Origin of the sequence: Nocardia sp. NPDC050406, assembly GCF_044459025.1 — a bacterium.
GTDB lineage: Bacteria > Actinomycetota > Actinomycetes > Mycobacteriales > Mycobacteriaceae > Nocardia.
Genome location: NZ_JBITIM010000002.1, coordinates 1 through 461,373 on the forward strand (window position 1 = coordinate 1; position 461,373 = coordinate 461,373).

Annotated in this window: 365 protein-coding genes, 4 tRNA genes and 1 pseudogene (1 of these 370 only partly in view); 208 read left to right on the top strand and 162 right to left on the bottom strand. The window is 68.2% G+C overall.

The window, feature by feature from the left end; translation table 11 throughout:
- The first annotated feature begins 153 nt into the window (after positions 1–153).
- The 5 genes from ACIBH2_RS13500 to ACIBH2_RS13520 all read left to right on the top strand — a co-directional run bounded on the left by ACIBH2_RS13500 (position 154) and on the right by ACIBH2_RS13520 (position 8,226).
- The gene (locus tag ACIBH2_RS13500; protein ID WP_397117072.1) at positions 154–2,289 is read left to right on the top strand and encodes a TerD family protein; all 2,136 of its coding nucleotides are present in this window, start codon (positions 154–156) and stop codon (positions 2,287–2,289) included.
- Between the two features lie 356 nt (positions 2,290–2,645).
- Positions 2,646–4,682 (top strand): elongation factor G, encoded by a 2,037-nt coding sequence (gene fusA, locus ACIBH2_RS13505; RefSeq protein ID WP_397117074.1) that lies wholly within the window; start codon positions 2,646–2,648, stop codon positions 4,680–4,682.
- 1,049 nt (positions 4,683–5,731) lie between these two features.
- Entirely contained in the window at positions 5,732–6,364 is a 633-nt protein-coding gene (locus ACIBH2_RS13510) for a TetR/AcrR family transcriptional regulator (protein WP_397117076.1), read from the top strand.
- A gap of 133 nt (positions 6,365–6,497) precedes the next feature.
- A complete protein-coding gene (locus ACIBH2_RS13515; RefSeq protein ID WP_397117078.1) occupies positions 6,498–6,794 on the top strand; it encodes a hypothetical protein in 297 nt (98 codons plus the stop codon).
- A gap of 571 nt (positions 6,795–7,365) precedes the next feature.
- Complete coding sequence (locus tag ACIBH2_RS13520) at positions 7,366–8,226, top strand: alpha/beta fold hydrolase (protein WP_397117080.1); 861 nt, start codon at positions 7,366–7,368, stop codon at positions 8,224–8,226.
- Between the two features lie 180 nt (positions 8,227–8,406).
- Here ACIBH2_RS13520 and ACIBH2_RS13525 read toward each other — a convergent pair whose 3' ends face one another.
- Positions 8,407–10,458: a prolyl oligopeptidase family protein gene (locus tag ACIBH2_RS13525; protein ID WP_397117082.1), complete on the bottom strand. Its 2,052-nt coding sequence runs from the start codon at positions 10,456–10,458 to the stop codon at positions 8,407–8,409.
- 94 nt (positions 10,459–10,552) lie between these two features.
- On the opposite strand from ACIBH2_RS13525, the gene ACIBH2_RS13530 reads away from it, so the two are divergent.
- The gene (locus ACIBH2_RS13530; RefSeq protein ID WP_397117084.1) at positions 10,553–11,527 is read left to right on the top strand and encodes a dipeptidase; all 975 of its coding nucleotides are present in this window, start codon (positions 10,553–10,555) and stop codon (positions 11,525–11,527) included.
- Positions 11,528–11,588: 61 nt separating this feature from the next.
- Here ACIBH2_RS13530 and ACIBH2_RS13535 read toward each other — a convergent pair whose 3' ends face one another.
- The gene (locus ACIBH2_RS13535) at positions 11,589–12,599 is read right to left on the bottom strand and encodes an NADP-dependent oxidoreductase (protein WP_397117086.1); all 1,011 of its coding nucleotides are present in this window, start codon (positions 12,597–12,599) and stop codon (positions 11,589–11,591) included.
- A 119-nt stretch (positions 12,600–12,718) separates the two neighbouring features.
- The gene (locus ACIBH2_RS13540; RefSeq protein ID WP_397117088.1) at positions 12,719–13,750 is read right to left on the bottom strand and encodes an AraC family transcriptional regulator ligand-binding domain-containing protein; all 1,032 of its coding nucleotides are present in this window, start codon (positions 13,748–13,750) and stop codon (positions 12,719–12,721) included.
- A 171-nt stretch (positions 13,751–13,921) separates the two neighbouring features.
- On the opposite strand from ACIBH2_RS13540, the gene lpdA reads away from it, so the two are divergent.
- Complete coding sequence (gene lpdA, locus ACIBH2_RS13545; protein ID WP_397117090.1) at positions 13,922–15,325, top strand: dihydrolipoyl dehydrogenase; 1,404 nt, start codon at positions 13,922–13,924, stop codon at positions 15,323–15,325.
- Positions 15,326–15,392: 67 nt separating this feature from the next.
- Here lpdA and ACIBH2_RS13550 read toward each other — a convergent pair whose 3' ends face one another.
- Positions 15,393–15,788 carry a winged helix-turn-helix transcriptional regulator gene (locus tag ACIBH2_RS13550; RefSeq protein WP_397117092.1) on the bottom strand — a complete coding sequence of 132 codons (396 nt, stop codon included), beginning with the start codon at positions 15,786–15,788 and terminating at the stop codon, positions 15,393–15,395.
- A 113-nt stretch (positions 15,789–15,901) separates the two neighbouring features.
- Here ACIBH2_RS13550 and ACIBH2_RS13555 point away from each other — a divergent pair, with 113 nt between their 5' ends.
- The gene (locus tag ACIBH2_RS13555) at positions 15,902–16,750 is read left to right on the top strand and encodes an SDR family oxidoreductase (protein ID WP_397117094.1); all 849 of its coding nucleotides are present in this window, start codon (positions 15,902–15,904) and stop codon (positions 16,748–16,750) included.
- A gap of 78 nt (positions 16,751–16,828) precedes the next feature.
- Here the strand turns inward: ACIBH2_RS13555 and ACIBH2_RS13560 are convergent, their stop codons facing one another.
- Positions 16,829–17,236, bottom strand: a complete 408-nt coding sequence (locus ACIBH2_RS13560) for a nuclear transport factor 2 family protein (RefSeq protein ID WP_397117096.1) — start codon at positions 17,234–17,236, stop codon at positions 16,829–16,831.
- 28 nt (positions 17,237–17,264) lie between these two features.
- Positions 17,265–17,642, bottom strand: a complete 378-nt coding sequence (locus tag ACIBH2_RS13565; RefSeq protein WP_397117098.1) for a VOC family protein — start codon at positions 17,640–17,642, stop codon at positions 17,265–17,267.
- Positions 17,643–17,766: 124 nt separating this feature from the next.
- Between ACIBH2_RS13565 and ACIBH2_RS13570 the strand changes: the two genes are divergently transcribed.
- Together ACIBH2_RS13570 and ACIBH2_RS13575 are read left to right on the top strand one after the other, a co-directional pair.
- Entirely contained in the window at positions 17,767–18,573 is an 807-nt protein-coding gene (locus tag ACIBH2_RS13570; RefSeq protein ID WP_397117100.1) for a TetR/AcrR family transcriptional regulator C-terminal domain-containing protein, read from the top strand.
- A 136-nt stretch (positions 18,574–18,709) separates the two neighbouring features.
- Positions 18,710–19,576, top strand: a complete 867-nt coding sequence (locus ACIBH2_RS13575; protein WP_397117102.1) for an alpha/beta fold hydrolase — start codon at positions 18,710–18,712, stop codon at positions 19,574–19,576.
- A gap of 16 nt (positions 19,577–19,592) precedes the next feature.
- On the opposite strand, the gene ACIBH2_RS13580 is transcribed toward ACIBH2_RS13575, so the two are convergent.
- The 8 genes from ACIBH2_RS13580 to ramB all read right to left on the bottom strand — a co-directional run bounded on the left by ACIBH2_RS13580 (position 19,593) and on the right by ramB (position 27,671).
- Positions 19,593–20,132, bottom strand: a complete 540-nt coding sequence (locus ACIBH2_RS13580) for a carboxymuconolactone decarboxylase family protein (protein ID WP_397117104.1) — start codon at positions 20,130–20,132, stop codon at positions 19,593–19,595.
- 58 nt (positions 20,133–20,190) lie between these two features.
- On the bottom strand, positions 20,191–21,099 hold the full coding sequence (locus ACIBH2_RS13585; protein ID WP_397117106.1) for a GntR family transcriptional regulator: 909 nt from the start codon (positions 21,097–21,099) through the stop codon (positions 20,191–20,193).
- Between the two features lie 14 nt (positions 21,100–21,113).
- Positions 21,114–21,806 carry an urea ABC transporter ATP-binding subunit UrtE gene (gene urtE, locus ACIBH2_RS13590; protein WP_397117108.1) on the bottom strand — a complete coding sequence of 231 codons (693 nt, stop codon included), beginning with the start codon at positions 21,804–21,806 and terminating at the stop codon, positions 21,114–21,116.
- Positions 21,806–22,639, bottom strand: a complete 834-nt coding sequence (urtD, locus tag ACIBH2_RS13595; RefSeq protein ID WP_397117110.1) for an urea ABC transporter ATP-binding protein UrtD — start codon at positions 22,637–22,639, stop codon at positions 21,806–21,808. Before urtD ends, urtE begins: the two co-directional genes overlap by 1 nt.
- Entirely contained in the window at positions 22,636–23,811 is a 1,176-nt protein-coding gene (gene urtC, locus ACIBH2_RS13600; RefSeq protein WP_397117112.1) for an urea ABC transporter permease subunit UrtC, read from the bottom strand. The genes urtD and urtC overlap by 4 nt, the downstream gene beginning before the upstream one ends.
- Positions 23,808–24,692 (bottom strand): urea ABC transporter permease subunit UrtB, encoded by an 885-nt coding sequence (gene urtB / locus ACIBH2_RS13605; RefSeq protein WP_397117114.1) that lies wholly within the window; start codon positions 24,690–24,692, stop codon positions 23,808–23,810. The genes urtC and urtB overlap by 4 nt, the downstream gene beginning before the upstream one ends.
- 72 nt (positions 24,693–24,764) lie before the next feature.
- Entirely contained in the window at positions 24,765–26,000 is a 1,236-nt protein-coding gene (urtA, locus tag ACIBH2_RS13610) for an urea ABC transporter substrate-binding protein (protein ID WP_397120721.1), read from the bottom strand.
- A 261-nt stretch (positions 26,001–26,261) separates the two neighbouring features.
- Positions 26,262–27,671 (bottom strand): acetate metabolism transcriptional regulator RamB, encoded by a 1,410-nt coding sequence (gene ramB, locus ACIBH2_RS13615; protein WP_397117116.1) that lies wholly within the window; start codon positions 27,669–27,671, stop codon positions 26,262–26,264.
- 93 nt (positions 27,672–27,764) lie between these two features.
- Here ramB and ACIBH2_RS13620 point away from each other — a divergent pair, with 93 nt between their 5' ends.
- Positions 27,765–29,321: an ATP-dependent DNA ligase gene (locus ACIBH2_RS13620; RefSeq protein WP_397117118.1), complete on the top strand. Its 1,557-nt coding sequence runs from the start codon at positions 27,765–27,767 to the stop codon at positions 29,319–29,321.
- A gap of 250 nt (positions 29,322–29,571) precedes the next feature.
- Here the strand turns inward: ACIBH2_RS13620 and ACIBH2_RS13625 are convergent, their stop codons facing one another.
- The 8 genes from ACIBH2_RS13625 to ACIBH2_RS13660 form a co-directional block, all read right to left on the bottom strand.
- Positions 29,572–30,015, bottom strand: coding sequence for a DUF4254 domain-containing protein (locus tag ACIBH2_RS13625; RefSeq protein WP_397117120.1), 444 nt, complete (start codon positions 30,013–30,015; stop codon positions 29,572–29,574).
- Positions 30,016–30,091: 76 nt separating this feature from the next.
- On the bottom strand, positions 30,092–31,588 hold the full coding sequence (locus ACIBH2_RS13630) for a glycoside hydrolase family 20 protein (protein ID WP_397117122.1): 1,497 nt from the start codon (positions 31,586–31,588) through the stop codon (positions 30,092–30,094).
- A 59-nt stretch (positions 31,589–31,647) separates the two neighbouring features.
- On the bottom strand, positions 31,648–33,234 hold the full coding sequence (locus tag ACIBH2_RS13635; protein ID WP_397117124.1) for a CocE/NonD family hydrolase: 1,587 nt from the start codon (positions 33,232–33,234) through the stop codon (positions 31,648–31,650).
- A gap of 11 nt (positions 33,235–33,245) precedes the next feature.
- Positions 33,246–33,386 (bottom strand): hypothetical protein, encoded by a 141-nt coding sequence (locus ACIBH2_RS13640; RefSeq protein WP_397117126.1) that lies wholly within the window; start codon positions 33,384–33,386, stop codon positions 33,246–33,248.
- Between the two features lie 66 nt (positions 33,387–33,452).
- The gene (locus ACIBH2_RS13645; RefSeq protein ID WP_397117128.1) at positions 33,453–34,241 is read right to left on the bottom strand and encodes a DeoR/GlpR family DNA-binding transcription regulator; all 789 of its coding nucleotides are present in this window, start codon (positions 34,239–34,241) and stop codon (positions 33,453–33,455) included.
- Complete coding sequence (locus ACIBH2_RS13650; protein WP_397117131.1) at positions 34,238–35,113, bottom strand: carbohydrate ABC transporter permease; 876 nt, start codon at positions 35,111–35,113, stop codon at positions 34,238–34,240. The genes ACIBH2_RS13645 and ACIBH2_RS13650 overlap by 4 nt, the downstream gene beginning before the upstream one ends.
- Positions 35,110–36,006, bottom strand: a complete 897-nt coding sequence (locus tag ACIBH2_RS13655) for a carbohydrate ABC transporter permease (RefSeq protein ID WP_397117133.1) — start codon at positions 36,004–36,006, stop codon at positions 35,110–35,112. Before ACIBH2_RS13655 ends, ACIBH2_RS13650 begins: the two co-directional genes overlap by 4 nt.
- The gene (locus tag ACIBH2_RS13660; protein WP_397117135.1) at positions 36,003–37,256 is read right to left on the bottom strand and encodes an extracellular solute-binding protein; all 1,254 of its coding nucleotides are present in this window, start codon (positions 37,254–37,256) and stop codon (positions 36,003–36,005) included. Before ACIBH2_RS13660 ends, ACIBH2_RS13655 begins: the two co-directional genes overlap by 4 nt.
- Positions 37,257–37,379: 123 nt before the next feature.
- On the opposite strand from ACIBH2_RS13660, the gene ACIBH2_RS13665 reads away from it, so the two are divergent.
- From ACIBH2_RS13665 to ACIBH2_RS13715, 11 genes are all read left to right on the top strand, one after another.
- Positions 37,380–38,324 (top strand): SIS domain-containing protein, encoded by a 945-nt coding sequence (locus tag ACIBH2_RS13665; protein WP_397117137.1) that lies wholly within the window; start codon positions 37,380–37,382, stop codon positions 38,322–38,324.
- Between the two features lie 9 nt (positions 38,325–38,333).
- A complete protein-coding gene (locus tag ACIBH2_RS13670) occupies positions 38,334–39,284 on the top strand; it encodes an ROK family protein (protein WP_397117139.1) in 951 nt (316 codons plus the stop codon).
- A 240-nt stretch (positions 39,285–39,524) separates the two neighbouring features.
- A complete protein-coding gene (locus ACIBH2_RS13675) occupies positions 39,525–40,679 on the top strand; it encodes an N-acetylglucosamine-6-phosphate deacetylase (RefSeq protein ID WP_397117141.1) in 1,155 nt (384 codons plus the stop codon).
- Between the two features lie 14 nt (positions 40,680–40,693).
- The gene (locus ACIBH2_RS13680; RefSeq protein ID WP_397120723.1) at positions 40,694–41,737 is read left to right on the top strand and encodes a PfkB family carbohydrate kinase; all 1,044 of its coding nucleotides are present in this window, start codon (positions 40,694–40,696) and stop codon (positions 41,735–41,737) included.
- Positions 41,734–42,561 carry a class II fructose-bisphosphate aldolase gene (locus ACIBH2_RS13685; protein ID WP_397117143.1) on the top strand — a complete coding sequence of 276 codons (828 nt, stop codon included), beginning with the start codon at positions 41,734–41,736 and terminating at the stop codon, positions 42,559–42,561. The genes ACIBH2_RS13680 and ACIBH2_RS13685 overlap by 4 nt, the downstream gene beginning before the upstream one ends.
- Before the next feature lies 1 nt (position 42,562).
- Positions 42,563–43,552: a hexose kinase gene (locus ACIBH2_RS13690; protein WP_397117145.1), complete on the top strand. Its 990-nt coding sequence runs from the start codon at positions 42,563–42,565 to the stop codon at positions 43,550–43,552.
- Positions 43,553–43,683: 131 nt separating this feature from the next.
- A complete protein-coding gene (locus tag ACIBH2_RS13695) occupies positions 43,684–44,085 on the top strand; it encodes a hypothetical protein (protein ID WP_397117147.1) in 402 nt (133 codons plus the stop codon).
- A 79-nt stretch (positions 44,086–44,164) separates the two neighbouring features.
- Positions 44,165–44,974, top strand: coding sequence for an ABC transporter ATP-binding protein (locus ACIBH2_RS13700; RefSeq protein ID WP_397117149.1), 810 nt, complete (start codon positions 44,165–44,167; stop codon positions 44,972–44,974).
- A complete protein-coding gene (locus ACIBH2_RS13705; protein WP_397117151.1) occupies positions 44,971–45,732 on the top strand; it encodes an ABC transporter permease in 762 nt (253 codons plus the stop codon). Before ACIBH2_RS13700 ends, ACIBH2_RS13705 begins: the two co-directional genes overlap by 4 nt.
- A gap of 56 nt (positions 45,733–45,788) precedes the next feature.
- On the top strand, positions 45,789–46,532 hold the full coding sequence (locus tag ACIBH2_RS13710; protein WP_397120725.1) for an ABC transporter permease: 744 nt from the start codon (positions 45,789–45,791) through the stop codon (positions 46,530–46,532).
- A 79-nt stretch (positions 46,533–46,611) separates the two neighbouring features.
- Complete coding sequence (locus ACIBH2_RS13715) at positions 46,612–47,703, top strand: ABC transporter substrate-binding protein (RefSeq protein ID WP_397117153.1); 1,092 nt, start codon at positions 46,612–46,614, stop codon at positions 47,701–47,703.
- 3 nt (positions 47,704–47,706) lie between these two features.
- Here the strand turns inward: ACIBH2_RS13715 and ACIBH2_RS13720 are convergent, their stop codons facing one another.
- Both ACIBH2_RS13720 and ACIBH2_RS13725 read right to left on the bottom strand, forming a co-directional pair.
- Positions 47,707–48,735: an XdhC family protein gene (locus ACIBH2_RS13720; RefSeq protein ID WP_397117155.1), complete on the bottom strand. Its 1,029-nt coding sequence runs from the start codon at positions 48,733–48,735 to the stop codon at positions 47,707–47,709.
- A gap of 2 nt (positions 48,736–48,737) precedes the next feature.
- Entirely contained in the window at positions 48,738–49,778 is a 1,041-nt protein-coding gene (locus ACIBH2_RS13725; protein ID WP_397117157.1) for an NTP transferase domain-containing protein, read from the bottom strand.
- A 78-nt stretch (positions 49,779–49,856) separates the two neighbouring features.
- Between ACIBH2_RS13725 and uraD the strand changes: the two genes are divergently transcribed.
- The gene (gene uraD / locus ACIBH2_RS13730; RefSeq protein ID WP_397117159.1) at positions 49,857–50,357 is read left to right on the top strand and encodes a 2-oxo-4-hydroxy-4-carboxy-5-ureidoimidazoline decarboxylase; all 501 of its coding nucleotides are present in this window, start codon (positions 49,857–49,859) and stop codon (positions 50,355–50,357) included.
- 103 nt (positions 50,358–50,460) lie between these two features.
- Positions 50,461–50,781, top strand: a complete 321-nt coding sequence (gene uraH / locus ACIBH2_RS13735) for a hydroxyisourate hydrolase (RefSeq protein WP_397117161.1) — start codon at positions 50,461–50,463, stop codon at positions 50,779–50,781.
- Here uraH and ACIBH2_RS13740 read toward each other — a convergent pair.
- Complete coding sequence (locus ACIBH2_RS13740) at positions 50,766–53,417, bottom strand: tetratricopeptide repeat protein (RefSeq protein WP_397117163.1); 2,652 nt, start codon at positions 53,415–53,417, stop codon at positions 50,766–50,768. The two genes, uraH and ACIBH2_RS13740, sit on opposite strands and share 16 nt — an antisense overlap.
- A 224-nt stretch (positions 53,418–53,641) precedes the next feature.
- On the opposite strand from ACIBH2_RS13740, the gene ACIBH2_RS13745 reads away from it, so the two are divergent.
- On the top strand, positions 53,642–54,049 hold the full coding sequence (locus ACIBH2_RS13745) for a hypothetical protein (protein WP_397117165.1): 408 nt from the start codon (positions 53,642–53,644) through the stop codon (positions 54,047–54,049).
- Here the strand turns inward: ACIBH2_RS13745 and ACIBH2_RS13750 are convergent.
- Complete coding sequence (locus ACIBH2_RS13750; RefSeq protein ID WP_397117167.1) at positions 53,983–55,137, bottom strand: lipase family protein; 1,155 nt, start codon at positions 55,135–55,137, stop codon at positions 53,983–53,985. The two genes, ACIBH2_RS13745 and ACIBH2_RS13750, sit on opposite strands and share 67 nt — an antisense overlap.
- 477 nt (positions 55,138–55,614) lie before the next feature.
- Between ACIBH2_RS13750 and aceA the strand changes: the two genes are divergently transcribed.
- The 4 genes from aceA (at position 55,615) to ACIBH2_RS13770 (ending at position 60,991) form a co-directional block, all read left to right on the top strand.
- Positions 55,615–56,904: an isocitrate lyase gene (gene aceA / locus ACIBH2_RS13755; RefSeq protein WP_397117169.1), complete on the top strand. Its 1,290-nt coding sequence runs from the start codon at positions 55,615–55,617 to the stop codon at positions 56,902–56,904.
- Positions 56,905–57,312: 408 nt separating this feature from the next.
- Entirely contained in the window at positions 57,313–58,185 is an 873-nt protein-coding gene (locus ACIBH2_RS13760; protein WP_397117171.1) for a 3-hydroxybutyryl-CoA dehydrogenase, read from the top strand.
- A 164-nt stretch (positions 58,186–58,349) separates the two neighbouring features.
- A complete protein-coding gene (gene metE, locus ACIBH2_RS13765; protein ID WP_397117173.1) occupies positions 58,350–60,662 on the top strand; it encodes a 5-methyltetrahydropteroyltriglutamate--homocysteine S-methyltransferase in 2,313 nt (770 codons plus the stop codon).
- 128 nt (positions 60,663–60,790) lie between these two features.
- On the top strand, positions 60,791–60,991 hold the full coding sequence (locus ACIBH2_RS13770; protein WP_397117175.1) for an antitoxin: 201 nt from the start codon (positions 60,791–60,793) through the stop codon (positions 60,989–60,991).
- Positions 60,992–61,121: 130 nt separating this feature from the next.
- Here ACIBH2_RS13770 and ACIBH2_RS13775 read toward each other — a convergent pair whose 3' ends face one another.
- The 3 genes from ACIBH2_RS13775 to ACIBH2_RS13785 form a co-directional block, all read right to left on the bottom strand.
- Positions 61,122–61,385 carry a hypothetical protein gene (locus ACIBH2_RS13775; RefSeq protein WP_397117177.1) on the bottom strand — a complete coding sequence of 88 codons (264 nt, stop codon included), beginning with the start codon at positions 61,383–61,385 and terminating at the stop codon, positions 61,122–61,124.
- A gap of 134 nt (positions 61,386–61,519) precedes the next feature.
- Positions 61,520–62,773 carry an AI-2E family transporter gene (locus ACIBH2_RS13780; RefSeq protein WP_397117179.1) on the bottom strand — a complete coding sequence of 418 codons (1,254 nt, stop codon included), beginning with the start codon at positions 62,771–62,773 and terminating at the stop codon, positions 61,520–61,522.
- 53 nt (positions 62,774–62,826) lie between these two features.
- Entirely contained in the window at positions 62,827–63,879 is a 1,053-nt protein-coding gene (locus ACIBH2_RS13785; RefSeq protein ID WP_397117181.1) for an NAD(P)-dependent alcohol dehydrogenase, read from the bottom strand.
- Positions 63,880–63,975: 96 nt separating this feature from the next.
- Here ACIBH2_RS13785 and ACIBH2_RS13790 point away from each other — a divergent pair, with 96 nt between their 5' ends.
- Complete coding sequence (locus ACIBH2_RS13790) at positions 63,976–64,719, top strand: ZIP family metal transporter (RefSeq protein ID WP_397117183.1); 744 nt, start codon at positions 63,976–63,978, stop codon at positions 64,717–64,719.
- Between the two features lie 118 nt (positions 64,720–64,837).
- On the top strand, positions 64,838–65,932 hold the full coding sequence (locus ACIBH2_RS13795) for a S1C family serine protease (protein ID WP_397117185.1): 1,095 nt from the start codon (positions 64,838–64,840) through the stop codon (positions 65,930–65,932).
- Here ACIBH2_RS13795 and ACIBH2_RS13800 read toward each other — a convergent pair.
- The 7 genes from ACIBH2_RS13800 to ACIBH2_RS13830 form a co-directional block, all read right to left on the bottom strand.
- Positions 65,929–66,498 (bottom strand): vitamin K epoxide reductase family protein, encoded by a 570-nt coding sequence (locus tag ACIBH2_RS13800; protein WP_397117187.1) that lies wholly within the window; start codon positions 66,496–66,498, stop codon positions 65,929–65,931. The two genes, ACIBH2_RS13795 and ACIBH2_RS13800, sit on opposite strands and share 4 nt — an antisense overlap.
- Positions 66,495–67,286, bottom strand: coding sequence for a DsbA family protein (locus tag ACIBH2_RS13805; RefSeq protein WP_397117189.1), 792 nt, complete (start codon positions 67,284–67,286; stop codon positions 66,495–66,497). The genes ACIBH2_RS13800 and ACIBH2_RS13805 overlap by 4 nt, the downstream gene beginning before the upstream one ends.
- A gap of 133 nt (positions 67,287–67,419) precedes the next feature.
- Positions 67,420–68,271, bottom strand: a complete 852-nt coding sequence (locus ACIBH2_RS13810) for a polyphosphate kinase 2 family protein (RefSeq protein WP_397117191.1) — start codon at positions 68,269–68,271, stop codon at positions 67,420–67,422.
- Between the two features lie 50 nt (positions 68,272–68,321).
- Positions 68,322–69,023, bottom strand: coding sequence for an ESX secretion-associated protein EspG (locus ACIBH2_RS13815; RefSeq protein WP_397117193.1), 702 nt, complete (start codon positions 69,021–69,023; stop codon positions 68,322–68,324).
- A gap of 209 nt (positions 69,024–69,232) precedes the next feature.
- Complete coding sequence (locus ACIBH2_RS13820; protein WP_397117195.1) at positions 69,233–70,474, bottom strand: saccharopine dehydrogenase family protein; 1,242 nt, start codon at positions 70,472–70,474, stop codon at positions 69,233–69,235.
- A 21-nt stretch (positions 70,475–70,495) separates the two neighbouring features.
- Entirely contained in the window at positions 70,496–71,926 is a 1,431-nt protein-coding gene (locus tag ACIBH2_RS13825) for an ABC1 kinase family protein (RefSeq protein WP_397117197.1), read from the bottom strand.
- Between the two features lie 291 nt (positions 71,927–72,217).
- A complete protein-coding gene (locus ACIBH2_RS13830; RefSeq protein ID WP_397120727.1) occupies positions 72,218–72,910 on the bottom strand; it encodes a TetR/AcrR family transcriptional regulator in 693 nt (230 codons plus the stop codon).
- Between the two features lie 248 nt (positions 72,911–73,158).
- Between ACIBH2_RS13830 and ACIBH2_RS13835 the strand changes: the two genes are divergently transcribed.
- The 10 genes from ACIBH2_RS13835 to ACIBH2_RS13880 all read left to right on the top strand — a co-directional run bounded on the left by ACIBH2_RS13835 (position 73,159) and on the right by ACIBH2_RS13880 (position 83,576).
- On the top strand, positions 73,159–74,412 hold the full coding sequence (locus ACIBH2_RS13835; protein ID WP_397120729.1) for a DUF445 domain-containing protein: 1,254 nt from the start codon (positions 73,159–73,161) through the stop codon (positions 74,410–74,412).
- Between the two features lie 124 nt (positions 74,413–74,536).
- The gene (locus ACIBH2_RS13840; RefSeq protein WP_397117199.1) at positions 74,537–75,076 is read left to right on the top strand and encodes a helix-turn-helix domain-containing protein; all 540 of its coding nucleotides are present in this window, start codon (positions 74,537–74,539) and stop codon (positions 75,074–75,076) included.
- Complete coding sequence (locus ACIBH2_RS13845) at positions 75,073–75,738, top strand: heparin-binding hemagglutinin (RefSeq protein WP_397117201.1); 666 nt, start codon at positions 75,073–75,075, stop codon at positions 75,736–75,738. The genes ACIBH2_RS13840 and ACIBH2_RS13845 overlap by 4 nt, the downstream gene beginning before the upstream one ends.
- Positions 75,739–75,860: 122 nt before the next feature.
- Positions 75,861–76,157: a DUF2516 family protein gene (locus ACIBH2_RS13850; RefSeq protein WP_397120731.1), complete on the top strand. Its 297-nt coding sequence runs from the start codon at positions 75,861–75,863 to the stop codon at positions 76,155–76,157.
- A 138-nt stretch (positions 76,158–76,295) separates the two neighbouring features.
- Positions 76,296–77,318: an alpha/beta fold hydrolase gene (locus ACIBH2_RS13855; RefSeq protein WP_397117203.1), complete on the top strand. Its 1,023-nt coding sequence runs from the start codon at positions 76,296–76,298 to the stop codon at positions 77,316–77,318.
- A gap of 290 nt (positions 77,319–77,608) precedes the next feature.
- Positions 77,609–78,622, top strand: coding sequence for an alpha/beta fold hydrolase (locus ACIBH2_RS13860; RefSeq protein WP_397117205.1), 1,014 nt, complete (start codon positions 77,609–77,611; stop codon positions 78,620–78,622).
- A 150-nt stretch (positions 78,623–78,772) separates the two neighbouring features.
- Positions 78,773–79,750, top strand: coding sequence for an ornithine cyclodeaminase (locus tag ACIBH2_RS13865; RefSeq protein ID WP_397117207.1), 978 nt, complete (start codon positions 78,773–78,775; stop codon positions 79,748–79,750).
- Positions 79,747–81,084 carry an alanine racemase gene (locus tag ACIBH2_RS13870; RefSeq protein WP_397117209.1) on the top strand — a complete coding sequence of 446 codons (1,338 nt, stop codon included), beginning with the start codon at positions 79,747–79,749 and terminating at the stop codon, positions 81,082–81,084. The genes ACIBH2_RS13865 and ACIBH2_RS13870 overlap by 4 nt, the downstream gene beginning before the upstream one ends.
- Complete coding sequence (locus ACIBH2_RS13875; protein WP_397117211.1) at positions 81,081–82,148, top strand: PLP-dependent cysteine synthase family protein; 1,068 nt, start codon at positions 81,081–81,083, stop codon at positions 82,146–82,148. Before ACIBH2_RS13870 ends, ACIBH2_RS13875 begins: the two co-directional genes overlap by 4 nt.
- Before the next feature lie 12 nt (positions 82,149–82,160).
- Complete coding sequence (locus ACIBH2_RS13880; RefSeq protein ID WP_397117213.1) at positions 82,161–83,576, top strand: MATE family efflux transporter; 1,416 nt, start codon at positions 82,161–82,163, stop codon at positions 83,574–83,576.
- A gap of 12 nt (positions 83,577–83,588) precedes the next feature.
- Here ACIBH2_RS13880 and purU read toward each other — a convergent pair whose 3' ends face one another.
- The gene (gene purU, locus ACIBH2_RS13885; protein WP_397117215.1) at positions 83,589–84,473 is read right to left on the bottom strand and encodes a formyltetrahydrofolate deformylase; all 885 of its coding nucleotides are present in this window, start codon (positions 84,471–84,473) and stop codon (positions 83,589–83,591) included.
- Between the two features lie 49 nt (positions 84,474–84,522).
- Positions 84,523–85,080, bottom strand: a complete 558-nt coding sequence (locus tag ACIBH2_RS13890; RefSeq protein WP_397117217.1) for a GNAT family N-acetyltransferase — start codon at positions 85,078–85,080, stop codon at positions 84,523–84,525.
- Positions 85,081–85,151: 71 nt separating this feature from the next.
- Here ACIBH2_RS13890 and deoC point away from each other — a divergent pair, with 71 nt between their 5' ends.
- Entirely contained in the window at positions 85,152–85,811 is a 660-nt protein-coding gene (gene deoC, locus ACIBH2_RS13895) for a deoxyribose-phosphate aldolase (protein WP_397117219.1), read from the top strand.
- A 121-nt stretch (positions 85,812–85,932) separates the two neighbouring features.
- Here deoC and ACIBH2_RS13900 read toward each other — a convergent pair whose 3' ends face one another.
- Positions 85,933–87,300 (bottom strand): LmeA family phospholipid-binding protein, encoded by a 1,368-nt coding sequence (locus ACIBH2_RS13900; protein ID WP_397117221.1) that lies wholly within the window; start codon positions 87,298–87,300, stop codon positions 85,933–85,935.
- A gap of 112 nt (positions 87,301–87,412) precedes the next feature.
- Here ACIBH2_RS13900 and ACIBH2_RS13905 point away from each other — a divergent pair, with 112 nt between their 5' ends.
- Both ACIBH2_RS13905 and ACIBH2_RS13910 read left to right on the top strand, forming a co-directional pair.
- Entirely contained in the window at positions 87,413–88,015 is a 603-nt protein-coding gene (locus ACIBH2_RS13905; protein ID WP_397117223.1) for a type IV toxin-antitoxin system AbiEi family antitoxin domain-containing protein, read from the top strand.
- Positions 88,016–88,072: 57 nt separating this feature from the next.
- The gene (locus ACIBH2_RS13910) at positions 88,073–89,581 is read left to right on the top strand and encodes a hypothetical protein (protein WP_397117225.1); all 1,509 of its coding nucleotides are present in this window, start codon (positions 88,073–88,075) and stop codon (positions 89,579–89,581) included.
- Here the strand turns inward: ACIBH2_RS13910 and ACIBH2_RS13915 are convergent.
- From ACIBH2_RS13915 to ACIBH2_RS13930, 4 genes are read right to left on the bottom strand one after another with little or no spacing between them, the layout of a single operon-like run.
- The gene (locus tag ACIBH2_RS13915; protein ID WP_397117227.1) at positions 89,578–90,582 is read right to left on the bottom strand and encodes a glycerophosphodiester phosphodiesterase family protein; all 1,005 of its coding nucleotides are present in this window, start codon (positions 90,580–90,582) and stop codon (positions 89,578–89,580) included. The genes ACIBH2_RS13910 and ACIBH2_RS13915 overlap by 4 nt on opposite strands.
- 33 nt (positions 90,583–90,615) lie before the next feature.
- Positions 90,616–91,428, bottom strand: coding sequence for a class I SAM-dependent methyltransferase (locus ACIBH2_RS13920; RefSeq protein WP_397117229.1), 813 nt, complete (start codon positions 91,426–91,428; stop codon positions 90,616–90,618).
- Positions 91,398–91,913 carry a DUF2505 domain-containing protein gene (locus ACIBH2_RS13925; RefSeq protein WP_397117231.1) on the bottom strand — a complete coding sequence of 172 codons (516 nt, stop codon included), beginning with the start codon at positions 91,911–91,913 and terminating at the stop codon, positions 91,398–91,400. The genes ACIBH2_RS13920 and ACIBH2_RS13925 overlap by 31 nt, the downstream gene beginning before the upstream one ends.
- Before the next feature lie 31 nt (positions 91,914–91,944).
- Entirely contained in the window at positions 91,945–92,430 is a 486-nt protein-coding gene (locus ACIBH2_RS13930) for a DUF2505 domain-containing protein (RefSeq protein WP_397117233.1), read from the bottom strand.
- Positions 92,431–92,498: 68 nt separating this feature from the next.
- On the opposite strand from ACIBH2_RS13930, the gene ACIBH2_RS13935 reads away from it, so the two are divergent.
- The 3 genes from ACIBH2_RS13935 (at position 92,499) to ACIBH2_RS13945 (ending at position 96,519) form a co-directional block, all read left to right on the top strand.
- Positions 92,499–93,644, top strand: a complete 1,146-nt coding sequence (locus tag ACIBH2_RS13935) for a UDP-N-acetylmuramate dehydrogenase (protein ID WP_397120733.1) — start codon at positions 92,499–92,501, stop codon at positions 93,642–93,644.
- A gap of 95 nt (positions 93,645–93,739) precedes the next feature.
- The gene (locus ACIBH2_RS13940) at positions 93,740–94,948 is read left to right on the top strand and encodes an Ig-like domain-containing protein (protein WP_397117235.1); all 1,209 of its coding nucleotides are present in this window, start codon (positions 93,740–93,742) and stop codon (positions 94,946–94,948) included.
- Between the two features lie 236 nt (positions 94,949–95,184).
- Positions 95,185–96,519 carry a hypothetical protein gene (locus ACIBH2_RS13945; RefSeq protein WP_397117237.1) on the top strand — a complete coding sequence of 445 codons (1,335 nt, stop codon included), beginning with the start codon at positions 95,185–95,187 and terminating at the stop codon, positions 96,517–96,519.
- Positions 96,520–96,535: 16 nt separating this feature from the next.
- On the opposite strand, the gene ACIBH2_RS13950 is transcribed toward ACIBH2_RS13945, so the two are convergent.
- The 4 genes from ACIBH2_RS13950 to ACIBH2_RS13965 form a co-directional block, all read right to left on the bottom strand.
- A complete protein-coding gene (locus tag ACIBH2_RS13950) occupies positions 96,536–98,053 on the bottom strand; it encodes a class I adenylate-forming enzyme family protein (RefSeq protein ID WP_397117239.1) in 1,518 nt (505 codons plus the stop codon).
- Positions 98,050–98,802 (bottom strand): glycosyltransferase family A protein, encoded by a 753-nt coding sequence (locus ACIBH2_RS13955; protein ID WP_397117241.1) that lies wholly within the window; start codon positions 98,800–98,802, stop codon positions 98,050–98,052. The genes ACIBH2_RS13950 and ACIBH2_RS13955 overlap by 4 nt, the downstream gene beginning before the upstream one ends.
- Positions 98,803–98,932: 130 nt before the next feature.
- Positions 98,933–99,814, bottom strand: a complete 882-nt coding sequence (locus ACIBH2_RS13960) for a hypothetical protein (RefSeq protein ID WP_397117243.1) — start codon at positions 99,812–99,814, stop codon at positions 98,933–98,935.
- A gap of 2 nt (positions 99,815–99,816) precedes the next feature.
- Positions 99,817–100,854, bottom strand: a complete 1,038-nt coding sequence (locus tag ACIBH2_RS13965) for a 3-oxoacyl-ACP synthase III family protein (RefSeq protein WP_397117245.1) — start codon at positions 100,852–100,854, stop codon at positions 99,817–99,819.
- A 213-nt stretch (positions 100,855–101,067) separates the two neighbouring features.
- On the opposite strand from ACIBH2_RS13965, the gene ACIBH2_RS13970 reads away from it, so the two are divergent.
- Complete coding sequence (locus ACIBH2_RS13970; protein ID WP_397117247.1) at positions 101,068–102,318, top strand: cytochrome P450; 1,251 nt, start codon at positions 101,068–101,070, stop codon at positions 102,316–102,318.
- A 36-nt stretch (positions 102,319–102,354) separates the two neighbouring features.
- Here the strand turns inward: ACIBH2_RS13970 and ACIBH2_RS13975 are convergent, their stop codons facing one another.
- Positions 102,355–102,924 (bottom strand): dihydrofolate reductase family protein, encoded by a 570-nt coding sequence (locus ACIBH2_RS13975; RefSeq protein ID WP_397117249.1) that lies wholly within the window; start codon positions 102,922–102,924, stop codon positions 102,355–102,357.
- A gap of 73 nt (positions 102,925–102,997) precedes the next feature.
- Between ACIBH2_RS13975 and ACIBH2_RS13980 the strand changes: the two genes are divergently transcribed.
- On the top strand, positions 102,998–103,576 hold the full coding sequence (locus tag ACIBH2_RS13980; protein ID WP_397117251.1) for a TetR/AcrR family transcriptional regulator: 579 nt from the start codon (positions 102,998–103,000) through the stop codon (positions 103,574–103,576).
- Between the two features lie 123 nt (positions 103,577–103,699).
- Positions 103,700–105,247, top strand: coding sequence for an FAD-binding oxidoreductase (locus tag ACIBH2_RS13985; RefSeq protein WP_397117253.1), 1,548 nt, complete (start codon positions 103,700–103,702; stop codon positions 105,245–105,247).
- Here ACIBH2_RS13985 and ACIBH2_RS13990 read toward each other — a convergent pair.
- Positions 105,244–106,071, bottom strand: coding sequence for a cyclase family protein (locus ACIBH2_RS13990; protein ID WP_397117255.1), 828 nt, complete (start codon positions 106,069–106,071; stop codon positions 105,244–105,246). The two genes, ACIBH2_RS13985 and ACIBH2_RS13990, sit on opposite strands and share 4 nt — an antisense overlap.
- A 323-nt stretch (positions 106,072–106,394) precedes the next feature.
- On the opposite strand from ACIBH2_RS13990, the gene ACIBH2_RS13995 reads away from it, so the two are divergent.
- Positions 106,395–106,838, top strand: coding sequence for a hypothetical protein (locus ACIBH2_RS13995; RefSeq protein WP_397117257.1), 444 nt, complete (start codon positions 106,395–106,397; stop codon positions 106,836–106,838).
- Positions 106,839–106,891: 53 nt separating this feature from the next.
- Here ACIBH2_RS13995 and ACIBH2_RS14000 read toward each other — a convergent pair whose 3' ends face one another.
- Positions 106,892–107,629 (bottom strand): SDR family NAD(P)-dependent oxidoreductase, encoded by a 738-nt coding sequence (locus ACIBH2_RS14000; protein ID WP_397117259.1) that lies wholly within the window; start codon positions 107,627–107,629, stop codon positions 106,892–106,894.
- 103 nt (positions 107,630–107,732) lie between these two features.
- Here ACIBH2_RS14000 and ACIBH2_RS14005 point away from each other — a divergent pair, with 103 nt between their 5' ends.
- The 8 genes from ACIBH2_RS14005 to ACIBH2_RS14040 all read left to right on the top strand — a co-directional run bounded on the left by ACIBH2_RS14005 (position 107,733) and on the right by ACIBH2_RS14040 (position 117,107).
- A complete protein-coding gene (locus tag ACIBH2_RS14005) occupies positions 107,733–108,557 on the top strand; it encodes an alpha/beta fold hydrolase (RefSeq protein WP_397117261.1) in 825 nt (274 codons plus the stop codon).
- A 126-nt stretch (positions 108,558–108,683) separates the two neighbouring features.
- Positions 108,684–110,036 (top strand): D-inositol-3-phosphate glycosyltransferase, encoded by a 1,353-nt coding sequence (gene mshA, locus ACIBH2_RS14010; RefSeq protein ID WP_397117263.1) that lies wholly within the window; start codon positions 108,684–108,686, stop codon positions 110,034–110,036.
- A complete protein-coding gene (locus tag ACIBH2_RS14015) occupies positions 110,033–110,569 on the top strand; it encodes a YbjN domain-containing protein (RefSeq protein WP_397117265.1) in 537 nt (178 codons plus the stop codon). Before mshA ends, ACIBH2_RS14015 begins: the two co-directional genes overlap by 4 nt.
- A gap of 17 nt (positions 110,570–110,586) precedes the next feature.
- Positions 110,587–111,504, top strand: a complete 918-nt coding sequence (locus ACIBH2_RS14020) for an ROK family protein (RefSeq protein ID WP_397117267.1) — start codon at positions 110,587–110,589, stop codon at positions 111,502–111,504.
- A gap of 91 nt (positions 111,505–111,595) precedes the next feature.
- Positions 111,596–111,784 carry a hypothetical protein gene (locus ACIBH2_RS14025; RefSeq protein WP_397117269.1) on the top strand — a complete coding sequence of 63 codons (189 nt, stop codon included), beginning with the start codon at positions 111,596–111,598 and terminating at the stop codon, positions 111,782–111,784.
- A gap of 54 nt (positions 111,785–111,838) precedes the next feature.
- Positions 111,839–112,576 carry a phosphoglyceromutase gene (locus tag ACIBH2_RS14030; protein ID WP_397117271.1) on the top strand — a complete coding sequence of 246 codons (738 nt, stop codon included), beginning with the start codon at positions 111,839–111,841 and terminating at the stop codon, positions 112,574–112,576.
- A gap of 299 nt (positions 112,577–112,875) precedes the next feature.
- Positions 112,876–114,924 (top strand): CocE/NonD family hydrolase, encoded by a 2,049-nt coding sequence (locus ACIBH2_RS14035; protein ID WP_397117273.1) that lies wholly within the window; start codon positions 112,876–112,878, stop codon positions 114,922–114,924.
- A gap of 158 nt (positions 114,925–115,082) precedes the next feature.
- Positions 115,083–117,107: a CocE/NonD family hydrolase gene (locus ACIBH2_RS14040; protein WP_397117275.1), complete on the top strand. Its 2,025-nt coding sequence runs from the start codon at positions 115,083–115,085 to the stop codon at positions 117,105–117,107.
- 4 nt (positions 117,108–117,111) lie between these two features.
- Here the strand turns inward: ACIBH2_RS14040 and ACIBH2_RS14045 are convergent, their stop codons facing one another.
- Positions 117,112–117,762 carry an NADPH-dependent F420 reductase gene (locus ACIBH2_RS14045; protein ID WP_397117277.1) on the bottom strand — a complete coding sequence of 217 codons (651 nt, stop codon included), beginning with the start codon at positions 117,760–117,762 and terminating at the stop codon, positions 117,112–117,114.
- Between the two features lie 88 nt (positions 117,763–117,850).
- Between ACIBH2_RS14045 and ACIBH2_RS14050 the strand changes: the two genes are divergently transcribed.
- The 3 genes from ACIBH2_RS14050 (at position 117,851) to ACIBH2_RS14060 (ending at position 120,420) form a co-directional block, all read left to right on the top strand.
- Positions 117,851–118,282, top strand: coding sequence for a winged helix-turn-helix transcriptional regulator (locus ACIBH2_RS14050; protein ID WP_397117279.1), 432 nt, complete (start codon positions 117,851–117,853; stop codon positions 118,280–118,282).
- 207 nt (positions 118,283–118,489) lie between these two features.
- A complete protein-coding gene (locus tag ACIBH2_RS14055; RefSeq protein ID WP_397117281.1) occupies positions 118,490–119,734 on the top strand; it encodes a sensor histidine kinase in 1,245 nt (414 codons plus the stop codon).
- A complete protein-coding gene (locus tag ACIBH2_RS14060) occupies positions 119,731–120,420 on the top strand; it encodes a winged helix-turn-helix domain-containing protein (protein WP_397117283.1) in 690 nt (229 codons plus the stop codon). Before ACIBH2_RS14055 ends, ACIBH2_RS14060 begins: the two co-directional genes overlap by 4 nt.
- 68 nt (positions 120,421–120,488) lie before the next feature.
- Here the strand turns inward: ACIBH2_RS14060 and ACIBH2_RS14065 are convergent, their stop codons facing one another.
- From ACIBH2_RS14065 to ACIBH2_RS14085, 5 genes are all read right to left on the bottom strand, one after another.
- Positions 120,489–120,812: a hypothetical protein gene (locus ACIBH2_RS14065; protein ID WP_397117285.1), complete on the bottom strand. Its 324-nt coding sequence runs from the start codon at positions 120,810–120,812 to the stop codon at positions 120,489–120,491.
- Positions 120,813–120,946: 134 nt separating this feature from the next.
- On the bottom strand, positions 120,947–121,387 hold the full coding sequence (locus ACIBH2_RS14070) for a hypothetical protein (RefSeq protein ID WP_397117287.1): 441 nt from the start codon (positions 121,385–121,387) through the stop codon (positions 120,947–120,949).
- A 13-nt stretch (positions 121,388–121,400) separates the two neighbouring features.
- Complete coding sequence (locus ACIBH2_RS14075) at positions 121,401–121,868, bottom strand: hypothetical protein (protein ID WP_397117289.1); 468 nt, start codon at positions 121,866–121,868, stop codon at positions 121,401–121,403.
- Positions 121,869–121,870: 2 nt separating this feature from the next.
- The gene (locus ACIBH2_RS14080; RefSeq protein ID WP_397117291.1) at positions 121,871–122,434 is read right to left on the bottom strand and encodes a hypothetical protein; all 564 of its coding nucleotides are present in this window, start codon (positions 122,432–122,434) and stop codon (positions 121,871–121,873) included.
- A gap of 125 nt (positions 122,435–122,559) precedes the next feature.
- Positions 122,560–123,420, bottom strand: coding sequence for a hypothetical protein (locus ACIBH2_RS14085; RefSeq protein WP_397117293.1), 861 nt, complete (start codon positions 123,418–123,420; stop codon positions 122,560–122,562).
- A 65-nt stretch (positions 123,421–123,485) separates the two neighbouring features.
- On the opposite strand from ACIBH2_RS14085, the gene ACIBH2_RS14090 reads away from it, so the two are divergent.
- The 9 genes from ACIBH2_RS14090 (at position 123,486) to ACIBH2_RS14130 (ending at position 132,271) form a co-directional block, all read left to right on the top strand.
- Positions 123,486–124,493, top strand: a complete 1,008-nt coding sequence (locus ACIBH2_RS14090; RefSeq protein ID WP_397117295.1) for a hypothetical protein — start codon at positions 123,486–123,488, stop codon at positions 124,491–124,493.
- The gene (locus ACIBH2_RS14095; protein ID WP_397117297.1) at positions 124,490–126,433 is read left to right on the top strand and encodes a hypothetical protein; all 1,944 of its coding nucleotides are present in this window, start codon (positions 124,490–124,492) and stop codon (positions 126,431–126,433) included. Before ACIBH2_RS14090 ends, ACIBH2_RS14095 begins: the two co-directional genes overlap by 4 nt.
- Positions 126,434–126,513: 80 nt before the next feature.
- On the top strand, positions 126,514–127,389 hold the full coding sequence (locus ACIBH2_RS14100; RefSeq protein WP_397117299.1) for a sugar phosphate isomerase/epimerase family protein: 876 nt from the start codon (positions 126,514–126,516) through the stop codon (positions 127,387–127,389).
- A 102-nt stretch (positions 127,390–127,491) separates the two neighbouring features.
- On the top strand, positions 127,492–128,391 hold the full coding sequence (locus ACIBH2_RS14105; protein WP_397117301.1) for a thioesterase family protein: 900 nt from the start codon (positions 127,492–127,494) through the stop codon (positions 128,389–128,391).
- Between the two features lie 58 nt (positions 128,392–128,449).
- On the top strand, positions 128,450–129,268 hold the full coding sequence (proC, locus tag ACIBH2_RS14110) for a pyrroline-5-carboxylate reductase (RefSeq protein ID WP_397117303.1): 819 nt from the start codon (positions 128,450–128,452) through the stop codon (positions 129,266–129,268).
- A 220-nt stretch (positions 129,269–129,488) separates the two neighbouring features.
- Positions 129,489–129,728 (top strand): helix-turn-helix domain-containing protein, encoded by a 240-nt coding sequence (locus tag ACIBH2_RS14115; RefSeq protein WP_397120735.1) that lies wholly within the window; start codon positions 129,489–129,491, stop codon positions 129,726–129,728.
- Between the two features lie 188 nt (positions 129,729–129,916).
- Positions 129,917–130,018, top strand: a complete 102-nt coding sequence (locus ACIBH2_RS14120) for a 30S ribosomal protein bS22 (RefSeq protein ID WP_003402602.1) — start codon at positions 129,917–129,919, stop codon at positions 130,016–130,018.
- Positions 130,019–130,229: 211 nt separating this feature from the next.
- Positions 130,230–131,261 (top strand): NAD-dependent epimerase/dehydratase family protein, encoded by a 1,032-nt coding sequence (locus ACIBH2_RS14125; RefSeq protein WP_397117305.1) that lies wholly within the window; start codon positions 130,230–130,232, stop codon positions 131,259–131,261.
- Complete coding sequence (locus tag ACIBH2_RS14130; RefSeq protein WP_397117307.1) at positions 131,258–132,271, top strand: lysophospholipid acyltransferase family protein; 1,014 nt, start codon at positions 131,258–131,260, stop codon at positions 132,269–132,271. Before ACIBH2_RS14125 ends, ACIBH2_RS14130 begins: the two co-directional genes overlap by 4 nt.
- A 241-nt stretch (positions 132,272–132,512) precedes the next feature.
- Here ACIBH2_RS14130 and ACIBH2_RS14135 read toward each other — a convergent pair whose 3' ends face one another.
- Positions 132,513–133,436, bottom strand: coding sequence for an HAD family hydrolase (locus tag ACIBH2_RS14135; protein ID WP_397120737.1), 924 nt, complete (start codon positions 133,434–133,436; stop codon positions 132,513–132,515).
- Positions 133,437–133,606: 170 nt separating this feature from the next.
- Between ACIBH2_RS14135 and ACIBH2_RS14140 the strand changes: the two genes are divergently transcribed.
- The 5 genes from ACIBH2_RS14140 to ACIBH2_RS14160 all read left to right on the top strand — a co-directional run bounded on the left by ACIBH2_RS14140 (position 133,607) and on the right by ACIBH2_RS14160 (position 139,044).
- Positions 133,607–133,867: a glutaredoxin family protein gene (locus ACIBH2_RS14140; protein ID WP_397117309.1), complete on the top strand. Its 261-nt coding sequence runs from the start codon at positions 133,607–133,609 to the stop codon at positions 133,865–133,867.
- A gap of 308 nt (positions 133,868–134,175) precedes the next feature.
- A complete protein-coding gene (locus ACIBH2_RS14145) occupies positions 134,176–135,006 on the top strand; it encodes a redox-sensing transcriptional repressor Rex (protein WP_397117311.1) in 831 nt (276 codons plus the stop codon).
- Positions 135,003–136,451 (top strand): glutamyl-tRNA reductase, encoded by a 1,449-nt coding sequence (locus tag ACIBH2_RS14150; RefSeq protein ID WP_397117313.1) that lies wholly within the window; start codon positions 135,003–135,005, stop codon positions 136,449–136,451. Before ACIBH2_RS14145 ends, ACIBH2_RS14150 begins: the two co-directional genes overlap by 4 nt.
- Positions 136,452–136,486: 35 nt before the next feature.
- On the top strand, positions 136,487–137,482 hold the full coding sequence (gene hemC, locus ACIBH2_RS14155) for a hydroxymethylbilane synthase (RefSeq protein ID WP_397117315.1): 996 nt from the start codon (positions 136,487–136,489) through the stop codon (positions 137,480–137,482).
- Positions 137,479–139,044 carry a uroporphyrinogen-III synthase gene (locus ACIBH2_RS14160; RefSeq protein WP_397117317.1) on the top strand — a complete coding sequence of 522 codons (1,566 nt, stop codon included), beginning with the start codon at positions 137,479–137,481 and terminating at the stop codon, positions 139,042–139,044. The genes hemC and ACIBH2_RS14160 overlap by 4 nt, the downstream gene beginning before the upstream one ends.
- Positions 139,045–139,421: 377 nt before the next feature.
- On the opposite strand, the gene ACIBH2_RS14165 is transcribed toward ACIBH2_RS14160, so the two are convergent.
- The gene (locus tag ACIBH2_RS14165) at positions 139,422–139,724 is read right to left on the bottom strand and encodes a hypothetical protein (protein WP_397117319.1); all 303 of its coding nucleotides are present in this window, start codon (positions 139,722–139,724) and stop codon (positions 139,422–139,424) included.
- A 252-nt stretch (positions 139,725–139,976) separates the two neighbouring features.
- Here ACIBH2_RS14165 and ACIBH2_RS14170 point away from each other — a divergent pair, with 252 nt between their 5' ends.
- From ACIBH2_RS14170 to ACIBH2_RS14190, 5 genes are all read left to right on the top strand, one after another.
- On the top strand, positions 139,977–140,348 hold the full coding sequence (locus tag ACIBH2_RS14170) for an ArsR/SmtB family transcription factor (RefSeq protein WP_397117321.1): 372 nt from the start codon (positions 139,977–139,979) through the stop codon (positions 140,346–140,348).
- 121 nt (positions 140,349–140,469) lie between these two features.
- The gene (gene hemB, locus ACIBH2_RS14175; protein ID WP_397117323.1) at positions 140,470–141,447 is read left to right on the top strand and encodes a porphobilinogen synthase; all 978 of its coding nucleotides are present in this window, start codon (positions 140,470–140,472) and stop codon (positions 141,445–141,447) included.
- Positions 141,444–141,956: a hypothetical protein gene (locus tag ACIBH2_RS14180; RefSeq protein ID WP_397117325.1), complete on the top strand. Its 513-nt coding sequence runs from the start codon at positions 141,444–141,446 to the stop codon at positions 141,954–141,956. Before hemB ends, ACIBH2_RS14180 begins: the two co-directional genes overlap by 4 nt.
- A 277-nt stretch (positions 141,957–142,233) precedes the next feature.
- Positions 142,234–142,845 carry a hypothetical protein gene (locus ACIBH2_RS14185; protein WP_397117327.1) on the top strand — a complete coding sequence of 204 codons (612 nt, stop codon included), beginning with the start codon at positions 142,234–142,236 and terminating at the stop codon, positions 142,843–142,845.
- Positions 142,845–143,087, top strand: coding sequence for a hypothetical protein (locus ACIBH2_RS14190; protein WP_397117329.1), 243 nt, complete (start codon positions 142,845–142,847; stop codon positions 143,085–143,087). Before ACIBH2_RS14185 ends, ACIBH2_RS14190 begins: the two co-directional genes overlap by 1 nt.
- Before the next feature lie 199 nt (positions 143,088–143,286).
- Here the strand turns inward: ACIBH2_RS14190 and ACIBH2_RS14195 are convergent, their stop codons facing one another.
- On the bottom strand, positions 143,287–143,676 hold the full coding sequence (locus tag ACIBH2_RS14195; RefSeq protein WP_397117331.1) for a hypothetical protein: 390 nt from the start codon (positions 143,674–143,676) through the stop codon (positions 143,287–143,289).
- Between the two features lie 235 nt (positions 143,677–143,911).
- On the opposite strand from ACIBH2_RS14195, the gene hemL reads away from it, so the two are divergent.
- The 6 genes from hemL to ccsB all read left to right on the top strand — a co-directional run bounded on the left by hemL (position 143,912) and on the right by ccsB (position 150,131).
- Positions 143,912–145,249 (top strand): glutamate-1-semialdehyde 2,1-aminomutase, encoded by a 1,338-nt coding sequence (gene hemL, locus ACIBH2_RS14200; protein ID WP_397117333.1) that lies wholly within the window; start codon positions 143,912–143,914, stop codon positions 145,247–145,249.
- A 209-nt stretch (positions 145,250–145,458) separates the two neighbouring features.
- On the top strand, positions 145,459–146,064 hold the full coding sequence (locus ACIBH2_RS14205) for a histidine phosphatase family protein (RefSeq protein ID WP_397120739.1): 606 nt from the start codon (positions 145,459–145,461) through the stop codon (positions 146,062–146,064).
- Complete coding sequence (locus ACIBH2_RS14210; protein WP_397117335.1) at positions 146,061–146,696, top strand: TlpA disulfide reductase family protein; 636 nt, start codon at positions 146,061–146,063, stop codon at positions 146,694–146,696. The genes ACIBH2_RS14205 and ACIBH2_RS14210 overlap by 4 nt, the downstream gene beginning before the upstream one ends.
- Positions 146,697–146,698: 2 nt before the next feature.
- Positions 146,699–147,544 (top strand): cytochrome c biogenesis CcdA family protein, encoded by an 846-nt coding sequence (locus tag ACIBH2_RS14215; RefSeq protein ID WP_397120741.1) that lies wholly within the window; start codon positions 146,699–146,701, stop codon positions 147,542–147,544.
- Positions 147,544–149,166 carry a cytochrome c biogenesis protein ResB gene (locus ACIBH2_RS14220; protein WP_397117337.1) on the top strand — a complete coding sequence of 541 codons (1,623 nt, stop codon included), beginning with the start codon at positions 147,544–147,546 and terminating at the stop codon, positions 149,164–149,166. The genes ACIBH2_RS14215 and ACIBH2_RS14220 overlap by 1 nt, the downstream gene beginning before the upstream one ends.
- 2 nt (positions 149,167–149,168) lie before the next feature.
- Positions 149,169–150,131: a c-type cytochrome biogenesis protein CcsB gene (gene ccsB / locus ACIBH2_RS14225; protein ID WP_397117339.1), complete on the top strand. Its 963-nt coding sequence runs from the start codon at positions 149,169–149,171 to the stop codon at positions 150,129–150,131.
- 76 nt (positions 150,132–150,207) lie between these two features.
- On the opposite strand, the gene ACIBH2_RS14230 is transcribed toward ccsB, so the two are convergent.
- A complete protein-coding gene (locus tag ACIBH2_RS14230; RefSeq protein ID WP_397117341.1) occupies positions 150,208–150,669 on the bottom strand; it encodes a DUF4189 domain-containing protein in 462 nt (153 codons plus the stop codon).
- Between the two features lie 209 nt (positions 150,670–150,878).
- On the opposite strand from ACIBH2_RS14230, the gene ACIBH2_RS14235 reads away from it, so the two are divergent.
- Positions 150,879–151,097, top strand: coding sequence for a hypothetical protein (locus ACIBH2_RS14235; protein WP_397117343.1), 219 nt, complete (start codon positions 150,879–150,881; stop codon positions 151,095–151,097).
- Between the two features lie 168 nt (positions 151,098–151,265).
- On the opposite strand, the gene ACIBH2_RS14240 is transcribed toward ACIBH2_RS14235, so the two are convergent.
- From ACIBH2_RS14240 to ACIBH2_RS14250, 3 genes are all read right to left on the bottom strand, one after another.
- A complete protein-coding gene (locus ACIBH2_RS14240) occupies positions 151,266–151,550 on the bottom strand; it encodes a hypothetical protein (RefSeq protein ID WP_397117345.1) in 285 nt (94 codons plus the stop codon).
- 215 nt (positions 151,551–151,765) lie between these two features.
- Entirely contained in the window at positions 151,766–151,966 is a 201-nt protein-coding gene (locus ACIBH2_RS14245) for a hypothetical protein (RefSeq protein ID WP_397117347.1), read from the bottom strand.
- A gap of 70 nt (positions 151,967–152,036) precedes the next feature.
- Positions 152,037–152,267 carry a BldC family transcriptional regulator gene (locus ACIBH2_RS14250; protein ID WP_397117349.1) on the bottom strand — a complete coding sequence of 77 codons (231 nt, stop codon included), beginning with the start codon at positions 152,265–152,267 and terminating at the stop codon, positions 152,037–152,039.
- 225 nt (positions 152,268–152,492) lie between these two features.
- Between ACIBH2_RS14250 and ACIBH2_RS14255 the strand changes: the two genes are divergently transcribed.
- A complete protein-coding gene (locus tag ACIBH2_RS14255) occupies positions 152,493–152,801 on the top strand; it encodes a DUF4229 domain-containing protein (RefSeq protein ID WP_397117351.1) in 309 nt (102 codons plus the stop codon).
- Positions 152,798–153,883, top strand: coding sequence for a PLP-dependent cysteine synthase family protein (locus tag ACIBH2_RS14260; RefSeq protein WP_397117353.1), 1,086 nt, complete (start codon positions 152,798–152,800; stop codon positions 153,881–153,883). The genes ACIBH2_RS14255 and ACIBH2_RS14260 overlap by 4 nt, the downstream gene beginning before the upstream one ends.
- Before the next feature lie 57 nt (positions 153,884–153,940).
- Here ACIBH2_RS14260 and ACIBH2_RS14265 read toward each other — a convergent pair whose 3' ends face one another.
- Positions 153,941–154,825 (bottom strand): helix-turn-helix transcriptional regulator, encoded by an 885-nt coding sequence (locus ACIBH2_RS14265; RefSeq protein WP_397117355.1) that lies wholly within the window; start codon positions 154,823–154,825, stop codon positions 153,941–153,943.
- Between the two features lie 178 nt (positions 154,826–155,003).
- On the opposite strand from ACIBH2_RS14265, the gene ACIBH2_RS14270 reads away from it, so the two are divergent.
- The 4 genes from ACIBH2_RS14270 to ACIBH2_RS14285 all read left to right on the top strand — a co-directional run bounded on the left by ACIBH2_RS14270 (position 155,004) and on the right by ACIBH2_RS14285 (position 156,634).
- Complete coding sequence (locus ACIBH2_RS14270) at positions 155,004–155,318, top strand: hypothetical protein (protein ID WP_397117357.1); 315 nt, start codon at positions 155,004–155,006, stop codon at positions 155,316–155,318.
- A gap of 87 nt (positions 155,319–155,405) precedes the next feature.
- Positions 155,406–155,627, top strand: coding sequence for a helix-turn-helix domain-containing protein (locus tag ACIBH2_RS14275; protein WP_397117359.1), 222 nt, complete (start codon positions 155,406–155,408; stop codon positions 155,625–155,627).
- Positions 155,627–156,211, top strand: coding sequence for a Clp protease N-terminal domain-containing protein (locus ACIBH2_RS14280; protein ID WP_397117361.1), 585 nt, complete (start codon positions 155,627–155,629; stop codon positions 156,209–156,211). The genes ACIBH2_RS14275 and ACIBH2_RS14280 overlap by 1 nt, the downstream gene beginning before the upstream one ends.
- A gap of 36 nt (positions 156,212–156,247) precedes the next feature.
- Positions 156,248–156,634 (top strand): phage holin family protein, encoded by a 387-nt coding sequence (locus ACIBH2_RS14285; protein ID WP_397117363.1) that lies wholly within the window; start codon positions 156,248–156,250, stop codon positions 156,632–156,634.
- A 66-nt stretch (positions 156,635–156,700) separates the two neighbouring features.
- On the opposite strand, the gene ACIBH2_RS14290 is transcribed toward ACIBH2_RS14285, so the two are convergent.
- Together ACIBH2_RS14290 and ACIBH2_RS14295 are read right to left on the bottom strand one after the other, a co-directional pair.
- On the bottom strand, positions 156,701–157,570 hold the full coding sequence (locus ACIBH2_RS14290; RefSeq protein WP_397117365.1) for a 1,4-dihydroxy-2-naphthoate polyprenyltransferase: 870 nt from the start codon (positions 157,568–157,570) through the stop codon (positions 156,701–156,703).
- Positions 157,571–157,719: 149 nt separating this feature from the next.
- Positions 157,720–158,175, bottom strand: a complete 456-nt coding sequence (locus tag ACIBH2_RS14295) for an SRPBCC family protein (RefSeq protein WP_397117367.1) — start codon at positions 158,173–158,175, stop codon at positions 157,720–157,722.
- A gap of 81 nt (positions 158,176–158,256) precedes the next feature.
- Here ACIBH2_RS14295 and ACIBH2_RS14300 point away from each other — a divergent pair, with 81 nt between their 5' ends.
- Positions 158,257–161,703, top strand: a complete 3,447-nt coding sequence (locus tag ACIBH2_RS14300; RefSeq protein WP_397117369.1) for an AfsR/SARP family transcriptional regulator — start codon at positions 158,257–158,259, stop codon at positions 161,701–161,703.
- Positions 161,704–161,781: 78 nt separating this feature from the next.
- Here ACIBH2_RS14300 and ACIBH2_RS14305 read toward each other — a convergent pair whose 3' ends face one another.
- The 9 genes from ACIBH2_RS14305 to ACIBH2_RS14345 form a co-directional block, all read right to left on the bottom strand.
- Positions 161,782–162,618, bottom strand: coding sequence for an ABC transporter permease (locus ACIBH2_RS14305; RefSeq protein WP_397117371.1), 837 nt, complete (start codon positions 162,616–162,618; stop codon positions 161,782–161,784).
- Positions 162,615–163,625, bottom strand: a complete 1,011-nt coding sequence (locus tag ACIBH2_RS14310) for an ATP-binding cassette domain-containing protein (RefSeq protein ID WP_397117373.1) — start codon at positions 163,623–163,625, stop codon at positions 162,615–162,617. Before ACIBH2_RS14310 ends, ACIBH2_RS14305 begins: the two co-directional genes overlap by 4 nt.
- Positions 163,603–164,202 carry a VanZ family protein gene (locus tag ACIBH2_RS14315; protein WP_397117375.1) on the bottom strand — a complete coding sequence of 200 codons (600 nt, stop codon included), beginning with the start codon at positions 164,200–164,202 and terminating at the stop codon, positions 163,603–163,605. The genes ACIBH2_RS14310 and ACIBH2_RS14315 overlap by 23 nt, the downstream gene beginning before the upstream one ends.
- Positions 164,203–164,229: 27 nt before the next feature.
- Complete coding sequence (gene menE / locus ACIBH2_RS14320; RefSeq protein ID WP_397120743.1) at positions 164,230–165,366, bottom strand: o-succinylbenzoate--CoA ligase; 1,137 nt, start codon at positions 165,364–165,366, stop codon at positions 164,230–164,232.
- 102 nt (positions 165,367–165,468) lie between these two features.
- Positions 165,469–165,828: a DUF3349 domain-containing protein gene (locus ACIBH2_RS14325; RefSeq protein WP_397117377.1), complete on the bottom strand. Its 360-nt coding sequence runs from the start codon at positions 165,826–165,828 to the stop codon at positions 165,469–165,471.
- Positions 165,829–165,853: 25 nt separating this feature from the next.
- A complete protein-coding gene (locus ACIBH2_RS14330; RefSeq protein ID WP_397117379.1) occupies positions 165,854–166,123 on the bottom strand; it encodes a hypothetical protein in 270 nt (89 codons plus the stop codon).
- A 10-nt stretch (positions 166,124–166,133) separates the two neighbouring features.
- Positions 166,134–167,294: an anion permease gene (locus ACIBH2_RS14335; protein WP_397117381.1), complete on the bottom strand. Its 1,161-nt coding sequence runs from the start codon at positions 167,292–167,294 to the stop codon at positions 166,134–166,136.
- Positions 167,295–167,427: 133 nt separating this feature from the next.
- Positions 167,428–167,823, bottom strand: coding sequence for a VOC family protein (locus ACIBH2_RS14340; RefSeq protein WP_397117383.1), 396 nt, complete (start codon positions 167,821–167,823; stop codon positions 167,428–167,430).
- A gap of 3 nt (positions 167,824–167,826) precedes the next feature.
- Positions 167,827–168,720, bottom strand: coding sequence for a 1,4-dihydroxy-2-naphthoyl-CoA synthase (locus tag ACIBH2_RS14345; RefSeq protein WP_397117385.1), 894 nt, complete (start codon positions 168,718–168,720; stop codon positions 167,827–167,829).
- A gap of 107 nt (positions 168,721–168,827) precedes the next feature.
- Between ACIBH2_RS14345 and ACIBH2_RS14350 the strand changes: the two genes are divergently transcribed.
- Both ACIBH2_RS14350 and ACIBH2_RS14355 read left to right on the top strand, forming a co-directional pair.
- A complete protein-coding gene (locus tag ACIBH2_RS14350; protein WP_397117387.1) occupies positions 168,828–169,484 on the top strand; it encodes a PaaI family thioesterase in 657 nt (218 codons plus the stop codon).
- Between the two features lie 85 nt (positions 169,485–169,569).
- Positions 169,570–170,016 (top strand): DUF6918 family protein, encoded by a 447-nt coding sequence (locus tag ACIBH2_RS14355; protein WP_397117389.1) that lies wholly within the window; start codon positions 169,570–169,572, stop codon positions 170,014–170,016.
- Between the two features lie 62 nt (positions 170,017–170,078).
- Here the strand turns inward: ACIBH2_RS14355 and ACIBH2_RS14360 are convergent, their stop codons facing one another.
- Positions 170,079–170,903 carry a siderophore-interacting protein gene (locus ACIBH2_RS14360; RefSeq protein WP_397117391.1) on the bottom strand — a complete coding sequence of 275 codons (825 nt, stop codon included), beginning with the start codon at positions 170,901–170,903 and terminating at the stop codon, positions 170,079–170,081.
- An 89-nt stretch (positions 170,904–170,992) separates the two neighbouring features.
- On the opposite strand from ACIBH2_RS14360, the gene menD reads away from it, so the two are divergent.
- Complete coding sequence (gene menD, locus ACIBH2_RS14365) at positions 170,993–172,624, top strand: 2-succinyl-5-enolpyruvyl-6-hydroxy-3-cyclohexene-1-carboxylic-acid synthase (protein ID WP_397117393.1); 1,632 nt, start codon at positions 170,993–170,995, stop codon at positions 172,622–172,624.
- Positions 172,625–172,700: 76 nt separating this feature from the next.
- On the opposite strand, the gene ACIBH2_RS14370 is transcribed toward menD, so the two are convergent.
- Both ACIBH2_RS14370 and ACIBH2_RS14375 read right to left on the bottom strand, forming a co-directional pair.
- On the bottom strand, positions 172,701–172,922 hold the full coding sequence (locus tag ACIBH2_RS14370; RefSeq protein WP_397117395.1) for a hypothetical protein: 222 nt from the start codon (positions 172,920–172,922) through the stop codon (positions 172,701–172,703).
- A gap of 108 nt (positions 172,923–173,030) precedes the next feature.
- Positions 173,031–173,264 carry a hypothetical protein gene (locus ACIBH2_RS14375; RefSeq protein ID WP_397117397.1) on the bottom strand — a complete coding sequence of 78 codons (234 nt, stop codon included), beginning with the start codon at positions 173,262–173,264 and terminating at the stop codon, positions 173,031–173,033.
- Between the two features lie 145 nt (positions 173,265–173,409).
- Between ACIBH2_RS14375 and ACIBH2_RS14380 the strand changes: the two genes are divergently transcribed.
- Complete coding sequence (locus ACIBH2_RS14380) at positions 173,410–173,988, top strand: TIGR03086 family metal-binding protein (RefSeq protein WP_397117399.1); 579 nt, start codon at positions 173,410–173,412, stop codon at positions 173,986–173,988.
- Here the strand turns inward: ACIBH2_RS14380 and ACIBH2_RS14385 are convergent.
- Entirely contained in the window at positions 173,985–174,605 is a 621-nt protein-coding gene (locus ACIBH2_RS14385; RefSeq protein WP_397117401.1) for a TetR/AcrR family transcriptional regulator, read from the bottom strand. The genes ACIBH2_RS14380 and ACIBH2_RS14385 overlap by 4 nt on opposite strands.
- An 83-nt stretch (positions 174,606–174,688) precedes the next feature.
- On the opposite strand from ACIBH2_RS14385, the gene ACIBH2_RS14390 reads away from it, so the two are divergent.
- Positions 174,689–175,723, top strand: coding sequence for an aldo/keto reductase (locus ACIBH2_RS14390; RefSeq protein WP_397117403.1), 1,035 nt, complete (start codon positions 174,689–174,691; stop codon positions 175,721–175,723).
- A gap of 45 nt (positions 175,724–175,768) precedes the next feature.
- On the opposite strand, the gene ACIBH2_RS14395 is transcribed toward ACIBH2_RS14390, so the two are convergent.
- The 4 genes from ACIBH2_RS14395 to ACIBH2_RS14410 all read right to left on the bottom strand — a co-directional run bounded on the left by ACIBH2_RS14395 (position 175,769) and on the right by ACIBH2_RS14410 (position 182,371).
- Complete coding sequence (locus ACIBH2_RS14395) at positions 175,769–176,797, bottom strand: alpha/beta hydrolase (protein WP_397117405.1); 1,029 nt, start codon at positions 176,795–176,797, stop codon at positions 175,769–175,771.
- A 30-nt stretch (positions 176,798–176,827) separates the two neighbouring features.
- On the bottom strand, positions 176,828–181,069 hold the full coding sequence (locus ACIBH2_RS14400; RefSeq protein WP_397117407.1) for a molybdopterin-dependent oxidoreductase: 4,242 nt from the start codon (positions 181,067–181,069) through the stop codon (positions 176,828–176,830).
- Positions 181,070–181,222: 153 nt separating this feature from the next.
- Complete coding sequence (locus tag ACIBH2_RS14405; RefSeq protein ID WP_397117409.1) at positions 181,223–181,936, bottom strand: demethylmenaquinone methyltransferase; 714 nt, start codon at positions 181,934–181,936, stop codon at positions 181,223–181,225.
- A gap of 9 nt (positions 181,937–181,945) precedes the next feature.
- Positions 181,946–182,371, bottom strand: coding sequence for a DUF3592 domain-containing protein (locus tag ACIBH2_RS14410; RefSeq protein ID WP_397120745.1), 426 nt, complete (start codon positions 182,369–182,371; stop codon positions 181,946–181,948).
- 145 nt (positions 182,372–182,516) lie between these two features.
- Here ACIBH2_RS14410 and ACIBH2_RS14415 point away from each other — a divergent pair, with 145 nt between their 5' ends.
- On the top strand, positions 182,517–183,020 hold the full coding sequence (locus tag ACIBH2_RS14415) for a DUF2505 domain-containing protein (RefSeq protein WP_397117411.1): 504 nt from the start codon (positions 182,517–182,519) through the stop codon (positions 183,018–183,020).
- A gap of 184 nt (positions 183,021–183,204) precedes the next feature.
- Here ACIBH2_RS14415 and htpX read toward each other — a convergent pair whose 3' ends face one another.
- Both htpX and ACIBH2_RS14425 read right to left on the bottom strand, forming a co-directional pair.
- Positions 183,205–184,083 carry a zinc metalloprotease HtpX gene (gene htpX, locus ACIBH2_RS14420; protein WP_397117413.1) on the bottom strand — a complete coding sequence of 293 codons (879 nt, stop codon included), beginning with the start codon at positions 184,081–184,083 and terminating at the stop codon, positions 183,205–183,207.
- Between the two features lie 105 nt (positions 184,084–184,188).
- The gene (locus tag ACIBH2_RS14425) at positions 184,189–185,211 is read right to left on the bottom strand and encodes a polyprenyl synthetase family protein (protein ID WP_397117414.1); all 1,023 of its coding nucleotides are present in this window, start codon (positions 185,209–185,211) and stop codon (positions 184,189–184,191) included.
- A gap of 316 nt (positions 185,212–185,527) precedes the next feature.
- On the opposite strand from ACIBH2_RS14425, the gene ACIBH2_RS14430 reads away from it, so the two are divergent.
- A complete protein-coding gene (locus ACIBH2_RS14430; protein WP_397117415.1) occupies positions 185,528–186,802 on the top strand; it encodes a geranylgeranyl reductase family protein in 1,275 nt (424 codons plus the stop codon).
- A gap of 49 nt (positions 186,803–186,851) precedes the next feature.
- Here ACIBH2_RS14430 and ACIBH2_RS14435 read toward each other — a convergent pair whose 3' ends face one another.
- A complete protein-coding gene (locus tag ACIBH2_RS14435) occupies positions 186,852–187,343 on the bottom strand; it encodes a YajQ family cyclic di-GMP-binding protein (RefSeq protein WP_397117416.1) in 492 nt (163 codons plus the stop codon).
- Between the two features lie 140 nt (positions 187,344–187,483).
- Between ACIBH2_RS14435 and ACIBH2_RS14440 the strand changes: the two genes are divergently transcribed.
- From ACIBH2_RS14440 to ACIBH2_RS14565, 26 genes are all read left to right on the top strand, one after another.
- Positions 187,484–187,566: transfer RNA gene (locus tag ACIBH2_RS14440), tRNA-Tyr, on the top strand.
- Positions 187,567–187,849: 283 nt separating this feature from the next.
- Positions 187,850–187,922, top strand: a tRNA-Thr gene (locus ACIBH2_RS14445).
- Positions 187,923–187,996: 74 nt separating this feature from the next.
- Positions 187,997–188,069, top strand: a tRNA-Met gene (locus ACIBH2_RS14450).
- 47 nt (positions 188,070–188,116) lie between these two features.
- Positions 188,117–188,287, top strand: coding sequence for a 50S ribosomal protein L33 (rpmG, locus tag ACIBH2_RS14455; protein ID WP_029925945.1), 171 nt, complete (start codon positions 188,117–188,119; stop codon positions 188,285–188,287).
- A 201-nt stretch (positions 188,288–188,488) separates the two neighbouring features.
- On the top strand, positions 188,489–189,547 hold the full coding sequence (locus ACIBH2_RS14460) for a fused (3R)-hydroxyacyl-ACP dehydratase subunits HadA/HadB (RefSeq protein ID WP_397120747.1): 1,059 nt from the start codon (positions 188,489–188,491) through the stop codon (positions 189,545–189,547).
- A 210-nt stretch (positions 189,548–189,757) separates the two neighbouring features.
- Positions 189,758–189,830: transfer RNA gene (locus ACIBH2_RS14465), tRNA-Trp, on the top strand.
- Positions 189,831–189,861: 31 nt separating this feature from the next.
- Positions 189,862–190,242: a preprotein translocase subunit SecE gene (secE, locus tag ACIBH2_RS14470; RefSeq protein WP_397117418.1), complete on the top strand. Its 381-nt coding sequence runs from the start codon at positions 189,862–189,864 to the stop codon at positions 190,240–190,242.
- 45 nt (positions 190,243–190,287) lie between these two features.
- Positions 190,288–191,082, top strand: a complete 795-nt coding sequence (gene nusG / locus ACIBH2_RS14475; RefSeq protein WP_397117420.1) for a transcription termination/antitermination protein NusG — start codon at positions 190,288–190,290, stop codon at positions 191,080–191,082.
- A 155-nt stretch (positions 191,083–191,237) separates the two neighbouring features.
- Positions 191,238–191,672: a 50S ribosomal protein L11 gene (gene rplK / locus ACIBH2_RS14480; RefSeq protein ID WP_379205188.1), complete on the top strand. Its 435-nt coding sequence runs from the start codon at positions 191,238–191,240 to the stop codon at positions 191,670–191,672.
- Between the two features lie 70 nt (positions 191,673–191,742).
- Positions 191,743–192,459 (top strand): 50S ribosomal protein L1, encoded by a 717-nt coding sequence (rplA, locus tag ACIBH2_RS14485; protein ID WP_397117423.1) that lies wholly within the window; start codon positions 191,743–191,745, stop codon positions 192,457–192,459.
- A 444-nt stretch (positions 192,460–192,903) separates the two neighbouring features.
- Positions 192,904–193,452: a 50S ribosomal protein L10 gene (gene rplJ / locus ACIBH2_RS14490; RefSeq protein WP_397117425.1), complete on the top strand. Its 549-nt coding sequence runs from the start codon at positions 192,904–192,906 to the stop codon at positions 193,450–193,452.
- A gap of 64 nt (positions 193,453–193,516) precedes the next feature.
- On the top strand, positions 193,517–193,900 hold the full coding sequence (gene rplL, locus ACIBH2_RS14495; protein WP_397117427.1) for a 50S ribosomal protein L7/L12: 384 nt from the start codon (positions 193,517–193,519) through the stop codon (positions 193,898–193,900).
- A gap of 259 nt (positions 193,901–194,159) precedes the next feature.
- Positions 194,160–195,215 carry an ABC transporter ATP-binding protein gene (locus ACIBH2_RS14500; RefSeq protein ID WP_397117429.1) on the top strand — a complete coding sequence of 352 codons (1,056 nt, stop codon included), beginning with the start codon at positions 194,160–194,162 and terminating at the stop codon, positions 195,213–195,215.
- A 10-nt stretch (positions 195,216–195,225) separates the two neighbouring features.
- Positions 195,226–196,020 carry an MlaE family ABC transporter permease gene (locus ACIBH2_RS14505; RefSeq protein ID WP_397117431.1) on the top strand — a complete coding sequence of 265 codons (795 nt, stop codon included), beginning with the start codon at positions 195,226–195,228 and terminating at the stop codon, positions 196,018–196,020.
- 3 nt (positions 196,021–196,023) lie between these two features.
- Positions 196,024–196,890, top strand: coding sequence for an MlaE family ABC transporter permease (locus tag ACIBH2_RS14510; RefSeq protein WP_397117433.1), 867 nt, complete (start codon positions 196,024–196,026; stop codon positions 196,888–196,890).
- On the top strand, positions 196,887–198,239 hold the full coding sequence (locus tag ACIBH2_RS14515) for an MCE family protein (RefSeq protein ID WP_397117435.1): 1,353 nt from the start codon (positions 196,887–196,889) through the stop codon (positions 198,237–198,239). Before ACIBH2_RS14510 ends, ACIBH2_RS14515 begins: the two co-directional genes overlap by 4 nt.
- Positions 198,236–199,315, top strand: coding sequence for an MCE family protein (locus ACIBH2_RS14520; RefSeq protein ID WP_397117437.1), 1,080 nt, complete (start codon positions 198,236–198,238; stop codon positions 199,313–199,315). Before ACIBH2_RS14515 ends, ACIBH2_RS14520 begins: the two co-directional genes overlap by 4 nt.
- Positions 199,315–200,322 carry an MCE family protein gene (locus tag ACIBH2_RS14525; RefSeq protein WP_397117439.1) on the top strand — a complete coding sequence of 336 codons (1,008 nt, stop codon included), beginning with the start codon at positions 199,315–199,317 and terminating at the stop codon, positions 200,320–200,322. The genes ACIBH2_RS14520 and ACIBH2_RS14525 overlap by 1 nt, the downstream gene beginning before the upstream one ends.
- Before the next feature lie 17 nt (positions 200,323–200,339).
- Positions 200,340–201,575: an MCE family protein gene (locus tag ACIBH2_RS14530; RefSeq protein WP_397120749.1), complete on the top strand. Its 1,236-nt coding sequence runs from the start codon at positions 200,340–200,342 to the stop codon at positions 201,573–201,575.
- Positions 201,572–202,795, top strand: coding sequence for an MCE family protein (locus ACIBH2_RS14535; RefSeq protein ID WP_397117441.1), 1,224 nt, complete (start codon positions 201,572–201,574; stop codon positions 202,793–202,795). The genes ACIBH2_RS14530 and ACIBH2_RS14535 overlap by 4 nt, the downstream gene beginning before the upstream one ends.
- Complete coding sequence (locus ACIBH2_RS14540) at positions 202,792–204,033, top strand: MCE family protein (protein ID WP_397117443.1); 1,242 nt, start codon at positions 202,792–202,794, stop codon at positions 204,031–204,033. Before ACIBH2_RS14535 ends, ACIBH2_RS14540 begins: the two co-directional genes overlap by 4 nt.
- A gap of 48 nt (positions 204,034–204,081) precedes the next feature.
- Positions 204,082–204,900: a hypothetical protein gene (locus ACIBH2_RS14545; protein WP_397117445.1), complete on the top strand. Its 819-nt coding sequence runs from the start codon at positions 204,082–204,084 to the stop codon at positions 204,898–204,900.
- A gap of 11 nt (positions 204,901–204,911) precedes the next feature.
- Positions 204,912–205,640, top strand: coding sequence for a hypothetical protein (locus tag ACIBH2_RS14550; protein WP_397117447.1), 729 nt, complete (start codon positions 204,912–204,914; stop codon positions 205,638–205,640).
- A 504-nt stretch (positions 205,641–206,144) separates the two neighbouring features.
- Positions 206,145–209,630 carry a DNA-directed RNA polymerase subunit beta gene (locus ACIBH2_RS14555; RefSeq protein ID WP_397117449.1) on the top strand — a complete coding sequence of 1,162 codons (3,486 nt, stop codon included), beginning with the start codon at positions 206,145–206,147 and terminating at the stop codon, positions 209,628–209,630.
- A gap of 106 nt (positions 209,631–209,736) precedes the next feature.
- On the top strand, positions 209,737–213,690 hold the full coding sequence (locus ACIBH2_RS14560; RefSeq protein ID WP_397117451.1) for a DNA-directed RNA polymerase subunit beta': 3,954 nt from the start codon (positions 209,737–209,739) through the stop codon (positions 213,688–213,690).
- 130 nt (positions 213,691–213,820) lie between these two features.
- Positions 213,821–214,288 carry a hypothetical protein gene (locus tag ACIBH2_RS14565; protein WP_397117453.1) on the top strand — a complete coding sequence of 156 codons (468 nt, stop codon included), beginning with the start codon at positions 213,821–213,823 and terminating at the stop codon, positions 214,286–214,288.
- 12 nt (positions 214,289–214,300) lie between these two features.
- Here the strand turns inward: ACIBH2_RS14565 and ACIBH2_RS14570 are convergent, their stop codons facing one another.
- Positions 214,301–214,987, bottom strand: coding sequence for a hypothetical protein (locus ACIBH2_RS14570; protein WP_397117455.1), 687 nt, complete (start codon positions 214,985–214,987; stop codon positions 214,301–214,303).
- 139 nt (positions 214,988–215,126) lie between these two features.
- Positions 215,127–216,074 carry an EamA family transporter gene (locus tag ACIBH2_RS14575; RefSeq protein WP_397117457.1) on the bottom strand — a complete coding sequence of 316 codons (948 nt, stop codon included), beginning with the start codon at positions 216,072–216,074 and terminating at the stop codon, positions 215,127–215,129.
- Between the two features lie 38 nt (positions 216,075–216,112).
- On the opposite strand from ACIBH2_RS14575, the gene ACIBH2_RS14580 reads away from it, so the two are divergent.
- Positions 216,113–216,652 carry a CGNR zinc finger domain-containing protein gene (locus tag ACIBH2_RS14580; protein WP_397117459.1) on the top strand — a complete coding sequence of 180 codons (540 nt, stop codon included), beginning with the start codon at positions 216,113–216,115 and terminating at the stop codon, positions 216,650–216,652.
- A 1-nt stretch (position 216,653) separates the two neighbouring features.
- Here ACIBH2_RS14580 and ACIBH2_RS14585 read toward each other — a convergent pair whose 3' ends face one another.
- The 4 genes from ACIBH2_RS14585 to ACIBH2_RS14600 form a co-directional block, all read right to left on the bottom strand.
- Positions 216,654–217,988, bottom strand: coding sequence for a carotenoid oxygenase family protein (locus tag ACIBH2_RS14585; protein WP_397117461.1), 1,335 nt, complete (start codon positions 217,986–217,988; stop codon positions 216,654–216,656).
- 29 nt (positions 217,989–218,017) lie between these two features.
- Complete coding sequence (locus ACIBH2_RS14590) at positions 218,018–219,058, bottom strand: medium chain dehydrogenase/reductase family protein (RefSeq protein ID WP_397117463.1); 1,041 nt, start codon at positions 219,056–219,058, stop codon at positions 218,018–218,020.
- 93 nt (positions 219,059–219,151) lie between these two features.
- Entirely contained in the window at positions 219,152–219,727 is a 576-nt protein-coding gene (locus tag ACIBH2_RS14595; RefSeq protein ID WP_397117465.1) for a TetR/AcrR family transcriptional regulator, read from the bottom strand.
- A gap of 40 nt (positions 219,728–219,767) precedes the next feature.
- Positions 219,768–220,445, bottom strand: coding sequence for a TetR/AcrR family transcriptional regulator (locus tag ACIBH2_RS14600; RefSeq protein ID WP_397117467.1), 678 nt, complete (start codon positions 220,443–220,445; stop codon positions 219,768–219,770).
- A 140-nt stretch (positions 220,446–220,585) separates the two neighbouring features.
- Between ACIBH2_RS14600 and ACIBH2_RS14605 the strand changes: the two genes are divergently transcribed.
- From ACIBH2_RS14605 to ACIBH2_RS14620, 4 genes are all read left to right on the top strand, one after another.
- Positions 220,586–221,104, top strand: a complete 519-nt coding sequence (locus ACIBH2_RS14605; protein ID WP_397117469.1) for a hypothetical protein — start codon at positions 220,586–220,588, stop codon at positions 221,102–221,104.
- A 142-nt stretch (positions 221,105–221,246) separates the two neighbouring features.
- The gene (gene mqo / locus ACIBH2_RS14610) at positions 221,247–222,722 is read left to right on the top strand and encodes a malate dehydrogenase (quinone) (protein WP_397117471.1); all 1,476 of its coding nucleotides are present in this window, start codon (positions 221,247–221,249) and stop codon (positions 222,720–222,722) included.
- Positions 222,723–222,807: 85 nt separating this feature from the next.
- The gene (locus ACIBH2_RS14615; RefSeq protein ID WP_397117473.1) at positions 222,808–223,278 is read left to right on the top strand and encodes a PaaI family thioesterase; all 471 of its coding nucleotides are present in this window, start codon (positions 222,808–222,810) and stop codon (positions 223,276–223,278) included.
- Positions 223,279–223,294: 16 nt separating this feature from the next.
- Positions 223,295–224,221 carry a GNAT family N-acetyltransferase gene (locus ACIBH2_RS14620; RefSeq protein WP_397117475.1) on the top strand — a complete coding sequence of 309 codons (927 nt, stop codon included), beginning with the start codon at positions 223,295–223,297 and terminating at the stop codon, positions 224,219–224,221.
- On the opposite strand, the gene ACIBH2_RS14625 is transcribed toward ACIBH2_RS14620, so the two are convergent.
- Entirely contained in the window at positions 224,218–225,222 is a 1,005-nt protein-coding gene (locus tag ACIBH2_RS14625) for an aldo/keto reductase (protein ID WP_397117477.1), read from the bottom strand. The two genes, ACIBH2_RS14620 and ACIBH2_RS14625, sit on opposite strands and share 4 nt — an antisense overlap.
- Positions 225,223–225,321: 99 nt before the next feature.
- On the opposite strand from ACIBH2_RS14625, the gene ACIBH2_RS14630 reads away from it, so the two are divergent.
- On the top strand, positions 225,322–226,155 hold the full coding sequence (locus ACIBH2_RS14630) for a helix-turn-helix transcriptional regulator (RefSeq protein ID WP_397117479.1): 834 nt from the start codon (positions 225,322–225,324) through the stop codon (positions 226,153–226,155).
- Positions 226,156–226,248: 93 nt separating this feature from the next.
- Positions 226,249–227,169, top strand: a complete 921-nt coding sequence (locus tag ACIBH2_RS14635; RefSeq protein ID WP_397117481.1) for a hypothetical protein — start codon at positions 226,249–226,251, stop codon at positions 227,167–227,169.
- On the opposite strand, the gene ACIBH2_RS14640 is transcribed toward ACIBH2_RS14635, so the two are convergent.
- Genes ACIBH2_RS14640 through ACIBH2_RS14655 form a run of 4 tightly spaced genes read right to left on the bottom strand, consistent with a single transcriptional unit; the run spans position 227,160 to position 229,878 of the window.
- Positions 227,160–228,140 carry a pirin family protein gene (locus tag ACIBH2_RS14640; RefSeq protein WP_397117483.1) on the bottom strand — a complete coding sequence of 327 codons (981 nt, stop codon included), beginning with the start codon at positions 228,138–228,140 and terminating at the stop codon, positions 227,160–227,162. The two genes, ACIBH2_RS14635 and ACIBH2_RS14640, sit on opposite strands and share 10 nt — an antisense overlap.
- Positions 228,137–228,448 (bottom strand): GNAT family N-acetyltransferase, encoded by a 312-nt coding sequence (locus ACIBH2_RS14645; protein WP_397117485.1) that lies wholly within the window; start codon positions 228,446–228,448, stop codon positions 228,137–228,139. The genes ACIBH2_RS14640 and ACIBH2_RS14645 overlap by 4 nt, the downstream gene beginning before the upstream one ends.
- Positions 228,449–228,450: 2 nt before the next feature.
- Positions 228,451–228,933 carry a carboxymuconolactone decarboxylase family protein gene (locus ACIBH2_RS14650; protein WP_397117487.1) on the bottom strand — a complete coding sequence of 161 codons (483 nt, stop codon included), beginning with the start codon at positions 228,931–228,933 and terminating at the stop codon, positions 228,451–228,453.
- A 36-nt stretch (positions 228,934–228,969) separates the two neighbouring features.
- Positions 228,970–229,878: an NADP-dependent oxidoreductase gene (locus tag ACIBH2_RS14655; protein WP_397117489.1), complete on the bottom strand. Its 909-nt coding sequence runs from the start codon at positions 229,876–229,878 to the stop codon at positions 228,970–228,972.
- A 128-nt stretch (positions 229,879–230,006) separates the two neighbouring features.
- On the opposite strand from ACIBH2_RS14655, the gene ACIBH2_RS14660 reads away from it, so the two are divergent.
- Both ACIBH2_RS14660 and ribA read left to right on the top strand, forming a co-directional pair.
- Positions 230,007–231,002 carry a GlxA family transcriptional regulator gene (locus tag ACIBH2_RS14660; protein ID WP_397117491.1) on the top strand — a complete coding sequence of 332 codons (996 nt, stop codon included), beginning with the start codon at positions 230,007–230,009 and terminating at the stop codon, positions 231,000–231,002.
- 144 nt (positions 231,003–231,146) lie between these two features.
- Positions 231,147–231,761 carry a GTP cyclohydrolase II gene (gene ribA, locus ACIBH2_RS14665; RefSeq protein ID WP_397117493.1) on the top strand — a complete coding sequence of 205 codons (615 nt, stop codon included), beginning with the start codon at positions 231,147–231,149 and terminating at the stop codon, positions 231,759–231,761.
- 46 nt (positions 231,762–231,807) lie between these two features.
- Here ribA and ACIBH2_RS14670 read toward each other — a convergent pair whose 3' ends face one another.
- Together ACIBH2_RS14670 and ACIBH2_RS14675 are read right to left on the bottom strand one after the other, a co-directional pair.
- On the bottom strand, positions 231,808–232,818 hold the full coding sequence (locus ACIBH2_RS14670; protein WP_397117495.1) for an aldo/keto reductase: 1,011 nt from the start codon (positions 232,816–232,818) through the stop codon (positions 231,808–231,810).
- Positions 232,815–233,267: a MerR family transcriptional regulator gene (locus ACIBH2_RS14675; RefSeq protein ID WP_397117497.1), complete on the bottom strand. Its 453-nt coding sequence runs from the start codon at positions 233,265–233,267 to the stop codon at positions 232,815–232,817. Before ACIBH2_RS14675 ends, ACIBH2_RS14670 begins: the two co-directional genes overlap by 4 nt.
- A gap of 133 nt (positions 233,268–233,400) precedes the next feature.
- On the opposite strand from ACIBH2_RS14675, the gene sigJ reads away from it, so the two are divergent.
- Both sigJ and ACIBH2_RS14685 read left to right on the top strand, forming a co-directional pair.
- Complete coding sequence (gene sigJ / locus ACIBH2_RS14680; RefSeq protein WP_397117499.1) at positions 233,401–234,345, top strand: RNA polymerase sigma factor SigJ; 945 nt, start codon at positions 233,401–233,403, stop codon at positions 234,343–234,345.
- 81 nt (positions 234,346–234,426) lie between these two features.
- On the top strand, positions 234,427–235,611 hold the full coding sequence (locus ACIBH2_RS14685; RefSeq protein WP_397117501.1) for an NAD(P)/FAD-dependent oxidoreductase: 1,185 nt from the start codon (positions 234,427–234,429) through the stop codon (positions 235,609–235,611).
- Positions 235,612–235,709: 98 nt separating this feature from the next.
- Here ACIBH2_RS14685 and ACIBH2_RS14690 read toward each other — a convergent pair whose 3' ends face one another.
- Positions 235,710–236,078, bottom strand: a complete 369-nt coding sequence (locus ACIBH2_RS14690) for a VOC family protein (protein WP_397117503.1) — start codon at positions 236,076–236,078, stop codon at positions 235,710–235,712.
- Between the two features lie 72 nt (positions 236,079–236,150).
- Between ACIBH2_RS14690 and ACIBH2_RS14695 the strand changes: the two genes are divergently transcribed.
- On the top strand, positions 236,151–236,351 hold the full coding sequence (locus tag ACIBH2_RS14695) for a hypothetical protein (protein ID WP_397117505.1): 201 nt from the start codon (positions 236,151–236,153) through the stop codon (positions 236,349–236,351).
- A 34-nt stretch (positions 236,352–236,385) separates the two neighbouring features.
- Here the strand turns inward: ACIBH2_RS14695 and ACIBH2_RS14700 are convergent, their stop codons facing one another.
- A complete protein-coding gene (locus ACIBH2_RS14700) occupies positions 236,386–236,877 on the bottom strand; it encodes a SixA phosphatase family protein (protein ID WP_397117507.1) in 492 nt (163 codons plus the stop codon).
- Positions 236,878–237,091: 214 nt separating this feature from the next.
- Between ACIBH2_RS14700 and ACIBH2_RS14705 the strand changes: the two genes are divergently transcribed.
- Positions 237,092–238,762, top strand: coding sequence for an FAD-dependent oxidoreductase (locus ACIBH2_RS14705; protein WP_397117509.1), 1,671 nt, complete (start codon positions 237,092–237,094; stop codon positions 238,760–238,762).
- Positions 238,763–238,814: 52 nt separating this feature from the next.
- On the opposite strand, the gene ACIBH2_RS14710 is transcribed toward ACIBH2_RS14705, so the two are convergent.
- A complete protein-coding gene (locus ACIBH2_RS14710; RefSeq protein ID WP_397117511.1) occupies positions 238,815–239,531 on the bottom strand; it encodes a hypothetical protein in 717 nt (238 codons plus the stop codon).
- 56 nt (positions 239,532–239,587) lie between these two features.
- The gene (locus ACIBH2_RS14715; RefSeq protein ID WP_397117513.1) at positions 239,588–240,361 is read right to left on the bottom strand and encodes an acyl-[acyl-carrier-protein] thioesterase; all 774 of its coding nucleotides are present in this window, start codon (positions 240,359–240,361) and stop codon (positions 239,588–239,590) included.
- 444 nt (positions 240,362–240,805) lie between these two features.
- Here ACIBH2_RS14715 and ACIBH2_RS14720 point away from each other — a divergent pair, with 444 nt between their 5' ends.
- Positions 240,806–241,780 (top strand): NADPH:quinone oxidoreductase family protein, encoded by a 975-nt coding sequence (locus tag ACIBH2_RS14720; RefSeq protein ID WP_397117515.1) that lies wholly within the window; start codon positions 240,806–240,808, stop codon positions 241,778–241,780.
- A 3-nt stretch (positions 241,781–241,783) separates the two neighbouring features.
- On the opposite strand, the gene ACIBH2_RS14725 is transcribed toward ACIBH2_RS14720, so the two are convergent.
- Positions 241,784–242,263, bottom strand: coding sequence for a nucleoside deaminase (locus ACIBH2_RS14725; protein ID WP_397117517.1), 480 nt, complete (start codon positions 242,261–242,263; stop codon positions 241,784–241,786).
- 65 nt (positions 242,264–242,328) lie between these two features.
- Here ACIBH2_RS14725 and ACIBH2_RS14730 point away from each other — a divergent pair, with 65 nt between their 5' ends.
- The 7 genes and pseudogenes from ACIBH2_RS14730 to ACIBH2_RS14760 all read left to right on the top strand — a co-directional run bounded on the left by ACIBH2_RS14730 (position 242,329) and on the right by ACIBH2_RS14760 (position 249,538).
- Complete coding sequence (locus ACIBH2_RS14730) at positions 242,329–243,441, top strand: winged helix DNA-binding domain-containing protein (protein ID WP_397117519.1); 1,113 nt, start codon at positions 242,329–242,331, stop codon at positions 243,439–243,441.
- 146 nt (positions 243,442–243,587) lie between these two features.
- Positions 243,588–244,928, top strand: a complete 1,341-nt coding sequence (locus ACIBH2_RS14735; RefSeq protein WP_397117521.1) for an amidohydrolase family protein — start codon at positions 243,588–243,590, stop codon at positions 244,926–244,928.
- A 102-nt stretch (positions 244,929–245,030) separates the two neighbouring features.
- Positions 245,031–245,832 (top strand): annotated as a pseudogene (locus ACIBH2_RS14740) (ABC transporter ATP-binding protein).
- Positions 245,832–246,668, top strand: a complete 837-nt coding sequence (locus ACIBH2_RS14745; RefSeq protein ID WP_397117523.1) for an ABC transporter permease — start codon at positions 245,832–245,834, stop codon at positions 246,666–246,668. The pseudogene ACIBH2_RS14740 and the gene ACIBH2_RS14745 overlap by 1 nt, the downstream one beginning before the upstream one ends.
- 27 nt (positions 246,669–246,695) lie before the next feature.
- Positions 246,696–247,862, top strand: coding sequence for a nitrate ABC transporter substrate-binding protein (locus ACIBH2_RS14750; RefSeq protein WP_397117526.1), 1,167 nt, complete (start codon positions 246,696–246,698; stop codon positions 247,860–247,862).
- A 10-nt stretch (positions 247,863–247,872) separates the two neighbouring features.
- The gene (locus ACIBH2_RS14755) at positions 247,873–248,862 is read left to right on the top strand and encodes an isopenicillin N synthase family dioxygenase (protein ID WP_397117528.1); all 990 of its coding nucleotides are present in this window, start codon (positions 247,873–247,875) and stop codon (positions 248,860–248,862) included.
- 28 nt (positions 248,863–248,890) lie between these two features.
- Complete coding sequence (locus ACIBH2_RS14760; RefSeq protein ID WP_397117530.1) at positions 248,891–249,538, top strand: GntR family transcriptional regulator; 648 nt, start codon at positions 248,891–248,893, stop codon at positions 249,536–249,538.
- 2 nt (positions 249,539–249,540) lie between these two features.
- Here ACIBH2_RS14760 and ACIBH2_RS14765 read toward each other — a convergent pair whose 3' ends face one another.
- Positions 249,541–250,059, bottom strand: coding sequence for an Lrp/AsnC family transcriptional regulator (locus ACIBH2_RS14765; protein ID WP_397117532.1), 519 nt, complete (start codon positions 250,057–250,059; stop codon positions 249,541–249,543).
- A gap of 146 nt (positions 250,060–250,205) precedes the next feature.
- On the opposite strand from ACIBH2_RS14765, the gene hppD reads away from it, so the two are divergent.
- From hppD to tuf, 7 genes are all read left to right on the top strand, one after another.
- Complete coding sequence (hppD, locus tag ACIBH2_RS14770) at positions 250,206–251,426, top strand: 4-hydroxyphenylpyruvate dioxygenase (RefSeq protein ID WP_397117534.1); 1,221 nt, start codon at positions 250,206–250,208, stop codon at positions 251,424–251,426.
- A gap of 39 nt (positions 251,427–251,465) precedes the next feature.
- On the top strand, positions 251,466–251,996 hold the full coding sequence (locus tag ACIBH2_RS14775; RefSeq protein WP_397117536.1) for a DUF3558 domain-containing protein: 531 nt from the start codon (positions 251,466–251,468) through the stop codon (positions 251,994–251,996).
- Between the two features lie 11 nt (positions 251,997–252,007).
- Positions 252,008–252,571, top strand: coding sequence for a DUF3558 domain-containing protein (locus ACIBH2_RS14780; RefSeq protein ID WP_397117538.1), 564 nt, complete (start codon positions 252,008–252,010; stop codon positions 252,569–252,571).
- A 364-nt stretch (positions 252,572–252,935) separates the two neighbouring features.
- Positions 252,936–253,310: a 30S ribosomal protein S12 gene (gene rpsL, locus ACIBH2_RS14785; RefSeq protein ID WP_014353064.1), complete on the top strand. Its 375-nt coding sequence runs from the start codon at positions 252,936–252,938 to the stop codon at positions 253,308–253,310.
- Position 253,311: 1 nt separating this feature from the next.
- On the top strand, positions 253,312–253,782 hold the full coding sequence (gene rpsG, locus ACIBH2_RS14790) for a 30S ribosomal protein S7 (protein WP_014353063.1): 471 nt from the start codon (positions 253,312–253,314) through the stop codon (positions 253,780–253,782).
- A 176-nt stretch (positions 253,783–253,958) separates the two neighbouring features.
- Positions 253,959–256,064, top strand: coding sequence for an elongation factor G (fusA, locus tag ACIBH2_RS14795; RefSeq protein WP_397117541.1), 2,106 nt, complete (start codon positions 253,959–253,961; stop codon positions 256,062–256,064).
- 116 nt (positions 256,065–256,180) lie between these two features.
- Positions 256,181–257,371: an elongation factor Tu gene (gene tuf / locus ACIBH2_RS14800; RefSeq protein ID WP_397117544.1), complete on the top strand. Its 1,191-nt coding sequence runs from the start codon at positions 256,181–256,183 to the stop codon at positions 257,369–257,371.
- Positions 257,372–257,422: 51 nt separating this feature from the next.
- Here the strand turns inward: tuf and ACIBH2_RS14805 are convergent, their stop codons facing one another.
- The 3 genes from ACIBH2_RS14805 to ACIBH2_RS14815 form a co-directional block, all read right to left on the bottom strand.
- Positions 257,423–257,674, bottom strand: coding sequence for a hypothetical protein (locus ACIBH2_RS14805; RefSeq protein ID WP_397117546.1), 252 nt, complete (start codon positions 257,672–257,674; stop codon positions 257,423–257,425).
- A 28-nt stretch (positions 257,675–257,702) separates the two neighbouring features.
- Entirely contained in the window at positions 257,703–258,494 is a 792-nt protein-coding gene (locus ACIBH2_RS14810; protein ID WP_397117548.1) for a glutamate racemase, read from the bottom strand.
- A 179-nt stretch (positions 258,495–258,673) separates the two neighbouring features.
- Entirely contained in the window at positions 258,674–259,861 is a 1,188-nt protein-coding gene (locus tag ACIBH2_RS14815) for an NAD(P)/FAD-dependent oxidoreductase (protein WP_397117550.1), read from the bottom strand.
- A 160-nt stretch (positions 259,862–260,021) separates the two neighbouring features.
- Between ACIBH2_RS14815 and ACIBH2_RS14820 the strand changes: the two genes are divergently transcribed.
- The 5 genes from ACIBH2_RS14820 (at position 260,022) to ACIBH2_RS14840 (ending at position 263,715) form a co-directional block, all read left to right on the top strand.
- The gene (locus tag ACIBH2_RS14820) at positions 260,022–260,375 is read left to right on the top strand and encodes an SPW repeat protein (RefSeq protein WP_397117552.1); all 354 of its coding nucleotides are present in this window, start codon (positions 260,022–260,024) and stop codon (positions 260,373–260,375) included.
- Entirely contained in the window at positions 260,375–261,004 is a 630-nt protein-coding gene (locus tag ACIBH2_RS14825) for a TetR/AcrR family transcriptional regulator (protein WP_397117554.1), read from the top strand. Before ACIBH2_RS14820 ends, ACIBH2_RS14825 begins: the two co-directional genes overlap by 1 nt.
- A gap of 94 nt (positions 261,005–261,098) precedes the next feature.
- Positions 261,099–261,986, top strand: a complete 888-nt coding sequence (locus ACIBH2_RS14830; protein WP_397117556.1) for a hypothetical protein — start codon at positions 261,099–261,101, stop codon at positions 261,984–261,986.
- 161 nt (positions 261,987–262,147) lie between these two features.
- Positions 262,148–262,879, top strand: a complete 732-nt coding sequence (locus ACIBH2_RS14835; RefSeq protein WP_397120751.1) for a DNA alkylation repair protein — start codon at positions 262,148–262,150, stop codon at positions 262,877–262,879.
- 272 nt (positions 262,880–263,151) lie between these two features.
- The gene (locus tag ACIBH2_RS14840; protein WP_397117558.1) at positions 263,152–263,715 is read left to right on the top strand and encodes a transglycosylase SLT domain-containing protein; all 564 of its coding nucleotides are present in this window, start codon (positions 263,152–263,154) and stop codon (positions 263,713–263,715) included.
- Positions 263,716–263,781: 66 nt separating this feature from the next.
- Here the strand turns inward: ACIBH2_RS14840 and ACIBH2_RS14845 are convergent, their stop codons facing one another.
- Positions 263,782–264,837, bottom strand: a complete 1,056-nt coding sequence (locus ACIBH2_RS14845) for a 2Fe-2S iron-sulfur cluster-binding protein (RefSeq protein WP_397117560.1) — start codon at positions 264,835–264,837, stop codon at positions 263,782–263,784.
- A gap of 52 nt (positions 264,838–264,889) precedes the next feature.
- The gene (mftR2, locus tag ACIBH2_RS14850) at positions 264,890–265,516 is read right to left on the bottom strand and encodes a mycofactocin system transcriptional regulator MftR2 (protein WP_397117562.1); all 627 of its coding nucleotides are present in this window, start codon (positions 265,514–265,516) and stop codon (positions 264,890–264,892) included.
- 207 nt (positions 265,517–265,723) lie between these two features.
- Between mftR2 and mftF the strand changes: the two genes are divergently transcribed.
- The 4 genes from mftF (at position 265,724) to ACIBH2_RS14870 (ending at position 315,582) form a co-directional block, all read left to right on the top strand.
- Entirely contained in the window at positions 265,724–267,124 is a 1,401-nt protein-coding gene (gene mftF / locus ACIBH2_RS14855) for a mycofactocin biosynthesis glycosyltransferase MftF (protein WP_397117564.1), read from the top strand.
- Positions 267,125–267,347: 223 nt separating this feature from the next.
- Positions 267,348–268,706, top strand: a complete 1,359-nt coding sequence (locus ACIBH2_RS14860; RefSeq protein ID WP_397117566.1) for a GAF domain-containing protein — start codon at positions 267,348–267,350, stop codon at positions 268,704–268,706.
- A gap of 455 nt (positions 268,707–269,161) precedes the next feature.
- A complete protein-coding gene (locus ACIBH2_RS14865) occupies positions 269,162–287,125 on the top strand; it encodes a non-ribosomal peptide synthase/polyketide synthase (RefSeq protein ID WP_397120753.1) in 17,964 nt (5,987 codons plus the stop codon).
- Positions 287,125–315,582, top strand: a complete 28,458-nt coding sequence (locus tag ACIBH2_RS14870) for a non-ribosomal peptide synthase/polyketide synthase (RefSeq protein ID WP_397117568.1) — start codon at positions 287,125–287,127, stop codon at positions 315,580–315,582. Before ACIBH2_RS14865 ends, ACIBH2_RS14870 begins: the two co-directional genes overlap by 1 nt.
- Before the next feature lie 472 nt (positions 315,583–316,054).
- Here ACIBH2_RS14870 and ACIBH2_RS14875 read toward each other — a convergent pair whose 3' ends face one another.
- Positions 316,055–319,507, bottom strand: coding sequence for a BTAD domain-containing putative transcriptional regulator (locus ACIBH2_RS14875; protein WP_397117570.1), 3,453 nt, complete (start codon positions 319,505–319,507; stop codon positions 316,055–316,057).
- Positions 319,508–319,760: 253 nt separating this feature from the next.
- Between ACIBH2_RS14875 and ACIBH2_RS14880 the strand changes: the two genes are divergently transcribed.
- Complete coding sequence (locus tag ACIBH2_RS14880; protein ID WP_397117572.1) at positions 319,761–320,051, top strand: hypothetical protein; 291 nt, start codon at positions 319,761–319,763, stop codon at positions 320,049–320,051.
- Between the two features lie 87 nt (positions 320,052–320,138).
- Here the strand turns inward: ACIBH2_RS14880 and ACIBH2_RS14885 are convergent, their stop codons facing one another.
- Positions 320,139–321,362: a TetR/AcrR family transcriptional regulator gene (locus tag ACIBH2_RS14885; protein ID WP_397117574.1), complete on the bottom strand. Its 1,224-nt coding sequence runs from the start codon at positions 321,360–321,362 to the stop codon at positions 320,139–320,141.
- Positions 321,363–321,507: 145 nt separating this feature from the next.
- Here ACIBH2_RS14885 and ACIBH2_RS14890 point away from each other — a divergent pair, with 145 nt between their 5' ends.
- Positions 321,508–321,945, top strand: a complete 438-nt coding sequence (locus ACIBH2_RS14890) for an SRPBCC family protein (RefSeq protein ID WP_397117576.1) — start codon at positions 321,508–321,510, stop codon at positions 321,943–321,945.
- A gap of 32 nt (positions 321,946–321,977) precedes the next feature.
- Here the strand turns inward: ACIBH2_RS14890 and ACIBH2_RS14895 are convergent, their stop codons facing one another.
- The 12 genes from ACIBH2_RS14895 to ACIBH2_RS14950 form a co-directional block, all read right to left on the bottom strand.
- Positions 321,978–323,261: a TetR/AcrR family transcriptional regulator gene (locus ACIBH2_RS14895; RefSeq protein ID WP_397117578.1), complete on the bottom strand. Its 1,284-nt coding sequence runs from the start codon at positions 323,259–323,261 to the stop codon at positions 321,978–321,980.
- Positions 323,258–323,857 carry a hypothetical protein gene (locus tag ACIBH2_RS14900; protein ID WP_397117580.1) on the bottom strand — a complete coding sequence of 200 codons (600 nt, stop codon included), beginning with the start codon at positions 323,855–323,857 and terminating at the stop codon, positions 323,258–323,260. Before ACIBH2_RS14900 ends, ACIBH2_RS14895 begins: the two co-directional genes overlap by 4 nt.
- 12 nt (positions 323,858–323,869) lie before the next feature.
- Positions 323,870–325,048 carry an MCE family protein gene (locus ACIBH2_RS14905; RefSeq protein ID WP_397117582.1) on the bottom strand — a complete coding sequence of 393 codons (1,179 nt, stop codon included), beginning with the start codon at positions 325,046–325,048 and terminating at the stop codon, positions 323,870–323,872.
- Entirely contained in the window at positions 325,045–326,190 is a 1,146-nt protein-coding gene (locus tag ACIBH2_RS14910; protein WP_397117584.1) for an MCE family protein, read from the bottom strand. Before ACIBH2_RS14910 ends, ACIBH2_RS14905 begins: the two co-directional genes overlap by 4 nt.
- Entirely contained in the window at positions 326,187–327,299 is a 1,113-nt protein-coding gene (locus ACIBH2_RS14915) for an MCE family protein (protein WP_397117586.1), read from the bottom strand. The genes ACIBH2_RS14910 and ACIBH2_RS14915 overlap by 4 nt, the downstream gene beginning before the upstream one ends.
- On the bottom strand, positions 327,299–328,324 hold the full coding sequence (locus ACIBH2_RS14920; protein WP_397117588.1) for an MCE family protein: 1,026 nt from the start codon (positions 328,322–328,324) through the stop codon (positions 327,299–327,301). The genes ACIBH2_RS14915 and ACIBH2_RS14920 overlap by 1 nt, the downstream gene beginning before the upstream one ends.
- Positions 328,321–329,343, bottom strand: coding sequence for an MlaD family protein (locus ACIBH2_RS14925; RefSeq protein WP_397117590.1), 1,023 nt, complete (start codon positions 329,341–329,343; stop codon positions 328,321–328,323). The genes ACIBH2_RS14920 and ACIBH2_RS14925 overlap by 4 nt, the downstream gene beginning before the upstream one ends.
- Positions 329,340–330,743: an MCE family protein gene (locus ACIBH2_RS14930; RefSeq protein ID WP_397117592.1), complete on the bottom strand. Its 1,404-nt coding sequence runs from the start codon at positions 330,741–330,743 to the stop codon at positions 329,340–329,342. The genes ACIBH2_RS14925 and ACIBH2_RS14930 overlap by 4 nt, the downstream gene beginning before the upstream one ends.
- Positions 330,744–330,750: 7 nt before the next feature.
- Positions 330,751–331,614 carry an ABC transporter permease gene (locus ACIBH2_RS14935; protein WP_397117594.1) on the bottom strand — a complete coding sequence of 288 codons (864 nt, stop codon included), beginning with the start codon at positions 331,612–331,614 and terminating at the stop codon, positions 330,751–330,753.
- 1 nt (position 331,615) lies between these two features.
- A complete protein-coding gene (locus tag ACIBH2_RS14940) occupies positions 331,616–332,425 on the bottom strand; it encodes an MlaE family ABC transporter permease (protein ID WP_397120755.1) in 810 nt (269 codons plus the stop codon).
- A gap of 67 nt (positions 332,426–332,492) precedes the next feature.
- Positions 332,493–332,681: a hypothetical protein gene (locus ACIBH2_RS14945; protein ID WP_397120757.1), complete on the bottom strand. Its 189-nt coding sequence runs from the start codon at positions 332,679–332,681 to the stop codon at positions 332,493–332,495.
- Positions 332,681–332,905: a hypothetical protein gene (locus tag ACIBH2_RS14950; RefSeq protein ID WP_397117596.1), complete on the bottom strand. Its 225-nt coding sequence runs from the start codon at positions 332,903–332,905 to the stop codon at positions 332,681–332,683. The genes ACIBH2_RS14945 and ACIBH2_RS14950 overlap by 1 nt, the downstream gene beginning before the upstream one ends.
- A gap of 216 nt (positions 332,906–333,121) precedes the next feature.
- Between ACIBH2_RS14950 and ACIBH2_RS14955 the strand changes: the two genes are divergently transcribed.
- Complete coding sequence (locus ACIBH2_RS14955) at positions 333,122–334,024, top strand: oxygenase MpaB family protein (RefSeq protein ID WP_397117598.1); 903 nt, start codon at positions 333,122–333,124, stop codon at positions 334,022–334,024.
- 75 nt (positions 334,025–334,099) lie between these two features.
- On the opposite strand, the gene ACIBH2_RS14960 is transcribed toward ACIBH2_RS14955, so the two are convergent.
- The 3 genes from ACIBH2_RS14960 to ACIBH2_RS14970 all read right to left on the bottom strand — a co-directional run bounded on the left by ACIBH2_RS14960 (position 334,100) and on the right by ACIBH2_RS14970 (position 336,461).
- Positions 334,100–334,777 (bottom strand): hypothetical protein, encoded by a 678-nt coding sequence (locus tag ACIBH2_RS14960; RefSeq protein WP_397117600.1) that lies wholly within the window; start codon positions 334,775–334,777, stop codon positions 334,100–334,102.
- Position 334,778: 1 nt separating this feature from the next.
- The gene (locus tag ACIBH2_RS14965; RefSeq protein ID WP_397117602.1) at positions 334,779–335,516 is read right to left on the bottom strand and encodes a hypothetical protein; all 738 of its coding nucleotides are present in this window, start codon (positions 335,514–335,516) and stop codon (positions 334,779–334,781) included.
- Positions 335,517–335,867: 351 nt separating this feature from the next.
- Positions 335,868–336,461 carry a TetR/AcrR family transcriptional regulator gene (locus ACIBH2_RS14970; protein ID WP_397117604.1) on the bottom strand — a complete coding sequence of 198 codons (594 nt, stop codon included), beginning with the start codon at positions 336,459–336,461 and terminating at the stop codon, positions 335,868–335,870.
- 94 nt (positions 336,462–336,555) lie between these two features.
- Here ACIBH2_RS14970 and ACIBH2_RS14975 point away from each other — a divergent pair, with 94 nt between their 5' ends.
- From ACIBH2_RS14975 to ACIBH2_RS15000, 6 genes are read left to right on the top strand one after another with little or no spacing between them, the layout of a single operon-like run.
- Positions 336,556–338,136: a carboxyl transferase domain-containing protein gene (locus ACIBH2_RS14975; RefSeq protein WP_397117606.1), complete on the top strand. Its 1,581-nt coding sequence runs from the start codon at positions 336,556–336,558 to the stop codon at positions 338,134–338,136.
- Positions 338,137–338,141: 5 nt separating this feature from the next.
- Positions 338,142–340,163, top strand: a complete 2,022-nt coding sequence (locus tag ACIBH2_RS14980; RefSeq protein WP_397117608.1) for a biotin carboxylase N-terminal domain-containing protein — start codon at positions 338,142–338,144, stop codon at positions 340,161–340,163.
- On the top strand, positions 340,160–341,320 hold the full coding sequence (locus tag ACIBH2_RS14985) for an acyl-CoA dehydrogenase family protein (protein ID WP_397117610.1): 1,161 nt from the start codon (positions 340,160–340,162) through the stop codon (positions 341,318–341,320). Before ACIBH2_RS14980 ends, ACIBH2_RS14985 begins: the two co-directional genes overlap by 4 nt.
- Positions 341,317–341,820: a MaoC family dehydratase gene (locus ACIBH2_RS14990; RefSeq protein ID WP_397117612.1), complete on the top strand. Its 504-nt coding sequence runs from the start codon at positions 341,317–341,319 to the stop codon at positions 341,818–341,820. The genes ACIBH2_RS14985 and ACIBH2_RS14990 overlap by 4 nt, the downstream gene beginning before the upstream one ends.
- Positions 341,817–342,644: an HpcH/HpaI aldolase/citrate lyase family protein gene (locus ACIBH2_RS14995; RefSeq protein WP_397117614.1), complete on the top strand. Its 828-nt coding sequence runs from the start codon at positions 341,817–341,819 to the stop codon at positions 342,642–342,644. The genes ACIBH2_RS14990 and ACIBH2_RS14995 overlap by 4 nt, the downstream gene beginning before the upstream one ends.
- Positions 342,645–342,650: 6 nt before the next feature.
- Positions 342,651–344,600 (top strand): acetoacetate--CoA ligase, encoded by a 1,950-nt coding sequence (locus tag ACIBH2_RS15000; RefSeq protein ID WP_397117616.1) that lies wholly within the window; start codon positions 342,651–342,653, stop codon positions 344,598–344,600.
- Positions 344,601–344,619: 19 nt separating this feature from the next.
- Here the strand turns inward: ACIBH2_RS15000 and ACIBH2_RS15005 are convergent, their stop codons facing one another.
- Positions 344,620–345,759: an epoxide hydrolase family protein gene (locus ACIBH2_RS15005; RefSeq protein ID WP_397117618.1), complete on the bottom strand. Its 1,140-nt coding sequence runs from the start codon at positions 345,757–345,759 to the stop codon at positions 344,620–344,622.
- A 92-nt stretch (positions 345,760–345,851) separates the two neighbouring features.
- Here ACIBH2_RS15005 and ACIBH2_RS15010 point away from each other — a divergent pair, with 92 nt between their 5' ends.
- From ACIBH2_RS15010 to ACIBH2_RS15020, 3 genes are all read left to right on the top strand, one after another.
- Positions 345,852–346,811, top strand: coding sequence for a helix-turn-helix transcriptional regulator (locus tag ACIBH2_RS15010; RefSeq protein ID WP_397117620.1), 960 nt, complete (start codon positions 345,852–345,854; stop codon positions 346,809–346,811).
- 115 nt (positions 346,812–346,926) lie between these two features.
- Positions 346,927–347,532, top strand: a complete 606-nt coding sequence (locus tag ACIBH2_RS15015) for a peptidylprolyl isomerase (RefSeq protein ID WP_397117622.1) — start codon at positions 346,927–346,929, stop codon at positions 347,530–347,532.
- 136 nt (positions 347,533–347,668) lie between these two features.
- Complete coding sequence (locus ACIBH2_RS15020) at positions 347,669–348,544, top strand: DUF559 domain-containing protein (protein WP_397117624.1); 876 nt, start codon at positions 347,669–347,671, stop codon at positions 348,542–348,544.
- Positions 348,545–348,605: 61 nt separating this feature from the next.
- On the opposite strand, the gene ACIBH2_RS15025 is transcribed toward ACIBH2_RS15020, so the two are convergent.
- Both ACIBH2_RS15025 and ACIBH2_RS15030 read right to left on the bottom strand, forming a co-directional pair.
- Entirely contained in the window at positions 348,606–349,334 is a 729-nt protein-coding gene (locus tag ACIBH2_RS15025; protein WP_397117626.1) for an ABC transporter ATP-binding protein, read from the bottom strand.
- A gap of 24 nt (positions 349,335–349,358) precedes the next feature.
- On the bottom strand, positions 349,359–350,408 hold the full coding sequence (locus tag ACIBH2_RS15030; protein WP_397117628.1) for an FtsX-like permease family protein: 1,050 nt from the start codon (positions 350,406–350,408) through the stop codon (positions 349,359–349,361).
- Between the two features lie 131 nt (positions 350,409–350,539).
- Between ACIBH2_RS15030 and ACIBH2_RS15035 the strand changes: the two genes are divergently transcribed.
- Entirely contained in the window at positions 350,540–351,697 is a 1,158-nt protein-coding gene (locus ACIBH2_RS15035; RefSeq protein ID WP_397117630.1) for a sensor histidine kinase, read from the top strand.
- Entirely contained in the window at positions 351,694–352,320 is a 627-nt protein-coding gene (locus ACIBH2_RS15040; RefSeq protein ID WP_397117632.1) for a LuxR C-terminal-related transcriptional regulator, read from the top strand. The genes ACIBH2_RS15035 and ACIBH2_RS15040 overlap by 4 nt, the downstream gene beginning before the upstream one ends.
- Here the strand turns inward: ACIBH2_RS15040 and ACIBH2_RS15045 are convergent, their stop codons facing one another.
- A complete protein-coding gene (locus tag ACIBH2_RS15045) occupies positions 352,321–352,665 on the bottom strand; it encodes a hypothetical protein (RefSeq protein ID WP_397117634.1) in 345 nt (114 codons plus the stop codon).
- On the opposite strand from ACIBH2_RS15045, the gene ACIBH2_RS15050 reads away from it, so the two are divergent.
- Entirely contained in the window at positions 352,651–352,791 is a 141-nt protein-coding gene (locus tag ACIBH2_RS15050) for a hypothetical protein (protein WP_397117636.1), read from the top strand. The genes ACIBH2_RS15045 and ACIBH2_RS15050 overlap by 15 nt on opposite strands.
- Here the strand turns inward: ACIBH2_RS15050 and ACIBH2_RS15055 are convergent.
- Together ACIBH2_RS15055 and ACIBH2_RS15060 are read right to left on the bottom strand one after the other, a co-directional pair.
- Entirely contained in the window at positions 352,788–353,249 is a 462-nt protein-coding gene (locus tag ACIBH2_RS15055) for a DUF3291 domain-containing protein (RefSeq protein WP_397117638.1), read from the bottom strand. The genes ACIBH2_RS15050 and ACIBH2_RS15055 overlap by 4 nt on opposite strands.
- A 32-nt stretch (positions 353,250–353,281) precedes the next feature.
- On the bottom strand, positions 353,282–353,932 hold the full coding sequence (locus tag ACIBH2_RS15060) for a helix-turn-helix transcriptional regulator (protein WP_397117640.1): 651 nt from the start codon (positions 353,930–353,932) through the stop codon (positions 353,282–353,284).
- Between the two features lie 100 nt (positions 353,933–354,032).
- Here ACIBH2_RS15060 and ACIBH2_RS15065 point away from each other — a divergent pair, with 100 nt between their 5' ends.
- The 7 genes from ACIBH2_RS15065 (at position 354,033) to ACIBH2_RS15095 (ending at position 404,305) form a co-directional block, all read left to right on the top strand.
- Complete coding sequence (locus ACIBH2_RS15065) at positions 354,033–354,458, top strand: PPOX class F420-dependent oxidoreductase (protein ID WP_397117642.1); 426 nt, start codon at positions 354,033–354,035, stop codon at positions 354,456–354,458.
- Positions 354,459–354,573: 115 nt separating this feature from the next.
- Positions 354,574–355,332: a precorrin-4 C(11)-methyltransferase gene (gene cobM, locus ACIBH2_RS15070; RefSeq protein ID WP_397117644.1), complete on the top strand. Its 759-nt coding sequence runs from the start codon at positions 354,574–354,576 to the stop codon at positions 355,330–355,332.
- Between the two features lie 317 nt (positions 355,333–355,649).
- Complete coding sequence (locus ACIBH2_RS15075) at positions 355,650–399,707, top strand: non-ribosomal peptide synthase/polyketide synthase (protein WP_397117646.1); 44,058 nt, start codon at positions 355,650–355,652, stop codon at positions 399,705–399,707.
- A 108-nt stretch (positions 399,708–399,815) separates the two neighbouring features.
- On the top strand, positions 399,816–400,289 hold the full coding sequence (locus ACIBH2_RS15080) for a nitroreductase family deazaflavin-dependent oxidoreductase (protein ID WP_397117648.1): 474 nt from the start codon (positions 399,816–399,818) through the stop codon (positions 400,287–400,289).
- Between the two features lie 100 nt (positions 400,290–400,389).
- Entirely contained in the window at positions 400,390–401,145 is a 756-nt protein-coding gene (locus ACIBH2_RS15085) for an ABC transporter ATP-binding protein (protein WP_397120759.1), read from the top strand.
- A complete protein-coding gene (locus tag ACIBH2_RS15090) occupies positions 401,133–402,707 on the top strand; it encodes a hypothetical protein (RefSeq protein WP_397117650.1) in 1,575 nt (524 codons plus the stop codon). Before ACIBH2_RS15085 ends, ACIBH2_RS15090 begins: the two co-directional genes overlap by 13 nt.
- Before the next feature lie 179 nt (positions 402,708–402,886).
- A complete protein-coding gene (locus ACIBH2_RS15095) occupies positions 402,887–404,305 on the top strand; it encodes a hypothetical protein (RefSeq protein WP_397117652.1) in 1,419 nt (472 codons plus the stop codon).
- 58 nt (positions 404,306–404,363) lie between these two features.
- Here the strand turns inward: ACIBH2_RS15095 and ACIBH2_RS15100 are convergent, their stop codons facing one another.
- Positions 404,364–405,479 carry a GDSL-type esterase/lipase family protein gene (locus ACIBH2_RS15100; protein ID WP_397117654.1) on the bottom strand — a complete coding sequence of 372 codons (1,116 nt, stop codon included), beginning with the start codon at positions 405,477–405,479 and terminating at the stop codon, positions 404,364–404,366.
- A 108-nt stretch (positions 405,480–405,587) separates the two neighbouring features.
- On the opposite strand from ACIBH2_RS15100, the gene ACIBH2_RS15105 reads away from it, so the two are divergent.
- Entirely contained in the window at positions 405,588–406,061 is a 474-nt protein-coding gene (locus ACIBH2_RS15105) for a MarR family winged helix-turn-helix transcriptional regulator (RefSeq protein WP_397117656.1), read from the top strand.
- 35 nt (positions 406,062–406,096) lie between these two features.
- A complete protein-coding gene (locus tag ACIBH2_RS15110; protein ID WP_397117658.1) occupies positions 406,097–406,501 on the top strand; it encodes a RidA family protein in 405 nt (134 codons plus the stop codon).
- Here the strand turns inward: ACIBH2_RS15110 and ACIBH2_RS15115 are convergent.
- Positions 406,498–407,448: a helix-turn-helix transcriptional regulator gene (locus ACIBH2_RS15115; protein WP_397117660.1), complete on the bottom strand. Its 951-nt coding sequence runs from the start codon at positions 407,446–407,448 to the stop codon at positions 406,498–406,500. The genes ACIBH2_RS15110 and ACIBH2_RS15115 overlap by 4 nt on opposite strands.
- Positions 407,449–407,511: 63 nt before the next feature.
- Here ACIBH2_RS15115 and ACIBH2_RS15120 point away from each other — a divergent pair, with 63 nt between their 5' ends.
- Positions 407,512–408,660: an epoxide hydrolase family protein gene (locus tag ACIBH2_RS15120; protein ID WP_397117662.1), complete on the top strand. Its 1,149-nt coding sequence runs from the start codon at positions 407,512–407,514 to the stop codon at positions 408,658–408,660.
- A 3-nt stretch (positions 408,661–408,663) separates the two neighbouring features.
- On the opposite strand, the gene ACIBH2_RS15125 is transcribed toward ACIBH2_RS15120, so the two are convergent.
- Together ACIBH2_RS15125 and ACIBH2_RS15130 are read right to left on the bottom strand one after the other, a co-directional pair.
- A complete protein-coding gene (locus tag ACIBH2_RS15125; RefSeq protein ID WP_397117664.1) occupies positions 408,664–408,858 on the bottom strand; it encodes a DUF397 domain-containing protein in 195 nt (64 codons plus the stop codon).
- Positions 408,855–410,090 (bottom strand): helix-turn-helix domain-containing protein, encoded by a 1,236-nt coding sequence (locus ACIBH2_RS15130; RefSeq protein ID WP_397117666.1) that lies wholly within the window; start codon positions 410,088–410,090, stop codon positions 408,855–408,857. The genes ACIBH2_RS15125 and ACIBH2_RS15130 overlap by 4 nt, the downstream gene beginning before the upstream one ends.
- Before the next feature lie 59 nt (positions 410,091–410,149).
- Here ACIBH2_RS15130 and ACIBH2_RS15135 point away from each other — a divergent pair, with 59 nt between their 5' ends.
- Entirely contained in the window at positions 410,150–410,425 is a 276-nt protein-coding gene (locus ACIBH2_RS15135) for a hypothetical protein (RefSeq protein ID WP_397117668.1), read from the top strand.
- Between the two features lie 9 nt (positions 410,426–410,434).
- Here the strand turns inward: ACIBH2_RS15135 and atzF are convergent, their stop codons facing one another.
- From atzF to ACIBH2_RS15160, 5 genes are all read right to left on the bottom strand, one after another.
- Positions 410,435–412,051, bottom strand: a complete 1,617-nt coding sequence (gene atzF, locus ACIBH2_RS15140; RefSeq protein WP_397117670.1) for an allophanate hydrolase — start codon at positions 412,049–412,051, stop codon at positions 410,435–410,437.
- Positions 412,048–414,024, bottom strand: a complete 1,977-nt coding sequence (locus ACIBH2_RS15145; RefSeq protein ID WP_397117672.1) for a 5-oxoprolinase/urea amidolyase family protein — start codon at positions 414,022–414,024, stop codon at positions 412,048–412,050. Before ACIBH2_RS15145 ends, atzF begins: the two co-directional genes overlap by 4 nt.
- Complete coding sequence (locus ACIBH2_RS15150) at positions 414,021–414,626, bottom strand: urea amidolyase associated protein UAAP2 (protein WP_397117674.1); 606 nt, start codon at positions 414,624–414,626, stop codon at positions 414,021–414,023. Before ACIBH2_RS15150 ends, ACIBH2_RS15145 begins: the two co-directional genes overlap by 4 nt.
- Positions 414,623–415,375 carry a DUF1989 domain-containing protein gene (locus tag ACIBH2_RS15155; protein WP_397117676.1) on the bottom strand — a complete coding sequence of 251 codons (753 nt, stop codon included), beginning with the start codon at positions 415,373–415,375 and terminating at the stop codon, positions 414,623–414,625. The genes ACIBH2_RS15150 and ACIBH2_RS15155 overlap by 4 nt, the downstream gene beginning before the upstream one ends.
- Positions 415,376–415,518: 143 nt before the next feature.
- Positions 415,519–417,072 carry an amino acid permease gene (locus ACIBH2_RS15160; RefSeq protein ID WP_397117678.1) on the bottom strand — a complete coding sequence of 518 codons (1,554 nt, stop codon included), beginning with the start codon at positions 417,070–417,072 and terminating at the stop codon, positions 415,519–415,521.
- Between the two features lie 194 nt (positions 417,073–417,266).
- Between ACIBH2_RS15160 and ACIBH2_RS15165 the strand changes: the two genes are divergently transcribed.
- Positions 417,267–417,953 carry a TetR/AcrR family transcriptional regulator gene (locus tag ACIBH2_RS15165; protein WP_397117680.1) on the top strand — a complete coding sequence of 229 codons (687 nt, stop codon included), beginning with the start codon at positions 417,267–417,269 and terminating at the stop codon, positions 417,951–417,953.
- Positions 417,954–417,960: 7 nt separating this feature from the next.
- On the opposite strand, the gene ACIBH2_RS15170 is transcribed toward ACIBH2_RS15165, so the two are convergent.
- Both ACIBH2_RS15170 and ACIBH2_RS15175 read right to left on the bottom strand, forming a co-directional pair.
- Complete coding sequence (locus ACIBH2_RS15170) at positions 417,961–419,574, bottom strand: TerD family protein (RefSeq protein ID WP_397120761.1); 1,614 nt, start codon at positions 419,572–419,574, stop codon at positions 417,961–417,963.
- Between the two features lie 133 nt (positions 419,575–419,707).
- Positions 419,708–421,441 carry a thiamine pyrophosphate-dependent enzyme gene (locus tag ACIBH2_RS15175; RefSeq protein WP_397117682.1) on the bottom strand — a complete coding sequence of 578 codons (1,734 nt, stop codon included), beginning with the start codon at positions 421,439–421,441 and terminating at the stop codon, positions 419,708–419,710.
- A gap of 251 nt (positions 421,442–421,692) precedes the next feature.
- Here ACIBH2_RS15175 and ACIBH2_RS15180 point away from each other — a divergent pair, with 251 nt between their 5' ends.
- Positions 421,693–423,345 (top strand): MFS transporter, encoded by a 1,653-nt coding sequence (locus tag ACIBH2_RS15180; RefSeq protein WP_397117684.1) that lies wholly within the window; start codon positions 421,693–421,695, stop codon positions 423,343–423,345.
- On the opposite strand, the gene ACIBH2_RS15185 is transcribed toward ACIBH2_RS15180, so the two are convergent.
- The 7 genes from ACIBH2_RS15185 to ACIBH2_RS15215 all read right to left on the bottom strand — a co-directional run bounded on the left by ACIBH2_RS15185 (position 423,342) and on the right by ACIBH2_RS15215 (position 428,136).
- On the bottom strand, positions 423,342–423,746 hold the full coding sequence (locus tag ACIBH2_RS15185; protein ID WP_397117686.1) for an NUDIX domain-containing protein: 405 nt from the start codon (positions 423,744–423,746) through the stop codon (positions 423,342–423,344). The two genes, ACIBH2_RS15180 and ACIBH2_RS15185, sit on opposite strands and share 4 nt — an antisense overlap.
- A gap of 22 nt (positions 423,747–423,768) precedes the next feature.
- Positions 423,769–424,293 carry a hypothetical protein gene (locus tag ACIBH2_RS15190; RefSeq protein ID WP_397117688.1) on the bottom strand — a complete coding sequence of 175 codons (525 nt, stop codon included), beginning with the start codon at positions 424,291–424,293 and terminating at the stop codon, positions 423,769–423,771.
- Between the two features lie 161 nt (positions 424,294–424,454).
- On the bottom strand, positions 424,455–425,252 hold the full coding sequence (locus ACIBH2_RS15195) for a family 1 encapsulin nanocompartment shell protein (protein ID WP_397117690.1): 798 nt from the start codon (positions 425,250–425,252) through the stop codon (positions 424,455–424,457).
- A 3-nt stretch (positions 425,253–425,255) separates the two neighbouring features.
- Entirely contained in the window at positions 425,256–426,266 is a 1,011-nt protein-coding gene (locus ACIBH2_RS15200) for a Dyp-type peroxidase (RefSeq protein ID WP_397117692.1), read from the bottom strand.
- 121 nt (positions 426,267–426,387) lie between these two features.
- Positions 426,388–426,714, bottom strand: a complete 327-nt coding sequence (locus ACIBH2_RS15205) for a cupin domain-containing protein (RefSeq protein WP_397117694.1) — start codon at positions 426,712–426,714, stop codon at positions 426,388–426,390.
- Between the two features lie 118 nt (positions 426,715–426,832).
- Positions 426,833–427,333: a dihydrofolate reductase gene (locus tag ACIBH2_RS15210; protein WP_397117696.1), complete on the bottom strand. Its 501-nt coding sequence runs from the start codon at positions 427,331–427,333 to the stop codon at positions 426,833–426,835.
- Positions 427,330–428,136 (bottom strand): thymidylate synthase, encoded by an 807-nt coding sequence (locus ACIBH2_RS15215; protein WP_397117698.1) that lies wholly within the window; start codon positions 428,134–428,136, stop codon positions 427,330–427,332. The genes ACIBH2_RS15210 and ACIBH2_RS15215 overlap by 4 nt, the downstream gene beginning before the upstream one ends.
- Positions 428,137–428,156: 20 nt before the next feature.
- Here ACIBH2_RS15215 and cobF point away from each other — a divergent pair, with 20 nt between their 5' ends.
- The 4 genes from cobF to ACIBH2_RS15235 all read left to right on the top strand — a co-directional run bounded on the left by cobF (position 428,157) and on the right by ACIBH2_RS15235 (position 435,425).
- Positions 428,157–428,936: a precorrin-6A synthase (deacetylating) gene (gene cobF / locus ACIBH2_RS15220; protein ID WP_397117700.1), complete on the top strand. Its 780-nt coding sequence runs from the start codon at positions 428,157–428,159 to the stop codon at positions 428,934–428,936.
- A gap of 60 nt (positions 428,937–428,996) precedes the next feature.
- Positions 428,997–433,727 carry an AAA family ATPase gene (locus ACIBH2_RS15225; RefSeq protein ID WP_397117702.1) on the top strand — a complete coding sequence of 1,577 codons (4,731 nt, stop codon included), beginning with the start codon at positions 428,997–428,999 and terminating at the stop codon, positions 433,725–433,727.
- Positions 433,728–433,859: 132 nt separating this feature from the next.
- On the top strand, positions 433,860–434,504 hold the full coding sequence (locus ACIBH2_RS15230) for an MBL fold metallo-hydrolase (protein WP_397117704.1): 645 nt from the start codon (positions 433,860–433,862) through the stop codon (positions 434,502–434,504).
- Positions 434,505–434,558: 54 nt separating this feature from the next.
- Entirely contained in the window at positions 434,559–435,425 is an 867-nt protein-coding gene (locus ACIBH2_RS15235) for an Fpg/Nei family DNA glycosylase (protein WP_397117706.1), read from the top strand.
- On the opposite strand, the gene ACIBH2_RS15240 is transcribed toward ACIBH2_RS15235, so the two are convergent.
- From ACIBH2_RS15240 to ACIBH2_RS15250, 3 genes are all read right to left on the bottom strand, one after another.
- Positions 435,418–436,929, bottom strand: coding sequence for a carboxylesterase/lipase family protein (locus ACIBH2_RS15240; protein ID WP_397117708.1), 1,512 nt, complete (start codon positions 436,927–436,929; stop codon positions 435,418–435,420). The genes ACIBH2_RS15235 and ACIBH2_RS15240 overlap by 8 nt on opposite strands.
- Positions 436,930–437,063: 134 nt before the next feature.
- Positions 437,064–437,309, bottom strand: a complete 246-nt coding sequence (locus tag ACIBH2_RS15245; protein WP_397117710.1) for a DUF2630 family protein — start codon at positions 437,307–437,309, stop codon at positions 437,064–437,066.
- A 9-nt stretch (positions 437,310–437,318) separates the two neighbouring features.
- Positions 437,319–438,740, bottom strand: coding sequence for a PLP-dependent aminotransferase family protein (locus ACIBH2_RS15250; RefSeq protein ID WP_397117712.1), 1,422 nt, complete (start codon positions 438,738–438,740; stop codon positions 437,319–437,321).
- Between the two features lie 72 nt (positions 438,741–438,812).
- Between ACIBH2_RS15250 and ACIBH2_RS15255 the strand changes: the two genes are divergently transcribed.
- Positions 438,813–439,532 carry a pyridoxamine 5'-phosphate oxidase family protein gene (locus ACIBH2_RS15255; RefSeq protein WP_397117714.1) on the top strand — a complete coding sequence of 240 codons (720 nt, stop codon included), beginning with the start codon at positions 438,813–438,815 and terminating at the stop codon, positions 439,530–439,532.
- Positions 439,533–439,571: 39 nt separating this feature from the next.
- Here the strand turns inward: ACIBH2_RS15255 and ACIBH2_RS15260 are convergent, their stop codons facing one another.
- Both ACIBH2_RS15260 and ACIBH2_RS15265 read right to left on the bottom strand, forming a co-directional pair.
- Positions 439,572–440,864 (bottom strand): hypothetical protein, encoded by a 1,293-nt coding sequence (locus ACIBH2_RS15260; protein WP_397117716.1) that lies wholly within the window; start codon positions 440,862–440,864, stop codon positions 439,572–439,574.
- 66 nt (positions 440,865–440,930) lie between these two features.
- Positions 440,931–441,692 (bottom strand): crotonase/enoyl-CoA hydratase family protein, encoded by a 762-nt coding sequence (locus tag ACIBH2_RS15265; protein WP_397117718.1) that lies wholly within the window; start codon positions 441,690–441,692, stop codon positions 440,931–440,933.
- 65 nt (positions 441,693–441,757) lie between these two features.
- On the opposite strand from ACIBH2_RS15265, the gene ACIBH2_RS15270 reads away from it, so the two are divergent.
- Positions 441,758–442,372, top strand: a complete 615-nt coding sequence (locus ACIBH2_RS15270) for a TetR/AcrR family transcriptional regulator (protein WP_397117720.1) — start codon at positions 441,758–441,760, stop codon at positions 442,370–442,372.
- A 35-nt stretch (positions 442,373–442,407) separates the two neighbouring features.
- The gene (locus ACIBH2_RS15275) at positions 442,408–444,030 is read left to right on the top strand and encodes an acyl-CoA dehydrogenase family protein (protein WP_397117722.1); all 1,623 of its coding nucleotides are present in this window, start codon (positions 442,408–442,410) and stop codon (positions 444,028–444,030) included.
- Between the two features lie 57 nt (positions 444,031–444,087).
- Here ACIBH2_RS15275 and ACIBH2_RS15280 read toward each other — a convergent pair whose 3' ends face one another.
- Together ACIBH2_RS15280 and ACIBH2_RS15285 are read right to left on the bottom strand one after the other, a co-directional pair.
- The gene (locus ACIBH2_RS15280; protein ID WP_397117724.1) at positions 444,088–444,279 is read right to left on the bottom strand and encodes a helix-hairpin-helix domain-containing protein; all 192 of its coding nucleotides are present in this window, start codon (positions 444,277–444,279) and stop codon (positions 444,088–444,090) included.
- Between the two features lie 9 nt (positions 444,280–444,288).
- A complete protein-coding gene (locus ACIBH2_RS15285) occupies positions 444,289–444,705 on the bottom strand; it encodes an STAS domain-containing protein (RefSeq protein WP_397117726.1) in 417 nt (138 codons plus the stop codon).
- Positions 444,706–444,916: 211 nt separating this feature from the next.
- On the opposite strand from ACIBH2_RS15285, the gene ACIBH2_RS15290 reads away from it, so the two are divergent.
- The 4 genes from ACIBH2_RS15290 to ACIBH2_RS15305 all read left to right on the top strand — a co-directional run bounded on the left by ACIBH2_RS15290 (position 444,917) and on the right by ACIBH2_RS15305 (position 450,343).
- Positions 444,917–445,660 carry an ANTAR domain-containing protein gene (locus ACIBH2_RS15290; protein ID WP_397117728.1) on the top strand — a complete coding sequence of 248 codons (744 nt, stop codon included), beginning with the start codon at positions 444,917–444,919 and terminating at the stop codon, positions 445,658–445,660.
- Between the two features lie 77 nt (positions 445,661–445,737).
- Positions 445,738–447,117 (top strand): DUF1731 domain-containing protein, encoded by a 1,380-nt coding sequence (locus ACIBH2_RS15295; protein ID WP_397117730.1) that lies wholly within the window; start codon positions 445,738–445,740, stop codon positions 447,115–447,117.
- 97 nt (positions 447,118–447,214) lie between these two features.
- Positions 447,215–447,565: a DoxX family protein gene (locus tag ACIBH2_RS15300; protein WP_397117732.1), complete on the top strand. Its 351-nt coding sequence runs from the start codon at positions 447,215–447,217 to the stop codon at positions 447,563–447,565.
- A gap of 93 nt (positions 447,566–447,658) precedes the next feature.
- Positions 447,659–450,343: an AAA family ATPase gene (locus ACIBH2_RS15305; RefSeq protein ID WP_397117734.1), complete on the top strand. Its 2,685-nt coding sequence runs from the start codon at positions 447,659–447,661 to the stop codon at positions 450,341–450,343.
- Here the strand turns inward: ACIBH2_RS15305 and pgi are convergent, their stop codons facing one another.
- Positions 450,344–451,981, bottom strand: coding sequence for a glucose-6-phosphate isomerase (pgi, locus tag ACIBH2_RS15310; RefSeq protein ID WP_397117736.1), 1,638 nt, complete (start codon positions 451,979–451,981; stop codon positions 450,344–450,346).
- Positions 451,982–452,121: 140 nt separating this feature from the next.
- Between pgi and ACIBH2_RS15315 the strand changes: the two genes are divergently transcribed.
- Positions 452,122–453,573, top strand: coding sequence for an NAD-dependent succinate-semialdehyde dehydrogenase (locus tag ACIBH2_RS15315; protein WP_397117738.1), 1,452 nt, complete (start codon positions 452,122–452,124; stop codon positions 453,571–453,573).
- A 242-nt stretch (positions 453,574–453,815) separates the two neighbouring features.
- Here ACIBH2_RS15315 and ACIBH2_RS15320 read toward each other — a convergent pair whose 3' ends face one another.
- Positions 453,816–454,121, bottom strand: coding sequence for a chorismate mutase (locus ACIBH2_RS15320; protein WP_397117740.1), 306 nt, complete (start codon positions 454,119–454,121; stop codon positions 453,816–453,818).
- A 334-nt stretch (positions 454,122–454,455) separates the two neighbouring features.
- Here ACIBH2_RS15320 and pcrA point away from each other — a divergent pair, with 334 nt between their 5' ends.
- A complete protein-coding gene (gene pcrA / locus ACIBH2_RS15325; protein WP_397117742.1) occupies positions 454,456–456,888 on the top strand; it encodes a DNA helicase PcrA in 2,433 nt (810 codons plus the stop codon).
- 49 nt (positions 456,889–456,937) lie between these two features.
- On the opposite strand, the gene asnB is transcribed toward pcrA, so the two are convergent.
- Positions 456,938–458,782 (bottom strand): asparagine synthase (glutamine-hydrolyzing), encoded by a 1,845-nt coding sequence (gene asnB / locus ACIBH2_RS15330; RefSeq protein WP_397117744.1) that lies wholly within the window; start codon positions 458,780–458,782, stop codon positions 456,938–456,940.
- A 71-nt stretch (positions 458,783–458,853) separates the two neighbouring features.
- Here asnB and ACIBH2_RS15335 point away from each other — a divergent pair, with 71 nt between their 5' ends.
- A complete protein-coding gene (locus ACIBH2_RS15335; protein WP_397117746.1) occupies positions 458,854–459,456 on the top strand; it encodes a TetR/AcrR family transcriptional regulator in 603 nt (200 codons plus the stop codon).
- Positions 459,457–459,522: 66 nt separating this feature from the next.
- Complete coding sequence (locus tag ACIBH2_RS15340) at positions 459,523–460,512, top strand: aldo/keto reductase (protein ID WP_397117748.1); 990 nt, start codon at positions 459,523–459,525, stop codon at positions 460,510–460,512.
- Positions 460,513–460,592: 80 nt separating this feature from the next.
- Here ACIBH2_RS15340 and ACIBH2_RS15345 read toward each other — a convergent pair whose 3' ends face one another.
- Positions 460,593–461,373, bottom strand: partial view of a M23 family metallopeptidase gene (locus tag ACIBH2_RS15345; protein ID WP_397117750.1) — the 3' portion only. Its footprint extends 563 nt past the window's final position; only the last 781 of its 1,344 coding nucleotides appear in the window; its start codon lies off the right edge, out of view; the stop codon is at positions 460,593–460,595.

Genomic DNA, 461,373 nt, shown 5'->3' on the forward strand with positions numbered 1-461,373 from the left:
GGTACTGCACTCGACAGGGTGTGGGAGAGTAGGACACCGCCGGAACATCATTCGAGAAAGCCCCCCAGCACCGCTGGGGGGCTTTACTCGTTTCCGAAGCAGCCCACTGTAATTCGCTGTACCCGCTCCCCGCCCTCGAGCCATGCTCGTTGCGTGAGTTGGGAATTGGAAGAGCTGGTCATCCGGCGCACCCTGCGGGTGCCGCTGCCGGACGGACCGGCGGGGGACGGCGAGGCGGCGGCGCGCCAGTTGGATGCCGCGCTGATGTCGGTGGGCTTCAAGCTCTCTCGTGATCTGCTGCTCGATCTGTCGCTGTGCGCGGAGGGCTTCGTCCTCGATACCGCCGCCCGGGTGCTGTCCGCGGTGCGGAAGCTGGTCGGTGATCACGTCGAGCACAATGTCTACTTCATGGACTTCCCACGGGGCGTGCCGAACACCATGGAGTTCTGGCTGTCCTGTCTGCACAAGGCTTTCGGCCCCGTGTACATGTACGGCGGGGTGAATCTCCTGGAACTGCCGACCTACGGGCGGTACCAGCATTCCTACGAGGACATGCTGGAGGCCCAGCCCGCTCTGATCGAGAGCGTCGCCGACCGCATCACCGTGCTGCACCCGGGACGTGCGCTCCTGGCGGAGGCCGAGGACGTGTACCTGGCCATGGCGGGCCGGACGACTCCCATGAACGACCAGGACCTGGCGGACCTGCGCACCCTGGCCTACTACTGCACCGAAGGCGCACAGCCCCAGGAGATTCCGGTCCGGGAGAATCGGGCCGTCGTCAATGCCGTGCGCGTGATGGTCGGTGAGGAACCGCTCTTGGCCGATCCCACCGATGTGCTCCGCCTGGCGGCCGCCATGTTCGGCGGGGACGTCACCATGCGCGAGCCGACCCGGTATCAGGCGCTGCCCCGCCCGGTCCGTCGAGTCATGCTGGCCGGACTGGACCGCATGATCGCCGAGAACCCCGCCAAGCTGGGCGATGTCGGCCTGTATCGCGAGCGCTGGAAGCGTCTCGGTGAACGCCTGCATCCCCACGAGTTCCCGCAGTGGCCCCATGCCGCAGAGGTTTTCGCGGTCGCGCGGCGTGAGCGCGCGGTCCCTTCGTACGCCGCGCGCGTCGAGGACTTGTTCGGTCGCGGCGATATCGAAGGAGTCGCACGGGTGCTCCAGGGCGCGCCCGGCATGCTGTCGCGCGCGGTGGACCGGCTGCTGCGCTCGTGCTCGACCGCGGCGGAACAGGATGCGGTGCTCGCCGCGGTGCGGAACTCGCTCGCGGGCGTCTCGGGCCGAGTGGTGTTGTCGCTGCGCGAGCATGTCGAGAATCGTCGTGGCCCGCGCCGCCGACGGGTGTTCGCGAACCGGTCGGGTCGCGGCCGGGTCGTTCCTGATACCCGGCCCGCCATCGACGCCGCCGTGCTGGAGCGGTTGCGCAGCCTGCTCGATGACGAGGTGCGCCGCCGCCTGTCGGTCACCGGCCCGGTGGTGGTCGACCCCGATATTCTCGGTGTCGCACTTCCGTTGAGCGGCAAGGCGACCGGGCATGGTTTCGGAATGCTGCCGCGCGGCTCGGTCTCGCTGGTGGAGGGCGAGTTGCTGCGCTTCTTCGTCTACTGGAAGCAGCACCGGCTGACCACCGATTTCGATCTGTCGGCGCTGCTGCTGGATTCGGACTACAGCCACCCGAAGTGGTTGTCGTACACGAACCTCACCGCCATGGGCGGTCGGCATTCGGGCGATATCACCTCGGCTCCGGAGGGTGCGTCGGAGTTCATCGACGTGAATCTGCGAAAGGTTCGCTCGCGCTGCGTGATTCCGCAGGTGAACATCTACCGGGGTGAGGGCTTCGACGAGGTCGAGGAGTCCTTCTTCGGATTCATGACGCGTGCGGCAGACCAGCTCGGCCGCCCCTACGAGCCGCGCACCGTGCGGATGAAGTCGGACCTGCGCGGCCCCAGCCGGGTGGCGCTGCCGCTGGTCTTCCTGCGCGGTGAGGATGGTCGCTGGCGGGCGAAGTGGCTGCACCTGTACCTGGCGGGCCTGCCGCAGTTCAACCGGGTGGAGGGCAATCGGCTCAACACCTCGAACCTGGTGCGCGGCATGGTCGAGCGGGAGTACCTGCGGATCGGCTACCTGGTCTCGCTGCTGGAGGCCGAGCACGACGTCGAGCTGTGGGACGGGCAGCCGCTCACTGCGCCGGTGACCTTCCTCGGTCTGACCAGGCCGGAGGGGCTGCCCACCGGCGCAACGGCTTTCACGCTCGAAAATCTGAGTGACGTACTTCCGGCGTGACTGCTACGGTGGGCAGCGGCGAGGCCATGGGGGCGCTTCCTTCTAAGTTCTCTTAAGCCCAGCACCTCCGCTCTCCTCGCCGCGAGCCCCGATCAACAGGTCGGGGCTCGTTCCCAGAACACCGAACCAGGAGGGAGCCGGACATGCGTGCAACGCGCACCGTCGCTACCCGCTCGCGGTTCGAGGTGATCCTGGTGTCTTCGCCGGTCCGGTACCGGCTGCGCGGCCGGTACTGAGTACCCGGGCGTTTCCTACACGACCTCGAAGGTCGTTCGCGTGCCGCCGCATCGGCGGCTCCCCGTCCCGGGAAATCGCGCTGTTCTGTATTTCGGATCAGCACGAAGGGCTGAAAAACCATGCGTACCACCATCTCTCGACAAGACCTGGCCGTCGTCCGCAATCTCGGCATTCTCGCGCACGTGGATGCGGGCAAGACCACCGTCACCGAACGGATGCTGTACCTCACCGGCACGACGCACAAGCGCGGCGAGGTGCACGACGGCACCACCGTCACCGATTTCGACTCCCAGGAGCGCGATCGCGGGATCACCATTTTCGCGGCGGCGGTGAGCTGTCGGTGGAACGGTCACCGGCTGACCGTCATCGACACCCCCGGACACGTGGATTTCTCCGATGAGGTGGAGCGCTCGCTGCGCGTACTCGACGGCGCCGTAGCGGTTTTCGACGCCGTGGCCGGTGTGGAGCCGCAGAGCGAATCGGTGTGGCGGCGGGCGGATCGCTACGGGGTGCCGCGTATCGCGTTCGTCAACAAGATGGATCGCGCGGGCGCGGATCTCGACCGAGCTGTGGAATCCATTCGGCAGCGGTTGCATCCGGTGCCGGTGGTCGTCCAACTGCCCATTGGGGCCGAGGGCGATTTCACCGGTGTAGTGGACCTCGTTGGCATGCGCGCGTTGGTGTGGGGTGATGACGGCCCGGCCGAGCTGCCGGTGCCCCAGAACCTCGCGGCCACCGCCGCACTGCGCCGCCGCCAGCTGGAAGAGGCTGTCGCGGAACGGCATTCGGCCGCGTTCGAGGAGTTCTGCGAGCGTGCCGAACTCTCCGAGGAGACGTTGACCGGTGCACTGCGCGACCTGACCCTGACGGGTGAGGTGGTCGTGGTGCTCTGCGGTGCCGCCTACCGTGACCGCGGTATCGAGCCGCTGCTCGACGCCGTGGTGGCCTACCTGCCGTCCCCGCTGGACCGTCCAGCGGTGGGCGAGGGCACCGACACCCGCACGGCCGATCCCACGGAATCGCTTGCGGCACTGGTGTTCAAGGTGCACGCGACCGCCACCGGTCGTCTCACCTTCGTGCGCCTGTACTCGGGTGCGCTGCGCAAGGGCGACACCGTGGTGGATGCCGGACCGCGGCGGCGCGAGCGCGTCGCCCGCATCCTGCGGGTGCAGGCCGACCGACACGAGGAGGTGGACCAGGCCGTCGCCGGAGACATTGTCGCGCTGGTCGGTCCGAAACAGGCGCGGGTCGGCGCGACGCTGTGCGCTCCGGACGCCCCGGTGCTGCTGGAGCCGCCGACGGTGGCGGAGCCGGTGGTGTCGGTCGCGGTGGAGCCTCGGGTGAACGCCGATTCCGAGCGGCTGTCGGTGGCCTTGGCGCGGTTGGCGGACGAGGATGCGTCGCTCGTCGTCCGGACAGATGCCGAGACCGGTCAGACCGTGCTCTCCGGTCTGGGCGAGCTGCATCTCGAGGTCGCGGTGGAGAAGATCCGCCGCGAGCGCGGCATCGAGGTGACGGTCGGCCGACCGCAGGTGGCGTACCGGGAAACCGTGCTGCGCGGCGTATCCGGCTTCGTCTACCGGCACGCCAAACAGGACGGCGGCTCGGGGCAGTGGGCGCACATCGTCTTCGATGTGGAGCCGCTGAATCCCGCCGATCCCGGTGCACCGGGCATGGAATTCGGCTCCACGGTGGTCGGTGGGCGGGTGCCCGCCGAGTTCGTTCGAGCGGTCGAGGCGGGCTGCCGGGACGCCCTGGCCACCGGTCCGCTGGGCGGGCATCCGGTCTCGGGTGTGCGCATCACCCTGACCGACGGTATGACCCACACCAAGGACTCCTCGGAGTTGGCGTTCCGGACGGCGGCTCGGCTGGGCGTGCGAGACGCCTTGCGCGCCAGCGCGATGCAGCTGCTGGAGCCGATCGCCGAGCTCACCGTGACGGTGCCCGACGACTATGTCGGCGCGGTGCTCGGTGATCTGGCGGCCCGGCGCGGGCGGGTCCGCGATTCGGTCTCCCGGACCGGGGTCGTGGTGGTGACGGCGGCCGTGCCGCTGGCCGAGGTGTTCGGTTACGCGACGCGTTTGCGCAGCCGCACCCAGGGGCGGGGCGCGTTCACGACCCGCCCGCTCGGCTACGCCGCCGCGCCCACGCGGTAGTTCGAGAAGGGTCGGCGGCGGGCTGGTCAGCCAGCCCGCCGCCGGTTCCGGCTGCCGCGGCGCGGATCGGTGAACTGAAAGTAGCGGGAATTGAACAGCTGATCACATTCGAGAATCGCTTGGCATCAAGATGATTCGAATCCTTCATACGCCGTCGGAACGCTGCCTAAAGTGATCGGCGGGGGTCACAGCTGCCACGCAGGGGGTGGCAGTCGACCGCCGCGCTGTGAGGGGGCGGCGGTCGGCTGCCGATATCGGCGCGCGCCCTGCGCCCCGGTACCGCCGTAATCGGCGGGGCGGGTGCGGGATTCAGCCGATACCCACTGGCAAATTTCGGGCAGCGGTGCCGTCGGATGGGGCGGGAACGCTGGATCGCGGCGTCGATTTCGTGGCTGATCTGCCGGATCTACGGGCCGTTGCGGCCGGTCGGGAACGGGCTGGAAAATGTCCTAGAAACTTCCTTCAAAAGCCCTGCACGGTCGCTGGGCGCTGGGTATCGTCCCGATGGCAAACAGCCAGTGACAAGTGCTGGCGACCATCTTTCGATCGGAGCACGACCATGGCCGACTTCCTCTCGGATGTCCTCGTCCAAACCATCCTGAAGCTACTGACATCCGGTTCGGCGAGCGGCTCGGCGAAGTAATCGGGCAATCGCCATCTTTCGGCTACTGCGCGGAGGCCGAGAAGACCGCCGAGGGCTCGGTCCGGAGACCGGGGCCGCGGCTCCGAGTGGGTGCTCCTGAACATCGAAGTAATAAATTCTAGGAAAATCCGCCAAAAGTATTCCGTTGGAAGCGGCCGCTCGGTATTGTGTGAAGCGGCAAACGATCAGTGATCTTCGGGCCAATGCGACACGGCGTACGAGTCACCCCCCGGGCTCGGGCGACGAACCCCGGCAGTTCCCCTGCCAATTCCCGACTGCCGCTGGGCTGGTCGCACTGGCCCGATTCACTGAGCCAACTTTCGGCTATCGCGCGGTATACCGAAGGTGCAAACGAAGGGGCCGATCCATGACGAGGGGATCGGCCCCTTCGGTATTGTCTGGCGCAATGTCTCAGGAAACGAACGCGGGAAGAATGTACGCCGGGCAGCCCGTAGAAGACCGGCAGCGGCAGCGACGTGCGCGTTTTCTGGAGTCCGGGCTGACGGTGTTCGCACGCGACGGCTACGCCAACAGCTCCGTCGGTGCCATCTGCAAGGACGCCGGACTCTCCTCTCGGCAGTTCTACGAGGAGTTCACCGGGCGCGAATCGCTGCTACTCGAGCTGTACGAACAGATCGACCGGGAATCCCGGGATGCGGTGGCGGCCACCATCGCCGAGCATTCCGAGGCGAGCGCCATCGACATCATCGACGCCGCCGTGCGCGCTTATATCGAGTCCATCGGCCGCGACCCCCGCAAGGCCCGGGTCGCCCTGGTCGAGGTCGTCGGTGCGGGCCCCAAGGTCGAGAAGTTCCGGCTCGAACTGCGCCGCGCCTGGGGAGCCCTACTCGCCAGCGCCGCCGAGGATGCCGCCATGCACGGTGAAATCCCCCCGGGCGATTACGAAATGCGCGTCCTGGCCATTATCGGCGCGGTCAACTACGTCGTGGACGCCTGGAGCGGCTCCGACCCGCGCCCGCCTCTGGACGACGTGATCCGCGTCCTACGCCGCATCATCATGGGCGCGGTCTCCGCCTGAGCTTTCCCGCACGCCCGCCCCGGAAATGGGGGCACCGCCCCTGCGGGCGTGCGGACTCGGCTGCCTCGCCCGGGCCGACTCGATGACGTGATATCCGGTGGCGGCGAACGCGTCTCGGCGATACGGTGCACCCATGTGGGGGAATATCCGCAGTACGCATCTGGTGTGCACCGAGTGCCGGGCATCGGTGAAACAGCCTGTCAACCAGGGCAATCCACGTCACCCCTGCCCGAAGTGCGACCAGCCCATGCGCGATGCGGGCACGAACCTCGCCGTTCCGCCGCGGCGCGACAACTCCGGCTGGCGCGCCCTCACCGCGGTCCTCGACGCGGGCCTGAACTTCCACTCCCGCTGCGGCTGCTGCGGCGACGGCCCCGGCTACCGCCCGCGCAAGTGGCCCGAACTCCGAAACCGCTATCACGACAACTGAACTCCGCGCGACGGCACCTGCTCGGTGGCGCGCGGGTAAGCCCGCCACGGCTGGGAGCATGCCGCGCTGTCGTCTCCGGTCCGCGTGGCCTCGGCCGCTCAGCAGGTGCCGCGCCGGGTGACCGGTCGCCGGTCGCGGATAGCACCTGGACTCCGACTGCGGACCCCGTGCGTTCGCGCTGGCTGCGTGGTCGGTGGCAAGGATTATCAGGGGGATGAGCTTGCGGTCGTAGTCTGGCCCACGAGTGATGTCGCCCAAGCGGTTCCGTCGTACGTGCCGAACGCGCGCGATGGCGGATACCGTTCAGCCGCTTCCGCGAACGCCCGCGATGGTGGGGCGCGGTCGGCCGCTTCCCCGAACGCATGATGACCGGTTGCGTTCAGCCGCTTCACCGAACGCGTGATGACCGGTTGCGTTCAGCCGCTTCCCCGAACGCGTGATGACCGGTTGCGTTCAGCCGCTTCCCCGAACGCATGATGAGCGGTTGCGTTCGGCTGCTTCCCTTGACGGGTGCGGCATGGGTGCTGCCGCGTCATTCGATCGACCCCTCGGGGCGGTAGCGTTCGGGCTCATGGAGACTGTGCCGATTCAGATGCCGGATGGGACTACCGTGCCGGTGCGGCTGGTGGCGGCGGAGGGGACGCACAGGCATGCGATCACGCCGGACGCGCCGCGCCCGGTGGTGGTGATCACGCCGGGGTTGGGGGTTCCGGGGGCTTATTACGAGTGGTTCGCGCGGGATGTGGCGGGGCGGGGGTTCGATGCCGCGATTCTGGAGTTGCGGGGCAATGGGGACAGTCGGCCGAAGCCGAGTCCGGCCAGTGCGTACGGGTATCAGGAATTGGTGTCGGTGGACTTTCCGGCCATGTTCGAGGTTGTGCGGGAACGGTTTCCGGATTCGACGCCTTACCTGCTCGGGCACAGTATGGGCGGGCAGTTCGGGGTGATGTACGCGGCGCGGATTCGCGGGCGGCTCGGCGGGCTGATCCTGATCGCCTCGGGTACGCCCTATCACCGCGGCTATCCCGGCCCGGCCGGTCCCGGAATGCTGCTCGGTACCGCGGCGGCGTCGCTGACCGCCAATCTCGCCGGATTCTGGCCCGGGCACCGGCTGACCGTCGGCGGCTTCGGCCGCCAGTCCAAGGTGCTCATCAACGACTGGGCGCGCCTGGCCCGCACCGGCAGATTCGAACCCGCCGGTGCGGATATCGACTACGAGGAGCGGATCGGCCGACTGAAGCTGCCGGTCCTGTCCATCACCGTCACGGGCGACGACCTCACCCCACCCGGCTCGGCCGAGCACCTGCTGGAGAAACTCCCCAACGCCGACATCACCCGATGGCGCAACCCGGAACCCTTGGGCCACAACGGCTGGATCCCCGACTCCCGCTCCACCGTCGACCGCATAGAGAAGTGGCTCCGCGACCGCTGAGAGACCCGGGCGGGGAGGCTCCCGCGATCGGCGGGGTGCGCTCGCGTTGGCGGGAGGCCCCTAACGATCGGTGTCAGGCCCATCGCGATCGGTGGGAGGCGCTCGCGATTGGTGTCAGGTCCCTCGCCATTGGATCTGGGGGTTCGGGGGCGTAGCCCCCGAGAGCCCCCGAGAGTTGGGTTACCCCTTCATGAGCTGCTGGGTGAAGAACTCGAAGATCAGCGCCGCCTGGAACGCCGACTGTTTGTTGTCCGCCGCGCCGCCGTGTCCGCCCTCGATGTTCTCGTGATACCAGATGGGGTGCCCCTGGGATTCCAAGAGCGCGGCCATCTTTCGTGCGTGCCCGGGGTGCACCCGGTCGTCGCGGGTCGAGGTGGTGATGAGGATCGGCGGGTAGGCGGCGTCGGCGCGGGTGTTCTGGTACGGCGAGTACTTGCTGATGTACTCCCACTCCTCCGGCTTGTCCGGATCGCCGTACTCCGCCATCCAGGACGCCCCCGCCAGCAGCAGGTGGTAGCGCTTCATATCCAACAGCGGCACCTGACACACGATGGCCCCGAACAGCTCCGGGTAGCGGGTGAGCATGACGCCCATGAGCAGTCCGCCATTGCTGCCGCCCACCGCGCCCAGCTGATCGTGGGTGGTGATGCCGCGCGCCACGAGATCCTTGGCGACGGAGGAGAAGTCCTCGTAGACCTTGTGCCGGTTGGCCTTCTGCACGGAGGTGTGCCATTGCGGGCCGTACTCACCGCCGCCGCGGATATTGGTCATCACCCAGGTGCCGCCGCGCTCCAGCCAGCCCATACCGGAGGCTCCGCTGTACGCGGGCGTGCGGGAGACCTCGAAGCCGCCGTACCCGGACATGATCGTCGGCCCCGGCGCGCCCTTGCGATCACGGTGGCGGATGACGAAATACGGGATCATGGTGCCGTCGTCGGAGCGCGCGAAGAATTGCTCGGTCTCCACCCCGGCCGCGTCGAAGAATTCCGGCTCCTTCTTGAGCAGTGCGGTGGGTCCGCCGACCGCACCGGACAGCAGCGTGGTCGGTGAGGTGAAACCGCTTGTGGAGAGCATGAATTCGTCGCCGCCCTCGAGCGGGTCGAGATTCATGACGCTGGTCGTCGCCATGGGCGGCGCGTCGGCGAGAGGTTCGCGCACCCAGCCGTCCGGCCCGGGCGTCATGACGTAGAGCTTGGTCTGCACATCCTCGAGGGTGATGAGCAGCAGATGGTTCTCGGTCCACCCGTATCCGTGCAGCGCGGTGTGCGCGTCGGGTTCGAACAGCACCTCGAAATCGCGTGCGCCGCCGAGGAATTCCTCGAAATCGGCGGCGAGCAGCGCACCGGCCGGATAGGTGCGCCCGCCCACCTCCCACGGCGACTTCAGCCGCACCAGAAATGTTTCCTTGTACCAGGATTCGGAGGCGTCGGTGGGCACGTCGATATGCCGCAGCGACCCATCCGCTTCCAGCAGATACACCTCTTCGTTGAAGAAGTCGGTGGCGCGCCCGACGAAATGCCTTTCGTAGCCCGGTGTTCGGTCGTAACCGGCGGAGACGGCGACATCGGTGGCTTCACCCTCGAAGACGGTCCGCGCCTCTTCCAGGGGCGTGCCGCGCTCCCAGCGCTTGGCGATGCGCGGGTATCCGGAGTCGGTAAGCGATCCCGGCCCGAAATCCGTTCCCACGTACACGGTGTCGATATCGATCCAGCGAATCTCGGACTTGGCCTCCGGCAGATGGAACCCGCCGTCCTCGGGCGCGATGAACGCCTGTGTGTCGATATCGAATTCGCGCACCACCTTGGCATCGGCCCCGCCGCGCGAGAGGCTGATGAGCGCGCGCGACTGCTCCGGCCGCAGCACCGCGGCCCCGCCCCACACCCAGTTCTCGTCCTCGGCCTCGGCCAGCGCGTCGAGGTCGATGAGCACCTCCCACCGCGGCTCGTCCTTGGTGTACTCGGCGAAGGTGGTGCGCCGCCACAGCCCCTTGGGGTGCTCGGCATCGCGCCAGAAGTTGTAGAGCCAGCTGCCCCGCCGCCCCGGATAGGCGATGCGGGTGTCGGTGTCGAGCATGGCGAGAATGCGCGACTCCAACTCGGTGAAGCGCTGCGAGGACGCGAACAGCTCCACCACCACGTCATTGTGTTCGCGCGCCCAGTCCAGGGCTCGTTCGCTGGTCACTTCCTCGAGCCACAGATACGGATCCGTCACGCTCTCCTCGACACCGGTCATGGCCCCATTGTTGCCGAGGGCGGTGCCGTATGGGGCCGGTGCCCGGCCCGTAGGATCGCCGCCAGGATGCTCGTCGTCAGGAGGAGGTGCCGGATTGCCGCCGCGGCTGTGGGAACAACACTGCTGTCTGCCCTTGTTGCCGACGGCCGATATCGCGGAGCTGGCGCGGTATCCGCTGGGCACCTACATGTCGGTGAATATCGGGTATTCGGCGCAGTCGACCGAGGATGCGCTGGCATTGGCGCGGCAGTTCCGGCGAGAGGCGTTGGCGGATGGTCGTTTTCGTCTGGTGGAGACGGTCGCCGATACCGCGCCGGAGGGGCGGATCGCGCTGGCCTTCGATCTGGAGGATTCCGGCCCGCTCGGTGGTGACCTCGACAATGTCGAACTCTTCCACGACCTCGGCGTCCGCTCGCTGCTGCCGACCTACAACCACGTCAACCCGGCGGGCTGCGGGTGCCTCGACAAGGAGGACACCGGCCTCACCGCGCACGGCCGCGATCTGGTGCGCCGCCTCAATGCCGTCGGCGTATTCGCGGACGGCTCGCACTGCTCGGTCCGCACCGGCCTCGATATCGCGGCGATCACCAGCGTCCCGATGATCTACAGCCATTCGAACTTCGCCGCGCTCTGGGATCATCCGCGCAATATCACCGACGACCAGGCCCGCGCCTGCGCCGACACCGGCGGCGTGATCGGCATCAACGGCGTCGGAATCTTCTTGGGCCACAACGATCCCGGCGACCGCGCCGCTCGGATCGAGGCCATGGCCGACCACATCGTCTACGGCGTGGAGCTGGTGGGCGTCGACCACATCGGCGTCGGCTCCGACTACTCCTTCGACGGCGACCAGTTCAATGCCGAGATCGCCGCCGCCCCGGAGAACTTCTCCGAGGACTACACCCGCTACGGCCCCCTCCAGTGGACGCCCCCGGAAGATCTCTTCGGCGACAACGACATCCCCACCCTCGATGAGGTCCTCACCCGCAGAGGCTTCACCGCCGCCGAACGCACCGCCCTCTTCCACGGCAACTTCGCCCGCGCCGCCATCCAGGTCTGGCGCGCGTAGTCACACCGGCGTGCCCCGCTCCGAAACGGAGCGGGGCACGAGGCCGGGAGCCGAGACTCCCTCAGAGGCGGACCAGCATCTTGCCGGTATTGGCACCCGACAGCACCCCGAGGAATGCGGCCGGTGCCTGATCGAGCCCCTCGTAGACGGTCTCGCGAGTGCGCAGCGTCCCGTCCGCCAACCAGGCCGCGGCCTTGGCGATGTACTCGCCGAAGATCGGGAAGTAGCTGTTCACCAGCATGCCGCGCAGGGTCACCTCGTTGGTGGCGGCGCGGTACAGGTCCGGACCCGCCTCGCCGGTCGCGCCGTTGTACCCACTGATGGCACCCACCAGGGCGATCCGCCCGGAGGGCCGAATGGCGTCCACCGCGACGCGGAGGTGCTCGCCGCCCACGCTGTCGAGGTAGACGTCGATACCGTCCGGAGCCGCCGCCGCGAGCTGTCCGGCCAGATCCCCGGCCCGGTAGTCGATGGCCGCGTCGAAGCCGAACTCCTCCAGCAGCAGTTGGGTTTTCGCGGGCCCGCCTGCGGAGCCGATCACCCGGCTCGCGCCGAGCGCCTTGGCGATCTGCCCGGCGACGCTGCCCACCGCACCGGCGGCGGCCGAGATGAACACCGTGTCCCCGGGGCGGACGGGAGCCACGTCGGTGAGCGCCGCGTAGGCGGTGAGTCCCGTGGTGCCGAGTGCGCCGAGGTAGTGGTGTGGCGCGGCGAGTTCGGGGTCGATCGGGGTGACCGCCTCGGCGTCCAACACCACGTGCTCGCGCCATCCCGCGAAGTGGCTGACACTGGTTCCGACGGCGATTCCGCTTGCGCGAGAAGCGATCACCTCGCCGACCGCCGAGCCCTCCAGGGCCTCGCCGACCTGGAACGGCGGGATGTAGGACGGCCGATCGTCCATCCGACCGCGCATGTAGGGATCCACCGACATCCAGGTGTTGCGAACCAGCACCTGCCCCTCGGCGAGCTCCGGCAGCTCCCGCTCGACCAGGGCGAAATTCGCGCCGGTGGGCGCGCCCTCCGGGCGGCTGGCGAGCACGATCTCACGGGTGGTGGTGGGCTGAACAGTCATGGCGCACAATCCTTTTCCTCTGATTGCGGAATCTCTCGATCCGATGCCACCGACACTATTGCGGCGGGAACCCCCTTCCCAGGTCCGCGGCCGCCACCACCCGGTCCGAACGCGACACGTCAGCCGACGGCCAGATCCGCCCGCACCTGTGACGCCGACGTCCCACTCCAGCGCCGCATGGCCTTGCGCAGCGCGCGATCGTCGGTGAAGCCGAGCCGCGTGGCGATGGCCGCGGTGGTGAGGCGGTTCTCGGCGAGCAGTGCGCGCGCCTGCTCGTAGCGCGCCAGATCGAACTCCTGTCGCCACGTCGTGCCGTGTTCGGCGAGGTGACGTTGCAGGGTGCGCGGGCTCATTGCCAGGCGGCGCGCCACCGTCCCGAGCGCCGGATCGCCCTGGGTGATGCTGGCGGACAAGGCGATTCGGAAAGCCTCCAGCGGCCCGGGAATGGGCCGGGCGGAGGCCAGGACCAGATCGGCGTGGCTGCGCAGCAGGTCACCCAGCATGGGGTCGGCGCGGGGGAGCGGCGCGGCGGCATCGGCGGCGGCGAAGGTGATGCTGTCGGCGGGAGCGTCGAATTCGATGCTGTTGGTGCCGAACGCGTCGACGAGCACCGAGTGATCACGGGGCGCCGCATGCGCGAAGGTGATACGCGTCGGCACGACGTGCCGCCCGGTCGCTTCACGAGCTCGCCGCAGATAGTAGGCGAGCACGTACTCGTTGATCACCGCCACCGCCGCCGGATCGCCCGCGGTGGTGCGGAATCCGACGGTCAGATCATGGTCGTGGGTGAGGTCGAACCCCTCCTTGGCCGCGGTCACCAACCGGTGATACGGCTGCGCCGACAGCAGCGAATCGGCCAGCGTCGGTCCGGTTGTCACGAGATAGTCCCAGGTGGTGAGCGTTCCGAGCGTCGCCGCCCGCGCGACCGCGAGGCCCGCCCCGGTTCCCTGCTCCGCCAACATCTCCCACAGTCGCACCAGCGACGCCAGCGGAATCCGATTCAGTTCCCCCGCCAACACGGCGTCGTCGGTGCCATGCACCGCCGCCACCCGCGTCGGCGCGACCCCCACCCGCAGCGCGGTATCCCGAACCAACCGAATCAGCTGACTGGACGTCGTCCCATCGATCGAACCGAGAACCCCAGACGCCACCCGCCCACCCTACGGTCACCGCGAGATCAGGGGGAAGTGGTGGCGCGGGCTGCTCGCGCGATGCCGCCACCATTTCCCCCTGACCGAGCGGTCCGCATGATGTGTGCGAGATCTCACCTCAGAGGGGGATCGGCTGCGTGCGGTTCCGCTCGCGGGGTTAGGCTCGAAGCCGTGACTTCCCACTACGATGTCGTCGTTCTCGGCGCGGGCCCCGGCGGATACGTCGCCGCGATTCGTGCCGCTCAACTCGGCCTGCGAACAGCGATCGTCGAGCAGAAATACTGGGGTGGCGTGTGCCTGAACGTGGGCTGCATCCCGTCCAAGGCGCTGCTGCGTAACGCGGAGCTTGCTCATATCTTCACCAAGGAGGCCAAGACCTTCGGCATCAGCGGGGAGGCGAAGTTCGATTTCGGCGCCGCCTTCGATCGCAGCCGCAAGGTGGCGGACGGCCGCGTCAAGGGCGTCCACTTCCTGATGAAGAAGAACAAGATCGACGAGTTCGACGGTCTGGGTTCGTTCACCGGCCCCAACTCCCTCGAGGTCGCGCTCACCAAGGGCGGCACGGAGACCATCACGTTCGACAACGTGATCATCGCGACCGGCACCGAGACCAAGCTGCTGCCGGGCACCTCGCTCTCCGCGAATGTGGTCACCTACGAGGAGCAGATCCTCACCCGCGACCTGCCGGGCTCGATTCTGATCGTCGGTGCGGGCGCGATCGGCATGGAGTTCGCCTACGTCCTGAAGAACTACGGCGTCGACGTGCGCATCGTGGAGTTCCTGGACCGCGCCCTGCCGAACGAGGACGCCGATGTCTCCAAGGAGATCACCAAGGCGTACAAGAAGCTCGGCGTCACCATCACCACCGGTGCGTCGGTGCAGTCCATCGAGGACGACGGCTCCAAGGTGACCGTCTCCATCAAGGACAACAAGTCGGGCAATGTCGAGGTCGTGACCGTCGACAAGGTCCTGCAGGCCGTCGGTTTCGCGCCGCGGGTGAAGGGCTACGGCCTGGAGAACACCGGCGTGCAGCTGACCGATCGCGGCGCCATCGCCATCGACGACCACATGCGCACCAATGTGCCGCACATCTACGCCATCGGTGACGTCACCGCCAAGCTGCAGCTCGCGCACGTCGCCGAGGCGCAGGGCGTGGTGGCCGCCGAGACCATCGGCGGCGCCGAGACCCAGACTCTGGGCGACTACCGCATGATGCCGCGCGCCACCTTCTGCCAGCCGCAGGTCGCCAGCTTCGGCCTCACCGAGCAGCAGGCCAAGGACGAGGGCTACGACGTCAAGGTCGCCACCTTCCCCTTCACCGCCAACGGCAAGGCGCATGGCCTCGGCGACCCGACCGGTTTCGTGAAGCTCATCGCCGACGCCAAGTACGGCGAACTGCTCGGCGGCCACCTCATCGGCCCCGATGTCTCCGAGCTGCTGCCCGAGCTGACCCTGGCCCAGAAGTGGGATCTCACGGTCAACGAGCTGGCCCGCAATGTGCACACCCACCCGACGCTGAGCGAGGCGCTCCAGGAGGCCATCCACGGCCTCGCGGGGCACATGATCAACTTCTGATCGTCGATCGGGATACGGCCCGGCGGCAGGCGAATTCGCTTGCCGCCGGGCCGTTTTCGTTATCGGCTCAGTCCCGGCGGTAGGCGTCCTGGGCGGCCACGATGGTGTCGATATTCGATTCGAGAATCTGGATGAGGCCGACGAGCTGGTCGGCCACCCGGGTGCCGAGGTCGGTGAGGGTGTACTCGACGTGCGGGGGGATGGAGTGCTGCACCTCGCGGTGGATCATGCCGTCGCGTTCCAGCGCTTGCAGCGTCTGGGAGAGCATGCGCTCGCTGATGCCGTCGACGCGGCGGCGCAGGGCGGAGAACCGGTAGGGGCCCTCGCGCAGTGCGGCCAGGGCGAGCACACCCCAGCGGCTGGCCACATTCTGCAGCACCGGGCGCGAGGCGCAGTCGCGGGCGAAGACGTCGGCTTCCAGCGTGGGGTCGGTCTCCGGCGAATCCTTGTGCCGCGTGCTCATGGTGTCGAGATTACTCATCCTTCCGCCTGCTCTCGTATTGCGGGAATAGCTTGTACTTACTATTAGTTAGTACAGATCGAAAGGGCAGTTCATTCCCGAACCTGGAGGTAGTCATGACCGTTGCGGTCACCGGAGCCAGTGGTCAGCTGGGTCGTCTCGTCGTCGAGGCGCTGTTGCGCAAGGGGGAGCCGGTCGTCGCCATCGTGCGCGATCCGGCCAAGGTCGCCGATCTCGCCGAGCGCGGGGCCGAGGTCCGCCAAGCGTCCTACGACGACGCGGCCGCACTGGACCGTGCGCTGGCGGGCGTGAACCGGGTGCTGCTGGTCTCGGGCAACGAGTTCGGCAAGCGAGTCGAACAGCACACCACCGTGATTCGCGCGGCCGAGCGCGCCGGGGTGGAGTTGCTGGCCTACACCAGCATTCCGAACGCGGAGCGCAACGAACTGATTCTGGCGCAGGAGCATCGTGGCACCGAGGCCGTCCTCGCCGAGGCGACGGTGCCTCATGTGCTGCTGCGCAATGGCTGGTACTGGGAGAACTACACCGGCGGCTTGGCGCACGCCGTGGAATCCGGTGTGCTGTACGGCGCGGCGGGCGAGGGCCGGGTGGCGGCCGCGGCCCGGGCCGATTACGCCGAGGCGGCGGCGCAGGTGCTCACCACCGACGGCCACGCCGGGCGGGTGTACGAACTGGGCGGCGACGAGCGCCTCACCTATGCCGAACTGGCGCAGGTGATCTCCGAGGCCGCCGGTAAGCCGGTGCGCTACCAGAACCTCGGCGAGGCCGAGTACGCCGCCGTCCTCGAAAAGGCCGGTCTCCCCGCCGGTTACGCCCAGACGCTGGCCGACGCCGACGCCGGAATCGCCACCGGCATTCTGGATGTGGACAGCGGCGACCTGCAGAAGCTTCTCGGTCGCGCCTCGACACCGGCGGTGCAGGTGTTCCGCGCCGCGCTGAGCTGAGGCGCGGGTCGGGCGGCCGCGGAATCGAGTCGAATATCGCGGGGCGGCAGGGGTTTTCGCCCTGCCGCCCCGGTCGTCTCATTCGGCCCAGCCGCCCTGCACCATCGTCTGGAACTTCCAGTCGCCGTCGCACTTCACCAGCAGATCGCCGTAGCGCACCCGCTGACTGAAGTCGCCGACGGCGATGGTGGCGTCGGTGATCACGAAGACCAGATTCTCGTTCACGAAATGCGGTGTGCGAGTGGAGGTCATCTCGATATCGCCGTCGCCGCCGAGCTGTTCGGTGAGCTGGGCGACGTACTGCTCGCGGGTGCAGGACTCCGCGCGCCCATCGGTGACCTCGTTGAGCGGGTACATCGCCGTATCCGCCATGGCCTCGATATCCCGGTTCTTCGCGTACGCGTCGTACCGGGCGAACCATTCCAGCACGCTGTCGATATCGGCCGGGCTGGGAGTGAAGTCGCTGGCCTGGGGCATGGTTGTCATGGTCTCTCCTTCGTCGAAGCGATTGCTGTCAGACCCACTGCACGAGTTGGACGACGACGCCGTTGGGGTCGAGGGCCTGGAAGTAGCGCTCGCCCCACTCCTCGGTCTCGATCGGCGTCACGATCTCCACGCCCTCGCCGCGCACCCGCTCGTACTCGGCGTCGATGTCCTCGACGACGAAGACCACGAGCAGACCCTGGCCCGCGCTACCGGCAATGCGCTCCGGTTTGAAGGTGCCCAGGCCGGTGCGCAGATAGATGATGTTGAACCCCGCGTCGGGACGAGACAGCGAGACGAAGCCCTCGGCGGCCATCTCCTCGGCGAAGCCGAAGTGGTCGATGAGGAACCGCGCCGACGCCCGCGGGTCGGGCACGTTCAGGGAAATGGCGGAAGCGGTGATTTTCATGGGCCCTCCTCGGCGTGCCACTTAATTCTATACTTAGTACGCTGTACTTTGTACGGAAATTCCCGAGGCCGCGCATCATGACGCGCGTCACACCGATACGATCGGGGCGGAGGAGAGGTGCGAGTTGAGCGAACGTGCAGGTCGTAGCGAGAAAAAGCGGGCCGGAAGCGAGCGGTCCAGTGCTGGGGATCCCGCCCGCACCCTGGAGCTGCTCTGGCGCGAGCCCGGACAGGGCGGCTCGGTACGCGGCCCCAAACAGCGCACCACGGTGGACGCCGTGGTGGCCGCGGCGATCGAGATCGCCGATACCGAGGGGCTGAGCGCGCTCACCATGCGCTCGGTCGCGGCGAAGCTGGGCCTCACGCCCATGGCCACCTACACCTATGTGCCGGGCAAGGCGGAGCTGCTCGACCTGATGCTGGATACCGTGTACCAGCGGATGCCGCGTACCGATCTGACCGGAATGCCTTGGCGCGACAGGGTTTGCGCCATCGCGGCCGAGAATCGCGAGATGTTCGACCGCCACCCCTGGGTGGCCTACCTGCCGACCACCCGCCCGCCGCTGGGCCCCGGCGTGGCCGTCAAGTACGAACACGAATTGAGCGCCTTCGACGGCCTCGGCCTCACCGACCTCGAAATGGACTCGGCCCTCACCTATGTGCTGGGTTTCGTGAACTCGGTGGCGCGCATAGCGATCGACACCCAGCGCGCCGCCGCGGACAGCGGTATGAGCGACCACGAATGGTGGGAGCGCGCGGCGCCGGTGCTGGCTCGGGTCTTCGACGAAGCACGCTTCCCGCTCGGCGCGCGGGTCGGCGCGGCCGCCGGACAGGCCCACGACAGCGCCTACAGCGCCGAACACGCCTACCGCTTCGGCCTCGCCCGGGTATTGGACGGACTCGAGAGCCTCATCGAGAAATCCTCGCGCTGAAACCGTCAGCATGGTCCCGCACGCGCGCCCCGCGTGTACCGGAAAACCGCGAACCGTCTGACTTCTCACATCCCCTTGCCCGCCTCGGAGCCGGTGCGGTGCAATACATTCGCCAGAGACAGCGGTTGGAGGGGTCTTGCGGACCGAACTCGAAAATTGGCTGGCAGCGGGAAAGTTCTTCCCGTGCTCCGGATATCGCGTGTTCTACCGGCGGGCCGGTAACGGACCGCCGCTGTTGCTCGTGCACGGCTATCCGTTCAATTCCTTCGACTGGCACCGGATCTGGTTCCGGGCCACCGCGCGCTACGACGTGATCGCGCCGGACATGCTCGGAATGGGATTCTCCGACAAGCCCATTCGACATCACTACAGCGTGCTCGAGCACGCCGATATGCACGATGCGCTGCTGCGCGCCCAAGGCGTGGACGAGGTGCTGGTACTGGCGCACGATCTGGGCGTCAGTGTCGTGCAGGAGATGCTGGCGCGGCGCATGACCGACACCACGCTGCCGCGAATTCGCGCGGTGGTCTTCCTCAATGGCGGTCTGTTCCCCGAGGTCTACCGGCCGCGCGTGGTGCAGCGAATCCTGTCCTCGCCCTTCGGCAATGTGCTCGGACCACTGCTGCCGCCGCCGCTGCTACGGGCCGCCGTGCGCGAGGTCTTCGGACCGGATACCAAACCGTCCGAGGCCGAGATGCGGGATTTCCAGGACATCATCGAGTATCGCCACGGGCGCTGGGTCAATCACAAGGTCGGCCGCTTCACCGTCGAGCGCGAACAGTATCGCGACCGCTGGGTGGAGCCGCTCGCCAAAGCCGTGGTGCCGATGCGCATGATCAATGGGCCGCTGGACCCGAATTCGGGCGCGCAGATGGCGGCGCGCTATCGCGAGATAGTTCCCGATGCCGATGTGGTCACCCTCGACCGCATCGGCCACTGGCCGCAACTGGAGTCCCCGGACGCGACTTTCGAAGCGGCGGACGCCTTTTTGAGCCGGTACTGAACTCCGGGTATCGACTTCAGTGGTCGGGCTGGATGCGCAGTGCCGTGATGGTGCTGGCCAGCCCCTCGTATTGATTGACCAGCAGCACGATTTCGATGAGCTCGGCCTCGGAGTAGTGCGCCGCCAACGCGTTCCAGGCGGCATTGTCGAGATCGCGGGTGGTGACCAGTTGGTCGACCGCGATGAGCAGCGCGCGCTGCTTCGGCGTCCAGCCGTCGGCCGTGGGGCCTTCGCGCAGCCGGTCCAGGATCTCCGGGGTGATGCCCGCGCGCTTGCCGAGCCGGATGTGGTGGTCGGTCTCGTACTCGCAGGCGCGCAGATGGGCTACCCGGAGGATGACCAGCTCGGTCTCGAAGCGGGGCAACTTGCCGCCGGGCATGAGCCGACCCGAGTAGTGCAGCCAGCCGCGAAACAGGCCCTTGGTCCGCCCCAGGGTGCTGAACAGATGGGCGTCGTCGGTGCCCGCCGCGCGTGAGAGCACCTGCCAGACAAGCCAATTGACGGGCCCCAACTCCTTGAAACGACCAGGGGCGATACGCGGCTCACTCGACACCATGCCTCACGCTAACAAACTGTCCCAGCCACGGCGTACCACTCGGTAACAACCCGTGCGGTCAGTCGCGCAGGGCCCGGGCGAGTTTGGTCAGGCGCAGCGCGTGTTCCGCCCGTGCCAGCACATGGTCGCGCGACATGGTGATGTGTGCGACCAGACTGCGCAGCGCATGGTCCAGATCGCCCGCGAGCAGCTGCTCCGCGATCGCGATGTGGTCGGCGGTCATGGCGGCTATGCGCTCGGGCGTCGGCATATCGAGGGCGCGGATCGGACGCACGCGGGCGTGCACGGTGCCCAGGGCGTCGGCGAGGGCCGCGTTCCCGGAGGCCGCGAGAACGCGGAGGTGGAAGCGCTCGTCCGCGGCGATGAGTTCGGCCCCCGCCGCGGGTGGGTGGGACCGCAGATGTCGCCAGATATCCAATTCGACATCGAGTATCGCCGCATCGTGCCGCCGGGGCAGCGGGGCGGGTTCTCGGACCGCCAAGGTCGGAGGTGGCGGTGCAGGCTCTCGGACCGCGAAGGACGGGGGTGGCGCGGCCGGTTTCCCGGCCGAGAAGGTCGGAGGTGGCGCTGCGGGTTCCGGGGCTGCGCAGGACGGAGACGGCGCGGCCGGTGCGGATGGTCCGCCAGTGCCTCCTCCCTCGACCGAGACACCCTGCTCGTCCGCGGGTTCGAGCCGTCGAGCGCGGTGAATGCCCTGCGATTCCAACAGGATTCGGAGTTCGAAGAGGTCGGCGAGTTCGTCCAGGCGCGGCCGGTACGGGTACAGCCCGCCCGGATGTCGCTCGACCAGTCCATCGGCGAGCAGGCGGGCGAGGGCCTCGCGGACCGGGGTGCGGGAGACGCCGTAGATCTCCGCGAGGCGCTCCTCGCCGAGTCGTTCGGTCGGTACCAGCACCCCGGCCGCCAGGTCGCGTTGCAGCGCCCGATACACCCGTTCGGACAACGGTATGCGCCCCCTGCGCGCCATATCGCTCGGTCCGATCAGATGGCCATGGCCGTGCGGACGGCGGATTCGGCCCCCGCGCCACCCGCCCCGGAGGAGGTGACCCGGCCCGAGGCGAGCACGTAGTACTGCTGTGCGGCCTGCAGGGCGAATCCGATGTGCTGTTCCACCAGCAGCACACTCAATCCACCGCGCAGGGTGAGATCGATGATGGTGCGCTCGATCTCGGCGACCACCGACGGCTGGATGCCCTCGGTGGGTTCGTCGAGGATGAGCAGCTTGGGCTCGGTGATCAGCGCGCGGGCGATGGCGAGCTGTTGGCGCTGGCCGCCCGAGAGCAGACCGGCCTTGCGGGACAGCAGCTCTCGCAGGGCCGGGAACAGATCCAGCGCTTCGGCGACGAGCTCCTTGCCGCGCTTGCGCCCATCGGCCACCACCTGGAGGTTCTCCATGGTGGTCAGCTGCCCGAAGGACTGCTGTCCCTGCGGCACATAGGCGAGTCCGTGCCGCACCCGCGCGGACGGGGCCATCTTGGTGATGTCCTTGCCGTCGAAGGTGATTCGCCCCGATTTGGTCGGCAGCAGCCCTACCGCCGCGCGCAGCAGCGAGGTCTTCCCGGCTCCGTTGTGGCCCATGACGGCGACCACGCCATCGTCGGGAACCGTCAGCGAGACACCGTGAATCACCTCGGTGCGGCCGTAACCGGTACGAATATCGGCGATTTCCAACATCAGCGCGCCTCCTCGAGATCGATCGAACCCTCGGTGTCGGCCACGGGCGGCAGCTCACCCGCCGCGGCGGTGCCGAGGTACACCTCCTGCACCTTCGGATCGGCCTGTACCTGTTCGACGGTGCCCTCGCTGAGCACCCGGCCTCCGGCGAGCACCGTCACCGAGCTGGCGAAGGCGCGCATGAAGTCCATATCGTGTTCGACCACGATCACCACACGCTCACCGCCGATGCGGCGCAACAGGTTTCCGGTCTCCTCCCGCTCCTCCGTGCTCATGCCCGCGACGGGTTCGTCGAGCAGCAGCACCGAGGCGTTCTGCACCAGGAGCATGCCGATCTCGAGCCACTGCTTCTGTCCGTGCGCGAGAATTCCGGCGGGCTTGTCCCGCAGCGCGGTCAAACCCGTTGTCTCCAGAGCTTCTTCGATGGCGGGCAGCACCGATGCGCGCTTGCGCAGCAGGGTCAGCGCGGAACGCCCCGCCCCGGCCGCGATATCGAGGTTCTGCAACACGGTGAGCTGCTCGAACACACTCGCCGTCTGGAAGGTGCGGCCCACGCCGAGCCGGGCGATCCGATGCACCTTGCGGCCGATCAGCTCGACGCCCGACTTCCGCGCCGAGCCGGTCGCGGGGACCAGCCCGGTGATGGCGTCGATGAGCGTCGTCTTGCCCGCGCCATTGGGTCCGATGAGGAAGCGCAGATCACCCTGTAGGACGGTGAGATCCACCTCCGAGACCGCTTTGAAGCCATCGAAACTGACCGACAGTCCCCGGATTTCGAGGTACTCGCTGTCCATTCCGGCATTGCCGCCGAATTTGGGTTCGGGAGTGGTCATCGCGCCCGCACCTTCGCTTCCTCCGTCGTGGTTCGATCGACCGGCGCGCCGGTGGACAGCACCGACGCGGTGATCGCCGCGGATCCCGTCAGGGCGGGATCGCGCGTCGGTCGCCAGCGCTGCGCCCACTGCCGAGCCAGCGGCCCGAATCCGGCGAGCCCGGCGGGCAGGAAGCCGACCACCACGATGAACAGCACACCCTGGAGATAGGTCCACCCGGACGGGAACTGTTCGGAAAAGGTGGTCTGCGCCCACGCCACCCCGATGGCGCCCAGCACCGGACCCAACAGCGTTGTGCGACCGCCGATCGCGACGCCGATGAGGAAGGCGATGGAGGGCACCACTCCGATATCGGCGGGCGAGATGATGCCCACGATCGGCGTGAACAGCGCACCCGCGATACCCGCGAAGAACGCCGCCACCACATAGGCGACGATCTTGATATTGGCCGGGTCGTAGCCCAGGAAGCGCACCCGCTCCTCCTGATCCCGCACGGCCACCAGCAATTCGCCGTAGCGGCTGTGCATGAGCTGGCGCGCGATGGCCACCACCGCCAGCAGCGCGCCCGCCGCGATGAAGAACAGCATGCGCCGGTTCACCGGATCGTCGAGTCGGAAGCCGAAGAAGGACCGGAAGTCGCTGAGCCCGGTGAAGCCGCCGATGGTCTGCTGCCCGGTGAGCAGAATGGCCAGCGCGGCCGCCAGCGCCTGACTCAGAATGGCGAAGTACGCGCCCTTGACCCGGCGCTTGAACACCCCGAAACCGAGGGCCGCGGCGAGCAGTGCGGGCACCACCAGAATGCCGAGTACCGCCACCGGAGCCGAGGCGAAAGGCTGCCAGTACGAAGGCAATTCGGGGATACCGGCGATGACCATGAACTCCGGCACGTCCTCGCCCAGGCGCGCGGCATCGGCCATCTGCATGTGCATGGCCATGATGTACGCGCCGAGACCGAAGAACACGCCCTGCCCGAGGGTGAGCATGCCGCCGCGCCCCCAGGCCAGGCCGATGCCGACCGCCACGATGGCGAAGCACAGGAACTTCGCCAGCAGGCTCAATCGAAAGTCGCTGAGCGCCACCGGGGCGACGCCGAAGAGCAGGACGGCCGCGACGGCGAACCCCGCCAGGGCCTTGACCGAGGAATTCGCGCTGAGACGCTGGACTGTACTCATGCCAGGCTCCTGGTGCGGACGGTGAACAGCCCCTGCGGGCGCACCTGTAGGAACACCACGATGACCACGAAGACAATGACTTTCGCGACCGAGGCGGTGGTGGAGTATTCGATGAACGAATTGAGCAGGCCCATGCCGAAGGCGGCGATGACCGTGCCCTTGATCTGCCCGAGCCCGCCGATGACCACCACCAGGAACGCGTCCACCAGATAGCTCTGCCCGATGGTGGGGCTGGTCGAGCCGATCAGGGTGAGCGCGACACCGGCGACGGCGGCCAGGCCGGACCCGATGAAGAAGGTGCCGATATCGGTGAAACGGCTGGAGATGCCGGAGGTTTCGGCGAGGCTGCGGTTCTGCACCACGGCTCGAATGCGCCGACCCATGGGCGTCGCCTTCAACGCGATGGCCAGCGCCACGACCGCGCTCACCGCCAGCACCAGAATGAAGATGCGCGTCTTGGGCACCACCGTTCCGGCGATGGTGAGACCGCCGGTCAGCCACTCCGGGATATCGACGTTCTTGGCCTGCGCGCCGAAGATATTGCGGGCCGCCTGCTGTAGCACCAGGCCGACACCGAAGGTGACCAACAGGGTGTCGAGCGGCCGGTCGTACATCCATCGGATGAGACCCATTTCCAGGGCCGCGCCGAGCAGGCCGCCGACCAGGAATCCGACGAACAGGGAGACGATCAACGCCACACCCGTCGACGAAACAATCTGCTGCACCACGAAAGTCGTGTAGCAACCGGCCATGATGAATTCGCCGTGCGCCATATTGACCACACCCATCTGACCGAAGGTCAGCGACAGGCCCAGCGCGGCGAGTAGCAGAATCGAGCCGAGGCTCAATCCCGTAAAAAGCTGTGCGACAGCTGCATCCATTGTGTTACCTCGTTTCGCCGTTACGGCCGAGCGCGGAAACCGCGCTCGGCCGCCCCTCAGCGCAGCTGTCGGTTATTTGAGGCCCGCGGCCCAGTCGTAGGACTTCAGGTACGGGTCCGGGGAGACGGGCTTGCCGGAATCCCAGACCGTGTAGATGAGGCCGTCGGCGCGGATCTCACCGATCCGGGCGGTCTTGGTGATGTGGTGGTTGGAGCCGTCGATGGTGACGGTGCCCTCCGGGGCGTCGAAGCTGACGCCGTCGGCCGCAGCCTGAATATCGGCCACCGCGAAGGATTTCGCCTTCTCGACCGTGTTCTTCCACAGGTAGACCGAGGTGTAGGCGGCCTCCATCGGATCCGAGGTGGGCTTGCTCGCGCCGAACGCGGCCTTGTACGCCTCGACGAAGGACTTGTTCGCGGGCGAATCGACGGTCTGGTAGTAGTTCCAGGCCGTCAGCTGGCCGAGAATGTTCTGCACGCCGATACCCGCGACCTCCTCCTCGGCGATCGAGACCGAGACCACCGGCATGGTCGCCACATTCAGCCCCGCGTTCGCGTACTCGCGGAAGAAGGCGACATTGGAGTCACCGTTGAGGGTGTTGAACACCGCGCCCGCCTTGGCATTGCGGACCTTGTTGACGATGGTGGAGAAGTCGGTGGAGCCCAGCGGCGCGTAGTCCTCGCCCTTGATCTCCATGCCGTTGGCGCTGGCCCACGCCTTGATCTCGCGATTGGCGGTCTGCGGGAAGACGTAGTCGCTGCCCACCAGGTAGAGGGAGGTGATGCCCTTCTGCTTCAGGTAGTCCAGGGCGGGAATGATCTGCTGGTTGGTGGTCGCGCCCGTGTAGAAGATGTTCTTGCTGTCCTCCAGGCCCTCGTACTGCACGGGGTAGTACAGCAGCGAATTCAGCGATTCGAACTTCGGCTTCATGGCCTTGCGGCTCGACGAGGTCCAGCCGCCGAAAACCGCTGCCACACAGTCGGAGCTGATCAGCTTCTCCGCCTTCTCGGCGAAGGTCTTCGGGTCGGACGCGCCGTCCTCGAGGACCAGTTCGATCTTCTTGCCCAGCACGCCGCCCGCGGCGTTGATCTGGTCCACCGCCAGCTTGGTGGAGTTGGCGACGGTGACCTCGCTGATGGCCATGGTGCCGGTCATCGAGTGCAGGGACCCGATCTTGATGGTGTCCTTGCTGGTGTCCACGCAGGACACGGCATTGGCACCCGAGGCCGAATCGCTGTCCCGCGAACCACATCCGGTCAGCAGCAGCGCGGACAGCGCCACCACGGTCGGTAGGGTGATCGCCTGCATCAGGCGGCGGGAGACGATTCGGCTCGGATCTCGAGAATCTTGCATGGGGCGGATCCTTCTCACTTCACGCGATGCGGTGCGCCGTGCGCCGCAGCGAATACGGAGCGCGTATACAACGGCTGTATTCGTGGTGAGAAAGGTAAACGGGAAGTGTTGCGCCCGAATATCTCTCGATGTCTGTCCGATTTCCCAGGTTGCCGGAGGGTGAATTCTTCCTCACCGCGTCCCGCACGGCGCGGCGAGCAGCGGCGTCGGATCAGGTCAACGAATCACGTAGGGGGAGATGGAACTGCGGTGCTCGCTGATATCGAGGGATTTGCCCAGGGGCGGGAAGGCGCGCTGCGGGCAGTTGGAGCGCTCGCACACACGGCAGCCCGCGCCGATGGGAGTCGCCTTGGGGTCGTGCAGATCCAGGCCGTCGGCGTAGACGACGCGGTTGGCATGGCGCAGTTCGCAGCCCAGACCGATGGCGAAGGTCTTGCTGGGTTCGCTGTAGCGGGTGGCGCGCCGCTCCACGGTCCTGGCCACCCACAGGTATTTGCGGCCGTCGGGCATCTGGGCGATCTGGGTCATGATCTTGCCCGGATAGGCGAAGGTCTCGTACACGTTCCACAGCGGGCAGGTGCCGCCGCTGGAGGAGAAGTGGAAACCGGTGGCGGACTGGCGTTTCGACATATTGCCCGCGCGGTCCACCCGGACGAAGGAGAACGGGACGCCGCGCAGCTTGGGCCGCTGCAGCGTCGAGAGGCGATGGCAGATGGTCTCGTAGCTCTGTGTGAAGAAGGCCGACAGGCGTTCGATGTCGTAGCGGAAGTCCTCGGCCACCTCGTGGAAGTGGGTGTAGGGCAGCACGGTCGCCGCCGCGAAGTAGTTCGCGAAGCCGAGCTTGGCCAGGGTGCGGGTCTCGTCATTGGCGAAATTGCCTTCGTCGGCGAGCTTTTCGATGAGGTCGCCGCACTCCAGGTAGGCCAGTTCGGCCGCGAGTTTGAATACGCGCTGACCACCGGACAGATGCGGGGCAATCTCGAGGCGGCGCGCTTCGGAGTCGTACCGGTGCAGTACGCCCTCGCCCAGGTCGATGCGCTCGACGATCTGTACGCCGTGCGCGGTGGTGAGGCGGCGGGCGATCTCGCGCTTGAGGTCGCCGCCGTGGAAGCGCATGCGGGTGGCGAGTTCCTCCGCGGCGGTATCCAATTCGTGAATGTAGTTCTGCCGCTGATAGAAGAAGTCGCGCACCTCCTCGTGCGGCCGGGAGATGGAGCCGGAGCCGGAACCGTCGGAGAAGCGGTCCTCGGTGGCCGCGGCCAACTGGGCGGTGGTATTGCGGTAGCGGCGGTGCATATTCACCATGGCGCGCGCCAAACTCGGGTGCGCGGAGACCATTTCGGCGATCTCGGCCGCATCGGCCTCGATCGCGAGTTCCTGGTCCATCACCACTTCTTGGAGTTCGGCGATGAGGCGGGTGTCGTCCTGGGAGGAGAAGAAACTCGCGTCGACACCGAACACCTCGCTGATGCGCAGCAATACCGGTACGGTGAGCGGGCGCACATCGTGTTCGATCTGATTGAGGTAGCTCGCCGAGATCTCCAGCTTCTTGGCGAGAGAGACCTGGCTCAGCCCGCGTTCGGTGCGCAGCTGCCGTAGGCGCGCCCCGACGTAAGTCTTGGCCATATGTCCAGGTTAGGACGGGTTAGCAGCGCTGCCAATGGGCAATTCGCAGAACAGCTGAGCGATATGTCACACCGACGGGTTACCGTCGAGTTCGTGCTGTTGTCGGAAGTCGTCCAGGCGTCGGCCGCGGTCCGCGCGACCACTTCGCGCAAGGCCAAGATCGCGGCCCTCGCCACGCTGTTGTCGCAGGTAGGACCGGAGGAGCTCGCCCAGGTGGTGGCGTGGGCCTCCGGGGAGTTGTTGCAGGGGAAAATCGGTGCGGGGTGGCGCACGCTCACGGCCGTGGCGGTGGATCCGGCGGACCAGGCGAGCCTGACCGTGTCGGAAGTGGACGCGGCGCTCTCCGAACTCGCCTCCACCTCCGGTGCGGGATCGACGGCGAAGCGGCGGGAACTGCTGGTCGGGCTGCTCGCCGCGGCGACCGCCGAGGAACGGGATTTCCTGCTGCGCCTGCTCACCGGGGAGATGCGACAGGGTGCGCTGACCGCCGTGGTGGCCGAGGCGGTGGCGGTGGCCGCCGGGGTGCCCATTGCCGCGGTGCGGCGGGCGCACATGCTCTCCGGGCGGCTGCCGGTGACCGCGGTGGCGGCCATGGCGGGCGGGGTCGAGGCGCTCGAGGCCTTCCGGTTGGAGCTCGGACGGCCGATTCAGCCCATGCTGGCCTCGCCCGGGACCGCCCTGGACGAGGCGATCGCCGAATTCGGCGGTGACGTGAGTGTCGAGCACAAGTTGGACGGGGCGCGCATCCAGGTGCACCGCGACGGCGATCGGGTGTGGGTCTTCACGCGGACGCTGCGCGATATCACCGCCGGGGTGCCCGAACTGGTGGGGTTGGTGCGCGAATTGGACTGCACCAGTGTGGTGCTGGACGGGGAGACCCTGGCGCTGAACGATGCCGGTCGGCCGCGTCCGTTCCAGGAGACCATGAGTCGGTTCTCCTCCGACCCCGCCGTCGTCGATCCCGCGCTGGCGCAGGCGCATTCGACCCGGGACCTGCTACTACACCCGTACTTCTTCGACTGTCTGCACTTGAACGGGGAGGACCTGCTCGACGCGCCGCTGCGGGAGCGGCGCGAAGCGCTCACGAAAGTGGCTCCCGGGCACAGTATTCCGGCCTTGATCGCACCGGATCCGGAGGCGGCCGCCGAGTACTTCGACGGTGCGCTGGCCGCCGGGCACGAGGGCATCATGATCAAATCGCTCGCCTCGCCCTATGCGGCGGGTCGCCGGGGCCGCGCCTGGCAGAAGATCAAGCCCACGCACACCCTCGATCTGGTGGTGTTGGGCGCGGAGTGGGGCTACGGCCGTCGCACCGGGTACCTGTCCAATCTGCATCTGGGCGCACGCGATCCGGAAGGCGGCGAACCGATCATGGTCGGCAAGACCTTCAAGGGGCTCACCGACGCGCTGTTGCACTGGCAGACGGCCGAATTCCCGCGCCACGAGCGCCAGCGCGACGGCACCACCGTCTACCTGTGGCCGAAGCTGGTCGTGGAGATCGCCATCGACGGGGTGCAGACCAGCACCCGCTACGGCGGTGGTGTGGCGCTGCGCTTCGCCCGCGTGGTCCGCTACCGCCCGGACAAGGATCCCGACCAGGCCGACACCATCGACACCATTCGGGCGCTGCTGCCGGGCGCCGGTTCCTGAAGGATCACAGGAGACTCACAGCCGAATCTGTGGGTTGCTAGAGGTTCGCGGGGCAGAGTCCCGGGTATCGGTCGGCCGATGCGGACGCAGGACCCCGGAGGGCATCTCTCCCACGCGCTGTTTGCCCAGCGCCGCCCTTCGCGTCCCTCGGTGCGCCGATGCGAATGGGTCGCCCATGCCTCGACCCATTCGTCGCGCACGGTCGGCGACGCCCCTCCCCCCGCGGCGTCGCCGACCGTGCGGATTCGTCTCAGTACTCGTATTCGCGGTGAGCCAGCAGGTTGGGCAGCCGCCGCCGACCGGCGGCGATATCGGTGGCGAGGTCTTCGTAGGCGGTCGCCAGTTCGGTCAGGCGGGTGGCGGCGTCGTGGACGGCGTCGTCGGGACAGGTCGAGAGCGTGATGTAGGCCAGGGTTGAGAATTGCGCGAGCCGGTCCACCACCGTGCCCACCGTTTCGGTGTGCAGATGCGCCGTGCGATCGGCCTTGGGGGATTCGGTGGCCACCCAGCGGTCGATATCGTGCACCAGTCTGGCGCGATGGTGGTCGATGGCGGAGGTCGCGCCGGGCTGCGCGGTCAGGCGGCGCTCGTGCAGGTCCGCGAGTAGTACGGCGTAGTGCAGCACCGGATGATCGTCGGGAGGCAGGCCCCGGCAGGCCCGCAGGAGCAGGTGTTTGGGTGGGAGCGGGTGCACGGCAGCCATGGTGCCCCGCGAATATCTCCGATTGGCAACGAAATTCGGGCACACGTGACCGGTCGGGCACACCACGTCATGCGGGCGGCGTCGCCACGGTTCGCACGCGATCGGTGAACTCCGGATAGGCGATATCGCGGGTGCCCGACCAGAGCTGCTGGGCCATGATCGGTAGTCGGGCGCGGATGGGGCCGATCATCTGTTGTTCGGTCATGGCGGTGGGGTCGTCGCACCAGACGTAGAGTTTCGAGCCGAGCAATTGGTCACGCTGGTCGGGGCGTAGGCGGGTGCCGTTGACGAACAGGCCGGGGTCCCAGGCGTAGAGCAGTTCGGGTGGGGAGTTCATGGGCGCCGCGTAGCCGCCGGTGGCCCAGTAGGTGGGTGTGAAGGCGGCATTGCTGAGGGTGCGGCCTTGGTCGGCCAGGTGTTCGGGGCCGTTGTCGTTGCCGACCCAGGGGAGCAGTCCGTTACCGGCGGTCCAATGGCCGATGACGATGTCGGTGTCGATGGAAATCCTTGCGCCGCGCGGGATTCCGTCGTTCCACATGCGAGGGATCTTGCCGTGGGAGCGCACGATCGCCGCGGCCCAGTTGACGAAGTCCGCGATCAGATCCGGCGCGCCGAATTCGGGGCCGAGCCGAGCACGGGCGGCCTCGGCCAACTGGGGGTAGCGGTGGTAGTCGGTGGCGTATTCGTCGCCGCCGATATGGAAGTAGCGGCCGGGGAACTGTGGCACGAATTCGCGCAGGAGATCCTCGATCAGCGGGCGGGCACCCGGATGTGACAGATCGATGCGGCCCTCGGGGACACCGGCCAACAGCCCGTCGGACACGGCGTCCACGGGCGAGGTGACGGACGGCTCGAGAACGAGCTCCGGATGGGGTGCCAGGATCGCGTTCATATGCCCGGGAAACCCGATCTCCGGCAGTACCTCGATTCCGTAATCGGCGGCGTAGGAGAGGATTTCGGCGATATCCGCCGGGCTGTAGTGCTCCCGCGAGGTGATCTCGGGATGACTCCGGCTCGCCAACCGGAATCCGAAGCGGTCGGAGAGGTGCAGCTGCAGCATGTTCATCCGGTAGTACGCCATCTCCCGAATGCGCTGCTTGATCCAGTCGACACTGAGGAACTGACGTCCGACATCGAGCGAGAGCCCGCGTTCGACGAAATCCGGCCAATCGGTGACGGTGCCGCCGGGCAGGGCTGGCGTCTGCGAAAACCATTGCAGCAGTGTCTGTGTCCCGTGGATCACTCCTGCGGTCGTACGGGCCGAAACGGTGACGCTGTCGCCGATCTCGATGCGGTACGACTGCGGGTGCCTCGGGCCGGAATCGTCCACGCGCAACACCACATCGCCCGCCCCCGGACCCGTTGTCGCGGCGTATCCGAGGCCACCCAGATCATCGGCGAACCGCGCCGCCACGGACGCCGCCGCACCGGTTCCGACGAGTCGCGGTTCCTCCGGCAGCACGAACCGTCCGCCGTTCGGCTCCCACTCCTGTACGCCGGGTACGGAGATCGGCAGGATGGCCGCCGAGTCGGCCCGCGCCACGGTGCGGAACGACAAAGCCAACCCGCACAGGGTGAGAGCCACACTGATCAGCGAGACAGCCCGCACTCGCGCCGAGGGCCTCACCACGAGCGCACCGGCAGGCCGACCGCGGACGGTGACGCGAAGATGTTCACGCTGCCCAGTGGTGTGGAGCTCGTGAATGGCACCGGGTCCTGCGACGTGACGGTGAGTGTCAGCCGGTGACCGGGCGCGAGATTCCAATAGGTCGGTGACAGCTCCCAGGCCATGGTGGCGGGCGCGCCCGGCGTCAGGCCGTGCCGGGTGAGCGGCCAGTAGGTGATGGGAATACCGGTACCGTCCGGCCCTTCGTCGTACAGGATTCCGATCAGCGTGAGGTCCGAACTCGACGGCAGTACAGTCAGATTCACGCGCGGCGCGCCCGAGACCAGCGCGCCGCCGTCGAAGGGCGCGCTCCGCCACACGCCCGCCAGCGCGCGGTCCACACTGCCCAGGGGAATCGGCGGCGTAGCGCCCAACTGAGCCAAGACGCCGCTGACATAGGGCACCGCCGCCACGGCCGTGGTCGGCCCGGAAACCAGTGGCTGCGACCAGCTTTCAGCCGCATCGGCCCCCAACAGGCCCACTCCGGGTGCGGAGAGCGCGAACGATTCGGCGTCGGCCAGGGCCGCCGCGACCGTGGGAAAGTGCGCGTACTGCCCGGAAAGTCCGCCGTTGGCCGCCACGATATGCACCGGCGGCTCCCGGTCGATGCCATTGTCGACGCCGTTGACGTAATGATCGAGCCACCGAATCCCCGCATCCCATATGGGATTCGGCAATCCCGCGACCTGCCCGCCGCCGCCCCCGGTGGAGTGATCGCCCGGTTGCATGTACAGCATTTTCGGTCCGGTCAGCTGATCGAACATGGTGTACACGGGCCCCGACGGCAGCAGGCTGTCCTGCCAGTCGTGGGCCAGGAACACCGCGGTGCCATGGGCATTCAGCTTCGGAATGGCCTCGGCGAGGAGCCTGCCGTGCGGCAGGTCGAAGGCGGTCGCGTCATTGCCCAGAATCGCGCGCAGACCCCGCTCCACCAGGTCCAGGCCGAACCGATTGGTCACCGCACCGGCCGCGGCGAGCGCCAGGGGGCCGCCGGTCTTCGGCGTTCCATTGGGTGCGAGCGCCTCGGCCGCATCCCCCGGTGGCGAGTCGGAGACCACGGCCTTGATGCGCGGATCGTGCGCGGCCGCGATGAGCGCCATACCCGCGCCGTACGAACCACCCGCCACCGCAATGCGTTCCGGATCCACATCGAGATTCGCGATGGCCCAGTCGATGAGCGCGGACGCGTCCTCGGCATCCTTGCGGCCGAGCAGGTCGACTTCACCTTCGGAGAGGTACATGCCGCGCGCGGTGTACTCGATGGAGATGAAGTCGTTGCCGGTGGAGAGCTTGTACGCCGACCCGATACTTCCGATGGCGGGCATTCCCCAACCGGAAGGCTGGAGCACCAGCGGCATCTTGTGCGCGCCGATATCGGGCGGCGCGGTGATGACGGCATTGAGCCGCACCCCGTCCGCGCCGGGCAGGAAGAGCGTGGTGATCTGCCCACCCGGGATGGGAACGGCCGTGGCGGGCGCGGTGGACAGGGCCGATCCGGCGGCAATGAGCACCGCCGCGGCCGCGGCTGCGAACAGTCGAGTCATCGGTGGCCCCCTCAGCGCAGCGCCGCGAGCAGCTGACCGAGGTTGTGTAGCACCGACATCGGGGACATGAGCAGGTACCCGGTGAGTGTGCCGACGAGATCGGGAGCGGGAAGTTCGTGCATGGGCGGTCCCTCGATCGAATTCCGTTCCATCGAGAGTAGATGCTCATATTTGCTCTGTCCAGACCGAAATCGCGCAGAAGCGATCATGCGGTCGTGTCAGACCAGGTCCACGCGCACCCCCGCCGCGCGAATCGCGGCCACCGCGTCCGCATCGGCCTCGGTATCGGTCACGAGCACATGCACCTGCTCGATGGGGCAGATGCGTGCCAAGGCGGTGCGCAGCAGTTTGTCGGAGGTGGTCACCACGATCACCTCGGCGCAGCGCCGCGTCATCTCCGCGCTGACCCCGGCCTCGTCGAGGTGACGGCACTGCGCGCCGCCCTCGGCGGAAATGCCGTTCACGCCCAGAATGGCGGTGTCCAAACGCAATTCGGCCAGCGCCCGCTCGGTCAGCGGGCCGTGCAGTTCGTAGGATTCCCGGCGCGCGATACCGCCCAGGCAGATGGTGCGCAGGTGTGGGCGCAGCACCATTTCGTTCGCGATATTGAGGGCATTGGTGACCAGGGTGAGCTGTTCGTCCTCGGCGGTGGACAGGTCCGTTCGTCCGGCCAGGGCGCGGGCGACCGCGCTGGTCGTGGTGCCGCCATTGAGGCCCACCACCGCGCATGGATGCACCAGTCCCGCGGCGTGGTCGGCGATGCGGGCCTTGGCCTCGTCGCCGTGGCGGTAGCGGGCGGGCAGGTCGTAGGCGACGGAGGTCGCCACGATGCCGCCGTGTGTGCGGGTGGCCAATTGCTGTTCGGCCAGCGCGGTGAAATCTCGGCGCACCGTGGCGGGGGAGACGTCGAGCACCGCGGCCGCCTCCTCCACCGACAGCCGCCCGGTCTCGGCGAGCAACTCCAACAGCCGGTTCCACCGTTGCGGGCGATCGTTCGCGGCGGTCATTTCACACTGCCAGCGGTGAGACCGGCGACCAGGCGCTTCTCGATGAGCGCGAAGAGAATGACAACAGGCACGACGCCGACCGTAGATATAGCGAACACATATTGCCAAGCCGTGTCGTACTGACCGATGAATTTGGTGAGCGCGACCGAGAGCGGCTGATTCTCGGCGGTGGTGAGAATGACCAGGCTGGCGGCGAATTCGTTCCAGCACGAGACCACCACGAAAATGGTCGCGGTGACAATGCCCGGCCACACCAGCGGCAGCGTGACCCGAACCAGAATCTGCCAGCGGCTGAGCCCGTCGAGCTGGGCGGCCTCCTCGATCTCCACGGGCACCGAGGCGAAGAAGCTGTGCAGGATCCACACCGCGAACGAGAGATTGAAGGCGGCGTTCACCAGGATCATGGCCAGCCAGGTGTCGTTGATGCCGAGGACGAAGAATTCCCGAATCAGCCCGGTCACCAACACCGTCGGCTGCAGCATCTGCGTCACCAGCACCAGGCCCAGAAATACCGCCCGGCCCGGGAATCTGCGCCGCGCCGTGTAGTACGCGGCCGGAATCGCCACGATCAGCACCACCAGGGTCGCGCAGACCGAGATGACGACCGTGCTCACCAGGTTGAACGGCAGCGGGGTTTCCGGGGTGTCCCACATGGTCGAGTAGTTGCCCGGCACCCACTGCTCGGGCAGATACGTCGGCGGTATGCGCAGGATCTCGGGGCGCGATTTGAGCGAACCGAGCACCATGACGACATAGGGCACCAGGAACAGGGCGGCCAGCACCACCCCGACGGCGGTGAGCTCCCAACGGCGTCGCTTGGGCGGGGGCAGCGAGGTTTTCGGCAGCGGCTCGGCGGTCAGGGGGATGCTCATGCGTCCACCCGACTGGTCGGCTTGATCACCTTCACGTAGATGGCGATGATCACCACGATGAGCGCGAAATTCAGCACGCTCATGGCCGCGGCGGTGTCGATCTGTTGATTCTGCCGTATCAGTTTGAAGGTCAAGGTGGTCGTGGTGTCGGCGGAGAAGCCCGCGATACTGCCGGTCAACACCTGCAGAATCGGCAGCGAATTGAAGACGTTGATGATGTTGATGATGGTCGCCACCGCGATGGCGGGCCGCAGCTGAGGCAGCGTGAGATGGCGGTAGCGCTGCCACGCGCTCGCGCCGTCCACTCGACCCGCTTCGTCGATATCGGCCGGAATCGATTGCAGGCCAGCCAGAATCGTGTACGCGGTGAAGGGGATGGAGACGAAGACCGCGACGCCGATGGCCACCAGGAAGGCCGGGCCGGGCTGTTTGGTGAAGCCGTAGCCGCGATCCAGCAGTCCGATATCGACCAGGAACCGATTGGCTATGCCGACATCGGGATCGAGCATGTAATAGAAGATCGTCGTCGTCATGACCACCGAGGCCGCCCACGGCACCAGGACGGCCAGGCGCACGGCGGTGCGGCCCGGGAAGTCCTTGTTCAGGAACTGCGCCAGTGCCGCCGACAGCACCAGGGTGATGAGCACGACCGCCACCACCCAGACCACCGTGTGCAGCAGCACCGAGCCGAGCTCGGGGATTCGAAACAGCGTGCGGTAGTTGGCCATTCCGGCCGCACCGCGATCCTGACCGTATTCGCTCAGATCCCGCAGGCTGGTCCAGGCCATGTATCCGGCCGGGAACGCGACGACCCCCGCGATCAGCAGCAGGACGGGCCCGATCCACGGCAGGGCGGCGAGCCCCGCCGTGAATCTCGCCCTGGCGGAACTCAACTCGCCGCCTGCTGAATCTTCTTCAGCACCTCGGCCGGATCGGCCCCCTGTGTGATGGTGCCCATCTGCTGGCGGATGGCGGCCTGTGCCGCGGCCCATTTCGGATTGCTGCTCGGATAGAACTTGGCATTGGGCAGCGTGCTGGAGAACGCCTTGGTCACCGGATCGTCGGCGAGGGCCTTGGCGCCACTCGCGGTGATCGGAATGAAGTGCTCGTTGCTCACGAACTTGCCGTATGCCTCGGGCGCGTAGAAGAAGTCGAGGAACTTCTGAATGGCGGCCTGCTTGCTGCCGTCCTTCTTGAAGGCCATGAGGTGATCGGCCACGCCGAGCGAGACCGGGTCACCGGTCTTGGTGGGCGAGGGGGCGGTGGCGTACTTCAGGCCCGGATTCTTCTCCGCGATCTGGCCGATGGTCGGCGGTAGGCCCTCGATCATGCCGATCTTGCCCTGGATGAAGGTGTTGATCACGTCCTTACGGTCGGTGGCGCCCGGATTCGGCTGTGTCACACCGGCATCGGCGAGCGCGCGCATGGCCCGCACACCTTCGAGATTGGCGGGGGTGTCGACGGTGACAGTGGTGCCGTCGGTCCACGAGCCGCCCGCGCCGAAGGTCCAGATGGAGGTCTCGGCCTGGGCCTCCTCACTGCCCAGCGGCAGGCCGTAACCGGAGATGCCGCCGCCGAGAGCCTGAATCTTCTTGGCCGCGTCGGTGAGTTCGGTCCAGGTCTTGGGCGGGGCGGTGACGCCCGCGCGCTCGAAGAGTTCGGTGTTGTAGAACAGCGTGCGGGTCGAGGCGAACAGCGGTAGCGCCCACTGGGTTCCGTCGATGGAGGCGTTCTGGGCGAAGCCGGGCAGGATATCGGCGAGCACCGCCGCGGAGACGATGTCCTTGGCCGGGTACAGCTGGCCGTCACCGGCGAAACCGGCGTAGGCGTCGATATTCAGAATGTCGGGGGTGGTGGAGGGGGATTGCAGCTTGGTGCGCACCACATCGTTGATGGTGTCCCAGGATTCGACCTGCAACTTCACGGTGATATCGGCATTGGCCTTCTCGAAATCGGCGATCAGGCTGTCCCACAACGCTTTCGTGCCGTTCGCGCCGTCGCTGTAGCTGGGGACGAGCAGGTTGAGGACATTCGGGTCGTCGTCGGATTTGTCGTCGCCGCCGAAACCGCAGGAGGCGGTGGCCAGCACCGCGGCGGTGAGTACGGCGACTCCCGTCAGCACGCGATGGAGTGGATTTTTCACTTGTCGAACCTTTCGCTGCGCACACCCGGCCCGACCGGGGGATGATGAGACCGATCCCGGGTTGGTGCTGACGAATCTAGACCAGACGTGATCGTTTGTGACGAGTTTGAGCGTAAATTTGACATGAACGATCACGCGGCGCACGCTGATCTGGTGACGAAATCCGTCGATCGACTCCCCGTTCCGCATCTGGCCGCCGAGGTCGCCACCCAGCCCGACGACTGGGCGGCCGCCGCCGCGATCGCCGCCGCCCACCGCGATGTGCTGCCGCGACCCGGCGAACGCGTCGCCGCGATCGGCTGCGGCACTTCACTGTTCATGGCGCGGGCCTACGCGGCGCTGCGCGAGGCCGCCGGACAGGGGTTGACCGACGCCTGGCCCGCCGGGCAGCCGCCGGTGGGGCGCACGTACGACCGCTACCTGGTGATCTGCCGGTCCGGCACCACCACCGAAGTGCTCGAGGCCCTGCGCGCGCTACCGCCGCGCGTACCCCGGGTGGTCATCAGTTCGAGCCCCGGCACGCCGGTGCTCGACCTGGGCGACGCCATCCTGATCGATCGGGTGGACGAGCGGTCGGTGGTGCAGACCCGTTTCGCCACAACGGCTCTGGCGCTGCTGCGGTGGCATCTCGGCGAGGACCTCGCCCCGGTGGTCGCGCAGGCGCGCGAGGTGCTGGCCGAGGATCCGGCAACCGCGTTGGGCGCGGTACGCGACGCCGACCAGATCACCTTCGTCGGCATGGGTTTCGCGGCTGCGGTGGCAGACGAGGCCGGATTGAAGCTGCGCGAGGCGTGCCAATCGTGGACCGAAGCGTATCTGGCCACCGAGTATCGGCACGGTCCGATCAGCATTGCCGCCCCGGGCCGCGCTGTCTGGGCCTTCGGTCCGCTGCTACCCGGATTCGCCGAGGAGGTGGCGCGCACCGGCGCGCACCTCGAGCACCGCCCCATCGACCCGATGGCGGATCTCGTTCGCGTACACCGGCTCTGCCTGCGGCGGGCCGCGGATCTCGGGTTGGATCCCGATCATCCGCGTAGCCTCAGTCGATCCGTGGTGCTGGATTCGTAAGGGGGAATGATGAGTTCGCCGTCCGCGCGTTCACCGGAAGCCTTGGGGGAGGACGCTCTGGTGCTGGCCGTCGATGTCGGTGGCACCACCATCAAAGGTGAGATCGTGGAGACCTCCGGCGAGGTGCTCGCCGCGGCCGCGGTGCCCACGCCGCGCGGCGAGGCGGCCTTCGACGCACTGGCGGAGGTGGGCGACGGCCTGCTCGCCGGGCTGTCGGACGTGGACCGGGCGCGAGTCGGCCGGGCCGCGGTGCTGTTGCCGGGCCTGGTCGATCCGGTGCGCTCGATCGCGGTGTTCAGCGCCAATATCGGGTGGCGCGATGTCGAGGTCGGGGCACGGTTTCGCGATCGGTGGTCGATGCCGGTGCTGATCGAACACGATGTGGCCGTCGCCGGATGGGCGGAATGGCGCTTCGGGGCCGGAGGTGACCGCGACACCGTATGCGTGGTGATCATCGGCACCGGGATCAGCGGGACCCTGTCCGTCGGTGGGCGATTGGTGCGCGGTGGGATCGGGCAGGCGGGGGAGTACGGGCATATTCCGGTGCGGCGCGATCACGGGATGCCCTGTCCCTGTGGCAATACCGGCTGCGTCGAGACGGTCGCGTCGGCCAGCGCCATCGCCCGTGCGTACCAGCGTCGGACCGGGCGTGGCAATGTCGGCGCGGCACAGGTTTTCGCCAGCCTCGGCGACGACGCCGATGCGCGCGCGGTGGTAGCGGACGCGGTCGAGGCCCTGGCCGACGGTCTGCTCGGCGTGGTCCACGCGGTGTGCCCCGAAGTGATCGTGCTCGGCGGCGGGCTCGCGGGTGCCGGTGACGCCCTGGCGAAGCCACTACACGAGGCGCTCGCCGCCCGAGTCCGCGTTGTGCCCGTGCCCGAGGTGCGTATCGGCCGCTTCGGCGCGCGGGCGGGCCTGGCCGGGGCCGCGCTCTTCGCTGGATACGGAGAGCTCCTATGACCTCGCCGCGTTCGACCTCGCCGCGTTCGACCTCGCCGCGTTCGGACGGCCCGAGGACGCGCCGCCGCCCTGCCGCGCCGCACCTGGCAGGGGCAGGCTCGGTGGGTCTCCAGCACCTGTTGTCGACAAATCGAAGCCCGGCCGTCGAGGTGCCCGCCCGGCTTACGCGGCGCTTCAGCAACGGAAGTGGTCTTTCGGCGGACCGTTCGTCCGGGCGGCGGGCGGGTTCGGAGTAGCTGCGTGAGGACGGAATCGCATATCCGCGGGCGGATCGTTTCGGCCGCACACAGCTTCGACGACGGTGTGGTGTCCATCGCCGGGCAGCGGATCGCCGCGGTGCGGGGATTCGACGAATGGAAAGCGGCGCACCCGGATTCGCCCACGCCCTTGCCGGTGGGGACGGTGCTGCCCGGGCTGGTGGATATTCACAATCACGGTGGAGCGGGGCATCGCTTGGACACCACCGATCCTGACGAGGCGGTGGCGGCGGTGGAGTATCACCGGTCGCAGGGGACCACAACGGTTCTCGCGAGCATTGTCACCGCCGCGCCGGAGGATATGGTCGCGCAGGTCGAGACCTTGCGGGAGCTTGCCGAAGCGGGGGTGATCGGGGGCATTCACGCCGAGGGGCCGTTTCTGTCGGGAGTGCGCTGCGGGGCACAGGATCCGCGCTATCTGATGAAGCCGGATCCGGTGCTTGCGCGACGGCTGGTCGAGGCGGCCGACGGGCAGCTGCGGATCATGACACTCGCGCCGGAGCTGCCCGGATTCGGCACCGTCGCAAGGCTTTTGGCCGAGTACGGCGTCACGGTGTCGCTCGGGCACAGCGATGCCGACTTCGCGACATTTCTGAATGCGCTGCGGCCGCACGGATTCGCCGGTTCGGTGACGCATCTGGCGAACGGTATGCCGCCGCTGCACCATCGCGAGTCCGGGCCGGTGGCGGCGGCGCTCACCGCCGCTGCGCGCGGCCGAGTAACCGTCGAGCTGATAGGGGACGGTGTACACGTCGACTCCGGTTTCGGAGCACTGGTTTTCGCGAGCGCGCCGGAGCGGGTTGCGCTGATCACCGATGCCATGCAGGCGGCCGGAATGCCCGACGGGAGCTACCACCTGGGTCCGCAGGAGGTGCGGGTCGACGGCGGGGTGGCGCGGGTGGCGAGCGGATCCATTGCCGGGGGCACCGCGCATCTGTTGCGGTGCGTGGCCTGGGCCGTGCGCGAGTGCGGGGTGCCGCTAACGGAGGCGGTGCGGGCGGCCACGCTCACACCCGCGCGCACGGCGGGTCTCGAGGAGGTCGGTGACCTCGCGGCCGGATACCACGCGGACCTCATCGTGGTGGATGCCGACCTGCGGCTGCGCCGGGTGCTGCACCGGGGGCGGTGGCTCTCGTGATCCTCACGGTGACAATGAATCCCGCCTACGACATCACCTACCACCTCGGCTGCCTGGAGCCGGGCACGGTGCACCGGGTCGGCTCGGTGCGCCAGCGCGTGGGCGGTAAAGGACTGAATGTCACCCGCATCCTGATCGGCCTCGGCAAGGATTGCCTCGCAACGGGTCTGGCCTCCACCGAATTCGCCGACGAGGCCGAACGCGAACTGCCCGCCGACTTCGTGCTCGGCTTGCCCTGGGTGCGACGGACGATCGCCATCCAGGAAACCGAGGGCCGCCAGGCCACCACCGGCCTGTGGGAGCCCGGCGCGATACCGGCGGGGACCGCCGCCGACAAACTCGTCACCCGGGTGGCCGGTCTCCTGTACCGCGCCCGCGGCCTGGTCGTCTCGGGTTCACTACCCCCGCAGGTGGATTCGAGGCTCCCGGCCGATCTGGCGCGCCTGGCCGTCGCGGCCGGGATCCCGGCGATCTGCGATGTCAGCGGTCCCGCCCTCCGGCACGCGGCGCGGGTGCCGGGCGTGGTCCTCATGCCGAATACCGACGAGCTGGCGGAACTGACCGGCCGAGCTCCCACCACACCGCGCGAAGTGACCGCCGCCGCCCGAGCCCTGCTCGACGCCGGGGTCGGTGCGGTCGTCGCCACGCGTGGACCCGAGGGCGTCATCGCCGTCACCGAACAAGGGGCCTGGTCGGCCAGGCTCACCACACCGATCATCGGCAACGCCACGGGCGCGGGCGACGCCGCCGCGGCCGCCGTGATCGCCCGCCTGGCAGAACCTTCCGGCCCGGCCGCGATTGTCGGACCGGCAGTACCTTCCGACCCCGCCGCGAAGGTCGGACCGGCAGAAGGTTCCGCGCCGACCGGCTCCGATCGGCGGCTGAGTTCGCTACGACTTCCGGATATGCCCGGCCTCTTGGCCGACGTCGTGGCCACCTCGGCCGCCGCCGTGGCCACGCCGGTGGCGGGCGAGATCGACCTCGAACTGCGCCTGCGCCTGTTGCCGACCGTCGTCGTGGAGCGCGTCGACGAGGCGGACCGCGAGGAGAGAACGTGACCCTGGTTCCCGTACCGAAGCTCATCGCCGCCGCGGGATCCGGTGGGCTGGGAGCGTTCAATGTGATCACCCTGGAGCATGCCGAGGCCATCGCCGCCGCCGCGGAATCCGCGAAAAGACCGGCCATCCTTCAGATTTCGGAGAACACCGTCCGCTATCACGGCGGCCTGAAGCCCCTGGCCCGCGCCTGCCTGGCCGTCGCCGAGGACAGTTCGGCGGCACTCGCCGTCCACCTCGATCACGCCACCGACATCGAATTGATCAGGGCCGCGGTCGACTTCGGCATCGACTCGGTCATGTACGACGGCTCCACACTCGACTACGCCGCGAATGTGGCCGCTACCGCCGACATCATCGGCTGGTGCCACGAACGCGGTGTCTTCGTCGAGGCCGAGCTCGGTGCGGTGGGCGGCAAGGACGGTGCGCACGCGCCCGGTGTCCGCACCGACCCGCGCGAGGCGGCCGATTTCGTCGCCGCCACGGGCGTGGACGCGCTGGCGGTAGCCGTCGGCTCCGTACACGCCATGGCCACTCGCGCCGCCGTGCTCGACGACGACCTCATTGCCCGCCTGGCGGCCGCACTGCCCGTCCCGCTCGTCCTGCACGGCTCCTCCGGCGTCCCCGACGCGGGCCTCCGATCGGCCGTGCGGCACGGCATGGTCAAGATCAATATCGGTACCCGGTTGAATATCGCGCTCACCGACGCGGTGCGGGCGGCGCTGGCCGACGATCCCGCCGTCTCGGATCCGCGAAAGTACCTCGGGCCGGGGCGTGACGGCGTGCGCGGCGACGTGGAGCACCACCTTCGGGTGCTGGCCTGCTGATTTGGGGGTTGCTTCTTGGGACGAGACGGGCAAAGTGGTCATGGTGATCCTCACCGTGACCATGAATCCGGCCTACGACATGACCTATCGGGTGGAGCATTTCGAGCGCGGACGGCCGCATCGGGTGCGCTCGGTCGATCAGCGCATCGGCGGGCGCGGAATCAATGTCACGCGGGTGCTCAATCAGCTCGGCCGGTACGCCCGCGCCACCGGATTCTCCGATCACTCCTTCGCGGCGGCCGCGGAGCTCGAAATGCCGGTGGATTTCGTGCACGCCCTGCCCTGGGTGCGGCGCACGGTGGTGATCAGCGAATCCGATGACGGCACCGCCACCGCGCTGTGGGAGCCCGGCGCCCGCGTCTCCGATCCGCACGCCGTCGACCAGTTGCGGGTGCGGGTGCGCGGGCTGCTGGCCGACACCAGCGGCATGGTGATCGCCGGATCGCTGCCCGGCGGCGTGGATGTGAGCGTGCCCGCCGAACTCGCCCGCCTCGCCGTGGCCGCCGGAGTGCCGGTGGTCTGCGATGTCGACGGCCCCGCCCTGGAACTCGCCGCGGGCGTGCCGGGCGTCGTGCTCATGCCCAATGTCGAGGAGCTGGAACGCCTCACCGGTCGTCCCGCCACCACCATCCCCGAGATCCTGGCCGCCGCCGACCCCCTCGTGGCCTCCGGCGTCGCCGCCGTCGTCGTCACGCGGGGCGGCGCGGGCATGCTCGCCCTCACCGCCGATCGAGCCTGGTCGGCCGCCCTCCCGACACCGCTGGCGGGCAATCCCACCGGTGCGGGCGATGCCGCCGCAGCCGCCATCATCGCGGGCCTGGCCATGTCCCGCGAACCCGATTGGCCCGCGTTGCTGGTGGACGCGGTCGCCATTTCGGCCGCCGCCGTGGTGATACCGGTGGCCGGTGAGATCGACCGCGGACTGCGCGACACCCTCACCCCCACCGTCCGCGTCACGGAGCTCGAGGTGGTGCGGGCGCGCACGGCCTGACCACCCCCGGCGCGGTGCCACCGAACCGGCCGGTCGGAGCGATAGCCTGTCTCCCGGAACCGCCGGGCCCGCGGACGGTTCGGCTCGCGGTCCATCGGCACGGCAGTGGCACCTGTGGATGGGAGAGCTTGATGTCCGAGTGGTTTCCGCCGGAACGGGCGGAGACGACCGACGACGGTTACCGGATGCCGCGCTCGGTACGCGCGGCACAGTGGATCGTGTTCGGGCTCGCGGTGATCGGGATCGTGTGCACGGCCTCGGCGGGGTGGCTACTCGGGACCAGGTCGGCGCTCACCACGGCGCTGCCCTTCGTGCCCGGCTGGCTGTTGGGACTGGTCGCCCTCACCTTCAATGCCGAAGGGCAGTCGGTGCGGATCACCGCGATTCTGTTGGCCGCGCTGAACATGCTGTGGACGGTGCCGTCGATCACCGAGGGCCGCCCGCCCGGCCCCTTGGGCACGCTCGCCTCGCTCGCGGTGCTCATGTTGCTGTTCCGCCGCGACGCCCGCGACTGGTTCGAGCCGTCCTGGTGAACGAGTTTCCGTAACTCCCGCGAAATTTCGCTTCGCCATTCGCAATATCCGCGCAACCCGGGCCTCCTACCGTGAGCACATGAGTTCGGCAGTGAGCGGTACCGGGGGGACCGGCATCCATCTGAGTGGATTGAGCAAGACCTTCAAGGCGGGGCGACGCACCGTCGCGGCCCTGGACTCCGTCGATCTGCACACCGAGCAGGGCGTATTCCTGTCGCTGCTCGGCCCCTCCGGTTGCGGAAAGTCCACTATCCTGCGGATTCTCGCGGGCTTGGAGGAGCCGAGCGCGGGCACCGCGAAGATCAACGGTCTGACCCCGGCCCAGCTGCGCGGACAGCACGAGCTGGGAATCGCCTTCCAGGATTCGGCGCTATTGCCGTGGCGCAGTGTGGAATCCAATATCAAACTGCCCTTGCAGGTCGCCGGTATCACCCCGGATCCGGCACTCATCACCGACCTGATCGAGTTGGTGGGCCTGCAAGGGTTCGAGAAGGCCAAACCCGCGCAGCTCTCCGGCGGTATGCGCCAACGGGTTTCGATCGCCCGGGCGCTGGTGGTGAAGCCCACCGTCCTGCTGCTCGACGAACCCTTCGGCGCGCTCGACGATATGACCAGACAGCGCTTGAATCTGGAGCTGCTGCGCATCTGGACCGAGAAGCCCGCCACCACGCTGATGGTCACGCACGGCATCTCCGAGGCGGTCTTCCTCTCCGACCACGTGGCGGTCATGAGCCCGCGCCCCGGCCGCGTCGTCGAGGTCGTGGAGATCGACCTGCCCCGTCCGCGCACCCCGGACATGATGCGCAGCACCGAATTCCACAAACTCTGCGACTATCTGTCCGAGCTCCTGTTCGGCCGCTCCGGCCATGGCGGGGTGACGGCGGAATGAACCGGGGCGCAGGCGGAAAGCTGGGCGGCGTCGCGGGAATCGCGGCGCTACTGGGGCTTTGGTGGTTGGCCGCCGCCCTGAACGTCGCCGGGGGCACCATCCCCAGCCCAGGGGAAGTCGTCCACGCCATGTACACCGACGGCTGGGAGCTGTACGGACCCAACTTCCGGATCACGGCTCAGGGTGCGCTGCAAGGGTTTCTGTGGGGCAATGCCCTCGCCATCGCCCTGGCGGTGCTGGTGATCCTCGTCCCGCCCATCGAAATGCTCGCCACCCAACTCGCCATCCTCAGCTACTGCACCCCGCTGCTGGCGCTGGGCCCGATCATCGTGGTGGTCTTCGGCGATCGCACCCCGACGGTCTTCCTCGCCGCCATGTATTGCTTCTTCACCACCATGGTGGGCACCGTCTCCGGATTGCGCGCGGCCGATCCGACCAGCCTGGACCTGGTGCGCGCCTACGGCGGCGGGCGGTGGGAGCAGCTGCGCCGCGTGCGCCTGATCGCGGCGCTGCCGAACACCTTGGCGGCCTTGAAGATCGCCGCGCCGTCGGCGGTACTCGGCGCGATCATCGGCGAATACCTCGGCGGCGTCGACAGCGGTATCGGCGTGGCGTTGACCGCCGCGCAGAACGCCTACAACGTGCCGCGCACCTGGGGCATGGCCCTGGCCGCCGCCCTGCTCGCGGGGGCCGGGTACGCGGTGGTGGCGGTGATCGCGCGGCTGGCAGCGCCGTGGACCCGGACGGAGGCCCAGTGAAAACGAAGAACGTCGTGCGGCAGGTCGCGGGATTCCTGGCGCCGCTGCTGGTGTCGATGCTGCTGCTGGCGGCGCTCTGGTACGCCTTCCTGGCGGTGTTCCCCGAGGTCAGCCTGGTCGGCAAATCGCCGGGGCAGGTGTGGGGCTATCTGGTCACCGGGCCGACGGCGGAGACCGCCCGGGAAGCGATTCTGGCGGATCTGCGAATCACCCTGCGCGACGCCGCCATTGGATTCGGTGCCGGAATGTGCGCCGCACTGCTCGTGGCGGCGCTGTTCGTCAGCGTCCCCGCCGCCGCGCAGACGTTCATGCCGGTGGCCATGCTGCTGCGCTCGGTGCCGCTGGTGGCGCTGACGCCGATCATCGTGCTGATCTTCGGGCGTGGGCTGACCGGCGTCACCGTCATGACGGCCATCGTGGTGTTCTTCCCGGCGCTCGTCATGATCATGACCGGCCTGCGCTCCGCGCCGCGCCAGGCCATGGAACTGGTTGCGGCCTACGGCGGTTCGCGCTGGACGGCGCTGCGCATGGTCGCCGTACCCGCCGCGCTGCCCTCGGTCTTCGCGGCCGCCCGAATCTCGGTGCCCGGCGCTCTGATCGGCGCGCTGCTCGGCGAATGGCTGGGCAGCGGAACGGGATTGGGCGCGAGCCTGATTCGCGCCATACCCACCTTCCAGTACAACCGGCTGTGGGCCTCGATCGTCGTGGTCACCCTGGTTTCGGTCTTCGTCTACGCCGTGGTGGGCGTGCTGGAGAACCTGGTGCTGGCGCGGTTCGCACCGAAGGCGGGACAGGACTGAGGGCACGAGTTAACCCAGCGCACACAAATATCGGCGCGAAAGCAAAATATTCGAAATCGAAACGACCTAGATTTCCCGCATGACTCGCGTTATCCGGCCGGTCCCGGCCAACCCTGTGAATCGCCGTGACTTCCTGCGCTACAGCGCCCTCGCGGGGGCCGCGCTCGGCGGCGCCGGACTGCTCGCCGCGTGCGGTGACGACTCCGCCGGGCCGAGCAATGGCACCACACCCGACGGCTCGAAATACGGGACCGTCGCCATTCAGCTGTCCTGGCTGAAGAACATCGAATTCGCCGGTGAGTATTTCGCCGACGCCAAGGGCTACTACCGCGACGCCGGATTCGGGTCGGTGAATCTCGTCGCGGGCGGCGCGGCCAGCACCTCGGTGGAGGCCGGGCTCGGGACCGGCAAGATCTGGCTCGGCATGTCCGCGCCGCAGACCACCGCGCCCGCGGTGCTGGAGGGCCTGCCCGCCAAGATCGTCGGCACCACCTTCCAGAAGAATCCGTTCTGCATTGTCAGCTCGGCGGCCGAACCCATTGCCACACCGCAGGATATGAAGGGCCGCAAGATCGGGGTGCAGGACACCAACCAGCTCATTTTCAACGCGCTGCTGAGCGCCAATGATATGAAGCCCGCCGATGTCACCATCGTGCCCGCGCAATTCGACCCCACCCCGCTGGCCAACGGCGAGGTGGACGGGTGGGTCAGCTATGTGACCAATGAACCGATCATTCTGGCCGCCAAGGGTTTCGCCAATACCAATTTCCTCTTCGCCGATTACGGTCTGCCGTTGGTGGCGGAAACCCTGACCGTGAAACAGGAGACCATCGATTCCGAGCGCGACAAGCTGAAGGCCTTCCTCGCCGCCGAGATCAAGGGCTGGCGCGATCAGGTCGCCCACCCGGGTGAGGGTGCCCGGCTGGCGGTGGAGGTCTACGGCAAGGATCAGCGCCTCGATCTGGAGGAACAGACCAAGAGCGCCATCGCCCAGAACGATCTGATCGTCTCGCACGACACCCGCGTCAACGGGCTGTTCTCCATGACCGACGACCTGATCGCGAAGAATATCGAGGCCCTCGCCAAGGCCAAGATCGATATCAAGGCCGACCAGCTCTTCGACCTCTCGGTGCTGCGCGAGCTCTACACCGAGCAGCCGGATCTCAAGTAGCGCTCAGCGGGCCACCGCCGCCGCCATCGGATGGATCGGCCCGGTGCGCGCCGACAACGGCTCCGCGGAGGCGCTGTTGCGGGCCGCCAGCAGTTCGGCGGTGATGGCCAGGGCGGTCTCGGCGGGCGTGCGGCCGCCCAGGTCGAGACCGGCGGGGGCGTGCAGGCGGGCGAGGGTGTTGTGGTCGAAGCCGCCCGCTTGCAGGGCCTCGAGGCGGCGGCCGTGCGCGACCCGCGAACCCAGGGCCGCCAGGTAGCCGAGCTCGGGTAGTCGCAGGGCCACGGTGAGCAGCGGGATTTCGAATTTCGCGTCGTGCGACAGCACCACAATGGCTGTGCTGGAGTCGATTTCGCCCGCTGCGGATTGGGCGTTGAGGTAGCGGTGCGGCCAGTCGACCACCACCTCGCACTCCGGGTAGGCGTCCGGGGTGGCGAAGGTGGGGCGGGCGTCGCAGATGGTGACGCGATAGCCGATGAGGCGGGCTTGGATCGCCAGTGCCGCGGCAAAGGCATTGGCCCCCACGATGATCAGGCGCGGCGGCCGGGTGAAGGAGGAGACGAAGATATCGGAATCCGGCAGCGAGACCAGTTCGGTGCCGTGCTTGCGGTCGGTGACCAGGTGCTGGCCGATGACATCCGGATCGGCGTTCCACACCACGGTGAACACGGTGACCTGGCGTTGGGCCTTGATATCGGCGGCGACCGCCGGGAACTCCGGAAAGGTGGCGCGCGAGAAGGGTTCGGCGAACACGTCCATGGTGCCGCCGCAGTCCATGCCCACCCCGAGCGGACTGCCCGGCCCGAACCGGTGCATGGCCCGCTGTCCGGTCCGCGCCGCCGCCACGGCCGCGTCGTAGGCGGCGGCCTCGGCGCATCCGGCCGATATCGACCCGAACGCGCGGCCCTCGGCATCCACCAGCATGGCCGAACCTATCGGCAGGGCGGTCGATCCCATGGTGCGCACCAGGGTGGCCAATCCGCCGGTGCGGCCGCTGTGCCACACCCGCAACAGGTCGTCGACGATATCGCGCATCACTAGCTCCCACTCGGCGTGTGCGCGTGTCGGGGATAGTCGTGGTCCCGCCCCGTCGCCACATCGTCACACGTGACGCACACCATATCCGCTCGTTCGCGTAAATAAGAGATCGCACCCGACTTTCCCGTCAACGACGCGTAAACCCCGGCCCAATGCGCCCGCCCCACCACCACCGGATGCCCCGGCCGCCCCTCGAAAACCGCCCGTGCCAACCCGCTCTCGGCCCCCCGCGCCGCCGCCACCACCCGCGCGACGACCGCCGCGCCGACGTCGGGCGTATCCACCGGCATGATCGCGACGAACTCCGGCAGTCCGGCGGTCATAGCGGATGCGCATGGCGCAGTGGAACTTTCCGCCGCGCGGTCGGGGTCGCCCTCGTAGCGCGGCGAGTTCGACCAGCCCTGGCCGTCCGCGGCGGCACGACTGTCGGTCCCCTGGGGGCTCGCCGCGGATGGGTGCGCGCGGAAGCTGGCGTCCGCCTCCTGAGGGTTGGACGCGGTCGGGCGTGCACCTGAGCTGGCGTCCACCTCCGGATAGATCGCCGTCGGGCCTGCGGCGGCACGAGTGTCGGCCTCTCGCGGGGGTGCTGCGGTCGGGTGCACGGCCGAGCTGATCTCCGCCTGCTGCTGGTTCGACGCGGTGCGGTCCGCCGTCGCGCTGGCGTCCGCGTCCAGCCGATTCGACGCGGGCGGGTGCGCGGCATTGCCGATGACGGCGGCGAGGCCAGCGCGGAGTGAGGCGCCCATTCCGGATTCCCAGTCCGAGGCCCAGACCGGTTGTGCGCCAGGTGGAACCGGGATGCTGTGGGTTCGCGAGACCTGCCAGACCGGCGACGGTGTCGTGGGGCTGGCGGTCGGGGGTAGCCGGTGGGCCGGGCCCGTCGCGCCGAGGACGACGTAGACCTGTTCGCAGCCGCCGTCGCGGAGTGCGGCGACCGCGCCGCGTAGCCATGCGCCCTGTTCGGCGAGGACTTTGGGGTGGCCGTAGCGGGTACCGGCACCTGCCGCCAGCAGGATGCCGACGCAGCGTCCGAGGGTCATGCCGCCGACGGTAACCCGGCACGCGGACGCGCGCCGTACGACTGGCGTAGTAGTTGATCATGGTCGATGCTGGTGGTGATGACGGAGAACGGGATCGGACTCGACACATTCGCGGCACTCGACGACGCGGCGGCCGTCGAGCTGTTGCTGACCTGCTGCTCGTCACCGCAGTGGGCGCGCCGGGTGGCGGCGCGACGGCCGTATCCGAATGCCGAGGCCCTCTTGGCCGCGGCCGACGAGGAGCTCGCGGCACTGCCGGACAGTGAGATCGACCGGGCCCTCGACGGGCACCCGCGCATCGGCGACCGGCCCGACAATGCCGCCTCCGCCCGGGAGCAGGCGGGTATGGCCGAGGCGGATGATCGAGTGCGCGCCGCCATCGCCGAGGGCAATCGCGCCTACGAGGCGAAGTTCGGCCATGTGTACCTGGTTCGTGCCAGTGGCCGCAGCCCCGCCGAACTGCTCGAGATCCTCACCGGGCGGCTCGGCAACGACGCCGCCACCGAACGCCGCATCGTGCGCGAACAGCTCGCCGAGATCAATCGAATCCGACTGCGCGCCATGGTGATCGACGCGTGATCGCGCCGGTCTTGTCGGGGCGTGACATCGCATGGCGCGGGTTCGCGCCGCACTCACACTGTGTACCGCGACGACCGGTCGCCCTGTCTACCCTGGAGGTTCTGTGAGCTCATTGAGTACACATGTGCTGGACGCGACGCGCGGAGCACCGGCGACAGAGGTGCGGGTGCTGCTGTTCGACGCCGCCGGAACCGAACTCGCGTCGGCCGTCACCGATGCGGACGGGCGGATCGCCGGGCTCGGCGGGGAGCTGGCGGCCGGGCTGTACCGGCTGCGCTTCGACACCGGTCCCTACTTCGCGGGCCAGGGCATGGAGACCTTCTACCCCGAAGTCACGGTGGCCTTCACCATTGCCGAGCCACGCCACTACCATGTGCCGATCCTGCTCTCCCCGTTCGCGTACTCCACCTATCGCGGCAGCTGAGCCGGACGCTCATCGCTGTCACAGCCGAGCCGTCGCATATCCGCGCGCACCTGTTCGGTCAGGGTCTTCACGCCCATACTCTCGTAGAGCGCCATGGACTTTCGCAGGAACTCGCACGCCCGGGGCCGGTGGCGTTTACCGGATACGGCGGCGACGCCCGCCAGCGCGCGCCAGGCATCCGCCTCGCCGTGCGGATCACCACTGCGCCGGGCGAGGTCCAGGGAGTCGGAGTAATACCCTTGTGCCGCATCGATATTGCCCAGATCGCGTTCGATATGGCCGATGCCGCGCAGGGCGTCCACCTGAAGCAGTGAATCGTTCATCTCCATGCCGAGCATCCGAGCTTCCTCGAATCGCGCACCGGCGGTGGTGAAGTCGCCCGCATCCCGCACGATGCTCCCGAGCCCCCACAGCGACCAGCCGCGGCTGTAGCGGTCACCGATCTGGTCGGCGATATCGAGCGCCGCCAGGTAGTAGTGCCGCGCCGTCGCGGTCTCGTCGCGCATGCGCTCGATATGGCCGAGCCCACGCAGCGCATCGCCCTCGAATTTCAGATTCTGTAGCTGTCGGGCGATACCGAGCACATCGGCGTAGGCGTGCCGGGCGCGGTCGTAATCGCCTATGTGCCTGTTGACTTCGGCATAACCCCACAGCGCCGAGGCCATGCGCAGCGGATCGTCGGTGCGCGCGGCGATACCGTGCGCCTCCTCGAAGCACTTGGACGCCGTGTCGTAATCGCAGGCCAGGCGGTGCACGGTGCCGAGCCCGTAGAGCACATCGCACTCCGCGGTCGTATCGCCCACCCCGCGCGCGATATCGAGCCCGCGCACGAACAACCACCGCGCGTCCGACCAATGTCCTAGACCCGAGAGGTGCGAGGCCAGCAGCCGGGCCAGCTCACCGGTCTCCGCGCCGGACCCGGCCACCCGGATGCAGCCGAGCAGCAGTTCCCGCTCCCGCGTCAACCACTCCCGCGCCTGGTCGGTGGCCCCGGTCGGGTCCGGCTCCGGCACATTCGGGAAACTGCCCGCCAGATCGAAAGGCCTTGGCGCGCCCACTTTTCGGGCTATCGCCAGGCAGTAGCGCACCAGCCGCCCGATGGCGGCGGCCCGCTCGCTCGGCAGATCCTCGTGATCGGCCTGCTTGCGCGCGAACAACCGCGTCACATCGTGAATGCGATACCGCTGCGCGGCCGGACCGTTCACCGCCGGATCCAGCAGCCCGACCTCGAATATGCGGCGTATCAACGTATTCGCCGCCTGCGGAGAGACATCGGCCATGGGCGCGAGCGTTTCGGCCGTGATCTCCGAACCCGGAAACAGGCCGAGCAGCCGTACCGCACGGCGCAATTCGGGTTCCCACAGTCGTTGATAGGACAGCTCGAAGGCCGCGCTCAGCGATTCGCCCTCGGCGGCGAAGAAATCGAGAATGGGCGCGGCCGGTGACTCCGCCGAGGGCGAGCCGACCGGTGCGTGCTGCACCTGCTCGATCAGCTCCTGGAAATCCCGATCGGCGGCGGCGAGCATATCCGGCCCGTGATGGGCGATCTGCCCGGCGACCAGGCGAATGGCCAGGGGCAGCCGACCCGCCGTCTCGAGAATGCGGCGCACCGCGCGCACGTCGTAATCGGGCGGCAGATGGCTGAGCCGGACCAGCAGCTCCTCCGCCTCGGCGGTATTCATGGCGTCGAGCTGCATGGGCGCGGCCCCTGACAGCCCGGTCAGCTTGTGGCGGCTGGTGATGAGCACGAAGCAGCCGGGCGCGTGCGGCAGCAGATCACGCACCTGCTTGGAGTCGAGGACATTGTCGAAGACGATGAGCATGCGGCGCTCGCGCATCTCCTCGCGCCAGCGTTCGGCGCGGCGTACGGCATGATCCTCGATGGTCTCCGGCGGCACTCCGATACGCAGCAGCAATTGCTCCAACACACCCGCCGTGGTGCGCGGCGCCCGGCCGTCGGAGTGGCCGCGCAGATCCTCCCAGATGCATCCCTCGTAGCTGGATTCGTACTCCTTGATCAGATATCGCGCCAGCGCGGTCTTGCCGACCCCGGCCAGCCCGCTGATCACATGCACCCCGGGCCGACCGCCGCGCAGATGCTCCGTCACCCGGCGGTGCAGCTCCGCCCTCTGTGCGTGACGACCGACGAAAGGCATTGTCTCCCCGGGCAATCCGCGCCCGTCCACGGTCTGCGGCGCGATACTGCGGCGCACCACCGCGGCGCGGTAGGCGGCGAGTTCGCGCTCGGGCATCTTCTCCAGATCCGCGGTGTCCACCAGCTGTTCCCAGCCGGTGCGGTACACGGCGGCGAGGATCTCGAGGCTCGCCAGGGTGGGGCGCGGACGGTCCCGGCCATTGCCGCGCGGGCGCGGCCACGCCTCGAACTCCGAGACGCGGGCGGCGGTCATGCTGGCGCGAGCATTGTCGGCGGCCCGGTTGTATTCGCGCGCGGCGTCTTCGAGGGTGTACCCATTGGCCAGCCGCCACGCCTTGCGCGGGCGGCAGCCGAGACGTTGCAGTTCGGCCGCGAGCGGCTCCACGAGTTCGTGGTCGGCCAGCCCGGTGCGGAGTAGGATGCCGCGCAGGCGCTTTCGCGTTTCCGCGCCGTAATCGTCGCTTTCACCGTTTCGTGACACGGTGGGCCTCCCCAGCTGGCCGCGAACGCGGAAACCGCTCCGGCCGTGTTGAATATTTCCTTGGTACCGCCGAAGTTTCGCCTGGCCAAGAACCTGCGGTATGCCAAGAAATCCCGCGAACAAATGGGATTCAATGCCTCGGCCCGGCTCGCGACCATGGAGTCATCGAAAGAGCTCGGATCGAGTCGGGGACCAGGTCCGAGCGCGAGCGAAGGATGAATCCCATGGCGATTACCGCTTCGGATTGGCTGATCACCAGCGATGTGGCGCAGGAGGCCGCGTTCCGTATCGATGTGCCCGAATCACACCGCGGCCGCTGGGTGCTGTCCTATCTGCCGACCTACCGGCGGCTGACCCGGGAACAGGCCGTCGCGGGCGTGGTGCTGGCCGAGATGATCATGCACGAATTGATCGGCGGCAACGGCGAATTCGACGGCGAGACCGCGGCGCTCTACGCCGAAACCCTGGAACTCACCCTCACCGATGTCATGTGCCTGTTGGCGCTGCGCGGCGCGCGGTGGGAACCGAACACTCGACGGTCGAACAGGTCTCGGTCGAACAGGTCTCAGTCGAAGAGGCCACGGACGAACGGGACCGAATCCACCAGTGAGGCGTTCACCGTCGCACTGTGATCGGTGGGGTAGGTCTTCAGGGTCACCGGCTGGCCATTCGCCGTCAGCTTCGCGGCGAACGCGAGCGTCAGCGGCGTCAACACATCGGTGTCGGTCAGCCCTTGGCCCAGGAAAACCGGCTTGTCGTAACCGGTTTCGGGCAGGCCCATATATCCGGCCAACAGCGCGGGCAGATTCGGGATCTGGGCCAGCGGGCGCGCGAAGAGATCGCCCAGCACCACACCGTCGGCGGTCAATTCATTGCCGAAGGTCTCCAAGCAGGACGTATTCGCGCGATCGAGCCAGGCCCGGCCCGAATCGTTGAGGTAGGAGTCGATATTCAGCTCGGGAAAAGTGGTTCGCAGACCATCGAGGATGTAGAGCACATAGGCCGTGGTGTGCGCCCCCAGCTTTATCGGCGGCATATGCGGGCCGAGCGGCAGCAGAATGTTCTCGATATACGCGGGCACACCCGTGCCGACCGCACCCCGGTAATCCAGTTCCGGCCCACCGAATTCGGAGGCGTAGCGCGCGGTGGTGACGGCCGCGCCGCCGCCCTGCGATTGGCCGACCACCACCCATTTCCTGGCCAGCGACGAATACTGTCGGGTCGCGGCCTTCACGGCGTCGACCACATTGTGGGCCTCGACCCGGCCGTTGAGGTACGGGTGATCACCCGGCGTCCCGAGCCCGGCGTAATCGGCGGCCACGATCGCGTACCCCTGGTTCAGCCAGGTTCCGAGATAGGCCCAGTCGCGTTCGCGCGCACCCGGTCCGGCGATGCTGTAGGCGCAGTCGTCGCCCATGCCGATGGTGCCGTGCGCCCACGCGATCACCGGCCAGCCGCCCGCGGGCGCGGGGCCGGGCGGGAAGTACACGGCAGCACTGGCGATGGTGGGTTCGTCGCGGGCCGTGGTGGTGCGATAGAGGATCCGCTGGGAATTTTCCGAGCCCGGCGGGGTGGCCTGTGCGGAAAGCGGGGCGACCTCGGTGACCGAGCCGGTGACGGTGGTGCCGGAATCCGGTGCCGCCGTGGCGATCGGCACTCCCACCAGGCACGACACCACGCTCGCGGTCACCGCGGCCGTGGTCGTCCATCGTCTTCCCATCGGAACCTCCATCGTGCGGTCGAACGTGCGATCAGGTTAAGCGCGGCTATGGGGGAGCGGGAAAGTGGCCGCCCCCACACCGCCGGGAACCCTTTTCCGCTGTGAAGGTCCTCACATCCGAATCGGGCTTGGCGTGTCGACTGTCGGTGGCCCCGATCACCAAAACAGTACGGGCGTTATGCAAAACCCGAGGTCAGCGCTACCGGCAAGTAGGTTCAGCGCGGGCAATTCACACGCAAATTTTGCAGGCTTAGCAAACTATGATCGGAAGCTAGCTGAGATTCACATTAGCAACAGGTAGACGGCAATTTCTTCCTGTGCCATCGTGTGGAAGTAACCACAGCAGACCTTGCAAGTCTGCGAATTGTCGCTCCAGCAGAGTTCGGACATCGCGAGGGTTCGTGACTCTGGGTAGGGCAGAAGAAGCACTCTGGGCTGGGAACTGCCCCGAGACCGAATCAGGAAGTGGAGTCACAGATGTCGACTGTCGGCACCCCGAAGACCGCCGCGGAGATCCAGCAGGACTGGGACACCAACCCGCGCTGGAAGGGCATCACCCGCAACTACACCGCCGAGCAGGTTGTGAAGCTGTCGGGCACCGTCGTCGAGGAGCACACGCTTGCTCGCCGTGGCGCCGAGATCCTGTGGGATCTCGTCAACAACGAGGACTACATCAACTCCCTTGGTGCCCTCACCGGTAACCAGGCGGTCCAGCAGGTCCGCGCTGGCCTGAAGGCCATCTACCTGTCCGGTTGGCAGGTCGCCGGTGACGCCAACCTGTCCGGCCACACCTACCCGGACCAGTCGCTGTACCCGGCCAACTCGGTGCCGTCGGTCGTGCGTCGCATCAACAACGCGCTGCTGCGTGCCGACGAGATCGCCAAGGTCGAGGGCGACACCTCGGTCAGCAACTGGCTGGCCCCGATCGTCGCCGACGCCGAGGCCGGTTTCGGTGGCGCGCTGAACGCCTACGAGCTGCAGAAGGCCATGATCGCCGCCGGTGCCGCCGGTGTGCACTGGGAGGACCAGCTGGCCTCCGAGAAGAAGTGCGGCCACCTCGGTGGCAAGGTGCTCATCCCCACCCAGCAGCACATCCGCACCCTGACCTCCGCGCGTCTGGCCGCCGACGTCGCCGACGTGCCGTCGGTGATCATCGCCCGTACCGACGCCGAGGCCGCCACCCTCATCACCTCCGATGTGGACGAGCGCGACCGTGAGTTCCTGGACGGCACCCGTACCGCCGAGGGCTTCTTCGGTGTGAAGAACGGCATCGAGCCCTGCATCGCGCGTGCCAAGGCCTACGCCCCCTACGCCGACCTCATCTGGATGGAGACCGGCGTGCCGGACCTCGAGGTCGCGCGCAAGTTCGCCGAGGCCGTCCGCGGCGAGTTCCCGGACCAGCTGCTGGCCTACAACTGCTCGCCGTCGTTCAACTGGAAGGCGCACCTGGACGACGCCACCATCGCGAAGTTCCAGCGCGAGCTGGGTGCCATGGGCTTCAAGTTCCAGTTCATCACCCTGGCGGGCTTCCACTCGCTCAACTACGGCATGTTCGACCTGGCCTACGGCTACGCCCGCGAGGGCATGACCGCCTTCGTCGACCTGCAGGAGCGCGAGTTCAAGGCCGCCGCCGAGCGTGGCTTCACCGCCATCAAGCACCAGCGTGAGGTCGGCGCGGGCTACTTCGACAACATCGCCACCACCGTGGACCCCAACACCTCCACCGCGGCGCTGAAGGGCTCCACCGAAGAGGGCCAGTTCCACTGAGTTGAGGCTCGCTCCCCCGCCTCTCCGCGTATTCAGCGGGCAGCTGGGAGCCGTCGGCGTTGGGCATCCGTGCCGACGGTTGGGTGCCAACCCAATTTTGGGCGTACCCGGTGAGTTACCCCGGTCCTCACGAAATCAGTTGTCGCCTTTGATGACTGATTCCAGGACAGCCCCCGGGGGCGGTAGTCGCATCACACCTTCGACTGCTCCCGGGGACTTCGGACCCCGTCGGAGGGATCGCACGATCCCCCCGACGTGGTTCCTGCCCTTCCCGTCGACAGCCCCGACGGGGAGGGCCGTTTCATATAGCTTCGAAAAAACAAGACCTTACGAAGGCGCAGGGTCACCTATCCGTAGTCCGACGCCTTCACCCATAGCCACCACGGCCAACAAACCCAGGAGCGGGACGTGAGCAGCGAAAAGATTCAGCGCGTAGGAATCATCGGCGCGGGACAGATGGGCGCGGGCATCGCAGAGGTCTGCGCCCGGGCACATGTCGACGTGCTCGTGTTCGAGCAGACCCGGGAACTGGCCGCCGCGGGCCGTGCGCGCATTCTGCGCTCGCTCGACCGGGCCGTGTCCAGCGGCAAGATCACCGAGCGGGAGCGGGAGCAGACCGCCTGGCGGCTGCGCTTCACCTCCGACCTCGCCGACTTCGCCGACCGTCAGCTGGTCGTCGAGGCCGTGCTGGAGAACGAGGACGTGAAGACCTCCATCTTCGCCGAGCTCGACAAGGTCGTCACCGACCCGAACGCCGTACTGGCCTCCAACACCTCCTCCATCCCGATCATGAAGATCGCCGTGGCCACCGCCAATCCGGAGCGGGTCGTGGGCATGCACTTCTTCAACCCGGTGCCGGTGCTGCCGCTCGTCGAGCTGGTGACCACCCTCAAGACCAGCGAGTCGGTCTCCCAGCGCGCCGAGGCCTTCGCCTCCGACGTGCTGGGCAAGCAGGTCGTGCGCTCCGCCGACCGCTCCGGCTTCGTGGTGAACGCGCTGCTGGTGCCGTACCTGCTCTCGGCCATCCGCATGGTCGAATCCGGTTTCGCCACCAAGGAAGACGTCGACAAGGCCATGGTGCTGGGCTGTGCCCACCCGATGGGCCCGCTGGCGCTCACCGACCTGGTCGGCCTCGACACCGTGAAGTCCATCGCCGACTCCATGTACGCCGAGTTCAAGGAGCCGCTCTACAGCGCGCCCCCGCTGCTCATGCGCATGGTCGAGGCGGGCCTGCTGGGCAAGAAGACCGGTGCGGGCTTCTACCAGTACAACCGCGCGTAATCACGATGACCGCCGCTCGCGCTCACGCATCGAACCGGTGCGTGAGCGGCGAGCGCATCTCTCCGAACAAGAACGCCGTCACGGTTCGTGGCGGCGTCGTTTGTCACCGGGCATAAGCTGCAAAGAGGTCATTTCGACCGCAGCTCGGAAGGAGTGTCCAGCTCATGGTGAACGTCACCGATGGCTTCGGGTCGAGCATTCTCGGCTACCCCCGGATCGGGCCGCACCGGGAACTCAAGCGCGCCTTGGAGTCCTATTGGCACGGCACGCTCTCTCGCGATGAACTGCTCGCCGTAGGCCGCGAGATTCAGGAGACCCAGTTCCTCGAGCTGGCCGCCACCGGGTTGACCCAGGTCCCCGGCAATACGTTCTCCTATTACGACCACGTGCTCGACAACGCGCTGCTCTTCGGCGCGGTGCCCAAGCGCTTCGAGGCCGAGCGCGAGGGACTGCATCCGCTCGACTTCTATTTCCTGATGGCGCGCGGCCGCCCCGATCTGCCGCCGCTGGAATTGGTGCGGTTCTTCAATACGCCGTATCACTACCGTCAGCCCGAACTCGACGCCGACACCGAATTCTCGCTGCACCCCGAGGCGCTCCTGGACGAATTCGACCGCGCCAAGGCCGAGGGCATCGAACTGCGCCCGGTGGTGCTGGGACCGCTGTCGCTGCTGCTGCTGTCCAAGACCGGACACGTCCCGGGCGAGACCGAATTCGACAAGCTGGAACTGCTCGACCGACTGCTGCCGGTCTACGAGGAGCTGTTCGAGATTCTCGCCAAGCGCGGGGCGACCTGCGTGCAGCTCGACGAGCCCTGCTTCACCAGCGAGCGCTCGCCCTCCACGCTGGAGCTGTTCGAGAAGACCTATCAGCGCCTGTCCACCTCGGCGCTGCGCCCGCGCCTGCTGGTCACCGGCCAGTACGGCGATTTCGGTGAGGCGCTCGAGATCTTGGCGCGCACCAAGGTCGAGGCCATCGGTCTCGATCTGGCCAATCACCGGATTCATCCGGAGGATCTGGCGGCGATTCCGGGTATCGGCCGCAAGCGGCTGTACGCGGGCGTCATCAGCGGCACCAATGTGTGGCGCGCCGACCGCTACGTCACCCTCGACTACCTCAACGCCCTGTCCAAGGTCTGCCCGGACATGGTCGTCTCCACCGGCACCACGCTGCTGCACGTGCCCTACGACCTGCTGGTCGAATACGAGCTCGAGGAGCATGTCGCCGACCGTCTCGCCTTCGCGAAACAGAAGGTCCTCGAGGTGGTTTCGCTCGCCAAGGCGCTCACCGAGGGTCCTTCGGAGAAGTGGCGCAAGCGACCCACCTCCGTGCACTTCAAGCAGAAGCACGCGGTGCGGCATCGGGTCTACAACATCACCGAGCAGATGCGCGAGCGCGCGCCGTACGAGGAGCGTCGGGTCGCCCAGCAGGCGCGGCTGAACCTGCCGCTGGTGCCCGCCACCACGCTGGGCTCCTTCCCGCAGACCAATGCCATTCGCCAGGCCCGCTACGACCTCGGCCAAGGGCGGTTGTCCTACGACGAGTACCGCAAGCGCATCGAGGCCGAGATCGAGTCCACCATCCGGCTCCAGGAGGACATCGGCCTGGACGTGCTGGTGCACGGCGAGCACGAGCGCAACGACATGATCCAGTACTTCGCCGAACTGCTGGACGGCTTCGCCACCACGCACTTCGGCTGGGTGCAGGTGTACGGCAGCCGCTGTGTGCGCCCGCCGATCCTGTACGGCGACGTGGAGCGCCCCAAGGCCATGTCGGTGGAGTGGATCCAGTACGCGCAGTCGCTGACCGACAAGCCGGTCAAGGGTATGGTCACCGGTCCGGTCACCATGCTGGCGCGCTCGTTCGTGCGCCAGGACCAGCCGCTCTACGAGACGGCCGACCAAGTGGCGCTTGCCATTCGGGACGAGGTGGTGGATCTGGAGAAGGCCGGAATCGCCATCATCCAGGTGGACGAGCCGTCCATCCGCGAGCTGCTGCCGCTGCGCCCCAAGGGCCGGGCGGAGTACCTGCGCTGGGCCGTCGGCGCGTTCAAGCTGGCCACCTCCGGCGTGCGCCCGGACACCCAGATCCACACGCACATCGGCTATTCCAGCCGTGAGGACGTGGTGAAGGCCATCGAGGAACTCGATGCCGACGTCACCGCCATCGTGGCCACCCGCTCCATCGAATGGGTGCTCAACTCGCTCGCGGAGGACTGCGCCGAGGGCGTGGGCCTGTCGCACGGCGTCGGCCCGGGCGTCTACGAGAGCCGCTCGGCCCGCATCCCCGATATCGACGAGCTGGACGAACTGCTCACCGCGGCCGCGAAAGCCGTTACCCCGCAGCGGCTGTGGGCGAACCCGGACGGCGGCCTGAAGACCCGCCACCACTGGCAGCTCGACCCCTCACTGCGCAATATGGTCGCGGCCGCCCGTCGCGTCCGCCGCCGCGCGGAGGCGGCGGAGGAGAGCGCCTGACACCCTGACGGCACGGCGGCACGGGACGAAATCCCGTGCCGCCGTTGCGTTGGAGGGTCGCCTCCACGGTTCGGCGGCCTCGCCGGGTTAGCCTGCTCGGGCAGATTTTTCGAGGTAGGAGAGCGATCATGGGTTTGTTCGACAATCTGAAGGGTGCGGCGGAGAAGGCCGCGGATCTGGCGGCCAAGCATGCCGACAAGTTGGAGCCGATGGTGGACAAGGCCGGGGACGCCATCGACGCGAAGACCGGCGGGAAGTATGCCGGGCAGGTCGACTCGGTGCAGGACGCGGCCAAGAAGGCGTTGCGCGAACAGGCGGGCAAGCAGTAGCGCCGAGGCACTTCGATGGGCGACCGGTGGCTACGCTGCCGCCGGTTTCGCTACTGCCGCTCCGCTTTTCGCGGTGCCGCCGGGGAGAGCGGCACCGGTCTCGGGGGCATGGGGGCGGGCCTGGTCGGGGTCACCAACCGCGGTTGCCGTTACCGCTGCCGCCGTGGTTGTCGTTACCGCCACGGTTGTCGTGGCCGCCGGTGTTGTGATCGCGCTGGTAGCGGTCGCTGTAGTGCTTCCAGCAGTAGTCCCAGTCGTAGCCACGGCTGTCGCGGTCGCAGTACCAGTGGTACTTGTCGGAACCGTTGTCGGCGGCGGCGATGCCCGCGGTCGAGGTGAGCGCGGCGGCGACGGTGGCGAAGGCGATGGCGATTCGCTTGGCGGCGAGGGTCATTGGTGCTCCGATTCTGCGGTGACGGTGCCGGGAGTGGCTCCGTCGATGCACACAATGGTGCGGGGAATCGGCGCTCGGGTCTGTCGCCCGCTCGACGCTGGTTATGTCTTCGCGCCGACACTTCCGTAGCTGCCCTAGCGTCGGTGCCGCCAGAACTCGCGCAGCGATTTCCGTTGGGAGAGACTGGAAGTCATCGAATCGGTCGGCTCGTTCACCTCGTATCGGCGGACATAGGCCCCGATGAAAGCTTGCGCTGTCGCGGTGACGGGTATCGCCAGCAGCGCCCCTGTCGCCCCGAACAGCGCCGCGCCCGCCAGGACCGCGCCGAACGCCACCGCCGGATGCATATCCAGCGTCGAGGCGGTGATGCGCGGTTGCAGCACGTAGTTCTCGAACTGCTGGTAGAGCACGATGAACAGCAGTATCCACAGCGCGGTCCGCGGCGCCTGCCCCAGCGCCACCACCACCGGCAGCGCACCGGCCAGATACGTGCCGACCGTCGGAATGAACTGCGAGACAACGCCGACCCACAGCGCCAGCGCGAACGCCGACGGCAGATCCAACCACCGCATGGCCACGTAGTGCGCGAGGGTCGAGCACAGTGCCAGCAGCGCACGGGAATACAGGTAGCCGCCGGTCTTCTCGACCGCGATATCCCAGGCGCGCAACACATGTCGCTGCCGGTGCGGCGGCAGCAGCGAGCACACCGCATTGCGGAAGCGCGGCCCGTCGGCGGCGAAGTAGTAGGTGAACAGCAGCACCCCGAGCGCCTGGAACACCACGCCGAGGGCCGTGGTGCCGATACCCCAGACGTCCCCGGCCAAGCCGACGACGTACTTCTCCAGCGAGGAGCTCATCTCCGTCGCCTTGTTCTGGATATCGGTGCCCGAATAGTCGGTGTGGAAGGTCCTGTTGATCCAGTTCACCGCGTCGTCGGCATAGCGCGGAGCGTTGTCGACCAGCGCCGACACCTGCTCCACCACCAATTCGCCCAGCGTCCACACGAAACTGCCCAGGGCCACCAGCACGCCGAGGAACACCACACCGGTGGCGGGCCCGCGCCGCCACCCGCGCGCGGCCAGCCAGTTCACCGCCGGTTCGATGGAGAACGCCAGGAACAGCGACACCACCAGTATCGTCAGCAGCCCTTTGAGCTGCGTCAACGTCCAGAAGGTCAGGATCAGCGCGGCGACCGTCACCGCCGCCAGCAGGTAGGCGCGCGGCAGCCAGCGCGGCAGTACGGCCGAGACCGGCACCCGGTCGTCCGTCTGATCGGACGCCGCGCGATGCTCCGGGGTGTGTGGCGGCGCGTCGTCCGGCTTCCCGGTGCCGCCGCGCCCGGCCGTCGATCCCTCGTGTTCTCCCGCACTGCCTTCTGACTCGGACACAACGGCCAACGTAGCCGTGAATCAGGGTGGCCCGCAGCCGCGCCCGCCGCGTGTCACATGGTGGCGGCGTCTATGACGAAGCGGTATCGCACATCGCTGGCCACCACCCGGTCGTACGCCTCGTCGATGCGGTCGGCGGAGATGGTCTCGATCTCCGCGCCGATTCCGTGCTCGGCGCAGAAGTTCAGCATCTCCTGGGTCTGCGCGATCCCGCCGATCATGGATCCGGCCAGCGAGCGCCGGTAGCCCGCGACGGTGAAAGGCTTGACCTGCAGCGGGTTTTCGGGCAGGCCCAGAATCACCAGGGTGCCGTCCAGCCGCAGCAGCTTGAGGTAGTGGTCGATGGGCAGATCGGCGGAGACCGTATTGAGAATCAGGTCGAAGTGATTGCGCAGCGTCCGGAAGGTCTCGCGGTCGCTGGTGGCGTAGTAGTGGTGCGCGCCGAACTTCTTGCCGTCCTCCTGCTTGCTCAGCGAATGGCTGAGCACGGTCACCTCGGCGCCCATGGCCGCGGCGATCTTCACGCCCACATGCCCGAGCCCGCCCATGCCGATGATGGCGACGCGCTTGCCCGGCCCGGCGTTCCAGTGCCGCAGCGGCGAGAACAGCGTGACACCGGCGCACAGCAGCGGCGCGGCCACATCCAGGCCGATGCCCTCCGGAATGGAGACGACGAAATTCTCGGTCACCACGATCTGGGTGGAGTAGCCGCCGAGGGTGTACCCGCCGGGCTGGAACTCCTCGGGCACCGGATTGTCGTAGGTCATGGTGGCCCCGGGGATGCAGTACTGCTCCTCACCGGCCAGACACGGTTCGCACTCGCCACAGGAGTCGACCATGCAGCCGACGCCCACGCGATCACCGACCTGGTGTTTGGTCACCGCCGACCCGACGGCGGCGACAATGCCCGCGATCTCGTGGCCGGGCACACAGGGGTACTTGGCCCCGCCCCACTCGTCGCGCGCGGTGTGGATATCGGAATGGCAGATGCCCGCGTACTTGATGTCGATCAGCACATCGTGCGGGCCGAGCTCACGGCGTTCGATGGCGACCTTCTCGAAGTGGCCATCGGGTGCGGATACGGCATAGGCGGCGGCTGTGCTCATAACTACATGCCTACCGTCGCATAGGTCGACGGCCAAGGGTTTCGTCTGAATTGTCACCCTCGGTGTGGCGCGCCCGCGCTGGGCATACCGGTCGGCATGCTGAGGACCATGGCCATCCTGCTCTCGGTGCTGTCCATGTGCATGACGCTGGTCGGTGGCCTGGTGGCCGTGCGCATCGGCGACCGCAAACGCCTGGTGCTCGGCCTCGCGGCGGGCGTCATGCTGGGCGTGGTCGCCTTCGACCTCATGCCGGAGGCGCTCGAACAGGAGACCGGGGAGGCGCTCGGCGTCCCGGTGCCGCTGCTGGCGGCGGTGGTCGGCTTCCTCACCGTGCACATCATGGAGCGCACCGTCGCGCTGCACACCGGCTACGAGGACGAATTCGGCGCACACCACCACGGATTCGCCTCGGTGGGTCTGCTGGCCGCCTCGGGGCTGGTCTTCCACAGCCTGCTCGACGGCCTCAGTATCGGCTTCGGCTTCCAGGCCGGGGCGGGCGTGGGCGTGGCGGTGGCGATCGCCGTCATCTGCCACGATTTCGCGGATGGCTTCAACACCTTCACCATCACCACCCTCTACGGCAACGCCCGCAAGCGCGGGCTGATCCTGCTGGGACTGGATGCCCTCGCACCGGTGGTCGGCGCGATCATCGGCACCCTGGTGCGGGTCCCCGCCGAACTGGTCGGGCTGTACCTCGGCTATTTCGCGGGATTCCTGCTCTATCTCGCGACCGCCGACATCCTGCCCGAGGCGCACGCCGGGAAACCGTCCAAGGCTCCGCTGTTCTGCACGCTGGCGGGGGTGGGTTTCATGTTGGGCGTTGCGGCACTGAGCCATTGAGCGCGATGTCACCGAACGCGATGTCATGGACCGCGATGTCATTGAACGCGATCGACTTGTACTGGTACACATAAAGCACAAACGCCGAGCCCGCACGGGCGCACAGGAGGCGGGTGGCATGTACGACGAACGGCAACGGGGCAGACTCGGCGCGGGACGCTATCTCGCCCTGGTGTTCGCGGCGGCCCTCGCCATCGCGGCCCTGCTCGGTTACCAGGGCGACCTGCCCCGCTGGTTCGACCCAGAACCGCCCAGCCACAGTCTGATCGGCCCGCCGCTGCCGCCCCTCGACGCCACCGTCGTGTCGCATGTGGTGGAACCGGCCCTGGTGAACATCACCGCGAATGTCCGCGACTACGGCTTGGGCGCAGCCGGTTCCGGCATCGTCCTCACCCCCGAGGGCGAGGTGCTCACCAGCCATCACGTCATCAAGGGTGCGGACAGCGTGCACGTCACCGACCTGGATACCGGATTGGTCTACGAGGCCACGGTGCTGGGCTACGACTCCACCCTGGATATCGCCCTGATCGCGCTCGGCGGCGCGGCGCGGCTGCCGGTGGCGCGCATCGGCACCTCCGCCCCGCTGCGCCTGGGCGACGAGGTCTTGGCCATCGGCAATGCGGGCGGCACCGGCTCACCGACCGCCGTGGCCGGACCCATCACCGGGCTGGACAGCACCATCGTGGCCCGCAATTCGGCCGACCTGTCCCGAAAGTCCTTGCGCGGCATGATCGAAGTCGAGGCCGCCGTCGCCGCGGGCCAATCCGGGGGCGCGCTGGTGGACCGCTACGGCGCGGTGGTCGGGGTGGTCACCGCCGCCTCCGGCGAGGTGCGCAAGGCGCTCGGACAAGGGCCCAGCGGTTATGCCGTGCCCATCGACACCGCCATGACCGTGGTGCGCCAAATCCGTTCCGGCACACCGACCGACACCGTGCACGTCGGCCCCACCGCCACCCTCGGCATTCTGACCTCCGATGAGCGAAACGGCGGCGCGCGCATCGATCTCGCGGTCTACGGCCAGCCCGCCCACGCCGCCGGGCTCACCGACGGCGAGGTGATCATCGCCGTCGACGGCCAGAGCATCGGCACCGCCCAGGCGCTGCGCGCCGCCCTGAACGTGCGAAAGCCCGATGACGTCGTGCGATTGGACGTCACCGGGCCGAATGGTCAACGCACGGTGCAGGTCACGCTGCGCGCCGGACCGCCGAACTAGAACTTCTCCAGCCAGTAGTCCTGGAACTGGAGGAACAGGATCAGCGTCACCACCGCGTAGTACACGGCCACGACCGTCCACCGCCACTCCACCACGATCTGGAGCAAACCCCGCGACGTGCCCCAGAGCTGTCCGGTGACGATGGCCAGCAGTGCGGGCGTCGCCGCCCACACCACCATGCACCACGGGCACAGCGCGTGAATCCGGAAGACCGCCTGGAAGATCAGCCAGCCGATGAAGGCCATGCCGAGCACCAGCCCCACCCACAGCCCACCCCAGATCCAGCGCGGAAATCCGATACCGGAGATGGCCAGCACCGCCAGCGTCACCACCACGGAGAAGCCGACGATGCCGATGAGCGGATTCGGAAAACCGAAGGCCTCGGCCTGATCCGACTCGATCACCGTGGTGCAGGCGACCACCTGGTCGATACTGCACAGCGGTTTGAACCCGGGCTCGGTGAAGAGCTTGAACTTGTCGACGGTCAGCGTCACCGACGCGATCCAGCCGAGCAGTCCGCCCAGGAGCAGCGCCCAGGCGGACTTGGGTGGAGCCGAGATGATCACTGTGCCGCGGCCTCGATCACCGGCTTCAGCCCGTCCTTGCCCATGAGCTCCTGCTGGGTCTGCACCTGCTTGCCGTTCACGAAGACCGACGGCGTGGACTGGATCTTCGCGTCGAAGACGGCCTTGGTCTCGGCCTTCACGTAATCGGCGTACTTGTTGTCCTTGATCGCCTGCGCCACGGCGGGATCGGTGTACCCGGCCTCGGTGGCGATCTGGATCAGCTGGTCGTCGGTGAGACCGGCGCCGCCCTCGGGCGTCTGCTTGGCGAACAGAATGGTCATGAACTGCTGGAACTTCGACGCGTCGGTGCTGCCCACCACGTAGGCCGCATTGGCCGCGCGCGAGGAGTACTGGTTGGTCGAGGCCTTGTCCAGGAACGAGATGATGTTGTACTCGACCACTGCGGTCCCGTTGGCCACCTCGTCCTCGAGCACCTTGGCATTGGCGTTCTCGAACATGGCGCAGGCGGGGCACTGCGGGTCGGCGACGACCTGGACCCGAACCTTGGCGTCGGGCTTGCCGACCACGATCGCGCCGCCGGGGGTGACATTCGGCGGCACCGCGCCCTGGCTCGCGTCGAAGTTCACGGTCGGGGCGAAGGCTCCCGAGGAAGTGTCCTTGTCGTCGGAATCGCGCATCACGATGGTGATGATGATCGCCGCGATCAGACCCACGATCACGGCTACCACCGCCGCCTGAATGGCGATCTTGCGATTGCGATCGGATTTCTGCGCCGCCGCGAGCGGGTTCTTCCGAGGTTCGGGCTTGTTGCTCACCTGTGCGTTCACCACGCCTTCCTGTCGCTTCGAGTCCCTGCGCCCCGCATCGTACGGGCGGATCCTCGAGATATGCGTGACCGTGTGGCTCCGACGGGGCACACGTCGGAGCCATCATCGCGGGTGAACCTGAGAGATTCCTGTTCTAGGACTCGAGCAGGCGGCGTTTCTGCTCGTCGATATCGAATTTGGCTGGTGGCCAATCCAGCTTCAGGCTCTGCAGGGCGTCGATGAGCAGTTCGGTGACGGCCAGCCGGGCGTACCACTTGTGGTCGCAGGGCAGTGTGTACCAGGGCGCGTACTCGGTATCGGTGCGATCCAGCATGTCCTGGTAGGCCGCCTGATAGGCGGGCCAGTAGGCGCGCTCGTCGATATCGGCCGGGTTGAACTTCCAGTACTTGTCGGCGCGTTCCAGTCGCTGCATGAGGCGCTTCTTCTGCTCCTCCAGCGAGACGAACATGGCGACCTTGATGATCGTGGTGCCCTCGTCGACGAGTTTGCGCTCGAACTTGTTGATCTCGGCGTAGCGCTTCTCCCACACCTCGGGCGCGACGAGTTCGTGCACGCGCACCACGAGAACGTCCTCGTAGTGCGAGCGGTCGAAGACGCCGATCTGTCCGGCTCGGGGTAGCTCCTTGCGAATGCGCCAGAGGTAGTGGTGCTTCTTCTCGACCTCGGTCGGCACGCCGAAGGCGGCGTGGTCCACGCCCTGCGGATCCACCGATCCGATGACGTGCCGCACGATGCCGCCCTTGCCCGCGGTGTCCATGCCCTGCAGTACCAGCAGCACGCTGCGCTGATCGCCGGAACGGCCGTTGGCGTAGAGCTTTTCCTGCAGATCCGAGAGCACCAGGGCGCGCGCGGCGAGCAGCTCCTCCCCGGCGCGCTTGTTGCCCTTGAAGCCCGGCGTGGCCGAGGTATCGAATTTGCGGACCTTCACGCCGTGTGCCCGCAGGGTTTTGGTCGGGGGATCAGACCAGGAAGTCGCCTTCGCCATCTTTCAGCTTTAGCACGCCCCCGGGGTCGCGCGTGTCGGACTCGCCGAATTCAACACAGGCACGCCAGCCGCATGAGCTGATCGGCGAACTCCTCGTCGCTGACCGGCGTGAGGGTCAGATGCGCGGCGGTGGTGAGCAGATAGCGGCCGTCGCCGGAGAAGTCGAGCCAGGTGCGGTGCCGCGTCGGCGGCGAGAGCGGATTGGCCGGATCCACCGTGATGGTGATGAAGCCGCGGCCGTCCACCGGCGCATTGAGCTTGCGTCGGAAAAGCGCTGCGTCACCACGGTTTTCGCCCTCCGCGCTGCGGTTCGGGCCATCCGAGCGCAGTACCGCGTCCTGTGGTTCCCGCAGCTGCGCGAGCCGACCGGCCGGAGCCGAGCCCACGGCTTCCACGAGTTCCCGGCCCACCCGTTCGGGCGGGCACACCGACACGCTCACCGCATCGGGCGTGGCGACCAGCACCCCGGCCCGCTGCTGTGCCACCGCCGCGAAGGCGCGCACGGCCGGACCGTCGGTGCGCTCCCCGAACAGGGTGACCGTGGTGGCGTCGGCGCGGGCGCAGAGCACGAGGGCCGCGGTCAGCTCCGGGTCTATGCGGCGCAGGAAGCGGTGCCGCACCCGTGGCGCGTCGTCGCGCTCCTCGGGAACGACCGCGATGGTGTGCAGCGGATAGGGTCGGCGGTGTTGTCGGGTCTCGCGGGTCCAGACCAGCGTGAACTCATCGGGGGTCAGCACCCACTTCGCGTTCATGGCGCGCGTTCCCCCTCGGTTCCGAGAGGTACCGATACGGGGCCGATGTCCATGGCGGACATTCCGGGCGTCCCCCCTTTCTCCGAGCACCCTCCGATCCCGTTCGCGACCCTACCGGAGTGTCCGAGACGGCGCGTACTTCACAAAGAGCCCGAATGGGACCTTTGGCACTCGATGTCAGTGCCGAGGCCCAGGGGGACGGTCCGCGTTCAGGCGGGTTCGACCTCGATGGTCATTCCGGCGCCGCGCAGCCGCTCGGTCAGCGCATCGCCCATCGCCGAAGCGGGAGTGAGGATTCCGGCGAACTCCGGCAGCGTGTCGAAGGCCAGCGCCAGCCCGGCCTGCCCGAGCATGACCGAGGTGGCCTGGTAGCCCGGATCGCCCTGACCCGCGAAGGTGCACACGTACTTCGCGCCCGAGGTGGTGTCGGCGAAGGTCCGCATGGTGAACCAGCCACTGCGCCGGGCCTTTTCGCTCGGCCCGGTCCCCGGCTTGGGCACCACCCGATCGAGCAGTTTGCGCCCCACCGATACCCGCGACAGCAGCGCGCCCGCCGCCATGGTCGCCACGATGCCGCCCGCCATACCGGCCGCCACCAGCGGCGCGACCGGCGAGGAGCCCACGCTCATGACCTCGCGGTAGCGGAAATTCTTCCCGTACGGCCAGCCCAGCAGGCCATTGCTGCGGCGCACGATCTTGGTGTTGTGCGCGGCCATGACGAACGTCGCCACCCAGCCGCTCAGACTCGGATCGATGGCCGAGGCCTTCGACAGCGCCTGATCGGTCTGCCGCCCCACATCGGGATCCATGGACTTGTCCGGGCTCAGCGAATACGGATGCGCCATGATCGACCCCTTGGCCGGATCGGCGGCGATGGCCTCCATCATGGCCCGCCCGGAATCCACGGTGCCGCCGCTGACGCCGCCCTTGAGCCAGGCGACCAGCGTGGTGTCGGTGAGCTCCCCGGTATTGTCCGCGACGCTGCGCCGGTAGAGCTGGTACACGCTCAGATCCGACGGAATCGAGTCGTAGCCACAGGAATTCACGATCTTCGCGCCGGTCTGCGCGGCCCGCTCGCCGTAGCGGTCGATGCATTCGCGAATGAACAGCGGCTCACCGGTGAGATCGGCGTAGTGCGTACCGTTCTCGGCGCACGCGCGCACCAGCGACAAGCCGTAGCGCAGGTACGGTCCGACCGTGGTGACCACGACCTTGGTCCGCGCGGCCAGGGCGTCGAGTGCCGCCTCGTCCGTGGAGTCCGCGACCACCAGCGGCCAATTCGCCGCCCCCGCACCGAGTTCCGCGCGCACCGCGGCGAGCTTGGACTCCGAGCGTCCCGCGAGCGCGATGCGCGCGCCCTCCGGCGCGGCCTCGATCAGATATTCCGCGGTCAGTTTGCCCACGAATCCGGTCGCCCCGAACAGTACGAGGTCGAATTCCCGGTCAGCCATTGGACTTTCCCTTCGAGCGGTTCACGCCTTGGTGCGTTTGCGGGTGGTCTTCTTCTTGGGCGGAGTGGTCGGTTCCGGCGCGGGCCGGGTGCGCAGCCACTCGTGGTGGACCTTGCCGAGTTCGGTCACCGGCTCGTCGCCGTAGAGCCATTCGCGCGCGATGCGATGCCAGTTGTTGGTGGCCTCGAGCTGCCCCAGCATGCCGAAGGTGAGGAAGTCCGCGCGCCGCGAGAACAGGTGCTCCGGCGGCAGATTCTGCTGTTTCATCCCGGCGAATTCGGTGGCGCGGGGGTCCACGGCCAGCACGAACGCACCCGAGGCCAGCTCCGGGGTGATGGTCAGCGGCTGGTCCACCAGCGCCCATTCGCAGGCGGCGAGCACGTACTCCAGGCACTCCTCGGCGGTGATCTCCTCCGGCGATTCGATGACGCCGCGCTCGATCATGAGATCGCGCAGATCCTCCGCGCGCTCCTCGGCCGCTGCCCGGATACAGGTGATCTCGAAGCGCACATGCTCCGGATTCATGCGGTTGAACAGCCCGAAATCCAGGAAGGCCACCCGCCCGTCGTCGCCGAGCAGCAGGTTTCCCGGATGCGGGTCGCCGCAGAATTCGTTGAAGGTGAACAGCGATCCCACATAGAAGCGGTAGATGATCTCGCCGATGCGATCGCGTTCGGTATCGGGCAGCGCCCGGATCTCCTCGAACCCGCGGCCCGAGAAGTACTCGCTCACCAGCACCCGGGTGGTGGACAGCTCCGGCATGGTGTCGGGCACGAAGATGAACGGGTGCCCGGTGTAGAGCTCGGCGATCTGGCGCTGGGTGCGCGCCTCGGCGACGTAGTCGAGTTCGCTCTCCAGATTCAGCCGCAATTCGTCGAGCACGGCCGGGGTCACCCACGGCATGGCCGATTGCAGCACGCGCCGAAACATGGCCAGGTTCTTCAGATCCGCGCGCACCGCGGCGTCGATCCCGGGGTACTGCACCTTCACCGCGACGGTCCGGCCGTCGTGCAGTTTCGCCCGGTAGACCTGCCCGATGGACGCGGCGGCGATGGGTTCGGGCTCGAAATCGACGAAGACCTCGTCGAGCGGTTTGCCGAAGTCCTCCTCGATGACCGCGCGCATGGTGTCGAAGGAGACCGACGGTGCGCTGTCGCGCAGGACGGCGAGGCGACGCTGGAAGCGCTCGCGGTGCTCCGGCGGCACCAGATCCAGATCGAGTACCGACAGCATCTGCCCGAGCTTCATGGCGACGCCCTTCATGGTGCCCAACACCATGACCATCTGCTCGGTGGCCCTGATCATGGATTCCTCGGCCATTCGAGCGCGGACGGCCTCCGAACGTCCGCGCATGGAACGCCGGGTTTTCTGGGCGCGCAAGGCATTACCGGCGACCGCCATACCGAGCTTCGTCCCCCGTGCGAGCCTGGATGTGGGCAGCTCTTTCGCCATCAGTGACCCTCCAGAAGGTGTCGGGACCCCCGTTGGTGCCGACTCGGCGGATATGTCCGCACGTCGTGTGCCCGCCGGAGATCAGCCTAGCCAACGGCCGAGGCTCCGGCCTAGCACCGAGCCCGAGACTGGCGCTTTTGTGAATGGCCATTCCGTCCACATCGACGGATCCCGCCGATGCCTGCCGTAGGGATGGCTGTCGAGCGGATTGTTGCGACGCGGATTTCTCGCTGGCGGAAAGCCGCATCGACAGGCGCTATCCACCTGCCCCGTGATCGACCGCTCGGCCGATCAGACGTCGTTCTCCGGATCCGGCAGCACATGCGGCCGCGAGGTGAACCACTCCCGCGACCCACCCGCGCGGACCATTCCTTCGATGGCGCTCCACGCCATCATGGTCAGGTAGTCGAGCATCTCCTCGCTGGACATGGTGCGATTTGTGATCCACCAGTCCGTGGCCAGCTGCACGCCGCCGACCAGTACGTAGGCCCACAGCATGGCGCCGTCGGTCTGCACATTGCGGTCGAAGGCCTTGTCGGTGATGACCGCCGCGACGACCTGTGCGAACAGCTTCTCGAAGTCGGCCAGCGTGGAGGTGTCGGTCGAGGCCCCGTTGCCCATGATGAAGCGGTAGACATCGGTATCGGCGTCCACCGTGTGCACGTAGGCCGCGAGGGTATTGCGCACCAATTGGTACTCGTCGAGATCGTCGCTGATGGCCGCGTAGATGCGCGGCATGAGCGTGGTCTCGATGAACCGCTCCATGGTGGCGCGCGTCAGATCCTGCTTATCCGAGAAGTACCGGTACAGGACGGTTTTGGAGACGCCTATCTCCGCGGCGATCTCGTCCATGCCGACATCTCCGCCGCGTTTGCGGATGGCGGCCAGCGTGCCGTCCACGAGTTCCTCGCGACGGTCGATCTTGTGCTGCTGCCAGCGTCGTTTCCGGCCGTCCACGCGGCCGGGGCGCGCGGCAGAATCCATGGCGGCGCTCACGGTCTCCTTCGTGGTCAGCGTCGGCTCCTTGCTCGCGTACTGGACACACGGTCTGTGTGCGGTTTCTTCAGCTTAAGCCTCGCATGCCGCCGATCGTCGCCGATCGGGCCCGGCCCGGTAGCCGGGAGTAGTCGCCCGCAACCAGCAGAATGGAAGATATGGAGCAACCCACCGGCAGCACCGGGGTCCTCGAGACGAGTAAGCGGAGCGCGCCGTCGAGCGCCTTCGCCGACCTCATGGACGAAGAGGGCAAGGCGCGCGACCTTCGCAAGATGAAGCTGGTTGCCACCGCCTTCCTGGTCGCGGCGACCATCATCTATCTGTTCTGCCGCTGGACCGAATCGCGCGGGGGCGGCGGCGATTGGGTCGGCTATGTGCGGGCGGCCTCGGAGGCGGGCATGGTCGGCGCGCTGGCCGACTGGTTCGCGGTGACGGCGCTGTTCCGTCACCCCCTCGGCCTCCCGATTCCGCACACCGCCATCATCCGCAAGAAGAAGGATCAGCTGGGCGAGAGCCTCGGCGATTTCGTGCGCACCAACTTCCTGTCCCCGGAAGTGGTGGCGGCCAAGGTGAATTCGGCGCAGATCTCGCTGCGCCTGGGCCGCTGGATGGCCAGCACCGATCACGCCGAGCGGGTGGCGGAGGAGTCGGCCACCATTCTGCGGGCGGTGATCGGCGCGATCCGCGACGAGGATGTCGAGCAGATCATCGACCACACCATCGTCAAGCGCATCGCCGAGCCGCTCTGGGGTCCGCCCATCGGCCGGGTGCTCGACGAGCTGCTCTCCGACAACCGGCAGCAGCCGCTGTTGGATCTGCTGGCCGAGCGCGCGCACCAGTGGGCGCTGGCCAGCCAGGAGACCATCGACCGGATCGTCGAGCGCGACGCTCCGGGCTGGGCCCCGAAATTCGTGAACACCCTCCTGGCCGAGCGAATTTATCGGGAATTGGTGGAATTCACCTGGAAGGTGCGCTCGCAGCCGGATCATGAGGTGCGGCAGGCGGCGAATCGGTTCCTCGAGGAATTCGCGCACGATCTGCAATTCGACGACGCGATGATCAAGAAGGCCGAACGGGTGAAGTCCGAACTGATGGGCCGGGAGGAGATCACCGGTATGGCGCACGCCACGTGGCGGGCCGCCAAGCGGATGATTCTGGAATCGGCCGACGATCCGAACAGCACGCTGCGCCGCAAGGTGGCCGAGAACGTCCAGCAGCTCGGCCAGCGTCTGGTGGACGAGCCGGGCATGCGCGACAAGGTCGACAGCTGGGTCGAGCGGGGCACCCGCTATCTGGTCTCCAACTACGGCCAGGAGATCGCGACCCTGGTCAGCGATACGGTTGCTCGCTGGGATGCCGAGGAGGCCAGTCGCAAGATCGAATTGCAGGCGGGTCGGGATCTGCAATTCATCCGCATCAACGGAACGGTGGTGGGTTCGCTGGCGGGCCTGGCGATCTACACCATTTCGCATTTGCTGTTCAATGTCTGACGATATTACTGAACAAATGCCCAGGTGTGGCGGCCAGGCGTTTGCCGAATAGGTGCTAGCAGGGTGCTTGCAAGAGCTAGCACCCTGTCTTAGAATTGACCCCACAACCGCCGGAAGGTGAGTGATGGCAGTGGAACCCGAGGTTTCCGAGCCGAACACCGGAAACTCGACGGAGACGTCCGCCGACGCCGGAGACGGCAAGGGTCGCGTAGCCAACGCGGCTCACGACATCGGGGGCTTCATTCGGGCTCAACGTGAAGCCGCCCAGGTCTCGCTGCGACAGCTCGCCGCGCTGGCGGGGGTGAGCAATCCGTACCTCAGTCAGATCGAGCGCGGACTGCGCAACCCGTCCGCCGAGGTGCTCGCGCAGATCGCGAAAGGTCTGCGGGTCTCTTCGGAGGTCTTGTACATGCGGGCGGGATACCTCGAGCAGAGGGCATCCAGTCCCGTCCGGGACGCTCTGCTGGCCGATACCGGTATCACCGAACGGCAGAAGCAGGTGCTCCTGGACATCTACGAATCGTTCCGCCGGGAAAACGCGGCGAACGAGGACCAAGGGGATGCGACGAACCAGCAGGGGGTCGTTCCCGGGGGAAACAGGGACAACGAGGTTCCGCCACGCACGACCGAAGTTCCGCCACGCCAGGAGAACGAAGAACTATGACCGACACCAAACTTCCCACCGCCGTAGCCAAGCCGCTCTACGCGAGCGTCGGCGCGGGCGACGCCGTGTACGCACAGCTCAAGGACGTTGTCGACAAGCTGCGTGAGCGCGCCGCCACCGCCGATGTCACCGGCCGCGTGGAAGAGGCCCGCGAGCGTTTCGCCAACCTCCCCGCGGATGCGCAGGAGCGCTTCGAGACCATTCGCACCCGCATCTCCGAGCTGCCCTCCGAACTGCCGGACGATCTGGCCGAGCTGCGCGAGAAGCTGACCCCGGAGGAGCTGCGTCGCCTCGCCGACCAGTACTTCCACCAGCTGCTCGACCTCTACACCGATCTGGCCGCCCGCGGCGAGGAGACGGTCGACCGGCTGCGCGCCAACCCGACCTTCGACGAGCGCTTCGAGCAGGTCGAGAGCCTCTACAGCGATCTGATCGCGCGCACCGAGGATGTCGTGGGCAAGGTCCAGGAGCAGGTTAGCCCGCTGATCGGCCGCGCCGCCAAGACCGCCGAGGAGGCCGAGGAGACCCTCGAGGGTGAGGTGGTCGCGGTGAAGTCCGAGACCGCGCCCGGCACCAACGGCCCGGCCAAGAAGGCTCCGGCGAAGAAGGCTCCCGCCAAGAAGGCTCCGGCCAAGAAGGCCACTCCGGCCGCGAAGAAGTAAGTACCGCAGCCTGATTCGGCGGCCCTCGCGCACGACGGTGTGCGGGGGCCGTTGTGCGTTCGCCGGGTCCGAACCCGCCGCCGCGGCGTACGGGCCGTCGAAAACCGCCCGTTACTCGTATGATGGGTCGGGTGAACGGGATTGCCGGAAACATTCTGTGGCTGCTGCAACTGGGCGCGCTCGCTATGACGGTGTTCGCGCTGGTGCATGCGATCCGCCAGCGTCCGGATGCCTTCACGGCGGTGGACAAGCTGACCAAGCCCGCGTGGGTGGCGATTCTGTGCGCCGCGCTGGTGGGCCTGCTGTTGGCGCGCACGCCGGTGGGGATTCTCGGTATCGCGGCCATTGTCGCGACCGGTGTGTATCTGGCCGATGTGCGGCCCAAGGTCGATGAGGTGCAGCGCGGTCCGCGCTGGTAGGCGCGATATCGCCACGATTCGTATCGGGCGTCGACAATCCGTGAGGGATTGTCGACGCCCGATTTTTTTGGTGCTTGCACTAGCAAGCGGGCCTCCGACGGAGTTACTGTATCCAGGAGTAACACAAAGGAGTGTCCTATGCGGGCAATGCTGTCCACACCGGCGGGCCTGGCCGGAAAGGTCCGTGACCACCTGCTGCGGCACCGGGCCGGACTGCGGTCCCGGGTATACGAGACCGCCGCGTTCAACGCACCCTCCGGACCTCATGAGGTGGTGACCGTCACCGCGGGCGACGGCGTGCGACTGCGCGCCCATGTCTACGGTCCCGCGAACGCGCACACCATCGTGCTCGTGCACGGCTGGACCTGTTCGCTCGAGTACTGGTACCCGCAGATCAACGCCTTCGCCGGTGAGTACCGCGTGGTCGCCTACGACGTGCGCGGTCACGGCGAGAGCGAACGCGGCGCCAGCAAGCTCACCACCGACCTGCTCGCCGACGATCTCCAGGCGGTCCTGGAGGCCACCCTGCGCCCCGAGGAGCGCGCGGTCCTGGTGGGCCACAGCCTCGGCGGTATGACCATGCAGGCGTGGGCTGGCCGGTATCCCGAGCAGGTCCCGGCCCGCGCGGCCGCGGTGCTGTTGACCAATACCGCCTCGGCGAACCTCATCAACGAGACCACCGTCGTGCCCCCGTTCGGCCCGGAGTTCACCCGCCGACTGCCCTTCCTCATCGGCCTGCTCGGGCTCAGCGCGCCGCTGCCGCTGCCCGCCATCGGGCCGATTCCGTGGGTGCTGCGCCGTCAGATCATGAGCCTGGCCGCGACCGGCGATATCGCGCTGTTCTCGCACAACATCGTGCGCTCCTGCCCCGCGTCGGTGCGCGGGCGCTTCGGCACGCTGCTGTCGTATCTGAACGTGGGTGAGGGCGCGCGCAATCTCACCGTCCCGACCACGGTTGTCGCCGGTGAGTTCGACTTCATGACACCACCGGTGCACTCCGAGCGCATTGTCGAAATGCTGCGCGAGGCAGGGTCTTTCGACTCCTACCGCATTCTCCCCACCGGGCATCTCGGCAATGTCGAAGCCTACGAGGAGTTCAACGTCGAGCTGGCGCGAATCGTCCAGGCCGCCTTCGAGATTCCGGCGGCGCTGCGCGCGTGATCGACCGCTCGGGCTCGCCCGGGCGCGGAGGCCACGCGACAACGGCGTCGCGTGTGCCGCGCCGACAGGTGGGGTGAAATCACCCCTTGGGGGCGCTGTCGTGGGCATATTTCCGGCCCAAACTGTGTTGTAGGTAACACGGTACCGGCAAGCTCGGGCGAATGCCCTTGCGGGAGAACGGGTATTCATCAAGAGCAGCCGCGGACGACCGAGTGCCGCCAATTGGGTGCTTGCTATTGCTAGCACTAGTGCTAACTCGGTAGTGTGCCGTAGGACACAAAGGAGTGCTCATGCTGGTGAAACTGCCCGCAGCGGTGACCGATCTTCGGGCCGACGCGCTGACCGCCGCGTTCCGAGCGAAATTGCGGGCTCGGACCTATACGACCGCGTCGTTCAACACCCCCGAGATCGCGCCCGACGTCATCGACGTGAAAACCCGTGATGGGGCGAAGCTCCGGGTGCACGCCTACGGCCCCGCCGACCGCGATGTCATCGTCTTCGCGCACGGCTGGTCCTGCTCACTCGAGTACTGGTACCCCCAGATCAACGCCTTCGCCGGTGATTACCGCGTCATCGCCTTCGATCAGCGTGGCCACGGCGAAAGCCAGCCCGGCAAACTGCCTTTCAGCGCCGATCAGCTGGCCGACGATTTCTCCGCCGTGCTCGACGCGGTGCTGCGGCCCGGCCAGCGGGCCGTCCTGGTCGGCCACAGCATGGGCGGCATGACCATTCAGGCGTGGGCGCGCAAGTATCCCGAGCAGGTGTCGCAGCGCGCCAAGTCGGTGCTGCTGGCCACCACCGCCGCGCATTCGATCGCCAACCGCGCCACCGTGATTCCGTTCATCAACGATGTGATTCCGGGCCCGCAGTGGCTGGCGCTGGCGCTGTTCGGCACGCCGGTTCCGCTGCCGGGCGGGCCGCTGGTGAACGCTATCGCCAAGGCGCGCTTGACCAATCCGTCCGCCACCGCGGAACAGATCGCCTTCAGCCTCGCCATCGTCCGCTCCTGCCGTCCGGCATCGCGGGCGGCCGTGGCCCGGGGGCTGATCAACCTGGACCTGACCGGCGCGGCCGCGAACCTCTGCGTGCCGACCACCGTGATGGCCGGTTCGCACGACCGGCTGCTGCCGGAGCTGCATTCGCGCGAAATCGCCGACACCCTGGCGGCCGCGGGCTATCTGGACCGCTACGTCATCCTCCCGACCGGGCATCTCCCGAACATCGAGGCCGTCGAGGAGTTCAACGCGGAGGTCGAGCGCGTGATTCGCATGGGCCGTCGCGGTCTCGTCGCCGCCGCCGGATAACCGGCACCGAGCGCCTCCCGGCGCGACAGGCAAGGTCCTCGCGCCGGGAGTGCTTTCAGTTCCACGAGTGTGAGTGGCATCACCGCGTCGATCTAGTGAAAACGGTTTTCATTTTGCTTTAGGGTTGGGCGGAACGCAGGAGGAGTTCCATTGCCCAACGCCATGCACATTCTCACTCGCACCGATCTCGCCGATATCCATCTCGCTCCCGCCGAAGTCATCGAACTCGTGACCGAGGGCTATCTGGCGTACGCGCACAACGAATCTCGGTGTCCGGTCAAGCTCATGATGCCGATACCGAAGGCCGAGCGCGACGCCGTCTCGTACTCGATGCTCGGCTACGACGGCTCACTGGAGCAGGTCGGCTTCAAGACCTCCTACCGGCAGGGGAGCGAGAGCGCCGAAAAGTACTACACCACAATCAGTTTGTACGACGACGTGACCGGGCTGCCGTTCGCGTTCATGGACTGCCAGCGCATCGGCGCGTCCCGCACGCCCGCTACCACCGCCATCATCGCCAAGCACTGCGCGCGGCCGGACGCGCGCAGCGCGCTCATGCTCGGCACCGGTGTGCAGGGGCGAAATACCTTGCCGTACTTGCTGACCGCGCTGCCGCGGCTGGAACGGCTGCGGCTGTTCGGCACCCACCCCGACGGCATTGCCGAGAGCATCGCCAGCCTGCACCGCTGGTTCCCGGATCGGGAGATCGAACTCGTCGAGGATGTCCCCGCCGCGGTCGCCGACTCCGATATCGTCGTGGTCGCTTCGGGCCGCGCGGCTCATCCCCAGGTGCGCACCGACTGGCTGCCACCGGGCGGACTGCTCGTCTCGGTGGCCAGCAAGGGTGTGGCGAGCGGTGCGCTGCGCGACGCCGATTACGCGATCGCCACCAGCGCTGGACAATTGGGCGTCACCGGCACTCGCCTGGCGGGACCGGACGGCGAGGTGACGCTCGATGCCGAACTGCCCGATATCGTGGCGGGCCGGGCTCCGGGGCGGCGCGGCGACGACGATCGGGTCTTCGCCTTCTCCAGCGGGATGATCATCACCGATATGCCCGTGGCCCACGCGCTGGCCACCCGCGCGGTGGCCGCCGGGCGCGGACAGCGGGTGGAACTGTGGTCGTGAAAACCCTTGCGGCGCCGTCGCTGCCCGCGCTGGAGCCGGACTGGCAGCGGCGCGTGCGCGCCGACGCACGGCTGCTGTTCGATATTCACCACGCGATCGGCGGGCCGTTCCATATCGTCCATCCCGAGCAGTTCGCCCACAACCTGCGAGCGTTTCAGGGCACCCTCGCCGGTCATGGGGTGGCTGGCCGGGTCTACTTCGGCAAGAAGGCCAACAAGGCGGGAGCCTGGCTCGCGGCGGCGGCCGATGTCGGCGGCTCGGTCGATGTCGCCAGCGAACCCGAACTCGTCCACGCTCTCGCGCACGGTGTGCGCGGTCGCGATATCGAGGTGACCGGGGCCGCCAAGAACAGCGCCCTGCTGCGGCTGGCGGCCCGGCACGACTGCGTGGTCGCCATCGACGCGCTCGATGAACTGGACCGGCTCGCGGAGGTGGCGGCCGGTGCGGGTCGCACTCGAATTCTGCTGCGCCGCTTGCCACCCGGAGCGCCGCACAGCAGGTTCGGCCTGTCGGATCGCGATCTGGCGACGGCCGTCGCCCGGTGCGCGCTGCTGAGTTCGGTGGTCGAGCTGATCGGCTTCTCCTTCCACCTCGACGGGTATCAGGTCGCACCGCGCGCGGAGCTGGCGCACGAGCTGATCGACTGGTGCCTCGACGCCAGGGCGCGCGGGCTACCCGTGACCAGCCTGTCCATCGGCGGTGGCTTCGCGTGCAACTATCTCGACCCACGCGATTGGGCCTACTTCACCGAGAACCACAGCGACGAGTGGTTCCACGCGGGGAAGCGGTTCGACAAGTTCTACCCCTATGCGCAGGGCCCGACCGGCGCGGACATGCTCGACGCCATCCTGTCCTATGTCCACGGCGGACACAGCCTCGCGAAACGATTGCGCGACAACGATATAGAGCTGATGTTGGAGCCCGGCCGCGCACTGCTCATCGACGCCGGTTTCACCGTCTTCCCGGTGCTCGGCTTCAAACGCAATGCCGAGCACGGCATCACTGCCGTGCAGGGCTTGAGTATGAGCGTCTCCGAACAGTGGAAGGGCAGCGAATTCCTGCCGGACCCGATCCTGGTGCCGCACAGCGTCGATGCGGAGCCCGAGCCCGTCGCGACCTGCGTCGGCGGGGCCAGCTGCATGGAGTACGACGTGCTCACCTGGCGCAAAGTCCCACTGCCACAAGCGCCTCGACACGGCGACCTGTTGATCTACCCCAATACCGCCGGATACCAGATGGACAAGAACGAGAGCGAATTCCACCAGCTGCCGCTGCCGCCGAAGGTGGTCGTCACCGAGGAGTCGGGGCGCTGGCGCTGGCGGTTGGACCGATGACCGCGCAACTGCCCCGGCTGCGCGAGAACGTGGTGCGCTACGCCTCGGAACTCATCGGCGCGACACCGCTGCTGGAGCTGGTCACCACGGGCGCGGGCAGTCGAATCCTGTTGAAGCTGGAGCAGTTCAATCCCACCGGGTCGGCCAAGGTGCGCATGGCGCGTGAGATGGTGTTGGCCGCGGAGCGGGAGGGGCGGCTGCGGCCCGGCGGCCATATCGTCGAGCCGACCTCCGGCAATACCGGCACCGGGCTGGCGCTGTTGGCCCTGGAGCGGGGCTACACCTTCACCGCCGTGGTCGACGGTCACGCTGCCGAGGACAAACTGCGCGCCATGAAAGCCATGGGGGCACAACTGGTTCACGTCGACAGCGATGGCAGCGGCGGCCCCAGCACCGTGCAGCGCAGGCGCGTCGCCGACGACATCGCCTGTAGGACCGGGGCTTTCCGCCCGGATCAGCACAACAATCCGCACAACAACGCCGGATACCGGGAGCTCGCGGGCGAACTGCTCGCCGATCTGGAGACCGATGTCGACTATCTGGTGGGCGCGGTGGGCACCGGCGGATCGCTCTGCGGCACCGTGGCGGAGCTGCGCGCACTCGGCTCCTCGGTGCGCGCCATCGGCGTGGAACCGGTGGGCTCCATCATCTTCGGCGGTGCGGGCGCACCGTACTGGCAGACCGGGGCGGGCAGCCCGTCCGGCTTCCCGGTCGGCGCGAATGTGCGCTACGACCTCGTCGACGAGGCCTGTCAGATCGGTGACGTGGAGGCCTTCGCCACCGCGCGGGTGGTGGCGCGGCGCACCGGCATGCTGGTCGGCGGCACCGGGGGAGCCGCCATCTACGCGGCGCTGCGGCGGCTGGTGCAGTTGCCCGCCGACAGCACCGTGGTGGTGCTGGTGTGCGATGCGGGCGAGAAGTACCTCGACTCGGTGTACGACGACGAGTGGCTGCTCACCCGAGGGCTGCGCAACGACGCTGTCCAACAACGCATCCGCCGACTGTTCACCGCCTACGACGAATCGCTGCGACTGGCTGGCTGCCGGGTCGGCACCGGGAGCTGAGGACAAGGACGAATGCTCGACAGAACGCACTGGAACGACTACCGCGCCATTGTGGCGCTGGCCGCGCCGATCGCCGGACTGCAATTGGCCCAGGTGGCGCTGACCACCGTCGATCTCGCCATGATGGGCCTGCTCGGCATCGCCGCGGTGGCGGCGGGCGGGCTGGCGCTGCTGCTCTACAACCAGCTGCGCACCATGTGCGTCGGCATGGTCACCGGTGTCGGCAATATGATCGCGGCCGCCGCGGGGCGTGGCGAGAAGCGCACCGGCACAGACGAACTCGACGAGGATGCCGGTGCGGAGATCCGAGGATACGTCCGCGCGGCCCTCGCCGTGGCCACCGTGACGGCCATGGTGGGCGCGGCGCTGCTCGTCGGACTCGGCTTCGCCCTGGCCTGGCTCGGTCAGGACCCGGATGTCCTGGAGTTGGCCCGGCCCATCATCTGGACGCTCGCGCCGGGACTGATCCCGATGCTGTGGCTGAATGTGTTGCGGCAGTTCTCCGTCGGCCTGCGGCGCGCGGGGTCGCTGCTGCGGGTGACCCTGGTGTCCATCGGGGTCAATGCCGTGCTCAACGCGTTGTTCATCTTCGGTTGGCTCGGGCTGCCGAAACTCGGCCTCGCCGGAATCGGCCTGTCCACCACCCTGGTTCAGCTCTGGACCTTCGGCACGTACCTGTGGACGGTGCGCCGCGACCCGGTGCTCGGGCCGTTGCTGTCATTGCGCATCTGGCGGGCCGACCCGGAGATCGTGAAACGCATTGTCCGACTGGGTACGCCGATCTCGCTCACCTACGGCGCCGAGGCCGCCATCACCTCCATCGCGACCGTGTTCATGGGCACCTTCGGCGCGGTGCCGCTGGCGGCCAGCAATATCGTGAACAATCTGGCCTACATCGTCTACCAGGTGAATATCGGTCTCTCCCAAGGCTCTTCGATTCTGGTCAGCCGCACCATCGGCCAGGGGCGAGCGGATCGGGTGGGCGGTATCGCCCGGCGCACCGTCACCCTCGGATTCGCCTTCATGACCGTCATCGGGCTGCTCTACGTGCTCTTCCCCGACGCGGTGCTCGCGCCCTTCCTGGGCGCCAGCCGCGACGACACCGAGGTGGTGGCCGCCGCGTCGGTGCTGCTCTGGTTCGCCATCGCGCACCAGTACTGCAAGGGCGCGCAGAACCTCTGTATCGGATTGCTGCGCGGCATCGGCAATTCGGCAGCGGGCCTGAGCAATACGCTCATCGGCTACTTCGCTCTCGGGGTACCGGCCATGGTGCTCTTCGGGTACGGGCTGGGCTGGTACGGGCCCGGGGTGTGGCTCGGCCTGTGCCTCGGATTCGGGGCGACGGCGGCGCTGGTGTGGCGCACCTTCCTGCGGCGGCTGCGTACGCTCGGCGAGCGGACGCCGGAGGCGCTGGCGGCGGCGCGCTGAACGCCGATCGGATCAGTTGAAGACGACGGTGCGGCGGCCGTGCACCAGGACGCGGCCCTCCAGATGCCAGCGCAGCCCGCGCGCGAGCACCACGCGCTCGATATCGCGGCCCTGACGCACCATGTCGCGCACGGTGTCGGCGTGGTCGATACGGCTGACGTCCTGCTCGATGATCGGACCCGCGTCGAGTTCGGCGGTCACGTAATGACAGGTCGCCCCAATGAGTTTCACGCCTCGGGCGAAGGCCTGGTGGTAGGGCCGCGCGCCGACGAAGGACGGCAGGAAGCTGTGATGGATATTGATGGCCCGGCCCGCCCAGTGCGCGCACAGCTCCGGCGGCAGCACCTGCATGAAGCGGGCGAGGACGACGGCGTGCGGGTCGTGGGCGTCGACGAGTTGGCGGACCTGGTCGAAGGCGGGTCCGCGCTCGGCAGGGTCCTTCGGGAACGGCACGTAGTGGAATTTCACCCCGTGCGCCTCGGTGATCCCGGCCAGATCAGGGTGGTTGCCGATGACGGCCTCGATGGTGGCGGGCAGCTCCCCGCTGAAGGCGCGCCCGAGCAGATCGTGCAGACAGTGCCCGTCCTTGCTGACCAGCAGCACCACCCGGCGCTTCTCCTCGGAGTCGAGGACCTCCCATTCGGTCTCCGGTCCCAGCTCGGCGGCCACCGCGGTGAAGCGGTCGCGCAACTCGTCGAGGTCGAAGGGTACGGTGGCCGCCTCGATCGCCTGCCGGGTGAAGAACCACCCGGTCTCGAGATCGGAGTGGTAGCCCGCCTCCACGATGGATCCGCCGAAATCGGCCATGAACGAGGTGATGCGGGCAATGATGCCGGGACGGTCGGGACAGCCCAGCGTCAGCACATAACGTCGATCGTCTCCGGCGGCAGAACTCATACCGAGCATTCTCTCAGTGCCCGGGTTGTGACCTGAGCGGGGCCGCTGCTCAGAGCTCGTAGAACGGGTCGGCGTAGCGAAAGTCGCCGGTCATCTCGTCCTCGTAGGCGCTCAGCGGTCGGACCTGGAAATGCGAGGTCCACTCGGGGCGATCGGGGGCGATATTCAGCCGTACGCCCGGGACGAAGCCGAAGCGCGGGTAGTAGTCGAGGCTGCCGAGCAGGCCGACCAGCGGCTCGTCGAGCGCGTCGGCCGCGCCCAGCGCCGCGTGCATGAGCGCCGAACCGACACCGCCGCCCTGATGGTCGGGCCGCACCCCGATCGGTCCGAGCGCCAATACCGGGAAGGGGCCGACGGCCGCGCGGGTGAGGCAGACGTGGCCGAGGATTCGGTCGCGCCCCTCGGCCACCATGGACAGGGTCGGAATCCACCCCGAGTTGTCGCGCAGCCGCCGCACGAGATCGACTTCGGGGGGATCGGCGAGGGCGGGTGCGGCCTCCTCGGGCCAGGTCTCGCCGTGAGCGTTGGCGTATTGGGCTGCGAAGGCGCTGCGATGCACCGCGGCGATGGCGGCGAGGTCGCTGGGACGCTCGCGACGGATCAGCACATCTACGAGTGTGCGGGACGGCGGTGCGCACTCGCAATGAAATTGCCACCGATATGCCAAACTCGCATCCCATGGCACAGCTATCCCGCCGGGACGTCGCGGCACTGATCGATCACACCCTGCTCGCGCCGGAGGCCACCCCCGCCGATGTCGCCACGCTGGTGGACGAAGCCCGTGAACTCGGCGTGTTCGCCGTCTGCGTCTCCCCGTCCATGCTGCCGCTGCGCGCCCCCGGCCTGGCGGTGGCGACCGTCGCGGGTTTCCCGTCCGGCAAACATCATTCGCTGGTCAAGGGCAGCGAGGCGCGGCTCGCGGTGGATCAGGGCGCGGACGAGGTGGATATGGTCATCGACGTGGGCGCGGCCGTGGCCGGGGACTACAACGCGGTGCTCGCCGACATCATCACCGTGCGCGAGGCCATGGGCGACCGGGCGCTGCTGAAGGTGATCATCGAATCGGCCGCGCTGACCGACGAGGCGATTGTGGAGTGCTGCCGGGCCGCCGAGCGCGCCGGTGCGAATTTCGTGAAGACCTCCACCGGTTTTCATCCCGCCGGAGGCGCGAGCGCCCATGCCGTGCGCCTGATGGCGGAGACGGTCGGTGGCCGCCTCGGCGTCAAGGCGAGCGGCGGAATCCGCACCGCCGCGGCGGCGGCGGACCTCATCGCCGCGGGCGCGACCCGCCTCGGCCTGTCCCGTTCCCGTGAAGTGCTGGAGGGCTTCCCAGCCTGAGCGCGGCGGCGACAGCTCGGCGGTGCCCGCGAACGCACCGGATGCGGCCGAGCGAGTGGCGCGACGAAAAGAGGCGCGCCGCCCGGCTTTCGGGCAGCGCGCCTCTGGCGAGGTCGCGTGATCAGCAGGTGACCGCGGTATCGCTCTGCGCGGGTTCGAGCTGAGCCTGGCCGCCCGCGAGGGTCACGTGCAGGCCGTCGTTGGTGACCTCGACCTTGGTCGGCTTCAGCCCCATCGGGTAGCTCTGCAGGCTCTCGGCCATCACGTCGACAATGCCCTCGACGAGATCGGTGGGCAGGCCGAAGCCGAGCAGCGAGGCGGATTCGGTGGTCACCTCGACCTTGTCGCCGACCACATGCGGCTTCACCTGAAGCCCGGCCAGTCCGCCCAGCACCGCGAAGGTGAGGGTGCCGTCGGCGGGATTGGACTCCACACCACTCACCAGGCCGCCCAGGGTCTTGGCGATACCGTCGTTGCTCCAGGTGACGTCGGCCGAGGAGCTGCCGATGGTGCCGCCGCCGCGACCCTGGTCGACCACCTCGATATCGTTGAACTTCGCGTGCACCACCATGCCCACGGCGGGCCCGAACTTGGTGTCGTCACTGTTCACCGTCACCGAGCCGACCTTGTTGTCGAACATGGTGATGAGCATGGGCTTGGCCCCGAACGACACATCGATCTTGGACCCCATCTGCTGCTCGAACTGCGAGCTGATGCACCGCTCCACGGTCCGCCGCGCGTACGCCTCGCCCCCGGCGAGCCCCGCGACCGCGAGCAGCGCGACGACAATGCCGACGATCAGCAGGGTCCGCCGCGAACCGCGCATCCAGGACGAACCTCCCTGTGCTCCCTCGTTTCCCGGCGGCGGTGGCGGCACCGGCGGCTGTTGCCCGCCCCCCGGCGCGGCGGCACCGGCGGCCATGGCCGCGCCCTCCGCGTCGAAAACCTCGGTGCCGTGCGCGCCCATCACCTTGGTGTCGTGGCCGCTGGCCGAAACCCCTTGCGCCGCAGCCGCTCCGGCATGCTCTTCGTCCACGGGATAGGCGGCATACGGCCCGGCGTCGGAGAGCGGCGTGCCCGCCGCGAACACCTCGGTCGGATGTTCGTCGACACCCGATCCGGTCGCCGCGGGATTCTCCGCGTGGTCGGGCGCCGCGAAGATCTCGGTCGGGGTCGAATCGGAGACACGCACGCCCTGACCGATGATCTCGGTGGGCTGATCGCTGCCGGGCGCGGCCTTGATGGTGGCGTCGGGATCGGCGGTGGCCGAGCCGGATTCGGCCCGGACGGTGTCGTCGGTGGGGTCGGGGGCTGCTGGGGCGGACGTCCCGGCCTGTCTCGCCAGGCCCGGCTCGTGCGTCACTTCGGTTCCGGCGGTACCGTTCTCGTCGGCGGGGGCGCCGCCCACGAGCGTGGCATCCGGGTCCGAGGCGTGGGGCGCATCATCGGTGCGCTTGGCCGCGTCGTCCGAGGTGGGTTTCGAGCTCATGCCGCCGATTCTTCCCGAGGTTTCTGTGTGGGCTCTGTGCTTCCGATGAGGTGTTGACCGAACCCGGACGGAATGTGACATAACGCACAGGCGATCGGCGTAGCCTGATTCCATGGCTGGGGACGCCGCAGCGGAGCGGGATGCGGAGCGCGGCTGGCGGGCCTTACGGCGGCTGGCCGGTCGACACGCGGGATATTTCACCACGCGCCAGGTGCTGCGCACCGGCTGTGAGACGCGGATTCGCGACGGTCTGCGCGACGGCTCGATCACCCGCGCGGGCGTGGGTCTGCTGCGCCTGAGCGATTGGCCGGAGGGTCCGCTCGACGAGTACGCCATGTGGTCGGCCTGGTTCGACGGCGCGGCCGCGGTCTCCCATCACAGCGCGGCGGAACTGCACGGATTGGGCAGGCTGCGCCCCCGCTTCGTGCACATTTCGGCGGGTGTCGGCCGGTTCCCGCTGTCGCCGCGGCTGGTCGTGCTGCGTCGGGCGCTGACCCGCACCGATGTCCAGTCGGCGGGCGCGTTCCTGGTGACCACGCCCCTGCGCACCGTGCTCGATCTGGCCGAAGCCGGAATCGGTCAATCCGCGCTCGACGAGGTGGTGGCCGACGCCGTGGCCATCGACCGGTGCGCCAGCGCCGAAATCCGTTCCGCCAGTGCCGCTCTGCCGCCGCCGACCGCGACCCGCCTGCACCGGGCCCTGACCCGTGCGTGATTCGCGCCGCGAGCTTCGAGTTTTGCGCGGCGCGCTTTCGTGGCATGGTGACCGATCATGGGGCTAGTCGGGTGTGGCATGTGGGATCTGAGCTTTCCCCCCGGACCGCCCGATCGGGTCGCGGATATGTTCACCGCCGCCGTGGTCGCCGACGCCGTGCGGCGCTTCGACGCCGATCTGGCGCAGTCGGTGGAGACGTGTCGGGATTGGCGGCGTGACTACCGCCGCGTGTTTCGAGGTCTGACCGCGCTGGCCGTGACCGCACCGTCGGTCTCCCTCGGCATCGCGCAGGAGGGGCTGGAGTCCACTCGCACCATGCTGCGTTTCGCGGCCGGGCGCACCGTCACCTCGCTGCGGGCGGTCGATGTGCGGGAGGCGGCCGACGACGCCGAACTCGCCACCGGCCGTGTCGACGGCGAGGCCGAGCCGGTGCGGCGGCTGGAGGTGCCCTATCGCGGCGAGACCCTGGCAGGGGACGCGCTGCGGCGGCAATTGGGGCAGTGGCGGGACCACGGCATCGTCGAACCCGGGTTCGCGGCGGCGGTGGAACGCGTCATCGACCATCCGGAGTGGTTGGCGCTGCCCGGTTTTCGACTGACGGCGGTGGGCGCGACGGCGCATCTGGGTCCGGTGCGATCGCTGCTGTCCTGGGGCGCGCAGGTGCTGGCCGTGGACCGGCCGGGCCGGGCCCGCTGGGACCGGCTGTACGCCGCCGCCCGGGCGGGAGCGGGCACGCTGCGCTTCCCGGTGACCGAATCCGGTCCGGGCGTCGACCTCACCAGACACTTTCCGGCGCTGGCCCGCTGGATCACCGAGCACGCCGATATCCGCCCGGTGCTGGGCCTGTACGCGAATCTCCCGGGGGCCGCCGGTATTCGACTCTCCGCCGCCTCGGATGTGCTGGCCGAGGCGGTGCTGCGCGACCGCCCCGATACCGCCCTCGCCTACCTGGGCGCGTCGACCGACTGCTACGCCGTTCCGCCCGCCGTGGTCGAGGAGGCGCGGGACCGCTTGGCGCACCGCGGCTTTCAGGGCAAGGCCCAGGACCTGGTGCACCGGGCGGTGTCCGGTTCGCTGTATCGACCCAACTACGAACACCCGGTGCGGGAGGCCGACGGCGCGCGATGGGACCTGTTCGACAATCTCCCGACGCTGTTGGGGCCGGATTACGCCCTGGCGCAACGCCTCCCGCGCTGGCGCGCCGTGCTCGCCCGCGCCGCCGGTCACACCGTCTCCTACACCGTCACCCCACCGGCCTGGCCCACCGATATTCGGGAGAGCCCGTGGCGGCCGACCGCGCTACGCGGCGCGGATCATTACGGCATCGAGGTCTTCGACCGCGCCACCATCCGGCCGCTGCTGGCCGCGAAGCTCGTCGCCGACCTGTTCGCGCCCGACGAGCCGGACCCGAACCCCGACGCCCTGTTCACGAAGGGCGCCGCGCACGGCGGCCTGTGGCGTCAGCCCTTCCATCCACAATCGCTCATCGCCCCCTCGACCCTGCTGGGCGGATTGGACGCCGTCCGCGATTTCGGGGCGCGCGGTATTCGCCGCTACTTCGGCTAGTCGCGCTCGCCCGGCAGCGGCAGGCCCTGTTCGCGCATGACCTCGCGCAGCCGGTCCGGGTAGTCGGTGATGATGCCGTCCACGCCCTTGTCGATGAGCTTGCGCATGGCCTCGGGCTCGTTGACGGTCCAGGGCACCAGCAGGATGCCGTGCTCGTGGGCGGTGTCCACCAGACGCTGGGAGATGACGGGCATTTGCAGCCTGCCCTCCGGCGGCACGGCGTGAATCGGCGAGAGGGCCGTCGCCCCTATGGATTTCGCGCCCCGGACCAGGCTCTCGCTCTCCCAGATCAGATTCAGCCCGCCCGTCCACGGCGACAGTGGATACACCTTGGTGATGTCGGTGAGCGCGTACAGCGGGACCGTCGGATCGGTCTGGTGCACGAGTTCGAGTGTGCCCCAGTCGAAGCTCTGGATGACCGCACGGTCCTCGACGCCCGCCGATCGGATCTCGTGCAGCGCCTGCTGGACGAATTGCCCTCGCCCGGCGGTGGTCTCGCCCACCGGATCGTTCTTCAGTTCGATGCTGAACCGCACGGTGTCCGCGCCACGGTCGGCGGCCAGCGCGAAAACCTCCGCCAGCGTGGGCATCTTCGCGCCGGGCGCGGCCTGCTGCCCGGGGTAGGCCGATTGCGTCTTCGAACCGCAGTCCAGGGTCCGCACCTGCTCGAAGGTCAGATCCTTGATGAGCTTGCCGACATAGGGATACTGCTTGTCACCGGCCGAAACCGGCGCGGTATCGGTGCATTTCGCCTCGTCCACCCGCGCGTCGTGGCCCACGACCTCGCGCCCGTCCCGGGTGATCTGGATATCCAGCTCCAGGGTGGTCACGCCGAGCTCCAGGGCGTTGGCGAAGGCCGGGATGGTGTTCTCGACCACCAGCGCGCGTCCGCCGCGATGGGCCTGGAGGTCGAAGGCGTCCGTCGCCGCGCTCGCCGTTCCCGGATGGGTGAACAGCGCGGCGCCGAGCGTCGCGACGGTGGTGGCGAGCCGAATTCTCAAGAGCACGAACCTCTTCGCTGAGGGGCAGAACGATCAACCATCATCCCCGGAGCGCGGCGCGACCGCACCCCAAGGTACCGACAGCACGCAATCGCGCAGGCGACGCCGCTGCGGACGCAGCGGAAAGCCGTCCTGGCGCAACAGTTCCGCCGTGTAGCGCCACCGCACCCGGGGGCCGAACACCGCCAGCGGCGCGGCATGCAGCCAGGCTCGGTCGGCGGCGTTCAACAGCGCGTGAATGGGCTCGCCGGGAATATTGCGGTGGATCAACGCCTTCGGCAGCCGCTCCGCCAGATCCGAGGGCTTCTCGATATCGAAGGGATCCCAGGCCAGGGTCAGCGACAGCGGGCCCGACCGGTCCAACAGCACCCATGCGCACCGCCGTCCGAGTTCGTCGCAGGTGCCGTCCACCAGGAGCCCATCGGGAGCCAGTCCCGAGAGCATCGTCGACCAGGCCTCGCCCACCGCCGATTCGGGGTACTGCCGCAGCACGTTGAAGGCCCGCACCAGATTCGGCCGCAGACCCGCCAATTCGAAACCGCCCCGGGCGAATTCGACCCCGTCGCGGCCGGGCACCACCCGCTCCGGATCGATCTCGAGTCCGACCACCCGCAGATCGGGTCGCACCCGGCGCAGCCGCGCCGCCAATTCCAGTGTGGTGACCGGCATCGCGCCGTATCCGAGATCGACGACGAGCGGGTTCGGGGCCTCCAGCAAACGACTGGTCACCAGGGTGTCGTGCGCCAGCCAGCGATCACTGCGGCGGAGTCGGTTGATGCCGGTGGTGCCGCGGGTGATCGCTCCGATGGGCTTGGTCAGCGGGCGGGTTCGTGCTCGTCCAGCCACCGCTGCGTCATTTCGGCTTCCGCCCGGAACAGGTCCACCAGATTCACCAGCAGCAGCTGTTCGAGCTTGGTCCCGAAGAACGGGATGGTCACCTGCGCCCGCGAGGAGGTGCGCAGGGTGCATCCGATCTCGGTGGGAAACAGGTGCATCGTGCCGCCGAGCGTGCCGGGGCCGTTCGGGATTTCCGCTGTGTAGGTGCCACGCACCTCGGGTTCGTAGGGTCCGTAGGTCTCGGTGCGGGTGATGACCATGTCCTTGCGAATCATGGTCTGCGCCAGGTCCGGCAGCATGTCGCGGGGCAGCACGTGCCGCAGCGTCACCGCGATGCCCTGATCGCCCGCGTCCAGACTCACCACGTCGTTGTCGGAGTACTTCCGCATCTCCTCGATCCGCGCATCCCAGTACTCGCGGTTCGACAGCGCTGCGTACACCTCTTCGGTGGTGTGCAGCTGATAGCGGGCGGAGTAGTCCAGTCGGCGGGCCATGAGCGGTGAGGTTACCGGCGCGATCCGGCGGTCAGTGCGAAGACAGCCAATTGTCGGTGAACTCGGCCTCGCGGACGAGCAGATCGCTCAGGTTCTCCTGGATGGCGGCCTCGATCTTCTTGCCGAAGAGCGGGATGTTCACCTCGATGGTGCCGTCCACCACGTACTTGGAGCCGGTGCCGTCCTCGGTGAGGGTCAGCGTGCCGCGCACCTCGGCGGGCGCGCCCTCGACGCGAGCGGTGAAGGTGCCCGCGTCACCGGTCCAGATCTCGGTGCGCGGAATGATCAGACCGTCCGGCTTGATGGCCGTGATCTGCTTGGGCAGATCCGCCGCGGGAATGGTCTGCACGAGCTCCACGCGCACCTGGTCACCGGCGATGGCCAGCGATTCGATACGGGCATTGACGCCACCGACCTGCTCGATGCGGTCCTTCCAGTACTGCTCGTTGGCGAAGGCGGCGCGCACGGCGGCGGCGGAGTGGGCGGAGCGCCCGGTGAAGGCAAGAGGTGTCGCCATGGTCGGACACGCTACCGTCTGTGCCTGTGCGTACTTCTCGGGTGGTGCCGTTCGAGCACCTGCGGGACATGCTGGCGACGACCGGCGCGCGATTGCGCGATGCGGTGCCGCTGGCCGAGCTGACGACCCTGCGGGTCGGTGGTCCCGCGCCCGTCGCGGAATGCGACACCACCGAAGCGCTGGTGGCGACGGTGCGCGAACTCGACAGTGCGGGGATTCCGGTGCTGTTGGTGGCGGGCGGCTCGAATCTGCTCGTGGCCGACGAGGGGTTCGCGGGCGTGGTGGTGCGCATCGCGACCGACGGGGTGGAGATCGTCGGGGCGGGGACGCAGATTCCGGCCGACGGGTGTGACCATGGCCGGGCCGCCACCGCGACGCGCGGCATCTATATCGACACCGCCCGGGTGATCGCCGAGGCGGGCGCGAATTGGGATTCGGTGGTCGCCGCCACCGTCGCCGCCGGTTTCGGCGGTCTCGAATGTCTGTCCGGCATCCCGGGTTCCGCCGGTGCCACGCCCGTGCAGAACGTCGGCGCGTACGGCGTGGAGGTGGCCTCGCTGCTGACCCGCGTCCAACTGCTCGAGCGCGCGACCGGCGAGGTCCGGTGGGTGGAGCCCGCCGAACTCGGATTCGGTTACCGCACTTCGGTGCTCAAGCACAGCGACCACGCCGTCGTGCTGGCGGTCGAATTCGCCCTGCGCGCGGACGGTTCGAGCGAACCGCTCGGGTACCGGGAACTGGCCGCCGCGCTCGGCGCCGAGGAGGGCGAGTGCCGTCACGCCGGTGAGGTCCGCGAGGCGGTGCTGCGGCTGCGCGCGGGCAAGGGCATGGTCCTCGACCCCGCCGACCACGACACCTGGAGCGCCGGTTCGTTCTTCACCAACCCGGTGGTGCCGCAGGCGCGGGTCGAGGAAGTCCGATCCGCGATAACGGCACATGTCGGCCCGGATGTGGCGGTGCCCACCTGGCCCGCCCCCGGCGGGGTGAAATTCTCCGCGGGCTGGCTCATCGAACGCGCCGGATTCTCGAAGGGCTTCCCGGGCGAGTCGGCGCCCGCCCGACTGTCCACGAAGCACACGCTGGCCTTGACGAATCGGGGCGCGGCGCGGGCATCGGATCTGGCCGAGTTGGCCCGCACGGTCCGCGACGGCGTGGCCGCGCGCTTCGGTATCCGCCTCGAGCCCGAACCTGTGACGGTCGGCCTGTCCCTGTAGCGGCGTGGCGGGCACCACTGCTGGCCTGGTCAGGGCATTCGCCGTACGCGGGTAACCTCGAGAAAGTGAGCAATCGAGGAGGATCCGCCAGACGGATGGCCACGGTGCTGACCGCGTTTCTCGCCGCGGTGGCGCTGCTGGCCGGATGTTCGTCCGACAATGGTGGCACCCCGGATGCGCCGGACGCACCGGTCGCGAAGGTGACGCTGGAGCCCGGTGACGGCACCGACGACGTCAACCCCACCGCGCCCGTCTCGGTCTCGGTCTCGGGTGGCCGCATCGACCAGGTGGCGTTGAGCAACCCGAACGGCAAGCAGGTGACCGGCGAATTCAATGCCGACCACACCAAGTTCACGGTGACCGAGTCGCTCGGCTACGGCGTCACCTACAACTGGTCGGGCACCGCCACCGGCACCGACGGCAAGGCCGTGCCCATCGAGGCCAAGTTCTCCACCGTCGAGCCGAAGGCCACGGTCTCGGCGACCATCAATATCGGCGACGGTCAGGAAGTCGGCATCGCCGCGCCGATCATCGTGCAGTTCAACAAGCACATCGACGACAAGGCCGCGGTCGAGAAGGCCATGGTCGTCACCAGCAATCCGAACACCGAGGGTTCGTGGGCCTGGCTGCCCGACGACAACGGCGGTTCGCGCGCGCACTGGCGGCCGAGGGAGTACTGGACCCCCGGCACCAAGGTGGATATGCAGGCCAAGCTCTACGGCGTCGATTTCGGCGGCGGCAATTACGGCGCGGCCGATATGAGCACCGATTTCACCATCGGCCGCTCGCAGATCGTGAAGGCCAATGCCCCCAGCCACCGCATGCAGGTGGTGCGCGACGGCCAGGTGATCTTCGACTTCCCCGTCAGCTACGGCGAGGGCAACGAGGACCGCAATGTCACTCGCTCCGGCATCCACATGGTGACCGAGAAGTACGAGGACTTCATGATGTCGAATCCGCCGTACTACACCAATGTGCGGGAACGCTGGGCGGTGCGCATCTCCAACAATGGCGAGTTCATTCACGCCAATCCGGAATCGCTGGGCGCGCAGGGCAATACGAATGTCACCAACGGCTGTATCAATCTGAGCCCCGCCGATGCGCAGGCCTATTTCCCGACCGCGCTCTACGGTGACCCGGTCGAGGTGACCGGCACTCGGATCCAGCTGTCGGCGGCCGATGGCGATATCTACGACTGGACCATCGACTGGGACACCTGGAAGTCCATGTCGGCCTTGCAGGGCGAGCCGAAGTCGGTCGTCTCGGCCACCCCGGTGCCGCCGGGGCCGGTGCGCGGCAACTGAATCCGCCTATCGGCGGACGCCGCCGTCGTGGAAATAGTCCTTGGCGATCAGGCCCTCGATCGCGTGCTCGATGCTGGCGGTGCTCACCTCGGGCACGATGATCAGATTCGACTCGGTGTAATAGGCGCTGCCCGCGGCGAATTCGTCCTAGGTCTCGCTCATAACCACCTCCGCTTACCGTCGTACCCACGGCGGTGCGGCGGTAATCGGTTATGGTCGGTTGGCTAGGAGGACCGATGGGCGTATCGACAACGGCGGCACAGCATGTCGTGCGGCCCTTGAGCCCCTCGGAGCGGTGGTTCTGGATCATCGACCGGATCTCGCCGTCGAACTGCACGGCGCGGGTACGGGTGCACGGGTGGCTGACGCCCGAACGGCTCGACCGCGCGGGCGCGGCGCTGGTCGCGGAGTATCCGCTGTTGCGGGTGGGGGTGGAGCACGGGGACGGGTTCGATCCGCGATTCGTGCGGCTGCGGGAACCGCGCATTCCGGTGCGGCGGGTGGTGGCCGCTGGGGGTGACGCGTGGCGACCGGAGGTCGACGCGGAGATTCGGGAGCCGTTCGATACGGCGTCGGGAATGGCGCGGTTGGTGGATATCGCGCATGGGGTGGGAACCCCGGACGAATTCCATGATGTCGTGCTGACCGTCTCACATGTCATCGTGGACGGCCGTTCGGCGATGTCCTTGCTGCGCAAGGTGATCGAGTACGCGGCCGAGGAGGTTGAACCCGTCTCGCGGGCGGCCGTCCCTCCGGCGGACGACCTCATACCCGCTGGGGCGCGCGGCTTTTGGCGGTATCTGTACACGACCTTGTACGACCAGGTGGTGGCGCTGGTTCGGCGGCCGCGGCTGCTCAGTGGGGCCACGCAGGTTCCGCTGCCGGAGCGTCTCACGCGGGTGGTGCACCGGAAGCTGGATGCGCGGGAGCTGGCGGCGCTGGTGGCCGACTGCCGCACCGCCGGGGTCACCGTGCACGGCGCGCTGGCCGGGGCGGTGGCGCTGGCGATCGGAAAGATGGTGCGCCCCAGCGGCAGTGGTGTAACCGGTATCGGGTCGCCGGTCGACTTCCGGCATTCGCTCACGCCCGCGCCGTCCGTCGACGAACTGGGTATCTACGCGCCGGTGATCACGAACTTCGTGCGCTTCGGGGGACGAGAGACGCTGTGGTCCGCGGCGCGATCGGTGAATCGGCAGGTGCACAGGGGAGTTCGGCAGCGACGGCACCTGGCCACGGTGGCCGGTATGCGCTACGGGACACCGCGTTCGTTGGAATCCGGTTGGCGGCTGGTGGAACTCATCGATCGGCGGGCGCCGTGGAATGTCTCGGTGACGAATCTCGGGCGTATCGACTTTCCGGACCGGGTGGGGGAGTGGCGGACCTCCGATCTGACCTTCGCCGCCGGGAACTCCTGTGTCAGCGCGGTCACCATCGCCATCACCACCGCGCACGGTGAAACCCATATCGAGTTCTGCTATGTCGAGGGGGCGCTGTCCGCCGATGGCGCGGAGCGTTTCGCGGATCTCGTGGTCACGACCCTGGCCGAGCGGCCGGACCCGGCGCGGGTCTGACGCGCCGGGGTGAGCCTCAGGAATTCCGGGTCAGCAGGGTGCGCAACGCGGCCCGGTCCGGCTTGCTGGTGCGGCCGCTCACGGGGATCTCGTCGACCATGACGATCTCGTCCGGAAGCGCGGAAGTGTCTATCAGCCGCGGCAATTCGCGCTCGAGGCGTGCGCGCACCGCCTGCGGTTCGCCTGCCGCGACCACGGCCAGCAGGACGCGCTCGTCGCCGATCTCGTCGGGCACGCCGATCATGATCGCTTGCCGGACACCATCCACCCTCGCGATCACCGGTTCGTACAGCCCAGGGTAGATATTGGTCTTGCCGCGGATCAGCATGTCCTTCTTGCGGCCGATCAAAACGATTGTCTCGCCGTCGATTCGGGCGAGATCGCCGGTGTGGATCTCCTTCAGCGGCTCACCGCCCAGATAGCCTCGGCAGAGGTTGGGACCCGAGAGAATCAGCTCACCGTCGTCGGCGAGGCGTGCGTCGACACCGTCCACCGGTGCGCCGAGCGGATCGCCCGCCTCCGCGAAGGCCAGTTTGGCGGTGCCGGTGGTGATGGCGACGGGCAGGATCTCCGTCATGCCGTAGATCGCGAGGAATTCGCAGTGCGGCAGTGCGGCTTTCGCGCGCCGCAGGAGTGCGGTGGTGACGGGAGCGCCGCCCAGCGACACCTCGCGCAGGCCGGTCGGGGCCGCGAGGGACCCGGCTTCGATGGCGCTCAGAGCCACCGCCAGATCGGCGGGGGTGAAGAAGGCGTGGGTCGCCGCATCCAGGGTGCGCGTGAAGCCGATCGGGTCGATATGCGTGCCGAATCGGGGGTAGCGCGGCATCGACCACCGCGCGCCCGCCATGAGCGCGGGCAGGCCCATCATGAGCTGTTCGGTGTGCAGATGCGCACCCGGTCCGAGAGTGCTGCGCCCGGCCATGGCGGCCAAACCGGCACCGAGCGAACCTCGGGTGTGCACAACGGCTTTCGGGTCGTCGGTGGTGCCGGAGGTGAACACGATCAGCGCGTCGGTATCGGGTTCGACGGTGACCGGATCGCCCGTGGTCGGCTCGAACAGCCGCCGCAGCGGTATCGAACGTCCCGGCGTGCCCGGTAGGCGCGGGCCGCTGTGGATATGGCGGACCGGAAGTTTGCCGAAGGCGGGCAGCGCCAGACCCCGCGCTCGGCCGAGCCGGTGCAGCGGACCGCTGAGCAGATGAAGCAGCGATTCCGTTGCGGCCCAGGTGGGTTCGACCACCGCCAGGCGGCGGGCGAACAGCTCCGGGCCGACGCCGGGATCGACGAAGACGATGGTGCCCCCGGCGGCAATGGTGCCGAAGATCAGCGCGACGGCGTCCACGCACGGGCGAATCGAGAACAACATGCGATCGCCTTGGCGAAAACCATTGGCGTGCAGCCGGTTCGATACCGTGTCGATGACCGTGACCAGTTCGGCGTAACCGAGCGGCCGCTCACCGATCATGCCCAGCGCGGGCGCGTCCGGGTGCCGCCGAGCCTGTTCCCGCAGCAGGTCCAGAAAATCGGCGCTCACCGAATATCCACCAGTTCCGGCTTGTAGCGGTGATCGGCGTACCAGGCGAGGGTGTTCTTGATACCCCACGCGCGCACCCGTCGATTGGATGCCCGCACCCGCACGTCGCGGCGCAGCCCGTAGTCGGTGGTGATCATGCGCACCGCGTTGACCAGCGCCCGGTCCTCGTGCAGATCCTCGATGGCCGTGCGCGGGAAACCGCCCGCGGCCTCGTAGAGCTCCGCGGTGATCGCCATATTGCACCCGGGCGTCATCACGTACGGTCCCAGGTAGCGCGGATCCTGGTTGCCCGGACGGAACTTGCCGAAGGTGGAGGCCACCTCCAACGCCACGCGAATGACGGTGCGGTCCAACCACTTCACGCCCTCGTCGGTGCGCGGAATCAGCTGACCGCTGACCAGCCGCAGACCGGAGTCGAAGGCGGCGTGCACCCGCGCGGTCCAGTCCGGGTAGGGCAGGCAGTCGGCGTCGGTGCGGGCGATCCGGGTCGCACCCTCGGCGATGGCGTACCGAATGCCGGTGTCGGCGGCCGCGCCGGTGCCCTTCTGTGTCTCCGCGACGATCTCGATCCGCAGCTCCGGATGGGCCGAGGCGAAATCCTTCACCACGGCCGCCGTGCCGTCGGTGGAGTTGTTGTCCACCACGACCAGTGTGAAATCCCGATCCCGCTGGGCCGCCAGCGCGGCCAAGGTCGCGCCTATGCCCTGTTCCTCGTTGTAAGCGGGCACGATCACCCAGAGCTTGCTCATGTCCCCTCCCGAAGGCCCGGGCGCCGAATGCGCCCACTACCGGGATCGTGTCGCCGCGAGCCGGTGTTATCGCTGTTCACAGGCATCGTCGCGGATCTCACGGCCGGAGTCGATGGCGCAGTTGCCGATCTCACGGAGCCAGTCGGTATGTGGTGGCCGCCGCTGCCGGTCCCGCACCGGCCGCCACGAACAGCACCGCCTGCTGGCCGTCGAGCTTGCCTTCCTCGCGGGCAGCCAGGTAGGCGACGGGCAGCGCGGAGGTGTGCGCGTCGCCCTCGGTGCGGTCGGCGCAGACCGCGTCGGCGGGCACCCCGAGCCGCTCGGCGAGCAGTTCCGGGAAGTCGGGGGTCGGCCGCCCGCACACCAGCACCGTGCGGGTGATGTCGATATCGTCGACCTCCACCGCGGCGAGCGCGGATTCCACGGCATGTTTGAGCAGTGCGTTCACGGTGGTCTCGGTGCGGTCGACCACCACCGTGGAGCGCCCGGTGGTGCCCATGTCCGGCAGGCGCACATAGCCGACGGCCGCGGGAACGTCTTCGGTCGCGCCGACGTGCAGGCTGCCGAAACCCGCTCGACCGTCGCCTCTTTCGAGCAACCAGGCGGCACCGACCGGTGTAATCGGGAATCCCGCAACGGGTTCGGCGGATTTCGACGGGTGCGAGTCGCCCGACACGATCAGAACCCGGTGCAGCGCGGTCGATTCCAGCAGCGCCTGGCCGACCTGTACGGCATTGAGCACGCCGCAGGCCCCGTTCATGAGATCGAACGACAGACACGGCACATCCCCACTGCCGTATTCGAGTCCGATGCCGACCTGCTGCTGAATCAGCGCGGACATGGCGGGTTCCACCATGTTCGAGTCTCGGTACACGCCCACGTTGATGAGGGCGTCGATCTGGTCGGGGGTGGTCGCGGCGCCCGCGATGGCCTGCCGTGCGGCCCGCGCGGCCTGCTCGATGGAGCTGCCGCCGCCGGTGACCGCGGCGGCCGAGGAAATGACGATGCCCATGCTCAACCCACCCGAAGCTCTCCGAGGGTTACCGAAAGGAACCCTGCCACCACACCCGACGCCGCGGGGACCATCAGTACCTTCGCGCCAGCGTGCAGGCGCTGCTGTCGCAAGGCGTCGTGCAGGACGACGAAATGCGATGTCGAGGCGGTGTTTCCGTATTTGTCGAGGACCGCGAGCCCCGGGGGTACGGCGGCGTCGAATTCGCGTTCGGCGATCTTGTTGATCAATTCCACCGCGGGACCGCTGAATTGATGATGAATCACGTAGTCGTAATTCTCCGCGCCGAAACCGCTGCCCCGCGCGCGCAGGAAATCCTGCTGCCGGGTGGTCCACAGCAAATATCTGGCTTCGTTGTGCATGGCGCGATTGTCGGTATACAGCGCGATACCGGAACTCTTGTCGCTCGGCATTCCGAGGCACAGCTGCGCGAAAGCCGCGCTGGTATTGAGTTCGACGTAATCGATGCCCTCGTCCGGGCCGCCCTCGGCGTCCAGGATCACCGCCGCACCGGCGTCGCCCACGGTGAGCGAGGCGAACTGCGGGTCGTACTTCTCCGAGATCTCCCGCACCGCGGTATCGGAGATGGGGGTGATGCGCTCCCCGGACACCACCAGGCCGCGGCGCACCATGCCCGCGCGAATCATCCGGTCCAGCACCAGGACTCCGGTCATCATGCCCGCGCAGGCATTGGAGACGTCGAAGTGGATGGCCCGGTGCGCGCCCAACTCGTTGCGCAGGATGAGCGCGAAGGAGGGTTCGAGGGTGAAATCCTCGTCGCGGATACGGGTGATGGAGCAGGAGATGATCACATCCAGATCCGCCGCCTCGTACCGGGAATTGCGCAGGGCCTCCCGCGCGGCGGCGGCCGCCAAGGTGAACGAGTCCTCGCCCGCACCGCATTTGCGGCGTGCTCGCACCCCGCTCACTCGTTCCAGGTCCACCGGATTCTCGATGGCCAATTGCTTCATCAGTTCCGCGGTTGTGACCTCGGCGGCGGGCAGCATCGCGCCCACCGCTTCGATTCGGGATCTCACCATGTCTTCAACTCCAGACAGCGCTCGGTTGCGGGCGAGCGTAGTGGGGCCTGCATTTCGATTATGAAAATTCACTGGTTCACTCATGTGATGTGAACTACATTGCACCGCAACGTCGCAATGGCGTACGCAGATATATCGAGGCGACGGCCCCGAGCCGTTTCGACGTGACGATCTTCGATGTGGCGGATACGTCCCGAGACCAGGGGAGATCCCATGCTCACTACCGCCAGACGCCATGAACTGGCCCTGCTCGCCGCCGGACAGCCCTGGCTGCCCGCCCTCTTGGTGGCGGGCCGCCTCGCCCGACCCATCCGCAAGGTCCCCACACTCGGCTGGTTCGTGGCCGATCCGGCGGTCGCGCGCCAGATCTACAACGACCACGCGCACTTCAGCATCGTCTCCGAGGGGGCTGCCGGGCACTGGTGGGCGCAGGTCATCGGTGACTGGGTGGAAGACCTCTTCGAAGGTCAAGGCCACACCGAACTGCGCACCAAGGTTCGCGACCTCTTCGCCGCCAAGCACACCGACGACTTGGTCGCCCGGGTCATCGGTCCGGCCCTGAAACAGATCTCGGCCGATCTCGCGGCGGGCGGGACGGTCGATATCGCCGAGCGCGCGCGAGTTCTGGTGGGGCGCAGCGTCTCCGACCTGGTGGGGATGGAGCCCGCCGATATTCGCGCCTTGTTCGCGGAGGGGGAGGGCGGCCGCGTGGCCGCCGAGGGGAACGGGGTCGACGAGACGATGTCGGACGACGACGAGCCGTTCCGCATTCTCTTCGACCATGTCGAGGAGTTGGTGAACCTCGGCATCGGCACCATGGCCTCGACGACGCTCGACCCGGTGGCGCTGGAGCGCGCCCGCACGTTGGCGGCGAAGCTCTCGGCGGCGGTCCCCGCCGCCTACGAACGCGCCGACGGCAACACCACGCTCGGCCGCTGTCGGGAATTGGGCCTGGATGTCCAGCACGCCGCCGGGCTCGCCATTCTCATGGCGGTCGCGGGCACCGACACCCTGGCCAGCGCCATGACGCGCATGATCGCGCTGCTGCACGACAGCGGTGAGCAGCACGCGCTCCTGGCGGCTCCCGATCGCCTGCCCGACGCGGTGCGCGAGACGCTGCGCGTCACCAGCCCCGCCTATCTCGTCGGCCGCTCCGTCACCGCCGATGTGGAGATCGCGGGCCGCCAGCTGCGCGCCGGTGAGCACGTCAAAATCCTCACCTGGTCGATCAACAATGCGGTGGGAGACTTCAAGATTCACCGCGACTACGTGCCCGAGACTCGCCAACTGTGGTTCGGCGGCGGGCGTCACCTCTGCCTCGGAGCCCAGCTGGTGCACTCCGAACTGGGTAGCCTGCTGGAGGCGTTGACCGCTGCGGGTCGCCCTTTCGAGATTGTCGAACGCCGTTACCGCCGAAAGGTTTTCATCCCCACCTATGAGACCCTGCGTATCCGCCTCGCGTGATGCGAGGCGAATACGCGGGGCCGCAATGGTTTTCGGTCAAGCCCGGTTGTACCAGGTGACCTGGGTGCCGTTCTCGAACTCCTGCCGCCGCACCACCTCGAAATCGGTCGGCTTGAAGTTGCCGGTGAACGCGCGCACGCCATCGCCCGCGATCACCGGATAGCTTTTGATCACCAACTCGTCGATCTCGTCGAGCACCTGCGCCCCCAATTTGCCGCCGCCGAGCCAGATATCCAGGCCCTCTTCGGCTTTCAGCCGCCGCACCAGCCCGACCGGATCGCTCGGCACGATCTCGACCGCCGGATCGGCCTGCCCCAGCGTGCTCGACACGACATAGGTCTTCAGATGCGCGTACGGGTTGGGCAGCCCCGCCGCGAGCCCCGGCTCGTAGGTCCCGCGCCCCATCACGATGGTGTCGTAATGCCGATTCGGCGCATCGTCGGGGATCCCGAAGTGCGGCCGAGCCGCCGTCGGCAGGGTCTCCGGGTACTCCTGCCCCAGCCACGCGGTGAAGTCCGCACCCAGTGGCATGAAGTCGATGGTGTCGCCGGGCCCGGCAATGTACCCGTCCAGCGACATCCCGACGAAGTAGCTGAGCTTTCGCATTGGTTTACCGTCCCGTTCGTTGTACTCTGCTTGAAGTGGTCCCAACGTAGTACTACGAATGGAGTGGTGTCAAGTGGTGCGCACGAATCCCGAACGTCGGCAAGCCCTACTCGACGGCGCGATCGAAGTTCTCGCCCGAGACGGGGCCCGCGGCCTCACCTTCCGCGCGGTCGACAAGGAGGCCGCCGTCCCCCCGGGCACCGCCTCCAACTACTTCGCCAACCGCGACGACCTCCTCGTCCAGGTAGGCCACCGCTACTACGAACGCCTCCAACCCAGCGACGCGGCCATGTCCATGCTCACCGAGGGCCCCCGCACCGCCGAAACCATCACCGCCCTCATGACCGACATAGTCGACCGCATAACCAACTTCCGCACCGGCTACCTGGCCCAACTCGAACTCCGCCTGGAAGCCACCCGCCGCCCCGAACTCCAATCCCTGCTCACCGAACGAGTCCAAGCCGACCTCACCCTCAACATCCGCAACCACCTCGACTCCGCCCTCCCCGGCGACGAGGACACAGTCCTACTCCTCTACTTGTCCCTCAACTGGCTCATCCTCGAACGCCTCACCCTCCCAGGTATTTTCACCGAAGAGCAGGCCAAGGCCCTGGTCGCCACCGCCGTGGACCGCGCCATCGGCAAGGGGTAGCGAAACCGCCTCGGGTAAGCGTCCGACGGATTCGGGCATTTTTGACATACAGTGCTTGGCGCGGGCAATGGCCGAGTGGGTGGTTGTTGTCGCTGGTTGCTGTAGGACGCTCGAGGGGCCTGTATGTCGTTGGCGCGCCGCAGATTCATCGCCGCCGCGGGGATTGGTGCCGCGGCGAGTGTGTTGCGGGTGGCCGGGGCGGGGGCCGTCGAGGCCGGGGTGGTGCGGCCGGGGGATGTGGGGTACGCGGAGTTGAGCGGGCGGGGGTACAACCGGCGGTTCGTGGCTCGGGCGGAGAAGATTTTCGTGCCTTCCAGTGGGGAGGAGGTGCGGGGCGCCGTCGAGCGGGCCGTGGGGGAGGGGCTGCGGATGGCGGTGCGGTCGGGTGGGCATGGGTTCGCGGACCTGGTGGACAACGATCGGACGCGGGCCATCATCGATATGGGGCGGTTGGGGGGCGTTCGTTGGGATGGGGAGTATCGGGCGTTCTCGGTGGATGCGGGGGCTGATCTGGGAGCGGTGTACGAGCGGCTGCTCGGGGAGTGGGGTGTGACCGTGCCCGCGGGGATTTGCAAGGGCGTGGGAGCTGGCGGGCATTTCGCCGGGGGTGGGTACGGGCCGTTGTCGCGGCGGCTCGGTCTGGTGTCGGATCATCTGTACGGCGTGGAGCTTGTGACCGTGGACGCGAGCGGGAAAGCGTCGATCGTGGTTGCTACCAGGGATGGGCCGCATGCTGATCTGTGGTGGGCGCACACCGGGGGCGGGGGCGGGAATTTCGGGGTGGTGACTCGGTATCTGTTGCGGTCGCCGGATTCCGACGGGGGCGATCCGGCGGCGGCGTTGCCGAAACCGCCTGGGCGCGTGCTGAGTACGCGGCTCGTACTGCCCTTTCTGACCGAGGAGGCATTCGTTCGGTTCGTGGGGAACTACCTCGCGTTCTTCGAGCGGCATTCCGCGCCGGGGGATCCGTTCGCCGGGCTCTACGCGCCGCTGCATCTACGGCCGGGATTGGTCGGGTCCGACGTCCTGGTGGTGCTCGACGGGGAGCGGTCGCACTTCGAGGAGTTCGTCGCCGCGATATCGGACGGTGTGCTGCCGCCGCCAGTGTCGTTGCCGCTCAACGAATTCTCCTACGGCGACACCTTGGCGAATGTCTACTACGCCAAGGGCATGCCGGGGTTCCGGGTGAAGGCGCGATCCGCGTATCTGCGCAAGGCGTATTCGACGGATCAGCTGCGAATCCTGCACCGCTACTTGAGCGATGTGCGCTTCCTCGGCGAATCTCAGGTGGAGTTCCTGCCTTTCGGCGGTGCCGTCAATGCGGTGGCCGCCGACGCTACGGCTATGCCCGCACGCGATTCGTTCATGAAGATGCTCATTCACGCGGCCTGGCGACTACCCGGTGACGACGAACGGTTCGTGGCGTGGGCACGGGAGATGTACCGCGACGTGTACGCCGAGACCGGCGGTGTCCCGGTGCCGAACGACGCCAACGGTGGGGCGTACATCAACTACCCGGATCCGGATCTCGCGGACCCGCGGTGGAATGGCTCCGGCGTGCCATGGCACGCCTTCTACTACGGCGCGAACTACGAACGACTACGCCGGATCAAGTCCGAGTGGGACCCGAATACCCGTTTCCAACACAGCCTTTCGCTCGACCGACCCTAGACCAGCGCGAGCACGCGGCACGGTCCACCCGTCCCGCCCGCATGCTTGGGCGCACCGACAATGACGGTCGCACCCGACGGCGGCACCTGCGCCAAGTTCGCGAGCATCTCCACCCCGTACCGCCCCGCCCCGAGAAATACCGTGTGCGCACCGAACTCGCGACTCGCCGCCTGGTCCAGACTCAACGTATCGACGCCCGCGCCGACGATCCCGCGCCGCGACACCAGGAATTCGGCCGCCTCCACCGCGAACCCCGGTGCGTGCGGCCGCCCGCCGATATCCAGGTTGAGAAACGCGCCCGGGACGGCCAGCCGTCCCTCCCATCCGGAATGCATTGCGACGAAAGCGCGTTCGGGTATCGGGCCGTGCTCGTCCTCCCACCGCTCGACATCGGACACCGTGACCATCGCATCGGCGTCGACAGCCGCCTTCGCCGAGATGTCGACGACCACCAGTGGCGCGACGAGATCCGCCGCCGAGATCAGATCGACGGACGCCGCACCACGCACCCGATGCAGCGGCGCGTCGACATGGGTCCCGGTGTGCTCCCACAGCACCAGCGCGTTCTGACCGAATCCACCGTTCTCGTGCCAAGCCACCGGCGTCCGCACGAACGGTGGATTCCCCGGCCACACCGGAAGTTCCGGCGTCAGCACATGCGTCAGATCCACCACCGACCCGAAACCGCCGGGCCCTCCTCGCGCGACCCCGGCCCCCGACACCGCGGCGACCGCCCCCAGCCCGGCGGCCCCGAACCAGGCCCGCCTGCTGAACCGCCGATCGGCCGCCTCATGGGCGACCTGGACGATCCGCGGTGCACACATACGACTTCCCTCGAACGACTTCGTAATGTCCTGCTGCACACCGTTTCACGTCCGCACGGTCTCGGGTGCCGTTTTCGATCTCCCATAGAACTATGTGAGCTACGCGAGGATTGTGGCGTTGGTCACATAAGGTTTAGATGTCGCGGTCTCGCCGGATCGCTATGCAGCAGAAAGGGTTTCGAAATCCGGATTTCGGCTGTCGTCGCTTTGTTCGTTGTCCGAGAGCAGGTTTGATCTTGTCGGTCCCCTGGGATACATGTTGTTCCACATCGCGGCCGACAATCCGTTCGGCGCGGGGGTCGGGGAGATTCGAGGAATTGATCATGGGTCGTCGGACTTTCAAGAATGCCGGTCGTAAGGCGCTCGTCGGAGTGCTCGCCATGGGCGCGATTGTGGCCGGTATCGGCGCGGGCGCCGGTGTGGCTTCGGCGGAAACGGGCGTGGCCGTACAGCAGCAGCCCGCGGTGGTGCAGGTGGTTTCCACTCCGGCGGATATCGCCACTCCGGTCGCGGTGGATATCGCTACCCCGGCGGCGACGAATATCGCCACCGATCCCAATGCGCAGAATCACGATCCGCTGGCGAATGGCGTCGCCGCGGGCGCGGGCGCCGGAGCCGTGGTGCACGCGGTGCTCTGCATGCTGGTTCCGGGCGCCGGAAGCGTCGCGGCCCCGGCCTGCGCCGTGGGCGGCGCGCTGAACGGTGCGCTGCTCGGACTGCTGGTCGGCGCGCTCGCCCCGCAGGTCGTGCCCCAGGTCCTGCCCTGATCTCGTGACGAGAAGAGCCCGGGTCCCGTACGGATCCGGGCTCTTTCGCGATTTCAGCCGCGCCGGGCGAAGCGCCCCGCTTCGGCCTGATCGCGCGGCTTCACGATTATTTGATCGAGATTCACATGCGGCGGCCGCGAGGCCACGAATCCGATGATTTCGGCAATGTCCTGGGCGACAAGCGGATCGATACCCTTGTACACATTCGCGGCCCGCTCCTCGTCGCCATTGAACCGCACCAGCGAGAATTCGGTTTCGACAGCCCCGGGAGCGATTTCGGTGAGTCGCACCGGCTGGCCCAGGAGTTCGCCGCGCAAGGTCCGGTGCAATACCGCCTGAGCGTGCTTGGCGGTGGTGTATCCGGAGCCATTGTCATAAGCCTGGAAAGCCGCCACCGAGGTGATGGTGACAATGAGCCCATCGCCCGAGGCGATCAGTTTCGGCAGCAGCGCCTTGGTAATGCGCAGGGTGCCGAGCACATTGGTCTCCCACATCCAGCGCCAGTCGTCGAGATCGGCCTCGGCGACCGTCGCCAGCCCCTTCGCGCCACCGGCATTGTTGACCAGCACATTCACCTCGCCGATCGCATCGGTGAAGGCGCGCACCGACTCCTCGTCGGTGACATCGAGGGGCAGCGCCGTCCCGCCGATCTCCGCGGCCAGCTTCTCCAGTCGATCGACCCGACGGGCGCCCACGTAGACGTGATACCCCTGCTGGGCGAGTTCGCGGGCGGTGGCCTCCCCGATGCCCGAGCTGGCTCCGGTGACGACGGCGGTGCGCGTGCTGCTCATGAACCCGAGCCTAAATGGCGGCGGTTCGACGGCCCGCAGCGGCCAGAAAGCGAACGTGCCGGTCGGTAACAACGCCGAATCCGTGCCGGTTAGCCTGGCTGGTATGGCGATTCGTGAGGTGCTGAGCGCGGACGGAACAAACATCGTCTACCGGGTGGAGGGCCCGGACAGCGGGCGGCCGCTGGTGCTGCTGCACGGATGGGCCGGAAATCTGCGCTGCTGGGGCCGCGCGGGCGACCTGCTCGCCGAGACCTTCCGCGTCATCGCCGTGGACCTGCGCGGCCACGGCTACTCCGGGGCCCCGGAGACCGGCTACGACGATCCCGCGAACTGGGCCGCCGACCTGCACGCCGTCCTCACGGCCGAGGGCATCGACTCCGGCGCGGTCCTGCTCGGCTGGTCCTACGGCGGTATCGCACTCACCGACTACCTCGCCGTGCACGGCAGCGCCGCCGTCGCGGGCGTCGTCTACACCGGCTCGCTCGCGGGCATCGGCAAGGGCGTGCCCGGCGCCGAACCCGGCCCGGCCATGCAGAAGGCCATTCCGGATGTCTTCGAGGAGAGCGCCGGACGCGCCATGCGCGGCTTCGCCGCCTTCGGCAATGCCAATACCGGCCCGGGCCGCGACAAGGGCGGCGATGCCCAGCGCCTGTTCGGCATCAGCCTCGCCACCCGGCCCCGGGTGCGCAAGGCGCTGTTCTACCGCACCACCGACAACACCGAGACCCTGCGAAACTTGGATATCCCGGTCTTCGTACAGCACGGCACGGCCGATCCGGTGGTCCCGATCGAGAGCGGCCGCTACATCGCCGACACCGCGCCGAAGGCCACCACGTCCTACTGGGAGGACGCCCAGCACGGTCTGTTCATCGAGGATCCGGAGCGCTTCGTGGCCGAGATCACGACCTTCGCCGACACCCTCGCCTGACCACCGCGAACTCGACGCCGACCGTCCGGTTCCGTCAATCCGCCTACCCGAATTCCGTTGTGAACCAGGTCACTTGGTGGGGGAACTCATGTACGGAGGGTTTCCCGCCGCGTGCACACTGGATGAGTGGTGAGTCAACGTAGCGACCTACGGCCCGAGCGGATTGCCGTCCTGTCGGTGCATACCTCCCCACTCGCCCAACCCGGTACCGGTGACGCGGGCGGTATGAACGTCTACGTTCTCCAAACCGCCATCGAGCTGGCCAAACGCGGCACCGAGGTGGAGATCTTCACCCGCGCCACCTCCTCCAACGACGAGCCCGTCGTCGAGGCCGCGCCCGGCGTGCTGGTGCGCCACGTGGTGGCCGGACCGTTCGAGGGCCTCGACAAGCGCGACCTGCCCACCCAGCTGTGCCCGTTCGCGGCCGAGGTGCTGCGCACCGAGGCGCGGCAGCTGCCCGGCCACTACGACCTGATCCACTCGCACTACTGGATGTCGGGGCAGGTCGGCTGGCTGGCCCGCGACCGCTGGCGGCGGCCGATGGTGCACACCGCGCACACGCTCGCGGCCGTGAAGAATCTGCATCTCGCCGAGGGCGACTGTCCGGAGCCCGCCGCGCGGGAGATCGGCGAGAAGCAGATCGTGGCGGAGGCCGACCGCTTGGTCGCCAATACCGCCGAGGAGGCCCGCGAACTCGTCGAGCTCTACGGCGCCGACCCGGACCGCATCGACGTGGTGCTCCCCGGCGCGGATCTGACCCGCTACCGCCCGGGCGATCGCACCGCCGCCCGCATCGAACTCGGCCTCCCGCTGAATGAGCGAATTGTCGCTTTCGTCGGGCGAATTCAGCCCCTCAAGGCCCCCGACGTCCTGGTCCGCGCCGCCGCTCGCGTACTCGCCGACGAACCGGACAAACCCCTGCGCGTCCTGATTGTCGGCGGACCCTCGGGCACCGGCCTGGAACGCCCCGACGCCCTCATCGACTTGGCCGCCGACCTCGGCATCGCCGATCGCGTCACCTTCCTGCCCCCGCAGCCCCCGCACCGGCTCGTGCAGGTCTACCGCGCCGCCGATCTGGTCGCGGTGCCGAGCTACAACGAATCCTTCGGACTGGTCGCCATCGAGGCCCAGGCCAGCGGCACCCCGGTACTGGCGGCCGATGTCGGCGGCCTCGGCACCGCCGTCCGCGACGGCGTCTCCGGTCTGCTGGTCCCCGGTCACCGCACCGACGACTGGGCCGCCGCGCTGCGCTCGCTCATCGACACCCCCGCCCGCCTACGCGATATGGGCGCCGCCGCGGTAGATCACGCCGCGAACTTCTCCTGGGCGCACACCGCCGAAGGCCTGCTCGCCAGCTACTCCGCGGCCCTGGCCGGATTCCGGGACACCCGTACTCGAAGGAGTACGGTCGTCACCGACAGCAATCAGGCCAGATCGCGGGCGCTGTGGCGGCGTCGGATGGGAGCAGTTCGTCGATGACCGACCCGACCTTGCCCGGCTCGCCCATGAGCGACACCGCCCGCGCCACCGCGCGACTCGTCGACGAGACCCTGCGCGAGCGCGAGATCGAGTACACCCGCGAGCGCGAGGACATGTTCGTCGCGATCCTGCCGGGTGAGCGCAAACTCAAGACCAATGTCATTGTCACCGTGGGCCATCACGGCGTGCGCATGGAGAGCTTCGTCTGCCGCAAGCCGGACGAGAACTTCGAGGGCGTCTACAAATTCATGCTGCGGCGCAATCGCCGCCTCTACGGCGTGGCCTACACCCTCGACAATCTCGGCGACATCTACCTGGTCGGGCGCATGTCCATCGAGTCGGTCACGCCCGACGAACTCGATCGCTGGTTCGGTCAGATCCTCGAGGCCGTCGACGCCGACTTCAATGTGCTGCTCGAACTCGGTTTCGCGGAATCCATTCGCAAGGAATGGAAGTGGCGGGTCTCGCGCGGGGAATCGCTGAAGAATCTGCGCGCCTTCGAACATCTCGTCGATTCCGCCGACCAGCCCTAGCCACTCGGTAGGCTGCGATGGTGCTGCTGGCGCTGGATATCGGGGCGACGAAATTCGCTGCCGCGACGGTGGATTCGGAGGGGATGGCACAGGACGTGCGGCGCATCCAGGTACCGGAGTCCGGTGTCTGGGAAGCGTGCCGCGACCTGCTGCTTTCCGTCGCCGCCGGTGCGCCGGTGAGCGCCGTCGGCATCGGCTCGGCCGGACCGGTGGATGTGCGCACCGGCACCACCGGACCGATCAATATTCCGGAGTGGGCCGGTGGCTTCGATATCGAGAAGGCCGTCCGAAAGCTGTTCCCGGAGGCCATAGTTCGCTTCGCCATCGACGGCGTGTGCCTGGCCCTGGCCGAACAGCGCTGGGGCGCGGCGCGCGGCAAGCCGAATGTCCTGGCGCTGACCGTCTCCTCGGGTATCGGCGGCGGCATCATCACCGGCGGCCGGGTGGTCATCGGCCGCACCGGCAATGCCGGACATATCGGCCACATCATCGTGCCCGGCAACGAAGAGCCTTGCGCCTGCGGCGGTTTCGGCTGCGTGGAGGCCGTGGCCAGCGGCCCGTCCTCGGTGCGCTGGGCCCGCCGCCAGGGCTGGCGCGGCGGTACCGGCATCGAACTGGCCGCCGCCGCGACCGCGGGAGACGAGACCGCGATCGCCGCGCTGCGTCGCGCGGGAACCGCACTCGGCGTGGCGGTTTCGTCCGCGTCGGCACTGCTCGACACCGACCTGGTGGTCATCGGCGGCGGGTTCGCCCAATCCGGCGAACACCTCTGGCGGCCCCTGCGCGATACGGTCGCGGCACACGCCCGGCTCACCTTCACTCGAGGCCTGCACGTGCTGCCCTCCGAACTCACCGATCAGGCCACCCTCGCCGGTGCGGCCCTGCTCGCCTTCGATGCCGCCGAGGACGCACCCGGCGACTGCCTGTCCTTCTGACGACCCGCTGACACCCGCGCGGAGCTGCGGTTTCCCGCTGACGCTCAAGCGTTTACGACGAATCGCGGAATTCGGCGCTACCGTGGCGTTCGTGATCACGGGTGAATTCGCGCCGGGCGATGTCGTCTACATCCCCGAGGGCCCCTTCCACGGACTGTGCGGAGTCGTCCGCGAAGTGGATGCCCAGCGCGCCCAGCTACGGCTGCGCATTGCCCTGGGCTACAAGTGCGACGGCCTGCAGGACCTCACGGTCGATTTCGACGAGGTGGAGTGGGCCTGAGACCCGCCACAGGGTCTCGATCGCGGAGGAAACCGCACGTGGGAAGATGGCCCCATGACGTACACCCTCGTACTGCTGCGCCACGGCGAGAGCGAATGGAATGCCCTCAATCTGTTCACCGGCTGGGTGGATGTGCACCTGACCGAGAAGGGTGTCGCCGAGGGCAAGCGGGCCGGGCAATTGCTGGCCGAGCAGGGCATCCTGCCCGATATCGTCTACACCTCGCTGCTGCGTCGCGCCATCTCCACCGCGAACAACGCCCTCGACGCCTGCGACCGCCATTGGATTCCGGTGGTGCGTGATTGGCGGCTCAACGAGCGCCACTACGGCGCGCTGCAGGGCAAGAACAAGGCGCAGACCAAGGAGCAGTACGGCAACGAACAGTTCATGCTGTGGCGTCGTAGCTACGACGCCCCGCCGCCGCCGATCGAGTCGGGCAGCGAGTACAGCCAGGACGGCGACGCCCGCTACGCCGGTATCGACGTGCCGCTGACCGAATGCCTCAAGGATGTCGTGGCGCGCATGGTCCCGTACTGGGAGGACACCATCTCCAAGGATCTCCTCGCGGGCAAGACGGTTCTGGTTGCCGCGCACGGCAATTCGCTGCGCGCGCTGGTGAAGCATCTGGACGGCATCTCCGACGAGGACATCGCCGAGCTGAACATCCCGACCGGCATTCCGCTCAAGTACGAACTCGACGAGAATCTGCGCCCGGTGGGCCCGGCCGTGTACCTGGATCCGGAGGCCGCGGCCGCCGGTGCCGCCGCCGTGGCGAATCAGGGTGGTAAGTAGGACGATTCGCTGGGCATTTCATGCCCGGTGCGAACGCGCTGTGATCGAGGCACTCGATCACAGCGCGTTTTTCTTTGCGTGGATTCGCTTTTCGAACCATCACCGGTGGTCAGGACCAACTGAGGGCACGTGACTTAAATCACGTTACGTCGCCGTAAGGTATTTGGCGGTCTACCTCGGAATTCAATTTGCCGCACTGTTGCCCGTTTTTTGGAGTAACAGTAACCGGAGTTTGCAACTTACTTGCGAGTAGATAAACTCCAGACCGTTCGCTTTGTTCGAGAGGTAGATCACGTTCAATGAAGCACGCGCTCCGGGCCACGGTGGCGGTTGTCGCCGCCGCGGTCCTGGTTCCCCTGACCGGGATCACCGCCGCGGCGGCTCCCACACCCATCGGACCCGACGGCGGTGCGGCCGGTAGTGCCTGGACCGCCGCGCACGACGGGTCGCAGCAGTACCCGAACGTCTTCATCGAGTGGGACGTGCCGATCACCATGAGCGACGGCACCGTTCTCAAGGGCAATGTCTACCGCCCCGCCGATGCCTCGGGTCGACCCATCGACACCCCGACGCCGACGGTCGTCAATATGACGCCCTACACCAAGCTGGTCTCGAACCTCGGTGACAGCGCGCTGGCCATTCCGGGCCTGTCCGATGCCCTGCTGAACTTCTTCCGCCAGGTCAATCTGTCCGGCACCCCGATCTCGGGTCTGGGCGAGCTGATCAACGGCGCGGGCAACGGCCAACTCCGCAACTTCACCGTGGACCGCCAGCTCATCAAGTCCGGCTACACGCAGGTCGTCGTGGACGTGCGCGGAACCGGCTTCTCCCAGGGCGAATGGGATATGCTGCGCGACCGCGAGCAGCAGGACACCTACGAGGTCATCGACTGGGCGTCCAAGCAGGGCTGGTCCAACGGCCGCATCGGCATGAACGGCATCTCCTACTCGGCCATCAACCAGGTGCAGGTTGCCGAGAAGCAACCGCCCGCGCTGAAGGCCATCTTCCCGGTGGTGCCCGGCAGCGACCTCGTCGACGATGTGCTCGCACCGGGCGGCGGCTTCGGCTTCAACTTCATTCCGTTGTGGCTCAGTGCCATCAACGGTCTCAAGTGGGTGCCGGATCTGGCCTCGATCGCCAATGGCAAGTTCGACACCCAGTGGTTGCAGGACCGGATCGACAATCCGTTCACCTACCTGGATGTGCTGATCTCGGCCTACACCAGCCAGAAGATGGGCGATCTCGATCCGCGCGTCACCCAGATGCTGAGCGACGATTCGCCGGAACGCCGTGCGTGGCTGGGTGATCCGAGCCAGATCCAGGCGGCCACCTTCGTCTACGGCGGCTGGCACGATCTGTTCACGTACTCGGAATCCCAGATCTACAACGACATTCAGCTGCCGCCGGGCCAGAAGCAGCTCATGATGGGCAATACCTACCACGTGAGCTCCGGTGCCGATGTCGGCGGGCCGGGCGCTCCGCCGCGACTGGATGTGTTGCAGCGCGCGTGGTTCGACAAGTGGCTCAAGGGAATCGACAACGAGATCGACTCCTACGGTCCGGTGACCCTCAAGCAGCAGGGTGGCGGCTGGATCACCCAGGGCGGCTTCGGCGACTCCGCGCCCGCGTCGCAGCAGTCGGAGTACCGCCGCATGTACCTGTCGTCGCGGCCCAGCGGCACCGCCGACAGCGTGTACGACGGCTCGCTCACCAGCGAGGGCAGTGACTTCGCGCGACTGAGTGTGTCGCCCGGTCTGACCACGCTCTGCTCCAATGACGCGGCACAGGCGACGGCGGGTGTGCTCTCCATCATCGACGCCTGCGCCAAGGACTCCCGGATCGCGGAGACCAATGCGCTGACCTTCACCAGCGAGCCGGTCGCCGAGGCCACCACCATCTCCGGTCCGATCGCGTTGCACCTCGAGACGGTGCAGGACGCCGCCGACGGCTACTGGACCGCCACCGTCAACGACGTCGCCCCCGACGGCACCTCGACCGTGCTGACCTCGGGCCAGCTCATGGCGTCGCTGCGGCAGGTCGACGAATCGCTGAGCAGCCGCTCCGCCAATGGGGACTACACCGACCCGCGCGCCTTCACCGACCTGGACATGCGCGAGCCGACCGTCCCGGGCGAGGTGACCACCCTCGATATCGCCCTGTCCGGCACCGAGGCCGTGCTGCAGCCCGGCCACCGGCTGCGGGTGGATGTCTTCGCGGGCAACTTCCCCAAGGGCCTGCCGATCATGCCGATGCTCCTCGATACCGGTTTCAAGCCGCAGCATGTGCAGCTGGACCCGAATCGTCCGAGCTTCGTGAATATTCCGGTCCGCGGACGCACCGGCTGGTGAGTTCGTAGATCGGGTGCGAAGGAGCCCCGGGTGCGCACAATGGCGTGCGCCCCGGGGTTTTTCGCATGGTGCCCCCGGTCGGGGCCCGAGATTTGTGCTGTTTCACGAAATTTCGGGGAATCGGTCCGCAGCTGTCTGGGACGACTTAGCGTGAACCGGTGCGGTTCCTGCTGAAATCCATGGTCGCGGCGCTGGCCGCCGTCGCGTTGACTCCCTTCGTATCACCCACCGCCGGTGCGCAACCCGATGGCGGTGCGGCCGGTGCCGGGTGGGCCTACGCGGAGGACGGTCCACAGCGGTTCCCGAATGTGTACATCGAATGGGATGTGCCCATCACCATGAGTGACGGCACGGTGCTGAAGGCCAATGTGTATCACCCGGCCGATGCCTCCGGCGCACCCGTCGCGGAGCCGACGCCGACCATCGTGAACTTCACGCCCTATACGAAACTCGGTTCCATGATCGGGGATTCGGCCTTCTCGATCCCCGGGCTGTCGGACCTGATCGTGCAGTTGGCACGGAATATCGACCTCACCGGTACGCCGTTCTCGGGGCTCACCGATCTCACCAAGGCCCTCGGCGGGGGACTGTTGCGCACCTTCACGGTGGACCGCAACCTGATTCGCTCCGGTTATACACAGGTCGTTGTGGATGTACGTGGAACCGGGTTCTCCCAAGGGATCTGGAATCTGCTCGGGGAGCGGGAACAGCAGGACACCGTCGAGACCATCGACTGGGCGGCCCGGCAACCGTGGTCCACGGGGGATATCGGCATGACCGGTGTCTCCTACTCGGGGCTCAACCAATTGCAGGCGGCGGCGAAGAGTCCACCCGCGCTCAAGGCGATCTTCCCGGTTGTGCCCAGCCGCAACCCTTTTCGTGATCTCGTCGCGCCCGGCGGGGCGGTCGGCGTCGCCTTCATGCCCATGTGGCTTGCCGCCGTGAACGGCGGCAAGCTGGTCCCCGATCTGGTGTCGCTGGCCCAGGGCCGGTTCGATATGAAATGGCTCGCGGACCGTTTGGCCGACCCGTTCACCTTCGTGGACGCGCTGCTGGAAGTGTTCACCCAACCCGAGATCGACGCGCTGAGCCCGAAGATCCAGGCGCTGCTCGACGCCGAGAGCCCGATGCGGCAGGCGTGGGAGACCGATCCCGAGGCGATCACGGTGCCCACCTTCATCACCGGCGGCTGGCACGATGTGTTCGTCGCCTCGCAGGCCGACGTGTACCGGCGTATTCCCTTGCCGCCCGGACAGAAACAGCTGCTGGTCGGCGACGGCTACCACATCTCCAACGGCAACGAGTCCGGGCTGCCCGGCCTGCCGCCGCGCATGGACGTACTCCAGCGCGCGTGGTTCGACAAGTGGCTCAAGGGAATCGACAACGGAATCGACTCCTTCGGACCGGTCACCGCGAAGCAGCAGGGTGGCGGCTGGGTGACGCTGCCGTCGTTCCCGCAGCCGGGTATCGAGTACCGGCGCATGTACCTGTCCGCCGCCCCCAGCGGCACCGGCGGGCACAGCGTGCACGACGGCTCGCTGTTCCCGGCTCCGGGCGGTGGGCTCGACACCCTCACCGTCGCACCGGGTCTCACCGGATTGTGCTCGCGTGACGCCGCGCAGCAGTTGATCGGCCTCGTCTCCGTCTTCGACGCCTGCGGCAAGGACTCGCGGATCTGGGAATCCAACGGCCTCACCTTCACCAGTGCGCCGGTCGCCGAGCCGACCACGATCTCCGGGCCGATAGCGGTGCGGCTCAACACCGTTCACGACGCCGAGGACGGCTACTGGACGGTGACCGTGAACGATGTCGCCCCGGACGGCCGGTCGACAGCGCTGTCGACCGGCCAGCTCGTCGCCTCCCTGCGCGAGCTCGACGACGCGCGCAGCACCCGACTTCCGAACGGCGACTACACCGACCCGGTGCCGGACCTCTCGCTCGACACTCGGCAGCCGACGCAGCCGGGAGTGCCTGTGACGCTGGATATCTCGGTGGCGGGTATCGAAGCCGTGTTGCAGCCCGGGCACCGGCTGCGCGTGGATGTCTACGCGGGCAATTTCCCGAAGGGCCTGCCGCCCACCGCGATCACGGTCGATACCGGGTTGAAGCCGCAACATCTGTTGCTGGACCCGTCCGCGCCCAGCTTCGTGAACATTCCCGTGCGCGGGAACCCGGGCTGGTGACGGGTCAGTCGGCGTCCGCGACGGCGAAGGCGCTGTCGAGGGGCGGGACCATGGCGCGGAAGTCGTTGCCCGCGAACCATTGTCCGACGACGAAGGCCGCCGTGGCCTCGAGGTAGCGCGCCTGCCCGAGGCCGCCCGCCCGGATCGGGCGCAGGCCCAGATCCGTCACCAGAACGGCGACCCGGTCGACCGCGGTCGGGTCGTCCCCACACAGCGGTACGGCCAACGATCGACCGTCGAAGGTGCGCTGTGTGGACTCCCACAGCTCGGCCGCGCAGACATTGAAGGCCTTCACCACGTGCGCGCCCGGAGCCTCGGCCGCGATCCGTTCCGCCACAGCCGGTTCGGCGAGCGCGAACGCGCCGTCGTCGGGTTGGAAGGCATTGGTGCAGTCGATGAGCGTGCGGCCCTCCAGCCCGCCCACCTCGCGCAGTACCTCGCTCAGCGCGGCGACCGGCAGCGCCAGCAGGATCACCTCGCCGAACTCGGCCGCCGCCCGCATGCCGCCCGCCGCGGCGCCGGAGCCGATCGCCCGCGCCGCCTCGGCCGCGCGCTCCGAAGTCCGTGCGCCCACGAACACCTCGTGCCCGGCCGCCGCCCAGCCACGCCCCAGCGCCCGTGCCATCTGCCCGGCCCCGATGATTCCGATTCGCATAACCACTCCTTGGTCGTCTCGACGGCATCGACGGTAGGAATTCCGATAGGCACCCCCGGGTGCCCGAGGCCGCTGGCACCCTGGAACCGTGACCAGCCAGACCGACGCCGCGCCGAGGGAATCCGGGGTCGCCACACCGGATTCGGTGCGGCCCGTGGAGTTCGCGCCCTACGGCGACTTCGAATCCGACTGTCCCGCCCGCCTGATCCTGGACCTGCTGGACAACTCCTGGCTGCTGGTGATCGTCTACACGCTGCGCGAGGGGCCCAGGCGTCCGGTCGAACTGCGACAGGCCATCGGCGGCATCAGTCAGAAGATGCTCACCCAGACACTGCGGCGGATGGAGCGCATGGCGCTGGTCGAACGCCGTCGCTTCGCCGAGGCGCCCCCGCGGGTGGAGTATTCGCTGACCGCGGCGGGGCGGGATCTGGTGCCGCCGATTCTGGCGCTCGGCGCGTGGGTGGATCGCCACGGCGACACGGTGCGCGCGTCGATGTTCGGAGGTGATGTGGACGACTAGCCCGTACCCACTCCTCATGCCCGATATGTCCGACCTGTACTGATAGCCCGATACAGGACCGGCAGGTAGGGCCGCGATTCTTCCGCAACCATCCGTTCCGAACATTGCGTGAACGGATGGCTAACGCGCGCCGAAGTGGCCGTGACCTGCGTGAAACTTCCCGCACCCGGGGTTTGGCCACCCGTTGGCGACCGTACGATTCAGAGTGTGAGCGTTCCACAGGCCGTGCTGTTGGCAGTCCTCGCGGCCGTCGTCGGGTTGGCGGTGGGCGGACTGCTCATCCCGTATGTGAATGCCCGGCAGGCGCGGCGAGCGGCCGACGAATCGGGTCTCACCATGTCGCAGGTGCTCGATCTGATCGTGCTGGCCTCCGAGAGCGGTATCGCCGTGGTGGACGAATACCGGGACGTCGTGCTGGTCAACCCGCGTGCGGAGGAGTTGGGCGTGGTCCGCGACCGCTTGCTCGACGAGCGGGCCTGGGTGGCGGTGCAGGAGGTGCTCGCCAGCGGCGAGGACGTCGATTTCGATATCACCGCCAAACACCCCATGCCCGGGCGCGCCCGGCTGGCGGTGCGCGGCGTGGCCCGCCCGCTCTCGCGCGACAACTCCAATTTCGTGGTGCTGTTCGCCGACGACGATTCCGAGCAGGCGCGCATGGAGGCCACCCGCCGCGACTTCGTGGCAAACGTGTCGCACGAACTAAAGACGCCCGTCGGGGCCATGAGCTTGTTGGCCGAGGCGCTGCTGGAATCGGCCGACGACCCGGATTCGGTGCGGCACTTCGGCGAACGGCTGCACGGCGAGGCCCGGCGCATGGGCAAGATGGTCACCGAACTCATCGCGCTGTCGCGCCTGCAAGGCGCCGAGAAGCTGCCCGAACTCGAGGCCGTGCCCGTCGACACCGTGGTGGCCCAGGCCATCGAGCGCTCCAAGACCGCCGCCGAGGCCGCGGGCATCACCGTGAGCACCGATCGCGACAGCGACCTCGAGGTGATCGGCGATACCACCCTGTTGGTCACCGCCCTGTCCAACCTGGTGGAGAACGCCATCGCCTACTCGCCGCGCGGCTCGCACGTCTCGGTGAGCCGCTCGCTGCGCGGCGGGTACGTGAACATCGCCGTCACCGACCGCGGCATCGGCATCGCCAAGGAAGATCAGGAACGCGTGTTCGAGCGGTTCTTCCGGGCCGACAAGGCGCGCTCGCGCGCCACCGGCGGTACCGGGCTCGGGCTGGCTATCGTCAAGCACGTGGCCGCCAACCACAACGGCGAAGTCACCCTGTGGTCCAAGCTGGGCACCGGGTCGACGTTCACGCTGCGCATTCCGGCCCACCCCGCCAGCGGCCCGGTGGGCGACAAGAGAATTCCCGCCGGGACTCCGGTGGGCAAGAAGGAAACCGGCCCGCGCCCCGCAGGGCGGGCCAGAACGAACGGTGTGGAGGCAACCCGATGACGAGAGTGCTGATCGTCGAGGACGAGGAGTCGCTTGCTGATCCGCTCGCGTTCCTACTGCGCAAGGAAGGGTTCGAGGTCACCGTGGTCGGTGACGGGCCCTCCGCGCTGTCCGAATACGACCGCACCGGTGCGGATATCGTCCTGCTCGACCTCATGCTGCCCGGTATGAGCGGCACCGATGTGTGCAAGCAGCTGCGCCTGCGCGGCAGCGTGCCCGTCATCATGGTGACCGCGCGCGACAGCGAGATCGACAAGGTGGTCGGGCTCGAGCTCGGCGCGGACGACTATGTCACCAAGCCGTACTCCTCGCGTGAGCTCATCGCCCGCATTCGCGCGGTGCTGCGCCGCGGCGTGGGCGAGGAGGTCGACAACGGCGGCGAGACCAGCGTGCTGGAGGCCGGTCCGGTGCGGATGGACGTGGACCGGCATACCGTCCAGGTCAACGGCAAGGCGGTCACCCTGCCGCTCAAGGAGTTCGACCTGCTCGAGTACCTGCTGCGCAACTCCGGCCGCGTGCTCACCCGAGGACAGCTCATCGACCGCGTCTGGGGGGCCGACTACGTCGGTGACACCAAGACCCTCGACGTGCACGTCAAGCGCCTGCGCTCCAAGATCGAGGCCGATCCCGCCAAGCCGGAACACCTGGTGACCGTGCGCGGACTCGGCTACAAGCTCGAAGCGTAAGTCCCCCAGAACGATTCGCGCCCGCTTCGGTTCCTCGAAGCGGGCGCGAGCGGTCGGTGGGGTCGGTGTCAGCCGAGCGAGCTCCAGGCCTTGCCGAGCGGGGTGTCCATGGGCTTGAGCCAGATGCCGCCGAAATCGTCGTCCTGCGCGCACTCGTAGAGCCCGGTGGCGATATCGCCCTTGCACGCGATCGTGCGCGAGGTGCCGTGCGGGCTGATGATCAGCAATTTGCCGTTCTTGGCGGCATCGAGGGCGGCCGGATCGTTGTACGGCACGAAATTGGCGGTCTGGTCATTCCACTGCGTGGGATCGATATCCGCGCCCGCGTTGGGAGCCAGGGCCAGCGCGGCTCCGGCGGCCAAAGCCACGGCCACGATCGTCTTCTTGATCATGGAGCGAATGTCTAGCAGATCCCGGTGAATTCGCAATGGCTTGCCGATGACCTCCACGCTGCGAACACCTCACCCCGAGGTCACCACCTGCGAACTCGCGGAAACCTCGATTTTCCTCACATTCTTAGGTCGGCCTAACTGCTCCCGAAGAGTCCGGACAGCGCCTTGCCCGCGCTGCCGGTGCCGCCGCCCGGATCGGTCGGGTCGCCCGGATCGGGATTCGACGGATCGGTGACCATCACCTCGATGGTCTTGGTGCTGCCGCCCTGCGAACACGTGATCAGGTGGCGGCCGGGGGTTTTCGGGGTCCAGTTCAGGTGGGCCTCGCCGACCGGCCAGGGGACTTTCGGTCCGCTGATGTCCTCGCCGTTGTCGCTCCAGTAGACGAGCAGGCCGATGCCCGCGCCGGAAAGCTTTGCGGTCAGGGCGTATTCGGTATCGATGACGTGATTGCTGCCGGAGACGGTGATGGCGTCGACCGTCGCGCTGGCCTGCGGAGCGGCGAAGACGGAGACGACCGCGGCCGTCGCGAAACCCGCTATGCCCGTGCCTATCCGGCGGGAGAAAGTATTCATGGGGAGTCCGTTCTCACTTGGTGGTGCCGCTGCTGCCGCTGCCGAGCGGTCCGCCGGGGCCGAATCCGCTGCCGGAACTCGAACTGCCCGAGCCGAGCGGCGCTTCCTTCACGTCCACCACCACCGATTGGTGGGTGCCGCCCTGTTCGACCGTAATGATGTGCTGCCCAGCGGTTTCCGGCTTCCAGGTGATGCTGGAATGCCCCGGCGGCCAGGGCACCTTGGGGCCGCCGATGAATTCGCCGTTGTCGCTGAAGTAGACGAGCAGGCCCACCGACGCCCCGCCGAGCGTGGCGGAGATCGTGTACTCCGAGCCCACGCGGAACCCGGATCCTTCCACCGTCACCGTCTCCACCGCCGCGTAGGCGGAAGGAGCCGCCAGCACGGCGACGGCCGCGACCGCGGCGAACCCGGTGAGCCCCAGGCCCGCTCGCGCGGTCCGCCGGAACGGGGTGCTGCTCATATCGCTCTCGCTTCCCATGTCTAGCTGCTCCCGAACAGCCCCGACAGCAGCCTGCCCGCGCTGCCGGTGCCGCTCCCACTACCCGCGCTCCCGGTGCCGCCGCTGCCCGAACCGTCGGTGTCGTCGGGTTCGGTGGTCGGCGGCGGCTCCGTCGTCGTCGGGGGAGTCGTGGGCGCCGTGGTGGGCGGGGTCGTGGTGGTCGGCGGCGTGGTCGTCCCAGCGCCGACATTCACCACGATGGACTGCGTGCTACTGCCCTGCGATGCCGTGAGTACGTGCTGCCCAGGGGTTTTCGGCACCCAGTCGATACTGGCCTCGCCCACCGGCCACGGCACCTTGGGTCCGCTGAAGTCCTCGCCGTTGTCGCTCCAGTAGACGAGCAGGCCGACCGACGCCCCGCCGAGGTCGGCCTTCAGCGTGTAGGTGTTGCCGACCCGGAAGTCGGAACCGGTGATGGCGATGGCCTCCACGGCCGCGTGGGCGGTGGGGGAGGGGCTCGTGAGGACCGCGGCGCTACCGGCCGCGACGGCGAGCCCGGCGAGACCGATGCCGAGGCGGCGTCGGTAGCTCGGGGTGTTGCTCATGGGTGCTCTCCTGTGCTGAACCCACATGGCGTGGGAATTCCGCACATTAGGTGAGAGCAGAAGTGAAAATATGCGATTTCAGAAAATCGACGGGAAGCCGGACCGGGCCCGGGCCTCGCCGCCCGTCAGCCGCGCTCCGCCTGCTCCTGTGCGATGGCCGTGGCCGGATGCACCGCCACGATCCCCAGCCCCTCGCGTCGCTTGCAGTGCCGCGCCAACTCGTCGTAGGCGGGCTGCCCGATCAGCTCGATCAGCTCCGGCGCGTACGCCTGCCACACCGGTCGCGTCCCCACATGGGCGTCCGGCGACCCGGTGCAGTACCAGTTCAGATCCAAACCGCCCGGCCCCCAGCCGCGCCGGTCGTATTCGGTGATCACGGTCTTGAGGATCTCCACCCCGTCCGGCCGCTCCACCCAGTCCTGCTCGCGCCGAATCGGCAGCTGCCAGCACACCTCCGGCTTCACGGTGAGCGGCTCCAGGCCCTTGCGCAGCGCCATCGTGTGCAGTGAGCACCCGATGCCGCCCTCGAAGCCGGGGCGATTGAGGAAGATGCACGCGCCGTCCACGCGACGGGTGCGCATGGCGGGTTCGTCGTCGAGCTCGTCTTCCTCGAGGTAGAGCCGTTTGCGCGGTTTGCCGTTCTCGTCGGTGCCCTCGGGCATGAGCTGCCAATCCTCGGGTGTGAGCATTTTCACAGCCTTGTGCAGCTTCTTGCCGTCGTCGGCGTCGGAGAGGAAGGCCCCGTGCGAGCAGCAACCATCGTCGACGCGGCCCTCGATGATGCCCTGACACGCCGGGGTGCCGAATACGCACGTCCACCGCGACAACAGCCAGGTCAGGTCCGCGGCGATCAGATGCTCACTATTTGCCGGATCGGCGAACTCGATCCATTCCCGCGGGAAGTCCAGCTCGACCTCGGGAGTTGGATCGATCTTCGCCGCTGCTCGGAGCCCAGTGGGCCCGCTCGCGGATGCGCCTGCCGTCACAATGCCGAACGCTAACAGTTCGGTCGCCATGCCTGAAGGGCCGCCACACCCGTTACCGTGTTCTTGTGCGGCTCGGTGTACTCGATGTGGGAAGCAATACCGTCCACCTGCTGGTGGTGGACGCGCATCGTGGCGGCCACCCACTGCCGATGAGCTCGACGAAGGCCACCCTGCGGCTGGCGGAGAGTATGGACGACAAGGGCCGGATCACCCCCGAGGGCGCGTCGCGGCTGACCCGTACCGTCGGCGAATTCTCCAGCATCGCAAAGACTTCCGGCTGCGTGGAGCTGATGGCCTTCGCCACCTCCGCGGTGCGCGAGGCCACCAATTCCGAGCAGGTGCTCGCCAAGGTGCGGGCCGAGACCGGGGTGAACCTGCGCGTGCTGTCGGGCGTCGACGAGGCGCGCAACACCTTCCTGGCGGTGCGCCGGTGGTACGGCTGGAGCGCGGGCCGGATTCTGAATCTGGACATCGGCGGCGGATCGCTCGAAATGAGCAATGGGGCCGATGAGGATCCGGACGTCTCGCTCTCGCTGCAACTTGGCGCGGGGCGGCTGACCCGGGATTGGCTGCGCCACGATCCGCCGGGTAAGCGCCGGGTGGCGGTGCTGCGCGACTGGCTCGACGCCGAACTGGTGGCGCCGTCGAAACAGCTGCTCGAACCGGGTCGGCCGGATCTGGCGGTCGGCACCTCCAAGACCTTCCGCTCGCTGGCCCGCTTGACCGGTGCGGCCCCCTCTACCGCGGGTCCCCGCACCCGGCGTACGCTCACGAGTTCCGGTCTGCGGCAGCTGATCGCATTCATTTCCAGAATGACCGCCGCGGACCGGGCAGAATTGGAAGGCGTGAGTTCGGATCGGTCACAGCAGTTGGTGGCTGGCGCATTGGTCGCGGAGGCGAGTATGCGAGCACTGTCACTCGATACGCTGGAAATTTGTCCATGGGCACTGCGGGAGGGATTGATCCTGCGAAAACTGGATACCGACTTGGATAGCGAACCGATAGCTGGTCGTGCACAATCGGATGCTCGTCCGCCCGTCTCGGGCTCCCCGATCGAAACGGTAACTCGATGACCGAGGATTCGACCCAGCTGTCCGTCGCAGAACTGCTGGCCCGCAACGGGCAGCAGGGAGGCTCCGCCGGTGGCGGCGGGCGACGGCGGCGCAGCGGCCGCGGGCTCTCGGTGGCGGATCTGACCGGTGATGTTCCGATCGTGCCGGGCTCCTCTTCGCACGCCGCACCCGATGAGGCCGAGCCCGCGTCCGAACCCGCCGCGAGTGATTCGGACTATTCGAACTACTCGAATTATTCGGACTACTCGAACTTTTCCTACGAAACGCCGCAGCAGGATACGAGTTACTCCTACTCGACGCCGGATTCGGCGAACGAACAATCGCCGCTCTCCGGACCCATCTCCTATTACGATCCGCTGTCGCAGGTGGAGACGCCCTCCGCGCGCTCGCTATCCGAGCGGTCGGGGTACGACTGGAATTCGTCGGGCCAGATGGATTGGCCGCCAGCGGAATCCGAACAAAACGGACGAAACGGTGCGAATGGGTATGACGCGCCGAGCAATGGCTACGGCGCGAACGGTTATGCCGCACCGGTGAACGGGGCCGCGCAGGTCAATGGGCTCGCGCCGAGTGTCGACCGGCCGCAGGGCGGTCGACGCCGCAAGCCCGATCCGCTCTCTGATCCGCTGTCGCCGGTGGGGGATGTGGGATTCGGCGGTATCGGCGCGGAGCCGAGCGCCCCGCCCGCCGAGACCGGCGGCCGCCGCCGTCGCCGTTTCGACCCCGATGACGACACCACCACCGACGTCCGGCCCTTCCGCGGCGCCGAGGCGGGCGCCGGTCTGGACCTGCCGCCCTGGGGTGCGCCGAAAGCCGAACCGCTACCGAACAATTCGCCCGAAGCGAGCGCGGCCCCGCCCATGTCCCGGTCGGCGCGGCGGCATGCGGAGCGACAGGCCGAATCCGCGCGCGAGGCCGAGTCCTGGCACGGAGCGCCCCTCGACGACGAAGCCCGGCGGGTGGCCGAGCTGCCGCGCGGCGGTGGCGCGGAATCCCCCGCCCAGCGCGGAGCCGACTTCCCGCGCAATGGCGAGCCGCAGCGTGGCTTCGACTTCCCGCGCAACGGTGATCAGCGCGGTGCCGAGTTCGGTGGCGGTGCCGAGTTTCCGCGCAACGGCGAGCCGCAGCGCGGAGCCGAGTTCCCCCGCAAGGGTGGCGGCTGGCGCGGTGCGGAGCCGGTGCAGGGCGATCCGGCGCAGGCCGACGATCCCCGGCGCGGTGCCGATGCCCAGCGCGGCGAGCGCGCCGGTGCGGCCGCGGGCGGGCTGCCCGCCTGGTCCGCCCGAAGACGCCAGCCGACCGAACCCGACCGGGGGCCCGGGCCGCGATCCGACGATCGCGACGCGGGATGGCCTCTCGCACAACAGGATCAGCAGCTGCTCTCCGGTGAAACGGTTGCCGGTGATCTGCTGCGGGACGCACACGATCATGACGACGAGCCGAGGTCGCGCCGTGCGCGACGATCCGGCGAACGCTCCCTCGGCAAACGCGCCTTCGGGCGCAAATCGCGACCGGCGGAACCCGACGACATCTACGAGGGCGCGACCGATATCTACTCGCCGCTGCTCGACGAGGACGAATTCGCCGACGACGAGCGGCCTTCCATGGCCGAACGGTTCGGGGCCCTCGCCACGCGCACCCGCCGCGCCCGCCCGGCCAAGGAATCCGACGAGGACGAAAATCGTCGCCAATGGATGATTCTCGGCGGCCAGAGCGCCGGAGCGGCGATCGCGGGAATGTTGCTGTTCAAGGGATTCGAACGCATGTGGGAAATGCTCCCGTGGGTTGCCCTGGCCCTGGCGATGATCGTGATTCTCGGTTTGGTCGCACTCGTTCGCGTATTGCGCCGCACCGATGACATTTTCAGCACTGTGATTGCTGTCGTCGTGGGCGTCTTCGTGACGCTCGGACCGCTAGCCTTTCTACTCAGTACAACCTGAGCAGGGAGCGGGCAGTGGGGAACAACGGGCACACAGCGGGGGCTGAGCACGAAAACAGCGGGCGGCGTAGGGATATCCGCGTGGGCTTGTCCACGGCGTCGGTGTATCCGGAGAACACCGAGGCCGCATTCCGGTACGCGGCCGAACTCGGTTACGACGGTGTGGAACTGATGGTGTGGGCCGAACCCGCCAGTCAGAGTATTTCCACGGTGCAATCGTTCGTGCACAGATATCAGGTGCCCGTACTCGCGGTGCACGCGCCGTGTCTTTTGATCTCGCAACGGGTTTGGGGGTCGGACCCGATCGCGAAACTCACCCGCAGTGTGCACACCGCGGCGGCGCTGGGGGCGGCGACGGTCGTGGTGCATCCGCCGTTCCGGTGGCAGCGGCGCTACGCGGAGGGGTTCGCGAAGCAGATCATCGAACTCGAGGACACCAGCCCGGTATCGGTCGCCGTGGAGAACATGTTCCCCATGCGCGTGGCGGACACGCTGTTCGCGCGCGGCGAGGCGTCCATTCGGCGGCTGGAGCGCCGCGGCGGCCCCGGCCCCTCGGTGACGGCCTTCACGCCCTCCTACGACCCCACCGACACCGGCTTCCGGCACTACACCCTCGACACCTCGCACACCGCCACCGCGGGCGTGGACCCGCTGGCGCTGGCCGGTCGCATGGGGAGCGGTCTCACGCACCTGCACCTGGCCGACGGACGCGGTGCGGCCCATGACGAACACCTCATCCCCGGCGAGGGCACCCAGCCGCTGGTGGAACTGTGTGCCGCCTTGACCGACAACGGTTTCGCGGGCCAGGCGGTGATCGAGATCAATACCCAGAACGCCCGCACCACCTTCGACCGCGCCGCCATGCTGCACCGCGCGTTGACCTTCGCCCGCAGGCACCTCAACGGCCTCGACTCCGACGCCCCAGAACCCGAACCCTCCGGCGCGCGCCGCGGCTGATCCGGTCGCCGGTTCCGAGTGATTCACCCCACGGGAGGACCGATCGGTCCACATTGGCTTGTACGCTGTACAAACCGAGTGGGCAGCGAGGAGGAGCAGCGGATGTCTGTGGAGTCGGCCGTCGAACTGGAGCGGACGGACAGCGGTGCGGGCGAGGCGCCCTTCAGCCGCGTGTGCGCGGTGACCGCGATCGATTCGGGTTCCGAGGACACCGGTCGGTACAGCGGTGTCATCGAGCCGATCTGGACCATCGGGCCCAAGCTGCACGGCGGCACCATGGTCGCCGGGAGCGCCGCGGCGGCCGTGGCGTGGCTGCGCGAGACCGCGCCGGAACAGGCCGCCATGTTCCCCATCGCCGCCAGCACCGATTTCCTCGGCGCACCCGATCCGGGCGCGGTCGAGTACGAGGTCCGCACCCGCAAGCTGGGCCGTCAGATCTGTCTCGTCGACGTCGGTCTCGTGCAGGGCGGCCGCACCCTCGTGCACACCGCCTTCACCTTCAGCCACCTCGACGACATCGAGCCGGTCTACGCCCCCGACCGCGCCGAGGGCATGCCCGCCGAACCCTCCGCCGACGCCCTGCCCTACGACGAGAACAACCCCATGGGCAAGGTCGTGCACGTCGCCCAGGGCGCGTCGGTGGCCCTCGACGGCACCCGCGCGCCCTTCCTCACCGGCGGCAAGGGCGAGCCGGAACTACGCCTGTGGATCCGCCCCCGCGCCGCCGACGAGGCCGACGCCGACGTCTTCGCCTACTTCGCCATGATGGCCGCCGACATGAGCCCCCCGGTCCCCATGAACCGCGGCCACTTCGGCTGGGCCCCCACCGTCCAGATGACGACATACCTGCGCCGCCGCCCCACCCCCGGCTGGCTCCGAATCATCGCCACCGCCAAGGAGATCGGCGGCCGCATGTTCGACGAGGACCAACTCGTCCTCGACGCCACCGGAGCCATAGTCGCCCAAAGCCGCCAACTCGCCCTCATCCCACAGGCCCGCTGAACCCCGAGCGCGCGGGCGGGCGTCGCGGGGACATTCGTCCCCGCTAGCCTTGAAACTCATGACGAGGATTGCGGTGATCGGTGGAGGCCGGATCGGGGAGGCGCTGGTCGCCGGGTTGCTCGAATCCGGGCGGGCGAGCAAGGATTTGGTGGTCGCCGAGCCGACGGCCGTGCGTTCGGAGTTGCTGGGGGAGCGGTTCGGGGTGCGGGTTACCGATTCGGTCGCCGATGCCGCGATGGGCGCGGATGTCGTGGTGATCGCGGTCAAACCGCAGCATGTGGACGGTGTGCTCACCGATCTCGCCAAGGCGGAGCTCGGTGACGCCCTCGATCAGGTGGTGGTGTCGCTGGCGGCCGGTATCCCGATCGCCCGCTTCGAGGCCAAACTGCCCGCCGGATTCCCGGTCGTGCGCGTCATGCCGAATACCCCGATGCTGGTCGGGCAGGGCATGAGCGCCATCGCCCCGGGCCGCTACGCCCGCCCGGAGCAGCTCCAGCTGGTGACCGAGATGCTGGAGTCCGTGGGCCAGGTCGTCACCGTCGCCGAGTCCCAGATGGACGCCGTCACCGCCGTCTCGGGCTCCGGCCCGGCCTACTTCTTCCTGGTCGTCGAGGCCATGATCGACGCCAGCGTCAGCCTCGGCCTGACCCGCGACGTGGCCACCCGACTCGTCACCCAGACCATGCTCGGCTCGGCAGCCCTGCTGGACGAGTCCGGCCAGAGTGCCGTCGAGTTGCGGGCCGCGGTCACCTCCCCGGGCGGCACCACCGCCGCGGCCCTGCGCGAGCTCGAGCGCGGCGCGCTGCGCTCGGCTTTCCACGAGGCGCTGCACGCCGCGAAGAGCCGCTCCGCCGAAGTGGGCGGCACCGCCGACTAGGGCCGCGCGCCTCTGGTCGCGCCCTTTTTCGCCGGTCGATTTGCTGCGGCAACCGTCCGGAGCTTCAGCAACACCCCGACTCGCCCACGGCAAAGGCTGATTTCTCACACCCGTCGCAGCAACACCACTGGTCACGATAAGCTGCAAGGAGCACGTGCGTGTCTGTTCCGCCGGTGGGGAAGCTGGCGGCGCGGACGTGCCGGAGGTCAGTGGCGCAATGATGGGAAATAGCCAAGCGAGGTCCGGAAACAGCCCAGTAAACGCAGGGAACGTCATCGGCGGTGGAACCCAGTTCCTCACCGTCGCGGAAGTGGCGAATCTGATGCGTGTTTCCAAGATGACGGTGTATCGGCTCGTGCACTCGGGTGAACTGCCCGCGGTTCGGGTGGGTCGCTCGTTCCGAGTGCACGCGAAGGCGGTGCACGACTACTTGGAGACGTCCTACTTCGACGCTGGGTAAGAGGTACAGCCCCCGACCGGTTTCGTTCGCCGAACGGTGGCCCGGTAGCATGGACCGGCACCCTGTACGTGCCGGTGGTGCCGTCGGGTCTCCGTCGGCTCGGATCCGGGTAGGAGACTGTGCAGGGTCAGGAATGTGCTCCCCGCTCACGCGGGGGTGACCCGAGTAGAACGCGAGGAGCAACCCCTATGGGTTCTGTGATCAAGAAGCGCCGTAAGCGCATGTCGAAGAAGAAGCACCGCAAGCTGCTTCGTCGCACTCGCGTGCAGCGTCGCAAACTCGGCAAGTAAGCGCTGAGTCGTAACTGAAGCCCGTCACCGTCGGTGGCGGGCTTCAGTCATTTCGTCAGGTGACTGAAGTCATCGTTAGATCCTGGTTAATACTCTTCGATGACCCCCTGTTCGGCCGTTACTCTGAGAACGGCGGGAAAACAGAAATGGGGGCTTGCGAGTGGGATCCGGTGGGCCGAGCATCCGAGACGGGCATGCGCCCAAGGTTGTGATGGTTACCGGTGCGAGCCGGTTCTTCGGCGGTAATGTGGTGTCGCGCTTGGCCGCCGACGAGTCCATCGAGCGCATCGTCGCCGTCGACGCGAAACAGCCGAGCCGGGAACTGCTGCGCCGCATGGGCCGCGCCGAGTTCGTTCGGGCCGATATTCGAAATCCTTTGATACGCAAGGTGATCGAAGGAAATCAGGTGGATACGGTGATCCACCCCGCAGCGCTCTCGCGACCGCCGTCGGGCGGTGGCCGCGCCGCCATGAAGGACATCAATGTGCTCGGCGCGATGCAGCTTTTCGCGGTGTGCCAGAAGTCCGATCGGGTGCGGCGCGTGGTCGTTCGCTCGTCCTCGGCCGTATATGGCTGCAGCGCCAAGGATCCGGTGAAATTCACCGAGGAAATGAGCGCGCGTACGCCACCGCGCGGTTGGTTCGCCCGCGACATGATCGAGGTGGAGGGATTCGTGCGCGGACTCGCGCGACGGCGTCCCGATATCTCGGCGGCAATTCTGCGTTTCTCACCGATCGTGGGTCCGCAGTTGGCCAGTCGCGGTGTGCAGTATTTCCGTTCGCCGATCACGCCCACCATCCTGGGCCGCGATCCGCGACTGCAACTGCTGCACGAGGAGGACGCCATCGCGGCGCTCGCCCACGCCGCCGTGGGCGCACCGGGCGGTACCTTCAATGTGGCGGGTGACGGTGCGATGGCGCTGTCGCAGGCCATCCGTCGCGCGGGCCGGATCGAACTGCCGGTTCCCTTCCTGGCTTTCCGCACCTGCGGCCGCAGCATCATGGGGCCGGTCATGCGGGAGTTCACCGCCGAACAAATCGACTACTTCCACTTCGGCTGCGGTCTGGACACCACCCGGATGCGCACCGAACTCGGTTTCGAGCCGCGCTGGACCACGGTGCAGGCTTTCGACGACTACATAGGGGGCGCAGCGTTGCGGCCCGTGATCGATCCCCGCTGGATCGATGCCGCAGAGAACAAACTTCTCGGCCTGCTCGGGGCCGGGGCGGGAGCACACCAATGAACGACGTAGCGAAGGTGATTCGACTTCACGACGTGGATTTCGAGGCGCGGCAACGTTCGACGCGCCAGTGGCCGGGCGAGCGCACGCTGACCCCGGTCACCTCGTTGACCGAACGGCTCGCCGAAGCCGAAGCGCGGCAGCCGAAATCGCTGGGTGAGCTGATTCGCGGCGGCGTCGCGAATACGGTGCGCCACACCGCCGATTTCGCGCGCCGCCGCCTCACCGGCGACTACCAGGTCGACGAATTCGGTTTGGACGAGCATCTGCTGGAGTCGGTGATCCTCCCGGCGCTGCGGCCGCTGTCGGAGCTGTGGTTCCGGGTGGAGGTCAGCGGCATCGAGAACATCCCGGAGGTGGGTGGCGCGCTGATCGTCGCCAATCACGCGGGCACCGTGCCGCTCGACGGGCTCATGCTCCAGCTCGCCGTGCACGACCACCACGCCAAACAGCGCGCGCTGCGCCTGCTGGCCGCGGATCTCGTCTTCGAGATGCCGCTGATCGGTGGCTTGGCGCGCAAGGCCGGGCATACGCTGGCCTGCCCCGCCGATGCCGAAAGGCTGTTGCGCGCGGGCGAAGTGGCGGGTGTGTTCCCGGAGGGCTACAAGGGCATCGGCAAGCCGTTCGCGGACCGGTACAAGTTGCAGCGTTTCGGGCGTGGGGGTTTCGTCTCCGCGGCGGTGAAGACCGGGGTGCCGATCATTCCGTGCTCGATTGTCGGCTCGGAGGAGATCTATCCGAAGTTGGCCGATCTCAAACCGCTGGCTCGACTGCTCGGTATTCCGTATTTCCCTGTGACGCCGCTGTTTCCGCATCTGGGTCCGCTCGGCGCGCTGCCGCTGCCGTCGAAGTGGCATATCGAATTCGGTGAGCCGGTCTCCACGAGCGGATACGAACCGGCCGATGCCGATGATCCGATGACCATGTTCGAGATCACCGATCAGGTGCGCGAGACCATTCAGCAGACGCTGTACAAGCTGCTGACCAAACGCCGCAATCCGTTCACCGGATAGCTATCGCGTTCGGCGACAACATGATCGGCCCGGGTCCATGGGGACCCGGGCCGATTGTCGTTTTCGTCACTTTGTCTACGACAGACTGTAGTGTGATCTACTACACACTGTAGTCTTCGGGCATGCCTATGTGGATCATCCCGATCATCGCCGTTGTCAGTTCCCTTCTCATCGCCGTGCTCTTCGTCGCCGGTTTTCCGAAGGACGACCACTGAGGGACGATCACTGAAACATTGACGGACTAGCCCGCTTTCGCCTCGCGCTTGCGGGTCAGTACCGCCGCCGCCGCACCGCCCGCCGCGCCCAGCGCCAAGGCGGTCGGCACACCCACCTTCGCGGCCTTGCGCCCGGTGCGGAAATCACGGATCTCCCAGCCGCGATTCTTGGCCACCTCGCGCAGATCCGAATCCGGATTGATGGCCACCGCCGTGCCCACCAGCGAGAGCATCGGCACGTCGTTGTGGCTGTCGGAGTAGGCCGTACACCGGCGCAGGTTCAACCCTTCGCGAATCGCCAAGGTGCGCACCGCGTGTGCCTTGCCCAGGCCGTGCAGGATATCGCCGACCAGGCGACCGGTGAAGACGCCGTCGTGGCTCTCCGCGACCGTGCCGAGCGCGCCGGTCAGTCCTAGTCGTTTGGCGATGACCTGCGCCAACTCCACCGGCGTCGCGGTGACCAGCCAGACCTGCTGTCCGGCATCGAGATGCATCTGCGCCAGCGCGCGGGTGCCCGGCCAGATCTTGTCGGCGATGATCTCGTCGTAGATCTCCTCGCCGAGCGCGGCCAACTCCGCGGTGGAACGGCCCGCGATGAACTCCAGGGCCTTCTCCTTGCCGCTGGTCATATCCGAGCTGTTCTCTTTGCCCGTGACCCGGAATTTCACCTGTTTCCAGGCGATATCCATCAGGTCGGAGGTCTTGAAGTATTTGCGGGCGGCCAGGCCGCGCGCGAAATGCACGATGGACGCGCCCTGCACCATGGTGTTGTCCACATCGAAGAACGCGGCGGCGGTGAGATCCCGCGGCACCTCGCTGACCGGTGGCTCTTCGGCTTCGTGCAGTGCGAGGGCCGCCTCGGCGCTGGCCTCACCGGCCAGATTGGCGCGAACCTCTTCCTCGCTCGGTCCGAACGGGCTGCGGGCGATCCTGGTGAACTGGTCGCTCAACCCGCCCCAGCGGGTGGGGAATTCACCGAATCGGCCCGCGATGAAACTCGTTCTCGCCTCTTTCGAACGTTCCGGCACCAGTACCTCCGCCTGTTCACGTGAACACGTCCACAGTATCCCGGGCCGGTGGCCGGAACGTAGACGGCGATCGACAAGTGTTGAATGACGCTATGAGTGATCCCACGCATCAGGTGACCCTCCTGACCCGTTCCGGCTGCCATCTCTGCGCTGTCGCTCTCGAACAATTGCGCGTCGTCTGCGCGGAATTCGGGATCGAGCCCGCGACGGTGGATGTGGACGAGGCCGCGGCCACCGATCCGGGATTGCGCGCCGAATACGGGGACCGGTTGCCGGTGGTGCTGCTCGACGGCAGCGAACACAGCTATTTCGACGTGGACGAGGCGCGTCTGCGAGCCGATCTCGCACGCTGAAAGTTTTCCGCGAAACGCTGGGCGGACGGGGGCCGCGATCGCACGGCGCGTTGCGTAGCGGTGTCCGCCCGATAGGGGTTGAATGACGCACGGGGCTGGTGCCTCGGCAAAGTGACTGAATTCACCGACTTTGTGAAGGGCTGCACAAGCGGTTACGGTGGTGGCACGCAACCCGCCTCGGGGGCATCCCGAGGGCAGTGGTAGCGAGCCCAAATACCCGACTCGACCGCCCTGACGGTCGCCCCGGCGTCGGGTCGACAAACGAACCCCGGACCCCTACCCCCGGCCGGACGAGGAGCGCAAGCGACGTGACAGAGCAGCATGAGACGCCCGGTGGCGTCTCCGGCAGGGCTCTGCAGAAGGACATCCCGCAGGCCACGGTGGCGCGGCTCGCTACGTATCTCCGGGTACTCGCCGTACTCGCCGACGAAGGCACTGCCATCGTATCGAGTGAGGAACTCGCTGTCGCGGCGGGTGTCGGTTCGGCCAAACTGCGCAAGGATCTTTCGTTCCTGGGACCCAACGGTGTCCGCGGCGTCGGCTACGACGTGATCAAGCTGCGCGACCGCATCGAGGATGTGCTCGGCCTCTCCGAGGGACACCGCGTGGTGCTGGTCGGCGCGGGCAATCTGGGCCGGGCGCTGGTCGGCTACGGCGGATTCCGTCGCCGCGGCTTCTGCATGGTCGGGCTTTTCGACAGCGACCCGCAGGTGATCGGCACCTCGGTCGGCGATCTGCGCGTACGCGATGTGGCCGAGCTGACCGATGCCGTGCGCACCCTGGAACCGACCATCGCGGTCATCACCGTTCCGGACGCGGCCGCCCAAGGCGTCTGCGATCTGCTGGTCGCCGCCGGAATGCAGTCCATTCTCAGCTTCTCCCCGCTCGCGTTGGACGCGCCCGCCACGGTGGAGGTCCGGCGCGTGGACCTCGCGGTGGAGATGCAGCTGCTCTCCTTCGAACTCGCCCGCAGTGCCGAACTCGAGGCCGCCGACCGCGAAGTCGCGGCCGGAGAGACCGTGGGCGCGGATCCCGTGCGCGCGGCGGCCGAGGCGGCGCGGGCCGTGCGTCCGGTGACGCCGATTCAGACTTCTCATGCGGCAATGGAGCCAACAAAGGGATCGGTGGTCACGCCATGAGTGTGCTTCTCGTGGGGATTTCGCATCGGAGCGCGCCTGTTTCGGTGCTCGAGAAGGTAGCTGTCACCGAGGACGATCGGCCCAAACTGACCGACCGCATGCTCGTCTCCAGCCATGTCTCGGAAGCCATGATCGTGTCCACCTGCAACCGGGTGGAGATCTACGCGGTGGTCGACGCCTTCCACGGCGGACTCGGTGAGATCAGCGAGATGCTGACCAAGCACTCCGGACTGCCGCTGCCGGAGCTGACCAAGCACGCCTACGTGCGCTACGCCGAGGCCGCCGCCGAGCACCTGTTCGCCGTCGCCTCCGGCCTGGACTCCATGGTCGTCGGCGAACAGCAGGTGCTGGCGCAGATCCGCGCCGCCTACGCCGCCTCCGACGCCCAGCAGGCCGCCGGACGCACCCTGCACGAGCTGGCCCAACACGCGCTGCGAGTGGGCAAGCGGGTGCACTCCGAGACCGGCATCGACCGCGCGGGCGCGTCGGTGGTGTCGGTGGCGCTGGACCGGGCGCGCACGGTGCTCGGCACCTCGTCGCTGAGCCTGGAGGCCGCGGCCAGCCGCACCGAACTCGGCGAGAGCCCCTTCGAGACCGCGTTGACCGGACGCACCGCATTGGTGCTCGGTGCGGGAGCCATGGGCGGTCTGGCCGTCGCACAGCTCGCCCGCGCCGGGGCGGGGCGCATCATCGTGGTGAACCGGACCCTGGAGCGCGCGCAGCGGCTGGCTCGCACCGCCACCGAAATGCACGGTGTCGCAGCGGAATCCATGGAGATCTCGCGCATGGTCGAGGCCATGGCCGCGGCCGATGTGGTGGTCACCTGTACCGGCGCGGTCGGCGCGGTGGTGACGCTGGCCGATGTGCACCGCGCCCTGGCCGGGCGGCCCGACAAGCATCTGGTCTTCTGCGACCTCGGCCTGCCCCGCGATGTGGAGACCGCCGTCGCCGGACTGCCGGGCGTGACCGTCATCGACATGGAGACGCTGCAGCGCGATCCCTCGGCCGGTGCCGCCGCCGACGATACCGCCGCCGCGCGCGCCATCGTGGCCGAGGAACTCGCGAAATACCTTGCGGGACAGCGCATGGCCGAGGTGACGCCGACCGTGGCGGCGCTGCGCCAGCGCGCCGCCGATGTGGTCGAGGCCGAACTGCTACGCCTGGATTCGCGACTACCCGAGCTGGACCCCACCGACCGCGAGGAAGTGGCGCGCACCGTGCGCCGCGTGGTCGACAAACTGCTGCACGCGCCGACGGTGCGGGTCAAGCAATTGGCCTCCACTCCGGGCGGTGACAGCTACGCGGAAGCGCTGCGCGAGCTGTTCGAGCTGAAACCCGGTGCGGCACAAGCGGTCGCCGCCCCGATGGAGATCGCCGCCCGGGGGGAACTGGCCGACGATTTCACCGCCGCACATCTTGGGGACGAACAGGGGCAGACCGCATGACCGGAGCGATGGTGCACGGAGAGCAGGACACAGCTATGCGCGGAACGATCGAATCACCGTGGCGCATCGGCACCCGCGGCAGCCTGCTGGCGCTGACCCAGGCGGGCACCGTGCGTGACACGCTGATCGCCGCCGGACAGCACGCCGAACTCGTGATCGTGAAGACCGCGGGCGACCAGTCGTCGGATCCGGTCGAGAAGATCGGCGTCGGCGTCTTCACCGCCGCGCTGCGCGAGGAATTGGCCGCGGGCACCGTGGATATCGCGGTGCACTCCTACAAGGACCTGCCCACCGCGCCCGAACCGCAGTTCACCATCGCGGCCATTCCGCCGCGGGAGGATCCGCGCGACGCGCTGGTGGCGCGCGACGGTCTGGTGCTGGGCGAGCTGCCCGCCGGATCGGTGGTCGGCACCTCCGCCCCGCGCCGCGCCGCCCAGCTGCGCGCGCTCGGCCTGGGCCTGGAGATCGTGCCGCTGCGCGGCAATCTCGACACCCGGCTGCGCAAGGTGGCCGAGGGTGAACTCGACGCCGTGGTGGTGGCCCGGGCCGGACTGGTCCGCATCGGCCGCACCGACGCCGTCACCGAAAGCCTGGAACCGGTGCAGATGCTGCCCGCGCCCGCACAGGGTGCGCTGGCGGTCGAATGTCGCACCGAGGACACCGATCTCGTGACCATCCTGTCCGCCCTCGACGATTACGGCACCCGTGCCGCGATCGTCGCGGAGCGGGCGCTGCTGGCCGAACTGGAGGCCGGATGCACCGCCCCCGTCGGTGCGCTGGCCGAGGTCGTCGAATCGCTCGACGACGACGGCCGGGTGGTGGAGGAGTTGTCGCTGCGCGGCGGCGCGGCGGCTATCGATGGCTCGGATGTGATCCGGGCGTCCGCGGTCGGCCCGCTCTCGAATGCCGAAGAGCTGGGCCGTTCCTTGGCGCGTGAGCTCTTGGAGCTGGGGGCGCGCGACTTGCTCAGTGCCCAAGCGGAAGGCGCTGCCACTAACAGCAATCCCAGCCCGATGGAGAACAACCGATGAGTCGAGTCACGAAGAAGCACCCCGGACGGATCCTTTTCGTCGGATCCGGTCCGGGTGATCCGGCGTTGCTCACCGTGCGGGCCCGCGAGGTCATCGGTCGAGCCACCCTGGCCTTCACCGATCCCGATGTGGACAAGGGTGTGCTCGCCCTGATCGGGACCGCGGTGGAGCCGGGCCCCGACGGGGAGAGCGTGGTGGACGTGCGCCCCGCGCTCGGCGACCCGAGCGAGGTGGCCAAGACGCTCATCGCCGAGGCCCGCAACGGCTCCGATGTGGTGCGGCTGGTCTCCGGTGACCCGCTCACCACCGATTCGGTGATCCAGGAGGTCAACGCGGTCACCCGCTCGCACATGATGTTCGAGGTGCTGCCCGGACTGCCGTCGGGGTCGACCGTGCCCGCCTACGCGGGCATCGCCCTGGGCTCGAGCCACACCGAGGTGGATGTGCGCGGCGAGGTGGACTGGGCGGCGGTCGCGGCGGCGCCGGGTCCGCTGGTGCTGCACGCCACCTCCGGGCATCTGGCCGAGACGGCGAGCGCGTTGGTGGAGCACGGGCTGGCTCCGCAGACGCCGGTGGCGGTGACCGTGCGCGGTACCACCCGGCAGCAGCGCACCATCGAGGCCACGCTGGCGACCCTGAACAACGCCGCTTCCGAACTGGTCGGCCCGCTGGTGGTCACGGTCGGCAAGGAGGTCGAGAAGCGCGCCAAGATGTCGTGGTGGGAGTCGCGGGCGCTGTACGGCTGGACCGTGCTGGTGCCGCGCACCAAGGAGCAGGCCGGTGAGATGAGCGAGAAGCTCGTCATGCACGGCGCCATTCCGATGGAGGTGCCGACCATCGCCGTCGAGCCGCCGCGCAGTCCCGCGCAGATGGAGCGCGCGGTCAAGGGTCTGGTGGACGGGCGCTACCAGTGGGTGGTGTTCACCTCCACCAACGCGGTGCGCGCCGTCTGGGAGAAGTTCGCCGAATTCGGTTTGGACGCGCGCGCTTTCAGCGGTGTGAAGATCGCCTGCGTGGGCGAGGCCACGGCCGAGAAGGTGCGTTCCTTCGGTATCAATCCGGAGCTGGTGCCCTCGGGTGAGCAGTCCTCCGAGGGTCTGCTGGCCGACTTCCCGCCCTACGACGACGTTTTCGACCCGGTCAACCGAGTCCTGTTGCCGCGTGCGGACATCGCGACCGAGACCCTCGCCGAGGGTCTGCGCGACCGCGGCTGGGAAATCGACGATGTCACCGCGTACCGCACCGTGCGCGCCTCTCCGCCGCCCGCGGAGACCCGCGAGATGATCAAGACCGGCGGTTTCGACGCGGTGCTGTTCACCTCGTCCTCGACCGTCCGCAATCTGGTCGGCATCGCCGGAAAGCCGCACGCCCGCACCATCGTCGCCTGCATCGGCCCCAAGACCGCCGAGACGGCCATCGAATTCGGCCTGCGCGTGGACGTGCAGCCCGAGGTGGCCCAGGTCGGCCCGCTCGTCGAGGCGCTCGCCGAGCACGCCGCCCACCTGCGCGCCGAGGGCCTGCTGCCCCCGCCGCGCAAGAAGAGCCGCCGCAGCAGCCGGTAGTCGAACAGCCAACGGGCCCCGCACGCGAAACGTGCGGGGCCCGTTGGCATTTCGGGGGTCGGCGGCGCGTGACGCCTGCGTGGCCACCAGGTCCGATGAAGCGGTGGGAGATACGCGGGCGTCTTGCGCCGGTTGAACTCACGCGTTCGAAGGGTGGCCCCCCGCGGCTCCGGGCTTCTGGGGCTCTGCGCCTCCGCGCCTCTGCGCTTCTGCTCTTCGGGTCTCCGCGTCTCCGCGGTCCGCGGTGCGCGGTGCGCGGTGGCATCGAGACTCGCGGGATGCGGTGCGCGGTGGGTGGGGTTCAGGGGCAACGGCTCTCCAGCTCGGGCTGGAGAGCCGCCCCCGTCACACTCCCACGTTATCGGCGCGTGGCGAGATCAGCGCTGCGCCTGCATCATTCGGCGCACCATGCGGCAGGTGGCGCCCGACGGCGGGTGGACGCCGATGATCTCCGCGGTGCGATGGATCTTCTCGTCGGTCGCCTGGGTCGGGCCGAAGGTTCCGGCGTCGAGCAGGGCGATGGCCAGCCGCATGGCCTTCAGGCGGCGGTTGTGGGCGATGTACCAGGAGCGCGGGCGGCCCGCCGGGAGCGGCTGCTTGATCAGCGGCTTCCAGGCGTGGTCGATGACATCCCCCTTCTTCGGCACCTCGGTGGGCACGGAAGCGATGGCAGTGAGCACGACGAATCCCTCCTGTCGCGTTCAGGGCCCGGTGCGAACCCCTCGAACATAGTTTCGATTATACGCGGCGGCACCGACAAAATCCGCTGGTGGCAAGGCTTTTAGACGGAACGGCCGGATTCCATTCGCGGATTCGCCCGCCGCCTGAAAAGCTGTCCGTTATGTCCGTCTTTGCCTGGCGGACGCAGAGCGCGGAAGACGCGGCGTGCGAGGGGTACGCCGCGCGCCCGCGCCCCGAAATCAGGAGGCATGATGCGCAAGCTGCTCAGCAGGGACCTGTCGGCACTGCTCGGTGCGACGAGGGCGGCGGTCCTGGAGGCCATCGCCGATGGCGGCAGCACCACCGATCTGGCCCTGCGGCTGGGGATTTCGCCCTCCTCCGCGAGTGAGCACGCGGCGATCCTGCGCGACGCGGGTCTGACGGTCAGCATGCGCAGCCGAAACCAGGTGCGCCACCGGCTCACTCCGCTCGGCGCGGCACTGCTGGGCATCGAACTCCCGGCCGAGGAGGCCGCGAGCGACCGCGGTCCGCGCGCGGCGACCCTCGTGCGCCGCCCCCGCGTCGCCGCCGCGATCGGCCTCGCGCGCCGCGCGGCGGTCGCCCCGATCGCCGCGACGAGCTGATTCGACTCCCGCCCGGATCGCCGACCGCACCCCCACCGTGCGGTCGGGCTTTCCACCGGGTGAACGGGCTCGGGCCAGACCGTCCTGCGACCGTGTCGAGGCGGGGGCATATCATGCGAACATGACCGGATTGGACCGCCCACGGCGGTTGCGTCGTACTCCCGCTCTGCGCCGCCTCGTCGCCGAAACCACCCTCGAGCCCAGGCATTTGGTACTGCCCATGTTCGTGGCCGACGGCCTCGACGAGCCGCGCGAGATCAGCTCCATGCCCGGTGTCCATCAGCATTCGATGGATTCGCTGCGCAAGGCGGCGGTGGAGGCGGTCACCGCGGGTGTCGGCGGCCTCATGCTCTTCGGCGTGCCGAGGCCCGAGGACAAGGACGCCAGCGGCAGTCAGGCCAGCGATCCCGACGGCATCCTGAATCGCGGACTACGCGCCCTGGTGCAGGAGGTCGGCGGCTCGACGGTCGTCATGGCCGACACCTGCCTGGACGAGTTCACCGATCACGGTCACTGCGGGGTGCTCGACCCCGATGGCACGGTCGACAACGACGCCACCCTGGACCGCTACATCGATATGGCCTTGGCGCAGGCCGAGACCGGCGCTGATCTGCTCGGCACCAGCGGCATGATGGACGGCCAGGTCGCCGCCATTCGCGCGGGCCTCGACAAGGCCGGGTACATCGACGCGGGCATTCTCGCCTACGCCGCCAAGTACGCCTCGGCCTTCTACGGCCCGTTCCGCGAGGCGGTGGGTTCGTCGTTGCAGGGTGATCGCCGCACCTACCAACAGGATCCGGCCAATCGCCGCGAGGCCATTCGCGAACTCGATCTGGATCTGGCCGAGGGCGCGGATATCGTCATGGTGAAGCCCGCCATGTCCTACCTCGACATCCTGCGCGATGTGGCCGACCGCTCCACGGTGCCGGTGGCGGCCTATCAGATCTCCGGTGAGTACGCCATGATCACCGCCGCCGCGCAGAACGGCTGGATCGATCGGCGCGGCGCGATCCTGGAGTCGCTCACCGGAATTCGCCGGGCGGGTGCGGATATCGTGCTCACCTACTGGGCGACCGAGGCAGCGCACTGGTTGTCGTGAATCAGCCGGTTTCACCCACGGGCCCGCGGCCCGTCCCCGAGGATGTGCGCACCGCCTGCCAGCTCTGGTGGGCCGCCCTGGCCGTCGGCGTGGTGCAGGTGGTCGCCACCATATTCGCCCAGTTCGGTGACCGGAAGCAGTTGGCGGCGGACTTCTACGACCAGGTGAAGGCCGACCAGCCCACGGCCACCATGGCGCAGGTCGAATTGGCGGTGGGGCTCATGCTCGTCGTCATGGCGGTGCTGTGGCTGTTGCTGTTGGGCGGCGCGGCGGCGGTGGTCTATCAGCTGGGACGCGGAAAGTCTTGGGCGCGAATGCTTCTCACCGTATTGGCGGCCTTCCTGATTGTCGGTGCGGTGGGTGCGCTGTTCCGTCCCGGCAGCATGAGCGGACCGGTTGCCCTGGTCGCCGGTGGGGCCTCCATCGTGCAGGCCGTTCTGGTGGGCGGAGCCGTATTCCTGTGCTACCGCAAGGAATCCGATGCTCACTTCCGGCCCGGACCGCGGTGAGGACCGCCGAGTTTGTACCCGGCGGTAACCGAGGTATGGTGAGGACAGTCACAGGGAATTCGGGAACCGGAAGTCGGTCGTCATGCGTTGTGCCATGGTCGATTCGGCTCCGGAAGGACGACGGAGGCAACGATGCGAGTGGTGATCCAGCAGCCGCACAGCCTTCGGCGGGATGTGCTGGTTCTGAGTCTGCTGATTCTGTTCGGACTGCTCACCCTCGCCGTGCTGTTGATTCCGGGGCTCGTCGGCTGAACCCCATGACCGTAACGTCGGGCCTATGAGTGACAAGCCCACCGAGCCCGACGACGCGGTCGCCGTACCCGACGCGACGGTGCCCGAGGCGAAGTCCGGGCCGGAAGTCGACGGGGCGGTTGCTTCCGAGCGAACTCCGGGCACGCGCGTGCTGTTCGCCGAACCCGGTGCGCGCTGGCGCACCATCGCCTACGGCCCCGCGCTGTGCGCCCTGATCCTGGCGCTGGAAGTGGTGCGCGGCGGCAGTATTCACTGGTTCGGGCTCGTCTTCTGCGCCGCCCTGCTGGGCGGTTTCGTGTGGTTGCAGGTGGTCGCCGGGCGGCGGCACATCAGCGTCGAACTCACCGACACCCATCTGCGCGACGGCACCGAATTACTGCCATTGCGCGATATCGCGGCCGTGCTTCCCGAGGACGACGAGGAGTCCTGGGAGGATGAGGACTGGCAGTCGGCACGGGCGCTCGGTGAACTCACCGGGGTGCCGCGGCGGCGGCGCGGCATCGGTCTGAAACTGCGTGGCGGCGAACTGGTTCAGGCGTGGGCGCGCGACCATCGCACGCTGCGCGCCGAACTCACCGAGGCGCTGGCGCGGCTGTCGGACGGCACGGGACCCGACGAGGAGAAGGAGGCGCGCTGATGCGCTGGCTCGCCGTATTCGGTGAACTCGTCGTGGCCGCACTGTGTGGGGTGGCGGCGGTGTGGTCCTGGCGCAATGGCGTGCGGACCAGCTGGTACTCGCCCAATGGGGATATGCCGGGATTCGACGCGATTCGCTACTCCGGCCCGTGGCTGTCGCTGGCCGCGCTGGCCGCCGCCGTGGGCGGCCTGCTGCTCATCGATCTGCTCGCTCGAGCGCGGCGGACAACCGCCGGACATTGATCCGCCGCCGTCGAGATTGAATCCGCGTGTGGCGGACAATCAATGGCTATGACGAGCATCCCCGTTGCCACGTCGTGGCTGGATTTCCTGCCGTTGCCGTTGAACTGCCTGCTCAGCACCGGATGGGCAGCCTTCTGTCTAGGCGTGCCACTGTCCTAGGCCCGCGCTACCGGGCCCGGGCACTACTGAGGTCCAAGCGCTACTGCGTCCAGGTCTGATAGACGTCGAGCACGCGGCCGCCGCGGGTGCCGGGCGCGTTCAGGAACACCACGACCGCCCCGTCGGGATGCTGCGCGGCCTCCATCACCACCTGTCGCAGCGAGGCGTGCACACCACCGTTGTCGTCCCGATAGATCTCGGTCTCCGGGTGCAGGCCCGCGCCCATGCGGTTGGCGGGCACGAACATGCTGACCACCGCGGGCATCGGCCCGCTCGCCATGGCCGCGGTCTCCTCGTGCGACAGGTGCACACCGATGCGGCCCTGGTCGAATTGCGCGATGGGCACTCCCGCCGCCGCGCCTCCCGCGCCGATAGTCACCGCCCCAGCCACGGCCGCGAGCAGTCCAGCGCCGAAGGTTGCGAGCCGCATATGCGGTACCTCCCGTAGTCCGAATAGTGGGTCTGTGGCAGAGATTACGCACTGGCAATCGTTTGGCGAATGAATATGCGCTTGCGTGTTGCTCGAATGTCCAAGAAATAGCGAATGTTTGGCAAATAGCAGAAGGGGAAATGGCGACGGCAGCGCGGCAGGTCGGCTGTGCGGTGGGCCACCCCACTACACCCTGTCGTCGACGGGCGATGAGGCGGCTGCGACACTGGGTGGCGTGAGTTCTTCTCCGCGTGTGAGCCAGGTTTCGGTGCCGGTCTCCGCCCACCTCTTCGAACGCGCCGCCCAGGTGATTCCGGGCGGTGTGAACTCGCCGGTCCGGGCGTTCAATTCCGTCGGCGGGACGCCGCGGTTCATGGCCTCCGCGCGCGGCTGCACACTCACCGATGCCGACGGCAACGAGTACGTCGATCTGGTGTGCTCCTGGGGTCCGATGATTCTGGGGCACGCGCACCCGGCGGTCGTCGAGGCCGTGCAGCGCGCCGCCACCGGCGGACTGTCCTTCGGCGCGCCGACCGAGGCGGAGATCGAACTGGCCGAGGCCATCGCCGCGCGGGTCGCGCCGGTCGAGCGGGTGCGGCTGGTGAACTCCGGTACCGAGGCGACCATGAGCGCGGTGCGCCTGGCCCGCGGTTTCACCGGGCGCTCCAAGATCATCAAATTCTCCGGTTGCTACCACGGGCACGTGGACGCGCTGCTGGCCGACGCCGGTTCGGGCGTCGCCACGCTCGGACTGCCGACCTCGCCGGGCGTGACCGGCGCGCAGGCGGCCGACACCCTCGTACTGCCCTACAACGATCTCGACGCCGTGCGCGCCGCCTTCGCCGCCCACCCCGGACAGATCGCCTGCGTGATCACCGAAGCGGCGGCGGGCAATATGGGCGCGGTCGCGCCGCGCCCCGGATTCAATGCCGGACTGCGCCAGCTGACCAGCGAGAACGGTGCGCTGCTCATCATGGACGAGGTCATGACCGGATTCCGGGTGAGCCACGCGGGCTGGTTCGGACTCGAGGGCGTGGCCGGTGACCTCTACACCTTCGGCAAGGTGATGAGCGGCGGTCTCCCCGCCGCGGCCTTCGGCGGCCGCGCCGACATCATGAACCACCTCGCGCCGATCGGGCCGGTGTATCAGGCGGGCACGCTGTCCGGGAATCCGGTCGCGGTCGCCGCGGGTCTGGCCACGCTGCGCGCCGCCGACGAATCCGTCTACGCCACCCTCGATCAGAACGCCAAGCGACTGGGCGGGCTGTTCACCGAGGCGCTGTCGGCCGCCGGTGTCGGTCACCAAGTGCAATTCGCGGGCAATATGGTCAGCGTGTTCTTCTCCGACACCCCGGTGTACGACTACGCGGCCGCCAAGGCCAGCGAGACGTGGCGCTTCCCGGCCTTCTTCCACGCGCTGCTGGAACGCGGCGTGTACGCGCCGCCGAGCGCGTTCGAGGCCTGGTTCGTCTCCGCGGCGCTCGACGAGAACGCATTCGACCGTATCGCCGCCGCCCTGCCCGCCGCCGCCTCCGCCGCGGCGGCCGCCACCCCCGAAGGATCCGTCGCGTGAGTTCCGAACAGCCCGACACCGGTCTACCGGCCGAGAGTTCCCCAGCCGTCACCGCCGCCGATGCCGTCGATGCCACAGCAGCCGCCGATGCCGTGGAAGCCGAAGTGGCCGACGACGTCGCCGGTGCCGTCGCTGAATCGACAACCGGCACAAGTGATCTCGTGCTGCCCGGCGATGTCGCCGACGATGTCGAGACCATCGTGCACGTCATGCGCCACGGTGAGGTGCACAACCCCAAGGGGATCCTGTACGGCCGCCTGGAGGGCTTCGGCCTCTCCGTCGCGGGCCGCGCGCAGGCGGGCGCGGTCGCGCGCTCGCTGGCCGATCACGATATCGCGCTGGTGGTCGCCTCACCGCTGCAGCGCGCGCAGGAGACCGCGGATCCCATCGCGTCCCAGCACGGCGTGATCATTCGGACCGACGACAACCTCATCGAGGCGGGCAATACTTTCGAGGGTCTGCGCGTCGCCGCCCGCGACGGCGCGCTGCGCAAGCCCCGGCACTGGCTCAAGCTGCGCGACCCGTTCACCCCGTCCTGGGGTGAGCCGTACCTGCAGATCGCGCACCGAATGTTGGCCGCCGTCAACAAGGCTCGCGTCGAGGCCGCCGGGCGCGAGGCCGTGCTGGTCTCGCATCAGCTGCCGGTGTGGACGCTGCGCCGCTTCCTGCAGGGCCAGCGCCTGTGGCACGACCCGCGCAAGCGCCAGTGCTCGCTCGCCTCGCTGACCTCGCTGGTCTATCAGGGCGACACGCTCATCGACATCGTCTACTCCGAGCCCGCCGGGGCGACGGATCCGAGGGTGACCGGGGCATGAGCCGGTTCACCGCGTCGCCGCCCCGGCCGGTCCGGCGTATGGCGTCGATTCTGCTGGCGAGCGTCTGCCTGATGGCGGCGCTGGCGGGCTGCTCGACGGCGGGCAAGGACGCGGTGGCCCAGGGCGGCACCTTCGATTTCGTCTCGCCCGGCGGTAAGACCGATATCTTCTACGATCCGCCGTCCAGCCGAGGGACCATCGGCCGTCTCGCCGGGCCGGATCTCATGACCGAGGGCAAGACCACCTCGGTCGAGGATTTCCCCGGCAAGGTCGTGGTCATCAATATCTGGGGTCAGTGGTGCGGGCCGTGTCGCGCGGAAGCCCCTGCGCTGGAACAGGTCTACGAGGCCACCAAGGACAAGGGCGTCGCCTTCCTCGGCATCAATGTGCGCGACAACCAGAAGGACAAGGCCCAGGATTTCGTCACCGACAATCACGTCGGCTATCCGTCCATCTACGACCCGTCCATGCGCACGCTGCTCGCCCTCGGCGGCAAATTCCCCACCAGCGTCATTCCCACCACGCTGATTCTCGATCGCCAGCATCGCGTGGCCGCCGTCTACCTGCGGTCGTTGCTCGCCGAGGATCTCCAGCCGATGGTGGAGAAGATCGCCAGCGAGGACCAGTCGTGAGCGTGACCGTCCTCGCCAGCGTCGGCGAATCCTTCCAGCAGACAGCGTCTTCCGGGCCGCTGCTGCTCGCGCTGGGCGCGTGTGTGCTGGCGGGGCTGGTGTCGTTCGCCTCGCCGTGTGTGGTGCCGCTGGTGCCGGGCTACCTGTCGTATCTCGCGGGATTGGTTGGGGCGCAAGCGCCTCCGGTCACCGTGGAATCGGCCAAGCGCGGTGCGCAGGGCGGTTCGACGGTGCTGGCCGATCGGGACGCGAAAAACGGTGGGCGCATGCGGGTCGCCGGTGCGGCGGGGCTCTTCGTCGCCGGATTCACCGTGGTGTTCGTCCTCGCCTCGGTGACGGTGTTCGGCACGATTCAGGCGCTGAATGTCAATCGTGAACTGCTGCAACGCATTGGCGGCGTGGTCACGATCGTCATGGGCCTGGCGTTCATCGGCCTCATCCCGGCGCTGCAGAAGGACACCCGCATGGAGCCGCGCCGCCTCAGCGGCATTCTCGGCGCGCCCCTGCTCGGCGGCGTCTTCGCGCTGGGCTGGACCCCGTGCCTCGGCCCCACGCTCTCCGGCGTGATGGCCGTGTCCGCGGGGACCGACGGCACCACCGCGGCGCGCGGCGTCGCCCTGATCGTGGCCTACTGCCTCGGGTTGGGGCTGCCGTTCGTCATCCTGGCGTTCGGGTCGGCCACCGCGCTGCGCGGTGTCGGCTGGCTGCGCCGCAATTCCCGCACCATTCAGGTGATCGGCGGCATTCTCCTGGTGGCCGTCGGCATCGCCCTGGTGACCGGAGCGTGGGACCAGTTCGTCTCCTGGGTCCGCGACGCCTTCGTCTCGAATGTGACCCTGCCGATCTGATGACCGTGACCGAAACCGCCCCCGCTCCCGTCGGCCCGCCGCGCCAGTCGCTGCCGCGCCGCGTCCTCGCCGTCGCGCGCAATACCTGGCGCGGGCTGACCAGTATGCGCACCGCGCTCATCCTGCTGTTCCTGCTGGCGCTCGCCGCGATTCCCGGCGCGCTGCTGCCGCAGCGGAGTCTGAACGCGCAGAAGGTCGACGAGTACATCGCGAATCGTCCGACGCTGGGTCCGTGGATGGATCGCCTCGAACTGTTCGACGTGTTCTCCAGCTTCTGGTTCACGGCCGTCTATGTGCTGCTGTTCGTTTCGCTGGTGGGCTGCATTCTGCCGCGCTGCCTCGACCACTATCGGGCGCTGCGCACCGAACCGGTGAAGGCTCCGCGCAATCTCGGACGGCTGCCGTACCACTTCGAGGGTGGCGACAGCGCCACGCCCGAGGAGGTCGTCGAACGGACGCGGCGCGAATTGCGCGGGTGGCGCACGGTGGTTCGACCCGGCGGTCGCGACGGCGAGATCACGCTGTCGGCCGAGAAGGGATACACGCGTGAACTCGGCAATCTGGTCTTCCATCTCGCGCTGGTGTGTCTGCTCGCGGCCATCGCCATCGGCAAGCTCTTCGGCTACGAGGGCAATGTCATCGTCATCGCCAATGACGGGCCGGGGTTCTGCACCACCTCCCCGGCGGTGTTCGATTCCTTCCGCGCGGGCAATGTCAACGACGGCACCGGGCTGACGCCACTGTGCGTGCGGGTCGAGAACTTCAAGGCCGACTACCTGTCGAACGGGCAGGCGGAGATGTTCACCGCCGATATCTCGTATCAGGCGGGCAAGGATCTGGAGAGCGATACCTGGCGGGACACCACGATTCAGGTGAATCATCCGCTGCGCGTCGAGGGCGACCGCATCTACCTGCAAGGCCACGGGTTCGCGCCGAAGTTCACCGTCACCTTCCCGGACGGCCAGACCCGTACCGAGGCCGTGCAGTGGCGGCCCGACGATGCGACCACCTTCCTCTCCAGCGGTGTGCTGCGGATCGACCCACCCGGCGGCATGTACGCCAATGATGCTGAGCGGCGCAAGAACCAGATCGCCATCCAGGGCCTGTTCGCGCCGACCGCCATGCTGCACGGCACCTTGCTCACCTCGGTCTATCCGGCCATGAACGATCCCATGGTGGCGGTGGACATCTACCGAGGTGAGACCGGTCTGGACACCGGCCGCGCGCAGTCGCTGTTCACCCTCGATCAGGAGATGATCAAGCAGGGGCGGTTGACCAAGGAGCAGCGGGTGAATCTCGCTCCGGGCGAATCGGTTTCGCTCTCCGACGGCACCAAGGTGACCTTCGACGGGGCCGAGGAGTTCGTGAACCTGCAGGTCTCGCACGATCCCGCCCAGGGCTGGGTGCTGGGCAGCGCCATCACCATGATGGCCGGGCTGCTGGTGTCGCTGTTGGTGAAGCGCCGTCGAATCTGGCTGCGCGTCTACCCCGCCGCCGAGCCCACAGACCAACGACGTACCGTAGTAGAAATGGGCGGATTGGCCCGCACCGACCAGGCCGGTTGGGGCGGCGAATTCGACCGACTGCGCACACGGCTGCTGGACCACAGCACGGGAGAATGAATATGCCGATCGACGAAACCCTCGCCGGATACAGCAATCTCGCCTTCAAATCGGCGTTCGTGGTCTACGTGCTGGTGTTGGCGATGTTCATCGTCCAGTACGCGTCCGCGCGCAAGAAGGTCACGGCCGCACGCGAACTCGTGACGGTGGGCGGCGGTCCCGCGGACGCGCCCGGCAAGGTCGCCGACCGGCCCGCCCGCCCGCTCACCGAACGCGTCGGCAATATGGCCTTCTCGGTGCTGTTCGTGGCGATCGGCCTGCATCTGGCCTCGATCGTCCTGCGCGGCTTCGCGGTGCACCGTTTCCCGCTCGGCAACATGTACGAGTTCATCACCATGGCGACCGCCGCCGCCATGGTCACCGGCCTGGTCTTCATGCACGACCGCCGGTACCGCGGCATGTGGGTCTTCCTCATCGCCCCCGTACTGATCCTCATGTACCTCGCGGGCAATGTCCTCTATGCCGAAGCGGCCCCCGTGGTCCCGGCCCTGAAGTCCTTCTGGCTCCCCATCCACGTCACCATCGTCAGCGTGGGCAGCGGCATCTTCCTGCTCTCCGGCGTCGCCTCCCTGCTCTTCCTGCTGCGCATCCGCCAGCCCGAAGGCCAGGAATCCACCAACCTCCTCGGAGCCCTGGCCCGCCGCCTCCCCGACGCCCAATCCCTGGACCGCCTCGCCTACAAAACCACCATCGTCGCCTTCCCCCTCTTCGGCACCGGCGTAATCCTCGGCGCCATCTGGGCCGAAGCCGCCTGGGGCCGCTTCTGGGGCTGGGACCCCAAGGAAACCGTCTCCTTCATCACCTGGGTCGTCTACGCCGCCTACCTCCACGCCCGAGCCACCTCCGGCTGGCGAGACACCAAAGCCGCCTGGATCAACGTCGCCGGTTTCGTAGCAATGCTGTTCAACCTGTTCATCATCAACATCGTGGTGAGCGGATTGCACAGCTACGCGGGGCTGAACTAAGTCAACCCCGAATGAGTGGCACGGGTTTGTCGGACCTGTTGCCTCTCAGGTTGTTTCGCGCTGGAGGGGCGTGGCGTCAGCCTGCGTTGGCTGTGCAGAGGGTGTCGACGATCTGTACCTGGGCGGGGGCGGTGCTGCCGAGCCAGACCATTGGCAGCCAAGGGTTTTCGTAGGTGGGGCCTGCGGCGGCTCTTGCTGCCTGTTCGGCGGCTTCTCGGGTGGGGCCGGTGCCGCCGTAGTACACGGGGACCGGGGCGTTGCGGCCTGCGGTGAAGTTGACGCCTGCTACCGAGCCGCATTCGTTGTGGAAGCGGACCTTGACGGTGCAGACGTTGGCGTTGCCGCATTGGGCGATGGCGTAGTCGTCGGCTGCGGCCTGGGTCGGGAAGTCCCAGGCTTCGCCGATGGTTCGGCCGCCCGAGACGGCGATGGCGCCGTACAGGTCTCCGGCAGCGTGCGCGGTTCCCGCGCCGCTGGCCACCAGAACTCCGGCTGCCGGAACCACCATGGCCAGCGCGGACTTCCTCAACAGCGACATGCGACAAACCCCCGAATCCAAAGATGTACGCGGATGATCATTGTCGCGAATACGGCGGCTGTCCAGTGACTTCGTCGGTGCACCTGGTTGAGGGTTGTGGTGGAAAGGCTTGTGCCCCAGTCCTGGTCGTTGGCCATCGCGAGATCGACACGGCAGACTGTCGAACGGGGGGTGGGTCTCCCCGTGTGTTCAACGAAGGAGGCATGACAATGAAGGTTCTCAGGGCTGCTGCCGTGGTCGGCGGAATCGTCGCGACGGCGCTTGTCGGATTCGCCGGTGCGGCTTCGGCTTCGGTGCCGGTGGCGCATCAGCCGTGCGATCGGAGCGAGGCCATGCACAAGGCCGCGGACGTCAATACCGGCCAGCCGCTGATCTGCGTCTCGACCGGTGCCACCGGCGCGAAGTGGGTTCCCGACGCCACCCGCTGACGGTCGAATCCGCTGAGCGCCAACAGTATTGGCGGCTGAGCCCCGCGCCTGGAAGGTGTAGACCTGTTCAGGGGCGGGGCAATCCGACTACGGCCCCCTCGGCATCGCCGTGGCCCCAACCGGCCGACGGATAGCTCGACGCGACGCCCGTGCGCTGGTTGCCGAGCGCTACTGCGGAACCCGCGGGCCCGTGAGGTCGCAGGTCTGGATGCCGGAGAGGGAGAGCAGGAGGCAGGGGAGGGTCGGAAGAGCGTCGATCATGCTCTCGGCCGAGCCGGAGAAGTCGGTGCCGACGGCCGAGCCGGTGTAGTCGGTGAGGGCCGAGCCGGTGCTGGAGACGGGGTGCGGATCGGTCATAGGCTGGAGTTCCACGGGAGTCGCGTAGGCGGGTGCGGCGACGACGCCTAGTGAGAGTGCGGTGGCCGCAATGGTTTTCGTGACGAACGAGGTCATGGGTCTTCCTTCCCCTGCGCGCCGGAGACGGCGCTCGGCAGCAGGGTAACCCGAACCGCAGCACTGTGAAGCGAGAATGTTTCAGAATGGGATCCCGGACGGACGAAACCCCGCGAGCCGGGTCGCGGTTCGCGGGGATCGTTGTCTAGAGGCGCGCCACTGCTGGCGCTATCGGTTCCGTTGCTTCTGCGGCGTCGGAGGGAGGCGGGCCGTGATCAGCGTTCGGGGGAACCGGGTTCGCCGTCTCGATGCTGTCGAGACAGGCGCCAAAGAAACTCTGGATCGTCGTCGGGACCGATCACACGGTTGCGGGGCGGGTGTGTCGGGCCGGTGCCGGTCGGTCGCTGAGGGCCGAAAGCCTTCCAGCACAGCACCGCGACAGCCACCACCGCGATGAGTGCCAACAGGTACGTCACGAGAGCTCACCTCCTGCCAACGAGGGTAATCCGTGTCCGTACCCGCGGCACCGTGGAACGGAAAATAGGCCTAGCTTCGAGCCTCGGTGGTAAGAGACCTCAACAGATGCATGACTTCCGATTCGCGGAACCGGCGGTGTCCGCCCGGAGTCCGCAGCGAGCCGAGCCGACCAGCGTGGGCCCAGCGGGTAACGGTCTTCGGATCTACGTGGAACAGGGCAGCCACCTGGCCAGGGGTGAGCAGAGTGTCCTGGCCGTTGACGGAACCCAATACGCGGCTCGCCGCGGTGAACGCAGTCATTCGCAAACCTTTCCGTATCGACAGATCCCTCATCAGTAGCGACATCGTTGCACTGGAACCCCCGGGTGTTCGAACAGTCTCAGTTTGGTAAAGGGGAAGTAATAGACAAAACGGATATCCGTACTGTGTTCGCTGTCACGAATTACCGGTTTGTAGCGAATATCCAGCGACATTTCTGTGAGGGCGCGACGAATGCCCGAATCGCCGTCGCTTAGTCTGATAGCCGTGAGTGACGCACCTCGAACCGACGGCGCGGGCGGCCGCCTGGCACGCAACCTTGCCCTGTATACGCTGGCCCGGCTCGCCATGGTCGTGGCGCTCACCGCCATCATCATCGGCGCGGCCAAACTGGTATCGGTCGATGTACCGCTGATCGTAGCCGCGCTGTTCGCTCTGCTCATCGCCATGCCGCTGTCCATGACCCTGCTCAAAGGCCTGCGCGCCAAGGTGAATCAGGACATCGCGGCCGTCGATGCCAAGCGCCGCAAGGACAAAGAGCGGCTGCGCTCGCGCCTGCGTGGTGATGACGCGTGAAGCGCTGCGATCGCAGTACGCCACGCGAGTGGGTCGACAATGCCGTCCGGCTGATCGACGCCGACACCCAGCGCAGCGCCGACACCCACCTGCTGCGCTATCCACTGCCCGCCGAGTGGGGCGTGCAGCTGTACCTCAAGGACGAATCCACCCATATCACCGGCAGTCTCAAGCACCGGCTGGCGAGATCGCTGTTCCTGTACGCGATCTGCAACGGCTGGGTCACCGAGGGCACCACGGTGGTGGAGGCGTCCTCCGGCTCCACCGCCATCAGTGAGGCCTACTTCGCGCAGCTGCTGGGCCTGGACTTCGTGGCCGTGGTCCCGGCCAAGACCTCCCCGGAGAAGCTGGCGCTCATCGAGGCGCAGGGCGGGCGCTGTCACCTGGTCGACCGCGCGCCCGACATCTATACGGAGGCAGCGCGTTTGGCGGCCGAGACCGGCGGCCACTACATGGACCAGTTCACCCATGCCGAGCGCGCCACGGACTGGCGCGGCAACAACAACATCGCGGAATCCATCTTCCAGCAGATGGAGTTGGAGACCCATCCGATTCCGGAGTGGATCGTCGTCGGCGCGGGTACGGGCGGTACCAGCGCCACCATCGGCCGCTACATCCGTTACCGCCGCCATGCCACCCGGCTGGCCGTGGTCGATCCGGAGAACTCGGCGTTCTACGGCGGCTACGAGCTGGCCGACGCGGGCTACCAGACCGGAATGCCTTCGCGGATCGAGGGAATCGGGCGGCCGCGGGTGGAGCCGTCCTTCGTCGGCCAGGTCGTCGACACCATGATCGAAGTGCCCGACGCGGCCTCGATCGCGGCGACGCGGCATGCCAGCGCGGCGCTGGGACGCCGGGTGGGCGGATCCACGGGAACGAACCTCTGGGGTGCGTTCGCACTCATTGCGGAAATGCTGGCAGCGGGCCGAACCGGCAGTGTCGTGACGCTGCTCTGCGACGGCGGGGACCGTTATGCCGGAACCTATTTCAACGACGATTGGGTTGCCGAACAGGGGCTGAGTCTGGCCGAACCGGAGTCGGTGATCACGAAGTTCCTGGCCACCGGGCAGTGGTCGGGCTAGATTCCGCACCGCAGCACAGGTTTACACCTCAACAGTTGGGTCTGTTGTGGCCCATGTTCACTCGCGTTTCTGATTGCTGGATATTTGCGGAATTGGTTGGGTGACGGGGTTTCCGGGGCTTCGCGGGGCATCCGAGGGTGGTCGAACCCATGCGCCGTCCCCACTTCTCTCGTTAATACCCGTTGACGATCCGGGCCGTTCGCGCACAACTGGACGAGTGACCGCATGGGGTCGATCCGCGACCATCGCAAGATAGAGCGACCAAGAATGCATACCCGATTGGGTGCGCCAGGAATTCTCGCGAAATTCCCGAATTGCGAGAGTTTTCGGATTCCGCACCAGCATCGGGCGGCTGTTCGGTATGGCGGCCACGCCGTCGCCCTGCCACAGCGCCTCGAATTCCGGGCTGGCCATGCAGTGCTCGATGATTTCCCGACTGCGCGCCCCGAGTCCGAACCGGGCCACCATGAGTCGCAGGCTGCCGACGGCGTCGTTGGCCAGCCGCTCCCAGTCCAGGATGACCGTGCGCGCGACCGGATTGAGCATGAGCCACTCCAGCGCGTTGTCCCCGGTGCGCAGCTCGGAGAACGTCTCGGTGAAGGCGGCATTGGCGGCGAGCACGTCGAGAGTAGGGGTGACGTAGGCCGCGAGATGCGGTTCGAGCAGGTGCAGGTACTCGATATCGATCGCCGTGGGCTGATTGTCCTCGAACTCCGGAATGGGCCCCTCGGCCAGGGCGAGGGCGTACTCCCGCTCGGCCAATTGCAGCTCCAGGGCGGCCCCGAGCGACTCGACGACCCGGCGGGAGGGCACGGACCCACCCTCGATCTTGGTGAGGTAGGGGACGGAAAGGTTTGCCAACCAGGCAAGTTGCTGTCGCGTCAGCCGTGCGGCGGTGCGGCGTTCGCGGATGTACTCGCCGAACGTTGGAACTCCATCCATCACTGAGGGTGACCTAACTTGTATTACCGACCGATACTCACGTGGGCACTCGCTGATACCCATGCGGTGCCCCGAGTGGAGCCCTGCTGGCATTTCATTCTGCTCCAATGGTTTGAAACAACAACAAGTAGGAGTTGAGTTGGGTCAGCAACCAGGACGCCGTGGTGCCTGGCAGGGTATGCGTTGGTGGGAAACAGACCAATACGTCGCTTTATCTGAGTGTGATGAAACGATCAAGGCCGATAACGGTGTTGTCGCCACGCGCAACGGCGGCAATGTCACCCTCGGTCCCTGGGCGGTCGCCGCCCCCGGAAGCGACTGGGAGCCCGGAGCGTTCGGCCTCTATCGCGATCGCGACGGAGATATCTGGGAGAAGGAAGCGCGCGGCTGGCGGCTGCGTCTGCAGGACGGTGTCGAGGTCGATCCCGACACGGTATGGAAGTGGGCCGAGGGCCCGGTGCGCGAGTACGCGCCGTTCACTCGCTGGTACTGACCGGCGTCTTTTCGCCGATAGCGAACCCTCTCCGGTCGATGTCAATTTTTGTTGACGCGCTCCGAGTGTCAACGTAAATTGACGTACATGAGCGAAGCAACGACTCTGGCGGCCGCCGCCGGTAGCCCCGATCCACAGGTCGGGCTCCGCGCGGTCCTCGCACTGCGTCGGCTGCTCGAGCGCCTCGAAGCCATCCAGGTGGCCAATGCCCGCGACCAGGGCTGGTCCTGGCAGGCCATCGCGGACGCGCTCGAGGTGAGTCGGCAGGCGGTCCATCAGAAGTACAACCGGAGAGGCGGAATCCGCTGATGTTCGAACGATTCGACAAGGCCGCGAAATACGCGGTGGTGGGCGCCCAGGAGGAAGCGCGCGAACTGCGCTCACCCGCCATCGGGCTCGAGCACCTGCTGCTCGGCGTGCTCGCCTGCCCCGATCCCGCGTTGACAGCGGTATTGGCCGAGAACGGCCTCACCGCCGAGGGCGTGCGGGAAGCGCTGGCGCGCAAGCGCGGTGGCGAACCGCTCGGGGAGGAAGACGCCGCCGCGCTGAAATCCATCGGCATCGACCTGGACGCGGTCCGCGACAGCCTGGAGGCGACCTTCGGCGAGGACGCCCTGGACCGAGCCGTACCCACCGAGCCGCAGCGCCGCGGACTGTTCGGCCGCGGCAAGGGGAACTTCGGGCACATCCCGTTCACCCGGGAGAGCAAGAAGGCACTCGAGCTCTCGCTGCGGGAAGCGTTGGCCCGCAAGGACGATCGCATACTGGCCGCGCACATCCTGCTCGGCATCCTGCGCGACCCCACCCCGACGGTCGGCACGCTGATCGGGGGTGACGAGGGCGCGACGCGGTTGCGCGGCGCGACACACGCCCTGCTCGACCGGGCCGCGTGACACGACGACCGGGCATTTCGGGCCTACCATCGCAGCATGACGCTCCTGCTCCGCCTGCTCATCAACGGGGTGGCCATTTGGTTGGCCGCCGCGTGGGTGAGCGGCATCGAGATCAAAAGTCCCGAAGACACCACCGCCAGCAAGCTGCTCGTCGTCGCCGTGATCGCGGTGATCTTCACCATTGTGAACGCCCTGGTGAAGCCGGTGGTGAAACTGCTGTCACTGCCCCTGGTGGTACTGACGCTGGGTCTGTTCCTGCTGGTGGTCAACGCGCTCATGCTGTGGCTGACCTCGGCGATCACCAATGCCATCGGCGAGGACTTCCAGCTGAACGTCGACGGTTTCTGGGCAGCGGTGATCGGCGCGATCATCATCTCGCTGGTGAACTGGATTCTCGGCGTGCTGGTGCCCGACAACGACTGAGCGACAAGGCGATCGCCCCGACCGTGTAGCGGCCGGGGCGATGTCGTGTGCGGGAGCGGGCGCGGCTCAGGCGAAGCCGAGCGCGACCGCCGTGAGAATGGACCAGACGAGCAGGGCCAGACCGGTATCGCGCAGAGCGGGAATCAGTCCCGGGCCGCCCTGGCCGGAGCGTACGGGAGCGTTCGCGCGCACGGCCAAGGGCAGGGCCAACAGGCCGACCAGCGCCAACGGGGTGCGCGCCACCAGCGCCAGGCTCACCACGAACGGCACCGCCAGCAGCACGATATGCAGTGTGCGCGTGCGGGTGTCGCCGAGGCGGACCGCCAGCGTGTGCTTGCCGGAGACCGAATCGGTCGGGATATCGCGCAGATTGTTGGTGACCAGGACGGCGCTGGAGAACGAGCCGACCGCTACCGCGCCGAGCAGGCCCGCCCAGTCGACCCGCTCGGCCTGGACGAACTGGGTGCCGAGCACCGCGATCAGGCCGAAGAACACGAAGACCGCGATCTCACCGAAACCGCTGTAGCCGTAGGGATTCCGGCCGCCGGTGTAGAACCAGGCTCCGGCCAGGCAGCCCGCGCCGACCAGAATCAGCCACCACGCGGTGGTGGCCACCAGCACCAGTCCGATCACCGCGCCGACGGCCAGGCAGCCGATGGCGGCATTGCGCACCGCCGCCGCGCTGGCCACCTTCGACCCGACCAGGCGCAGCGGCCCGACCCGCTCGTCGTCGGTGCCGCGAATACCGTCGGAGTAGTCGTTGGCGTAGTTCACGCCCACGATGAGCGCGAGCGAAAGCAGCAGGCACAGCACCGCTTTCCACCACACCAACCCGTCGATCGAGGCCGCCGCACCCGTTCCCACCAGCACCGGGGCGATCGCGTTCGGAAGCGTCCGCGGTCGCGCACCCTCGAGCCACTGTCCAGCTGTTGCCATACTCGGCAGCCTAATGCGCGCGGGTTGGGCTGCGCGCGGTCAGGATTCGTTGCCCGGGTCACCCCGCGCGGGACGGCCGCGGCCCGGCGGGCGTGGGCGGTGTGTCCGGTTCGCGCGGGGGCGGCTCAGGCTCAGGCTTCGGCTCAGGCTCAGCCTTCGGCTTCGGCTTCAGCGCGAAGCTTCGCCAGGCCCTTCTCGAAATCCCGGCCCACCAGTTTGTCCATGAGCTTGCCCAACATGGTCATGATGCCGGTGCGCTGGCCGGTCATCCGCCAAGTGACCTCGGTGCCGCCCGCGACCGGGCGGAGTTCGAAGGTGGCCTGGTTGGTGGCCTTGTACGGTTTCTCGAAGGCGAGGCGCACGCCGACGCCGCGGTGGCTGACCGAGGTGATCTCCATGGAGCCCTGCCCGGCCTTGCGATTGCCCTTCCAGCTGTACTTCGCGCCCAAGCCCCGGTCGGCTCCGGAGTAGACGCGCTCGAGGTTGGGGTCGAGCTCCTCCCAGGGCGACCACTTTTTCCACTGGTGGAAATCGTCGATGAGGGCGAGTATCCGTGTCGGGTCGGCCGCGATCACGGTCTGTCGCTCGATATCGAATTCGGCCATGGAGATCAGGGTAGGCGGTGCAGCGTGCCGAACACGACGAATACGACTGCGTCGCCGCAGCTCACCTACGATTGGCGAGGAATGTATTCACAATCGGGCAGTACCGACAGCGCCGAGCGCACCCGGACGGCGACCGCGAGCGACACCGTACTGGTGGCGCTGCTCGGCGAAATCGCCCTGCGCCGCGACGAGGTGCTCGCTCCCGTACCGGGGACCCGCTCGCGACTGTTGGTGGCCGCCCTGGCCAGCCATCCCGGCCGCAGCCGCAGCGCCCAGGCCCTCATCGACGACGTCTGGGGCGACGAACCCCCGCGCGCGCCCATGAACGCGCTGCACACCCAGGTCTCGCGCCTGCGGTCGGCGCTGCCCGAGGGCGCCCTCGAAATCGGCCCCGCCGGATATCGACTCGCCGTATCCGCCGACCACGTGGACCTGACCCTCGCCGCCCGGCTGGAGCGGCGGGCCCGGGAGGCGCGGGCCGCCGGGGACGATCGCACCTGTCTGGACCTGGTGCTCCAGGCTCGGTCGCTGTGGCGCGGCGAACCGGGTGCGGATCTGCCGCCCGGCCCGGTCGCCGAGGAGCTGGCCGGTCTCGCGGCCACCCGCTCGGCGGCGCTCGACACCCTGGAGCTGTCGGCCCGCGAGGCGGTCGGCGATCTCCCCGGGGCCATCGACCTGGCCCACCGCGCCGCCACCGCGCACCCCTTCGACGAATCCACCCACGCCACCCTCATGCGCCTGCTCGCCACCGCCGGGCGCGCCAACGAGGCGCTGAATGTCTTCGCCTCCTTGCGAACCCGTCTCATCGACGAACTCGGCGCGGACCCGGGCCCGACCGTGGCGGCCCTGAACACGGCCATTCTGCGCGGCGAACCGCTACCCGGAGCATCCCGAACCGCGCCTGATCCCGTAGCCAGCTCAGGGGCGGATCACGCCGATCAGGCAAGCGGGACAACAGCTTTCGCGCCGGAGGTGAACGGGAACGCGGCCCGTCGCGACGCCATCCCGAGCAGCGAGCACGAAACCGCTGCGGCCGAGGTGTTTTCGGCCATCGGTCTGCGCGCCGCGCCGAACCCCCTGCTCGGCCGCGACGCCGACCTGGACGCGCTCGAACACCTCGTGCGCGCGTCTCGGGTCACCACCATTCTCGGCCCCGGCGGCACCGGAAAGACCCGTGTCGCCAACGAATTGGGTGCGCGCTTCGCGCGGGAGCGGTCGGTGGTCCTGGTCGAATTGGCCTCGCTGCGCCCCGATCCCAGCGATGCCGCCGAGAACCGTGCCGAGATCGAGGCCGCCATCGCCGCCACCCTCGGTATCGGCGAGCTCGGCCGCGATACCAATGTGCTGCGACCCAACGCCTTTCCCGACACCCGACGACTGCTGCGGGAGACACTGGCCTCGCGCCCCATCCTGCTCGTACTCGACAATTGCGAGCACGTCATCGACCCCGTCGCCGAGGTGGTGGCCGATCTGGTGGGCGTCAGCGATCAGCTCACCGTGCTCACCACCAGCCGCTCGCCGCTCCAGATCACCGCGGAGGCCGTATATCCCTTGCCGCCGTTGACCATCGACGCGGCGGGCTCCCCGGCCACCGAGCTGTTCACCGCCCGCGCCCGCGCCGTCCGGCCCTCGGCCCGGCTGGACCAGACGGTGGTGGCGCGGCTCTGCGAAACCCTCGACGGTCTGCCGCTGGCCATCGAGCTGGCGGCCGCGCGGGTGCGCACCATGAGCGTGGAGGAGATCGAATCCCGTCTCGATCAGCGATTCTCGTTGCTGCGCAGCGGTGATCGCGGTTCCCCGCAGCGCCATCGCACCCTGTACGCGGTCATCGACTGGAGCTGGAATCTGCTCGACGACGAGCAGCGCACGGTGCTGCGGCGACTGTGTCGCTTCCCCGCCGGATTCACCCTCTCCGCCGCCGCCGCGCTGCTCGCCGACGACATCGCCGATCTCGCGACCGCGGTGGACGGACTGGTCAGCCAATCGCTGCTCACCGTGATCGAGGACGAGTCGCCGGGCCACGATATCCGCTATCGCATGCTGGAGACGGTCCGCGAATTCGGTGAGGAACAGCTCGCCCGGTCCGGCGAGATCGATCTCGTGGTGGACCGAATGCTGTGCTGGGGGCGGGAATTCGCCTTCGCCACGGTGCGTCGCTACCACGACGACGAACAGGTCGCGGCGGTCCTGTCCACCACCGCCGAGGCCGACAATCTCGTCGCCCTCCTGCGGTACGCGTTCGAACGCGACCGCGCCGATATCGTCTACGCCGTCTTCCCGGTGCTGTCGTTTCTGTGGGTGATCCGCGGCGCGCATATGGACGTGGTGGGCTGGCTGCCGAGGCTGCTCGCGCTGCGCCCGCCCGTTCCCACGACCCTCGAGGCGGCCGATCTGCAGATGCTCGGCCACGTGACCACGGGCCTGCATCTGATGTACCTCGTCGACGGCCTGCGCGGTGAGGCGGTGATCCGAGGCCGGGTCCGACGACTGGTGCGCAGTGGTGCGCCGCTGAGCCCGGTACTGCGGTACCTCGGCGAACTCGGCATCGTCCGCCCCGAGGTGACCGCGCTGGCCCGCAAGCTCGCCGAAGGGGTGCGCAGCCCCGATCCGGTCACCCGCTCGACGGCGCTCATCGCGCGGGCCAACGCCTACGAGAACGCGGGTGACCGGTACGGCTCGATCCGGGACGCGGAGGCGGCGCTGCGCATTCTGACGCCCGGTGACGTCTGGGGTACGGCGGTACTGTGCCAGCACCTCGGCAGCCTGTACGGGCAGTCCGCGCGCTACGCCGAATCCGTCGAGTACTACCGCCGGGCGGCCGAGCGCACCTCACGCCTGGGCGCGCACGAGGAGAGCGTCGAGATGCGCTCCTATCTGGCGGTGGCGCTGGCCGGTATCGGCCAGCCCGAACAGGCTCGGCGCGAATTGGAGCCCGCGCTCGGATTGCTCGGCACCGATTACCCGACCGCGCCGCTGCCACAGCCCAACCACCGGCGCGCGGCCGTCGCCTCCGGTCTGGCGGAAGTGGCGCTGGCGGAAGGGGATATCGAGTCCGGCCTGCGCTGGTATCGCCGGATCCCGCTGCTGCTGGGCTGGCCCGACAGCGTCATCGCGCCCGGCCCCGGCTCCCTCATCCTGGTCGCCGCGATGGTCGACGCCCATGTGCTGTACGGGCGCGCCGACGAACTCGGCGAGACGGTCCGACAGTTGGCGTGGGTCGCCGAGGAGCAACTCGGGCAGCTGTGGGACGTGCCCCAGATCGGATCGGTCGCGAACGCGGTCGGCACCTATCTGCTGGCCATCGGCGACCGCGTCGACATGGGTCTGGAACTGCTGGCGATGGTGCCGAAAGTGGCCGCGCGACAGGACTGCCCGTCCATGGGCTGGGACCGTCACTTGGCTCTGCACCGCCCCTCGGTCGGCGCCGAGCGCATGGACGCCGCGCTGGCCCGCGCGGCGCGGCGGGGACGTCGGGCTTCGGCGGAGCGGGTGCTGCGGCTGCTGCGCGAGTTCCTGTCGGAGGCGTGACCGGTCCGCCTCTCGCCTACGAAAAAGCGCACCCGCCAACCATTCTCGGTTGGCGGGTGCGCTCGCATTCGATCGGCCTCAGGCCCGGCGCATGTACGCCCGGACGGCCAGCGGTGCGAAGATCGCCACCACCACGACCGATCCGATGAGCGACCACGCCAGATCGGCGGTGTAGCCCTGGCCGTTCATCAGCGCCCGCGCGGTATTGACCATGTAGTAGACCGGATTGACCTTGTTGATGCCCTGTAGCCAGCCCGGCATGGTGGAGACCAGTGCGAACGCGCCGGACATGAAGGTCAGCGGGAACATCACCATCATGGAGATGCCCTGCACCGAGCCGACGCTCCTACCGGTGACGCCGACCAGCGCCCAGATCCAGCTGATCGCGAAGGAGCAGACCACGACCACCAGTCCGGCGGCCACCACCCCGATCACGCCGCCCTCGGGCCGGTAGCCGATGGCGATGCCGACCACCACGGTGAGGACGGTGGCCAGGGCGTAGCGCACCATATCGGCGATCAGCGCCCCGGCCAGGGCCGAAATGCGGGCGATGGGAAGGGATTTGAAGCGGTCGAACACGCCCTTGTCCATATCCTCACGCAGCTGGGTGCCGGTGACGATGGAGGTGAGCACCACGGTCTGCACCATGATGCCGGGGATCAGGACGGGCAGGTAGTCCTGCACGCTGCCGCCGATCGCGCCGCCGAAGATGAAGGCGAACAGCGCGGTGAACAGGATCGGCTGCACCGTCACATCGAACAGCTGCTCGGGATTGTGCTTCATCTTCAGCACACCGCGATACGCCATGGTGAGCGAGTTCGCGATGGTCTGCTTCAGCGGAATGTGGTTGGAGACCTGGGGAATCGGTGCGGCGGCCGCGTGGCGACCGGTCGCGGGGGCGGTGATCGTCGTCATGCCGCGCTCCTTTCGGTGGTGTCGTTCTCGTCGTCCGCGCCGTGGCCGGTGAGGGCGAAGAACACCTCGTCCAGGCTCGGCTTGGCGACATTGATCTCGTCGACGTGAATGTCGTGCTCGCGCAGTCGGATCAGAATGTCGGTGGTGACCGACGGATCCGGCAGGGGAGCGGTGATACGGCCCGCCTCGGGCGACAGGGTGGCCTCGACGACCTTGCCCGCCGCGCGAGAGAGCAACTCGCCCACCAGGGTTCGCGCCTGCTCCAGGCGGGCGCGGTCGGCCAGCGTGAGCTGTAGCGCCGAAATGCCCACCGAGGATTTGAGCTCGTCGGAGGTGCCGTCGGCGATCACCTGGCCGCGGTCGATGACCGCGATCCGGTCGGCCAGCTGATCGGCCTCGTCCAGATACTGCGTGGTGAGCAGGACCGTGGAGCCCTCCCGCACCAGCCGTCGAATGGTCTCCCACATCTGGGCGCGGGTGCGCGGATCGAGTCCGGTGGTCGGCTCGTCGAGGAACAGCAGCGGCGGCGCGGCGATCAGGCTGGCGGCCAGATCGAGGCGGCGGCGCATACCGCCGGAGAAGTTCTCCAACGGTTTGTCGGCGGCCTCGGTGAGCCCGAATTCCTCCAGCAGCTCCACCGACTTGCGCCGGGCGTCCGCGCGGGACAGTCCGAGCAGTCGTGAGAAGATGACGAGATTCTCGGTGGCCGAGAGCTTTTCGTCGACCGAGGCGTACTGCCCGGTCACGCCGATGAGCGAGCGCACCGCGGTGGGTTCGGCCACCACGTCGCGTCCGAAGATGCGGGCGCTGCCCCCGTCCGGGCGCAGCAGGGTCGCGAGCATGCGAATGGTGGTGGTCTTCCCGGCCCCGTTGGGCCCGAGCACGCCGTACACGGCACCGCGCGGCACGGTCAGGCTGACGCCGTCCACGGCGCGCTGCTCCCCGAAGACCTTGACCAAGTCGTTCGCCTCGACGGCGAGTGCCTCAGCAGGTGTGTAAGAAGTCATGAGGGCAACTGTGCGGCCCGCCGCTTGCATGCCCCTGGCACGGCTCTTGCGCGCGGGGCGCGAGCGGGCGCAGCCGGGCGATGGCCGCGCCGATGCCCGCTCCCGCCGCGTTCATGAGCACATCGTCGACCGAGGAGAACCGGCCCAGATCCAGCACGTACTGCGCGGACTCCAGCGCGGTCGAGCACAGCGCGCCGATCAGCGTCATACGCCACACCCCGGCGCAGCGGGGGAACCGCATCGGCAGGAAGAACCCCAGCGGCAGGAACACGATCATGTTCGGGAGGATCTGCACGAGGGCGCGCCACGGCGTATCGGCGAGCGTCTCCAGGAGATCGCGCAGCGGTACGAGGAGCACCGCGCGCTCACCGTCGATCGGCGTGAGGATCATCCAGACCCAGGGCAGGGTGCCCACGAGAATTCCGGCCTCGGCGATCGAGTAGCGCCGCGCGGTCGGCGGGGGCACTCCCCGGCGTAGTCGTAGGCGGTACAGCGCCCATGCCCCGAGCACGACCAGCGGAGCGCCGATCGCCCACGCCACCAACACATTTCCCCACGCATCCCACACCGCTCGCACGCGTCGAACGTTATGCGGGAGATGTGGTCAATGTGTGGACTCGGAGAGGAGATACTGCCGCAGTTTCACGCGATCGGGTTTGCCGGGACCGCGCAGCGGAAGCTCGTCGAGCACCGCGAGTTCGCGCGGCGCGGCGATGGCGTCGAGTTCGTCGAGGACGTGCGCGCGCAATTCGTCCAGCGTCGGCGGCGTGACGCCCGGCGGCGGCACCACCGCGACGGCCACCCGCTGGCCCAGCCGCTCGTCGGGAACGCCGAGCACCACCACTTCGCCCACCGCCGGATGGGTGGCGAGCACGGCCTCCACGACCTGCGGAATGACCAGCAGCCCACCGGTCATGATGGCCTCGTCCAGGCGGCCGGAGATGGTGAGCACGCCATCCTCGTAAGTGCCCGCGTCCTCGGTGCGGAACCAGCCGGGTTCGGCGAACGCGGGATGATCGGGCAGCCCGCGATAGCCCTTGGCGAGGGTCGCCCCGCCGAGCATGACGCGACCGTCCTCGATACGGATCTCGGTGCCGGTGAGCGGTACGCCCTCGTAGACGCAGCCGCCGCAGGTCTCGCTCATGCCATAGGTACGCACGACATTGATGCCCGCCGCCCGCGCCCGCGCCAAAACCGGTGCGGGAGTTGCCGCCCCACCGACCAGGACGGCGTCGAACTGGGCCAGCGCCTCGCGGCCGACCGGTTCGTCCAGGGCCTTGATGAGCTGCGTCGGCACCAGCGAGGTGTAGCGGCGCGGCCCGCGCATACCGGCCACCGCGCTCGCCAGCCCCTCGGGCAGGAAGCCGCCCGACACATCCAGAATGGCCGGTTCGGTCCCCGCCAGAATGCTGCGCAGCAGCACCTGGATTCCCGCGATGTGATAGGTCGGCAGTGCCAGCAACCACTGTCCGGGCCCGCCGAGCCGCTCGTGCGTGGCATCGCCGCTGGCGCGCAGCGCGGCCGAGGAGAGCATGGCCCCCTTGGGAACTCCGGTCGTGCCCGAGGTCGTGACCACCAGGGCCACATCGTCGTCGATGGCCTCGCCGGGCCGCAGCGCACTGCTGAGGCGGTGCGCCTCGCGGCGGTCGGCGGTCGGTATGGGAAGCCACGCGGGTCCATTGCCGTCGAGGGCTTCCCGCAGGTGCGGAAGGACCTCGCCCACGGCGGCGCCGGTGGGCATGGGGAGGGTCCGCAGGGTGCTGCTCACGTTCGCGATCGTGTCATGTTCGAGGGTGGGCGCGCGACTGTGGGTCCGCGTCCGTGGTCGATAGTGGTCGGTCGGTCAATCGGACGTCGGTGTCGCCAGCGGCCATCCGCCCGCTGCGAGCCGGGAGGCCACCCGAGCGATATCGTCCTCGCCCGGTTGTTCCTTGGCAACTCGGGCAATGGCATCCGCGATCTCCTCGTGGGCGATCTCGTCGTCGGCCACCCGCTCGCGCACCAGCTCCTCGACCACGATGCGGACCTCGTAATCGGTCAGTCGCCGGTGCAGCACGGCCAGCAGCGCCACATAGTCCGACTGCGGGATGCCCTGCGGGTATCCGGCTTTGAGCCAATTGAGGACCTTCTGCAACATCGAGCCGGTCTGGCGCATCGAGGTGCGCGCGGCCTCCACCAGGTCGGGGTGTTCCGGAGTGCTCACGGCGTGCCTTTCCTTTCCGGCGGTCTCACGCGCCGAACAGATGGATACCGAGCCGGGTGGCGAGGAAGCCCTTCGCGATGAACAGCACACCGATCACCACCGCGGCCATCACAATCGAGAAGCACAGTGTGGACACGGCGAGGGCGACCTGTCGAGGCGTGCCGCCGTCGGCGGTCTCGGCCTCGGCCCGAAAGCGGATGCCGAAGGCGAAGATGGCGGGCAGGCCCGCGCCGAAGATCACGGCGGCGATGGTGACCTGTCCCAGGTCGGTCAGATTCGACAGCAGAGTGCGCATCGGGTGACTCCTAACGGCTTCCGTTGCCGATCGACGGCTTCCACTCGTCGTTGACATTGCGATGGTCGACGGCGGTGCGCCGCGATTGCAGCCAGATCAGCCCGGCCATGGCGACGAGCAGTCCGAAGACCACCAGCACACCCGCCGTATCGCCGATGACGTGCAGGATGGCCCAGCAGATCGCGCCGACGATGCCCGCCATGGGCAGCGTCAGCACCCAGGCCACCACCATGCGCCCCAGCACCGCCCAGCGCACCTCCGCGCCCGGACGGCCCAGACCCGAGCCGAGGATGGAGCCGGTGACGGTCTGCGTGGTGGACAGCGGCAGGCCGAAGTGCGCCGAGGTGAGAATGATCGCGGCACTGGTGGATTCGGCCGCGAAGCCCTGCGGCGGAGCGATGTCCACCAGGCCCTTGCCCAGGGTGCGGATGATGCGCCAGCCGCCCAGGCAGGTGCCCGCCGCGATGGCGATGGCGCAGGACACGATCACCCACAGCGGCAGCGGATCGGTGGAGTTCACCGAGCCGTGCGCGATGAGGGCCAGGAAGATGATGCCCATGGTCTTCTGCGCGTCGTTGGTGCCGTGCGCCAGCGAGACCAGGGAGGCGGAACCGATCTGGCCCCACCGGAATCCGCTCTCGACGGTCTTCTCCGCACTGCCCCGGGTGATCCGGTAGACCAGCCACGAGGCGATGCTGGCGACGAGTGCGGCCACCACCGGGGCGAGCAGCGCCGGAATGATGATCTTGACGAGCACGCCCTTGCTGCCCGCCGCCCAGATGACGCCGTCCCAGCCCAGTGCCGCGATGGTCGCGCCGATGAGCCCTCCGAACAGCGCGTGCGAGGAGCTCGACGGCAGGCCGAGCAGCCAGGTGAACAGATTCCAGAGAATGCCGCCGACGAGTCCGGCGAAGACGATGTCGAGCAGCGCCCGTCCGCTCACCTCGTCGAGTCGGACGATGCCCTCGGCCACCGTCGCGGCGACCGCGACGGAGAGGAAAGCACCGATCAGGTTGAGAGCTCCCGACAGGAGCACGGCGGTACGCGGCGGCAGCGCACCGGTCGCGATCGAAGTGGCCATCGCGTTCGCGGTGTCGTGGAATCCGTTGGTGAAGTCGAATACCAGCGCCGTGAGAACAACGATCAGCAGAACAAGCAGTTCGGCAGACACGCGAACCAGTTTGCGTTACGGCGCTGACGTCTCGCCAACCGCCACCCCGAGCGGAATCACACTCATCGGTCTGCTATGGCGGTCCGCGGCCCGGCGGTCGGCCGTGGTCAGCGCTGTCGCACAGGAACTTCGGCTATTTCGGCGCGGGCCGGGAGTCGCGCCGAATGGGGTGCTCCGGCGGAATCTCCACCAGCACGATCGGCACCCCGTCCGGATCGCGCACCCACATCTCGATCAACCCCCACGGCTCCCGCCGCGGCGCGCGGTCGATGGCCACACCCCGCAGCGCGAGTTCGGTCGCCGCGTCCGCCACATCGCGCACCTGCAACCAGATCGCGCCGGAGAACCCCTCCGGAGCATCCTCCGCCCGCCCGTGCCCGGCCACCTCGACCAGCGACTGCCCCGCGAAGAACACCGTCCCGCCCGGATACTCCCGCGCGATGGCCAACCCCAAACCGTCCCGATAGAACGCGAGCGTGGTCGCGTAGTCGGCGGGACGCAGAATGATCCGGCTGCCGAGAATGTCCATCCCTCAGAAGTACCAGGGATACGGCTTCCAGTCCGGTTTCCGCTTCTCCAGGAACGAGTCGCGTCCCTCGACGGCCTCGTCGGTCATGTACGCCAGGCGCGTCGCCTCACCGGCGAAGAGCTGTTGGCCGACCAGGCCGTCGTCGGCGAGGTTGAAGGCGTACTTGAGCATGCGGATGGCCTGGGGGGACTTGCCGAGGATCTCGCCGGTCCACTCCAGGGCGACGTTCTCGAGTTCGTCGTGGTCGACCACCTCGTTCACCGCGCCCATGGCCTTCATCTCCTCGGCCGTGTAGGGCCGTCCGAGGAAGAAGATCTCGCGGGCGCGCTTCTGCCCCACCATCTTCGCGAGATAGGCGCTGCCGTAGCCGCCGTCGAAGCTGCCCACATCGGCGTCGGTCTGCTTGAAGCGGGCGTGCTCGCGCGAGGCCAGGGTGAGGTCGCAGGTGACGTGCAGCGAATGGCCGCCGCCCGCCGCCCAGCCGTTCACCAGCGCGATGACGACCTTCGGCATGAAGCGGATGAGGCGCTGCACCTCGAGGATGTGCAGGCGTCCGGCGCGGGCGGGGTCCACGGTCTCGGCGGTCTCGCCCTCGGCGTACTGGTAGCCGCTGCGCCCTCGGATGCGCTGATCGCCGCCGGAGCAGAACGCCCAGCCGCCGTCCTTGGCGCTGGGTCCGTTTCCGGTGAGCAGGACCGCGCCCACGTCGGAGGTCATCCGGGCGTGGTCGAGGGTGCGGTAGAGCTCGTCGACGGTATGCGGCCGGAAGGCGTTGCGCACCTCGGGACGGTCGAACGCGATGCGCACGGTGCCCTGGTCGATATGCCGGTGGTACGTGATGTCGGTGAGGTCCTCGAACCCGGGGACGGGCCGCCACAGCTTCGCGTTGAAGGTCACGGGCTCGAACTTAGCGCCCAGGCGCTATCCAACTGTGCGGTCCCAGCAAGTGTGGTGTGGCACACCGTACGACTTGACGGTGTAAAAACGCCCGCTACCGTGCTGGTATGAGCGAACGAGTAGAACCTGTTATCGACGCCAGCGCGGTCGATCCGGACAAGTACGAGAAGCACGGCGGATTCCCCAAGATCGCCGAGGCCGATCCCGGACCGAATTTCGGGCCCTTCGTGGATGCCATGCGGACCCTGCAGGACCTCGCGGTCTCCGTCGACGCCCCCGACGAGGTGTTCGGGCAGGCGCTGGCGCGAGCGCGGGATCTCATCGATCTGCTCGAGCCCCATCGCGCGCCGGAACTGGCCAGCCCGGCCGGGCGCTCCACCAAGCTGCCGGGGCGCGGAAGTTTGCTGATGCTGCCCTGGCAGATCGTCGAGGCGGGGCCGAACGGCATCCGCAGTCAAGGGGTCTTCCGCCGATATCACTTGGGCGGCAACGGCGCCGCGCACGGTGGCGTGCTGCCGTTGCTGTTCGATGACTTGTTCGGCGCGCTGGTGCACTATGCCGGACGACCGATCAGTCGCACCGCCTATCTTCATGTGAACTACCGCAAAGTCACGCCCTTGGAGACGCCATTGACGGTGGTAGGAACCGTGGATCGGGTCGAGGGCCGCAAAACCTTCGTCAGCGCACGACTGTTGGATGAAAGTGAAACGCTGCTGGCCGATTGTGAAGGGCTTATGGTGCAGTTGCTGCCTTGGCAGCCGTAGCGCGTCGGCACCGTGTGTGCGGGGACCACGGTGCGTATAGTTGCGTGCGCTCGTTCATCGAAAAACTATCCGGAGGAACCTGAAAGTGGTTGCAGCACTGTCTGAATCCCTGCTCGACGACACCAAGCGCGCGGCCTTCCTGGCCGATGCCCAAGCGGTTCTGGATGCGGAGGTGTCGGATAAGGGCGGCGCGTCCGGTCTGGCCGTGAAGGGCGGCTACGCCGCGGTCAAGAAGGTCAGCCCGACCATCGTCGGTGACGCTCTGAATTCCTTCGCGCCGAAGTTCGTCGACAAGCTCGAGCCGTACTGGGCCGAGTACAAGGCAAGCGGCACCGGCTCTTTCGCCGATCTGCTGGTCGCCAAGCAGGACGAGGTTGCCGAGGCGCTGCTGTCGGTGACCGACGAGCGGGCGGCCGCGTCCTCGCGTCCGGCCCTGACCAAGGTCTACGGCTCGATGCGTTCGTCGGCGAAGAAGCATGTCGCCGAGGCGCTTCCGCGAGTCGGTGACCTGGTCCAGCGTCACGCTGGCTAATACAAACCGGCCGGTTCGCGGCCCCTCGGGAGGGCCGCGAACAGCCTATTCGACAGTCGAAATCAGCCCTGCGCCTTGCCTACTCGCCAGTAGCCGGTGAAAGTGATGTCCGCTTTGGGGATTCCGTGCTCCACCAGATGGCGGCGCACGCCGGACACCAACTTCTGCTCACCGGCCAGGAACGCGTAGACGCCCTGCTTCGGCAGCGTCGCCGCGCGCACCGCCTCGGCGGCCTGCGCGCCCACCTCACCGTGCGCGTCGGTGCGCACGATCCAGTTCACCTGCACCCCTTCGGGTTCGCCCAATCGCTGTGCGTCGTCCGCGTGCGGGATCTCGATGAAGGCCGCGCCCTTCAGCTCACGCGGCGCGGAGCGCAGCACCCCGGCAATGGCGGGCAGCGCGCTCTCGTCGCCGACCAGCAGCGCGAATTCGGTGTGCTCGGGGGCCTGGAACATGATGCCCTCGTCGAGCAGTCCGACCTTGTTGCCCGGGGTGGCGTTGTTGGCCCACGCCGAGGCGGGGCTGTCGTCGCCGTGTGCGACGAAGTCGATGTCGAGTTCGGCGGTGGAGCCGAATTCGCCCGAACCGGCGGGGCGGAAGTCGCGCACCGTGTAGTTGCGCGCGGTCGGGCGGTGTTCCTTGCCCATCATGAGGTACTGGGCGTACCAGCCGAGATTGCTGGTGGAGGTGGGTAGGCGCAGCGAACCGTCCTTGCCCGGCATGAAGAATCGGAACCACTGGTCGAATCCCATGGGGGTGAATCCGGCAAGTCCCTCGCCGCCCAGCGTGACTCGCACGAAATTGGGACTGATTCGCTTGCTCGCCACCACTTCCGCGGTGATGAAATCGCGGTGTTCGGGCTTGAGGTACTTGGTGCGCTTCGCCATGCGCTTAGGTTAGCAAACCCTAACTATATCAGGGGAGTGTGAGCGGGCCGACGCAGCGCGCGGAGCCACTGTCTGAGAGGCTGGGAGGCGTGAACCCTTCGACAGCACAGGCGCAGGTCGTCGTCGACGAACTGGCGCGCGGGGGTGTGCGGGACGTCGTTCTGTGTCCCGGCTCGCGAAACGCGCCGCTGGCCTTCGCGTTACAGGCCGCGGACGCCGCGGGGCGACTGCGGCTGCACATGCGCATCGACGAGCGCAGCGCGGGTTTCCTCGCCGTGGGCCTCGCCATTGCCAGCGGCCGCCCGGTGCCCGTCGTCATGACCTCCGGCACCGCGGTCGCCAATCTCGGTCCGGCGGTGCTCGAGGCCAACTACGCGCGGGTGCCGCTCATCGTGCTCAGCGCCAACCGGCCCTACGAGATGCTGGGCACCGGGGCCAACCAGACCGTGGAGCAGCTCGGACTGTTCGGCAGCCAGGTGCGCGCGACCATCAGCCTCGGGCTCGCCGAACTCGAGGAGGACGCGCGCTACGACCGACAGAACAGCGTGTGGCGCTCGGCGGTGTGCCGGGTGCTGGCCGCCGCGCGCGGCACCCGCTCCGGCAATGCCGGGCCGGTGCACTTCGATATCCCGCTGCGCGAGCCGCTGGTGCCCGACGCCCAGGTGGGTGATCCGCTGCCGGAGGGCCGCGAGAGCGGAAGGCCGTGGACCGCAACGCAATACGCGACCCTGGATGTGCCGCTCGATATCGATCTCTCCCTGGACACGGTGGTGATCTCGGGCCACGGGGCCGGACATCGGCCGGAGCTGGCCGCGCTGCCGACCGTCGCCGAACCCACCGCGCCCATGCACGGCCCGCCGCTGCATCCGCTCGCGCTGGGGCTGTTGCAGCCCAAACAGGCCATCATCACCGGGCGGCCGACGCTGCACCGGCAGGTGTCACGGGTGCTGGCCGATCCCGAGGTCACCGTGTACGCGCTGACCACCGGGCCGCGCTGGCCCGATGTGTCCGGCAATGTGGTCGGGACCGGTACGCGGGCGGTGACCTACGGCGCGCCGACCGCCGAATGGCTGGACCGCTGCCGGGAATTGGACGAGCGGGCGCGCACGGTGGTGCGCGCGGAACTGGCCTCGCACCCCAAGCCGACGGGTCTGCACGTGGCCGCCGTGGTGATGGACGCGCTGCGCGACGGCGACCAATTGCTCTTGGGCGCCTCGAATCCCGTGCGCGACGCGGCGCTGGTCTCGCATCCGCGCCCCGGTATCAAGGTGCTCTCCAACCGCGGTGTGGCCGGTATCGACGGCACGGTGTCGGCGGCGGTCGGCGCGGCGCTCTCGCACGAGGGCCGCACCCTCGCCCTCATGGGCGATCTGACCTTCCTGCACGACGCCTCCGGCCTGCTGATCGGGCCGGGGGAGCCGCGGCCCAAGGACCTCACCATCGTGGTCGCCAATGACGACGGCGGTGGCATCTTCGAACTGCTCGAACAGGGCGATCCGCAGTACGCGGGCGTTTTCGAGCGGGTCTTCGGCACGCCGCACGGTATGGACCTGGCCGCGCTGTGCGCCGCCTACCGGATTCCGCACCGGCAGGTGGACTCCTCGGAGCTCGCGGTGGAGTTGCAGCGCAACGCGCACGGCACGCGAGTGCTCGAGGTGGCCACCGAACGGTCCAGCCTGCGCGAGCTGCACGCCATCGTGCGGGCGGGGATCGCGGGCTAGTCCGCATTCACGAGGCCCGTAGACGCGAAGCGGCGGCGAACCCATCGGGGTGGTTCGCCGCCGCGCTTGCGCCGGGTCAGTACTCGCTGCCCGGATCTTCGTCGTATTCGTCGTCCAGGGGCACCGGAATGGACTGTTCGATCACGTCGGCCTCGTCGGCGCCCCAGCTCTGCGCGGTGCCCGGGAGAACGGCCTCGTCGGCCTCGGCCTCGGGATCGTCCACACCCTCCGGGTAGGCCGGGACCGTTTGTTCGATCAGATCGGCTTCCGGGACGGCGTCGGTGATGCGATCGGTCATCAGGTGCTCCTCTCCGTGTGAGACGACAGTGTCGAGGATGCGCCCGATTCACCGGGCTGGCAACCATCATGCGAATACCCGCTCGAACGTGTCCTACGCGGGCCGCTCTCATTCGCCGGGGAGCAGCGCGTTCTCGGCGGGATGCTCCACCAACGCCACCACCCGGGCCGACATGAACCGCGCGGTCCGTACCGCCGTGCCCGTTCGGGTCACCTCGCTGACCTCCGCGACACCGCGGGCGATGCGCACCTCGACGCGTCGCCCGGCGCGGGTCGCGCTGACTTCGTAGTTCCGGTAGCCGTCGCCGGTATCGACGACGATCTCCACTCGATCACCCTTCATCTTCCAATTCTCCTCTCCACCAGCGCATTCGGCCATATGTTCGAGTCGCGATCCGGTATCGGTCCGGCCGATGAATTTCGCGGGTTGGGGTAGTCCTCAAGGGCAAGGGCCACCGCCAGGGCGGCCGCTTCACTCGGGAGGACCCATGAACACTCCGGCATTCGATCTGGAATCGGCCGCGACCGGCGTGGAGGCGGTGATCACCGGAATCGCCGAGGAGCAGTTGGACGATCCGACCCCCTGCGACGCGACCACCGTTCGAGATCTGCTTGCCCATATGGCGGGGCTCACCGAGGCGTTCCGGCAAGCGGCCACCAAAGAGGCTGTGGGCCAATCCATCTCACCGACCGACGACGAACCCGAACTGCCCGCGGATTGGCGCGACCGCATTCCCACCCAACTCAAGACCCTGGTCGCCGCCTGGCGCGCCCCCGAGGCCTGGTCCGGCGAGACCGAAGCGGGCGGGGTCACCCTGCCCGCCGCCGAGATGGCCACGGTGGCCCTCAACGAACTGGTCATCCACGGGTGGGATCTGGCGCGCGCCACCCATCAGCCCTACAACCCCGACGCCGCCGACCTCGACGTTCTGCTCGACATGCTCCGCACCACCCGGCCCGAAGGCACTCCCGGCCTCTTCGGCCCGGTGGTTCCGGTGCCCGACAATTCCTCCACTTTCGACCGTGTTCTCGCCCTCACCGGCCGTGACCCGAACTGGAGCCGCTAGGACTTCTTCGAGGTGAACAGGCCCGCTCGGGCGGCGAGCGCGGCGGCCTCGGCGGCGGCGGTGGCCACCTCGTCGTCCAGGGGGTCGCCGCTGGCGAGGAGCCGGTAGTAGAGCGGGGCCGAGACGGCGGAAAGCACTGCGCGGCCGTCGGTTTCGGGTGGGAGCTCACCGCGCGAGATCGCGGCCGTGACGCAGGGCAGCCATGCGGTCAGGCGGGTGTCGTAGAAGCGGCGCAGGGCCTCGGTGGTGGCCTCGTCGCAGGTCGCCGCGGCGATGACCGCCTTGAACAGCGGCGCTTGCCGGGGGTCGGTGAGGGTCTTGGCGACCAGGCGGGCATTGGCCAGCAGGTCGCCGTCGAGGCTGCCGGTATTCGCGTGCGGGAGCGAGGTTTCGGCCATATCGACGAGTAGGTCGGCAATGAGCCCGGTGGGGGTGCGCCAGCGGCGGTAGACCGTGGTCTTGCCGACATCGGCGCGGGCGGCCACCTCGGCGAGGTCGAGGCTGGCGAACCCGCGTTCGGCGAGGAGGTCACCGGCGGCGCGCAGGACGGCTTCGCGAACGCGGGCGGTGCGACCGCCGGGGCGCAGTGAGCCGGGCTGCGGTGTGTCGAGGGTCATAACGGGTCTCCAGTTCCATTTGCGACGAGTCGAGTGTAGCGTCGGTCTTGTTAATGGAACAGCATTCCCGTTAGGAGAAGGCAATGGAGTACCGTCGGCTAGGCGCATCGGGGTTGTTGGTTCCGGCATTGAGCTTCGGTGCGGGGACCTTCGGCGGACGCGGCGCACTGTTCTCCGCCTGGGGCGACACCGATGCCAAGCAGGCGCGGACCATGGTGGACATCAGCCTGGAGGCCGGTGTCACCATGTTCGACACCGCCGATGTCTATTCGGACGGTGCGTCGGAAGAGGTGCTGGGCGAGGCGATTCGGGGGCGGCGCGACCAGGTGCTGTTGTCCACCAAGGCCGCCCTGCCCACCGGCCCCGGTCCGTACGACGCCGGATCCGGACGGTCGCGGCTCATCGGCGCGGTCGAGGGTTCGCTGCGGCGGCTGGGCGTCGATCACATCGACCTGTTCCAGCTGCATGCCTTCGATGCCGCGACGCCGGTGGAGGAGACCCTGGGCGCGCTGCACGATCTGGTGCGGGCGGGCAAGATCCGCTATGTCGGGGCGTCGAACTTCGCGGGCTGGCAGCTCATGAAATCCCTTGCGGCGGCGGACGAGCACGGGTTCCCGCGGTATGTGGCACACCAGGTGTACTACTCGCTGGTCGGTCGTGACTACGAGTACGAGCTCATGCCGCTGGGTCAGGACCAGGGCGTCGGCGCGGTGGTGTGGAGCCCGCTGGGCTGGGGTCGGCTCACCGGCAAAATCCGTCGTGGACAACCGCTTCCGGAGGGCAGCCGTCTGCACCAGACCGCCGAGGCCGGACCGCCGGTGGACGACGAGGTGCTCTACGACGTGGTCGACGTGCTCGAGGAGATCGCCGCCGAGACCGGCCGCACCGTGCCGCAGATCGCGCTGAACTGGCTGCTGACCCGGCCCACCGTGGCCACGGTCATCGTCGGCGCGCGCAACGAGGAGCAGCTGCGCCAGAATCTCGGCGCGATCGGCTGGCGGCTCGAGGCCGAGCAGATAGCCCGCCTCGACAAGGCCAGCGCGACCACCCCGCCGTACCCCTACTACCCGTACTACCGGCTGGCGGATTTCGCCCGGCTCAATCCGCCGCTGGTCTGAGGTGAACCGGCGCTCGTCCGCGGTGGCGAGCGCCGAAAGTTCCTGTCAGGGCGTCGAATACAGTCCTTGCGCCAGAATCGGCCAGGCCGTGCGCAGATCGTCCTGCCAATATCCCCAGGAGTGCGTGCCGCTGTCGCGGTAGACGAATGTCGCGGGAATGCCCAGTTGATTCAGTCGGTGCTGCAAATTCCGGTTGAACAGATGGACATTGGCCTCGATGAACGCCGTGGTGGCGACGACCTCGGGCGTCTCGGCGGGTGATTCGGTGCGGAAGCGGCTACCGGGCAGATCGTAAATGCCCGGAATGCCATTACCGGTCGAGACGAACAAGTGTGTGCCTCGCAGCTTTTCGGCATGCACGGTCGGATCGTTGGCCACCCACAGCGGATTGTCCGGTGCGCCCCACATGTTCTCCACATCGCCGCCGCCGGTCTCCTCGACGATCTGGCGGACGGCCTCCCGGGCCAGTGGATCGCTGGTCTGGGTGATGCCGCTGAACACGGCCGCGCTGCGGAACATGCCCTGATTCGCGATGACGAGGTTCAACACCGCCACGCCCGCCATGGACAGTCCCGCAATGGCATTCACGCCATTGGCGCCCAGTGCGGCATCGACGAGCGGCGGCAGTTCGCTACTCAGGTAGGTATGCCATTTGTTCACGCCGAGCTTCGGGTCGGGCTCGAGCCAATCGGTGTAGAACGCGAAGCCATTGGCCATGATCTGCACGACATTGATGTTCTTCTCGCCCAGGAATTCCAAGGCGTCGGTGCGCAATTGCCAGGTGGCCTCGTCGATTCCGCCGCCAGCGCCATTGAGCAGGTACAGCGTCGGCCGGGGAACGGAGGTGTCGGCCGGACGGAGGACATCCACCGGGATCGTCATGTTCATGGCGGCGGAGTGCACCTGTAGCCGGATATTGCGGCTGTCGCGCACCTCGATGCGCTCGATGTAGGAGCCGTCCGGGGAGCGCAGCGCGGGCAGGGTGACGCCGGGGGCGGGTTCCCGCGCGGCCACCGGGCCACCGGCTCCCAATCCCGCGGCGGTCACCAAGGCCGCCAAGGTCATTCGTGCCATGGTCCGACGGCGCAAGGTCCCGCCTTTCTGTCAGTACACGTCGCGCACGTACCGTTTCTCGGCGATCAGCTGCTTCTTGAAAGCCAGCGCCTCATCTTCATCGAGTTTGCCGTGAATCCCCGCGATCTTGAGCAGCGTGTCGTCGACATCCTTGGCCATGCGCGCGGCATCGCCGCACACGTAGAAGTAGCCGCCGTCGCGCAGCCACGCCCACAGCTCCGCACCGTGCTCGATCATGCGGTGCTGCACGTAGATTCGCTCGCGCTGATCCCGGGAGAAGGCCAGGTCCAGGCGGGTCAGGAAACCCGAGCGGAACATGTCCTCGAGTTCGGCGCGGTAGTAGAAATTGTCCTTGGCGTGCTGATCGCCGAAGAACAGCCAGTTGCGGCCCCGCGCGCCCAGGGCCCGCCGCTCCTGGAGGAAGCCGCGGAACGGCGCGATACCGGTGCCCGGACCGACCATGATCATGGGCGCGTTGGGATCCAGCGGCGGCCGGAAATGCGGTGCGCGCTGCAGGAAGATCGGCACCGGGGCATCCGCGCGATCGGCCAGAAACGTCGAGGACACGCCGCCGCGCCGCGCGGCCGAGCCGATGGCCGTGGGATCGCCGTAGCGCACCACACCCACCGTGAGCTGTACCTCGTGCGGGCTGACCAGCGGGCTGGAGGAGATCGAATACTGGCGCGGCTGCAGCTTCTTCAGCGTCGCGAGCCACTCCACCAGATCGGCGCGCACCGGGAAATCGCGCAGCACATCCACCACCTGCCGATCCCACAGGTAGCTGTCGAGTTCGTTGCGGTTGTCGCGGCGCAGCAGTTTCGCCAGGCGCGGACTCGGATTGTGGTCGGCCACGAAGGTGAGCAGGTCCTGGGTGACCTTGGTGATGTCGTAGTGGGTGCGCAGCGCCTCGCCGAGGAACAGTTCGCGGTCGTCGATCTCGACAATGCGCCGCCCGTCCAGGCCGGTGGCATCGAGCCATTCGGCGACCAGCTTGTCGCAGTTGGCGGGTCGGACGCCGAGCGAATCGCCGACCTCGTAGCGCGCGTCCAGGCCACGCAGGTCGAAGCCGAACTGTCGCACCTCCTTGAGCGAACGCGGATGCGACAGCAGCTCATTGCGCACCAGGGGTGCGGCGACCGGCGCGTTGCGGGTGAACGGGGCGGGCGCGGCGCGGTGCGGGCGACTCTGCTTCGGGAGGACGACGGTGGCCGACCGTCCGCGCGGCTGGGGCAGCTCCGTGCGGCCACGCCCGGCTCCGGGCGGTGGCACCGGGCCGAGGGGCGCGTCCGGCAACGCGGAACCATCGACGGCCGCAACGGTATTCGGGTTATCGCCCGGCGCTTCGGACAGGTGCGCGAGCACCTCCTCGAGCCACCGCTGTGCCAGGTCCTCGTAATCGGGTTCGCTGTCCACGCGTGCCAGCAGCCGGGTCGCGCCGCGCTTGGCGAGCAGTTCGTCGAGTTTGCGGCCGTGCCCGCAGAAATCGTCGTAGGAGGAATCGCCCAGCGCGAAGACCGCGTAGCGGACGCCGTGGAAGCGGGTCACGCTGTCGGACAGGCGTTCCCAGAAGTCCACGCCATTGTCCGGCGGGCCGCCGTCGCCGAAGGTGCTGCTGATGATCAGCACATCGCCGGAGAGGTCGCCGAGGTCCGCCGAGTCCATATCGAGCAGGCGGGGGGTGAAACCCGAGTCGGTGAGGCGGGTGGCGACGCTCGCCGCGAACTCCTCCGCCGTACCGGTCTGCGAGGCCCACAGCACCGTGACGGTGCGTGACGCCGTCTCGGCGGGCGCGCTGGTATCGCCGGAATTCGCGGGTATCGGGGTTGTCCGCGAATACATTCCGGCCAGCAGGCCGTCGATCCAGACTCGCGCGCCGGGGGACATCGGCGCGGATTCCGGGAGTACCGGCTGCCCGGTCACCGGAAGTGATTGCAGCGCGGCCAGATACCCGCCGAGGTAGATGCGTTCGGTTTCGCTGAGGGTGGGCGCGGTGGCATTGTCCAGGCCCAGCATGGCGGCGAGGGGATGTGGTCCCGGAGCAGGCGCGGTCGCCGCCGGTTCGGGAGTCGCCGGGCGCTCCCGGGTTTCGGTGAATGTCGCGACCTTGCGCAGGCGCACCGCGCACGCCTTGAACTCCGGTTGCAGCGAGGCCGGATCCACCGCGTCGCTGGTGACGGCGTTGATCGTCAGGTATTCGCCCTGCTCGTCGTTCCAGTGGAAGGGTGCGAAGCAGCTGCCCGGGCGGGTGCGGTCGCTGATCCGGGCGGGCAGGACGGCACGGCCACGGCGTGAGGCGATTTCGAGCTGATCCCCATCGCGCGCCCCCAGCCGCTCGGCGTCCTCCGGATGCACTTCCACGAACGGCTTGCCATTGAGCTTGGTGAGCTTGGCGATCTTTCCGGTCTTGGTCATGGTGTGCCACTGGTGTTGCAGCCGACCGGTATTGAGGACGAACGGGTAATCGTCGTCCGGCATCTCCTCGGGCGGCAGGTGTGGGCGCGGCCAGAACACGGCGTGGCGGCTGGGGGTGGCGAAGGCCAGCCGTGGTGTGCGGCCGTCGGCGTCGGTGAAAAGGTCTTGGCTGACACCGTCGTTCAGGTAGCGCACCGGATTGCGCCGCTGGGCGGGGTCGGGGCACGGCCACTGTATGGGGCCTTCACGCAGTGTCTCGTAGCTGATACCGCGCAGGTCGTATCCGGTGGCGGGGTTGGAGAACCGCCGGATCTCCTCGAAAACCTCCGCGCTGGAGGTGAAGTCGAAGCCGTCGAAGCCCATGGCGGTGGCCACCTGGGCGATGAGCAACCAATCCGGCCGCGCCTCGCCCACCGGGTCGACGGAGCGTCGCAGCAGCGTCATGGTGCGCTCCGAATTCACCTGCACCGCATCGGCTTCCGCCCAGAGCGTGGCGGGGAGCAGTACGTCGGCGTAAGCGTTCGTCGCGGTCTCGGTGTACACGTCCTGTGCGATCACCAGGTCCGCGGCCTCCAGACCGGCGATGACGGTCTTGCGATTCGCCATGGAGGCAACCGGATTGGAGCAGATGACCCAGCACGCCTTGATGCGGCCGTCGGCCAGGCCACGGAACATCTCGATGGTGCCCGGGCCGCCGGTATCGCGAATGGTGCCCGGTGCCAGGCCCCAGGCGGTCTCCACGAAGCTGCGGTCGGTAGCCGACAGCACACTGCGCTGGCCCGGCAAACCCGGTCCCATATAGCCCATCTCGCGCCCGCCCATGGCATTCGGCTGACCCGTCAGCGAGAACGGGCCGCTGCCCCGGCGCGATATGGCCCCGGTCGCCAAGTGCAGATTGCACACCGCATTGGTGTTCCAGGTGCCGTGCGTGGACTGGTTCAAACCCATGGTCCACAACGACATCCACTCGCCCGCCGCGCCGATCCACTGGGCGGCGGTGCGTAGATCCGTCTCGTCGAGACCGGTGAGCTCGGCGACGCGGGCGGGTGGATAGTCGGCCAGGAACTCCGGCATCGCCTCCCAGCCCTCGGTGTGCTCGGCGATGAAATCGGTGTCTATATCGCCGTTTTCGACCAGCAGGTGCAGCAGACCGTTCAGCAGTGCGAGATCGGTGCCGGGCTTGATCTGGAGGAACAGGTCCGCGCGTGCGGCCGTATCGGTGCGGCGCGGGTCCACCACGATGAGTTTCGCGCCCGCCTTCAGGCGGTCGGCCATGCGCAGGTACAGAATCGGGTGGCAGTCGGCCATATTCGCGCCGATGACGAAGAACAGGTCGGCGTGGTCGATATCGTCGTAGGAGCCGGGCGGGCCGTCCGCGCCGAGGGACTGCTTGTAACCCGTTGCGGCGCTTGCCATACACAGCCGCGAATTGGCCTCGATATGGACGGTGCGCAGATAGCCCTTGGCGAGTTTCGTCGCCAGATACTGCGCTTCCATCGACATCTGCCCCGACACGTACAGGGCGATGGCGTCCGGGCCGTGCGTGTCGAGGATTACCCGCAGGCGCGCGGCGGCCTCCTGAACGGCCGCGTCGACCGGCACCGCCACCGGAGCCTGCCCACGCTCGGGCCGCCGGTACGCGATGTCCATCCGGCCCGGGGTGCGCATGAGCTCGAGATGGGTGGCTCCCTTCGTGCACAGCCGACCCTCGTTCACGGGGTGCAGCTTGTCGCCGCTCACCTTGGCGATCACCGTCGCGCCGCGCTCGTCGGTCGCGGTGTCGACGGTGATGCCACAGCCCACCCCGCAGTACGAGCACGCCGTGCGGGTGCTCGTGGGGGGCGTGGCTGCATCCGACATAGGACCGATCATTCCGATCCCCGATTGCGGGGGATTTACCGGACGTTATCGGCAGATGACAAATTTCCTCACCGCGCGGATTCCCGGCGGTGAGGGTCGTGACCAGGGGTGATGTATGTCATAAACCCGTGGTCGGAGCGAGCCGGATCGCGATCAGCCCAGTTTGAAACCGCGGTGCAGCGCCACCGCGCCGCCCGAGAGATTGCGCCACTTCACCCGCGACCAACCCGCGTCGGCAATGCGCAGGGCCAGCTGCGATTGGGTCGGCCAGGCCCGAATCGATTCCGCCAGATACACATACGCGTCCGGATTACTGGAGACCGCGCGCGCCACCTTGGGCAGCGCCTTCATCAGGTACTCCATGTACAGGGTCCGGAACGGCCCGAAGGTCGGGGTGGAGAACTCCGCCACCACCAGGCGACCGCCCGGCTTGGTGACGCGCAGCATCTCGCGCAGCGCCAGATCCGGATCGGCCACATTGCGCAGGCCGTAGGCGATGGTCACCGCGTCGAAGGAGTCGTCGGCGAAGGGCAGCGCCATGGCGTCGGCGGCCACCATCGGGACCTCGCGGTGGCGTCCGGCCGCCAGCATGCCCTGGGAGAAGTCCGCGGCCACCACCCACGCGCCCGACTTGGCCAGGTCGACCGTGGACACGCCGGTTCCGGCGGCCAGGTCGAGCACCCGCTCACCGGGGCGCAGGGCCAGCGCCTGGCGGGTCGCCCAGCGCCAATACCGGTCCTGCCCACCGGAAATCACCGTATTGGTCAGGTCGTACCGCTTCGCGACCCCGTCGAACATCGACGCGACCTCGTGCGGCTGCTTCTCCAACGAGGCCCGAAACGATTCCCGCCGCTCTGTTTTCGCCACAACCGAACCCTAGCGTCCCAGACGCGCGAGCAGCCACAGCGCGGGTAGTGCCAAACCCCACGCCACCACGATCACCGACAGCGCCGGGATGATGGCCACCCGGGCGTCGCGGCCCGCCACCCGCACCAGATCCGGGTCGTCGCGGCGGTACTCGACGTTGATGCGTTCGCCGACAGTCAGTTTCGTGGGATAGAGCACACCGACCTTGGGGTTGTGCGTCTGGCCGTCCGGGGTCACGAAGATGACCGCCGAGCGCAGCCGTCCCGCCGAGAGCACCTCGCCGGTGGCGACGCCCTTGTCGGAGCTGATCAGGTGGTCGTCGCGCCAGGCCGCCAGCACCAGGAGCACGGCGAGGGCGCTGATGGCGGTGGCGGCGATCAGAATGCCGATTCGGATCCGCCGCAAGCGATTCGCCCGCCGCTGCGCTGGATCGATCTGCCGCTGCGCTTGGTTGATGGGCCGCTGCGCTGGGTCGATTGGCCGCTGCGCTGGGGTGGCCTGCTGCGGCACCGCGGTAGCAGACTGGCTGGTTTCCGACACTTCACCAGCTTATTCAATGGCTGGACTACCGTGTGCGCCCATGTCCCGAAAAATCAGCTTCACCGTGCAGTACAACGTTCCGGTCGAAGATCTTCACCGGGCACTCACCAACGACGAGGTCTGGCAGGCGCGCTTCGCCGAAGCCGCCACCGCCACCCTCGACCTCTCGCACCCGGATGGCCCCGGCACCATCCGCATCCATATGACCGAAAAGGCCCCCGAGGACAAGATCCCCAGCCTCGTCACCAAGGTCCTCAAGAGCGACCTCGTCCTCGAGCGCACCGACAACTGGGGCCCCCTCGAAGCCGAAACCGCCAAGGGCGACTTCAAGGGCGCCTCCAAGGGCATCACCACCGAAATGGAAGGCACCTACACCCTCCGCCCCACCGCAGCAGGCTCCGAAATCGAGGTAGTTGGCACCGTAGCCGTCAAGGTAGCCATAGTCGGCGGAGCCATCGAACCCCTCGTCGAAAACCTCCTCCACAAGGTCCTCGACAGCGAACGCAAGCACATCGAATCCTGGTACGCCACCCAGAAGGCATAACCCGACTCTTGGGATTCTCGTGCCCGCCTGCCTGCGGCAGGCGGGCACGACCGTGCAGGGGGAGTGGCTGATGCCGCGCGGGGCGAGTAGCGCACGGTGAAGGCGCTCGAGCTGGGCGTTGGCGCGGCGAAGTCGCCCAGGGGTTTCAGGGGCGGAGCCCCTGAGAGTCTGCCCGAGAGTTGGGTTAGTAGTTGCGGGGGCCGCCTGCCATTTCCTCGAGGCGGGCTATGCGGTCGGCCATTGGGGGGTGGGTGGAGAAGAGGCGGGACATTTTCTCGCCTGCGCGGAAGGGGTTGGCGATCATCATGTGGGATTCGGCGGCTATGCGGGGTTCGGGGGCCAAGGGGGCGGCTTGGACGCCGCGTTCGATTTTGCGCAGGGCCGAAGCGAGGGCCAAGGGGTCGCCGGTGAGTTCCGCGCCGTCCTGGTCGGCCTGGTATTCGCGGGAGCGGGAGACGGCCAGTTTGATGACGGTGGCGGCGATCGGGCCGAGCAGGGACACCAGCAGGATGCCGAGGAAATTCGAGCCGCCGTTGCCGCGGCCGCCGAAGGCGCTGGCGAAGAAGGCCAGGTTGGCCAGGCCGGAGATCACCGAGGCGAGCGCGCCCGCCACCGAGGAGATGAGGATGTCGCGGTTGTAGACGTGCGAGAGTTCGTGGCCGAGCACCGCGCGTAGCTCACGCTCGTCCAGAATCTGCAGGATGCCGGTGGTACAGCAGACCGCGGCGTGGCGGGGACTGCGACCCGTGGCGAAGGCATTGGGGGCATTGGTGGGGCTGATGTAGAGCCTCGGCATGGGTTGACGGGCGGTGGTGGCCAGCTCCCGCACGATGCGGTACATGACCGGCGCTTCGAGCTCGGACACCGGCTGCGCGTGCATCGACTTCAAAGCCAGCTTGTCGCTGTTGAAGTACGCCCAGGCGTTCATGCCCACGGCCAGCACGATCGAGCCGATCAGAATCGTCGGGCTGCGGAACATCGCCCCGGCGAAGACGATCAACGCCGACATGCCCACCAAGAGCCCGAAGGTCTTCAACCCGTTTGCGTAACCATGCCCGTGCATCGGTCTCCTTCTGCCACGCCCCCTCCTGATGTGCGCTACACCAGGTCAACGATAAGCAGGCGGGAACGGGTTCCCCGGTTACGACCCGGCCGGGCTTCGAGCAGGTCAGCCGACGCGCTCGATGGTGTACCGGGTCAGCCGCTCCAACGCCTCGTTCGCCGGGCCCGACGGCAGCGCCGCCAACTCCGCGTGCGCGATATCGGCGTAGCCCTGCAACTTCTCCTTGGCCAGCACCATGCCGCGCGAGCGCGACAGCAGCTCCAGCGCCTCGGCGACCTCGTCGTCGGTCTCGAGCGGCTTGGCCAGCAGCTTGCGCAGCCGATCGCCCTCCGCGCCCTCCTCACGCAGCGCGTACAGCACCGGCAGGGTGTGCACGCCCTCGCGCAGATCGGTGCCCGGCGTCTTCCCGGACTGCTCGGAGACCGAGGAGATGTCGATGATGTCGTCGGAGATCTGGAAGGCCGTGCCCACCGCGTCGCCCAGGCGCGCCAGCCGCTCCACATGCTCGATATCCGCACCGGAGAAGGTGCCGCCGAATCGGCCCGCGGCCGCGATCAGCGAACCGGTCTTCTCCCACACCACCCGCAGGTAGTGCTCCACCGGATCCTGAGACTCCTTGGCGCCCAAGGTTTCCCGCATCTGCCCGGTGACCAGCTCGGCGAAGGTCTCGGCGATGATGCGCACCGCGTCCGGACCCAGGGTCGACACCAGCCGCGAGGCGTGCGCGAACAGGTAGTCGCCGGAGAGGATCGCGATGCTGTTGCTCCAGCGCGAATTCACACTCGGCGCACCGCGGCGCAGCGGAGCCTCGTCCATGACGTCGTCGTGGTAGAGCGTGGCCAGGTGCACCAGTTCGACCACCGTGCCCGCGGTGATCAGATCCGGGCTGTCGGGCTTGGGCCCCAGCTGTCCGGTCAGGATGGTGAACAGCGGCCGGAACCGCTTCCCGCCCGCCTTCGCCAGATGCAGCGCCGCCTCCTGGAGGAACTCCTCCCCGTCCGACAGCTCCTTGATCAGCAGGTCCTCGACCTCGACCAGGCCGTTTCGCACAGTCGCCGCGAGCTCCGGATCGCCAAGATCCACCCCCGCCACCACGGTGCTCTCATCGCTCACAGCCGATGCGCTCATTTCATCTCCCAGTGCCGCGTTCGACCCCACGCCAAAGAACCTAGCCTGTCCCGACTTTTCCTCCCATGGACACCGCCGTAGTGCGACGCAATAGACAGTGTTGGATTTGCCCTCCGCTTCGCTCCGGGCGAGGTTCGCGGCGCTGGAGGTCTCGGTTCTTCCCTCCCTCCGCTCCTCCGCTTCGCTCCCCCGCTCCACTCAGTCCAGAACCGAGACGCGCCGCGAACCATGCGAGTTGTTGTGGCGTGGAGTGCCTTTCCTCGGTGTGAGGTGGTGCGCGTCGACACCGATCACGGGTGCTGCAAGTATTGGGCGCATGGGTTCACCGGATACGACGCCCGTGCAGGGGCAGACGTCGGACGTATTGCCCGCGCACGCGGATGTTCTGGTGGTGGGGGCCGGACCGGCCGGATCGGCGGCGGCCGCGTGGGCGGCGCGGGCCGGGCGCGATGTGCTGCTCACCGATTCGGCGGTGTTCCCCCGAGACAAGACCTGCGGTGACGGGCTGACGCCGCGCGCGACCGCCGAACTCGAACATCTCGGGCTGGGGGAGTGGCTGCGCGCGCACACCGTCAATCGCGGGCTGCGGATGGCCGGTTTCGGGCGCGAGGCGCTGCTGCCCTGGCCGGGCGGGTCGTTCCCCGCCTACGGAAGTGCCGTTCCGCGAACCGAACTCGACGACAAACTACGCGAGACCGCCGTGAAATCGGGCGCGCGCATGGTGGACGGGGCGCGCGTGGTGGAGGTCGCCCGCGACGGCGACCGGGTCACCGGGGTGACCGTCAAAACCGATCGCGGCCTGCACGCCATCAGCTGTAAGACGCTGATCGTGGCCGACGGGGTGCGCTCGCCGGTGGGCAAACTGCTCGGGCGCACCTGGCATCGGCAGTACGCCTACGGTGTCGCGGCGCGGGCCTACATCAAGTCGGCGCGCAGCGACGATCCGTGGATCACCTCGCATCTGGAATTGCGCGATGCCGAGGGCACCCTGCTGCCCGGTTACGGCTGGGTGTTCCCGCTGGGCAACGGTGAGGTCAATATCGGTGTCGGCTCGCTCGCCACGGAGCGGCGGCCCTCCAATATCTCGCTGAAACCGCTTCTGCAGCATTATGTTTCGCAACGCCGCGACGAATGGGGTTTCGAGGGCGAGGCGCGCGCGGTGGCCTCGGCGCTACTGCCGATGGGCGGCGCGGTCTCGCATGTGGCGGGCCGCAACTGGGCGCTCGTCGGCGATGCCGCGGGCTGCGTGAACCCGCTCAACGGCGAGGGCATCGACTACGGCCTCGAGGGTGGGCACATGCTCTCCGAGATCCTCGACGAACCCGATCTGTCCACGCTCTGGCCCGATATGCTGCGCGCCCGCTACGGCCGCACCTTCTCGGTGGCGCGCCGCCTGGCGGGCATCGCCACCCACCCGCGCAGCGTCCCCCTGGGCGGCCCGCCGGTCATGCGCTCGAAACTGTTGCAGCGCACCGCCGTTCGCGTCATGGGCAATCTCGTCACCGACGAGGACCTCGACCTCACCGCCAAACTCTGGCGCGGCGCGGGCCGAGCCTCCCTGCGCTTCGACGAGTTGCGGCCGTTCTCCTGAACGAGACGACGAAGGGTGCCTCCCGTGGGAGGCACCCTTCGAATCGTCGCTAGCGGTAGTTCACGAACTGCAAGGCGCAGTCGAAATCGCTGTTCTTCAGCAGCGAGATGACGGCCTGGAGGTCGTCGCGGCTCTTGGAGCTGACGCGCAGCTCCTCGCCCTGGATCTGGGCCTTGACGCCCTTGGGGCCCTCGTCGCGAATCTTCTTGGAGATCTTCTTGGCGTTCTCCTGCGAGATCCCCTGCACGATCGTGCCTGTGATCTTGTACACCTTGCCGGAGGCCTGCGGGTCGCCCGCGTCGAACGACTTCAGCGAGATGTCGCGGCGAATGAGCTTCTCCTTGAACACCTCCAGCGCCGCCTTCACGCGCTCCTCGGCCTCGGCCTGGAGCACGATCTTCTCCTCGCCCGACCACTCGATGCTCGCGCCGGTGCCGCGGAAGTCGTAGCGGGTGCTCAGCTCCTTGGCCGCCTGGTTGAGGGCATTGTCCACCTCCTGACGGTCGACCTTGCTGACGACATCGAACGACGAATCGGCCACGCTTGTTGCTCCTGTCCGAGATCGGAAGTTTCCGGGTGTTCACCGCCGAAGGTAGTCCGTCCGGCACCGCGTTTTCCAGCCGGTTTGCATTCCGGCCGGGGGTTCGATGTATTCTCGTCACCGCGCTGATGCGCAACCCAGGCAGATTGCCCGAGCGGCCAATGGGAGCAGACTGTAAATCTGTCGGCGAGAGCCTACGTAGGTTCGAATCCTACATCTGCCACACCGAAACCCCCTGGAACCAACCGGTTCCGGGGGGTTTCGTGTATCCGCGCCAGGCCCCGGCGCGGCGCGGGCCGAGGTGAGGGGCAGCAGGGCTGCCGTGCGAGTCGTCCCGGGTCTCGTCTCGACCGGAGCCGAGGCCGTTGAGTTGACACCCGTTGAGTTGAGTCAATTCATTGCGTAAAACCGCCTCTGACCACCCGGTTTGGAGATGGGTCGAGATGTTGTGTAACCTCGTTCAAGTCTTCAGCGCCCCGCCCGCATGGTCGGAGCCAAGCAGACATGCCCCCTTAGCTCAGTCGGCAGAGCGTTTCCATGGTAAGGAAAAGGTCAACGGTTCGATTCCGTTAGGGGGCTCGCCGGATTGCCGGTGGTGACCGACTCGGCATCCCAGGATTGACCGGGCCGTAAACCGCTGCAACCCCGCACATGGCGGTGTAGCTCAGTCGGTAGAGCAAACGACTCATAATCGTTGTGTCGCCGGTTCAAGTCCGGCCATCGCTACCCCATACTGATTGACCCCAGTCGGTTGACCGGAAAGAAGGCAAATCGTGGCCGCGAAGTCCACTGATATCCGGCCAAAGATCACCTTGGCCTGCGAGCAGTGCAAGCACCGTAACTACATCACCAAGAAGAACCGGCGTAACGACCCGGATCGGCTGGAACTGAAGAAGTTCTGCCCGAACTGCGGTACTCACCGGGCGCATCGCGAATCCCGCTAACTTACCCCCGCGCGCTCTACCGCGTGGAAGAAGTGCCGGATCGGAAAGCTGCTTCGTCTCTCCAAACAGAGGGACAGTGGCCCCGGTCCGGCACTTGGTGTATATAGCGGTGGTTCAGCGCTCCGCCGATCCCTCGGGATCAGATAGGGACTTCCTGCCGTGACTCTCCACACCGAGGCCGACACAGAACTCGAGGCCGAAATGGTCGAAACGGGCGAGGCTTTCGATCCCGCCGCACATGCCGCCGCGATGGTCGGACACCACTACCGGGTGGACGATTACTACGAGGTCGGCCGCGAGAAGGTGCGTGAATACGCCCGCGCCGTGCAGGACTACCACCCGGTGCACTGGGACGAGGACGTCGCCCGCGAGTACGGCTACGACGGTCTGGTGGCGCCGCTGTCGTTCATCTCCCTGGTCGGAATTCTGGCCCAGCGCACCCTCTTCGAGCAGGTCGTCACGGGTTACGACCTGAGCCAGATCATGCAGACCGATCAGATTCTGGAATTCCACCGCCCGATCAAGGCCGGTGACCAGCTCTCCTGCATCGTCTACCTGCACTCGTTCCGCCAGGCCTTCGGCGGCGACATCATCGTCACCAAGAACGACGTGGTCGCGCAGAACGACGAGTTGGTGCTCACCACCTACACCACCCTCATCGGCCGCAGCGGCGGTGATATCGATCCCAATCTCTCCAGCGCCGTGGGCAATGTCCTCATGCACGGCCTCGGCCCGGACGAGCGGCCCGCGCACCGCGCCCGCATCGACGTGCCCGAGGTGCCGAAGACGCCGCGCCCGGTTCCGGCCGACCGCACCGAGCAGGCCGTCCGGACCAAGCACGGCCTGCGCTTCGAGGACATCGCCGTCGGCGACATCCTGCCCGAGCGCATCGTCCGCCTCACCCGCGGCGATCTGGTGAACTACGCGGGCGTCTCCGGCGATGCCAACCCGATTCACTGGAGCGATGACGTCTGCAAGCTCGTCGGCCTGGAAAACGTTGTCGCACACGGCATGTTGACCATGGGCCTGGGCGGCGGCTTCGTCACCTCGTGGCTGGGCGATCCGGGTGCGGTCAAGGAGTACAACGTCCGCTTCACCAGCCCGGTCTACGTGCCCGTCGACCGCGCCGCCGAGATCGAGTACACCGGCAAGGTGAAATCCGTCGATCCGGAGACCCGCACCGCCGTGGTCGCCATTGTGGCGAAGTCCGAGGGGCGCAAGATCTTCGGCCGCGCCACCGCCACCGTGCAGTTGGCCTGACGAACACAGTGCGGGTCGCCTGAGAAAACTCGACGCGCTGCGGCTGGTTTACCCCGATTGGCGATTCTCGAGCGCCGTAACGTAGACTCGGGAATCTGGGGTCACCAGCCGATGCGCGCTGCTCCGAGGAGCGGCGCGATTGTGTGTGAGAACCAGGTACAAATGAATTGGAACGGTGGCTGGACAACCGATTTCTGATCGTCCAGCCGAAGGGGCGTAGCTCAATTGGCAGAGCAGCGGTCTCCAAAACCGCAGGTTGCAGGTTCAAGTCCTGTCGCCCCTGCCCTGAATGCCAGCGACGAGAGAGGATCGACGTGAGCGACGAGCGGGAATCTCGCCACGACGACGGCGAAGACACCGGTGCGGTGGCTCGTCCGAGCGGCAAGCGATCCGCGCGGCGGTCTCGCTCCGCGTCGCAGGCGGAGACGACGGGTTCGGTCGCGACCATCGACCGGCCCTCGTCGAAGAAGGAAAGCAAGGCCGACAAAGGCCGCGGCGGTACGGGAAATCCGTTCAAGCGCCTGGTGAAGTTCTTCAAAGAGGTCATCTCGGAACTTCGCAAGGTCATCTGGCCCAACCGCAAACAGATGGTCACCTATACGAGCGTTGTCCTGGTGTTCGTGGTCGTCATGGTCGCGTTCATCAGCGGAATCGATCTGGCGTTCATCAAGGGTGTCAACTGGCTGTTCGGCTAGCGGTACGCAATCGATGTACGTGACGACATAGGAAGCGAGTGCCCAGTGAGCACCCCGGAGAACGGCACAACCGACGAATTCCAGGTCGACGACGCGGTGGAGGCCACCGATCTCGTCGAGGAATCCGTGGTCGACGAGCCGACCGCGGAAGCTGAGCCCATCGACGCCGAAGCACCCATCGACACGGCCGCACCCGTCGACGCCGAACCCGCCGATCCCGTCGCGGAGATGAAGGCAGCGCTGCGGCGCGCCCCCGGCGACTGGTACGTGATCCACTCCTACGCCGGGTACGAGAACAAGGTGAAGGCCAATCTCGAGACCCGCGTGCAGAACCTCGGTCTCGAGGACTACATCTTCCAGGTCGAGGTGCCGACCGAAGAGGTCACCGAGATCAAGAACGGCCAGAAGAAGAACGTCAACCGCAAGGTGCTGCCGGGCTACATCCTGGTCCGCATGGAACTGAACGACGAGTCCTGGGGCGCGGTGCGCAACACCCCCGGCGTCACCGGTTTCGTCGGCGCGACCTCCCGGCCCTCGCCGCTGACCATCAACGACGTGGTGAAGTTCCTGGTTCCGGCCGCGCAGCAGAAGAAGCCCGCCGCCGCTGCCGCCGCCACCTCGGGCGCCACCGCCACCGGCGAGTCGGTCGCCGCCAAGCCGACCATCGAGGTCGACTTCGAGGTCGGCGAGTCGGTCACCGTCATGGACGGCCCGTTCGCCACCCTCCCGGCCAGCATCTCCGAGGTCAATGCCGAGCAGCAGAAGCTCAAGGTGCTGGTCTCGATCTTCGGCCGCGAGACTCCGGTGGAGCTGGGCTTCACCCAGGTCGCCAAGATTTAGTCGCGCAGGGGCGGTGGCCCGGCCATTGGGCCGGTGTCACCGCCTTTTTCGCGTCCGCGTAGACTTGCCGGGTTGCGCGTGCGCCTTTGGCAGGCACGCGCACGTCCCGGATAAGGCTTACGGGAATCCGTAAGAAACCTAACCAAGGAAGAAAGATGCCCCCGAAGAAGAAGAAGGTCTCTGGGCTTATCAAGCTCCAGATCCAGGCTGGCCAGGCCAACCCCGCGCCGCCCGTCGGTCCGGCGCTGGGCCAGCACGGCGTGAACATCATGGAGTTCTGCAAGGCGTACAACGCGGCGACCGAGTCGCAGCGTGGCAACGTCATTCCGGTCGAGATCACGGTCTACGAAGACCGCTCGTTCGACTTCAAGCTGAAGACGCCGCCCGCCGCGCGTCTGCTGCTGAAGGCCGCCGGTGTGCAGAAGGGTTCCGCCGAGCCGCACCGCAACAAGGTCGCGCAGGTCACCATGGATCAGATCCGTGAGATCGCCAAGACCAAGCAGGAAGACCTGAACGCCAACGACATCGACGCTGCGGCGAAGATCATCGCTGGCACCGCCCGCTCGATGGGTATCACCATCGCGGAGTAGGGCTTTCGAGCTTCCGTGGGAGGGACCGCCTGTCCCGCACCACTTCTGACTTAGACAAGGACAGACAATCATGGCAAAACGAAGCAAGGCTTATCTCGAGGCGGCCGCCAAGGTCGACCGCTCGCAGCTGTACTCCCCGCTGAGCGCCACGCGCCTGGCCAAGGAGACCGCGACCACCAAGACCGACGCGACCGTCGAGGTCGCCGTTCGGCTCGGCGTGGACCCGCGCAAGGCCGACCAGATGGTCCGCGGCACCGTCAACCTGCCGCACGGCACCGGTAAGACCGCCCGCGTCATCGTGTTCGCGGTCGGCGACAAGGCCGCCGAGGCCGAGGCCGCCGGTGCGGACGCCGTGGGCGCCGAGGACCTGATCGAGCGCATCCAGGGCGGCTGGCTGGACTTCGACGCCGCCATCGCCACCCCGGACCAGATGGCCAAGGTCGGTCGTATCGCTCGCGTGCTGGGCCCGCGTGGCCTGATGCCGAACCCGAAGACCGGCACCGTCACCCCCGATGTGACCAAGGCCGTCAACGACATCAAGGGCGGCAAGATCAACTTCCGCGTCGACAAGCAGGCCAACCTGCACTTCGTGATCGGCAAGGCTTCCTTCGACGAGAAGAAGCTGGTCGAGAACTACGGCGCTGCCCTCGAGGAGATCCTCCGCGTGAAGCCCTCCACCGCGAAGGGCCGCTACGTCAAGAAGGTGACGATCTCGACGAACACCGGACCGGGCATCCCGGTGGACCCGAACCGCACCCGCAACCTCACCGAGGAAGACGCCAACTGAGTCTCCCTCGCTGAGCTCGCGTAGCGACGCAAAGCCCGAAGGGCCGGTACGGATTCCGTACCGGCCCTTCGCTTTTCGTCGACCCTGGCGCTGGCCGGAGCGGGCCATTTCAGAGTCTTGCCGAACGGGTGCCGCCCCCGTTTTGGTGTATGGATACGTGCCCGCTATAGTGGACAACGGTCATCGACTCGTTCGGTGATCACCCCACATCGTTCTACCGAAGACCGTTGGTTGCTGCCCTCGGGCAGTCGAAGGTCCAGCGTTATCGCTGGCGGCCCACGCAGGGAGAGCCGAGGTTGGGAAACCCTTGCGGGCTCACGCTCGCGCTGAGTTTCTTGTACGCCCCGGGACCACTCTGCGTCCGCGGGGCGTTTGCTTTATCGCTGGCCCCTGGCGGAAATCGGTGGATCACACGGAACCGATCATCCAGAGAGGAGGCGAAGTATGGCAAAACCCGAGAAGGTCACCGCAGTTGCGGAGATCGCGGAGCAGTTCAAGGAGTCCACGGCCACCGTTGTCACGGAGTACCGTGGCCTGTCGGTCGGCAAGATCACCGAGCTGCGTCGCGCGCTGGGTGCGGACGCCACCTACTCCGTCGCCAAGAACACCCTGGTCAAGCTGGCGGCCGCTGAGGCGGGCGTGGCTGGCCTGGATGACTTGTTCGTCGGTCCGACCGCGATCACCTTCATCAAGGGTGAGCCGGTCGAGGCCGCGAAGGCGCTCAAGGCCTTCGCCAAGGACAACAAGGCGCTGATCATCAAGGGCGGCTACATGGACGGCGTCGCGCTGTCCGTCGCCGAAGTCGAGCGCATCGCCGACCTCGAGACCCGCGAGGTCCTGCTGGCCAAGCTGGCCGGTGCGATGAAGGGCAACCTCTACAAGGCCGCCGGGCTGTTCGCCGCCCCGGCCACCAAGGCCGCCCGCCTGCTCGTCGCCCTCGAGGAGAAGAAGCGCGCCGAAGGTGGCGCCGCCGAAGCTCCGGCTGCCGAATAAGTCACCCCCACAAAGCATTTCATCGACGCTCGCGCGGAGATGACCCCACCCGAAAGGAAACACAATGGCCAACGTTGAGCAGCTGCTCGAGGAAATCGGCAACATGACCCTGCTGGAGCTCTCGGAGTTCCTGAAGGCGTTCGAGGACAAGTTCGAGGTCACCGCCGCCGCGCCGGTCGCCGTCGCCGCTGCCGCTGGCCCGGCCGCCGCCGGTGCCGACGCCGCCGAGGAGCAGGACGAGTTCGACGTCATCCTGGAGTCGGCTGGCGACAAGAAGATCCAGGTCATCAAGGTCGTGCGCGAGATCGTCTCCGGCCTGGGCCTGAAGGAAGCCAAGGACCTGGTCGAGGGCGCCCCGAAGCCGATCCTGGAGAAGGTCGCCAAGGACGCGGCCGACGCCGCCAAGGCCAAGCTGGAAGAGGCTGGCGCGAAGATCTCCGTCAAGTAAGGGTCATCCCTTGCTCAGCAGAGTCTGAAGCTACGAAAAGAGCGGTTCCCATGTGGGACCGCTCTTTTCGTGTATTCGACGGTTGTGATTGCGTTGTGATCGTCGGACGTGAACGAATGTTTCTACTCGGGAGTCAGGTCCCGGTGTCCGAGACGGTGCTCATGCGATACAGTGGCCGAACCTACTGTGATGCGGCACACCGCGCATTGTTCCGTGTCAGCCGCAGTAGTGCGCTCGTCGGAGAATTGTGGAGGTTGGCGTGGGCGTCGAGGTCAGGACCGAAGGCATTACCAAGTCGTTCGGTTCGCAGCGAATTTGGCAGGATGTCTCCTTGACCCTGCCGTCGGGGGAAGTCAGCGCTCTGCTCGGCCCCTCGGGTACTGGTAAATCCGTCTTCCTGAAGTCGCTGATCGGACTGCTGCGCCCGGAGCGCGGCTCGATCTACATCGACGGAACCGATATCACCACCTGCTCCAACAAGGAGCTCTACGAGATCCGCAAGCTCTTCGGCGTGCTCTTCCAGGACGGCGCGCTGTTCGGCTCGATGAACCTCTTCGACAATGTGGCCTTCCCGCTGCGGGAGCACACGAAGAAGTCCGAGGCCGAGATCAAGAACATCGTCATGGAGAAGCTCGAGCTGACCGGTCTGCTCGGCGCGGAGGGCAAGCTCCCGGGCGAGATCTCCGGCGGTATGCGCAAGCGCGCCGGTCTGGCCCGCGCCCTGGTGCTCGACCCGCAGATCATCCTCGTCGACGAGCCCGACTCCGGTCTGGATCCCGTGCGCACGTCGTATCTGTCGCAGCTGTTGATCGATATCAACGCCCAGATCGACGCCACGATCCTGATCGTGACCCACAACATCAACCTGGCCCGCACCGTGCCCGACAACATCGGCATGCTGTTCCGCCGCAACCTGGTCATGTTCGGCCCCCGCGAGGTGCTGCTCACCTCCGACGAGCCGGTGGTCAAGCAGTTCCTCAACGGTCGCATGCAGGGCCCCATCGGCATGTCCGAGGAGAAGGACGAAGCCCAGATGGCCCGCGAGCAGGCCATGTTCGAGGCCGGACACCACCACGGCGGCGCCGAAGAGGTCGAGGGCATCATTCCGCAGATGCAGGCCACCCCCGGCACGCCGGTGCGCCAGGCGGTCAATCGCCGCCGCGAGCGGGTGCGTCAGATCATGCACACGCTGCCGCACGCCGCGCAGGTCGCGATTCAGGAATCCCTCAACGAGGGCAATGACGACACGCAGGTTCTTCCCGCATATCAGGGCACGCACGACACCACGGTTAGACACAACCTGACTAACGGGTAACATACGGCCCGTGAATCGATCCCTGACACGGCTGCGCACCCCGGTCGAGTCGGGTCTTGCCCAGGCCGGAAATATCTTCGCGCTATTACTCGATGTGGCGCGCAAGACTTTTCGCAGGCCGTTCCAGTGGCGGGAGTTCATCGAACAGTCGTGGTTCATCGCGTCGGTTTCGATCCTCCCCGCCGCACTGGTAGCAATCCCGTTCGGCGCGGTCGTCGCATTGCAGACCGGTTCGCTCATCAAGCAGTTGGGCGCGGAGGCGTTCACCGGCGCGACGAGTGTGCTGGCCACCGTTCAGCAGGCGGCCCCGGTCGTCACCGCGCTCATCATCGCCGGTGCCGCCGGTTCCGCCGTCGCCGCCGATCTGGGCTCGCGCACCATTCGCGAGGAGATCGACGCGATGGAGGTGCTGGGTATCGATCCTGTTCAGCGCCTTGTGGTTCCGCGCGTACTGGGCATGATGCTGGTCGCGCTGCTGCTCAACGGCCTGGTCTCGGTCGTCGGCATCTGCGGCGGCTACTTCTTCAATGTGGGCCTGCAGGGCGGCACGCCCGGCGCCTATCTGGCCTCGTTCTCGGCCCTGGCCCAGCTGCCCGATCTGTGGATCGGCGAGATCAAGGCGGCCATTTTCGGATTGGTCGCGGCGGTTATCGCCTCGTACAAGGGGTTGCATCCAAAAGGGGGTCCGAAAGGAGTCGGTGACGCCGTGAATCAGTCCGTGGTGATCACATTCCTGGTCCTCTTCTTCCTGAATTTGATCCTCACCCTGATTTATCTTCAGGTCGTCCCGGCCAAGGGCGCGTGATCCATGGTCGTCTCGCAGCGCCCCACTGCTTTCAGCAAGTCGGCGCGCCGGGTCACCGGTGCGCTCAAAGCCCCCGTGAACATCATCGATCGCGCGGGCGATCAGATGTCGTTCTACACCCGGGCCATCGCCTGGATTCCGCGCACCGCCGTGCATTACCGCAAGGAGGTCATGCGGCTGCTGGCCGAGGTGACCTTCGGCTCCGGCGCGCTGGCGGTGATCGGCGGCACCATCGGCGTCATCGTCTTCATGTCGGCCTCGGTCGGCGTCGTGGTCGGCCTACAGGGCTTCAAGGCCCTCGACGCCCTCGGCTCGGGTGTGCTCACCGGCTTCCTGACCGGCTACATCAACACCCGTGAACTCGCGCCTCTCGTTGCGGCACTGGCACTTTCGGCGACGGTCGGCTGTGGCTTCACCGCTCAGCTCGGGGCCATGCGCATCTCCGAGGAGATCGACGCGCTCGAGGTCATGGCGGTGCCCGGTGTGCCGTTCCTGGTGACCACCCGCGTCATCGCCGGATTCCTGGCCGTCATTCCGCTCTACATCGTCGGCCTGCTGGGCACCTATCTGGCGTCGAGATCGATCAGTATCTATTTCAACGGCCAGAGCAGCGGCTCCTACGACCACTATTTCAGTCTTTTCCTACCACCCGAAGACGTGCTCTATTCGTTCGTCAAGGTGCTGGTATTCGCTTTCGTCATCATCCTGGTGCACTGCTATTACGGCTTCAACGCCTCCGGCGGTCCGGCCGGTGTCGGCGTGGCCGTGGGTCGCGCCGTGCGTGCCGCCATCGTGTTGGTGAATATCCTCGATTTCTTCCTGTCCCTGGCTATTTGGGGCACGACCACGACGGTGCGGGTGGCCGGATGAGCAATCCGAAGCGCGTGCAGTTCTGGCGCTCCACGGAGAAATTGCGCACCCGTACCCTCGGCGTGCTGTTCTTCGTGGTGATGGCGCTGTTCCTGACCACCACCGTCGCCATCTACAACAAGGCGTTCACGAAGGTGGTGAAGGTCGATCTGATCACCGATACGGTCGGCAACGCGCTGACCCGCAATGCGGATGTGAAGGTCCGCGGCGTGACGGTCGGCGAGGTGCGCTCGAGCGATTTCGAGGACGGCAAGGTGACTTTGCACCTGGCCATCGATCCGGCCAGGGCCGAACAGATTCCGGCCAATGTCACCGCGCGGCTGCTGCCCAAGACCCTCTTCGGCGAACGCTACGTGGATCTGATCTGGCCGGAGAACCCCAGCGGCCACCTGACCGACGACCTGACCCTGGAACAGGACAAGGCGGGCAGCGCCGTCGAGGTGAGCAAACTGCTCGACAACCTGCTGCCGCTGTTGCAGGCGATTCCGCCGCAGTACCTGGCCTCCACTCTCGGCGCGCTGTCGCAGGCGCTGCAGGGCCGCGGCGAGGAGCTGGGCAAGACCATCGACCGGCTGGATCAGATCTTCGCCGAGGTGAATGTCGAACTGCCCACGCTGCAAGAGGATCTGCGCCAGTTCGCCACGGTGGCCGACACCTACGCCGACGCCGCGCCGCAACTGGTCTCCGCACTGGACAATCTGCGCACCACCAATGCCACCATCGTGCAGCAGCGTTCGCAGATCGACACCCTGCTGGCCACGCTCACCCCGAGCGCCTCGGCCACCGCGGACTTCCTGCTCGCCAACCGCGACAACATCATCGATGTCGCCGCCGACTCGCGGCCCGCCCTGGAGGCGCTGGCCAAGTACTCGCCCGGCTACTCCTGCGCCCTGGCCAATTTCGCGCAGATGAAGCCGCGCATCGACGAGATCTTCGGCAAGGGAACGGATCTGCCGGGCTCGCGCGTGACCGTCGAGATCGTGAACACCCGCGGCAAGTACCTGCCCAACCAGGACGAACCGCGCTGGTTCGATCCGCGCGGCGCGATGTGCATTCCGGAGTATCCGCTCGGCGTCGACCCGGGCCAGTACACCAACGGCTCCGCCAATGACGGCTCCTACCAGCCGCCCACGCGCAATCCGGGCGACCAGAACATCGGCAGGATGCCGGAGCCGCAGTACCGCGTGTACGGCCCGTACGCCCCGACCACCGTCGGATCGCCGAGCGAGGAGAAGACCCTCGGCGCGATCTACGGTGCGGCGCACGGTGTTTCGCCGGAGCAGGTGCCCAGCTGGGTGACCCGTATCGCGGCCCCGGCGTTTCGCGGAAGTGAGGTGAGCGTGCGATGAAAGACCTGTTGCGTGGCCTGGGCGGCACGCTGACCAAGCTCATCGCCTTCATCATCGTCACCGTGCTCGCCACCGGCGTGTTGGGCCTGACCATCGCCAACTACACCGGCGGCGGCACCAAGTTCAAGGCGCGCTTCACCGATGTCACCTCGGTCAATCCGGGTGACGAGGTGCGAATCGCGGGTGTGCGCGTCGGCAAGGTCACCAAGGTGGCCATCGTGGACAAGCGGCTGGCCGAGGTGCAGTTCGAACTCAACGACCGCGACTGGCTGCCCGCCTCCACCACGGCGACCATCAAGTACCGAAATCTGGTGGGGCAGCGCTACATCGCACTGGAGCAGGGTGCGGGCCAGCAGGGGCGCAAGATCACCAAGGGCGCGACCATCCCGCTCGAGCACACCAAGCCCGCGCTGAATCTCACCGAGCTGTTCAACGGCTTCCGGCCGCTGTTCCAGACGCTCACGCCCGATGACGTGAACAAGCTGTCCTACGAGATCATCCAGGTCTTCCAGGGTGAATCCGGCACCATTCGGGATCTGGTCTCCAGCACCGCCAGCCTCACCAACAAGATCGCCGACAAGGACGCGGTCATCGGTGAGGTGGTCAAGAACCTGAATGCCGTTCTCGACGCCGTCAATTCGCGCGACGGCCAGCTCGACCAGTTGATCGTGAACACCGAGGCGCTGATCACCGGGCTCAATGCCGAACGCGGCACCATCGGCCAAGCGGTCACCTCGCTGGGCAATCTGGCCTCGGCCACCGCGGATCTGCTGGTCCCGACTCGCCCGAATCTCCAGGGCGCGATCGCGGGCCTCAACGACCTCACCGGCACGCTCAACGACCGGCAGCCCGAGGTCGACGAGGGGCTGACCAATCTGCCCATCAAGATGGAGAAGCTCGGCCGGGCAGCGAGTTACGGCTCCTGGTTCCAGTTCTATCTGTGCGGCATCGATATCGTCGCCGGACCGGGCGCGGCCGACGCGCCGCAGCTCAACATTCCGGCAGATATCCCCACCATCAATCAGCCGATCTACACGAATCCGGCTCCGCGCTGCCATGGGAAGGGAGGCCGCTGATGGACGACCGGACCGTACTCGGCCAGCGCAGCCCGGCATTCATGGGCGGGCTCGGCCTGGCCATGGTGCTGTTGGTGACCATGACGGCGTTCAGCCTGGACCGGCTGCCGATCATCGGCGCGGGCACCAAGTACACCGCCGAGTTCTCCGAGGCCGCCGGGCTGAAGAAGGGCAACGAGGTTCGTATCGCGGGCGTCAAGGTCGGCTCCGTCCAGGATGTCCGGCTCGACGGCGACAAGGTGCTGGTGGACTTCCGCACCCAGGACGCCTGGGTCGGCGACGAGACCACCGCCTCCATCCAGATCAAGACGCTGCTGGGCCAGAAGTTCCTGGCGCTGGACCCCAAGGGCTCCGACGCCGCCGATCCGAGCACGCCGATTCCCTTGGCGCGCACGGTATCTCCCTACGATGTGGTGGACGCCTTCAGTGATGCCGCCAAGGACATCGAGGAGACCGACACCAATCAGCTGGCCACCTCCATGAAGGTGCTGTCCGAGGCGTTCTCGGCCACCCCGCCGGAGATCCGCGGCTCCATCGACGGCGTCGCGCGGCTCTCCGAATCGCTGGCCAAGCGCGACGACCAGCTGCGTCAGCTCTTCGCCGCGACCAAGCAGACCACCCAGGTGCTGGCCGACCGCAATGCCGAATTCGAGCGGCTGCTCGCCAATGGCGGTCAGCTCCTCGCCGAGCTCAATGTCCGCCAGCAGGCCATCTCCCAGCTGCTCAGCGGCGCGAAAACCATTGGCGCGGAACTGAGCGCACTGGTGCACGACAACGAGGCGCAGATGGGCGACGCCCTCACCAACCTCAACAAGACCATCGACATTCTCAATGCCCACCAGGCCGATATCTCCAAGACGCTCACCCTCGCCGCGCCGTTCTACGGCCTGTACGCGAACGTCCTGGGTACCGGCCGCTGGTTCGACGCGGTGATCACCAACCTGATTCCGCCCGCGCTGCCGGATGTGCCCGGCTACCGCGAACCGATCCGGAAGATGGGAGGCTAGCGGTGGCACGCGATTTCATGAGTTCGGTGCGCTCCTCCGGGTCCAAGGGCTGGATCGCCGCGGGCGTGGCGGCCGCCGTGGTGCTCGCCGCCGTCGCGTGGTGGGGGATCGACAAGTTCAACACCACCCGCATCACCGCGTACTTCGACAAGTCCATCGGCATCTACGAGGGCTCCGACGTCCGCATTCTCGGCGTGCCGGTGGGCAAGGTCGACGCCATCGAGCCGATGGGCGATCAGGTCAAGGTCGTCATGAATGTCGATCGCGAATACGATATTCCGGCCGATGCCAAGGCCGCGCAGATCACGCCCTCGGTGGTCTCCGACCGCTACATCCAGCTCGCGCCGGTATACCAGGGCGGACCCAAGATGGGGCGCAATGCCACCATCCCCAAGGACCGCACCGCCACCCCGGTCGAGGTGGATCGCCTCTACAAGAGCATCACCGAACTCTCGGATGCCCTGGGCCCCAATGGCGCGAACAAGGACGGCGCGGTCAACGAGCTCGTCCGCACCACCTCGGCCAACCTCGCCGGAAACGGCGAGGCGCTGGCCAACAGCTTCACGCAGCTCTCCAAAGCCGCTGCGGTGCTGGGGGATTCGCGCACCGACATCTTCGACACCGTGAAGAACCTGCAGCAGTTCGTCACCATGCTCGCCGAGAACGACGCCCAGGTGCGCCAGTTCAATACGCAGCTGGCCGACCTGTCCGGATTCCTCGCCGGTGAGCGCCGCACCCTGGGCGACGCGCTGAACCTGCTCTCGGTCGCCCTCGGCGATGTCGCCCGGTTCATCGACGACAACCGGGAACTGGTGCAGTCCAACGCCGAGGCGCTCACCCAGCTCACCCAGACCCTCGCCGATCAGCGCGACGATCTGGCCGAGGCGCTGCCGCTCATCCCGACCGCGCTGAGCAATCTCATCAATGTGCACAACGGTGAGACCGGCACGCTCGATATGCGCCCGAACTTCACCGATCTGCAGGATCCCTTCGGCGTGGTCTGCAAGATGCTCGATCTGGGCAAGCTGCGGCCCGGCGATCCCAAATTCGACGCCATCTCCCGGCAGCTGCGCCCGATTCTCGACAATTGCGAGGCCATCACCTCGCAGATCACCTCGGGCGTGCAGACGCCCTCGCTGATTCTGCCCTTCGGCATTCTCAGCGGCGAGAACCAGCAGCGCGCGCCGGTGCCGGGCACCGTCCCGGGTACGCCCTCGGACCAGGCCCCGCCGTCGGAAGGTGGACAGCGATGAGCGCCAAGCGAATTGCCCTCGCGGCCACCGCGATCGGCGCGGCCACACTGCTCACCGGCTGCGGCGGCGTGTCCAGCATTCCGCTGCCCGGCGGTCCGGGTGTCGGCGACAACCCGCTGCACCTCGATATCCGCTTCTCCGATGTGCTGGACCTGGTGCCGCAGTCCACGGTCAAGGTGGACGGCGTCGCGGTCGGGCGCATCGACAAGATCGAACTCGCGCCCGACGGCTGGACCGCCAGTGTGAAGGCCACCGTGCAGAATTCGGTGAACCTGCCCGCCAATGCCCGCGCCGAGGTGCGTCAATCCAATCTGCTGGGCGAGAAGTTCGTCGAACTCTCCGTGCCGACCCACGACCCCGCTACCGCGAAATTGCAGGACAACGCGGTCATTCCGGTCGAGAACACCCGCACCGCCACCGAGGTGGAGCAGGTGCTCGGCGCACTGTCGTTGCTGCTCAACGGCGGTGGCGTGGCGCAGCTGCAACCCATCGTGGTGGAGCTCAACAAGGCCCTCGAGGGTCGCGAGGGCAAGGTGCGCGATCTGCTGGAGCAGGCCAACACCCTGATCTCCGGCCTGAATCAGCAGGTGGACGACATCACCCGCGCGCTCGACGGGCTCAATACGCTGAGCAGCCGCCTGAGCCAGCAGACCGACCAGATCTCCAAGGTCCTCGACGAATTGCCACGGGGCATCCAGATTCTGGAGGAGCAGCGGCCGCAGCTGATTCAGCTGCTGACCCAGCTCGACCGCGTCGGCCAGGCCGGATTCGATGTGCTCGACCACTCCAAGGACGACCTCATCACCGATCTCAACTCGCTGCGGCCCACCCTGCAGGAGCTGGGCCGCTCGGCCGGTGACCTGGTCACCGCCTTCCCGCTCATCCCGACCTACCCGTTCCCCGACGAGTCCATCAAGTCGGCGTTCGGCGGACAGGTGAACACCTGGCTCTCGGTCGACCTGGAGATCGGCACGCTGCTGTCGAATCTCGGTGTGGGCAAACCGGATCCGGTGTACCTGCCGCCCGCGGGCCGTCCGGTACCCGTCGACGGCTCCAATCCGTACTACAACGGCAACGGCCCCCGGCCGGGCTGGCCTACCGTCTCGCTGGTGCCGTTGCCGCCCACCGTGGTGCGCCCGCAACTGCCCGCCGGACTCCAGGTTCCGACCGATCCGCTGGGTTCGCTGCTCGATCAGCTGGGAGTGGGTGGTCCGCGATGACCCGTCTGGTGCGCTACCAGCTCATCGCCTTCGGCCTGATCGCCGTGCTCGGCGTGGTGTTCGTCGGCGCGAAATACGTTCGCCTGGACAATATGTTGGGCTTCGGCCAGTACCACGTACAGGTGCGGATGGACCGGACCGGCAATATCTCCAAGGGCGCGGAGGTGACCTACCGGGGCGTTCCGGTCGGCCGCGTGGGCGCGCAGGAGATCACACCCGACGGCGTGCTCGTCACCCTCGACATGGATTCCGGCGCCCCCAAGGTGCCCGCGAACGCGAAGGCGGCGGTGGCCAACCGCTCCGCCATCGGTGAGCAGTACGTGGATCTCATGCCGACCAGCGCGGGCGGGCCGTACCTGAAGGACGGTTCGGTCATCGACGGCGCGCAGCTCCCGATCCCGGTCGAGGAGCTGCTCGCCAGCGTGAACCACTTCGCCAGCACCACCGATCTGGTGGCGCTCTCGACGACCATCACCGAACTGGGCAAGGCCTTCGACGGCAAGGGCGACGACCTCCAGATCCTGGTGGACTCGCTGCAGAAGTTCACCGAGACCGGCGTCGAGGCGCTGCCGGAGACCCTGCGGCTGATTCGCGACGCCCAGACCGTACTGACCACCCAGGCCGAACAGTCCCCGGCCATCCGGCAGTTCAGCGACGGCCTCGATCAGCTGACGGCGCAGCTGCGCTCCAACGATCCCGATGTGCGCCGCCTCATCGGCACCGGCACCGACGCGGGTGACCAGATCGCCAAACTGCTCGAGGAGAGCGGTGAACCGCTCACCACGGATCTGGCGAATCTGCGCACGCTGCTCAAGGCGGTGTCGCCGAAGTTCTACGCGCTGGGTCCGGTGCTGCAGATGCTGCCGCTGCTGTCCATCGGCGCCTCGGCCACCGCGCCCGGCGACGGCACCACGCACTTCGGTCTGGTGCTCGAGACCAACAACCCCCCGGCCTGCACGGTGGGCTACGAGGGCACCCAGCGCATTCTCGACGAGATGAAGGCGCAGAATCCGGACTTCGACGACACCCGCGACGACTTCCCCTTCAATACCGAGGCCAAATGCACGGTGCCGCAAGGGAATCCGACCGCCGTGCGCGGCGGTGAGCGGGCCGAGTTCGCCGATCCCAGTGTGCCCCAACCGTGGGACGACAACCCCAAGGTCGATCCCGACAAGCTCAATCTGAATCCGGTCGCCACGCAGCTGGCCACGCTCATGGGTGTGACCCCCAAGCACTGAGCGCGCAGCCGACGAGGCGCGGAATAGAGAGGAAAGTATGGTGGCGGCGTGAGCCAGCAAAACGACAGCGAACCCGAGGTGGGCCCCGACAAGTCGGCCGAAGAGCCGACCGCCGAGGCGACCACCGCGACTTCGCCGGAGGCTGGCTCGGCGTCCCCGGCCGACACCTCGGTCGATGAGTCGTCGCCCGAGCCCGACACCGAGACCCCGGCGCGGCTGAGCAAATCCGCCCAGCGCCGCGCGGAGCGGGACCGGGCACAGGCCGCGGCCGCCGAGGAGGCGGGCGGCCCGGACGCCCGCAAGGTCGTGACGCTGGCCTCGGTCGCCGCGCTGGTGGTCGCCGCCGTCGCCGCGGTGTTCTTCGGCAGCACCTGGATCGTCGGCGGCCTCATGCAGGACCGCCCCCGCGCCGAGGCCCGCGACGCCGCGCTCTCCGATGCGCAGCAGGCCGCCGTGAATCTCATGACCTTCGACCCGAACGATGTCGACGGCTCCATCGAGAACATGCTCTCCTCCACCGCGGGCGAACTGCGCAAGGAGCAGACCAAGGACCTGGACTCGCTCAAAGCGCAGGTCGCCGAGGCCAAGACGACGATGAAGTCCGAGGTGGAGGGCGCGACCATCGTCTCGCTCGACAGCGAGCGCGAGCACGCGTCGGCCTTCGTGGTCCTGCGGATCACCCGCGCCTGGCCGGGCAGTCAGCCCGCCACCTTCCGGCAACTGTGGAGCCTCGACATGGTGAAGGAGGGCGACACCTGGAAGGCCGAGGGGGCACAGAACCTCGGCGAACCGGTCTCGCTCGACGCGGGCGCGGCGGCCCAGCCGGGCGCCGCCCCCACCACCGCGCCGCAAGAGCCGGGCCGATAGGAGGCAGGGATATGGCCAACAAGCGACCGCCCGTCAATCGCGTCACCCCCAAGCGCCGCCCGGCGGCCCAGCGCAGTTCCGGCGCGCGCACCACCGCCGCCGATCTGCGCCAGGGCGAGAACACCCGCGCCAAGGCGTCCACCGCCACCCGCGCGAGCTCCGCCCCGCGCGGCAAGGTCCGGTTCTCGAAGTCCGATACCGCCGCGCCGCGCGGAGATTCGCGTGCCGCGGACTCCGGCTCGGTCTGGCAGACCTGGCGCACCGCCATCGTCTGTGGCGCCGCGGCGCTGCTGCTGGCCGCCTTCGCGGTCGTGGCCGCCTTTCGTCCCGGCGTCGACGACAGCAATCTCGCCTACGTCGACAACAAGGCCACCGACGAGGTGAAGGCCGCCGCCGCGAATGCCCTCTCGACGGTCTTCGCCTACAACGCCAAGGACATCGACGGCTACAAGGACCGGGCCCGCGCCGTGCTCACCGGCAAGATGCTGACCGAATTCGATCAGGACAAACTGGTCGAAACCGGCATCGACGCCATCAAGCAGACACAGACCGACGCCGAGGTCAAAACCGAGCCGATGGGTGTGACTTTGCTCACCGAAGATCGGGCCGAGCTGCTGGTCGACCTCAGCGTCAGCGCCGTCAAGGACGGCGTCCCGCAGCAGAGCGCCTCGGGTCCGGTGGTGCTGCGGATGCAGAAGGTCGGCGATCGCTGGCTGGCCGCCGAGATCGCCGATCGCTGATCGGTCAAGGACTTTTGCGCCCCTGGTCGGACCCGGTTTTCGAGTGATCCGCCAGCGCGACAAACGATCTCGCGCCGCGCGCGGCCCCTGCCGCACTTGACGAGTTTCGTCCGAGCCGTCACGCTATTCACAACAGCGGCAGCTGTCACAGGGGCAAGCCCCACGAGGTGACCCGGCAATCGCAGCCAGCGGACGACGGGGCTCCTGGTTGGCAGGTCAGTGCATTCGGTGGTACCGAATATGTGCACTGCGCCACAGTGAACCGATACGGCGCGTTAGCGACCCGCATCGAGGTACGGGTGGTACTTTGACACCCCCGTAGGTTTGGGTGTAGTTTTGGACGTTGCGCTGGCTGCCTCCTGTCCATACCTTGTTCGCATCGACGAAAGTTCCACCTTCCGGTGTTACTTCCGCTGTTTGCTGTTCGGGTTTCGTTCGGGTGGGGACCAGCGGAATTCGTAGCAGACAAGCGACGGTCGCGGACCACCACGCGACGCGCGTGAGGTGCTGGAAGGACGCATCTTGGCAGTCTCCACCCAGACCAAGGCCGGTATCCCCGGAGCCCCGAAGCGGGTGTCTTTCGCGAAGATTCGTGAACCTCTGGAGGTTCCCGGACTTCTCGATCTACAAACCGAGTCGTTCAACTGGCTGATCGGTTCACCGGATTGGCGGGAGCGCGCTACGGCGCGCGGCGACGTCAATCCCGTTGGTGGCCTCGAGGAGGTGCTCGAGGAGCTGTCGCCCATCGAGGACTTCTCCGGGTCCATGTCCCTGTCCTTCTCCGACCCGCGATTCGAGGAGCACAAGGCCTCCATCGAGGAGTGCAAGGACAAGGACATGACCTACGCGGCGCCCTTGTTCGTGACCGCGGAGTTCATCAACAACAACACCGGTGAGATCAAGTCTCAGACGGTCTTCATGGGCGATTTCCCGATGATGACCGACAAGGGCACCTTCATCATCAACGGCACCGAGCGCGTCGTCGTCTCGCAGCTGGTTCGTTCGCCGGGCGTGTACTTCGACGAGTCCATCGACAAGAGCACCGAGAAGACGCTGCACTCCGTGCGCGTCATCCCGTCGCGCGGCGCGTGGCTCGAATTCGACGTCGACAAGCGCGACACCGTCGGTGTGCGCATCGACCGCAAGCGTCGTCAGCCGGTCACCGTGCTGCTGAAGGCGCTGGGGCTCACCACCGAGGAGATCACCGAGCGCTTCGGCTTCTCCGAGATCATGATGTCGACCCTCGAGAAGGACAGCACCCCCGGACAGGACGAGGCGCTGCTCGACATCTACCGCAAGCTGCGTCCGGGCGAGCCGCCGACCAAGGAGTCCGCGCAGACCCTGCTGGAGAATCTGTTCTTCAAGGAGAAGCGCTACGACCTGGCTCGCGTCGGCCGCTACAAGGTCAACAAGAAGCTCGGCCTGAACCTGGACAAGCCGGTCACCGGTTCGGTGCTGACCAAGGAAGACATCGTCTCGACGATCGAGTACCTGGTCCGTCTGCACCAGGGCGACCGCACCATGACCGCCCCCGGCGGCCACGAGGTGCCGGTCGACGTCGACGATATCGACCACTTCGGCAACCGTCGTCTGCGTACCGTGGGCGAGCTCATCCAGAACCAGATCCGGGTCGGCCTGTCGCGTATGGAGCGCGTCGTCCGCGAGCGCATGACGACTCAGGACGTCGAGGCCATCACGCCGCAGACCCTGATCAACATCCGCCCGGTCGTGGCAGCCATCAAGGAGTTCTTCGGAACCTCGCAGCTGTCGCAGTTCATGGACCAGAACAACCCGCTCTCGGGCCTGACCCACAAGCGTCGCCTGTCGGCGCTGGGCCCGGGTGGTCTGTCGCGTGAGCGCGCCGGTCTGGAAGTTCGTGACGTCCACCCGTCGCACTACGGCCGCATGTGCCCGATCGAGACCCCGGAAGGCCCGAACATCGGCCTGATCGGTTCGCTGTCGGTCTACGCCCGCGTGAACCCGTTCGGTTTCATCGAGACCCCGTACCGCAAGGTCGTGGACGGCCGCGTCACCGATGAGGTCAAGTACCTCACCGCCGACGAGGAGGACCGCGAGGTCCGCGCCCAGGCGAACTCGCCGGTCGACCGCGACGGCAACTTCCTCGAGGAGAAGGTGCTCGCGCGCCGCGGCAATGAGGAGATGGAATACGTCTCCCCGGCCGAGGTGACCTACATGGACGTCTCGCCGCGCCAGATGGTGTCGGTCGCGACCGCCATGATCCCGTTCCTCGAGCACGACGACGCCAACCGTGCCCTCATGGGCGCGAACATGCAGCGTCAGGCCGTGCCGCTGATCCGTTCCGAGGCCCCGCTGGTGGGCACCGGTATGGAGCTGCGCGCCGCGGTCGACGCCGGTGACGTGGTCGTGAACGCCAAGGCCGGTGTGGTGGAAGAGGTTTCGGCCGACTTCATCACCGTCATGCACGACGACGGCACCCGCCGCAGCTACCGCCTGCGCAAGTTCGAGCGCTCCAACCAGGGCACCTGCGCCAACCAGCGTCCGATCGTGGACGAGGGCCAGCGCGTCGAGGCGGGCCATGTGCTCGCCGACGGTCCCTGCACCGAGAACGGTGAGATGGCGCTGGGCAAGAACCTGCTCGTGGCGATCATGCCGTGGGAGGGCCACAACTACGAGGACGCGATCATCCTGTCGCAGCGTCTCGTCGAGGACGACGTCCTCACCTCGATTCACATCGAGGAGCACGAGATCGACGCGCGCGACACCAAGCTGGGCGCGGAGGAGATCACCCGGGACATCCCGAACGTCTCCGACGAGGTGCTGGCTGATCTGGACGAACGCGGCATCGTGCGCATCGGCGCCGAGGTCCGCGACGGCGACATCCTGGTCGGCAAGGTCACCCCGAAGGGTGAGACCGAGCTGACCCCCGAGGAGCGCCTGCTGCGCGCCATCTTCGGTGAGAAGGCCCGCGAGGTCCGCGACACCTCCCTGAAGGTGCCGCACGGTGAGTCCGGCAAGGTCATCGGCGTACGCGTGTTCTCGCGCGAGGACGACGACGATCTGCCCCCGGGCGTCAACGAGCTGGTGCGCGTGTACGTCGCGCAGAAGCGCAAGATCCAGGACGGCGACAAGCTCGCCGGTCGCCACGGCAACAAGGGCGTCATCGGCAAGATCCTCCCGCAGGAGGACATGCCGTTCCTGCCCGACGGCACCCCGGTCGACATCATCCTGAACACCCACGGTGTGCCGCGTCGTATGAACATCGGCCAGGTGCTGGAGACCCATCTGGGCTACATCGCCAAGACCGGCTGGCAGGTCGACGGTTCGCCCGACTGGTCCAAGAACCTGCCGGAGGAGATGTTCGGTCAGCCCGCCGACACGAATATCGCCACCCCGGTGTTCGACGGCGCCCGCGAGGAGGAGCTGACCGGTCTGCTCGGTTCGACGCTGCCGAACCGCGACGGCGAGAAGATGATCAACGACGACGGCAAGGCGGTGCTGCTCGACGGCCGTTCCGGCGAGCCGTTCCCGTACCCGGTGGCCGTCGGCTACATGTACATCCTGAAGCTGCACCACCTGGTCGACGACAAGATCCACGCGCGTTCGACCGGTCCGTACTCGATGATCACGCAGCAGCCGCTGGGTGGTAAGGCGCAGTTCGGTGGTCAGCGCTTCGGTGAAATGGAATGTTGGGCCATGCAGGCCTACGGCGCCGCCTACACCCTGCAGGAACTGCTCACCATCAAGTCCGATGACGTGGTCGGTCGCGTGAAGGTGTACGAGGCGATCGTCAAGGGCGAGAACATCCCGGAGCCGGGTATTCCGGAGTCGTTCAAGGTTCTGCTCAAGGAGCTCCAGTCGCTGTGCCTCAATGTGGAGGTGCTGTCCTCGGACGGCGCGGCCATCGAGATGCGCGACGGCGACGACGAGGATCTCGAGCGCGCCGCGGCGAACCTGGGTATCAACCTGTCCCGCAACGAGGCTGCGACGGTCGACGACCTGGCGCAGTAAGAGCGATCGGTCCGGGAAGGTCGCTCACCTTTTGAAAAGCCTTCCCGGGCAACGGATTTAGCGAACTTTTGCTCATACTCAACCCGAACAGGGGAAAGGAAGTTACGTGCTAGACGTCAACTTCTTCGATGAACTCCGGATCGGCCTGGCCACCGCTGAAGACATCCGAAACTGGTCCTTCGGTGAGGTCAAGAAGCCGGAGACCATCAACTACCGCACGCTGAAGCCGGAGAAGGACGGCCTCTTCTGCGAGAAGATCTTCGGTCCCACCCGGGACTGGGAGTGCTACTGCGGCAAGTACAAGCGCGTCCGCTTCAAGGGCATCATCTGTGAGCGCTGTGGCGTCGAGGTCACCCGCGCCAAGGTGCGCCGTGAGCGGATGGGCCACATCGAGCTGGCCGCCCCGGTCACCCACATCTGGTACTTCAAGGGTGTGCCCTCGCGCCTGGGCTACCTGCTCGACCTCGCGCCGAAGGATCTCGAGAAGATCATCTACTTCGCCGCCTACGTGATCGTGGCCGTCGACGACGAGCTGCGCCACAACGAACTCTCCACCCTCGAGGCGGAGATGGAGGTCGAGAAGAAGAACGTCGCCGACCAGCGCGACGCCGACCTGGAGGCCCGCGCCCAGAAGCTCGAGGCCGATCTGGCCGAGCTCGAGGCCGAGGGCGCCAAGTCCGATGTGCGCCGCAAGGTCAAGGACGGCGGCGAGCGCGAAATGCGTCAGCTGCGCGACCGCGCCCAGCGCGAGCTGGATCGTCTCGACGAGATCTGGAGCACCTTCACCAAGCTCTCGGTGAAGCAGCTGATCGTGGACGAGGTGCTCTACCGCGAGCTGCAGGACCGCTACGGCGAGTACTTCACCGGCGCCATGGGTGCCGAGGCCATCCAGAAGCTCATGGAGAGCTTCGATATCGCGGCCGAGGCCGAGAACCTGCGCGAGATCATTCGTACGGGCAAGGGCCAGAAGAAGCTTCGCGCGCTGAAGCGCCTGAAGGTCGTCGCCGCGTTCCAGTCCAACGGCAATTCACCGATGGGCATGGTCCTCGACGCCGTGCCGGTGATCCCGCCGGAGCTGCGCCCGATGGTGCAGCTGGACGGTGGCCGCTTCGCGACCTCCGACCTCAACGACCTGTACCGCCGCGTCATCAACCGCAACAACCGTTTGAAGCGACTGATCGATCTGGGTGCGCCCGAGATCATCGTGAACAACGAGAAGCGGATGCTGCAGGAGTCGGTGGACGCGCTGTTCGACAACGGCCGCCGCGGCCGTCCGGTCACCGGTCCGGGTAACCGCCCGCTGAAGTCGCTGAGCGATCTGCTCAAGGGCAAGCAGGGTCGTTTCCGTCAGAACCTGCTCGGCAAGCGCGTCGACTACTCCGGCCGTTCGGTCATCGTGGTCGGTCCGCAGCTGAAGCTGCACCAGTGCGGTCTGCCCAAGCTGATGGCGCTCGAGCTGTTCAAGCCGTTCGTCATGAAGCGTCTGGTCGACCTGAACCACGCGCAGAACATCAAGTCCGCCAAGCGGATGGTCGAGCGTCAGCGTCCCCAGGTGTGGGATGTCCTCGAAGAGGTCATCTCCGAGCACCCGGTCATGCTGAACCGCGCGCCCACCCTGCACCGCCTGGGTATCCAGGCCTTCGAGCCGCTGCTGGTCGAAGGTAAGGCCATCCAGTTGCACCCGCTCGTGTGTGAGGCGTTCAACGCCGACTTCGACGGTGACCAGATGGCCGTGCACCTGCCGCTGTCGGCGGAGGCGCAGGCCGAGGCCCGCATTCTGATGCTGTCCTCGAACAACATCCTGTCGCCCGCGTCGGGTCGTCCGCTCGCCATGCCGCGTCTGGACATGGTCACCGGTCTGTACTACCTGACCCGCCTGAACGAGGGCGCGGTCGGCGAGTACCGCCCGGCCACCAAGGACGAGCCCGAGTACGGCGTCTACTCCTCGCCCGCCGAGGCGCAGATGGCCGTCGACCGCGGTGACCTCACCGTGCGTTCGCTGATCAAGGTCCGCCTGACCGAGCAGCGTCCGCCGAAGGCCGTCGAGGCCGAGCTGTTCCCGAACGGCTGGCAGCGTGGCGACGCGTGGACCGCGACCACCACCCTGGGCCGCGTCATCTTCAACGATCTGCTCCCGGCGGACTACGCGTTCATCGACGAGCCGATGCCGAAGAAGCGTCAGGCGGCGATCATCAACGATCTCGCCGAGCGGTACCCGATGATCGTGGTCGCGCAGACCGTCGACAAGCTCAAGGACGCGGGCTTCTACTGGGCCACCCGTTCCGGTGTCACCGTCTCCATGTCGGACGTGCTCGTTCCGCCGGAGAAGGCGGAGATCATGGAGCGCTACGAGGCGCAGTCGGATCAGATCGAGAAGAAGTACCAGCGTGGTGCGCTCGATCACCAGGAGCGCAACAACGCCCTGGTCAAGATCTGGCAGGAAGCGACCGAAGAGGTCGGTAAGGCGCTGCGCGCGCACTACCCGGCCGACAACCCGATCATCACGATCGTCGACTCGGGCGCGACCGGTAACTTCACCCAGACTCGTACCCTCGCCGGTATGAAGGGCCTGGTTACCAACCCGAAGGGTGAGTTCATCCCGCGGCCGATCAAGTCCTCCTTCCGTGAGGGCCTGACCGTTCTCGAGTACTTCATCAACACCCACGGTGCGCGAAAGGGTCTGGCCGACACCGCGCTTCGCACCGCCGACTCGGGTTACCTGACCCGTCGTCTGGTGGACGTGTCGCAGGACGTCATCGTGCGCGAGACCGACTGTGGCACCGAGCGCGGCATCGTGGTGCCGATCGCGGAGCGGCAGGCCGACGGCTCGCTCATCCGTGACGCCCACGTGGAGACCAGCACCTACGCTCGTACGCTGGCCACCGACGCGCTCGACGCCAAGGGCAACGTCATCATCGAGAAGGGTCACGATCTCGGTGACCCGGCGCTCGACGCGCTGCTCGAGGCCGGTATCACCGAGGTGAAGGTCCGCTCCGTGCTGACCTGCACCACCGGCACCGGCGTGTGCGCCACCTGCTACGGCCGCTCCATGGCGACCGGCAAGCTGGTCGATATCGGCGAGGCCGTCGGTATCGTCGCCGCGCAGTCCATCGGTGAGCCCGGTACCCAGCTGACCATGCGTACCTTCCACCAGGGTGGTGTCGCGGGTGACGACATCACCGGCGGTCTGCCTCGCGTGCAGGAGCTCTTCGAGGCTCGTGTGCCCAAGGGCAAGGCCCCCATCGCGGAGGTCGCGGGTCGGATCCGGCTCGAGGACGACGACCGCTTCTACAAGATCACCATCATTCCGGACGACGGTTCGGACGAGGTGCTCTACGACAAGCTGTCGAAGCGTCAGCGTCTGCGGGTGTTCAAGCACGACGACGGCACCGAGCGTCTGCTCGCCGACGGCGATCACGTGGATGTCGGCCAGCAGCTGCTGGAGGGCTCCGCCGATCCGCACGAGGTGCTGCGCGTCATGGGTCCGCGTCAGGTGCAGATCCACCTGGTCCAGGAGGTCCAGGAGGTGTACCGCTCGCAGGGTGTGTCCATCCACGACAAGCACATCGAGGTGATCGTCCGCCAGATGCTGCGTCGCGTGACCATCATCGATTCGGGTGCCACCGAGTTCCTCCCCGGTTCTCTGGTGGAGCGCGCCGAGTTCGAGGCCTCGAACCGTCGCGTCGTCGCCGAGGGCGGCGAGCCCGCCTCGGGTCGCCCGGTCCTGATGGGTATCACCAAGGCGTCGCTGGCGACCGATTCGTGGCTGTCGGCGGCCTCCTTCCAGGAGACCACCCGCGTGCTCACCGATGCCGCGATCAACTGCCGCTCCGACAAGCTGATCGGCTTGAAGGAGAACGTGATCATCGGCAAGCTGATCCCGGCCGGTACCGGTATCAACCGCTACCGCAACATCCAGGTCCAGCCCACCGAGGAGGCCCGTCAGGCCGCGTACGCGGTGCCGTCCTACGACGACACCTACTACACCCCGGACGGCTTCGGCACCACCACCGGTGCCGCGGTTCCGCTGGACGACTACGGCTTCAGCGACTACCGCTAAGGCTCAGGGTCTCAACGGCATTCGGCCCCCGCTCCGTTCGGAGCGGGGGCCGTTTCGCGTTTTCGACACCTGGCGGTCTGTCGGGTTTATGCTGGCCAGAACCTCGACCGCCGCTGTAGGGAGGGTTCGGATGTCCTCGTGCCGCAGAATTCTGGTGGCCGTGCTGGGTGGTGCGGCGCTGTCGCTGCCGGTGGTCGCGCCGGGCGCGGCCGCGCCGGAGCCCGACGGTCTGGGCGGGTGCTATCGGGGTGGCGTCCTCATCGGTGACCGCATCGCCGGAACCGGCAGCGCGGGCCAGGGCGTGCGCCGCCAGGGCGAGGTGTGGGACTGCGCCAGCCCCGTGCTGCCCGGCATCGTCTCCGGTACCTTCCGTGCCGAACTGCCGTGGCGCGGTTTCGGCACGCCGACCACCGGAACGTTCGCATGGTCGGATGGCAGCGTCAGTACCGTTGCGGGACTTCCCAATACGCTGTGGAGCATTACGGACGGCCCGGGCCGCGGCCACACCGTCCGATTCGACCTCGATATGGAGATGAACGGGGACTGGTACTACACCGACAACGCCATGGCGATCGAATCCCTGACGGTGGTGCGGTAGTCGGCGAATTCCTCAGCGGGGCTGGGGTTCCGGGAGGGCGTCGAAGGCGGGGCGGATGGCGTTGGACGCGCCGGGAACCAGTGATTCGGCGTAGGTGAGGGCGGCTTCCACGGCGGGCTGGCCGCCGGACTGCTGCAGGCCGATGGCCGCGCCGATGAGGGTTCCGACCACGGTGGTGATCGGGATGGTGATGAAGTCGAGGATGAAAAGTCCCGCGGGGAAGCCGATCAGGAAGCCGATGGCTCCGCCGATCGCCGCGCCGGTGGCGACGCCGGGGAGATTGGCCTGGACGACATCGAAGAAGTGCTGCTGGGCGTTGACGTCGCGCAGCGGGGCGGGGGACTGGGCCGCGGGGGTGAGGGTCAGATGGCGGCCGCCGTCGGCGATCTGGGGGGTGAGGGTGAGGATCTTTCCGGCGACGTCGTAGCGCAGCGGGACGGTCGCGGCCAGCATGCCCTGGTCGTCGGTGACGATAATGGCTTCGCCGTCCCAGGTGGGCAGGAACTGGCCCGCCGCGATGGTGCTGGCCACCGCGCGCTTGTCCTCGGTGAGGGTCACTTCGTAGGGGATGCCGTCCTCGGTGCCCGCGACCTGGAGGGCGGGGGCGACCGGGGTGGAGTCGGCGGTTGCCGTGCCCGCGGGCACCAGCGAGGCCGCCAGGCAAAGTAGTAGCGGCGCAATGGGTTTGGCGAAGCGCATATGGTGTCCCTACGGTTGCGGGCCGCGCGGCCCCGACGTCTGCGGAAAACGTACCCGGGTCGACCGGAGATCGGAACCCTTGCGGCACATATAGGAATGCCGAATGGTACCGCGTGGCCCGCATGGGACGGCCGGGTGGTTACCCGGCTTCGGTCAGCGCGGGTTCGCCCAGGCGCACGATGATGACACCGGCGAGAATCAGTGCGCCGCCGAACAATTGGATGAGCCCGGGGGCTTCGCCGAGCAGCAGCCAGGCGAAGATCAAGGCGGCCAGCACCTCGGAGAGCGCGACGAAGCTGGCCAGGCGGGAGCCGAGGCGGCGGGTGGCGGCGATACCGCTGACGTAGGACAGCGCACCGGTCACCACGCCGAGGACCAGCAGCGGTATCCACCACGCGACGGTGAAGTCTTGGAACACAACGGGATTCGTCGTCATTCGCAGCGGCAGGATGCCGATCGCGCCGACGGCCAGCAGGGCCAGTCCGCCGATGAGCAGGCCGCCCGCGGCGAGCACCGTGCCCGGCACCGCTTCCCCGCCGTGGGCGGAGAGGACGAAGTAGAAAGCCGCGCCCACCATGGAGCCCAGCGCCCAGAGCAGGCCGACGCCCGTGGCGCTGAGTCCGGAGACCAGATCCAGGACCAGAACCAGGCCCAGCAGGCCGAGGACCGCTCCGAAAACGGTCAGGGCTCCGGGCTTTTCGCCCTTGTTCAGCCACAACCATCCCACCACCGCGATCGGTGCGGTGAATTCGACCAGCAGGGCGACCCCGACCTCCATGTGGGCGACGGCGTTGAAGAACGTCAACTGGGTACCGGCGACCGCGAGCAGGCCGTAGGCGACGAGCAATTTCATGTTCTCGCGCACCGGCTTCCAGTCTCCGCGCAGCTGTATCGCGGCGAACGGGGCGAGCACCGCGGCGGCCAGCAGTACACGCACCGCGACGGCGGCGGCCGAGGTCCATCCCGCGTTCATCAATCCTCGGGCCAGCGGCCCGGACAGTCCGAACGACGACGCGGACAGCAGGGCGAAGAGCAGACCCGACCGCAGGCGGCTCCGTACTGCTGTGTCATGAGTCAAAGTCGTCATGACTAATGACGCTAAGGTCGGCTTGGTAATATGTCAACATGCCTTTTGCTCATGACACCATTGGCGCGATGGCCGCGGCGGTGGAGCTGGTGAACTCGGCCGAGGAACCGGACAAGCCGGATACGCTGACCGAAACCGGCCAGCTCGCGGAGTTTTTCGTCAGGCACGGCTACACCGGCGCGCGCACCGGCGACGCCGAGGAGTTGGCGGCTGTCCGCGCACTGCGTCCGGCGCTGCGGCGACTGCTCACCAGCGACCGCGACACCGCGGTCGCACTGGTCAACGACATCCTGGCCGAGCACCGGGCGGTCCCGCGCCTGGTCCGCCACGACGATCTCGACTACCACATCCACGCGGTCCCGCCCGAGGCCCCGCTGCCGGTGCGCATCGCCGTCGAAACCGCCATGGCCATGATCGACCTCATTCGCGCCGACGAACTCTCCCGCCTCGCCGTCTGCGCTGACGACAATTGCGAGGGCATCGTTCTCGACCTGTCCCGCAACCGTTCGCGCCGCTACTGCAGCACCGCCTGCGGCAATCGCAATGCGGTGGCGGCCTACCGCGCTCGGCGCAGGTGAGTCAGTCCTCGATCCAGGAACCGTGGATGCCGCCGGGCACCCGTCGGGGTAGCTCCACCGCGGCAATGGGTGGGGCGGTGAAATCGTGGGCATCGAGAATCAACAGTTCCGAGCGGCCCGTGGCATGGTCGCCGACGAGGGTGAGCAGATAGCCGTCGTCCTCGCCCGCGCCGTCCGCGGCGGGGACGAAGACCGCCTCGCCGGGAATGCGCCCCGCTCCGGTCGCGGCGAGGGCGCGTGCGCCGGTGTCGTTGTCGTACTTGACGATTCCCGTGCCCGCGAACCCCGAACCGGGGAAGGCCACCGCATAGCTGTATCGATTGCGCTGGCCGATATAGGCGTCGTTGATGGTGGGGAAGTCGGTGATCAGACTGTCGAGCACCTCCTCGCTCGCGCGCCCGCTCACCGGATCGAGCGTGTACCGGTGTTGCAGCGCACCGCCATTCGGGCTCGTCGGATATCCGGGCGCGCCGATCCACCACTTCCACGAGATCTCCCACGCGGATCGGTCGAAACGCGGCCCCTCGACCACCACACGCCCGGCGTCGTCCTCGTAGGAGTTCGAAATATGCAGCAGTGCACCAGGTTCCACGTCGTACCAGGTGACCGGCCCGCCGGAGCGCGACATCACGCCGATGCGCGGCCGGTACGAATCGCTCCATCGATAGGGGATCCCCGAGGCCTCACTGGGATCGAAGACCACCGACATATCGAGCCACACCACATAATTCGCGGTGATCCCGAAGTCGTGCATGAGCGAGGGCCCCGCCCCCTCGACCGGCTGCTGCCGCGTGATGACCCCCGCCGCGGAGGCGACGTAGTAGATCAGATGTGGTGCGATCGGTGAATAGGCGAAGAAGTGCAGCTCACCGGTGACCGGATCCTGTTTGGGGTGGGCCGTCATGGCGGTGGTGAGCTTTCCGCCGAAGTCGTAGGCCCCCAGGGTTTCCAGCTCGGGTGAGAGCTCGAACGGCAGGTTGGCCTCCTGGAGCGCGAGAATGCGTCCCGCGTGCTCGATGACGTGTGTCCCGGCCACGCTGGCGGTGAGATCGACACTGCCGTCCGCGCGGGTGTACGGCGCACCGTCCAGGGCCGGTGTGCGCACCCAGCGGTTGCGGTACCACTCGGCCGTGCCGTCACGCAGTCGCAGGCCGTGGATCATGCCCGCGCCCTTGAACCAATGAGTCGGTGTATCACCGGGTTTCGGATTGTGGCCGTTGCGGAAGTACCTGCCGTTCAACTCGGCGGGTAGCGCGCCGCGCACGGTGAGACCGTGCGCCGTCGCCTCGTCGGGGACGGGTTCGTAGTGGCCGGTGAGGTAGGGCTTGGCGAGCATGGCGGTTCTCCTGGTGAATCGCGGGGTGATCAGAGCGTTTCGGGAATCAGGACGACTTTCCCGGTGACCGTGCGTGATTCGGCCAGGGTGAGGGCGCGTCCGGCCTCGGTGAGGGGAATGCGGGCGGCGATCTGGGGGTGTAGTTCGCCGTTGGCCGCGAGGTCGAAGACGGCACGCAGGTCCTCGGCCAGCCGATTGTGGAAACGCGTCCGGTTCCGGCTGCCCTGCCAGATGTTGTAGAAATGCGCATTGCGCTTGTTGGGCACCATGTTCCACAGCGCCAGTCGGGCGAGGAGCTTCAGGACCGGCAGCCGGGAATTGCCGTCGTCGTCCTTGGTCGACGCGGTCCCGTAGGCGACCAGGGTGCCGCCAGGTGCGAGCAGTCGGAACGAGTCGACGATGCCGGGCCCGCCGATGTGGTCGAAGACCGCGGCCACGCCATCGGGTGCGATATCGCGGACCCGCCGCGCCACGTCGTCGCGATAGTCGACCGGAATCGCCCCGAGTGCGGCGACCTTCTCCGCATTGCGCGCCGAGGCGGTGCCGATGACCCGCACCCCGGCGATCCGGGCCAGCTGCACCAGCGTGGAGCCCACTCCGCCATTGGCCCCGTGTACCAGAATCGTCTGCCCCGCCGTGACTTTCGCGACCCGGTGCAGCATCTGCCAGGCGGTGATTCCATTGACCACGAAGGTCTCCGCCGCGGCCGCGTCCAGCCCCTCCGGTACCGCCACCAGATCGGCGGCGTCGAGCAGTACGTGAGTGCTCCACCCGCCGGTCTTGGTCAGCGCCGCGACCCGCCGCCCCACGAGCCGAGGATCCACCGCGTCTCCGACGGCCGCGACCGTACCGACCAGGTCGTATCCGGGCACGAACGGGAAGGGCGGCTGATCGTAGTACTTGCCGCGCCGCATCTGCTGTTCGGCGAAGGAGACCCCGGTGGCCTCCACCCGCACCACGGCCTGCCCGGGTGCGGGCGGCGGCAGTTCGCGCTGCTCGACGCGGAGTTCGTGCGGTTCGACCCGCCCGGGAAGGACGACTTCGAGGGCGGTGATCGTGTTATGCGACATGGCGTTCTCGCTTTCGGTGATGGTGAGTGATTGGTCAGTCACTCAATGGTGAAGAAAAATGCCCCGAGGACGGGGCGGTGGAAAGGCCGCGGACTATCCGACGCTGCCATCCGGATGGCGGATACCGGCGGTGAGAATTCCGGCCCAACCGCCAGCGTGGCCGTCGAGTTCGAGGGTGGTGATGAGGTGACAGAGCTGGCCGTAGGCGATGAACCGCTGCACCTGCTCATCGGCCGCGCCCGAGCGGGTCTTGGCGTAGTCGGTGACGCGGGCCAGCCCGCGCCGGAGGGCTTCGGCGATATCGGGAACGGCGGTCGCCGACTGAGCATGCACCTGCACCATGAGCAGGCGGTTGTCGGCGATGAGTTCCGCATAGGCTCCGCCCATTTCGTGCAGTACGGCCTCCGGATCGTTCGCCGCCGCACGGGCCGCGCCCTTGGCGAGCGCACCTTCGACGAGTTCGAAGCAGCGGTCCAATGCCGCGACGAACAACTCCACCTTGCTGGGGAAGAGCTTGAAGACATAAGCGGGCGAAATGCCCGCCTTCGCCGCCACGGTATTGATCGGAGTGCCGTGGTAACCCGTCCGGGCGAACTCGGTGATCGCCGCATCGACGACGGCTTCCCGTCGAAGGTCGGAGGTGGAGAGGGTCGCCCCGCGCTTCGTCATGTGAGTGACTGTACACTCACTCTTTGGCGGGCCGCAACCGTCAGCGCGCGAGCCGCCCACCCAGCCCGTCGAGCAGCGCGGTGAGTCCGTAGTCGAAGCCATTGTCCGGTGCGGCGTTGTAATCGGTTCCGGCCGAGGCGTTCTCGAGACGGGCGCGGAGCGCGGGGAAGCGCATGGCGACCTCGGCGGCCTGGGCCATGGCCGCGGCGACCTCGGCTTCCGGGTCACCCTTGCCCAGGCTGAGTTTGCGCTTGAGGGAGATGGTCGCGGCGGCTCCGACGGCATTGCCGAGTACGAACATGAAGACCGTGGCGGCGGCCCGGTCGGCCTCGGCGGCCTCGAATCCGGCGCGTTCGAAGACGGTGAGAATGCGGTCGTCGTAGCGAGACTTGTTGGGGCCGTAGACGAGATACCCGGACAGCACCTGCACCAGCCAGGGGTGCCGGGAGATCATCCCGTACATTCCGGTGGCCATCCGCTCGGCCGCGGTGCGCCAGTCGAGAGCGTCGATATCGGGCAGGTCGATCTCGCCCCAGACCTCGTCGGTGGCCAACCGCACCAGGTTGTCCTTGTTCTTGACATGCCAATACATGGCCGTCGCCGCGGAGTCCAGCCGTTTGCCGAGGCTGCGCATGTTCAGCCCGTCGAGGCCCTCCTCGTCGAGGAGTTCGATCGCCGTCGAGACGATCTGTTCGCGGGTGAGGGTATCGCGTGCCATGCCCACACCCTAGGTGCCGACGACGGTCTTGCACAAAGTTCAAGAAAGTACTTGCACTAAGTTCAAGGCACGCTGTACGTTCTACTTGTACTTAGTTCAAGTGTCCGCCGCAGCGGTGGCCAGCAGTAGGGAGAACCACCATGAACGCCCTTTTCGCCGCCATCGACGTCACCATCGCCGCCGCCTTCCTGAGCATGCCGTTCGTGCGAAATCGCTACGGCGGCACGGCGATGGCGAGTGCGCAGGCCGAGCTGGCGCGCCAAGGCGTGCGCACCACCGCGCTGCACGAGAACGGCATGCGCTTCGACGCCAGCGGTCACGAATGGTGGGCCCCTTCGGCTTTCGCCACGCTCATGATCGCGCTGGCCGGAATCAATCTCGCCGATCTGTCCTGGGCGCGGCCCCTGAACTGGATCGTGCTGACGCTGGTGCTGCTGGCCAATTGCGTCATCGTCTACAGCAATCTCACCGCCGAGCGTTCGGTTCGCGCGGCCTTCGGGCGCAAGAACGATCCGGAATTGGCCCGCATCGATGTGCCCGCGCTGTTGAAAGCGGCCGAGGACGGCTTTCCGGCATGGACGTGGACGCTGCAGACCATTCGCAACACGCTCGTGTTCGGTGGCACCATCGCGGGCCTTGTCGTCCTGGCCCTTTCGTGAGTCGATGACGCTGTGGCATTCACCGCTCGGCTGTACGGGCGTACGAATCCGGTGTTAGCGTGCCCCTGCTCGATTCGGGGACTGGTTGGGAGTCTGTTCGACAATGATGACGAGACGGCAGGGGCCGCAAGGTACTTACGATGTGGTTCTGATCGGCGGCGGCATCATGAGCGCCACCCTGGGAATTCTGCTCAAGCAGGTGGAGCCGACCTGGTCGATCGCGGTGTACGAGCGCCTGCCGGAACTGGCGGGGGAGGCCTCGGCGGCCTGGCACAATGCCGGAACCGGACATGCGGGCCTGTGCGAACTCAACTACACCTCGGAAAGTCCCGATGGCACAGTCGATATCGCGAAAGCGCTGCGCGTCAACGAGCAGTTTCAGCTCAGCAGACAGTTGTGGGCCTCCCTGGTGGATGCCGAAATTCTCGGCAAGCCACAGGAATTCATCAATCCGGTACCGCATATGACCTTCGTGCGCGGCGCGCGGGACGTGGAGTATCTACGTCGACGCCACCGCGCCATGTCCGACAATGTGTTGTTCGGGGCCATGCAGTTCAGCGAGGACCCCGAGGTGATCGAGGAGTGGGCTCCGCTGTTGCTGCGCGGGCGCGCGAAGGACGAGCCGATCGCCGCCACCCGCGATATCACCGGCAGTGATGTGGATTTCGGGGCGCTGACGCGACAGTTGTTCGCGCACTTGCGAACCGTCGGCGTCGATGTGTACACCCGCCACGAGGTGCGCGGGCTGCGTCGCAACAACGACGGCTCCTGGAAATTGCGCATTGTCGCCACCGATGACACCGACGACCGCATCAGCTCCAAGGTCGACGCGAAATTCGTCTTCGCGGGAGCGGGCGGCTGGGCGCTGAAACTCTTGCAGAAGGCGGGAATTCCCGAGGCGCGCGGTTATGGCCTGCTCCCCGTCAGCGGCCGGTTCCTACGCTGTGACAATCCGGCCGTCATCGAACGCCACGAGGCCAAGGTGTACGGCAAGGCTCCGGTCGGCGCGCCGCCGATGTCCATGCCGCACTTGGATACTCGCGTCGTGGATGGTCGGCGCACCATTCTGTTCGGGCCCTATGCGGGCACCAGTCCGAGGTTTCTGAAGAACGGTTCCCGTTTCGATGCGCTCGCCTCGTTGCGGCCGCACAATCTGATTCCCTTGGCGCGCATGGCCATGGGCAATCTGCCGCTGATCTGGCTGCTGGTCACGCAATTGGCCGCCACCCGGCGCAAGAAACTGAGCGCGCTGCGCGAATTCTTCCCGGCCGCCGTGGCCGACGAGTGGACCTGGATCACCGCGGGCCAGCGCGCCCAGATCGTGAAGGCCGATCCGAGGAAGGGTGGCATTCTCGAATTCGGCACCGAGGTCGTCGCGTCCGGTGACGGGTCCATCGCGGCGGTCCTGGGTGCGTCGCCCGGCGCGTCCACCGCCCCCGCCATCCTGTTGGAGGTGTTGAATCGCTGCTTCCCGCACTACCGCGCGCTCTGGGCGCCGCGGTTGCGCGAGCTCATGCCCACGCTGGGCCGCGATCTCGCCGACGACGAGGTCCTGGCCCGCCGCACCATGATTCGGACGGCGGAAATCCTCGGCCTGACCGCGCTGGGCGCTGGCTGACCATGCCGCGCTAGGTCCGGCCGTGGACATCCCTCGCCGCAGCCGGTATGAAAATGGAACACGTTTCAATTCTGAGGGAGATGCGATGGACAGCGCGACCATGGGCGCACTGGTGATGGACGGCTTCAAGAAGCTCGGCTTCATCCAGTTCGCCGGAATCGAGTCGGAGGATTACGCCAGCGGCCGCAGCGTCGTGCGGATGGCGGCCCGGCCCGAGCATCTCAATCACAATGGCGACGTGCACGCGGCCATGCTCTTCGGGCTCGCGGAGACCGCGGCCATGGGCGCGGCCGTCTCCGGCATCGTCGATCTGATGGCCGACACCTTCATCGTCGCCCGCGACGGCCGGATCGAATACCTGGCCCGGGCCAAGGGGGAGCTGGGCCCGTTCTTCGCCACCTCCGAACTCCCCGACGACCTCGTCGCCCGCATGCGCGCGAATATCGCCGCACGCGAGGAGAACGAACTCGCGGTGCCCGTCACCATTGCCGACAGCACCGGAAAGGCCGTCGCCACGGCGACTTTCACCGCGGTCATCCGGCCGCGTCGAGTGTGACAATCGGGAGGTGGTGGTGAGCGTGCAGGTGCGGACGGCGACGGTGCGCGATGCCGAGGCGATCGAGGATCTGCTGTCCGAACTGCACGCGCACTACGGGCGGGCGAAGACGGTGTCGATCCAGCGCCGCACCCGGTTCGCCTATTTCCCGGACGGCGAGGTGAGTAGCGATGCGCCGATTCTGGCGGTGCTGGACGGGCTGCCCGTCGGGCTGGTCACCTTCGGTGTCGCGGCCGCGTACGCCGATAGACCGAGCTACGCGTTCGTGCGGGAATTCTGTGTCGCCGAGCGCTTTCGCGGACAGGGCATCGGGCGGGCGTTGCTGGCCGAGGTGCGGGAACGTGCCACGGCGCGGGGCTGTGAGCACGTCGAATGGGGCGGCAAAGCCGAGACCACGCCCGACACCCTCGAGCGCACCGAAATGTATTGCGAATCAGGTCTGCTCGGCTTCCAACCCGATCCGGCCCAGGCGCGTCGGAAGCAGCGGCTGCGCGAGCTCGCTGCCGAATCCGGCTGGGCGGCACCGACGATCGTGAACCATCGCGACACCATGCTCGAGTACGGGGTGGGCGATGTGCTGGCCGAGGGTGAGGTCCCCTTCGCGATTCTCGGTGACGGCCGACTGGTGCGGGCCCGTTTTCGCACCTTGTGCGTCGCGGGTTACTACACCAAGGATGAGGAGACCCGGTGGACGCTCCTGCTCGACGGTGAGCCCCTCCGCGTGGCGACGGGGTCCGCGCTGCTCGCCGTGGACAGCGAATTCGCCCGCGGCGAGCGGCTTCCCGAGCGGACGCGGCCACATCCGGGTGGCGGCGAGGCCGTGCGCTACGACTATTTCTACGGCCACCACCTCGGATGGACCACCGGCCATCTCACCTATGTCATCGATGCGGTGGCCCGCACCGTCAGCGTGATCGAGGAGCTCACCTTCGATCCGGATTAGCGTTCGCTGTCGAGTATCGCCATCTGTTCCGCGGCATAGCGATCTCCCGCCACCGCCTCGGCTGGTACGGCGGCCGCGATGGCGGACAGTTCCTCGGCCGTGAGGCGGATCTCCAGGGCGGCAACGGCTTCCGCCCAGCGGTCCGGCCGACGCGCGCCGATGATCGGGACGATATCCGTGCCCTGAGACAGTACCCAGGCGATGGCCAGCTGGGCGACGGTCACGCCGCGCCGTGCGGCGATGGCGGCGAGCGCGTCCACCAAACGCAGGTTGGCCGTGAGGTTCTCACCCTGGAAGCGGGGGCTGTGGGCACGGAAGTCGGTGGCGCTCAGGGCGACGCCGCCGCGCAGCGAATCGCTGAGCAGGCCCCGGGACAGCACGCCGTAGGCGGTGATGGCGATGCCGAGTTCGCGTGCGGTGGGCAGGATTTCGGCTTCGATACCGCGCGAGACGAGCGAGTATTCGATCTGTAGATCGGCGATCGGGTGTACGGCCGCGGCGCGCTTCAGGGTGTCCGCGCCCACCTCGGAGAGGCCGATATGGCGCACGAACCCGGCCTCGACCATCTCCGCGATGGCCCCGACGGTGTCCTCGATGGGCACGGTCGGATCCAGCCGGGCGGGCCGGTAGATATCGATGTGATCGGTGCCGAGCCGCTGCAACGAGTAGGCGAGGAAATTGCGGATCGCCTCGGGACGGGAATCGACACCGCCCCAGCTGTTGTCGGGTCCGCGTAGCGCGCCGAATTTGACGCTCAGCACCACCTCGTCGCGATCGCGCTCGGAAAGCGCTGTGCGAACGAGGCTTTCATTGTGGCCCATACCGTAGAAGTCGCCGGTGTCGATGAGGTTCGCCCCGGAGTCGAGCGCGGCGTGGATGGCGGCGATGGAGGTGGCGTCGTCGGTGGCCCCGTACATTCCGGACATGCCCATGGCTCCGAGTCCGAGGCGGGAGACGCGGGGGCCGGTGTCGCCGAGGCGGGTGGTGTCGAGTGTGGTCATGGCTCGATCCTGCGTCGGTGCGGAACGCGGCGGCAGGACCCGTTTATCCAGGGTTCGGCAATCCCTGGTTACTTTCCGGATTCGGGGGAGAGTGGAGGGGTGGACCGTGACGAACTAGCCGATTTCCTGCGTCGCCGCCGGTCGGTGCTGCAACCCTCGGAGGTGGGGTTGCCGCCCGGCGCCCGGCGGCGCACCCCGGGGCTGCGCCGCGACGAGGTGGCCTTGCTGGCTGGCGTCTCCACCGACTACTACACCCGCATGGAACAAGCCCGCGGTCCGCGCCCGTCGACCCAGGTGCTCGCGGCCTTGGCGCGGGCGCTGCGGCTCACCGACGGTGAGCGCGACCACCTCTACCACCTGTGCGGCCACGAGCCGCCGCGCAATGGGGATCCGCATGTCGGTCCCGGCCTGCTGCACGTGCTCGCCAAACTCGACGACACCCCGGCCTGCGTCATCTCCGACCTGGGCGAGGTGCTGGTGCAGAACCGCATGCACATCCTGCTCGCCGGGGATTTCAGCGCCCGGCGCGGGCTGGACCGCTGCGTTCCGTGGCTGTGGTTCACCGCCGTCGAGGAGCGGCACCGTTTCCCGGCCGACAATTGGGACGAACTCTCCCACCACCATGTCGTCAGTCTCCGGGCGACGGCGGCGCGCCGCTGCGGCGATGCCGATGTCACCGATCTGGTGCGACGGCTGCGCGAGCGGAGTCCGGAGTTCGAGCGGCTCTGGAACGAGCACGAGGTCGGCGCGGGCACCGGGTACGCGAAGCGCATGATCCACCCGGAGGTCGGCCTGCTCGAGCTGGTGTGCGAGCCGCTGCTCACGCCGAGTGCCGCCCGCCATCTGCTGGTCTACTACCCGAAACCCGGCACCGACGCCCAGGAGAAACTGGACCTGCTGCGGGTCATCGGTACCCAGGTTCTGAGCGGCTGACCCCTGTTTCGGGCCCGGCCCCTCCCACCGAATTCGGTAGCGGACGCTCGGTACGCTGAGTTCGCGTGCCCGATTCGACGGAGGGGGAGGGTAATGACGTACGGCAATGGTCCGGGCGACCCGGGGTATCAGGGCTGGGGGCAGCCCCATGGCAATACCGAGCCGTCCGCCGGATACTCATTGCCCTACGGCGGTGCGTATCCGACGGTCCCCGGTCAGCAGCCGAACTACGGTCAGCCGAATTGGTCCGCGCCCCAATCGAATCCGCCATCGGGCAATCGCGGCCCGCTCATCGCGCTCGCCGTGGTGTCGGTGCTCGCGGTGGCGGTGGTGACCGGGGTGGCGGTGTGGGCGCTCAATCGCGATACCGGCCCGTCCGGTCCCGTGGCGAGCGCGACCAGCACCGCCGCGGCGACCACCACCTCGGCCAAGCCGACCACGACCACGTCGACGACCAGTCCGACGAGCACGGGCGAGGCCGGGATCGTGCCGACCCGTCCGAGCGTCAACCCGCCGCGCGACGGTCGCGCCGGACCCGTCGCCGGACCCACCTACGGTCCGGGCGAGGACCTCTACCACTTCAAGGTCTCCGGCAATGTGCCCTTCGACTACGACCTGCCCGGGACCTGGGGTTGCGTGGTGGGCAGTACCAAGATCACGGTCATGGCGGTGAAGGTGTGCCGCGACGAGACCGGCGGCACCGACGCGGGCGGCTGGATCGGTATCGACGGCTGCGCGAACGGGTGTGCCGAGGCCGATTACCTGGTGTTCCGCGACAAACTCCCGATCGACGCACCCAACTGGCGGGTCGTCGACGCCAATACCCAGTACGCCGAACTCTCCGGTGAGCTCAATGGCAAACAGGCGCTGCGCGTGGCGATGACCTACACCTTCGCCTCCCGCGCGGGCGGCCCACTCGACACCATCGCTTTCGCTCAGATGACCGGTGCGCCGTCCGACCGGGAGACCATGCAGAAGATCCTCAACGAGATTCGAATCCGCGCTCAGGGCTGAGGAATTCGGCGCTTGCGCGGTTTCAGGTGCAGCCCCGGCAGCGGGGGAGCCGGAATCCGTTGCTCCGGAGGATGTCCCGCGATATCGGGAAAGCGGTCGAGATCGCGGGACTCCCAATCGTTTCGGGCCGCCTCGATCTCGTCGTGGCTGCGCGCCACGAAGTTCCACCACATGACCAGGTCTTCGCCGAACGGTTCACCGCCGATGAGCAGCACATGCGCGCCAGCGGTGTCGTGCAGGCGAATCTCGGTGCGGTCACTGCCCAGGTAGAACAGGCTGCCGGGGGCTACCTCGGTGTCCTCGACGCGCAGCGCGCCCTCGATGACCAGGACCGCGTGCTCGAAGGCGGGGTCCACGGGCAGGGCGGTATCGGTCCCCGCGTCGACGCGCAGATCCGCCCCGACGATCGGGGTGTAGGCCATGGCCGGTGATGTGACGCCGCCCAGTGCGCCGATCAGGACGGTGCCGCGCACACCCGGCAGTTCGAACTCCGGCAGATCCCGGTGCTGCTCGAAATGCGGTGCGACAGCGACCTTGTCGCCCGGCAGCGCGATCCACAGCTGGAGTCCGTGCCCGGAGGTGTGGCCCGGCACCCGGTACTCCGAATGCGCGATACCGCGGCCGGAGGTCATGAGGTTGAGCTGTCCCGGCCAGATCTCCACATCCGAGCCGACACTGTCGCGGTGGCGAATGCGGCCGTCCAAAGGCCAAGTGACGGTTTGCAATCCGATATGCGGATGCGGCTCTATGTCGTGGCCTTCAGGATTGGCGGGCGAACCCGACCCGAAATGGTCGAGAAAGCACCACGCGCCCACGGTGGGCAGATCGCGCTGCGGCAGCGACCGGTGCACGGTGACACCGCGGACGCCGCCGAGCGGCACCTCACGCGCGGGGAAGAAGTCCGCGCGCGGCCCGGGCCGACCGGAGGATTCGCACAGCGCCTCCTCCGGCCGAGTCTCCAGGTCGCTCAACGCTTGATGCCTTTGCCCACCACGTGCTCGTCGAATTCCGGGTGCTTGTCGAGCCAGCTCTTGATGAACGGGCAGCGCGGGACGATGGCCCGGCCGCGCTTGATCACATCCTCGACGGCCTCGCGCGCCAGCACGCTGCCCAGACCCTTACCGCCGAATTCGCTGTCCACCTCGGTGTGAATGAAGGTGGTGTCGTTGTCGTTCTCCCGAATCTCGGCGAAACCGGCGAGTGCGGTGCCGTACCAGACCTCGTACCGATGCTGCGAGTCATTGCGTACGACCGTGGTCGCGACAGCCTGTTCACTCATATTCAGTGCTCCTTCCGCACCCGCACCGGATGTTTGCTCATGATCGACACGCGATTGAACGCGCCGATCGTGGTCGCTGCCCAGATCAGCACGGATATCTGGTCATCCGACAAATATTGCCGCGCAGCAGCATACTCACGCTCGGTGATCTCCTCATCCGGTAACGAGGTGACCACTTCGGCGAGCCGCAGCGCGGCCTGTTCCTGGTCGGAGTACAGCTCCGGACTGCGCCGCCACGCCGCCAGAACGGCCAGTTGCTGGTGCGTGACCCCCGCCTCGACCGCGGCCCGCTCGTGCAGATCGAGGCAGTACGGGCACCGGTTGAGTTGGGAGACACGAACATTCACCAACTCCATGACCGCTCGACTCAAATCGACGGCCGCGGCGGCGTTTCGGACGGACAGCGCCACACCGGTGAGCGCGTGATAGATGGCCGGTGCCTGCTTGTCGATCCAGACACGGGCGTGAACAGCGTGGGACTGCATAGTCGGTTCATCGTATGCGGAAGGTTGGCCGAGCGCTCAGTCGACGGTCAGCACGATCTTGCCCCGGGTACGTCCGGTCTCGCCGTGGGCATGCGCCTTCGCCGCGTCCGCGAGCGGGAACACGGTATCGATCTCGGCACGCAGACGGCCCTCGGTCACGAGCCGGACGATATGGGTCAGGCCCGCCGCGTCGGGTTCCACCACGGTCCAGCCCACGTGCAGATCGGGGGCGTCGACGGTGGTCGGGCCGGGCAGCGTCACCAGGTGCCCGCCAGGGCGCAGCACACGCAGCGAGCGCGCGACGTACTCGCCGCCGATACCGTCGAGCACGATATCGATATCGCGGACGCTCTCGGCGAAATCGACTGTCGTGTAATCGATTACCTCGTCCGCGCCGAGTCCGCGCAGGAAGTCGTGATTGTCGGTGCGCGCGGTGCCGATCACGTACGCGCCGTGCGCCTTGGCGATCTGGACGGCGAGATGTCCGACACCGCCCGCGGCCGCGTGCACCAGGACCCGCTGCCCGGCGCGGATTCCGGCGTTGTCGACCAGGCTCTGCCACGCGGTGAGCGCCGCCAGCGGCAGCGCTGCGGCGTGCACGTGGTCGAGCTCGGCGGGTTTGCGCACGAAGTGCCGGGTCGCGCCCACCACGTATTCGGCGTAGGCCCCGGCCTGCGTGGGGAAGCCGGGCATGCCGAACACCTCGTCCCCGGGCTGGAACAGGGTGACGCCAGGGCCCACGGCGGCCACCGTGCCGGAGACGTCCCAGCCGGGAATGGGCGTCTCGCCCCAGCCGATGAGCTCGCCGGATGCTCGGGTCTTCCAGTCCACCGGATTCACGCCAGCCGCGTGCACGCGCACCAGGATCTGGCCCATACCCGGCTCGGGTCGTTCGATCTCGGTGGGGGTCAGCACGTCCGGGCCGCCCCACTCTCGAATCACCATGGCACGCATAGTGTTTCCGCTGTTCATGATCGCTGTTCCTTTCGTCGGGGAGATGAGCGGAATCAGCGTGCCCCGAATCCAACCACCGCAGTAGTGGCCGGATGGACAACATGTGACAGGATCTGGCCATGCTCGAGAAGTCGCGAATCCACCCGGCGGCACCGCATCGCGTGGTGGTGCTCGCCCTCGATCACGTGCACGTCTTCGAACTCGGGATTCCGGCGCGGGTGTTCCATACCGCGGGCGATGGGGGAGCGCCGCTCTACGAAGTGCTGGTGTGCAGCGTGGACGGGCGACCGGTCATCACGGCCGAAGGTGTGCGCGTCGCCGTCGAGTACGGTCCGGAGATCCTGGCCACCGCCGACACGGTGATCGTGCCGCCGTCGGAGGATCTCGGCGACCTGCATGTCGGCGGGGCGCTGCCGCCCGCGCTCGCCGAGGCCCTGGGCCGGGTGCGCACCGGCGCGCGCATGGTGTCCATCTGTACGGGCAGCTATGTGCTGGCGGCGGCCGGTCTGCTCGACGGCCAGCCCGCCACCACGCATTGGCAGCGCTCGGAGGAGTTCCGTCGGGCCTACCCCAAGGTCCAGGTCGACGAGGACGTGCTCTTCGTCGACAACGGCGACGTACTCACCGCCGCCGGGGCCGCCGCCGGAATCGACCTGTGCCTCTACCTGGTCCGCCGCGACCACGGCACCGCCGTCGCCAACCATGCCGCCCGCCGCCTCGTGGTGCCGCCCTGGCGTGACGGCGGGCAAGCCCAGTTCATCGAACGCCCCGTCCCGGCACCCACCACGGCCTCGACCGCGCCGACCCGGGCGTGGGTGCTCGACCGCCTCGATCAGCCGATCACCCTGGAGGACATGGCAACCCACGCCCGGATGAGCGTGCGGACCTTCACCCGCCGGTTCCGCGACGAGGTGGGGACCACCCCGGGGCGCTGGCTCACCACACAGCGGTTGGACCGGGCGCGGGAATTGCTCGAGAACACCGATCACCCCATCGACCTGGTTGCCGATCGGGCGGGGTTCAATACCGCGAATTCGCTGCGCCAGCATATGCGGGCGGTGTTGGGGACGTCGCCGCATGCCTATAGGCGGGCGTTTCGGGGGGTTTTGGCCTGAGCGGTCGATTCCCGCGCTCGGACGGCGATTCTCGCCTTCGGACGCCGATTTCCGACCGGTGAGGCCAATCGCTCACCAGGAATAAACCCAACCAAGATCCAGTTCATCCCGCTGAACCGATCCCCTCAGATCTCGGAGCCCGCCATGACCCTGAGTACCGTCGGCGCGAGTGTGCGCACGCGCGTTCGCATCCCGCTGACCTTCGCCGACGGCTACTCGACCACCGCCGAGGCGGTGACCTTCACCGGGCTGGGGGACGGGCGCGAGCACGTGGCCTTCGTCCTCGGCGAGCCAGGGGAAACACCGTTGGTGCGGTTGCATTCGGAGTGCCTCACCGGCGATGTCTTCGGCTCCGCCCGCTGCGACTGCGGTCCGCAGCTGCGCGAGTCGGTGCAGCGCATCGCCGAAACCGGTGGCGTCCTGCTCTATCTACGTCAGGAAGGCCGAGATATCGGCCTGTACAACAAGCTCGACGCGTACGCCCTCCAGGACCAGGGCCGCGACACCTACCAGGCCAATACCGATCTCGGCTTCCCCGAGGACGCGCGCGACTACACCGCCGCGGCCCAAATGCTCTCCGCCCTGGGTATTTCCGAACTGGACCTGCTCACCAACAACCCGGACAAGTCCCGGCAGCTGATCGACCTCGGTATCGCGGTGCGCAGTACGGTGCCGACCGGCGTGCACGCCACCCCGAACAATCTGCGCTACCTGCGCGCCAAGGTCGACCACACCGGCCACACCATTCAGATCGCCTGAAGGCGCTGCCCCGCACCGTAATTCGAGGGTGCGGGGCAGCGTGTCGTCACTCCCGACCGGCCGAGGTGAACGACATATCGGCGTAGCGCGGGCCCGCCACCTGCGCGGCGATCGGCTCCAGCGTCGCCAATTCCTCGGCGCTCAGCTCGATGGTCGCCGCCGCCACGTTCTCCTCGAGTCGAGTCCGGCTGCGCGTGCCCGGAATCGGCACCACCGAGAGGCCGTCGGCCGCGGCTCGCCCCTGCACCCAGGCCAGCGCCACCTGCGCCGGGCTGATCCCGCGCGCCCGCGCGATGGCCCGCAGCGGCGCCAGCAGCTCCGCGTTGTGCTCGGCGTTGGCTCCGCTGAAGCGCGGCATGGTGCGCCGGAAATCGCTGTCGGACAACTGTTCTCCCGAGGCGAACGCGCCCGTCAGGAAGCCGCGCCCCAGCGGCGAGTACGGCACGAAGGTCACCCCGAGCTCGGCCGCCGCCGGAACCGCCGTGCGCTCCACATCGCGCGAGAACAGCGACCACTCCGACTGCACCGCCGCGATGGGATGCACCGCGTGCGCCGCCCGCAACTCGTCACCGGTCACCTCCGACAGCCCCAGCTGCCGCACCTTGCCCTGGGCGACCAGCTCCGCCATCGTGCCGACCGAATCCTCGATCGGCACCTGCGGATCGCGACGGTGCATGTAGTACAGGTCGATGACATCGATCCCGAGCCGGGTCAGGCTCGCGTCCACCGCCCGGCGGATGTAGTCCGGTGAATTGTTGACGCCCCGATAGCTCGGATCGTCGGCCCGCAGCTCGATGGCGAATTTGGTGGCCAGCACCACCTGGTCGCGGTGGGCGCGCACGAATTCGCCGACGAACTCCTCGTTGTGGCCACTGCCGTACATGTCCGCCGTATCGAACAGCGTCACGCCCAGCTCCAAGGCCCGCTCCAGGGTGGCCCGCGATTCGGCCAGGTCGGAGGGTCCGTAGAAGGCGCTCATCCCCATGCAGCCCAGACCCTGCCGCCCCACCTCGACGGTGCCCAAGGTGGCGGTGGGAAGTACCCGCGTGGTGGTCATGCGTATGTCCCTTCGCTTGCGTTCGGTGTCGCCACGGTCCGCCAGTCGACCGTCGGATTGCCCTCGTAGAAGGCGATCTTGGAGTCGAGTACGGCCATGGTCTGCTGTAGTTCGGCGATGCGGGCGAGCACCTCCGCGCGGGTCTGGCGGAACATCTCGAGGCGCTGCGGGAAGGTGGAGTCGCCCGCCCGCACCAGCTCCGCGTACCGGACCATGTCGGCCACCGACATGCCGGTGGTGCGCAGCTTGCCGATCAGCCGCAGCCAATCCAGGTCCCGGTCGCTGAACCGGCGCTGCCCGGTGTGGTTGCGGCCCACGTAATCCATCAGCCCGATGCGCTCGTACCAGCGCAACGTGTCGCGACTGAGCCCGGACCGCTCGGAGACCTCCCCGATGGAGTACCGGGGCCGTTCGTAGTCGACGCCGTTGTGCACCGCTGGTGCGCTCATCGCTCATCCCTTCCGTCGAACATCACCGACGCTAGCCACCTGGAGTGCACTCCAAGCAAGCACCATTCTGCTCCCTGTGTCATCGCGCACCCGTGGGTGGACGCGGCCCGCGCGGATGGCCGACCATTACGGAATGCTGCTCAGTACGCGCGAGGCCGATCTCTTCGAGAGCTACCGGGGCCGGTTGGAAGCGATCGCCTACCGCCTGCTGGGTTCGGCCGGTGACGCCGAGGACGCTGTGCAGGAGGTCTTCCTGCGCTGGCACGCCGCGGACCGCGAGCACATCGACGTCCCCGAAGCGTGGTTGACGAAGGTGCTCACCAACCTCTGCCTCAACCAGCTCACCTCGGCGCGGGCGCGGCGGGAAACCTATGTGGGGCAATGGCTTCCGGAGCCGGTCCTGGCCGGAGACCGCATGCTCGGTCCGGCCGACACCGTCGAGCAGCGCGAATCGGTCTCCTTCGCCATGCTCACCCTCATGGAGCGGCTCTCGCCCAACGAGCGCGTGGTGTACGTGCTGCGCGAGGCCTTCGGTTACTCGCACGCCGAGGTCGCCGAGCTGCTCGACCTCACCGAATCGAACTGCCAGCAGATCTACCGGCGCGCCAAACAGCACCTGGTCACCGGCCGGGCCCGCCAGGAGATCGACACCGCCGCCGCGCACCGGATCGTCGAGGAGTTCCTCGCCGCGGCCGCCAGCGGCGAGACCGAACCGCTGGTCAAGCTCCTGGCCGACGACGCGTTCGTGCTCGGCGACGGCGGCGGCTGGATCATGACCGTGCCCAGCCCGGTCGTCGGTGCGCTCAAGGTGGCCCGGTTCGTGCGCAACCGCTTCCGGCCCGGCACGCACGACCTCGACCGCTTCGGCGGCAGGCCGCTCGCCTACGCCGCGGTCGCCAACGGCCACCCGGCGATCGTGCTGGCGGTCGGGGAGCGCGTCGTCGCCGTCGCCGTCCTCGAGATCACCGGCGACGGCATCGTGAGCGTGCTCGGCCAGGGCAACCCCGCCAAGCTCGACCGCGCCACGCGGCAGTGGGCCGCCGCCGAGCACGGCGAACCCCTGCTCGAGATGTGGTGACCCACATCACATCATGGCCCTGTCAGGTTTCGGCCCGCTGTCCGGTTCAGGTAGCGAACCAACCACGACAGGAGTCGAATCATGAAGCACCGCATCGTCGTCCTCGGAGCCGGATACGCCGGAGCCATCACCGCCGGTCGCCTCGCCAAGCGGCTGCATCGTGACGACACCGAGATCACCCTCGTCAACGCGGATTCCGAATTCGTCGAGCGCATTCGCCTGCACCAGCTCGCCTCGGGACAGGATCTGAAGGCGCGCCAGCTGACCGATGTGTTCGCGGGCACCGGCGTGACGGTGCGGCGGGCGTGGGTCACCGCCGTCGACGCCGACCGCAAGACCGTCGCTCTCGCCGATGAGCGCGGTGCGTCCGAAATCGCTTACGACACACTCGTTTACGCGCTCGGCAGCGCCATTGCCGACTACGGCGTCCCCGGTGTCGCCGACCACGCCTACAACGTCGCCGGAAAGCGGGCCGCACTGCGGCTGCGGGCGCGGCTGAGCGAATTGGCGGTGGGCGCGACCGTTCTGGTCGTCGGCGGCGGGCTCACCGGAATCGAGGCGGCCACCGAAATCGCCGAGGCCCGACCGGATCTCGCGGTCACCATCGCGGCGCGCGGCGGCGTCGGCGACTGGCTCAGCGACAAGGCGCAGCGTCACCTGCGCGCCACCTTCGAACGGTTGGGCATCACCGTCCACCCGAACACCGATATCGCGCGCGTCGAGGCGGACGGCGTGGTCACCGCGGACGGCGGGCGGATCGACGCTCAAGCGACCGTGTGGACAGCGGGTTTCGCCACGCACCCGATCGCGGCCGCCAGCACCCTGGCGGTATCGGAGCGCGGACAGATCCGCGTGGACGGCACCATGCGCTCGGTATCGCACCCCGACGTGTACGCCGTGGGCGACGCCGCGCATGCCGAGGGCGTGGGCGGCAAGGCGCTGCGAATGGGCTGCGCCACCGCCACCCCGATGGCCATGCAGGCCGCCGACGCGCTCGCCGCGCGCCTGACCGGCCGTAAGGTGCCCGAGGCCCCGATCGGCTACAACGCGCAGTGCATCAGCCTCGGTCGCCGCGACGCCATCTTCCAGAAGGTGACCTCCGCGGACGAGCCCACCTCCACGGTGCTCACCGGCGGCCTCGGCGCGCGGATCAAGGAACTCATCTGCTCGGCCACGGTCTGGAGCATCGCCAACCCGACCATGATGATGCCTACCCGCCGCCGTCACGTCGTGGTGACCGAGGCGGCCCAGCCGGTCACCGCGTGAGCATGCGGCACCCGGCCACGGTGTGCGGCCCGGCGTCTTCGGGTCGGATCACCGGCGGTGGGACGGCCGCCCGCGCATCGGGCCGCCGCCCCCTCGCGTCACCACTGCTTCGGCATCTCCTGCACGGCCCACTTGTTGCCGTCCGGATCGGCGAAGTAGGTGAACAGGCCCCAGCCCTCGTCCTTGACCGGGGTGGCCTCCACCCCGGCGGCGACGAGCTGCTCGTAGGCCCGCTCGGCGCTCTCCACCACCATCTGCATGCCCTCGACGCTGCCGGGGGCGGCCTCGGTGAGACCCGTGCCGATACAGATCGAGCAGCCGGAACCGGGCGGCGTCAGCTGGACGAAGCGCACGCCTGGTGAGGGGCTGGCGTCGTGATCGGCATTGAAACCGATCTTGGTGTAGAAGTCCTTGGCGCGATCGACATCGGAGACCGGGATAGCGACGAGTTCGATTTTCCAATCCATTGTTCGAGGGTCCCACCGACCACCGACACCGATACCCGCTTCGACCGCGATTTCCCGCCTACTCTGGTGCTCATGGCAAAAGATATCGATCGCATCCGGGCGCGTTCCGCACTGGAGACGGTCAAGGAGAATCCGGTCATCGCCGTCATCGCGGCGCTGCCCGTGGCGGCGGCCTTCGCGGTGGTGTGGTGGCTGCTGGGCTTCTTCCCGGCGCTGCTGTTGCTGCTCGTCTTCGGCGGCGTGGTGGTGTGGAAGGGCAAACTGCTCGGCTGAGGGCGAGAATCGCCGAGCGCGAAAGCCGAAAAGCTCAGCGCGGCACGTGGAAACGCACCAGTTCGCCCGTGCCCGGATCGGCGTCGCGCCATGCCCGGTCGAACTCCAGGACGGCCAGCGCCGAGGTCGGGAACTTCGCGCTCATCTCCGCGGCCGCGAGGCAGTCCCGATTGCCCGCCAATTCCCATGCCGTCCATGGCATTCCGGGCGCGTGCCCGATCACCAGCAGCGTCTGCGCCGCATCGTCGGCGAGTTGGATCAATTCGATCAGCGCGCGTGGCGATGCCTCGTAGATGGATTTCTCGAACGACACCGGCGCGGTGATGCCGGTCGCCGTGAGCGTCTCGCGCGTGCGCGTCGCGGTCGAACACAGCACGGCGTCGATCTCCGGCTGCGTCTCGCGCAACCAGTCCCCGGCCAGACCCGCCTCGCGGCGGCCGCGCGGTGCCAACGGCCGGTCGTGGTCGGCGACGCCCTCGGGATAGCCGGATTTGCCGTGCCGCATGAGGATCAGGGTCCGCACCATGGCCAATACCGTAGCGGCCCCCCGAGAGCCGTCTCACAATGTGGCATGGCGGTGCCCGACAAGAGATGTCCGTCACTCTCGAGGCACACTGAAGTACGGCGTCACATCGGAGTGCCGACTAGCGCCGGAACCACGCATATATTAGAACGTGTTCTACCGCCCCTGCTCGAACCCGAGCCGGTAGCACCGCGACTGTTTCGAGGATCTGCGAGATATGGCCTATGTGATCACGCAGCGTTGTTGCAACGACGCCAGCTGCGTACCCGAGTGTCCGGTCGACTGCATTCGTCCCACGCCCGAATCGCCTGAATTCGCGACGGCCGAGCAGCTCTACATCGACCCCGACACCTGCATCGACTGCGGCGCGTGTGTGGACGCCTGCCCGGTGGAGGCCATCTTCTCCGAGGACGACCTGACCGCCTCGCTGGCGCGGTTCCGCGATGTCAACGCCGCCTACTTCGAGCGCCATCCGCTGGAGTCGAACTTCGAGCCGCTGGTCGCCCCGACCCGCGCGCCCAAGGAGCTCGGCACCCTGCGCGTGGCGATCGTCGGCGCGGGCCCGGCCGCCTGCTACGCCGCCGAGGAGCTGCTGCGCCGCGCCGACGTGGAGGTGGAGCTGTTCGACCGGCTGCCCACGCCCTACGGCCTGGTGCGCGCGGGCGTCGCCCCCGACCACGCCGGAACCAAACTGGTCTCCAATATGTTCGAGACCGCCTTCCGGCGCGACACGCTGCAGTACTACCTCAATGTCGAGATCGGCAAGCACATCAGCCACGACGAGCTGATGGCCCACCATCACGCGGTGGTCTACGCCGTCGGCGCCTCCACCGACCGGCACCTGGGCGTGCCCGGCGAGGAGCTGCCCGGCAGCCACTCGGCCACCGAATTCGTGGCCTGGTACAACGGGCACCCGGATTTCGCCGATCGCGAGTTCGACCTCTCCGGTGAGCGCGCGGTGATCGTCGGCAACGGCAATGTGGCACTGGATGTGGCGCGCGTGCTGACCATGAATCCGGACGACCTGGCCAAGACCGATGCCGCCGACTACGCCATCGACGCGTTGCGCCGCAGCAATATCCAGGAGGTCGTGGTGATGGGCCGCCGCGGTCCGCTCCAGGCCGCCTACAGCACACCGGAGTTCATGGCGCTCACCCATCTGAAGGGTGTGGACGTGGTGGTCGATCCGGATGATCTCCAGCTGGATCCGGAGAGCCAGGCGCTGCTGGACGATCCGGAGGTCGAACCGCATCTGAAGCTCAAGTACACCCTGGCCCAGGAGTACGCGGCCAAGTCCCCGACACCGGGCAACAAGCGAATCGTGTTCCGCTACCTGGTCTCTCCCACCGCGATCACCGGCGACGGGAAGGCCGAGACGGTCGAGTACGTGCACAACGAACTCGTCTCCGAGAACGGCCGCACCGTGGCGCGGGCCTCGGACCGCACCGACGCGATGGACGCCTCGCTGGTGCTGCGCTCCATCGGCTATCGCGGTGAGCCCGTGGCGGATCTGCCGTTCGACGAGGGCAACGGTGTCATCCCGAACGAGAAGGGCCGGGTGCTGACCTCGGCGGGCGACCCGCTGCGGGGCGTGTACGTCTCCGGCTGGATCAAGCGCGGACCGCGCGGCGTGATCGGCTCCAACCGCGTCGATTCGCAGGAGACCGTCGACCAGCTCATCGACGACTTCATCCAAGGCAAACTCGCCGCGCCGCAGGCGGATCGGGCCGCCCTCAAGACGCTGCTCACCGAGCGGCAGCCCGATCTGGTGGACCGCGAGGGCTGGAAGGCCATCGACGCCGCCGAGAAGACGGCGGGCAAGGTGGGCGGGCGGCCGCGCGTGAAGTTCACCAGCCTGGAGAACCTGCTCAAGGCCGCCAAGGGCTGAACATTGTCGTATCGAATGGCCCCACCGGTATTCCGGTGGGGCCATTCGCGTTTCAGCCGCCCAGCGCGATGGTGAGCCCGTCCTTCGTGCACGCCGAGGGCATGCAGTGCCACCCGGAGACGTCCATGGTGTCGGAGTCGCTGATGGTCTGGACGTACTCCGTCGCCACATCGATGGCCTCGGTGCAGCCCACCCGCCCCGCGGGTGTGCCGACCGCGGTGACGCCGCGGGTACCACCGCCCGCGTCGGTGACCGTGCCGCAGTCGACGTTCTCGATCGGCTCCGGAACGGGGGTCGTGGTCGGCGGCGGGGGAGGCGGCGGCGGGACGGGCGCGGCCGCGCCGCGCAGGCCGATAAGGAGGCCGTCCTTGAAGCAGATGTGCGCGACGGCGTTGTCCGGCTGCGGTTCACAGGTCCAGCCGTCCACCGCGGTCGCGTCACCGGTGCGGGTGGCCTGCACGTAATGGCTGGCGACGGTGATCGCCTCGGTGCAGCCGGGTATGCCCGCCTGGCTGGAGTAGGCGATCACATCGGCGCTTTGGCCATTGGCTCCGGTAACCGGCCCGCAATTGACGTCGCCGGTCGGGTGCGGAGTGGGCCGGGGCGCGGGCGGCGGGACCGCCGACGTCCCGGTCGGTTGCGTGCTGGTGGAGGTGACCGTGGTGGACGAGGCCGCGGTGCTGGTGGTGGCCTTGGATGAATCCGAGGAATTGCCACAGGCGGTCAGGGCGACGACCATCGCGAGCATCGTCAGGGAAGCGAGTCTCATACCCAATATCGTTGCGCAGCATTTGCTGCGCTTCGGTAGGCGCGGCCGAGGGACGTTCAGACGGGCAGCGGCCCCACGCGCACCGTGGTGGTGGTGATGCCGCCGACCACGAACCACAGCCGCAGCACCGGGTGTCCGGTGCGGTCGCCCGGCTCGTAGCGGCTGCGCACCGTGATGTGCTCGCGTGCGTAGACCGGGGCGATGTACTCGACCACCGCGCGATGCGGTGCGGCCACCAGCTTCGGATAGTCCACCAGGTACTGCTCCACCGCCTGCCAGTACATGGCGTTGTTGACGTGGTTGTACTGGTCGATATCGGTGGCGCGCAGCGAGAACGGCAGATCGGTGTCGGATTCCGGCGGCGTCTGATCGGTGAGCCAGGGTCGCCACCGCAGCCGGTGCTCGTCGGTGGTGCGGGCCAGCTGCGCCAAACCCTCGTCGCTGATGCGGGTGGGCATATTGGTGGATTCGTTGATATTGATCCAGAAGCCCTCGGTCTCGATCAGACCGCCGTTCTCGCTGGTGATCTTGACCCGCATATTGGTCCACCGCGTGGACATGGCCGAGCACCACCGCCGCAGTTCGACGCGATCGGGCCAGTAGACCGGGCGCACCACGTCGATGACGGTGCGGCGGACGATCCAGGCGGGGTCGGTGCGGTGGAAGACGCTGGAATGCAAGTCTTCCCAGGCGATGTCCTGTAGATAACGGGCCACGCCGTCCAGACGCAGCCGGTTGTACGGATCCACATCGCCAGCCCGGACGGGCCACGCCGAGGCGAAGCCCAAGCCCTCCTGACTCAGCGGGGCGAGTGGCTGATCGAGTGACACTGGTGCTCCTCGCGCTGCACTGATCCGCTGTGGCGGATCCGGTGTGCCGCGTTCTCGTGCGGTGCTTGCTGGACACGACTTTACGGGGCGTGCGCGACCCCCTCACGTCGAGTCACCTACTCATTTTCCAAGGGCCTGACACGGTGCGGCCAGCGTCGTAGCCTTCCTGTAGTAGTCCATGCAGGGGAGGCGCGCATGGTGGCGGGCTCCAGGGCTGCTCACGGTTCGGGCGGTACCAGGTTCGCGGGCGGCCCTCCAGCTCTCCGACGCCCAGACGGCCGTCGTGTATCCGCCTGCGGGCCAGTCGGTTCCGCCGCCCGACACCGACGGGACCGCCTTCACCGCTGAGTCGGGTTCGATCGGCCGGTGCCCGCGGCGGACGGCGGGCGGGGGAATCGGTTAGGTTCGAGGCGTATCCAACGGTGGGTAGATCGGAGTAGTCGCATGCGTGCAGCCGTGGTGAGCAAGCTGGAGGGCCCCGAGGCGATCGAGGTCGTCGAGATTCCGGAGCCCGCGGGCTATCCCGGGGGCGTGGTGATCGACGTGCACGCGGCCGGGGTGGCGTTCCCGGATGTGCTCATGACCCGGGGGCTCTACCAGATGAAGCCGCAGCTGCCCTACGTCGTGGGCTGCGAGATCGCCGGTGTGGTGCGCGAAGCGCCGGAGGGCGCGCACGTGCGCTCCGGTGACCGGGTGATCGCGCTGACCCTGCTGGGCAATGCCATGGCCGAGGTCGCCGTCTCGCCCGTCGACTACGTGTTCAAGCTCCCCGACAATGTCTCGCTCGAGGCGGGCGCGGGCGTGCTCTTCAACGACCTGACCGTGCACTTCTGCCTGCGCAAGCGCGGTCGCCTGGCCGAGGGCGAGACCGTCCTGGTGCACGGCGCGGCCGGTGGCATCGGCACCTCCACCCTGCGCATGGCCGTCGCGTTGGGTGCGAGTCGCGTGATCGCGGTGGTGAGCACCGAGGAGAAGGCCGAGGTCGCGCGCGCCAACGGTGCCACCGATGTGGTGCTCACCGAGGGCTGGCTGGCCGCGGTCAAGGAGCTCACCGGCGGCCGCGGCGTCGATATCGTCCTCGATCCCGTCGGCGGTGACCGCTTCACCGATTCGCTGCGCTCGCTGGCCCCCGGCGGCCGCCTGCTCGTCGTCGGTTTCACCGCCGGTGAGATCCCCACCGTCAAGGTGAACCGCCTGCTGCTCAACAATGTCGAGGTGGTCGGCGCGGCCTGGGGCGAATGGGCCATGAAGAACCCGGGCTACCTGCAGGAACAGTGGGCCGAGGTGGAGCCGCTGCTGGCCAAGGGCGAGATCACCGCGCCTATCCCGGTCGTGTACCCGCTGGAGCGGGCTTCGGAAGCCGTTGCGGCGCTGGACAATCGCACCGCCAAGGGCAAGGTGGTCGTCGCCGTCCGGTGACGCTCAGGCGGCGAAGCGGCGGCGATGCAGTTCCCGAATCGCCTCGGTGAGCTCGGGAGCCGGGCCCTCGACCGGAATGCCGGGGGCCACCTGCTGAATGGGCAGCGCCGCCACCGGCGAGGCCGGGCCGCCGAACGCGGTCGACCACTCGGTGAACTGGGCCGAGGACGCGACGTAGACGATGCGGCCCAGCCCCGCCCAGGCGTGCGCGGCCGCGCACATCGGGCAATGCTCACCGGAGGTGTACACGGTGGCGCGCACCCGCTCGGCGGGCGAGAGGTGGGCCGCGGCCCAGCGGGCGAGCGCGATCTCCGGATGCGCCATGGGGTCGTCGGCGCTGGTCTCGCGATTGCGGTCCGCGGCGAGCACCGTCCCGTCCGCGGCGACCAGCACCGAGCCGAACGGATTGTCGCCGTCCGCCAAGGCCTCGGCCGCCAACTCCACACAGTGCCGCAGGTGTGCCAGGTCGCTTTCGGTGATCATGAACTGCATGCTAGTGGTGGCGGGCGGGCGCACCGCCCGTCCGGCGGCCTCCGAAAAGGTGAACCATGCAGCTGTCCAACCGAGTCCTGAATCGCACCTTGTTGGCGCGCCAGCATCTGCTGGAGCGGTCCACGCTGACCGTGCCGGAGCTCTGCGATCACCTCGTCGGATTGCAGGCCCAGGATGTGCCGCCGCCGTTCATCGGATGTTGGAGCCGCATCACCGATTTCGATCCCAAGCCGCTCTCGGCCGGATTGGAGGACCGCTCCCTGGTCCGAATCACCTTGATGCGCGGCACCATTCACCTGGTCACCCCGACCGATGCGCTGCGCATCGCCCCGCATATCCAACCGGAGCTCGAAAAGGTGCCCTTCCGTAAGGGTTTCAACTACGGGGCCATGGTCGGACTGGATCCCGAGCAGGTGCGCGCACGCGGTGAGGAGGTGCTGGGGGAGGAGCCCATGAGCGCCGCCGCCCTGCGCGAACGCGCCGCCGAGCTCTACCCCGACCGCGATCCCGGCGCGGTCCTGCAAACCTGGCTCTACCAGCTGCCGGTGCTGCAAACCCCGCCCCGGGGCCGCTGGAAGGACAACAGCCGCCCGGTCTGGTCCCGCGTACAGCCCTGGCTCGGCGCACCCCTCGACCCGAACTACCCGCTGGAGGAGCTGCTGCTGCGCTACCTGCGCGCCTTCGGCCCCGCCACCACCATGGACATGCAGACCTGGTCCAAACTCACCGGCATCAAAGCGGCCGTCACCCGGCTCGGCGACCGCGTGCGCACCTACACCGACGAGCGCGGTCGCACCCTCTACGACGCCGCCGACGCCGAACTCGCCGATCCGGACATCCCGGCCCCCGTGCGCCTGCTCGGCTGGTACGACAACGCCATCCTCTCCCATCAGGACCGCACCCGCATCGTCCCCGACGGCAGCGCACCGCCCTTGCGCGCCTTCGCCAACCAGGTCTCGCCGATCCTCGTCGACGGCTACCTCTGCGGCGTCTACAAGGTCTTCACCGACCGCGAGACCGCCCGACTGCGCATCAGCCCGAGCGGCGAGTGGTCGCCCGCCACCCGCGCCGAGGTGGCGGCGGAGGCCGCGGCGCTGCTGGGCTTCCTGGAACCCGACCTGCGGCCCAGCGTCGAATTCGTCGCGCCGGGAGCCGATCTGCGCCCCTGACGACGCCTGCCTCGAGGCCGTGGGTTTTACCGCGCGGAAACACCCGGTCGCTAGGCTTGCGGCACCGCGTTCATGGCTGCAACGGATGCGGGGCACCGGCCACCACCGGGCGGGCGAACCAGCCGCATTTCCAGGAGGAATGCCGCATGGTGCGCGCTCTGCCATCGTCCACTGTCATCGGTGATGTCACCGTCTACGCCGCTACCGCCGCGGGGCCGCGCTGGCTCACCGGGCGCGATGTCGTGGTCGTGGACGGCCGAATCACCGCCATCGCCCCGAATGCCGGTGCGGGCCTTGATCTTCCGTATGTCGACGCCGCTGGCGGACATCTGATCCCCGGTTTCGTCAATACCCACACCCATCTCCAGCAGTCCGTGCTGCGCGGCGCGGGCGAGGGCCTGCCGCTGCTCGAATGGCTGCGCTGCGTCGGCGAATTCACCGTCGCGGCCACTCCCGAGCAGACCTATCTGGCCGCCCTGGCCGGTGGACTCGAACTGTTGCGCGGCGGTGTCACGACGGTGGTCGAGCACATGTGGCCGAATCCCTCGGGGGCGGTGCACGACGCGGCGCTGCGGGCCCTCGACGAGCTGGGCATTCGGGTGGTCTTCGGCCGCGGTCTGGCCGACCGCGCCGACGCGTCGCGGCGCTGGGGGATGGATCCCCGTCTGGTGCAACCGCTTTCGGAGGCCTTCGACCATATCGACGACCTCGACGCCGCATGGGCCGGATCACGCGTCGACACGGCCCTCGCCATTCCGAATCCGCGCTGCCTCACCCCCGAGGGCATGGCCGCGGTCCGCGACTACGCCGACCGGACCGGCAAGACCATCTCCATCCATCTCCTGGAGACCACCACCGACGAGGACATGTGCCGACAGCACGCGGACTGCTCGGCCGTGGACTACCTGGACCGCGGCGGCCTGCTGGGGGAGCGCACCCTCGCCGTGCACTGCGTCCACCTCGACGAGTACGGGCGACGCCTCTTCGCCGAACGCGGAGTCGCGGTGTCCTACAACCCATTGAGCAATATGCGCCTCGGCAGCGGCGCTGCCCCGGTGATCGACATGCTGGCCGCCGGAATCGGAGTCGGCCTCGGCGTGGACGGCGCGGCCAGCAATGACACCCAGGACATGCTGCTGGCCCTGCGTATGGGTGCGTATCTGCAGCGCGTCACCCACCAGCGCGCCGATCTGCTCGGTTTCGACGAGATGATGCGGCTGGCGACGCGCGGCGCCGGGCGGGCGCTGGGCGACCCGGCCGACCACGTCGGCCTTGCCGTCGGCGACCGCGCCGATCTGGCCCTGCTGCGCTTCGATCGCGATTTCGCCTGTCTGCCGGTGCGTGATGCCGGAGCGACGCTGCTGACCACCGCCTCACCGCGCGTGGTGGACACGGTGTGGGTGGACGGTGAGGCCGTCGTGCGCGACGGCCGCAGCACGCGCACCGACGAGCAGGCGCTGACCAAGTCACTGCTCGGCATGCAATAACAGTTAATCCGCCGGAAACACCCTATCGATTGCATGTAATCCACTGCCGCAACACTGAAGTCACGCAGTAATTGCACACAAGATCGAGAGAAGGTGAGCGCGGTGGTGCTCTACGACACGGTGCGCGACACCGAGACCGGGCGAAGAGCCGAGACGGTCACCGGGGACCGGGAGATCTCCTTCACCGGCCTGGGAAAGCGCTACGACGGCAAGGGTTCCGGCGATGTCGTGGCCCTCACCGATATCGACCTGACGGTGCGCGGCGGCGAATTCGTCGCCGTGGTCGGGCCTTCCGGCTGCGGCAAGTCCACGCTGCTGCGCCTGGCGGCGGGGTTGGAGCGCCCGACCTCGGGAACCGCTGCGGTGGAGACGGATTCGGTCGGCTTCATCTTCCAGGAGGCCACCCTGCTGCCCTGGCGCAAGGTGTCGCGCAATGTGGAACTCAGCCGAACTGCGCGGGATCGACCGCGCCACCCGCCGTGCCCGCGCCACGCGAGCATTGCGCGCGGTCGGCCTGGCCGAGTTCGCCAGCAAACTCCCGGGCCAGCTCTCCGGCGGTATGCGCATGCGCGTATCCCTCGCTCGCGCACTGGCTTTGGAGCCGCGCCTCATGCTCCTCGACGAGCCCTTCGGCGCACTCGACGAGATCACCCGGCTGGGCATGCAGGAGGAATTGCTGCGGCTCTACCGCGACAACGCCTTCACCGCCCTGTTCATCACCCACTCTGTCTCGGAGGCGGTGTTCCTTGCCAATCGCGTGGTGGTCATGTCCGCCCGACCCGGCCGCATCCACGAGGTCGTCGACATCGACCTGCCCTATCCGCGCGGTCGGGAGCTGCGCTTCGACCGGGACTTCACCGATCTGGTGTCGCGGGTCTCCCGCTCCCTGAAGGAGGCCGCCTGATGGTCGGCATCGCCCTCCCTGCGGTCCCCGCCCGCACCCGGCCCGTGCTGCGCTTGGCCCCCCTGGCGCGCAAAGCCGCTGTGCCCCTTGTCTGTATCGGCCTCGCGCTCGGTGCCTGGTACACGGTCTCCCTGCTCCTGCTCGCCCCCGATCGCCGCTTCCTGCTACCGCCACCACACGCCGTACTCACCGAATCACTCATGGACCCAGCGAAATTGGAGGTCATGCTGCGCGCCCTCGCCGTCACCGCGCGAGTCGCGGTCACCGGCCTGTTCTGCGCGGCGGTCCTCGGTATCGCCATCGGCGTCCTGATGAGCCAGGCGAAGGTCATCGAGCGCGTGGTCTACCCCTGTGCGGTGGTGCTGCAAGCGATTCCGGTGCTCGCCGTGGTCCCGCTCATCGGCCTGTGGTTCGGTTACGGCACCGCCGCCCGCACCATCGTGTGCGTCCTCATCGCCATGCACCCGATCATCGCCATGACGCTGTTCGGCATTCAGTCCGTGGACGCCAACCTGCGCGAACTGTTCACCCTCGGCCGCGCGAATCGCCTGCGCCGCTTGATATCCCTCGAACTCCCCGCCGCGCTGCCCTCCATCATGACCAGCCTGCGCACCGCCGCCGGACTCTCGGTGACCGGCGCGATCATCGGCGATATGTTCTTCGCCAAGGGCCAGCCCGGTATCGGCACGCTGCTCGACAATTACCGCGCCCGACTGCAATCCGAGGATCTGCTCGCCGCGCTCGCACTCGCCGCCCTGTTCGGCGTCACCGTCTTCGCGATCTTCACCGTTGCCCAGCGCCTCACCGTCGGCCGCTGGCACGCCTCCGGTCGCTGACTCTCATCCTCACCCTGTGGAGAACTCATGCACACCTGTGTTCGTCGTGCCGGAATCGCGGCGCTCGCGGCGCTCGTCATCGCCAGCGGCGCGGCCTGTTCCAGCTCCGACGCCGAGACCGAGGCGGTCCCGTTGCCGCCCGCCCCGGCCGAACAGCAACTGGCCGGGGTCTGCCCCGCCACCGTCGCCGTCCAGCTCCAATGGGAGCCGGAGACCGATTCCGGCCCGATCTTCGGACTCCTCGGTCCGGGCTACCGCGTCGACTCCGACAACAACAAGGTCACCGGCCCACTCGCGGTGGACGGTAAGGACACCGGCGTCGACCTGGAGATTCGCGCGGGCGGCCCGGCCATCGGCTTCCAGACCGTGCCCTCGCAGATGTACGTCGACGATTCGATCACCCTCGGGCTCACCCACTCCGAGCACGCCATCGCCGCGGCCGGAGGGCAACCGCTCGTCGCTGTGACGACGCTGCTGCGCTACAGCCCGCAGATGCTCATGTGGGATCCCGACACCCATCCGGACTGGAAGGGCATCGCCGATATCGGCAAATCCGGTGCGCCCATTGTGGTTTCGCAGGGCCAGCTGTACCCGGACTGGCTGGCCGGGCGCGGACTCGTGGACGCGAAGCAGCTCGACACCTCCTACGACAACTCCCCGTCCCGCTTCGTCTCCGACCCCTCCTTCGCCCAGCAGGGCTTCGCCAATTCCGAGCCCTACGTCTACGAGCACGAGGTCCGCGCCTGGAACAAGCCGGTCGCCTACCAATTGCTGCGCGATGTCGGCTACGAGGGCTATGCCCGCACGGTGAATGTGCGGGCCGACAAAGTGAACGAACTGCGCCCCTGCCTGCAACGCCTGGTCCCCATGATCCAGCGGGCCACGGCGCGCTTCCACGCCGACCCGACCCCCGTCGACGAGATCATCGTCGATGTCGTCGCCAAGAGCGCGAACTTCAGCCCCTACAGCGCCGAACTCGCCGCGTTCGGCTCCCGCCTGCTCATCGACAAGGGCCTGATCGGCAATGAGACCGACGGCGTTGTAGGCAGTTTCGACGAGGCCCGCGTCCAGCGCGTCATCGACGAATTCGCGCCCATTCTGCGCCGCGGCGGCGCGCAGGTCCCCGCCACCCTCACCGCCCGGGACCTGGTCACCAAGGAATTCCTCGACCCGACCATCGCGGTCGCGAACTGAAAGGACCACCATGACAACCGGTTACGACCTGTCCGAAGTCGATCGCGAGAAGCGCATGGGCGGTCTCGGGGCCGAAGCCGCCCGGGAGATCCGCGTCATCGACCTCACCGATTTCGAGGCCCGCCGCGCCGAGATCACCGATCAGCTCTGGACCGCCGCCACCGAGATCGGCTTCTTCCAACTCTCCGGCCACGGCATAGCGCGCGAACACATGGACGCCGTATTCGCCCGCACCGAAAGCTTTTTCGCGCTCCCCGACGCGGTGAAGGGCCAGTATCCACTGGTCAAGGCGAACAATGCCGGATGGGAGAGTCTGAGTCAGGTACGCCCCTCCATCGGCGTACCCGACCAGAAGGAGTCCTACCAGATCACCCGCCCGCATATGGCCGAACTGTGGCCCAGCGAGGCGGAGCTGCCCGGATTCGCCGCCGCCATCCTCGCTTTCGAACACGAGTGCTGGACGGTCGCCATGCGCGTGCTCTCCTGCTTCGCCGACCGCCTCGGCCTGCCGCGCGAACACTTCACCGCCGCACACGATCCGGCGTCACCGCACTACCAGAGCACCCTGCGGCTGCTGCACTACTTCGCCGTCCCCGAGGAGCTGCGCGATGTCCCCGGCCGCTGGCGCGCCGGTGCGCACACCGACTTCGACTGCCTCACACTGCTTTTCCAACGCGACGGGCAAGGCGGCCTGCAGGTCTGCCCGGGCAAGGAGATGGAAGAACAGCGGTGGACCTCCATCACCCCGTCCTCGGACCTCATCACCTGCAATATCGGTGACATGCTCACCCGCTGGAGCGACGATCTGCTGCCCTCCAACTTCCACCGCGTGCGCGGCCCGGGCCGCGACGAGTACCAGGGCGACCGCTACAGCATCGCCTACTTCGCCCAGGCCGACCGCGACGCCATCATCCAGGGCCCGCGCGGCACCTACCCGCCCGTCACCGCCGCCGACTTCCTCACCCAGCGCGTGCGGGCCAACTACAGCCCCCAGCGGTAACTTCGAACCGACCCGCGAAAGGACCCTCATGCCCGACGACACCAGCGCCGCCCTGCTCGGCCCCTCCGTGCACCGGCAGCTGCGACAGCTGGTGCTGTCGGGGGAGCTCGAGCCCGGCGCACCGCTCAGCGTCCTGGCCCTGGCCGCCCGCCTCGGCGTCAGCCGCAGCCCGGTCCGCGAGGCCGTCCAGCAGCTCATCTACGAGGGCTTGGCGGTCACCGTGCCGCACGCCGGTGCCCGCGTGGCCGTCGTCGACGATGCCCGGATTCGCGAGGTCCTGGCGGTTCGGGCGGTCCTGGACGGCCTCGCTGCCGCCGAGGCCGCCACCCGCCTCACCGAAGCCGATCTGGCGAAGCTCACGGCGATGCTCGCGGCCCAGGAGGAGAATCTGCGCGACGGCGCCGACAGTGCCCGCGACGCCGAACTCGACCTGGAATTCCACACCTTCATCCGCGACAGCAGCGGAAACGCCACGCTCGCGGACGAACTCGCCCGCCTGGAGTCCCAGGCCCACCTCTACCGAGGCGACCTGTGGACCCGGGAACGCAACCGCCGCATCGCGGTGCGCGAACACCGGCGCATAGTCGAGGCGCTCGAATCCGGCCATGCCGAGGACGCCCGCGCCGCGGCACAGGCCCATGTGCACGGCCTGCTCACCCGGCTCGACCGCCGCTGACCTCACTGCGTATTGCGGTAGGCGGGCGCCTTGCTCGTCGCGGTCGGGGTGAGGGTGCGCAGCAGCGGCAGGGTGCGGCGGGGGACCACCGTGGACAGCACGATCACACTGTGCGAGCGCACCACCGACGAGGTGCGGTCGATGCTGAGCAGCACACTCTGCAAACCGGCATGCGAATCCGCGCCGATCCGGCACAACACGTCGCTGGACCCGGTGGTGGCATAGGCCTCGAGCACCCCGGGAATCGCGGCCAGATCCGCCGCCACCGCGTCCAGCGCACCCTGGGCGATCTCCAGCGTGACGAAGGCCTCCACATCGAAACCCGCTGCGGTGACATCGATCTGCGGATCGTAGGAGGCGATCACCCCGGCCTCCTCCATGCGCGCGATGCGCGACTGCACGGTCGCCCGCGCCACCCGGGTGCGCCGGGACAGCTCCAGAATCCCCGCCTTCTGATGCTCGTGCATGGCCGTGAGAATGGCCAGGTCCAGCTCGTCGAGCTTGGCGGGAGTGCGTGCCATGACGGGTCTCCGTTTCTGCAACAACACAGCAGGTGTTCTATTCAAATTGTCCAGCACGAACGTGAACTTGGTGACGCAATTCACCAGGGTGTCTACTCGAATTCGGCGATATTGCCTACTGTCGATCCTGGGCTTTTCCTTGGTTCATGAGCATCGAGGCCACCGCCGCACCTGTTCAACCGCCGCAGCGACCGCATTCGGACGCCGTACCCGACGACGATCTGCGCCGCCTCGTCGGCCTGGTCGACCACGATGCCGCCGCCGACCCGTTCCCCGTGCTGGGCTGGGACGCGCTGGTGTGGGTGGTGGGCAATGCCACCCAGACCGCGCACTATCTGGAGTCCGCCTTCGGTCTGCGGTTGGAGGCCTACTCGGGTCCCGAGACCGGCAATCGCGATCACAAGGCGTTCGTGCTGCGCAGCGGAGGCGTCCGATTCGTCGTCAAGGGTGCGGTGGATCCGGCGAGTCCGCTTGTGGCGCACCACGATCGGCACGGGGACGGCGTCGTCGACATCGCGCTGGAGGTGCCCGACGTGGACCGCTGCATCGCCCGGGCCCGCGCGCAGGGCGCGACCGTCCTCGTCGAACCCCACGACGACACAGACGAATTCGGCACCGTGCGCTCCGCCGCCATCGCCACCTACGGCGAGACCCGGCACACCCTCGTCGACCGCTCCCGCTACCACGGGCCGTACCTGCCCGGATATATCGCGCGCACCTCGCACTACCGTCCGCGCCCCGACGACCCGCGCCGCCTCTTCCAGGCCATCGACCACGTCGTCGGCAATGTCGAACTCGGCCGCATGGACGAGTGGGTCGAGTTCTACCGCCGCGTCATGGGTTTCGAGAACATGGCCGAATTCGTCGGCGACGATATCGCGACCGAATACTCGGCCCTCATGTCCAAGGTCGTCGCCAACGGCAACCACCGGGTCAAGTTCCCGCTCAACGAACCGGCCAACGGCCCCAAGCGTTCTCAGATCGACGAGTACCTGGAGTTCTATCGGGGACCGGGCGTCCAGCACATCGCCCTGGCCACCGGCGACATCCTGCGCGCCGTCGACTGCCTGCGCCGCGAGGGCATCGAATTCCTCGAGACCCCCGACTCCTACTACGAGGACCCGGAATTGCGCGCCCGCATCGGCCACGTCCGGGCGCCCGTGGAGGAGTTGCAGCGCCGCGGCATCCTGGTCGACCGCGACGAGGACGGCTATCTGCTCCAGATCTTCTGCAAACCGATCACCGACCGGCCGACCGTATTCTTCGAGCTCATCGAGCGGCACGGCTCCCTCGGCTTCGGCAAGGGCAATTTCAAGGCGCTGTTCCAGGCCATCGAGCGTGAACAGGAGTCGCGCGGAAACCTCTGAGCGCGAGCCGGAACCCCAAGACTCGGTAGAGTTCACGGCATGCGGATGACATCGGCGATCGTCACGGGGATGACCTTCGCATTGCTGCTGTCGGCATGCGGGGGGAAGAGTGAGAACGACACCCCGACCGTGCTGCGGACACCCCCGAAAGTCGCGACCCTGGGACCCTTCGTCGGCGAGTGCGGGCACGTCACCGATGACGAGGTCCGCGATATCGGCGGTCTCGGCTCGCTGTCTCGGGTCTTCAAGAACTCCGTCGGCTGCAACTATCAGGCCGCCGGATCCAGTTCCTCCAGCGTCACTTTCGCGTCCTATCGTGGCAGCCCCATCGACCGCGAGAAGGCGTGGGTGGCCAGTGTCGGTCGCGATCCGGAGACCATCGAGGTGGGCGGCAAACCGGGCTTCCAGGCCCTCGACCCCAGCAATCGGGTCTGCGATCTGGCCGTCCAGCTCGACGACGACTTCTTCGAATGGTCCATGTCCTACGGCCTGTTCAGCGGGGACAACCTCGGCAACCCGTGCGACCGCACCCGCAAGTTGGCCGAGCTGACCGTGGCGCGACTCGGATGAGGGGCACCGGCATGACGCGTGGCACCAGGATCACCGGCGCGCTGCTGGCGGCGCTCGCGCTGACCGCCGTCGTGGGCGGCTGCGGCAAGACCATCGAGGGCACCGCCCTCCCGGCGGGCGGCACCACCGGCGACGGCGGCGGCCGCCTCAACACCAATTTCGACAAACTGCTGCGCGAATGCGAGGTGGTCTCGCTCGACGACATCGGCAAGACCGTCGGCGAGGGCATCTACGTGAGCCCGTCCTTCAACGGCGCGGTCTGCATGTGGGATCTCGACGGCGGCGCCAGCGGCAGCGGCATGGTGACGCTGAGTTGGTACGAGCTCGGCTCGCTCGCCAACGAGAAGAAGAACAACGACCGCCTCGGCTATGTGACCAACGACATCACGGTGCAGGGCCGTCGATCACTCGAGACCCGACGCCCCAACGACCCGGACTCCTGCGGGGTGCACGCGCCCGCCGCCGACGCCGGAATCGTCGGCTGGTGGGTGAACTACCGTGCGGGAGGGGCACATACGGATCCCTGCGAGGCGGCGCGCAAACTCGTCGAGCTCACCCTCAACCTGGCTCGGTGAGTGCACCCGCCGTCCGCCACCGCCCCCGCGGCGTCGTCCGCCCTGTCCGTCTCGCCCCGTGAGACGCCCTGCACGCCCTCTACCTGCCGTGCTGCGCTACGGTTGCCGGGACCCCTTTTTGCTCCCGGAAACGCGCACGGGTATCGTGGATCGCTGTGCCCGGAAGCATGCGGGCAAGTTTGTGCGCAGTACGTAGGCCAGCGAGAGCGGCTGACCGTTCCAGCGTGTCCTGAAAACGGACCGTTCGCTGCGCGCGACACGCCCGACCTCGTGGCAATGAAATGCCGCGGGAACTGGGCGGTAAAGCTCGAATGACAAAGACATGAAGTTCCAGTCACCTGGTTACTAAAAGGAAAGCCGGTCTATGCCAACCATCAACCAGCTGGTCCGCAAGGGTCGCCGCGACAAGGTCGCCAAGACCAAGACTGCGGCCCTGAAGGGGAGCCCGCAGCGTCGTGGCGTGTGCACTCGCGTGTACACCACGACCCCGAAGAAGCCGAACTCCGCGCTCCGCAAGGTCGCGCGTGTTCGCCTGACCAGCGCGGTCGAGGTCACGGCTTACATCCCCGGTGAGGGCCACAACCTGCAGGAGCACTCGATGGTGCTCGTCCGCGGCGGTCGTGTGAAGGACCTCCCGGGTGTGCGTTACAAGATCATCCGCGGCTCGCTCGACACCCAGGGTGTGAAGAACCGCAAGCAGGCTCGCAGCCGCTACGGCGCCAAGAAGGAGAAGAGCTGATATGCCGCGCAAGGGCCCCGCTCCCAAGCGTCCGCTGATCAACGACCCGGTCTACGGTTCGCCCCTGGTGACCCAGTTGGTCAACAAGATCCTGCTGGACGGCAAGAAGTCGACCGCCGAGCGCATCGTCTACGGTGCCCTCGAGCAGGCTCGCGAGAAGACCGGCACCGATCCGGTCGTGACCCTCAAGCGCGCGCTGGACAACGTCAAGCCGTCGCTCGAGGTGAAGCCCCGCCGCGTCGGTGGCGCCACCTACCAGGTGCCGGTCGAGGTCCGTCCGGGCCGCGCCAACACCCTGGCGCTGCGCTGGCTGGTCAACTTCTCCCGCGCGCGTCGTGAGAAGACCATGGTCGAGCGTCTGGCCAACGAGCTCCTCGATGCCAGCAACGGCCTGGGCGCTTCGGTGAAGCGTCGCGAGGACACCCACAAGATGGCCGAGTCCAACCGGGCGTTCGCGCACTACCGCTGGTGATTCGACACCCGGCACCCCGTTTCGGATGTGCCGGGAATCGAGTCGCAGTCCGGCGCGACGGCGGTGTCGTCCACGGCACCGAATCACCGCGCCGGGCGTAGACACAGTGATGACCGCTGGGGAAGCCAGGGTCGTTCCCGAAGATCCCACCTAGCTAACGAGACGGGAAGATTTCCGTGGCACAGGAAGTGCTCACCGACCTGAACAGGGTCCGCAACATCGGCATCATGGCGCACATCGATGCCGGTAAGACGACGACCACCGAACGCATCCTCTTCTACACCGGCATCACGTACAAGATCGGTGAGGTGCACGATGGTGCCGCCACCATGGACTGGATGGCGCAGGAGCAGGAACGCGGTATCACGATCACGTCGGCCGCGACGACCTGTTACTGGAAAGACAACCAGATCAACATCATCGACACCCCCGGGCACGTCGACTTCACCGTAGAGGTGGAGCGGTCGCTGCGCGTGCTCGATGGTGCCGTTGCCGTCTTCGACGGCAAGGAGGGTGTCGAGCCCCAGTCCGAGCAGGTGTGGCGTCAGGCCGACAAGTACGACGTGCCGCGCATCTGCTTCGTCAACAAGATGGACAAGCTCGGCGCGGACTTCTACTTCACCGTGCAGACCATCAAGGACCGCCTGGGCGCGCGTCCGCTGGTGCTCCAGCTCCCCATCGGCGCGGAGGACACCTTCGAGGGCATCGTCGACCTGGTCGAGAACAACGCCAAGGTGTGGCGTGGCGAGACCAAGCTCGGCGAGCAGTACGAGGTCGTCGAGATCCCGGCCGATCTGCAGGAGAAGGCCGAGCAGTACCGTCAGGAGCTGCTCGAGACCGTCGCCGAGTCGGACGAGGCGCTGCTGGAGAAGTTCTTCGGCGGTGAGGAGCTCTCGATCGAGGAGATCAAGGGCGCCATCCGCAAGATGACCGTGAACTCGGAGCTCTACCCGGTGCTCTGCGGTTCGGCGTTCAAGAACAAGGGCGTGCAGCCCATGCTCGACGCCGTCATCGACTACCTGCCCTCGCCGCTGGATGTCGAGTCCGTGCAGGGCCACGTGCCCGGCAAGGAGGACGAGGTCCTGGTTCGCCGTCCGTCTTCGGAGGAGCCCTTCGCGGCCCTGGCGTTCAAGATCGCGACCCACCCCTTCTTCGGCAAGCTGACCTACGTCCGTGTGTACTCCGGCAAGGTCGACTCCGGCGCTCAGGTCATCAACGCGACCAAGGGCAAGAAGGAGCGTCTGGGCAAGCTGTTCCAGATGCACTCCAACAAGGAGAACCCGGTTCCCGAAGCCGTCGCTGGCCACATCTACGCGGTCATCGGCCTGAAGGACACCACCACGGGTGACACCCTGTGCGATCCGCAGAACCAGATCGTGCTGGAGTCCATGACCTTCCCGGACCCGGTCATCGAGGTGGCCATCGAGCCGAAGACCAAGGCCGACCAGGAGAAGCTGGGCACCGCCATCCAGAAGTTCGCGGAGGAGGACCCCACCTTCAACGTGAAGCTGGATCAGGAGACCGGCCAGACCGTCATCGGCGGTATGGGCGAGCTCCAGCTCGATATCTACGTCGACCGCATGAAGCGCGAGTTCAAGGTCGAGGCGAATATCGGTAAGCCGCAGGTGGCGTACCGCGAGACCATCACCAAGACGGTCGAGAAGTACGAGTACACCCACAAGAAGCAGACCGGTGGCTCGGGCCAGTTCGCCCGCGTGATCGTCGCTCTGGCTCCGCTGACCGACGCCGAGGACGGCGCGACGTACGAGTTCGAGAACAAGGTCACCGGTGGCCGCGTTCCGCGCGAGTACATCCCCTCGGTGGACGCCGGTATCCAGGACGCCATGCAGTACGGCGTGCTCGCTGGCTTCCCGCTGGTCAATGTGAAGGCATCCCTGCTCGACGGCGCCTACCACGAGGTCGACTCCTCGGAAATGGCGTTCAAGATCGCGGGTGCGATGGCCCTCAAGGAAGCGGCCCGCAAGGCCGGTCCGGTGATCCTCGAGCCGCTCATGGCCGTCGAGGTCACCACGCCCGAGGATTACATGGGCGAAGTGATCGGCGACCTGAACTCTCGCCGTGGCCAGATCCAGGCCATGGAGGAGCGCAGTGGTGCCCGTGTCGTCAAGGCGCTGGTTCCGCTCTCGGAGATGTTCGGCTACATCGGTGACCTGCGGTCCAAGACCCAGGGCCGGGCGAACTTCTCCATGGTGTTCGATTCGTACGCGGAGGTTCCGGCCAACGTGTCGAAGGAGATCATCGCCAAGGCGACCGGCGAGTAATTCGCTGTCGGGGCGGGTTTGCGAGAATCCGCCCCGAGTGGTCGTCGAACGACCCCCTGTAATACAAACCGCACTGCTGCAAAAAAGCACGCACTAACTAGTCCAGGAGGACAACAGTGGCGAAGGCGAAGTTCGAGCGGACGAAGCCCCACGTCAACATCGGCACCATTGGTCACGTCGACCACGGCAAGACCACGCTGACCGCGGCGATCACCAAGGTGCTGGCTGACAAGTACCCGGACCTGAACGCGGCCTTCGCGTTCGACCAGATCGACAAGGCTCCGGAGGAGAAGGCTCGTGGTATCACGATCAACATCTCCCACGTCGAGTACCAGACCGAGAAGCGTCACTACGCCCACGTCGACGCCCCCGGCCACGCCGACTACATCAAGAACATGATCACCGGTGCCGCCCAGATGGACGGCGCGATCCTGGTCGTGGCCGCCACCGACGGCCCGATGCCGCAGACCCGTGAGCACGTGCTGCTCGCCCGTCAGGTCGGCGTGCCCTACATCCTGGTCGCGCTGAACAAGTCGGACATGGTCGACGACGAGGAGATCCTCGAGCTCGTCGAGATGGAGGTCCGCGAACTGCTGGCCGCCCAGGAGTTCGACGAGGAAGCCCCCGTCGTGCGCGTCTCCGGCCTGAAGGCCCTCGAGGGTGACGAGAAGTGGGTCGAGTCCATCGTCGAGCTGATGAACGCCGTCGACGAGTCGATCCCGGACCCGGTCCGTGAGACCGAGAAGCCGTTCCTCATGCCCATCGAGGACGTCTTCACCATCACCGGTCGTGGCACCGTCGTCACCGGTCGCGTCGAGCGCGGCATCGTGAACGTGAACGAGGAAGTCGAGATCGTCGGCATCCGCGAGAAGACCCAGAAGACCACCATCACCGGCATCGAGATGTTCCGCAAGCTGCTGGATCAGGGTCAGGCCGGTGACAACGTCGGTCTGCTGGTTCGCGGTCTGAAGCGCGACGATGTCGAGCGTGGTCAGGTCGTCGTGAAGCCGGGCACCACCACCCCGCACACGGAGTTCGAGGGCCAGGCGTACATCCTGTCGAAGGACGAGGGCGGCCGCCACACCCCGTTCTTCAACAACTACCGCCCGCAGTTCTACTTCCGCACCACCGACGTGACCGGCGTCGTTACCCTCCCCGAGGGCACCGAGATGGTCATGCCGGGCGACAACACCGAGATGAGCGTCAAGCTCATCCAGCCGGTCGCCATGGAAGAGGGCCTGCGTTTCGCGATCCGTGAGGGTGGCCGCACCGTCGGTGCCGGTCGCGTCACCAAGATCATCAAGTGATTCACTGAATCGCTGAAGAGGGCCGTTCCCTTAGGGGGGCGGCCCTTTTCGTTATTCCTTCCCGTCGAAGGCGGGATCGACCTTCTCTTTGTCGGCGTCCTCGTCGAGCCAGTCGGCGACCGCGGTGCCGGAGATCATGCCGTCGCTGCCGGGCAGCACGGTGGAGGGCCGTTCGTCCTGGTAGGCCTCGGACATGCGGTGCGCGGTCTCGCGGTGCCGATCCTCGACCTCGGGTTCCGGAATGATCTCGCGGGCATCCTGTTTCGCGGACTCCTCGTGGATCTGCTGTTCCTTTTCACTCATGTGGCAGACCTGCCCGAACCGGGGCCGATCAAACCGGAGTGCGCACCTCGCCGGTCGTGGCGGGCACCGCGCCCAGGAACCGTCCGGAGTCGAAAGCTGCTGCGGCGGAAGGGATTTCGCCCGGTCGTCCACTGTGCAGAACCCGGATCGTGCCCGTGCCCTCGGTGGGGCGGCCCAGCGCGTCCATGCGGCGCAGGGTTTGGCCCGCGACGGCTTCGGCGCTGTCGAACAGGCGCACGCCCGCGGGCAGGGCGGCGAGAATGGATTCGATGACGAGCGGGTAGTGGGTGCAGCCCAGCACAATGCCCTCGGTTCCGGCCGGGGTGCGTTCGGCGGCGCTGGCGATGGCGGCCTCGATGGCCGGGAGATCGCCGCGGTCGATGGCATCGGCCAGGCCGTGGCAGGCCACCCCGGTCACCTCGGCGTCGCCGCCGAATCGCGCGATGAGATCGGCCTGATAGGCGCTGGCCGTGGTGGCGGCGGTGGCCCAGACCGCGACCTTGGCGCAGGCCGCGGCGGCGGGCTTGATGGCGGGCACGGTGCCGATCACCGGCACTCCCGGACCCACCTCGGCGCGGACGTGCTCGAGCGCCGTGACGCTGGCCGTATTGCACGGAATCACAATGACTTCCGCGCCCTCGCGCAGCGATGTGCGCGCGGTGTCCAGCACCCGGTCGATGACCCACTGCTCCGGTTTGGGGCCCCAAGGCGCGCCGTCGGGGTCCATCTGCAGCAGCAGGTCGAGATCAGGGCGGAGCTTCCGCAACCACGCACCGGTGGGCAGCATCCCCAGTCCGGAATCAATGAGCGCGACGATCACCTCTGCCACGGTAGTTAACGCCACACCGGTAACGCGAACCGTGTCCCATAACGGTGGCACGGCCCGAGGGCGAAGGAACGCGACAGCTGATTTCGTGAGGATCGGGGTAACTCGTCGGGTACGCCCACAATCGGTTCGGCTCTCAGCCGTCGGCACGCGTGCACGACGGTCGACGGCTCTTAGCTGTGCGCCAAAGTCGCGGGGAGGCGGAGGAGTCCGCGCATCTTCATGACCTTGCCGGTCATGCCAGCGCCGACGACCGCCACCAGGGTGCCGTTGCGGAAGTAGTGGGCCAGGAACTTGCGGCCCTGGTCGTCCACGATCCGGATCTCATCGGCCAAGCCGGGCAGCCCGAGCACCTGGATCTTCATGTCGTACTGGTCGCTCCACACATAGGGAACCTGCGGGGCGGGGACCTCGGTGCCCAGGAGCGCGCAGGCGAGGGTCTTGGCCTGTTCGCCCGCATTGGTCCAATGCTCGACGCGCTTGTTGCGGCCCGACTGATGCGGCCACGCGGCCACATCGCCGACGGCCCACACGCCGTCCACCGAGGTGCGCCCGGTCTCGTCGGTGAGGACGCCGCCGCCCTCGGCGGGGGAGGCCAGGGGGATATCCGAATCGGCCAGCCAGTCGGTGGTCGGAATCGAGCCGATGCCGATCACCACGAGGTCGGCCTCGACCACACCGCCGTCGGTCAATCGCACCCCGCGCACCGAATCGTCCTCGGTCACCAGCGTTTCCATGCCCACGCCGCACCGCAGGTCGACTCCCTCGGCCACGTGCACGCGCGCCACGAGCGCACCGACCTGCTCACCCAGCGCCGCCGCCAGGGGAGTGGGCTGCGGCTCGACCAAGACCACGTCCAGGCCCCGCGCGCGGAAGCTGGCCGCGAGTTCACAGCCGATGAACCCGCCGCCCACCACGACGGCGCGCCGCGCGGTCTCGAGGTGCTCGCGCAGCCGGGTCGCATCGTCGTGCGAGCGCAGCACATGCACCCCGGACACCTCGGGCAACCCGGGAATCCGGCGTGGGCGCAGACCCGTGGCGATCACCAGGTGGTCGTAGCCGAGCAGGCTGCCGTCCGCGAGGGTCACCTGCCGGGCGGCGGTGTCCACCCCGGTGACCGCGGTCCCCAACCGCAAGTCGATGCGCTGCTCGGCGTAGAACTCGGCGGCACGAAGCGCGGTGTCCTCGATATCCCCGCGCACGAACTGTTTGGACAGTGGCGGCCGGTCGTAGGGGGCGCGATCCTCGTCGCCGACGAGGACGAGTTCACCCTCGTAACCTGCGCGGCGCAGTTCTTCGGCCGTGCGGAGCCCCGCCAGCCCGGCACCGACAACTAGAACGTGTTCCACCGCGTGTGACATAGAGGCAACCCTAACCGTTCCGCCCGCCGCGCACCGCAGCGCTGTGGCGCGCACCACACCCATATCGCTCCCGAATCGTATCCGGGTATTTATTGATCGGGCGGTCAATCAGGAATACAACGAAGGAAGAACATTCCGCAAAGCCCTGAGGAGGCACACCATGTTCACCGAGAGCCGCGCCCAAGACGCGGTGGCCGTCGTCCTCGGCGTAGTCGCCGCCCTGTCACCCCTGTGGGTGGACACCAACAACAACGCCATGTGGTCGCTGATCGTCCTCGGCGTGCTCATCGCCCTCACCGGCCTGGCCCAGATGGCCCGGGCGGCCGGGGCCACGGCCGATTACGCCATGGGCGTGCTCGGCGTGCTGATGTTCCTCTCCCCGTGGGTGATGAACTTCGACACCTTCAGCGGGGCCTCCTGGACCGCGTGGATCGTGGGTGCGCTGACCGTGGTCGTCGCGGTCGCCGCGCTGCCACAGGTTTCGACCCGTCTGCACACGGCTACCCACCACTGATGCAGATGCCGAAGCCGCATCGAGCGGGGCGTCGCCGGAGTAAGAAGATCGACGGCGACGCCCGTCAGCTCATCCTGGATGCCGCCGAGAACCTTTTCGCGGCACAGGGATTCGATGCGACACCGACCGCGGCCATCGCCAAGGCCGCCGGAGTCCCCAAGGGGCTCGTGTTCTATTACTTTCCCACCAAGGATTCGATACTCTCCGCCCTCATGGCCGAGCGGGTGCCCGCCGCGCCGCTGGACGATATCGATGCCGTGGTGGCTCCCGGTGATCCGGCCGCCAGCCTGGTGAATCTCGATGCCGCGCTGAATCTGCGCGATCACCACTCCTCGGTGCTGCGCGTCATCATGTGGCGCGAGGCCGACACCCATCCCGATGTCCGAAAGCAGTTGCGCCGCATGCGAGACCAGCTGCTCGACGTGACGGCCAAGGTATTGCAGGCGAGTGCGCCCGCGCCGGTGAAACCCGGAACCCTGCGCGCCTGTGCCGCGGCTTGGGTGTCGGCCATGTTCGCCATCGCCAGTACCGACCGCCTGCACGCACTGGACGGTATGACGCTGCCGACCGCCGATGAACTGCTCAATGTGGCGCAGGTGGTGGCGGCGGGAATGACGCAGTTGGGCTGAGGACCAGCCCTTTTGTCCAATCCCGTTGTTCGCAAAACGGATTCGTTCACACCCGGGGCGCGGTGGGCGCGGTGAGCCGGTAAGAATGGCGGCCATGGATGCCGATTACACCGCCGATCTTGGGCGCTCGATGAACTCGCGGCCGGAGAGCTACCGACTGACCAATCCGGACAACCACGATTCGGGCAGTACCTCGAACCCGGCGCTGACCGGCTTCGACAGTGGGGCGCACGCGACGCTGAGCCGCTCGCCCGCGAGTCAGCAGGAAGTCCAGGAGCGGTGGAGTTCGTCCGGGAGTCATCGCACCGTCACCGAAGCCGAACCTGCCCAGCAGAATTCGCGGACCGAGTACCGCGGCAGCGATTTCGGGTCCGGCGAGTACGGGTCCAATCCGAGCACCTCGCCGTTCGGCGCCACCCCGGCCGCGCCGAACACCGGGTACGGCTCCGCCGATACCGGCTCCGCCCCGTTCGGCACCGCGGCCACGAACGGCAGCGCCGCGTCGTTCGCAGCGCCGTCCGGCACTGCGGGCTCCTCCTTCGGCAACCCGTCGACCACTGCGGATTCCTCGTTCGGCAGTCCGTCCACCAGCACGGCTTCCTCGTTCGGCGCACCGCCCGCGTCGTTCAGCGCGCCGCCCGCTCCATCGGAGCCGAGCTCGCCCTCGCACGCCGCCGGTTCCGTTGGCGCGCACGCGAGTCCGGCCGCGCCCAGCGCCCCGGCTCAACCCGCCGTCCGCCCCGCCGCCTCCTCCGCCACCGTCGAACCGCAGCACGTCATGCGGCTGCTGCTGGCCAGTCACGAACTCGATACCGCCGCCACCAGGGCCGAGGCCGGGGAGGGTTCGGTGGCCGAATTGGCGCGGGCCGCGCACAGCACTCGGTCCGCCGCGGTCGACCTGATCGCCGCCTGGTACGGGGGAGCGGACCATATGCGAAATTTCGCCGAGGCGCTGCTACAGGCTGCCGCTGAATCCGCCTGAGCCGCGCCGGGGATAGTCGATTCGAGCCGCAACGGCGCGGCGACGAGTCACCGTATCGGCGTGGCGTCCGGACGCGCTGTCTGTGGACCACCGTACGATCCGACCAGCCGGGAACCCGAGCGGAGCAGGAGGCGGCGGTGAGTGGAACCAGCGGAACGGCCATGCTGACGGCCGCGGCCGTGCGCGCGGCGCTGGCCGAGGTCGCGGACCCCGCCGATGCGATTCATCTGCAGCGGTTCTTCAAGACCGGGCCGGGGGAGTACGGCGAGGGCGACGTCTTCATCGGCGTGCGGGTGCCGCAGACCCGCAAGGTCGCCAAACACTTTGCCGGGCTGCCGCTTTCGGAGATCGACCGGCTGCTCGACAGCGAGGTGCACGAGCACAGGCTGGCCGGGCTGGTCATTCTCAACGGCCGTATGGCCACGGCCTCGCGCAAGCGCAAGGTCGATGTGGCGCAACAGGAAACGATCGTGGAGCTGTACCTCGCCGCCGTGTACCGGGGGCGGGTGAACAATTGGGATCTGGTCGACACCTCGGCCGAATTCATTCTCGGGGTCTGGCTCCAGGAGCGCCCGCGCGAGCTGCTTTACCAACTGGCACAGTCGGATTCGCTGTGGGAGCGGCGGGTCGCCCTGCTGACCACCTTCGCCTTCATCAAGGCCGGGGATACCGGCACCACCCTGGACCTGTGCGAGCGCCTGCTCGTGGACCGCCGCGATCTCATCCAGAAAGCGGTCGGATGGATGCTGCGCGAGGTCGGCAAGCGAGTGGACCAGAAGATCCTCACCGATTTCCTCGACGCCCACGCCGCCGAGATGGGCCGCACCGCCCTCAGCTACTCCACAGAACACCTCACACCCGAGCAGCGCGCCCACTACCGCGCCCTCCGCTGAGCCTTGGCCGAGAGCCCCTGATCAGCCAGTTCTTGTGATCCGCGACGCAGCCTCCGGCCTCCGCCGGACTTCTCTCAGCGTGAAGTCCCCCGCTGTTCATCTCCAGTTCGGTCTCCGTTAACCTAGCGCAATCATTCTGTGACTTGCCGAAAACAGACCGCAAGTCTGTATACGCGAGCGGTACCCGACATCAGTTTCGGTCCACACCCGCCGCGAGTCCACGCCACGTCACGACCCCAGACAGCCCCGCTGTCGGAAAACCCAACCACACCATGCCTTTTCGCACACTGCTCCCCCTGACGGTCCTAGCCGCGCTGATCGCCGTCCCCACCGCCACCGCCGCCGCCGAGGCCCCCATCGCCGGTGTCCCCCCGGAGCTACAGCAGCCCGCCCAGCAACTCCAGCAATCCGCCACCCAACAGCTCCAGACCCTCCCGCAGCCCCAACAGGAGCAGGTCCAGAACTTCGTCCAAACCCTCCCCGCCCCCTACTCCCAGCTGCTCCCCCCGGCCTTCCCCGACAACCTCGACGGCTGGATCCGCAACGCCCTCTGGGTGATGACGAAGTACAACATCCCGGGCAGCTACGAGGGCATCTTCCGCAACATCATGCGCGAGTCGGGCGGCAATGTGCACGCCATCAACCTCTACGACTCCAACGCCGCGGCCGGAACCCCCTCCAAAGGCCTCCTCCAGGTAATCGACCCCACCTTCCAGGCGTACCACGTGGAAGGCACCTCCTGGGACATCTACGACCCGGTCGCCAATATCGCCGCCGCGTGCAACTACGCCGCGCACCGCTACGGCAGCATCGACAACGTCTTCTCGGCGTACTGAGTCTCCCCGAACGAATCGGGCCGCCGTGTCACCGACACGGCGGCCCGATTCTGTTGTCTCCCAGTATCAGAACTGGATCTTGAGGTGGTCGGTGACCGGGCGGGCCTGGCAGCCGAGGATGTAGCCGTTGGCTATGTCCTCGGGGTCGAGGATTTCGGCGTTCTCCATTTCGACGGTGCCCTCGAGGACGGTGCAGGCGCAGGAGCCGCATTCGCCTTCCAGGCAGGAGTAGGGGACGTCGAGGCCCTTGGAGAGCATGATGTCGACCAGGGTTTGGCTGCGGGGCCAGGTCATTTCGTGGGTTTCGCCGTCGAGTTCGACCTCGACGGTGGCGGCGTCGGCGGCCTCCTCCTCGGAGATCTCGGCGGGGGCGACATCCGCGAAGGGGTCGCCGGAGAGGGAGTTGAAGACCTCGGCGTGGGTGCGGTTGCGGGGGACGCCGAGTTGGGCGAGGGCGTCGTGCACCCGGTCCATGAACGGTTTGGGGCCGCACATGAAGGCGTGGAAGTCGGTGTAGGGGCGGGTGAGCGTGGCCAGGGCATCCGCGGTGGGCAGGCCCTGTAGATGCTCGAGCCAGTGGATGACGGCCAGCCGCTGCGGATGCTTGTCGGCCAGCTCGCGTAGCTCGTTCACGAAGATCACATTGTCGTGGTCGCGATTGGCGTACACCAGTACGACGCGCGAATTCCCGCGCGCCAGCGCCGATTTCAGGATCGACATGACCGGGGTGATACCCGATCCGGCCGCGAAGAGCAGTAGATCCTGATCGAGATCCTTGGGTGTGAAAACCCCTGAGGGCGGCAGTACTTCGAGGCTGTCGCCCGGTTTCACGTTGTCGCACACCCAGTTCGAGGCGTACCCGTCGGCGGTGCGCTTGATCGTCACCTTGGGCGCGTCGTCGGTGTAGGGCGAGCTGGCCAGCGAGTAGCAGCGCGCCACCGATCCGGTCAGCTCGCTGGGAATGCGCAGCGTCAGGAATTGGCCCGGCTGGTAGTGGAAACGTTCGCGCAGTTCCTCGGGAACGTCGAATACCAGTGAGCAGGAATCGGCCGTCTCCTCGATGACCGCGGAGACCCGCAGCACGGCCGATCGCGAGCTGTGCGGTACGTCGACGGTGGTCATAATGTCCTCTCGAACCCGGCGCTGTGTGCCCAAACTAGAACGTGTTCTAGTTTCATAGTACGTGGCTGTCGCGCTGTCGGACAAGCTGAGCCTCGAGCCCGGCGATCAATACGTCCATGGCGAAGTCATAGGAGTATTTCCCACGCAGGTCCGACAGATGCTTGGTGGCCCGTTCCACCGCCTCCGGCAGCGCCCGTTCATCGTGCAGCACCGAGCGATCACGCGGATTCACCCGGCCGCGCCCGAACAGGTAGGTGTGGATGGTCGCGTACGCCGAGAGCACATTGCGGTCGTCGAATCCGGCCTCGAACAGGATCTCCATCAGCGCGGCAATGAGATCGAGCTGTTTGCCCAGCATCTGCTCGATGAGCACGTCGCCGAGTCCGGGATGCTTGCGCAATTTCTCGTCGATCTGGTCGATGAGATCGCGCAGCCGGTGCTGCCACGGACCCGAGTCCGGCGCGGGCTTGCGCACACCCGTCAGCGCGGCGGTGGCGACCAGATCGAGCAGCTCGCGCTTGTCGGCCACGTAGTAGTACGGGGCCATCGGTGAGACGCCGAGTTCCCGGGAGAGCCGACGCATGGATAGCTTCTCCACGCCGTCCTGACGGACCACCCGCAGGGCCGCCTCCACGATCTCGGACTCCGAAAGAGTGTTGCCGCCCCCGCTCGACTGCATGCGTCCGACTCCCATACCACCTCGACCATTGCGGGTACGGCTGTCCGTCCCTGGCTGTTCAGCTGCTGTTTTCCATCCGCAGTCTAGAGCGCCGGGCGCGGCGGCGGTCCCGCCACGTGGAGGTAGGGGCATCGATAGGGGCGGGCGGCGCGCGGGGCGGCGCGCCGATCATGGTTGCTGGCTGTGTGCTGACCTAGCATTCCAGGAATGCGCCATGATCGCCTTCCCGATGGTTTCGGGGTGCGAATCGATCCCAGGGTGCGCACTTACTCCGGTGGACGTTTCCTGGTCGGCGGCTCGCCGACCGGATTGTTACGGCTCGCGCCGGAGGCTGCGGCCCGGATCGGTGACGGCTACCTCGAGGTGACCGATCAGCTGTCGGCCCGCGTCGCCAGACGGCTGCTCGACTCCGGTGTGGCCAATCCGCGCCCGCGCCTGCTGCCCTCGGTGCAGGACGTGACGGTGATCGTGCCGCTGCACAATGACGCCGCCGGAGTGGAACGGCTGCTCTCGGCCCTGCGCGGCCACACCGTGATCGTGGTGGACGACGGCTCCGACCGTCCGGTGCGCATCCCCGCCGCACCGGGCACGCGGCGGCGCGTGACGGTGCTGCGCTCGGACCGCCGCCGCGGCGCGGTGGCCGCTCGCAATCTCGGATTGCGCGCCGCCACAACCGAATTCGTGGCCTTCCTGGATCCCTCCGTGGTGCCGCGCAGTGGCTGGCTGGAGGTCATGCTCGGCCATTTCAGCGATCCGAAGGTGGCGCTGGTGGCCCCGCGCCTGCTGGCCATGGACCCCGATTCGACAATGCTCGCGCGCTACGAGCACACCCGCGCCTCGCTCGACCGCGGCCGCCGCGAATCGGCGGTGCGCTCGCGCGGCCCGGTCCCGCATGTGCCGAGCACCGCGCTGCTGGTCCGGCGGCAGGTGCTCGTGGCCGAGGGCGGTTTCGACGAGACCATGACCGCCGGGGCGGATGTCGACCTGTGCTGGCGACTCGAGCGCGCGGGCTGGCGGCTGCGCTACGAACCCGCCGCCCGGGTCGCTCACGATTGCCCGACCACGCTGCGAAAGTGGTTCGCGCACAAGATGTCCGAGGGCGCGGGCGTGGCTCCGCTGGGACAGCGCCACGCCGGTATGGCCGCCCCGCTGGCGGTGCCGATCTGGACGGCCGCGACCGCGCTGCTGTTCGCGACGCTCACGCGCAGCGGCCTGATCTGCGGCCTGCTCACCCTGTCGGCCACCCTGACCCGGCTGCGTCGGGTATTCGTCGAACTCGACAATCCCACCCGCGTCTCGGCCATCTACATGGCGCGCGGATTCTCCGGTGGCCTATGGCGTTTGGCGTCCTCGATGTGCCGTCACTACTGGCCGGTCACGCTGCTGGGCATGCTGTGCTCGCGCCGTATCCGCCGGATCGCGTTCACCATGGCGCTGGCCGACGGCCTGGCCGACTGGTTCACCCACCGCGAGTCCGGCGGTCTCGATCCCGCCCGCTACCTGGTCTGCAAACGCCTGGACGATCTGGCCTACGGCACCGGTCTGTGGCGGGGCGCGCTCAGCGCGCGAAGTACCGTCGCGCTACGGCCGTCGCTGCCGCCCACCTGATCCCGCGTCTATTCGGCAACCCCCATTTACACCGATTCCGGCGCGGACGGCGCGGGATTGGCCGCCCGCCGCGGCGTGGTGGCGAAACCCGAGGCCCCCGTAATGCAGCCCAGCTCACATTTTGCGGGTGGCCCGTCGCGGTGTGACCTGTCGGACAATGAATCCGCTTCGGGGTTGTAGCAGCACCTTCGTCGGTACAGTTTGTGCCCGAAGGGAAAGGCAAATGGTCAGCAATCTCGCAGGTGGGAGCCCCTCCCAGCATGGCGCCGAATCGGGCTCGCAGCTCGGTGCGCTGGAGGCCTATGCCACTCAGGCCCACGGGTATCTGAGTGTGGGCACCGAACAGCTGGGTCAGCTGGCGGGTTTGCTGCGTCCCATGGTCCTGGAGTCCTGGTTGCGCAGTCTGCGCGGCGGCGTCGATCCGATGGACGACGGTGACGGTCGTGGTCTGAGAGGCGCTGACCTGCAACGGTATCGGGACAACCATCCGATTGCCGCCGTCATGCCGCTGGTGGACAAACTGCTGTTGGGCGATGCCACCGGCTCGGGGCTCATCGTGGTGGTGGCCGATCAGTTCGGCCGGGTGCTCTCGGTGCACGGCAATCCCGATCGCGTGGCCGCCGCGGCCGAGGCCGGATTGCGCGAGGGCAACGATCTGTCCGAGCGCCGGGTCGGCACCAATGCCGTCGGCCTGGTGGTGCGCACCGGCCGCGCTGCCTGGATTCACGGCCCGGAGCATTTCCTGCACCGCATGCATCAGATCACGGGAGCCGCTGCGCCCGTTCATGATCCGGATGGCCGCTTGGTCGGCGTGCTCATGATCGCCGGTGGCGTGCGGGTGGCCCGGCCCGAGATTCTGGCCCTGGTGAAGGCCGCCGCCACCGCCTCGGAAATGGATCTGCTGCTCGCCGCGGTGCGCTCGGGCCAGGATCGGCGCGGCGGCAGCGGCGCGAACGCGCCCGCCCCGGAACGTCTCGGGCTCGAGGTGCTGGGCCTGGGGCAGCCGCAGTTGACCGTCGCTGGTGAGCGAGTTCCGTTGTCGCAGCGGCACGCCGAGATTCTGCTGTTGCTCGCCGAACATGTCGAGGGCCTCAGCGCCGACCATCTGGCGCTGCTGCTCGACGATGCCGATCTCGACAATGCCACCATTCGCGCGGCGGTCTCGCGGCTGCGGTCGGTGGTGGGCTCCAAGGTCTTCGGTTCGCGTCCTTACCGATTGCTGGTGCCTATCGCCACGGATGTGGAGGCATTGCGCAATGCCTTGGATTCCGGGGATGTGGAAACCGCCGTCCGGCTTTATTCGGGTCCGGTTCTGCCGCGTTCGACGGCTCCGGGAGTTATAGACATTCGCGATGAATTGCGCGTTCGATTGCGCACCGCGGTGCTGCGTTCCGGCGAGACAACGGTATTGAGCCGCTGGACCGCGGGCGCGGAAGGGCGTGACGATGCCGCCGCCTGGATCGCGTATCGCGCCACGGTTGATCGCGATTCCCCGCTGTATGCGCAGATAGAGGCCAAGATTCGCGTCTTGGATCGGCGCATGGGCGCGGATGCAACGCAGATGCAACGTTTCGGCTCCTAATCTCCACATCCGAAAGCACGGTTAGTCACATCTGACGACCGCAGTGTGGCGGTTCCCACATTCGCAGTGGCCGCCACGGTCCCGCATGGGCCAACTAGACGCTCGTCCAACTTTTTTTCAGGAAAAAGTTCCGTTTTATTCGACCACCGCCTAGTCTTCGCCATACATGGACCGCATCCATGTGACGTAGGGAACAGTGCGGCCGGTTTTTGGACAGCGTCCAGACGTGGCCGCGTGAGTTGGAGGAACAGCTAGAGCAGTGGGATCCGCAGCCCGGCCGGTGATCTGAACCAGATCAAGGGCACGGTCGGGAAATCCGCAGTCGATGTCACGCGTGGACGCCGGTCGGGCGTCGCGCTTCTGTCGCATTCCGTGGTGGTTTCGCGGCTCGGGTATCGGTACGCCGGTGCTGGAGCCTGATTTGTGCTGCCCGAAAAACGTTCGGCCGCTTGACTATTCGTCATTTCGAGGAGGCTCTGGTGCAGGGTACGGAGTTGGATGGTGTCGGCGTGGTCCGGCGCGACGAACCGGTGGCGGCACTCGCGAAACCGGTGCCCTTCCCACTCGCTCCCGCCCAGTTGGGCGTCTGGTACGCGCAGCTCCTCGATCCGGACGTGCCGATCAATGTGGCGCAGTACGTGGACGTTCAGGGTGAGCTCGATCCGGAGGTGTTGAACGAGGCGGCGGCGGTCGCGGCGCGCGAATTCGGTTCCACCCTGGTGCGATTCGTCGAGGTCGACGGCCAGCCGTTCCAGGTGCTCGATCCCACGCAGTCGGTGCGGCACACCGTGCTCGACCTGCGGGGCGAATCCGATCCGGTGGCCGCCGCGTTGGCGTGGATGCGCGCCGATGCCAGCGCGCGGGTGGATCTGCTCACCGATCGGCTCTTCGCGGGCGCGGCCCTGCGCGTCGGTGACCGGCGCTGGTTCTGGTACCTGCGCGCGCATCACATCGTGCTGGACGGTTTCGGCGCGCTCACCAACACCATGCGGGTGGCCGAGCGCTACACGGCCCTGGTGCGCGGCACACAGCCCGCGCCGGTGCGGGCGGGCACGCTCGAAGCGCTGGTCGAGGGCGAGCTCGCCTATCGCGACAGCGGCCGCTTCGAGACCGATCGCGCGTACTGGGCGCAGCGGGTGCGCGGGGTGGAGCCGACCACGCTGTCGCGACGTGCCGCCGCATCCGCCGCCGGGAATCTGCGCTATGGGCGGGCGCTGCCGCAGCGTGTGTTGTCGGCGCTGAATTCGCTTGTGGCCACCCATGATTCGTCGACGGCGGTGGTGTTGCTGGCGGCTTTCGCGGCCTATCTGGGTCGGCTCACCGACAGGCCGGAGGCGGTGCTGAGCATGCCGGTGACGGCCCGCACCACCGCGGCCATGCGGCGGTCGGCGGGCATGGTGTCGAATATCGTGCCGCTGCGCTTGGCGGTCGGTGCGGAGGTCACCTGGTCGGAGTTGCTGCACGGTACGCGCATGGAAGTGTCCGGGGCACTGCGGCATCAGCGGTACCGGCTCGAGGACATGCATCGCGATACCGAGCGCGACGGCGGTCCCGGCGGGCGGGCGCTGTACGGGCCGATGGCCAATATCATGCTGTTCCAAGCGGATTTGAGCCTCGGCGACGCGGCGGGCCGCTACCGCGTGGTGACCAGCGGGCCGGTGGAGGACCTGAGCCTGCAGGTCTACTACGGCGAGAGCGACCGGGTGCACCTGGAGTTCGAGGCCAATCCGCATCTCTACACCGCCGACGAAATCGCCAGGCACCACGGACGTTTCGTCGCCTTCCTGGAGCGCCTGCTGAACCTGGATCCGGCGCTGCCCGTGGCCTCGGTGCCGGTGACCACCGATCTGGAGCGGGCGGTGAGCCTGCGCACCTGGAACGCCACCGACCATCCGATGGATCCGGACGCGACCCTGGTGTCGGCGTTCGGCGCGCAGGTGGCGCGGACGCCGGACGCCGTGGCGCTGCGCTACGCCGATACGCCCGTGTGCCAGCTCACCTATCGCGAGCTCGACGAGCGAGTCAATCGTCTTGCCCGGCACCTGATTTCGCTGGGCGTGGGACCCGAGACCCTGGTCGGTCTACACCTGCGGCGTTCGCCGGAGCTGGTGGTAGCCATGTACGCCGTCGTAGCGGCGGGCGGCGCGTACGTGCCGCTGGATCCTGATCATCCGGTCGACCGCCGCACCCACATTCTCGACACCGCGCGCCCGGTCTGTGTGCTCACCCGCACGGCGGATCGACCCGCGGGGGAGCTGAGCGCCCCGGTGGTGTGCGTCGACGAGCTCGAACTCGACTGCTACCCCGCCGAAACGGTCACCGACGGCGAACGCGGCACACCACTGCGACCCGCCAACACCGCGTACGTCATCTTCACCTCGGGCTCCACCGGCCGCCCCAAGGGCGTGGCGGTCAGCCATCGGTCGATCATGAATCGCCTGGCGTGGATGCAGGACGGATACGTGGCCCTGAACGCCACCGACCGGGTTCTCCAGAAGACGCCGTTCACCTTCGATGTCTCGGTTCCCGAATTCTTCTGGCCCTTGCAGGTGGGTGCGCGGCTGGTGCTCGCCCGGCCCGACGGCCACACCGATCCGGCCTACATCGCGGAGGTGATTCGGCGCGAGGGAATCACCTCTGTCCATTTCGTCCCATCCATGTTGTCGGTCTTCGTCACCGAGCCCACCGCGGCGAACTGCGCCACACTGCGCCACGTATGGTGCTCGGGCGAGGCGCTGCCGATACCCCCGGCGCTGCGCGTCGCCGACCTGACCGGGGCCCGCGTACACAACCTGTACGGCCCCACCGAAGCCGCCGTCGAGGTCACCGTGCACGAGGTGACCGGCGGGGACGCCGACTACGCGCCGATCGGCGCGCCGGTGTTCAACACCCGGCTGTACGTGCTGGATTCACGTCTGCGGCCGGTTCCCGTAGGGACCCCGGGTGAGCTGTATCTGTCGGGGGTACAGCTCGCCCGGGGCTACGTGGCGCGGGCCGGTCTGACGGCGGATCGATTCGTCGCCGACCCGTTCGCCGGGCCGGGCGAACGCATGTACCGCACCGGGGATCTGGTGTGCTGGAACACCCGCGGCGAGGTGGAGTACCTGGGCCGCACCGATTTCCAGGTGAAGCTGCGCGGCCTGCGCATCGAGCCCGGCGAGATCGAGACGGTGCTCGCGGCCGTCGCGAATGTCGTGCACGCGGTGGTGCTGGTGCGCGACGACCAACTCGTCGCCTATGTGGTGGCGTCGGGCGCGGTCACCGAGACACGGTTGCGCGCCGCCGCCACGCGCGCGCTGCCCGCGTACATGGTGCCGTCGGTGTTCGTGCTGCTGGATGAGCTGCCGCTCAACAGTTCCGGCAAAGTGGACCGCAATGCCCTGCCCGATCCGGAGCGCGTCGGCGTCGAATACGCCGCGCCGACCTCCGTGGTCGAACAGACCGTGGCCGATATCTTCGCCGAACTGCTCGGCCGTCACCAGGTCGGCCGCGACGACGACTTCTTCGCCCTGGGCGGCAACAGTCTGATCGCCACCCAGGTGGCCGCGCGGCTCGGCGCCGCCCTCGGCTGCCGCCTGGGCCTGCGCGAACTGTTCAGCGCCACCACGGTTGCCGCACTGGCCGCGCTGGTGGAGCAGCGCTGCGTCGATGAGGACGCCGCCGCGAGCCAGGTACTCGCCGTGCGCGAGCGCCCCGCCGTGGTGCCGCTGTCCCCGGCTCAGCAGCGCATCTGGTTCCTGAACCGCTTCGAAACCGGCAGTGCCAGCTACAACATGCCGTTCGTGGTCCGGCTGCGCGGTGCGGCGGATGTGGCGGCGCTGCGGGCGGCGGTCGCGGATGTGGTCGCCCGGCACGAGGTGCTGCGGACGATCTTCCCGCAGACGGCCGACGGGCCTTGCCAGCGCGTGCTGGCCGCCGAGGCGGCTTTCCCCCACAGTGTGGATTCCAGCCGAGAGATGACGAGCGGGCACGGGAATGGCGAGTCCTTCGCTGACTGTGGGCTGTTCGGCGGCGGGCCGTCCACCTCGAACGGGTGGGTCGAGGCGATCGCCGCGGCGGATCTCGAGACCGAATTGCGGTGGTTCGCCGCTGCCGGATTCGACCTGGAGCACGAGATCCCGTTTCGGGCACGGCTATTCAAGATCAACAACGAAGATTTCGCGCTGGCCATGGTGGTGCACCATATCGCCGCGGACGGCCTGTCCCTCCCGGTGCTCGCCAGCGACATGATGACCGCGTACACGGCGCGGCGGACGGGGCGTGCGCCCGGGTGGGCTCCGCTGCCGGTGCAGTACGCGGATTACACACTCTGGCAGCGGGATCGGCTCGGCGATATGTCCGATTCGGCGTCGCTGGCGGCACAGCAGCTGAACTTCTGGACGGCGACGCTGGCCGGTGCGCCGGAACAGCTGGACCTGCCCGCGGATCGTCCGCGCCCGGCGGTGGCGAGTGGGCGCGGCGCTACCCACCTACTCGAGATACCTACCGGTCTCCACGCTCGGATGGTGGAAACCGCTCAGAATCATGGTGTTTCGACATTCATGATGGTGCACGCCACGCTCGCCGTCCTGCTGGCCCGACTCTGCGGCGGCGACGACATCGTGATCGGCACCCCCGTCGGCGGCCGCGGCGCGCGCGAACTCGACGAACTCATCGGCATGTTCGTCAATACGCTGCCGCTGCGTACCCCCATCGACAGGCGAATCTCCTTCGCGCAACACCTCGCTCGGGTGCGCGAGATCGATCTTGCGGCCTTCGCGCACGCCGATGTGCCGTTCGAACAGTTAGTCGAGGTCGTGAACCCGACCCGCTCACCGGCGCGGCATCCGTTGTTCCAGGTCATGCTGTCGTTCACGGCGGCTGGGAATATCGGTGTCGAACTGCCCGGATTGCTTGCCACGGCGGGTACGCTGGACACCGGAGTGACCAAGTTCGATCTTTCGATCGCGGTCACCGAAAGCTTCGCCGGTGCCGGTCCCGGGGAAGGTCCGGCACCGGCGGGGATTCAGGCGGAGTTCACCTTCGCTACGGACCTGTTCGACCCCGCTACCATTTCCGACTGCGCGCAGCGGCTGCTGCGCCTGCTCGATGCGGTGACGCGAACCCCCGATGCGCTCCTCGCCGATCTGCCCTTGCTCGCCGCCGAGGAGAGCGCGCGCGTTCTCGAACTCGGTATGGCCTCGGCCCCTGCCGATTTGGACGAAACCGTCATCGCCGCTTTCGAGCGCCGAGCTCGGCGTACCCCGACCGCCACCGCGCTCATCGACGGTCCGTGGACCCTCACCTACGCCGAGATGTCCGCGCAGGTCAACCGCCTTGCCCGCCTGCTCGTTTCGCTCGGCGTCGGCCCCGATACCCCCGTGGTGCTGGGGATGCGCCGATCCGCCGAATTCGTCCTCGCCGCCTACGCGGTGCTCACCGCGGGCGGCGCGTATGTGCCGGTGGACCCCGATCAACCCGCCGCCCGCCTGCGCGAGGTGGTGCGGACGGCGCGGCCGGTCTGCGTGCTGACCACCTCCGACGACGGCTGGGAGGTCGAGACCGACGTCGCCGTCGTGGCCGTGGATACCGCTGGGCTGTCCGGTTTCTCGGCGGCCCCGGTCACCGACGAACACCGCCGCGCGCCGTTGCGCCCGGATCACCTGGCCTACGTCATCTTCACCTCGGGCTCCACCGGACGACCCAAAGGCGTTGCGGTACAGCATCGCTCGGTCGTGAATCAGATCGCCTGGATCGCCGCCGAATACGACATCACCGCCTCGGACGTGGTGCTGTTCAAGACGCCCGCCACCTTCGACGTCTCGGTCTGGGAGCTCTTCGCGCCCCTGGTGCGCGGCGCGACCCTGGTGGTGGCCGCGCACGACGGCCATCGCGATACCGCGTACCTGGCGGAGACCATCGCGGTCTACGGGGTCACCATGACCTCGTTCGTACCGTCCATGTTGGCGGTCTTCGCCGATGCCGTGCGCGCCGCCGACATCGCCTCGCTGCGAGTCGTTCTCGTGGCGGGCGAAGCTTTCGCGAGTGAGGTCGCCGCGGCGTTCGCGACGGTGAGTGCCGCGGCCCTGCACAATCTGTACGGCCCCACCGAATTCACCGTCCACGCCACGCACGGCCCGGCCGATCCGGCGGGTGTGGGACCGGTGCCCATCGGTCGAGCGGTGTCGGGCGGGCAGGTCTCCGTTCTCGACGACCGGCTCCGGCCGGTGCCGGTCTCCGTGGTGGGCGAGCTGTACTTGTCCGGTGCTCAGCTGGCGCGCGGCTACTACGGTCGCGGCGATCTCACGGCCGAGCGTTTCGTGCCGAACCCGTACGGCCCGAGCGGCTCCCGCATGTATCGCACCGGCGATCTGGTGCGCTGGAATCGCGACGGCGCGTTGGAGTACCTGGGTCGCGGCGATTTCCAGGTCAAGCTGCGTGGGCAGCGCATCGAACTCGGTGAGATCGAGGCCGCGCTCGTGGCCGCGCCGGATGTGCGCGCGGCCGCCGTGCTCGTCCGCCGCCACGCCGCCGGTGAACTGCTGGTCGCCTATGTGGTGACCGATCTCGACGACGCCGAAATCTCCGCGATTCTCGCCGAACGGCTGCGGGGCGCGCTGCCCTCCTACATGGTGCCGACCGCCTACGTACGGCTGGCGGATATGCCGCTCACGCCCTCCGGGAAGCTGGATCGCAAGGCGCTGCCGGAACCGGAGCTGCGCGCCACGGAATTCCGTGCGCCGGTGACGACCGTCGAACGCGCCATCGCCGAGGTGTTCGCGCAGGTGCTGGGCGTCGAACGCGTCGGCCTGGATGACGACTTCTTCGGCCTCGGCGGCAATTCGCTGGTGGCGACGCGGATTTCGGCCCGGCTGGCGGAGTCGCTCGATACCGATGTCCCGGTGCGGCTGCTCTTCGAGCACCCGACGGTGGCGGGGCTCGCGGGCAGCCTCGGCACCGGTGCGGCGCGCACCCGGCCGCCGCTGGTGGCGGGGGAGCGGCCCGAGCTGGTGCCGCTGTCCTACGCGCAGCAGCGCATCTGGTTCCTCGATCGCTTCGATTCCGGCTCCGCCGCGGACAATCTCGTGGCGGCGCTGAGCCTCGACGGCACCCTCGATCAACCCGCGTTGTCCGCCGCGGTCACCGATGTGGTCGCCCGCCACGAAACGCTCCGCACGGTGTATCCGGCGGTGGCGGGTATCGGGCAGCAGCGGGTGCTGGCGGTCGCCGACGCCGCGGTGGATATCGCGGTCGAGGAGGTCAGCGCCGCCGCTCTCGACGGTCGCGCACGCGCCTTGGCGGCAGTGCCATTCACGATCAGCGAGCAGGTGCCGCTGCGGTTGACCCTGCTGCGCCTCACCGACCTGGACCGGCATGTCCTGGTCGTCGCCGTCCATCACATCGCCGCCGACGGCTGGTCCATCGCGCCGCTCACGCGAGATCTGTTGACGGCCTACGCCGCTCGCCGCGCGGGTAGCGCACCGCGGTGGTCGCCGCTGCCGGTGCAGTACGCCGACTACACCCTGTGGCAGCGCGCGGTGCTCGGTGCGGCCGACGATCCGGAATCGCCGCTGTCCGAGCAGATTCGGTTCTGGCGCACCGAACTCCACGGCCAGCCGGAGCTCCTCGAGCTGCCCACCGATCGGCCGCGCCCCACGACTCCCAGCGGGCGTGGATCCACCCACCGGCACACCGTCTCGGCCGCGCTGCACGCTCGGCTGCGCCATCTCGCCGACACCCACCGGGCCTCGCTGTTCATGGTGGTGCACGCCGCCTTCGCGGCCGTGTTGTCCACCCTCTCGGGCCAGCGCGACATCTCGATCGGGACGCCGGTGGCCGGACGCGGCGAGCGCGCCCTCGACGACTTGGTGGGCATGTTCGTCAACACCCTGGTGCTGCGCACCGAGGTACGGCCGGAGCGGAGCTTCGCCGAATTCCTCACGGCGGTGCGCGATACCGACCTGCGGGCCTTCGCGCACGCCGAGGTCCCGTTCGAACGACTCGTGGAGGCGCTGGCCCCCGCGCGCGTCGCCAACCGCCACCCGCTGTTCCAGGTGGCCCTGACCTTCCAGAACCACGTCCTGCCCGGCGGCGAGGTCGCCGGTCTGCGGGTGGCGGCCCTTCCGGTCGAGACCGGCGTCGCGAAATTCGATCTGCAACTCACCGTCGCCCAGCCCGAATCGGGTGAGCTCGAACTCGACATCACCTACGCCACGGACATTTTCGATGCCGCCAGCATCGAGCTGCTGACCGGCCGCCTCGAACTCATGCTCGAGACCGTCGCCGCCGACCCGGCCCTGCCCATCGCCGATATCCGATTGCTCGGCGCGGGCGAAGAGGAATGCGTCCTGCGCGAATGGTCGACCACCGCCGCCGGAGTGACCGAGGTGGCCACGCTGGCCGATCGGTTCGCCGCCGCCGCGCTCCTCGATCCGGCCGCCGTGGCGGTGCGGGCGGGCGACACCACCCTCACCTACGCGGACCTGGACGCACGGGCCAATCGCCTGGCTCGGCGGCTGATCGCGGCGGGCGTGGGCCCGGAAACCCTGGTCGCGGTGGCGCTGCCGCGCACCGCGGAACTCGTGGTGGCGCTGCTCGCCGTGGTGAAAGCGGGCGGCGGGTACCTGCCCATCGATCCGGCCTACCCGGCCGATCGCATCGAGTACGTGATCAGCGACGCGCGACCGGTCTGCGCGCTCACCAGCCGCGCCGCGGGTCTGCCCGCGGGCTGGTTCGGGGGTCCGGTCATCGACCTGGACACCGTGGAGCTCGGCGGTTACGCCGCGACGCCCGTCACCGACCGGGACCGGCACGCCACGCTGGATCCGGCCAATACGGCGTACGTCATCTACACCTCCGGCTCCACCGGGCGACCCAAGGGCGTGCTGATCCCGCATCGAAATGTGGTGCGGCTCTTCGACAATACGGAGCGCTCCTATGGGTTCGGGCCCTCGGATGTGTGGACCATGTTCCACTCCTACGCCTTCGACTTCTCGGTGTGGGAGCTGTGGGGCGCGCTGCTGTACGGCGGTTCGGTCGTGGTGGTGGACTACTTCACCTCGCGCTCACCCCGCGAGTTCCGGGAACTGCTCGCGGCACAGCGGGTTACGGTCCTCAACCAGACGCCATCGGCGTTCTACCAGCTCGATGCCGCCGACGCGGAGTGCCCCGATGACCTCGCACTGCGCTATGTGATCTTCGGCGGTGAGGCCCTCGAACCGCAGCGGCTGCGCGACTGGTTCGACCGGCATCCGCACGGTCCGGCGCTGGTGAACATGTACGGCATCACCGAGACCACGGTGCACGTGTCGTATCGGCCCATCACCCCGGAGTCCGCGGCCGCGAGTGTCATCGGTGGCGCGCTGCCCGGTCTGACGGTGCGGCTGCTGGATGCGCGCATGCGGCCCGTCCCGGTGGGCGTTCCGGGCGAAATCCATGTCTCCGGAGGCCAATTGGCCCGTGGCTACCTGGGTCGCGCCGCGTTGACCGCCGCGCGGTTCGTGGCAGACCCCTACGGCCAGCCCGGTGCGCTCACCTACCGTTCGGGCGACCTCGCCCGCTGGACCACCGCCGGGGAACTCGAGTACCTCGGTCGCGCCGACCAGCAGGTGAATCTGCGCGGTTTCCGTATCGAGCTCGGGGAGATCGAGGCGGCGCTGCTGACCGAGCCGCGCGTGCGCGCGGCCGCCGTCGTGGTGCGCCGCGACGACACCGTGGACGAGGCGCGCATTGTCGGCTACATCGTGACGACGGAGCCGGTCGATGTCGCCGCATTGCGCCAAGGCCTCGGGCGGCGACTGCCGGAGTACATGATTCCCGCCGCCATTGTCGAGGTGGAGCGAATCCCCTTGACGGTCAATGGAAAACTCGATCGGGCCGCGCTGCCCGCGCCGGTGTTCGAGACCGCCGCCTACCGTCGTCCGGCCGGTTACGCCGAGGAGATCGTCGCCGGAATCTTCGCCGAACTGCTCGGCCTGGACCGGGTCGGGGCCTGCGACGACTTCTTCGCACTGGGCGGCAGTTCACTGCTCGCCGCGCAGGCGGTCGCTCGGGTCGGCACGGCTCTCGACGCCGAACTCTCGGTGCGGGCGCTGTTCGAGCACCCGACCGTGGCCGCGCTGGCCGCCTGCGCCGAGGCGAACGTCGGTGTCGGACACCGGATTCCGCTGTCGGCCCGGCCGCGCCCGGAACGTCTCCCACTGTCCTACGCCCAGCAGCGCATGTGGTTCCTCAACCGCTACTGGAACACCGCCGAAGGCGCTGCGGCGGTGGACAATATCCCCCTGGTCATCCGGCTCACCGGTGATCTCGACACCGAAGCGCTGGCGACCGCTCTCGGTGATGTGGTGCGCCGCCACGAATCGCTGCGCACCGTCTACCCGGACGGTCCGAACGGGCCGGAACAGGTCATTCTCCCTGCGACGGAGAGTATGTCGAGCCTCGCCGCCGAGCCGGTCGATGCGGCGGCGGTGCCTGCCCGCGTGGCCGAATTCGTGACCGGCGGCTTCGACCTGACTCGCGAAACAGCTTTGCGCGCACGGCTCTACCGCGTCGAGAACCCACCGACGGAATCCACCCGAGAGCATGTGCTCGCCGTGGTCCTGCACCATATCGGTGCCGACGGCTTCTCCCTCGGCCCTCTGGCCGCGGATCTCATGTCCGCCTACACCGCCCGCCACCGCGGCGCGGCCCCGGACTGGCGGCCACTGCCGGTCCAGTACGCGGATTACACACTGTGGCAAGCGGAATCGCTCGGTACCGAGGCCGATCCGGAATCGGTGCTCGCCCGACAGCTGGACTACTGGCGCACCCGGTTGGCCGGACTGCCCGAGAACCTCGCGCTGCCCACCGACCGGTCCCGACCCGCCGTCGCCACGCAGCGCGGCGGCACGCATCGGGTGCGTATCGACTCCGATCTGCACAGCGGTCTGTCGGAGCTGGCGCGCAAGCACGACGCCACCCTGTTCAGCACCGTGCACGCGGCTCTGGCGGTGCTGTTGGCCCGACTGTCCGGCGCATCGGACATCGCCATCGGCACCCCCGTCGCGGGGCGTGGTGACCAGGCCCTCGACGGTCTGGTCGGCATGTTCGTGAACACCCTGGTGCTGCGCACCGAGATCGACCCGCGCATGGGCTTCGACACCCTGCTCGGGCAGGTGCGCGAAACCGATATCTCCGCCCTGTCACACGCGGACCTGCCCTTCGAGCGGCTCGTCGAGGTGCTGGCCCCGGCTCGCGCCCAGAATCGGCACCCGCTGTTCCAGGTCGCGCTCACCTTCCAGAATTTCGCGCTGCCGACCCTCGAACTGCCGGGGCTGCGGGTGCGGCCCGAAGCCACCGACACCGGCACCGCCAAATTCGACCTGCAGTTCACCATCACCGAATCCATCGCCACCGACGGTCGCGCCGGTGGCATGGATATCGAGGTCACCTACGCGCGCGACCTTTTCGAGGCCGACAGCATCGCGGTACTGGCCCGACGCTTCGAGCAGGTCCTCGCGGCGGTGGCGGCCGACCGGACCGTGGTGGTCGGCGATATCCAGCTGCTCAGCGCCGAGGAGCAGCGGCGGGCTCTGTACGAGTGGTCCACACTCGGTGCGGACCTCGCCGAAACCGATACCATCACCGCGCGTTTCGACGCGGCCGCCGTGCTCGATCCGGGTGCCGTCGCGGTGCGCGCCGGGGCGGTGACGCTCACCTACGCCGAACTCGACGCCCGCGCCAACCGCCTCGCCCGCCGCCTCATCGCCGCCGGGGTCGGGCCGGAAACCCTGGTGGCCGTGGCGCTTCCGCGCGCCGCCGAGGTCGTGGTGGCGCTGCTGGCGGTGGTCAAGGCCGGAGGCGGCTACCTGCCCATCGACCCGAACTACCCGGCCGATCGCATCGAGTACGTGATCGACGACGCGCGACCGGTCTGCGCCCTCACCAATGGCGCGGCGCGGCTGCCCGCGGGCTGGTTCGGCGGTCCGGTCATCGATCTGGACACCGTCGACCTGGCCGCCTACGCCGACACCCCAGTCACCGACGAGGATCGGCGCGCACCGCTGGATCCCGCGCACGCGGCCTATGTCATCTACACCTCCGGGTCCACCGGCCGCCCCAAGGGCGTGTGCATGCCGCATGGCAATGTGCTGCGGCTGCTGGACAATTCGCGGCGCGACTACGAGTTCGGGCCCTCGGATGTGTGGACCATGTTCCACTCCTACGCCTTCGACTTCTCGGTGTGGGAGCTGTGGGGCGCACTGCTCACCGGCGCGACGCTGGTGGTGGTCGACTACTTCACCTCGCGGTCCCCACAGCAGTTCCGGGAGCTGCTCGTCGGCGAACGCGTGACGGTGCTCAACCAGACCCCGTCCGCGTTCTATCAGCTGATCAGCGCCGATGCCGAGGCCGATGACGAACTGGCGCTGCGCTACGTCATCTTCGGTGGCGAGGCCCTCGAACCGCAGCGGCTGCGCGACTGGTTCGACCGGCATCCGCACGGTCCGGTGCTGGTGAACATGTACGGCATCACCGAGACCACGGTGCACACCTCCTACCGGCCCATTACCGCACGCACCGGCGCGGCCAGCGTGATCGGCACCGGCCTGCCGGGATTGTCCATGCGTCTGTTGGATTCGCGGCTGCTGCCGGTGGCGGTCGGCGTGCCCGGCGAAATCTATGTCTCCGGTGGACAACTCGCGCGTGGCTACCTGAATCGTCCGAGCCTCACCGCCGCCCGGTTCGTGGCCGATCCCTACGGTCCGGCGGGCAGCCTCGCCTACCGGTCCGGCGACCTCGCCCGCTGGACCTCGGACGGTGAACTCGAGTATCTCGGCCGTGCCGATCAGCAGGTCAATCTGCGCGGATTCCGGGTGGAGCTCGGTGAGATCGAAGCCGCGCTGCTGGCCGAGCCGAGGGTGCGGGAGGCGGCGGTCGCGGTGCGGCGTGACGAGGCCGTGGACGAGATCCGCATTGTCGGTTACGTGGTGGCCGCCGAGGCCGTCGATGTGGCCGCGCTGAAGCAGGCGATCGCGCGGCGGCTGCCCGAGCACATGGTTCCGGCCGCCATCGTGGTGATCGATCGAATCCCGTTGACCGTCAACGGGAAACTCGACAAGGACGCGCTGCCCGCGCCGGTGTTCGAGACCACCTCGTATCGCAAGCCGTCGACCTTCGCCGAGGAGATCGTGGCGGGGGTGTTCGCCGAGCTGCTGGGTCTCGACCTGGTCGGCGCGGACGACGACTTCTTCGCCCTCGGCGGCAGCTCGCTGCTCGCCGCCAAGGCGGTGGCGCGCATCGGCGGCGCGCTGAATGCCCCCCTCGGGGTGCGGACGCTGTTCGAGGCTCCGCGCGTGGCCGACCTGGCCGCCCGGGTGGGCAGCGAGGCGACCGGTGCGGCACGCCCGGCCCTGGTCGCGAGTGCGCGACCGGAGCGTCTGCCGCTCTCGCCCGCGCAGCAGCGCATGTGGTTCCTCAACCGGTTCGACGGTGAGTCCACGGCCTACAACATTCCACTGGCGCTGCGCCTTTCGGGTGATCTGCGGGTGGCCGCCCTGCGCGCGGCGATCGCCGATGTGATCGAGCGGCACGAGACGCTGCGCACGGTCTACCCGGAGACGGTGGACGGTGCCGCGCAAGTGATTCTGCCCGCGGCACAGGCTGTTCCGACGCTGGAGACGGTCGAGATCGCCGCCGCCGAGGTGGCCGACCGCATTCGTGAGCTGGCGCGGACCACCTTCGACGTCACCACCGATATCCCGGTGCGGGTCCGGCTGTTCCGCCTCGACGGCGCGGACGATTACGTCTTCGCCGGTGTGCTGCACCATATTTCGGCCGACGGGTCCTCCCTCGTCCCGTTCGTCCGCGATCTCATGGTGGCCTATGAGGCGCGATTGGCGGATCGCGCACCGTCCTGGACGCCGCTGAGCGTCCACTACGCCGACTACGCGCTGTGGCAGCACGCGCTGCTCGGGTCCGAGCAGGACGCCGAGTCGCTCGCGGCCCGACAGCTCGACTTCTGGCGCACGGCGTTGGCGGGGCTGCCCGACCAGCTCGACCTGCCGACCGACCACCCCCGGCCCGCCCGGCAGAGCCTGCGTGGGCAGCGCGTGCGCTTCGCCGTGGACGCCGACCTGCACGCCCGCCTGACCTCGGTGGGGCGCGGGCAGGGGGCCACGCTGTTCATGGTGGTGCACGCCGCCTTCTCGGCCCTGCTCGCCCGATGGTCCGGCACCTCCGATATCGCCGTCGGCACGCCCATCGCCGGACGTGGCGACAGCGCGCTCGACGACGTCATCGGCATGTTCGTCAACACCCTGGTCCTGCGCACCGAAATCGATGCCGCCGAACCGTTCTCGGCGCTGCTGGCGCGGGTACGCGCGGCGGATATCGCGGCCTTCGCGCATGCCGATGTGCCGTTCGAACGCCTCGTCGAGGTCCTGCGACCGCAGCGCTCCACCGCTCGGCACCCGCTGTTCCAGGTCGGACTGTCGTTCCAGAACCATGAGCGGGCCACCCTGCGTCTGCCGGGGCTGACGGTCTCGGATATCGAATTCGAGGACGAGACAGCGCAATTCGATCTGCATCTGTTCGCGGTGGATCACTACGGGGAGGGCGGAGCGCCCGCGGGTATCGATCTGATGCTCGGCTACGCCACCGATCTGTTCACCGAGGACACCGCCCGTCACATGGCCGACGGGTTGAGGCGGGTGCTGGAAGCCGTTGCGGCCGAAGCGGACACGGTCGTCGGCTCGATCGATCTGCTGGGTTCCGAGCTGCGGTATCGGATGCTGTGCGAGTGGAACGACACCGCGCACGCGGTCGAGCGGGTGACCCTCGCCGACCTGGTGGACAGGCAGGTGGCGGCAACGCCCCATGCCGTCGCACTCCTCGACGCCGGTGGCGAAACCTCGCTCACCTACGCCGAATTCGATGCCCGGGTGAATCGTCTGGCCCGGCGGCTCGTCGCCGATGGCGTCGGCACCGAGTCGACCGTGGTCCTCGCCATGCGCCGCTCCATCGATCTGGTCGTCGCCATGTACGCGGTGGTCAAGGCGGGCGGGGCGTATGTGCCCATCGATCCGGACCATCCCGCCGACCGCATCGCCCACATCGTCGAGACGGCCGCACCGGTCTGCGTACTCACCACCGCTGTCGACGGCGTGCCCTTCGCGGTCGAAGCGCCTGTCTACGAGTTGGATTCGCTCGACGTCACCGAATTCTCCGCCGCGCCCCTCGGCAATGGCGATCGGATCCGCCCACTGCGCGACGACAACCCGGCCTACGTGCTCTTCACCTCCGGATCCACCGGCAAGCCCAAGGGCGTGTCCATCTCCCACGCGGCCATCGCCAACCAATTGCAGTGGCTGCGAGAGACATTCGCACTCGGCGCCGCGGACCGCGCGGTGCTCAAAACCCCGGCCACCTTCGACCTTTCGGTGTGGGAGTTCTGGTCGCCGCTGGTCACCGGCGGCAGCCTGGTGGTGACCGAGCCCGGCACCGAACGCGATCCGGAGCGACTGCGCTCGGTCCTGGAGCGTTTCGCGGTCACCGTCCTGCACCCGGTGCCGTCCCTGTTGGGCATGCTTCTCACCACCGGACCGCTGCCCGCCACCGTGCGCGTCGTCCTGACCATCGGCGAGGCCCTCCCCGTAGCCACCGCCACCACCTTCCTGGAAACCGGCGGCAGCGCACGGCTGTTCAACCTCTACGGCCCCACCGAAGCGGCGGTCTCCATCACCGCCCACGAGGTGCGCCACCACCCCACCCATACCGTCCCCATCGGCACCCCGGCCTGGAACAGCGCCGCCTACGTCCTGGACCACCGCCTACAGCCCGTCCCGCCCGGCGTGCCCGGTGACCTCTACCTGGCCGGAACCCAACTCGCCCGCGGCTACCACAACCACCCCACCCACACCGCCGACCGCTTCGTAGCCAACCCCTTCGCCCCCGGCCGCATGTACCGCACCGGCGACATAGTCCGCTGGCACCCCGACGGCACCCTCGACTACCTCGCCCGCGCCGACTTCCAAGTCAAGATCCGCGGCTTCCGCATAGAACTCGGCGAAATCGAAACCGCCCTTTCGGCATTGCCGAACATCGCCCAGGCAGCGGTCATCGCGAAGTCCGACGAACGCACGGGTGACCTCCTAGTGGCCTACGTGGTCGGCGCGCAAAGCCGATCCGCGCAGGAACTTTCAAGTGCGCCACCCAAGCCCGCCCAGGGAGTCCCGGGTGCCGAACCCGCAGCGGTAACCCCGGGGGCGCTTGGGCAGTCTGCGCCAGGGGCGCAGGGTGGGCAAGCGCAGCAAGAGCCCGCGCAGCAGGTACTCGACCCCGCACAGATCAAGTCAGCCCTGTCGACTTCCCTGCCGTCCTACATGATCCCGTCAGCGTTCGTGATCCTCGACGCCCTGCCGTTGAACGCCAACGGCAAACTGGACCGAAAGGCCCTCCCGGACCCGGTATTCGAGCCCACCGCCTTCCGCGCCCCCGAGACCCCGGCGGAACAGGCCGTGGCGTCAGTCTTCACCGAGATCCTCGGCGTAACCCCCATCGGCGCGGACGACGACTTCTTCGCCCTGGGCGGCAATTCGCTCATGGCCACCCGCCTGGCCGCCCGCCTCGGCGCGGACCTGGGCACACACGTCGCGGTATCAGCGGTTTTCGAGTCCCCGACCGTCAGCGCACTCGCCGCAACGCTCCCCACCGCCGACACAGTCGACCCGCGTCCCGTGCTCCTGCCCCGCGAAGACACGAACCCCGCCCCCCTCTCGCTGTCGCAGCAGCGCATGTGGGTCCTCAACCGCCTGCACCCGAATTCGGCCGCCTACAACATCCCGATCGCCATCCGTCTGACCGGCACACTGAACCGCCGGGCCCTCACCGCGGCGGTGCGAGATGTGCTGAACCGTCACGAGATTCTGCGCACCCGCTACCCCGAGCTGGACGGCGAACCCGTGCAACAGGTGCTCGCGGTCGACGATGTGGAACTGGACCTCACACCGATCACCGTGGCACCCGACCAACTCGACTCCGCCATGGCCGAATTCGTCGCCACTGGCTTCGACGTCACCACCGCCCCACCCGTCCGGGCACGTCTGTGGCGCACCACCCCGACCGAGCACATCCTCGCGGTATCGCTGCACCACATCACCGCCGACGGCTACTCGGTCGCACCCATGACCCGTGACTTGGTGCTGGCCTACTCCAGCCGCCTCGCCGACGAGCCCCCGGCCTGGCCGCCCCTGACCATCCAGTACGGCGATTTCAGCGCGTGGCAGCGCGAACTTCTCGGCTCCGACGCCGACCCCGACAGCTTGCTGTCCCGGCAGCTGTCCTTCTGGACCACCGAATTGTCCGGCGTCCCAGAGCAATTGCCGCTGCCGACCGACCGCCCACGCCCTGCCCGACGCGATATGCGCGGCGACACCATGGATTTCGAGGCGGGCACCGACCTCACCGCCCGCCTGTCCATGCTGGCCCGCACCCACCACACCACCCTCTTCGGCGTGGTCCACACCGCCTTCGCGGTACTGCTGTCAAAACTCTCCGGCCTGCGCGATATCGCCATCGGTGTCCCCGTCGCCGGTCGCGGCGAGCGCGCCCTGGACGACCTCATCGGCATGTTCGTCAACACCGTCGTGCTGCGCACCGAGGTGAATCCGAAACTGCCCTTCCACGACCTGCTCCGCCAGGTACGCGACCGCGATCTCGCGGCCCTGCAACACGCCGATGTCCCGTTCGAACGGGTGGTGGAGGCCATGGGCCGCACCCGGTCCAGCTCCTACACCCCGCTGTTCCAGGTCATGTTCACCTTCCAGAACGTGCCCACCGGCAAGGTCGCACTGCCCGACCTCGAGGTCGAGGCCCTCGAACCCGGCCTCGGCGAAGCCAAGTTCGACCTCCAGCTCACCGGCATGGAGCACCACGACATCCACGGTCGACCCACGGGCCTACGCCTGCAATTCACCTACGCCACAGACATTTTCGACGCGGCCACGGTGCGGCTGCTCGGCGACCGCCTGCTGCGCGTGCTCCACACTATTGCCGACAATGCGGCGATCCCGGTCCGCGCCATCGACATCCGCACCGAGGCGGAGCGTAACCGCGGTTCGAATACGGCCGCAGCCCAGCCGGATTCGGCACCGCGAGCGCCCGCACTGGCGGAGCTTCCGGCCCTCATCGCGGCCGCCGCCGCGATCGCACCCGACGGCGTGGCCCTCGCCCACGGCGAGCACACCGTCACCTACCGCGCCCTCGATACCAAGATCGCCGCCGTGGTCCGCGCCATGGGCGCGGCGGCGAAACCCGAGGCGCTGGTGAATGTCGCCCTGGCCGGTCTGGCCCCGGGCCTGGTGGCCGCCCTCGGCGCGGGCGGACTCACCCTGGCGCTGCGCACCCTCGCGGGGGATGCGCGGGGCCTCCTTCAGGAAAGCACGTCGGAAGGAAACCACTGATGTCACGAGCGGAATCGGTCGCACTCACCCGAGTCGGCAATCACGCGGCGCTACGCCGCGCCTACGGCATCGCGGACCTACCGGCGCTCATCGAGACGGTGGCGGCGCTGGAGCCGGAGCGCACCGCACTGCGGTACGAGGACACCGCCGTCAGCTACGCCGCGCTCGCCACCGAGGTCGGCGCGCTGGCCGAGGCCATGGGCGGCGCGCTCGAACCCGACGCGCTGGTCCAGGTGGTCGTCTCCGGCCAGCTACCCGGCCTCATGGAGGGCACGGCGGGCGCGTTGGCCGCGGTGCTGACGGAACTGCTCGACGACGCCGTCGACGCGGCGGCCGGGGTGCTCACCCCGAATCTCGCGCCGGTGGAAACCCTCGTGACGCTGTTCGAGGAACAGGTGGGCCGCACCCCCGACGCGGTGGCGCTGCAATTCGGCGACCGCACCCTCACCTACGCCGAATTCGACAGTCGCGCCAATGCTGTGGCGCGGCGGCTGCTCGACTACGGCGTCGGCCCCGATGTGCTGGTTGCCCTGTCGGTGCGGCGCTCCTTCGAACTGCTCATCGGCATGTACGCCATTCTCAAGGCCGGTGGCGCGTACGTCCCGATCGATCCGGACCATCCGGCGGACCGCGTCGCCTATGTTCTCGAAACCGCCGCGCCCGCACTGCTTCTGACCACGACCGACGATCGCCCCTCCTGCGAGACCGACCTGCCGGTGCTGCACGTCGACGAGTTCGAAAACGCCGCCGACGCCAAGGAAGTCGACGCCACCGTCCTCAGCGCCGACCCGTACCTGCCCCAGGCCGTCGGCTGCAATCTCGCCTACGTCATCTTCACCTCCGGATCGACCGGACGCCCCAAGGGCGTGGCGGTATCGCACCGGTCGATCGTCGCGAATCTGCGCTGGCGGCAACGCCTCTACCGGCTCGACACCTCCGATGTCGTCCTCCAGAAGACGCCCTGCACCTTCGATGTGTCGGTGTGGGAGTTCTTCTGGCCGCTCCAGGTCGGCGCGCGCCTGGTGATCGCCGAGCCCGAGGGCCACCGCGATCCGCGTTATCTGTTGCGCACCATTGCCGAGTGCGGCGTCACCATCGCGCATTTCGTGCCGTCCATGCTGTCGGTGTTCGTCGCCGAGGCCGCGAGCGGGCCGGGCGTCGCCGATGCGCTGCGGGCGGTGTTCGCCTCCGGCGAGGCGCTGCCCGCCGCCACCGCCGCCGCCTTCCGGGATGTCAGCGGCGCGTGCCTGCACAATCTGTACGGGCCCACCGAGGCGGCCGTGGACGTCACCGCCCACGAGGTCACCGGGGCCGATACCGAGACGGTGCCCATCGGCGCGGCCGCCGACGACACCGAACTGCTGGTGCTCGACGACGACCTGCGCCCGGTCCCCGAGGGTGTCGTCGGTGAGCTGTACCTGGCGGGCGTGCAGTTGGCGCGCGGCTACGTCGGGCGACCCGGTCTCACCGCGGACCGGTTCGTCGCCAATCCCGAAGGCGCGCCCGGTGATCGCATGTATCGCACCGGCGATCTGGTGCGCTGGGTGCGATCGGTGGACGGCGGCCCGGACGAGCTGGAATATCTGGGCCGCAGCGATTTCCAGGTGAAGCTGCGCGGATTGCGCATCGAGCTCGGTGAGGTCGAGGCCGCCCTGTCGCGGCACCCGGCGGTGGCGCAGGCGGCCGTGGTGCTGCACCGGCGCAGCGGCGGCGATCACCTCGTCGGCTACGTGGTGGCCGCCGAAACCGAACTCGACACCGCCGCCGTGCTGGCCCTCGCCCGCGCGCAGCTGCCCGAGTACATGGTGCCGTCGCTGCTCGTGGTCCTGCCCGCCATGCCGGTGAACGCCAATGGCAAGCTCGACCGGCGCGCGTTGCCGGAGCCCGAATTCGCCGATACCACAACGGAATTCCGGGAACCGGAGACGCCAGCGGAGCGGGCGGTGGCCCGGATTTTCGCCGAGGTGCTCGGCGTCGAGCGGGTCGGCGCGGACGACGACTTCTTCGCGCTGGGCGGCAATTCGCTCATCGCCACCCGCGTGCTCGCCCGCACCACCGAGGTCTTGGGCCGCGCTCTCGATGTGCGTGACTTCTTCGATCGCCCCACCGTCGCGGCCGTGGCCGCACTGGCGGATACGGTCTCGGCGGACTCCGCAGCCGCCGAGCGTGCCGTACTCACCGCCCGCCCGCGCCCGGATCGCATTCCGCTCTCGCCCGCACAGCAGCGCATGTGGTTCCTGAACCGGCTCGCGCACACCGAAACACCGTCCGCGACCGAGGGATTCGACGCCGCGGCGGTCGACAATATCGTCGTGGCGCTGCGCCTGCGCGGCGAACTCGACACCGCGGCGCTCGACGCGGCCATCACGGACCTGGTCGCACGGCACGACATCCTGCGGACCTACTATCCGCAGACCGCCACCGGCCCGGTCCAGGTGATTCGCTCCACCGTCGACATCGACCTCGCGCCGGTCGATATCGCCGCCGCCGATATCCCCGCGGCGGTACGCGCCGCCGCCGGGCGCGGATTCGATGTGGCGAAGGATGTACCGCTGCGAATTCTGCTGTTGCGCGCGGATTCCACGGACCATGCGCTGGTTCTGGTCGTGCACCACATTGCCGCGGACGGTGTTTCGCTCGGCCCGCTGGTGCGCGATCTGGTGGTCGCCTACGGCGCGCGCCGGACCGGCGGCGCGCCGGGATGGCGGCCGCTCGCCGTCCAGTACGCCGATTACGCGCTGTGGCAGCGCGAACTGCTCGGAGACGAGAACGACCCCGAATCCACCGCCGCCCAGCAGATCGCCTTCTGGACAGCCGAACTCGATGAACTGCCCGCCCAGCTGGACCTGCCGACGGATCGCCCGCGACCGCCGGTCGCCAGCTATCGCGGTGCCACAGTCGATTTCACCCTGGACGCCGACCTGCGCGCGGCCATCGACCGCGTGGCCGCGCGGTGCAAGGCCACCCCCTTCATGGTCCTGCACGCCGCACTGGCGGCCCTGCTCGCCCGACTGTCGGGCACCACCGATATCGCCATCGGCACACCGGTCGCCGGACGCGGCGACCGCGCCTTGGACGATCTGGTCGGCATGTTCGTCAACACTCTGGTCCTGCGCACCCGAGTGCGGGGCGGGGAGAGCTTCGCGGATCTGGTGGCACACGCCCGCGACCAGGATCTGCGGGCCTTCGCGCATCGCGAGGTGCCCTTCGAGCGCCTGGTCGAGGTCCTCAATCCGGTGCGCGCCCGCAATCGCCACCCGCTGTTCCAAGTGGCGCTGTTCATGCAGAACATAGGCGCGACCACCCCGGCCCTGCCCGGCCTGGACACCGAACTGGTGGAATTCGACGGCGATTTCGCCAAATTCGATCTCAATCTCACCGTCTCCGAGCGCGATAGCGCCTACCGTGCCGAATTCACCTACGCCACCGACCTCTTCGACGAGTCGACGGTGCGGGAGTTCGCGGCCAAGTTCACCCGGCTCCTGACCGCCGCCACCGCCCATCCGGACCGGCCCGTCGGCGATATCGAACTCCTCGACGCCGGAGAGCTCGACTACGTCACCGCCAGCTGGAATGCCACCGGCCACAAGGTCGCCGACCTGTTCCTGCACGAAGGCTTCGACGCGCAGGCCCGGCGTTCCCCGAACGCCACCGCTCTGGTCTTCGACGACCGGACACTCACCTACGCCGAACTCTCCGACCGCGCCAATCGCCTCGCCCGATGGCTCATCGCGGCGGGTGTCGGCCCGGAATCCCTGGTCGTGCTGGCCATGGCCCGCTCGGTGGAACTCGTGGTCGCCCTGTACGCGGTGCTGCGCGCGGGTGGCGCGTACGTGCCCGTCGACCCCGGACATCCGGCCGAGCGCATCGCCCATATTCTCGACACCGCCCGGCCACAGCTGGTGCTGACCACGCTTGCCGACGATTTCGCGCTGCCCGACGGCCAGACCGCGCCGCTCGTCGCGATCGACGCGCTCGACCTCGCGGAGCACGCCGCCGACCAGATCACCGACGCGCATCGCCGCGCCGTACTGCGCCCGGAGCACCCGGCCTACGTGCTGTTCACCTCCGGCTCCACCGGCAAACCCAAGGGTGTGGCCGTGAGCCACCGCGCCATCGCCAATCAGATGGCGTGGATGCGGGCCGAGTACCGCCTTCGCGGCACCGACGTCTACTTGCAGAAGACCGCCACCACCTTCGACGTGTCGCTGTGGGGGTACTTCCTGCCGCTGCGCGTGGGGGCGACCATGGTGCTCGCCGCCCCCGACGGCCATCGCGACGCGCGCTATCTGGCGGAGACCATCGCCCGCCACGCGGTCACGCTCACCGATTTCGTGCCGTCCATGCTGGCGGTCTTCGCCACGCACGCCCAGCCCGGTGAACTCGATTCGCTGCGTGCGGTTTTCGTCGCCGGTGAGGCGTTCCCGCCGGAGACGGTAGCCGCGTTCCGCGCGGTGAGCGACGCCGACCTGCACAACCTCTACGGACCCACCGAGGCCGCCGTGACGGTCACCTACCGAGAGGTGGACGAGGTCTGCGCACAGCCGGTGCCCATGGGGGAGCCGGAGTGGAACACCCAGGTGTACGTGCTGGATTCGCGGCTGCGGCCCGCACCCATCGGGGTGCCCGGCGAACTGTATCTGGCCGGGGCGCAATTGGCGCGCGGCTACCACGGCCGCACCGACCTCACCGCAGACCGGTTCGTCGCCAATCCGTTCGGCGCGGGCGAGCGGATGTACCGCACCGGCGATCTCGTGAAGTGGAGCGCGGAGGGCGAACTGGTCTATCTGGGCCGCATCGACTTCCAGATCAAATTCCGGGGCCAGCGCATCGAGCTGGCCGATATCGAAGCCGCGCTCGCCGGTGCGCCGGAGGTCGCCCAGGCCGCCGTCCGTCTCATTGCCGCCGACACCGGCGACTACTTGGCCGGATACGTAATCCGCACGCCTGGCAGCCAACTCGACACCGAGCGGCTGCGGGCCGAGCTCACCCGCCTGCTGCCCGCCTACATGGTCCCGACGACCGTCGTCGAACTCGACGCCTTCCCGCTCGGCACCAGCGGCAAACTCGACCGCACCGCACTGCCCGTGCCGGTACTGGCCGCCAAGCGATTTCGCGCACCCGTCGACGCCGCACAACGACTGGTCGCCCGGGTGTTCGCCGAGGTGCTGCACCTGGACCGCGTCGGCCTGGACGACGACTTCTTCGCCCTCGGCGGCAGTTCGCTGCACGCCACCCAGGTGACCGCGCGCCTGAGCGCGGAGCTGCGTGCCCGCGTCCCCGTGCGCCTCATCTTCGAATCGCCCACCGTCATGGATCTCGCCGCGGCCGTCGCCGAATCACGGGAAACCACACCGCGTCCCGTACTGGCGCGGCGCGAACGCCCCGACCGCGTCCCGCTCTCGCTCGCCCAGCAGCGCCTGTGGTTCCTCAATCGCATGGAGAGCGAGCAGGGCGGCTCCAGCCTCTACAACCTGCCGCTGGTGCTGCGGCTCACCGGTCGCCTCGATGTGACCTCGCTCGAACAGGCCGTACTGGATGTACTGGCCCGTCACGAATCCCTGCGCACGTATTTCCCGGATACCGAATTCGGCCCGTACCAGCGTGTTCTGGACGCCGACGAAGTCGGACTGAGCCTGGCCCCCGTACCGGTACAGGTCGGCGAAGTGAGCGCGGCGGTGGCCGCCATCGCGCAGGCCCCGTTCGATGTGACCCGGGATCTGCCGTCGCGGATCGCCCTGCTCGTGGTCGACCACGGCGAGCACGCTGCCCTCGACGCCGACGAGTACGTCCTCGTGGTGGTGCTGCACCACATCGCCGGTGACGCGCTGTCGCTGTCGCCACTGGTACGAGACCTCATGCGCGCCTACGCTGCTCGGCTCACCGGAGGGGCTCCCGACTGGGAACCGCTCGCCGTGCAGTACGCCGACTACACACTGTGGCAGCGGGAGCTGCTCGGATCCGACACGGCCCCGGGCGATCTCGCGCACCAGCAATTGGCGTTCTGGCGCGACACCCTCGCCGAACTGCCCGCACAGCTGCCGCTCCCGACCGATCGCCCACGCCCCGCGCGGCCGCGAAACACCGGCGGCGCGGTCGATTTCGAGGTGAACGCCGAGCTGCTGTCGGGTCTGCGCGAGATCGCCCGCGCGCAGGGCGCGACCCTGTTCATGGTGGTGCACGCCGCCTTCGCGGCCACCTTGGCGCGGCTGGCGGGCGTCGAGGACGTGGCCGTCGGCTCCCCGGTCGGTGGCCGCGGCGACCGGGAACTCGACGACCTCATCGGCATGTTCGTCAACACCTTGGTACTGCGCACGCGGGTCGACGCCGAGGCGCCGTTCACCGAATTCCTGACCCAGGTCCGCGACGCCGACCTGGCCGCCTTCGCCAATGCCGACCTGCCGTTCGAACGGCTCGTCGAGGAACTCGTCACCGACCGCTCCACCGGCGCGCACCCGCTGTTCCAGGTGCTGCTCAGCTTCGGCGACGAGTCCGCGGCGGAGCTGAAACTGCCGTGGCTGACCATCGCGCCCGTCGAAATCCCGGACACCACAGCGAAATTCGACCTGCATCTGATCGTCGCCGAGCGGCCCGACGGCAGGTTGGGCGGCAGTCTGCGCTACGCGTCGGAGCTGTTCGACGCCGCCACCGTGGACGCCTTCGCCGCCCGTTTCGTTCGCGTACTGCGGGCGGTGGTCGCCGAACCTCGGATTCGGGTAGGAGATATCGACCTGTTCGGCGCGGCGGAACGCGCGCTGGTCCTGGAGCAGTGGAACGACACCGCGCGGCCCATGCCGGTCGAGGCCACCCTGCTCTCGGCCTTCGAGGCGCGGGCGGCACGCAGCCCCTTCGCCACCGCCGTGGTCTCGGCGGGCACCAGCCTCACCTACGCCGACTTCGCGGCACGAGTCCACCGCCTAGCCCGGTACCTGGTGGCGCAGGGCGTCGGGCCGGAAACGCTTGTCGCACTGGGTATGCGGCGCTCCATCGACATGGTGGTCGGCGTGTACGCCGTACTGGCGGCGGGCGGCGCGTACGTACCCCTCGACCCGGAGCACCCGGCCGAACGCACCGCGTACGTCCTCGACACCGCCCGGCCAGTGCGTGTGCTCACCTCAGGCGAAGACCTGGAAGGCCTGGGGGCCAGACAGATTCGTATCGACTCCCTCGATGTGTCCGGCTACGACGACGCACCGCTGACCGACGCGGATCGCCTCGCGCCGCTGCGGCCGACCACCACGGCCTACGTCATCTTCACCTCCGGTTCCACCGGGCGACCCAAGGGCGTGGCCGTACCGCATGCCGCCGCCGCCAACCAGGTGCGTTGGCTAGCCACCGAATACGGCCTGAATATCGACGATGTCGTCCTGTTCAAGACCCCCGCGACCTTCGACGTCTCGGTGTGGGAGCTGTTCGCCCCCTTGGCCACCGGCGCGCGCATGGTGGTCGCCGCGCCCGACGGCCACCGCGATCCGCGCTATCTCGCCGAGGTGATCGCCGCCGAGCGGGTGACCATCACCTCGTTCGTCCCGTCCATGCTGACGGTATTCGCGGCCGAGGCCGACGCCGAGGCCGTGCGCTCGCTGCGCGCCCTGCTCATCGCGGGTGAGGCGCTCACCGCCGAAACCGTCGCGGCCTTCCGTCGCCTCGGTACCGCCGAACTGCACAATCTCTACGGGCCAACCGAATTCACCGTGCACGCCACCGCCGCACCTGTTCCCGCCGACGTCTCCGGCCCGGTACCCATTGGCGGACCGGTGTGGAACACCCATGTCTACGTGCTGGATTCGCGGCTGCGGGCGGTGGCTCCCGGCTTGGTGGGGGAGCTCTACCTCGCGGGTACGCAAATGGCGCGCGGCTATCTCGGCCGCGCCGACCTCACCGCGGACCGGTTCGTGGCCAACCCGTTCGGTACCGGCGAGCGCATGTACCGCACCGGCGATCTCGTGAAGTGGACGACCGACGGACAACTGGTCTACTTGGGCCGCAGCGATTTCCAGGTGAAGTTGCGTGGTCTGCGCATCGAACTCGGCGAGATCGAGGCCGCCCTCACCGCACTCGACGCGGTGGCGCGCGCCGCCGTACTCGTCCGCGACGAACAGTCCGGCGGCGGCCAACTCGTCGCCTACCTGGTGCCCGCCGCCGACCGCACGGTCGATATCGCGAGCGTGAAAGCGGCTCTCGCCCAGCGCTTGCCGTCGTACATGGTGCCGTCCGCCTTCGTGGTGCTGGCCGACCTGCCGCTCAACTCCTCCGGCAAACTCGACCGCAAGGCGCTCCCGGCGCCCGCGTTCGCGACCCGGGAATTCCGCCTGCCCGCGGGCCGCGCCGAACGCCTGGTAGCCGAGACCTTCGCCGACGTCCTGGGTCTCGACCGGCCCGTTGGCGGTGACGACGACTTCTTCGAACTCGGCGGCAACTCGCTCATCGCCACCCGGGTGGCGGCACGCCTCGGCGCGGCCCTCGACACCCGGGTGCCGGTACGCACGGTGTTCGAGGCGTCCACGGTGGCGGCGCTGGCCGCTCGGGTGGCCGAGCGGGCCGGTATCGGCGCGCGTCCGGCGCTGGTGGCGCGGCCGCGACCGCAGCCGGTCCCGCTGTCGCTGGCGCAACAGCGCATGTGGTTCCTCAATCGCTTCGACCCGAGCTCCGCGGTGGAGAACATTCCGCTCGCGGTCCGGCTCACCGGCGATCTCGACGTAACCGCCCTGCTGACCGCCCTCGGCGAGGTGCTCGACCGACACGAGGTGCTGCGCACCGTCTACCCGGCGACCTCGGCCGGACAGGGCGTACAACGCATTCTGCCCGTGGGACACCGCATTCCGGACCTGGGACCGGTACTGGTCTCGCAAGCCCGCATCGCCGAGCGCATCGCCGAACTCGTCGGCACCGGCTTCGATGTCACCGCCGAGGTTCCGGTACGGGCGAAACTGTTCCGCGTCATCGATGCCGAAGAGCCCACGCACGTACTGGTTTTCGTGGTGCACCACATCAGCGCGGACGGCTGGTCGGTGCGCCCGCTGGCCCGCGACATCATGGTCGCCTACGCGGCCCACGCCAACGGTGTCGCCCCGCAATGGGCTCCGCTGCCGGTGCAGTACGCCGACTACGCGATGTGGCAGCGCGAGGTGCTCGGCTCGGAAGCGGACTCGGACTCGCTCATCGCCCAGCAGATCTCCTACTGGACCGAAACCCTGGCCGGACTGCCCGACCAATTGGACCTGCCGTCCGACCGACCGCGCCCCCCCGTCGCCTCGTATCGCGGTGGCGTGCACCGGTTCACCATCGACGCCGAACTCCGCGCCGGAATGCACGAGCTGGCGCGCGCACACGGCACGAGCCTGTTCATGGTGGCCCACGCGGCCTACGCCCTGCTGCTGTACCGACTATCAGGACACGCCGATATCGCCATCGGTACCGCGGTGGCGGGCCGCGGCGAAGCGGCCCTCGACGACGCCATCGGCATGTTCGTCAACACCCTCGTCCTGCGCACCGAGGTGGTGGCGGGGGAGAGCTTCGGCGATCTGCTCACCCGCACCAGGGACACCGATCTCGCCGCCTTCGGACAGGCCGACCTGCCCTTCGAACGGCTCGTCGAAATCCTGAATCCGCCCCGCTCCCAAGCGCGGCACCCGCTGTTCCAGGTCATGCTGACCTTCCAGAACCTGGCACGGACGACGTTCGAGCTACCCGGTCTCGAGGTCACCGGTCTGCCCGTCGAGGCGGCCACCGCCAAGGTCGATCTGCACCTCACCGTGTCCGAAGACGACGCCGAAGACGGCCTGAGCGCCGAATTCGCCTACGCCGCCGACATGTTCGATGCCGAGACCGTCGCGGCTTTCGCGGATCGGCTGGTCCGCGTGCTGTCGGCCGTGGTCACCGCGCCGCGGCGCATCGTCGGCGATATCGATCTCCTGGCCGCCGAGGAACGGCGGCAGGTGCTGACCGCATGGAACGCCACCCGCGTCGATATCGGCGACAAGCTGCCGGAAAGCGCCGCGGCGACACTGCCTTCGCTGTTCGACGCGCAGGTCGCGGTGAGCCCCGACAGACCGGCGGTGCGCTTCGAGGGGACAGCTCTGTCCTATGCCGAGTTCGCGACCCGGGTACACCGCCTGGCCCGCTACCTCATCGCGCACGGCGTCGGACCGGAGGCCCGGGTGGCCCTGGCGATGCGCCGGTCGCTGGATCTCGTCGTCGCCATGTACGCGGTGGTGGCGGCCGGTGGCGCGTACGTACCCGTCGATCCGGAGCAGCCGCTCGAACGCGTCGACCATGTGCTCGACACCGCCGCCCCGCTGGCCGTATTGACCACGAGCCGTACCGGTTTCACCACCAGCCGCCTGGTGAAAGTGCTACCCGTCGACCTCCTCGACGTGGACGGCCACGACGGCACCCCGGTCCGCGACGCGGAGCGCCGCGCACCGCTGCGGCCGTCGAACACCGCCTACGTCATCTTCACCTCGGGGTCGACCGGTCGGCCCAAGGGCGTCGCCGTCAGCCACGCGGCCATCACGAATCGCCTGGTGTGGATGCAGTCGCGCTACCGCCTCACCGCCGACGATGTGGTGTTGCAGAAGACCCCGGCCACCTTCGACGTCTCGGTGTGGGAATTCTTCTGGCCGCTGCGACACGGTGCGACGCTCGTGCTCGCCGCGCCCGACGGACACGGAGATCCGGCGTATCTGGCGGAGCTCATCACCCGCGAACGGGTGACGGTCGCGCACTTCGTGCCGTCCATGCTCGCCGTATTCCTCGGCGCGGCCAGTGAAACCACCACGCTGCGTGAGGTATTCGCCTCGGGCGAGGCGCTGCCCGCGGCCACGGCACGCGCATTCCGCGAGCGCACCGGCGCACGCCTGCACAACCTGTACGGACCGACCGAGGCCGCCGTCGACGTCACCTTCCACGAGGTGACCGATGCCGACAGCGTGACCGTCCCGATCGGGTCCCCGGTGTTCAACACCCGTGTCTACGTGCTCGATTCGCGCCTCGAGCCGGTACCGGTCGGCGTTCCGGGGGAGCTCTACCTCGCCGGTGCGCAGCTCGCGCGCGGCTATATCGCCCGGCCCGAGCTGTCCGCCGACCGCTTCGTGGCCAACCCCTTCGAACCCGGTGAACGTATGTACAGCACCGGCGATCTGGTGAAGTGGAACCGGCACGGCGAACTGGAGTACCTGGGCCGCACCGATTTCCAGGTGAAGCTGCGCGGACTGCGCATCGAACTCGGCGAGATCGAATCCGCGCTCACCGCACTGGATTCCGTCGCCCAGGCGGTGGTGGTCGTCGCGCGCGAGGAGCACACCGGCGATCAACTCGTCGCCTACCTGGTGCCGACCGAGCCCGTCGTGATCGACGAAGTGAAGGCCGCGCTGGCGCGGCGGCTCCCGAGCTACATGGTGCCCGCGTGCTTCATGGTGCTGGACGCCTTCCCGCTCAATGCCTCCGGCAAGCTCGATCGCACCGCCCTGCCCGCCCCGGTCTTCGAGGCCAAGCGATTCCGCGCCCCCGCTACCGCTTTCGAGGAGATCGTGGCGGGCACCTTCGCCGATGTCCTCGGACGCGAGCGGGTCGGACGCGACGACGACTTCTTCGAATTGGGCGGCAATTCCCTCGTCGCCACCCAGGTCATCGCCCGTCTGGGCGCGACGCTCGACGCGCGATTGGCGGTGCGCGATCTCTTCGAGGCCAGCACGGTGACGGCCTTGGCCACGCGGGTGGCGGACCTCGCCGGGACCGGTACCGGTCGACCGGCTCTCACCGCTGGCCCCCGGCCCGACCGGCTGCCGCTGTCGCTGGCCCAACAGCGCATGTGGTTCCGCAACCGCTTCGATCCGGAATCGGCCGTCGACAATATTCCGCTGGCGGTACGGCTCACCGGTGCGCTCGACATCGAGGCCCTGCGCCGGGCCATCGGCGATGTGACCGACCGCCACGAGGTGCTGCGCACCGTCTACCCGGAAACCGACGACGGCAGCGGCATCCAGGTGGTGCTGCCGACCGGAGGGCTGCCGAACCTGGAGCCGATCGCGGTGACCGAGGCGCGACTGCGCGAACGGATCGCGACGACGGTCGGCGTCGGTTTCGATGTGACGGCGGAAATCCCGGTCCGCGCAGCGCTTTTCGCGATCGACGACGACGACCACGTGCTGGTGCTGGTGCTGCACCACATCGGCGGTGACGGCTGGTCGCTGCGTCCGCTCGCCCGCGATCTCATGGCCGCCTACGCGGCCCGGCTCGCCGGTGCCGCCCCGCACTGGACCCCGCTGCCCGTGCAGTACGCCGACTTCGCGCTCTGGCAGCGCGCCGCCCTGGGCTCCGAGGACGACGCCGATTCGATCGCGGCCCGTCAACTCGGCTACTGGCGCGATGCCCTCGCCGGGCTGCCGGACGAACTGCGCCTGTCGACCCGCCCGCGCCCCGCCGTGGCCACGCACCGTGCCGCGACCCACCGCTTCGAGGTGCCCGCCGTACTCCTCGCCGACCTGGAGCGAATGGCCCGCACCCACGGCGCGACCCTGTTCATGGCGGTGCACAGCGCCTTCGCCGTCCTGCTGGCGCGCCTGTCCGGCAGCGACGACATCGCCGTCGGCATTCCGGTGGCCGGACGCGGCGACCGCGCCCTCGACGATCTCGTCGGCATGTTCGTGAACACCCTCGTGCTGCGCACCCGGGTCGACGGCGGCCGCGGCTTCACCGACCTGCTGCGCGGCGTGCGCGACCGCGATCTCGCCGCGCTCGCCCACGCCGACGTGCCGTTCGAACGCCTCGTCGAGGTGCTCGATCCGCCGCGTACCCCGGCCCGGCATCCGCTGTTCCAGGTCATGCTGTCGTTCCAGAACCAGTCCGCCGCCAGCCTGGAACTGCCGGGGCTGGCGGTCTCCGAACTCGGCCTGGAGCAGTCGACGGCCAAGGTCGATCTGCAACTCGCCCTGGGCGAGCCGGGCGAGGGCGCGGTCGCCGGGGCCGAACTCGTCTATGCCACCGACCTTTTCGACGCCGCTTTCGCCGAGGACTTCGCCGCCCGGTTCCTGCGTGTGCTCACCGCGGTGGCCGCCGACCCGTCCATGCCGGTGGGCGATGTGGACCTCCTCGACGCCGAGGAGCGCGCACTGGTCCTCTACGACTGGAACGACACCGCCGCCGATATGCGCGTCGACGGACCGGCCCCCACCCTCATCTCGCTGTTCGAAGCGCAGTTGGTGAGTACGCCCCACGCCGCCGCGCTGACCTTCGAGGGGAGCAGTCTCTCCTATGGTGAGTTCGCCGCCCGCGTGCATCGGCTGGCCCGCCACCTCATCACCCAGGGCGTTGGCCCGGATTCCCTTGTCGCGCTGGGCATGCGGCGTTCGGTCGATCTGCTGGTCGGTATGTACGCGGTACTGGCGGCTGGCGGCGCGTACGTACCCCTCGACCCGGATCAGCCCGCCGACCGCGTCGACCACGTCCTCGCCACCGCCGATCCGGTGGCCGTGCTGACCTCGGGCGAGGACCTGGCCGTCGACACCGCGCAGGTGCGGATCGACCTGTTGGATCTGTCCGGCTACTCCGATGCGCCGATCGTCGACGCGCAGCGGGCTCGGCCACTGCGCGCCGAGCACACCGCCTACGTCATCTTCACCTCCGGCTCGACGGGTCGGCCCAAGGGCGTGGCCGTCAGTCACCGCGCGATCGTCAATCGCCTGGTGTGGATGCAGTCGGAGTATCGACTGACCGCCGACGATGTGGTGTTGCAGAAGACTCCGGCCACCTTCGACGTCTCGGTGTGGGAGTTCTTCTGGCCGTTGCAGGTCGGGGCGCGGCTGGTGATCGCCGCGCCGGACGGACACCGCGACCCGGTGTACCTGGCCGAGCTCATCGCGCGCGAGGCCATTACGGTCGCGCACTTCGTACCGTCCATGCTGGCGGTGTTCGTGGCGGAGCAGGCCGCCGCCGCGGCCACCACGCTGCGGCACGTCTTCGCCTCCGGGGAGGCGCTGTCACCGAAGCCCGCGCACCGGATGCGCGAGCTGACCGGTGCGCGCGTGCACAACCTGTACGGGCCGACCGAGGCCGCCGTCGATGTCACCTCGCACGAGGTGGGCGAGGGCGACATCGACACGGTGCCCATCGGCCGTCCGGTGCTCAATACTCGTCTGTACGTGTTGGATTCACGTCTGCGGCCGGTGCCCGTCGGCGTCGCCGGTGAGCTGTACCTCGCGGGCGACCAGCTGGCGCGCGGCTATGTCGGACGATGCGACCTCACCGCGGATCGCTTCGTGGCCAATCCCTTCGAGCATGCCCAGCGCATGTACCGCACCGGCGATCTGATGATCTGGACCCCGGACGGTGAGCTGGAGTACCTGGGCCGCACCGACTTCCAGGTGAAGCTGCGCGGACTGCGCATCGAACTCGGCGAGATCGAATCCGCCCTCACCGCACACGAATCCGTCACTCAGGCGGTGGTGGTGTTGCGCGCCGACGAGCGGGTCGGCGATCGACTCGTCGGCTACGTGGTGGGCACCGCGGACGCCGAGCAGCTGCGTACCCACTTGGCGGCGCGGTTGCCCTCGTACATGGTTCCGTCGGCCTTCGTCGTGCTGGATGCCCTCCCGCTCAATGCCAATGGGAAGGTCGACCGCCGAGCACTTCCCGACCCGGTCTTCGACACCGCCGAATTCCTCGCCCCCGCAGGTGAAATCGAACATCTCGTCGCCGAGGTGTTCGCGGATCTGCTCGGCGTCGGCCAGGTCGGCGCGGGCGACGACTTCTTCGCGCTCGGCGGTAACTCGCTCATCGCGACACAGCTGTGCGCCCGGCTCACCAAGGCCGTCGGCACAGCGGTCCCGGTGCGCACCGTCTTCGACGCGCCGACGGTGCGGGAACTCGCCGCACGCGTCAGCGCCCTCGAGACCGGCGCCGAACTGCCGCCGCTGGTGGCCCGCGAGCGCGGCGACATCATTCCGCTCTCCATCGCCCAGCAGCGCATGTGGTTCCTCAACCGCTTCGACGCCAAGAGCGGCGGCTACAACATCCCCTTCGCGTTGCGCCTCACCGGAGCGCTGGAGGTGTCCGCGCTGCGGGCCGCCATCGCCGATGTGCTGGACCGGCACGAAACCCTGCGCACCCTCTACCCGGAACACGACGGCGAGGCCCGCCAGCTCATCCTGCCGACCGGCACCCAACTGGTGGACCTGGTGCCCGAGACTGTCACCGCCGCCGAGTTGCCCGCCGTGGTGGACGCCGTGGCGCGCACCGTCTTCGACGTCACCGTGGAGGTGCCCCTGCGGGTCCGGCTGCTGCGCGTGGCCGATACCCCGCAGACCCACATCCTGCTGTTCGTCGTGCACCACATCGCCGCCGACGGCTGGTCCTTCGCACCGCTCACCCGCGATCTCGCCAAGGCCTATGTGGCCCGATGCGCCAATGTCGCACCACGATTCGGCACGCTGCCGGTGCAGTACGCCGACTACGCCCTCTGGCAGCGCACCGCCCTGGGCGAGGTGACCGACGAGAACTCGGTGCTGGCACGACAGCTGCGCTACTGGAAGCGCCGTCTCGACGGCGTACCCGATGTCCTGGCGCTGCCCACCGATCGTCCCCGCCCGGCGGTGGCCAGCACCCGAGGCGGTGCGGTCACCGGTGAGCTGGACGCCGAATTGCACGCCGCCATAGTCGAATTCGCCGCCGCGCATCGGGTGACGCCGTTCATGGTGCTGCACACCGCGCTGGCGGTGCTGCTGGCACGACTCACCGGGACCAGCGACATCGTCGTGGGCACCCCGGTCGCCGGTCGCGGCGACCAGGCATTGGACGACCTCGTCGGCATGTTCGTCAACACCCTGGTGTTGCGCACCGAGGTTCGGCCCGAGGCGCCGATAGCCGAAGTGCTCGCGCAGGTACGCGATACCGACCTCGGTGCCTTCGACCACGCGGCGGTGCCGTTCGAAACCCTGGTCGACGCCCTGAATCCGGCGCGCTCCCAGTCGTATTCGCCGATTTACCAGGTGGCGTTCACACTCCAGAATCACGCGCAGCCGGAATTCCGATTGCAGCGCTTGGCCATTGCCGGAGTAGACCCCGGCGTGCCGCCGATCCAGTTCGATATGGACTGGACGCTGCGCGACCGCCACCACGACGGTGCTCCGGCCGGAATAGACGTGCACATTCACTACGCGGCCGACCTGTTCGACAGCGCGACCGTCACCGGCTTCCGCGTCTGCTACGAACGGCTGTTGCGCGCCATGATCGCCGATCCGCGCGCCGCCGCCGGTGACGTCGAGTTCATGTCGGTAGCCGAACGCGGACAACTGCTCTCGGATCGCAATGCCACCGCCGCCATGCTGCCCCGGGAGACCCTCGCCGATCTGCTGGACCGTCGCGCCGCCGCCGATCCGGAGGCCGTGGCGGTGCGGTTCGACGGCGAATCGCTCACCTGGCGGGCACTGGCCGAGCGCGCGAATCGCCTGGCCCGCAGGCTCATCGCCGAAGGCGTCGGCCCCGATGTGGTGGTCGGCGTCACCGCGCAGCGCTGCCTGGACATGATGGTCGCGCTCTACGCCGTCGTGCAGGCGGGCGGGGCGTACCTGCCCGTGGACCCGTCACATCCCGAGGACCGTATCGCGCACGTACTGCGCACGGCCGCGGCGACCGTGGTGCTCACCGTCGATGGCGTGACACTGCCGGAGATCTCGGGTGTGCGCTGTCTGGCCGTCGGCGATCTCGATCTCGCGGGCCTGCCCGCGGGCCCGGTCACCGATGCCGAACGCATTGCCGCGCTGCGTCCGCGCAATCTCGCCTACGTGCTGTTCACCTCGGGCTCCACCGGCCTGCCCAAGGGTGTCGCGACCGATCACCGCGCCATCATGAATCAGCTGCGCTGGCTCCAGAACCGTTACGCCGTCACCGCTTCCGACGTCATCATGCAGCGCGCGCCGCTCTCCTTCGACGTCTCGGTATGGGAATGCTTCCTGCCCGCCCTGGTCGGCGCACCGCTGGTGCTGCTGCGGCCGGGCGGCCACCAGGACCTCGACTACCTGGCGCGCACGATGCGCGAATACGGCGTCACCATCGCCGAACATGTGCCCTCGGTGCTGGCGGCGCTGCTCGCCGAGGGCCATGGCGACGCGCTGCGCTCCTTCCGGCATCTGCACACCGGCGGCGAAGCGCTCTCCGCCGACCTGCTGGCCGCGCTGCGCGACCACGTGGGTGGTGCGGTGCACAATGCCTACGGTCCCACCGAGGCCGCGATTTCCGCCATCTACCACGAATTCACCGACGCCGACCCGGAGTACGAGGTCGCCATCGGCCGACCCAACTGGAACACCCGCGCCTACGTCCTCGACGGCCGCCTGCGGCCGGTGCCGACCGGGGTCGTCGGCGAGCTCTACCTCGCCGGTGACCAGCTGGCGCGCGGCTACCAGGGGCGGACCGAACTCACCGCGGAGCGCTTCGTGGCCGACCCGTTCGGGGTGCCCGGCAGCCGCATGTACCGCACCGGTGACCTGGTGCGCTGGAACCGCGACGCCAACCTGGTGTACCTGGGCCGCAACGACTTCCAGGTGAAGCTGCGCGGCCAGCGCATCGAACTCGGTGAGATCGAGGCGGCGCTGCTCGGGGCCGAGGGCGTCGCCAACGCGGCCGTGCTGCTGGCGAAGGACCGCGCCGGAACCGAGTGCCTCGTCGGCTATGTCGCGGGCGCGGGGCTGTCGGCCGAGGCGGTGCTCGCGCAGGCGCGCACCCAACTGCCCGCGTACATGGTGCCCGCGCATCTGGTGGTCCTGGAGGACATGCCGCGCACCAGCGTCGGAAAGCTCGACCGCAAGGCGCTGCCGAGCGTCGAATTCGATGCCGCCGCAACCGCTTACCGCGCGCCGAGGGAAGGGGCCGAAGCCGTGCTCGCCGCTATCGTCGGCGACCTGCTCGGCGGCGCGCCCATCGGTGTGGACGACGACTTCTTCGATCGCGGCGGCAATTCCCTGCTGGCCATGCGGCTGGTGGCCCGTGCCAATGCCGCCTTCGGCGCGGATCTGAGCGTCCGCGAGGTGTTCGAAGCGCCGACCGTCGCCGAACTGGCCGTCCGCGCCACCGGTACCGGCGGCCGCCGACTCCCCGCGCTCACCGCCCAGCCACGCCCGGATCGAATTCCGCTGTCGCAGGCGCAGACTCGCATCTGGCTGCTCAACCGCCTCGACCCGGACTCGGGGGCCTACAACATTCCGGCCGCCGTGCGGCTCATCGGCGAACCCGACATCCCGGCCCTGCGGGCGGCCGTCGCCGACGTCATGGCCCGGCACGAGGTGCTGCGCACCCGGTATCCGATGGACTCCGACGGGGCGGGGTACCAGGAAATCCTGCCGCCGGAGACCGCCATCGAGCTACGGGTGGAGCATGTCGCCGGGCCGGTGGTCCCGCGCGTACACGAATTCGTGGCGCGTGGATTCGATGTCACCGCCGAACTGCCGCTGCGTGCGGTGCTGTTGCGGGAATCCGACACCAGCCACGTCCTGGTGGCGGTGCTGCACCATATCGCCGGTGACGGCGCGTCCACGGACCCGCTGCTGCGCGATCTGATCCTCGCCTACCTGTCCCGCAGCGCCGGTGCCGTGCCCGCGTGGACGCCGCTGCCGGTGCAGTACGCCGATTACGCGCTGTGGCAGCGACAGGTCATGGCCGCGGTGGCCGAGGCCGAATTGGATTACTGGCGTGCGACTCTCGCCGGACTGCCGGACCAGGCGACGGTGCCGACCGACCGACCGCGTCCGGCCGTCTCCTCCTACCGGGGTGCGGTGGTCCGCGCCCGGGTCGGCAATGGCGTCGGCGAGCGGCTGCGCGTGGTGGCCAAGCAGCACAACGCGACACCGTTCATGGTGTTGCACGCCGCGCTGGCGGTGCTGGTGGGCCGACTCTGCGGCGGCGACGATATCGCCATCGGCACCCCGGTGGCGGGGCGCGGCGAACAGTCCCTCGACGACCTGGTGGGCATGTTCGTCAATACCCTCGCGCTGCGCACCCGGCCCGCACCCGACCGCCGCTTCGCGGATCTGCTGGCCGAGACCAGGACCGCCGATCTGGCGGCGTTCGCCCATGCCACGGTGCCGTTCGAGCAGGTGGTGAACGCCCTGGGCGTGGTGTCCGACCAGTCCCGGCATCCGCTGTTCACCGTCACCCTCAACTACGTGAACCTGGGCTCCGACACCCACGCCGTACCCGGCCTGGTGCTCGAGAATGTCGACTTCGACGACACCGTCGCCAAATTCGACCTCACCTTCAGTGTCGGCGACGATCTCGACGCCGACGGGCACCTGGTCGTGGAGCTCACCTACGCCACCGATCTCTACGACGAGGCCACGGCGGCGCAGATCCTGCGGCGGTTCGGCCGGATACTCGGCGCGGTCACCGCCGACCCGAGTATCGCCATCGGTGACCTCGACCTGCTCGCGCCCGTGGAGCGGGCCGAACTGCTGGCCCGGCGCGGGCCGAAGGCACTGCCGCCGGTCACCCTCGCCGAAATCATGGAGATGGCGGTCGAACTCGATCCCCAGGCGACGGCGCTCGTGTACCGGGGCCGTGCGATGGACTATCGCGAGCTCGACGAACGGTCCAACCGGCTGGCGCGCTTGCTGATCGGGCGCGGTGTCGGAGCTGAAGATGTTGTCGCCGTGGCGGTTCCGCGCTCCATGGACTCCATGGTGGCGCTGTGGGCCGTCGCGAAGGCGGGTGCGGTGTTCCTGCCGGTCGATCCGACCTATCCGGCCGAGCGCATCGCGTACATGCTGTCGGATTCCGGTGCGGTCATGGGCATTACCCTCGTTGACCATCTGAAGAGCGTTGCGGGACATGCCGATTGGCTGGTGCTCGACGACGATCTCACCACCGCGCGGCTGCGCCATATCGACGACGCGCCCATCGAACCGGATGAGCTGGTCCGGCCCGTACGCATCGAGAACGCCGCCTGGATGATGTACACCTCCGGATCCACCGGCCGCCCCAAGGGCGTCGTGGTCAGCCATGCCGGAATCAGCGCGGTCGCCGCCATCCACCGGGACCATTGCCCCACACGGGCTTCCGATCGCGTGCTGCACCGCGCCTCGCCGAGCTTCGATGCCTCGCTCATGGAACTGCTCATGGCGCTGCCGGTCGGCGCGGCACTCGTGATCTGCCCCGCCGACGTGTACGGCGGCACCGAGATGAGCGAACTGATCGAGACCGAAGCGGTGACGCACGCACTGATCACGCCGTCGGTACTGCAAACCCTGGAACCGGAGCGACTGAGTGGGCTGCGGTACCTCTCGGTCGGCGGTGAGGGTTTCGGTCCCGGGCTGGTGGAGCGCTGGGGCGCGGGGCGGGAGCTGTACAACTCCTACGGCCCGACCGAGGCCACCATCACCACCCATATGAGTGCGGCGCTGCGACCCGGCGACGCCGTGGTGCTGGGTGAGCTGGCTCCCGGATTGTCCGCGCTGGTTCTCGACGCCCGACTGCGGCCGGTGCCGGACGGCGCGACGGGCGAAATGTATGTGAGCGGACCGGGTGTGGCGCGCGGCTATCACGGCCGCGTCGGTCTCACCGCGGAGCGTTTCGTGGCGCACCCGTTCGTGCCGGGCGCGCGCATGTACCGCACCGGCGATCTGGTGCGATGGGTGCGGCGCGGCGCGGGTGGCCCGGTGCTCGAATACCTCGGCCGCTCCGACGATCAGGTGAAGGTGCGCGGGTTGCGCATCGAACTCGGTGAGATCGACGCGGTACTGCGCGGCCATCACACCGTCGACTACGCGGTCACCATCGGACACACCGGACGATCCGGGGATGTGTCGCTGGTGTCGTATGTGGTGCCCGCCGCCGGATGCGAGATCGACATCGACGAACTGCGCGCCTTCGCGGGTGCCTCGCTGATCTCCTACATGGTTCCGGCGACGATCATGGTCATCGACGCCGTACCTTTGACGCCGACGGCCAAACTGGATCGAAAAGCCTTGCCGGAACCAGTGTTCCGGACGGCCGAGTTTCGCGCCCCACGCACGGCGACCGAAGGTCTGGTCGCGCGGACCCTGGCGGAGCTGCTCGCGGTCGAGCGGGTCGGACTGGACGACGACTTCTTCGCCCTCGGCGGCAATTCGCTGAGCGCCGTGCGATTCGCGGCGCGACTGTCGCAGCGGCTGGGGGTCGAGGTGGCCATGCGGAGCGTGTTCACGCACACCACCGTCGCCGCCTTGGCCGCCGCCGTGGACGCCGGAGGGGGAGTGGCGGTGCGGGGGCCGGTGCTGGCTCCGCGCACGGAGTCCGGGCCGGTGCCGCTGTCGCTGGCGCAGCAGCGCATGTGGTTCCTCAATCGATTCGACGGTGACTCGGCGGCCTACAACATGCCCCTGGCGCTGCGGTTGACCGGTGACCTGGACATCGCCGCGCTCGAGGCCGCCATCGCGGATGTGGTGGTGCGGCACGAGGTGCTGCGAACCGTGTATCCGCAGACCGCGTCCGGGCCGGTGCAGGTCGTGCTGCCGGTGGGCGATGCGCCTGAGCTCCAACACGTTTCGATCGCGGCCGCCGAGGTGGTCGGTGCTGTCACCGAATTCGTGAGCGCGGGATTCGACGTCACCGCCTCGGTGCCGGTGCGGGCCGTACTGTTCGAGGTTGCCGCCCAGGCGGATTCACCCGAGTACGTCCTCGTCGTCGTGGCGCATCACATTGCCGCCGACGGTGCCTCCATGGCTCCACTGGCCCGAGATGTGATGAGCGCGTACGCCGCCCGGCGCGCGGGCCACGCGCCGCAATGGGCTCCACTGCCGGTGCAGTACGCCGACTACGCGCTCTGGCAGCGGGCCCGGCTCGGGGCGGAAGACGATGCGCGATCGCTGATCTCGCGTCAACTCGACTTCTGGCGCAACGCCCTCGCGGGGCTGCCGGAACAGTTGGAACTGCCCACCGATCGGCCCCGGCCGCCGGTGGCCGCCACGGCGGGGCGGGAAATCACCTTCACCATCGACGCCGACACGCACGCCCGCCTCGCCGAACTCGGACGCGAGCGCGGCGCGACCCTGTTCATGGTGGTGCACGCGGCCTTTGCGCTGGTCCTCGCGCGCCTTTCCGGAAGCGACGATATCGCCGTCGGCACCCCCGTCGCCGGTCGCGGCGTGGACGCGCTGGACGACCTGGTCGGCATGTTCGTCAATACCCTGGTGCTGCGCACCGAGATCGACGCCGCCGCCGATTTCACCGCCCTGCTCGACCGGGTGCGCGAGGCCGACCTCGCAGCCTTCTCCCACGCCGACGTGCCCTTCGAGCGGCTCGTCGAGGTGCTCGATCCGGTGCGCTCCACGGCGCGGCATCCGCTGTTCCAGGTCGGGTTCTCGTTCAACAACACCGAGACCGCCGACTTCGGGCTCGCGGGATTGCGGGTCGCCGCGGTGGAATTCGACTCCGCGATCTCGCAGTTCGATCTGCACCTGGTGGTGGTGGACCGGTACAAGGCGAGCGGCGCAGCAGCCGGACTGTCGGCCTCGCTCACCTACGCGACGGCGCTGTTCGACGAGTCGACCGTCGCGAGTTTCGTGCGTCGGCTCGAGCGCGTCCTCGCCTCGGTGGTGGAGACTCCGACCCAGCCGGTGGGTTCGGTGGACCTGCTCGACGCGGCGGAGAGCCATCGAATCCTGGTGAGCTGGAACGAGACTCGGCATTCGATACCGGAAGCGACGCTGCCGTCCCTCTTCGAGCGCACGGCGGCGGCGGACCCCGACCGTGTCGCGCTCGTGGCCGATGGGGCCGAGATGTCCTACGGCGAGCTCTCATCGCGAGTGAACCACCTTGCCCGGCACCTGATTTCGCTGGGCGTCGGCCCGGAGGTGCGAGTCGCGCTGGCGCTGCGGCGTTGCGTGGACCTCGTGGTGGCGATGTACGCGGTCTCCACCGCCGGTGGAGCCTATGTGCCGGTCGATCCGGACCAACCGGCCGACCGCACGGCGTACATCCTCGAGACGGCCGCGCCGATCTGCGTACTCACCAATGCCGACGCGGATTTCGCGACCGATATCGCACCGGTGGTGCGGATGGACGCCGTCCCCTACGACGGTGCCGCCCAGGCGATCTCCGACGCCGAACGCCTCGCCCCGCTGCGTCCGGCCAACACCGCCTACGTCATCTTCACCTCCGGATCCACCGGTCGTCCGAAGGGCGTAGCGGTCTCACACGCGGCCATCACCAATCAATTGCACTGGAAGACAGCGGAATTCGGCCTGTGCGCCGATGACGCCGTGCTCCTGAAGACCGCCGCCACCTTCGACCTGTCGGTCTGGGAATTCTGGTCGGCCGCCGTCTGCGGTGGCCGTCTGGTCATCGCCACCGTCGACGGCCACCGCGAACCGACCTACCTCAACGCCCTAATCGCCAGCGAGCGAGTCACCACCCTGCACGCGGTGCCCTCCATGCTCGACGCCCTCCTGACCGCCCCCTCGCCCGCCTCCGCCCTCAGCGGCCTCCGCCGCGTCCTCACCATCGGCGAGGCCCTACCCGCCCCCCTGGCCCACCGATTCCGCACAGCCCACCCCCACGTCGACCTCTACAACCTCTACGGCCCCACCGAAGCAGCAGTCTCCATAACCAGCCACCGCGTAACCGACACCGACGAGGTATCGGTCCCGATCGGCACCCCCGAATGGAACAGCCAGGTCTACGTCCTGGATGCGCGCCTGTGCCCGGTCCCGGCCGGAGTCTCCGGCGAGCTCTACCTCGCGGGCGCGCAACTGGCCCGAGGCTACTTCGGCCGCCCCGATCTCACCGCCGACCGCTTCGTAGCCAACCCTTACGGCCCCGCCGGTTCCCGCATGTACCGCACTGGTGACCTCGTAGCCTGGAACGCCAATGGCGAGTTGGATTACCGAGGCCGCTCCGACTTCCAGGTCAAGATCCGCGGCTTCCGCATCGAACTCGGCGAAATCGAAGCGGCGCTCCTCGCCTTGCCCGAGATCGCCCAGGCGGCGGTCATCGCGAAGTCCGACCAGCGCACAGGTGACCGCTTGGTGGCGTACCTCGTCGGGGCGCTTGGGCAGTCTGCGCCAGGGGCGCAGGGTGGGCAAGCGCAGCAAGAGCCCGCGGCACCGAACCCTGCTGCGTCGCAGATCGATGTGGCAACCGTGAAGTCCGCGCTCTCGACGACACTCCCGTCGTACATGGTCCCGTCCGCCTTCGTGGTCCTCGAGGCTCTCCCGTTGAACGTCAACGGCAAGCTGGACCGCAAGGCCCTCCCGGAACCGGAGTTCGAGTCCACCCCCTTCGCCCCCTCGACCCCCATCGAGGAGATCGTGGCAGGCGTCTTCACCGAGGTCCTCGGCGTCGACCGCGTAGGCGCGGACGACGACTTCTTCACCCTCGGCGGCAACTCCCTGCTGGCAACCCAAGTCACCTCCCGCCTGAGCGCAGCCCTCAACACCACCATCCCCGTCCGAACCCTCTTCGAGGCCCCCACCGTCGCAGCCCTCGCCACCAAGGCGTCCACGCACACGACCACCCGCCCCCGCGTCCCCCTCACCCCCCGCCAACGCCCCGACACCATCCCCCTCTCACCCGCGCAGCAGCGCATGTGGTTCCTCAACCAATTCGACCCCACCGCAACCGCCTACAACATCCCCTTCGCCATCCGCCTCACCGGCGAGCTGAACGAGCACGCCCTACGCCGCGCGGTCGGCGACATCCTCGCGCGACACGAAATCCTGCGCACCGTCTACCCCCAGACCGCCGACGGCCCCGTACAGGTGATCCTGCCCCTCACCCAATCCGCCACGGAACTGGATGTCCGCACCATCACCCCCGACGAGGTCGTCCCGGCCCTGACCGACCTGACCTCCACCGGATTCGATGTCACCACCGAGGTCCCCCTCCGCGTAACCCTGCTGCGCGTCCCGGAGACCGGCGAGTACATCCTCGCCCTGGTCATCCACCACATCTGCGGCGACGGCTCCTCCCTCGCACCCCTCACCCGCGACCTCATGACTGCCTACGCCGCCCGCACCCAGGGCCAACCGCCGAGCTGGGCGCCCCTGCCCGTGCAGTACGCGGACTACAGCCTCTGGCAGCGCGAAATCCTGGGCGACGAGAACGACCCGGAATCCCTTGCGGCACAACAGCTCGCCTACTGGCGGCAAGCCCTGCACAACCTCCCCGACCAACTCGACCTCCCCGCCGACCGCCCACGCCCGGCCGTCCAATCCTTCCGAGGCGGAAGGGTCGATATCCGCATCGCCCCCGAAACCCATGCCGCGCTGGCGAATCTGGCCCGCGCCCACGGCGCGACCCTGTTCATGGCCGTGCACACCGCCTTCGCGGTCCTGCTGTCGCGCCTGTCCGGCACCGCCGATATCGCCATCGGCACCCCGATGGCGGGTCGCGGCGAGGCGGCCCTGAACGATCTGATCGGCATGTTCGTCAACACCTTGGTCTTCCGCACCGAGGTCACCGCCACCACCGGGTTCACCGATCTGCTCACCCGCCAGCGCGATATCGACCTGCGAGCCTTCGCGCACGCGGAGGTCCCCTTCGAGCGCCTCGTCGAGGTGATCGACCCGGTGCGCTCCACCGCCCGCCACCCCCTGTTCCAGGTCGGCCTGTCCTTCCAGAACCTGTCCCGCACCAGCCTGGATCTGCCGGGCCTGGCCGTCACCGACCTCGAATTCGATGCCGCCACGGCGCAATTCGATCTGCACTGGATTGCGTCGGACAACTACGACGCGCACGGCGCACCCGCCGGAATAACCGGCGAGCTCGTCTACGCCACCGATCTGTTCGACGAATCGACGGTGGTGGGCTTCGCCGAACGCCTGAACCGGCTCCTGTCGGCGATAGCATCCGATCCCGACCGCCCCGTGGGCGACATCGACCTCCTCGACCCGGACGAGTCCACGCGAATCCTGCTGGACTGGAACGCAACTCGGCATCCAGTCGCGCGCGGACTCCTGCTCGACGGCTACCGGCGAACGGTCGACGCCCATCCCGACGCGGTGGCCGTCGTCTTCGAGGGCACCGCACTGACCTACCGCGAATTCGACCGACGGGTCAACAGGCTGGCGCGGCTCCTGATCGAGCATGGCGTCGGCGCGGAATCACTTGTCGGCCTCGCTGTTCGCCGCTCCCTCGACCTGGTCGTCGGCATGTACGCCATCCTCACGGCGGGCGGCGCGTACGTACCCCTGGATCCGGACCACCCCGGCGAACGCATCGCGCACATACTCGATACCGCGCAACCCGTCGCGATGCTCACCACCACCTCCGATGCGGTCGAGTGCCCCGGGGACACCCCGGTATTGCTCCTGGACAGCCTTGCGCTGGACCATTACTCGGCAGACCCGGTGCGCCCCGACGAACTGCTACGCCCCGTCACCCCCGACAACCCGGCCTACGTCATCTTCACCTCGGGCTCCACCGGCCGCCCCAAGGGCGTGGCCGTCTCCCACCGCGCCATCGACAACCAGATCGCGTGGATGCTCGCCCAGTACCCCATGGGCCCGGACGACGTCTACCTCCAGAAGACCGCCACCACCTTCGACGTCTCACTGTGGGGCTACTTCATGCCCTTGCGGTCGGGCGCGACACTGGTGGTCGCCACCCACGACGGTCACCGCGACACCGACTACATCGCGGAAACGATTGCCGCACACGGCGTCACGGTCACGGACTTCGTGCCCTCCATGCTCGCCGTCTTCGCGGCGCACACGCCGGTGGGAGCGTGCCCGACCCTGCGCGACGTCTTCGTCATCGGTGAGGCGCTCCCGCCGGAGACCGCGGCCGCGGTCCGCGCACTCGGCGATATCCGTGTGCACAACCTGTACGGCCCCACCGAGGCGGCGGTCTCCATCACCTACTGGCAGGCCGACTCCCGCGACACCCGCACCGTGCCGATCGGGGTGCCGCAGTGGAACAGTCGGGTCTACGTACTGGATGCGCGTCTGCGGCCGGTGCCGCCGGGTGTGCCCGGTGAGCTGTACCTCGCCGGTGACCAGCTGGCGCGCGGCTACGTGCGCCGCCCGGATCTGACCGCCGACCGTTTCGTCGCCAATCCCCTCGGCGAGGGTGAGCGCCTGTACCGCACCGGCGACCTGGTGGTGTGGCGCGAGGGTGACGCCGATCGTCCGCACCGCCTGGAGTACCTGGGCCGCACCGACTTCCAGGTGAAGTTCCGTGGCCAGCGCATCGAACTCGGTGAAATCGAGACCGCGCTGTTGACCCGGCCATCCGTGAGTCAGGCCGTGGCGCTGGTGGTTCCGACCGCGCTCGGCGATCAGCTGGTCGCCTACGCGGTGCCCGCGCCCGGGCATCGCATCGACCGACAGGAGCTGACCGACGCCCTCGCGCGGGTACTGCCCGCGTACATGATTCCGACCGCCATTGTGGCGCTGGAGGCGTTCCCGCTGAACTCGAGCGGCAAACTCGACCGCACAGCCCTCCCGAAACCGACCTTCACCGCCCGCGAATTCCGTGCTCCCGAAACGGAGCTGGAGGCCACCGTCTGTGCCGTCTTCGCCGACGTGCTCGGCGTCGATCGGGTCGGCCTGGACGACAGCTTCTTCGAGCTGGGCGGCACGTCCTTGGTCGCCGTCCAACTCGCCGCGCGGCTGAGCGTGGCTCTGGGCGAACGCATTCCAGTGGCCGCGCTGTTCACCGCACCCACACCGGTCGGAGTCGTCGCCCAGGTACACAGGGCGGCTGGAGATCTGGGTACGGACCGCGCCTTCGACGTGCTGCTGCCGCTGCGACCGCACGGCAAGGGCGCACCGCTGTTCTGTATCCACCCCGTCGGCGGCATCGCCTGGTCCTTCGCCGGACTCGCCGCCCACCTGGATGCCGACCGTCCCCTCTACGGCCTGCAATCCCCGGCGCTGGGATCCGATGCGCCACTGCCGGATTCCATCGAGGACTGGGCGGCCCTGTACGTCCGTGAGATGCGCGCCGTCCAACCCGAAGGCCCCTACCACCTGCTCGGCTGGTCACTGGGTGGCGTGCTCGCCCACGCCATGGCCGTCCAGCTCCAGGAACAGGGCCATCAGGTGGCAACCCTCGCGATGTTGGACAGCTCGCTGGATGTGGACGCGGCCGACGATCGGGTACGCATCCCGATCGCCGAGATCTTGGGCGGATTGCTCGGCAATACAACGGGTTTCGATGACGCCGCAATATCTCCCGAAGCCCTCGCCGCCCTACTCGCTACCCATGGCGAGCCCTTCGCCTCCCTCGGCCCGGACCGCATCTCCCGCATCATCGACAGTGGCCTACGATCCCTCGCCCTCATCGGCCACTACCGCCCCCGCCGCTTCAAGGGCGACCTGCTGTATTTCACCGCCGCCCACGATGATCCGACCCACAGCCGAGGCATCGGCAGCTGGACCGACTTCATCGACGGTGTCCCGCACAACCACCCCGTACCGGCGACGCACTGGCGCATGACCGCACCAGAGGCCGCGCCCCACATCTGCCGAATCCTCGGCCACCAATAGACCTGTCGGAAAGAGCTTTTCCGAACAGTGAAGAAAGGAACACATATGGAAGGCGTAGACGTCAACGCCCTGATCACCGCCCTGCTCACCCTGATCAGCGGCGGCTCCAGCACCAGCTACAACCCCAAATAGCCGTAACGCGCCACAACCCCTTCGAAAGGAATACCCATGGACAGCGGTAGCGGATTCACCACCCTGCTAGAGGCCATAGCCCATCTCATCACCTCGGGGTCGGCCATAGCCGTCACCCCTGCCCCGGCTCCAGCGACTCCCTAGGAGATCGACCATGGAAACCGGTAGCGCCGTGGACAATCTGTTCAAGATGCTGGCCCAGATGATCCTCACCGGCTCCACGATCACGTATCCGCCGAGCCCCTAGAGGACAGGCACACGCCGCGCCCGCCCTGCTCTCCCTGTTCGGGCGGACGCGGCGTGTTGCGTACAGCTTCTCGCGAAGGCGTCGAGGATCGCGTTACTCGCCGGGGGCGTGGTCGACAATGCGCGCGACCTGGGAAACGGTGGGTCGCGCGGTCGATTTGCTCGCGTGTATCGGGCTACGGAAGGCGGGGAGGTGCGGGGCTCCGGCGGGGTGGCGTTGGCGGGCTTCGAGGCCGGACAGGTCGGCGCGGATACGGCGGAGCAATTGGTCGGCGCGGTTGCGGTGTATGGTTGCGGACTCCGAATCGCCCAGTGCGGCAGCTAGTTCGGCGAGGATCGCGTCGACCGGGCCGAAACTGGTGAGCAGGGTCTCCATGCCGGAGATGCGGCCGCTGCGGGTGACGAGTTTGTCGTAGAGGCGGCGAATTTCGCGCACATCGCCGAATCGCAGTGCGGCGTGGGCGCGGAAGGTGGCCAGGACGAACGGGTAGTAGTACGGCCACTCCGGTGAATAGCGGTCGTAGAGCGCGCGGGCGCGCGAGGGTTCACCGGCGTGCAGGAGCGCCACGATATAGGGCTGTGCGGCGGAATTCGGGAGCTGGGAGTACATCTTGCTGAGTGGTTTGGCCAGCGGCGCGAGATCACCCTGCGCCCACGCCAATCCGAGATCGGCGCAGACGCGCAGGACGGTGGCGTTCGCATTGCCGTGCTGGGCCATGCGCGCACCGAGCTCGTAGTAGACCTTGCGCGCGGTGGGGATATCACCGCACAGCAGCGCCGAGATGGCGGTGAACACCTGGAGTATCTCCATCAGCTGCGGCAATTGCCCATCGGTCGCGCCCTCGATGGCCGTCGCCGCCTGCCGGGCCGCCTCGGCCAATTCGGCATCGTAGAGCGCCCGCCGGTAGAGCGCGTAGTGCGCCAGCGTCCGATACTCCGAGAGCCCCGCGCGCTTGGCCACCGCCAGCATCTCCTGCGCCAGCTGCGGCGGATAGACACTGCCGTCGAAACGGATGTACATGGCGGCATTCAATGCGGCGCACAGCAATTCAGGGTCACCCAGACAGCGGGCCAACGCCACCGCCTGCGTTCCGCGCTGATGCCCCAGGGCCAACCCCTCGGGTGTCAGCGTGAACGCGTACACCGCCGCGATGAGCAGCCGGATCTTGTTCTCGGTGGACTGTTCGCGCGCCAGACATTCGGTGATGAGGTCCTGGACGGTGTTGTCGGTCGCCAGATAGTCCTGCACCGCCCACACCACGGGCGCCCGCCAACAGGTGAGCGCGCACACCAGCAGTTCGTGGTCGTCCAACTGTCTCGCCAGCGCGATGGCGCGATCCCGCTCCGCCCGCGCCTCCAGCAAATGCCCTTGGTAGCCAAGGGCATTCACCAACTGACACCGGGCTCGGAACAGCGCGGTGCGATCGGCGCGGTCGGCCTGCTCGCCATCGTGTCCGGCCAGCGCGTGCAGATCGACCGCGGCGCGCCACAGCTTCGCCGAATCGGAGCGCATATGTCGCTCGGTGCACCGCCGCACCGCCGCCGCCACGTAGGTCAGGGCGTGCGCGGCGGTATCCGGTCGCGCCCCGAGAATCGCGTGCCTGGCCAGGATCTCGGGGTCGCGGGCCAGGCCCGGATATTCGTCGGCGTGCGTCTCCAGCAATTCCAGTGCCGCCCAATGCATTCGAATACGCCGCAGGGTCGGAATGCGCAGGTACACAGTGTCGTGGATGAGGGCGTGGTCGAAGGTGATGCGCCCGGTGCGGTCGGTGCGCACCAGCCCCGCCGCCTCGGCCGCCGCGATCACATCGATGAGTTCGTCCTCACCGGTCTCCATGGCCAGGCTCAGAATCCGCAGATCCACGCCGTCGCCCCAGATGGACAGGTGGGCCAGGGCCTCGGCGACACCATCGGGCAGCCCCGTCAGCCGGTGATTGATCAACTCCCGAATCGAATCCGGCAGCTCCGCCGCGTACCCGGCGGTGTCGCCGCTCGCCTGTTGCGCGGCAAGGGTTTTCGCCATCTCGCGAATGAAGAGCGGATTTCCGCCGGTCCGCCGGTGCAGCAGCTCCACGGTGTCGCGCGACAGATCGTCGAGCCCGGCGTCCAGGGCGACCTGCCGGGTGGCCTCCAGATCGACGCCGCTCAATTCCACCCACTCGGCGGTGGAGTGCGCCAAAGCCGCGGCGGTGGCCCGCAATTCGGGCCCCGCCTCCGAACCGCGCAGCGTGACGGCGATCAGCACCGGCTCGTTGCGCAGCCAGCTCACCACCTGTCGCAGCACCTGTGTGGTGGCGTCGTCGGCGCGGTGCGCGTCTTCCAGCAGGATCGCCACCGGCCGCGCGGCGCTCGCCTGCCGACACAGCTTGACCACCGTCCGCGCCACGGTGAACGCGTCCCCGGCGGCCAGCACATCGGGTGCGGACGGATCGAGTTCGGCGATGATCTCCGCCCAGGCCCACGCCACCGGGGCGCCGTCGACCTCGGGGCAGCCGCCGCGCACCACGGTCCACTCCGGCCCGGCGACCTGTCCGGAATCGGCGAATTGTCCCTGCTGCCCGGCCAATTGGCCCAATACCGCATCGGCGAGCGTGGTTTTGCCCGCCCCGGCCTCTCCCGAAATCCACGCCAAACTCAACTGCCCGCCGCGCGTCTCCGCCGCCACTCGTAAAAGTGCCGCGCGTTCGGTTCCATATCCGCAATACGTTCGCGTATCGCGGACTTCGGCTGCGCGTGCGGCCGGAGTCGCGGTGGGGTCCGCCGCCGTGAGCGCCACCGAATGGCTCAGAATCGCGGTTTCGAGTTCACACAGCGCGGGCCCGGGATCGATACCGAATTCCTCGAGCAGATATTCGCGGGCACGTCGAATCGTGGCCAGGGCCTGGGCCTGTTGGCCGAGTCGGTATTGCGCGGTGGCGAGCAGCCGCGCGCATTCCTCGCGTTCGGGATGGTCGTCGAACAGCGGCCGCAGTTCGATGGCCACCTCGGTGGGGCGATTGAGGTCGAGTTCGATCTGAGCGCGAAGTTCGGCCGCGGTGAGCCGTAAATCGGTGAGCCGCGAGACTTCTCGGGCGGCCCAGGCGAATCCGGTCAGGCCCTCGAACGGCGCGCCGTTCCAACACGCCAGCGCGGCATCGAGCATGCGGCGGCGCTCCCGGGGATCGGGCAGGCGCGCCGGATCGCGCAGGCACTCCTCGTAGGCCCGTAGCCGCTGTTCGAAGCACCAGGCGTCCACCGACTCGGTGTCGAGTTTCAGTGCGTAGCCGGAGGATTCGCTGACCAGGTAGCGGCAGGGCGCGCGGCGGGCCCGATCGGGTTCCAGGGTGCGGCGCAGATTGTGAATGTGCACCTGCAGGACCGAGGCGGCCGAGGGCGGTGGCTGCCCCTCCCAGAGATCGTCGACCAACCGGTCGGTGCTCACCGCCCGTCCACCGGCGATCACCAGCCGCGCGAGCACCGCCCGCAACATGGTCGCGCCCAGAGCGACCGGTAGGTCGTTCACGGACAGCTGTAGCGGCCCGAGCACATTCACTTGCGGTTCCGCCATGTTCCGCGACAACCTCCATACCGGGGTGGAATCGAGCGCGCTGAAGAAAATGAATTATTCCACCGATTGCCCCGGCGTTAGCCCGGAAGTGCCACTGTACGGCCACTTTTCGCCGCTGAAGTTAGCTGGCAAATATTCGGCAAATAAATTGGCTCGGAAGACACGCCTTAACTTGCGCGAAAGTTCCCCGGAAGTGGAGTAGCGAATACTTATAGACATCGACACGACGAAGGGAAAGCCAATGGTTACGGACGTGGCATCCGTTGAGCATCAGGGTTTCGCGCTGCGGGCAATCGGCCGCATGAATGCGCGCCCGGCAGTTCCCGTCGAGATGCTGGCGAATAGCCATATCGAACCCCAAGCGGTCGGTCTGTATTGGGACCGTGACGGCGATATCTGGCAGCGAGAGGAGGACGGCTGGCGGCTCATCCTGCAGGGTGGGGTCTCGGTCGACCCGATCTCGCTGTGGGAGTGGGAGGCCGGGTGCGTCCGTGACTACGCCCCCTTCACCCCCGTGTCGGCTTTCGCCGCCGCCGATGGGTAGCAGTGCCCACTGCCCGAATCGGTAGCGGTGGCCGGAGCGGCAACTCCGGCCGCGGCGGCACCCGGCCCCTCCATCGTGTGAGCCCGATCAGGAGGCCGGGGCCGTCGCTTCCAGTCCGAACAAGGTGACCTCCATCAGGCGGATCACCCGCGCTGGCGGGCAGATGCGCGGATCGTCGCCGAAGACCCGGCCCAGATCCACCACCAGTCCGAAGGCGGCGTGCACCAGAATCCGCGCCTCGCCCTCGGAGAGCTCGGGGCGCACCGCCACCAGCAGGCGCACCCATTCGGCGACGATGAGCCGCTGGATATTGCGCAGTACGGTGCGCTCCTCGGGCGAGACGTGCCCGAACTCCGCGTAGTACACGAAAGTCAGCTCGCGTTCGGCGAACGAGCCGGAGACATAGAGGTCGATGAGCTTGGTCAAGGCTTCGGCGGCGCTCGACGAGGAGGCCGTCGCCGGGCCGATCGCCCCGGACACCCGATCCGCCGCGCGCCGGAAGGCGGCCGCGAGCAGATCGCTCTTGGAACGGTAGTACCGGTACACCGCCGAGGCCGCCGACAGATCCGCGGCCGCGGCGATGTCCTCCATGCTCACATTCGGATAGCCGCGCTCGTGGAACAGCTCGACGGCCTTCTTCAACAGCAGCTCGTGTTTGAACGACTGCGGAATCTCCACCGTGCGCACCGGCGCGAGGGCCTCGGCGGCGGGCGGCAGCTCACAGTCGATCACCCGGTCGCAGGCCGAATGCAGCAGGGCGGTAAGGGGTTTCGCGGGCATGGCGGCATGGTGGTCGCCGATGCTGGTGATGATCGAGAGCACCGTGGCCGCGCGCACGGCGCGATCGTGGCCGTCCAGCTCCGGGCGCACCGCGCCGATGAGCCTGCGCAGCGTGCGCACGGCCTGGGCGAACTGGCCGTTCAGCACGGCCCGGTCGTCGTCGTCGAGATAGCGGCCCTCCCACCGGGTCAGCGCCACGGTGGAGCGATTGGCGATGGTCTCGGCGATGAGCGCGTCGAGCAGGTGCGACAGCCGCTCGCGCGGGGTCCAGTCGGCGGCCTCCTCGGGCAGGGTGGCGGCGTTCACCGTCACCTGGCCCAGGCGCAGCAACTCCTCCCGGAACAGCGCGTACTTGCTCGGGTAGTGCCGGTACAGCGCGGCGGAGCTGATCCCGAGCCGCGCGGCGATATCCTCCATGCTGACGCCGTGGTAGCCCAGTGATCCGAAGGCGGCCGCCGAGGTGGCGGCGATCTGTGCGCGCCGGTTCTTGGGGCGGCGGCGGATCACGCGTTCGGGCTCGGCGGCTTTCATGTCGCAATCGTAGCGACCAGCGCCTTTGCGGCCGTGCAGGGTTGGCGGTCCGAATTGTAATCCTTTCGCCGCCAGCGTTGTTCGTCGTTGCCCCGGTTGTGCGCCGTAGGCTGCATGGGCACGTCCGCGAGGGAATGGAGCCGCTATGCGCGCGGTGGAGGTGGAGCGCACGATTGCCGCGCCCATCACCGATGTTTTCGACTGGCTCACCGATGTCACCAACTTCCAACGGGTGCCGATGGTCCGGCGGGTCACGCTGGTCCGACCCGGAAATACCAATGGCAATGGCGTGGGCGCGGTCCGCCTCATCGTCACCCCGCTCATGCGGCTGACCGAGGAGATCACCGAATACACCCCGCCGACCCAGGTGCGCTATCGAATACTGAATGCCATTCCGCGCCTACGACATCAGGACGGCACCGTCGATTTCACCGAGGTGCCCGAAGGCACCCACGTGCGCTGGCACTCCACTTTCGAGGTCAGCCGCGGTTCGGCCCTGTCGACCCACGTGTTCCTGCCCATGATCCGCGGCGGCTTCCATATGGTGCTGAGCACCGCGGCCCGGGAACTGCGCGGCGAATAGCTCCCCGCCGACCGGCGGCATCGCGGTGATGGTTACGGCACGGCATCGGCCGTGGCGTCGCCGAAGAGAATGATCCGCATCAGGTGCGCGACCCGTTGTCGGGAGCAGGTCGGGTCGTCGGAGCCGAAGCGGCGGCCCAGGTCGATGACCAGAGCCTGGGCAGTGTGGACCAGGAGTCGGGCTTCGGCGGGTGTCAGGTCCGAGCGGGTCGCGGCGAGCAGTTTGGCCCACTCCTCCACATTGAGCCGTTGGATGGCGCGCAGTCGCTTGCGCTGGTCGGAGGGCACGTTCGAGATCTCGGCGTAGTAGACGAAGGTCAGCTCGCGCTCGGCGAAGGATCCCGCGACGAAGAGGTCGACGAGGGTCGTGAGGGCGGCGGCGGGGGAGGGCGCGGCGGCCACGGCGGGGCCGATGGCCGCCGACACCTGGTCGGCCGCCCGGCGGAACGCGGCGGCCAGCAGATCGCCTTTGGAGTGGTAGAAGCGGTAGATCGCCGAAGGGGTCGGCAAACCTGCGGCAACCGCTATGTCCTCGACGCTGACATGGGGGTAGCCGTATTCGTGGAACAGTGCCACGGCATGCTTCAGCACCAGCTCATGGGTGAAGGTGGGCGGGACCGCGGGCGCGGGTCGGCCATGCGGACCGCCGGGCGGCGGGAGTTCGCAGCGCCACACCGCCAGGCAGGCGGCGCGCAGCCGATCGGCGAGCACCCTGGCGGGCAAGGCCACGTGATGGTCGCCGATACTGCTGACGATGCTCTGAATGGATTGTGCCAGTACGGTTTTCGTAGGCTCGTCGAGCTCGGGGCGGCTCTCGCCGAGCAGTGCCCGTCCGGCGGCGGCGACGGCGGCCAGGTCGGCGGCGACCACCGCGCGGTCCTCGGGTTCGAGATAGCGGCCCTGCCAGCGCAGCAGGGCGGTACTGCGCCGGTTGGCGATACCCGCCCCGATGACCGCGTCGAACAGATGCCGCCGTCGCTGTTCGACGCTCCACCCCGCGGCCTCGGGCGGGAAGCGCGTGGCGGCGGCGCAGACCGCGCCCAGGCGCAGCGCCTCGGTGCGGAACAGCGCGTACTTGCTGGGGTAGTGCCGGTACAGGGCGGTGGAGCTGAGGCTGAGCCGCGCCGCGATCTCCTCCATGCTCACGCCGTGATAGCCGAGCGCGCTGAACGCCTCCGCCGCCGCGACGGCTATCTGGGCACGGCGGTCGCGCGGCCGCCGCCGCACCGGCCGTGCTCCGGCCGGTCCGCGCGTACCCCCGATACCCGAGTCGGCGGCCGGTTCCCCCGAATTCCCCCCGGCGGCAGCGATACTCACCGCTGCGGCACCCCTAGTGGCGAATCCACCTTGTTCACCAGCCAGCGATCGCCGCTCTTTTCCAGGTGCAAGACCGTGGAGAGCTGGCCGGGCGACGCCTTGCCCTGGGTGCCCAGGCTGGTGATGGTCTGGCCGATGATCACGATCGCCTCCGCCGAGGTGGCGTCGCCGGTGCGAATGGCGCACTGTACATCCGTCGCCTTCGACACCACCTCGCCTTTGGCCAGCACCTCCTTCAAGTCCTTGCTGGTGGAATCGAATTGGGTGCGCCAGTCGCCGGTCGCGCCAGCCATGACGCCGGTGATCCAGGCATCGAGGTTCTTGGCGTCGTAGGTGGCGAGGGTGGGTGCGTAGGCGCAGGCGGCGAGGCGGGCCTCCTCGCGGGCATCGAGGATTTCCTGACTGTCTCGGTGCTGGTCGTAGAAGTACACCGTGGAACCTATTGTGGCGCAGAGCGATACGACGGCCGTCGCGGCGATGGTCGTCACGGTGCGACGGCCCGGTCTGGGCAGCGACACTCGGCGCTTCGGCTCAGCCGGTACCTCCTTGTCGAGGCTCACGGCTTCGGTCGGCTCGCTGGACTCGTTGTCACTCAAGAGATCTCATTCCTATCGGGCCGGGACCGGCTGGGAGAGCTCGTTGCCGGTGACCCCCGGCGGCGCGCTGGCTCCGTTGTCGGGCACATCGGGTCGCGGGGCATTGGCCGAACCGCGCACCTGGAGTGCGGGATTGTCCGTGACGCAGTAGTTGTAGAGGCGCACCCGGGTGTCGACGGTCGCCTCGGTGGGCACCACCGGGATGGTGTCGTATTCGCAGGTCGGGCGGGGCCAGGGATCGACCAGGGTGTGATAGGCCCCGTCGTGGGCGGGAATGCCGATGGCCTCCGAACCCACCCGCAGCGCCGGGAACAGCGCCTCGATGGCGGGCTGGCGCAGTTTGGCGGCCTTGGTGATGGCCACGAAATTGGTCACCAGATTCGTCATGGGATCCTGGTTCTCGCTCAGGAACCCGCCCAGTACGGCGAGCTGATCGGGCCCCTGCCGCAACAGATTTCGCAATTCCCGGTCGGCGGCGGCGAACTGGTCGAACAGGGTGCTGCCCGCCGCCGTCAGCGTGCCCAGATCGGGCTGTGCCAAGGACGTGGTGTCGGCGATGATCTCGAGATTCTCGATGAGCTGGCGGGTCTGCGGCAGCAGATCGGTGAGTCCGGCCATGGCCCGGCTGATGCCGGAGATCATATTGCGCAGCCGATCCGGGCCCCCGGCGAGTGCCTTGTCGAGTTCGTCCACGATCACCGTCAGCCGGTCCGGATTCAATCCGCCGATGAAGTCGCTGAGATTGGCGAAGACCGATTGAATCGGCACCGGCACGCTGGTGCGGGCGCGTTCGACCACCGAACCGTCGTGCAGGTACGGCCCGGTATCGGTATCGGGCCGAAAGTCCAGATACTGTTCACCGGCGGCGGAGAGCCGTCCCACGGCCACGGTGCCGCCCACCGGAATCCTGGTGGTGTCCTCGATTTCGGCCTCGGCGGCGATCCCGTCGCCGGAGACGCGGACATCGATGACCCTGCCGACCCGGCTTCCCCGGAAGGTCACGTCGTTGCCGGGCATCAGGCCGCCGGAGGAGGCGAGTTCGACGGTCACCACGAAGGTGTGCGGAATCGGGTTGAACCGCAGCACATAGCCGCCGATATAGCCGACGCCGAGGAGCAACACCGCCACCAGGCCGAGGTTGGCGATGCCGATCCGGCGGCGGACCACCCACTGCCACAGGGGTGAGTTCATCGCTCACCCTCCTGCGGCTGGTCCGAATCCGGCTGCGGCGCGGTGGTTTCCGGTGCGCGCGGCGGACTCGTCACGCGTCCGAAGACCTTCTCCAACACCTGTACCAGACTGCCCACGAACTGCCCCGCGTCGCCCAGTTCCGGCCACCGGCTGCCGGTGGGGTCGGTGAGCGCGCCGAGGCTGAGATACGACACCGTCGCGCCGATGGCCAGCGTCGGTCCTCGGAAGCTCGACATGAGCGAGGGGTAGAGCGTGTTCAACCCGTCCAGGGTGCCGGTGAGATTGTCGCCCATCTGCGTGAATCCGGACATGAGCGCCTGAATGCTCTCGAACAGTCCGACGAAGTCGTCGCCGGTGGTGGTGCTGAAGTCGCCCAGCGCGCTCATGGTGGTGGAGACCTTGGTGAGCAGGTCGACGATCTGTTGATTGTTCTCGTTGACGAGCCCGATCAGCGCGGGGAAGGTGTCGGCAGCCGCGCCCAGTTCCGTTTTGCGCCGGGCCAATTCGCCCGCGAGCACGTTCAGCCCGACGAGGGTGGCGTCGATATCGCCGGTGCGCTGGTTCAAAGCCGCGATGACACTGGTCATTTCGGTGATGAGGTGCTGTAGCTGCGGTGCGCGTCCGGCGAACATGGAGTCCATTTCGCTGGTGATGCGCGCGGCCTGATTGAGGCCGCCGCCATTGAGCAGCAGGGAGATCGACATCATGAGCTGTTCCACCGACGCGCCCGCCGAGGTGGCATCGGTGCCGATGGCGTCCCCGTCGCGCATGGGCTCGCCCGCCTCCTGGGCCGACGGCAGCGTCATGGCCACGAAGATGTCGCCGAGCGGCGTGCCCTGCCGCAGTTGGGCGGTGGTGCCCTTGGGAAGTCGAATGTCCTCGCGAATGAGCATTTCGACCTCGGCGATGTAATTCGTGGTCGAGATATCGGTGACGACGCCGATATCGGTGCCGCCGATCTTCACGTGCGCGCGGTCGGGCAGATTCAGCGCGTCGGTGAAGGCCGCGCGAATGGTGTAGCCGGGTGCGCCGATACCCGGTTCGGGCATGGGGACGGTATTCACCGTCACCGCGCAGCCGCTGGCCCCGGTGAGCGCCGCGGCGGTGAGGGCGGCCGCGAAAGTCGTTGTGCGGATTCTCATTCGATGGTCGCAATCCCGAGTAGTGCCGCCGCGAGCCCGAAATCGGGGCCGAAGTCCTGGACCTTGCCGGTGCGGCAGCCGTCCGAGCGCAGCATGACGCGGTCGCAGAACACCGCCAGCGCTTCGCTGTCGAGCACGACCTTGTCCAGAAGCCCGTGCATGCGCAGCGCGCCGTGTTCGTGGCTGGTGGCATTGGCGAGGTTCTGGAACATGAGCGGACCGACATCCACGATCTCGGTGAGACCGCGGGCATTGGTGCGCATCTGTTCGGTAATGGTGACGAACCGGTTCAGCGCTCCGGCCAATTGTTCGCGGTTCTCGCCGACCAGGCTCGCGGTATTGGTGACGAAATCGTCGAGCTGCGCCAGCACCGCCTGGATACCGGGGGCCTGCTGCCCCATGAGCGTCACCAATTCGGTGAGCCTGCCGCTGAATTCGCGTACGGTCTGATCGTTCTGGGCGATGATCTGGGTGATCTCGTTGAGCTTGATGATGGTGTTGGAGATCTGGTCCTTGTTGGCGAAGGTCACCTCGAAGGCCGAGGACAAGGCGTCGAGGGTTTCCCGTAGTCGGTCGCCATTGCCGTCGAGCAGCGGGAACAGCACCCGGCTGGCCATCGGCCCGGTCTCGTTGTCGCCCTTCAACGCCGCGCCGAGCTGGTCGAAGTTTTGCAGAATGCGATCCAGTTCGACCGGAACCCTGGTGCGCTGCAAGGGAATGTGTTCACCGTCTTTCAGCGTCGGTCCGTCGCCGGTGTAGGCGGGCGCGAGTTCCACGTGCCGATTGGTAATGAGCTGCGGATTCACCAGCGCCGCCATGGCGTCGGCGGGTATGGCGACGCCTCGATCGATGGACATGATGACCTCGACATAGCTGCCCCGCGGCGTCACCGAATCCACGGTGCCGACCGGGACGCCCAGGACAGCGACCTCGTTTCCGGCATAGAGTCCGGCCACATTCTCGAAATCCGCGCTGATGCGCATACGGTCACCGAGGTATTGACCCGGTAGTGAACTCAGGGCATCGGGGAGCAGCGAACAGCCGGACGCCATCCCCGCGACACAGCACAGCACCGCCAGTTTGGTCCATGCGCGAATCGATTTCAGCATTACTTGCACCCCTGTACCGCCTGGACCAGGCACAGCCAGTTGTCCGGGAACAGCCACGGCGCGTACACCTCGCCGTAGGGGCCGTTGCCGAGCACATTGTTGAACTGCCGCAGAGCCACCGGCATGATCTCGTAGAGCCGGTCGAGGTTGTCCTTGTTCTTCTCCAGGCCCTCGGACATGGTGTTGAGATCGGTGATCAGCGGGCCGAGTTGGCCATTGTTCTCCAGCCCCATTTCCTGGAGCAGCCGCGACAGCGAGGCCACATTGTCGAGCAGGGACTGCAACAGGGTTTGTCGCTGTTGGACCGCCGTGCCGATGGCCGCGCCCTGGGTGAGCAGGAGCAGCACGCCGTTCTGATTGTCCGACACCAATGTCGAGACCGTATCCAGGGATTTGAGCAGCAGGTCCACCTCGGCGCCGCGGTCGCTGATCACCTTGGCGAGCGCGCCGACACTGTCGAGCGCCTGCACGGCCAATTCCGGAGAGGTTCCCATTTGCTGGGTCACCAGATCCAGGGCTTGGCGCAGCTTCTGCGGGTCGATGCGCTCGATGTGCTCGAAGGAGGATTTGTACTTCGGATCCTGGATGACCTTGCCGAGGTTGTAGGGGACCGTGGTGTTGTCGAGCTTGATGCGATTGCCCGGCAGGCCTTTTCCGTCGCCGGGCACCAGCTCGATGTGCAGCCGCCCCAGAATGGTGGACATCTTGATGGCGGCCCTGGCATCCGACCCGAGTTTCACGTCGCGGCGGATCTTCATATCCAGCACGACCTTGTCGCCCTCGAGCCGCACCGCCTGCACCTGGCCGACCTCGATACCCGAGACATCCACGGTCGCACCGGCGCGTAATCCGGCGGCCTGGGCGAATTCGGCGTGAATTGTCCTGTCGCCCAACCGCGCCTGTTCGAATACGGTCGATCCGACCAGCAACAGCACCACGAATCCGGCCGCGAGGAGGCCGAGCCGTAGATACCGGTTCCCGAGAAAACTCGGCAGCCGCGGACGCCCGCGCAGTTTCTCGATCATCGGCACACCTCCGATTGGGACTCTCCGCCGACCTGCGAGAACAGGCCGGGCGGGAACAAGATCCCGTAGAGCGATACGTCCAGACGGCAGATATAGGCGTTGCCGTAGGTGCCGTAGCTGGTGAACCGCGCCAGCGCGTTGAGGACGTCGGGCAATTGCACCGCGGCCTGGTCCAGTGCCGCGCCATTGAGCAACAGCAGCGCGACACCGGTGGTCGCGTCGTTCTGTGCGGCAACGACATTGGGTTTGACGGTCGAGATGATGCCGACCAGTGAATCGGTGGCGGTGGCCACGCGGTCCACCGAGGTCTTCAACACCTCGCCCTGGCTGTAGAGCGCCTCGGTGAGCGAACGGGTCTGGGTGATGAGCGTTTCCAGCTCACCGCTGCGATTGGCCAGGCCCGCCACCACACTGCTGAGGTTGGCGATCACATCGCCGAGGATCTTGTCGCGCTGCCCGAAGGTGCCCGCCAGCTCGGCGGCCTGGGTGACCAGGGCGCTGAGCGAGACGCCATTGCCCTGCAAGGCCTGAATCAGCGTCTCCGACAGCGAATTCACCTGATCCGGTTGCAATACGCTGAACAGCGGCTCGAAGCCCGACAGCAGCGAGGAGACATCGAAGGACGGTTCGGTGCGCTCGATCGGAATCCGCCCGCCCGGCGCCAGCGGCTGTCCCGCTTCCTTGCCCGGCATGAGCGCGATATAGCGCTGACCGATCAGATTCTGGTAGCGCACAAGGGCTTTGGTGGCGGTGGTGAGGTGTTGGTCGTCCTCGATGCGGAAGTCGACCTGGGCGCGGTAGCCGTCGGTGAAGTCGATGCGGTCCACGCGGCCGACTCGCACCCCCGCCATGCGAATGTCGTCGCCCACGCGCAGGCCCAGCACATCGGAGAAGACGGCGGAGTAGCTGTGCGTGGGTCCGGCGACCGACCGTTGCAGGGTGGACCAGATGGTGTAGGTCAGCACCACCGCGATGACGGCGAAAACACTGAAGCCCGCCAAGGCTTTTCCGGATTTCATACCGCACCTCCGGTCGCGGAGTCGGCGGGTACCAGGGAGCCACCGGCCAGCACCGACGACATGAGCAGGTACTGCGCCATATTGGGTTTGCCGCCCACGATGGCGGCCACCGCGTCCTGACCGCGCAGGCCCGCGGGTTGCGCGCCATCGGGTGTCTGCTCGGTCTGCGCGGCGGGTGCGGTGAGTCCCGGAATAGCTGGAAGGCCAGGAATCGCGGGCAGGGTGGGCAGTCCCGGAATGGTCGGCAGGCTCGGCTGCGTGACCGGCGCGGGACCGGCCGCGTCCAGGTGCTTCGGCAGCAGCGACGCCGGATACTCTTGTGCCGGAGCCACTTCCGGCACCGTGGCGCCGCCGCAGCGCGGTCCGGCGAGCTCGCCGTAGCGCGGGCAGTCCGCCGCCGTGTACTGCTGGAACGGCGTGAAGCTGACATCCATCTTCCACACCATCTGGCGCTTGGGGCCGAAGCTGAACACCGACTGCAGCCGTTGCAGCGCGGTATTGAGATTGGCCACGGAGTAGGGGATGGCCTGCGGGTCCTGGGCGAGGCTGCCGAACAGGTCGTCCAGGCCCGAGACCAGGAACTTGCCGGAGTCGGGATTGGCGGCGAAGAGGCTGTTCACCGCGTCCACCGCCGTGCCGCCAGTGGTCAGCAGGGCAATGAGATTCGCGCGCTGTTCGGTGAGGGTGCGCGCGGTGGTGACCGAGCGCGAGAGCACCTCGACCAGATCGGGAGCGGACTGGCTCAGCGCGGTGGACGCGCGGCCCAGATCGCCGAGCAGATCGCCGATGCCCGGGGTGGCGCGCACCTCGGTGAGCCAGTTGTCCAAGCGTTCGACGGTGGAACCGGGCACGCGCGCACCGGGATCGAGCGCCGTGGCCAGGGTGGCGAGGACCCGGCCGAGCTTCTCGGGCTGAATATTGTCGAGCACATCGCGCAGCACATTGAGGGTGGTCTGGAGTTGGACCGTGCCCGCGCTGGTGTCCTCCGCAATGGTGGCTCCGGCGCTCAGCGTGCGCTCGGTCGGGGTGGTGTCGACCAATTCGACCGCGGTCACGCCGAAGATATTGTTGGGAATGACGCGCGCCGCCACGGTGGCCGGAATCATCGCCGCCACCCGGGGTTTCAGCGCGATCTCGGCCTCTTGGCGTTCGCCGCGCGCCACCACCTCGACGGCGCTGACACTGCCGACGATCATGCCGCGGAACTTCACATCGGCATGGGCGGGCAGGCCGTCACCGGTGCTGGTGAGCACGGCGGTCACCGGCACCTTGTCCTCGAAGCGCCCGTTGTAGCGCAGGGCGAGCAGATACAGCAGCACCGCGACCGCGGTGATCATGGCCAATCCGGCCAGGGAGAGTTGGCGCGCCGTAGGTCCCCGGCCGCTGGGATCGAGCAGCATGAAACCCCTATCCCGAAATCCGAAAGCCGGGGTCGATACCCCAGATGGCAAGGGTGAGACACAGATTCGCGAAGACCATGACGACGATGACCATCTTGATGGCGCGTCCGGCCGCCACCCCGACACCCTCGGGGCCGCCGGTGGCGACATAGCCGTAGTAGCACTGGATGAACGTCGAGATCATCACGAACACAATGACTTTGAGCAGCGACCAGAAGACGTCCGGTCCCAGGAGGAACTGGAAGAAGTAGTGGTCGTAGGTGCCCGCGGTGGTACCGCCGAGAATGAGCACCGACAGCTTCGTCGCCAGGTACGCCGTCGCCAGACCCACGCTGTAGAGCGGGATGATGGTGAGGGTGGAGGCGATCATGCGGGTGCTGATCAGATACGGAAGCGGGCGAATGGCAATGGATTCCAGCGCGTCGATCTCCTCGGCGATGCGCATGGAGCCCAGCTGCGCGGTGAAGCGGCAGCCCGCCTGAATGGCGAAGGCCAGCGTGGCGATGATCGGGGCCAGTTCACGGGTGGTGGCGAAGCCGGAGATCGCGCCGGTGAGCGGGCTCATGGTGAGCAGGTTCAGCGCCGTGAACGATTCCATGCCCACGGTGATGCCGCCGAAGCCGCACAGCAGCACCACCACGCCGACCGTGCCGCCGCCGACCACCAGGGAGCCGTTGCCCCAGCCGACGTCGGCGGTGAGCCGCAGCACCTCCTTGCGGTAGTGCTTCATGACGAAGGGGATCGCGGCCAGCGCCTGGAAGAAGGTGATGACCTGATGGCCGAGCCGCTGATTCGCCTGTACCGGAACCGATATCGCGTTGCCGACGGCGCGCACCGGCTTGAACGCGGGCGGGGTGTATGTGCTTCCCACGTCAGATCACCTTGGTCGGGAAGAGGGTGTTGTAGAGCTGGGTGAGAATGATGTTGGTGGCGAAGAGCATGAGCGCCGAACTCACCACCGCCGAATTCACCGCATTGGCGACGCCGCCGGGGCCGCCGTGCGCGTGCAGGCCGATATCGCAGGCGATGATCGCGGTCAGCATCCCGAACACGGCCGCCTTGATGAGCGCGACCACCAGGTCGTTGGCGACCGCGAAGGAGGCGAACGATCCCATGAACGAGCCCGGCGTTCCGGCCTGGGCGTAGACGTTGAACATGTAGGCCGTCGCGAAGCCGACGAAGACGATGAAGCCGCACAGCAGCATGCTCACCAGAACCGCGGCCGCCACCCGCGGTGCCACCAGACGCCGGACCGGGTCCACGCCCATGACCATCATGGCGTCGATCTCCTCGCGAATGGTGCGCGAGCCCAGATCCGCGCAGATGGCCGAGCCGACCGCGCCCGCGATCATGAGCGAGGTGACCAGCGGCGCGCCCTGGCGGATGATGCCGAGACCGGCCACCGCCCCGATGAAGGTCGTCGCGCCGACCTGGTTCACCAGTGCGCCCACCTGGATGGAGACCACCACCGCGATGGGTATCGCCACCAGGACCGTGGGCGCGGCCGAGACACTCGTCATGAACGCGCACTGCTTGATGAATTCCTGGTAGGGGAAGCGGCGCTGAAACAGGGCCAGGAACAGCTGTTTCAGTGCGTCGCGCCCCAAATCGACCTGGCGGCCCAGGGTTTCGAGGGAGCGTTGCGGATGTCGTCGCCACAAGCCCGTGAGGCTGTCGGCGATCTTCTCGACTTCACCTGTCTCGGTGGGTTTTTCGACGATCGGTTCGGTGATTGTCACGGATGCTCCTTCACGCGAGGTCCTCGAGCTGCCGTTGCAGCACTACGAGCCCGAAGCCGAGCGTCGCGACGCCCGCGGCGAGCACGCCGAGTACGGCGACCCACAGGCCCACGCGCAGGACCGGATTGACTTTCGTTCGCCCACCGAGGATCTTGACGCCGATCACCACGATGTCGATGAGCCAGACCAGCGCCATCATTACGTCATGCACACATTCGCGAAGGTGAGCACCGGCCAGCACACGATGGATCCGAGGAACGAGACGACGACATCGAGGCCGTGCATATCTTTCAGATGATCGGTGTGGGTGAGCGTCCACACCACGCCGATCAACCCGTACGGAATCCCGACGATGATGAGCGTCCCGAGGAACTCGGACACCTTCATCTCGTAGCTGAGTATCCGGTCCAGCCGCTTCAGCATTGAAACAGTCCTTTCACCTGCCCGAAGGCGGTTGGCGACCCGCGATGTGATCGCCGCCACGCTCGGTTATGTTACTGATCATTCCTAGGAATGGAACCCCTTGCGGGTAGGCAGAACGCGCCAACTTCGTGGGTGTAGCACCGAATATGGTCGACAAAGCTTCGTCAGAAGTTATGGTTCATTCACGCCAACGAGACGCGTGCAGGAAGGACGACGATGACCGCCGCGCAGCCGCTGGAGCCGTACTCGACCCCGCTCACCACCGAGCAGACCCGCATTCGCATTCCCGCCGCGCACCGGTCGGAGACCAAGCGGCCGCCGGTGCTGCCCGACGCCCTGGACTTCTGGCAGTTCGCCGGTGCGGCCGCCAATGTGGCCATGCAGATGTCGCGTCCGGCGGTCGGCTACGGGGTCGCCGACAGCACGGTGGAATCCGGTGCGCTCATGGTGCATCCGTGGAAACGCCTGCGCACCACGGCTTCCTATCTCGCGGTCGCGATTCTCGGCAGTCCCGAGGACAAGGTCGCCTATCGCGAGGCCGTGAATGTCGCGCACCGCCAAGTGCGTTCGGCCCCCGACGCGAAGGTCAAATACAACGCCTTCGACCGCGGGCTACAGCTGTGGATCGCGGCCTGTCTCTACGTCGGCTTCGAGGACTCCTATCAACTGCTGCACGGCAGGATGAGTCCGGAACAGGCCGAATCGTTCTACGGTTCATCGGCGACGCTGGGCACGACCTTGCAGGTCACCGAGGATATGTGGCCGCCCACCCGCGCCGATTTCGACACCTACTGGAACCGCGCGTGCGAACAGGTCGCCGCCGACGCCAAGATCCGCGCCTACATAGACGACCTGCTGAACCTGCGCATGATCCCCTGGTACCTCCGAATCACCTTCGGCGGCCTCCTGAAATTCCTCACCACGGGCTTCCTCGCCCCCCACTTCCGCGCTCAGTTGGGCGTTGCCTGGACCCCCGCCGACCAACGCCGCTTCGAACACCTCTTCCTCTTCGTGGGCTTCGTCAACCGCTTCCTCCCCAAATTCCTCCGCGCCGCCCCCACCCACGCCGTCCTCTGGGATGTCCGCCGCCGAATCCGAAAGAACAAGCCACTCATCTGAGTTCGCTTCGCGGGGCACGAAAACGACTGCGGCGCAGGAGAACCGAAGTTCACCTGCGCCGCAGTCGTGGCTACCTTACGGAGCCGGTTGCGTCGGCGGCTCGGGTTGGCCGCCGAAATGCGCGATTCCGGCGTCGATGAGCGGCTGCCCACCGGCGGCGAGCAGGCCGATTCCCGCGCCGACGGCGATCGCGGCCAGCACGACCGGGAAGAACAGCAGGCCGAAGATCGGCAGGCTGATGAGCAGGCCGATGGCCCCACCGATGAGAGCGCCGAACGACGCGCGCTGCAACTCGGCGTTCCACCGCTCCTCGGCGGTGCCGATATCGCGCAACGCGACCTCGCGAACGGCCTCCGGCGCGACGGAGGCCGGGCGCAAGGTCAGCTCCTTGCCCGCCTTCTCGATGGTGGGCCGCAGCGCGATGTCCAGGCCGTGGGCGCGGTAGGTGAGCGGCACCGTGGCAATGCCGCGCCCCTGCGCGTCGGATACCGCGATGGCGTCGCCCGTGGCGGAGAGCGCGAACGTGCCCGTGTCCAGAACCGTTGTGACAGCACCGCTGTCGGCGGTGAGCTGGCTCGTGAACGTGACGCCGTGGTCGTCGCCGCGCAACAGCACCGGTTGGTGGATGGATTCGGTCGGCTGTGCGGCGGGGGCGGCGTGGACCGTCCCGGACGCGATGGTGGTGGCCGCGATGGCCAGCAGCGCGGTGGCGGCGAACTTCTCGACTCGCATATCGAACTTCCTGATTCTCATCTCAGCGCAACCCTCCGATTCCGGCGCCGATGGCGGCACCGGTGATGCCGCCGAGCACTCCCCAACTGACACAGCCGATCGGCGCGAGCGGTGCGCCGATCACGGTGGCGAGGGCGATGCCGCCCACCACGCCGCAACCGAGGGCCGCGCCGCCCACCGCACCGGCGATCGCCGCCGACGCGACACTGTCGGCGCGACTGGGCGCGACGCCGACCGAGCGCGCGAATTGCGAGATATCGGCCTCGGGTCGTGCGAAGACCGCGTTGAACTGGTCCACCTGATCGGCGGCCAGGAAATCCGGTGCGGCCGTGACCATATCGCCGATACGAATGGTCACGGGCTCGACGACGATGGGTGCCACCGCGGGCTCCGGCTCGGGTGCGTGCAGGGCCTCGGGTCGCAGCGGAGCCACGTACTCCCGCTGCGGAATCTGGCGCGCGGGCAGGTAGTCGGTCTCCGGGGCGATACCGCGCAGGTCGTCCTCGGGGGCGACATAGGACATGGGTGGCGGCGTGTTCGCCGTGGTGACCCCCGGCTGCCGCGTCGGCGAGTCACCCGGGGCAGGAGCCTGCGTGCCCGGATTGGGCGGCGTGGTGACCCCCGGCTGCGGGGCGATGAATTGCGGCGGTGCCGCCTGGGTGACGGCGGCGCCGGTGACGACGGCCGCCATGGGGAGCACGGTGACGGCGGCGCGGGCCGCCAGTCGCTGCGTCGATGTTTGTTTTCGGTGTTTCGCCATGCGAATCCCCCGACCTTTCTTGCTGATTCCCGACCGAACGGGCGCTCAGGTGCACTGAGCACAGCAATGCCGGGCGGTAGCCCCCCTCGCGTACGCGCGCCACGTTCATTGCCGCATCCCGGGACTGGTGGTCCGGATCGCGGATGGCCTGTTCCGGGTGCGCAATTCGTCCGAAGTACAGCCGGGAGTGTCTTCGCATGTCAAACCGGTTGCGAAGGATGAGGTTCGGATCACAACCGTAGTCGCGGGCACATGGATGCCCGCGGTGTGCGTTCTGGTTGCGCGGGCCTGTGCGGGAAATTCTCAGTCTGCTAGAAGTTTGCCACTGCGCCAAGGTTGGTGGGGGAGGGGCTATTCCAGGGCTGCCAGGGCCATGCGGCGGAGGATGGGGCGGGCGCGGGTGGCGATGGTGGCGGGGGCGCTGTGGGGGGTGGAGTTGATGAGGCCGAAGGTGGCGTGGGCCTGGACTCGGGCGGCGGGTTCGGGGAGGTCGGGGTGGACGTCGCGGAGGACTGCGACCCAGATCTCGACGTACTGGCGCTGAGTGCGGCGGACCTGGCGGCGGGCGGCGTCGGGGAGGTTCTCGAGGTCGCGGTCCTGAATGCGGATCAGCTCGGGGTCGCCGAAGGCGAAGTCGAGGTGGAAGTCGACGAGGTTGGTGAGCGCTGCGCGGGGGGAGCTGGCCCCGGCCACCACCGCGCGGCCGCCGTCGAGCAGGCGCTGGCTGATGCCGACGAGCAGTTCCACCAGTAGCGCTTCCTTGTTGGGGAAGTGCCGGTACACCGCCGGGCCGCTGATTCCGGCCGCCGCCCCGAGGTCGTCGAGCCGCATGCCCAGGAATCCCCGGTCGGCGATGAGCCGGGCCCCGGCCTCCAACAGCTGCTGTCTGCGCTGCGCCTTGAGCTGTTCGCGGCGCGTGAGAACGGCGGGCTCGGTGCTGCTCACCGCGGACTCCCTTCGCCGGACATGGACAACTCAGTTAATAGAGATTATCTTATTTCTCAGTTATCGGCGATTAACTGATCGAACGGACGACGGAATGACGGTGACCGAGGAGACGGGCAACCGGTCCGCGCACCTGGCGCTGGTCGAGGACCTGCGGGCGCGGCTGGCGGCGAATGCGCTGGGCGGTCCGGAGAAGGCGCGCGAACGGCATCTCGCGCGCGGCAAGCTGCTGCCGAGGCAGCGGGTGGATCAGCTGTTGGACCCGGGCTCGCCGTTCCTGGAGCTCTCCCCGCTGGCCGCCACCGGCATGTACGGCGACGAGTGCCCGGGCGCGGGCGTGATCAGCGGTATCGGGCGGGTGTCGGGGCGCGAATGCGTGATCGTCGCCAATGACGCCACGGTCAAGGGCGGCACCTATTACCCGCTGTCGGTGAAGAAGCATCTGCGGGCCCAGGAGGTGGCGGCACAGAACCATCTGCCGTGCGTCTACCTGGTGGACTCCGGCGGCGCGTTCCTGCCGCATCAGGACGAGGTGTTCCCCGACCGCGAGCACTTCGGGCGCATCTTCTTCAATCAGGCGAATATGAGCGCCAAGGGCATCGCGCAGATCTCGGCGGTCATGGGCTCGTGCACGGCCGGTGGCGCGTACGTGCCCGCCATGAGCGACGAGACCGTCATCGTGCGCGATCAGGGCACCATCTTCCTGGGCGGTCCGCCGCTGGTGAAGGCGGCCACCGGCGAAGTGGTGACGGCCGAGGAGCTGGGCGGCGGCGACCTGCACTCCCGAATCTCCGGCGTCACAGACCATTTGGCCGACAGTGACCAGGACGCGCTGCGCATCGTGCGCAATATCGTGGCCACCCTGGGGCCGAAGCGGGCCACGCCGTGGGAAGTCAAGTCCACGGTGGATCCCATTGCGCCGCAAGAAGAGCTCTACGACGTCGTACCTACCGACCTGCGCACCCCCTACGATGTCCGGGAAGTCATCACCCGCGTCGTGGACGGCGGCGAATTCCAGGAGTTCAAGGCCGAATACGGCAAGACCCTGGTCACCGGCTTCGCCCACATCCACGGCCATCCGGTCGGCATCGTGGCCAACAATGGCGTGCTGTTCGCCGAATCCGCCCTCAAGGGAGCGCATTTCATCGAACTGTGCGACAAGCGCATGATCCCGCTGGTCTTCCTCCAGAACATCACCGGGTTCATGGTCGGGCGCGACTACGAGGCGGGCGGTATCGCCAAGCACGGCGCGAAAATGGTCACCGCCGTGGCCTGCGCGCGGGTGCCCAAGCTGACCGTGGTGATCGGCGGCTCGTACGGCGCGGGCAACTACTCCATGTGTGGCCGCGCGTATTCGCCGCGCTTCCTGTGGATGTGGCCGAATGCCCGCATCTCCGTCATGGGCGGCGAACAGGCCGCCTCGGTCCTGGCCACCGTGCGCGGCGATCAACTCGACGGCAACGGCCAGCCCTGGTCGACCGAGGACCAGGAGGCGTTCAAGGCCCCGATTCGCGACCAGTACGAGCGCCAAGGCCACCCCTACTACTCCACGGCCCGGCTCTGGGACGACGGCGTGATCGACCCCGCCGATACCAGAACCGTTCTCGGCCTTGCCCTTTCGGTCTGCGGGCAAGCGCCCGTCGAGCCCGTTTCCTACGGCGTCTTCCGGATGTGACGACCATGATGAACAAAGCCCACCCCGTCGCCTTCGACACCGTGCTGGTGGCCAATCGCGGTGAGATCGCGGTCCGGGTCATGCGCACGCTGCGGGCCATGGGAATTCGCTCGGTCGCGGTGTACAGCGATGCCGACGCCGACGCCCGCCATGTGCACGAGGCGGATGTGGCGGTGCGGCTCGGCCCCGCCCCGGCGCGCGAGTCCTACCTCGATATCGACAAGGTCGTGGCCGCGGCGGTGCGCTCGGGCGCGCAGGCGGTGCACCCGGGATACGGCTTCCTGTCGGAGAATCCGGCCTTCGCGGCGGCGCTCGACGCGGCCGATATCGCCTTCCTCGGACCGCCGACCCGAGCCATCGAGATCATGGGCGACAAGATCGCCGCCAAGAACGCGGTCTCGGCCTTCGGGGTGCCGGTGGTCCCCGGTATCGCCCGGCCCGGACTCACCGACGCCGAATTGATCGACGCCGCAGGCGAAGTCGGCTACCCGGTGCTGGTGAAGCCCTCCGCCGGTGGCGGCGGCAAGGGTATGCGCCTGGTGGAGGACCCGGCGGCGCTCCCGGCCGCCCTGGTCTCCGCGCGCCGTGAGGCCGGGGCGGCCTTCGGTGACGACACGCTGTTCCTGGAACGCTTCGTCACCCGCCCCCGCCATATCGAGGTGCAGGTGCTCGCCGACCAGTACGGCCACATCCTGCATCTCGGCGAACGCGAATGCAGCCTCCAGCGGCGGCATCAGAAGGTCATCGAGGAAGCGCCCTCGCCCCTGCTGGACGCCAAGACTCGCGCCCGCATCGGCGCGGCCGCGGTCGCCACCGCGCGCAGCGTGGACTACGTGGGCGCGGGCACCGTGGAGTTCATCGTCTCGGCGGACAAACCGGACGAGTTCTTCTTCATGGAGATGAACACCCGGCTCCAGGTGGAGCATCCGGTGACCGAGCTGGTGACCGGCGTGGACCTGGTGGAGACCCAGGTGCGCATCGCCGCCGGACAGAAGCTCGCGGCCGACCAGGACGATATCCGCCTCACCGGCTGGGCCATGGAGGCGCGCGTCTACGCCGAGGACCCGGGGCGCGACTTCCTGCCCACGGGCGGCACCGTGCTGGCCCTGTCCGAACCGGAAGGCCAAGGCGTACGCGTGGATTCGGGTCTGCGTGCCGGAACGGTGGTGGGCAGCGACTACGACCCGATGCTGTCGAAGGTCATCGCGCACGGCCCCGATCGCGCCACCGCTCTCACGAAACTCGATGCGGCACTGGCGGAAACACAGGTCCTCGGGGTACGCACCAATATCGACTTCCTGCGGTTCCTGCTCGCCGACACCGACGTGGTGGCCGGGCGGCTCGATACCGCGCTCCTGGACCGCCGGGTCGCCGACTTCGTCCCAGCCCCCGTGGTCGATGCCCAATTCCTCGCCGCGGCAGCGTATCTGTGGCTGCGCAGGTGGCCGCGAGCGGTCGACGACCCCTGGGCGGTGCCGACGGGGTGGCGTTTGGGTGAATCCGCGCCCACGGTGCTGCGCCTCAGCGGCGGTGACCGCACCACGCACGTCTACCTCACCGGCTCTCCCCAGCAGGCCGAGGCGTGGGTGGACGAGGGCGAGAAGTACACGCTCACAGCGGAACTCGATGAGCAGTGGCTCGTTCTGACGCTGGACGGCCTGCGCACCCGCCACCGCGTCGCCGAGGGCGACGGCCACCTCTGGCTCACCGACCACACCGGCGTCGTCCAACTGCGGGAAGTCGCCGAGGCCGATATCCGAGGTGTCGCCGAACATATCGGCGACGCCGAAATCGTCAGCCCCATGCCGGGTTCCGTCATCGCGGTGCCCGCCCAGCACGGTGCACGAGTCACCGCGGGCACCCCCGTGGTGGTGGTCGAGGCCATGAAGATGGAGCATTCGCTCACCGCCCCCATCGACGGCATTGTCGAAATCCTGGTGCGCCCCGGCGACCAGGTGAAGGTAGATCAGCCGCTCGCACGCGTCGTGCCCGCGAGCGAGACAGTTGCGGAAGGAACCACCCCATGACCGACTTCCTGTCCACCGGCTCGCTGCCGGACGAGTACCGCGAACTCGCGCTCACCGTGCGGGATTTCGCGCAGCGCGTGGTGGCTCCGGTGGCCGCCCAGCACGATGCCGACCACACCTTCCCGTACGAAGTGGTGGCGGGTATGGCGGAGATGGGCCTGTTCGGCCTGCCGTTCCCGGAGGAGTTCGGCGGTATGGGCGGCGACTACTTCGCCCTCTGCCTGGCCCTCGAGGAGCTCGGCAAGGTCGATCAGAGCGTGGCCATCACCCTCGAGGCCGGAGTCTCGTTGGGCGCCATGCCCATCTACCGCTTCGGCAACGACAAGCAGAAGCAGGAGTGGCTGCCCCAGCTCACCAGCGGGCGCGCCCTGGCCGCCTTCGGGCTCACCGAACCCGGCGCGGGCAGCGACGCGGGCGGCACCCGCACCACCGCCGTGCGCGACGGCGACACCTGGGTCATCAACGGCTCCAAGCAGTTCATCACCAATTCCGGTACCGATATCACCCGACTGGTGACGGTGACCGCGGTGACCGGACAGGCCGAGGGCAAGAAGCGGATCTCCACCATTCTGGTGCCGACCGACACCCCCGGCTTCGTCGCCGAGCCCGCGTACAACAAGGTCGGCTGGAACGCCTCCGACACCCACCCGCTCAGCTTCACCGATGTGCGGGTGCCCGCCGAGAACCTGCTCGGCGAGGAGGGGCGCGGCTACGCCAACTTCCTGCGCATTCTCGACGAGGGCCGGATCGCCATCGCGGCGCTCTCGGTCGGCGCGGCGCAGGGCTGTGTGGACGAGAGCGTGCGCTACGCCAAGGAGCGCGAGGCCTTCGGCCAGCAGATCGGGCGAAATCAGGCCATTGCCTTCAAGATCGCGCGCATGGAGGCTCGCGCGCACGCCGCCCGCACCGCCTACTACGACGCCGCCGCGCTCATGCTCGCCGGAAAACCGTTCAAGAAACAGGCTTCCATCGCCAAACTCGTCGCCAGTGAGGCCGCGATGGACAATGCTCGCGACGCCACCCAGATTTTCGGCGGCTACGGCTTCATGAACGAATATGCTGTGGCGCGGCACTATCGCGACAGCAAGATCCTGGAAATCGGTGAGGGCACCACGGAGGTGCAGTTGATGCTGATCGGGCGAGAGTTGGGACTGTGAACAACGAGGCGTCATCGCACGAGGTCCGCCGGGTGGTGCAGCGCGGCCTGTGGTTCGAGGAGTTCGAGACCGGTGTGGTGTACGAGCACCGGCCCGGCCGCACCATTACCGAGGCCGACAATGTGCTGTTCACGACGCTGACCATGAACACCCAGGCGCTGCATCTGGATGCCGCTTTCGCCGATGCGCTGCCGCCGTTCCATCAGCGGCTGGTGAATTCCATGTTCACATTGTCCACACTGGTTGGTTTGTCGGTGGCGCAGTTGACCCAGGGCACCATTGTCGCCAACCTCGGCTTCTCCGAAATCGCTTTTCCGAAACCGCTTTTCCACGGGGATACGCTCTACGCGGAAACCGTGGTCACCGACAAACGGGAATCCAAGAGCCGTCCAGGGGAGGGCATCGTGACATTCGCGCATACCGGACGCAATCAGCACGGCGATATCGTCGCCACCGCGGTCCGCAAAACCCTGGTTCGGCAGGGTCCGGGGCAATCATGAACTGGGAGTTGCCCGGACCCGCCTGGCTGTTCTGCCCCGCCGACCGCCCCGAGCGCTACGGCAAGGCCGCCGCGGCGGCCGATGTGGTGATCATCGATCTGGAAGACGGTGTGGCCGAGGCCGACAAGGCCGCCGCCCGCGCGGCGCTCATCGCCACGCCACTGGATCCGGAGCACACGGTGATTCGGGTGAACGCCGCCGGAACCGTCGAGCACATGCTCGATCTGGATGCCTTGACCCGCACCGAGTACCGGCGCGTCATGTTGCCCAAATGCGAATCGGCCGAGCAGATCACGCGGCTGGCCGACTACGAGGTGATCGCGCTCGTGGAATCGCCGCTGGGCGCGCTGGCGGTGGGACGGGCCGTCATGGCGCGCAATGCCATCGGCGTCATGTGGGGCGCGGAGGATCTCGTCGCCGGACTGGGCGGGAACTCCAGCCGCCACGCCGACGGCGGCTACCGCGATGTGTGCCGACACGTGCGCTCCCAAACTCTGTTGGCCGCCAAGGCCTACGGCAAATTCGCCCTGGACTCGGTCTATCTCGATATCGCCGACCTGGACGGGCTGGCGACCGAGACCCTCGACGCGGTGGCGGTCGGGTTCGACGCCAAGGTCGCCATCCATCCCAGCCAGGTGCCCGTCATCCGGCGCGCGTACGCGCCCAGCTCCGACGAGATCGACTGGGCGCGCAGGCTTCTCGACGAGGTGCCGAACCATCGTGGCGTCTTCACCTTCGAGGGCCGCATGGTGGACGCTCCGGTCCTGCGGCACGCGGAGCAGATCGTGAAGCGGGCGCAGGGCGCGGACAGCGCGGCGTCGTAGGAGGTAGTGGTGGAACCGCAGTGGGTGCCGAGCGAGGCGGATGTCGCGGCGGCCAGAGTCACCGATTTCGCGCGCTTCGTGGAGCGGCGGACGGGCGTATCCGCGCCGGACTACCGGACGCTGTGGCAGTGGTCCGTCGATGACCTGCCCGGATTCTGGCGGGCGGTCTGGGAGTACTTCGACCTCGGTGAGGTGCCGGGAGAGGTGCTGGCCGATGCGACCATGCCCGGGGCGCGGTGGTTTCCGGGTGCGCGGCTGAACTATGTGGATCAGGTGGTGCGGCAGGCCCGGGTGGATCGGCCCGCGATTCTCGCGGTGAGCGAGGGCGAGGAGATCCGCGAGATCTCCTGGGCCGAGATGCTCGCCCAGGCCGCTGGATTCGCGCGCACGCTGCGGGAACTCGGTGTGCGGCCGGGGGATCGGGTGGCCGGGTATCTGCCGAATATCCCCGAAGCGGTCATCGCCTTCCTGGCCACCGCGAGCCTCGGGGCCATCTGGAGCGCCTGCGGACAGGACTACTCCGCGCAGGCGGCGCTGGATCGGCTCGGCCAGTTGGAGCCGGTCGTGCTGGTGACGGCCGACGGCTACCGCTTCGGCGGCAAGACGCACGGCCGGTGCGAGGAGATCGAGGGGCTGCGCAGCGGTTTGCCGTCGCTGCGGGCGACCGTGGTGGTGTCGCGGCTGGGCGGCACCGTGCCCGGGGCGCTGCCGTGGGATGCCGTGGAATTGGGGCTCGCCGATGCCGAGGCCGACGGTAGTGACGAATTCGTCACGGAGCCGGTCGATTTCGGCCATCCGCTGTGGGTGCTGTACTCCTCCGGCACCACCGGCAAGCCCAAGGGCATCGTGCACGGACACGGCGGCGTCTTGCTGGAGCATCTGAAAGCCGTTGCGCTGCAATCCGATATCGGGCCGGACGACACCTTCTTCTGGTACACCAGCCCCAGCTGGATGATGTGGAATTTCCAGGTCGCCGGACTGCTGGTCGGGGCCACCATCGTCTGCTACGACGGCAGCCCCGGGTATCCGGAGCCGGATTCACTGTGGGAGTTGGCCGCTCGGACCCGTACCACCGTGCTCGGCACCAGCCCCGGTTACGTGCTCGCCTGTGCCAAGGCCGGGGTGGTGCCCCGCCGCGACCACGACCTGTCCGCGCTGCGCATGGTCGGCATCACCGGCTCGGCGCTGCCGCCCTCCTCGTCGCTGTGGTTGCGCGCCAATGTCGGTGAGCGGGTGCCCGTCGCCTCCATCAGCGGCGGCACGGATGTGGTGTCGGCGTTCATCGGGGGTGTGCGCACTGTTCCGGTGTGGCCGGGCGAGCTGTCGGTTCCGTATCTCGGTACGGCACTGGAGGCTTGGGACGAGAACGGTCGTCCGGTGCGCGGCGAGGTGGGGGAACTCGTCATCACCAAACCCATGCCGTCCATGCCGGTGTGCTTCTGGAACGATCCCGATGGCTCGCGCTACCACGACGCCTATTTCGACATGTTCCCCGGCGTCTGGCGGCACGGTGACTGGATCACCCTCACCGAGCGAGGCAGTATCGTCGTGCACGGCCGCTCCGATTCCACCTTGAACCGCAATGGCATTCGCATGGGGTCGGCCGATATCTACCAGGCCGTGGAGGCGCTGCCGGAGATCGCCGAGGCCCTGGTGATCGGTGTGGAGGAGGCCGACGGCGGATATTGGATGCCGCTGTTCGTGGTGCTCGCGGCCGGGGCCGAGCTCGACGAGGCGTTGAAGCAGCGCATCAATACGGCCATCCGGACCGAGGTTTCGCCGCGCCATGTGCCCGACGAGATCATTCTCGCGCCCGGTATTCCGCATACGCGCACCGGGAAGAAGCTCGAAGTGCCGATCAAGAAGCTGTTCCAGGGGGCCGAGGCGGAGCGTGTGGTGGCTCCCACGGCCGTCGACGATCCGGCGCTGCTGGAGTGGTACGCCGCCCTGCGCTGAACGGCGTACCACGCCGCGGTCAGCGCACCTTGGCGAAGAAGGCGCGGATATCGGCGGTATGCGCCCGCGGAACCTCCATGGCGATGAAGTGGTTGGCGGGCGGGTTGTCTTCGGGCCAGTGCGCGATCGTGTTGTCGCGCTCGGCCAGTCGCCGCATGAGCGCCGAGCCGCCGCCGTATGTGCCCACAGGGACCAGCTTTTGGCCCGCTGGCCACTCGAACCCGTTGTCGCCCAGGCCGTTGTACATGGGCCACGACGAGGTCGCGGCGGTATCGGTGAACCAGTAGAGGCTGATATTCGTCAGCAGATGGTCCAGGTCGATGGCCTCCTCCACGCGGTCGACCAGCGGCGAGAACTCGGTGAACTTGTGGACCAGCCAGGCCAGCAGCCCCGCCGGGGAATCGGTCCACGCGGCCGCGAAAGTCTGTGGCGCGGCGTGCAGGAGGACATGGTGGTTCACGCCCGTCATCCACTTCTGCATCATGTCCCACTCGGCGCGCTCATCCGGGGTCATGGTCGGGACATCGTCGATGGTGGGCATACCGATGCCGCCGTCGATATGCACGCCGACCACGTGATCCGGTGCGGCGATGGCCATTTCCTGGACCACGTACGCGCCCAGGTCGCCGCCTTGCACGCCGTAGCGCTCGTAGCCGAGCCGCGCCATGAGCTCCACCCACATCCGGGCGACCGTGCGCGGCTTCATACCCACGTCGGCGGGCGGTGCGGAGAAGGCGAAGCCCGGGACGGACGGGATGACCACGTGGAACGCCTGGCCCGGATCGCCGCCGTGGTTGCGCGGATCGGTCAGCAGCGCAATGGATTCGGTGAACTCCACGAAGGTGTTCGGCCAGCCGTGGGTGAGAAGCAACGGCAAGGCGTCCGGCTCGGAGGAGCGCACGTGCAGGAAGTGCACATCCAGACCGTCGATCTCGGTCAGGAACTGCGGGAATTCATTGAGCTTGGCTTCCTGTGCGCGCCAATCGAATTCGGTGCGCCAGTACTCGACCAGATCCTTCAGGTACGCGACCGGGACCCCACGCTCCCGGCCCTGCCCGGGGAGTTGGCGGGTCCAGCGGGTGCGGGCCAGCCGATCGTTCAAATCGTCGATATCGGCCTGCGGAATCTCGATGCGGAAGGGGCGGATCTGGAAGGTCATCGCGTGCTCCTGTGCTCGGTCGTTCGATCTGCGGACCACGTTAGGAGGCATCTAGGACTATTCTGGTCCTAATTGACGAGGAGGCTGAATTCATGACGGACACTCCCGCTCGGCTCCTGCGCCTGCTCTCGCTCCTCCAGACCCCGCGCGAATGGCCCGGCAGCGAACTCGCCGAAAAACTCGGCGTCACCGACCGCACCGTCCGCCGCGATATCGACCGCCTGCGCGAGCTCGGCTATCCCGTGGAGGCGACCCTCGGCGCGGCGGGCGGCTACCGCCTCGTCGCCGGTGCCGCCCTGCCGCCGCTGCTGCTCGACGACGAGGAGGCCGTCGCCATCGCCGTCGGCCTGCGCGCGGCCGCTGGCTCCGCCGTGGCCGGTATCGAGGAGGCGTCGGTGCGCGCGCTCACCAAGCTCGAACAGGTGCTTCCCGCGAAACTGCGCCGCCGCGTCCGCGTCTTGGCCACCGCCACGGCGACTCTCGCACCCAGCACCGCCACCGTCGACCCCGAGGTGCTCACCACCCTGGCGGCCGCCATCACCAATACCGAACGCGTGCGGTTCACCTACACCGCCGCCTCCGGTGCCGAATCTCGCCGCAATGTCGAGCCCGTCGGCCTCGTCTCGCACCATCGCCGCTGGTATCTCGTCTGCTACGACCTCGATCGCGGCGACTGGCGTTCCTTCCGCGTCGACCGCCTCGGCCACCCGCAACTCACCGCAGCCCGCTTCGTTCCGCGCGCGTTGCCCGCGGACTCACCGGCCGCCTACGTCGCGGGCGAGCGAACCGATTGGGGCACACCGGAGTTCCATGTGGTGGCCACCATCCACGCGCCCGCCCACCGAGTGATCGGCCGCCTCGGCGATTCGCCGGGCGACATCACATCCATCGACGACGCGTCCTGCCGCCTCGACGCCCGCCGCGACGATGCCCCGGAATGGTTGGCGCTGCGCCTGTTGGACCTCGACGCCGACTTCGAGATCGAGGGACCGCCGGAGGTGATCTCGGCCCTGCGATCCCTGCGCTCCCGCATCGACCGTGCCCTGCGATGAGCGTGGTCGCCTGTCGGAACGCGGAATTGGGGCAATCCGCATAGTTCCGCGTTCGCGCGCGGCGGTCGAGCGAATGTGGCAAGGTGCCCAGCGATCCGATAGAGGAAGAAGGTCCATGACTCGTCCGTTGACTCGCCGAACCGCCCTTGTCTCCGCCCTCGCTGCCGGAACCGTCGCCCTCGGTTTCCGAACCGCCGCCGCACAGGACCCCAACCCACAGGTGTTCTTCGACATCACGATCGGCGACCGCCCCGCGGGCCGCATCGTCATGGAGCTGTTCGCCGACACGGTCCCCAAAACCGCCGAGAACTTCCGCGCCCTGTGCACCGGCGAGCGCGGCACCGGCAACAGCCGCGTCCCCCTGCACTACAAGGGCTGCACCTTCCACCGCGTCATCCCCGGCTTCATGGCCCAGGGCGGCGACTTCACCCGAGGCGACGGCACCGGCGGCGAGAGCATCTACGGCGGCAAATTCGAAGACGAGAACTTCACCAAAACCCACGCCGCCCCCGGCACCCTCTCCATGGCCAACGCGGGCCCCGCCACCAACAGCTCCCAATTCTTCCTCACCTTCGCCCAAACCCCTTGGCTCGACGGCAAACACGTAGTCTTCGGCCAGGTAGTCGAAGGCCTCCCCATCCTGGAACAGATCGCCCAAGCAGGCACCGACTCCGGCACCACCACCCTCCCAGTGGTCATCGCCGACTGCGGCCAGCTCTAGTCCCCAGTCTGGACGTTCGATCAGGGGGAATTGGTGGCGGCGTTTCGCGGGAAAACCGCGCCACCAGTTCCCCCTCGTGGGTTTATCCACAGGGGCGGGTGGCGTGGGGCGGGATGTGGGGGGAGGGTGTGGGGGTATGGGGGAGTTGGAGGAGCCGTTTCCGGGGTCTTGGGCTGTTGCGGCGGGGGTGGTGACGCGGTGGGAGTTGCGGCACGACTTCGTGCGGGTGTTTCCGGATGTGTATGTGCGGCGGGGGGTGGTGTTGGATGCGGGCGGGGTGGCTCGGGCCGCGGCGCACTGGGCCAAGGGGACCGGGGTGTTGGTGGGGCGGTCCGCCGCGGCATTGCATGGGACGCGGTGGCTGGATCCGGGGTTACCGGCGGAACTCGCGCGGCGGGGGCACAGTCGGCCGCCCTGTGGGATTCGGATGGTCAAATCGGAGATCGACCGGTCCGAGTGTTGTGAGGTGGATGGGTTTCGGGTGACCACTCCGGCGCGGACGGCGTTCGACATCGGCCGCCGCTTGCCACGCGACGAGGCGTTGCCGATCCTGGACGCCCTTTGTGCGGCCACGGGCATCCAAGCCCGAGATATCGCTGAGGTGGCCCAGCATCACCCGCGTGCACGGGGCGCTCGGCAACTCGCGGCCCTGGTCCCGCTGGTGGACGGCGGAGCCGAATCGCCGCCCGAATCGCTCACCCGCCTGCTGCTCGTCGATGGCGGGCTACCGGCTCCCACAACTCAATTGGTCGTCCGGGATCGCTATGGCGTCTTCGTCGCCCGTCTCGACATGGGCTGGGAGCACTGGCGGGTAGGGGTGGAGTACGACGGCGCGCAGCACTGGACCGACCCGACCCAGCGCACCAGGGACATCGACCGCCTCGCCGCCCTGGAATCGCTCGGGTGGCGCATAGTCCGAGTCGACGCCACCCTCCTGTACCGCCGCCCCCACACCGTCCTCGACCGCGTCCACGCCGCCCTCCACTCCCAGGGCGTCCTGATGGACCGTTGATCAGGGGGAACTGGTGGCGGCGTTGTGCGAGTGAACCGCGCCATGAGTTCCCCCTCGTGGGTCAGGCCGCGGCGCGGGCGGGGGTTGTGGGGGTGAGGTGGCCGTCGACCATGGTGTGGATGGTGGTCATGTGGTGGAGGTGGGAGTGGTCGTGGGTTACGAGGAGGGTGGCGGCTTGGTGGGTGTGGGCCATGTCGAGGATGAGGGCGATTACCTCGGCTCCTCGTTCCTGGTCCAGGGCGCTGGTGGGCTCGTCTATGACCAGAAGGGAGGGGTTGTTCATCAGGGCGCGGGCTATGTTCACGCGTTGGCGTTGGCCGCCGGAGAGTTGGTGGGGGCGTTTGTGGGCGTGGGCGGCGAGACCTACGGCGGCCAGTAGGTCTTGGGCGTGGGTGCGGGTTGCGCGGCGTGTGCGGGGAGAGACGAGGAAGGTTTGGCCGAGGTGGGCCATGGCTTCGAGTTGTTCCAGGGCGGTGAGGGCGGGGATGAGGTTGGGCTGTTGGAAGACGATGCCGATGTGGTCGCGGCGCAGGGCGGCGGCGTCGCGGCGGGTGAGGGTGGCGAGATCGGTGGCGCCGCTGGGGGTTTCGAGGGTGACGCGGCCGGAGTCGGGGCGGATGAGGGTGGAGGACACGGCGAGGAGGCTGGATTTGCCGGAACCGGAGGGGCCGGTGATGGCGGCGATCTCGCCGCCGCGCACGGTCAGGTTGACGTGGTCGAGGGCGGTGATGCGGTCCGCGCCGTCGGGGTAGGTGAGGGTGAGGTCGGCGACGGTCAATGCGGTGGTCATCGAATTCTCCTGGACGGCAAAGGGTCAGCGGGCCTGGTTGAGGGCGGTGAGCGGATCCGCGGTGACGAGGAAGCGCAGGGCGAAGGCGGCGCCGAGGAGGCCGAGGCCCACCAGGGCGAGGGCGGGGAGCAGGGTGGTGCCGAGGGTGAGCACGAAAGGTAGTGCGTCGCCGAGGAATACGCTCGCGATCGCGGTGCCGCCGACGCCGATTCCCACGCCGAGCAGTAGTACCACCAGCGCCTGCCCGAGGGCATCGCGCACCAGCGAACCCGTGGTCGCGCCAAGGGCTTTCAGCGTGGCGATATCGCCGGTGCGCTGAATCGTCCACACGGTGAAGAAGGCTCCGATCACCAAGGCGGAGATGGCGAAGAGCATGATCGTCATGAGCGTGAGCGAACCGTTCTCGGCCTGATAGGAACTCATGGCCGACACCGAATCCCGCGCGCTGGTCGTGGTGGTGTGCGCGGTCGCGTTCGCGGCGGCGACATCCGAGACACCGGAGACCGCGAGAATGGTGGCCGCTCCGGCGCGCGGATTCAAACCCTGCCAATCGGACAGCGTCATCCACACCACCGGCGTGTGGGCGTACCAGTCGTCGCCGGTCACCGACCTCACCATGAAGGTCCCCGCGCCGAGTTCGACCGTGTCACCGGCCGCCGCATGCAGATCCTTGGCCGCCGCACTGCTCAGCACCACCTGCGCGGGATCGGTAGCCACGCGATTGCCGAAAGGTGTTCCGCCCACGCCGAACAAGGCGACCTGCGTCGGTGCCGCTCCGGCGTTCGTGGCCCGCGTGCGGCTGATGCCGATCGGGTCCACCGTGCCACCGGTGCGCTGCCACGCCCGCACCTGCTCATCGCTCAAGCTGGAGGCGTCGAACGACGCCGCGCCCCCGGTATCGGCGAAGACGACGGTATCGGCGCGCAGGGCCTGGATCGCGGAGATATTCTGATGCGCCAGACCGGCGGTGAGGCCGCTGAGGAAGCTCACCAGCAGCGCCACCATGGTGACGACGAGCGTGATGAGCAGAAAGCGGCCGCGGGCGGCGCGCAGATCTCGGAGGGCGACGAACATGGCTCTACTCTCGTGTCGAAACGCCGTCGCGCCATCGCGCCGCGGAACGAAACGCGCGTATGCGAACGGTGGGGCGGCCTTTCCTACTTTCGATGGATGCCGCCCAGGTAGCCGGGCATAAGCTGTCTGGCGTGCACCGATCCCCGCTGACCCCGGTCTTCTCCGCCCTCCAGGTGGGACTGCACGCCCTGGTGGTGGCGCTGACGGTGGTGATCGCCGGGCGCAGCGTGCTCACCCAGTCGAATCCGATCGGGGTGATCGTGCTCGCCGGGGCCTTCCTCGGCGTGTACTTCGCGGGCGCGCTGTTCAAGAGCAGACCCGCCGCCGCACGGCTGTGGCTGCTGGTGTTGACGCTGCTGTGGCTCGGTCTCGTCCTGCTCGTGCCGGACTCGGTCTACCTGGTGTTCGGCCTGTTCTTCCTCTATCTGCACCTGTTGCCGCGCTATTGGGGGCTGGTCGCCGTGGTGGCCGCCACGGTGGTGTCGATCGTGGGTTTCGCGGTGCATCGCGGCTTCTCGATGGCCGCCGTGATCGGTCCCACCCTGGGCGCGGTGGTCGCGGTCGCCATCGGCCTCGGTTACTCCGCGCTGTACCGCGAGGCCAGCGAGCGCCAACGCCTCATCGACGAATTGCTCGCCACCCGTGAGACTCTCGCCGAACAGGAGCGCACCGCGGGCAAGCTGGCCGAGCGCGAGCGTCTGGCCCAGGAGATCCACGACACGGTCGCCCAGGGGCTCAGCAGTATTCAGCTGCTGTTGCATGCCGCCGAACGCGCCGCACCGGATCATCCAGCGCTGCAACAGATTCGGCTCGCCCGCGAAACCGCCGCCGACAGTCTCGTCGAAACCCGCCAGCTCATAGCCGAACTCACCCCCGCCGCACTCGAGGGCCAGTCCCTCACCCAAGCCCTGCACCGCATCGCCCAACGCGCCGAAGCCCCCGGGCTGGACACCCAGATGATGGTGGAGGGCACACCGCACCGCCTGCCCATGCCGATGGAGGCCGCCCTGGTGCGCATCGCCCAGGGCGCGGTGTCGAATGTGGTGCGCCACGCCAATGCCGAGCGCATGCGCATCACGCTCACCTACGCCGACGACGCCATCCATCTGGATGTTGTGGACGACGGCGTCGGCATAGATCCGGAGGTCCTGGCCCAACCTCCTTCGGGCAGTTTCGGTCTAACCGCCATGCGCAGCCGCGTCGAGCAGCAGGGCGGCAGTATGGATGTGGAATCCGAACCGGGCCACACCGCCGTCACCGTCTCGTTTCCCTTGGAGGATCAGGAATGATCAGGATCCTGCTCGCCGACGACCACGCCATCGTCCGCGCGGGACTGCGGGCGCTGTTGGATTCCGGTGCGGCCCATAGTGATATCGAGGTGGTCGGTGAGGTGGCGACCGCCGACGAGGCCGTCGCCTTCTGCGCCACCACGCCGGTCGACCTGGTTCTCATGGACCTGCGCTTCGGACCCGGCAAATCCGGTGCCGAGGCCACCGCGGCGGTGCGCGCCCTGCCGAACCCACCGAATGTGTTGGTGGTGACCAACTACGACACCGACGCCGACATTCTCGGCGCGATCGAGGCCGGAGCCGTCGGCTACATCCTCAAGGACACACCACCGTCCGAACTGCTCGCCGCCGTACAGTCCGCCGCCGCCGGAGAGAGCGTGCTGTCGCCCTCCGTCGCCTCGAAACTCATGACCCGCGTCCGCAAACCGGATACGACCTTGAGCGCCAGAGAGATCGAGGTCCTCCGCCTGGTCGCCGACGGCCTCTCCAACCGCGACATCGGCCGCCGCCTCTTCCTCAGCGAGACCACCGTGAAATCCCACCTGGTGCACATCTACGCCAAACTCGGCGTGAAATCCCGTACGTCGGCGGTGGCCCGAGCCCGCGAGTACGGCGCTATCTGATCACGCGCTGAACTGCTGAGATCCGGTGACACGCAACAGCTCCAGAGCTGTCGCTTCGGCGGTCCCCGGTGCGGCCGAGTAGACGATAACGATCTGATCGGAATCCGGAACCTGGAGCGCGTCGCAGTCGAGGGTCAGCCGCCCCAGCTCCGGATGTCGAATGACCTTGGTATCCGAACGAATCTGGCCCGAGCGACTCGCCTGCCAGAGCTCGTCGAACCGCGCACTGCCCGAAAGATACCGGGCGGGCCTGACGAAGCCGAGGCGAAGGTGCGCGAATGCTTTGCCGGACAGCGGTTCCGGGTGGCCATGATCGGGGCGGGGGTGCGCATGGCTCCCGAGCACACACTGTTGTTCGAGCGGCTGACGAATGTGGTCCCCGAACTCGCACCCGGAATTCGGTTCTGCTTCAACACTTCTCCGGAGACGACCATCGACGCGCTGCGCCGCTGGGTTCGGCCAGCGCTCTAGGCGGCGTGCGCGTCCTCGGCTGAGTAGTTTTCACGAAGGCCGAAAGCCGCTGGCGTGGAGCCGTTTTCGCGGAGCATCCGCAGGCGGTCCAACGCTTCCTCGAGAGTCGGGATATGTCCGGCCGGAACCCACCACAGCACGGTCATGGGCTCGCGTGGGCGCGCGAACCAGTCGCTGCGCCTGCTCAGGAAGTCCAAGTGCTGGCTGCGATACACGTAGTCCCACAGGGCCTCTCGACTCTCCCAGACCGACAGGTTGATGATCACGTCCTCGCCGAGTGGCCGCATGGAGGTGGCATCCGCGCCGTCCTCGTCGACCAGACGCCAGACGAAGCCCGGGGAAGCGTCGGCCAGGGCGTTGATCGGTTCGAGCATGGACGTGAAGCCCGCCATGCGCGGGTCGTCCAGGGGGTACCGCAGCATCGCCAGATTCAACTCGGCGAGGTGATGACCGTTCATGGATTCAGCTCACCACGTCGCGAGTTTCTATGTCAACTCTCATTGTTTTTAGAATTCTCGATGGCGACACAACACAGGCCGGGGCGCGCGTCCATACGGATTCGCAGCTCGTCGGAATCCCCGAGCAGGCCCTCGAGCAGGGCGAGGTTCATGCCGCAGACCAGCGGCGGGTACGCCTCGGCCAGGGCGTGGAACGGGCAGTTGCGCAGCCGCAGCACGCCCTCGTCGTCGAAGGGCTCGTAGCCCCGCGATCTCAGCAGTTCGGCGGCGGCGGAGAGCTCGCGCACCGGCTCGCCGTCGCTTAGCGTGCGGCCACGCTTGCGAGCGGCGGCCTGCAATTCGACATCGACTCGCGCCTCCTCGGCGACCTCCGCCAAAAGGTCGGCGGCGGTGAGGTAGTCGCGCGACGGCAATGAAACCTGGTGCTCCGCAGTCGATCTCCGATACAGCTTGGCGGGGCGACCCGCGCCGGGCCCGGTCCGCCCCGACAGCCGCCTACTCTCGGTCTCCAGCAACCCCGCCTCGACCAGCTTGTCGAGATGATGCGCCGCGAGCGTGCGCTGGATACCCGTCGCTTCCGCGGCGTCGTTGCGGCTCACTTCCTCGCCCCGACCGGCCACGTAGTCGTAGAGCCGCCGCCGCACCGGATCCTGCAATGCGGCGATCGCGTCGATATCCCTCACCTGGCCATTCTAAGAACAACCGATCGCCACGATAGAAGTCGCCGGGTCCGAAGTGCCTGGTTCCGGCGTTTCGCCGCGTCCAGCCCTTACGGTGATCGGCATGGCTTCCCTCTCCGACCCCCAGGTGCGCGATTTCCTCACCGCCGGAACCCGAACCGGCAAACTCGCCTTCACCACCGCCGACGGACGCCCCCTAGTCGCCCCCATCTGGTTCATCGTGGAAGGCGAGGACATCGTCTTCAACACCGGAAAAGCCACCGCCAAGGGCAAATCCATCCTCCGAGACGGCCGCCTAGCCCTGGTCGTAGACCTCGAGGAACCCCCCTACGGCTTCGTCCAGATCCAAGGCACCGCCACCACCTCCGAAGACCCCGCCGACCTCCTCCGCACCGCCACCGACATAGCCGCCCGCTACATGGGCCCCACCCGAGCCGAAGAATTCGGCAAACGCAACGGCGTCCCCGGCGAACTAGTGGTCCGCCTCCACCCCACCAAAGTCACCGCCGCCCTCAACGTCACCGAGTGAGCCACGAGGGGGAACTGGTGGCGGCGGCCACTCGGACGTTGCCGCCACCAGTGCCCCCTGATCGTTGGTCCACTTCCGCGAACGCGGCGCGGGCGAGGCTGCTTAGACTCGCGGGATGAGTGTGCACTTCATCGGGGCTGGGCCGGGGGCGGCGGATTTGCTGACGGTGCGGGCGGTGGAGTTGTTGCGGCGGGCGGGGGTGGTGCTCTACGCGGGGACGTATCTCGATCCCGAGGTGTTGGGGCACTGTGCGCCGGGGGCCGAGTTGGTGGATACGCAGGGGATGGATCTGGATCGGATCGTGGAGCGGTGTGTGCGGGCCGTGGGGGAGGGGAAGGAGGTCGCGCGGTTGTGTTCGGGGGATCCGTCGGTGTATTCGGCGTTGACCGAGCAGACTCGGCGGTTGGATGCGGCGGGGGTGGCTTGGGATGTGACGCCGGGGGTGCCCGCGTACGCGGCCGCGGCGGCGGTGTTGGGGGCCGAGCTGACCGTGCCCGAGCTGGTGCAGTCGGTGGTGTTGACCCGGACTCGGGCGCGGTCGACCGCTATGCCGGAGTCGGAGGCGCTGGGGGAGTTCGCTCGGACCAAGGCCACGTTGGTATTGCATTTGGCTATTACTCGCATCCGCGCGCTGGCGGGGGAGTTGGTCGCGGAGTACGGGGGCGACTGTCCGGTGGCCGTGGTCTATCGGGCCAGCCAGCCCGAGCAGGTCGTGCTGCGCGGGACCCTGGTCGATATCGCCGACAAGGTGGAGGCCGCGGGGTTGCGGCAGGCGGCGGTGATCTTGGTGGGAAGGGCGCTGGCGGAGGGGGTTTCGTGTGCGCAGTCGCACCTCTACGACCCCGGTCGGGACCGCTCGCACATTAGCGGCTAGTTCGGATTTTTCGGCCCGAACAATCCTGAAATGCGATGATAGCTAAGGGCTATGGTCCTTTTTGTATGCACACCCGCAGCGGGCGGTAGATTGGTTCGGTGGTGTGCAGCAAGGTTCTGGATATGGCGGTCTTGGCGTCGCCGGGTGTGGTCGCGCCCATGTAACAAGATCGCCGCTCGGGACGGATACCCATTGAACATTTGTGACTGATTGTTATTCGAAGTGAACCCCGAACGTGGACGCCACGCTGGTAGAGGTGTGCGTCCCGTTCGGGTGTCGGCGGGGAGCGCTGTGGTGTTCCGGAAGCGAGGTTTGGGTTGGACCGGCTGGATTTCGGCGGCAACGGCGAAGCTGGCGGCGAAGTGACACCCGCGGTGGGGGAACTTTTTCCGCTGTCTCCGGCGCAGCTCGGCATCTGGTACGCCCAGCATCTGGACCCGCAGGTGCCGATCAATATCGCCCAGTACATCGAGTTGCGCGGCGCGCTGGACATGCCGCTGCTCGAGCAGGCCATGGTCGACGCGTCCCTGGAGGTCGGCTCCGGCTTCCTGCGCATCGTGGAGCGCGACGGCGAGCCCATGCAGATGGTCGACCCCACGCTGGACCGCACCATCTACCAGATCGACCTGCGTGACGAGGCCGATCCGGTGGCCGCGGCGCGCGACTGGATGCGCGCCGACTACAGCCGCCCGCTGAACCTGGTCGAGGACCGCCTCATCCGCTCGGCCATGCTGCGCCTCGGCGACGACCATTACTTCTGGTACGCCCGAATTCATCACATCGCGCTGGACGGCTTCGGCGCGGTGACCTACATGACTCGCGTCGCCGAGATGTACACCGCGTACGTACGCGGCGAGGAGCCCAAGCCCAATAAGGTCACCGACCTGAAGACGCTGGTCGAGCAGGAATTCGCCTACCGCGACTCCAAGCGCTTCCAGTCCGACAAGGAGTACTGGGCCCAGCGCGTGGCCGGACTGGAGGAGGGCACCAGCCTCGCCGGTCGCTCCGCCCCGCCCGCCCCGCTCAACGGCGTCTCCAGCGCCGCGCTCTCCGATGAGCAGAGCAGTCTGCTCGATGCCGCGGGCCAGCGCTACGACTCCTCCCCGGCCGGTCTGCTGATCGCCGGTTTCGCGGCCTACCTCGCCCAGTGGACCGGCTCCGAGGACGTCATCCTCTCGCTGCCGGTGACCGCCCGCACCACCGCCGCCATGCGTCGCTCCGGCGGCGCGACCTCCAATATCGTGCCGCTGCGCCTGCATGTCGGCCACGACACCACCGTGACCGACCTGCTCGGCCAGGTCACCGTGGCGGTCGCCGGTGCGCTGCGCGCCCAGCGCTACCGCCACGAGGACATTCGCCGCGATGCCGCGGGCGACGGCGTGGTGACCCGGGAGTTCTTCGGCCCGTGGGTCAACATCATGCTGTTCCACAACGAGGTCGTGCTCGGCGATATCGTCGGCGAGTACAGCGTGCTGTCCACCGGTTCCATCGAGGACCTGGGCATCAACTTCTACCAGTCGGTCAAGGGCACCCGGAATCACATCGATTTCGAGACCAACCCGAACCTCTACTCCGAAACCGAAGCGCGCCAGCATCATTCGCGCTTCCTGGAATTCTTCGACCGGTTCCTCGCGGCCGGTGAACAGCAGCCCGTGTGGGGGCTGCCCATCACCACCGCCGCCGAGCGCACCAAGACGCTCGTGGAGTGGAACGAATCCGGCCACGAGGTCCCCGAGACCACGCTGCCCGACCTGCTCGACGCGCAGATCCCGCGCACGCCGGACAATATCGCCCTCGACTTCGAGGGCGACACGCTCACCTACGCCGAATTCGGCGCGCGCGTGAACCGCCTGGCCCGCCAGCTCATCGCCGATGGCGTCGGCCCGGAATCGCTGGTGGCGCTTGGTATGCGGCGCTCGCTGGACCTCGTCATCGGTATGCACGCCGTACTGCGCGCGGGTGGCGCGTACGTGCCCATCGACCCGGATCATCCGGCCGATCGCACCGCCTACATCCTCGAGTCCGCGGCACCGGTCTGCGTATTGACCACCGCGCGTGACGATCTCGACCTGCCCGACTCGGTGCGCCGCGTCGAGATCGACACCCTCGACACCTCGGCCTTCTCCGACGCCCCGGTCACCGACGCGGACCGGCTCGCGCCGCTGCGGTCGTCGAACACCGCCTACGTCATCTACACCTCGGGCTCCACCGGCCGCCCGAAGGGTGTGGCGGTGACCCACCACGCCATCGTCAACCAAGAGCTGTGGATGCTGCACGAGTATCCGATGACGGCCGACGATGTGTATCTGCAGAAGACGGCCACCACCTTCGACGTTTCGCTGTGGGGCTACTTCATGCCCCTGCTGGTGGGCGCGAAGCTGGTCATCGCGACCCCCGACGGGCACCGCGATCCGCTGTACGTGGCGGAGATGATCGAACGGCACCAGGTCACCGTCACCGACTTCGTGCCCTCCATGCTGACGGTCTTCGTGGCGCACGCTTCCGCTGCGCAGTGCGCCTCCCTGAAGTACGTCTTCGTCATCGGCGAGGCCCTGCCGCCGGAGACCGGTGCGGGCTTCCGCCAGATCACCGACGCGGGCCTGCACAACCTGTACGGCCCCACCGAGGCCGCGGTCTCGGTCACCTACTGGGAGAACACCGCCGCCGACACCACCACGGTGCCGATCGGCGTGCCCGAGTGGAATGTCGAAGTCTACGTACTGGATTCGCGGCTGCGACCCGCCGCCATCGGCGCCTCGGGAGAGCTCTATCTCGCGGGCCGCCAGCTGGCGCGCGGCTACAAGGGCCGCCCGGACCTGACCTCGGACCGCTTCGTCGCCAACCCGTTCTCGACCACCGGCGAGCGCATGTACCGCACCGGTGACCTGGTGCGCTGGAACGACTCCGGCGCGCTGGAGTACATCGGCCGCACCGACTTCCAGGTCAAGTTCCGCGGCCAGCGCATCGAACTCGGCGAGATCGAGACCGATCTGCTCGCGCACCCGGCCGTCAGCCAGGCCGCCGTACTGGTCATGGACACCGCCACCGGCCAACAACTGGTCGCCTACGTGGTGCCCGGTCCGGGCCAGTCGGTCGAACCGGCCGAGCTGACCCGCTTCGTGGCCGAGAAGCTGCCGTCCTACATGGTTCCGGCCTCGATCATGGTGCTGGACGCCTTCCCGCTCAACACCTCCGGCAAGCTGGACCGCAAGGCCCTGCCGGAGCCGGTCTTCACCGCCGACGCCGCGGGCTTCCGCGCGCCGCGCACCGCCGCCGAGGACATCGTGGCGGGCATCTTCGCCGATGTGCTCGGCCACGGGCGCGTCGGCATCGACGACAACTTCTTCGACCTCGGCGGCAACTCCCTCGTTGCCACGCAGGTGGTTTCGCGTATCTCCGCCGCCTTCGGCACCCGCCTGGGCGTGCGCGCGCTGTTCGAGACACCCACCGTGGCCGGTCTGGCGGCGCGGGTGGAATCGTCCGCGCCCGAGGATGTCTCGCGTCCGCCGCTGGTCGCCCAGCAGCGCCCCGACCGGGTGCCGCTGTCGCTGGCCCAGCAGCGCATGTGGTTCCTCAACCAGTTCGATCCGACCGTGCCCACCTACAACCTGCCCTTCGTGGTGCGGTTGCAGGGCCAGGTCGATATCGACGCGCTGCAATTGGCGCTCGCCGATGTGGTGGCGCGGCAGGAGTCGCTGCGCACCATTTTCCCGGAGTCCGGGGACGGCGGTTACCAGCAGGTGCTGCCGATGGCGGAGGTGGACCTCGGTATCGAGGTGCACCCCATCGAAGAGTCCCGATTGCAGTCGGCGCTGGCGGAATTCGCCTCCACCGGCTTCGACGTCTCGCGTGAACTACCCATTCGGGTGCGCGTGTTCAAGGTCGGCGAAGACACCACGGAGGGCACCGATCTCGCGGTCGCCTTCGTCGTGCACCACATCGCCGCCGACGGTTTCTCGTTCGGACCGCTCTCGCGCGATATGACCGCCGCCTACCTGGCCCGCGTCGCCGGAGAGCAGCCCGCCTGGGCCCCACTGCCGGTGCAGTACCAGGACTTCAGCATCTGGCAGCGCGAGGTGCTCGGCTCCGAGGCCGACCCGGATTCCATGGCCGCGCGCCAGATCGCCTACTGGCGAGACAGTTTGGCGGGCCTGCCCGATCAGCTGGATCTGCCCGCCGACCGCCCTCGCCCGGTGGTGCAGTCCTTCCGAGGCAACCGCGTCACCTTCGACATCGACGCCCAGCTGCACGCCTCGCTCACGAACCTCGCCCGCTCTCAGGGCGTTTCGCTGTTCATGGTGATGCACAGCGCGCTGGCGGTGCTGCTGGCCCGCCTGTCGGGCACCACCGATATCGCCATCGGCACCCCGGTCGCCGGTCGTGGCGAGCAGGCCCTCGACGACCTCATCGGCATGTTCGTCAACACCTTGGTGCTGCGCTCCGAGGTGGACGGCTCCCAGCGCTTCACCGACTTCCTGTCGCGCACCAGGGAAACCGATCTGGCGGCCTTCGCCAATACCGATGTGCCGTTCGAGCGCCTGGTCGAGGTGCTCAATCCGACGCGTTCGCAGGCGCGGCATCCGCTGTTCCAGGTGATGCTGTCGTTCCAGGAAATGTCGCACGGCACCATGGAACTGCCGAACCTCACCGTCGCCGCGGACGAGCTCGAGGTCGATATCGCGAAGTTCGACCTGCAGTGGACCATGACGGAGAACCGCGGCTTCAACGGTGAGCCGTCCGGGCTGTCGGTGGTGCTGTCGTATGCCACCGATCTCTTCGACGCCGATACCGTCGCCGCCTTCGGCCGCCGCTACCTGCACGTCCTCGAAACGGCCGTCGCCGCACCGGAAACCGTGGTGCGCGATATCGATGTGCTGGAGCCGCACGAGCGCCTCACCGTGCTCGACGAGTGGAACCGCACCAAGCACGACCTGCCCGACGCGGTCACCGTGGTGGACCTGTTCGAGCGTCAGGTGCGCCTGCGCCCGCACGCCACCGCCCTCATCTTCGATCCGGGCGAGCGCAGCGGCGGCATGTTCGGCCCCGCCGCCGAACTCGGCTACGCGGAGTTCTCCGCGCGGGTGAACCGCCTGGCGCGCAAGCTCATCACCGAGGGCGTCGGCCCGGAATCCTTGGTGGCGGTGGGTATTCGCCGCTCCATCGACATGCTGGTGGCCATCTACGCCACGCACGCGGCGGGCGGCGGCTACGTGCCGATCGACCCGGACCATCCGGCCGAGCGCACCGACTACGTGCTCGCCAGCTCGCGGCCGGTGGTGCTGCTGACCACCACCCACGACGAGGTGGACAGCCAGGACTGCCCGGTCCTGCACCTGGACACCCTCGACCTCGCCGAGTACGACGACGCGCCCATCACCGACGCGGATCGCCGTGCGCCGCTGCGTGGTTCGAACACCGCCTACGTGCTCTACACCTCCGGCTCCACCGGCCGCCCCAAGGGCGTGGCCGTCTCGCATGCCTCGGTGCTGAACCAGATCGCCTGGATCACCGACGAATACGGCATGGACGACACCGATGTGGTGCTCCAGAAGACGCCGGTCACCTTCGACGTGTCGGTGTGGGAGCTGTTCGGCACCATGGCCGTCGGCGCGCAGATGGTCATCGCCGCGCCCGACGGGCACCGCGACCCCATGTACCTGTCCGAGATCATCGGACGCCACCGCGTCACCATGACCTCGTTCGTGCCGTCCATGCTGTCGGTGTTCGCCGGTAGCGCCTCGTCGGCCGAATGTCTGTCGCTGCGTGCGGTTCTCGTCGCCGGTGAGGCGCTGCCGCCCGCCACGGTCACCGCCTTCCGCCGCTTCTCGACGGCCGCCGTGCACAACCTGTACGGCCCCACCGAGTTCACCGTGCACGCCACCTACGCGCCCATCACGGCCGCGACCCCGACGTCGGTGCCGATCGGCCGTCCGGTGTGGAATGCCCAGACCTATGTGCTCGACGAGGGCCTGCGCCCCGTCCCGGCCGGTGTCCCGGGTGAGCTCTACCTCGGCGGCCTCCAGGTGGCGCGCGGCTACTACGGCCGCCCGGACTTGAGCGCGGAACGCTTCGTGGCCAACCCCTTCGGCGCACCCGGCTCGCGGCTCTACCGCACCGGTGACCTGGTGCGCTGGAACCAGAACGACCCGGGCGTCATCGACTACATCGGCCGCACCGACTTCCAGGTGAAGTTCCGCGGCCAGCGCATCGAACTCGGCGAGATCGAGGCCGCGCTGCTCGACCACCCGGCGGTCAACCAGGCCGTGGTGCTGGTCATCGACACCGTCGCCGGTGACCAGCTGGTGGCCTACATCGTCACCAAGGGCCCGGTCGACCTCGACAGCGTCAAGGCGTCGCTGCACCGCACCCTGCCCGCCTACATGGTGCCGGGCGCGATCGTGGTGCTGGATGCCTTCCCGCTCAACGCCTCCGGCAAGCTGGACCGCAAGGCGCTGCCCGCACCGGTCTTCGAGGTGCGCGAATTCCGCGCTCCCACCACGCCCATCGAGGAGATCGTCGCCCAGGTCTTCGGCGAGGTGCTCGGCATCGCGCGCGTCGGCGTGGACGACGACTTCTTCGAACTCGGCGGCAACTCGCTCATCGCCACCCAGGTCGCCTCGCGCCTGGGCATCGCCCTGGACACCCGGGTGCCGGTGCGCATGCTCTTCGAGGCCAGCACGGTCGCGGCGCTGGCCGCGCGGGTGGAGTCCCATGCCGGTGACGGCGCGCGCAAGGCACTGGTAGCCCGCGAGCGGCCCACCGATATCCCGCTGTCGCTGGCACAGCAGCGCATGTGGTTCCTCAACCGCTTCGACACCGCGTCGGCGGTCAACAACATCCCGGTCGCCATCCGGCTCTCGGGCGAACTCGATGTCGCCGCCCTCCAGGTCGCCGTCATCGATGTCATCGACCGCCACGAGTCGCTGCGCACCGTCTTCCCGGAGACCGGCAACGGCCCGGTGCAGCGGGTGCTCGACGCCGCGCAGATCGTGCCCGACCTGACGCCGGTGCCGGTCACCGACGCCAATCTCATCGACCACCTCATCGAGCTGGCGTCGATGGCCTTCGACGTCACCAACGAAGTGCCGTTGCACGCACGGCTTTTCGAGATCAGCGAGACCGAGTACGTACTCGGCATGGTGGTGCACCACATCTCCGCCGACGGCTGGTCCATGGGCCCGCTGGCCCGCGACGTCATGGTCGCCTACGCCGCCCGCACCTCGTGGGAGGCCCCGGCCTGGGCCGAACTGCCCGTGCAGTACGCCGATTACGCGCTGTGGCAGCGCGAGGTGCTCGGCTCCGAGGACGATCCGGAATCGTTGATCGCCAAGCAGATCCAGTACTGGACCCGCGCGCTGGCCGATCTGCCCGACGAACTGGTGCTGCCCGCCGACCGGCAGCGGCCCGCCGTGGCCTCCTACCGAGGCGGCACCTATCCGTTCGTCATCTCCGCCGAGACCCAACAGCGCCTGACGGATCTGGGCCGCCGCCACAACGCCTCGCTGTTCATGGTCATGCACAGCGCCCTCGCGGTGCTGCTGGCCCGCCTGTCGGGCACCAGCGATATCGCCATCGGCACCCCGGTCGCCGGTCGCGGTGAGGCCGCGCTCGACGACCTCATCGGCATGTTCGTCAACACCCTGGTGCTGCGTACCGAGGTGGACGGCGAGGCCAGCTTCACCGATCTGCTCGCCGAGGCGCGCGATACCGACCTGCACGCCTTCGCGCACGCCGATGTGCCGTTCGAGCGGCTGGTCGAGGTCATCAACCCGGCGCGCTCGCAGTCGCGGCATCCGCTGTTCCAGGTCATGCTGACCTTCCAGAACACCCGCCAGACCAGCCTGGAGCTGCCCGGCCTGCGCGTCAACGGCATCGACTACGACGCCGGACTGGCCAAGTTCGACCTGCAGCTCACCTTGCAGGAGGCGCAGGACGCGCGCGGGGAGAACGCCGGTATGTCGGCCGAATTCTCCTATGCCCTGGACCTTTTCGACGAGAGCACGGTCGCGGCCTTCGCGCGGCGACTGCACACGGTGTTGGACGCGGTCACCGCCGATCCGACGCGGCCGGTCGGCGATATCGACCTGCTCGACGCCGAGGAGAAGCAGCGGTCGCTGACCGAGTGGAACGCCACCGGCTTCGACCTCGCGACCGTACTGCCCGCACTGCCGGAAGGCGCTGCGCCGACGCTGGTGTCGCTCTTCGAGGCCCAGGCTCTGACCAGCCCCGATGCGCCCGCGGTCGAGTTCGAGGGGACAAGTCTGTCCTACGGCGAGTTCGCGGCGCGGGTGCACCGCCTGGCGCGCAAGCTCATCGCCGACGGTGTCGGAGCGGAGTCGTTGGTGGCCTTGGCCATTCGCCGCTCCACCGACCTCGTGGTCGCCATGTACGCCGTGCTGGAGGCCGGTGGCGCGTACGTGCCGCTGGATCCGGACCAGCCCGCCGAGCGCATCGACCACGTGCTCGACACCGCCCGCCCGGTGGCCATCCTGACCACCGGTCGCGACGACTTCGTCACCGGCCGCAATGTGCCGGTGCTGGAGATCGACACGCTGCGCCTGGACGGCTACGCCGCCACCCCGATCGCGGAATCCGAACTGGCCCAGCCGATTCGGCCGGAGAACACCGCCTACGTCATCTTCACCTCGGGTTCGACCGGCCGCCCCAAGGGTGTCGCCGTCGAGCACGCGGCCATTGTGAACCGCCTGCTGTGGATGCAGCACGAGTACCCGATCGACGCGAACGACGCTGTCCTGCAGAAGACTCCGGCCACCTTCGACGTCTCGGTGTGGGAGTTCTTCTGGCCCTTGCAGACCGGTGCGCGCCTCGTGGTCGCCAAGCCGGATGGGCACCGCGACCCGGTGTACCTCGCGCAGATCATCGCCGACGAGGGCATCACGACGGCGCACTTCGTGCCGTCCATGCTGTCGGTGTTCGTCTCCACCCTCGGCAACGAGAACGGCGATTCCGCCGTCTCCGCACCGCGTTTGCGGCAGGTCTTCGCCTCCGGCGAGGCGCTGCCCGCGCCGACCGCGCAGAAGCTGCGCGAGCTGACCGGCGCGCGCCTGCACAACCTGTACGGCCCCACCGAGGCCGCCGTCGACGTGACCTATCACGAGGTCTCCAACTTCGACGAGTACTCGGTGCCCATCGGCCGCCCGGTGTGGAACACCCAGGTGTACGTGCTCGACGCGCGCCTGCACCCCGTCGCTCCCGGTGTCGCGGGTGAGCTCTACCTCGCGGGCGATCAGCTCGCGCGCGGCTACCTCGCCCGCCCGGACCTGTCCGCGGATCGCTTCGTCGCCAACCCGCTCGGCGCGCCCGGCTCGCGGATGTACCGCACCGGCGACCTGGTCAGCTGGACCCGCGACGGTGAGCTGAACTACTTGGGCCGCACCGACTTCCAGGTCAAGCTGCGCGGTCTGCGCATCGAACTCGGCGAGATCGAGGCCGCGCTGTTGGCGCAGCCCGGTGTCGCCCAGTCCGTGGTGGTGGTGCGGGCGGACGCCCATGCCGGTGACCAACTCGTCGGCTATGTGGTGCGCGAGCCCGAGGCCGCGGTGGATCCCGATGCGGTGAAGGCCGCCCTCGGCCAGTCGCTGCCGGGCTATATGGTGCCCTCCGCGCTGGTGGTGCTGGATGCCTTCCCGCTCAACGCCTCCGGCAAGCTCGACCGCAAGGCGCTGCCCGCCCCGGTCTTCGAGACCAAGCGCTTCCGCGCGCCCTCGACCCCCATCGAGGAGATCATCGCGCAGATCTTCGCCGATCTGCTCGGCGTGGCGCGCGTCGGCGTGGACGACGACTTCTTCGAACTGGGCGGCAACTCGCTGGTCGCCACCCAGGTGGTGGCCCGGCTGAGCACCGCGCTCGACGCCGAGATCGGGGTGCGCGCGCTCTTCGAGGCGCCGACCGTGGCGGCACTGGCCGCGCGGGTGGAGTCGCATGCCGGAACCGGTGTGCGCCAAGCCCTTACGGCCCGTACCCGGCCCGAGCATCCGCCGCTGTCGCTGGCACAGCAGCGCATGTGGTTCCTCAACCGCTTCGACACCGATTCGGCCGCCAACAACATCCCGGCGGCGGTGCGGCTCACCGGCGCGGTGGATCTCGAGGCGCTGCGCGCCGCGGTCGCCGATGTCATCGCCCGCCACGAATCGCTGCGCACCGTGTACCCGTCGGCCGACGGCGTGGCCTACCAGAAGGTGCTGCCCACGGCCCGCGCCATTCCGGCGATCGACCTGGTGGACGTCCCCGAGGCCGAACTGCTCGGCGCGCTCTACGAATTCGTGACGCTCGGCTTCGACGTCACCGCCGAACCGCCGCTGCGCCTGCGCGTGTACCGCCTGGCCGCCGACGATCACGTCCTGGTCCTGGTCGCGCACCACATCGCCGCCGACGGCTTCTCGATGAATCCGCTCGTCCGCGACCTCATCACGGCCTACGTGGCGCGCAGCAACGACGAGACCCCGGGCTGGGCCGAATTGCCGGTCCAGTACGCGGATTACGCGCTGTGGCAGCGCGAAACCCTCGGCTCCGAGGACGACGCCCGCTCGCTCATCTCCGAGCAGCTGGACTACTGGCGCACCACCTTGGCCGGGCTGCCGGACGAGCTGCGGCTGTCCACCAAGGCGCGGCCCGCCGTCGCCACCTACCGGGCGGGTACGCACCGCTTCCAGCTTCCGGGTGAGCTGGTGACCGCCCTCAACCGCGTCGCCCGGACCCACGGCACCACCCTGTTCATGGTGGTGCACAGCGCCTTCGCCGCCCTGCTCTCGCGCCTGAGCGGCAGTGACGATGTGGCCGTTGGCATTCCGGTGGCCGGTCGTGGTGAACAGGCCCTCGACGACCTGGTCGGCATGTTCGTCAACACCCTGGTGCTGCGCTCGCCGATCGACAACGGCGAGAGCTTCGCCGAGCTGCTGACCAAGGTCCGCGAACGCGACCTGCAAGCCTTCGCGCACGCCGATGTGCCGTTCGAGCGGCTGGTCGAGGTGTTGAACCCGGCCCGCTCGCAGGCGCGGCATCCGCTGTTCCAGGTCATGCTGTCGTTCCAGAACCTGGGCCGCGCCGCGCTGGAGCTGCCCGGCCTGAGCGTGGCCGAGCTGGGCATCGACCAGCAGACGGCCAAGTTCGACCTGCAGCTCACCCTGAGCGAGGTCGTGGACGGCGGCGGCGACATCTCGGCGATGGATGCCGAACTCGTCTACGCCACCGACCTTTTCGACGGCGACTACGCCGACACCTTCGCCGAGCGCTTCGTGCGCGTGCTCTCCTCGGTGGCCGCCGATCCGACCGTCCGCGTCGGTGAGCTGGAGCTGCTGAGCGCCGCCGAGCGCACCCAGGTCATCGAATCCTGGAATGCCACCGGCTTCGCGCTGGAGGCCGCGCTGCCGGATGTCTCCGAAGCGGCTGCCGCGACCCTGATCTCGCTGTTCGAAGCCCAGGTCGAGCGCACCCCGGACGCACCGGCGGTGAGCTACGAGGGGACAGGTCTGTCCTATGCCGAGTTCGCCGCCCGCGTCAGGCAACTCGCGCGCTTCCTCATCGCCGAGGGCGTCGGCCCGGAATCCTATGTGGCCCTGGGCATGCGCCGCTCCATCGATCTGGTGGTCGGCATGTACGCCGTCACCGTCGCCGGTGGCGCGTACGTGCCCCTCGACCCGGACCACCCGGCCGAGCGCACCCAGTACATCCTGGAGACCGCGCGACCGGTCTGCGTCCTCACCTCCGGCAGTGACCTGGAAGGCGTTGCGGCGCATCAGGTTCGGATCGACGAGCTGGATCTGTCGGCCTACGCCGACACCCAGGTCACCGATGCCGACCGGCGCGCGCCGCTGCGCCCGGGCAATACCGCTTACGTCATCTTCACCTCCGGCTCGACCGGCCGCCCCAAGGGCGTCGCCGTCTCGCACGCCGCCATCGTGAATCGCCTGGTCTGGATGCACGCCCAGTACGGGCTGGCCGCCTACGACGTGGTTTTGCAGAAGACTCCGGCCACCTTCGACGTGTCGGTGTGGGAGTTCTTCTGGCCCTTGCAGGTCGGCGCGCGCCTGGTCGTGGCCAAGCCGGACGGCCACCGCGATCCGGCCTATCTCGCGGAACTCATTGCCCGCGAAGGCGTCACGGTCACGCACTTCGTTCCGTCGATGCTCGCGGTCTTCGTCGCCGAGCCGAGCGCCGCGCGCTGCACCAGCCTGACCCAGGTCTTCGCCTCCGGCGAGGCGCTGCCCGGCCCGACCGCGCAGAAGCTGCGCCAGCTGACCGGCGCTCGCCTGCACAACCTCTACGGCCCCACCGAGGCCGCGGTCGACGTGACCTTCCACGAGGTCACCGACGCCGACACCACGACGGTGCCGATCGGCGCGCCCGTCTTCAACACCCAGGTCTACGTGCTGGATTCGCGGCTGCTGCCGGTTCCGGTCGGTGTCGCGGGTGAGCTCTACCTCGCGGGCGACCAGCTCGCCACCGCCTATGTAGCGCGACCGGACCTGACCTCGGATCGCTTCGTGGCCAACCCCTTCGGCGACGGCGCCCGGATGTACCGCACCGGCGACCTCGTGGTGTGGACCCCGGACGGTGAGCTGGAGTACCTGGGCCGCACCGACTTCCAGGTGAAGCTGCGCGGTCTGCGCATCGAACTCGGCGAGATCGAATCCGAACTCAACGCCCTGGACGCGGTGGCGCAGTCGGTGGTCGTGGTGCGCCACGACGAGCGCACCGGCGACCAGTTGGTGGCCTACCTGGTACCGGCCGGTGACATCGACCTGGAGTCGGTGAAAGCCACGCTGTCCCAGCAGCTTCCGGCCTACATGGTCCCCGCGGCCTTCATGGTGCTGGACGCCTTCCCGCTCAACGCCTCCGGCAAGCTGGACCGCAAGGCGCTGCCCGCGCCCACCTTCGCGGCCAAGGTCTACCGCGCCCCGGCCACGCCCGTGCAGCAGACCGTCGCCGGAACCATCGCCGATGTGCTCGGCGTCGACCGCGTCGGGCTCGACGACGACTTCTTCGACCTCGGCGGCAACTCGCTCATCGCCACCCAGGTGGCCGCGCGCCTGTCGACCGCCCTCGATGCCGATATCCCGGTGCGGACGCTCTTCGAGGCGTCCACGGTGGCCGCCCTCGCGGCACAGCTGGAATCGCGCGTCGGCACCGGTACGCGCGTGCCGCTCGAAGCGCGGGAGCGTCCCGCCCTCGTGCCGCTCTCGCCCGCGCAGCAGCGCATGTGGTTCCTCAACCGCTTCGACAGCCGCACCGCCGTCAACAACATTCCGGTGGCGCTGCGCCTGACCGGCGCGGTCGATGCCGCCGCGCTCGCCGCCGCCATCGACGATGTGCTGATCCGCCACGAGGCGCTGCGCACCGTCTACCCCGAGGTGGAAGGCACCGGCTACCAGCGCATCCTGCCGCTCGACGAGGTCGTCTTCGGTCTCGCCGCCGAGGAGATCGCCGCCGAGGACCTGGTCACCCGGGTGACCGAACTGGCGAGCGTGCACTTCGACGTCACCAGCGAATTGCCGTTCCGCGCGACGCTGCTCACCCTGAACGAGCGCGAGCACGTGCTCGTCCTGGTGCTGCACCACATCAGCGGTGACGGTTTCTCGCTGCGCCCGCTGCTGCGCGATGTGGTCGCCGCCTACCTGGACCGCAGCCGCGGCGAGGCCCCGAGCTGGGCTCCGCTGCCGGTGCAGTACGCCGACTACGCGCTCTGGGAGCGCGAGGTGCTGGGCTCCGAGGACGATCCGGAATCGGCCGCCGCCGCCCAGATCGCCTACTGGACCGAGCAATTGCGCGATCTGCCCGATCAGATCGAACTGCCCACCGACCGGCCCCGGCCCGAGGTGGCCAGCAATGCCGGTGGCACTCACGATTTCGCCGTCGACGCCGAGCTGCACCGCGCGCTGGTCGCCGTCGCCCGCGAACACGACGTGACGCTGTTCATGGTCGTGCACGCCGCACTGGCCGCCTGGGCCGCGCGGCTCTCGCGGGGCACCGATATCGCCATCGGCACCCCGATCGCCGGACGCGGCGAACGCGCCCTGGACGATCTGGTCGGCATGTTCGTCAACACCCTGGTGCTGCGCACCCCGGTGCGCCCGGACGCCGCCTTCCGCGATCTGCTCGCCGAGGTGCGCCGCACCGACCTGGCCGCTTTCGCCCACGCCGACGTGCCGTTCGAACGGCTCGTGGACGTACTCAGCCCGGTGCGCTCGCAGGCGCACCACCCGCTGTTCCAGGTGGCGCTGACCTTCGAGGCCGCCTCCGCCAAGGACGCGGGCTCGGTCTCGCTACCCGGCCTCGATGTCGATGTGGTCGAATTCGACCCGGGCACCGCCAAATTCGATGTGCAGCTGACCGTGGGCGAGCGTGCCGACGGCGCGCTGGGCCTGTCCTGGAACTACGCCACCGAGCTGTTCGACCCCGAGACGGTGGCCTCCTTCGCGGACCGCCTGGTGCGCATTCTGCGTGCCGTGGCCGAGGATCCGGCCGCCGTCATCGGCGATATCGACCTGCTCGGCGAGGACGAGCGCCGCGATGTGGCGCAGCGCTGGGTCAGCGCGGGCGCGGACGGCGGCACCGGTCTGTTCGCCGACCCGCAGGCCACGCTGTCGGGCCTGTTCGACGCCGCGGTGAGCGCGCACCCCAAGCGCGTCGCGGTGCGCTTCGGCGACGAGGAACTCACCTACGCCGATCTGGACCGCCGCGCCAATGTGGTGGCGCGCCGCCTCATCGCCAAGGGCGCGGGACCGGAATCGCTTGTCGCGGTGATCCTTCCGCGCTCGCTGGATCTGGTGGTGGCCCTGCTCGCGGTGGTCAAGACCGGCGCGGGCTACGTGCCGATCGACCCGACCGCCCCGGCCGACCGCATCGCCTTCCTGCTCGACGACTCCTCGCCGACCAGCATCATCGTCGACTCCACCGTGCAGGTCGCGCTGCCCGCGACCCTGCCGACCGTCATGCTCGACGGCTACACGGTCGAGGCGGGCGATGTGGAGGACGCCGACGACGCGCCGATCACCGACGCGGACCGGCTGCGCCCGCTGCGGCCCGAGCACGTCGCCTACGTCATCTACACCTCCGGCTCCACCGGCCGCCCCAAGGGTGTGGCCGTGGCGCACCGCAACGTCGTGCGGCTGTTCGCCAATACCGATCGCGAATTCGGTTTCGGCGCACAGGATGTGTGGACGCTGTTCCACTCCTACGCCTTCGACTTCTCGGTGTGGGAGCTGTGGGGTCCGCTGCTCTACGGCGGCAAGCTCGTGGTGGTCGACTACTACACCTCGCGCTCGCCCGAACAGTTCCTGGAAGTGCTGCGCCGCGAACGGGTCACGGTGCTCAACCAGACCCCGTCGGCCTTCTACCAGCTGGCCGAGGCCGACCGCATCGCCTCGGTCGCCAGCCGCGAATCCGGGACCGCGGTGGCGCCGCTGTCGCTGCGCTACGTGGTCTTCGGCGGTGAGGCGCTGGAACTGCGTCGGCTGACCGATTGGATCGCCCGCCACGGGGATTCGGCTCCGCGGCTGGTGAACATGTACGGCATCACCGAGACCACGGTGCACGTCTCGCACCGCGTGCTCGATGCCGCGACCATCGCCGCCGCGACCGGCAGCATTGTCGGCCGGGCCATCGCCGGACTGCGCGTCTACGTGCTCGACGACCGCCTGCACCCGGTGCCGGTGGGCGTCGCGGGCGAAATGTACGTGGCCGGACCGCAATTGGCGCGCGGTTACCTGGGCCGCGCCGACCTCACCACCGCCCGGTTCGTGGCCAGCCCGTTCGGTGTTCCCGGCGAGCGGCTCTACCGCTCCGGTGACGTCGCGCGCTGGAACCGCTTCGGCGAACTCGAATACCTGGGCCGCGCCGACGATCAGGTCAAGGTGCGCGGCTTCCGCATCGAGCTCGGCGAGATCGAATCCGCCGTGCTCGCGCAGCCGGGTATCGCGCAGGCCGCCGTCATCGTGCGCGAGGACCAGCCGGGCGATCAGCGCATCGTCGCCTACGTCGTCGCCGAGGAAGGCAATGCGCCCAATCTCGACACCGTCCGCGACGGCGCCGGTGAGCGCCTGCCGTCCTACATGGTGCCGTCGGCGCTGGTGGTGCTCGACCGAATCCCGTTGACCGTCAACGGCAAACTCGACCGCCGCGCCCTGCCCGCCCCGGCCGTGCAGGCGCGGGCCTTCCGGGCTCCGGAGACCCCGGTGCAGGAGACCGTCGCCGCGGTCTTCGCGGAGGTTCTCGAACTGCCGCGCGTCGGCCTGGACGACGACTTCTTCGATCTGGGCGGCAACTCGCTCATCGCCACCCGCGTGGTCTCGCGCATCGGCTCCGCCCTCGACACCACCGTCGCGGTGCGCACCCTGTTCGAGGCGTCCAGCGTGGAGGCCCTCGCGGCCCGTATCGAATCGCATGCCGACGGTGCCTCGCGCGCGAAATTGGTGGCGCGTCAGCGCGCCGCGTCGGAACTGGTGCCGCTGTCGTTCGCGCAGCAGCGCATGTGGTTCCTCAACCAGTACGACACCAATTCCGCCGCCTACAATCTGCCGCTGGCGATTCGCCTCACCGGCGAACTCGACACCGCCGCACTGGAACTCGCGGTCGCCGATGTGGTGCGCCGCCACGAGTCGCTGCGCACCCGCTACCCCGAGCACGGCGGCACCCCGATGCAGGTCGTGGTCCCGGCCGACGAGGTCCGCCTGGACCTGCGCCCGGTCACCGTCGCCGCCGCGGACCTGACCGCGCGCGTCACCGAATTCGCCACCGCCGGATTCAATGTGGCCGAACAGGTTCCGCTGCGGGCCCGGCTCTACCGGGTCGACGACGCCGATGAGCACGTGCTCGTCGTGGTCGTCCACCACATCGCCGGTGACGGCTTCTCCATGGGCCCGCTCACCCGCGACGTCATGACCGCCTACACCGCCCGCACCCAGGGTTCGGCCCCCGGCTGGGCCCCGCTGCCGGTGCAGTACGCGGACTTCGCCATCTGGCAGCGCGAGGTGCTCGGCTCCGAGGAGGACGCCGGATCGCTGCTCGCCCGCCAGGTCGGCTACTGGCAGCGCACCCTCGACGGCATTCCGGACGAGCTGACGCTGCCCTCGGACCGGCCCCGCCCGGCCGTGGCCTCGCACAATGGCGCGACCCTGCACCGGACGCTCTCGCCCGAGCTGATCGCCACCCTGGAAGAGGTTGCGCGGCAACGCGGTTCGTCGCTGTTCATGGTCATGCACAGCGCCCTGTCGGTGCTGCTGGCGCGACTGTCGGGCACCGCCGACATCGCCGTGGGCACGCCGGTCGCGGGCCGTGGTGAACAGGCCCTGGACGATCTGGTCGGCATGTTCGTCAACACCCTGGTGCTGCGGACCGCCATCGACCCGGCCGAGACCTTCACCGATCTGCTGGAGCGGGTGCGCCGCACCGACCTCGACGCCTTCGGCAATGCCGATGTGCCGTTCGAGCGGCTCGTCGAACTGCTCGCCCCCGAACGGTCGCAGGCCCGCAACCCGCTGTTCCAGGTGGTGCTGGCCTTCCAGAACCTGGATCGCACCAGCCTGGAGCTGCCCGGCCTGACGGTCTCGGCGCTCGACCTCGAAGAGGATGTCGCCCGCTTCGACCTGCAGTTCACGCTGTCCGAGCACGGCGATTCCGGGATGGCGCTGGCGCTCACCTACGCCACCGACCTCTTCGACGAGGCCACCGCAGCCGAATTCGCGCGGCGCTGGCAGCGGGTGCTCGAGGCCATCGCCGGTGATCCCGAGGTCACCGTCGGCGGTATCGACATTCTCGACACCGCCGAGCGGGCCGACCTCATCGCCCGCACCGGCGCGCCCGCCATCGCGCCGCGCACCCTGCCGGAGCTGCTGGCCGACGCCGTGGCCCGCAACCCGCAGGGCCTCGCGGTCGTCTACCCGGGCCGCGAGGGCCGCGTCGAGTTGACCTACGCCGAACTCGACGAGCGTTCGAACCGCCTGGCGCGCTTGCTGATTCAGCGCGGTATCGGCACCGAGGATCTGGTCGCCATCGCGGTGCCGCGCTCGGCCGACTCCTACCTCGCCGAATGGGCCGTGTCCAAGACCGGCGCCGCCTTCGTGCCGGTCGACCCGACCTACCCGGCCGACCGCATCGCCCACATGGTGAACGACTCCGGGTCGCCGGTCGGCCTGACCGTCGCCTCGGTCCGCGCCGACCTGCCCGAATCGGCCGAATGGCTGGTGCTGGAGGAACTCGACCTGGACGGCGTCGACGCCGCGCCGGTCACCGCCGAGGAGCGGGTGCGACCGCTGCGCCCGGAGCATCCGGCCTACGTCATCTACACCTCCGGCTCCACCGGTCTGCCCAAGGGCGTCGTGGTCACCCACGCCGGTCTGGCCAACTTCAGTGCCGAGCAGATCGAGCGCTACCACCTCGACACCGATTCGCGGGCACTGCATTTCGCCTCGCCGTCGTTCGACGCGTCGATGCTGGAATTTCTGCTCGCCGTCGGACCGGCGGGCACCCTGGTCGTCGTGCCGACCGGCGTCTACGGCGGCGAGGAGCTCTCCGAGCTGATCCGCGCCGAAGGGGCCACGCACGCCTTCATCACCCCGGCCGCGCTGGCCACCTTCGATCCGACCGGCCTGGACAGCCTGCGCATGCTCTGCGCCGGTGGCGAGGCGGTGCCGCCGGAGCTGGTGGGCAAGTGGGCGGTTCGCTTGGCGGACGGCACGACTCGCGCCTTCCACAACGGCTACGGTCCGACCGAGACCACCATCATGACCAATATCAGCGATCCGCTGGTGCCGGGCGATCTCGTCACCATCGGCGGCCCCGTGCGGGGCATGCAGTCGCTGATCCTCGACGACCGGCTGCGGCCGGTGCCCGAGGGTGTCGCGGGTGAGTTGTACCTGTCGGGTATTCAGCTGGCGCGCGGCTACCACGCCCGCGCGGGCCTGACCGCGGATCGGTTCGTCGCGAATCCCTATGTGCCCGGGGCGCGCATGTACCGCACCGGTGACGTGGTCCGCTGGACCCGCACCGGCGAGGTCGAGTACGTCGGCCGTTCCGACTTCCAGGTCAAGGTGCGCGGTTTCCGCATCGAACTCGGTGAGATCGACGCCGCGCTGGCCTCGCACGACACCGTCGACTTCGCCGTCACCATCGGCCACAAGAACGCCGCCGGAGCGGTATCGCTGGTGTCGTATGTGGTCGCGGCCCAAGGCCATGTCATCGATGTGCCGTCGCTGACCGCGCACGTGGAACAGCGCCTGCCCGCCTACATGGTGCCGTCCTCGATCATGACCATCGACCGGGTGCCGCTGACCCCGGTGGGCAAGCTGGACCGCAAGGCGCTGCCGGAGCCGGTGTTCACCACCGAGGCCGCCTTCCGCGCACCGCGAAACCCGGTGGAGCACACCGTCGCCGAGGTCTTCGCCGAGGTGTTGGGCTTGGAGCGGGTCGGTATCGACGATTCGTTCTTCGCCCTCGGCGGCGACTCCATCGTCTCCATCCAGCTGGTGTCGCGGGCCAAGGCGCGCGGCGTGGTGTTCAGCCCGCGCGACGTGTTCGAACAGCGCACCGTGGCCGGACTGGCCGCCGTCGCCGAAACCGCTGCGGCCGTGGGCGATACGACGCCGCGACTGGCCGAGCTGCCGGGCGGCGGCGTCGGCGAGATGCCGCTCACCCCGGTGGTGCGGTTCATGGCCGAGCGGACGGGCTCGTTCGGTCGGTTCAACCAGACCATGGCTCTGGAGCTGCCGGTCGGCATCGACCGCGCGGGTATCGCGGCCACGGTCGGGGCCGTCATCGACCGCCACGACATGCTGCGGGCGCGGCTGTACCGCAACCCGGACTGGGTCGTGGAGACCGCCGCTCCCGGCACCGTCGATGTGGACGCCCTCATCGACCGCACCGAGTTCGATGCCTCGATCGATGACGACGCGCTGATCGAGATCGCTTCCGCCGCACTGGATGCCACCCTCGACCGCCTCGATCCCGAAGCGGGCGTGGTGATTCGGTTCGTGTGGCTGGAGCCGTCCACGGCGGGCCATGCGTCCGATTCCGAGCCGACGCGCGCCGGACGACTCATCGTGGCCGCACACCACCTCGTCGTCGACGGTGTGTCGTGGCGAATCCTGGTGCCGGACTTCGTCACCGCCTGGGGACAGCTGTCCTCCGGTCAGACCCCCGAGCTCACCGCGCCCGCCACCAGCATGCGCACCTGGGCCGACGCCTTGGCGCGCGAAGCCGCCAGCGACAAGCGCGTTGCCGAGCTCGCGTACTGGCGCGAGGTGGTCGAGGGTGCGGATCCGCTGCTCACCGCGCGGCCGATGGATCCGGCGGTGGATGTCTCCGGTGTGATCGACAAGCACCGTGTGGAGCTCTCCGCCGAGGTCACCAAATCGCTGCTCACCACCGTGCCCGCCCTGTTCCACGGCGGCGTCAACGACGGTCTGCTGACCGCGCTGGCCCTCGCCGTCGCGAAGTGGCGCTCCGACAAGGGCATCGACGCGGGGGAGAGGTCTGCCCTGGTGCGCCTGGAGGGCCACGGTCGCGAGGAAGAGGTCGTGCCGGGCGCCGACCTGTCCCGCACGGTCGGCTGGTTCACCGCCATCTTCCCGGTGCGCTTCGACCTCTCCGAGATCGATGTGGATGCCGCGCTGGCCGGTGGACCCGCCATGGGTCGCGCCATCAAGTCCATCAAGGAGCAGCTGCTCGCGGTGCCGGACAAGGGCCTCGGCTACGGCCTGCTGCGGTACCTGAACGCCGATACCGCCCGCGAGCTGCCCGCCGCACTGCCCGGCCAGGTCAGCTTCAACTACCTGGGCCGGGTCAATGCGGGCGATGTGCCCGAGGCGCTCCAGGGCTTCGGCTGGATTCCGGCTGCGGAACTGGGCGATCTGGGCGGCGCGTACGACGCCGATATGCCCGCCATGGCCCCGATCGATATCAACGCGATCGTGGTGGGCGACAAGCTCACCGCCAATATCGGCTACCCGAGCACCCTGCTCGAGGCCGCCGAGGTCGCCGCCTTCGGCGAACTGTGGACCGCCGCCCTGGAAGCGGTCGCGCGCCATGCCGATACCGCCGATTCGGGCGGACACACGCCGTCGGACTTCGGTCTGGTGCGGGTCACCCAGCGCGATATCGACGGCTGGGAGCAGCGCTTCCCGGGTCTGGACCAGGTGTGGCCGCTCTCCGCGCTGCAATCGGGTCTGCTCTTCCACGCGCAGCTGGCCGTGTCCTCGGTGGACGTCTACACCGCGCAGGCCGTTCTCACGCTCACCGGCCGCGTGGACGCCGACCGGCTGCGCGCCGCCGCTCAGGCGCTCATCGACCGGCACGAAATCCTGCGCACGGCATACCTTTCCGATGCCGCCGGTAATCCGGTGCAGCTGGTGCTCGACAGCGTGCGGGTGGCGTGGACCAACCACGACCGCACCGAGACCGGGTACGCCCAGGACATCATCGACGCCGACCGCGTACAGCGCTTCGACCTGACGCAGCCGCCGCTCATTCGCTTCACGCTGGTGCAGACCGCGGCCGACGCCTGGCAGCTGGCTGTGGCCAACCACCACATCCTGCTCGACGGCTGGTCCATGCCGCTGCTCATGCAGGACCTGCTGGTGCTGTACGCGACCCGGGCCGACAGCAGTGCGCTGCCGCCGGTGCGCTCCTACCGCCACTTCCTGGAATGGGTTGCGCAGCAGGACCGTTCGGCCTCGCTGAGCGCCTGGCAGCGGGCGCTGCGCGGGGTCTCCGAACCGACGCTGCTGACCCGACCGGACAGCAGCCGGGAGATCACCGCGCTGTCCGGCGAGTACTTCTTCGATCTGGACGAGGCCGCGACCCAGCGCCTCACCAACCTGGCCGCACAGCTCGGCGTCACGCCGAACACCGTGCTCCAGACCGCGTGGGGCATTCTGCTCGGCCGCCTCACCGGCCGCGACGACGTACTCTTCGGCACCACCGTGTCGGGCCGCCCGGCCCAGCTCGCGGGCGTCGAGAACATGGTCGGCCTGTTCATCAACACCGTGCCGGTGCGGGTCGCCTTCGATCCCGCCGAGACCGTGCGCGCGCTGCTCACCCGCACCCAGGGCGAGCAGGCCGATCTGCTCGACCACCACTACGTCGGCCTCGCCGATATCCAGTCGGCGGCGGGCATCGGCGGACTCTTCGACACCCTCGTGGTGTTCGAGTCCTATCCCGTTGACGCCGAAGGCATTCAGGCCCAGGCCGCCGATATCGACGGTATGGCCGTCACCGGCCTGGACGCCGCCGATGCCACGCATTACCCGCTGACGCTCATCGCCCAGCTCGACAGCCGCCTGCGCATTCGCGCGGGTTACCTGCGCGACCTGTTCGACGAGGGCACCGTCCGCCGGATCGCGGATCGCCTGGTGCGCGTGCTCACCGCCATCACCGCCGATCCCGGTGCGACCGTGGGCGATATCGAACTCCTCGACGCCGCCGAGCGCGCGCTGGTGGTGGACGAGTGGAACGACACCACCATCGATCTGGACTTCGACATCTCGATCATGGCGTCGAATCCGGGCGGGGCCGATGTGGCCGCCATCTCCGGCGATATCGTCCGCACCAAGTCCGGTGATGCCGCCGCGACGCTGGTCGCGCTCTTCGAGGGACAGGCCGCACGCACCCCGAACGCGGTGGCCGTCTCCTACGAGGGGACAACCCTCGCCCACCCGTCGCCCGACCACCACCCCTCATCGAGTCTCTCCGAGACGCTGACATATTCCGAGTTCGCCGACCGGGTGCACCGCCTGTCGCGTTGGCTCATCGAACGCGGCGTCGGCGCGGAAACCTTTGTGGCCCTGGGTATGCGCCGCTCCATCGACCTGGTGGTCGGCATGTACGCCGTGGTCGCCGCCGGTGGCGCGTACGTGCCGCTGGACCCGGATCACCCGGCCGAGCGCACCGAGTACATTCTCGACACCGCCGACCCGGTGACCGTGCTGACCTCCGGCGAGGACCTCGATATCGACACCGCGCAGGTGCGAATCGATCTGCTCGACCTGTCCAGCTACTCGGGTGATCCGCTCACCGACGCCGAACGCGTCGCGCCGCTGCGCTCGTCGAACACCGCCTACGTCATCTTCACCTCCGGCTCGACCGGCCGCCCCAAGGGTGTCGCGGTCTCGCACGGCGCGATCGTCAATCGTCTGGTGTGGATGCAGGACGCCTACAACCTCACCGGCAAAGACGTTGTGCTGCAGAAGACTCCGGCGACCTTCGACGTGTCGGTGTGGGAGTTCTTCTGGCCCTTGCAGGTCGGTGCGCGCTTGGTCGTGGCCAAGCCGGACGGCCACCGCGATCCGGCCTATCTCGCGGAACTCATTGCCCGCGAAGGCGTCACGGTGACGCACTTCGTGCCGTCCATGCTCGCGGTGTTCGTGGCCGAGGCCGCCGCCGCGCAGGCCACCAGCCTGCGTCAGGTCTTCGCCTCCGGTGAGGCCCTGTCGCCCAAGCCCGCGCACCGCCTGCGCGAGCTGACCGGCGCTCAGCTGCACAACCTGTACGGCCCGACCGAGGCCGCGGTCGACGTCACCTATCACGAGGTCGTCGCGGCCGACGTCGATACCGTGCCGATCGGCCGCCCGGTCTTCAATACCCGGACCTACGTGCTGGATTCGCGGCTGCGGCCCGTTCCGGTGGGTGTCGCGGGTGAGCTGTACCTGGCGGGCGATCAGCTCGCCACCGGGTACGTGGCGCGTCCCGATCTGACCTCGGATCGCTTCGTGGCCAACCCGTTCGCCGCGGGCGAGCGCATGTACCGCACCGGCGACCTGGTGGTGTGGACCGCCGACGGCGAACTGGAGTACATCGGCCGCACCGACTTCCAGGTCAAGCTGCGCGGTCTGCGCATCGAGCTCGGCGAGATCGAATCCGCGCTCACCGCACTGGATTCCATCGCGCAGTCGGTGGTCGTGGTGCGCGGTGACGCGCACACCGGCGACCAGCTGGTCGCGTATGTCGTCGCCGCACCGGGCCGCACCGTCGATATCGACGCCGTGCGCGCCGAACTCGGCGACCACCTGCCGTCCTACATGGTGCCGTCGGTGCTCATGGTGCTCGACGAATTCCCGCTCAACGCCTCCGGCAAGCTGGATCGCAAGGCGCTGCCCGCGCCGGTGTTCGAGGCGGCGGTCTTCCGCGCCCCGGTCACGCCGGTCGAGCAGATCGTCGCGGGTGTCTTCGCCGAGGTCCTCGGTCTGGAGCGGGTCGGCCTCGACGACGACTTCTTCGCCCTCGGCGGCAACTCACTCAGCGCCACCCAGTTGGCGGCGCGCCTGTCGGTCGCGCTGGACACCCAGCTCGGCGTGCGCGAGATCTTCGAGGCGTCCACCGTCGCGGCGCTGGCCATGCGGGCCGAATCCGCCTCCGGAGTGGGGGCACGCAAGGCGCTCGCGCCGCAGCCGCGCCCCGAGCGGGTGCCGCTGTCGCTGGCGCAGCAGCGCATGTGGTTCCTCAACCGGTTCGATCCCGAATCGGCCGTGGACAATATCCCCGCCGCCGTGCGCCTGTCCGGCCTGCTGGATCGCCAGGCGCTCCAGATCGCGGTCGCCGATGTGCTGGCGCGCCACGAATCGCTGCGTACCCGCTACCCCGAGGTGGACGGCACCGCGTACCAGCAGATCGTGCCCACCGGCCAGGTCATTCCGGATCTGACCCCGGTGGACGTCACCGAAGCCGAACTGCCGCAGGCGCTCTCGGATCTGGTGCTGCGCGGGTTCGACGTCACCGTCGAGGTGCCGTTCCGCGCCCGTCTGTTCGAGATCACCCCGACCGAACACGTGCTGGCCCTGGTGGTGCACCACATCTCCGGTGACGGCGTCTCCATGCTCCCGCTCACCCGGGATGTCATGACCGCCTACAGCGCCCGCGTCGAGGGCGGCGAACCCGCCTGGCAGCCGCTGGAGGTGCAGTACGCCGACTTCGCGCTCTGGCAGCGCGAGGTGCTCGGCCGCGAGGACGACGCGAACTCCATTATCTCGCAGCAGATCTCGTACTGGGGCGAGACGCTGCGCGGGCTGCCGGAGCAGTTGGACCTGCCCTCGGACCGGCCGCGTCCCGCCGTCGCCTCCGGGCGCGGCGCGACCCACGCCTTCCAGATCGACGGCGAAACCCACGCGCGCCTGGTCGAATTGGCCCGCGCCAACGGGGCGACGCTGTTCATGGTGGCGCACGCGGCGCTGGCGGTGCTGCTCGCGCGCCTGTCCGGTGAAGAGGACATCGCCATCGGTACGCCCGTCGCGGGTCGTGGCGAGCGCGCGCTCGACGACCTCATCGGCATGTTCGTCAACACCCTGGTGCTGCGGACGCCGGTCGACGGCGAGAAGTCCTTCACCGAACTGCTGGAGGCGGTGCGCACCACCGATATTCAGGCGTTCGGGCACGCCGATCTGCCGTTCGAGCGGCTGGTGGAGATTCTCAACCCGGCGCGTTCGCAGGCGCGGCATCCGCTGTTCCAGGTCATGCTGTCGTTCCAGAACACCGGACCGGCCGAGCTGGAGCTGCCGGGGCTGACCGCCAGCGGTGTGGAGCTGCCGATCGATACGGCCAAGTTCGATCTGCAGGTCGTGCTGTCGGAGGAGAGCGCCGTGGCGCACGCCTCCGGCAACGGGTCGACCGCGCCGTCCGGTATCGCGGCCGAGCTCATCTACGCCACCGACCTCTTCGACGCCGAGACCATGGTCGAGTTCGGGGAGCGCTTCGCGCGACTGCTGAAGGCCCTTGTCGCCGAGCCGAATCGGGCGCTGGGCGATATCGACCTGCTGGCCGCCGACGAGCGCCGACTGGTGGTCACCGACTGGAACGCCACCGCCGTGGACGTGGCCGCCGGACTGCCCGACGGTGCGGCCGACACGCTGGTGTCGCTGTTCCAGGCTCAGGCTGTGACCAGCGCCGACGCGATTGCCGTGGTGTCCGAGGGGACAGCTCTGTCCTACGCCGCGTTCGGCGAGCGCGTGCACCGCCTGGCCCGCCACCTCATCGCGCAGGGCGTCGGCCCGGAGTCGTTGGTGGCCTTGGCCATTCGCCGCTCCACCGATCTGGTCGTGGCCATGTACGCGGTGCTCGAGGCGGGTGGCGCGTACGTGCCGCTGGATCTCGACCAGCCCGCCGAGCGCCTCGACTACGTGCTCGAGGTGGCGCAGCCCGCGGTCGTGCTGACCACGAGCCGCGACGGTTACGAGAGCGAATTCCCGACCGTCGCCATCGATACGCTCGAGCTCGACGGTCTCGCCGCCACGCCGGTCGCCGACGCGGAACGCCGTGCGCCGCTGCGGCCTTCGAACACCGCCTACGTCATCTTCACCTCGGGTTCGACCGGCCGTCCGAAGGGCGTCGCCGTGCCGCACCGGGCCGCGGTGAACCAGATCCGGTGGATCACCACCGAATACGGCCTGAACGCCGACGATGTGGTGCTGTTCAAGACGCCCGCCACCTTCGACGTGTCGGTGTGGGAACTGTTCGGCCCCTTGGCCACCGGTGGCCGCATGGTCGTCGCCACCCCGGACGGCCACCGCGACCCGCAGTACCTCGCGGAGGTCATCGCCGCCGAACGCGTCACCATGACCTCGTTCGTGCCGTCCATGCTGACCGTCTTCGCGGGCAGCGCGGACCCGGCGGCGCTCACCTCGCTGCGCACCCTGCTCATCGCCGGTGAGGCGTTCACCGCCGACGCGGTCGAGGCATACCGCGCCATCAACGGCGCCGAACTGCACAACCTCTACGGCCCCACCGAATTCACCGTCCACGCCACCTACGCGGCGGCCGAGGACGATGTCGCCGGTGCCGTGCCTATCGGCGCACCGGTCTGGAATGCCCAGACCTACGTGCTGGATGCGCGCCTGCACCCCGTCGCCCCCGGCGTCGCGGGTGAGCTCTACCTCGCGGGAGCCCAGGTCGCCCGCGGCTACGTCGGCCGCGCCGACCTCACCGCGGACCGCTTCGTAGCCAACCCCTTCGCCACCGGCGAACGCATGTACCGCACCGGCGACCTGGTCAAGTGGACCGACGAAGGCCAGTTGGTCTACCTCGGCCGCACCGACTTCCAGGTCAAACTCCGCGGCCTGCGCATCGAACTCGGCGAAATCGAATCCGCCCTCACCGCACACGATTCCGTGGCCCAAGCCGTGGTCGTGATGCGCTCCGACGCTCATACGGGTGACCGCCTGGTCGCCTACGTCGTCCCGACGGCGCAGCAACTCGTCGATATCGCGAACCTGAAGGACACCCTCTCGGCGGCCCTCCCGTCGTACATGGTTCCGTCGGCCTTCGTGGTCCTGGACTCCATGCCGCTCAACCCGAACGGCAAACTCGACCGCAAGGCCCTCCCCGAACCCGAGTTCGAGGCCCGCGAATTCCGCGCCCCCGCGACCCCGATCGAGGAGACCGTCGCCTCGGTCTTCGCCGAGGTCCTCGGCACCGACCAGCCCATCGGCATCGACGACGACTTCTTCGACCTCGGCGGCAACTCCCTCATCGCCACCCAGGTCGCGGCCCGTCTCGGCGCGGCCCTCGACACCCGTATCCCGGTGCGCGTGCTGTTCGAGGCCCCCACCGTCGCCGCCCTGGCCGCCCGCCTGGCGGGCGAGACCCGCACCGGCAGCCGCCCGGCCCTGGTGGCCGGTGAGCGCCCCGCCGAGATCCCGCTCTCGCTGGCGCAGCAGCGCATGTGGTTCCTCAACCGCTTCGACGCCGCCTCCGCGGTCAACAACATCCCGATGGCCGTCCGGCTCTCCGGCGACCTGGACACCGACGCCCTGCTGGCCGCCGTCGGCGACGTGGTGGACCGGCACGAGGTGCTGCGCACCTACTACCCGTCCACCGCGAACGGCCGTGGCGTGCAGGTGATCCTGCCCGTCGGCCACCGCATTCCGGAGGTCGGTCCGGTCGAGATCGCCGAGGCCGATATCGCCGCCGCCATCGGCGAACTGGTGCTCACCGGCTTCGACGTCACCAACGAAGTCCCGGTGCGCGCCAAGCTCTTCCGCATCGTCGATGCCGAAGAGCCCACGCACGTACTGGTTTTCGTGGTGCACCACATCTCCGGCGACGGCTGGTCGGTGCGACCGCTGGCGCGCGACGTGATGGTCGCCTACGCCGCCCGCGCCAACGACGCCGCTCCGGGCTGGGCTCCGCTGCCGGTGCAGTACGCCGACTTCGCGCTCTGGCAGCGCGGCGTGCTCGGCTCCGAGGACGACGCCGACTCGCTCATCTCGCAGCAGGTCGCCTACTGGTCCGAGACCCTCGCCGGACTGCCGGACCAGATCGACCTGCCGTCGGATCGTCCGCGCCCGGCCGTGGCCTCCAACCGCGGTGGCGTGCACGAATTCTCGATCGACGCCGACCTGCTCGACGGCCTCAACCGGCTGTCGCGTGAACACGGGGCCAGCCTCTTCATGGTCGTGCACGCGGCCTTCGCGGCCCTGCTCGCGCGCCTGTCCGGCTCCGACGACATCGCCATCGGCACCGCCGTCGCGGGCCGCGGTGAAGCCGCGCTCGACGATGCCATCGGCATGTTCGTCAACACCCTGGTGCTGCGCACGGGTATCGACACCGGCGAGCCCTTCACCGGCCTGCTGGCCCGCACCAAGGATTCCGACCTGGCCGCCTTCGGCCACGCCGACCTGCCGTTCGAGCGACTGGTGGAGATCCTCAACCCGCCGCGTTCACAGGCCCGGCACCCGCTGTTCCAGGTCATGCTCTCGTTCCAGAACACCGGCGAGGCCACCTTCTCGCTCCAGGGCCTGGAAGTCGCGGGCGTGCCCCTGGACGTGGTGACCGCCAAATTCGACCTGCACCTCAACCTCACCGAGCGCCTCGGCGCGGATGGCGTGGCCGAGGGCATGGACGGCGAATTCGCCTTCGCCACCGACATGTTCGAGACCGACACCGTCGCCGATATCGCGGATCGACTGGTGCGGATGCTCACCGCGGTGGTCGCGGATCCGACCGCCGTGGTCGGCGATATCGACATGCTCGACGAATCCGAGCGGGCGTTGGTCCTCGACGCGTGGAATGCCACCGCCGCGCCGGTGGATCCGACCGCCACCCTGGTGTCGATGTTCGAGGCGGTGACCAGCACCGATGCCCCGGCCCTCGTGTTCGAGGGGACAGCCCTGGCCCACCCGTCGCCCGACCACCACCCCTCATCGAGTCGCTACGCGACGCTGTCGTATTCCGAGTTCACCGCCCGGGTGAACCGCCTGGCCCGCCACCTCATCGCACAGGGCGTGGGCCCGGATTCCCTGGTGGCCCTGGGCATGCGCCGCTCCTTCGACCTGGTCGTCGGCATGTACGCCGTGACGGTGGCCGGTGGCGCGTACGTGCCGCTGGACCCGGATCACCCGGCCGAGCGCACTCACTACGTCCTCGAGACGGCGCAGCCGGTGTGCGTGCTCACCACCTCGCGCGATGATTTCGAGTCCGGGGCCTTCGCCGCCCTCGAGATCGACCGCCTCGACCTGTCGGGCTACGACGCCGCGCCGGTCGCCGATGCGGAACGCCTTGTGCCGCTGCGGCCCTCTCACACCGCGTACGTCATCTTCACCTCCGGCTCGACCGGCCGCCCGAAGGGCGTGGCGGTGAGCCACGAGGCCATCGTCAACCGCCTGGTGTGGATGCAGTCCGCCTACGGCCTCACCGCCGACGACGTGGTGTTGCAGAAGACCCCCGCCACCTTCGACGTGTCGGTCTGGGAGTTCTTCTGGCCCTTGCAGATCGGCGCGACGCTGGTCATCGCCAAGCCGGACGGCCACCGCGACCCGGCCTACCTGGCCGAGCTCATCACCGAGCAGCGCGTCACCACCGCGCACTTCGTGCCGTCCATGATGTCGGTGTTCGTCGCCGAGGAACGCGCCGCCGAATGCGTCAGCCTGCGACAGGTTTTCGCCTCCGGCGAGGCACTGCCCGCCCCGACCGCGCAGAAGTTGCGCGAACTCACCGGCGCGCGGGTGCACAACCTGTACGGCCCCACCGAGGCCGCCGTCGACGTCACCTTCCACGAGGTGGTCGATGCCGACACCGTGACCGTGCCGATCGGCGCTCCGGTCTTCAACACCCGTGTGCACGTGCTGGATTCGCGCCTGCACCCGGTTCCGGCGGGCGTCGCGGGTGAGCTCTACCTCGCGGGCGTGCAGCTGGCGCGCGGCTATGTCGGGCGCCCGGATCTGACGGCGGATCGCTTCGTCGCCGATCCGTTCGGCGACGGCGAGCGCATGTACCGCACCGGCGACCTCGTCAAGTGGACCTCGAACGGTGAGCTGGAGTACCTGGGCCGCACCGACTTCCAGGTCAAGCTGCGCGGTCTGCGCATCGAACTCGGCGAGATCGAATCCGCGCTGGTGGCACTGGACGCCATCGCGCAGTCGGTGGTCGTGGTGCGCCACGACGACCGCCTCGGCGATCAGCTCGTCGGCTACGTGATCCCGGCGGCGGGCCACAGCGTGGACACCGACGAGGTGCGCGCGGCCCTGGCCGAGGAGCTGCCGGGCTACATGGTTCCGGCCGCCTACGTGGTGCTGGATGCCTTCCCGCTCAACGCCTCCGGCAAGCTGGACCGCAAGGCGCTGCCCGCACCGGTCTTCGAGGCCAAGGTGTTCCGCGCCGCCTCCACTCCGATCGAGGAGATCGTCGCGGGCATCTTCTCCGATGTCCTCGGCGTCGGCCGCGTCGGCGTCGACGACGACTTCTTCGAACTCGGCGGCAACTCGCTCATCGCCACCCAGGTCACCGCCCGCCTCGGCGCGGCCCTGGACACCCAGCTGGCCGTGCGCGATCTGTTCGAGGCCTCCACCGTCGCGGCGCTGGCCGCCCGGGTGGAGCGCAACGCCGGATCCGGTCGCCGTCCGCGCCTGGTCGCCGGTGAACGGCCGGAACAGATTCCGCTCTCCCCGGCGCAGCAGCGCTACTGGTTCCTCAACCAGTTCGACACCAGCACCTCGGCCGTCGACAACATCCCGCTGGCCGTGCGGCTCACCGGCACGCTGGAGCTGACCGCGCTGGAAGAGGCCATCGGCGATGTCATCGCCCGCCACGAGGTGCTGCGCACCATCTACCCGGGCGGCAACGACGGCCCGTCGCAGGTGATCCTGCCCGCCTCACAGACCGACCTCATGCTCGTCCCCGAGGGCGTGCGCGAGGAGGGCCTGCTGGGCAAGATCGTCGAATTCGCCATGACCACCTTCGATGTCACCGTCGAGGTGCCCATCGCGGTGCGCCTGTTCCGCATCACCGACAGCCCGGTCGAAGAGCATGTGCTGGCCTTCACCGTCCACCACGTCTCCGCCGACGGCTCCTCCATGGGCCCGCTGGCGCGCGATGTGATGGCCGCCTACATGGCCCGCGTCGAGGGCGACGCCCCGCAGTGGGCGGCGCTGCCGGTGCAGTACGCCGACTACGCGCTGTGGCAGCGTGAGGTGCTCGGTGACGAGCAGGATCCGGAATCGCTTGCCGCCCAGCAGGTCTCCTACTGGTCCAAGACCCTCGCGGACCTGCCCGATCAGCTGGAGCTGCCGACCGACCGGCCGCGCCCGCCCGCGCAGTCGTTCCACGGCAAGGCGCTGCGCTTCGATATCGATCCCGAGCGCCACGCCCGCCTGCACGAACTCGCCCGCGCCAACAACGCGTCGCTGTTCATGGTCGTGCACGCCGCGCTGGCGGTGCTGCTCTCGCGCCTGTCCGGCACCGACGACATCGCGGTCGGCACCCCGATCGCGGGCCGCGGTGAACGCGAACTCGACGACCTCATCGGCATGTTCGTCAATACCCTGGTGTTCCGCACCAAGGTGGACGCGGGCGCGACCTTCGCCGATCTGCTCGCCGAGGTGCGCGAACGCGACCTCGAGGCCTTCGCCAATGCCGATGTGCCCTTCGAGCGGCTCGTCGAGGTGCTCAACCCGGTGCGCTCCACCGCGCGCAACCCGCTGTTCCAGGTCGGCCTGTCCTTCCAGAACCTGGCCGAGACCAGCTTCCAGCTGCCCGGCCTGCACGTGGCACCGGTGCAGTTCGAATCGCAGCTGGCCAAGACCGATCTGCACGTGACGCTCTACGACCGGTACGCCGAGGACGGCACCCCGGCCGAGATTCTCACCGAATTCGGTTACGCCACCGATCTTTTCGACGAGAGCACCATTCGGGCCTTCGCCGACCGGTTCGTGCGGGTGCTCGACGCGGTGCTGGCCGACGCGGCCGAGCCGGTCGGGGAGATCGACCTGCTCGACGAGACCGAGCACGAGCTGATCCTGAAGGCGTGGAACGACACCGCGCATCCGGTGGACCGCGCGGCCACGCTGGTCTCGCTGCTCGACGCCTCGGTGGCCGCGGACCCCAAGTCCGACGCCATCGTCGCCGACACCCCTGAGGGCAGCGTCACGCTGTCCTACGGTGAGCTCGACGCGCGCGTCAACCGCCTGGCCCGCCACCTCATCGAACGCGGGATCGGCACCGAAGACCGGGTGGCCCTGGCCATTCGGCGTTCCGTGGACCTCGTCGTGGCCATGTACGCGGTGGCCAAGACCGGTGCCGCCTACGTGCCGATCGACCCGGACCAGCCCGCCGAGCGCACCGGCTACATCCTCGAGACCGCCGCGCCCGCGGCCGTACTCACCACGGGCCGTGACGGTTTCGCCACCGAGCTGGCCGAGGTGCTGCGCATCGACGAGATCGACCTGTCCGGCTACGCGGCCGGGCCGATCGCGCCGACCGAGCGGGTGCGGGAGCTGACCGCGGCCAACACCGCCTACGTCATCTTCACCTCCGGTTCGACCGGCCGGCCCAAGGGCGTCGCGGTGCCGCACGGCGCCGTCGTCAACCAGTTGCTGTGGAAGAACACCGAATTCGGCCTCGATCCGGCCGATGCGGTGCTGCTCAAGACCGCCGCCACCTTCGACCTGTCGGTCTGGGAGTTCTGGTCGGCCGCCGCGTGCGGTGGCCGCCTGGTCATCGCGCTGCCCGACGGGCACAAGGATCCGGCGTACCTGAACGAGCTCATGGCGCGGGAGTGGGTCACCACCCTGCACGTGGTGCCGTCCATGCTGGACGCGCTGCTCACCGACGGACTGCCGGATTCGCTGTGGCGGGTGCTGGCCATCGGCGAGGCGCTGCCCGGCCCGCTGGCCCAGCGCATGCGCCGCGAGCGGCCGCGCACCGAACTGTTCAACCTCTACGGTCCGACCGAGGCCGCGGTGTCCATCACCAGCCACCGCGTCACCGACGCCGACGAGGTCTCGGTCTCCATCGGTTCGCCGGAGTGGAACAGCCGGGTCTACGTGCTCGACGCGCGACTGCGGCCGGTGCCGACCGGCGTCTCCGGTGAGCTCTACCTCGCCGGTGATCAGCTGGCGCGCGGCTACTTCGGCCGCGCCGACCTGACCGCCGACCGGTTCGTGGCGAATCCGTTCGAGGACAACGGTTCTCGCATGTACCGCACCGGCGACCTGGTGGCCTGGACCGCCGCCGGGGAGCTGGAGTACCGGGGCCGCACCGACTTCCAGGTGAAGATCCGCGGCTTCCGCATCGAGCTCGGCGATATCGAGGCGGCGCTGCTGCGTCAGGACGCCGTCGCGTCGGCCGCCGTTGTGGCGCACCAGGATCCGAGCCTGGGTGATCGCCTGGTGGCCTATGTCGTCGGCGCCGACGGCGATCTCGACAAGCGGGCGCTCCAGGCCGCGCTGTCGGCGGAGCTGCCGTCGTACATGGTGCCGTCGCTGTTCGTGCGGCTGGACACCTTGCCGCTCAATGCCAATGGCAAGCTCGACCGCAAGGCGCTGCCGGAGCCGACCTTCGAGAAGGCGGTCTTCCGCGCACCCGTCACCCCGATCGAGCAGATCGTGGCGGGCGTCTTCGCCGACGTGCTGCGCGTGGAGGGCACCGGACGCATCGGTCTCGACGACGACTTCTTCGCGTGGGGCGGCAACTCGCTGCTCGCCACGCAGGTCGCGGCGCGCCTCGGCGAGGCGCTCAACACCCGGGTGCCGGTGCGCCTGCTGTTCGAGGCGTCCACCGTCGCCGCGCTCGCGGCGCGGGTGGAGCACAATGCCGGAACCGGTGACCGCAAGGCGCTGAAGGCACAGCCGCGGCCCGAGCACATTCCGCTGTCGCTGGCCCAGCAGCGCATGTGGTTCCTCAACCGCTTCGACACCTCGTCGGCGGCCTACAACGTGCCCGTCGCGGTGCGGCTGTCCGGGCAGCTGGATATCGACGCGCTGCGCTCGGCCGTCGCGGATGTGGTGGCGCGCCACGAGATTCTGCGCACCATCTACCCGCAGACCGAGCAGGGACCGGTGCAGGTCATCCTGCCGCCCGCGCAGGCGGTGCCGGAGCTCGAGGTGCGCTCGGTCGAACTCGAGGATGTGGCCGCCGCCGTGGTGGAGCTGACCTCCACCATCTTCGACGTCACCACCCAGGTGCCGGTGCGGGTCGCGCTGTTCGAGATCGCCGACGGCGAATACGTGCTCGCCCTGGTGATTCACCACATCTCCGGTGACGGCTCCTCGGTCGCGCCGCTGACCCGCGACCTCATGACCGCCTACGCGGCGCGCTCGATGGGCTACGAGCCCGCGTGGTCGCCGCTGGCGGTGCAGTACGCGGACTACAGCATCTGGCAGCGTGAGCTGCTCGGCAGCGAGGACGACGCGGAATCGCTCGCGGCCAAACAGGTCGCGTACTGGAAGCAGGCCCTGGCGGGGCTGCCCGACCAGCTGGACCTGCCGTCGGACCGTCCGCGTCCGGCCGTGCAGTCCTTCCACGGCGGCCGGGTCGAGCTGCACCTCGATGCCGAAACGCACCGGGCGCTCATCGATCTCGCCCGCGCCGAGGGCGCGACGCTGTTCATGGTCGTGCACACCGCGCTGGCGGTGCTGCTGGCGCGGCTGTCGGGCACCGACGACATCGCCATCGGCACCCCGATGGCCGGTCGCGGCGAGGCCGTCCTCGACGACCTCATCGGTATGTTCGTGAACACCTTGGTGTTCCGCACCCAGGTCGAGGCCGACGAGCCGTTCACCGAACTGCTCGGCCGCCAGCGCGAAATCGACATCCAGGCCTTCGCCAATGCCGATGTGCCGTTCGAGCGCCTGGTCGAGGTGCTCAACCCGGTGCGCTCCACCGCGCGGCACCCGCTGTTCCAGGTCGGCCTGTCCTTCCAGAACCTGGCCCAGTCCAGCCTGGAACTGCCGGGCCTCACCGTCTCCGGCCTGGATATCGACACCGAGCTGTCGCAGTTCGACCTGCACCTCATCGCCACCGACCGCTACGACGAAACCGGTGCGCCGGAAGGTGTTTCGGGCTTCTTCACCTACGCCACGGATATGTTCGAGCACGACACCGTGCAGGGCTTCGTGGACCGCTTCACGCGCCTGCTCGGGGAGATCATCGCCGCGCCGGACACCGCCGTGGGCGATATCGACCTGCTCGCACCCGTCGAGCGCACCGCCCTGGTGTCCGAGCGCAATGCGACCGCGCACCAGACGGATTCGACCGCGACGCTGGCCTCCATGCTGGCGGCGACCGTGGCGGCCAAGCCGACCGCGGTGGCCCTCATCGGCCCCGACGGCGAGGTGCTCACCTACGCCGAGCTGAGCCAGCGGGTGAACCGCCTTGCCCGCCACCTGATCTCGGTGGGCGTCGGCTCGGAGGCGCGGGTCGCGCTGGCGCTGCGCCGCTCGGTCGACCTGGTGGTCGCCATGTACGCGGTCTCGGTCGCGGGCGGCGCGTACGTGCCGGTCGACCCGGATCAGCCCGCCGAGCGGACCGGGTACATCCTGGACACCGCCGCGCCGGTATGCGTGATCACCAATGCCGCAGCGGAATTCGCGACCGATATCGCGCCGCTGGTGTCCCTGGACGAGCTGGACCTGTCCGGCGTGAGCGGTGGCGCGGTGAGCGCGGCCGAGCGGATCGCTCCGCTGCGGCCGAGCAATACCGCCTATGTCATCTTCACGTCGGGTTCGACGGGCCGCCCGAAGGGCGTGGCGCTGCCGCACGCGGCGATCGCGAACCAGTTGCAGTGGAAGACAGCCGAATTCGGCCTGGGTGCCGATGACGCGGTGCTGCTGAAGACCGCCGCGACCTTCGACCTGTCGGTCTGGGAGTTCTGGTCGGCGGCCGTCTCCGGTGGCCGCCTGGTCATCGCCGCCCCCGACGGGCACCGCGATCCGGCCTACCTCAACGAGCTCATGGCCCGAGAGGCCGTCACCACCCTGCACGTGGTGCCGTCCATGCTCGACGCTCTGCTCACCGAATCCGGTGGCGCACTGACCCCGTCGCTGCGCCGCGTCCTCGCCATCGGCGAGGCGCTCCCGGCGTCGGTCGCCCAGCGCTTCCGCACCGCCAACCCGAGCGCGACCCTGTTCAACCTGTACGGCCCCACCGAAGCGGCGGTGTCCATCACCACCCACGAGGTCACCGACGCCGACCAGGGCTCGGTCTCCATCGGCGCGCCCGAATGGAACAGCCAGGTCTACGTCCTCGACTCCCGCCTCCACCCCGTCCCCGACGGCGTCGCGGGCGAGCTCTACCTCGCGGGCACCCAACTCGCCCGCGCCTACTTCGGCCGCCCCGACCTCACCGCCGACCGCTTCGTAGCCAACCCCTTCGCCCCCGGCGAGCGCATGTACCGCACCGGCGACCTGGTCGCCTGGACCGTCAATGGCGAGTTGGATTACCGAGGCCGCACTGACTTCCAGGTCAAGATCCGCGGCTTCCGCATCGAACTCGGCGAAATCGAAGCAGCGCTCCTCGCCCTGCCCGAGATCGCCCAAGCGGCAGTCATCGCAAAGTCCGACCAGCGCACCGGCGACCGCCTGGTGGCATACGTGGTCGGCGCGCAAGGCCAGCCCGCGTCAGGTGCTGCGGGTGCGCTCGAGCAGTCCGCGGCAGGTAATGCGGGTGCGCTCGACCTGTCTGCGGCAGGTGATGCGGGTGCGCTCGAGCAGTCCGCGACAGGTGCTTCGGGGGCGCTTGGGCAGTCTGCGCCAGGGGCGCAGGGTGGGCAAGCGCAGCAAGAGCCCGCGGCACCGAACCCTGTTGCGTCGCAGATCGATACCGCCCGGGTGAAGTCCGCCCTCGCGGCGAGCCTGCCGTCGTACATGGTCCCGTCGGCTTTCGTGGTCCTCGACGCCTTGCCGCTCAATGTGAACGGCAAGCTGGACCGCAAGGCCCTCCCGGAACCGGAGTTCGAGTCCACCGCCTTCCGCGCCCCCTCGACCCCCATCGAGGAGATCGTGGCAGGCGTCTTCACCGAGGTCCTCGGCGTCGACCGCGTAGGCGCGGACGACGACTTCTTCACCCTCGGCGGCAACTCCCTACTCGCCACCCAGGTGGCAGCGAGAATTGGCGCGGCCCTCGACGCCCGGGTACCCGTCCGCACCCTCTTCGAGTCCTCGACAGTCTCCGGCCTCGCCGCCAAGGTCGAACAGCACGCCGGAGCCGGAGGCCGCCAACCCCTCACCGCCCAGCCCCGCCCGGAGCACATTCCGCTGTCCCTGGCCCAGCAGCGCATGTGGTTCCTCAACCAGTTCGACACGGCCTCGGCGGCCTACAACATCCCCGTCGCCGTCCGCCTGACCGGCGACCTGGACACCGCCGCCCTGCAACAGGCCGTGGCCGACGTCATCTCCCGCCACGAGACCCTGCGCACCATCTACCCGCAGCTCGACGGCGCGCCCACGCAGCGGATCGTCCCCGCCGCCCAGGCGGTCCCCGATCTGACTCCGATCACGGTGACCGCCGCCGAGGTCCGCGACCGCATCGCCGCGGTCATCTCGACCGGCTTCGACGTGACCACCGAAGTCCCGTTGCGCGCCAAGCTGTTCCGGGTCCGCGTCGTCGAGGAACTCGGGGCCCACGAGGCCCTGGCCCTCGACGCCGCCGACGCCATCGAAGCCGCCACGCTGCGCGCCCTCGGCGAGAACGCGCCGACCTTCGGCAACGGCGCACACCGCCCCGCCGAGACCGTCGAGCACGTCCTCGTCTTCGTCGCCCACCACATCAGCGCCGACGGCTGGTCCATGGGCCCGCTCACCCGCGACGTCATGGTGGCCTACGCCGCCCGCGCCGCCGGTGTCACCCCGGGCTGGGCTCCGATGCCGGTGCAGTACGCGGACTTCAGCATCTGGCAGCGCGAGGTCCTCGGCTCCGAGGACGACCCGAACAGCCTCATCTCCGCGCAGGCCGACTACTGGCGCACCGCGCTGGCCGACCTGCCGGACGAGCTGAACCTCCCGGCCGACCGCCCGCGCCCGACCACGCAGTCCTTCCGCGGCGGCCGGGTGCTGTTCCCGATCGGCACCGACCTGCACCAGGGCCTGCAGCGCATCGCCCGCGAGCAGAACGCGACCATGTTCATGGTCGTGCACACCGCGCTCGCGGTGTTCCTGGCGCGACTGTCCGGCACCGACGACATCGCGATCGGCACCCCGATCGCCGGTCGCGGCGAAGCCGAACTCGACGATGTGATCGGCATGTTCGTCAACACCCTGGTGCTGCGCACCCGAGTGGACGGCCAGGCCGACTTCACCGAGCTGCTCGCCCGCACCAAGGACACCGACCTGCAGGCGTTCGCGCACGCGGACATCCCGTTCGAGCGCCTGGTGGAACTGCTCAACCCCGAGCGCTCCACCTCGCGGCATCCGCTGTTCCAGGTGGTGCTGTCGTTCGAGAACCTGCCCGACAGCAGCTTCGAACTGCCCGGTCTGCGGGTCGCCGCGGTCGAATTCGACAACGACACCGCCAAATTCGATCTCTCGCTGACCATTCGGGAGGCCGGAGCCGAGGGCATGTACGCCGAATTCTCCTTCGCGCGTGACCTGTTCGACGACAGCACCGTCGAGGTGTTCGCGCAGCGGTTCACCCGCCTGCTCGAACAGCTCACCGCCGCCCCGAGCCGCCCGATCGGCGATGTGGATCTGCTCGCGGAGACCGAACGCGCCGACCTGGTGAACCGCACCGGTGGCGCCGCCATCGCACCGTCCACCCTGGCCGAGCTCATGAGCGATGCGGCACAGGCGAATCCGAAGGGCCAGGCGGTCGTCTTCTCCGGCGACAGCCTCACCTACGCCGAACTCGACGCCGCCTCCTCGCGTCTGGCGCGCCTGCTCATCGAGCGCGGCGCCGGGCCGGATGTCCTGGTCGCGGTGGCCATTCCGCGCTCCATCGAATCGGTGCTCGCGGTCTGGGCGGTGGCCAAATCGGGTGCGGCCTTCGTGCCGATCGACCCGGCCTACCCGGCCGACCGCATCGCGCACATGGTCGCGGATTCCGGTGCGGCACTGGGCCTCACGGTGACCGACAAGGCGGGTGACCTGCCGCCGGTCAAGAGCCTGGCGGGCTGGATCTCCCTCGGCGATCCCGCCGTCCTGGCCGAGGCGCAGCGCTACTCGGATGCCCCGGTCACCGACGCGGACCGCTGGGCCCCCATCCGGGCCGAGCACGCCGCGTACGTCATCTACACCTCCGGCACCACCGGTATGCCCAAGGGCGTCGTGGTCACCCATGCGGGTCTGGCCAACTTCAGCCTGGAACAGGTCGTGCGCTACGGCCTCGACTCCGGTTCGCGGGCACTGCATTTCGCGTCCCCGTCGTTCGACGCCTCCATCCTGGAGCTGCTGCTCGCGCTCGGCGCGGCCGGTGCGCTCGTGGTGGTGCCGCCGGGCACCTACGGCGGCGAGGAGCTCGGTGAGCTCATCGAGCGCGAACGCGTGAGCGTCGGCCTCATCACCCCGTCGGTGCTCGCCTCGCTGGACGCCAAGCATCTCGCGGGGATGGAAGTGATCATCGCCGGTGGTGAGGCCGTCTCGGCCGATCTGGTGGCCAAGTGGTCGGTCAACCCCGGCGGCCCGCGACGCTTCCACAACGCGTACGGCCCGACCGAGGCGACCATCGCCACGAATATCTCCGATCCGCTCGGCGCGGGCGATCGCGTCGTCATCGGTGGTCCGGTGCGCGGTATGCGGGCCATGGTGCTCGACGCCCGCCTGCACCCGGTGCCCGAGGGCGTCGCCGGAGAGCTCTACGTGGCCGGTGTGCAGCTGGCGCGCGGCTACCACGCGCGACCGGGCCTGACCGCCGAGCGCTTCGTCGCCGATCCGTTCGGGACCCCGGGCGACCGGCTCTACCGCACCGGTGACGTGGTGCGCTGGCGTCGCGACGCCGCGGGCCAGGCCGTCGTGGAGTACGTGGGCCGCAACGACTTCCAGGTGAAGGTACGCGGTTTCCGGATCGAACTCGGCGAGATCGACGCGGCCCTCACCGCGTACGAGAGCGTGGACTTCGCGGTCACCCTCGGCCACAAGACCGAGGCCGGAACCACCATCCTGGCCTCCTACGTGAAGCCGGTGGCCGGTGCGTCGATCGATATCGCCGCGCTCACCGAGCACGCCGCCGCACGGCTGCCGGAGTACATGGTGCCGACGGCCATCACGGTCATCGACGAGATTCCGCTGACCGGTGCGGGCAAGCTCGACCGGCGCGCGCTGCCCGAGCCCGTACTCGCCCCGCGCGAATTCCGGGCTCCCGTCAGCGATCTGGAGGGTGAGATCGCCGCTGTGTTCGCCGAGGTGCTCGGCGTGGAGCAGGTCGGCCTCGACGACTCCTTCTTCGCGCTCGGTGGCGACTCGATCCTGTCGATCCAGCTCGTCTCGCGGGCCAAGGGTCGCGGCATTCTGTTCAGCCCGCGCGATGTGTTCGAGAAGCGCAGCGTGGCCGGTCTGGCCGAAATCGCGGTGCGCGGCGGTGATTCCGAACAGGTGAAGCTGGCGGAGCTGCCGGGCGGCGGGGTCGGCGAGATCCCGCTGACGCCGATCATGGCGGCCATTCTGTCGAGTGGTTCGAGCTACCAGCGCTTCTCGCAGTCCATGGCACTGCGCCTGCCGGACGGCATCGACCGGGAGACCCTGGTCGCCACCATCGGGGCGGTCTTCGACCACCACGATGTGCTGCGTTCGCGCCTGCGCGGAAACGCTACGGACGGTTGGACTTTCGAGGCGCTCGAGCGCGGTGCCGTCGACGTCGACGCGCTCGTGCAGCGCGTCGTGGTGCCCGCCGACATCTCCGACGAGGAGCTGACCCGGGCGGCCAGTGCCGAACTCGATGGTGCGCTGGGACGACTGGATCCGGCCAATGCCGCCATGATTCAGTTCGTCTGGTTCTCCTTCGAGGGCGAGCGCCGCGATGTGCTCATGCTCGCCGCCCACCACTTCGTGGTCGACGGCGTGTCCTGGCGCATTCTGATTCCGGACTTCGCCCTGGCGTGGTCGCAGCTGGCCTTCGGACAGCCGGTGTCGCTGCCCGCCAACGGCACCTCCATGCGGCGCTGGGCGCATGCCCTCGTCGACGCGGCCGTCGCACCCGAGCGGGTGGCGGAACTCGAGTTCTGGCAAGGGGTTACCGATACGCCCGACCCGCTGCTCGGCTCGCGCGCCTTCGATCCGACGGTGGACACCTTCGCCACCGTCGAGCGGGTCGAGGTGAGCGTCCCCGCCGAGGTGACCGATGCCGTGCTCACCGCCATTCCGGGCCTGTACCGGGGCGGCGTGAACGACGGCCTGCTCTCCGCGCTGGCTATGGCCGTATCCCGATGGCGCGGTGCGGGTTCGGCGACGCTCATCAAGCTCGAGGGCCACGGCCGCGAAGAAGAGGTCGTGGCGGGCGCGGATCTCTCGCGCACGGTCGGCTGGTTCACCAGCGCCTACCCGGTGCGCCTCGATGTCGGCTCGGCCGATCTGAACGAGGCGTTCGAGGGCGGAAAAGCCCTGGGCGACATCGTGAAATCGGTGAAGGAGCAGCTGCTGGCGGTGCCCGACAAGGGTCTCGGCTTCGGTCTGCTGCGGCACCTGAACCCCGAAACCCGGGATCAGCTGCGCGATGTCGGCCAGATCAGCTTCAACTACCTGGGCCGCGTCTCCGCCGGTGAGGTGCCCGAACAGCTCGCCGAGCTGGGCTGGGTGCCGGTGGGCGACCTCGGGCAGCTGGACGCGGACATGGACCTGGACATGCCCGCCAACGCCACCCTCGACATCAACGCCATCGTCACCGACGGCGAAGACGGCCCGCAGCTGGGCGCGGCCTTCGCCTTCCCGACGGGGCTGTTGAGCCGGGAACGGGTCCAAGAGTTCGCCGATCACTTCGTGGCGGCGCTGACCGCGCTGGCCGAGCACGCCAAGCGGCCCGAGGCCGGTGGCTTCACGCCGTCCGATATGAACCTGGTCCAGATCGACCAGGGCGATATCGAGGTGTGGGAGCGGAACTACCCGGCGCTGGCCGACGTGTGGCCGCTGTCGCCGCTGCAGGGCGGCCTGCTGTTCCAGGCGATGATCGCCCAGAGCCAGCAGACCCTGGACGTCTACACCATGCAGGCCGTGCTCGACCTGGGCGGCACCGTGGATGTCGAGCGGCTGCACGCGGCCGCGCAGGGTGTGGTGGACCGCTACCCGAACCTGCGCACCGCGTTCGTCACCGACAACGACGGCAAGCCGGTACAGGTGGTGCTCGACCGCGCCGAAGCGCCGTGGCGCGAGGTGGATCTCACCGATCTGCCCGAGGCGCAACGGGTTCCGCGCATGCGTGAGCTCATCGAGCAGGACCGGGCCACGCACTTCGACCTGGCCGCGCCGCCGCTCATGCGGTTCACCCTGTTCCGCACCGAGGCCGAACAGTCGCACCTGGTGATCACCACCCACCACATCCTGGTGGACGGCTGGTCCATGCCGCTGCTCATGCAGGACCTGTTGGTGCTCTACGCCGTGCGCGGCGACACCTCGGCGCTGCCGCGCGTCAGCTCCTACCGGAACTTCCTGAGCTGGCTCGCCGGTCGCGACCGTGACGAATCGCTGCAGGCGTGGACCAAGGCGCTCTCCGGCGTCTCCGAGCCGACCGTGCTCGCACCGCAGGCGCGTTCGGAGGAGACCTTCGAGATCGGCCGCCACGTCACCGAGATCGACGCCGACCGCACCCGCGCGCTCACCAAGCGCGCCGGGGAGCTCGGGGTCACGGTGAACACGGTCGTGCAGACGGCGTGGGCCATCCTGCTCGGGAGGCTCACCGGCCGTGGCGACGTGGTGTTCGGCGCGACGGTCTCCGGCCGCCCCGCCGACCTGCCGGGCGTGGAGACCATGGTGGGTCTGTTCATCAACACCCTGCCCGTGCGCATTCGCATCGACGACCGCCTCACCGTCGAGGCCATGTTGGAGCGGGTGCAGCGTGACCAGGCCGACCTGCTCGACCACCACTACATCGGGCTCACCGACATCCAGCGCGTGGCCGGGGTGGGCAGCCAGTTCGACACCCTCATGGTGTTCGAGTCCTACCCCATGGACAAGGACGCGGTGGCCGCCGCCAGCTCCATCGACGGCATGTCGGTGAACGGCGTCGGCGTCAACGACAACACCCACTACCCGATGACGCTGGTGGTGATGGCCGAGGAGACCATCGAGATCGCCATGCGGTACCTGACCAGCCGTTTCACCGCCGACGAGGTGACCACCCTCGCCGCGCGCCTGAACCGCGTGCTGGACGCCCTGCTCGGCGACACCGACGCGCTGGTCGGCGATATCGACATTCTCGACGACACCGAACGCGCCCGCCTGCTCGCCGAGAGCACGGTCGCCGCCGTCGATTCCGGCCCCGAGGCGAACCGCCTGGGCGACCGCACGGTCGCCAAGGCCCTCGCCGCCGTGGTGGAAGAGGACCCGCAGGCCCCGGCCCTGCTCGTCGACGGCCAGGAGATCGCCTACCACGAACTCGACCGCCGCTCCTCGCAGTTGGCCCGAGTGCTCATCGACCGCGGCGCGGGCCCGGGCGACATCGTCGCCAATGCCCTGCCCCGCTCGGTGGACAGCGTGGTGGCCACCTGGGCCATTCACAAGGCCGGTGCCGCGGTGCTGTTCGCGAACAGTCTGTCCTTCGGCGATATCCTCGCCGCCGGAGCGGGTTTCGGCATCACCGGCGAACCGGCGGCCAAATCGGTGCGATGGCTGGTGCCGACCGACCCCAAGGTCCAGGCGGACCTGGCGGCGGCCCCCACCCACCCGGTCTCCTACGCCGACCGGGTGCGCCCGCTCACCGAGGACACCCCGGCCTTCGTGCACCGCGCGGCCGACGGCGCCTGGGTCACCCTCACCCAGACCGAGGCCCTCGATCGGGCGGATCGACTGCGCGAGGCCAACGAGATCGATTACGAGTCGACGCTCTACACGACGGCGGCCACCGGCCGACCGGCCGAGGACGAATTCCTCGCCGCGGCAACGGCGGGTGCGCTCTCGGTGCTGCCGGGTGACGATGTCGAAACCGACCTCCACGAGGGCGAAGTCAGCCACTGGTTCACCACGGCGGGTGACTCGACCGAGGTGGCCGGGGAGGACGTGAGGATTGTGTCGGGCTCCGACGGGTAAGCGTGAATTGGCCTGAGCGGTCGGAAACCAGCGTCGGACGGCGAATTTCGTCGTCGCGGTGAGATTTTCGACCGTTCAGGCCAAACCAACCCAGAGTGCGGAGGCTTCATGGCAAAGGTATTGCCGCGCATAGCCCGACGGCTGGGCACCAAGCCGTGGGTCATGCGTCGCAAAGCAGCGATCCTGAAGCTGGACCGAGGCGTCCGGCGAATCACCAAGGGGCGACGCGGCGTGCTGGATATCGCCGGACTGCCGTCGTTGGAGTTGACGGTGGTCGGTCGCAAGAGCGGCATCCCGCGAACCACCTCGCTGCTGTATGTGCCCGACGGCGACATGATCATGTTGGTCGGATCGAATTGGGGGAGTCCCGAACACCCGTCCTGGTCGGCGAACCTGCGCGCCGCCGACGCCGCGACGGTGCACATTCGCGACGAGCGGTTCCAGGTGGCGGTCGCCGAGATCACCGGGGTGGAATGGAAACTGGCATGGGATCACGCCGTCGACTACTGGCCGGGGTACGAGATCGAGCACGAATTGTCGGGACACCGGAAGTTCCGGATCTTCGAGTTGCGCAGAACTTGAGCCCACGGACGCGTCGGTGTCGAACTCCGGCGCGGTGCGCATCGTAGGGTGATGCGAGGGGCGTGCCTGTCCTACGCCCGGAAGAGGGGAAACCGTGGAGATGGGGCGTGCGGCACTGGAGCTCGACGGGCTGTACAAGAAGTTCGGCGGGCCCTGGGTGGTGGAGGGCGTGAGCCTGTCCGTGCCAGCCGGGTCGTTCTTCGGACTGGTGGGACCCAACGGGGCGGGCAAGACGACCACCCTGTCCATGGCGGTGGGGCTGCTGCGACCCGACCACGGGGCAGCGCGCATCTTCGGGACCGAGGTGTGGGCCGATCCGGTGCGCGCCAAGACCATGGTCGGGGTGCTGCCGGACGGGCTGTCCCTGCCGGAGCGACTCACCGGCCGAGAGTTGTTGAACTACACCGGATTGCTGCGCGGAATGGCGAAATCCGTTGTGGTGGAACGGGCCGACGAACTACTGCGGGTGCTCGAGCTCGACGGTGCGGAGAACACCGTGGTGGTGGACTATTCCGCCGGTATGCGCAAGAAGATCGGACTCGCCACCGCCCTGCTGCACGCGCCGAAACTGCTCGTGCTGGACGAACCGTTCGAGGCGGTGGATCCGGTGTCCGCCTCCACGATTCGCACGATTCTCCAGCGCTTCGTGGCGGCCGGGGGTTCGGTGGTGCTCTCCAGCCATGTCATGGCGCTGGTGGAGAACCTCTGCGATCAGGTGGCGGTCATCTCGCACGGTCGCGTGGTGGCGGGCGGAACCATCGCCGAGGTACGTGGTGAGGGCACGCTCGAGGAGGCCTTCGTGCGCCTGGTCGGCGGCCGCGTGGGCGGAGACGAGGGGCTGTCGTGGTTGGCGTAATGATCCGCATGCGGTTGCGGCTCACCCTGCGGGGGATGCGCAGCGGCCGTGTGGCCATCGGGTTCTGGATCGGGGTGTTCTTCGGCACCGCCGCGGCGCTCATCACCCTGGCGCTCATCGCCAAGGGCACCGACCACAATCTCTACGGCTCGACCAATATCGCCGCCACGCTCTTCGCCGCGTGGACGCTGGGCTGGCTGTGCGGACCCATCCTCACCGGCAGCAGCGACGAAACCCTCCAGCCCGAACACTTTCGGCTGCTGCCGCTGAGCAATCGGCAGCTCGCCTACGGCCTGGCCGCCGCCTCCTTCGCCGGAATCGCGGTGCTGGTGAATCTGGTCGCCTTCAGTGGATTGTTCTTCCTCGCGGTGCAGTACGGCCTCGGTCCGGCACTGGTCGCGCTGGTCGGCGTCGTCCTGCAACTCGCGTTCGTGGTGTTGCTCGCCCGCGTCATGACCGGCTGGCTCGGCGCGGCCATGCGCTCGCGGCGCGGGCGCGATCTCGGCGTCCTGCTCGCCGCCTCGCTCGGTTTGCTCTATTACCCGCTGAACCTGTTGGTCAGCCGCCTCGGGCCGGAGCTCGAGCACGCTCCCCAAGGTGTGGCCAGGGCACTGCGCGCGGCACCCTCGGGGTGGGCGCCATACGCGGTGGAGGCTGCCGCGCAAGGACAGTGGCTGCTCGCCGCGGTGGCGCTGCTCGGTCTCGCGCTGCTGTGCCTGGTGCTGTGGGAGGCGTGGGCCGTGCTGCTGGGCCGACGGCTCACCACCCCGCCCGCGCCCGCCGAACAGGTGCGCGCCGACGGCCGCGCCGGAGTGCTGGACCGCGTGCTGCCGGTCACGCCCACGGGCGCGGTGCTCGGCAAGGAACTGCGCACCTGGTGGCGCGACGGTCGCCGCCGCGCCACCCTGCTGCCGCTGCTGCTCATCGGTTTCGTGCTGCCGGTCTTCCTCGCCATCCAGAACGGCAGCAGCCAGATCATCCCGTTCGCGGGCGCGTTCGTGGTGTGGCTGGCGGCCATGTCGGCGACCAACCTCTACGGCTTCGACGGCACCGCGGTCTGGCAGACCATCGTCACCCCGGGCGCGGCGCGCGCTGACGTGCGTGGGCGAGTGCTGGCCTGGTTACTGCTGGTCGGGCCGATCGCGCTGCTCGCGGTGGTGGTGCTGCCGGGTGCGCTCGGGCAAACCCAGCTGTACCCGTGGGCGCTGGCCACGCTGCCGGTGTTGCTGGGGGTCGGCGCGGCCGCGGTGATCGTCCTGTCCCTCTACGCACCGTTTCCGCTGCCGCCGCAGGGCGGCAACCCGTTCGCGGCCTCCGGCTTTCCCGGCTGCGCCAAGGTGCTCATGCAGTTGGCGGTCGGGCTGGGGCAGCTACTGCTCTGTGCGCCGGTCTTGATCCTGCTGGGAATCGGTGCGGTACAGGACAATTCGCTGATCCTCTGGTCGTCCGTGCCGGTCGGTATCGCGCTCGGCCTCGCCGCCGGACTGCTCGGCCTCCGGTTCGCGACCAAGCGGCTGGAGACCCGGGGTCCGGAGCTACTCGCCGAGGTGAAACCCCGCTGACCTGCGACGAGCGCGCCCTTCGGCGCGCTACTCGCACGCCGCCACACCCTCGCCGCGGAATTCGGGTAGCGCACTACTGCCGAAAACCGCAGGAAATCAGCGCATCCTGACAGCAGTGGGCCCGCCAAGACATCGGCCCGCACGCTCGAAGCAGCAGATTTCCTTGGGAGGCAATGCAAGTGGACCAGATCCTGTATTGGAACGCGGTGGCGTTGGAATCGGATCGCGTCGCGCACACCGAACCGAAGCAGGCCGAACGCGGCGCGCGCGGTCCGATCGGCAGTTCCAGAGCCCTGGCCATCGTGCACCTCGCCATGCACGACGCGTACTTCAGCATTCTCGGTGCGCCACACGGCACCTGGCTGACCAACGCACCCGTGCCCGCCAATGGCGCGTCGGTGGACGCGGCGGTCGCGGTCGCCGCGCACACCACCCTCACGGCGCTCTACCCGGCGCAGACGGGGCGCATCGATCGCGCGCTGCGGGAGGCCGAATTGCGGGGCCCGGGCGTCGGTCGCGGCACCGCCCACGGTCAGGCGGTCGCCCGCGCCGTGCTGCGCGCCCGCAAGAACGACCCCGGACTCGACGACAAGGACTATCAGCCCGATACCGCCGCACCCAATCACCGTCCCGATCCGGTCAACTCGGCCCAGGGCTACTACGCGCCCAAATACGGTGCGCGGGCGCGGTGTTTCGCGGCGACCACCCGCTACACCCTCGATCCGCCGCCCAAGGGCAACGACCCGCGCTACCTGGCCGCGCTGCGCGAGGTGCGCGGCAAGGGCATCAGCCCCGAGGCCGCAGGCGCTCTGCCGACCGGACTGGCGGCACGTACAGCGGAGGAGACCCTCGTCGGCGTCTTCTGGGCCTACGACGGCGCGAAGGGCCTCGGCACCCCGCCGCGGCTCTACAACCGGATCGTGCGCGCCGTCGCGCAGTCGCGGGGCAATTCCGTCGCGCAGAACGCGCGCCTGTTCGCCCTGGTCAATGCCGCCCTCGGCGATGCCGGAATCCTGTGCTGGGACGACAAGTACCGGCACAACCTGTGGCGGCCCGTCCTCGGCATTCGCGAGCACGACCCGTCGCTGGGGCCCGATGGCGCGCCCGGCGAAACCCTCGACCCGGACGCCGATCCGTTCTGGCGGCCCTACGGCGCGCCGCGCAGCAACGAGATCGCCTACAACTTCACCCCGCCGTTCCCGGCCTACCCCTCGGGACATGCCAGTTTCGGCGGCGCGGCCTTCCAGATCGTGCGCCGCTTCTACGGCGTCGCCACCGAAGGCCCCGACACCCTCACCGACGGTGCGGGTTTCGTCTCCGAGGAACTCGACGGCAGCACCACCGACAACGACGGCGTGGTGCGCACCCGGCACATCCGCAAATTCCCGGGCGGCCTATGGCAGATGATGGAGGAGAACGGCCGCAGCCGCGTATTCCTCGGCGTGCACTGGTCTTTCGACGCCTTCGCCGCGGATGCGGAGGGACGAATGGACCTGTCGCAGAACGTGGGCGGCGTACGCCTGGGGCGCGATATCGCGAACAACCTGTGGGCCCATGGCCTGAAACAGGACCAGGCCGCCCCGCCCCGACTGGTCTGAGACCACCTCAACGGCGAGGTCGCCCGAGCCCGTTCAACGTCGAGCGGGTGCGCGGCGCTCAGTCCAGTGCGGCGAGCGTCATCGCCGCGGCCATGGCGCGGGCACCGGCATCATTGAGATGCATCCCGTCACTGTCGAATTCGGGGCGGATGAAGCCCGGCCGCGTGGGATCCTCCACCGCCGCCGCGATATCGAAGACGGCGTCGAAGACGTCGGTGCCCCGCAGCCATTCGTTCACCCGCTGCCGGACCGGCAAGCCGGTGTCGACGGCGAGACCGGGGTAGTAGGCCGCGCCGAACGGTCCGATGGTGTTGGCGTACACCGAAAGTCCGGCCGCGCGCGCCCGGCGCGCCAGTTCGGTGAAACCGGCGATCAGATCCTCGGCCGAAGTTGTGGACTCGTCCAGGATGAGGTCGTTGACGCCGAAGTTCAGCAGCACCCCGCGCACGCCCGGCACCTCCAGCACATCGCGGTCGAACCGCTCCAGCCCGGATTCGCCGATCTCCTTGGTCACCAATCGATTTCCGCCGATGCCCTGGTTCACGATCCATCCTCGGTCGAACCGTTCGTTGAGCACATCCACCGAGCGGCGATTGGCTCCGTGCGTCGACCCGGTGCCCTGGAACCAGGAATCCCCGAAGGCCACCCAGACCGGGGTGTGCGCCGGGGCCAGCACGTCGATGCCGGTCACGAGGAAGCGCGAGGTGGTCTCCTCGGCCCCGGGCAGGTCGAGACCGCCTGTGCGGTCCCCGGATACGACCCAGCCGGAATCGTTCGGCAACTGCGCGTAGGCGGTGGGACCCGTCGGCTCAGGCAGGTAGAGGCTGAGCGCCAGATTCGACGCCGCCGCCACGGCCAAGTCGACGGGATCGCTGATCGCCTCGCCGCCCGCAGGAATCCGCACCGCCCGCGCTCCCGCGAAGCGCACCTCGGTATCGGTACCGGCCATGATCTCCCCGCCCGCCTCGTGCACGGCGATGCGCGCCGCGCCGATCACCAGCTCCCGTTCGGAGTAGCGATTGGTCAGCCGCACCCGCAGCCGCGCGCCGCCACCGGCCAGGTGCAGCACCTGCCGCAGGGTCTGGTCGGCGAAGCCGCGCGGCTCGGCCAACTGGATGCGCTCGTCCGGATTCACCAGGGCCGTACGGAAACCGGCCACCCACTGCGTCGACATCGAACTCTCCATTTAGTTGCTGTGCGGAATATTGCTGCGGCAAGGATGTCGTAAAACTGTTCCGCGTGTCAACTATCCGCAGTGCAGAGAGTGGGTTAGGGTCTGTCCGTGGATCCCAAACGCCTCTTCGAGGACCCCCGCCTCACCACCGTCGGCCTGTTCCTGGAGGCCCACGAGGGGCTGATCGCCAAACTCGAGCCGACCTGGAAGGACAATGGCCTGTCCGGTCTGGACCTCAACGCGCTACAGCGACTGAGCCGTTCGCCCGGCCGCAAACTGCGCATGACCGATCTGGCGACCCAGACCGGGCTGTCCACCAGCGGTGTCACCCGGCTGGTGGACCGCCTCGAACGCAACGGTTTCGTGCGCCGCGAACCCGCGCCGGGGGACCGTCGCAGTTTCTACGCCGTGCTCACCGCCGCCGGGGCGACCCGGGTCGCGCGCGTCCTGCCCGCCTATCTCGACGGTGTGGAGCGGTGGTTCACCGGACTGCTGACGCCCGAACAGCTCGACGCCATGGTCGAGGGGCTGCGCATCATTCGGGACGCGGTGAATCCGGAGGCGACGGCCTCCTCGGAGTGAGCCCGGCTGTCGGGGTGCGGGGCTACGCTGCCGCCATGACGATCGCCTCGTACATCAATCCCGAATCCCTGCACAGCAGTCCGGCTTTCACACAAGTGGTGCGGGTGTCGCACGCGGCCGACACCATCTATGTGGGCGGACAGAACGGTGTCGACAAGTCCGGGCAGGTGGTGGGTCCGGATCTGTTGAGCCAGTCGCGGCAGGCGCTGGCGAATGTCCAGGCGTGCCTGGAGGCGGCGGGGGCCGCTATCGAGAATGTGGTGAAGTGGACCATTTTCGTGGAGGAGGGGCAGCCGGTGCAGGACGGTTTCGCCGCCTTCGAGGAGGTATGGGGGCAGCGGCCCAATCCGCCCGCCATCACCGTGGTCTTCGTGGCCGGTGTCGGCCCGCAGGGCGCGCTGGTCGAAATCGAGGCCGTGGCAGCCGTTCCGGTGAGTTAGTCGACGGCGCGGCGCAGCCGCGCGGTGAGTTCGCGCACGTGTTCCACGAGGGCCTGGGGCTCGTGGATGACGAAGTCGAACCCGAAAAGTCCGACGTAGACGGCCAATTCGTCCAGTGAGTTGGATCCGGTGCGCAGGACGCAGGAGTGCTCGTCCACCGCTTCGACGACACCGACGGTGGGTGCGATGCGCTCGGCCGCCACCTCCGCCGGAACGTGCAGGGTGATGCGCGCCTGATAGCGGTAGGGCGCGGTGCTCACGCCGTGGGTGACGAACCCGGCCGGATCCAGCTCGGGCGCTTCGCGCGGGGTGAAGCGCGGTCCGGTGGGGATGCGCGGGGTGAGTCGGTCCACGCGATAGGTGCGCCAATCCTCGCGGTCGGTATCCCAGCCGATGAGGTACCAGTGTCGGCCGGTGTGCACGAGGCGATGCGGTTCGACGGTGCGGCGGGTCTCGGTGCCGTCGTGGCGGCGATAGTCGAAGCGCAGCCGGTGCTGATCGCGGATCACCGCGGCGAGGGTGGTGAGCACATCGGGGTCGACGCGCGGCGCGCCCGACGGCACCGCGACGGTGGCCGATTCCAGGGCCGCCACCCGGTGCCGTAGCCGTGCGGGCAGGACCTGTTCGAGTTTGGCCAGCGCCCGCAGGGAACTCTCCTCGATTCCGGCGATCGTCCCGCCCGCCGCCGTGCGCAGCCCGACCGTGACGGCAATGGCCTCGTCGTCGTCGAGCAGCAGCGGCGGCACCTGCGCGCCCGCGCCCAATCGGTACCCGGCGACGCCCGCGACGGCGTGCACCGGATAGCCGAGGTCGCGCAGCTTCTCGATATCCCGGCGGACCGTGCGCGCGTCCACGGCGAGTCGCTCGGCCAGTTCCGCGCCGGACCAGTCGCGCGGCGTCTGGAGTAGGGAGAGCAGCCGGAGCAGCCGCGCCGAAGTTTCTTTCATGATTTTCATTCTGCCGTCGAGCTAGGGCAGGAACTGTCCTAGGTGGCTTCTACCGTTGGTGTCATGAGCGCAGAGATCACTCCCTTCCGGATCGACATTCCGCAACAGCAGCTCGACGACCTGCGGGCGCGACTCGACGGCGCGCGCCTTCCCGCACCGCTGCCCGGCGACGACTGGGACACCGGCGTGCCCGTGCACTGGCTGCGTGAGCTGGTGGACTACTGGCGCACCGAATACGACTGGCGCGCGGCCGAAGCCGAGCTGAACCGCTATCCGCAGTTCACCACCGAGATCGACGGTCAGCGCATTCACTTCCTGCACATTCGCTCGGTCGAGCCCGATGCGGTGCCGCTGCTGATGACACACGGCTGGCCCGGGTCGATCGTCGAATTCCTCGATGTCATCGGACCGCTGACCGACCCCCGGTCTCATGGCGGGAATCCGAATGATGCCTTCCACCTGGTGATTCCGGCCCTGCCCGGCTTCGGGTTCTCCGGTCCGGTCGCCGATGCGGGGTGGACCATCGATCGCATCGCCCACGCCTGGGCGGAGCTGATGCGGCGGCTCGGGTACGAGCGGTTCGGCGTACAGGGCGGCGATATCGGCGCCGCGGTGAGCCCGCAGGTCGGGCGGGTCGCGCCGGATCGCACCATCGGCGTGCACATGAACGGCGGGCCGATCCCGTTCCAGCAGCTCTCCGAGGAGGAGCTCGCCTCGCTGACCGACCTCGAACGTGACCGGATTCGCCGGGTCGAGGCGTTCATGCGGGAGGAGTTCGGCTATATCGCCATCCAGTCGACGCGCCCGCAGGCCCTGGCGTACGGGCTGGTGGACTCCCCGGTGGGGCAGCTGGCGTGGATCATGGACAAGTTCCGGGAGTGGACGCATCCGCGAAATGTGGTGCCGGACAAGATCCTCGACCGCGACCGGCTGCTGACGAACGTGATGATGTACTGGCTCACCGGGACGGCGGGGTCGGCGGCGTATGTCGGCTACGCGCAGGCCGCGGAGTGGGGCGAGCCCGCCCAGAACTCCGGAGTGCCCACGGGCGCGATCATTTTCGCGCACGACGTAGGCATTCGCCGCTACGCGGAGATGGAGAACACGATCACCCGCTGGGTCGACGTGGATCGCGGCGGACACTTCGCGGCGATGGAGGAGCCGGAGCTACTCACCGCGGATATTCGAGAGTTCTTCCGCGACTTGCGCTGACCGTCAGCGCTCCCAGATGCCACTGTCGAGGAAGCGGTCCCAAGCTGCACCGGAAAACCACAGCTCGGGACCGCCGGGGTTCTTCGAGTCCCGCACCCCAACCTTGCTGTCGCCGTTGAACTTGACCTCGACACAGGCATTGGCGTGTTCCGATCGGCTGGACTTGAACCACTCGCCAACAAGCGGATTGTCGTTCACGCCGCATGCTCCTTCGCTACTCGCAACACCATGTCTCGGGTGTCTGCTCTGCTCAACGCTACCGCTTCCAAGCTCGTGATCGCCGCCCGATATTGCGCGATAACGTCCTCGCGCTCGTGGTAGAGCGCGCCGATCGCTCCTTCGAGGTACACGACAGGCGGATCGACCAATCCGCTTGCCAGCTGCGGGAATTCCAGCAGCGTGAACGATCCGATCGTCAAGCCTCGGTGCGCGGGGCCGAAGGGGACCACTCGTACCCTGACGTTGTCCCGCTCGGTCGTTTCGGCCAGTGCGCGAAGCTGATCGGCCATGATCGCCGAACCTCCGATCGGGTGCCGCAGTGCGGCTTCCGAAATGAACGCGTCGAGATGGAACTGGTCGCTGTCGAGGCGAGCTTGTCGGCGCGCGGTCAGTTCGACGCGTCGCTCGATATCCACCAGTGAGAGTCCTGGCCCGTCGATCCGCACGATGGAACGTCGGTAGTCGGGAGTCTGGAGCAAGCCGGGAACCAGAACGAGTTGGTGTGTCACTACGTGGTCCGCTGTGGACTCCAGCCGGAGGTAGTGCGGAAAGTGCGAGGCGATCTGATCGGCGTACCCGACCCAGAAGCCTTTCGAATTACCCTGCGACCGAGCCGCTTTCGCCTGCTCCCTGATCTCGGCCCACAATGCGAGCGCTTCTTTTCGCTTGTCTTCGGGCGCGTCGTAGAAGGAGAGCAGTTGGGCCAGCTGCGATGTGGCGATCTTCGTCGGTATGCCGTCTTCCATACGCAGCAAGGTCTGCTTCGAGGTTTCGATGTGTAGGCCCGCCGCCAACGCGCTCTTGCCCGCCCCCTCCCGCATCTCGCGGAAGAATTTGCCCAGGGCCCTGCGGGAGACTGTAGACATTTTCGTTAGCCTCGCTATTTGGGTTGGCTCAGTTTGGACCGGCTCATTCTGGGCTTCCAGCATATTTCGCGGGCGGCCCAAGTAATGCCGTTTTCGGCGCGTGATCTGATGTCTACTTACAGAACCAGATCCGATATGCACACCAAAAGGATGTGTCAAATGTCTTGGGAGTCTTGGGTTCTGTGGTCCATAGTTCTCGTGGCGGGCACCGTATTCGCGGGTGTCATGGTGGCGGAGATTCGTTATCGCATGTCCGAAATGCGAAGTGAGGTCTTTCGTTTGCCTTATTTGGACGATTCCGCACGATTCGTCGATGCTCCCCGCTGCGTCGGGCGGGGTTGTCATCGGCCGACGCACGTGCAGTCCCCGGTCAGTGTCCGCGACCTGGTGAGGAGTGTCCGCTGATGTGCGCTCCCGGCTGGGGCGAGTACGAGCAGGCTCTGCACGCCCTGCGCGCCCATCAGACCTGCCACACAACAACCTGTCGTCACAAGGCCGCGGCGATCGGAGACCTTCTCCGCGCCATGCGGAATCAGGCCGACGAAGCGTTCGGCCTGCTCGAGGACGCCATCGACCAGGAATCCGCGAAAGCGACACCGCCGGGCGAATTCGAGGCGTTCACGGCTCGCCTATCGGCGCTGAGCGGTACCGACTACGATATCGGCCCCGAGGATGAGTAATCCACCGCCTCAGCCAATCGCGCCCGCGCGCAATGCCTTTCGCCAGTCCGCGTATTCGCTGATGTCCTTTCCCGTGGCGAGCGCTCCCGCATCGCAGCCGAACGCGGTCACCCACGTCCCGTCGTCCAATTCGACCAACCCCAATTGCATGGGCGCGGGCAACGCGGCGAGAAACCGGCCGAGAGCGGCGGGGGAGAGCGACCAACGCTCACCCGCGACGGAGACACCCCGCTCACCCTCGGCACAGCGGGCGACTCCCGGTTTCGGCGGCGTCGTGTCCAGCGCGGCCAAGCGGTAGCGCGGCGCGGTCCGCACCGGCCCGGACCACCGGGCACCGAGCTCGGTCAGCTGGTATTCGAGCGGCTGTCCACGCAGGTGCGCGCCGAAGACCACGAGGTCGTGGACGGGCGCGATACGCAGGGGCCAGGCTGCTTCGGGCGGTTCGCTCCCCGTCACCAGCGCGGCGATATCCAACGCCACGGCATCGTCGAAAGGGCGGCCGAGCACCGTCACCCCGAACGACGCGGGCCCGGCCATCCCCGCCGGTACCGCTACCGCACACAGGTCGAAGAGGTTACAGAAATTCGTGTAGGTGCCCAGCCGGGAGTTCACGCCGATCGGATCGGCCGCGACCTCGGCGATGGTCGGATGGAAAGGCGCTGTGGGAACGAGCAATACATCCGCCTCGGCCATGCTCGCCATGGCGATCGCGCGCAGGCGCTCCAACTCGGCGAGATCGCTCACCAGTCGGTGGGCGGGCAGATCGCGGGCGGCGCGAATGATCGAACCCACGGTCGGGTCGACCGCGTGCTGATGCGTGTCCACGAATTCGCCGACAGCGGAGTACCTTTCGGCCACCAGCGCGCCGTTGTACAGCAGCCGCGCGGCGTCCAGGAAAGGCGCCGGATCCACCTCCACGATCCGTGCACCACGCTCCCTCAGGCCCGCGACGGTCCTGTCGAAGGCGCTGCGCCACACGGTATCCAGCTCCGGCAGCTCCGCGAAGATCGCGACTACCGGTCGTGGCGGCGCGGCCAGGCGCACATCGGCGGGCCAGGCCCGCCCGGGAGCGCCAGCCGCCATGACGCCCATGGCCTGGTCGGCGAGCGCGAGGTCACGGGCGAAAATGGTGACGCAGTCGTAGGACCGGCAGGCCGGGACGACCCCGGCGGTGGAGACGACGCCCACCGTCGGCTTGATTCCGACAATCCCATTGAGTGCGGCGGGAATTCGCCCCGAACCGGCGGTGTCGGTGCCAATGGCGATATCGACCTCACCGGCGGCCACGGCCACCGCCGAGCCGGAACTCGAACCGCCGGAGACGAACCCGGGACGCAGCGCGTTCGCGACCGCGCCGCACGGGGAGCGGGTGCCGACCAACCCGGTGGCGAACTGATCCAGATTCGTCTTGCCCACCACCGTCGCACCGGCGGCCCGCAACGCCGCCACCGCCGCCGCGTCTCGCTCGGGAACATAGGCGAACGCGGGGCAGGCCGCGGTCGTCGGCACTGCGGCGACATCCACATTGTCCTTGACCGCCAGCCGAATTCCCGCCAGTTCACCGCGCGCCTGTCCGGCTTCGGCCGCGATATCCGCCTCGGACCGTCGATGAATCCACACACTCATACGCTTGTCTCCGTCAATTCGCCAGCGGCACGCCAGGATTCGCGCTCCGCATCGAAGGCTCGCGTTTGTCGGGTGCGAAACTCCGCGATGGACGCGGCGTTCTCGTCCAGGAAAGCCCGGTAGTCCGCGAGCCGGAACTCGCCATCCTCGGCGCGCAGCTCCCCACGTCCCGCCGCCGTATCGGCCCGCAAATCCAACAGTTCCTCCGCCGACACCGGATACCAGCTGATGCGGTCGAAATACCTGAGCAGCCAAGGATCTTCGTCGACACCGGAGGAGGCATGGTTCCACACCTGCGTGGTACGCCCGACGAACTGGTACCCGCCGGGCCCCTCCATGCCGTAGACGCACAGATACGCGCCGCCGATGCCGACGGCATTCTCCGGCGTCCATGTGCGCGCCGGGTTGTACTTGGTGGTGACCAGCCGGTGGCGCGGATCGGTGGGGGTGGCCACGGGTGCGCCGAGATACACGTCGCCGAGCCCGAGCACCAGGTATTCGGCGGCGAAGACGGTATCGAACACCTCGTCCACCGACACCAAACCGTTCACGCGCCGGATGAATTCGATATTCCACGGACACCACGGGGCATCCGCGCGCACCCCGTGCATGTACCGGGTGATGGCTTCACGCGTGGCCGGATCGTCCCAGGACAGCGGGAGATGCACCGTGCGACTGGGCACCACGAGATCGTCGGAGCAGGGGAGTTCGGCTTCGGTCTCCGACAGCATTTCCAGGAGACGGCGGGTGGGCAGGCGGTCCGGATCGGTGCGCACCTGGAGTGAGCGGATTCCGGGGGTGAGCTCGGAAACACCCGGTTCCGCGCGTTCCACGAGGTGCTGGTGCAGCGCGTGCACGCGGGCGCGCAGCCCGAGATCCAGTGTCATCTCACCGTATTCGACGAGAACGCCGTCATTCCCGGCCCGCCGATAGGTGATGGCGGTGCCGTCCGCCGTCTCGCGCCGGGCGAGGATGCCGTCATCGGCGTCACCGCCACCGGTCAGCACCATCGGCCACCCGGCACGACGCGCCGCACCGAGGGCATGCAGCGAGGCGGCGCGATCGGCGCGCACCGGGACGAAGCGCACGCTGTCGCCCGGGGTGAGCTGACCCAGCTTCCAGCGCTCCGCCGCCACCACGGTCACCGGGCAGACGAAGCCGCCCAGACTCGGGCCGTCCGGACCGAGCAGGATCGGGGTGTCGCCGGTGAAGTCCAGGGCCCCAACGGAATACGCGGTGTCGTGGATATTCGACGGATGCAGTCCGGCCTCGCCGCCGTCGGTGCGCGCCCACTGCGGTTTCGGTCCGATCAGCCGCACCCCGGTGCGGTCGGAATTGAAGTGCACCTCGTAATCGGCGCTGAGAATGGTGTCGAAATCCGCGCGGGTGAAGAACTCCGGGGCACCGTGCGGACCCTCGGTGACCGCGAGCTCCCAGCGCCGAGTCAGGACCGGCTGCTCGTCGCCCGGCACACCCGCACCCACCCGACCCGTCGGCTCGCCGAGGATGAGCTTGTCGCCAGCCGCCAAGGCGCGCCCCTCCGCGCCGCCGAACTTGCCGAGCGTGAAAGTCGCTCGGCTGCCAAGATATTCGGGCACGTCGATACCGCCCGCGACGAGCAGATAGCTCCGCATACCCGGCCCGCGCACCATGCCGATATCGAGCACCCCTCCGGCGGGCACCAGCACACTTCGCCACTGCCGCGCCGGTACACCGTTCACGGTGACGGGGACCGGCGCCCCGGTGACGCACACCCATGTCGGCGCATCGAAGCGCAGAGCCGGTCCGCCGAGCGTGCACTCCAGGCCGGGCGCACCCTCCGGATTGCCCAGCGCGCGATTGCCCAGCCGGAACGAGAGGTCGTCCATCGGCCCCGACGGCGGCACCCCGATATGCCAATAGCCCACGCGCCCAGGCCAATCCTGCACCGTCGACTGCATACCCGGCCGGATGACCTCGGCCACGGCACTCATCGGGTCACCACCATGCGGACGGGCGTCGGATCGAAGCCATTGCAGGGGTTGTTGATCTGCGGACAGTTCGACACCAGGACGAGCGTGTCGATCTCGGCGCGCAGCGTGATCGTCTTACCGGGCGCCGATAGGCCGTCCACAATGCCCAGGGTGCCGTCCGTCTCCACCGGAACATTCATGAACCAGTTGATATTCGACACCAGATCGCGTTTGCCCAGACCCCACTTCATGCCCTCGGCCAGGAAGTTCTCCACACAGGCGTGCTGGTGGCGGGTGTGGTGGCCGTAGCGCAGCGTATTGGATTCCCGTGAGCACGCCCCCGCCACGGTGTCGTGATTGCCGACCTCGTCGGCGAGCACGGTCATGAGCGCGGTACCGGAATCGGTCCGCAGCACGCTGCCGGTGCCGAGGAAGATACTGCGCTGTGCCGCGATGGTGGTCTGCGCGCTGTAGCGCTCGGCATGGTCGGCCGCCGAGTACAGCAGACAGTCCACCGCCTGATTGCCGTGCAGGTCGATGATCTCCAGCCGCTCACCCGCGCGGACAATGGCGGACCACGGCGCGCGGGCGGGGACGGTCTCGTCCAGAACCAGGGTGCTCATGCGCGGGCCTCCACGGTACGTGCGGCGCGCCAGGCCGATTCGGTGTTCTCCACGGCGCGTTGGTATTCCGGGTCGGAGTTGTACTGCTGTTCGAGATCCGCCGGGGCCGACCAGGCCACCACCTCCAGATCCGAGACCCGGGTGTCGTCGAGAGGGTGCGCGGCATTGGCGAGCAGCAGCGTCACCGGCAGGTGCACGAGCAGTTCGACCGCCGCGCCCGCTCCGGCGCTGCCGGTGGCGATGAGCGCGCCGTCGGACTCCACCCGCACACCCCGGAAGAATGACACGCTCGGGCCGATATCCCGCGGTGCCAGACCATGTTTCGCGGCGGCCATGCACAACAGCTGCCGCCCCTCCGCACCCGGACCGCACAGCGTGTCGTGCCGCTCCGACGAATCCGCCACCACGGTCGCGAGGATCCGCCCCTGATCCGAGAGCAGCGGATGCCCCGCGCCCAGATATGCCTGCCACGGCACCTTGACGGTATCGGCCACATTCAGCCGCTCCCACGGCGATTCGGCACGCAACAGGAACAGGTGCGCACAGGCCTCCCCGAGCGGATCCGCGAGGCGCACGCGCGTACCCCGGCCCAGGACCGTGTTCACATAGCCGCCAGGCGGAACCACCTGCGCGAAGGTCACTTTCGCGGGATCGACCGCGCTGGGCAGGCGCGGTTCCGCGAGAGTAGCGGCGGCCGCCTGCGAGCGGGCGTGGGCACGGGCTCCGAGAGTGGATGCGGTGCTCGTCATCTGAGCTCCCTTCGACGATGGAAACAGTGGTGCGCAAGCGCGTTCGACCAGGTCGGCGACGGCCATGGCCAGTGCCGGGCGGCCCATGTGGTGCGACGCGGCAGTGTCGGTATCGCGCGATCGGCCCATGGCGTGCGCTCCGATCAGGCGGGTTGGGTGGCGGGTACCGGGACGGGTGCGGTCGCCTTCGGCGTCACCGCGCGGTACACGAGCGCGCCCACCGCCACCGTCGCGAGTACGAAAAGCGGTGCCGCCCAGCGCATCCACCAGCCGCCGCCCTCCGGGGTGTAGACCTCCGCGCGCGGCCAGGCCAGATTCACCGCCATGGCGATACCCCACACCACGGCCACGGCATTGATCGCGATCCCGTAGCGGCCCAGCCCGAACAGCGGCTGGTCGGCGTCGGTGTCGGGGCCGGGCCAGCCCCGCCAGCGGCGCACCAGCAGCGGCACGGTCACCAGCAGGTAGGCCAGGTACAGCGTCACCACGCACACGCTGGCGAGGGTCGCGAAAATGGCGGCATTGCCGAGATTGAGCACCAGCAGGGCGATGCAGAGCACACCGATCACCACGGCGGGCAGCATCGGGGTGCCGTACTTGGGGTGCACGGCCGCGAGTCGCCGCGCGAACGGCAGGCGGCCATCGCGCGCCATGGAGAACATGAGCCGCGAACCGGCGGTCTGAATGGCCAAGGTGCACACCGTGATCGCCACCGCGACACAGCTCAGCAGCACCGTTCCGGCCGGACTGTTCAGCTTGGCCTCGATGACATACGCCAGACCCCCGGCGGCCAACTCCCCGTCCGACAGGCTCGGCGCGGCCATGAGCGCGCCCAGCAGAATCAACCCGCCGCCCAATGCCGAGACCGACAGGGCGGTGAGGATCGTGCGCGGTGCGACCCGGCGCGGATTCTTGGTCTCCTCGGAAAGCTCACCGGCGGAATCGAAGCCGACCATCACATAGGCGGCCATGAGCCCGGAGACCAGGAACGCCGCCCAGTACGGCCCGGGCGCGGCCTGATCGGTCTGCGTGACCACGCCCGGACCGCGCTCGGCATGGGTGAAGAACAGGGCGATAACCGCCAGGACGCCGACGATCTCGACCGTCACGCCAATGGAATTGATGCGCGCCATCAGCTCGATGCCGATCACATTGATCAGCGTGGTGACGGTGAGCAACACACTGCCCAGCAGCACCGCGTTCATGGCGCCGTCGCGCGAGGTCAGTTCGGTATCGGTGCCGATGATCTGGAATCCACCCCAGATCGTCGGCAGCACCACTTGCAGCGCGATGGCCGCCGCTGCGGCGGTGACGATCTGGGCGATGATCATCATCCACCCGGCGAACCAGCCCACCAGCTCCCCGCCCAGACGGCGCGACCACTGGTAGATACAGCCCGAAATCGGGTACCGCGCGGCCAGTTCCGCGAAGTTCAACGCCACCAGGAACTGCCCGGCGAAGACCAGCGGCCAGGTCCAGAAGAACGCTGCGCCACCGAACGAATAGCCGAGGCCGAAGAACTGGAAGATGGTGGTGAGGATGGAGACGAAGGAGAAGCCCGCCGCGAACGAGGCGTAGCGGCCGAGCTTGCGGTGCAGCACCGGTTCGTAGCCGAAGCGGGCCAGATCGGTCCCGTCGGCACTGGATTCCGGGCTGGTGGGAGGGGCGAGGGTGCGCGAGTCGACGCTGGTGGCCATGGGTGAAGTCCTTCGACGTGCGGCCAATATCTGTCAACTGAAAGTTTTGCTGGCGCGATCGCTTCGCCGGTGACGGCGATGTATCCGTCCGGTGTCTCGTCGTAACTTCTGTATTGCCGGTATTTCTGTCAGATGACAGAAACCTCGCACCGGGCTGGCTGGATAGTGAATCGGGGTGCGGGAAGAATGAAACAGTGACGCATATCGGACCCGGACGCCCCCGCCTCGAGCCCCGCCGCCGCCAGGGCACGACGCCGCGTGCCGAGATCCTCGACGCCGCCGCCGAACTGTTCACCACGCACGGCTACGGCAGCACCTCCACCCGGAGCATCGCCGACGCGGTCGGCATTCGGCAGGCCTCGCTGTACCACCATTTCGCCGCCAAGGACGACATCCTCGACGCGCTCCTCGCCGAGACCATCACGGCCGCACTGGAACTCGCCGAGCGGCTGGCCGGGCTGCCGGAGCCCGCGGCGGTGCGCCTCTACGCGCTGGCCCGCTTCGATGTGCGCCAGCTGTGTGCCGCGCGGTGGAATCTCGGTGCGCTGTACCTGCTTCCGGAGCTGCGCTCACCGCGCTTCGCCGTCTTCCGGGAGCGCCGCGACGAGCTGCGCCGCCACTACGAGACCTTGGCGGCGGCGGTGGTGGCCGAGACCGGCGGGGTGGCCGCGGGCAGTGAACTGCTGCCGTTCCGGCTGGTCGAATCAGTTATCAATATGCGCTCGGACGAGAATGCCACGCCCGGCTACGCCGAACGGCTGATCCCCGACGCCGTACTGCAATTACTGGGCTGGCAGGGGGATATGGACGCGGTGCGGGCCGAGGCCGCCCGGTTGGTCGAGCGTGTCGACCAACCGGATCACGACAACGATCGAGGGTGAACCCGGTTCAGGACTTGCCCTTCGAGGTGCCCCACTTGAGATCCCAGTTGTAGGCCTGGTCCACCGCGAGCTTGCCCCAGTACTTGCGGCCCTGAGGCGGGCGGACGAAGGTGCCCTCGCGGCGAATCACCAACTCGCCGTTGATGTTCTCCAGCAGCGCGAGCACCATTTCCCGGGAGTCGTCGAAGCAGCCGTCGACCATCATCTCGATGGGCGGGGAGCCCACGGGGTAGAAGGTGGCGGTGGCGTGGACGCCCCGGAAATCCTCCGCGCCCTCGTAGAGCGAGGCGAAGACCAGGATGCGGCGGAAATTCGCGGTGTGGTCGAGATTGATGGACAGGCTCTCGCCGGTGGCGCTCGCCCCGGTGCGGTCGTCCTGATCGAGTTCGATGAACGGCGCGCGGTGCAGGTTGCCGAAGGTGTCGAGCGGGCTGATGGAGCCCTTCGAGCCGTCGCTGAGCTCCCAGAAGCAGCACAGGTCCAGATCGAGTCCGCCACTGCCGCCGCGCTTGCGGCCGAACAGTCCCGAGGGCGCGTTGGGCACCGACCAATTCAGGTTGACCCGCATGATGCCGGAGGTCGCGCCCTGCTTGGTGAGCGAGACCGCGGGGGACTCCTTGGTCAGCGAGATCTTGCCGAGGTTCACCGGCGCACCCGTCGGCGCGGGTGGCGGGGCGGCCTGGAACGGCTGTGGCGGCACCGGATTCTGCTGGTAGGGCAGCGGATTCGCGCCGGACTGGTGGGGCGGCGGATAGCCCTGGGTCGGCTGCGGATTCGCGCCGGACTGGTAGGGCGGCGGGTAACCCTGGTTCGGCTGGTAGCCCGGCGGCGGCGCGGGCGGGTAGGGGTACTGGCCCGGCGCGGGCTGCTGCGGCGGGTAGGGCTGAGCGGGCGGCGGGAAACCTTGGCCCTGCGCGAACTGCTGATTCGGCGCGGGCGGCGGATAGCTCGGCGCGGGCGTAACCGGTTGCGGCGGTGGGGCGTTGAACTGCGGCGGGGCGGTGTGGTGCGGTGGGGCGGCGTGCTGCTGGGGCTGCGGCGGGGGAGTGTGCTGCTGCGGCGGCACGGGCCGCGGCTGCGCGGGGGCGGGCTGCGGCGCGGGGGCATCGTCGACGGAGATGCCGAAATCCGTTGCCAGCCCGGCCAGCCCGGCCGCGTAGCCCTGACCGACGGCGCGGAACTTCCACGCGCCCTGACGGCGATACAGCTCACCGAGCACGAAGGCGGTCTCGGTGGTGGCGTCCGCACTGTCGAACCGCGCCACCTCCGCACCGGAATCGGCGTCCACCACCCGCACGTGCAGGCCGGGCAGCTGCGCGAAGCTGCCGCCGTCGCAGGACGCGGCGATGACGATCCGGTCGACCGAGGGCTCCACCTGGCTCAGGCGCACCGTCAGCGCGTCGGTGACCTGCGCACCCTGCCGCTTGCCGTCGTGCTGGACCGCACCCGAGGGATGCTGGCGCTGGTTGTAGAACACGAAATCGGCGTCGGAGCGCACCTTCCCCGACGATTGCAGCAGCAGGGCCGACGCGTCCGCATCCGGCACCCCGGGACCCGACTGCCAACCCAGTTCGACGCGTACCGCGGAGCTCGGCACCGGAACGTTGGCGCCCTTCATCATCGACACGTCTCTCAACGTAACCGATGCGGAGGTGCCCTGTCCCCAACGTATGACGGGTATCAAGGCTCGTGGATCTCGCGCCCCGAGGCCGGGGGGCGACAGGGCACGAGAGCGGGAGTACGCCGAAAGTTGGCTAAAGCAGTCGCAGATTGCGCTTGATGTTCTGGAACACGTTGCCGCCCTCGCCGTCGAGCACCATCTTGGCCTGGCTGAGGGTGAAGCCCTGCACGGTCTCGGCCGGGGCGTGCTCGGGCAGCGCCAGCGCGTAGCTGTCCACCACCACATCCATGACGACCGGTCCGTCTCGATGCTGGAGCGCGGCGCGCACCGCCTCGCGCACATCGCCCGGATCCTCCACCCGAATACCCTTCGCGCCCATGGCCTCGGCCACCTTGGCGAAGTCCGGATTCTGGAAATCCGTGCCGTACGGGACGAGCCCGGCCTCCTGCTGTTCGATATGGACGAAATCCAACATCGCGTTGTTCAACACGATCTGCACCACCGGCATCCGGCGCTGCACCTGGGTCATGAGATCGCCCAGCGCGAGCATGCTGAATCCGCCGTCACCGCAGAGCGCGATGGTCTGCCGACCCGGATAGGCCAATTGCGCGCCGAAGGCATTGGGCGCGGCATTGGCCATGGACGCCCACGTGAACGAGCCGAACAGCCGCCGGTTCGGACCGAGGTGCAGATGATGGGCGGCCCAGATCACCGCGGTGCCGGTATCGGCGAAGAACAGCGCGTCCTCGGCCGCCTCCTCGTCGAGCACGCTGGCGAGGTATTCGGGGCGAATGGGTTTCGTCTTCGGCCCGCTGGTCACGTAGTGCCGCAACCGTTTCCGTGAGCGCTCGGTCTTCTTCACGCATTTGTCGAGGAAGGCGCTGTCGCTCTTGGCGTTCACCATCGGCAGCAGGGCGTCGACGGTCGCCGCGACCTCACCGATCACCGCCCGCTCCAAGGGAACTCGCCGCCCCAGGTGCCGGGGATTGCGGTCCACCTGCACCACCTTGACGTCGCTCTGCGGCAGGAAGTTGGTGAACGGGAAGTCGGTGCCCAGCATCAACAGCACCTCGCATTTGTTGATGGCGTCCCAGCAGCCGCCGTAGCCGAGCAGGCCCGTCATACCGACGGCATTCGGATTGTCGTGCTCGAGCCACTGCTTGCCTTTGAGCGAATAACCCACCGGCGCTTGCAGTTTCCGCGCCAGTTCACGCACCTGCGCGCCGCCGTCGGCACAGCCGTCGCCACCGAAGATCGCCACCTTGTCGGTGGAATTCACCAGTTCGGCGATGGCTTCCAGATCGGCGGCATTGGCCGCGCCCGGTTTGGTGGCCGGAAGCGCCACGTGCAGTGAGCCTTTCGGCGCGTCCATACTCGCCACATCGCCCGGCAGCGAGATGACGGTCGGCCCGCGCTCGGCCAGCGCGACGGTGATCGCATTGCCCACCACGTGGTGCAGCTGCTCCGGATTGACTATGCGGCCGATGTAGTGCGCGGCGACATCGAAGAAGGTGTAGGGGTTGAGTTCCTCGAGCGCGCCGCTGTCCATGACCGAGGTCTCGGTATCGCCCGCCACCGCGATCACCGGCGCGCCCTCCTTGCGGGCGTCGATGAGGCCGTTGATGAGGTGGGCCGTACCCGGCCCGGCGGTACCGCACACCGCCACCGGCCGACCGGTCAGATACGCGTCGGTGACCGCGGCGAAGACGCCGTACTCCTCGTGCCGCACATGCACGAAGTCGATGGAGCCATTGCGGCGCAGGGCGTCGATCACGGGGTTGAGGGCATCGCCGACAATGCCGTAGCAGCGCTGCACCCCCGCCTCCACGAGCATTTTCCACATGCCATCGGCGACATTCTCGGTCATGAACGGTCCTCTCGTAGTAAGCAAACGTTTAGCAGCCTTGACGAGTAGCTGCTGTCCGGATGACTTGCCGATCGGCCCAACCGGTTTCGATCCTAGTGGTTACGGCTCTGAGCTCGGAGAACATCGTTGTAGGGCTGTTATGGAAGCGCCTGAATGGGACGTTTCGCCGCTACACTTGATCCCGGCCTGCTGCCATCGCGCGCAGCAGCGAACAGGCAGCACAAGCGTATGGCCGACACGTGGGAGCGACGATGGCGGAAGTGCAGCTGGACGCGGCGGTACCCGGAGGGCGCAAGAAGTGGGTGGCGCTCGGGGTGCTCGCGCTGGGGCTGTCGATGGTGGTGCTGGACGGCACCATCGTCGCGGTGTCGCTGCCGGTGATCATCGAGGACCTCCAGCTGAATTTCACTCAGGCGCAATGGATCACCAGCGTCTACGCGGTGGTGCTGGCGGCATTGCTGATCACCAGCGGGCGACTGGGCGACCGGCTCGGGCGGCGCAATCTCTTCGCGCTCGGCGTGCTCGTCTTCCTCGCGGGCAGTGTGCTCGCGGCCGTCGCGACCAGCTCCTGGCCGCTCATCTGGGGGCGGATCGTGCAGGGTGTCGGCGCGGCGCTGGTGATGCCCGGGACGCTCGCCACCATGAACGCGATCTTCCGGGGGCGTGATCGGGTGATCGCGTTCGCCGTGTGGGGGTCGGTCATCTCCGGTGTGGCCGCCATCGGCCCGCTGTTGGGCGGCTGGCTGACCACCGAACACACCTGGCCGTGGATCTTCCTCGTCAATATCCCGCTCGGCATCGTGGTGCTCATCGGACTGCTGCTGTTCGTGCCGGAGACGCGGATGGGCAAGGCCGCGCCGGGCCTGGACGTGGATGGATTCCTGCTCAGCGCGGCGGGATTCGGGCTGGCGGTCTTCGCGCTCATCGAGGGCCAGACCTACGGCTGGTGGAAGCCGCTCCGGGATTTCCCGATGCCCGGGTTCACCTGGACGGCCAACGCTCCCGTCTCGCCGATTCCGGTCCTGCTCGCGCTCGGCGTGCTGGCGCTGGTGCTGTTCATTCGGTGGGAGCGGCACCGCAATCTGATCGGGCGCTCGGCGCTGCTGGATCCGGGGCTGTTCACGATTCCGAGTTTCCGGTGGGGCAATGTCGCGGCGTTCGCGGTCGCGCTGGGCGAGTTCGGCCTGCTGTTCGTACTGCCGCTGTTCATGGTGAATGTGCTCGGGCTGTCCACGCTGCACGCCGGTTATGTGTTGGCGGCCATGGCGGTGGGCGCGTTCCTCGCGGCGGGCATCGCGGAGGGGCTGGTGCGCAAGGTCGGGCCGGTGCGGGTGGTGCAGATCGGGCTGGGGATCGAGGCCGTCGCGATCGCGCTGACGGCGCTGTTCGTGACCCCGCACATCTCCCCGTGGTGGCTGGCGGCGCTGCTGGCCGCCTACGGCGTCGGGCTCGGTATGGCCTCGGCGCAGCTCACCGGGACCGTGCTGGCCGATGTGCCCGAGGACAGTTCCGGTCAGGGGTCGGCCACGCAGAGCACGGTCCGGCAGGTCGGCTCGGCCTTCGGCATCGCGCTCATCGGCGGCATGCTCTCCGTGGCGCTCGGCCACGACCTGCACAAACGGCTCGAGGATGTGCCGGATCTGTCGGAGGAGAACGCCGATACGATCGCCACCGCGACCCGGGAATCGGCGGGTGGGGCCATCGAGGGGGTGCGTGAGCACGGCGGTGTCGCGGATGTGCTCGACGCGCTGTGCGCGGGCTTCACGGATTCGACGCGCACGACCTTGCTGGCGGCCACGGTGTTCCTGCTGTTGGGGTTGGCCGCGGCGACCCGTATTCCGCACCAGACGCGGGTGACCGGTGCCGAGCCCGCCACCGGCGACGCCGCGGATCCCACCGACTAGTCGATCAGGTCCAGTTCGCGCAGTCGCCGGAAGACCAGCATGGAACCCGGGGCGACGTGGTCCATGGCCGCGTACTCGGCCACGGTGAAGTAGCGGATCTCGGCGATCTCGCTGGTGGGTCGGGGCTCGTCGGTCAGCTCGGCGGTGAAGCAGGTCATGTGCAGCGGCGTGCCGGGCGCGTGGCCGTAGGCCTCCGCCTCGAAGACGCCGAGTTCGCTCACCCCGGTGACGCCGACGCCGAGCTCCTCGCGAATCTCCCTGTGCAGGGCGGCTTCCGGGGTCTCGCCCGGATCGATCTTCCCGCCCGCCATGTAGAAGACGTCCTTGCCGACCGATCGGGCCTGAATGAGACGGCGATCGCGAATATGAGCCAGGGCAGCGGTGCGAATCACCCGATCCACCTTAGGCACCGGATGCGACGGCTCAGCGGGTGGGCGGCGCGATCTTCCAGTGCCGGTGCAGCGCGTCGGCGATCTCCGGCAGCACGGTCACCGGAACCCGCTTCTCGCGCAACATGTTCCGAATCTCGTTCACCTGCTCACGCTTGCGCATGTCATAGGCCCCCGCGATGGGCCGCACCACCGGCGGAATCGACAGCAGCACCAACTCCCCGTGCGGCTCCTCCCCACCGTTCAAATCCAGCGCCAAGGCCCACCGCCCGTGCTCGTCGAGCGCGAACCGCCCCGCCACCACCCGCGCCCACCCGATCTCCTCCACCCCCCACGGCGTCCGCCGCACAATTCCCGCGTCGGTCAGTTCAACCGCATCCCGCCGCAACAGCGCGATCACCAATGCCCCCGCCGCCACCACCCCCACAGCGATCCCGGTAACCACCCGATTCACCCCGAACGCCCCCACAGCCACCCCCACGGCAACCAACACCACCACGAGCCCCACCCCGCAGTACAGCGCCACCCGCCGCCCAGGCACCACACCCGCCCGAACCATGCCATCCACCTTCCGCCAACCTTCGCGGTCACCGTACCGGTTGGTCCCGGCTGTTCGGACCCCCAATGCGCAACACAACTCAGCTGAACTGCCCCTATAGCCCAGCAGCCCACTGTGCCCCGTGCGCGCAGCGCACGGGGCACGAGACTCCGCGAGTCGGTCTAGGTCTCCAGCGGTACCGCGGCCTCGGCGGTGTACACCAGGAAGGTCAGGCTCTCCTGGAAGTACAGCTGCACCGATTCCGCGTCGTGGGACAGGTAGCCGATCGAGAGGTCCTGGCCCAGTTGCAGGTCGAAGTCGCCGCCTCGGGTGGTGAGGACGAACGCGCCGTCGATGGCCGGGGCCCAGATGATTTCGCCGTCGATCAGGCGCTCGATATGGGTGCGGATGGGGTGGCCGTGGTCGGAGGTCTCGCTGACCGCGGTGTAGAGGTCGGCGGAGAGCAGCACCGAGTAGGGGCCGTCGACGCCCGCCAGGCGCAGCTGACTGAGCGCCTGGGCCACGGCTTCGGGGGCCAGCCGCGGATCACCGGGAAGTTTCACCGCGGCGTTCGAGGTGCCCGAGCGAATACCGGTGATGTTGGCCGCGGGATAACCCTCGAAGATGGCGCGGTCCTCGGCGAAGGCGATCTTCTTGGCCGCGTCCTTGACCGGGTCGAGATCGGTGTCCTGCGCGCCGCGCTCCACATCGTCGAGCTCGGAGCGCGTCAGGGTGAACGGCACCCGCAGCTCGACCAGCGGTGCCACCAGCCGCTGCCGCGCCTGCACCCCGGCATCGGGCGCGCTGATCACGGTGGTGCGGCCCAGCCCGACCGCGTTGAAGTCGTCGCCGTGCGGACCCGACAGGTCGACCACCCGGCGACCGGCGATGTGTCGCTTGAAGGTTCGCGTCGCCTCCTCCTCGATGGCCTTCCAGGCCTCGGAGGTGATCGGCGCGAGTTCGCGATGGAGGTTGTTCATGCCTTAGCTCCTTTTCAACGTGCCGATACCCAGGGAACCGTTACCGGAAACTGCAACGCCGTCAATCCCCGGAGATTCCCGCTCCACGGCCGCCGGTGCCGGAGCATCGGGCAGCTCGTCGAAGAACTCCATGGCGGGGGCGAAGAACGAGGTTCCGGTGACAGCGGTCGAGAAATCGAGAATGCGGTCGTAGTCGGCCTCGTCGCTGCCGAGGAACATGCGCTCGAGCATCTGCTCGGGCACCGACGGCGTGGCCGCGTATGCGATGTAGTAGGTGCCGAACTCCCCGGCCGCCACACTGCCGAAAGGCATATTGGCCCTGGTGATCTGGCCGAGCGTGTCCTGATCGTTCACCGCCACATGGGAATTCAGCGGCTTGTCGTCATCGGAGAGTTCGAAGTCGTCGACCTTGGTGCGCCCGATCACCAACTCCTGCTCGGAGGTCGACAGCGCCCGCCAGGCCACCAGGTCGTGCAGATACTTCTGCACCACAACGTAACTGCCACCGGCGAATTCGGGATCCTCGTCCCCGACGAGGGTGGCCGTCCAGGCCAGCCGCCCCTCGGGATTCTCGGTGCCGTCCACGAAGCCGAGCAGATCGCGCTGCTCGAAGTAGCGGAAGCCCTGGGTCTCGTCCACGATGGTGGCCGCCCCGGTCAGGCGCTCGTGCAGCTTCATGGCCAATTCGAAACAGGCGTCCTGATTCTGGGCCCGAATATGGAACAGCAGATCACCCGGTGTGGCCGGGGCTTCGTGCTTCTCACCCTCGTATCCCGGAAATTCGTGCAGCTCAGCGGGTTTCGGCCCCGCGAAGAGACGATCCCAAGCGGCGGAACCGATACCGGCGATACAGGCCAAGCCCGAACCGGGCACCCGGAATCCCACCGAGCGACGCAGACCGGGAAGGTCTGCGAGCAGATCGCGCACCACCGCCTCGCCACCCTCGTCGATGGTGGCGACGAGGAAGATCGCGGCGGGTGTCAGCGGGTCGAGAATCGGCTGCGGCTCACCCATGACCTCCAGCCTAGAACCCGAGCGGGGCGATCGGTTCGTCCGGTTCCCCTCGTGTCCGCGCGGTGGTTGCCGCGAGTGTGCCCGCGCACCGCGCCGACCGGCGGCTTTGCCGCGCAGGCGTCTATTTCGCCACAGTCAGCAGGAAGGCGACGTCGTCGACGGCCTTGACGCTGTGCCGCGCGTCGGGGATGACGAGCAGATCCCCGGCCGAGCCTTTCCACTCATTGGTTCCGCTCATGAGAATGAGCGTGCCGCTGAGAATGATCATGGTGGCTTCGCCGGGATTCTCGTGCTCGGCCATGCTCTGACCGGCCGTCAGCGCGATAACGGTCTGACGCAGGCTGTGCGCGTGGCCACCGGTGATCGTTTGGGAACTGCGTCCGCTCGAGGCGGTGGCGGCCAGCTTCAGCTGCTGGCGGGCCACCGCGGTCAGCGATTTCTTGTCCATGGACTGCCTTTCGCCGGGCTGAATATCCGTGAGTATGCCCGACGGCCCAGCCGCCGCTGCGCTGTTTCGAGCGAACGCGAGCAGGAATTGCCGGACTGGGATATTCGCGTGACCGGCGCTAGCGGGTGTAACGCAGAAAACGGAAGCGCAGCCCCGTGGACGACTCCCGCCACGGCGTGCCCTCGGCCCGCCATTCGGGGCCGATGGTGGGCGCGTAGCAGTCGCCGTCGATATCGGCAGCGACCTCGGTGACCATCAGTTCGGAGGCCAAAGGCAGTGCGGCGCGGTAGATTTCGCCACCGCCCATGACCCAGACCGGGGTGTCGCCCGCGAGTTCGAGCGCCGCCTCCAGCGATCCGGCGCGCTCGGCACCGGCCGCCGTCCAGTCGGGCTGACGGGTCACGACGATATTGCGGCGGCCGTCCAGGGGGCGGAACCGCGCGGGCAGCGAATCCCAGGTGCGGCGGCCCATCACCACGGGATGACCCCAGGTGACGTCCTTGAAATGCGCCATATCCTCGGGAATCCGCCACGGAATGGCATTGTCCGCGCCGATGACGCCGTCGAGGGTCTGCGCCCAGATCAGTCCGATGGTGCGCACGGGAGCCTGCACACTCATACCGCCACCGGTGCCTTGATGGCCGGATGATGCTGGTAATTCACGATTTCCACGTCGTCGTAGGCGTAATCGAAGAGCGTGGGCGCGGGCCGCAGTCGCAGTTGCGGGAACGGGTAGGGCTCGCGGCGCAACTGCTCGCGCACCTGCTCGGTGTGATTGTCGTAGATATGGCAGTCGCCGCCGGTCCAGATGAAATCGCCCGGCTCGAGGTCGGTCTGCTGCGCCACCATATGGGTGAGCAGCGCGTAACTCGCGATATTGAACGGGACGCCGAGGAACAGGTCGGCGCTGCGCTGGTAGAGCTGGCAGGAGAGTTTGCCGTCGGCCACGTAGAACTGGAAGAAGGCGTGGCAGGGGGCCAACGCCATGCGGTCCAGTTCGGCCACGTTCCAGGCCGAGACGATCATGCGGCGCGAGTCCGGATCGGTGCGCAGAGTGTGCAGCACCTGCGAGATCTGATCGATGTGAGCGCCGTTCGGGGTGGGCCAGGAGCGCCACTGGACGCCGTACACCGGACCCAGTTCGCCGTCCGGAGCGGCCCATTCGTCCCAGATGGTGACGCCGTGCTCACGCAGCCAGCCCACATTGGAGTCGCCGCGCAGGAACCACAGCAGCTCGTAGACGATGGACTTGAGATGCACCTTCTTGGTGGTGATCAGCGGGAAGCCCTGGGACAGGTCGTAGCGCAGCTGATGGCCGAAGATACTGCGGGTGCCGGTCCCGGTCCGATCCGATTTCGGGGTGCCGGAATCCAGCACCAGCCGCAGCAGGTCCTCGTACTGGGTGTCTCGGGGGGCTTCCACGCCTGGCAAGCTTACGCAGTGTGCAGCAGCTCTTCGTGATCGGAATCGGTGCGGGCGATCCGGACCAGGTCACCGTGCAGGCCGTCAAGGCACTGCGGCGGGTGGACGTGTTCTTCGTGATCGGCAAGGGGGCCGAGAAGCGGGAGCTGGTGGATGTGCGCACCGCCATCCTCGCCGAACACGCCGATCAGGAGTATCGGGTCATGGAGATCGCGGATCCGCCGCGCGATCGGAGCGTTCCGGCGGCGGGGGCCGACAACGCCTATCGCGGGGTGGTCGAGGATTGGCACGAGCGGCGCGCCGAGCTGCTGGAGCGGGCCTTCGAGGAGGTCGACGGGGTCGGCGGAATCCTGGTGTGGGGTGATCCGTCGCTCTACGACAGCACGCTGCGGATGGTGGAGCGGGTGCTGGCTCGGGGGCGCGTGCGCTTCGACTACCGGGTCATCCCCGGCATCACCAGCCCGCAGGCGCTCGCCGCCGGACACCGTATGGTGCTGCACGACATCGGCGAACCGGTGCACATCACCACGGGACGCCGACTGCGCGAAGAGGGGGTGGCCGCGGGGCAGTCCACCCTCGTCATGCTCGACGGCGACTGCTCGTTCACCGAGGTGCCCGGTGACGACCTCCACATCTGGTGGGGCGCGTACCTCGGCATGCCCGACGAGGTACTCATCGAGGGCCCGCTGCGAGAAGTGGAGCGCGACATCGAGTCCCGCCGCGCCGAACTCCGCGCCGCCAAAGGCTGGATCATGGACATCTACCTGCTCCGCCGCACCGGACCCGCACTGCCGCAATAACTTCTGACCAGGGTCGACGGCCCGCGGACTAGGCTGCGGACAGTGGGATCAGGAGGTGCGATGACGCTCATCGGCCGGGAAGGACCGGCGCGGACGCTGCGCGACCACCTCCACCGCACCCTCGCCAGCCACGGCGGGCTACTCCTGATCGCCGGAGAAGCGGGCATCGGCAAAACCGCCCTCATCACCGAGGTCCTCGACGACTTCCCCGCCGACAAGGCCCTGGTCCTCGCCGCCACAGCCTGGAGCGGCGACGGCGTCCCCGGCTACTGGCCCTGGGTCCAAATCCTCCGCCGCCTCCGCACCAGTTGCGACGCGGGGGAGTGGGCGGCTGCGGTGGACAGCGCCGGGGCGGCACTGGTCGCGCTGGCGGACGGGGTGGTTGGCGCGGGCCTCACGGCGGAGACGCAGGGGGAGCGTCCAACCGATGCCGCTGTGGCGAGCGGGCCCGCCGCCGCCCGGGCCGTTGTGGCAGCCGGGAGTGCTGCGGCGGCCGGGGCCGGGGGTGGTGCGGCGGCCGGGGCCGGGGGTGGTGCGGCGGCCGGGGCCGGGGGTGGTGCGGCGGCCGGGGCCGGGGGTGGTGCGGCGGCCGGGGCCGGGAGTGGTGTGGCGGCCGGGGCCGGGAGTGCTGCGGCGGTCGAGACCGGGGGTGCTGCGGCGGCCGGGGCCGATAGCGCTGCGGCGGCCGGGAATGCTGCCGTGCAGAGGGCTGAAGTCGTTGCAGCGCAGAGTAATTGGACGCTGTTCGACATCGGAGATGCGGTGACCGCCGCGTTGGTCGCGGTCGCGCGGCGGCGTCCGGTGTTCGTGGTCATCGATGACCTGCACCGCGCGGATCCGGAGTCGGTGCGGGTGCTCACCTTCATTGCCCGGCATGCGTGGTTCGAGCGGATCGCGTTGGTGGCGGCGGTGCGCGATACCGAGTTGGAGGCCGAGAACCACCCGCTGCGTGCGGTTTTCCCCGAACTGTGGGCGGCGGCGCACATCGTCGAACTCGGCGGCCTTTCCGTCGAGGAGACCGGGGCGCTCGCCGCTGGCCTGACCGGCAACCCGCCCCCTCCCGCCGTCGTACGCCGCATGGCCACACTCAGCGGCGGCAACCCGTTCCTCGCCGAACAGACCGTCCGCCTCTGGCGCGGCGGCGGCTCCATCGAAACCCTCGGCCCCGGCGTCCGCCAAACCCTCGAAGCCCGCTTGGCCCCCTTACCCGACCGGACCGTCGACGCCCTCCACACCGCCGCGATCATCGGCCGCGAATTCGCCGCCCCACTGGTCGCCGCCGCACTCGGAACGACTCCAGCCGAACTCTCCGACAGCCTCATCCCAGCCGTCCGCGCCCGCCTGATCAGCCCGCTCGGCCGGGAGAGCAATGCGCTCGCCTTCGGCCTCGATGACCCGCGCGCTTCCGCCGGGGCGGGCGGCCCGCAGCCGGGCGGCGGCGACCTTTTCAGCGACGAAGTTTCGGGTCTGCGCGGTGGGTCGACCATCGGCGGTGGAGGCGGCGGATCCGACGTGGGCATGCATGGCGATTCGGCTTCCGCGCATGGTGATTCGGCTGGCGCGCATGATGAGGTGGCTGGTGTGCGCAGTGATTCGGCTGACGTGCACGGCAAGGTGGCTGGTGTGCACGGCGGCATAGCTGGGGCACACGGCGGATTGGCTGGGACGCTGGGGGATTCGGGAGAGGTCCCGGGCGCGCGTGCGGGCGGTCCGACGGCAGGCGAGGGATTCGGCGCGGCTGGCATATTCGGCGCTCGTTCCAGCGGCGGGCGCGTGGGTGGTGGCGATAGGGGAGACCGGTTCGTATTCGTCCATGACTTGATTCGGGAAACGTTGTTGGCGCGGGCTACCGGGGTGGAGGTGCGGCGGCGGCATGGGGCGGTGCTGGCCGCTATGGAGGGACTGTCACGGGATGTAAGCGGGGCTACGCCAGGGGATTTCGCGCATCATGCCTATCAGCTCGCGCGGTCGGGGGATGCTGAGGCGGATGGGCGGGCGTTGCGGTATCTGCTCGCCGCGGCGGAGGACGCGTGTGGGCGGTCGGCGGCGGGGGAAGTGGCGCAGCATTATCGGCGGGCGCTGACTTTGGTTGCGGCCGAGGATGTTTCGGAGCGGGGGCGGATCGGGCTGGCGTTGGCGGCGGCCGCGCACAGTGCGGGACAGTTGTCCGCGGCGCGGGAGGCGTATCGGACCGTGCTGCGGGAGTCGCGGGAGACCGAGCCTGGATTGTTCGCGCGTGCCGCGCTCGGGCTGCACGATCTCGGCATGCCGGATCCGGAGCGGGAGGCCGAGCAGGAGATCGACCTCATCGATGAGGCACATCGGCGGCTGACCGCCGAACGCGGCGAACGCGACCCGCTCGCGGTGCGCGTGCTGGCCGCCGCCGCTCGGGTGCGCGTCCACACCGGATGGTCGCGCCGCTCCACGAACAACATCACCACCGTCGAGACCGAGAGCGCGCGTGGGTACTCCGGGCCCGGGCGTCCCGCGGCGGCCGACACCGCAGCCGAGAACAGCAGCGCGCGTGGGTATTCCGGGTCGGGCCGGACTGCGGAGGCTGATACCTCAACCGAGACTGTCAACACGCGCGGATATTCTGGGCCGGGCCATTCTGCGGAGGCTGACCCCGCGGTCGAGGCTGGCAGTGCGCGTGCCTATTCCGAGTCAGGGCGTCCTACGGAGGCGGACTCTTCGGCCGAGACCGTCAGTGCGCGTGGGTATTCTGCGCCGGGCGATGCTGCGGAGGCTGTCCCCGCGGTCGAGGCTGGTAGTGCGCGTGGTTATTCCGAGTCAGGGCGTCCTATGGAAGCGGACTCTTCGGCCGAGACCGTCAGCGCGCGTGGGTATTCCGGGCCGGGGTTTCCTGCGGAGGTCGCCACCCCGGCCGAGACAATCAGCGCGGGTGCGCATTCCGGGGCGTCGCGTCGGCCCGCTGAGATGAACGCCGAGGCGATGAGCGGGCGGGCGTTGCGGCTGGCGCGTGAATCCGGTGATCCGCATACGGTGGGGGCGAGTCTGTTGGCGCGCCATGACGCCATTTGGAAACCGGGGACCGCCGCCGAGCGGCTGGCGCTGGCCGAGGAGCTGCATACGGTCGCCGAATGTGTGGGTGACGAGGATCTGCGGGTTCAAGGCTATGTGCTGCGTATCGCGGCGTTGTTGGAGCTCGGTGACCCGCGCGTCCACACCGAGCAGGCGGCCTTCACCGCCTATGCCGACCGGACCCGCCTGCCCCGCCCGCGGTTCGCCGCTCTGTCCCGCGCGGGCAGCCTGGCCACCCTCACCGGCCACTTCGACGCCGCCGCCCGCGCCATCGACGGCGCGTACACCCTCGGCGAACGCACCGGCGAAGTAGACCGCCTGCCCCTCTGGCTGGAACAGCGTTGGGCCCTGGCCCTCACCGCCGACGCGGACGCCGAAGTGGAAACCCTCCTCGACCGATACCGCCGCTCACCCAGCGCCTACGCGGTGGTGCCCCTCCTGACCGGCGCGGCACGCCGAGCCGCGATGCTCGCGCACCCGGGCGTGGCGCAGCCCGAACCGCCGTCGAACCAACAAGGCTCGACGGACCGCGCGAGACGGCCGACCAGTCGGACCGAGACGGGTCCGGCTGCGCCACTGCTCGGCTCGGCAGGCCCCGCCCCGACGCAGGCGGAGAAGCTGTCGCGCCGAACCGAGCCGGAATCGAACGTGCCGATGCCCAGCCGGGACCGTGCGGTGGCCCCTGCTGAGGCGTACGTGGGCGGCCTGCCAGACCAGCCACTACGCGGCGGCGAGGGCCGGGCTAGCGGCAGCGCGCGAATCGGTTGGCCGTCGCGCGCATTCGATGCCGATCTCGATCTCGTACGGCGGTTGACCAGCGAGGTGTGGGCCGTCCTGGAGACGTATCCGCGCCACTTCCACGCGGGGGCATTGGTGGCTCTCGCCCGCGCGGCCCTCGTGCTCGACGACCCCGCCCTGCGGAAGTCGGTGCGGGAAATGCTTTTTCCGCTGCGGGAGTGGTGGGCGGTGATCGCCGGTGGTGGCGCGGTGTACGGCCCGTACGCCTACTGGCTGGGGCGGCTCGCCGTACTGGACGGCGAGCGCGACACCGCCGCCGAGGAGTTGGAGGCCGCCGCCGCGGCGGCCCGGCGGTTGCGGGCGACACCGTGGACCGCGGCCGCCGAGGCCGAACTGGCACGGCTCGACGCGCCCCGGACCCGCTCGGCGGTGCTGCGGGCGCACACCGCGATCGAACCGGCCCCCAATGTCTTTCGCCTCGACGGCGACGTGTGGACCCTGGTCTTCGCCGACCACACCGCGCACATGCCCGCCCTCAAGGGCCTGCGCGACCTGCACACCCTCATAGCCAATCCCGGCCAGGACATCTCGTCCATGGAACTCCTGAGCGGCCCCGGCACCCCCGAAACAACCACTGCCGCACGATCTCTCGGCGCGGACGCCGTCCTCGACGAGCGCGCCAAAGCCGAATTCCGCCGCCGCCTCGAACATCTCGACGCCGAAATCGACCGCGCCACCGCCCGCTCCGACGACAATCGCGCCGCCGAACTCGATACCGAACGCGCCGCCCTGCTCGACGAACTCCGCCGCGCCGCCGGTCTGGGCGGCCGCACCCGCCGCCTCGGCGACGACGCCGAACGCGCCCGCAAAACCGTCTCCGCCCGCGTCCGCGACGCCCTGCGACGCCTCGACCACACCCACCCCGAACTCGCCGAACACCTGCGCGCCACGGTGTCCCTGGGCGTGGTCTGCCGCTACGAGCCGCAGCGCGAGATCCGCTGGGCTCATTAACGTCTCGCCGCCGGACACATCAGCGTCTCGCGCCGCTGGACACCTCAGCGTCTCGCGCCGCTAGACCGAATCTCGCGCCTTATCGGTGAAGCACCGATCCGGCCACCACGGCCGACCCGAAAGGAGCGAACCATGCAGAACATCGCACCCGACCTGTGGGTCACCGAAACCCAGAACCCGGCTCCGGGCCTGACCACCCGCGCCTACCTGTGGACCCGACCCGAGGGCAACGTGCTGTTCTACAACACCACCATCGAATCCGAATTCGACCGCATGGCCGAGCTGGGCGGCGTCGCCGACCAGTACCTCAGCCACCAGGACGAGATCACCTCGACCCTCGCCACCATGAAGGACCGCTTCGGCACCCGCCTGCACATTCACGAATCGGAGGCATCATTGGTCACCGCCACCACCGTGGACGACCCGTTCAAGGAGCGCCACACCGCCTTCGAGGGCCTCGAGGTCATCCCCGCTCCGGGCCACACCCCGGGCAGCAGCGTCTACCTGGCCACCATCGCCGACCGTCGGTACCTCTTCACCGGCGACACCATCATTCGCGGCGAGGACGGCCAGTGGTGGGCCGGTTACCTGCCCGAGTTCAGCGATCGCGACGCCTTGGCCGCCACCCTCGACACCCTGGCCGAACTGTCCCCGGAGGTCATCGTCTCGAGCGCCTTCATGGGCGATTCCGGCGTCACCGAACTGGGTGAACGCCCCTGGGCGGACGCCGTCGCCGAGGCCCGCACCGCCCTGCTGGACGGCCGCTCGATCGTCTGACCGGAGCGTGTTCACATCCAGCACCCTGTCGGTCGGTCCCGGTAGGCTGCGGTTATGCCCGAATTGCCAGAGATAGTGGCGCTCGAGCAGTTCCTGGTCGAGCATGCCGTCGGTGCGGTCGTGGGGCGGGTCGATGTGGCGGCACTGAGCGTGCTGAAAACCTTCGACCCGCCGGTGACCGCGCTGTCCGGGCGCGATGTGACCGGGGTGGGGCACTGGGGCAAACATCTCGGCGTGGACTGCGACGGCCTGTGGCTGATCACCCATCTGTCGCGAGCGGGCTGGCTGCGCTGGATCGACGAGCCCGGCGCGGCCCCGCCCAAACCGGGCAAAGGCCCGTTGGCGCTGCGCGTGCACTTCTTCACCCCGGAAGGCGGCACCCCCGCCTTCGACCTGACCGAGGCGGGCACCAAGAAGCGATTGGCCGTCTGGGTGACCGCCGACCCACTATCGGTGCCGAGCATCGCCCGCCTCGGCCCGGACGCCCTGGCGGTGAGCGAACCCGAATTCGCCGAACTGCTGCACGGCACCTCGCAGCGGGTGAAGACCGCGCTCACCGATCAATCGCTCATCGCCGGAATCGGCAACGCCTACTCCGACGAGATCCTGCACAGCGCCAAGCTCTCGCCGTTCGCCACCGCCAGCAGCCTCGACGCCGACCAGCTGGCCCGGCTGTACTCGGTCACGCGCGCCACCCTCGGCGATGCCATCGAACGCTCGGTCGGCCAGGACGCGGCACGGCTCAAGGGCGAGAAGCGCTCCGGTATGCGGGTGCACGGCCGCACCGGTATGCCGTGCCCGGTCTGCGGCGACACCGTGCGCGAGGTCGCCTACGCGGACAAGTCCTTCCAGTACTGCCCGACCTGCCAAACCGGCGGCAAGGTGCTCGCCGACCGCCGGATGTCGCGCCTGCTCAAGTGAGGCTGGGTAGTCGAACCCCCTGCCAGGCAAGGCGTTTGGCGCTGTCGGGATCGTCCTCCACGCGCGGCGGATAGTCGATGATCATGGTGGAGCGGCGCTCCTCGGTGTACTCCGGCCAGGACGGCAGTGGTTTGCCGTCACGTGCGAACGACAGCCAGTTGTCCTGGAACTGACGCGTCACCGAGCGCAGGCCGCGCTGGCCGCCCGCCACCGTGAGCGCCCGCCCGAACGGGGTATCGCTCACCCCGAACACCGGAATCAGATCGAAGGCGTGGGTCGCGCCGAATCCGGCGAGATGTACCGCGCGCGGGGCGTAGTCGAAGCGGTAGGCGTAGGTGGGCGCGTGGTGGGAGTGTCCGGCCGCGACCTCGGTGCACGGCCGGAAGAATACGAAATCACCGCCCATGCGCACCGCGACCCGAGGATCCGGAAATCCGGGATACGCGGCGACGACCCGGGATTCGGCGTCCTCGCCGGAGTGCCGCAGCACCCGGCGCATGCGCGCGGGCGTGGTCGGCAGCGTATCGCCCATGCGCGCGAACAGCGTGCCCTCGTCGCGGTTGGTGCCGATGATGAGCGGCACCCGGTGCGCGGTCCCGCCGATGATCGCCGCGTGCGGCGCTTCCGGCAGGAAATCGCCGTCGACGATGGGAGCCACCGGGAACAGCCCCGGCTGATCCCGCAGCACGGCCTGCACCGCCTTGTCCACCACCCGGCGAATGTCATTGGGACGCAGCTCCACCAGCGCCTTGCCGACCTCGTCCGGGCGCAGGCCGAGAGCCTCGACACAGCGGCGCGCGAAGATCTTGGCGTCGTCCACGCTGGTCGCCCAGTCGGCGGGCGGACTCTGCGAGATGCCCCGGTGGAACAGCCCGGCGGCGGCCGGGGTCGCCATCAGGCTCAATACCGCGTGCGCACCGGCGGATTCACCGAAAATCGTGACATTGGCGGGGTCGCCGCCGAAAGCGGCGATATTGCGCTGCACCCACTCCAGCGCCGCGACCTGATCGCGCAGGCCCAGATTGGTGTCGAAAGGCCGCCCCGGCGTGGAGTATTCGCTGAAATCCACATAGCCGAACGCGCCGAGCCGATAGTTCAGCGACACCACGATCACATCGCCGCGCAGCGCCAGCCGCGCACCGGAGTACATGCCGAGCGCGGAGGTGCCGATGATGTAGCCGCCGCCGTGAATGAACACCATGACCGGACGCGGCGTCGCCGACGGTGTGACGGGCGCGGTGACATTCAGCGTGAGGCAGTCCTCGCCGGTCGGCTGCTCTCGTCGCGGCCCGATGCGCGCGCCGCTGCGGTGTTGCATTGCGGCGAAACCGTATTGGGTCGCGTCGCGCACGCCGTGCCAGGGCCGCACCGGCTGCGGTGCGCGGAATCGCCACTCGCCCACCGGGGGAGCCGCGTAGGGAATGGACCGCCAGCGTGCCACGCGGCGGCCCCGATGACCGCGAACAACTCCGTCGGCGGTCGTGATATCGAGCGTTGCCACCATTGAAAAAGGGTAGCCGCGTACGCCGTACAACGGAGGGTTCCGCAATAGCCCCGTGACCCGAACAGCCCCGTAACCCGCCGGGCGCGAAAGCGCGTGGCGCACCCGCTCGCCCGGCGGGGACCGCTAGGGCCGGATTACTGGAGGTAGCCCTCGACCTGATGGGCGGAGTTGGGCTGCGCGTCGTCGGGGTTACGGCCCTGGTCGATGCGGGCGCGCCGCTGGCGCAGCAGGTCCCAGCACTGATCGAGCTGAACCTCGAGTTCGGCGAGCTGGCGGCGTTCGGTCTCCGGATCGAGATCACCGCTGACGGTCTTCGAGCGGAGCTCGTGCTCGCGGTCCACCAGGCTCTTGATGCGCGCGAGAATGTCCTGTTCGCTCATGCGGTCATGCTACGCGCGGGCCAGACACTCCCCGGCTACGCGGGCCGCCGCGGCCAGGTCGGCGCGAGGTAGCGCGGCATATCCGAGGGCGATGCCGTAGGTGTGTCGCCGACCCAGGTGATGCCGGGCCAGCCCGTCGAGGTAGACCCCGCGCTCCCGGGCCGCGGCGATGACGCGCTGTTCCGCGGCCGCGTTCGGCAACGGCGCGACCAGATGGGATCCGGCGGCATCGCCCAGGACGGGCAGGCCGTGGCGGTCGAGTTCGGCCATGACGATCGCGCGCCGCCGCGGCATGACGCGGCGGACCCGGCGCAGGTGGCGGGCCAGATCGCCGTGCCGGGCGAATTCGGCCAGCACCATCTGGCCCGCCGGAGCAGGGCCGGTGCCGGTGCGCTCGCGATAGGCGAGCACGGCGGCGGTCACCTCGGGTGGGCCGACCAGCCAGCCGATACCGAGGGTGGGGGAGAGGATCTTGCTGGTGGTGCCCAGATGCACCACCACATCCGGGGCGAGGGTGGCGAGCAGGGGCAAAGGGGCGGTGTCGTAGCGCAATTCACCGTCGTAGTCGTCCTCGATCACCAAAGCTCCCGTACGGCGGACGAATTCGACCAACTCGACGCGCCGAGCTGCGGGCATCCGCGCTCCGAGCGGAAACTGGTGCGCCGGAGTGCAATACACGGCCTGGACATCCGCTGGGATGCGATCGACCCGCAATCCGTCCGCGTCCAGCGGTATCGGAACGAGTTCGACGCCCGCCGCCTGGAACGCGCCCGCCGCGCGTAGATACCCGGGGTCCTCGATGGCCACCCGGTCGCCCGGTCGCAATAGCGCCGCCGCGAATTCGCCCACCGCCGAACTGGTTCCGGAGGTGGCGAGCAGTTCGGTCTCGCTGTCGGCGCTCAGGCCGCGATGGCGCAGCAGATGCTCCACCACGGCGGCCCGGTACTCCGGATCACCGCCACGCGCCTTCACCGCCAAGGGCATCCGATCCGAGGCCGCCCGCCAGGCCCGCCGCCACGCCGCGCGGTCGATGGCCTCCACGCACGGGGACCCCGGCGACAGATCCAGCAGTGCCGGGGCGGTTTTCGGTGCGACAGCCGCCGCGGCGTGTTCCGGTACCGGTTGCGGCGCGGCCGTCAGGTACGTCCCCGACCCGTGGCGACCCGACAGCCAGCCCTCCGCGTGCAATTGCTCGTACGCGGCCGTCACCACCGTGCGGCTCACGCCGAGCCGGGCGGCCAGCTCCCGCGACGACGGCACCCGATCGCCACCGCGCAGCCACCCGGCCGCCGCGGCGGCCCGCAACCCCTCGGCGACCTGGACCGCCAGCGGTTCGGCGGCGCTGCGGTCCACCACGAAGGGGATGTCCTCGGTCAGGGCCGGATCCGAGGTCCGTCGCGTGCTCGGGCGGCGGGCCGGGGCAGCGGTCATGAGAAGTGGTCTTTCGTTCTGGAGCGGAAATGGCTATTTGGCAATGCCACTTGGTGCGCCAGAGTAGTCGGCATGAGCGAGTACGGCGAGTCAGCAACGACCACGGCCGGGTCCGACCGGACCCCGCTGTCCCCGACCCCGCGCAGTACGGTGACGCGGTCCAAGGAGCGCGCCCGCACCGATCGCGCCGACCTGGACGCCGTCCTCGACGCGACCTTCCTCTGTCACCTCGGTGTCGTCCTGGACGGCGCGCCCGTGGTGATTCCGACCATCTACGGCCGCGACGGCGACACGCTCTACCTGCACGGCTCCACCGGCGCGGGCAATCTGCGCGCCGCGCTCACCGGCCCGGTCTCGGTGGCGGTGACGCTGGTGGACGGGATCGTCTACGCCCGCTCCGCCATGCACTTCTCCGCCAACTACCGCTCGGCGGTCGTGCACGGCCGCCCGGTCGAGGTGACCGATCCGCAGCGGCGGCTGCACGCGCTGCGGGTGATCACCGAACGGGCCGCGCCCGGCGCGTGGCCCACCGTCCGACCGCCGCACAAGAAGGAGCTCGCCGCCACCATGGTGCTGGCGCTGGATCTGACGGAGGCGTCGGTGAAGGTCCGCGCCGGTGACCCGCGCGACGATGCCGCCGATATCGCCGCCGGTACCGCCTGGGCGGGTGTACTGCCGCTGCACCAGGTCTGGGGCGAGCCGATACCCTCGGCCGACCTGGCTCCCGGAATCGAGGTCCCCGACCATGTTCGGGCGCGTGCCGCGGAAACCGCCGAGCCCGCCCTGCGCTAGCCGAACGGTCGAATCACATTCCTGGCGACCGTATTTCGACTACCACGGCGTCGGGTCGAGCCCAAGGCCGGTCAGGGTGTCGAGGGCCAGTGCACGCAAGTCCGCCGCGGTCGTGATCGCGTCGGGGTCGAGGCTCACCAGCGACAGTGAATAACTGTCGGCGATCCGGGTGAGATACCCGGACAGCCGCGTCCGCGGCAGCCGCTCGACGCTCAGCCCCGGATGGATGGCGCGCGCGGCCACGCCGGTGCACGCGTGCGGGCCGAGCGACAGCAGGGAATCCGGGAGCGTTCCGATATTGGAGCACAGGATGTCTCGTTCCCCCGCGCCCCGGGCCAGCCGGTGGGCCCAGCGGTCCGGAATCACCTGGAGCAGCTCCTCGGGCAGGCCGCCGGGACTGGACATGCGGTGCTCGTAGGCGGTGCGGGCCTTGCGGCGAATGGTGGCGGGGGTGTCGTCGCGAACGATCTGGATCTCGGTCATGGAAAGGTCGTTGTCGACCCGCGGCTCGTCCCGGGTGTCCACCGGCAGGCTGGCGGAGATCCGGTCGTGCGGAAAACCGGTGGCCCACAGCATATTCGCCATGGTGTGCACGAACAGGCTGTTGGCGGTGCCGCCGTGGGACACCGCGATCCGGGTCCACTCGCGAGCCGGGATCTGGAGCACCGCGCTGTGGGTGGCACGGTGCGGAGTCGCGGCCGTGGTGGCGGACGGCTCGGCACGGCGGCCGCTGTGTGGAATCGCGTCGTGGACAAGCGCCTTTCGAGGAGGCGGCGCTTTCGGGCGCGTCGGAATGCCCTGCCGCAGCGCGCGAATCGTACCGCCGAGCACCGTGGACCACTGCCGCCGCGCGTCCGCCCAATCCGAATGCGGTGCGACGGGAGCCGCCAGCGGTGTGCCCGCCAGGGCATTGTCGATTGCGAGGGTCAGCGCGCGGCCGTCGGCCAGCGCGTGCGAACAGGTCAGTGCCACAACGCAACCGCCGTCGTCGAGCGGTGCGGCCGAGAGCCGCCAGCCCGGCCCGACCTCGGGATCGAGGTCATGGCCCTGGGCGTCGGCCCAATCCAGCAGGGCCGCGGCCGGAACGTTCTCGTCGGCCAGGGCGAGCGGATGCGCCCCGCCGTTCACCTGCCAGCGCGGCCGCGCACCCGGAATCCGGCTGCGCACCACCCGGCGACCGAGCGGCCCGGTGCGCAGCGCCTCGTGCACGGCCCGCAGCAGGGCCGGATCGACCCGTTCGGCGGTACGCCACATACCCTGCAGAGCGATCGGGGTACCCATGCCGCGATGCGCCCGCAGGAATATCTCGTCCACCACGGTCAGCCGGTTCATTGCAGGGCAGCGTACCGATTGGTCCAGTAATCCACCCAGTCCAGTGCGGCGACGGCGCGTGGCTCGTCAGGCGGGGCGGCCGCCGCGCCCGGCACCGGCGGCGAAGCGCTGGGCTCCGTCGAGCGCGCCGTCCATCAGCGCCTTCATGCCGTGGCGCAATTCGTTGCTGATCGCGGCCGGTTCCTCCATGCCGTCCTGCTCCAGCACCGACATGCGGTCCGAGCGCAGACAGGTCTGGGGGAGCGCGGCCAGCTGGCGGCCGAGTTCCTCTGCGACCCGGCGCGATTCGCCCGGCGGCACCACCTGGGTGACCAGGCCCATCTGCAGCGCCTCGGCCGCGCCGACCGCGCGGCCGGTGAGAATGAGATCCATGGCGCGGCCGGTGCCGATGATGCGGGGCAGCCGCACCGTTCCGCCGTCGATCAGCGGCACGCCCCAGCGGCGGCAGAAGACGCCGAAGGTGCTGTCCTGCTCCGCGATTCGCAGATCGCACCAGAGCGCGAGTTCGAAGCCGCCCGCCACGGCATAGCCGGAGACGGCGGCGATGACGGGTTTGGACAGCTTCATGCGGGTGGGGCCCATGGGGCCGTCGCCGTCCTCGGTGACCTGGTTGGAGCGTTCGGTGCCAAGCGATTTCAGGTCCGCGCCCGCGCAGAAGGTGCCGCCCTCACCCCACAGCACGGCGACCGCGGCCTCCGGATCGGCATCGAATCCCCGGAAGGCGTCGGCCAGGGCGGCGGCGGTCGGCCCATCGACCGCGTTGCGCGCTTCGGGGCGGTGCAGGATGACGGTGTAGACCGGACCGTCGCGTTCCACTCGTACGCTCACAAGGCCGACCATACGCCGTATATCCGGCCTTGCGTCAAGAAATGAATTCATGATTCACTTCTTTCGTGGCCTACCGCAGAACCCCCGCTGTGCAGGCCCGCCTCGACGCTCAGGCCGGGTCGATCGTGCGGGCCGCCATGAAGGTGCTCTCCGAACAGGGCTTCGCCGGACTGTCCATGGCGGCCGTGGCGGCCGAGGCCGGAGTCGCCACCGGCACGGTGTACAAGAACTTCAGCGGCAAGGCCGAATTGGTGACCGCGGTCTTCCGCGAGGTGGTCACCCGCGAGGTCGCCGCCGTGGCCGATGCCAGCGCCGAGGGCGGGGCCGTGCAGCGGGTCACCGCCGCCGTCGAAACCTTCGCCGGGCGCGCGCTCAAGAATCCCAAACTGGCCTACGTGCTGCTGGCCGAGCCGGTGGACAATGCCGTCGACACCGAGCGACTGCGCTTCCGCCGCGCCTTCGCCGACACCTTCGAAACCGCCGTCGCCGACGGTGTGGCCAATGGTCAACTGCCGCCGCAGAATCCGCGCATCAGCGCGACGGCGCTGGTCGGCGCGATCGGCGAGGTGCTGGTCGGCCCGCTGGCCGAACAACTGCAGACCGAGACGGTCATGCCGGAGCTGGTCGCCTTCACCCTGCGGGCGCTGGGTCTGCCCGCCAGCGCCCCGGACCCGTCCTAGACATCGCCGGTCCCATCCCGGAAACAGGAGTTCCCATGCACACCCACGACGTGTTCAACCAGGCACCGGAGATCGTGCCGTTCGACAACTCCCGCAACCCCGCCCTCCTCGAGGGCCTGCACCGTGAGGGCGCGGGCTGGGCCGAGGACGAGGTGCGCGCACTCGGCCTGCTCGCCGGTGGCGCGCAGGCCCAGGAGTGGGGCCGAATGGCCAATGACCACCCGCCGGTGCTGCACACCCACGACCGCTACGGCCACCGCGTAGACGAGGTGGAATTCCACCCCCATTGGCACAACCTCATGGATATCGCCGTCGCGCACGGATTGCACGGCACGCCGTGGCAGGAGGACCGGCCCGGTGCGCATGTCGCCCGCGCCGCCAAGTTCTACACCTGGGGTATCGCCGACGCCGGGCACATGTGCCCGATCTCCATGACCTACGCGGTGATTCCGGCGCTGCGGCACAACAAGGAGCTCGCCGACCGCTACGAACCGCTGCTGGCCTCCCGCGTCTACGACTACGGTCTGCGCGAACCGTCCACCAAGGCCGGTCTCATCGCGGGCATGTCCATGACCGAGAAGCAGGGCGGCTCCGACGTCCGCGCCAATACCACCACGGCCACACCGCAATCCGATGGCACGTACCGCATTGTCGGCCACAAGTGGTTCACCTCCGCGCCCATGTCGGATATGTTCCTCACCCTGGCCCAGGCCCCGGGCGGCCTGTCCTGCTTCCTGCTGCCGCGCGTGCTGCCCGACGGATCGCGCAATCCCCTTCGGCTGCAACGGCTCAAGGACAAGCTGGGCAACAAGTCCAACGCATCCTCGGAGATCGAGTACGAGAACGCCACCGGCTGGCTGGTCGGCGCGGAGGGCGCGGGCGTCAAGACCATCATCGAGATGGTCAATATGACCCGGCTCGACTGCGTGATCGGCTCGGCCACCGGTATGCGCGCCGGGGTGGTCCACGCCGTGCACCACGCTCGCCATCGAAAAGCCTTCGGGGCCAATCTGATCGACCAGCCCGCCATGCGCAATGTGCTGGCCGACCTGGTGGTGGAGTCCGAGGCCGCCACCACCGTGATGATGCGGTTGGCGGGCGCCACCGATCGCGCCGCCATCGACCCCGCGGAGGCGTCGCTGCGCCGTATCGCCTTGGCGGTCACCAAGTACTGGGTGTGCAAGCGCGCGCCCGCCCATGCCGCCGAAGCCCTGGAATGCTTGGGCGGCAACGGATATGTCGAGGAGTCCGGTATGCCTCGGCTGTATCGCGAAGCCCCGCTCATGTCCATCTGGGAGGGCTCGGGCAATGTGGCGGCGCTGGATGCCCTGCGCGCCATGGGCCGTCAGCCGGAGACGGTGGAGGCATTCTTCACCGAGGTGTCGCTGGCGCGCGGCGCGAACGCGCATCTGGACGCGGCCATCGACCGAATCGGCAAGGAGCTCACCGATCTCTCCGATATCGAGTACCGCGCGCGGCGCGTGGTCGAACTCATGGCGCTCACCTTGCAGGGCGCACAACTGGTGCGGCACGGCAATCAAGCCGTGGCGGATGCCTTCTGCGCCACCCGATTCGGCGGCGACTGGGGAATCGCCTTCGGCACGCTGCCGACCGGAATCGACACCGAGGCCATTCTCGAACGGGCGTACGTGCACTGACGGTGCGACGCCCGCGCGCGTTCCGACAGCGGCGACCCGGATCGAACGGATCCGGACCTAGCCGAGGTCGAGTCCGCGTTCCCGCAGGGACTCGCGCAGCACGCGAATGGCCTTGGGCCCCACGCCGTGCAGGGTGAGCAGGTCTTTCTCGGGAACGCCCGCCAGTTGGTCGAGGCTGTCGTACCCGGCGTTGCCCAGTGCGCGGGCGGCCACCTGGCCGATGGCGCGCGGCAGTGTCGACTCGGTCATATCCGGAGCTTAGGTGTGGCGGCCGACAGTTCGCAGCGCCGTGTCGATATCGGGGAATCGGGGTATGTCCAGGCCGACGACCGAGAGATGCCAGGCGACCACCTCGGGAACATCGGTGAGGCACAGCGTCTGGCCGAGTGAGCCGCACAGGCTTTGGGTGTCGACGAGGACGTGTATTCCGGCGGAGCCGAGAAAACCCAAGTGCGCGAGGTTCGCGATGACGGCGCTGCCCGGTGCCGCGGCGGACGCGGCGACCTCCAAAGCCGCACGCCACTCGCCCGCGGTGTTCAGGTCCACGTCACCCTCGATATCGACGACGGTCGCACCCGGGTAGGCGCGGTGTCGAGTGCGCAGGCTGGCCGCGCCCAGAGTCGGTCGTTCGGAGTTGGCGATGCGCCCGGGGGCACGCCTTTTGTGAAGGGGCATTCCGGTCCTCCCTTTCGTGCCGATGAATGGGAGACGACGGTGCCCCTTCTTGACAGCCGAGTCGTCCGCGAATCGCGTTGCTTCGAATCGTATTACCCGCTATGCCATCCGCAAACGGAATTTCGGATTCCGGGACGCGGGGCATGGCTACCATTGGGTTAGCTCAACCCGAATGGACTTGCGCCACACTTTCGAAGAAGTGGTCTTGCCAATGAGTGAAACGCGACCGGATCCATTGCTCAGGCTCGGCGTCACATCCGAGGCGCTGCGAGCACTACGGCGCATTTTCGCGGTGGAGGAACCACTGGACGACGTGCTGGCCCGCATTGCCGAGACCGCCTTGCACGCTGTTCCGGATGCGGACGCCGTCACCATCACCGTCACCAGCGGCGCCAACTCGCGCACCGCCGCCTGCACCGACGACCGGGTTCTCGTCTTGGACCGCACCCAGTACGAATCCGACCGCGGTCCCTGCCTCGAATCGGCGCGCACCCACCGCGCCGTCCGCGCGGAGATTGGCAAACACCGCGAACGCTGGCCGGAATTCGACACGGTCGCCGCAGGTTTGGGCGTCCGTTCCTATCTGTCGGTTCCCCTGATGGAGGATCTGGACGATGACACGGAATTTGTGGGTTCGCTGAATACCTACAGCTACAACGCTTCCGCGTTCGATCCCTTCGACGAAGGACTCATGCGGCTGTACACCGTCACCGCTGGCCATGCCATTGTCAACGCCCGTCGGTGGCAACAGGCGCGCGAGACGGTCACCCAACTCGAGACGGCGCTCACCTCCCGCGCCGAAATCGATCAGGCGAAGGGTGCGCTCATGGCGATCCACGGCTGCGACGCGGACGAGGCCTTCGCCCGGCTGTCCGATCAGTCGCAGCGCACCAATACCAAACTGCACACCCTCGCCCGCGAACTCATCGAATCGCTGCGCGTCACGTCCGGCTGACTGCCCTCGTGGCGCGATACGGGTGAGAGCAAACCCACGCTTCCGGCCCGCCCGGGAACAGGTCTAGCGTTCGCGGTATGCCTCGTACAACGTCGTACAGCCAGTTCATCGCCCTTCCCGCCGCCCGGCTCTGGGCCGTGCTCGGCGATCCGGCGCGCTGGCCGGAATGGAATCCCGCCGTGCGGTCGGTGACACTGCGCGGGGAACCCGGCGTGGGGACCGAGGGCGACTACCTGCCGCGCGGCGCGGTGACCGGGGGTGTGCACGCGCGGTTCGCGCGGCCGTTCGCCGTCACCGCGTTCGTTCCGGAGCGGGAATTGGTGATCGAGCAGCCGGAACCGGCCGGGACCATGCGCATGGCGTGGAGCCTGACCGCGCGTGACGGCGGCACCGAGGTCACCCAGCGGCTCACCTTCGAGGGACCCTCGGCGGCGGTGATGCGGCGGGTGGTCGGCGGCCTCTTGGAGACCGATGCGCGGGTGTGCTTCGCGAGGCTGGCGCAACTGGCCGGAATCGAACCGGGTGCCGACGCGCTGTCGGTGGTGATCGCCGGTGGCAGTGGCGCGCTGGGGCAGCAGCTGGCCGCGGACCTGACCTGCCGAGGGCACCGGGTCACCATTCTCACCCGGCGCGAGGATGCCGACTCGCCGTTCGATCAGGTGCGCTGGGATGGACGCAGCGTCGGGGAATGGGTTGGCGCACTGCGCAATCCGGGTCGGACCGCGCTGATCAATCTGGCTGGAAAGCTGGTCGACGTACGGCCGACCGAACGTGAGATCAGCGAATTGCGCACCAGCCGAGTCGATTCCACCGCCGCGCTGGTGGCGGCCTCGAAAACCCTGGATCGGCCGATCGACTACTGGTTGCAGGCCAGTACCACCGCGATCTGGTCCGACGCGGGCGAAATCCGCTGTACCGAAAGCACTCCGCTGCCCATCGGGCTGCCGCAGATGACCGGGGTGGCCGAGCCCTGGGAGCGGGCTTTCGAGGGGGCCAATGCCCGGCACTGGACGATCCTGCGCACCTCCATCGTGCTCGATCCCACCGCGCCCGCGTTGCGGCGCCTGGTGGGGCTGACCAAGGCGGGATTGGGTGGTCGGATCGGCAACGGCAGGCAGTGGTTCAGCTGGATTCACGTGGAGGACTGGCTCGCGATCGCGCGGGCCGCCCTGGGCCTGGACCCCGATATCGCGCTGCCCGACGGCATTGTGGTGGCGGCCACCGATTTCCCGGTCCGCAACCGCGATCTCATGGCCGCGCTGCGTCGTCAGCTGCACCGCCCACCGGCCCTGCCGACGCCGGGGCTGGCGCTGAAGGTCGGGGCGGTATTCCTGCGCACCGACCCCGCTCTCGGGCTCACCGGCCGCCACGCCACGTCGGAGGTCTTGCGGCAGGCCGGTTTCCGGTTCCGCTATCCCACACTCGACGAGGCCCTGACCGACCTGCTGCCGAGCTGAGTCCATAACCGCTGGTTATGCGAAGGGGTATTGGACCGGTTCGACGGTCTGGCGGAGGCTGAAACCACTAGCCGCACACCGTTGGAAAGGCCCGAACATGCTGGTCGCCTTCATTGTCGTCACCGTGATCGCCATTGTGCTCAATGCGGCGGAGGCGGTCGCCAACTTCGCCCGCATCCCCTTCGTCAAGGCCAATGCCGCGGCGGTCGGCGTACCCGAGAGTTGGCTGCCCGCCCTCGGAGTGGCCAAGGGCGCGGGCGCGCTCGGACTCGCCGCCGGTCTGGCCGGGCTACAGCCCGTCGGTATCGCGGCGGCCGCCGGGCTGGTGCTGTTCTTCGTCTGCGCCCTGATCGCCCACATTCGCGCCAAGGTCTACTACAACATCGCCGGGCCGCTGCTGTTCCTCGGCTTCTCGATTGCCGCGCTGGCGTTGATGATCGCCCACTAGAGCAGTCGAACGCACAGCTGAGCGGGGCGGAATGTCTGATTCCCGCGTAATGTGCGTTTGCCGATTCCTGCCGGGCGCAATAGGTTGTCGCGTGTGCTGTACGGCCGCTCCACTGAAATGCAGCACATCGACAAGCTGCTCCGCGACGCGCGGGCGGGCCGCAGCGGTGCGCTGGTGATTGTCGCCGAATCCGGCGAGGGGAAATCCGCGCTGTTGCGCGCCGCCTCGGGTCGGGCGGGCGACGGGTGCCGAGTAATGCGCTGCACCGGTGTCGAAAGCCCCTGCGACGTGCCTTTCGCCGGGCTGCGACTGCTGCTGGGCGCGGCGGCGGATCGGCTCGACCGGCTGCCGGGGCCACAGCGACATGTCTTGGGCGCGGCCCTGGGGCAATGGCCCGCCGTCGGAGCGGACCGGTTCCTGCTCGGCGTGGCGGTCGTCTCGCTGCTGGCCGACCTCACCGCTGAGGGTCCGGTGCTGTGTCTCGTCGACGACGTGCACCGGCTGGATCGCCCCTCGGTGGACGCGCTGCTGTTCGCCGCGCGCAGACTCGGGGCGGAGGGCATTGCGATGCTCTTCGCCGCGGAGCCGGGATTCGACGGGCACGGGTTGCCCGAACTGCGGCCCGAGCCACTCGAGGAGTCGGCGGCGGCCGAACTTCTCATACGTTGTCGACCGGGGCTCGATGCGGTAATGCGGGAGCGCGTTCTGCGTGCGGCCGCTGGAAATCCGCTGGCACTCTTGGAGTTCGACCCGTCGGCGGATGCGGCACAGAGCGCGAGGCCGGGGGACACGACTCGGCGGCTGCTCTCCGTGTACGAGACTCGCATCGCGGCGATGGCCGAAACCGCCCGCGCCACACTGCTTGTCGCAGCATCGGCCGATACCTCGGATCGTGACTCTCTCCTGCGCGTGCTGCATCGCCTCGGGCACACCGGGGCCGCGCTCGCCGAGGCGGAATCGTCCCGCATGGTGACCCTCGCCGACGGTGCGATCACCTTCGCCCATCCGCTCCAGCGCCGCGCCGCCTACCATCGCGCCGCCCCCGCCGAGCGGCGTGCGGTGCACACCGCTTGGGCCGAAGAGCTCGTCGACGACCCGATACGCCGGGCCTGGCATCTCGCCGCCGCCGCGACCGGTCCCGACGAAACCCTCGCCGCCGCACTGGAAACCGCCGCAGCACAGGCCAGTGACCAGGGCGGTCATGCCAGCGCCGCCGCGGCCCTCGAACGCGCCGCCCAGCTCAGCCCCGCCCCGGCCGAACGGGCCCGCCGCATCACCCGCGCCGTGGAGACCGCCGCCGAGGCGGGACGCACCGACTACGCCCTGCGACTGGCGGACGCGGCCGAGCGGACGCTGCTGCGTCCGGCCGAGCGCGCCCGGGTGATCAGCGCGCGGGCGCTCATCGAATTCGAGTACGGCTCACCGAAGCACGCCCACCAGCTCATGCTGGCCGCCGCCGAACACCTCGCCGATATCGCGCCCGAGCGCGCCGCCTGGCTGCTCATCGAGGCGGGCCGAATAGCGTGGACGGCAGGCGATCTCGTGGACTTCCGGGTCGCGCACCACCGGCTGGCCGAACTGTCGCTGGGGCCGATGCGCGACGCGCTGCTCTCGACCCTGCGCGGGCCGCTGGTGATGCAGACCGGGGATCCGGTCACCGGTATCGCCATGATTCGCGCCAACGCGGTATTCGGCGATTCGGTGCCCCTCGAGATGATCTCGGTGCGCATGGCGTTGGCCGCGCAGTTGGCGCTCATCGGCGATATGCCCACGGCGCGAGCGCAATTGACCGAACTCGCCGCCGTGGTCTGCGCGCGTGGCATGGTCGGCTGGTATCCCGCCGTCGCCTGTTTCCTCGCCAATACCCAGCTCATACTGGGCGACTTCCGGGAAGCGGAAGTCGTCGCGACACAGGCGCTGCGCATCGCCGCCGATATCGGCCAGCCCAGTCGGGAAGCGGCCGCCGAGGCGCTGCTCGCCATGATCGCCGCCGTCCGCGGTGAGGATGCGCGCTGCCGGGAACTGACCGCACGCACGCTTCGGCAATCACCCGACGACGGCAATGCCATCGATATCACGCACTGTCATTGGGCATTGGCGCTGCTGGACCTCGGCCACGGCCGCCACCAACAGGCCCTCGACCGTTTGCGGACGCTCTACGAGCGGCCGAAACAGGCGCGCGGACATTGGGTCGACCTGCTGGCGGATCTGGTGGAGGCGGCCGCGCGACTCGGCCGCCCCGATCGCGCCGTCGCCGCCGTCGCCGAAATCGACACCTGGGCAGCGGCTCTGGACCTGCCGTGGGCCGAAGGGCTGGCACTGCGCTGCCGCGGCCTGCTCACCGGCGAGGGCGAACTGTACGCCAAGGCCATGACCCTGCACGCCACCGCCGACCGCTGGTACGACCACGCCCGGACCGCCCTGCTCTACGGCGAATGGCTACTGCGCGAGCAGCGCGCCAGCGAGGCCCGCGCGCCCCTGCGGCGCGCCCTCGAGACCTTCGACCGTCTCGGTGCGGCACCCTGGGCCGACCGTGCCCGCACCGGACTCCGCGCGGCAGGTGAGCGGGACGTACCCGAACCCGAGCCCGACGTCTTCGCCTGTCTCACACCGCAGGAGCGCCACGTCGTCCGCCTGGCGGCCACCGGGGCCACCGACGAGGACATCGCGGCGCAGCTGTTCCTCAGCGCGAAAACCGTTGGCCACCACGTGCATCGGGTGCTGCCGAAACTCGGGGTGGCCGACCGCGACGCGCTGGCCCGGCTGTTCCTGGACTGATCAGCGGTTGTCGCGGTACCAGCGGATCAGCGCGTCGGTGGAGGAATCCGCCTGCGGCTCAGGGTCTTCCGCCGAGGTCAACAGCGGCTCCAGGGCCAGCGCCTGCTGCTTGCCCAGCTCCACGCCCCACTGGTCGAAGCTGTCGATACCCCAGATCGCGCCCTCGGTGAACACCTGGTGCTCGTAGAGCGCGATGAGCTGACCCAACACCGACGGCGTCAGCTGCGGAGCCAGAATCGCGGTGGAGGGTCGGTTGCCCGGCATCACCTTGTGCGGCACCAGTTTCGGGTCCGTGCCCTCGGCGGCGATCTCCTCGGCCGTCTTGCCGAAGGCCAGCACCTTGGTCTGCGCGAACAGATTGCTCATGAGAATGTCGTGCATACTGCCGCTGCCGTCGAGGGTCGGCAGATCGTCGGTGGGACGGGCGAATCCGATGAAATCCGCCGGAACCAGCCGGGTGCCCTGATGCAGCAGCTGATAGAAGGCGTGCTGGCCGTTGGTGCCCGGCTCGCCCCAGAAGATCTCGCCGGTGGACGTGGTGACCGGAGTCCCGTCCGCGCGAACGGATTTCCCGTTCGATTCCATGGTCAGCTGCTGTAGATACGCCGGGAAGCGGGCCAGGTCGTTGGAGTAGGGCAGCACCGCCCGCGACTGCGCGCCGAAGAAGTTCGAGTACCAGACGCCGAGCAGACCGAGCAGCACCGGCGCGTTCTCGGCCAGCGGCGCGGTGCGGAAATGCTCGTCCACACGGTGCATTCCGTCCAGGAACTCCGCGAAACGCTCCTTGCCGATGGTGGCCATGACCGACAGGCCGATGGCGGAATCCACCGAGTACCGGCCGCCCACCCAATCCCAGAAGCCGAACATGTTCGCGGTGTCGATACCGAACTCCGACACCCGCTGGGCGTGGGTGGACACCGCGACGAAGTGCTTGGCCACCGCGTCGTCGCCCAGCGCGGCGGTCAGCCAGCGCCGCGCCGCCGTGGCATTGGTGAGCGTCTCCAAAGTCGAAAACGTCTTGGACGCCACGATGAACAACGTGGTCTCCGGATTGAGGCCCTGGAGATTGGCGACCAGATCGGCCGGGTCCACATTCGAGACGAAGCGCGCCGAGATACCGGCGTCCGCGTAGTGCCGCAGCGCTCGATACACCATGGCGGGACCCAGATCCGAGCCGCCGATACCGATGTTCACCACGGTCTCGATGCGCTCGCCGGTCGCGCCGCGCCACTGCCCCGACCGCAGCGCGTCGGTGAATTCGCCCATGCGCCCGAGGACTTCGTGCACCTGCGCCGTGGCGTCCGCGCCGTCGATCTCGACGCGCGCCGCCGCGGGCTCGCGCAGCGCCCAGTGCGCCACCGCCCGATCCTCGGAGGTATTGATGTGCCGCCCCGCGAACATGGCGTCGCGGCGCCGCTCCACTTCCGCCGTATGCGCCAATTCGACCAGCAGATCCAAGGTCTCGCGCGTCACGCGATGTTTGGAGTAGTCGATGCGCAGATCGCCGACCCGCACGACCAGCTCACGTCCGCGCTCGGGATCGTCGGCGAAGAACTCACGAAGATGACGGTCGGCCAGCGCCACATGATGATCGTGCAGTTTCCGCCAGGCCGCCGTCGCGGTGATGTCGCTGCTCACGTCCGCCGAGGTTACAACCCCCCGCTCCTACGCGCAGGTAACACCAGGTAAACCCGGGCCAGCCGACCGCACCGTCGGCGGCTCCGCCGGATTTGTCCGGACTACTCCAAGAGCATTCGAGACGAGCCTAGGCTGGCGTTATGGTGTCCGAAAGCGAACTACTCCAATCAGTTCCCACGCAGCTCTGGATCGGCGGACCGGTGGACGCCACCGGCGGCGCGACCTTCCCCGTGCACAATCCCGCGACCGGCGAAGTGCTCGTCGAGATCGCCGACGCGACGCCCGAGGACGGTGCGCGCGCCCTCGACGCGGCCGTGGCGGTACAGGCCGAGTGGGCCGCCACCCCGGCCCGCCAGCGCGGTGAGATCCTGCGCGCCGTGTACGAGGCGATCATGGACCGCGCCGAGGAGTTCGCGCTCCTCATGACCCTCGAAATGGGCAAGGCGCTGCCGGAGAGCCGCAACGAGGTGAAGTACGGAGCCGAGTTCTTCCGCTGGTTCAGCGAGGAGGCCGTGCGCATTCACGGCCGCTACCAGACCGCACCGGCGGGCACCGGCCGCATCATGGTGCACAAGCAGCCGGTCGGCCCGTGTCTGGCCATCACGCCCTGGAACTTCCCCTTGGCCATGGGTACCCGCAAGATCGGCCCGGCCCTGGCCGCGGGCTGCACCATGATCGTGAAACCGGCGAGCGAGACCCCGCTCACCATGCTGCTGCTCGCCAAGCTCTGCCATGAGGCCGGGCTGCCCGACGGCGTGCTGTCGGTCGTCACCACCAGCCGCTCCAGCGCCCTCACCTCGCCGCTGCTGGAGGATCCGCGCCTGCGCAAGCTCACCTTCACCGGCTCCACCCCGGTCGGCAAGAAGCTCGTCGAGTCCTCCGCGCACGGTCTGCTGCGCACCTCCATGGAGCTCGGCGGCAATGCCCCCTTCGTGGTCTTCGACGACGCCGATATCGACGCCGCGGTCCAGGGCGCGGTGCTGGCCAAGCTCCGCAACGGCGGCGAGGCGTGCACCGCGGCCAACCGTTTCCACGTCCAGAATTCGGTTCGCCAGGAATTCACCGAGAAATTGGTGGCGGCCATGGCCGAGTACAAGCTCGGCCCCGGCACCGAGGAGTCCACCACCCTCGGCCCGCTCGTCAACGAGAATCAGCTCGACACCGTCACCGAACTCGTCGACGACGCGGTCGCGGCGGGCGCGCAGGTGGCCCTGGGCGGCAAGGCTCCCGGTGGGCCCGGCTGGTTCTATCCGGCCACCGTCCTCACCGATATCCCGGCGCGGGCCCGCATCCTGCGCGAAGAGGTCTTCGGGCCCGTTGCCCCGATCGTCGGTTTCGATACCGAGGAAGAGGGCCTGGCCGCGGCCAACGACACCGAATTCGGTTTGGTCGCATACCTTTACACCCGCGACCTGGACCGCGCCCTGCGTGTCGCCGAGGGCCTGGAAACCGGCATGGTCGGCGTCAATCGCGGCGTCATCTCCGATCCGGCCGCCCCCTTCGGCGGTGTGAAGCAGTCCGGCTTCGGCCGCGAGGGCGGCTTCGAGGGCATCGAGGAGTACCTCAGCACGAAGTACATCGCCCTGTCCTGAACGTAAAGCGACCGCCCCGGGGTGAGAAATCACCCGGGGCGGCCTGGGGAACGCGGAGCTCGCCGAACTCAGAGCTCGATGAACGCCGCGAAGTCTTTCCGCTCGCTACGCCTCAGCACTCGTGATTCGCGGCCCGGCTCGGATCTGGACTGACCGGAGGGTGCGACGAAGGAGTGCCCGGAGGGAGGGAAGATTCGAGCTTGCAGGGCCGCGAATCCGCCGGAGCGAAGCGGAGGCAGATGTTAATGCCCGAGGCGGCCGCGGCCGAGGCGCAGCAGCAGCATGGCGAGGGTGTGGCCCTCCTGGCCCAGCTCACTGAAGCGTTCGAGGACCTTCATCTCCCGCGAATGCACCAGCTTGGGACCGCCATTGGCCATCCGGGTGCGGCCGATGAGGCGGGAGACCTCGGTGCGGCGTTTGATCGCGGCCAGGATCTCGGCGTCGAGCTTGTCGATTTCCTTGCGCAGCGTGTCGATCTCCGCCTCGGTGGGCAGAGCGGAGTCCGAGCCGGTGGCAGGCTTGTCTTGTCCCGTCGTCGAGATGCTCATACTTCTTCTCCTCGTGGTCAGAACGTCGATCGGCAGGCGGTCCCGACGCGTTACCAATCGGTTCTTTCACCATGACTGCAACTTGAATAGCCGACCTGGTCGGTTCTACATTGTCCCCCGAATGGGCGCACTCAGGTAACTGGTCTCACTGGAGCGCTGGTCACCTGGCCAGTGTGCCACGGGCCAGGGGCGAGTCAAAACGATTACGTTTGGAATCTCCTGAGAGTTTTGCCCGGGTACGGGTTCACTCGAAGTTCGCTCCACCAACACTATTCGGACACCTCCGGCGGCGGGATGGATGTCTGTCGGTGCCCGCCGGTAGCGTGGATGGGCGATGAACACGACGGTGGCTACGGTGGCTGAGGACGAACAGAAGACCGAGCGGTTGCTGGAGGGGCTGAACCCGCAGCAGCGCGCCGCGGTGGTGCACTCCGGTTCCCCCCTGCTGATCGTGGCGGGCGCGGGATCGGGCAAGACCGCGGTGCTGACCCGGCGCATCGCCTATCTGCTAGCCGCCCGAGGGGTGAGCCCCGGGCAGATTCTCGCCATCACCTTCACCAACAAGGCCGCCGCCGAGATGCGCGAGCGCGTCGGCGGACTGGTCGGCCCCCGCGCCGCCAGCATGTGGGTCTCCACCTTCCACTCCAGCTGCGTGCGGATTCTGCGCACCCAGGCCGGGCTGGTGCCGGGGCTGAACTCCAACTTCTCCATCTACGACGCCGACGATTCACGGCGGCTGCTCGCCATGATCGGCCGCGATTTCGATATCGACGCCAAGAAGTACACGCCGAGATTGCTGGCCACCGCCATCTCGAATCTGAAGAACGAGCTCATCGGCCCCGAGCAGGCCGCGGCCGACGCCGAGACCGACGACACCGAGCTGCCGCGCCTGGTCGCCCGGGTCTACGAGGAGTACCAGCGGCGGCTGCGCGCGGCCAATGCCCTGGACTTCGACGACCTCATCGGCGAGACCGTGGCAATCCTGCAGCGGCACCCCAATGTGGCCGAGTACTACCGGCGGCGGTTCCGGCACGTGCTGGTCGACGAGTATCAGGACACCAACCATGCGCAGTACACGCTGGTGCGCGAACTCGTCGGGCACCACCTCACCGCGGACTCCGAGGTGCCGCCCAGCGAACTGTGCGTGGTGGGCGACGCCGATCAGTCCATCTACGCCTTCCGCGGGGCCACCATTCGCAATATCGAGGAGTTCGAGCGCGACTTCCCGGATGCGGAAACCATTCTGCTGGAACAGAACTACCGCTCCACGCAGCATATTCTGGCCGCCGCCAACGCCGTCATCGCACGCAACGAGAACCGGCGCGAGAAGAAGCTGTGGACCGATCAGGGCGACGGTGAGCTGATCACCGGCTACGTCGCCGACAACGAACACGACGAGGCCTCGTTCGTGGCGCGCGAGATCGACAAGTTGGTCGACCAGGGCGATGCCAACTACGGCGATGTGGCGGTGTTCTACCGCACCAACAACAACTCCCGGGCGCTGGAGGAGATCTTCATTCGCATGGGGCTGCCCTACAAGGTGGTCGGCGGCGTGCGGTTCTACGAGCGTAAGGAGGTCCGCGATATCGTGGCCTACCTGCGCGTCCTGGAGAATCCGGACGACGCGGTGAGCCTGCGCCGCATTCTCAACACCCCGCGCCGGGGCATCGGCGATCGCGCCGAGGCCTGTGTGGCGGTGCACGCCGAGAACCGGGGCATCGGCTTCGCGCAGGCCCTGCGCGATGCCGCCGAGGGCAAGGTGGCGCTGCTCAACACTCGCTCGCAGCGCGCCATCGCCAATTTCGTGGAGCTGATGGAGGAGATCCGGGCCGCGGGCGTCCAGGACGATCTGGACTTCCCGGATGTGGGCAGCGTGGTCGAGGCCGTTCTCGATCGCACCGGCTACCGCGCCGAACTGGAGGCCTCCGACGATCCGCAGGACGGGGCGCGACTCGACAACCTCAATGAACTCGTCAGCGTCGCAAGGGAATTCAGCTCCGAGGCGCGCAACAATGTGGAGGCTGCCCGCGCCGAGGGGCTGTTGCCCGAGGCCGCCGAGGGCGAACCGGAACCCGGATCGCTGGCGGCGTTCCTGGAGCGCGTCTCGCTGGTCGCCGACTCCGACCAGATTCCGGACGAGGGTACGGGCGTGGTCACGTTGATGACCCTGCACACCGCCAAGGGTCTGGAATTCCCGGTCGTCTTCGTCACCGGGTGGGAGGACGGCCAGTTCCCGCATATGCGCGCCCTGGGCGATCCCACCGAACTGGCGGAGGAACGCCGCCTCGCCTATGTCGGCATCACCCGCGCCCGCAAACGCCTGTACCTGACCCGCGCCGTGGTGCGCTCGGGCTGGGGGCAGCCGGTCTCCAATCCGGAATCCCGCTTCCTGCAAGAGATTCCGGGTCACCTCATGGACTGGCGACGGCTGGAGCCCGCGCCCAAGCAGACGGGCGGATTCCGTCGTCGCGGTGACGACGAGGGCTTCGATCGGGACTGGACCCGGGGCGACGGCTGGAACGAACCCCGCCCCGGCGTGCGCGGCGAACGCCGCCCCGCGCCCTCGGCGACCACCGCCGCCGGAAAGCGCAACAACACCGGTCTGGTGCTGGCGGTCGGCGATCGGGTGAGCGACGACAAGTACGGCCTGGGTCGCGTGGTCGCCGCGGAGGGCTTCGGCGCTTTGGCCACGGTCACCATCGATTTCGGCACCGCCGGAAAGATCCGCCTCATCCCGCAGTACAGCCGCACCCTCATCAAGCTCTGACACCACGACAGCCCCGCCGCATCCTCGAGGCGGGGCTGTCGCGGCTCGGTCAGGCGAGGCGCAGTTCGGGATCGTGGCGATCGAGCCAGATCCCCAGATCCAGGAACTGCTCCAGCCCGACCCGGTCGGGCATGCCGAGATCGGCCGCCGGGCGGTCGACGAGTTTCGCCACCGCGTCGGCGTCGGCCAATTCCAGTACCCGACGGCCGGATTCGCCGGTGAGCACCGCCGCGGCCTGCTGCTGCAGCGCCGTCACATAGGCCAGGTCCTGCGTGAGCGGATAGTGCGACTTCACCCGCCGGACCACCGATTCCGGCAGCAGATCGGCGGTGGCCGCGCGCAGCAGACTCTTCTCCCGACCGTCGAAGGCGCGGATCGCCCACGGCACATTGTGGACGTACTCGACCAGCCGGTGATCGCAGAACGGCACCCGCACCTCGAGTCCGACGGCCATGCTCAGGCGGTCCTTGCGATCGAGCATGGCGCGCAGGAACCGGGTGAGATGCAGGTGTGAGACCTGCCGGGCGCGGGCGTCGAGCGCACTGTCGCCCGGTCGCGCCTCCACCTCGGCGAGCGCGGTCCGATACTGGTCGCGCACATAGGTTTCCAGGTCGAGCGCCCGCACCACCTCGGGGCGCAGCAAGCCCGTGCGTCGAGTCATCTCCACCGGCATGGCCGCCAGCCACGGGAAGGTGTCGGCGTCGCGCATCTCCGGGATATGGAACCAGCGGTAGCCCGCGAAGATCTCGTCGGCCGACTCCCCGGACAGCGCGACGGTCGACCGGGCGCGCACGGCGCGGGCCAGCAGGTACAGCGAGGCATCGCTGTCGCCCAGGCCGAGCGGCATATCGCGGGCCTCCACCACCGCCGCGCGCGTCTCGGGGGCGGCCAGCTCCGCGGTGTCCACCACGATGCGGTGGTATTCGGCCCGCACATGCTCCGCGACCTCGGCGGCGAAGGGCGAATCGAGGGTGGAGCGCCAGTCGTCGGCCACGAAATGCTCTTGCTGCTCGGCGAATTCGACGGTGCAGCTGCGCACCGTGCCACCGTCGGCGCCCAGCCGCGCGGCCGCCAGCGCCGTAATGGCCGAGGAGTCCAGACCGCCGGAGAGCAGGGTGCACAACGGCACATCCGCGACGAGCTGCCCGGCGACGCTCTCCTCGAGCAGGCCGCGCACGGTCGCGATGGTGGTGTCGCGGTCGTCGGTGTGATCGGCGGTCGGCAAACGCCAGTACCGATTCTCGCGAATACCGTTGCGGGACACGGTGACCACCGTGCCCGGCTCGACCTGCCGCATACCCTCCCAGAACGCCGTCCGGGTGTCGACGATCATGCTGAACAGCTCGCGCAGGCCGTCGACGCCGACCACCGGCCGGGCGAGCCGATTGGCCAGAATGGCCTTGGGCTCCGACCCGAACAGCACCCCGTCCGCGGTGGGCCACAGATACAGCGGTTTGATGCCGAGCCGGTCGCGGACGAGTACGAGGCGTTCGTCGCGCTCGTCCCAGATCGCGAAGGCGTACATGCCCGTGAGCTTGTCGGCCACCGCCTCGCCCCACTCCAGATAGCCGCGCAGCACCACCTCGGTGTCGGAGCGGCTGCGGAAGCGGTGCCCGCGGCGCACCAGGTCGGCGCGCAGTTCGGCGAAGTTGTAGCTCTCGCCCGAATACACCAGGGCGACAGTGCCGTTCGGCGTCTCGACGGTCATCGGCTGCGCGCCGCCCTCGATATCGATCACCGCGAGGCGGCGGTGTCCCAGCGCCGCGTGGTTCCGGATCCACAGGCCGCCCGCATCGGGCCCCCGTGCCGTCATGGTCGTCGTCATGGCCGTCGCGCTCTCGCGCTCGGCGCTCAGATCTCGGTCGTAGGAGACCCATCCCGTAATTCCGCACATGCCCCAAGTTTGAAGCGACTTCAAAAATAAAGCAACTGTAAATTTGTGCCGACTGTAGTACTCTTCCGCGTATGGGAGATGCCGAGGTCGGGCTGCGTGAACTCAAAAAGGAGCGGACGCGGCGCGCACTGCTGCGCGCCGCCTACCGCCTCTTCGACGACAAGGGCTACGACGGCACCACCATCACCGAGATCGCCAAGGCGGCGGAGGTCTCGCCCGGCACGTTCTTCAACTACTTCGGCACCAAGGAAGACCTGCTCTTCGCCGACCGCTCGCACATCGTCGAGGCGGGGCTACGCGAGTTGGGCGAACGTCACCCGGGGGAGACGCCGGGGGATATGGTGCTGCGCGCCTACGAGGCCATGCTCGCGGTGGAGCGCACCGGCGATCCGGACGGCGAACTGGGGCCGCACCGGGCGCGATTGGTGCTCACGGTGCCCGCGCTGCACGCCACCAGCCTGAAGCGACTGTTCGATGTGCAGCAGCGCATGGCGGTCGAACTGCACCGCACCTGCGCGGACGAACTCGACGAGATCGAGGCGGCCGTCATCGTCGGCGCGTTCACCGGCGCGGGCATCGCCGCCCTGCGCGCTGCCATCGAGGCGGAGCTGCCGCTCGAACCGGCGCTGCGCAGGGCGCTGGATTCGGTGGGCCGACGCTTCCACGGCTCGTAGGGGGACTCGTAGGGTGGCCCTACGGCGGCCTCCCTACGGGTGCGGCGGTCTCGCAGAGTGGTTCCCATGATGCGATACCGACTGTTCGGCCGAACCGGCCTGCGCGTGTCCGAGCTCGTCCTGGGCACCATGGCCCTGCGCGATGCCGACGAATACCGCCGCATTCTCGACACTTTCGCCGAGGCCGGAGGAAACTTCCTCGACACCGCCGCCTCCTACGGAACCAGTGAGGAGCTGCTCGGCTCCGTGCTCCAGGACCGAGACCGCTTCGTCATCGGCACGAAGTACACGCCCTCGCGCGATGCCAGCGACCCCAACGCCTCCGGCAATCACCGCAAGAATCTGGTGCACACCCTGGAGCAGAGCCTGCGGCGGCTGCGCACCGACTACATCGACGTGTACTGGGTGCACGTCTGGGACCGCTACACGCCCATCGAGGAGACGCTGCGCGCGCTCGACGATGTGGTGCGCTCGGGCAAGGTGCTGCACATCGGCATCTCCGACGCACCGGCCTGGGTGGTCGCGCAGGCCAATACCCTTGCGCAGCTGCGCGGTTCGACGCCGTTCGCGGGCCTTCAGGTGCCCTACAACCTGCTCTGGCGCGATGCCGAACGCGAACTGCTGCCCATGGCGGAGGCCTTCGGTATGAGCGTGACCGCGTGGGGACCGCTCGGGCAGGGCGTGCTCTCCGGTCGCGGCGGCAACCGCAACGATCCGGCCAAGCACACCGAACGTCAGCGCGCCGCCGCCGCGGCCGTCGGCAAGGTCGCGGCCGATATGGGTGTGCCCGCGGCGCATGTCGCCCTCGCCTGGACCCGGCACCGGTATGCGAACGTGCTGCCCATCGTCGGTGTCAGCACCGCCGCCCAACTCGCCGAGAATCTGGGCGCGGTCGAGGTCACGCTGTCGGAGGAGGCGGTCGAGGCGCTCGAGGCGGCCGCGCCCTTCGAGGTCGGCTTCCCCAGCGACTTCATCGCGGGGTGCGATACCGCGCCGGTCATCTACGGCGACACCGTATCTCGCTTCGATCCGAAGGGCTACGCGGCGCGGGCGTGAGAACACCGATGGGCGCGCCGTTTTCACGGCGCGCCCATCGAAAGATCATGGGGGCGAAAGACAGTCGCGTCGAGTGACGGTCAGTCGCGCTGGGGTCCCAGCGAAATGCCGCGCGAGGCCAACCACGGCACCGGATCGACCTTGTCGACGCCGTTCAACCAGACCTCGAAGTGGCAGTGCGGGCCGGTGGAGAAGCCGCGATTGCCGACGGTGGCGATCTGGTCACCGGCCATCACGCGCTCGCCCTGCGAGACGGTGGCGGTGTCGATATGGCCGTAGATGGTCACCGTGCCGTCATCGTGCAGCAGGCGCACCCACATACCGAAGCCGGAGGCGGGACCGGCCTCGATGACCGTGCCGTCGGCCACCGCGTAGATGGGGGTGCCGATGGGCGCGGCCACATCGATGCCGAGATGCTGGACGCCCCACCGCGCGCCGAAGCCGGAGGTGAAATTGCCATTGGCGAAGCGGGTGAACAGCGGGCGGAGTTTGGCCGCTTCCTGTTCGGCGAGATCGGCGGCGAACTGCTGACCCTTCGCCAGGATGTCGTTGAACTGGCTCAGATCGGCCGGGGCCGAAACGCTCAGCACCTGAGGCGATTCCGAGCCGCCGGTCACCGCGTCGCCGGTGAGGCTGACGCTCTGCGCGGCCAACTCGGTCATCTGGCCGACGGCCTCGATCTCACCCGTCGCGGGAGCCGAGGCATCCATCCCGGTCTGTCCGGCGGCCACCACGGCACCGGCGGCCACCGCCACCACGGCGGCGCGGCCCTTCAGCGCGGCGGGCGGGGCGGGCAGGCGGTGCGCGCCACCGGAGCGGCGGCGGTTGCGTGCGGCGCGGGAGAGGGGTTCGGCCGCGGCG

Excerpts from the sequence above, each read along its gene's own strand:
- ACIBH2_RS13565 (WP_397117098.1), bottom strand. The coding sequence starts at position 17,642 with ATGAAAATCACCGCTTCCGCCATTTCCCTGAACGTGCCCGACCCGCGG.
- ACIBH2_RS14930 (WP_397117592.1), bottom strand. The coding sequence starts at position 330,743 with ATGCTGCTCGATCCCAGCGGCCGGGGACCTACGGCGCGCCAACTCTCC.
- ACIBH2_RS13855 (WP_397117203.1), top strand. The coding sequence starts at position 76,296 with ATGCGGGCAATGCTGTCCACACCGGCGGGCCTGGCCGGAAAGGTCCGT.
- ACIBH2_RS14605 (WP_397117469.1), top strand. The coding sequence starts at position 220,586 with ATGAACGCCCTTTTCGCCGCCATCGACGTCACCATCGCCGCCGCCTTC.
- ACIBH2_RS14725 (WP_397117517.1), bottom strand. The coding sequence starts at position 242,263 with ATGATCACCGAAAGCGACCTGGCACACCTGCGGCACTGTGTGGAGTTG.
- ACIBH2_RS13975 (WP_397117249.1), bottom strand. The coding sequence starts at position 102,924 with ATGCGAAAGCTCAGCTACTTCGTCGGGATGTCGCTGGACGGGTACATT.
- ACIBH2_RS14340 (WP_397117383.1), bottom strand. The coding sequence starts at position 167,823 with ATGGACATTCTCGGCAGCCGGATCATTCTGCGTCCCGCCGACTACGCG.
- ACIBH2_RS14575 (WP_397117457.1), bottom strand. The coding sequence starts at position 216,074 with ATGACGACTTTGACTCATGACACAGCAGTACGGAGCCGCCTGCGGTCG.
- ACIBH2_RS14140 (WP_397117309.1), top strand. The coding sequence starts at position 133,607 with ATGAGTGATCCCACGCATCAGGTGACCCTCCTGACCCGTTCCGGCTGC.
- ACIBH2_RS14385 (WP_397117401.1), bottom strand. The coding sequence starts at position 174,605 with ATGACCCTCGACACACCGCAGCCCGGCTCACTGCGCCCCGGCGGTCGC.
- ACIBH2_RS14270 (WP_397117357.1), top strand. The coding sequence starts at position 155,004 with ATGCGTTGGTGGGAAACAGACCAATACGTCGCTTTATCTGAGTGTGAT.
- fusA (WP_397117074.1), top strand. The coding sequence starts at position 2,646 with ATGCGTACCACCATCTCTCGACAAGACCTGGCCGTCGTCCGCAATCTC.
- ACIBH2_RS13820 (WP_397117195.1), bottom strand. The coding sequence starts at position 70,474 with ATGGCTGACCGGGAATTCGACCTCGTACTGTTCGGGGCGACCGGATTC.
- ACIBH2_RS14400 (WP_397117407.1), bottom strand. The coding sequence starts at position 181,069 with ATGTCGGATGCAGCCACGCCCCCCACGAGCACCCGCACGGCGTGCTCG.
- mftF (WP_397117564.1), top strand. The coding sequence starts at position 265,724 with ATGCGCCATGATCGCCTTCCCGATGGTTTCGGGGTGCGAATCGATCCC.
- ACIBH2_RS13580 (WP_397117104.1), bottom strand. The coding sequence starts at position 20,132 with ATGGTGTCGAGTGAGCCGCGTATCGCCCCTGGTCGTTTCAAGGAGTTG.
- ACIBH2_RS14030 (WP_397117271.1), top strand. The coding sequence starts at position 111,839 with ATGACGTACACCCTCGTACTGCTGCGCCACGGCGAGAGCGAATGGAAT.
- ACIBH2_RS13520 (WP_397117080.1), top strand. The coding sequence starts at position 7,366 with ATGGAGACTGTGCCGATTCAGATGCCGGATGGGACTACCGTGCCGGTG.
- ACIBH2_RS14350 (WP_397117387.1), top strand. The coding sequence starts at position 168,828 with ATGAGCGAACGAGTAGAACCTGTTATCGACGCCAGCGCGGTCGATCCG.
- ACIBH2_RS13550 (WP_397117092.1), bottom strand. The coding sequence starts at position 15,788 with ATGAGCACGCGGCACAAGGATTCGCCGGAGACCGACCCCACGCTGGAA.
- ACIBH2_RS14300 (WP_397117369.1), top strand. The coding sequence starts at position 158,257 with ATGTATTCACAATCGGGCAGTACCGACAGCGCCGAGCGCACCCGGACG.
- urtB (WP_397117114.1), bottom strand. The coding sequence starts at position 24,692 with ATGGATGCAGCTGTCGCACAGCTTTTTACGGGATTGAGCCTCGGCTCG.
- ccsB (WP_397117339.1), top strand. The coding sequence starts at position 149,169 with ATGCCGATCGACGAAACCCTCGCCGGATACAGCAATCTCGCCTTCAAA.
- ACIBH2_RS15315 (WP_397117738.1), top strand. The coding sequence starts at position 452,122 with ATGGTGTCCGAAAGCGAACTACTCCAATCAGTTCCCACGCAGCTCTGG.
- ACIBH2_RS14690 (WP_397117503.1), bottom strand. The coding sequence starts at position 236,078 with ATGGATTGGAAAATCGAACTCGTCGCTATCCCGGTCTCCGATGTCGAT.
- ACIBH2_RS14060 (WP_397117283.1), top strand. The coding sequence starts at position 119,731 with ATGACGAGAGTGCTGATCGTCGAGGACGAGGAGTCGCTTGCTGATCCG.
- hemC (WP_397117315.1), top strand. The coding sequence starts at position 136,487 with ATGCGCGGAACGATCGAATCACCGTGGCGCATCGGCACCCGCGGCAGC.
- ACIBH2_RS14820 (WP_397117552.1), top strand. The coding sequence starts at position 260,022 with ATGTTCACCGAGAGCCGCGCCCAAGACGCGGTGGCCGTCGTCCTCGGC.
- ACIBH2_RS14735 (WP_397117521.1), top strand. The coding sequence starts at position 243,588 with ATGGTGCGCGCTCTGCCATCGTCCACTGTCATCGGTGATGTCACCGTC.
- ACIBH2_RS14700 (WP_397117507.1), bottom strand. The coding sequence starts at position 236,877 with ATGGTGCGGACCCTGATCCTCATGCGGCACGGCAAATCCGGCTATCCC.
- ACIBH2_RS13990 (WP_397117255.1), bottom strand. The coding sequence starts at position 106,071 with ATGTGTGCACCGCGGATCGTCCAGGTCGCCCATGAGGCGGCCGATCGG.
- ACIBH2_RS15295 (WP_397117730.1), top strand. The coding sequence starts at position 445,738 with ATGCCTCGTACAACGTCGTACAGCCAGTTCATCGCCCTTCCCGCCGCC.
- ACIBH2_RS13745 (WP_397117165.1), top strand. The coding sequence starts at position 53,642 with ATGGCGATTACCGCTTCGGATTGGCTGATCACCAGCGATGTGGCGCAG.
- ACIBH2_RS13850 (WP_397120731.1), top strand. The coding sequence starts at position 75,861 with ATGGGTCGGGTGAACGGGATTGCCGGAAACATTCTGTGGCTGCTGCAA.
- ACIBH2_RS13535 (WP_397117086.1), bottom strand. The coding sequence starts at position 12,599 with ATGACTGTTCAGCCCACCACCACCCGTGAGATCGTGCTCGCCAGCCGC.
- ACIBH2_RS14240 (WP_397117345.1), bottom strand. The coding sequence starts at position 151,550 with ATGACCTCGTTCGTCACGAAAACCATTGCGGCCACCGCACTCTCACTA.
- rplJ (WP_397117425.1), top strand. The coding sequence starts at position 192,904 with ATGGCAAAACCCGAGAAGGTCACCGCAGTTGCGGAGATCGCGGAGCAG.
- ACIBH2_RS13815 (WP_397117193.1), bottom strand. The coding sequence starts at position 69,023 with ATGAACGCGAAGTGGGTGCTGACCCCCGATGAGTTCACGCTGGTCTGG.
- ACIBH2_RS14015 (WP_397117265.1), top strand. The coding sequence starts at position 110,033 with ATGACCGACCCGACCTTGCCCGGCTCGCCCATGAGCGACACCGCCCGC.
- ACIBH2_RS13775 (WP_397117177.1), bottom strand. The coding sequence starts at position 61,385 with ATGACCCTCGCCGCCAAGCGAATCGCCATCGCCTTCGCCACCGTCGCC.
- ACIBH2_RS13835 (WP_397120729.1), top strand. The coding sequence starts at position 73,159 with ATGGACGAAGAGGGCAAGGCGCGCGACCTTCGCAAGATGAAGCTGGTT.
- metE (WP_397117173.1), top strand. The coding sequence starts at position 58,350 with ATGGTGAACGTCACCGATGGCTTCGGGTCGAGCATTCTCGGCTACCCC.
- ACIBH2_RS15030 (WP_397117628.1), bottom strand. The coding sequence starts at position 350,408 with ATGTTCGTCGCCCTCCGAGATCTGCGCGCCGCCCGCGGCCGCTTTCTG.
- ACIBH2_RS14515 (WP_397117435.1), top strand. The coding sequence starts at position 196,887 with ATGAGCAATCCGAAGCGCGTGCAGTTCTGGCGCTCCACGGAGAAATTG.
- ACIBH2_RS15225 (WP_397117702.1), top strand. The coding sequence starts at position 428,997 with ATGACGCTCATCGGCCGGGAAGGACCGGCGCGGACGCTGCGCGACCAC.
- ACIBH2_RS14530 (WP_397120749.1), top strand. The coding sequence starts at position 200,340 with ATGAGTTCGGTGCGCTCCTCCGGGTCCAAGGGCTGGATCGCCGCGGGC.
- ACIBH2_RS14685 (WP_397117501.1), top strand. The coding sequence starts at position 234,427 with ATGAAGCACCGCATCGTCGTCCTCGGAGCCGGATACGCCGGAGCCATC.
- ACIBH2_RS13965 (WP_397117245.1), bottom strand. The coding sequence starts at position 100,854 with ATGGTGAGATCCCGAATCGAAGCGGTGGGCGCGATGCTGCCCGCCGCC.
- ACIBH2_RS15115 (WP_397117660.1), bottom strand. The coding sequence starts at position 407,448 with ATGAAAGAAACTTCGGCGCGGCTGCTCCGGCTGCTCTCCCTACTCCAG.
- ACIBH2_RS14390 (WP_397117403.1), top strand. The coding sequence starts at position 174,689 with ATGGAGTACCGTCGGCTAGGCGCATCGGGGTTGTTGGTTCCGGCATTG.
- ACIBH2_RS14105 (WP_397117301.1), top strand. The coding sequence starts at position 127,492 with ATGTCTGTGGAGTCGGCCGTCGAACTGGAGCGGACGGACAGCGGTGCG.
- ACIBH2_RS14765 (WP_397117532.1), bottom strand. The coding sequence starts at position 250,059 with ATGGCACGCACTCCCGCCAAGCTCGACGAGCTGGACCTGGCCATTCTC.
- ACIBH2_RS14120 (WP_003402602.1), top strand. The coding sequence starts at position 129,917 with ATGGGTTCTGTGATCAAGAAGCGCCGTAAGCGCATGTCGAAGAAGAAG.
- ACIBH2_RS13825 (WP_397117197.1), bottom strand. The coding sequence starts at position 71,926 with ATGGCGAAAGAGCTGCCCACATCCAGGCTCGCACGGGGGACGAAGCTC.
- ACIBH2_RS14805 (WP_397117546.1), bottom strand. The coding sequence starts at position 257,674 with ATGAGTGAAAAGGAACAGCAGATCCACGAGGAGTCCGCGAAACAGGAT.
- ACIBH2_RS15155 (WP_397117676.1), bottom strand. The coding sequence starts at position 415,375 with ATGACGAGCACCGCATCCACTCTCGGAGCCCGTGCCCACGCCCGCTCG.
- ACIBH2_RS14205 (WP_397120739.1), top strand. The coding sequence starts at position 145,459 with ATGCGCCACGGTGAGGTGCACAACCCCAAGGGGATCCTGTACGGCCGC.
- ACIBH2_RS13795 (WP_397117185.1), top strand. The coding sequence starts at position 64,838 with ATGTACGACGAACGGCAACGGGGCAGACTCGGCGCGGGACGCTATCTC.
- ACIBH2_RS14980 (WP_397117608.1), top strand. The coding sequence starts at position 338,142 with ATGATGAACAAAGCCCACCCCGTCGCCTTCGACACCGTGCTGGTGGCC.
- ACIBH2_RS15085 (WP_397120759.1), top strand. The coding sequence starts at position 400,390 with ATGGGGCGTGCGGCACTGGAGCTCGACGGGCTGTACAAGAAGTTCGGC.
- ACIBH2_RS13510 (WP_397117076.1), top strand. The coding sequence starts at position 5,732 with ATGTCTCAGGAAACGAACGCGGGAAGAATGTACGCCGGGCAGCCCGTA.
- ACIBH2_RS15020 (WP_397117624.1), top strand. The coding sequence starts at position 347,669 with ATGGGGGAGTTGGAGGAGCCGTTTCCGGGGTCTTGGGCTGTTGCGGCG.
- ACIBH2_RS14570 (WP_397117455.1), bottom strand. The coding sequence starts at position 214,987 with ATGCGCTTCGCCAAACCCATTGCGCCGCTACTACTTTGCCTGGCGGCC.
- ACIBH2_RS14115 (WP_397120735.1), top strand. The coding sequence starts at position 129,489 with ATGGGAAATAGCCAAGCGAGGTCCGGAAACAGCCCAGTAAACGCAGGG.
- ACIBH2_RS15235 (WP_397117706.1), top strand. The coding sequence starts at position 434,559 with ATGCCCGAATTGCCAGAGATAGTGGCGCTCGAGCAGTTCCTGGTCGAG.
- ACIBH2_RS14460 (WP_397120747.1), top strand. The coding sequence starts at position 188,489 with ATGGTCGAAACGGGCGAGGCTTTCGATCCCGCCGCACATGCCGCCGCG.
- ACIBH2_RS15145 (WP_397117672.1), bottom strand. The coding sequence starts at position 414,024 with ATGAGTGCCGTGGCCGAGGTCATCCGGCCGGGTATGCAGTCGACGGTG.
- ACIBH2_RS14310 (WP_397117373.1), bottom strand. The coding sequence starts at position 163,625 with ATGACTTCTTACACACCTGCTGAGGCACTCGCCGTCGAGGCGAACGAC.
- ACIBH2_RS14915 (WP_397117586.1), bottom strand. The coding sequence starts at position 327,299 with ATGCTGAAATCGATTCGCGCATGGACCAAACTGGCGGTGCTGTGCTGT.
- ACIBH2_RS13770 (WP_397117175.1), top strand. The coding sequence starts at position 60,791 with ATGGGTTTGTTCGACAATCTGAAGGGTGCGGCGGAGAAGGCCGCGGAT.
- ACIBH2_RS13860 (WP_397117205.1), top strand. The coding sequence starts at position 77,609 with ATGCTGGTGAAACTGCCCGCAGCGGTGACCGATCTTCGGGCCGACGCG.
- ACIBH2_RS13650 (WP_397117131.1), bottom strand. The coding sequence starts at position 35,113 with ATGAGCATCCCCCTGACCGCCGAGCCGCTGCCGAAAACCTCGCTGCCC.
- ACIBH2_RS13955 (WP_397117241.1), bottom strand. The coding sequence starts at position 98,802 with ATGAGCAAGCTCTGGGTGATCGTGCCCGCTTACAACGAGGAACAGGGC.
- ACIBH2_RS14210 (WP_397117335.1), top strand. The coding sequence starts at position 146,061 with ATGAGCCGGTTCACCGCGTCGCCGCCCCGGCCGGTCCGGCGTATGGCG.
- ACIBH2_RS14080 (WP_397117291.1), bottom strand. The coding sequence starts at position 122,434 with ATGAGCAACACCCCGAGCTACCGACGCCGCCTCGGCATCGGTCTCGCC.
- ACIBH2_RS14380 (WP_397117399.1), top strand. The coding sequence starts at position 173,410 with ATGAACACTCCGGCATTCGATCTGGAATCGGCCGCGACCGGCGTGGAG.
- ACIBH2_RS15040 (WP_397117632.1), top strand. The coding sequence starts at position 351,694 with ATGATCAGGATCCTGCTCGCCGACGACCACGCCATCGTCCGCGCGGGA.
- ACIBH2_RS14535 (WP_397117441.1), top strand. The coding sequence starts at position 201,572 with ATGAGCGCCAAGCGAATTGCCCTCGCGGCCACCGCGATCGGCGCGGCC.
- ACIBH2_RS15080 (WP_397117648.1), top strand. The coding sequence starts at position 399,816 with ATGGCAAAGGTATTGCCGCGCATAGCCCGACGGCTGGGCACCAAGCCG.
- ribA (WP_397117493.1), top strand. The coding sequence starts at position 231,147 with ATGACCCTGAGTACCGTCGGCGCGAGTGTGCGCACGCGCGTTCGCATC.
- ACIBH2_RS15240 (WP_397117708.1), bottom strand. The coding sequence starts at position 436,929 with ATGGTGGCAACGCTCGATATCACGACCGCCGACGGAGTTGTTCGCGGT.
- pcrA (WP_397117742.1), top strand. The coding sequence starts at position 454,456 with ATGAACACGACGGTGGCTACGGTGGCTGAGGACGAACAGAAGACCGAG.
- ACIBH2_RS14075 (WP_397117289.1), bottom strand. The coding sequence starts at position 121,868 with ATGGGAAGCGAGAGCGATATGAGCAGCACCCCGTTCCGGCGGACCGCG.
- ACIBH2_RS14280 (WP_397117361.1), top strand. The coding sequence starts at position 155,627 with ATGTTCGAACGATTCGACAAGGCCGCGAAATACGCGGTGGTGGGCGCC.
- ACIBH2_RS13640 (WP_397117126.1), bottom strand. The coding sequence starts at position 33,386 with ATGGAACGGAATTCGATCGAGGGACCGCCCATGCACGAACTTCCCGCT.
- rplL (WP_397117427.1), top strand. The coding sequence starts at position 193,517 with ATGGCCAACGTTGAGCAGCTGCTCGAGGAAATCGGCAACATGACCCTG.
- ACIBH2_RS14170 (WP_397117321.1), top strand. The coding sequence starts at position 139,977 with ATGCGCAAGCTGCTCAGCAGGGACCTGTCGGCACTGCTCGGTGCGACG.
- ACIBH2_RS14540 (WP_397117443.1), top strand. The coding sequence starts at position 202,792 with ATGACCCGTCTGGTGCGCTACCAGCTCATCGCCTTCGGCCTGATCGCC.
- ACIBH2_RS13845 (WP_397117201.1), top strand. The coding sequence starts at position 75,073 with ATGACCGACACCAAACTTCCCACCGCCGTAGCCAAGCCGCTCTACGCG.
- ACIBH2_RS13695 (WP_397117147.1), top strand. The coding sequence starts at position 43,684 with ATGTCCGAGTGGTTTCCGCCGGAACGGGCGGAGACGACCGACGACGGT.
- aceA (WP_397117169.1), top strand. The coding sequence starts at position 55,615 with ATGTCGACTGTCGGCACCCCGAAGACCGCCGCGGAGATCCAGCAGGAC.
- ACIBH2_RS13880 (WP_397117213.1), top strand. The coding sequence starts at position 82,161 with ATGCTCGACAGAACGCACTGGAACGACTACCGCGCCATTGTGGCGCTG.
- urtE (WP_397117108.1), bottom strand. The coding sequence starts at position 21,806 with ATGTTGGAAATCGCCGATATTCGTACCGGTTACGGCCGCACCGAGGTG.
- ACIBH2_RS14585 (WP_397117461.1), bottom strand. The coding sequence starts at position 217,988 with ATGCTCGCCAAGCCCTACCTCACCGGCCACTACGAACCCGTCCCCGAC.
- ACIBH2_RS15150 (WP_397117674.1), bottom strand. The coding sequence starts at position 414,626 with ATGAGCACCCTGGTTCTGGACGAGACCGTCCCCGCCCGCGCGCCGTGG.
- ACIBH2_RS15100 (WP_397117654.1), bottom strand. The coding sequence starts at position 405,479 with ATGTCGACGCAGTGGGTGGCCGGTTTCCGTACGGCCCTGGTGAATCCG.
- ACIBH2_RS13930 (WP_397117233.1), bottom strand. The coding sequence starts at position 92,430 with ATGGCGACACCTCTTGCCTTCACCGGGCGCTCCGCCCACTCCGCCGCC.
- ACIBH2_RS14745 (WP_397117523.1), top strand. The coding sequence starts at position 245,832 with ATGGTCGGCATCGCCCTCCCTGCGGTCCCCGCCCGCACCCGGCCCGTG.
- ACIBH2_RS14305 (WP_397117371.1), bottom strand. The coding sequence starts at position 162,618 with ATGACGACGATCACCGCCCCCGCGACCGGTCGCCACGCGGCCGCCGCA.
- ACIBH2_RS14190 (WP_397117329.1), top strand. The coding sequence starts at position 142,845 with ATGCGCTGGCTCGCCGTATTCGGTGAACTCGTCGTGGCCGCACTGTGT.
- ACIBH2_RS14945 (WP_397120757.1), bottom strand. The coding sequence starts at position 332,681 with ATGATGGCGCTGGTCTGGCTCATCGACATCGTGGTGATCGGCGTCAAG.
- ACIBH2_RS14285 (WP_397117363.1), top strand. The coding sequence starts at position 156,248 with ATGACGCTCCTGCTCCGCCTGCTCATCAACGGGGTGGCCATTTGGTTG.
- ACIBH2_RS14600 (WP_397117467.1), bottom strand. The coding sequence starts at position 220,445 with ATGGCACGCGATACCCTCACCCGCGAACAGATCGTCTCGACGGCGATC.
- ACIBH2_RS13945 (WP_397117237.1), top strand. The coding sequence starts at position 95,185 with ATGGGCGTATCGACAACGGCGGCACAGCATGTCGTGCGGCCCTTGAGC.
- ACIBH2_RS13720 (WP_397117155.1), bottom strand. The coding sequence starts at position 48,735 with ATGCGCGATATCGTCGACGACCTGTTGCGGGTGTGGCACAGCGGCCGC.
- ACIBH2_RS14885 (WP_397117574.1), bottom strand. The coding sequence starts at position 321,362 with ATGAAAGCCGCCGAGCCCGAACGCGTGATCCGCCGCCGCCCCAAGAAC.
- rplA (WP_397117423.1), top strand. The coding sequence starts at position 191,743 with ATGGCAAAACGAAGCAAGGCTTATCTCGAGGCGGCCGCCAAGGTCGAC.
- ACIBH2_RS13995 (WP_397117257.1), top strand. The coding sequence starts at position 106,395 with ATGGGTCGTCGGACTTTCAAGAATGCCGGTCGTAAGGCGCTCGTCGGA.
- rplK (WP_379205188.1), top strand. The coding sequence starts at position 191,238 with ATGCCCCCGAAGAAGAAGAAGGTCTCTGGGCTTATCAAGCTCCAGATC.
- ACIBH2_RS14960 (WP_397117600.1), bottom strand. The coding sequence starts at position 334,777 with ATGAGAATCAGGAAGTTCGATATGCGAGTCGAGAAGTTCGCCGCCACC.
- purU (WP_397117215.1), bottom strand. The coding sequence starts at position 84,473 with ATGAGTTCTGCCGCCGGAGACGATCGACGTTATGTGCTGACGCTGGGC.
- ACIBH2_RS14290 (WP_397117365.1), bottom strand. The coding sequence starts at position 157,570 with ATGGCAACAGCTGGACAGTGGCTCGAGGGTGCGCGACCGCGGACGCTT.
- ACIBH2_RS14995 (WP_397117614.1), top strand. The coding sequence starts at position 341,817 with ATGAACTGGGAGTTGCCCGGACCCGCCTGGCTGTTCTGCCCCGCCGAC.
- ACIBH2_RS14375 (WP_397117397.1), bottom strand. The coding sequence starts at position 173,264 with ATGAAGGGTGATCGAGTGGAGATCGTCGTCGATACCGGCGACGGCTAC.
- ACIBH2_RS14985 (WP_397117610.1), top strand. The coding sequence starts at position 340,160 with ATGACCGACTTCCTGTCCACCGGCTCGCTGCCGGACGAGTACCGCGAA.
- ACIBH2_RS14550 (WP_397117447.1), top strand. The coding sequence starts at position 204,912 with ATGGCCAACAAGCGACCGCCCGTCAATCGCGTCACCCCCAAGCGCCGC.
- ACIBH2_RS15320 (WP_397117740.1), bottom strand. The coding sequence starts at position 454,121 with ATGAGCATCTCGACGACGGGACAAGACAAGCCTGCCACCGGCTCGGAC.
- ACIBH2_RS15010 (WP_397117620.1), top strand. The coding sequence starts at position 345,852 with ATGACGGACACTCCCGCTCGGCTCCTGCGCCTGCTCTCGCTCCTCCAG.
- ACIBH2_RS15290 (WP_397117728.1), top strand. The coding sequence starts at position 444,917 with ATGAGTGAAACGCGACCGGATCCATTGCTCAGGCTCGGCGTCACATCC.
- ACIBH2_RS14755 (WP_397117528.1), top strand. The coding sequence starts at position 247,873 with ATGACAACCGGTTACGACCTGTCCGAAGTCGATCGCGAGAAGCGCATG.
- rpsL (WP_014353064.1), top strand. The coding sequence starts at position 252,936 with ATGCCAACCATCAACCAGCTGGTCCGCAAGGGTCGCCGCGACAAGGTC.
- ACIBH2_RS14675 (WP_397117497.1), bottom strand. The coding sequence starts at position 233,267 with ATGAGCGCACCAGCGGTGCACAACGGCGTCGACTACGAACGGCCCCGG.
- ACIBH2_RS13555 (WP_397117094.1), top strand. The coding sequence starts at position 15,902 with ATGACCGTTGCGGTCACCGGAGCCAGTGGTCAGCTGGGTCGTCTCGTC.
- ACIBH2_RS13700 (WP_397117149.1), top strand. The coding sequence starts at position 44,165 with ATGAGTTCGGCAGTGAGCGGTACCGGGGGGACCGGCATCCATCTGAGT.
- ACIBH2_RS15005 (WP_397117618.1), bottom strand. The coding sequence starts at position 345,759 with ATGACCTTCCAGATCCGCCCCTTCCGCATCGAGATTCCGCAGGCCGAT.
- ACIBH2_RS14005 (WP_397117261.1), top strand. The coding sequence starts at position 107,733 with ATGGCGATTCGTGAGGTGCTGAGCGCGGACGGAACAAACATCGTCTAC.
- ACIBH2_RS13670 (WP_397117139.1), top strand. The coding sequence starts at position 38,334 with ATGAGTTCGCCGTCCGCGCGTTCACCGGAAGCCTTGGGGGAGGACGCT.
- ACIBH2_RS13970 (WP_397117247.1), top strand. The coding sequence starts at position 101,068 with ATGCTCACTACCGCCAGACGCCATGAACTGGCCCTGCTCGCCGCCGGA.
- ACIBH2_RS15250 (WP_397117712.1), bottom strand. The coding sequence starts at position 438,740 with ATGACCGCTGCCCCGGCCCGCCGCCCGAGCACGCGACGGACCTCGGAT.
- ACIBH2_RS14070 (WP_397117287.1), bottom strand. The coding sequence starts at position 121,387 with ATGAATACTTTCTCCCGCCGGATAGGCACGGGCATAGCGGGTTTCGCG.
- ACIBH2_RS15205 (WP_397117694.1), bottom strand. The coding sequence starts at position 426,714 with ATGGACAAGAAATCGCTGACCGCGGTGGCCCGCCAGCAGCTGAAGCTG.
- ACIBH2_RS14840 (WP_397117558.1), top strand. The coding sequence starts at position 263,152 with ATGCCTTTTCGCACACTGCTCCCCCTGACGGTCCTAGCCGCGCTGATC.
- ACIBH2_RS14160 (WP_397117317.1), top strand. The coding sequence starts at position 137,479 with ATGAGTCGAGTCACGAAGAAGCACCCCGGACGGATCCTTTTCGTCGGA.
- ACIBH2_RS14595 (WP_397117465.1), bottom strand. The coding sequence starts at position 219,727 with ATGACGAAGCGCGGGGCGACCCTCTCCACCTCCGACCTTCGACGGGAA.
- ACIBH2_RS15110 (WP_397117658.1), top strand. The coding sequence starts at position 406,097 with ATGACGATCGCCTCGTACATCAATCCCGAATCCCTGCACAGCAGTCCG.
- ACIBH2_RS14780 (WP_397117538.1), top strand. The coding sequence starts at position 252,008 with ATGACGCGTGGCACCAGGATCACCGGCGCGCTGCTGGCGGCGCTCGCG.
- ACIBH2_RS14035 (WP_397117273.1), top strand. The coding sequence starts at position 112,876 with ATGAAGCACGCGCTCCGGGCCACGGTGGCGGTTGTCGCCGCCGCGGTC.
- ACIBH2_RS13910 (WP_397117225.1), top strand. The coding sequence starts at position 88,073 with ATGGGGCTAGTCGGGTGTGGCATGTGGGATCTGAGCTTTCCCCCCGGA.
- ACIBH2_RS14520 (WP_397117437.1), top strand. The coding sequence starts at position 198,236 with ATGAAAGACCTGTTGCGTGGCCTGGGCGGCACGCTGACCAAGCTCATC.
- ACIBH2_RS14265 (WP_397117355.1), bottom strand. The coding sequence starts at position 154,825 with ATGGATGGAGTTCCAACGTTCGGCGAGTACATCCGCGAACGCCGCACC.
- ACIBH2_RS14020 (WP_397117267.1), top strand. The coding sequence starts at position 110,587 with ATGGTGCTGCTGGCGCTGGATATCGGGGCGACGAAATTCGCTGCCGCG.
- ACIBH2_RS14645 (WP_397117485.1), bottom strand. The coding sequence starts at position 228,448 with ATGAGTGAACAGGCTGTCGCGACCACGGTCGTACGCAATGACTCGCAG.
- ACIBH2_RS15340 (WP_397117748.1), top strand. The coding sequence starts at position 459,523 with ATGATGCGATACCGACTGTTCGGCCGAACCGGCCTGCGCGTGTCCGAG.
- ACIBH2_RS13645 (WP_397117128.1), bottom strand. The coding sequence starts at position 34,241 with ATGACCGCCGCGAACGATCGCCCGCAACGGTGGAACCGGCTGTTGGAG.
- ACIBH2_RS15050 (WP_397117636.1), top strand. The coding sequence starts at position 352,651 with ATGGCTCCCGAGCACACACTGTTGTTCGAGCGGCTGACGAATGTGGTC.
- cobM (WP_397117644.1), top strand. The coding sequence starts at position 354,574 with ATGAGTGTGCACTTCATCGGGGCTGGGCCGGGGGCGGCGGATTTGCTG.
- ACIBH2_RS15170 (WP_397120761.1), bottom strand. The coding sequence starts at position 419,574 with ATGATGAAGGGCGCCAACGTTCCGGTGCCGAGCTCCGCGGTACGCGTC.
- ACIBH2_RS15245 (WP_397117710.1), bottom strand. The coding sequence starts at position 437,309 with ATGAGCGAACAGGACATTCTCGCGCGCATCAAGAGCCTGGTGGACCGC.
- ACIBH2_RS14965 (WP_397117602.1), bottom strand. The coding sequence starts at position 335,516 with ATGGCGAAACACCGAAAACAAACATCGACGCAGCGACTGGCGGCCCGC.
- ACIBH2_RS13665 (WP_397117137.1), top strand. The coding sequence starts at position 37,380 with ATGAACGATCACGCGGCGCACGCTGATCTGGTGACGAAATCCGTCGAT.
- ACIBH2_RS14920 (WP_397117588.1), bottom strand. The coding sequence starts at position 328,324 with ATGATCGAGAAACTGCGCGGGCGTCCGCGGCTGCCGAGTTTTCTCGGG.
- ACIBH2_RS14130 (WP_397117307.1), top strand. The coding sequence starts at position 131,258 with ATGAACGACGTAGCGAAGGTGATTCGACTTCACGACGTGGATTTCGAG.
- ACIBH2_RS14825 (WP_397117554.1), top strand. The coding sequence starts at position 260,375 with ATGCAGATGCCGAAGCCGCATCGAGCGGGGCGTCGCCGGAGTAAGAAG.
- ramB (WP_397117116.1), bottom strand. The coding sequence starts at position 27,671 with ATGGCCAAGACTTACGTCGGGGCGCGCCTACGGCAGCTGCGCACCGAA.
- ACIBH2_RS14370 (WP_397117395.1), bottom strand. The coding sequence starts at position 172,922 with ATGACCGATCGCATCACCGACGCCGTCCCGGAAGCCGATCTGATCGAA.
- ACIBH2_RS14095 (WP_397117297.1), top strand. The coding sequence starts at position 124,490 with ATGACCGAGGATTCGACCCAGCTGTCCGTCGCAGAACTGCTGGCCCGC.
- ACIBH2_RS14295 (WP_397117367.1), bottom strand. The coding sequence starts at position 158,175 with ATGGCCGAATTCGATATCGAGCGACAGACCGTGATCGCGGCCGACCCG.
- hppD (WP_397117534.1), top strand. The coding sequence starts at position 250,206 with ATGAGCATCGAGGCCACCGCCGCACCTGTTCAACCGCCGCAGCGACCG.
- rpsG (WP_014353063.1), top strand. The coding sequence starts at position 253,312 with ATGCCGCGCAAGGGCCCCGCTCCCAAGCGTCCGCTGATCAACGACCCG.
- ACIBH2_RS15015 (WP_397117622.1), top strand. The coding sequence starts at position 346,927 with ATGACTCGTCCGTTGACTCGCCGAACCGCCCTTGTCTCCGCCCTCGCT.
- ACIBH2_RS14580 (WP_397117459.1), top strand. The coding sequence starts at position 216,113 with ATGCCTTTTGCTCATGACACCATTGGCGCGATGGCCGCGGCGGTGGAG.
- ACIBH2_RS14835 (WP_397120751.1), top strand. The coding sequence starts at position 262,148 with ATGCTGACGGCCGCGGCCGTGCGCGCGGCGCTGGCCGAGGTCGCGGAC.
- ACIBH2_RS15180 (WP_397117684.1), top strand. The coding sequence starts at position 421,693 with ATGGCGGAAGTGCAGCTGGACGCGGCGGTACCCGGAGGGCGCAAGAAG.
- ACIBH2_RS15175 (WP_397117682.1), bottom strand. The coding sequence starts at position 421,441 with ATGACCGAGAATGTCGCCGATGGCATGTGGAAAATGCTCGTGGAGGCG.
- ACIBH2_RS14815 (WP_397117550.1), bottom strand. The coding sequence starts at position 259,861 with ATGTCACACGCGGTGGAACACGTTCTAGTTGTCGGTGCCGGGCTGGCG.
- ACIBH2_RS14635 (WP_397117481.1), top strand. The coding sequence starts at position 226,249 with ATGACGTACGGCAATGGTCCGGGCGACCCGGGGTATCAGGGCTGGGGG.
- ACIBH2_RS14720 (WP_397117515.1), top strand. The coding sequence starts at position 240,806 with ATGCGTGCAGCCGTGGTGAGCAAGCTGGAGGGCCCCGAGGCGATCGAG.
- ACIBH2_RS13810 (WP_397117191.1), bottom strand. The coding sequence starts at position 68,271 with ATGGCGAAGGCGACTTCCTGGTCTGATCCCCCGACCAAAACCCTGCGG.
- ACIBH2_RS14510 (WP_397117433.1), top strand. The coding sequence starts at position 196,024 with ATGGTCGTCTCGCAGCGCCCCACTGCTTTCAGCAAGTCGGCGCGCCGG.
- ACIBH2_RS14065 (WP_397117285.1), bottom strand. The coding sequence starts at position 120,812 with ATGATCAAGAAGACGATCGTGGCCGTGGCTTTGGCCGCCGGAGCCGCG.
- ACIBH2_RS14750 (WP_397117526.1), top strand. The coding sequence starts at position 246,696 with ATGCACACCTGTGTTCGTCGTGCCGGAATCGCGGCGCTCGCGGCGCTC.
- ACIBH2_RS13705 (WP_397117151.1), top strand. The coding sequence starts at position 44,971 with ATGAACCGGGGCGCAGGCGGAAAGCTGGGCGGCGTCGCGGGAATCGCG.
- ACIBH2_RS14875 (WP_397117570.1), bottom strand. The coding sequence starts at position 319,507 with ATGGCGGAACCGCAAGTGAATGTGCTCGGGCCGCTACAGCTGTCCGTG.
- proC (WP_397117303.1), top strand. The coding sequence starts at position 128,450 with ATGACGAGGATTGCGGTGATCGGTGGAGGCCGGATCGGGGAGGCGCTG.
- ACIBH2_RS14045 (WP_397117277.1), bottom strand. The coding sequence starts at position 117,762 with ATGCGAATCGGAATCATCGGGGCCGGGCAGATGGCACGGGCGCTGGGG.
- ACIBH2_RS15195 (WP_397117690.1), bottom strand. The coding sequence starts at position 425,252 with ATGAACAACCTCCATCGCGAACTCGCGCCGATCACCTCCGAGGCCTGG.
- ACIBH2_RS14590 (WP_397117463.1), bottom strand. The coding sequence starts at position 219,058 with ATGTCGCATAACACGATCACCGCCCTCGAAGTCGTCCTTCCCGGGCGG.
- ACIBH2_RS13935 (WP_397120733.1), top strand. The coding sequence starts at position 92,499 with ATGCTGGCGACGACCGGCGCGCGATTGCGCGATGCGGTGCCGCTGGCC.
- ACIBH2_RS14525 (WP_397117439.1), top strand. The coding sequence starts at position 199,315 with ATGGACGACCGGACCGTACTCGGCCAGCGCAGCCCGGCATTCATGGGC.
- ACIBH2_RS14695 (WP_397117505.1), top strand. The coding sequence starts at position 236,151 with ATGGCAAAAGATATCGATCGCATCCGGGCGCGTTCCGCACTGGAGACG.
- ACIBH2_RS15230 (WP_397117704.1), top strand. The coding sequence starts at position 433,860 with ATGCAGAACATCGCACCCGACCTGTGGGTCACCGAAACCCAGAACCCG.
- ACIBH2_RS14860 (WP_397117566.1), top strand. The coding sequence starts at position 267,348 with ATGGTCAGCAATCTCGCAGGTGGGAGCCCCTCCCAGCATGGCGCCGAA.
- ACIBH2_RS15200 (WP_397117692.1), bottom strand. The coding sequence starts at position 426,266 with ATGGGTGAGCCGCAGCCGATTCTCGACCCGCTGACACCCGCCGCGATC.
- ACIBH2_RS14415 (WP_397117411.1), top strand. The coding sequence starts at position 182,517 with ATGTCCCGAAAAATCAGCTTCACCGTGCAGTACAACGTTCCGGTCGAA.
- ACIBH2_RS13710 (WP_397120725.1), top strand. The coding sequence starts at position 45,789 with ATGCTGCTGCTGGCGGCGCTCTGGTACGCCTTCCTGGCGGTGTTCCCC.
- ACIBH2_RS14275 (WP_397117359.1), top strand. The coding sequence starts at position 155,406 with ATGAGCGAAGCAACGACTCTGGCGGCCGCCGCCGGTAGCCCCGATCCA.
- ACIBH2_RS14670 (WP_397117495.1), bottom strand. The coding sequence starts at position 232,818 with ATGACCACCACGCGGGTACTTCCCACCGCCACCTTGGGCACCGTCGAG.
- ACIBH2_RS13635 (WP_397117124.1), bottom strand. The coding sequence starts at position 33,234 with ATGACTCGACTGTTCGCAGCCGCGGCCGCGGCGGTGCTCATTGCCGCC.
- ACIBH2_RS14000 (WP_397117259.1), bottom strand. The coding sequence starts at position 107,629 with ATGAGCAGCACGCGCACCGCCGTCGTCACCGGAGCCAGCTCGGGCATC.
- ACIBH2_RS13960 (WP_397117243.1), bottom strand. The coding sequence starts at position 99,814 with ATGGGCATCGTCATTTCCTCGGCCGCCGCGGTCACCGGCGGCGGCAGC.
- atzF (WP_397117670.1), bottom strand. The coding sequence starts at position 412,051 with ATGAGTGTGTGGATTCATCGACGGTCCGAGGCGGATATCGCGGCCGAA.
- asnB (WP_397117744.1), bottom strand. The coding sequence starts at position 458,782 with ATGTGCGGAATTACGGGATGGGTCTCCTACGACCGAGATCTGAGCGCC.
- ACIBH2_RS13680 (WP_397120723.1), top strand. The coding sequence starts at position 40,694 with ATGAATCCCGCCTACGACATCACCTACCACCTCGGCTGCCTGGAGCCG.
- ACIBH2_RS15285 (WP_397117726.1), bottom strand. The coding sequence starts at position 444,705 with ATGCCCCTTCACAAAAGGCGTGCCCCCGGGCGCATCGCCAACTCCGAA.
- ACIBH2_RS14730 (WP_397117519.1), top strand. The coding sequence starts at position 242,329 with ATGCAGCTGTCCAACCGAGTCCTGAATCGCACCTTGTTGGCGCGCCAG.
- ACIBH2_RS14830 (WP_397117556.1), top strand. The coding sequence starts at position 261,099 with ATGGATGCCGATTACACCGCCGATCTTGGGCGCTCGATGAACTCGCGG.
- ACIBH2_RS13560 (WP_397117096.1), bottom strand. The coding sequence starts at position 17,236 with ATGACAACCATGCCCCAGGCCAGCGACTTCACTCCCAGCCCGGCCGAT.
- ACIBH2_RS13875 (WP_397117211.1), top strand. The coding sequence starts at position 81,081 with ATGACCGCGCAACTGCCCCGGCTGCGCGAGAACGTGGTGCGCTACGCC.
- urtD (WP_397117110.1), bottom strand. The coding sequence starts at position 22,639 with ATGACCACTCCCGAACCCAAATTCGGCGGCAATGCCGGAATGGACAGC.
- ACIBH2_RS15275 (WP_397117722.1), top strand. The coding sequence starts at position 442,408 with ATGCACACCCACGACGTGTTCAACCAGGCACCGGAGATCGTGCCGTTC.
- ACIBH2_RS15120 (WP_397117662.1), top strand. The coding sequence starts at position 407,512 with ATGAGCGCAGAGATCACTCCCTTCCGGATCGACATTCCGCAACAGCAG.
- ACIBH2_RS13785 (WP_397117181.1), bottom strand. The coding sequence starts at position 63,879 with ATGAGCACAGCCGCCGCCTATGCCGTATCCGCACCCGATGGCCACTTC.
- ACIBH2_RS15280 (WP_397117724.1), bottom strand. The coding sequence starts at position 444,279 with ATGACCGAGTCGACACTGCCGCGCGCCATCGGCCAGGTGGCCGCCCGC.
- ACIBH2_RS13905 (WP_397117223.1), top strand. The coding sequence starts at position 87,413 with ATGGCTGGGGACGCCGCAGCGGAGCGGGATGCGGAGCGCGGCTGGCGG.
- ACIBH2_RS15260 (WP_397117716.1), bottom strand. The coding sequence starts at position 440,864 with ATGAACCGGCTGACCGTGGTGGACGAGATATTCCTGCGGGCGCATCGC.
- urtC (WP_397117112.1), bottom strand. The coding sequence starts at position 23,811 with ATGAGTACAGTCCAGCGTCTCAGCGCGAATTCCTCGGTCAAGGCCCTG.
- ACIBH2_RS13790 (WP_397117183.1), top strand. The coding sequence starts at position 63,976 with ATGCTGAGGACCATGGCCATCCTGCTCTCGGTGCTGTCCATGTGCATG.
- ACIBH2_RS14950 (WP_397117596.1), bottom strand. The coding sequence starts at position 332,905 with ATGCTGAAGCGGCTGGACCGGATACTCAGCTACGAGATGAAGGTGTCC.
- ACIBH2_RS14430 (WP_397117415.1), top strand. The coding sequence starts at position 185,528 with ATGGGTTCACCGGATACGACGCCCGTGCAGGGGCAGACGTCGGACGTA.
- ACIBH2_RS15210 (WP_397117696.1), bottom strand. The coding sequence starts at position 427,333 with ATGAGTGTGCAGGCTCCCGTGCGCACCATCGGACTGATCTGGGCGCAG.
- urtA (WP_397120721.1), bottom strand. The coding sequence starts at position 26,000 with ATGCAGGCGATCACCCTACCGACCGTGGTGGCGCTGTCCGCGCTGCTG.
- deoC (WP_397117219.1), top strand. The coding sequence starts at position 85,152 with ATGGCACAGCTATCCCGCCGGGACGTCGCGGCACTGATCGATCACACC.
- ACIBH2_RS14845 (WP_397117560.1), bottom strand. The coding sequence starts at position 264,837 with ATGACCACCGTCGACGTACCGCACAGCTCGCGATCGGCCGTGCTGCGG.
- ACIBH2_RS15055 (WP_397117638.1), bottom strand. The coding sequence starts at position 353,249 with ATGAACGGTCATCACCTCGCCGAGTTGAATCTGGCGATGCTGCGGTAC.
- ACIBH2_RS14615 (WP_397117473.1), top strand. The coding sequence starts at position 222,808 with ATGGACAGCGCGACCATGGGCGCACTGGTGATGGACGGCTTCAAGAAG.
- ACIBH2_RS13985 (WP_397117253.1), top strand. The coding sequence starts at position 103,700 with ATGTCGTTGGCGCGCCGCAGATTCATCGCCGCCGCGGGGATTGGTGCC.
- ACIBH2_RS14425 (WP_397117414.1), bottom strand. The coding sequence starts at position 185,211 with ATGAGCGCATCGGCTGTGAGCGATGAGAGCACCGTGGTGGCGGGGGTG.
- ACIBH2_RS13900 (WP_397117221.1), bottom strand. The coding sequence starts at position 87,300 with ATGAGCTCGAAACCCACCTCGGACGACGCGGCCAAGCGCACCGATGAT.
- ACIBH2_RS15335 (WP_397117746.1), top strand. The coding sequence starts at position 458,854 with ATGGGAGATGCCGAGGTCGGGCTGCGTGAACTCAAAAAGGAGCGGACG.
- uraD (WP_397117159.1), top strand. The coding sequence starts at position 49,857 with ATGACGGAGAACGGGATCGGACTCGACACATTCGCGGCACTCGACGAC.
- ACIBH2_RS13525 (WP_397117082.1), bottom strand. The coding sequence starts at position 10,458 with ATGACCGGTGTCGAGGAGAGCGTGACGGATCCGTATCTGTGGCTCGAG.
- ACIBH2_RS13750 (WP_397117167.1), bottom strand. The coding sequence starts at position 55,137 with ATGGGAAGACGATGGACGACCACGGCCGCGGTGACCGCGAGCGTGGTG.
- ACIBH2_RS15190 (WP_397117688.1), bottom strand. The coding sequence starts at position 424,293 with ATGGTTCGGGCGGGTGTGGTGCCTGGGCGGCGGGTGGCGCTGTACTGC.
- ACIBH2_RS14330 (WP_397117379.1), bottom strand. The coding sequence starts at position 166,123 with ATGCGCACTCTGCTGTCGAATCTGACCGACCTGGGACAGGTCACCATC.
- mftR2 (WP_397117562.1), bottom strand. The coding sequence starts at position 265,516 with ATGCAGTCGAGCGGGGGCGGCAACACTCTTTCGGAGTCCGAGATCGTG.
- ACIBH2_RS14150 (WP_397117313.1), top strand. The coding sequence starts at position 135,003 with ATGAGTGTGCTTCTCGTGGGGATTTCGCATCGGAGCGCGCCTGTTTCG.
- ACIBH2_RS14905 (WP_397117582.1), bottom strand. The coding sequence starts at position 325,048 with ATGAACTCACCCCTGTGGCAGTGGGTGGTCCGCCGCCGGATCGGCATC.
- ACIBH2_RS13840 (WP_397117199.1), top strand. The coding sequence starts at position 74,537 with ATGGCAGTGGAACCCGAGGTTTCCGAGCCGAACACCGGAAACTCGACG.
- ACIBH2_RS15160 (WP_397117678.1), bottom strand. The coding sequence starts at position 417,072 with ATGGCCACCAGCGTCGACTCGCGCACCCTCGCCCCTCCCACCAGCCCG.
- ACIBH2_RS14220 (WP_397117337.1), top strand. The coding sequence starts at position 147,544 with ATGACCGTGACCGAAACCGCCCCCGCTCCCGTCGGCCCGCCGCGCCAG.
- ACIBH2_RS15065 (WP_397117642.1), top strand. The coding sequence starts at position 354,033 with ATGGCTTCCCTCTCCGACCCCCAGGTGCGCGATTTCCTCACCGCCGGA.
- ACIBH2_RS14760 (WP_397117530.1), top strand. The coding sequence starts at position 248,891 with ATGCCCGACGACACCAGCGCCGCCCTGCTCGGCCCCTCCGTGCACCGG.
- ACIBH2_RS14910 (WP_397117584.1), bottom strand. The coding sequence starts at position 326,190 with ATGAGAATCCGCACAACGACTTTCGCGGCCGCCCTCACCGCCGCGGCG.
- ACIBH2_RS13940 (WP_397117235.1), top strand. The coding sequence starts at position 93,740 with ATGGCCACGGTGCTGACCGCGTTTCTCGCCGCGGTGGCGCTGCTGGCC.
- ACIBH2_RS14955 (WP_397117598.1), top strand. The coding sequence starts at position 333,122 with ATGACCGCCGCGCAGCCGCTGGAGCCGTACTCGACCCCGCTCACCACC.
- ACIBH2_RS15130 (WP_397117666.1), bottom strand. The coding sequence starts at position 410,090 with ATGACAACCCCGCCCGACGCAGCGGGGAGCATCGACGAATCGTGCGGA.
- ACIBH2_RS14775 (WP_397117536.1), top strand. The coding sequence starts at position 251,466 with ATGCGGATGACATCGGCGATCGTCACGGGGATGACCTTCGCATTGCTG.
- ACIBH2_RS14660 (WP_397117491.1), top strand. The coding sequence starts at position 230,007 with ATGCTCGAGAAGTCGCGAATCCACCCGGCGGCACCGCATCGCGTGGTG.
- ACIBH2_RS13715 (WP_397117153.1), top strand. The coding sequence starts at position 46,612 with ATGACTCGCGTTATCCGGCCGGTCCCGGCCAACCCTGTGAATCGCCGT.
- ACIBH2_RS14655 (WP_397117489.1), bottom strand. The coding sequence starts at position 229,878 with ATGGTGATTCGAGAGTGGGGCGGCCCGGACGTGCTGACCCCCACCGAG.
- ACIBH2_RS14705 (WP_397117509.1), top strand. The coding sequence starts at position 237,092 with ATGGCCTATGTGATCACGCAGCGTTGTTGCAACGACGCCAGCTGCGTA.
- ACIBH2_RS14195 (WP_397117331.1), bottom strand. The coding sequence starts at position 143,676 with ATGCGGCTCGCAACCTTCGGCGCTGGACTGCTCGCGGCCGTGGCTGGG.
- ACIBH2_RS15300 (WP_397117732.1), top strand. The coding sequence starts at position 447,215 with ATGCTGGTCGCCTTCATTGTCGTCACCGTGATCGCCATTGTGCTCAAT.
- ACIBH2_RS14625 (WP_397117477.1), bottom strand. The coding sequence starts at position 225,222 with ATGACCACACTCGACACCACCCGCCTCGGCGACACCGGCCCCCGCGTC.
- ACIBH2_RS14565 (WP_397117453.1), top strand. The coding sequence starts at position 213,821 with ATGTCCTCGTGCCGCAGAATTCTGGTGGCCGTGCTGGGTGGTGCGGCG.
- ACIBH2_RS14890 (WP_397117576.1), top strand. The coding sequence starts at position 321,508 with ATGCGCGCGGTGGAGGTGGAGCGCACGATTGCCGCGCCCATCACCGAT.
- hemB (WP_397117323.1), top strand. The coding sequence starts at position 140,470 with ATGACCGGATTGGACCGCCCACGGCGGTTGCGTCGTACTCCCGCTCTG.
- ACIBH2_RS14360 (WP_397117391.1), bottom strand. The coding sequence starts at position 170,903 with ATGGCGAAGCGCACCAAGTACCTCAAGCCCGAACACCGCGATTTCATC.
- ACIBH2_RS15135 (WP_397117668.1), top strand. The coding sequence starts at position 410,150 with ATGTGCGCTCCCGGCTGGGGCGAGTACGAGCAGGCTCTGCACGCCCTG.
- sigJ (WP_397117499.1), top strand. The coding sequence starts at position 233,401 with ATGCTGCTCAGTACGCGCGAGGCCGATCTCTTCGAGAGCTACCGGGGC.
- menE (WP_397120743.1), bottom strand. The coding sequence starts at position 165,366 with ATGCCCACCGGCGCCGCCGTGGGCGAGGTCCTTCCGCACCTGCGGGAA.
- ACIBH2_RS15025 (WP_397117626.1), bottom strand. The coding sequence starts at position 349,334 with ATGACCACCGCATTGACCGTCGCCGACCTCACCCTCACCTACCCCGAC.
- ACIBH2_RS14235 (WP_397117343.1), top strand. The coding sequence starts at position 150,879 with ATGAAGGTTCTCAGGGCTGCTGCCGTGGTCGGCGGAATCGTCGCGACG.
- ACIBH2_RS13725 (WP_397117157.1), bottom strand. The coding sequence starts at position 49,778 with ATGACCCTCGGACGCTGCGTCGGCATCCTGCTGGCGGCAGGTGCCGGT.
- ACIBH2_RS14870 (WP_397117568.1), top strand. The coding sequence starts at position 287,125 with ATGTCACGAGCGGAATCGGTCGCACTCACCCGAGTCGGCAATCACGCG.
- ACIBH2_RS13515 (WP_397117078.1), top strand. The coding sequence starts at position 6,498 with ATGTGGGGGAATATCCGCAGTACGCATCTGGTGTGCACCGAGTGCCGG.
- ACIBH2_RS13585 (WP_397117106.1), bottom strand. The coding sequence starts at position 21,099 with ATGGCGCGCAGGGGGCGCATACCGTTGTCCGAACGGGTGTATCGGGCG.
- ACIBH2_RS14650 (WP_397117487.1), bottom strand. The coding sequence starts at position 228,933 with ATGCAGTCCCACGCTGTTCACGCCCGTGTCTGGATCGACAAGCAGGCA.
- ACIBH2_RS14710 (WP_397117511.1), bottom strand. The coding sequence starts at position 239,531 with ATGAGACTCGCTTCCCTGACGATGCTCGCGATGGTCGTCGCCCTGACC.
- htpX (WP_397117413.1), bottom strand. The coding sequence starts at position 184,083 with ATGCACGGGCATGGTTACGCAAACGGGTTGAAGACCTTCGGGCTCTTG.
- ACIBH2_RS14925 (WP_397117590.1), bottom strand. The coding sequence starts at position 329,343 with ATGAAATCCGGAAAAGCCTTGGCGGGCTTCAGTGTTTTCGCCGTCATC.
- ACIBH2_RS14230 (WP_397117341.1), bottom strand. The coding sequence starts at position 150,669 with ATGTCGCTGTTGAGGAAGTCCGCGCTGGCCATGGTGGTTCCGGCAGCC.
- ACIBH2_RS14975 (WP_397117606.1), top strand. The coding sequence starts at position 336,556 with ATGACGGTGACCGAGGAGACGGGCAACCGGTCCGCGCACCTGGCGCTG.
- ACIBH2_RS14395 (WP_397117405.1), bottom strand. The coding sequence starts at position 176,797 with ATGGCACGAATGACCTTGGCGGCCTTGGTGACCGCCGCGGGATTGGGA.
- ACIBH2_RS14185 (WP_397117327.1), top strand. The coding sequence starts at position 142,234 with ATGAGTGACAAGCCCACCGAGCCCGACGACGCGGTCGCCGTACCCGAC.
- ACIBH2_RS13830 (WP_397120727.1), bottom strand. The coding sequence starts at position 72,910 with ATGGATTCTGCCGCGCGCCCCGGCCGCGTGGACGGCCGGAAACGACGC.
- ACIBH2_RS14250 (WP_397117349.1), bottom strand. The coding sequence starts at position 152,267 with ATGACTGCGTTCACCGCGGCGAGCCGCGTATTGGGTTCCGTCAACGGC.
- ACIBH2_RS14125 (WP_397117305.1), top strand. The coding sequence starts at position 130,230 with ATGGTTACCGGTGCGAGCCGGTTCTTCGGCGGTAATGTGGTGTCGCGC.
- ACIBH2_RS13925 (WP_397117231.1), bottom strand. The coding sequence starts at position 91,913 with ATGGCCCGCCGACTGGACTACTCCGCCCGCTATCAGCTGCACACCACC.
- ACIBH2_RS15255 (WP_397117714.1), top strand. The coding sequence starts at position 438,813 with ATGAGCGAGTACGGCGAGTCAGCAACGACCACGGCCGGGTCCGACCGG.